This is a genomic window from Nocardioides baekrokdamisoli, assembly GCF_003945325.1.
GTDB classification, from domain to species: Bacteria; Actinomycetota; Actinomycetes; order Propionibacteriales; family Nocardioidaceae; genus Nocardioides; species Nocardioides baekrokdamisoli.
Map to the genome: position 1 here is coordinate 1,941,239 of NZ_AP019307.1, position 454,304 is coordinate 2,395,542.

The 454,304-nt window shown below is 67.4% G+C and carries 450 protein-coding genes, 8 tRNA genes, 1 other RNA gene, 1 pseudogene and 1 riboswitch (2 of these 461 running past the window's edge); of the genes and pseudogenes, 331 read left to right on the forward strand and 129 right to left on the reverse strand.

Annotated elements, in window-relative coordinates; translation table 11 throughout:
• Both KCTC_RS09450 and KCTC_RS09455 read left to right on the forward strand, forming a co-directional pair.
• A protein-coding gene (locus KCTC_RS09450) for an AMP-binding protein (RefSeq protein ID WP_125568911.1) crosses the window boundary here: on the forward strand, window positions 1–475 show its final stretch. 1,133 nt of this gene lie to the left of the window's left edge; only the last 475 of its 1,608 coding nucleotides appear in the window; its start codon lies beyond the left edge, outside the window; the stop codon is at window positions 473–475.
• 47 nt (window positions 476–522) lie between these two features.
• Window positions 523–1,194, forward strand: a complete 672-nt coding sequence (locus KCTC_RS09455) for a TetR/AcrR family transcriptional regulator (protein WP_125568913.1) — start codon at window positions 523–525, stop codon at window positions 1,192–1,194.
• Here the strand turns inward: KCTC_RS09455 and KCTC_RS09460 are convergent.
• Window positions 1,175–1,840 carry a class I SAM-dependent methyltransferase gene (locus tag KCTC_RS09460; RefSeq protein ID WP_125568915.1) on the reverse strand — a complete coding sequence of 222 codons (666 nt, stop codon included), beginning with the start codon at window positions 1,838–1,840 and terminating at the stop codon, window positions 1,175–1,177. The genes KCTC_RS09455 and KCTC_RS09460 overlap by 20 nt on opposite strands.
• 57 nt (window positions 1,841–1,897) lie before the next feature.
• On the opposite strand from KCTC_RS09460, the gene KCTC_RS09465 reads away from it, so the two are divergent.
• On the forward strand, window positions 1,898–2,362 hold the full coding sequence (locus KCTC_RS09465) for an SRPBCC family protein (protein WP_125568917.1): 465 nt from the start codon (window positions 1,898–1,900) through the stop codon (window positions 2,360–2,362).
• A 5-nt stretch (window positions 2,363–2,367) separates the two neighbouring features.
• Here the strand turns inward: KCTC_RS09465 and KCTC_RS09470 are convergent, their stop codons facing one another.
• Window positions 2,368–3,513: an acyl-CoA dehydrogenase family protein gene (locus KCTC_RS09470; protein WP_125568919.1), complete on the reverse strand. Its 1,146-nt coding sequence runs from the start codon at window positions 3,511–3,513 to the stop codon at window positions 2,368–2,370.
• 96 nt (window positions 3,514–3,609) lie between these two features.
• Between KCTC_RS09470 and KCTC_RS09475 the strand changes: the two genes are divergently transcribed.
• From KCTC_RS09475 to KCTC_RS09520, 11 genes are all read left to right on the forward strand, one after another.
• Window positions 3,610–4,230: a MerR family transcriptional regulator gene (locus tag KCTC_RS09475; protein ID WP_125568921.1), complete on the forward strand. Its 621-nt coding sequence runs from the start codon at window positions 3,610–3,612 to the stop codon at window positions 4,228–4,230.
• Window positions 4,231–4,302: 72 nt separating this feature from the next.
• Window positions 4,303–5,514, forward strand: coding sequence for an acetyl-CoA C-acetyltransferase (locus tag KCTC_RS09480; protein WP_125568924.1), 1,212 nt, complete (start codon window positions 4,303–4,305; stop codon window positions 5,512–5,514).
• Between the two features lie 29 nt (window positions 5,515–5,543).
• Window positions 5,544–7,715, forward strand: coding sequence for a 3-hydroxyacyl-CoA dehydrogenase NAD-binding domain-containing protein (locus KCTC_RS09485; protein ID WP_125568926.1), 2,172 nt, complete (start codon window positions 5,544–5,546; stop codon window positions 7,713–7,715).
• Between the two features lie 305 nt (window positions 7,716–8,020).
• A complete protein-coding gene (locus KCTC_RS09490) occupies window positions 8,021–8,617 on the forward strand; it encodes a TetR/AcrR family transcriptional regulator (RefSeq protein WP_231998668.1) in 597 nt (198 codons plus the stop codon).
• The gene (locus tag KCTC_RS09495; protein ID WP_125568928.1) at window positions 8,614–9,453 is read left to right on the forward strand and encodes a TIGR03084 family metal-binding protein; all 840 of its coding nucleotides are present in this window, start codon (window positions 8,614–8,616) and stop codon (window positions 9,451–9,453) included. The genes KCTC_RS09490 and KCTC_RS09495 overlap by 4 nt, the downstream gene beginning before the upstream one ends.
• The gene (locus tag KCTC_RS09500; RefSeq protein ID WP_231998669.1) at window positions 9,450–10,694 is read left to right on the forward strand and encodes an acyclic terpene utilization AtuA family protein; all 1,245 of its coding nucleotides are present in this window, start codon (window positions 9,450–9,452) and stop codon (window positions 10,692–10,694) included. Before KCTC_RS09495 ends, KCTC_RS09500 begins: the two co-directional genes overlap by 4 nt.
• Window positions 10,691–11,044 carry an AtuA-related protein gene (locus KCTC_RS15055; protein WP_231998670.1) on the forward strand — a complete coding sequence of 118 codons (354 nt, stop codon included), beginning with the start codon at window positions 10,691–10,693 and terminating at the stop codon, window positions 11,042–11,044. The genes KCTC_RS09500 and KCTC_RS15055 overlap by 4 nt, the downstream gene beginning before the upstream one ends.
• Entirely contained in the window at window positions 11,041–12,234 is a 1,194-nt protein-coding gene (locus KCTC_RS09505) for an acyl-CoA dehydrogenase family protein (RefSeq protein ID WP_125568930.1), read from the forward strand. The genes KCTC_RS15055 and KCTC_RS09505 overlap by 4 nt, the downstream gene beginning before the upstream one ends.
• Before the next feature lie 11 nt (window positions 12,235–12,245).
• The gene (locus tag KCTC_RS09510; protein WP_125568932.1) at window positions 12,246–13,844 is read left to right on the forward strand and encodes an acyl-CoA carboxylase subunit beta; all 1,599 of its coding nucleotides are present in this window, start codon (window positions 12,246–12,248) and stop codon (window positions 13,842–13,844) included.
• Window positions 13,845–13,853: 9 nt separating this feature from the next.
• Complete coding sequence (locus tag KCTC_RS09515) at window positions 13,854–15,890, forward strand: acetyl/propionyl/methylcrotonyl-CoA carboxylase subunit alpha (RefSeq protein WP_125568934.1); 2,037 nt, start codon at window positions 13,854–13,856, stop codon at window positions 15,888–15,890.
• Window positions 15,887–17,050 (forward strand): acyl-CoA dehydrogenase family protein, encoded by a 1,164-nt coding sequence (locus KCTC_RS09520; RefSeq protein ID WP_125568936.1) that lies wholly within the window; start codon window positions 15,887–15,889, stop codon window positions 17,048–17,050. The genes KCTC_RS09515 and KCTC_RS09520 overlap by 4 nt, the downstream gene beginning before the upstream one ends.
• A gap of 70 nt (window positions 17,051–17,120) precedes the next feature.
• Here the strand turns inward: KCTC_RS09520 and KCTC_RS09525 are convergent, their stop codons facing one another.
• Window positions 17,121–17,588, reverse strand: coding sequence for an RDD family protein (locus KCTC_RS09525; protein ID WP_125568938.1), 468 nt, complete (start codon window positions 17,586–17,588; stop codon window positions 17,121–17,123).
• 139 nt (window positions 17,589–17,727) lie between these two features.
• Between KCTC_RS09525 and KCTC_RS09530 the strand changes: the two genes are divergently transcribed.
• Window positions 17,728–18,852, forward strand: a complete 1,125-nt coding sequence (locus KCTC_RS09530) for a YihY/virulence factor BrkB family protein (RefSeq protein WP_125570106.1) — start codon at window positions 17,728–17,730, stop codon at window positions 18,850–18,852.
• Entirely contained in the window at window positions 18,845–19,588 is a 744-nt protein-coding gene (locus tag KCTC_RS09535) for an enoyl-CoA hydratase-related protein (RefSeq protein ID WP_231998671.1), read from the forward strand. The genes KCTC_RS09530 and KCTC_RS09535 overlap by 8 nt, the downstream gene beginning before the upstream one ends.
• An 84-nt stretch (window positions 19,589–19,672) precedes the next feature.
• Here the strand turns inward: KCTC_RS09535 and yczR are convergent, their stop codons facing one another.
• A complete protein-coding gene (gene yczR, locus KCTC_RS09540; protein ID WP_125568942.1) occupies window positions 19,673–21,115 on the reverse strand; it encodes a MocR-like transcription factor YczR in 1,443 nt (480 codons plus the stop codon).
• A gap of 61 nt (window positions 21,116–21,176) precedes the next feature.
• On the opposite strand from yczR, the gene yczE reads away from it, so the two are divergent.
• Window positions 21,177–21,914, forward strand: coding sequence for a membrane protein YczE (gene yczE / locus KCTC_RS09545; protein WP_179951400.1), 738 nt, complete (start codon window positions 21,177–21,179; stop codon window positions 21,912–21,914).
• 100 nt (window positions 21,915–22,014) lie between these two features.
• Window positions 22,015–24,186, forward strand: a complete 2,172-nt coding sequence (locus KCTC_RS09550; protein WP_125568944.1) for a HelD family protein — start codon at window positions 22,015–22,017, stop codon at window positions 24,184–24,186.
• 101 nt (window positions 24,187–24,287) lie between these two features.
• Here the strand turns inward: KCTC_RS09550 and KCTC_RS09555 are convergent, their stop codons facing one another.
• Together KCTC_RS09555 and KCTC_RS09560 are read right to left on the reverse strand one after the other, a co-directional pair.
• Entirely contained in the window at window positions 24,288–25,370 is a 1,083-nt protein-coding gene (locus KCTC_RS09555; RefSeq protein ID WP_125568946.1) for a glycoside hydrolase family 6 protein, read from the reverse strand.
• 56 nt (window positions 25,371–25,426) lie between these two features.
• Window positions 25,427–27,355 carry a glycoside hydrolase family 6 protein gene (locus KCTC_RS09560; protein ID WP_125568948.1) on the reverse strand — a complete coding sequence of 643 codons (1,929 nt, stop codon included), beginning with the start codon at window positions 27,353–27,355 and terminating at the stop codon, window positions 25,427–25,429.
• Window positions 27,356–27,478: 123 nt separating this feature from the next.
• On the opposite strand from KCTC_RS09560, the gene KCTC_RS09565 reads away from it, so the two are divergent.
• From KCTC_RS09565 to zwf, 4 genes are read left to right on the forward strand one after another with little or no spacing between them, the layout of a single operon-like run.
• Window positions 27,479–29,380, forward strand: a complete 1,902-nt coding sequence (locus KCTC_RS09565; protein ID WP_125568950.1) for an anthranilate synthase family protein — start codon at window positions 27,479–27,481, stop codon at window positions 29,378–29,380.
• Between the two features lie 13 nt (window positions 29,381–29,393).
• Window positions 29,394–29,933: an anthranilate synthase component II gene (locus KCTC_RS09570; protein ID WP_231998672.1), complete on the forward strand. Its 540-nt coding sequence runs from the start codon at window positions 29,394–29,396 to the stop codon at window positions 29,931–29,933.
• Window positions 29,930–31,225 (forward strand): anthranilate synthase component I family protein, encoded by a 1,296-nt coding sequence (locus KCTC_RS09575; RefSeq protein ID WP_125568954.1) that lies wholly within the window; start codon window positions 29,930–29,932, stop codon window positions 31,223–31,225. Before KCTC_RS09570 ends, KCTC_RS09575 begins: the two co-directional genes overlap by 4 nt.
• Before the next feature lie 19 nt (window positions 31,226–31,244).
• Entirely contained in the window at window positions 31,245–32,708 is a 1,464-nt protein-coding gene (zwf, locus tag KCTC_RS09580; protein WP_231998673.1) for a glucose-6-phosphate dehydrogenase, read from the forward strand.
• Here zwf and KCTC_RS09585 read toward each other — a convergent pair.
• Window positions 32,700–34,073 (reverse strand): sensor histidine kinase, encoded by a 1,374-nt coding sequence (locus KCTC_RS09585; protein WP_125568956.1) that lies wholly within the window; start codon window positions 34,071–34,073, stop codon window positions 32,700–32,702. The genes zwf and KCTC_RS09585 overlap by 9 nt on opposite strands.
• Window positions 34,070–34,768, reverse strand: a complete 699-nt coding sequence (locus KCTC_RS09590) for a response regulator transcription factor (RefSeq protein ID WP_125568958.1) — start codon at window positions 34,766–34,768, stop codon at window positions 34,070–34,072. Before KCTC_RS09590 ends, KCTC_RS09585 begins: the two co-directional genes overlap by 4 nt.
• Before the next feature lie 68 nt (window positions 34,769–34,836).
• On the opposite strand from KCTC_RS09590, the gene KCTC_RS09595 reads away from it, so the two are divergent.
• Window positions 34,837–35,715, forward strand: coding sequence for an AAA family ATPase (locus KCTC_RS09595; RefSeq protein ID WP_174233040.1), 879 nt, complete (start codon window positions 34,837–34,839; stop codon window positions 35,713–35,715).
• Window positions 35,712–37,082, forward strand: a complete 1,371-nt coding sequence (locus tag KCTC_RS09600) for a vWA domain-containing protein (RefSeq protein ID WP_125568962.1) — start codon at window positions 35,712–35,714, stop codon at window positions 37,080–37,082. The genes KCTC_RS09595 and KCTC_RS09600 overlap by 4 nt, the downstream gene beginning before the upstream one ends.
• Here the strand turns inward: KCTC_RS09600 and KCTC_RS09605 are convergent.
• The 4 genes from KCTC_RS09605 to KCTC_RS09620 form a co-directional block, all read right to left on the reverse strand.
• The gene (locus KCTC_RS09605; RefSeq protein WP_125568964.1) at window positions 37,063–38,421 is read right to left on the reverse strand and encodes an alpha/beta hydrolase; all 1,359 of its coding nucleotides are present in this window, start codon (window positions 38,419–38,421) and stop codon (window positions 37,063–37,065) included. The two genes, KCTC_RS09600 and KCTC_RS09605, sit on opposite strands and share 20 nt — an antisense overlap.
• Window positions 38,418–38,714, reverse strand: a complete 297-nt coding sequence (locus KCTC_RS09610) for a hypothetical protein (protein ID WP_125568966.1) — start codon at window positions 38,712–38,714, stop codon at window positions 38,418–38,420. The genes KCTC_RS09605 and KCTC_RS09610 overlap by 4 nt, the downstream gene beginning before the upstream one ends.
• A 119-nt stretch (window positions 38,715–38,833) precedes the next feature.
• A complete protein-coding gene (locus tag KCTC_RS09615; RefSeq protein WP_125568968.1) occupies window positions 38,834–39,136 on the reverse strand; it encodes a type II toxin-antitoxin system VapB family antitoxin in 303 nt (100 codons plus the stop codon).
• Window positions 39,133–41,421, reverse strand: a complete 2,289-nt coding sequence (locus KCTC_RS09620; RefSeq protein WP_125568970.1) for an FtsK/SpoIIIE domain-containing protein — start codon at window positions 41,419–41,421, stop codon at window positions 39,133–39,135. Before KCTC_RS09620 ends, KCTC_RS09615 begins: the two co-directional genes overlap by 4 nt.
• 124 nt (window positions 41,422–41,545) lie before the next feature.
• Between KCTC_RS09620 and KCTC_RS09625 the strand changes: the two genes are divergently transcribed.
• The 4 genes from KCTC_RS09625 to KCTC_RS14735 are packed head-to-tail and all read left to right on the forward strand — an operon-like array spanning window position 41,546 to window position 43,024.
• Window positions 41,546–41,857 (forward strand): WXG100 family type VII secretion target, encoded by a 312-nt coding sequence (locus KCTC_RS09625; protein ID WP_125568972.1) that lies wholly within the window; start codon window positions 41,546–41,548, stop codon window positions 41,855–41,857.
• Between the two features lie 17 nt (window positions 41,858–41,874).
• Window positions 41,875–42,150 (forward strand): WXG100 family type VII secretion target, encoded by a 276-nt coding sequence (locus tag KCTC_RS09630; protein ID WP_164512560.1) that lies wholly within the window; start codon window positions 41,875–41,877, stop codon window positions 42,148–42,150.
• The gene (locus tag KCTC_RS09635) at window positions 42,147–42,869 is read left to right on the forward strand and encodes a ubiquitin family protein (RefSeq protein WP_125568976.1); all 723 of its coding nucleotides are present in this window, start codon (window positions 42,147–42,149) and stop codon (window positions 42,867–42,869) included. The genes KCTC_RS09630 and KCTC_RS09635 overlap by 4 nt, the downstream gene beginning before the upstream one ends.
• A complete protein-coding gene (locus KCTC_RS14735; RefSeq protein ID WP_164512561.1) occupies window positions 42,869–43,024 on the forward strand; it encodes a hypothetical protein in 156 nt (51 codons plus the stop codon). Before KCTC_RS09635 ends, KCTC_RS14735 begins: the two co-directional genes overlap by 1 nt.
• Window positions 43,025–43,169: 145 nt before the next feature.
• Here KCTC_RS14735 and KCTC_RS09640 read toward each other — a convergent pair.
• Both KCTC_RS09640 and KCTC_RS09645 read right to left on the reverse strand, forming a co-directional pair.
• Window positions 43,170–43,254 (reverse strand) — tRNA-Ser (locus KCTC_RS09640).
• 45 nt (window positions 43,255–43,299) lie between these two features.
• Window positions 43,300–44,046: a septum formation family protein gene (locus KCTC_RS09645; RefSeq protein ID WP_125568978.1), complete on the reverse strand. Its 747-nt coding sequence runs from the start codon at window positions 44,044–44,046 to the stop codon at window positions 43,300–43,302.
• A gap of 120 nt (window positions 44,047–44,166) precedes the next feature.
• Between KCTC_RS09645 and ffs the strand changes: the two genes are divergently transcribed.
• The 13 genes from ffs (at window position 44,167) to KCTC_RS09710 (ending at window position 56,113) form a co-directional block, all read left to right on the forward strand.
• Window positions 44,167–44,257, forward strand: an RNA gene (ffs, locus tag KCTC_RS09650) — signal recognition particle sRNA small type.
• 64 nt (window positions 44,258–44,321) lie between these two features.
• Window positions 44,322–45,467 (forward strand): cation:proton antiporter, encoded by a 1,146-nt coding sequence (locus KCTC_RS09655; protein WP_125568980.1) that lies wholly within the window; start codon window positions 44,322–44,324, stop codon window positions 45,465–45,467.
• Window positions 45,464–46,513 (forward strand): DUF2252 family protein, encoded by a 1,050-nt coding sequence (locus KCTC_RS09660; protein ID WP_125568982.1) that lies wholly within the window; start codon window positions 45,464–45,466, stop codon window positions 46,511–46,513. The genes KCTC_RS09655 and KCTC_RS09660 overlap by 4 nt, the downstream gene beginning before the upstream one ends.
• Window positions 46,514–46,533: 20 nt before the next feature.
• Window positions 46,534–48,528 (forward strand): DNA polymerase III subunit gamma and tau, encoded by a 1,995-nt coding sequence (locus tag KCTC_RS09665; protein ID WP_125568984.1) that lies wholly within the window; start codon window positions 46,534–46,536, stop codon window positions 48,526–48,528.
• A 36-nt stretch (window positions 48,529–48,564) separates the two neighbouring features.
• Window positions 48,565–48,918 (forward strand): YbaB/EbfC family nucleoid-associated protein, encoded by a 354-nt coding sequence (locus tag KCTC_RS09670; protein ID WP_125568986.1) that lies wholly within the window; start codon window positions 48,565–48,567, stop codon window positions 48,916–48,918.
• A 25-nt stretch (window positions 48,919–48,943) separates the two neighbouring features.
• The gene (recR, locus tag KCTC_RS09675; protein ID WP_125568988.1) at window positions 48,944–49,543 is read left to right on the forward strand and encodes a recombination mediator RecR; all 600 of its coding nucleotides are present in this window, start codon (window positions 48,944–48,946) and stop codon (window positions 49,541–49,543) included.
• Between the two features lie 186 nt (window positions 49,544–49,729).
• Window positions 49,730–49,981: a DUF4242 domain-containing protein gene (locus KCTC_RS09680; RefSeq protein WP_125568990.1), complete on the forward strand. Its 252-nt coding sequence runs from the start codon at window positions 49,730–49,732 to the stop codon at window positions 49,979–49,981.
• A gap of 85 nt (window positions 49,982–50,066) precedes the next feature.
• Window positions 50,067–51,359 (forward strand): aspartate kinase, encoded by a 1,293-nt coding sequence (locus KCTC_RS09685; RefSeq protein WP_125568992.1) that lies wholly within the window; start codon window positions 50,067–50,069, stop codon window positions 51,357–51,359.
• A complete protein-coding gene (locus KCTC_RS09690; protein ID WP_125568994.1) occupies window positions 51,356–52,408 on the forward strand; it encodes an aspartate-semialdehyde dehydrogenase in 1,053 nt (350 codons plus the stop codon). The genes KCTC_RS09685 and KCTC_RS09690 overlap by 4 nt, the downstream gene beginning before the upstream one ends.
• Before the next feature lie 172 nt (window positions 52,409–52,580).
• Window positions 52,581–53,570 (forward strand): extracellular solute-binding protein, encoded by a 990-nt coding sequence (locus KCTC_RS09695; protein ID WP_125568996.1) that lies wholly within the window; start codon window positions 52,581–52,583, stop codon window positions 53,568–53,570.
• Window positions 53,567–54,397 (forward strand): sulfate ABC transporter permease subunit CysT, encoded by an 831-nt coding sequence (gene cysT, locus KCTC_RS09700; protein ID WP_269461418.1) that lies wholly within the window; start codon window positions 53,567–53,569, stop codon window positions 54,395–54,397. Before KCTC_RS09695 ends, cysT begins: the two co-directional genes overlap by 4 nt.
• The gene (locus KCTC_RS09705) at window positions 54,381–55,184 is read left to right on the forward strand and encodes an ABC transporter permease subunit (protein WP_197715171.1); all 804 of its coding nucleotides are present in this window, start codon (window positions 54,381–54,383) and stop codon (window positions 55,182–55,184) included. Before cysT ends, KCTC_RS09705 begins: the two co-directional genes overlap by 17 nt.
• Window positions 55,181–56,113 carry a sulfate/molybdate ABC transporter ATP-binding protein gene (locus tag KCTC_RS09710; RefSeq protein WP_125569000.1) on the forward strand — a complete coding sequence of 311 codons (933 nt, stop codon included), beginning with the start codon at window positions 55,181–55,183 and terminating at the stop codon, window positions 56,111–56,113. Before KCTC_RS09705 ends, KCTC_RS09710 begins: the two co-directional genes overlap by 4 nt.
• 15 nt (window positions 56,114–56,128) lie before the next feature.
• Here the strand turns inward: KCTC_RS09710 and KCTC_RS14740 are convergent, their stop codons facing one another.
• Together KCTC_RS14740 and KCTC_RS09725 are read right to left on the reverse strand one after the other, a co-directional pair.
• A complete protein-coding gene (locus tag KCTC_RS14740) occupies window positions 56,129–57,007 on the reverse strand; it encodes a hypothetical protein (RefSeq protein WP_164512562.1) in 879 nt (292 codons plus the stop codon).
• 69 nt (window positions 57,008–57,076) lie between these two features.
• The gene (locus KCTC_RS09725; protein WP_125569006.1) at window positions 57,077–57,544 is read right to left on the reverse strand and encodes a hypothetical protein; all 468 of its coding nucleotides are present in this window, start codon (window positions 57,542–57,544) and stop codon (window positions 57,077–57,079) included.
• 231 nt (window positions 57,545–57,775) lie between these two features.
• Here KCTC_RS09725 and KCTC_RS09730 point away from each other — a divergent pair, with 231 nt between their 5' ends.
• On the forward strand, window positions 57,776–58,978 hold the full coding sequence (locus KCTC_RS09730) for a glycosyltransferase family 61 protein (RefSeq protein ID WP_125569008.1): 1,203 nt from the start codon (window positions 57,776–57,778) through the stop codon (window positions 58,976–58,978).
• A gap of 87 nt (window positions 58,979–59,065) precedes the next feature.
• Here the strand turns inward: KCTC_RS09730 and KCTC_RS09735 are convergent.
• Both KCTC_RS09735 and KCTC_RS09740 read right to left on the reverse strand, forming a co-directional pair.
• A tRNA-Pro gene (locus KCTC_RS09735) sits at window positions 59,066–59,142 on the reverse strand.
• A 77-nt stretch (window positions 59,143–59,219) separates the two neighbouring features.
• Entirely contained in the window at window positions 59,220–60,113 is an 894-nt protein-coding gene (locus KCTC_RS09740) for a metallophosphoesterase (RefSeq protein ID WP_125569010.1), read from the reverse strand.
• 25 nt (window positions 60,114–60,138) lie between these two features.
• On the opposite strand from KCTC_RS09740, the gene KCTC_RS09745 reads away from it, so the two are divergent.
• Together KCTC_RS09745 and KCTC_RS14745 are read left to right on the forward strand one after the other, a co-directional pair.
• Window positions 60,139–60,588, forward strand: a complete 450-nt coding sequence (locus KCTC_RS09745) for a GatB/YqeY domain-containing protein (protein WP_125569012.1) — start codon at window positions 60,139–60,141, stop codon at window positions 60,586–60,588.
• Window positions 60,589–60,724: 136 nt separating this feature from the next.
• Window positions 60,725–60,871, forward strand: coding sequence for a hypothetical protein (locus KCTC_RS14745; protein ID WP_164512563.1), 147 nt, complete (start codon window positions 60,725–60,727; stop codon window positions 60,869–60,871).
• A gap of 8 nt (window positions 60,872–60,879) precedes the next feature.
• Here KCTC_RS14745 and KCTC_RS09750 read toward each other — a convergent pair whose 3' ends face one another.
• A complete protein-coding gene (locus KCTC_RS09750; protein WP_125569014.1) occupies window positions 60,880–62,220 on the reverse strand; it encodes a helix-turn-helix domain-containing protein in 1,341 nt (446 codons plus the stop codon).
• 38 nt (window positions 62,221–62,258) lie between these two features.
• On the reverse strand, window positions 62,259–64,613 hold the full coding sequence (locus KCTC_RS09755; RefSeq protein WP_164512564.1) for a penicillin-binding protein: 2,355 nt from the start codon (window positions 64,611–64,613) through the stop codon (window positions 62,259–62,261).
• A 147-nt stretch (window positions 64,614–64,760) separates the two neighbouring features.
• Here KCTC_RS09755 and KCTC_RS09760 point away from each other — a divergent pair, with 147 nt between their 5' ends.
• Window positions 64,761–65,036 carry a WhiB family transcriptional regulator gene (locus KCTC_RS09760; protein ID WP_125569016.1) on the forward strand — a complete coding sequence of 92 codons (276 nt, stop codon included), beginning with the start codon at window positions 64,761–64,763 and terminating at the stop codon, window positions 65,034–65,036.
• Here KCTC_RS09760 and KCTC_RS09765 read toward each other — a convergent pair.
• From KCTC_RS09765 to KCTC_RS09790, 6 genes are all read right to left on the reverse strand, one after another.
• Window positions 65,021–66,157: an ArsA family ATPase gene (locus KCTC_RS09765; RefSeq protein ID WP_125569018.1), complete on the reverse strand. Its 1,137-nt coding sequence runs from the start codon at window positions 66,155–66,157 to the stop codon at window positions 65,021–65,023. The genes KCTC_RS09760 and KCTC_RS09765 overlap by 16 nt on opposite strands.
• Window positions 66,154–67,143, reverse strand: a complete 990-nt coding sequence (locus tag KCTC_RS09770; RefSeq protein WP_125569020.1) for an ArsA-related P-loop ATPase — start codon at window positions 67,141–67,143, stop codon at window positions 66,154–66,156. The genes KCTC_RS09765 and KCTC_RS09770 overlap by 4 nt, the downstream gene beginning before the upstream one ends.
• A gap of 31 nt (window positions 67,144–67,174) precedes the next feature.
• Entirely contained in the window at window positions 67,175–67,894 is a 720-nt protein-coding gene (locus KCTC_RS14840; RefSeq protein ID WP_231998674.1) for an MBL fold metallo-hydrolase, read from the reverse strand.
• A gap of 66 nt (window positions 67,895–67,960) precedes the next feature.
• Window positions 67,961–68,419 carry a RidA family protein gene (locus tag KCTC_RS09780; RefSeq protein ID WP_125569024.1) on the reverse strand — a complete coding sequence of 153 codons (459 nt, stop codon included), beginning with the start codon at window positions 68,417–68,419 and terminating at the stop codon, window positions 67,961–67,963.
• Complete coding sequence (locus KCTC_RS09785) at window positions 68,416–68,568, reverse strand: DUF4177 domain-containing protein (protein WP_125569026.1); 153 nt, start codon at window positions 68,566–68,568, stop codon at window positions 68,416–68,418. The genes KCTC_RS09780 and KCTC_RS09785 overlap by 4 nt, the downstream gene beginning before the upstream one ends.
• 56 nt (window positions 68,569–68,624) lie before the next feature.
• Complete coding sequence (locus KCTC_RS09790) at window positions 68,625–69,302, reverse strand: Crp/Fnr family transcriptional regulator (RefSeq protein WP_125569028.1); 678 nt, start codon at window positions 69,300–69,302, stop codon at window positions 68,625–68,627.
• A gap of 551 nt (window positions 69,303–69,853) precedes the next feature.
• On the opposite strand from KCTC_RS09790, the gene KCTC_RS09795 reads away from it, so the two are divergent.
• The 5 genes from KCTC_RS09795 (at window position 69,854) to KCTC_RS09815 (ending at window position 73,592) form a co-directional block, all read left to right on the forward strand.
• Complete coding sequence (locus KCTC_RS09795) at window positions 69,854–70,201, forward strand: hypothetical protein (protein ID WP_125569030.1); 348 nt, start codon at window positions 69,854–69,856, stop codon at window positions 70,199–70,201.
• 154 nt (window positions 70,202–70,355) lie between these two features.
• Complete coding sequence (gene nth, locus KCTC_RS09800; protein ID WP_125570110.1) at window positions 70,356–71,012, forward strand: endonuclease III; 657 nt, start codon at window positions 70,356–70,358, stop codon at window positions 71,010–71,012.
• A complete protein-coding gene (locus KCTC_RS09805; protein ID WP_125569032.1) occupies window positions 71,012–71,740 on the forward strand; it encodes a TlpA disulfide reductase family protein in 729 nt (242 codons plus the stop codon). Before nth ends, KCTC_RS09805 begins: the two co-directional genes overlap by 1 nt.
• A complete protein-coding gene (locus KCTC_RS09810) occupies window positions 71,737–72,405 on the forward strand; it encodes an NUDIX hydrolase (protein WP_125569034.1) in 669 nt (222 codons plus the stop codon). The genes KCTC_RS09805 and KCTC_RS09810 overlap by 4 nt, the downstream gene beginning before the upstream one ends.
• Complete coding sequence (locus KCTC_RS09815) at window positions 72,402–73,592, forward strand: MarP family serine protease (RefSeq protein WP_125569036.1); 1,191 nt, start codon at window positions 72,402–72,404, stop codon at window positions 73,590–73,592. The genes KCTC_RS09810 and KCTC_RS09815 overlap by 4 nt, the downstream gene beginning before the upstream one ends.
• A 10-nt stretch (window positions 73,593–73,602) precedes the next feature.
• Here the strand turns inward: KCTC_RS09815 and KCTC_RS09820 are convergent, their stop codons facing one another.
• Window positions 73,603–74,010, reverse strand: coding sequence for a phage holin family protein (locus KCTC_RS09820; protein WP_125569038.1), 408 nt, complete (start codon window positions 74,008–74,010; stop codon window positions 73,603–73,605).
• A gap of 117 nt (window positions 74,011–74,127) precedes the next feature.
• Here KCTC_RS09820 and KCTC_RS09825 point away from each other — a divergent pair, with 117 nt between their 5' ends.
• On the forward strand, window positions 74,128–75,675 hold the full coding sequence (locus KCTC_RS09825) for a DUF1254 domain-containing protein (RefSeq protein ID WP_125569040.1): 1,548 nt from the start codon (window positions 74,128–74,130) through the stop codon (window positions 75,673–75,675).
• A gap of 11 nt (window positions 75,676–75,686) precedes the next feature.
• On the opposite strand, the gene acs is transcribed toward KCTC_RS09825, so the two are convergent.
• Window positions 75,687–77,660: an acetate--CoA ligase gene (gene acs, locus KCTC_RS09830; RefSeq protein ID WP_125569042.1), complete on the reverse strand. Its 1,974-nt coding sequence runs from the start codon at window positions 77,658–77,660 to the stop codon at window positions 75,687–75,689.
• A gap of 135 nt (window positions 77,661–77,795) precedes the next feature.
• Window positions 77,796–78,656, reverse strand: a complete 861-nt coding sequence (locus KCTC_RS09835) for a class I SAM-dependent methyltransferase (RefSeq protein ID WP_125569044.1) — start codon at window positions 78,654–78,656, stop codon at window positions 77,796–77,798.
• Window positions 78,657–78,691: 35 nt separating this feature from the next.
• On the opposite strand from KCTC_RS09835, the gene KCTC_RS09840 reads away from it, so the two are divergent.
• Entirely contained in the window at window positions 78,692–79,414 is a 723-nt protein-coding gene (locus KCTC_RS09840; RefSeq protein ID WP_125569047.1) for a Fic family protein, read from the forward strand.
• Between the two features lie 285 nt (window positions 79,415–79,699).
• Here the strand turns inward: KCTC_RS09840 and KCTC_RS09845 are convergent, their stop codons facing one another.
• Complete coding sequence (locus KCTC_RS09845; protein ID WP_231998675.1) at window positions 79,700–80,482, reverse strand: HAD family hydrolase; 783 nt, start codon at window positions 80,480–80,482, stop codon at window positions 79,700–79,702.
• Window positions 80,483–80,594: 112 nt separating this feature from the next.
• Between KCTC_RS09845 and ssd the strand changes: the two genes are divergently transcribed.
• The 7 genes from ssd (at window position 80,595) to KCTC_RS09880 (ending at window position 85,125) form a co-directional block, all read left to right on the forward strand.
• A complete protein-coding gene (gene ssd / locus KCTC_RS09850) occupies window positions 80,595–81,623 on the forward strand; it encodes a septum site-determining protein Ssd (RefSeq protein ID WP_125569051.1) in 1,029 nt (342 codons plus the stop codon).
• Window positions 81,620–82,771 (forward strand): TadA family conjugal transfer-associated ATPase, encoded by a 1,152-nt coding sequence (locus KCTC_RS09855; RefSeq protein WP_125569053.1) that lies wholly within the window; start codon window positions 81,620–81,622, stop codon window positions 82,769–82,771. Before ssd ends, KCTC_RS09855 begins: the two co-directional genes overlap by 4 nt.
• Complete coding sequence (locus tag KCTC_RS09860) at window positions 82,768–83,505, forward strand: type II secretion system F family protein (RefSeq protein ID WP_125569055.1); 738 nt, start codon at window positions 82,768–82,770, stop codon at window positions 83,503–83,505. Before KCTC_RS09855 ends, KCTC_RS09860 begins: the two co-directional genes overlap by 4 nt.
• A complete protein-coding gene (locus KCTC_RS09865) occupies window positions 83,502–84,155 on the forward strand; it encodes a type II secretion system F family protein (RefSeq protein ID WP_125569057.1) in 654 nt (217 codons plus the stop codon). The genes KCTC_RS09860 and KCTC_RS09865 overlap by 4 nt, the downstream gene beginning before the upstream one ends.
• Window positions 84,156–84,275: 120 nt before the next feature.
• Window positions 84,276–84,440: a DUF4244 domain-containing protein gene (locus KCTC_RS09870; RefSeq protein WP_164512565.1), complete on the forward strand. Its 165-nt coding sequence runs from the start codon at window positions 84,276–84,278 to the stop codon at window positions 84,438–84,440.
• Window positions 84,437–84,796, forward strand: coding sequence for a TadE family protein (locus KCTC_RS09875; protein WP_125569059.1), 360 nt, complete (start codon window positions 84,437–84,439; stop codon window positions 84,794–84,796). Before KCTC_RS09870 ends, KCTC_RS09875 begins: the two co-directional genes overlap by 4 nt.
• Window positions 84,790–85,125: an Rv3654c family TadE-like protein gene (locus tag KCTC_RS09880; protein ID WP_164512566.1), complete on the forward strand. Its 336-nt coding sequence runs from the start codon at window positions 84,790–84,792 to the stop codon at window positions 85,123–85,125. The genes KCTC_RS09875 and KCTC_RS09880 overlap by 7 nt, the downstream gene beginning before the upstream one ends.
• 7 nt (window positions 85,126–85,132) lie before the next feature.
• On the opposite strand, the gene KCTC_RS09885 is transcribed toward KCTC_RS09880, so the two are convergent.
• Both KCTC_RS09885 and KCTC_RS09890 read right to left on the reverse strand, forming a co-directional pair.
• Window positions 85,133–85,381: a hypothetical protein gene (locus KCTC_RS09885; RefSeq protein WP_125569063.1), complete on the reverse strand. Its 249-nt coding sequence runs from the start codon at window positions 85,379–85,381 to the stop codon at window positions 85,133–85,135.
• Window positions 85,382–85,385: 4 nt separating this feature from the next.
• Window positions 85,386–87,695, reverse strand: coding sequence for a DEAD/DEAH box helicase (locus tag KCTC_RS09890; RefSeq protein WP_125569065.1), 2,310 nt, complete (start codon window positions 87,693–87,695; stop codon window positions 85,386–85,388).
• Between the two features lie 61 nt (window positions 87,696–87,756).
• On the opposite strand from KCTC_RS09890, the gene KCTC_RS09895 reads away from it, so the two are divergent.
• The 3 genes from KCTC_RS09895 to topA all read left to right on the forward strand — a co-directional run bounded on the left by KCTC_RS09895 (window position 87,757) and on the right by topA (window position 93,451).
• The gene (locus KCTC_RS09895) at window positions 87,757–89,205 is read left to right on the forward strand and encodes a DUF7059 domain-containing protein (RefSeq protein ID WP_231998676.1); all 1,449 of its coding nucleotides are present in this window, start codon (window positions 87,757–87,759) and stop codon (window positions 89,203–89,205) included.
• Window positions 89,206–89,323: 118 nt separating this feature from the next.
• The gene (locus KCTC_RS09900; RefSeq protein ID WP_164512567.1) at window positions 89,324–90,505 is read left to right on the forward strand and encodes an NAD(P)-binding domain-containing protein; all 1,182 of its coding nucleotides are present in this window, start codon (window positions 89,324–89,326) and stop codon (window positions 90,503–90,505) included.
• Window positions 90,506–90,757: 252 nt separating this feature from the next.
• Entirely contained in the window at window positions 90,758–93,451 is a 2,694-nt protein-coding gene (gene topA / locus KCTC_RS09905; RefSeq protein WP_125569069.1) for a type I DNA topoisomerase, read from the forward strand.
• A 90-nt stretch (window positions 93,452–93,541) separates the two neighbouring features.
• On the opposite strand, the gene KCTC_RS09910 is transcribed toward topA, so the two are convergent.
• Complete coding sequence (locus KCTC_RS09910) at window positions 93,542–95,398, reverse strand: CocE/NonD family hydrolase (protein WP_125569071.1); 1,857 nt, start codon at window positions 95,396–95,398, stop codon at window positions 93,542–93,544.
• Window positions 95,399–95,524: 126 nt separating this feature from the next.
• On the opposite strand from KCTC_RS09910, the gene tmk reads away from it, so the two are divergent.
• The 6 genes from tmk to KCTC_RS09940 all read left to right on the forward strand — a co-directional run bounded on the left by tmk (window position 95,525) and on the right by KCTC_RS09940 (window position 100,425).
• A complete protein-coding gene (gene tmk / locus KCTC_RS09915; RefSeq protein WP_231998677.1) occupies window positions 95,525–96,157 on the forward strand; it encodes a dTMP kinase in 633 nt (210 codons plus the stop codon).
• Window positions 96,154–97,290 (forward strand): DNA polymerase III subunit delta', encoded by a 1,137-nt coding sequence (locus KCTC_RS09920; RefSeq protein ID WP_125569075.1) that lies wholly within the window; start codon window positions 96,154–96,156, stop codon window positions 97,288–97,290. Before tmk ends, KCTC_RS09920 begins: the two co-directional genes overlap by 4 nt.
• A complete protein-coding gene (locus tag KCTC_RS09925) occupies window positions 97,287–98,840 on the forward strand; it encodes an alpha/beta hydrolase (protein WP_125569077.1) in 1,554 nt (517 codons plus the stop codon). The genes KCTC_RS09920 and KCTC_RS09925 overlap by 4 nt, the downstream gene beginning before the upstream one ends.
• Window positions 98,841–98,905: 65 nt before the next feature.
• Window positions 98,906–98,981, forward strand: a tRNA-Thr gene (locus KCTC_RS09930).
• Between the two features lie 278 nt (window positions 98,982–99,259).
• Window positions 99,260–99,832 carry a helix-turn-helix domain-containing protein gene (locus KCTC_RS09935; protein ID WP_331852201.1) on the forward strand — a complete coding sequence of 191 codons (573 nt, stop codon included), beginning with the start codon at window positions 99,260–99,262 and terminating at the stop codon, window positions 99,830–99,832.
• Window positions 99,829–100,425 carry a hypothetical protein gene (locus KCTC_RS09940; protein WP_125569081.1) on the forward strand — a complete coding sequence of 199 codons (597 nt, stop codon included), beginning with the start codon at window positions 99,829–99,831 and terminating at the stop codon, window positions 100,423–100,425. The genes KCTC_RS09935 and KCTC_RS09940 overlap by 4 nt, the downstream gene beginning before the upstream one ends.
• A 75-nt stretch (window positions 100,426–100,500) precedes the next feature.
• Here the strand turns inward: KCTC_RS09940 and KCTC_RS09945 are convergent, their stop codons facing one another.
• Complete coding sequence (locus KCTC_RS09945) at window positions 100,501–100,929, reverse strand: hypothetical protein (RefSeq protein ID WP_125569083.1); 429 nt, start codon at window positions 100,927–100,929, stop codon at window positions 100,501–100,503.
• A gap of 315 nt (window positions 100,930–101,244) precedes the next feature.
• Between KCTC_RS09945 and KCTC_RS09950 the strand changes: the two genes are divergently transcribed.
• Window positions 101,245–102,423, forward strand: coding sequence for an IS110 family RNA-guided transposase (locus KCTC_RS09950; RefSeq protein ID WP_125569085.1), 1,179 nt, complete (start codon window positions 101,245–101,247; stop codon window positions 102,421–102,423).
• A gap of 17 nt (window positions 102,424–102,440) precedes the next feature.
• Here KCTC_RS09950 and KCTC_RS14845 read toward each other — a convergent pair whose 3' ends face one another.
• The 8 genes from KCTC_RS14845 to KCTC_RS09995 form a co-directional block, all read right to left on the reverse strand.
• Window positions 102,441–103,136: a hypothetical protein gene (locus KCTC_RS14845; protein ID WP_179951401.1), complete on the reverse strand. Its 696-nt coding sequence runs from the start codon at window positions 103,134–103,136 to the stop codon at window positions 102,441–102,443.
• Between the two features lie 71 nt (window positions 103,137–103,207).
• Entirely contained in the window at window positions 103,208–103,606 is a 399-nt protein-coding gene (locus tag KCTC_RS09960) for a hypothetical protein (protein ID WP_125569087.1), read from the reverse strand.
• 494 nt (window positions 103,607–104,100) lie between these two features.
• Window positions 104,101–104,376, reverse strand: coding sequence for a DNA gyrase subunit A (locus KCTC_RS09970; RefSeq protein ID WP_125569092.1), 276 nt, complete (start codon window positions 104,374–104,376; stop codon window positions 104,101–104,103).
• 1,438 nt (window positions 104,377–105,814) lie between these two features.
• Window positions 105,815–106,186: a hypothetical protein gene (locus KCTC_RS09975; protein ID WP_125569094.1), complete on the reverse strand. Its 372-nt coding sequence runs from the start codon at window positions 106,184–106,186 to the stop codon at window positions 105,815–105,817.
• Window positions 106,187–106,804: 618 nt separating this feature from the next.
• Window positions 106,805–107,416, reverse strand: a complete 612-nt coding sequence (locus tag KCTC_RS09980) for a hypothetical protein (protein ID WP_164512569.1) — start codon at window positions 107,414–107,416, stop codon at window positions 106,805–106,807.
• Window positions 107,417–107,551: 135 nt separating this feature from the next.
• Window positions 107,552–108,070 (reverse strand): DUF4265 domain-containing protein, encoded by a 519-nt coding sequence (locus KCTC_RS09985; RefSeq protein ID WP_125569098.1) that lies wholly within the window; start codon window positions 108,068–108,070, stop codon window positions 107,552–107,554.
• Between the two features lie 72 nt (window positions 108,071–108,142).
• The gene (locus tag KCTC_RS09990; protein ID WP_164512570.1) at window positions 108,143–108,463 is read right to left on the reverse strand and encodes a YrhB domain-containing protein; all 321 of its coding nucleotides are present in this window, start codon (window positions 108,461–108,463) and stop codon (window positions 108,143–108,145) included.
• Window positions 108,464–108,530: 67 nt separating this feature from the next.
• Window positions 108,531–108,893, reverse strand: a complete 363-nt coding sequence (locus tag KCTC_RS09995) for a hypothetical protein (RefSeq protein ID WP_125569102.1) — start codon at window positions 108,891–108,893, stop codon at window positions 108,531–108,533.
• A gap of 113 nt (window positions 108,894–109,006) precedes the next feature.
• Here KCTC_RS09995 and KCTC_RS10000 point away from each other — a divergent pair, with 113 nt between their 5' ends.
• Window positions 109,007–109,606: a hypothetical protein gene (locus KCTC_RS10000; RefSeq protein ID WP_125569104.1), complete on the forward strand. Its 600-nt coding sequence runs from the start codon at window positions 109,007–109,009 to the stop codon at window positions 109,604–109,606.
• A 571-nt stretch (window positions 109,607–110,177) separates the two neighbouring features.
• Here the strand turns inward: KCTC_RS10000 and KCTC_RS10005 are convergent.
• Window positions 110,178–111,233 (reverse strand): hypothetical protein, encoded by a 1,056-nt coding sequence (locus KCTC_RS10005; protein ID WP_125569106.1) that lies wholly within the window; start codon window positions 111,231–111,233, stop codon window positions 110,178–110,180.
• 61 nt (window positions 111,234–111,294) lie between these two features.
• Window positions 111,295–111,573, reverse strand: a complete 279-nt coding sequence (locus tag KCTC_RS10010) for a hypothetical protein (RefSeq protein WP_125569108.1) — start codon at window positions 111,571–111,573, stop codon at window positions 111,295–111,297.
• A 336-nt stretch (window positions 111,574–111,909) separates the two neighbouring features.
• Between KCTC_RS10010 and KCTC_RS10015 the strand changes: the two genes are divergently transcribed.
• Together KCTC_RS10015 and KCTC_RS10020 are read left to right on the forward strand one after the other, a co-directional pair.
• A complete protein-coding gene (locus tag KCTC_RS10015; protein ID WP_125569109.1) occupies window positions 111,910–112,266 on the forward strand; it encodes a hypothetical protein in 357 nt (118 codons plus the stop codon).
• A 591-nt stretch (window positions 112,267–112,857) separates the two neighbouring features.
• Window positions 112,858–113,103 (forward strand): hypothetical protein, encoded by a 246-nt coding sequence (locus KCTC_RS10020; protein ID WP_125569112.1) that lies wholly within the window; start codon window positions 112,858–112,860, stop codon window positions 113,101–113,103.
• Between the two features lie 33 nt (window positions 113,104–113,136).
• Here the strand turns inward: KCTC_RS10020 and KCTC_RS10025 are convergent, their stop codons facing one another.
• The gene (locus KCTC_RS10025; RefSeq protein ID WP_125569113.1) at window positions 113,137–113,445 is read right to left on the reverse strand and encodes a hypothetical protein; all 309 of its coding nucleotides are present in this window, start codon (window positions 113,443–113,445) and stop codon (window positions 113,137–113,139) included.
• Window positions 113,446–113,533: 88 nt separating this feature from the next.
• On the opposite strand from KCTC_RS10025, the gene KCTC_RS10030 reads away from it, so the two are divergent.
• Window positions 113,534–113,851, forward strand: coding sequence for a hypothetical protein (locus tag KCTC_RS10030; RefSeq protein ID WP_125569115.1), 318 nt, complete (start codon window positions 113,534–113,536; stop codon window positions 113,849–113,851).
• 24 nt (window positions 113,852–113,875) lie between these two features.
• Here KCTC_RS10030 and KCTC_RS10035 read toward each other — a convergent pair whose 3' ends face one another.
• Both KCTC_RS10035 and KCTC_RS10040 read right to left on the reverse strand, forming a co-directional pair.
• On the reverse strand, window positions 113,876–114,256 hold the full coding sequence (locus KCTC_RS10035) for a DUF4265 domain-containing protein (protein WP_269461419.1): 381 nt from the start codon (window positions 114,254–114,256) through the stop codon (window positions 113,876–113,878).
• Between the two features lie 230 nt (window positions 114,257–114,486).
• Complete coding sequence (locus tag KCTC_RS10040; protein WP_125569119.1) at window positions 114,487–114,732, reverse strand: hypothetical protein; 246 nt, start codon at window positions 114,730–114,732, stop codon at window positions 114,487–114,489.
• Between the two features lie 1,384 nt (window positions 114,733–116,116).
• On the opposite strand from KCTC_RS10040, the gene KCTC_RS10045 reads away from it, so the two are divergent.
• Together KCTC_RS10045 and KCTC_RS10050 are read left to right on the forward strand one after the other, a co-directional pair.
• On the forward strand, window positions 116,117–116,590 hold the full coding sequence (locus KCTC_RS10045; RefSeq protein WP_125569121.1) for a hypothetical protein: 474 nt from the start codon (window positions 116,117–116,119) through the stop codon (window positions 116,588–116,590).
• A 342-nt stretch (window positions 116,591–116,932) separates the two neighbouring features.
• Window positions 116,933–117,706, forward strand: a complete 774-nt coding sequence (locus KCTC_RS10050; protein WP_125569123.1) for a hypothetical protein — start codon at window positions 116,933–116,935, stop codon at window positions 117,704–117,706.
• Between the two features lie 100 nt (window positions 117,707–117,806).
• Here KCTC_RS10050 and KCTC_RS10055 read toward each other — a convergent pair whose 3' ends face one another.
• A complete protein-coding gene (locus tag KCTC_RS10055; RefSeq protein ID WP_125569126.1) occupies window positions 117,807–118,229 on the reverse strand; it encodes a hypothetical protein in 423 nt (140 codons plus the stop codon).
• Window positions 118,230–118,318: 89 nt separating this feature from the next.
• Window positions 118,319–118,510, reverse strand: a complete 192-nt coding sequence (locus tag KCTC_RS15215) for a hypothetical protein (protein ID WP_197715172.1) — start codon at window positions 118,508–118,510, stop codon at window positions 118,319–118,321.
• A 115-nt stretch (window positions 118,511–118,625) separates the two neighbouring features.
• On the opposite strand from KCTC_RS15215, the gene KCTC_RS10065 reads away from it, so the two are divergent.
• Window positions 118,626–119,815, forward strand: a protein-coding gene (locus tag KCTC_RS10065; protein WP_125569130.1) for an IS3 family transposase whose coding sequence is annotated in 2 segments (ribosomal slippage) — window positions 118,626–118,904 and window positions 118,907–119,815 — 1,188 coding nt in all. Because the reading frame shifts where the segments join, the coding sequence is not laid out codon by codon here.
• Between the two features lie 1,173 nt (window positions 119,816–120,988).
• On the opposite strand, the gene KCTC_RS10070 is transcribed toward KCTC_RS10065, so the two are convergent.
• Window positions 120,989–121,504 (reverse strand): winged helix-turn-helix transcriptional regulator, encoded by a 516-nt coding sequence (locus KCTC_RS10070; RefSeq protein WP_125569132.1) that lies wholly within the window; start codon window positions 121,502–121,504, stop codon window positions 120,989–120,991.
• Between the two features lie 52 nt (window positions 121,505–121,556).
• Here KCTC_RS10070 and KCTC_RS10075 point away from each other — a divergent pair, with 52 nt between their 5' ends.
• Both KCTC_RS10075 and KCTC_RS10080 read left to right on the forward strand, forming a co-directional pair.
• Window positions 121,557–122,963, forward strand: coding sequence for an MFS transporter (locus KCTC_RS10075; protein WP_125569134.1), 1,407 nt, complete (start codon window positions 121,557–121,559; stop codon window positions 122,961–122,963).
• Between the two features lie 27 nt (window positions 122,964–122,990).
• The gene (locus tag KCTC_RS10080) at window positions 122,991–124,157 is read left to right on the forward strand and encodes a thiolase family protein (protein ID WP_125569136.1); all 1,167 of its coding nucleotides are present in this window, start codon (window positions 122,991–122,993) and stop codon (window positions 124,155–124,157) included.
• A 39-nt stretch (window positions 124,158–124,196) separates the two neighbouring features.
• Here KCTC_RS10080 and KCTC_RS10085 read toward each other — a convergent pair whose 3' ends face one another.
• From KCTC_RS10085 to KCTC_RS10100, 4 genes are read right to left on the reverse strand one after another with little or no spacing between them, the layout of a single operon-like run.
• Window positions 124,197–125,021, reverse strand: a complete 825-nt coding sequence (locus KCTC_RS10085) for an SDR family oxidoreductase (protein WP_125569138.1) — start codon at window positions 125,019–125,021, stop codon at window positions 124,197–124,199.
• 27 nt (window positions 125,022–125,048) lie between these two features.
• The gene (locus KCTC_RS10090; RefSeq protein WP_125569140.1) at window positions 125,049–125,765 is read right to left on the reverse strand and encodes an SDR family oxidoreductase; all 717 of its coding nucleotides are present in this window, start codon (window positions 125,763–125,765) and stop codon (window positions 125,049–125,051) included.
• Window positions 125,762–126,754: an NADP-dependent oxidoreductase gene (locus KCTC_RS10095; protein WP_125569142.1), complete on the reverse strand. Its 993-nt coding sequence runs from the start codon at window positions 126,752–126,754 to the stop codon at window positions 125,762–125,764. Before KCTC_RS10095 ends, KCTC_RS10090 begins: the two co-directional genes overlap by 4 nt.
• Window positions 126,751–127,320: a TetR/AcrR family transcriptional regulator gene (locus KCTC_RS10100; protein WP_197715173.1), complete on the reverse strand. Its 570-nt coding sequence runs from the start codon at window positions 127,318–127,320 to the stop codon at window positions 126,751–126,753. Before KCTC_RS10100 ends, KCTC_RS10095 begins: the two co-directional genes overlap by 4 nt.
• Before the next feature lie 139 nt (window positions 127,321–127,459).
• On the opposite strand from KCTC_RS10100, the gene KCTC_RS10105 reads away from it, so the two are divergent.
• The 3 genes from KCTC_RS10105 to KCTC_RS10115 are packed head-to-tail and all read left to right on the forward strand — an operon-like array spanning window position 127,460 to window position 130,433.
• Entirely contained in the window at window positions 127,460–128,707 is a 1,248-nt protein-coding gene (locus KCTC_RS10105) for an NADH:flavin oxidoreductase/NADH oxidase family protein (RefSeq protein ID WP_125569147.1), read from the forward strand.
• Window positions 128,704–129,603 (forward strand): SDR family NAD(P)-dependent oxidoreductase, encoded by a 900-nt coding sequence (locus KCTC_RS10110; protein WP_125569149.1) that lies wholly within the window; start codon window positions 128,704–128,706, stop codon window positions 129,601–129,603. The genes KCTC_RS10105 and KCTC_RS10110 overlap by 4 nt, the downstream gene beginning before the upstream one ends.
• Window positions 129,600–130,433, forward strand: coding sequence for an alpha/beta fold hydrolase (locus tag KCTC_RS10115; RefSeq protein ID WP_125569151.1), 834 nt, complete (start codon window positions 129,600–129,602; stop codon window positions 130,431–130,433). Before KCTC_RS10110 ends, KCTC_RS10115 begins: the two co-directional genes overlap by 4 nt.
• Window positions 130,434–130,435: 2 nt before the next feature.
• Here KCTC_RS10115 and KCTC_RS10120 read toward each other — a convergent pair whose 3' ends face one another.
• Both KCTC_RS10120 and KCTC_RS10125 read right to left on the reverse strand, forming a co-directional pair.
• Window positions 130,436–131,125, reverse strand: coding sequence for a TetR/AcrR family transcriptional regulator (locus KCTC_RS10120; protein ID WP_125569153.1), 690 nt, complete (start codon window positions 131,123–131,125; stop codon window positions 130,436–130,438).
• A 5-nt stretch (window positions 131,126–131,130) separates the two neighbouring features.
• Window positions 131,131–132,750 (reverse strand): GMC oxidoreductase, encoded by a 1,620-nt coding sequence (locus KCTC_RS10125; RefSeq protein WP_125569155.1) that lies wholly within the window; start codon window positions 132,748–132,750, stop codon window positions 131,131–131,133.
• Window positions 132,751–132,839: 89 nt separating this feature from the next.
• Between KCTC_RS10125 and KCTC_RS10130 the strand changes: the two genes are divergently transcribed.
• The 6 genes from KCTC_RS10130 to KCTC_RS10155 all read left to right on the forward strand — a co-directional run bounded on the left by KCTC_RS10130 (window position 132,840) and on the right by KCTC_RS10155 (window position 139,671).
• Window positions 132,840–133,817 (forward strand): enoyl-CoA hydratase/isomerase family protein, encoded by a 978-nt coding sequence (locus KCTC_RS10130; RefSeq protein WP_125569157.1) that lies wholly within the window; start codon window positions 132,840–132,842, stop codon window positions 133,815–133,817.
• Complete coding sequence (locus tag KCTC_RS10135; protein ID WP_125569159.1) at window positions 133,814–134,713, forward strand: alpha/beta hydrolase; 900 nt, start codon at window positions 133,814–133,816, stop codon at window positions 134,711–134,713. Before KCTC_RS10130 ends, KCTC_RS10135 begins: the two co-directional genes overlap by 4 nt.
• Window positions 134,710–136,176 carry a class I adenylate-forming enzyme family protein gene (locus KCTC_RS10140; RefSeq protein ID WP_197715174.1) on the forward strand — a complete coding sequence of 489 codons (1,467 nt, stop codon included), beginning with the start codon at window positions 134,710–134,712 and terminating at the stop codon, window positions 136,174–136,176. Before KCTC_RS10135 ends, KCTC_RS10140 begins: the two co-directional genes overlap by 4 nt.
• A gap of 31 nt (window positions 136,177–136,207) precedes the next feature.
• A complete protein-coding gene (locus KCTC_RS10145) occupies window positions 136,208–136,951 on the forward strand; it encodes a hypothetical protein (protein WP_125569161.1) in 744 nt (247 codons plus the stop codon).
• A 584-nt stretch (window positions 136,952–137,535) separates the two neighbouring features.
• A complete protein-coding gene (locus KCTC_RS10150; protein WP_125569163.1) occupies window positions 137,536–139,020 on the forward strand; it encodes an SdrD B-like domain-containing protein in 1,485 nt (494 codons plus the stop codon).
• Between the two features lie 18 nt (window positions 139,021–139,038).
• Window positions 139,039–139,671, forward strand: a complete 633-nt coding sequence (locus KCTC_RS10155; protein WP_125569165.1) for a class F sortase — start codon at window positions 139,039–139,041, stop codon at window positions 139,669–139,671.
• Between the two features lie 51 nt (window positions 139,672–139,722).
• On the opposite strand, the gene KCTC_RS10160 is transcribed toward KCTC_RS10155, so the two are convergent.
• Window positions 139,723–140,880, reverse strand: coding sequence for a Fic family protein (locus KCTC_RS10160; RefSeq protein ID WP_125569167.1), 1,158 nt, complete (start codon window positions 140,878–140,880; stop codon window positions 139,723–139,725).
• A gap of 212 nt (window positions 140,881–141,092) precedes the next feature.
• Here KCTC_RS10160 and KCTC_RS10165 point away from each other — a divergent pair, with 212 nt between their 5' ends.
• Window positions 141,093–142,100 (forward strand): lytic transglycosylase domain-containing protein, encoded by a 1,008-nt coding sequence (locus tag KCTC_RS10165; protein ID WP_125569168.1) that lies wholly within the window; start codon window positions 141,093–141,095, stop codon window positions 142,098–142,100.
• Window positions 142,101–142,157: 57 nt separating this feature from the next.
• Here KCTC_RS10165 and KCTC_RS10170 read toward each other — a convergent pair whose 3' ends face one another.
• Both KCTC_RS10170 and mqo read right to left on the reverse strand, forming a co-directional pair.
• Window positions 142,158–142,457 carry a YciI family protein gene (locus KCTC_RS10170; RefSeq protein WP_125569169.1) on the reverse strand — a complete coding sequence of 100 codons (300 nt, stop codon included), beginning with the start codon at window positions 142,455–142,457 and terminating at the stop codon, window positions 142,158–142,160.
• Between the two features lie 109 nt (window positions 142,458–142,566).
• Entirely contained in the window at window positions 142,567–144,042 is a 1,476-nt protein-coding gene (gene mqo / locus KCTC_RS10175; RefSeq protein ID WP_231998678.1) for a malate dehydrogenase (quinone), read from the reverse strand.
• 205 nt (window positions 144,043–144,247) lie between these two features.
• On the opposite strand from mqo, the gene KCTC_RS10180 reads away from it, so the two are divergent.
• The 5 genes from KCTC_RS10180 to KCTC_RS10200 all read left to right on the forward strand — a co-directional run bounded on the left by KCTC_RS10180 (window position 144,248) and on the right by KCTC_RS10200 (window position 148,551).
• Window positions 144,248–144,592 carry a hypothetical protein gene (locus KCTC_RS10180; RefSeq protein WP_231998679.1) on the forward strand — a complete coding sequence of 115 codons (345 nt, stop codon included), beginning with the start codon at window positions 144,248–144,250 and terminating at the stop codon, window positions 144,590–144,592.
• Window positions 144,589–145,029: a hypothetical protein gene (locus KCTC_RS10185; RefSeq protein ID WP_125569170.1), complete on the forward strand. Its 441-nt coding sequence runs from the start codon at window positions 144,589–144,591 to the stop codon at window positions 145,027–145,029. Before KCTC_RS10180 ends, KCTC_RS10185 begins: the two co-directional genes overlap by 4 nt.
• A gap of 6 nt (window positions 145,030–145,035) precedes the next feature.
• A riboswitch (TPP riboswitch) is annotated at window positions 145,036–145,144 on the forward strand.
• Window positions 145,137–146,207 carry a thiamine ABC transporter substrate-binding protein gene (locus KCTC_RS10190; protein ID WP_125569171.1) on the forward strand — a complete coding sequence of 357 codons (1,071 nt, stop codon included), beginning with the start codon at window positions 145,137–145,139 and terminating at the stop codon, window positions 146,205–146,207. (Overlaps the previous riboswitch by 8 nt.)
• Before the next feature lie 101 nt (window positions 146,208–146,308).
• Window positions 146,309–147,949, forward strand: coding sequence for an ABC transporter permease (locus tag KCTC_RS10195; protein ID WP_231998680.1), 1,641 nt, complete (start codon window positions 146,309–146,311; stop codon window positions 147,947–147,949).
• Entirely contained in the window at window positions 147,946–148,551 is a 606-nt protein-coding gene (locus tag KCTC_RS10200; protein ID WP_231998681.1) for an ABC transporter ATP-binding protein, read from the forward strand. Before KCTC_RS10195 ends, KCTC_RS10200 begins: the two co-directional genes overlap by 4 nt.
• 199 nt (window positions 148,552–148,750) lie before the next feature.
• On the opposite strand, the gene KCTC_RS10205 is transcribed toward KCTC_RS10200, so the two are convergent.
• The gene (locus KCTC_RS10205) at window positions 148,751–149,242 is read right to left on the reverse strand and encodes an inorganic diphosphatase (protein ID WP_125569176.1); all 492 of its coding nucleotides are present in this window, start codon (window positions 149,240–149,242) and stop codon (window positions 148,751–148,753) included.
• 158 nt (window positions 149,243–149,400) lie between these two features.
• Here KCTC_RS10205 and KCTC_RS10210 point away from each other — a divergent pair, with 158 nt between their 5' ends.
• The 25 genes from KCTC_RS10210 to KCTC_RS10330 all read left to right on the forward strand — a co-directional run bounded on the left by KCTC_RS10210 (window position 149,401) and on the right by KCTC_RS10330 (window position 176,402).
• A complete protein-coding gene (locus tag KCTC_RS10210) occupies window positions 149,401–150,435 on the forward strand; it encodes a zinc-dependent metalloprotease (RefSeq protein WP_125569177.1) in 1,035 nt (344 codons plus the stop codon).
• Window positions 150,435–151,394: a tRNA lysidine(34) synthetase TilS gene (tilS, locus tag KCTC_RS10215; RefSeq protein WP_125569178.1), complete on the forward strand. Its 960-nt coding sequence runs from the start codon at window positions 150,435–150,437 to the stop codon at window positions 151,392–151,394. The genes KCTC_RS10210 and tilS overlap by 1 nt, the downstream gene beginning before the upstream one ends.
• Before the next feature lie 49 nt (window positions 151,395–151,443).
• The gene (locus tag KCTC_RS10220; RefSeq protein WP_125569179.1) at window positions 151,444–152,916 is read left to right on the forward strand and encodes an FAD-binding oxidoreductase; all 1,473 of its coding nucleotides are present in this window, start codon (window positions 151,444–151,446) and stop codon (window positions 152,914–152,916) included.
• 23 nt (window positions 152,917–152,939) lie between these two features.
• Window positions 152,940–153,527, forward strand: a complete 588-nt coding sequence (locus KCTC_RS10225) for an RNA polymerase sigma factor (protein ID WP_125569180.1) — start codon at window positions 152,940–152,942, stop codon at window positions 153,525–153,527.
• A 1-nt stretch (window position 153,528) separates the two neighbouring features.
• Entirely contained in the window at window positions 153,529–154,620 is a 1,092-nt protein-coding gene (locus KCTC_RS10230) for a hypothetical protein (protein ID WP_125569181.1), read from the forward strand.
• A 63-nt stretch (window positions 154,621–154,683) separates the two neighbouring features.
• A complete protein-coding gene (hpt, locus tag KCTC_RS10235) occupies window positions 154,684–155,235 on the forward strand; it encodes a hypoxanthine phosphoribosyltransferase (protein WP_125569182.1) in 552 nt (183 codons plus the stop codon).
• Between the two features lie 160 nt (window positions 155,236–155,395).
• Complete coding sequence (gene ftsH, locus KCTC_RS10240; protein WP_197715175.1) at window positions 155,396–157,408, forward strand: ATP-dependent zinc metalloprotease FtsH; 2,013 nt, start codon at window positions 155,396–155,398, stop codon at window positions 157,406–157,408.
• Between the two features lie 3 nt (window positions 157,409–157,411).
• Entirely contained in the window at window positions 157,412–158,026 is a 615-nt protein-coding gene (gene folE, locus KCTC_RS10245) for a GTP cyclohydrolase I FolE (RefSeq protein WP_125569184.1), read from the forward strand.
• A 193-nt stretch (window positions 158,027–158,219) separates the two neighbouring features.
• Window positions 158,220–159,050: a dihydropteroate synthase gene (folP, locus tag KCTC_RS10250; protein WP_125569185.1), complete on the forward strand. Its 831-nt coding sequence runs from the start codon at window positions 158,220–158,222 to the stop codon at window positions 159,048–159,050.
• Entirely contained in the window at window positions 159,043–159,405 is a 363-nt protein-coding gene (gene folB / locus KCTC_RS10255) for a dihydroneopterin aldolase (protein ID WP_125569186.1), read from the forward strand. The genes folP and folB overlap by 8 nt, the downstream gene beginning before the upstream one ends.
• 17 nt (window positions 159,406–159,422) lie before the next feature.
• Window positions 159,423–159,989: a 2-amino-4-hydroxy-6-hydroxymethyldihydropteridine diphosphokinase gene (gene folK / locus KCTC_RS10260; RefSeq protein ID WP_125569187.1), complete on the forward strand. Its 567-nt coding sequence runs from the start codon at window positions 159,423–159,425 to the stop codon at window positions 159,987–159,989.
• Window positions 159,986–160,453, forward strand: coding sequence for a DUF3180 domain-containing protein (locus KCTC_RS10265; RefSeq protein WP_231998682.1), 468 nt, complete (start codon window positions 159,986–159,988; stop codon window positions 160,451–160,453). The genes folK and KCTC_RS10265 overlap by 4 nt, the downstream gene beginning before the upstream one ends.
• A gap of 8 nt (window positions 160,454–160,461) precedes the next feature.
• On the forward strand, window positions 160,462–161,019 hold the full coding sequence (locus KCTC_RS10270) for a hypothetical protein (RefSeq protein WP_125569188.1): 558 nt from the start codon (window positions 160,462–160,464) through the stop codon (window positions 161,017–161,019).
• Window positions 161,020–161,045: 26 nt separating this feature from the next.
• Window positions 161,046–162,212: a glycosyltransferase family 2 protein gene (locus tag KCTC_RS10275; RefSeq protein ID WP_231998683.1), complete on the forward strand. Its 1,167-nt coding sequence runs from the start codon at window positions 161,046–161,048 to the stop codon at window positions 162,210–162,212.
• Window positions 162,205–165,297: a glycosyltransferase gene (locus KCTC_RS10280; protein ID WP_125569189.1), complete on the forward strand. Its 3,093-nt coding sequence runs from the start codon at window positions 162,205–162,207 to the stop codon at window positions 165,295–165,297. The genes KCTC_RS10275 and KCTC_RS10280 overlap by 8 nt, the downstream gene beginning before the upstream one ends.
• A gap of 26 nt (window positions 165,298–165,323) precedes the next feature.
• Window positions 165,324–166,469, forward strand: a complete 1,146-nt coding sequence (locus tag KCTC_RS10285) for a glycosyltransferase family 2 protein (RefSeq protein WP_231998684.1) — start codon at window positions 165,324–165,326, stop codon at window positions 166,467–166,469.
• Window positions 166,470–166,660: 191 nt separating this feature from the next.
• Window positions 166,661–167,734 carry a Rossmann-like and DUF2520 domain-containing protein gene (locus KCTC_RS10290; RefSeq protein ID WP_125569191.1) on the forward strand — a complete coding sequence of 358 codons (1,074 nt, stop codon included), beginning with the start codon at window positions 166,661–166,663 and terminating at the stop codon, window positions 167,732–167,734.
• The gene (gene panC / locus KCTC_RS10295; RefSeq protein WP_197715176.1) at window positions 167,731–168,576 is read left to right on the forward strand and encodes a pantoate--beta-alanine ligase; all 846 of its coding nucleotides are present in this window, start codon (window positions 167,731–167,733) and stop codon (window positions 168,574–168,576) included. The genes KCTC_RS10290 and panC overlap by 4 nt, the downstream gene beginning before the upstream one ends.
• Before the next feature lies 1 nt (window position 168,577).
• Window positions 168,578–168,988, forward strand: coding sequence for an aspartate 1-decarboxylase (panD, locus tag KCTC_RS10300; RefSeq protein WP_125569192.1), 411 nt, complete (start codon window positions 168,578–168,580; stop codon window positions 168,986–168,988).
• Window positions 168,989–169,022: 34 nt separating this feature from the next.
• The gene (locus KCTC_RS10305; protein ID WP_125569193.1) at window positions 169,023–170,654 is read left to right on the forward strand and encodes an L-aspartate oxidase; all 1,632 of its coding nucleotides are present in this window, start codon (window positions 169,023–169,025) and stop codon (window positions 170,652–170,654) included.
• The gene (nadC, locus tag KCTC_RS10310; protein ID WP_125569194.1) at window positions 170,651–171,553 is read left to right on the forward strand and encodes a carboxylating nicotinate-nucleotide diphosphorylase; all 903 of its coding nucleotides are present in this window, start codon (window positions 170,651–170,653) and stop codon (window positions 171,551–171,553) included. Before KCTC_RS10305 ends, nadC begins: the two co-directional genes overlap by 4 nt.
• A gap of 1 nt (window position 171,554) precedes the next feature.
• Window positions 171,555–172,331, forward strand: coding sequence for a type III pantothenate kinase (locus tag KCTC_RS10315; RefSeq protein ID WP_125569195.1), 777 nt, complete (start codon window positions 171,555–171,557; stop codon window positions 172,329–172,331).
• Between the two features lie 66 nt (window positions 172,332–172,397).
• Window positions 172,398–172,730 (forward strand): histone-like nucleoid-structuring protein Lsr2, encoded by a 333-nt coding sequence (locus KCTC_RS10320; protein WP_125569196.1) that lies wholly within the window; start codon window positions 172,398–172,400, stop codon window positions 172,728–172,730.
• A 143-nt stretch (window positions 172,731–172,873) separates the two neighbouring features.
• Window positions 172,874–173,713: a helix-turn-helix transcriptional regulator gene (locus KCTC_RS10325; protein ID WP_231998685.1), complete on the forward strand. Its 840-nt coding sequence runs from the start codon at window positions 172,874–172,876 to the stop codon at window positions 173,711–173,713.
• 145 nt (window positions 173,714–173,858) lie between these two features.
• Window positions 173,859–176,402 carry an ATP-dependent Clp protease ATP-binding subunit gene (locus KCTC_RS10330; RefSeq protein WP_125569197.1) on the forward strand — a complete coding sequence of 848 codons (2,544 nt, stop codon included), beginning with the start codon at window positions 173,859–173,861 and terminating at the stop codon, window positions 176,400–176,402.
• A gap of 141 nt (window positions 176,403–176,543) precedes the next feature.
• Here the strand turns inward: KCTC_RS10330 and KCTC_RS10335 are convergent, their stop codons facing one another.
• Complete coding sequence (locus tag KCTC_RS10335; protein ID WP_125569198.1) at window positions 176,544–177,407, reverse strand: HhH-GPD family protein; 864 nt, start codon at window positions 177,405–177,407, stop codon at window positions 176,544–176,546.
• A gap of 32 nt (window positions 177,408–177,439) precedes the next feature.
• Between KCTC_RS10335 and KCTC_RS10340 the strand changes: the two genes are divergently transcribed.
• Complete coding sequence (locus KCTC_RS10340; RefSeq protein ID WP_125569199.1) at window positions 177,440–178,192, forward strand: hypothetical protein; 753 nt, start codon at window positions 177,440–177,442, stop codon at window positions 178,190–178,192.
• Between the two features lie 16 nt (window positions 178,193–178,208).
• On the opposite strand, the gene disA is transcribed toward KCTC_RS10340, so the two are convergent.
• Complete coding sequence (disA, locus tag KCTC_RS10345; RefSeq protein WP_125569200.1) at window positions 178,209–179,291, reverse strand: DNA integrity scanning diadenylate cyclase DisA; 1,083 nt, start codon at window positions 179,289–179,291, stop codon at window positions 178,209–178,211.
• Between the two features lie 46 nt (window positions 179,292–179,337).
• Complete coding sequence (gene radA, locus KCTC_RS10350) at window positions 179,338–180,705, reverse strand: DNA repair protein RadA (RefSeq protein ID WP_125569201.1); 1,368 nt, start codon at window positions 180,703–180,705, stop codon at window positions 179,338–179,340.
• 167 nt (window positions 180,706–180,872) lie between these two features.
• On the opposite strand from radA, the gene KCTC_RS10355 reads away from it, so the two are divergent.
• Complete coding sequence (locus tag KCTC_RS10355; protein ID WP_125569202.1) at window positions 180,873–181,142, forward strand: hypothetical protein; 270 nt, start codon at window positions 180,873–180,875, stop codon at window positions 181,140–181,142.
• A gap of 3 nt (window positions 181,143–181,145) precedes the next feature.
• Here the strand turns inward: KCTC_RS10355 and KCTC_RS10360 are convergent, their stop codons facing one another.
• Window positions 181,146–181,940, reverse strand: coding sequence for a class I SAM-dependent methyltransferase (locus tag KCTC_RS10360; RefSeq protein WP_125569203.1), 795 nt, complete (start codon window positions 181,938–181,940; stop codon window positions 181,146–181,148).
• A gap of 56 nt (window positions 181,941–181,996) precedes the next feature.
• On the reverse strand, window positions 181,997–182,656 hold the full coding sequence (locus KCTC_RS10365) for a VOC family protein (protein ID WP_125569204.1): 660 nt from the start codon (window positions 182,654–182,656) through the stop codon (window positions 181,997–181,999).
• Between the two features lie 122 nt (window positions 182,657–182,778).
• Here KCTC_RS10365 and KCTC_RS10370 point away from each other — a divergent pair, with 122 nt between their 5' ends.
• Both KCTC_RS10370 and KCTC_RS10375 read left to right on the forward strand, forming a co-directional pair.
• The gene (locus KCTC_RS10370) at window positions 182,779–184,056 is read left to right on the forward strand and encodes a hydroxyacid-oxoacid transhydrogenase (RefSeq protein WP_125569205.1); all 1,278 of its coding nucleotides are present in this window, start codon (window positions 182,779–182,781) and stop codon (window positions 184,054–184,056) included.
• Window positions 184,057–184,066: 10 nt separating this feature from the next.
• Window positions 184,067–184,492: an acyl-CoA thioesterase gene (locus KCTC_RS10375; protein WP_231998686.1), complete on the forward strand. Its 426-nt coding sequence runs from the start codon at window positions 184,067–184,069 to the stop codon at window positions 184,490–184,492.
• Here KCTC_RS10375 and KCTC_RS10380 read toward each other — a convergent pair.
• Complete coding sequence (locus KCTC_RS10380; protein ID WP_125569206.1) at window positions 184,489–185,256, reverse strand: hypothetical protein; 768 nt, start codon at window positions 185,254–185,256, stop codon at window positions 184,489–184,491. The genes KCTC_RS10375 and KCTC_RS10380 overlap by 4 nt on opposite strands.
• 62 nt (window positions 185,257–185,318) lie before the next feature.
• On the opposite strand from KCTC_RS10380, the gene KCTC_RS10385 reads away from it, so the two are divergent.
• From KCTC_RS10385 to KCTC_RS10440, 12 genes are all read left to right on the forward strand, one after another.
• A complete protein-coding gene (locus KCTC_RS10385; protein ID WP_125569207.1) occupies window positions 185,319–186,251 on the forward strand; it encodes a Ppx/GppA phosphatase family protein in 933 nt (310 codons plus the stop codon).
• 13 nt (window positions 186,252–186,264) lie between these two features.
• Entirely contained in the window at window positions 186,265–187,041 is a 777-nt protein-coding gene (locus KCTC_RS10390) for a sugar phosphate isomerase/epimerase family protein (RefSeq protein ID WP_125569208.1), read from the forward strand.
• A 24-nt stretch (window positions 187,042–187,065) separates the two neighbouring features.
• On the forward strand, window positions 187,066–187,767 hold the full coding sequence (locus tag KCTC_RS10395; protein WP_231998687.1) for an ABC transporter ATP-binding protein: 702 nt from the start codon (window positions 187,066–187,068) through the stop codon (window positions 187,765–187,767).
• On the forward strand, window positions 187,764–188,522 hold the full coding sequence (locus KCTC_RS10400) for an ABC transporter permease (RefSeq protein ID WP_125569210.1): 759 nt from the start codon (window positions 187,764–187,766) through the stop codon (window positions 188,520–188,522). The genes KCTC_RS10395 and KCTC_RS10400 overlap by 4 nt, the downstream gene beginning before the upstream one ends.
• A 78-nt stretch (window positions 188,523–188,600) precedes the next feature.
• Entirely contained in the window at window positions 188,601–188,822 is a 222-nt protein-coding gene (locus tag KCTC_RS10405) for a hypothetical protein (protein ID WP_125569211.1), read from the forward strand.
• Window positions 188,815–189,582, forward strand: coding sequence for a hypothetical protein (locus KCTC_RS10410; protein WP_125569212.1), 768 nt, complete (start codon window positions 188,815–188,817; stop codon window positions 189,580–189,582). The genes KCTC_RS10405 and KCTC_RS10410 overlap by 8 nt, the downstream gene beginning before the upstream one ends.
• A 221-nt stretch (window positions 189,583–189,803) precedes the next feature.
• Window positions 189,804–190,601, forward strand: a complete 798-nt coding sequence (proC, locus tag KCTC_RS10415) for a pyrroline-5-carboxylate reductase (protein ID WP_231998688.1) — start codon at window positions 189,804–189,806, stop codon at window positions 190,599–190,601.
• Complete coding sequence (locus tag KCTC_RS10420; RefSeq protein WP_125569214.1) at window positions 190,601–191,773, forward strand: acetoin utilization protein AcuC; 1,173 nt, start codon at window positions 190,601–190,603, stop codon at window positions 191,771–191,773. The genes proC and KCTC_RS10420 overlap by 1 nt, the downstream gene beginning before the upstream one ends.
• A 179-nt stretch (window positions 191,774–191,952) precedes the next feature.
• Entirely contained in the window at window positions 191,953–192,159 is a 207-nt protein-coding gene (locus KCTC_RS10425) for a helix-turn-helix domain-containing protein (protein ID WP_125569215.1), read from the forward strand.
• 220 nt (window positions 192,160–192,379) lie between these two features.
• A complete protein-coding gene (locus KCTC_RS10430; protein ID WP_017933175.1) occupies window positions 192,380–192,481 on the forward strand; it encodes a 30S ribosomal protein bS22 in 102 nt (33 codons plus the stop codon).
• A gap of 29 nt (window positions 192,482–192,510) precedes the next feature.
• Window positions 192,511–193,545 (forward strand): NAD-dependent epimerase/dehydratase family protein, encoded by a 1,035-nt coding sequence (locus KCTC_RS10435; protein WP_331852192.1) that lies wholly within the window; start codon window positions 192,511–192,513, stop codon window positions 193,543–193,545.
• Window positions 193,538–194,686 (forward strand): lysophospholipid acyltransferase family protein, encoded by a 1,149-nt coding sequence (locus KCTC_RS10440; protein ID WP_231998689.1) that lies wholly within the window; start codon window positions 193,538–193,540, stop codon window positions 194,684–194,686. The genes KCTC_RS10435 and KCTC_RS10440 overlap by 8 nt, the downstream gene beginning before the upstream one ends.
• A gap of 38 nt (window positions 194,687–194,724) precedes the next feature.
• Here KCTC_RS10440 and KCTC_RS10445 read toward each other — a convergent pair whose 3' ends face one another.
• The 3 genes from KCTC_RS10445 to KCTC_RS10455 form a co-directional block, all read right to left on the reverse strand.
• The gene (locus tag KCTC_RS10445) at window positions 194,725–195,648 is read right to left on the reverse strand and encodes a hypothetical protein (RefSeq protein WP_125569218.1); all 924 of its coding nucleotides are present in this window, start codon (window positions 195,646–195,648) and stop codon (window positions 194,725–194,727) included.
• A 64-nt stretch (window positions 195,649–195,712) separates the two neighbouring features.
• Window positions 195,713–196,282 (reverse strand): sigma-70 family RNA polymerase sigma factor, encoded by a 570-nt coding sequence (locus KCTC_RS10450; RefSeq protein ID WP_231998690.1) that lies wholly within the window; start codon window positions 196,280–196,282, stop codon window positions 195,713–195,715.
• A gap of 146 nt (window positions 196,283–196,428) precedes the next feature.
• Window positions 196,429–197,328, reverse strand: a complete 900-nt coding sequence (locus tag KCTC_RS10455; RefSeq protein ID WP_125569220.1) for an HAD family hydrolase — start codon at window positions 197,326–197,328, stop codon at window positions 196,429–196,431.
• 34 nt (window positions 197,329–197,362) lie between these two features.
• Between KCTC_RS10455 and KCTC_RS10460 the strand changes: the two genes are divergently transcribed.
• The 13 genes from KCTC_RS10460 (at window position 197,363) to KCTC_RS10520 (ending at window position 209,664) form a co-directional block, all read left to right on the forward strand.
• Window positions 197,363–197,602 carry a glutaredoxin family protein gene (locus KCTC_RS10460; protein ID WP_125569221.1) on the forward strand — a complete coding sequence of 80 codons (240 nt, stop codon included), beginning with the start codon at window positions 197,363–197,365 and terminating at the stop codon, window positions 197,600–197,602.
• A gap of 202 nt (window positions 197,603–197,804) precedes the next feature.
• Window positions 197,805–198,422 carry a redox-sensing transcriptional repressor Rex gene (locus KCTC_RS10465; protein ID WP_125570122.1) on the forward strand — a complete coding sequence of 206 codons (618 nt, stop codon included), beginning with the start codon at window positions 197,805–197,807 and terminating at the stop codon, window positions 198,420–198,422.
• Window positions 198,419–199,702, forward strand: a complete 1,284-nt coding sequence (locus KCTC_RS10470) for a glutamyl-tRNA reductase (RefSeq protein ID WP_125569222.1) — start codon at window positions 198,419–198,421, stop codon at window positions 199,700–199,702. The genes KCTC_RS10465 and KCTC_RS10470 overlap by 4 nt, the downstream gene beginning before the upstream one ends.
• Entirely contained in the window at window positions 199,702–200,682 is a 981-nt protein-coding gene (gene hemC, locus KCTC_RS10475) for a hydroxymethylbilane synthase (protein ID WP_125569223.1), read from the forward strand. Before KCTC_RS10470 ends, hemC begins: the two co-directional genes overlap by 1 nt.
• Window positions 200,679–202,274 (forward strand): bifunctional uroporphyrinogen-III C-methyltransferase/uroporphyrinogen-III synthase, encoded by a 1,596-nt coding sequence (locus KCTC_RS10480; RefSeq protein ID WP_125569224.1) that lies wholly within the window; start codon window positions 200,679–200,681, stop codon window positions 202,272–202,274. The genes hemC and KCTC_RS10480 overlap by 4 nt, the downstream gene beginning before the upstream one ends.
• A gap of 13 nt (window positions 202,275–202,287) precedes the next feature.
• Window positions 202,288–203,277 carry a porphobilinogen synthase gene (gene hemB, locus KCTC_RS10485; RefSeq protein ID WP_125569225.1) on the forward strand — a complete coding sequence of 330 codons (990 nt, stop codon included), beginning with the start codon at window positions 202,288–202,290 and terminating at the stop codon, window positions 203,275–203,277.
• Between the two features lie 31 nt (window positions 203,278–203,308).
• The gene (gene hemL / locus KCTC_RS10490) at window positions 203,309–204,631 is read left to right on the forward strand and encodes a glutamate-1-semialdehyde 2,1-aminomutase (RefSeq protein WP_125569226.1); all 1,323 of its coding nucleotides are present in this window, start codon (window positions 203,309–203,311) and stop codon (window positions 204,629–204,631) included.
• On the forward strand, window positions 204,628–205,323 hold the full coding sequence (locus tag KCTC_RS10495; RefSeq protein WP_174233042.1) for a histidine phosphatase family protein: 696 nt from the start codon (window positions 204,628–204,630) through the stop codon (window positions 205,321–205,323). The genes hemL and KCTC_RS10495 overlap by 4 nt, the downstream gene beginning before the upstream one ends.
• Entirely contained in the window at window positions 205,320–205,883 is a 564-nt protein-coding gene (locus KCTC_RS10500; protein WP_125569227.1) for a TlpA disulfide reductase family protein, read from the forward strand. Before KCTC_RS10495 ends, KCTC_RS10500 begins: the two co-directional genes overlap by 4 nt.
• Window positions 205,880–206,644, forward strand: coding sequence for a cytochrome c biogenesis CcdA family protein (locus KCTC_RS10505; RefSeq protein WP_125569228.1), 765 nt, complete (start codon window positions 205,880–205,882; stop codon window positions 206,642–206,644). Before KCTC_RS10500 ends, KCTC_RS10505 begins: the two co-directional genes overlap by 4 nt.
• Complete coding sequence (locus KCTC_RS14750) at window positions 206,641–208,533, forward strand: cytochrome c biogenesis protein ResB (protein ID WP_164512572.1); 1,893 nt, start codon at window positions 206,641–206,643, stop codon at window positions 208,531–208,533. Before KCTC_RS10505 ends, KCTC_RS14750 begins: the two co-directional genes overlap by 4 nt.
• Complete coding sequence (gene ccsB / locus KCTC_RS10515; RefSeq protein ID WP_125569229.1) at window positions 208,526–209,416, forward strand: c-type cytochrome biogenesis protein CcsB; 891 nt, start codon at window positions 208,526–208,528, stop codon at window positions 209,414–209,416. Before KCTC_RS14750 ends, ccsB begins: the two co-directional genes overlap by 8 nt.
• Entirely contained in the window at window positions 209,413–209,664 is a 252-nt protein-coding gene (locus KCTC_RS10520; RefSeq protein ID WP_125569230.1) for a DUF4229 domain-containing protein, read from the forward strand. Before ccsB ends, KCTC_RS10520 begins: the two co-directional genes overlap by 4 nt.
• A 6-nt stretch (window positions 209,665–209,670) precedes the next feature.
• Here the strand turns inward: KCTC_RS10520 and KCTC_RS10525 are convergent, their stop codons facing one another.
• A complete protein-coding gene (locus KCTC_RS10525) occupies window positions 209,671–210,546 on the reverse strand; it encodes a 1,4-dihydroxy-2-naphthoate polyprenyltransferase (protein WP_125569231.1) in 876 nt (291 codons plus the stop codon).
• Between the two features lie 152 nt (window positions 210,547–210,698).
• On the opposite strand from KCTC_RS10525, the gene KCTC_RS10530 reads away from it, so the two are divergent.
• The 3 genes from KCTC_RS10530 to menD are packed head-to-tail and all read left to right on the forward strand — an operon-like array spanning window position 210,699 to window position 214,184.
• A complete protein-coding gene (locus KCTC_RS10530) occupies window positions 210,699–211,676 on the forward strand; it encodes an AMP-binding protein (protein WP_125569232.1) in 978 nt (325 codons plus the stop codon).
• Window positions 211,673–212,551, forward strand: a complete 879-nt coding sequence (locus tag KCTC_RS10535; protein ID WP_125569233.1) for an o-succinylbenzoate synthase — start codon at window positions 211,673–211,675, stop codon at window positions 212,549–212,551. Before KCTC_RS10530 ends, KCTC_RS10535 begins: the two co-directional genes overlap by 4 nt.
• Window positions 212,544–214,184, forward strand: a complete 1,641-nt coding sequence (gene menD, locus KCTC_RS10540) for a 2-succinyl-5-enolpyruvyl-6-hydroxy-3-cyclohexene-1-carboxylic-acid synthase (protein ID WP_125569234.1) — start codon at window positions 212,544–212,546, stop codon at window positions 214,182–214,184. Before KCTC_RS10535 ends, menD begins: the two co-directional genes overlap by 8 nt.
• On the opposite strand, the gene KCTC_RS10545 is transcribed toward menD, so the two are convergent.
• Window positions 214,176–215,363 (reverse strand): MFS transporter, encoded by a 1,188-nt coding sequence (locus KCTC_RS10545; protein WP_125569235.1) that lies wholly within the window; start codon window positions 215,361–215,363, stop codon window positions 214,176–214,178. The genes menD and KCTC_RS10545 overlap by 9 nt on opposite strands.
• Before the next feature lie 52 nt (window positions 215,364–215,415).
• Here KCTC_RS10545 and KCTC_RS10550 point away from each other — a divergent pair, with 52 nt between their 5' ends.
• Complete coding sequence (locus KCTC_RS10550; protein WP_125569236.1) at window positions 215,416–216,057, forward strand: MBL fold metallo-hydrolase; 642 nt, start codon at window positions 215,416–215,418, stop codon at window positions 216,055–216,057.
• On the forward strand, window positions 216,057–216,341 hold the full coding sequence (locus KCTC_RS10555; RefSeq protein WP_125569237.1) for a YciI family protein: 285 nt from the start codon (window positions 216,057–216,059) through the stop codon (window positions 216,339–216,341). Before KCTC_RS10550 ends, KCTC_RS10555 begins: the two co-directional genes overlap by 1 nt.
• A gap of 76 nt (window positions 216,342–216,417) precedes the next feature.
• On the opposite strand, the gene KCTC_RS10560 is transcribed toward KCTC_RS10555, so the two are convergent.
• Complete coding sequence (locus KCTC_RS10560; protein ID WP_231998691.1) at window positions 216,418–217,620, reverse strand: isochorismate synthase; 1,203 nt, start codon at window positions 217,618–217,620, stop codon at window positions 216,418–216,420.
• 44 nt (window positions 217,621–217,664) lie between these two features.
• On the opposite strand from KCTC_RS10560, the gene KCTC_RS10565 reads away from it, so the two are divergent.
• Window positions 217,665–218,177 carry a hypothetical protein gene (locus tag KCTC_RS10565; protein ID WP_125569239.1) on the forward strand — a complete coding sequence of 171 codons (513 nt, stop codon included), beginning with the start codon at window positions 217,665–217,667 and terminating at the stop codon, window positions 218,175–218,177.
• A gap of 3 nt (window positions 218,178–218,180) precedes the next feature.
• A complete protein-coding gene (locus KCTC_RS10570; protein ID WP_125569240.1) occupies window positions 218,181–218,870 on the forward strand; it encodes a demethylmenaquinone methyltransferase in 690 nt (229 codons plus the stop codon).
• On the opposite strand, the gene KCTC_RS10575 is transcribed toward KCTC_RS10570, so the two are convergent.
• Window positions 218,824–219,348 (reverse strand): MOSC domain-containing protein, encoded by a 525-nt coding sequence (locus KCTC_RS10575; RefSeq protein WP_125569241.1) that lies wholly within the window; start codon window positions 219,346–219,348, stop codon window positions 218,824–218,826. The genes KCTC_RS10570 and KCTC_RS10575 overlap by 47 nt on opposite strands.
• Window positions 219,349–219,543: 195 nt before the next feature.
• On the opposite strand from KCTC_RS10575, the gene KCTC_RS10580 reads away from it, so the two are divergent.
• The 16 genes and pseudogenes from KCTC_RS10580 to rarD all read left to right on the forward strand — a co-directional run bounded on the left by KCTC_RS10580 (window position 219,544) and on the right by rarD (window position 235,813).
• Window positions 219,544–219,894, forward strand: a complete 351-nt coding sequence (locus KCTC_RS10580; RefSeq protein WP_125569242.1) for an NADH-quinone oxidoreductase subunit A — start codon at window positions 219,544–219,546, stop codon at window positions 219,892–219,894.
• Window positions 219,894–220,448 carry a NuoB/complex I 20 kDa subunit family protein gene (locus KCTC_RS10585; protein WP_125569243.1) on the forward strand — a complete coding sequence of 185 codons (555 nt, stop codon included), beginning with the start codon at window positions 219,894–219,896 and terminating at the stop codon, window positions 220,446–220,448. Before KCTC_RS10580 ends, KCTC_RS10585 begins: the two co-directional genes overlap by 1 nt.
• An 80-nt stretch (window positions 220,449–220,528) precedes the next feature.
• Window positions 220,529–220,969 (forward strand): annotated as a pseudogene (locus KCTC_RS10590) (NADH-quinone oxidoreductase subunit C); the annotation flags it as partial.
• Window positions 220,970–221,057: 88 nt separating this feature from the next.
• The gene (locus KCTC_RS10595; protein ID WP_125569245.1) at window positions 221,058–222,365 is read left to right on the forward strand and encodes an NADH-quinone oxidoreductase subunit D; all 1,308 of its coding nucleotides are present in this window, start codon (window positions 221,058–221,060) and stop codon (window positions 222,363–222,365) included.
• On the forward strand, window positions 222,362–222,985 hold the full coding sequence (nuoE, locus tag KCTC_RS10600) for an NADH-quinone oxidoreductase subunit NuoE (protein WP_125569246.1): 624 nt from the start codon (window positions 222,362–222,364) through the stop codon (window positions 222,983–222,985). The genes KCTC_RS10595 and nuoE overlap by 4 nt, the downstream gene beginning before the upstream one ends.
• Window positions 222,982–224,262: an NADH-quinone oxidoreductase subunit NuoF gene (gene nuoF, locus KCTC_RS10605; RefSeq protein WP_125569247.1), complete on the forward strand. Its 1,281-nt coding sequence runs from the start codon at window positions 222,982–222,984 to the stop codon at window positions 224,260–224,262. The genes nuoE and nuoF overlap by 4 nt, the downstream gene beginning before the upstream one ends.
• On the forward strand, window positions 224,259–226,055 hold the full coding sequence (gene nuoG / locus KCTC_RS10610; RefSeq protein WP_125569248.1) for an NADH-quinone oxidoreductase subunit NuoG: 1,797 nt from the start codon (window positions 224,259–224,261) through the stop codon (window positions 226,053–226,055). The genes nuoF and nuoG overlap by 4 nt, the downstream gene beginning before the upstream one ends.
• Window positions 226,052–227,305 carry an NADH-quinone oxidoreductase subunit NuoH gene (gene nuoH / locus KCTC_RS10615; protein ID WP_125569249.1) on the forward strand — a complete coding sequence of 418 codons (1,254 nt, stop codon included), beginning with the start codon at window positions 226,052–226,054 and terminating at the stop codon, window positions 227,303–227,305. The genes nuoG and nuoH overlap by 4 nt, the downstream gene beginning before the upstream one ends.
• A complete protein-coding gene (gene nuoI / locus KCTC_RS10620) occupies window positions 227,302–227,814 on the forward strand; it encodes an NADH-quinone oxidoreductase subunit NuoI (protein WP_125569250.1) in 513 nt (170 codons plus the stop codon). The genes nuoH and nuoI overlap by 4 nt, the downstream gene beginning before the upstream one ends.
• Window positions 227,811–228,497, forward strand: a complete 687-nt coding sequence (locus KCTC_RS10625; protein ID WP_125569251.1) for an NADH-quinone oxidoreductase subunit J — start codon at window positions 227,811–227,813, stop codon at window positions 228,495–228,497. The genes nuoI and KCTC_RS10625 overlap by 4 nt, the downstream gene beginning before the upstream one ends.
• Window positions 228,494–228,787 (forward strand): NADH-quinone oxidoreductase subunit NuoK, encoded by a 294-nt coding sequence (nuoK, locus tag KCTC_RS10630; protein ID WP_125569252.1) that lies wholly within the window; start codon window positions 228,494–228,496, stop codon window positions 228,785–228,787. The genes KCTC_RS10625 and nuoK overlap by 4 nt, the downstream gene beginning before the upstream one ends.
• Entirely contained in the window at window positions 228,784–230,628 is a 1,845-nt protein-coding gene (nuoL, locus tag KCTC_RS10635) for an NADH-quinone oxidoreductase subunit L (protein WP_125569253.1), read from the forward strand. The genes nuoK and nuoL overlap by 4 nt, the downstream gene beginning before the upstream one ends.
• An 11-nt stretch (window positions 230,629–230,639) precedes the next feature.
• Window positions 230,640–232,028, forward strand: a complete 1,389-nt coding sequence (locus KCTC_RS10640) for a complex I subunit 4 family protein (RefSeq protein ID WP_125569254.1) — start codon at window positions 230,640–230,642, stop codon at window positions 232,026–232,028.
• Complete coding sequence (gene nuoN / locus KCTC_RS10645) at window positions 232,025–233,524, forward strand: NADH-quinone oxidoreductase subunit NuoN (RefSeq protein WP_125569255.1); 1,500 nt, start codon at window positions 232,025–232,027, stop codon at window positions 233,522–233,524. The genes KCTC_RS10640 and nuoN overlap by 4 nt, the downstream gene beginning before the upstream one ends.
• Window positions 233,521–234,498, forward strand: coding sequence for a polyprenyl synthetase family protein (locus KCTC_RS10650; protein ID WP_125569256.1), 978 nt, complete (start codon window positions 233,521–233,523; stop codon window positions 234,496–234,498). The genes nuoN and KCTC_RS10650 overlap by 4 nt, the downstream gene beginning before the upstream one ends.
• 343 nt (window positions 234,499–234,841) lie before the next feature.
• Window positions 234,842–235,813, forward strand: a complete 972-nt coding sequence (rarD, locus tag KCTC_RS10655) for an EamA family transporter RarD (RefSeq protein ID WP_197715178.1) — start codon at window positions 234,842–234,844, stop codon at window positions 235,811–235,813.
• Here the strand turns inward: rarD and KCTC_RS14800 are convergent.
• The 4 genes from KCTC_RS14800 to KCTC_RS10670 form a co-directional block, all read right to left on the reverse strand.
• Window positions 235,700–236,158, reverse strand: coding sequence for an RrF2 family transcriptional regulator (locus KCTC_RS14800; RefSeq protein WP_174233043.1), 459 nt, complete (start codon window positions 236,156–236,158; stop codon window positions 235,700–235,702). The two genes, rarD and KCTC_RS14800, sit on opposite strands and share 114 nt — an antisense overlap.
• Before the next feature lie 64 nt (window positions 236,159–236,222).
• Complete coding sequence (locus KCTC_RS10660) at window positions 236,223–237,482, reverse strand: RNA polymerase sigma factor (RefSeq protein ID WP_125569257.1); 1,260 nt, start codon at window positions 237,480–237,482, stop codon at window positions 236,223–236,225.
• A gap of 41 nt (window positions 237,483–237,523) precedes the next feature.
• Window positions 237,524–237,901 (reverse strand): YciI family protein, encoded by a 378-nt coding sequence (locus tag KCTC_RS10665; RefSeq protein ID WP_125569258.1) that lies wholly within the window; start codon window positions 237,899–237,901, stop codon window positions 237,524–237,526.
• Between the two features lie 121 nt (window positions 237,902–238,022).
• A complete protein-coding gene (locus tag KCTC_RS10670; RefSeq protein WP_125569259.1) occupies window positions 238,023–238,514 on the reverse strand; it encodes a YajQ family cyclic di-GMP-binding protein in 492 nt (163 codons plus the stop codon).
• Between the two features lie 87 nt (window positions 238,515–238,601).
• On the opposite strand from KCTC_RS10670, the gene KCTC_RS10675 reads away from it, so the two are divergent.
• The 3 genes from KCTC_RS10675 (at window position 238,602) to katG (ending at window position 241,450) form a co-directional block, all read left to right on the forward strand.
• Window positions 238,602–238,682 (forward strand) — tRNA-Tyr (locus tag KCTC_RS10675).
• A gap of 93 nt (window positions 238,683–238,775) precedes the next feature.
• Complete coding sequence (locus tag KCTC_RS10680) at window positions 238,776–239,240, forward strand: Fur family transcriptional regulator (protein WP_125569260.1); 465 nt, start codon at window positions 238,776–238,778, stop codon at window positions 239,238–239,240.
• Between the two features lie 50 nt (window positions 239,241–239,290).
• On the forward strand, window positions 239,291–241,450 hold the full coding sequence (gene katG / locus KCTC_RS10685; protein ID WP_125569261.1) for a catalase/peroxidase HPI: 2,160 nt from the start codon (window positions 239,291–239,293) through the stop codon (window positions 241,448–241,450).
• A 63-nt stretch (window positions 241,451–241,513) separates the two neighbouring features.
• Here the strand turns inward: katG and KCTC_RS10690 are convergent, their stop codons facing one another.
• The 6 genes from KCTC_RS10690 to KCTC_RS10715 all read right to left on the reverse strand — a co-directional run bounded on the left by KCTC_RS10690 (window position 241,514) and on the right by KCTC_RS10715 (window position 248,969).
• Window positions 241,514–242,806: a 2-oxo acid dehydrogenase subunit E2 gene (locus tag KCTC_RS10690; protein ID WP_125569262.1), complete on the reverse strand. Its 1,293-nt coding sequence runs from the start codon at window positions 242,804–242,806 to the stop codon at window positions 241,514–241,516.
• 10 nt (window positions 242,807–242,816) lie between these two features.
• Window positions 242,817–245,459 (reverse strand): pyruvate dehydrogenase (acetyl-transferring), homodimeric type, encoded by a 2,643-nt coding sequence (gene aceE, locus KCTC_RS10695; protein WP_125569263.1) that lies wholly within the window; start codon window positions 245,457–245,459, stop codon window positions 242,817–242,819.
• A 146-nt stretch (window positions 245,460–245,605) separates the two neighbouring features.
• Window positions 245,606–246,502, reverse strand: a complete 897-nt coding sequence (locus tag KCTC_RS10700; RefSeq protein ID WP_125569264.1) for a LysR substrate-binding domain-containing protein — start codon at window positions 246,500–246,502, stop codon at window positions 245,606–245,608.
• A 24-nt stretch (window positions 246,503–246,526) separates the two neighbouring features.
• A complete protein-coding gene (locus KCTC_RS10705) occupies window positions 246,527–247,177 on the reverse strand; it encodes a lipoyl protein ligase domain-containing protein (RefSeq protein WP_125569265.1) in 651 nt (216 codons plus the stop codon).
• Window positions 247,178–247,215: 38 nt separating this feature from the next.
• On the reverse strand, window positions 247,216–247,473 hold the full coding sequence (locus KCTC_RS10710; protein WP_125569266.1) for an acetyl-CoA carboxylase biotin carboxyl carrier protein subunit: 258 nt from the start codon (window positions 247,471–247,473) through the stop codon (window positions 247,216–247,218).
• Entirely contained in the window at window positions 247,470–248,969 is a 1,500-nt protein-coding gene (locus KCTC_RS10715) for an acyl-CoA carboxylase subunit beta (protein ID WP_125569267.1), read from the reverse strand. The genes KCTC_RS10710 and KCTC_RS10715 overlap by 4 nt, the downstream gene beginning before the upstream one ends.
• A 138-nt stretch (window positions 248,970–249,107) precedes the next feature.
• Between KCTC_RS10715 and KCTC_RS10720 the strand changes: the two genes are divergently transcribed.
• Window positions 249,108–249,728, forward strand: a complete 621-nt coding sequence (locus KCTC_RS10720; protein ID WP_125569268.1) for a TetR/AcrR family transcriptional regulator — start codon at window positions 249,108–249,110, stop codon at window positions 249,726–249,728.
• On the opposite strand, the gene acpS is transcribed toward KCTC_RS10720, so the two are convergent.
• Together acpS and KCTC_RS10730 are read right to left on the reverse strand one after the other, a co-directional pair.
• On the reverse strand, window positions 249,617–250,129 hold the full coding sequence (gene acpS, locus KCTC_RS10725; RefSeq protein ID WP_125569269.1) for a holo-ACP synthase AcpS: 513 nt from the start codon (window positions 250,127–250,129) through the stop codon (window positions 249,617–249,619). The genes KCTC_RS10720 and acpS overlap by 112 nt on opposite strands.
• Window positions 250,120–258,924, reverse strand: coding sequence for a type I polyketide synthase (locus tag KCTC_RS10730; RefSeq protein WP_231998692.1), 8,805 nt, complete (start codon window positions 258,922–258,924; stop codon window positions 250,120–250,122). Before KCTC_RS10730 ends, acpS begins: the two co-directional genes overlap by 10 nt.
• Window positions 258,925–259,146: 222 nt before the next feature.
• Here KCTC_RS10730 and KCTC_RS10735 point away from each other — a divergent pair, with 222 nt between their 5' ends.
• Window positions 259,147–259,575 (forward strand): SRPBCC family protein, encoded by a 429-nt coding sequence (locus tag KCTC_RS10735; RefSeq protein ID WP_125569271.1) that lies wholly within the window; start codon window positions 259,147–259,149, stop codon window positions 259,573–259,575.
• Between the two features lie 40 nt (window positions 259,576–259,615).
• A complete protein-coding gene (locus KCTC_RS10740; RefSeq protein WP_125569272.1) occupies window positions 259,616–260,764 on the forward strand; it encodes an FHA domain-containing protein in 1,149 nt (382 codons plus the stop codon).
• A 25-nt stretch (window positions 260,765–260,789) separates the two neighbouring features.
• On the opposite strand, the gene lepB is transcribed toward KCTC_RS10740, so the two are convergent.
• A complete protein-coding gene (gene lepB, locus KCTC_RS10745) occupies window positions 260,790–261,611 on the reverse strand; it encodes a signal peptidase I (protein WP_125569273.1) in 822 nt (273 codons plus the stop codon).
• Window positions 261,612–261,847: 236 nt separating this feature from the next.
• Between lepB and KCTC_RS10750 the strand changes: the two genes are divergently transcribed.
• Window positions 261,848–262,246, forward strand: coding sequence for a cold-shock protein (locus KCTC_RS10750; RefSeq protein ID WP_125569274.1), 399 nt, complete (start codon window positions 261,848–261,850; stop codon window positions 262,244–262,246).
• A 55-nt stretch (window positions 262,247–262,301) separates the two neighbouring features.
• Here KCTC_RS10750 and KCTC_RS10755 read toward each other — a convergent pair whose 3' ends face one another.
• Window positions 262,302–263,669 carry an MFS transporter gene (locus KCTC_RS10755; protein ID WP_231998693.1) on the reverse strand — a complete coding sequence of 456 codons (1,368 nt, stop codon included), beginning with the start codon at window positions 263,667–263,669 and terminating at the stop codon, window positions 262,302–262,304.
• 88 nt (window positions 263,670–263,757) lie between these two features.
• Between KCTC_RS10755 and KCTC_RS10760 the strand changes: the two genes are divergently transcribed.
• Entirely contained in the window at window positions 263,758–264,519 is a 762-nt protein-coding gene (locus KCTC_RS10760) for a DUF3027 domain-containing protein (RefSeq protein WP_231998694.1), read from the forward strand.
• Here the strand turns inward: KCTC_RS10760 and KCTC_RS10765 are convergent.
• A complete protein-coding gene (locus KCTC_RS10765) occupies window positions 264,491–264,727 on the reverse strand; it encodes a DUF2530 domain-containing protein (RefSeq protein WP_125569276.1) in 237 nt (78 codons plus the stop codon). The two genes, KCTC_RS10760 and KCTC_RS10765, sit on opposite strands and share 29 nt — an antisense overlap.
• A 76-nt stretch (window positions 264,728–264,803) precedes the next feature.
• On the opposite strand from KCTC_RS10765, the gene KCTC_RS10770 reads away from it, so the two are divergent.
• From KCTC_RS10770 to tuf, 6 genes are all read left to right on the forward strand, one after another.
• Window positions 264,804–265,232, forward strand: coding sequence for a MarR family winged helix-turn-helix transcriptional regulator (locus KCTC_RS10770; protein ID WP_231998695.1), 429 nt, complete (start codon window positions 264,804–264,806; stop codon window positions 265,230–265,232).
• Window positions 265,229–266,470 (forward strand): MFS transporter, encoded by a 1,242-nt coding sequence (locus KCTC_RS10775; RefSeq protein WP_125569277.1) that lies wholly within the window; start codon window positions 265,229–265,231, stop codon window positions 266,468–266,470. Before KCTC_RS10770 ends, KCTC_RS10775 begins: the two co-directional genes overlap by 4 nt.
• 179 nt (window positions 266,471–266,649) lie before the next feature.
• Window positions 266,650–267,024 carry a 30S ribosomal protein S12 gene (gene rpsL, locus KCTC_RS10780; RefSeq protein ID WP_125569278.1) on the forward strand — a complete coding sequence of 125 codons (375 nt, stop codon included), beginning with the start codon at window positions 266,650–266,652 and terminating at the stop codon, window positions 267,022–267,024.
• On the forward strand, window positions 267,024–267,494 hold the full coding sequence (gene rpsG / locus KCTC_RS10785; protein WP_125569279.1) for a 30S ribosomal protein S7: 471 nt from the start codon (window positions 267,024–267,026) through the stop codon (window positions 267,492–267,494). The genes rpsL and rpsG overlap by 1 nt, the downstream gene beginning before the upstream one ends.
• Window positions 267,495–267,567: 73 nt before the next feature.
• Complete coding sequence (gene fusA, locus KCTC_RS10790) at window positions 267,568–269,682, forward strand: elongation factor G (RefSeq protein WP_125569280.1); 2,115 nt, start codon at window positions 267,568–267,570, stop codon at window positions 269,680–269,682.
• Between the two features lie 68 nt (window positions 269,683–269,750).
• Window positions 269,751–270,944 carry an elongation factor Tu gene (tuf, locus tag KCTC_RS10795; protein ID WP_125569281.1) on the forward strand — a complete coding sequence of 398 codons (1,194 nt, stop codon included), beginning with the start codon at window positions 269,751–269,753 and terminating at the stop codon, window positions 270,942–270,944.
• A 240-nt stretch (window positions 270,945–271,184) separates the two neighbouring features.
• On the opposite strand, the gene KCTC_RS10800 is transcribed toward tuf, so the two are convergent.
• Complete coding sequence (locus KCTC_RS10800) at window positions 271,185–271,961, reverse strand: class I SAM-dependent methyltransferase (RefSeq protein ID WP_125569282.1); 777 nt, start codon at window positions 271,959–271,961, stop codon at window positions 271,185–271,187.
• 66 nt (window positions 271,962–272,027) lie between these two features.
• Here KCTC_RS10800 and trmB point away from each other — a divergent pair, with 66 nt between their 5' ends.
• From trmB to KCTC_RS10970, 34 genes are all read left to right on the forward strand, one after another.
• Window positions 272,028–272,744, forward strand: a complete 717-nt coding sequence (trmB, locus tag KCTC_RS10805) for a tRNA (guanosine(46)-N7)-methyltransferase TrmB (RefSeq protein ID WP_125569283.1) — start codon at window positions 272,028–272,030, stop codon at window positions 272,742–272,744.
• A 359-nt stretch (window positions 272,745–273,103) separates the two neighbouring features.
• Window positions 273,104–273,412: a 30S ribosomal protein S10 gene (gene rpsJ, locus KCTC_RS10810; RefSeq protein ID WP_125569284.1), complete on the forward strand. Its 309-nt coding sequence runs from the start codon at window positions 273,104–273,106 to the stop codon at window positions 273,410–273,412.
• Window positions 273,413–273,420: 8 nt separating this feature from the next.
• Window positions 273,421–274,077 (forward strand): 50S ribosomal protein L3, encoded by a 657-nt coding sequence (gene rplC, locus KCTC_RS10815; RefSeq protein ID WP_125569285.1) that lies wholly within the window; start codon window positions 273,421–273,423, stop codon window positions 274,075–274,077.
• 5 nt (window positions 274,078–274,082) lie between these two features.
• Complete coding sequence (gene rplD, locus KCTC_RS10820; RefSeq protein ID WP_125569286.1) at window positions 274,083–274,997, forward strand: 50S ribosomal protein L4, sunset domain variant; 915 nt, start codon at window positions 274,083–274,085, stop codon at window positions 274,995–274,997.
• Window positions 274,994–275,290: a 50S ribosomal protein L23 gene (gene rplW, locus KCTC_RS10825; RefSeq protein ID WP_125569287.1), complete on the forward strand. Its 297-nt coding sequence runs from the start codon at window positions 274,994–274,996 to the stop codon at window positions 275,288–275,290. The genes rplD and rplW overlap by 4 nt, the downstream gene beginning before the upstream one ends.
• A 15-nt stretch (window positions 275,291–275,305) precedes the next feature.
• Window positions 275,306–276,145, forward strand: a complete 840-nt coding sequence (gene rplB / locus KCTC_RS10830) for a 50S ribosomal protein L2 (protein ID WP_125569288.1) — start codon at window positions 275,306–275,308, stop codon at window positions 276,143–276,145.
• Window positions 276,146–276,150: 5 nt separating this feature from the next.
• The gene (gene rpsS / locus KCTC_RS10835) at window positions 276,151–276,432 is read left to right on the forward strand and encodes a 30S ribosomal protein S19 (protein WP_125569289.1); all 282 of its coding nucleotides are present in this window, start codon (window positions 276,151–276,153) and stop codon (window positions 276,430–276,432) included.
• A complete protein-coding gene (gene rplV / locus KCTC_RS10840; protein WP_125569290.1) occupies window positions 276,429–276,839 on the forward strand; it encodes a 50S ribosomal protein L22 in 411 nt (136 codons plus the stop codon). The genes rpsS and rplV overlap by 4 nt, the downstream gene beginning before the upstream one ends.
• A 2-nt stretch (window positions 276,840–276,841) precedes the next feature.
• Complete coding sequence (gene rpsC, locus KCTC_RS10845) at window positions 276,842–277,657, forward strand: 30S ribosomal protein S3 (RefSeq protein ID WP_125569291.1); 816 nt, start codon at window positions 276,842–276,844, stop codon at window positions 277,655–277,657.
• A gap of 3 nt (window positions 277,658–277,660) precedes the next feature.
• Window positions 277,661–278,080 carry a 50S ribosomal protein L16 gene (gene rplP, locus KCTC_RS10850; protein WP_125569292.1) on the forward strand — a complete coding sequence of 140 codons (420 nt, stop codon included), beginning with the start codon at window positions 277,661–277,663 and terminating at the stop codon, window positions 278,078–278,080.
• Window positions 278,080–278,319, forward strand: coding sequence for a 50S ribosomal protein L29 (gene rpmC, locus KCTC_RS10855; protein WP_125569293.1), 240 nt, complete (start codon window positions 278,080–278,082; stop codon window positions 278,317–278,319). The genes rplP and rpmC overlap by 1 nt, the downstream gene beginning before the upstream one ends.
• Complete coding sequence (gene rpsQ, locus KCTC_RS10860) at window positions 278,316–278,591, forward strand: 30S ribosomal protein S17 (protein WP_125569294.1); 276 nt, start codon at window positions 278,316–278,318, stop codon at window positions 278,589–278,591. The genes rpmC and rpsQ overlap by 4 nt, the downstream gene beginning before the upstream one ends.
• A gap of 67 nt (window positions 278,592–278,658) precedes the next feature.
• Complete coding sequence (rplN, locus tag KCTC_RS10865; protein WP_125569295.1) at window positions 278,659–279,027, forward strand: 50S ribosomal protein L14; 369 nt, start codon at window positions 278,659–278,661, stop codon at window positions 279,025–279,027.
• Entirely contained in the window at window positions 279,027–279,395 is a 369-nt protein-coding gene (gene rplX / locus KCTC_RS10870; RefSeq protein WP_231998696.1) for a 50S ribosomal protein L24, read from the forward strand. The genes rplN and rplX overlap by 1 nt, the downstream gene beginning before the upstream one ends.
• A 1-nt stretch (window position 279,396) precedes the next feature.
• Window positions 279,397–279,963 carry a 50S ribosomal protein L5 gene (gene rplE, locus KCTC_RS10875; protein ID WP_125569296.1) on the forward strand — a complete coding sequence of 189 codons (567 nt, stop codon included), beginning with the start codon at window positions 279,397–279,399 and terminating at the stop codon, window positions 279,961–279,963.
• 1 nt (window position 279,964) lies between these two features.
• Window positions 279,965–280,150 carry a type Z 30S ribosomal protein S14 gene (locus KCTC_RS10880; RefSeq protein ID WP_125569297.1) on the forward strand — a complete coding sequence of 62 codons (186 nt, stop codon included), beginning with the start codon at window positions 279,965–279,967 and terminating at the stop codon, window positions 280,148–280,150.
• Between the two features lie 69 nt (window positions 280,151–280,219).
• Window positions 280,220–280,627: a 30S ribosomal protein S8 gene (gene rpsH / locus KCTC_RS10885; RefSeq protein WP_125569298.1), complete on the forward strand. Its 408-nt coding sequence runs from the start codon at window positions 280,220–280,222 to the stop codon at window positions 280,625–280,627.
• Window positions 280,628–280,633: 6 nt separating this feature from the next.
• Window positions 280,634–281,173 carry a 50S ribosomal protein L6 gene (gene rplF, locus KCTC_RS10890; protein ID WP_125569299.1) on the forward strand — a complete coding sequence of 180 codons (540 nt, stop codon included), beginning with the start codon at window positions 280,634–280,636 and terminating at the stop codon, window positions 281,171–281,173.
• Window positions 281,173–281,556 carry a 50S ribosomal protein L18 gene (rplR, locus tag KCTC_RS10895; protein WP_125569300.1) on the forward strand — a complete coding sequence of 128 codons (384 nt, stop codon included), beginning with the start codon at window positions 281,173–281,175 and terminating at the stop codon, window positions 281,554–281,556. The genes rplF and rplR overlap by 1 nt, the downstream gene beginning before the upstream one ends.
• Window positions 281,557–281,601: 45 nt before the next feature.
• Window positions 281,602–282,243 carry a 30S ribosomal protein S5 gene (gene rpsE, locus KCTC_RS10900; protein ID WP_125569301.1) on the forward strand — a complete coding sequence of 214 codons (642 nt, stop codon included), beginning with the start codon at window positions 281,602–281,604 and terminating at the stop codon, window positions 282,241–282,243.
• A complete protein-coding gene (gene rpmD, locus KCTC_RS10905) occupies window positions 282,243–282,425 on the forward strand; it encodes a 50S ribosomal protein L30 (RefSeq protein ID WP_125569302.1) in 183 nt (60 codons plus the stop codon). Before rpsE ends, rpmD begins: the two co-directional genes overlap by 1 nt.
• On the forward strand, window positions 282,425–282,874 hold the full coding sequence (rplO, locus tag KCTC_RS10910) for a 50S ribosomal protein L15 (RefSeq protein WP_125569303.1): 450 nt from the start codon (window positions 282,425–282,427) through the stop codon (window positions 282,872–282,874). The genes rpmD and rplO overlap by 1 nt, the downstream gene beginning before the upstream one ends.
• A gap of 147 nt (window positions 282,875–283,021) precedes the next feature.
• Window positions 283,022–284,335, forward strand: coding sequence for a preprotein translocase subunit SecY (secY, locus tag KCTC_RS10915; RefSeq protein ID WP_125569304.1), 1,314 nt, complete (start codon window positions 283,022–283,024; stop codon window positions 284,333–284,335).
• Window positions 284,332–284,904 (forward strand): adenylate kinase, encoded by a 573-nt coding sequence (locus tag KCTC_RS10920; RefSeq protein ID WP_125569305.1) that lies wholly within the window; start codon window positions 284,332–284,334, stop codon window positions 284,902–284,904. Before secY ends, KCTC_RS10920 begins: the two co-directional genes overlap by 4 nt.
• Before the next feature lie 9 nt (window positions 284,905–284,913).
• Window positions 284,914–285,729, forward strand: a complete 816-nt coding sequence (gene map, locus KCTC_RS10925; protein ID WP_174233044.1) for a type I methionyl aminopeptidase — start codon at window positions 284,914–284,916, stop codon at window positions 285,727–285,729.
• Between the two features lie 205 nt (window positions 285,730–285,934).
• Window positions 285,935–286,156 (forward strand): translation initiation factor IF-1, encoded by a 222-nt coding sequence (infA, locus tag KCTC_RS10930; protein ID WP_125569306.1) that lies wholly within the window; start codon window positions 285,935–285,937, stop codon window positions 286,154–286,156.
• Window positions 286,157–286,183: 27 nt separating this feature from the next.
• A complete protein-coding gene (gene rpmJ / locus KCTC_RS10935; protein ID WP_008361054.1) occupies window positions 286,184–286,297 on the forward strand; it encodes a 50S ribosomal protein L36 in 114 nt (37 codons plus the stop codon).
• A gap of 157 nt (window positions 286,298–286,454) precedes the next feature.
• The gene (gene rpsM / locus KCTC_RS10940) at window positions 286,455–286,829 is read left to right on the forward strand and encodes a 30S ribosomal protein S13 (RefSeq protein WP_125569307.1); all 375 of its coding nucleotides are present in this window, start codon (window positions 286,455–286,457) and stop codon (window positions 286,827–286,829) included.
• Window positions 286,829–287,236 carry a 30S ribosomal protein S11 gene (rpsK, locus tag KCTC_RS10945; RefSeq protein ID WP_125569308.1) on the forward strand — a complete coding sequence of 136 codons (408 nt, stop codon included), beginning with the start codon at window positions 286,829–286,831 and terminating at the stop codon, window positions 287,234–287,236. Before rpsM ends, rpsK begins: the two co-directional genes overlap by 1 nt.
• Window positions 287,237–287,262: 26 nt before the next feature.
• On the forward strand, window positions 287,263–287,871 hold the full coding sequence (rpsD, locus tag KCTC_RS10950; RefSeq protein WP_125569309.1) for a 30S ribosomal protein S4: 609 nt from the start codon (window positions 287,263–287,265) through the stop codon (window positions 287,869–287,871).
• 110 nt (window positions 287,872–287,981) lie between these two features.
• Window positions 287,982–289,004 (forward strand): DNA-directed RNA polymerase subunit alpha, encoded by a 1,023-nt coding sequence (locus tag KCTC_RS10955; RefSeq protein ID WP_125569310.1) that lies wholly within the window; start codon window positions 287,982–287,984, stop codon window positions 289,002–289,004.
• A gap of 87 nt (window positions 289,005–289,091) precedes the next feature.
• Window positions 289,092–289,622: a 50S ribosomal protein L17 gene (gene rplQ, locus KCTC_RS10960; RefSeq protein WP_125569311.1), complete on the forward strand. Its 531-nt coding sequence runs from the start codon at window positions 289,092–289,094 to the stop codon at window positions 289,620–289,622.
• Between the two features lie 91 nt (window positions 289,623–289,713).
• Entirely contained in the window at window positions 289,714–290,547 is an 834-nt protein-coding gene (truA, locus tag KCTC_RS10965; protein ID WP_125569312.1) for a tRNA pseudouridine(38-40) synthase TruA, read from the forward strand.
• A complete protein-coding gene (locus KCTC_RS10970) occupies window positions 290,540–291,154 on the forward strand; it encodes a class I SAM-dependent methyltransferase (protein WP_125569313.1) in 615 nt (204 codons plus the stop codon). Before truA ends, KCTC_RS10970 begins: the two co-directional genes overlap by 8 nt.
• A gap of 74 nt (window positions 291,155–291,228) precedes the next feature.
• Here KCTC_RS10970 and KCTC_RS10975 read toward each other — a convergent pair whose 3' ends face one another.
• Window positions 291,229–292,557 (reverse strand): cytochrome P450, encoded by a 1,329-nt coding sequence (locus tag KCTC_RS10975; RefSeq protein WP_125569314.1) that lies wholly within the window; start codon window positions 292,555–292,557, stop codon window positions 291,229–291,231.
• Window positions 292,558–292,611: 54 nt separating this feature from the next.
• Complete coding sequence (locus KCTC_RS10980) at window positions 292,612–293,916, reverse strand: S1C family serine protease (protein ID WP_231998697.1); 1,305 nt, start codon at window positions 293,914–293,916, stop codon at window positions 292,612–292,614.
• A gap of 119 nt (window positions 293,917–294,035) precedes the next feature.
• Between KCTC_RS10980 and KCTC_RS10985 the strand changes: the two genes are divergently transcribed.
• Genes KCTC_RS10985 through KCTC_RS10995 form a run of 3 tightly spaced genes read left to right on the forward strand, consistent with a single transcriptional unit; the run spans window position 294,036 to window position 299,470 of the window.
• A complete protein-coding gene (locus KCTC_RS10985; RefSeq protein ID WP_125569315.1) occupies window positions 294,036–297,878 on the forward strand; it encodes a Pls/PosA family non-ribosomal peptide synthetase in 3,843 nt (1,280 codons plus the stop codon).
• Window positions 297,865–299,157: a M1 family metallopeptidase gene (locus tag KCTC_RS10990; RefSeq protein WP_125569316.1), complete on the forward strand. Its 1,293-nt coding sequence runs from the start codon at window positions 297,865–297,867 to the stop codon at window positions 299,155–299,157. The genes KCTC_RS10985 and KCTC_RS10990 overlap by 14 nt, the downstream gene beginning before the upstream one ends.
• Window positions 299,158–299,215: 58 nt before the next feature.
• Window positions 299,216–299,470 carry a hypothetical protein gene (locus tag KCTC_RS10995; protein ID WP_125569317.1) on the forward strand — a complete coding sequence of 85 codons (255 nt, stop codon included), beginning with the start codon at window positions 299,216–299,218 and terminating at the stop codon, window positions 299,468–299,470.
• Here the strand turns inward: KCTC_RS10995 and KCTC_RS11000 are convergent.
• Both KCTC_RS11000 and KCTC_RS11005 read right to left on the reverse strand, forming a co-directional pair.
• Complete coding sequence (locus KCTC_RS11000) at window positions 299,448–299,870, reverse strand: 4'-phosphopantetheinyl transferase family protein (protein WP_125569318.1); 423 nt, start codon at window positions 299,868–299,870, stop codon at window positions 299,448–299,450. The genes KCTC_RS10995 and KCTC_RS11000 overlap by 23 nt on opposite strands.
• A gap of 11 nt (window positions 299,871–299,881) precedes the next feature.
• The gene (locus KCTC_RS11005; protein ID WP_231998698.1) at window positions 299,882–301,183 is read right to left on the reverse strand and encodes a citrate synthase; all 1,302 of its coding nucleotides are present in this window, start codon (window positions 301,181–301,183) and stop codon (window positions 299,882–299,884) included.
• A 127-nt stretch (window positions 301,184–301,310) separates the two neighbouring features.
• Here KCTC_RS11005 and hrpA point away from each other — a divergent pair, with 127 nt between their 5' ends.
• From hrpA to KCTC_RS11020, 3 genes are all read left to right on the forward strand, one after another.
• Entirely contained in the window at window positions 301,311–305,114 is a 3,804-nt protein-coding gene (gene hrpA / locus KCTC_RS11010) for an ATP-dependent RNA helicase HrpA (protein WP_125569319.1), read from the forward strand.
• 30 nt (window positions 305,115–305,144) lie between these two features.
• Window positions 305,145–305,750, forward strand: a complete 606-nt coding sequence (locus KCTC_RS11015; RefSeq protein ID WP_125569320.1) for a hypothetical protein — start codon at window positions 305,145–305,147, stop codon at window positions 305,748–305,750.
• A gap of 261 nt (window positions 305,751–306,011) precedes the next feature.
• Complete coding sequence (locus KCTC_RS11020; RefSeq protein ID WP_231998700.1) at window positions 306,012–306,440, forward strand: type II toxin-antitoxin system PemK/MazF family toxin; 429 nt, start codon at window positions 306,012–306,014, stop codon at window positions 306,438–306,440.
• Here KCTC_RS11020 and KCTC_RS11025 read toward each other — a convergent pair.
• Both KCTC_RS11025 and KCTC_RS11030 read right to left on the reverse strand, forming a co-directional pair.
• Complete coding sequence (locus KCTC_RS11025) at window positions 306,424–307,662, reverse strand: HRDC domain-containing protein (RefSeq protein WP_125569321.1); 1,239 nt, start codon at window positions 307,660–307,662, stop codon at window positions 306,424–306,426. The genes KCTC_RS11020 and KCTC_RS11025 overlap by 17 nt on opposite strands.
• The gene (locus tag KCTC_RS11030) at window positions 307,659–308,252 is read right to left on the reverse strand and encodes a DUF3000 domain-containing protein (protein ID WP_269461422.1); all 594 of its coding nucleotides are present in this window, start codon (window positions 308,250–308,252) and stop codon (window positions 307,659–307,661) included. Before KCTC_RS11030 ends, KCTC_RS11025 begins: the two co-directional genes overlap by 4 nt.
• A gap of 157 nt (window positions 308,253–308,409) precedes the next feature.
• Here KCTC_RS11030 and hemE point away from each other — a divergent pair, with 157 nt between their 5' ends.
• From hemE to KCTC_RS11050, 4 genes are all read left to right on the forward strand, one after another.
• Window positions 308,410–309,444, forward strand: coding sequence for a uroporphyrinogen decarboxylase (gene hemE, locus KCTC_RS11035; protein ID WP_408636091.1), 1,035 nt, complete (start codon window positions 308,410–308,412; stop codon window positions 309,442–309,444).
• The gene (locus KCTC_RS11040) at window positions 309,444–310,724 is read left to right on the forward strand and encodes a protoporphyrinogen/coproporphyrinogen oxidase (RefSeq protein ID WP_125569323.1); all 1,281 of its coding nucleotides are present in this window, start codon (window positions 309,444–309,446) and stop codon (window positions 310,722–310,724) included. Before hemE ends, KCTC_RS11040 begins: the two co-directional genes overlap by 1 nt.
• Window positions 310,725–310,803: 79 nt before the next feature.
• Entirely contained in the window at window positions 310,804–311,544 is a 741-nt protein-coding gene (gene hemQ / locus KCTC_RS11045) for a hydrogen peroxide-dependent heme synthase (protein WP_125569324.1), read from the forward strand.
• Between the two features lie 129 nt (window positions 311,545–311,673).
• Window positions 311,674–313,119 (forward strand): glyceraldehyde-3-phosphate dehydrogenase, encoded by a 1,446-nt coding sequence (locus KCTC_RS11050; protein WP_125569325.1) that lies wholly within the window; start codon window positions 311,674–311,676, stop codon window positions 313,117–313,119.
• Between the two features lie 312 nt (window positions 313,120–313,431).
• Here the strand turns inward: KCTC_RS11050 and msrB are convergent, their stop codons facing one another.
• Window positions 313,432–313,833 carry a peptide-methionine (R)-S-oxide reductase MsrB gene (gene msrB, locus KCTC_RS11055; RefSeq protein WP_125569326.1) on the reverse strand — a complete coding sequence of 134 codons (402 nt, stop codon included), beginning with the start codon at window positions 313,831–313,833 and terminating at the stop codon, window positions 313,432–313,434.
• Between the two features lie 35 nt (window positions 313,834–313,868).
• Here msrB and KCTC_RS11060 point away from each other — a divergent pair, with 35 nt between their 5' ends.
• Genes KCTC_RS11060 through KCTC_RS11070 form a run of 3 tightly spaced genes read left to right on the forward strand, consistent with a single transcriptional unit; the run spans window position 313,869 to window position 315,900 of the window.
• Complete coding sequence (locus tag KCTC_RS11060) at window positions 313,869–314,198, forward strand: TfoX/Sxy family protein (RefSeq protein ID WP_125569327.1); 330 nt, start codon at window positions 313,869–313,871, stop codon at window positions 314,196–314,198.
• A gap of 6 nt (window positions 314,199–314,204) precedes the next feature.
• The gene (locus tag KCTC_RS11065) at window positions 314,205–314,819 is read left to right on the forward strand and encodes a DUF4126 domain-containing protein (protein ID WP_125569328.1); all 615 of its coding nucleotides are present in this window, start codon (window positions 314,205–314,207) and stop codon (window positions 314,817–314,819) included.
• Window positions 314,803–315,900: a DNA polymerase domain-containing protein gene (locus KCTC_RS11070; protein ID WP_125569329.1), complete on the forward strand. Its 1,098-nt coding sequence runs from the start codon at window positions 314,803–314,805 to the stop codon at window positions 315,898–315,900. The genes KCTC_RS11065 and KCTC_RS11070 overlap by 17 nt, the downstream gene beginning before the upstream one ends.
• Here the strand turns inward: KCTC_RS11070 and KCTC_RS11075 are convergent.
• The 3 genes from KCTC_RS11075 to KCTC_RS11085 all read right to left on the reverse strand — a co-directional run bounded on the left by KCTC_RS11075 (window position 315,887) and on the right by KCTC_RS11085 (window position 316,785).
• Complete coding sequence (locus KCTC_RS11075; protein ID WP_125569330.1) at window positions 315,887–316,270, reverse strand: type II toxin-antitoxin system VapC family toxin; 384 nt, start codon at window positions 316,268–316,270, stop codon at window positions 315,887–315,889. The genes KCTC_RS11070 and KCTC_RS11075 overlap by 14 nt on opposite strands.
• On the reverse strand, window positions 316,270–316,527 hold the full coding sequence (locus KCTC_RS11080; protein ID WP_125569331.1) for a type II toxin-antitoxin system Phd/YefM family antitoxin: 258 nt from the start codon (window positions 316,525–316,527) through the stop codon (window positions 316,270–316,272). Before KCTC_RS11080 ends, KCTC_RS11075 begins: the two co-directional genes overlap by 1 nt.
• Window positions 316,528–316,605: 78 nt before the next feature.
• Window positions 316,606–316,785 (reverse strand): hypothetical protein, encoded by a 180-nt coding sequence (locus KCTC_RS11085; protein ID WP_125569332.1) that lies wholly within the window; start codon window positions 316,783–316,785, stop codon window positions 316,606–316,608.
• Window positions 316,786–316,958: 173 nt separating this feature from the next.
• Between KCTC_RS11085 and KCTC_RS11090 the strand changes: the two genes are divergently transcribed.
• Window positions 316,959–317,561, forward strand: coding sequence for a hypothetical protein (locus KCTC_RS11090; protein WP_164512573.1), 603 nt, complete (start codon window positions 316,959–316,961; stop codon window positions 317,559–317,561).
• Here KCTC_RS11090 and KCTC_RS11095 read toward each other — a convergent pair.
• The gene (locus KCTC_RS11095) at window positions 317,551–321,009 is read right to left on the reverse strand and encodes an adenylate/guanylate cyclase domain-containing protein (RefSeq protein ID WP_125569334.1); all 3,459 of its coding nucleotides are present in this window, start codon (window positions 321,007–321,009) and stop codon (window positions 317,551–317,553) included. The genes KCTC_RS11090 and KCTC_RS11095 overlap by 11 nt on opposite strands.
• 102 nt (window positions 321,010–321,111) lie before the next feature.
• On the opposite strand from KCTC_RS11095, the gene KCTC_RS11100 reads away from it, so the two are divergent.
• Window positions 321,112–321,918: a class I SAM-dependent methyltransferase gene (locus tag KCTC_RS11100; RefSeq protein WP_164512574.1), complete on the forward strand. Its 807-nt coding sequence runs from the start codon at window positions 321,112–321,114 to the stop codon at window positions 321,916–321,918.
• Here the strand turns inward: KCTC_RS11100 and KCTC_RS11105 are convergent.
• Entirely contained in the window at window positions 321,915–322,988 is a 1,074-nt protein-coding gene (locus KCTC_RS11105) for an ATP-dependent DNA ligase (protein WP_125569336.1), read from the reverse strand. The two genes, KCTC_RS11100 and KCTC_RS11105, sit on opposite strands and share 4 nt — an antisense overlap.
• 71 nt (window positions 322,989–323,059) lie before the next feature.
• Between KCTC_RS11105 and KCTC_RS11110 the strand changes: the two genes are divergently transcribed.
• Window positions 323,060–323,554, forward strand: a complete 495-nt coding sequence (locus tag KCTC_RS11110) for an asparaginase domain-containing protein (RefSeq protein WP_125569337.1) — start codon at window positions 323,060–323,062, stop codon at window positions 323,552–323,554.
• Window positions 323,555–323,557: 3 nt separating this feature from the next.
• Here KCTC_RS11110 and KCTC_RS11115 read toward each other — a convergent pair whose 3' ends face one another.
• A complete protein-coding gene (locus tag KCTC_RS11115) occupies window positions 323,558–326,521 on the reverse strand; it encodes an MMPL family transporter (protein ID WP_164512575.1) in 2,964 nt (987 codons plus the stop codon).
• 147 nt (window positions 326,522–326,668) lie between these two features.
• Here KCTC_RS11115 and KCTC_RS11120 point away from each other — a divergent pair, with 147 nt between their 5' ends.
• From KCTC_RS11120 to KCTC_RS11135, 4 genes are all read left to right on the forward strand, one after another.
• Entirely contained in the window at window positions 326,669–327,103 is a 435-nt protein-coding gene (locus KCTC_RS11120) for an adenylyltransferase/cytidyltransferase family protein (RefSeq protein WP_125569339.1), read from the forward strand.
• Complete coding sequence (locus KCTC_RS11125) at window positions 327,100–328,641, forward strand: LicD family protein (protein WP_125569340.1); 1,542 nt, start codon at window positions 327,100–327,102, stop codon at window positions 328,639–328,641. The genes KCTC_RS11120 and KCTC_RS11125 overlap by 4 nt, the downstream gene beginning before the upstream one ends.
• A gap of 9 nt (window positions 328,642–328,650) precedes the next feature.
• Entirely contained in the window at window positions 328,651–328,857 is a 207-nt protein-coding gene (locus tag KCTC_RS11130) for a DUF6752 domain-containing protein (protein WP_125569341.1), read from the forward strand.
• 15 nt (window positions 328,858–328,872) lie between these two features.
• Window positions 328,873–328,954, forward strand: a tRNA-Gln gene (locus tag KCTC_RS11135).
• A gap of 70 nt (window positions 328,955–329,024) precedes the next feature.
• On the opposite strand, the gene KCTC_RS11140 is transcribed toward KCTC_RS11135, so the two are convergent.
• On the reverse strand, window positions 329,025–330,869 hold the full coding sequence (locus KCTC_RS11140) for an Ig-like domain-containing protein (protein WP_125569342.1): 1,845 nt from the start codon (window positions 330,867–330,869) through the stop codon (window positions 329,025–329,027).
• Window positions 330,870–331,040: 171 nt separating this feature from the next.
• On the opposite strand from KCTC_RS11140, the gene KCTC_RS11145 reads away from it, so the two are divergent.
• Window positions 331,041–331,952 (forward strand): undecaprenyl-diphosphate phosphatase, encoded by a 912-nt coding sequence (locus tag KCTC_RS11145; protein ID WP_197715179.1) that lies wholly within the window; start codon window positions 331,041–331,043, stop codon window positions 331,950–331,952.
• Window positions 331,953–332,027: 75 nt separating this feature from the next.
• On the opposite strand, the gene KCTC_RS11150 is transcribed toward KCTC_RS11145, so the two are convergent.
• The gene (locus KCTC_RS11150) at window positions 332,028–333,053 is read right to left on the reverse strand and encodes a hypothetical protein (protein WP_125569343.1); all 1,026 of its coding nucleotides are present in this window, start codon (window positions 333,051–333,053) and stop codon (window positions 332,028–332,030) included.
• Between the two features lie 78 nt (window positions 333,054–333,131).
• On the opposite strand from KCTC_RS11150, the gene glmU reads away from it, so the two are divergent.
• The 13 genes from glmU (at window position 333,132) to KCTC_RS11215 (ending at window position 349,748) form a co-directional block, all read left to right on the forward strand.
• The gene (gene glmU, locus KCTC_RS11155; RefSeq protein WP_269461423.1) at window positions 333,132–334,559 is read left to right on the forward strand and encodes a bifunctional UDP-N-acetylglucosamine diphosphorylase/glucosamine-1-phosphate N-acetyltransferase GlmU; all 1,428 of its coding nucleotides are present in this window, start codon (window positions 333,132–333,134) and stop codon (window positions 334,557–334,559) included.
• Window positions 334,560–334,662: 103 nt separating this feature from the next.
• Window positions 334,663–335,658 carry a ribose-phosphate diphosphokinase gene (locus tag KCTC_RS11160; RefSeq protein ID WP_269461424.1) on the forward strand — a complete coding sequence of 332 codons (996 nt, stop codon included), beginning with the start codon at window positions 334,663–334,665 and terminating at the stop codon, window positions 335,656–335,658.
• Between the two features lie 117 nt (window positions 335,659–335,775).
• The gene (locus KCTC_RS11165) at window positions 335,776–337,068 is read left to right on the forward strand and encodes a hypothetical protein (RefSeq protein ID WP_125569344.1); all 1,293 of its coding nucleotides are present in this window, start codon (window positions 335,776–335,778) and stop codon (window positions 337,066–337,068) included.
• Window positions 337,069–337,257: 189 nt separating this feature from the next.
• Window positions 337,258–337,704 carry a 50S ribosomal protein L25 gene (locus KCTC_RS11170; protein WP_125569345.1) on the forward strand — a complete coding sequence of 149 codons (447 nt, stop codon included), beginning with the start codon at window positions 337,258–337,260 and terminating at the stop codon, window positions 337,702–337,704.
• 109 nt (window positions 337,705–337,813) lie between these two features.
• Entirely contained in the window at window positions 337,814–338,395 is a 582-nt protein-coding gene (gene pth, locus KCTC_RS11175; protein WP_125569346.1) for an aminoacyl-tRNA hydrolase, read from the forward strand.
• 181 nt (window positions 338,396–338,576) lie between these two features.
• A complete protein-coding gene (gene pstC, locus KCTC_RS11180) occupies window positions 338,577–339,581 on the forward strand; it encodes a phosphate ABC transporter permease subunit PstC (RefSeq protein ID WP_125569347.1) in 1,005 nt (334 codons plus the stop codon).
• Window positions 339,578–340,819, forward strand: coding sequence for a phosphate ABC transporter permease PstA (pstA, locus tag KCTC_RS11185; protein ID WP_125569348.1), 1,242 nt, complete (start codon window positions 339,578–339,580; stop codon window positions 340,817–340,819). Before pstC ends, pstA begins: the two co-directional genes overlap by 4 nt.
• Window positions 340,812–342,467 (forward strand): substrate-binding domain-containing protein, encoded by a 1,656-nt coding sequence (locus KCTC_RS11190; RefSeq protein ID WP_125569349.1) that lies wholly within the window; start codon window positions 340,812–340,814, stop codon window positions 342,465–342,467. Before pstA ends, KCTC_RS11190 begins: the two co-directional genes overlap by 8 nt.
• Window positions 342,377–345,064: a hypothetical protein gene (locus KCTC_RS11195; protein WP_125569350.1), complete on the forward strand. Its 2,688-nt coding sequence runs from the start codon at window positions 342,377–342,379 to the stop codon at window positions 345,062–345,064. The genes KCTC_RS11190 and KCTC_RS11195 overlap by 91 nt, the downstream gene beginning before the upstream one ends.
• 124 nt (window positions 345,065–345,188) lie before the next feature.
• The gene (locus KCTC_RS11200; protein ID WP_125569351.1) at window positions 345,189–347,147 is read left to right on the forward strand and encodes a hypothetical protein; all 1,959 of its coding nucleotides are present in this window, start codon (window positions 345,189–345,191) and stop codon (window positions 347,145–347,147) included.
• A 2-nt stretch (window positions 347,148–347,149) separates the two neighbouring features.
• The gene (locus tag KCTC_RS11205; protein WP_125569352.1) at window positions 347,150–348,184 is read left to right on the forward strand and encodes a sortase; all 1,035 of its coding nucleotides are present in this window, start codon (window positions 347,150–347,152) and stop codon (window positions 348,182–348,184) included.
• A 15-nt stretch (window positions 348,185–348,199) separates the two neighbouring features.
• Window positions 348,200–349,048 (forward strand): phosphate ABC transporter ATP-binding protein PstB, encoded by an 849-nt coding sequence (gene pstB / locus KCTC_RS11210; protein WP_125569353.1) that lies wholly within the window; start codon window positions 348,200–348,202, stop codon window positions 349,046–349,048.
• The gene (locus tag KCTC_RS11215) at window positions 349,026–349,748 is read left to right on the forward strand and encodes a lytic transglycosylase domain-containing protein (protein WP_125569354.1); all 723 of its coding nucleotides are present in this window, start codon (window positions 349,026–349,028) and stop codon (window positions 349,746–349,748) included. The genes pstB and KCTC_RS11215 overlap by 23 nt, the downstream gene beginning before the upstream one ends.
• A 64-nt stretch (window positions 349,749–349,812) precedes the next feature.
• Here the strand turns inward: KCTC_RS11215 and KCTC_RS11220 are convergent, their stop codons facing one another.
• On the reverse strand, window positions 349,813–351,036 hold the full coding sequence (locus KCTC_RS11220; RefSeq protein ID WP_125569355.1) for an oxygenase MpaB family protein: 1,224 nt from the start codon (window positions 351,034–351,036) through the stop codon (window positions 349,813–349,815).
• Window positions 351,037–351,098: 62 nt separating this feature from the next.
• Between KCTC_RS11220 and KCTC_RS11225 the strand changes: the two genes are divergently transcribed.
• From KCTC_RS11225 to KCTC_RS11280, 13 genes are all read left to right on the forward strand, one after another.
• Window positions 351,099–351,683: a TetR/AcrR family transcriptional regulator gene (locus KCTC_RS11225; RefSeq protein WP_197715180.1), complete on the forward strand. Its 585-nt coding sequence runs from the start codon at window positions 351,099–351,101 to the stop codon at window positions 351,681–351,683.
• A gap of 144 nt (window positions 351,684–351,827) precedes the next feature.
• On the forward strand, window positions 351,828–353,006 hold the full coding sequence (locus KCTC_RS11230; RefSeq protein ID WP_164512576.1) for a hypothetical protein: 1,179 nt from the start codon (window positions 351,828–351,830) through the stop codon (window positions 353,004–353,006).
• A gap of 102 nt (window positions 353,007–353,108) precedes the next feature.
• A complete protein-coding gene (mfd, locus tag KCTC_RS11235; RefSeq protein WP_125569357.1) occupies window positions 353,109–356,600 on the forward strand; it encodes a transcription-repair coupling factor in 3,492 nt (1,163 codons plus the stop codon).
• A 148-nt stretch (window positions 356,601–356,748) separates the two neighbouring features.
• Window positions 356,749–357,345: a DUF4916 domain-containing protein gene (locus KCTC_RS11240; RefSeq protein ID WP_125569358.1), complete on the forward strand. Its 597-nt coding sequence runs from the start codon at window positions 356,749–356,751 to the stop codon at window positions 357,343–357,345.
• The gene (locus tag KCTC_RS11245) at window positions 357,342–357,953 is read left to right on the forward strand and encodes a MazG family protein (RefSeq protein ID WP_125569359.1); all 612 of its coding nucleotides are present in this window, start codon (window positions 357,342–357,344) and stop codon (window positions 357,951–357,953) included. The genes KCTC_RS11240 and KCTC_RS11245 overlap by 4 nt, the downstream gene beginning before the upstream one ends.
• Window positions 357,950–358,501, forward strand: a complete 552-nt coding sequence (locus KCTC_RS11250; RefSeq protein WP_125569360.1) for a hypothetical protein — start codon at window positions 357,950–357,952, stop codon at window positions 358,499–358,501. The genes KCTC_RS11245 and KCTC_RS11250 overlap by 4 nt, the downstream gene beginning before the upstream one ends.
• Window positions 358,502–358,718: 217 nt before the next feature.
• Window positions 358,719–359,999: a phosphopyruvate hydratase gene (gene eno, locus KCTC_RS11255; RefSeq protein WP_125569361.1), complete on the forward strand. Its 1,281-nt coding sequence runs from the start codon at window positions 358,719–358,721 to the stop codon at window positions 359,997–359,999.
• Window positions 360,000–360,274: 275 nt separating this feature from the next.
• Window positions 360,275–360,676, forward strand: coding sequence for an FtsB family cell division protein (locus KCTC_RS11260; protein ID WP_164512577.1), 402 nt, complete (start codon window positions 360,275–360,277; stop codon window positions 360,674–360,676).
• Window positions 360,677–360,716: 40 nt separating this feature from the next.
• Window positions 360,717–361,235 carry a DUF501 domain-containing protein gene (locus tag KCTC_RS11265; protein ID WP_125569363.1) on the forward strand — a complete coding sequence of 173 codons (519 nt, stop codon included), beginning with the start codon at window positions 360,717–360,719 and terminating at the stop codon, window positions 361,233–361,235.
• On the forward strand, window positions 361,232–362,143 hold the full coding sequence (locus tag KCTC_RS11270; RefSeq protein WP_125569364.1) for a Ppx/GppA phosphatase family protein: 912 nt from the start codon (window positions 361,232–361,234) through the stop codon (window positions 362,141–362,143). The genes KCTC_RS11265 and KCTC_RS11270 overlap by 4 nt, the downstream gene beginning before the upstream one ends.
• Window positions 362,144–362,169: 26 nt before the next feature.
• A complete protein-coding gene (locus KCTC_RS14755) occupies window positions 362,170–362,319 on the forward strand; it encodes a hypothetical protein (RefSeq protein ID WP_164512578.1) in 150 nt (49 codons plus the stop codon).
• 12 nt (window positions 362,320–362,331) lie between these two features.
• Window positions 362,332–362,405 (forward strand) — tRNA-Leu (locus KCTC_RS11275).
• A gap of 118 nt (window positions 362,406–362,523) precedes the next feature.
• The gene (locus KCTC_RS11280; RefSeq protein WP_125569365.1) at window positions 362,524–363,402 is read left to right on the forward strand and encodes a Bax inhibitor-1/YccA family protein; all 879 of its coding nucleotides are present in this window, start codon (window positions 362,524–362,526) and stop codon (window positions 363,400–363,402) included.
• 79 nt (window positions 363,403–363,481) lie between these two features.
• Here the strand turns inward: KCTC_RS11280 and KCTC_RS11285 are convergent, their stop codons facing one another.
• Window positions 363,482–364,417, reverse strand: a complete 936-nt coding sequence (locus KCTC_RS11285; protein WP_231998701.1) for an SGNH/GDSL hydrolase family protein — start codon at window positions 364,415–364,417, stop codon at window positions 363,482–363,484.
• Window positions 364,418–364,478: 61 nt separating this feature from the next.
• Here KCTC_RS11285 and KCTC_RS11290 point away from each other — a divergent pair, with 61 nt between their 5' ends.
• Window positions 364,479–365,864, forward strand: a complete 1,386-nt coding sequence (locus KCTC_RS11290) for a cystathionine beta-synthase (RefSeq protein WP_125569367.1) — start codon at window positions 364,479–364,481, stop codon at window positions 365,862–365,864.
• On the opposite strand, the gene KCTC_RS11295 is transcribed toward KCTC_RS11290, so the two are convergent.
• From KCTC_RS11295 to KCTC_RS14915, 5 genes are read right to left on the reverse strand one after another with little or no spacing between them, the layout of a single operon-like run.
• Window positions 365,858–366,238: a YchJ family protein gene (locus tag KCTC_RS11295; RefSeq protein WP_125569368.1), complete on the reverse strand. Its 381-nt coding sequence runs from the start codon at window positions 366,236–366,238 to the stop codon at window positions 365,858–365,860. The two genes, KCTC_RS11290 and KCTC_RS11295, sit on opposite strands and share 7 nt — an antisense overlap.
• A complete protein-coding gene (locus KCTC_RS15060; protein ID WP_231998702.1) occupies window positions 366,235–366,462 on the reverse strand; it encodes a DUF167 domain-containing protein in 228 nt (75 codons plus the stop codon). Before KCTC_RS15060 ends, KCTC_RS11295 begins: the two co-directional genes overlap by 4 nt.
• Before the next feature lie 22 nt (window positions 366,463–366,484).
• Window positions 366,485–366,670, reverse strand: a complete 186-nt coding sequence (locus KCTC_RS15065) for a hypothetical protein (RefSeq protein WP_231998703.1) — start codon at window positions 366,668–366,670, stop codon at window positions 366,485–366,487.
• Window positions 366,667–367,413, reverse strand: a complete 747-nt coding sequence (locus tag KCTC_RS11305; protein ID WP_125569370.1) for a COG4280 domain-containing protein — start codon at window positions 367,411–367,413, stop codon at window positions 366,667–366,669. Before KCTC_RS11305 ends, KCTC_RS15065 begins: the two co-directional genes overlap by 4 nt.
• Before the next feature lie 52 nt (window positions 367,414–367,465).
• Window positions 367,466–368,074 (reverse strand): TetR/AcrR family transcriptional regulator, encoded by a 609-nt coding sequence (locus KCTC_RS14915; protein WP_197715181.1) that lies wholly within the window; start codon window positions 368,072–368,074, stop codon window positions 367,466–367,468.
• Between the two features lie 48 nt (window positions 368,075–368,122).
• Between KCTC_RS14915 and KCTC_RS11315 the strand changes: the two genes are divergently transcribed.
• Window positions 368,123–369,310, forward strand: coding sequence for a cytochrome P450 (locus tag KCTC_RS11315; RefSeq protein ID WP_125569371.1), 1,188 nt, complete (start codon window positions 368,123–368,125; stop codon window positions 369,308–369,310).
• 11 nt (window positions 369,311–369,321) lie between these two features.
• On the opposite strand, the gene KCTC_RS11320 is transcribed toward KCTC_RS11315, so the two are convergent.
• Both KCTC_RS11320 and msrA read right to left on the reverse strand, forming a co-directional pair.
• Window positions 369,322–370,239: a glycoside hydrolase family 16 protein gene (locus KCTC_RS11320; protein ID WP_125569372.1), complete on the reverse strand. Its 918-nt coding sequence runs from the start codon at window positions 370,237–370,239 to the stop codon at window positions 369,322–369,324.
• Between the two features lie 65 nt (window positions 370,240–370,304).
• Complete coding sequence (msrA, locus tag KCTC_RS11325; RefSeq protein ID WP_125569373.1) at window positions 370,305–370,964, reverse strand: peptide-methionine (S)-S-oxide reductase MsrA; 660 nt, start codon at window positions 370,962–370,964, stop codon at window positions 370,305–370,307.
• An 82-nt stretch (window positions 370,965–371,046) separates the two neighbouring features.
• On the opposite strand from msrA, the gene KCTC_RS11330 reads away from it, so the two are divergent.
• On the forward strand, window positions 371,047–372,201 hold the full coding sequence (locus KCTC_RS11330; protein ID WP_125569374.1) for a cystathionine gamma-synthase: 1,155 nt from the start codon (window positions 371,047–371,049) through the stop codon (window positions 372,199–372,201).
• Window positions 372,202–372,353: 152 nt separating this feature from the next.
• On the opposite strand, the gene KCTC_RS11335 is transcribed toward KCTC_RS11330, so the two are convergent.
• Entirely contained in the window at window positions 372,354–373,604 is a 1,251-nt protein-coding gene (locus tag KCTC_RS11335; RefSeq protein ID WP_269461425.1) for a RimK family alpha-L-glutamate ligase, read from the reverse strand.
• Between the two features lie 24 nt (window positions 373,605–373,628).
• Here KCTC_RS11335 and KCTC_RS11340 point away from each other — a divergent pair, with 24 nt between their 5' ends.
• From KCTC_RS11340 to KCTC_RS11360, 5 genes are all read left to right on the forward strand, one after another.
• Window positions 373,629–374,084 carry an ATP-dependent zinc protease family protein gene (locus tag KCTC_RS11340; protein WP_269461453.1) on the forward strand — a complete coding sequence of 152 codons (456 nt, stop codon included), beginning with the start codon at window positions 373,629–373,631 and terminating at the stop codon, window positions 374,082–374,084.
• A complete protein-coding gene (locus KCTC_RS11345) occupies window positions 374,074–375,039 on the forward strand; it encodes a succinylglutamate desuccinylase/aspartoacylase family protein (RefSeq protein ID WP_125569377.1) in 966 nt (321 codons plus the stop codon). Before KCTC_RS11340 ends, KCTC_RS11345 begins: the two co-directional genes overlap by 11 nt.
• Window positions 375,040–375,049: 10 nt before the next feature.
• Window positions 375,050–376,348, forward strand: a complete 1,299-nt coding sequence (locus tag KCTC_RS11350; RefSeq protein ID WP_125569378.1) for an AI-2E family transporter — start codon at window positions 375,050–375,052, stop codon at window positions 376,346–376,348.
• Window positions 376,335–377,543 (forward strand): threonine ammonia-lyase, encoded by a 1,209-nt coding sequence (ilvA, locus tag KCTC_RS11355; RefSeq protein ID WP_197715182.1) that lies wholly within the window; start codon window positions 376,335–376,337, stop codon window positions 377,541–377,543. Before KCTC_RS11350 ends, ilvA begins: the two co-directional genes overlap by 14 nt.
• A gap of 140 nt (window positions 377,544–377,683) precedes the next feature.
• Window positions 377,684–378,193, forward strand: coding sequence for a GreA/GreB family elongation factor (locus tag KCTC_RS11360; RefSeq protein ID WP_125569380.1), 510 nt, complete (start codon window positions 377,684–377,686; stop codon window positions 378,191–378,193).
• 1 nt (window position 378,194) lies between these two features.
• On the opposite strand, the gene KCTC_RS14760 is transcribed toward KCTC_RS11360, so the two are convergent.
• Window positions 378,195–378,590, reverse strand: a complete 396-nt coding sequence (locus KCTC_RS14760; protein WP_164512579.1) for a DUF4307 domain-containing protein — start codon at window positions 378,588–378,590, stop codon at window positions 378,195–378,197.
• Between the two features lie 186 nt (window positions 378,591–378,776).
• Here KCTC_RS14760 and mca point away from each other — a divergent pair, with 186 nt between their 5' ends.
• The 13 genes from mca to KCTC_RS11430 all read left to right on the forward strand — a co-directional run bounded on the left by mca (window position 378,777) and on the right by KCTC_RS11430 (window position 391,444).
• On the forward strand, window positions 378,777–379,658 hold the full coding sequence (gene mca, locus KCTC_RS11370) for a mycothiol conjugate amidase Mca (RefSeq protein ID WP_125569382.1): 882 nt from the start codon (window positions 378,777–378,779) through the stop codon (window positions 379,656–379,658).
• A gap of 4 nt (window positions 379,659–379,662) precedes the next feature.
• On the forward strand, window positions 379,663–379,911 hold the full coding sequence (locus KCTC_RS11375; RefSeq protein ID WP_125569383.1) for a hypothetical protein: 249 nt from the start codon (window positions 379,663–379,665) through the stop codon (window positions 379,909–379,911).
• 61 nt (window positions 379,912–379,972) lie between these two features.
• Window positions 379,973–380,533 carry a hypothetical protein gene (locus KCTC_RS11380; protein ID WP_125569384.1) on the forward strand — a complete coding sequence of 187 codons (561 nt, stop codon included), beginning with the start codon at window positions 379,973–379,975 and terminating at the stop codon, window positions 380,531–380,533.
• A complete protein-coding gene (locus KCTC_RS11385; RefSeq protein ID WP_125569385.1) occupies window positions 380,499–381,092 on the forward strand; it encodes a sigma-70 family RNA polymerase sigma factor in 594 nt (197 codons plus the stop codon). Before KCTC_RS11380 ends, KCTC_RS11385 begins: the two co-directional genes overlap by 35 nt.
• Window positions 381,093–381,822: 730 nt before the next feature.
• Entirely contained in the window at window positions 381,823–383,043 is a 1,221-nt protein-coding gene (locus KCTC_RS11390; protein WP_125569386.1) for a chymotrypsin family serine protease, read from the forward strand.
• 844 nt (window positions 383,044–383,887) lie between these two features.
• Window positions 383,888–385,066 (forward strand): tyrosine-type recombinase/integrase, encoded by a 1,179-nt coding sequence (locus KCTC_RS11395; RefSeq protein WP_125569387.1) that lies wholly within the window; start codon window positions 383,888–383,890, stop codon window positions 385,064–385,066.
• Window positions 385,067–385,166: 100 nt separating this feature from the next.
• Window positions 385,167–387,275, forward strand: coding sequence for a tyrosine-type recombinase/integrase (locus KCTC_RS11400; protein ID WP_125569388.1), 2,109 nt, complete (start codon window positions 385,167–385,169; stop codon window positions 387,273–387,275).
• Entirely contained in the window at window positions 387,275–387,679 is a 405-nt protein-coding gene (locus KCTC_RS11405) for a DUF6262 family protein (protein ID WP_125569389.1), read from the forward strand. The genes KCTC_RS11400 and KCTC_RS11405 overlap by 1 nt, the downstream gene beginning before the upstream one ends.
• A gap of 461 nt (window positions 387,680–388,140) precedes the next feature.
• Entirely contained in the window at window positions 388,141–388,431 is a 291-nt protein-coding gene (locus KCTC_RS14920) for a hypothetical protein (RefSeq protein WP_197715183.1), read from the forward strand.
• Window positions 388,432–388,538: 107 nt separating this feature from the next.
• A complete protein-coding gene (locus KCTC_RS11415; protein WP_408636092.1) occupies window positions 388,539–388,844 on the forward strand; it encodes an HNH endonuclease family protein in 306 nt (101 codons plus the stop codon).
• A 34-nt stretch (window positions 388,845–388,878) separates the two neighbouring features.
• Window positions 388,879–389,907 (forward strand): DUF475 domain-containing protein, encoded by a 1,029-nt coding sequence (locus tag KCTC_RS11420; RefSeq protein ID WP_125569391.1) that lies wholly within the window; start codon window positions 388,879–388,881, stop codon window positions 389,905–389,907.
• A 9-nt stretch (window positions 389,908–389,916) separates the two neighbouring features.
• A complete protein-coding gene (locus tag KCTC_RS11425) occupies window positions 389,917–390,459 on the forward strand; it encodes a maltokinase N-terminal cap-like domain-containing protein (RefSeq protein ID WP_125569392.1) in 543 nt (180 codons plus the stop codon).
• Between the two features lie 4 nt (window positions 390,460–390,463).
• On the forward strand, window positions 390,464–391,444 hold the full coding sequence (locus tag KCTC_RS11430) for an FUSC family protein (protein WP_125569393.1): 981 nt from the start codon (window positions 390,464–390,466) through the stop codon (window positions 391,442–391,444).
• Window positions 391,445–391,468: 24 nt separating this feature from the next.
• Here KCTC_RS11430 and KCTC_RS11435 read toward each other — a convergent pair whose 3' ends face one another.
• Window positions 391,469–393,046 carry a GMC family oxidoreductase gene (locus KCTC_RS11435; RefSeq protein ID WP_164512580.1) on the reverse strand — a complete coding sequence of 526 codons (1,578 nt, stop codon included), beginning with the start codon at window positions 393,044–393,046 and terminating at the stop codon, window positions 391,469–391,471.
• Between the two features lie 183 nt (window positions 393,047–393,229).
• Between KCTC_RS11435 and KCTC_RS11440 the strand changes: the two genes are divergently transcribed.
• Window positions 393,230–394,021: an SDR family NAD(P)-dependent oxidoreductase gene (locus KCTC_RS11440; protein WP_125569395.1), complete on the forward strand. Its 792-nt coding sequence runs from the start codon at window positions 393,230–393,232 to the stop codon at window positions 394,019–394,021.
• On the opposite strand, the gene KCTC_RS11445 is transcribed toward KCTC_RS11440, so the two are convergent.
• Window positions 394,018–395,304: a helix-turn-helix domain-containing protein gene (locus tag KCTC_RS11445; protein ID WP_231998706.1), complete on the reverse strand. Its 1,287-nt coding sequence runs from the start codon at window positions 395,302–395,304 to the stop codon at window positions 394,018–394,020. The two genes, KCTC_RS11440 and KCTC_RS11445, sit on opposite strands and share 4 nt — an antisense overlap.
• A 306-nt stretch (window positions 395,305–395,610) precedes the next feature.
• Here KCTC_RS11445 and KCTC_RS11450 point away from each other — a divergent pair, with 306 nt between their 5' ends.
• Genes KCTC_RS11450 through KCTC_RS11465 form a run of 4 tightly spaced genes read left to right on the forward strand, consistent with a single transcriptional unit; the run spans window position 395,611 to window position 402,406 of the window.
• The gene (locus KCTC_RS11450; RefSeq protein ID WP_125569396.1) at window positions 395,611–397,080 is read left to right on the forward strand and encodes a class I adenylate-forming enzyme family protein; all 1,470 of its coding nucleotides are present in this window, start codon (window positions 395,611–395,613) and stop codon (window positions 397,078–397,080) included.
• Window position 397,081: 1 nt separating this feature from the next.
• Window positions 397,082–398,938 (forward strand): DUF3556 domain-containing protein, encoded by a 1,857-nt coding sequence (locus KCTC_RS11455; protein WP_125569397.1) that lies wholly within the window; start codon window positions 397,082–397,084, stop codon window positions 398,936–398,938.
• A 7-nt stretch (window positions 398,939–398,945) separates the two neighbouring features.
• Window positions 398,946–400,370, forward strand: a complete 1,425-nt coding sequence (locus tag KCTC_RS11460) for a phytoene desaturase family protein (protein ID WP_125569398.1) — start codon at window positions 398,946–398,948, stop codon at window positions 400,368–400,370.
• Between the two features lie 23 nt (window positions 400,371–400,393).
• The gene (locus KCTC_RS11465) at window positions 400,394–402,406 is read left to right on the forward strand and encodes a thioredoxin domain-containing protein (RefSeq protein ID WP_125569399.1); all 2,013 of its coding nucleotides are present in this window, start codon (window positions 400,394–400,396) and stop codon (window positions 402,404–402,406) included.
• On the opposite strand, the gene trhA is transcribed toward KCTC_RS11465, so the two are convergent.
• The gene (gene trhA, locus KCTC_RS11470; RefSeq protein ID WP_197715184.1) at window positions 402,403–403,140 is read right to left on the reverse strand and encodes a PAQR family membrane homeostasis protein TrhA; all 738 of its coding nucleotides are present in this window, start codon (window positions 403,138–403,140) and stop codon (window positions 402,403–402,405) included. The two genes, KCTC_RS11465 and trhA, sit on opposite strands and share 4 nt — an antisense overlap.
• A 54-nt stretch (window positions 403,141–403,194) precedes the next feature.
• Between trhA and KCTC_RS11475 the strand changes: the two genes are divergently transcribed.
• The 3 genes from KCTC_RS11475 (at window position 403,195) to KCTC_RS11485 (ending at window position 406,481) form a co-directional block, all read left to right on the forward strand.
• Entirely contained in the window at window positions 403,195–403,971 is a 777-nt protein-coding gene (locus tag KCTC_RS11475; protein WP_125569400.1) for an isoprenyl transferase, read from the forward strand.
• 380 nt (window positions 403,972–404,351) lie between these two features.
• Complete coding sequence (locus KCTC_RS11480) at window positions 404,352–405,680, forward strand: PhoH family protein (RefSeq protein ID WP_231998707.1); 1,329 nt, start codon at window positions 404,352–404,354, stop codon at window positions 405,678–405,680.
• 141 nt (window positions 405,681–405,821) lie between these two features.
• Window positions 405,822–406,481, forward strand: a complete 660-nt coding sequence (locus KCTC_RS11485) for an aggregation-promoting factor C-terminal-like domain-containing protein (protein ID WP_197715185.1) — start codon at window positions 405,822–405,824, stop codon at window positions 406,479–406,481.
• A 25-nt stretch (window positions 406,482–406,506) separates the two neighbouring features.
• On the opposite strand, the gene KCTC_RS11490 is transcribed toward KCTC_RS11485, so the two are convergent.
• The 5 genes from KCTC_RS11490 to KCTC_RS11510 all read right to left on the reverse strand — a co-directional run bounded on the left by KCTC_RS11490 (window position 406,507) and on the right by KCTC_RS11510 (window position 412,760).
• Window positions 406,507–408,297: a M1 family metallopeptidase gene (locus tag KCTC_RS11490; RefSeq protein WP_125569402.1), complete on the reverse strand. Its 1,791-nt coding sequence runs from the start codon at window positions 408,295–408,297 to the stop codon at window positions 406,507–406,509.
• Between the two features lie 32 nt (window positions 408,298–408,329).
• On the reverse strand, window positions 408,330–409,715 hold the full coding sequence (locus tag KCTC_RS11495) for a class II fumarate hydratase (RefSeq protein ID WP_125569403.1): 1,386 nt from the start codon (window positions 409,713–409,715) through the stop codon (window positions 408,330–408,332).
• Window positions 409,716–409,737: 22 nt separating this feature from the next.
• Window positions 409,738–410,322 carry a rhomboid family intramembrane serine protease gene (locus tag KCTC_RS11500; protein WP_179951402.1) on the reverse strand — a complete coding sequence of 195 codons (585 nt, stop codon included), beginning with the start codon at window positions 410,320–410,322 and terminating at the stop codon, window positions 409,738–409,740.
• An 80-nt stretch (window positions 410,323–410,402) separates the two neighbouring features.
• Window positions 410,403–412,088 carry a fumarate hydratase gene (locus tag KCTC_RS11505; protein ID WP_125569404.1) on the reverse strand — a complete coding sequence of 562 codons (1,686 nt, stop codon included), beginning with the start codon at window positions 412,086–412,088 and terminating at the stop codon, window positions 410,403–410,405.
• A gap of 9 nt (window positions 412,089–412,097) precedes the next feature.
• Window positions 412,098–412,760 carry a YdeI/OmpD-associated family protein gene (locus tag KCTC_RS11510; protein ID WP_174233047.1) on the reverse strand — a complete coding sequence of 221 codons (663 nt, stop codon included), beginning with the start codon at window positions 412,758–412,760 and terminating at the stop codon, window positions 412,098–412,100.
• Between the two features lie 68 nt (window positions 412,761–412,828).
• Here KCTC_RS11510 and KCTC_RS11515 point away from each other — a divergent pair, with 68 nt between their 5' ends.
• The 9 genes from KCTC_RS11515 (at window position 412,829) to KCTC_RS11555 (ending at window position 421,502) form a co-directional block, all read left to right on the forward strand.
• A complete protein-coding gene (locus KCTC_RS11515; protein ID WP_125569405.1) occupies window positions 412,829–413,890 on the forward strand; it encodes an alkaline phosphatase family protein in 1,062 nt (353 codons plus the stop codon).
• A gap of 4 nt (window positions 413,891–413,894) precedes the next feature.
• Window positions 413,895–415,250 (forward strand): NAD(P)H-hydrate dehydratase, encoded by a 1,356-nt coding sequence (locus KCTC_RS11520; RefSeq protein ID WP_125569406.1) that lies wholly within the window; start codon window positions 413,895–413,897, stop codon window positions 415,248–415,250.
• Complete coding sequence (gene alr, locus KCTC_RS11525; protein WP_125569407.1) at window positions 415,247–416,380, forward strand: alanine racemase; 1,134 nt, start codon at window positions 415,247–415,249, stop codon at window positions 416,378–416,380. Before KCTC_RS11520 ends, alr begins: the two co-directional genes overlap by 4 nt.
• The gene (locus tag KCTC_RS11530; RefSeq protein ID WP_125569408.1) at window positions 416,377–417,420 is read left to right on the forward strand and encodes an alpha/beta fold hydrolase; all 1,044 of its coding nucleotides are present in this window, start codon (window positions 416,377–416,379) and stop codon (window positions 417,418–417,420) included. The genes alr and KCTC_RS11530 overlap by 4 nt, the downstream gene beginning before the upstream one ends.
• A 1-nt stretch (window position 417,421) precedes the next feature.
• Complete coding sequence (tsaE, locus tag KCTC_RS11535; RefSeq protein WP_331852194.1) at window positions 417,422–418,327, forward strand: tRNA (adenosine(37)-N6)-threonylcarbamoyltransferase complex ATPase subunit type 1 TsaE; 906 nt, start codon at window positions 417,422–417,424, stop codon at window positions 418,325–418,327.
• Between the two features lie 76 nt (window positions 418,328–418,403).
• On the forward strand, window positions 418,404–419,033 hold the full coding sequence (gene tsaB / locus KCTC_RS11540) for a tRNA (adenosine(37)-N6)-threonylcarbamoyltransferase complex dimerization subunit type 1 TsaB (protein WP_125569409.1): 630 nt from the start codon (window positions 418,404–418,406) through the stop codon (window positions 419,031–419,033).
• Window positions 419,030–419,461: a GNAT family N-acetyltransferase gene (locus KCTC_RS11545; protein ID WP_125569410.1), complete on the forward strand. Its 432-nt coding sequence runs from the start codon at window positions 419,030–419,032 to the stop codon at window positions 419,459–419,461. Before tsaB ends, KCTC_RS11545 begins: the two co-directional genes overlap by 4 nt.
• Window positions 419,458–420,501: a tRNA (adenosine(37)-N6)-threonylcarbamoyltransferase complex transferase subunit TsaD gene (gene tsaD / locus KCTC_RS11550; RefSeq protein ID WP_125569411.1), complete on the forward strand. Its 1,044-nt coding sequence runs from the start codon at window positions 419,458–419,460 to the stop codon at window positions 420,499–420,501. The genes KCTC_RS11545 and tsaD overlap by 4 nt, the downstream gene beginning before the upstream one ends.
• Before the next feature lie 143 nt (window positions 420,502–420,644).
• Window positions 420,645–421,502, forward strand: a complete 858-nt coding sequence (locus tag KCTC_RS11555) for a glycoside hydrolase family 16 protein (RefSeq protein WP_164512581.1) — start codon at window positions 420,645–420,647, stop codon at window positions 421,500–421,502.
• A 38-nt stretch (window positions 421,503–421,540) separates the two neighbouring features.
• Here KCTC_RS11555 and KCTC_RS11560 read toward each other — a convergent pair whose 3' ends face one another.
• Window positions 421,541–422,722, reverse strand: a complete 1,182-nt coding sequence (locus tag KCTC_RS11560) for a class I SAM-dependent methyltransferase (protein ID WP_125569413.1) — start codon at window positions 422,720–422,722, stop codon at window positions 421,541–421,543.
• A gap of 199 nt (window positions 422,723–422,921) precedes the next feature.
• On the opposite strand from KCTC_RS11560, the gene groES reads away from it, so the two are divergent.
• From groES to guaB, 4 genes are all read left to right on the forward strand, one after another.
• Window positions 422,922–423,215: a co-chaperone GroES gene (gene groES / locus KCTC_RS11565; RefSeq protein WP_125569414.1), complete on the forward strand. Its 294-nt coding sequence runs from the start codon at window positions 422,922–422,924 to the stop codon at window positions 423,213–423,215.
• Complete coding sequence (groL, locus tag KCTC_RS11570) at window positions 423,215–424,840, forward strand: chaperonin GroEL (protein ID WP_125569415.1); 1,626 nt, start codon at window positions 423,215–423,217, stop codon at window positions 424,838–424,840. The genes groES and groL overlap by 1 nt, the downstream gene beginning before the upstream one ends.
• A gap of 83 nt (window positions 424,841–424,923) precedes the next feature.
• Window positions 424,924–425,799, forward strand: coding sequence for a GNAT family N-acetyltransferase (locus tag KCTC_RS11575; RefSeq protein WP_125569416.1), 876 nt, complete (start codon window positions 424,924–424,926; stop codon window positions 425,797–425,799).
• Window positions 425,800–425,835: 36 nt separating this feature from the next.
• Window positions 425,836–427,335 (forward strand): IMP dehydrogenase, encoded by a 1,500-nt coding sequence (gene guaB, locus KCTC_RS11580; RefSeq protein WP_125570143.1) that lies wholly within the window; start codon window positions 425,836–425,838, stop codon window positions 427,333–427,335.
• A gap of 111 nt (window positions 427,336–427,446) precedes the next feature.
• Here the strand turns inward: guaB and KCTC_RS11585 are convergent, their stop codons facing one another.
• The gene (locus tag KCTC_RS11585) at window positions 427,447–427,848 is read right to left on the reverse strand and encodes a pyrophosphohydrolase domain-containing protein (RefSeq protein WP_125569417.1); all 402 of its coding nucleotides are present in this window, start codon (window positions 427,846–427,848) and stop codon (window positions 427,447–427,449) included.
• Between the two features lie 92 nt (window positions 427,849–427,940).
• On the opposite strand from KCTC_RS11585, the gene KCTC_RS11590 reads away from it, so the two are divergent.
• A tRNA-Gly gene (locus tag KCTC_RS11590) sits at window positions 427,941–428,014 on the forward strand.
• A gap of 51 nt (window positions 428,015–428,065) precedes the next feature.
• On the opposite strand, the gene KCTC_RS11595 is transcribed toward KCTC_RS11590, so the two are convergent.
• Window positions 428,066–428,719, reverse strand: coding sequence for a TetR family transcriptional regulator (locus KCTC_RS11595; protein WP_164512582.1), 654 nt, complete (start codon window positions 428,717–428,719; stop codon window positions 428,066–428,068).
• A gap of 122 nt (window positions 428,720–428,841) precedes the next feature.
• Here KCTC_RS11595 and KCTC_RS11600 point away from each other — a divergent pair, with 122 nt between their 5' ends.
• The 4 genes from KCTC_RS11600 to KCTC_RS11615 are packed head-to-tail and all read left to right on the forward strand — an operon-like array spanning window position 428,842 to window position 432,212.
• Window positions 428,842–429,741 carry an esterase/lipase family protein gene (locus tag KCTC_RS11600; RefSeq protein ID WP_197715186.1) on the forward strand — a complete coding sequence of 300 codons (900 nt, stop codon included), beginning with the start codon at window positions 428,842–428,844 and terminating at the stop codon, window positions 429,739–429,741.
• Between the two features lie 4 nt (window positions 429,742–429,745).
• A complete protein-coding gene (locus KCTC_RS11605; protein WP_164512583.1) occupies window positions 429,746–430,513 on the forward strand; it encodes an SDR family NAD(P)-dependent oxidoreductase in 768 nt (255 codons plus the stop codon).
• On the forward strand, window positions 430,510–430,995 hold the full coding sequence (locus tag KCTC_RS11610) for a VOC family protein (RefSeq protein ID WP_197715187.1): 486 nt from the start codon (window positions 430,510–430,512) through the stop codon (window positions 430,993–430,995). The genes KCTC_RS11605 and KCTC_RS11610 overlap by 4 nt, the downstream gene beginning before the upstream one ends.
• Window positions 430,992–432,212 carry a hypothetical protein gene (locus KCTC_RS11615; RefSeq protein ID WP_125569420.1) on the forward strand — a complete coding sequence of 407 codons (1,221 nt, stop codon included), beginning with the start codon at window positions 430,992–430,994 and terminating at the stop codon, window positions 432,210–432,212. The genes KCTC_RS11610 and KCTC_RS11615 overlap by 4 nt, the downstream gene beginning before the upstream one ends.
• 30 nt (window positions 432,213–432,242) lie before the next feature.
• Here the strand turns inward: KCTC_RS11615 and KCTC_RS11620 are convergent, their stop codons facing one another.
• Window positions 432,243–433,046, reverse strand: coding sequence for an ABC transporter permease (locus KCTC_RS11620; protein ID WP_231998709.1), 804 nt, complete (start codon window positions 433,044–433,046; stop codon window positions 432,243–432,245).
• Window positions 433,043–433,948, reverse strand: a complete 906-nt coding sequence (locus KCTC_RS11625; RefSeq protein WP_125569421.1) for an ABC transporter ATP-binding protein — start codon at window positions 433,946–433,948, stop codon at window positions 433,043–433,045. Before KCTC_RS11625 ends, KCTC_RS11620 begins: the two co-directional genes overlap by 4 nt.
• Before the next feature lie 168 nt (window positions 433,949–434,116).
• Between KCTC_RS11625 and KCTC_RS11630 the strand changes: the two genes are divergently transcribed.
• The 10 genes from KCTC_RS11630 to clpX all read left to right on the forward strand — a co-directional run bounded on the left by KCTC_RS11630 (window position 434,117) and on the right by clpX (window position 443,753).
• The gene (locus KCTC_RS11630; protein WP_231998710.1) at window positions 434,117–435,292 is read left to right on the forward strand and encodes a sensor histidine kinase; all 1,176 of its coding nucleotides are present in this window, start codon (window positions 434,117–434,119) and stop codon (window positions 435,290–435,292) included.
• Window positions 435,293–435,299: 7 nt separating this feature from the next.
• Entirely contained in the window at window positions 435,300–435,953 is a 654-nt protein-coding gene (locus tag KCTC_RS11635; protein ID WP_125569422.1) for a response regulator, read from the forward strand.
• A 79-nt stretch (window positions 435,954–436,032) separates the two neighbouring features.
• Window positions 436,033–436,109: transfer RNA gene (locus KCTC_RS11640), tRNA-Pro, on the forward strand.
• Window positions 436,110–436,251: 142 nt separating this feature from the next.
• A complete protein-coding gene (gene tig, locus KCTC_RS11645; protein ID WP_125569423.1) occupies window positions 436,252–437,613 on the forward strand; it encodes a trigger factor in 1,362 nt (453 codons plus the stop codon).
• Between the two features lie 117 nt (window positions 437,614–437,730).
• Window positions 437,731–438,861: an esterase/lipase family protein gene (locus KCTC_RS11650; RefSeq protein ID WP_125569424.1), complete on the forward strand. Its 1,131-nt coding sequence runs from the start codon at window positions 437,731–437,733 to the stop codon at window positions 438,859–438,861.
• Between the two features lie 72 nt (window positions 438,862–438,933).
• Entirely contained in the window at window positions 438,934–440,073 is a 1,140-nt protein-coding gene (locus KCTC_RS11655; RefSeq protein WP_125569425.1) for a hypothetical protein, read from the forward strand.
• Window positions 440,074–440,113: 40 nt separating this feature from the next.
• Window positions 440,114–441,088: a magnesium/cobalt transporter CorA gene (gene corA, locus KCTC_RS11660; protein ID WP_125569426.1), complete on the forward strand. Its 975-nt coding sequence runs from the start codon at window positions 440,114–440,116 to the stop codon at window positions 441,086–441,088.
• A gap of 101 nt (window positions 441,089–441,189) precedes the next feature.
• Window positions 441,190–441,762, forward strand: coding sequence for a ClpP family protease (locus tag KCTC_RS11665; protein WP_231998711.1), 573 nt, complete (start codon window positions 441,190–441,192; stop codon window positions 441,760–441,762).
• A 10-nt stretch (window positions 441,763–441,772) separates the two neighbouring features.
• Entirely contained in the window at window positions 441,773–442,378 is a 606-nt protein-coding gene (locus tag KCTC_RS11670) for an ATP-dependent Clp protease proteolytic subunit (RefSeq protein ID WP_125569427.1), read from the forward strand.
• A gap of 94 nt (window positions 442,379–442,472) precedes the next feature.
• A complete protein-coding gene (clpX, locus tag KCTC_RS11675; RefSeq protein WP_125569428.1) occupies window positions 442,473–443,753 on the forward strand; it encodes an ATP-dependent Clp protease ATP-binding subunit ClpX in 1,281 nt (426 codons plus the stop codon).
• A gap of 254 nt (window positions 443,754–444,007) precedes the next feature.
• Here the strand turns inward: clpX and valS are convergent, their stop codons facing one another.
• Window positions 444,008–446,602: a valine--tRNA ligase gene (valS, locus tag KCTC_RS11680; protein WP_125569429.1), complete on the reverse strand. Its 2,595-nt coding sequence runs from the start codon at window positions 446,600–446,602 to the stop codon at window positions 444,008–444,010.
• Between the two features lie 103 nt (window positions 446,603–446,705).
• On the opposite strand from valS, the gene KCTC_RS11685 reads away from it, so the two are divergent.
• The 9 genes from KCTC_RS11685 to KCTC_RS11725 form a co-directional block, all read left to right on the forward strand.
• Window positions 446,706–446,933: a FitA-like ribbon-helix-helix domain-containing protein gene (locus KCTC_RS11685; protein ID WP_125569430.1), complete on the forward strand. Its 228-nt coding sequence runs from the start codon at window positions 446,706–446,708 to the stop codon at window positions 446,931–446,933.
• Window positions 446,930–447,364 carry a type II toxin-antitoxin system VapC family toxin gene (locus KCTC_RS11690; RefSeq protein ID WP_125569431.1) on the forward strand — a complete coding sequence of 145 codons (435 nt, stop codon included), beginning with the start codon at window positions 446,930–446,932 and terminating at the stop codon, window positions 447,362–447,364. Before KCTC_RS11685 ends, KCTC_RS11690 begins: the two co-directional genes overlap by 4 nt.
• Before the next feature lie 77 nt (window positions 447,365–447,441).
• Window positions 447,442–448,794 carry a bifunctional folylpolyglutamate synthase/dihydrofolate synthase gene (locus KCTC_RS11695; RefSeq protein ID WP_125569432.1) on the forward strand — a complete coding sequence of 451 codons (1,353 nt, stop codon included), beginning with the start codon at window positions 447,442–447,444 and terminating at the stop codon, window positions 448,792–448,794.
• Window positions 448,791–449,171, forward strand: a complete 381-nt coding sequence (locus tag KCTC_RS11700) for a DUF4233 domain-containing protein (RefSeq protein WP_231998712.1) — start codon at window positions 448,791–448,793, stop codon at window positions 449,169–449,171. The genes KCTC_RS11695 and KCTC_RS11700 overlap by 4 nt, the downstream gene beginning before the upstream one ends.
• Window positions 449,172–449,180: 9 nt before the next feature.
• The gene (ndk, locus tag KCTC_RS11705) at window positions 449,181–449,606 is read left to right on the forward strand and encodes a nucleoside-diphosphate kinase (protein WP_125569433.1); all 426 of its coding nucleotides are present in this window, start codon (window positions 449,181–449,183) and stop codon (window positions 449,604–449,606) included.
• A 191-nt stretch (window positions 449,607–449,797) separates the two neighbouring features.
• Window positions 449,798–450,844, forward strand: coding sequence for a rod shape-determining protein (locus KCTC_RS11710; protein ID WP_269461426.1), 1,047 nt, complete (start codon window positions 449,798–449,800; stop codon window positions 450,842–450,844).
• Window positions 450,845–450,852: 8 nt separating this feature from the next.
• Entirely contained in the window at window positions 450,853–451,776 is a 924-nt protein-coding gene (gene mreC, locus KCTC_RS11715; RefSeq protein ID WP_164512584.1) for a rod shape-determining protein MreC, read from the forward strand.
• Window positions 451,773–452,264, forward strand: coding sequence for a rod shape-determining protein MreD (gene mreD, locus KCTC_RS11720; protein WP_125569435.1), 492 nt, complete (start codon window positions 451,773–451,775; stop codon window positions 452,262–452,264). Before mreC ends, mreD begins: the two co-directional genes overlap by 4 nt.
• Before the next feature lie 3 nt (window positions 452,265–452,267).
• Window positions 452,268–454,304, forward strand: partial view of a peptidoglycan D,D-transpeptidase FtsI family protein gene (locus KCTC_RS11725; RefSeq protein WP_125569436.1) — the 5' portion only. It continues 69 nt past the right edge of the window; only the first 2,037 of its 2,106 coding nucleotides appear in the window; its start codon is at window positions 452,268–452,270; its stop codon lies beyond the right edge, outside the window.

The window sequence follows — 454,304 nt, forward strand, 5'->3', positions numbered from 1 at the left end:
TGACAAGGACCGGCCGGTCACGCCGGGCGACAAGGGCCGGGTCTTCGTCGGCACCGTGACCCCGTTCGAGGGCTACACCGGCGGCGGCCACAAGCAGATCGTCGACGGCATGCTCGCCACCGGCGACGTCGGCCACTTCGAGGGCCCGCTGCTCTACATCGACGGGCGTGACGACGACATGATCGTGTCCGGCGGCGAGAACGTCTTCCCGGCCGAGGTCGAGGAACTGCTGATCTCGCACCCGGCCGTCCGTGAGGTCGCGGTCGTCGGCGTCGAGGACAGCAACTTCGGTCAGCGTCTGCGTGCCTTCATCGCGCTGAACGAGGGCGCCTCGCTCAGCGAGGACGAGGTGCGCGACCTGGTCAAGGAGAACCTGGCCCGTTACAAGGTCCCGCGCGACGTCTTCTTCCTCGACAACCTGCCGCGGAACCCCACCGGCAAGGTGCTCAAGCGCGAACTCGTGACCTGGGAGTAGCACGAACTTCACCGGAGCGGGCGACTGCGACCTCTAGGGTTGGCGGCATGGACGGTCGCTCGGTGCGTTGGGAGGCCCACAACGCTGCCCAACGTACGCGCGTCGTCGAATCGGCCATTGCCCTGATCGAGCTGACCGGAGACCTTCCGCCGTTGCTGGAAGTCGGTACGCACGCGGGCGTCAGTCGGTCAGTGCTCTATCGACAGTTCGCCGACCGCAACGATCTCGAGCACGCCGTGCGTATCCGCGGCATGGAGATGTTCTGGGAGGCCTTCGAACCGGTCCTGACGCTGCAGGGAACCGTCCGTGAGTCGCTGAAGCGGGGCGCAGCGGTGTACGTGACGTGGGCGATGGAGCACCGTCATCTGCACCAGCGGGCCGACCAGAACCCGACCGAGGGTTCGGAACTGGCGCGCAGCATCGACCTGGTCACCGACCAGATCGCGGCGCTGCTCGTGATGTCCTTCAGGTCAGCTGGCGCGGATGTCTCGGATGCCGATGTCGAGGCCACCGACCCGCTGACGCACGGCCTGGTCAACGGCATCTATGCGACCGTGCGCCGCTGGCTCGCCCGAGGTGGACGAGTGCCGGACGCGGAGCACCTCATCGATCTGGTGGTCGAGGCCATCGAGGCACTGATCGGCTCGCGCGCCACCGCCTTCGGGATCCCGGTGAACTTCGATGCGCCGGTCTCCTCGATCATCCCTTCCGTGCAGTGAGGTAGGCCAGGGCGCCCGACGGTTGCAGGTCGATGTCGGTGATGCCGAGCTCCGCCAGCCAGCCGACGACTTCGGTGGTCGAGGCACTGCGGCCGACGAGCCCGCCGCGACGGCCGACGAAGAACATCGGGTAGGTCCGCAGCGGTGCATCGGTACGCATCCAGCTGAGGATCAGCGTGCCGCCCGGCTTGAGGACGCGGACGATCTCGCGGAGCGCGAGGTGCGGATCAGGGAAGCAGTGCAGCCCGGTCAGACTCATCGCCACGTCGAAGGTGGCGTCGATGAACGGCAGGTTCTCGACATCGGCCTCGCGCAGTTCGACCTGGTCGGCGATGCCGCGCTCCTGCGCCGCCCGGCCGGTGTGCTCGAGCATCGCGGTCGAGATGTCGGCGGCGATGTAGTGCAGGCCCTGACCGGGGCGTACACCTCTGAGTGCAACGCCTCCGCCGCAGGGCACGTCCAGCACGAGGCTGCCCTTCGGCAGGGCACCGAGAGCGGCCGTGGCGCTGTAGAGCAGACGCAAGTCGGTGGCCAGCAGGGCGTACGCGCCGGGGACACCGACCCACGAGTGGTCGATCGCGTAGGGATAGAAGAAGGACCACGGGTGGCCCACCTTCCAGACGTCACTCACGGTTCGGCGTGCCATGACGACAGCCTCCCAGATCGGCCTCTCAGTTCAAGCGGCCCGGGCTAGGGTGCGGTCATGCGCAGTGTTCCCACCCTCGAAGCCAGCATCGAGATCGCGGCCCCGGTCGCGAAGGTCTGGGCGATGGTCTCCGACGTACGCCGGATGCCGGAATGGAGCCCCCAGGTGCAGTCCACCCGACTGCGTACGGGCTTCGACGAGGTCGGGCTGGGCGCCCAGTTCACCAATCGGAACGTCAATGGCGAGGCCGTGTGGACCACGCATGCGGAGATCGTCCGCTTCGAGGTCGAGCGTGAGATGGCGTTCCGGGTCGAGGAGAACTGGCTGATCTGGTCGTTCGTGCTCGAGCAGACTGCCGCCGGCACTCGACTCACCCAGCGTCGCGAACAGCCCGAGGGCATCTCGGAGTTGTCGCACGAGCTGACGGTCGGCTTCTTCGGCGGGCACGACGCCTTCACCGAGGTGATGCGCGCCAGCACCGCGGACACGCTGACGGCACTGAAGGCGGCCGCGGAGGCCTGAGCTGGTCAGCCGAGGTTGAGGCTCCGGCCGATGATCTCCTTCATGATCTCGGACGTGCCGCCGTAGATCCGCTGGATCCGGTTGTCGACGTACGCCCGGGCGATCGGGTATTCGAGCATGTAGCCGTACCCACCGTGCAGCTGGACGCACGCGTCGACGACGCGGCCCTGCAGCTCGGTCGTCCACAACTTCGCCTTGGCGGCATCGGCCACCGTCAGCTTGCCCTCGAGCAGCGCCTCGACGCATCGGTCGACGTACGTCTGGGTGATCTCGACCTCGGTGACGAGCTCGGCGAGGCGGTGGCGGATGGTCTGCAGCGAGCCGATCGGGCTGTTGAAGGCCTTGCGGTCCCGGACGTACTGCATGGTGTCCTCGAGCGCCTGCTGGGCGCCGGCGATGGAGGCGACCGCGATCGAGAGGCGCTCCTGGGGCAGGTTGTTGGTGAGACCGAAGAAGCCTTCGCCCTCGTTGCCGATCAGGTTGGCGGCGGGGACGCGGCAGTTCTCGAAGATGAGTTCGGCGGTGTCCTGGGCATGCATGCCGACCTTCTCCAGGTTGCGGCCGCGGGTGAAGCCCGGCGTCCCGTCCTCGATCACCAGCAGTGACAGTCCCTTGTGCGGGTGCTCGCCCGTACGGACGACGGTGATCACGATGTCGGCGTTGATGCCGTTCGTGATGAAGGTCTTGGCGCCGTTGACGATGAAGTCGTCGCCGTCCCGGACCGCCTTCGTACGGATCCCGGAGAGGTCGGAACCGGCGCCCGGTTCGGTCATCGCGATCGCGACCACGGACTCACCCGTCGCCACCTTGGGCAGCCAGCGTGCCTTCTGCTCCTCAGTGGTGAGGTCGAGCAGGTACGGCATGCAGATGTCGGCCTGAAGGGTCGGCCCGAGGAGGGCGGGGCCGACACCGTACGCCGCCGCCTCCTCGCTGATGATGGCGTTGTAGCGGAAGTCGTCGATGCCGACGCCGCCGTACTCCTCGGGGACCGCGGCGAAGACGCCGAGCTCGCCGAGGCCGGCGAACAGCGACTTCGGCACGATGCCGGCGCTCTCCCAGTCGGCGTAGTGAGGCACCACCTCGCGCTCGATGAACGCCTTGACGCTGCGGCGGTAGTCCTCGTGCTCGGCCTCGTACAGGGTGCGGTCCATGACCGAGAGATTACGCGACCAAGGATCGTCCGCACCAAAGCCCGGATGACAGTGGGACTGGCACAGTTGCGGGCGCATCTGGCTAGAGTGTGGGTCATGAGTGCGGAGCCGGTCGAGCGGGACGTGTCGTTGCAGACCGTCGACGAGTTGGCGGCGGCGACCGGCTTCACGGTGCGTACGACCCGGTACTACGCCAGCCTCGGGCTCATCCCCCCACCGATCCGCAAGGGCCGTGTCGGCTACTACGGTCCCGACCACCGGGCGCGCCTCGAGTTGATCCGGGCGCTCCAGGATCACGGCTTCACCCTGCAGGGAGTCGAACGGTTCCTCGACGGTCTGCCCAAGGACGTCACTGCCGAGGATCTGGCGATCCAGCGTGCGCTGATCACGTCCTGGACCTCGGACTCAGCAGACGAGATTTTCGTCCGGATTGCGCGGGAACTGCGGCGGATGGGGCTGCCCAAAGATGCCCTGGCCCAGGCGCAGGAGATCTCCACCCGCTACATGGAAGGCCTGGTCCACGAGCTCAGCCGGGTGTTCCGCGATCAGGTGATCGAGCCGTTCCGGCAGACGCACCATTCGGCCGCTGAGGTGGAGCGGTTCGAGCAAACCCTGCCGCGGTTGCGTGACCTCACCGTGGAGGCGATCGTCGCGGCCTTCCAGGAGGCGGCCAACCGCACCATCAGTCGGAGTCTGGAGATCGGCATCAAGCCGTAGGTCACCGCTTCGTGTGACTCCGTTCACACCCCAGTCTCTTGATCGTGACAGTAGAAGTGTCACAATGGCGGCATGGCTGAAGCATTCATTTACGACCACGTGCGTACGCCCCGTGGTCGCGGTAAGAAGACCGGCGCCCTCCACGAGGTGAAGCCGATCGACCTCGTCGTCACCCTGATGAACGCGATCGAGGACCGCAACACGACCCTCGACACCGCCGGCATCGACGACGTGATCCTGGGCTGTGTCACCCCGATCGGCGACCAGGGCTCCGACATCGCCCGAGTGGCCGCGCTCAAGGCCGGTCTCGCCGAGACCGTCGCCGGCGTTCAGCTGGACCGGTTCTGCGCGTCGGGCCTCGAGGCCGTCAACCAGGCAGCTGCACGCGTCCGCTCCGGCTGGGAGGACCTGATCCTCGCCGGCGGCGTCGAGGCGATGAGCCGCATCCCGCTCGGCTCCAACGGCGGAGCCTGGGCGAGCGACCCGAAGACGAGCCTCGACACCGACTTCGTCCCGCAGGGCATCGGTGCCGACCTGATCGCCACGATCGAGGGCTTCACCCGTACCGACGTCGACGCGCTCGCCGCGCAGTCGCACGCCCGTGCCGCGAAGGCGTGGGCCAACGGCTACTACGACGACTGCGTCATCCCGGTCAAGGACCCCAACGGTCTGACCATTCTCGACAAGGACGAGCTCGTACGTCCCGACACGACGGTCGAGTCGCTCTCCGGCCTCAAGCCGTCCTTCGTCCAGCAGGGCCAGGACGCCGGCTTCGACGACGTCGCGCTCGCGAAGTACACCGAGGTCGAGGCGATCAACCACGTCCACCACGCCGGCAACAGTTCGGGCATCGTGGACGGCGCCTCGCTCATGCTCATCGGCAGCGAGGAGGCCGGCAAGAAGCACGGCCTGACTCCCAAGGCGAAGATCGTCGCCGGCGCGGTCATCGGCTCGGAGCCGACGATCATGCTCACCGGCCCGGCACCGGCTGCCCGCAAGGCGCTGGCCAAGGCCGGACTGACTGCCGACGACATCGACCTGTGGGAGATCAACGAGGCGTTCGCCTCGGTTGCCCTCCGGTTCATGAAGGACATGGGCATCAGCCAGGACGTCGTGAACGTCAACGGTGGCGCGATGGCGCTCGGTCACCCTCTGGGTGCGACCGGCGCGATCATCCTCGGCACTCTCGTTGACGAGCTCATCCGCCAGGGCAAGAAGCGCGGTCTGGCCACGCTCTGCGTCGGCGCGGGCATGGGTATCGCCACGATCGTCGAGATCGTCTGAGCCGGACAGAAAGACAGAGAGATACAGACATGACTGAGACTGCAGTCCGTTACGACATCGATGCCGACGGCATCGTCACCCTGACCCTGGACGACCCGAACCAGTCGGCCAACACCATGAATGCGCTCTACCAGAGCTCGATGAAGGCCGCCGTCGAGCGCCTCTACGCCGAGCAGGAGAGCGTCACCGGTGTCGTCGTCGCATCCGCGAAGAAGACCTTCTTCGCCGGCGGTGACCTGAACCTGTTGATGCAGGCGCGTCGCGAGAACGCCGCGGAGGTGTTCGAGGAGGTCGAGAACCTCAAGGACGTCCTGCGCAAGCTCGAGACCTTCCCGAAGCCGGTCGTGGCGGCCATCAACGGCGCTGCCCTGGGCGGTGGCCTGGAGATCGCGCTCGCGACCAACCACCGCATCGCTGTCGACGGCTCGTACCCGATCGGTCTGCCCGAGGTGAAGCTCGGCCTGCTGCCGGGCGGCGGCGGGGTCACCCGTATCGGCCGGATGTTCGGCCTGATGGCATCGATGACCGAGATCGTCGCCACTGGCGCCGAGTTCAAGCCCGCCGCTGCCCAGGCCAAGGGCCTGGTCAACGACCTCGTCGCCACCCAGGACGAGTTGATCCCGGCCGCGAAGGCGTGGATCAAGGCCAACCCCGACGCGATCGCGCAGCCGTGGGACCTGCCCGGCTACAAGATCCCGGGCGGTGCGCCGTCGAGCCCGGCTCTCGCCGCGTTCCTCCCGGCCTTCCCGCCGATGCTGCGCAAGCAGCTCAAGCAGGCCGACATGCGCGCGCCGAAGGCGATCCTGGCCGCGACGGTCGAGGGCCTTCAGGTGGACTTCGACACCGCGTCGCGGATCGAGTCGCGCTACTTCACGACGCTGGTCACCAGCCAGCAGTCGAAGAACATGATCCAGGCGTTCTTCTTCGACCTGGGCTCGATCAACTCCGGCGCCCTGCGTCCGAAGGGTGTGGAGAAGTACACGCCTCAGAAGGCGGTCGTACTCGGCGCCGGGATGATGGGCGCGGGCATCGCGTACGTGCTGGCGCGTGCCGGTGTCGAGGTCGTCCTCAAGGACGTCGCGATCGAGGCTGCGGAGAAGGGCAAGGCGTACACCGCTGCTCTGAACGAGAAGGCCGTCTCCCGGGGCAAGCTGTCCCAGGAGAAGTCCGACGAGATCCTGGCCCGGATCACCCCGACCGTCGATCCGGCGGCTGCGGCTGGGTGCGACCTGGTCGTGGAGGCGGTCTTCGAGAACGTCGAGCTGAAGCAGAAGGTCTTCAACGAGGTCATCCCGTTCCTGGCCGAGGGTGCGCTGCTGTGCTCCAACACCTCGACGCTGCCGATCACCGAACTGGCCAAGGGCATCGACGGCACTGACGCTGCTGCCCGGTTCATCGGTCTGCACTTCTTCTCACCGGTCGACAAGATGCCGCTCGTCGAAATCATCAACGGTGCTGAGACCTCGGACGAGTCGCTGGCCAAGGCGTACGACATCACCCTGCTGATCAAGAAGACCCCGATGATCGCCCACGACTCACGCGGTTTCTACACCTCGCGTGTGATCGGGACGATGATGGACGAGGGAGTCTCGATGCTCCTCGAGGGTGTCCACCCGATGACGCTCGACCGCGCGACCACGCAGGCTGGCTACCCGACTGGCGTGCTGCAGTTGGCCGACGAGCTCAACCTTGAGCTCATGAAGAAGATCGCCGTCGAGACTCGTGCTGCCGAAGGTGGCGAGCCGAACAGCATCGAGATCGTCGCGACGAAGATGATCGACCTCGGACGGGCGGGCCGCCTCCGCGGCGCCGGCTTCTTCAACTACGCGGAGGGCAAGCGCGCCAACCTGTGGGAGGGCCTGACCGAGCAGTTCCCGGTCGCCGACACGCAGATTCCGCTGGCTGACATCAAGGAACGGATGCTGTTCCGTCAGGCGGTCGAGACTGCGAAGACGTTCGAGGAGGGGGTCGTCACCTCGGCCGCCCACGCGAACATCGGCTCGGTCTTCGGCATCGGCTTCCCGTCGATGACCGGTGGCGCGGCGCAGTTCATCACGGGTTACGACGCCGCTGACGGCACGTACGGCATCGAGGCGTTCATCAAGCGCGCCGACGAGCTGGCCGACACGTACGGCGAGCAGCTGCGCCCGACGCAGTACCTGCGTGACATGGCGGCGAAGGGCGAGTCCTTCCCCGCCTGATTCGCTGTCGAAAGGTGAGGATTTCCGTGCCGAGAGGTGACGGAATCCCGCCAGATGATTGTGGCCCCCGAGGTTCGGCTCGGGGGCCACAATCATGTCTTGCCGAGACCCGACATCTGGCACGCCGAGACCCGACATCTGGCGGCGTACGGCTCGCCGGCACGGACGGGCTCGTCGCTCGCCCGGGCAGCCAGAATTCGGGTTTCGACTGACAAACGCCGGGTTTCGGCGTGACCGATGCCGGGTCTCGGCAGTAACTAAAAGTCAGGCTTGACTGTTTGTATGTCATGGGACAGGCTGTACCCGTGACCCAGGCCGTCGTACGCGTTCCGCAGGAGGAGCGGACTCGTGTGATGCGCCAGCGGCTGCTCGACGCGACCGCGGACCTGCTGGCCACTGAGGGTTTCGCCGCGACGACCACCATGTCGGTCGCCGAGCGAGCAGGAGTGTCACGCGGTGCGCTGCTGCACCACTTTCCGTCGAAGAATGACCTCGTCGTCGCTGCCGTTGCCCACGTGATGAGCAGCCGTGACGACGACCTTCGTGCCAAGGCGGACCGGATCACCGGCGCGCGTACGCGTCCCGTGCTGGAGATGCTGGCTGATCACTTCACCTCGCCGGTGTTCATGGCCGCACTCGAACTTTGGGTCGCGGCCCGGACGGACGAGGCGTTGCGGGCTGAGGTGTTCCGGCTCGAGCGGGAGGTCGGTCGGCAGACCCATGCCTTGACCGTCGAATTGCTCCACGCGGACGAGTCCCGCTCAGGAGTACGTGAACTCATTCAGGCCACTCTCGATCTGGTCCGCGGACTCGGTCTGGCCAGCGCACTGAGCGACGACGCTGCGCGTCGCAACCACATCCTCGACCAGTGGGCACTGACCCTCGAGAAGGAGTTGGCATGAATGCGAGCGAGCAGCGACGCGGAGCGTCGCCCATCGTTGATGAGGTCCTCGCTGACCTCGCGGCTGAGGGGGCGGCCGTCGAGTCGCTCGTCTCGGGCCTGACCGAAGAGGGCTGGCGCACCATGACCCCGGCGGATGGCTGGGACATCGCCACCACGATCGCCCACCTCCTGTGGACCGACGAGAATTCGGTGCACGCCATCACCGGCACCTTCGGCGACAAGGACGCCTGGGACGCGGTCGTGATGAAGGCGATCGCCGACCCGACGGGCTTCGTCGATGCCGAGGCGTACGCGCTCGCGAAGGAACTCACGGGCACTGAGTTGCTGGCCCGGTGGCAGGCCTCGCGCGCGGACCTGGACGCCAAGCTGCGGACGGTCCCCGACGGCCAGAAGATCATGTGGTTCGGCCCCCCCATGTCCGCGGCCAGCATGGCGACGGCCCGCCTGATGGAGACCTGGGCGCACGGGCTCGACATCGCCGATGCTGTCGGCGTCACGGTCGCGCCGACCGATCGGCTCCGCCACATCGCCAGCATCGGCGTACGTACCCGCAATTTCGCGTTCGCCAACAACGGTCTCGAGGCGCCCGCCGACGAGTTCCGGGTTGACCTGGTCGGGCCGCACGAGGACGTGTGGTCGTGGGGTCCGGAGGACGCGAAGCAGACGGTCACCGGCAGTGCGTACGACTTTGCACGCCTGGTCACCCAGCGCGTGAACCGCGCCGACACCGATCTGGTGGCGAGCGGCGCGGACGCCGAGCAGTGGCTCGGCATCGCCCAGTGCTTCGCCGGCCCTGCCGGCGGTGGCAGGCCCGTACAAGGAGGCAACGCATGATCCGCGTCGGCAACTGTTCCGGCTTCTACGGCGATCGCCTCAGCGCGATGCGCGAAATGCTCGAGGACGGCGAACTCGACTACCTGACCGGCGACTGGCTCGCCGAGCTCACCATGCTGATCCTCGGCAAGGACACCTTCCGGGATCCGAGCCTGGGTCATGCGCGTACGTTCCTCACGCAGATCAACGACTGCCTCGAGCTCGCGATGAGCAAGGGCGTGAAGATCGTCTCCAACGCCGGCGGGCTCAACCCCAAGGGACTTGCCGAGCAGATCGAGGCGCTGGGCACCAGCGCCAGGGTTGCCTACATCGACGGTGACGACCTGCGCGGCACGGAACACTTCCCTGGAGCGCTTACAGCCAACGCCTACCTCGGGGCCTTCGGCATCGCCGAAGCGCTCAGGGCCGGCGCCGATGTCGTCGTCACCGGCCGCGTCACTGATGCCGCCGTGGTGATGGGCCCGGCGATCGCCGCCTTCGACTGGAAGAAGGATGACTACGACCAGCTCGCGGGCGCGGTCATCGCCGGCCATGTCATCGAGTGCGGTACGCAGGTGACCGGCGGCAACTTCAGTGGGTTCCTCGACATCGACTTCTCCAAGCCGCTCGGCTTCCCGATCGCCGAGATGGCCGCGGACGGCTCCTGCATCATCACCAAGCACGCCGGCACCGGCGGCAACGTCACCGTCGACACCGTCACGGCGCAGTTGATGTACGAGATCCAGGGCTCGGCGTACCTCAACCCCGACGTCACCACGGACCTCACCACGATCCGGCTGGAGCAGGTCGGCGAGGACCGTGTCGAGATCACCGGCACGAAGGGCTCCGCCGCCCCAGACAAGACGAAGGTCGCGGTCAACAACGTCGGCGGCTATCGCAACACGGTCGAGTTCGTCCTCACCGGCCTCGACATCGAGGCCAAGGGCGCGCTGATCAAGCGCCAGGTCGAGGACGTGCTGCCCGACGGGCTGCGCCATACCTGGACGAGCTTCCGCGTACCCGCCCCGGACTCACCCACCGAGGAGGGCGCGGCCACGCTGCTGCGCCTGATCGCCTGGTCGACTGATGAGTCAGCGGTGGGCAAAGCCTTCACGGGTCCGGTCTTCGAGCAGGTCCTGGCCAGCTACCCGGGCTTCCACGTCACGGCGCCTCCGGGCAAGCCGTCCGTCTACGGCGTCTACACCCCCGGCTACATCCCTGCCGGGACCGTCACGGAAGAGGTGCATCTCCTGTGGGCATGATTCGAAGCGAACTCGGCCAGCTCGCGTACGCGCGCTCCGGCGACAAGGGCGGCAACGCGAACGTCGGCCTCTGGATCCCCCAGGGCAAGCCCGACGCGGCGGTCGACTGGCTGCTGGCCACCGTGACCGAGGAGTGGGTGAAGACCCTGATCCCGGAGGCCGCCGACATGCCCGTCGACATCGTGCCGCTGCCGAACCTTCGCGGGGTCAACGTCGTCATCCACGGCTGGCTCGGCGCCGGTGTCGCCGAGGGCGTCCGCTTCGACCCCCAGGCCAAGGGCCTCGGCGAGTGGCTGCGAGCCCGCATCATCGACATTCCCGAAGACCTTCTTGGAAAGGACGCCCTGTGACCGACTACGCCAAGGCTTTCGACTACGGCCTCACCGAGGAGCAGCTTGCGCTGAAGCACTCGGCCATTGAGTTCACCAAGCGGGAGGTGTCGCCGCACATCGAGCAGTGGGAACGCGACGGCGAGATCCCGCGTGAGTTCCAGAAGAAGCTCGCCGCGGCAGGTCTGATCGCGGTCGGTCTCCCCGAGGAGGCCGGTGGCGACGGCGGCACCCTGACGGACCTGTGTGTGATGCAGGAGGGCTTCATGTCGGCCGGGTGGTCCGGCGGGCTGATGGCCTCGGCCTTCACCCACGGCATCGCCCTGCCGCACCTGATCCAGCACGGCTCGCCCGAGCTGATCGACCGCTACGTACGCCCCACGCTGGCCGGCGACATGATCGGCTCGCTCGGCGTGACCGAACCCGGCACCGGATCCGACGTCGCGGGTCTCACCACCCGCGCCGTGCGCGACGGCGACGAGTGGGTGATCAACGGCGCGAAGATGTTCATCACCTCCAGCGTCCGTGGTGACTTCGTCACCACTGCGGTGCGTACGGCCGACACCGGCGCGCACGGCATCTCGATGATCGTCGTCCCCGCCTACGGCCCGGATGGTCAGCGGACGCCCGGCTTCTCGGTCTCCCGCAAGCTCGACAAGATGGGCTGGCTGGCCTCTGACACCGGCGAGCTCACGTACGACAACGTGCGAGTGCCGTACTCGAACCTCATCGGCGAGGAGAACCACGGCTTCTACTACATCGCCGAGAACTTCGTCGTCGAGCGGATCTGGCTCGCCACGATGGGCTACGGCCACGCGATGCGCTGCCTGCAGCTCGCGGCGCAGTACTGCCAGGACCGGGTCGCGTTCGGCAAGCCGCTGGCCGCCAACCAGGTCGTACGCCAGAAGCTGACCGAAATGCACCGGCAGGTCGCGGTGGCGCGGTCGTACACGCTTGAAGTTGCGCGCCGGCACGACGCCGGTGAGGTTGTCGTCGCGGAGGCCTGTCTGGCCAAGGAGACGGCCGTTGACACCGCGGTGGCGGTCGCCGACATGGCGGTTCAGTTGCACGGCGGGATGGGGTACATGCGGGAGACCGAGGTCGAGCGGCACTTCCGCGACGCGCGTCTGCTCCCGATCGGTGGCGGCTCGACCGAGGTGCTGGCTGATCTGGCCGCACGCCACCTCGGTTACGCGGCGGCACAGGGATGACGGAGGCAGTGATGACAGCAGAACTGACGGTCGAGGAGCAGCGTCGCGAGGCGATCACGGCCAAGATCGCCCACATAGATGACCTGCACCAGCAGAGCATTCATGCCGGCGGCGACAAATACATGGTCCGCCACCACGAGCGCGGCAAGTTCTGGGCGCGCGAGCGCATCGAACTGCTGATCGACGAGGGTTCGGCGTTCCTCGAACTGATGCCGCTGGCCGGTTTCGGACAGAACCAGTCGCTCGGCGGCGGTGTCGTCACCGGCATCGGTGTCGTCGAGGGCGTCGAGTGCATGATCATCGCCAGCGACCCGACCGTGAAGGGCGGCACGCTCACCGCGATCGGCCTGAAGAAAGGCTTTCGCGCGAGTCAGATCGCCAAGGAGAACCAGCTCCCGGTGATCAACCTGGTCGAGTCCGGCGGCGCCGACCTGCCGCACCAGAAGGACATCTTCATCCCGGGCGGCATGGCGTTCCGCAACATCACCAACGCGAGCGCGAACCGGCAGCCGACCATCGCGGTCGTCTTCGGGAACTGCACTGCCGGCGGCGCGTACATCCCCGGCATGAGCGACTACGTCGTCATGGTCAAGGAGGGCGCCAAGGTGTTCCTCGCCGGCCCGCCGCTGGTCAAGATGGCGACCGGTGAGGTCTCCGACGATGAGACGCTCGGTGGTGCCGAGATGCACTCGCGCGTCTCCGGTTCCAGTGACTACCTGGCCGAGGACGAGAACGATGCGATCCGGATCGCGCGTCGAATCGTCTCCCGCCTCAACTGGCGGAAGAAGGGCTTCGTCCCGCCGGCGACGTTCGCTGACCCGGACCTCGACGTCGAGGGCCTGCTCGACGTCATCCCGACCGACCTCAAGGAGCCGTTCGACCCGCGCGAGGTGATCCTGCGGATCGTCGACGGCACCAGTCCCGACAACGAGCAGCCGTACGACGAGTTCAAGCCCCTGTACGGCTCCTCGCTCTCCACCGGATGGGCGCGTCTGCACGGTCACCAGATCGGCATCATCGCCAACGCGCGCGGTGTGCTCTTCTCCCAGGAGGCCCAGAAGGCGGCGCAGTTCATCCAGCTGTGCAACCAGAAGGACACCCCGATCCTGTTCCTGGTCAACACCACCGGCTACATGGTCGGAGCGGAGTACGAGCAGGGCGGCATCATCAAGCACGGCGCGATGATGGTGAACGCGGTGGCCAACTCGAAGGTCCCGCACCTGACCATCAACATCGGTGGCTCGTTCGGCGCCGGCAACTACGGCATGTCGGGCCGTGCGTACGACCCGCGCTTCCTGTTCGCGTGGCCGAACTCGAAGTCGTCCGTGATGGGCTCGGAGCAGCTCGCTGGCGTCATGGAGATCGTGTCCCGCGAGGCTGCCGAGAAGAAGGGCGTGCCCTTCAACGAGGAGGAGTTCGCCGGGATCAAGGCGTTCGTGACCGCCTCCATCGACGAGCAGGCGGTCCCGGAATTCATGTCCGGGATGGTCTACGACGACGGCGTCATCGATCCGCGCGACACCCGTACCGTCCTGGCGATCTGCCTGTCGGTCATTGCCAACCTCCCGATCAAGGGCGTCGAAGGCGGCTTCGGCGTCTTCCGAATGTGAAGGACGATCATGACCACCCTTGTACGTAGTCAAGACTCTGCGCGCCAGATCGGCACCCTCCTGGTGGCGAACCGTGGCGAGATTGCCCGGCGCGTCTTCCGTACGTGTCGCGAACTCGGCATCCAGACCGTGGCGATCCACTCCGACGCCGACGCCAACATGCCGTTCGTACGCGATGCGGACGTGGCCATCCACCTCCCCGGCAACACTCCTGCCGAGACCTACCTGCGGGCCGACCTCGTCATCGAGGCCGCCAAGCGGGCAGGCGCCGACGCGATCCACCCGGGCTACGGCTTCCTGTCGGAGAACGCCGCCTTCGCCCAGGCTGTACGCGATGCGGGCATCGCCTGGATCGGACCGGACCCGTCCTCGATCGAGAGGATGGGCTCGAAGATCGAGTCCAAGAAGCTGATGGAAGCCGCCGGCGTGCCCGTCCTCGGCAACTTCGTCGCCTCTGGCGACGAAGCAAGCGGGCACGGCGGCGTCGACACGGCGACCGTCGAGGACCTGCCCCTACTCGTGAAGGCCAGCGCCGGTGGTGGCGGTCGCGGCATGCGGATCGTGCGCGACCTCGACAAGCTCGCCGACGAGATCGCGATCGCCCAGTCCGAGGCCGCGTCGGCCTTCGGCGACGGCACGGTCTTCGTCGAGCCGTACATCCAGTCCGGTCGCCACATCGAGGTCCAGGTCATGGGCACCGTGGACGGCGCCATCGTCTTCGGTGAGCGCGACTGCTCGGTCCAGCGTCGTCACCAGAAGGTCATCGAGGAGGCGCCGGCGCCGGCTCTGCCGCAGGCGACCCGTGAGGCGCTGCACGAAGCTGCCCGCAAGGCCGCCGAGGCCATCGACTACCGCGGCGCCGGGACCGTCGAGTTCCTGTACGACGTCCAGAAGGACCGCTTCTACTTCCTGGAGATGAACACCCGCCTCCAGGTGGAGCACCCAGTCACCGAGGCCATTTTCGGTGTCGACCTGGTGGCGATGCAGATCGCCGTGGCCGAGGGCCGCTCGCTTGCCAACGTCCAAGTCGGTGAGCCCCGCGGCCACGCGATCGAGGTACGCCTCTACGCCGAGGACCCGTCGCACAACTACCAACCCCAGTCGGGCCGGATCACCCGGTTCGAGGTGCCCGGCATCGTCAGCGAGTTCGAGACGCTGCGCCACGGCGTACGCCTCGACTCCGGGGTCGACAGCGGCGACGAGATCGGTACGTTCTACGACGCGATGATCGCCAAGGTCATTGTCTGGGCCGACAACCGCGACGAGGCGCTGCGCCGACTTGCCGCCGCGTTGGCGAATGCCGAGATCCACGGTCTCAAGACCAACCGCGACCTGCTCGTCAACCTGCTCCGCGACCCGGTCGTCACCGGTGCCACGATGGAGACGACCTGGCTCGACGGCGCGGATCTCGCTCAGCTCGGCGCCAGCCCCGTCGATGCCGACGCGCTTGCACTGTCCGGCTTGGCCGCATCGGTGGCACTCGCCGAGTACGCCCGCGCCCACTCGACGTACCAGTCGAGGATCCCGGCCGGCTTCCGCAACGTGCCCTCGCAGCCGCAGACCACCGGGTTCCTGGTGGGGGATGAGGACTTCGACGTCCGCTGGTACGGCGGGCGCGCGTACACCTCGCCGGACCTCACGACCACCAAGGTGATCTCGGCCGCTGCGGATGCGGTCGTCCTGGAGACCGACGGCGTACGCCGGGCGTTCGTGGTCCATCTCGACGGCGCCCATGTCGACGTCGAATCGGCGCTCGGACACGTGGCGCTCAAGCGTCGGCCGCGGTTCATCGACCCCGCCACCCAGGTGGCGGTCGGATCGTTGCTCGCTCCGATGCCTGGCAGCGTCATCTCGATCCGCGCCGCGGTCGGCGACCGGGTCGAGGAAGGTCAGCCCCTCGTGGTCATGGAAGCCATGAAGATGCAGCACACCATCGCCGCGCCGTACGCCGGCACGGTCACCGAACTGGACGTCCGCGAGGGCAGCCAGGTGGACGCCGGCGCGGTGCTGGCCGTCGTCACGCCCGATGAGGAGTCAGCCGAATGACCAGCTTTAGTGAGACCGACGAGCGCCTCGCGCTGCGGGAGTCCGTCAAGGGCATCGCCGGCAAGTACGGCCACGCGTACATCGAGAAGCAGGCCAAGGAAGGTGGCAAGACCACTGACCTGTGGCTCGACATGGGACGCAACGGCTTCCTCGGGGTGAACATCCCCGAGGAGTACGGCGGCGGTGGCGGCGGGATGGCCGACCTAGCCGCAGTCCTCGAGGAGACGTCGGCCGCTGGCGCCCCGCTGCTGATGATGGTGGTCTCGCCTGCCATCTGCGGCTCGATCATCAACCGCTGCGGCACCGAGGAGCAGAAGAAGCGCTGGCTGCCGGCCATCGCCGACGGCTCGCTGCTGATGGCCTTCGGCATCACCGAGGCCGACGCCGGCTCGAACGCCCACAACATCACCACCACCGCGACGCGTGACGGCGACGGCTGGGTTCTCAACGGGCAGAAGACCTTCATCTCGGGTGTGGACGAGGCCCAGTCGATCCTCATCGTGTCGCGTACCGCCGATGCCAGGACCGGCAAACTCAAGCCGGCGCTTTTCGTCGTCCCGACGGATTCGGAGGGCTTCAGCAAGCAGGTCATCCCGATGGGCTGGTCCGCTCCGGAGAAGCAGTTCACGCTGTTCCTGGACAGCGTACGCGTCCCCCACGACGCGCTCGTCGGTGACGAGGACGGCGGCATCTGGCAGCTCTTCGCGGGACTCAACCCCGAGCGCATCATGGGCGCCGCGCTGTCGTGCGGCATGGCACGGTACGCACTGGACAAGGCCGTGACGTACGCCAAGATCCGCTCGGTCTGGAAGGACCAGCCGATCGGTGCTCACCAGGGCATCCAGCACCCGCTGGCGAAGGTCAAGATCGAACTCGAGCAGGCACGTCTGTTGTGGCAGAAAGCCGCGGCGCTCTACGACGCCGGCGACGACTTCGGAGCCGGCGAGTACGCCAACATGGCCAAGTACGCCGGCGGCGAGATCGCCTGCAATGCGGCCGATGTCGCGGTGCACACCCATGGCGGGAACGGCCTCACGGTCGAGTACGGCCTGGCGAACATGCTGGTCGCAGCTCGACTCGGCCGGATCGCTCCGGTCAGTCGGGAGATGATCCTCAACTTCATCGCCATGCACTCGTTGGGCTTGCCGAAGTCGTACTGATCAGCTCGTGTGCGCACCAGCGCGCGCCATGGCACCGGCTGGTGCGCACAAGGCGCTGCAACGGGGTCGGTCAGACCTTCTGGGCCTCGATCACGACCGTGCCGACGATCATGTCCGCGAAGGTCTGGTGCTTCTTGTCCCACAGCGGCCAGAAGTAGCCGATGTAGCACGGGAGCGCGTCGAGGATGTGAAGGAGCGCGCGACCCAGGGCAAGCCAGGCTCCGATCGGCTGACCGTTGTCCTCGCGGATCAGTTTGATGCCGACGATCCCCTTGCCGAGGGAGTAGCCGGTGCGGCCCTGTCTGATCATCAGGTTCCAGATGCCGAAGGCGAGACCAGCGACGACACCGATGATGATCAGGACGATCGCAAGGCCGAGCATGCCACCGGACAGGTCGAACTTCATGGTCGGCTCGGTGTAGGCGTAGCCGTCCGAATACCGAGTCACCGTCTGATCGGTGTGCAGGTGGCTGAAGATCATGATGTAGCCCACCCACAGCGGCGCGACGGCGAGCGAGCTGAACAGCCCGTCCAGCAAGTGCGCCGAGGCGCAGGCCCCAGTGCGCGTACGTCGTGGACAGCGGCGGTGGGGGTGGCGGAACGGCGAAGTCGGTCATGCGGGTCATTGTGTCCGACCACGCGGCGGCGTGGGACCCAGATACGCTGCACCGGTGGGGATGTCCGAGCGATGGGATCGCTATCAGCGCACCCATCCGTGGATCGGATTCCCGCTGAGCGTGGTCTACAAGTTCTTCGATGACTCGGGGAACTACTTGGCCGCGATCGTCACCTACTACGCCTTCATCGCGATCTTCCCGTTGTTGCTGTTGGGGGCGTCGATCCTGGGCTTCTTCCTGCGTGGCAACGAGGACCTCCAGAACCAGTTGCTGAACTCCGCCCTGAGCCAGTTCCCGATCATCGGCAACGATCTCAAGGCTCAGAGGTTGCATGGCTCCACGGTCGGTGTGATCGTCGGCGCGGTGGCCGCCACGTACGGTGCGCTCGGCCTCGGGCAGGCGATCCAGAACACCGTGAACATCGCGTGGTCGGTGCCGAAGAACAGCCGCTTCAACCCGATCGTCACCCGCCTGCGGAGCCTGGTGATGCTGGCCACTGCTGGGCTTGCGCTGCTGATCGGATCGATCCTCGCCACGCTCGCGACGGACACGAAGGTCTGGGGAACTTCCCTGTCCGCGCCGATCAGTTGGGCCTTGTCGTTCGTCTCGCTGCTGCTGACCGGGTGCGTGCTGACGCTGCTCTTCCGGATGGCGACCACGCGTGAACATCCGCTGCGCAACGCGGCCCCCGGTGCCTTCTTCTTCGCACTGTCCTGGTTGGGCCTGCAGTGGATCGGCGCGTTCTACGTCGAACACGTCATCCGGGGCGCGTCCGGAATGAACAAGGACTTCGGCTTCGTCCTCGGGTTGATGGTCTTCATCTATCTGGCGGCGATCTTCAGCGTGATCGGCGTCGAGATCAACGTGGTCCTCGCACGGCGACTCTGGCCGCGGGCCCTGCTGACACCGTTCACCGACAAGGTGGACCTCACCGACGCCGACCGCCGGGCGTACGCCTCCTATGTGCTGATGCAGCGACACAAGGGGTTCCAGACCATCGCGGTCTCGTTCGACGGCCGCGACGGCACCACGTACGACGTCGTCATGGACCCCACCTGGATGCAGAAGGTGGGGCGCACCGTACGCCGCCGCACCGGAGCAGGATTCAAACGCAGCCGCATTCCCGACGACCATTTCGGGCCGCACGAATCGTTCGGCCCCAGTGAAGGAGACCCCCGTGAGTGAACTCGTCCACCTGAGCGTTGCCGACGGCATCGGCACGATCACTCTCGACTCCCAACACAACCGCAACGCGTTGTCGCGCCAGCTCGTGACCGAGCTGTTCGACGCGCTCGCGGCCGCCGAGGCCGATGAACATGTCACCGTGATCGTCCTCGCCGCCGAGGGCAAGGTCTTCTGCTCCGGCGCGGATCTGTCCGAAGCCGGGTCCGGTGACATGACCGAGGGCCTGCGCGCCATCAACCTCCTCCAGCGCACGATCGCGACGTCGGCCAAGCCGGTGGTGGCCCGGATCCAGGGCCCGGTACGCGCCGGCGGCCTCGGCATCGTGGCCGCGACCGACATCGCCATTGCCTCGTCGGCGGTGACTTTCGCGTTGACTGAGGTCCGGCTGGGGCTGGCTGCGTACTCGATCTCGTTGTCGATCCTCCCGAAGATGGCACCTCGTGCCGCGTCCTACACCTTCCTCTCGGGTGCGACGTTCACCGCGGCTGAGGCAGCCGAATGGGGCCTCATCACGACAGCGGCCGATGATCTGGACGCCGAGGTCGGCCGCGTGGTCGGCGAACTCTCGCAGGGTGCGCCGTCCGGACTGCGCGAGACGAAGAAGCTGCTCAACGCCGACCTGGTCGCGCGGATCGATGCGCTGGGTGAGGAGATGGCGACGTCGTCGGCCGCACTGTTCGCCTCGGATGAGGCTCGGGCCGCGATGACGGCCTTCTTCAGCCGGCCCAAGGGCTGACGAGCGAGGCTGAATGCCGCGCTCGCGCGGGCAATCGTGCCGAGCGAGGAGGTCCCGCCGCGGAAGGCGGCAGTCGTAGTCGACTCAGGCGACCAACGTCCGTCTAGGTGTCGTGAGACCCTTCGGGAGATCCAGCGTCTCGCGCCACGCGGCGGCGATCCGGGTCACGGCCTCGGTCATCGTCTCCGGCGGCAGTGCGTACGGCACTCGCAGGTAACGGTCCATGCCGCCCTCGGGCGCGAAGGCTGGTCCGGGCGTCAGCAGTACGCCGTGTCGGGTCGCCTCGCGGGCCAAGGCCGACGCCCCTGACTCCGGCAGCTCGCACCACAGGCTCAGGCCGCCGCGTGGCCGGGCCACCCGCCAGTCGGGCAGGTGGGTGGCGAGCGCGGAGAGCGCAGCGTCGCGGGAGGCGCGCAAGGTCGTACGCCGGTGGGCCAGGGTCTCCTCGCGGCTCTGCAACAGCTCGATGGCCACCAGTTGCTCGAACACGGGCGTCCCGAGATCGAGGCTCAGACGCGCGCCGATGAGGGCGTCCATCCGGTCTCGGGGAGCGCGGATCCACCCGACCCTGAGGCCACCCCAGTAGCCCTTGCTCATGCTGCCGAGCGTGATCGTGTCGGCGGCGTACGCGGCGAATGGCCGCGGCAACGGGCCACCGTCGAGATCGACGTCGAGCATTGATTCGTCGACCACGGCGGTGGTGCGGCCGCGTACGAGCTCGCGGGCGACGATGTCGCGGGCCTCGTCACCGATCAGTGCTCCGGTCGGGTTGTGGAAGTCCGGCACGAGGTAGGCGAGTCGAGGGCTGACCTGCCGGATCGTCGCGGCCATCGTCGTGGGATCCCAGCCGCGGTCGGAGGTGTCCACGCCGACGACGCGTGCGCCCGCCTCGGTGAGAGCCGCGATCGCGTTCGGATAGGTCGGGCTCTCGACCACGACCCGGTCGCCTGCGGACAGCAGGGCCCGAGCGGCGACCGCGAGTCCGGCCAGTGCGCCCGGGACGACCAGGATCTGATCGGCGGACGTCGGCACGCCACGATCGGTGAAGGTCGCCGCCACCAGTTCGCGCAGACTCGGCAGCCCACTGGGGTAGTAGCCCGTCCCGCCGAGGTACGGAGCGAGCTCGGCCGTGGCGCGCTCGTACGCCCGCATCAGCCCGGGGCCGGGTGAGGGCGCGGCGCAGGTGAGGTCGATGACGTCGCCCGCGACGACTCCGCCGTCGGTGGGCCGCAACAAGTGGTCGCCGCGGTGGGTGTCGGACTGCGGGAGGACCGCGACGGACCCGGAGCCCTGACGTGATTCCAGGAAGCCGAGCTCGCGCAGCAGTGCGTACGCGCGGGCGACGGTCGTGCGGCTGACGCCGAGGGCTTCGGTCAGCTCGCGCTCGCTCGGGAGGCGGATGCCCGTGGGGATGCGGCCGGCGATGATCAGGTCGCGCAGTCCATGGGCGACGCCCTCGTACGCCGGCGATCGGTCGAAGTCGCCGATCAAGGCGGCCACCCGAGTGGCATTGAGCACACGCTTCATGAGGCCAGTATGCCTCAAGTGGCTATTTCAAGAAAGGCCACTTCGAGATTTCATGGACCGTATGAAGTCCACATCAGCACCCGTCCTGGGTCGCCTCAGCCCCCGTGAGCAGCTGACCGCGGGCCGCCTGCCGCGGCGGCTGGTCCAGCTCGTCGTCGGGCTGGTCGTCTATGGGTTCACGATGGCGTTGATGGTCCGCGCGAAGCTCGGCAACGACCCCTGGGACGTGTTCCACCAGGGCCTCTCGGTCCGCATCGGGCTGAGCTTCGGAACCGTGGTCATCCTGGTCGGAGTCCTCGTCCTGCTGCTGTGGATCCCCCTGCGGGAGATGCCGGGGCTCGGAACGGTGCTCAACACGATCCTGATCGGCGCCGCTGCGGATGTGGCACTCCACCTGATCAGTACGCCGCACGCGATGTCCGGGCGAATCACCTTCGCGGCTGCGGGCATCGTCGGCAACGGAGTCGCCACCGCGATGTACATCGGTGCCCAACTCGGTCCCGGTCCGCGCGACGGCCTGATGACCAGCCTGCACCGTCGTACCGGATGGCCGATCGGCGTGGTGCGTACAGGCCTGGAGATCACGGTCGTGGTCGTCGGGCTGCTGCTCGGGGGTGTGTTCGGCGTGGCCACGCTGGCGTACGCGCTCCTCATCGGTCCGCTTGTCCAGCTGATGTTGCCGCGATTCATCGTCGACCTCGCTCCCGCCGCATTGCGCCAACCAAGGGTCCGACGCGACCCCGACCCGTACGGCAGTTGGCTGTGGTCGGGTCGGCAGTTCAGCGAGGGTTGGCACTGAGTCCCAGCGGGATGTGACGCACGGCTCCCGCTCGCGAGGCGACGCAGAACCGTGTCGGTTGCTAGTCTGGATCGCTCGATTTTCAAGCGTAGGGACTGCCTTGACCACAGCTTCACAGGACGACGTCGCACAGCGCGAGATCGCGCAGGAGCAGGCGTTCGTCGACCGCGTCTACGTGCAGTTGGAAGCCTCGGCTGAGGCCGCTGCGGACCTGGCCAAGGAAGGCATCGCCCGCGGCAAGTTGGGCCACGAGGGTGGCCTGGTCGAACGTGACGCCATGGTCTTCCAGGCGGCCAAGCGCATCGCCCAGCTCGATGCTGCTCACGAGGGTCTGGTGTTCGGCCGGCTCGATCTCCGCGCGGAGCTCGATCCCGCTCCGCGCTACATCGGCCGCATCGGGCTCCGCGACGACAGCCGCGACTCGCTGCTGATCGACTGGCGTGCGCCAGCGGCAGCGGTCTTCTACCAGGCGACCGCCGCCGAGCCGCAGAGTGTCGTACGCCGCCGCGTCCTGCGTTCCGCGGGCAAGCAGGTCGTCGCGGTGGAGGACGAGTTGCTCGACGACACTGTCGGGACCAACCTCCCGATCGTGGGCGAGGGTGCACTGCTGGCTCAGCTGAGCCGCGCTCGCGACCGCACCATGCACTCGATCGTCGCGACCATCCAGGCTGAACAGGACAAGGCGATCCGGGCGCCGGCCAAGGGTGTCACCTCGATCTCGGGCGGACCTGGTGTGGGCAAGACCGTGGTCGCGCTGCACCGGGCTGCGTACCTGCTCTACACCGACCGCCGGAAGTACGAGGCCGGAGGCGTCCTGGTCGTCGGGCCGTCCGGGGTCTTCATGCGCTACATCGAGCGGGTGCTGCCCTCGCTCGGCGAGACTGCGGTCGCGCTTCGCAGCCTCGGTGAGGTTGTCGACGGCGTACGCACCGTCCGTCAGGACGACCCGTACGTGGCCGAGGTCAAGGGCTCCGGCCGGATGGCAGAGGTGATGCGGCGTACCGCGCGCCAGGGCGTCCCCGGTGCGCCGGAGAGCTTCCGTCTCTTCTACCGCGATGACGTGCTGCAACTCGACCGGGGCCGGCTCAACGATCTGCGCCGCACGATCATGTCCAAGGGCCGTCGCAACCAGCAGATCCGCAGCGTCCCGCAGACCCTTCTGGACACCCTGTGGCGTCAGGTCAAGAGCGAGCGTGGACGGGAGCGCGGCAAGGAGGCGTTCGAGGACACGCTGCTCGACGATCCGCGCTTCCTCGACTTCGTGGCCGCGTGGTGGCCGCCACTGGATGCGCGTCAGGTGCTCGGGTGGCTGGCAGATGAGGCCTTCCTGGTGCGAGTGAGCGATCGCATCCTCAGCCACGACGAGCGAGCGCTGCTGGTGAAGTCCTGGGCCGGGGCGACCGACCTGTCCGTCCAGGACATCCCGCTGTTGGACGAGTTGCGGTACGCCCTGGGGGACCTCCCCGAGGTGGTCGACGAACGCGACGAGGAACTCGGCATCAACGTGTCCGAGCTGCTCACCGCCGCCGACCGCGAGTACGCGACCGGCCCCGGCTGGAAGGCGCCGACCTTCCGGATCGACGACGACGGGTACGCCCACGTCCTGATCGACGAGGCGCAGGACTTGTCACCGATGCAGTGGCGGATGGTCGGGCGGCGCGGGCGTACGGCGACCTGGACGATCGTCGGAGACCCGGCGCAGTCCTCGTGGCCGATTGCCGCCGAGGCGGCCGAGGCTCGGGCCACGGCGCTCGAGGGCAAGCCGGTCCACTCGTTCCACCTGTCCACGAACTACCGCAACAGCTCAGAGATCTACGCCTTCGCTGCCGCGTACGCCGAACGGGTCGGGCTCAATGCCGACCTGCCGACGGCGGTCCGGCGTACAGGTGTCGAACCGACCGTGACCGGCCCGGTCCACGACCTCGAAGCCGCCACCCGGGCGGCGGTCGCCGAGGTCGCTGGCCAGGTCAGTGGCACGGTCGGCATCGTTGTCCCGGCCGCACGGCGGAGCGAGGTCAACGGGTGGCTCTCCTCGTGGGACGACCTCGCGCCGGACGCGCCCTCAGCGGCCGCGGCAGCCGCAAACCGCTCGCTCGCGCCGTCCGGGTCCGACCGGATCGTCGTCCTGACCGGTCTCGACACCAAGGGTCTGGAGTTCGACGCCATCGTCGTCGTACGCCCTCAGGAGATCGAGGACGAGGCGCCGACCGGTCGATCGACGCTCTACGTCGTCCTGACCCGCGCGACCCAGTTCCTCACGACCGTCAGCTGAGGGCCTGGGGGAGGTACGCGCGCGGCCGCAAGGAGCGCGAGCGAAGGCGGCCTTGAGGGCCGTCGAGCGAGCGGCGACGCCGCGGACGGGCCGTACGTCCCTCAGGCGTACGGACTCGAGGCGGCGAGCTGCTTGGCGCGCGCTGGCAGGAACGGCCACGCCTGGTCCTGGTTCCACGGGCGACCGATCCACAGGTCGGCGTCCTGGAGTCGCAACGCGTAGTACGCCTGCGTCGACGTCAGACCGATCCGCGGATCGGTCACCTGCCACGTCGGCGGTACGCCCAGCGTCACGCACGGCGCACGCGAGGACTTCGAGGCACACACCGCTCGGCTCGGGTCCTGACTGAAACCGAAGCCGCGCCCGTTGTCGGAGGTGTCGACCACGAAGTGCCGGCCGGGGTAGCCGAGCGATCCGAGCGCCTTCACGATCGCCGTGCCCTGCATGACGTCGGACCCGACCGTCGAGTAGTGGGTGTCGCCCAGCGCGAAGCCCCGCGCGTACTGGATGCCGGACGCCTTGAGCAGGTTGGCTGCCTGGGTCGGGGTGAGCCAGTCGGCGTCACCTGCAGAGAGGTACACCGTGGCCCTCGGGTTGTGGCTCTTGAACCAGTACGCAGCCCAGTTCGTCATCTGCTGGCGGGTCGCGGCGTTGGTCGTACGCGGGTTGGTGGTGATCGCGAGGTCGGGCTCAAGGACGATGGCCACCCGGGTCTGACCCAACGTCTGGGCGACCGCGGTGATCCAGGTGTGGTAGTTCGCGACCTCGGCGCTGGTCATCGGGGTGTGGATGTAGCCCTCGCCACCCTGGACGGAGAAGATCCCGAAGATCGCCAGTTGGGTCAACGCCTGCGGGTTGCCGTTCTGGCTCGCGGCGATGTACTTGCGCAGCATGTCCATCTGGGTCGAGATCTGCGAGGAGATCGGCGTACGCGACTTGTCGCTGGGACCCGGCAGCCAGGTCACCCGCGGCCGGTTCTGGATCGCCGCCGGGGCGTACACGGTGCCGTTCTGGCTCACCCACGCCGGTCCGTCCCATTTGTACTGGTACGGGCCGTTCGGGGGGTTCCACGGGCCGCCAGCCAGAGGATTGGCTGGAGCCGGAGGTGTCGACGCGGAGCTCGGGGCCGAGGGCAGCCCCATCAGAAGACTCACCACGGCAGCAGCGATCGTGATTCTGCGCATGGACTCAACTATGGCGGGAGTCGTGCTCGAGGTGGAGGACCGAATGGCTCGAGATCTCACGCGTACGGACTAGATGCCGCCAACTGCTGCCCGAGCGCCGGGGAGTACGCGCCGGATTGCCACGGGAGCCACGGTCGGCTGAACCAGAGATAGCCGTCGAGCTGACGGATCGCGTAGAACTTCTGCGAAGCGGTGAGCGGCAGGGCAGTGTCGGTCACCTGCCACGTCGGCGGAACGCCGAGGGACGCGCACGGTGCCGGCCCGGTCGTCGTACGGCAGGGAGCCGCGTTGTTGAACGAGCCGCCGCCGAACTTCGCCGCGTACTGGGCCCAGGTGAACCCCTGCCCGTTGTCGGCGGTGTCGATCACGTAGTGCGCGTTCTTCGCCGGTACGCCCGCGTCCGTGAGTGCCTTCACCATGGCGGTGCCGTACGTGATGTCGTCGGTCGCCGTCGCGTAGTGCGTCGCGCCGAGGGCGAAGCCGCGGGCGTACTGGATGCCCGCCAGCTTGAGCCACGGGACCATGGTCTTGACGCTCTGCCAGTCGCTGTCGCCGGAGTCGAGATAGATCGCGGCGTTGGCGTTGCGAGCCAGCAGTTGTGTCGCCCAGCCGACGAGTTTGGCGCGTACGACGGGGTCGGCAGTGTTGAGGCTGCCGGTCATCGCCTTCGGCAGCTCGGCCAGATCGGGCTCCATGATGATCGCGACCCGAGAGGTGCCGATCGCGCCGGCGACCGCGGTCATCCACTTCTTGTAGTCGGCCTGCTGGGTGGCTGTGAGCGGCTTGTTGCGGGTGTCCTCGCTGAGGCCGTCGATGGTCCAGATCGTGTGCAGCGTCAGCGTCACCAGCGACTTCGGATTGCCGTTCTGGACGGCCGCGATGTAGCCCTTGACCAGCGACGCCGCCAGCGACGGTGAGTTCCAACCGCCGAACCAGGTCGCCCGCGGTCGGGTCGCGATCTTGGCCTGGAGGGTGTGTGCCGTCCCCGTCGAGTGCACGTAGTCCCAGACGAGGTCGTGGTCCCAGCCACCGGCGCTCATGTCGGCCGGCCACAGCTCGCCCGCGAGCGGGTTGGAGGGCTGCAGCCGCAGCGCTGGAACCGTCACGATCGTCGTCGTGTAGCCCGGCTGGTTGGACGGCGTGGCCGTCACCGTCAGTCCGACCATGGAGCCCAACTGATTGGGCACGAGGTACGACGCGGTCGTGGCGATCGCTTGCCCGTCGAGGGTCCACTGGTAGGTGAGGGTGGTCCCGCTCGGCCATCCCGCGGTGCGGGCGTACCAGGTCTGTCCCGCGGTTGCGTTGCCGCCGATGTACGCGACGCCGGGCAGCGGTGCCGGGCTGATCGATCCGGTGCTGGCTCGTTGTTCGGCGGAGTCGATGTAGCCGGGGCCGGTGTTGTTGCTCACCCACATCGACACGGTCAGCTGCTGGCCGACCAGAGCCGGATCGGCGATCCGGAAATGCACGCCGGTCGCGTTGGCGATCGGCGTCCCCCCGGCCGACCACTGGAACCGGTAGATGGAGGTGCTGCCCCAGGCGTACGGGACTGCGGTCAGGGTCTGCAGGTACTGCTGCGTGCCGGAGATCGACAGCGTGCCGTGGGTGGGCAACACGGTCTCCGTGGCGATCGTCGGGGCTGAGGACGCCCCGGGACCCGCGATGCCATTGCTGGCGATCACCGTGAACGTGTACTTGGTGCCCGGCGTCAGGCCGGTGAAGGTCCACGACGTTGCCGCGCCGGGCTGTGCGCTCGGACCTGCCGTCGAGGGTCCGTCCGGCGGGGTCATGGTCGACGTGATCGTGTAGGTCAACGACCCGCCACCAGTGCTTGCCGGTGCCGACCACCACACCGTGATCTCGTCGGCGGCCGTCGCATGGGCGACGACGTTCTGCGGAGCCGTGGGTGCCGTCGCGGCACTCGCGCCCGCACCGATCCCCAGCAGGAGGCCGATCGTCACGGCGACGACCATGATTCTGCGCATCGGATCAGCATGCCGTCACACGCGTCCCGTGTCAGTCATACGAACGGTTCGACCTCGGTGGTCCCCGATCCACACGTCGATATCCACGCGAATCCGGGCGGGGCCAGCAACTACGCTCGGCGCATGACTTCGACCACCTCCGCCAGGGACGCCATCGCTGCGATCCAGGGGCACGAGGCCTGGGCGATCATCCGCCGCTCGACCCGCGCCGGTGACATGCCGACCGTCGGCGTACTCGGTGGCGCCCGCCACGAACTCGCCTCCCTGATGGACATTCCGCTGGAAACGGGCGTACCCGCTCCGGGCCGTGTCGCCGACCGGTTGGTCGCCGTACCGTTCCGCCAGGTCGCCGAGCGCGGCTTCGAAGCGCACGACGACGGCACGCCGCTGGTGGTCGTCGACATCGAGACCGAACTCGAGTTCTCCGTCGAGGACGTGATCGCGGCAATCGACGAGGTGCCGATCACCTTCACCGACCGCGGCGGTTTCGACACCTCCGACGCGGGGTACGAGAAGGTCGTCGAGGCGATCATCCGCGAGGAGATCGGTCAGGGTGAGGGCGCCAACCTGGTGGTCGGCCGCCACTACCGAGCCCAGGTCGAGAACTTCGGAGCGCAGGTGGCGCTGTCCGTGTTCCGTCGCCTCCTCGAGCGCGAGCGTGGGACGTACTGGACCTATGTCTTCTTCACCGGTGACCGGTTCCTGATCGGTGCCTCCCCGGAGCGTCACGTGTCGGTGCACGGTGGGGACGTACGGATGAACCCGATCTCGGGGACCTTCCGAGTGCCGCCGACCGACGTCAAGCCGGCGCTGATCAACTTCCTTCGCGACGAGAAGGAGATCTACGAGCTCTTCATGGTCGTCGACGAAGAGCTCAAGATGATGTGCGACATCTGCACTGAGGGCGGCACCGTGCTCGGGCCGTTCCTCAAGCCGATGTCACGTCTCGTGCACACCGAATACCTGCTCGCGGGGCGTACGACCAAGGACCCGCGCGAGGTCCTGCGCGACACCATGTTCGCAGCGACCGTGACCGGTTCACCGGTCGAGAACGCCTGCCGGCTGATCAAGCAGTACGAACCGGAGGGCCGCGGCTACTACGGTGCCGCGCTCGCGATCTTCGGGCGCGACGAGACCGGTGCGCCGATCGTCGACAGCCCGATCGTGATCCGTACCGCCGACGTCTCCCTCGACGGTGCCCTCAAGGTGACCGCTGGCGCCACGCTCGTACGCGACTCCGAACCGGCCTATGAGGTGGCGGAGACACACGCGAAGGCCGGTGGCATCCTGTCGGCCTTCGGCCTCGTCGAAGCCGCGCCCGCCTCGGCCTCGTCCCTGGCTGAACTCGTCGTCGACGAGGACGTCATCATCGAACTCGGCCAGCGCAACCGCCGGCTGTCGTCCTTCTGGCTGACCGACCAGTCGGGTGCCGCCGAGGATCCCGCGCTGGTGGGCAAGCATGTGGTGATCCTCGACGGCGAAGACCTGTTCATCAACATGCTGCGGCACATCTTCGGCGTGATGGGGATGACCTCGTCGGTCGTGCGTGCGCGTGAGGACTACGACGAGTCGTCCTTCGCCGGCGCCGATCTCGTCGTCGTCGGCCCGGGCCCGGGTGACCCTCGGGATGCCTCCGACCAGAAGATCGCGAACATGCGTGCCGCGGTCGACAAGCTCCTCGGAGGGTCGACCCCGTTCCTCGCTGTGTGTCTGGGACACCAGACGCTCTGTGACCGCCTCGGCATCCCGCTGGCGTACAAGGACATCGTCTTCCAGGGCACCCAGTCGCCGGTGTCGATCTCCGGGAGAACCGAGCGGGTCGGCTTCTACAACACCTTTGTGGGCAAGCACGGTGTCGGTGGCCAGCTGCCGGCCGGGGTCACGGTCGAGGCGGATCCCGAGACCGGCGACATCCACCTCGTACGCGGAGACGGCTTCGTCGGCATCCAGTTCCATGCCGAATCGATCCTCACCGAGCGGGGCTTCGGCCTGCTGCACGACCTGGTCGGTGGCCTCCTCGGCTGATGTACGAGTCGTCGTGGTCGATCACCGCGACTCGTACACCTGGAACCTCGTGCACCTGATCGCCTCGGTCACGGGGTCCCTGCCCGACGTGGTGGAGCACGACGAGGTGTCTGCGCAGGAGTTGGCGGCGTACACCCACCTCGTCCTGTCGCCTGGCCCCGGCCATCCCGACGAGTACGACTGGTCGGTGCTCGATCTGGGTCGTCCGGTCCTCGGGGTGTGTCTGGGGATGCAGGGGATCGTCACGCACTTCGGCGGCGCGGTCGCTCGTGTGCGGCCGGCGCATGGAGAGGTGGCGTCGGTGACGCACTCACAGGTGTGTGAGTTCGACGGCATCCCGTCTCCCTTCGAGGCCGTGCGCTACCACTCACTCGCGGCGGTAAGGATCCCCGAGATCATCGAGGTCACCGCGACGTCAGGGGACGGCGTGGTGCAGGGCGTACGCCATCGGGAGCGGCCGATCAGCGGAGTCCAGTTCCACCCGGAGTCCATCCTCTCCACGCACGGCGCGCGCCTGATCGAGAACTTCCTCAACGCCCAGGCGCCGAGATGACTCGGCATTTCGCCCAGGTCGCCGCGCTCAAGTCGCGATGCTTCTGGCTCGACGGCGGTGGCGCCCAGGAATGGGCGGGCACGACCTCGCTGATCGGCTGGCTCGAAGACTCCGACCCCTCGCTCACCTATTCGGCGGCTCGCCGTGAGGTGACCCTCCACCGCGATGGGCGCGCGGAGGTGATCGGCACCGACATCTTCGATGCTCTGGCGGCGTTCATGGGGGAGGGCGGCCAATGGTTCGGATATTTCGGGTACGCCTGCCGCACCGATCTTCCGGCTCGGCCCTCCGCCGACGTCCCGGACGCAGTCTGGATGCGGCCTTCGTACGTGCGACGGTCGGAGGCCGGCGAGTTGCTCGTCCCCGGATCTTCCGAACGTTCGGACGGTGCGGCGGCGGCCTTCCGAACGTTCGGAAGATCGGGAGAGGTGCCAACTGAGTACGCGCAGGCCTTCCGACAGGTGCAGGACCAGTTGCTCGCCGGCAATTCGTACGAGACCAACCTGACGTACCGGATGACTCGGCACTCGACCGATGACCCCGCCGAGATCTACCTCCGGCTGCGTGGACTCAATCCGGCTCCGTACGGCGGCTACTTCCAGCACGACGTGCCGGGCGCCTCGGCCTGGCTGCTGTCGAGCAGCCCGGAGCGGTACGCGCTGATCACGGCACCCGACCGGACGGGCGACCGCTGGATCGAGACCCGGCCGATCAAGGGGACCGCGCCGCGCGGAGCGACCCCCGAGGAGGACGCGGACCTCGCTCATTGGCTGCAGACGGACCCCAAGACGCGTGCGGAGAACCTGATGGTCCTGGATCTGCTGCGCAACGACGTCGGCATGGTCGCGGAGCCCGGAACCGTCAGCGTCCCGGACCTGATGAAGGTGGAGTCGTACGCCTCGGTGCATCAATTGGTGTCGACCGTACGAGGTCGCCTCCGCGACGGAGTCGACACGATGGCCGCGCTGCGGGCGCTGTTCCCGGCCGGGTCGATGACCGGCGCGCCGAAGGTGCGCACGATGGAGATCATCGATGCGGTCGAGACCACCGCGCGAGGGGCGTACTCGGGCGCCTTCGGCTGGATCTCGTCCGACGGTCGCGCTGATCTCGGGGTCATCATCCGTACGCTGACCAGCGCCGATGCGCGAACGTGGTCGCTCGGTGTCGGCGGCGGGATCACGGTGCGCAGCACCGTGGATGAGGAGTACGCCGAGGCCGAACTCAAGGCGGTCCGTCTCCTGGCCGCCCTGGGAGAGAGTTGGCCCGAAGTTCGGGCACCCGGCGCTTTGTGACATGGGATAGAAACGTCTTGTGGGTACAACGGACGATGTGGTGCAACCTCAGGTAGTGGTGCTGTTCGGTGCGACGGGCGATCTCGCTCGGCGCAAGTTGCTTCCGGGCCTGTACCGGCTGATGTTGAAGGGTCTCGTGCCGCAGTTGCGCGTGGTCGGCACGTCGTTGGACCAGCTCGACGCCGACGGGTTCCGGGCCCTGGCGAAGAAGTCCTGTGCCGAATTCGCCAAGGGCGGCATCTCCGAGGAAGCGTGGGCGAGATTCGAGTCGTCGTTGACGTACGTGCCCACGGGGGCTGGCCCCGAGCAGTTGGCCGAGGTGGTTCACGCGGCACGGGCTGAGCTGGCCGGTCGGGGCGAGGTCGGCCTCCTGCACTACCTGTCAGTGCCGCCCAAGGCGGCGCTCAATGTGATCAGGCAACTCGAGGACGGTGGCCTGGTCGAGTCCTCCCGGGTGATCATGGAGAAGCCGTTCGGCACGGATCTGCGCAGCGCCAAGACGCTCAATGCCGCGATCCACGAGGTGTTCGACGAGAGCCAGATCTTCCGCATCGATCACTTCCTCGGCAAGGAGGCCGCGCAGAACATCCTGGCGTTCCGCTTCGCCAACGGTCTGTTCGAGCCGATCTGGAACCGCACGTTCATCGATCACGTGCAGATCGATGTGCCCGAGACCTTGGGTCTCGACGGCCGCACGGACTTCTACGACGCGACCGGCGCGTACAAGGACATGGTGGTCACCCACCTGATGCAGGTGCTGGCGTTCCTGGCGATGGAGCCGCCGACGTCGCTGAAGTCCGGGGAGATCAGCGTCGAGAAGGACAAGGTCTTCCGTTCGATGAAGCCGCTCCTGCCAAGCGATGTCGTCCGCGGCCAGTACGACGCGTATCGCGGATACGAGGACGTCCCTGCGTACTCCGACACCGAGACGTTCATCGCCCTGAAGGTGGAGATCGACAACTGGCGGTGGGCCGGCGTGCCGTTCTTCCTGCGTACGGGCAAGCAGTTGGCCGAGGGGCGTCGGATCATCTCGATCGCGTTCAAGGAGCCGCCGCGGTCGATGTTCTCCGACTCCTCCAACGCGGGCGCCGCCGGCCCTGACCACCTCACCTTCGACCTGGCGGACCAGTCGAAGATGTCGTTGTCGTTCTACGGCAAGCGGCCCGGTCCGGGGATGCGGTTGGAGAAGCTGTCGATGCAGTTCTCCACCAGCGAGACCACGTCCGCGCCCGATGTGATGGAAGCGTATGAGCGGCTCATCCTGGATGCGATGAACGGTGATCGTTCTCTCTTCGCCAACGCCGAAGGCATTGAGTCGCTGTGGGAAGCCTCGCAGCCGCTGCTCGACAACCCGCCGCCGGTGCGCCTGTACTCGCCGGGCTCCTGGGGTCCGAATGCGATCCATCAACTGATCGCCCCGCGGACGTGGCGATTGCCGTTCGAACGCTCCTGGCGCGACACCCCTGACCCGAGGTCAGGCTGATGGCGGCGCCCCGCTGCCCGGGAGCCGGAGCACCAGGCGAGCGCCGCCGGCCGGTGATCGCTCGGCAGTGACCGAGCCGCCCTGGCGCTCGGCCACCTGGCGGACGATGGCGAGGCCGAGTCCTGAGCCCACCATGCTGCGGGCCTCGGAGGAGCGGTAGAACCGTTCGAAGATCTGGCCCAGCTCTGCCTCGGGGATGCCGGGGCCTTCGTCGTCGACGGTGAGCGTGCCGTGTGTGAGCCGGACTGACACGGTGCCGGTCGGCGGGCTCCACTTCGCGGCGTTGTCGAGCAGGTTGGTGATCGCCCGTTGGAGGCCCGACAAGTCGCCCATGACCCACCACGGCTCGGATTCGACGGCCCACGTCAGTCTCGGCGCTCGACGGCGTACGCGATCCAGCGCACCGTCGAGGAGGTCGGCAATGTCCACGGTGTCGATCACCGGCGTACGGGGCTCGTCCCGCGCGAGTTCGACGAGGTCGCCGATCAGGGCGGTCATCTCCTCGGCCTGTGCCCGGAGGTCGGCGAGCAGGTCGTCGCGTTGTGCGTCCGGCAACGAGCCGCCTGCCTGAGCGAGGAGATCGACATTCGTACGCAGCGACGTCAGGGGCGTACGCAGTTCGTGGGAGGCGTCGGCGACCAGCTGTCGCTGGCGGTCTCGAGAGGCTGAGAGTGCGGCCAGCAATTGGTTGAACGACACCGAGAGCCGGGCGACTTCGTCCTCGCCCAGGACCGGGATGGGTGAGAGGTCCTCGGTCCGCGCGATGACCTCGAGGTCGGCCGACAGCCGTTTGATCGGCCGCAGACCGCTCGCCGAGGCGAGCCCGGCTGCCAGACCGACGAGCAGGATGCCGACCGCGGCGAACCCGATGGTCACGACGAGGACCCGGTCGAGGATCGCGTCCTCGTCGTCGAGGGATTCGGCGAGGAGGAGGACGGTCTGGGTGCCGACGACCTTCACGGCCGCGACGCGATAACTCGTCCCGTTCAGGTCGGCGGTACGCAGTGACGTCGTCTGCTCGTCGCGCAGGACGGCGAGCTCGGCCTTGCTGGGCTCGGGGAAGCCGCCGCCGATGGTGTCGGGCACCAGCACCCTGCCATCGGGTTGCAGGAATGCTGCCCGGAGGCCGGCGGCACCCAACGCCCAGGTCGGGACCAATGTGCCGCCGCGCAGGTCGTTGAGGACGTCCTTGTCGATGGCGGCGGTGTGCGCGCGCGTGAGCAGCGACTTGTCGAGCGAGTGGCTGATCTGGCGGCTGACGACGAAGTAGAGCCCGATCGACAGCGCGATGATCGCAACGCCGACCGCACACGTGGTCAGGGCGGTGACTCTGGTGGCGAGTGACCGCCGGAACGGCAGCCTCATGACTCCTTGAGCACGTACCCGATGCCGCGGACCGTCTGGATGAGGCGCGGCAGCCCGTTGACCTCCGTCTTGCGCCGGAGGTAGCCGACGTAGACCTCCAGGGAGTTGGCACTGGTCGCGAACTCATAGCCCCAGACCTCGTCGAGGATGAACTGGCGATCCAGGACACGACGCGGACGACGCAGGAACATCTCGAGCAGCGTGAACTCGGTGCGCGTCAACGGGATCCGCTCACCGCCGCGCAGCACCTCGCGGCCACCGACGTTCATCGCGAGATCGGCGAACGTCAGCCACTCCTCGCCGTCGGTGCTGTTGGGCGTCGCGCGACGCAGGAGAGCGCGTACGCGGGCGAGCAACTCCTGCAGGTCGAACGGCTTCGGCAGGTAGTCATCGGCCCCTGCGTCGAGGCCCTCGACACGGTCTCCGACGGAGTCGCGAGCCGTGAGGACGAGGATCGGGACGTCGTTGCCCGCCGAGCGCAGCGCACGGGTCATCTCGAGCCCGTCCAGGCGCGGCATCATGACGTCCGCGATCAACAGGTCAGGCGCGATCGAACTCAGGTTCGCGAGTGCTTCGGCCCCGTCGGAAGCCAGCGCCACGTCGAAGCCGTTGAACTCGAGCGATCGCCGCAGCGAGTCGCGTACGGCCTGGTCATCGTCGATCACCAGGATGCGCGGATTCGGAGCCGAAGTCATGGGGACACTGTGCCATCCGTGCCCGAGCCCTGCCTGAGACTGCGCTGAGTACGCGTACGCTCCCGCATGTGACGTGGTTCGAATCGCCCTCTGCTGCGCTGACCGCACTCGGCTCGTCCGGGTACCTCGCCGACCAGGCGACAGCGACCACTGCCTTCCTTGCGGGGGCTGTCGGGAAGCCGCTCCTGCTCGAGGGTCCGGCCGGTGTCGGCAAGACCGAGTTCGCCAAGGCGGTTGCTCGCGCGACGGGCGCGGAACTCATCCGTCTGCAGTGCTACGAGGGTCTGGACGAGGCTCGGGCACTGTACGAGTGGAACTACAAGAAGCAGTTGCTCCGGATCCAGGCCAGTGATGCGTCCTGGGACGACGCCCGCGACGACATCTTCAGCGACGAGTTCCTGCTCTCGCGCCCGTTGCTGACGGCGATCCGCCGACCTACGCCGACGGTGCTGTTGATCGACGAGGTCGACAAGACCGATGTCGAGGTGGAAGGCCTGTTGCTGGAGGTGCTCTCGGACTTCCAGGTGACCATCCCCGAACTCGGCACGATCGAGGCCGTCCATCGGCCGTACGTGGTGCTGACCTCGAACGCCGCCCGCGAGTTGTCGGAGGCGCTGAAGCGACGCTGCCTTTACCTGTACCTCGACTACCCGAGCGCCGAGCGTGAGCGGGAGATCATCACCAGCCAGGTGCCGGAACTCTCCGACAAGGTGGCTCGTCAGTTGGTCACCGTGGTGGCTCGACTGCGCGAACTCGAGCTCAAGAAGTCGCCGTCGATCGCGGAGTCCGTCGACTGGGCGCGGACGCTGATCGCCCTTCAGATCCGGTCGCTCGACGACGAGGCGATCGACACGACCCTCGGCGTCGTCCTCAAGCACGCCTCGGACCAGGACCGCGCTGCTCGCGAGTTGCGACTGCCGAGTCACGACAGCCGCAAACGTCGATGAGCCTGCTCGACCGGCACGTCGCATTCCTGGAGGCGCTGCGCGCCGCCGGCCTGCCGGTCTCGCTCTCCGAGGACCTCGACGCGGTCTCGGCCCTCTCGGCGGTGGCTTGGTCATCCCGCGACACCGTGCGTGACGTATACGCCGCGACGCTGGTGAAGCGCCAGTCGAACCGGGCCACCTTCGAGTCGCTCTTCGACCTCTACTTCCCGCGTCTCGTCGGGGACGGGACGCGGGCGCAGGACCCGAGCCTTGCCGATGAGGATGCGGCGGCAACCACCGCGGCGGTCGTTGGCGAACTGCGCGAAGCCCTGATGGAAGCTGCCGAGGCCGGGGACACCGACCGGATGCGCGAGCTCGCTGCACAGGCGATGGCGCAGTTGGGTGCGATGCCGGGTCGGGGTCCGGGTCTGTCCTCCTGGTCGTCGTACACGGCCCTGCGGCGGATCGATGCCGATGAGTTGATCGGCCAACTCGTCGAGGGCCTGATGGCCGCCGGTTGGACGCGCGAGGAGGCGGAGCGTACGGCTTCGCGTCGTCTCGGACAGTTCACCGGTCTGGTCGAGGCTGATGCCCGGCGCCGGATCGCGGAGGAGAAGGGCCCCGATCACGTCGCCCGGATCACGGTCCGGCCGTCGATCGACAGGCTCGACTTCCTCTCGATGCGGCGCACCGACATCGAGGAACTTCGTGCCGAGGTCTACCCGCTCGCCCGTCGGCTCGCGACGCGTCTTGCGCGCGAGCAGCACGCCAGGCGACGGGGGCCGCTCGACTTCCGGCGCACCGTCCGGGCCTCGTTGGCGTACGGCGGGGTGCCGCTGGAGACCCACCACAAGCCCAAGCGCCCCCATCGCAACGAACTCGTCGTGCTCTGTGACGTCTCCGGCTCGGTGGCGAACTTCGCGTCCTTCACGCTGCTGCTCGTGTTTGCGCTCCAGGAGGCGTTCACGCGGGTCCGCGCCTTCACGTTCGTCGACCGACTCCACGAGGTCACCGGAGAATTCAAGGCCGGCGGCGATGTGGTCGACACGATGGAGCGCCTGGTCGCCTCGTCCGAGCACGCGGCCCGCGTGGGCCGTACCAACTACGGTCGGGCCTTCGCTCAGTTCCGCAATGAGCACTTCGACGCGCTGACCCCGAAGACGGCGCTGCTCATCCTGGGCGATGCCCGCTCCAATTACTCCGACCTGGCTCTGAACGACCTCCGGGCGATGGTGGGCGCAACCCGCCACGCCTTCTGGCTCAACCCCGAGGTCCGGCGCCAGTGGGACACCGGTGACTCCGAGGCGACCGCGTACGGCAACATCGTCGACATGGTCGAGTGCAGGAATCTGACCCAGCTGCAGGAGTTCATCCACGATCTGGCGTAGCCGCTCGGGTCACCCTGAAGACGGAGTCGGACACGTCGCCACCCTGGGCGAAGAAGGGTGCGATTGCCTCGACGGCTGTGCGTACGGCCGCGTCGCGGCTGGCGTCCACCGCTGCGGCGCCCCGCTCGTACGTGCTCACCTGGTGGTTGCCGACGATCGTGTCCTCGCCACTGGCGAAGGTCACGGTCGTTTGTTGAGGGCTGACGCGGTTTCGCTGACCCTCGAGCTGCGGCACGATGTCTCCGCTGGATTCCAACGACAAGACGTGGCTCGTCGTCGGAAAGCCACGTTCGACCGCGGTCGGCGAACCCGCCGTGATCACGTTCGTCACGTTGAACGAGGTGCCTTCGCTGAGAGCTTTCGCAGCGACCATCCCGCCGAGGCTGTGTCCGGCGATCAGCACCGGATCGTGGGGAGAGATCCCAGCCTCGCGCATCGCCTTCTCAACACCCTCGAGGTACGCCGAGTGCTGGCCGCTGGCGACCCGGAGATCCTCCTGGACGTCGCGGATGTCGCTGTCGGATGAGAGCGGGTTCAGATCGTCGGTGCCCGGCAGATAGACCACGTGCCGCGTCTGCCCGTGCCCGTCTCGCCACGACTGGATCTCGATGAGGCCCGGGTCCGGAGCGTCGCTCAGTTCCCGGAGATGACGCACGACATCCGCGACGCAATGCGGTTGCCTGCGACTCTCGGCGATCGCAGTGGCATGGCGTTCGACCCGGGCGTCGCCCTCGTCGAGATAGATCCCCGCCGCGACGCCCGCAGCACCGCCACCGGGTCCTGTTCCCCAGCCGCCGAGAATGCCGTCGAGGGTCGCGGTGGTGTCCCGCACGAGCTCGGGGCGCTGTGCGAGCGTCCGCTCAAGACCTCGTCGGGCACGGGCTCGTTCCTCCGGGGTGGAGGACATCCACCAGACCGCGCCTCCTGCGGCAACTGGCAGTGAACCGAGGACCACCAGACCGGGAACGGTGCGGAGGCCGGCACCGATGACCCGGCCCAGCTCGGTTTCGAGAAGGCGCCGTACCTCGTCATCGCCTCCGCCGAACCATTGCCCGACCGTCTCCACCAAGCCGGCCAGGACTCCCCACTCGAGCGCCGCCGTCCCGAGATGGCTGACGGCGGAAAGGACCGCACGTTCGGCGTCCACGTACGTGCTCGGGGAGAGTGGAGCGGACGCGATCAATGCTGGTTCGACCATTCCGATCGCGTCCGATCCAGCCCACCGGGTCAGCTGCCAGGCCGCGTCGCCGAGCTCGCCGGCCAAGCGTTTGAGGTCATCGGTCTGCAAGGCCAGCACTCCACCGCGTACTCCTGTGATCTCGGCCGGTGTCTCGCTCACAGGAGTCCTCCGACCAAGGACGCGAGGCCGTCGACGGCACCCACCGCTTCGTCGGCCATGTGCCCGACGGGGTTCATGAGCGCCGCCTGATGGTGCCGTTCCAGCACGGCTGCGGCATCGTCATGGAGACGGGCGCAGCGCCTGAGTTCGGCGATCGCGGTGCCGGCCCGTCGGCGCATGGCGTCGGCGGCGGTCCCTTGCCAGGCGATCGTGCCGACTCGATGGGCGAGTCGGTCCGCAGAGTCCTCGAGTGCTCGAGCGCGGTCTCTGAGGTCGGTGATGGTGGCGTACACAAGGCTCCGTTCGTTGGTGAACGGGAGCGATCAAACGCCGTACCGCCGACGGCAACCGGCCGCCCGCAGCGGGCCTGTGGACAATGGGCCGTGCAGAGGGCGCTGTGGAGACAGAGTGGCTAGCGCGGCTCCGCCAGCACGTGCACGCGAGCGTGTACGACGTGCCGCTGCTGCAGGGCAGCGCGCAGCGCCCGGTGCAGCCCGTCCTCGAGATACAGCTCGCCGCGCCATGACACGACGTGCGCGAAGAGATCCCCGTAGAACGTGGAGTCATCGTCCAGGAGCGAATTCAGCTGGAGCCATTCCTTGGTCGTGACGAGTTGATCCAGACGCACCTGCGTCGGCGGGATCGTCGCCCACTGACCAGCCGAGAGGCCATGCTCGGGGTAGGGCTTCCCGTCGCCGACTCTCTTGAAGATCACACGCCCGAATCTAGCGCGAGCTGGATGGCGAAGCCGGGAGCGATCAATCCGTGCCCGGGTTTGCGGGGCACACCCGCTGCGAGGTGTCGGTTGACCTCGCTCTCGAGCGGGTCGCCGAGACGGAGCTCGATCCGGCTTCCGAAAAGATCGCGTACGGCCGGGCGCAGATCGGACCAGCGGTGGGTCGCGACCGCGAGGTGGATGTCCGCGGCAAGCCCCCGCTCGGCAATCTGGTGCAGCGAATCCATCCAGCGGTAGTTGTCGCGGATCGCGCTCCACGAGTCGATCAGCAGCACGATCGGCGGCGACGCGCCCGTCTCGCACCTCCTGCGCAGATGGCGTAACAGTCGATCCACACGCTCGGGCGTCTGCGCGGTGGCGATGCGCTCAGCCGGCAGTGCTCCAGCCAGGCCGCCCGTGAGGTCAAGAGCCAGCAGACGTACGTCAGGTGTGCTCCGGCGAAGGGCGGCCGCGAGCGTTCGCAGTGCTGTCGACTTGCCGGTCCGGGGTCCACCGACGACGGCGACGTGACCTCCGGCTCCGGTCAGGTCGAGGTTGAGTGCGTCGATCCGCTGGTCGCGGGGTCGGTCGACGATGCCGATGGTGGCATGCATCCGGCCGCCGACCGGGAGGTCCGCGAGTACGGGCGGGGCATTCAGCGGTGGCAACCACAGGTGGGGCGCGGGCGCTCCCGCGGCACTGCGTACGCGGGCCTCCAGGACGGTGAGGTCCTCGGTCGCTGATGTGCAGAGCGAGACGACCTCAACCCTCGGTGCCGATGGGACCTTCGTCGCCGGATCCGGTGCCTGGAAGGGTTGCAGCGCGCCACTGGCGGCCAGCAGCCCCGAACCGGGACGCCGCGGCAGCTCCGCAGCGAGAGGGGATCCGATCGCCAATCGGGACTCGGTCGCGCTGAACGTACGCAGCGCGATCCGATAGGACAGGTGCGCCTCGAGCCCGTGGAGGCGGCCTTCCTCCAGGCGCTGCGTACTCAGCAGGAGATGGATGCCGAGCGAGCGGCCGAGCCGACCGACGCGACTGAACAACTCGCTCATCGCCGGATCCGTGGCCAGCAGTTCGGTGAACTCGTCGATCACGATCAGGAGGCGAGGCAGCGGGTGCTCGCGGACCGAGGAAGCACCGGCAGCGGCCAGGCTGCTCTGACGGCGGACGAGCTCGCCCTCCAACGCTTCGCGGAGCCGGCGGGTCGCCCATGACTCGGCCAGATTGGTCACGTACGCCGCGACGTGAGGGAGGCCCTCGAACATTGCGAAGGCGGCACCTCCCTTGAAGTCGATCAGCGCCAGATGGAGTTCCTCAGCCGGATGCGTGGCGATGAGTTCGCTGAGGACCTGCCGAAGGAGTTCTGACTTGCCGGATCCGGTGGCACCGACCAGCAGTCCGTGCGGGCCGACGCCGCCGTCCGCCGCCTCGCGAAGGTCCAGGTGGACGGGACCCTCCTCGCCCATCCCGAGCGTGACGGTCCAGGCCGCGCTCGCGCTGGCTGTCCGGAGCGGTGCGGCAGCGAGTTGTCGGGCTCGAACAGCCGCCTCAGCAGGACCGCAGCGGAGCGGCTCGTACGCGGCCGTTGTCGCCGGTACGACCTCAACGACGGTCGTCGGCGGCTGCACGTTGGGGGCTGGGTGCCCGTCGACCACCAGGAGTCGGTGCGTGCCGGCGGCGTCGTGATGAGGAAGGAGCGCGATCCATTGCCAGGCCGCGTGGTCGTCGGTGTGAATCCGGATCCCGAGTACGTCGGGCGGAAGGCTCTCGGCGGCCTCGAGGATGATCGCCCGTGCGTGTGCCCGGTCGGCCCGGATGCTGCGGGTCGTCGCCAGATCCAGGAGGTGACGTGCGTCCGGGAGTGTGGCGTACGTCTGCAGGAAGCGGTCACGAGCCGCCACGCACACGGCGTCGGCGCGCGGGTCGTCGTCGTACGTCGTGAACTCCGGCTCGTGGACGGCAGTGCCCACGACGATGTTCAATCCGTGGTTCGTCGAATCGACCGCGACGAGGTCATTGCGGACGCGATCCAACTCGCGTCGGTAGTTCTCGCGGCTGGCCCGCAACTGCCGGCGCCGCGTCGTGCTGGCTGCCCCCGTCTGCAGGGCCATCGCCCCCAGCGTGGCGATCATCAGGACGAGCCCGATCAGCATCTGCCGGCGTCCCCCGCTGATCACCAGCGCCACGGTGCCGAGGCTGCCGACGACAGGGATCGCCGCCGTTGCCCACATCGGTGGAGCGTCGGGGCGCAACGGTGGTGAGGGGACTTCGAATGGCGGCATCGGCTGACGGTACGGGCCCGAGCCGACCGATCACGAGAGGGGAGAAGACGCCTGTGGATAACCCGGACCGGCTGAATCACCGTGGGTACTTCCATTCCTGACAACGTCTTCGAAAGGAACGGACATGGCAGACACGATTGGCTTGACCACAGGGGCGCTCGACCGGGCGGCCGCTCTCGTCGGTGCGGCACGGGCGGACCTTCTCGGTCTCGGCGGGCGGCTGACGGCGCGCCTTGCGGAGAGCCAGACGGGGTGGCGTGGAGATGGTGCACGCTCGTTCTCGTCGTTCCAGATCACGTGGAGTGAGCGACACCGGGAGATCGTGGGAGCCCTTGACGGATTCGAAGCCGCGCTGCGTTCGTCGGAGGCCATCACTCAGCGCACGGATGTCGAGCAGGCACAGACCTACGCCGGCGCCGCGGCTGGGTTGGCGTGATTGCGATGGATCTCGTCGTGTCCCAGGCAGCACTGGCTCAGACCGCTGACGATCTTGGCGCCACCGTCACGGCCATGGCAGCTCGGCTTGCCCAACTCGATCAGGAGCTGTCACCGCTGAGGACTGAGTGGATCGGCAGTGCGCAGGAGGCGTACGTGGTGGCTCGGGCGCGTTGGAATGCAGAGATCGAGCGACTCTCGGGCGTACTCGCTTCTGCCAGGTTGTCGGTGATGCAGTCCGCGGCGGCGTACGCGGAGGCCGATCGCCGCGGTGCGGCCATGTTCGGTCGATGAGGCTGCTGGTCGGCGTCGCGGTCGAGGACCGCGTCATTGAGATGGCCCTTCCAGCCGACGTGCCTTTGGCGCATCTCCTGGCCGACGTTCGTGCCGCTGTCGCCGAGGAGCTCAGGCAGAAGGAGACGGTCCGATTGATGCCGCGGCTGGTGGACGGGACGTGGCTCGATCTCGAGCGTTCGCTGAGCCAGCAAGCGGGTGCGGTCGGAGGCCTGATCTGCCTCGAGCGGCGTGAGACCCGCGGTCTGGTGCGCCATCACGACCCCGTCACTGAGATCGCCGACCGTGGGCCTCCGGTGGAACTACTGCCCGACACTGCCGCGACGGTTGCGGTCGGCGCGCTCGGCGGCGTTCTGCTGGCCGTATACGGGGGCAGCACGGCAGCAGTCGCCGTCCTTGCCGGCGCACCAGCCTTCTGGGCCCTGCTGCCAATGCTGGGAGGCATCGCAAACGTCGCGTCAGCCGCCTTGGTTCGCCGGCTGCTGTCGATGGTCTCGGTGGCTGTCGGAGCCGCCGCGGTGGCCGTGTCGGGGATCGTTGCGTGGACCGGACGTGCCGGGTCTGGCCTGGCTGCCTGCCTCGGCGTGGTGGTGCTGGTTCATGTCAGCCGCAGGAGCCTCAGGAACGCACTCCTACGGGTCACCCTCACCGCTCTGGAATGGTTGTCGCTCGCAGCGGTCCTGCCGCTGGCTGCCTTGTCGGCGGGTTGGAGCGGATGATGACCGATCTCGAGCGACTGGCTGTGGCCTGGGAGTCCTGGTCCAGGAAGCGTGCAGCAGTGGTGCACGGACTGCGCCTCGGGCCGCTGATCGCGGGAGCCGTTGTCACGAGCGCGATGGTCGGTGGGGCGGTGGTGAAACCGATGTTCGGGTGAGCATCCGGCTCACGTCACTGACGCCGGCTGGGTGATTTCAGCCCATGGCGGCCGCGTACGTCCGGTACGTGAATCGGCGCTCTAGCTGCAATGAGGAACGGCCTCCAATCCACGTTTCCGCAGGTCAGAGGCCGTTTTCCATCGGCGGATCTGGGGGGATTCGAACCCCCGAGGGCGTTAACCCAACACGGATTCCAGCCGTGCGCCATAGGCCACTAGGCGACAGATCCGTGAGCGAGGCTACAAGTGCCGCCCGTCGCCGACCAAAACGCAGGTCAGGTGGTGGTCGGCCGATAGCAGGTCAGGTAGTGGTCGCCGGCGCTCCAGCGAACGCTGCTCACCCCAGTGAGGTACCACCGAGAGGTCCGCACGATGGGTGGGCAGTGCGCCTGTGCCACAGCCAGCCAGGTCGAGCGGGAGGGGTACGCGGAGCCTGGGACCCAGACAACTCCGGCTGCGCGGTAGGAGTGCGGCGCCGCACAGGCAACGGGCAAGCCGCCCTGACTGGTCAGGTGGATGCAGCGCGACTGGCCCGGCGACAACGGGGATGCCAGCGGGTGCTGGTTCGGAATCGGGTAGAGGTGGCCTGCGCCGGGGAGGCTGACATCGCAGCGGAACCAGCGCGCGCCGGCGCCGTACTCGGCCGACGTCGGCACGAAGAAGGAACCGTCGTACCCGGCGACTGCGACGGTCTTCCAGGGGCCGATGGCCTGCTGGGTCGGGACCAGGCACTGCTTCACCATGTACTGGATGATCTTGGGGTCGTTGAGCATCGACGAGTACGCCTCGTCCGTCCACAGCCGTCCGACGAAGACGGTACGAGCGACGTGCGGCCCACTGCACGACACCGGGGCAGAGGAGTCGCTCACTCCGAGGAACGTGTTCCAGTCGTAGGTGTGGCAGGAACCGACGGCCGGTGCCGGCGGCGCTGAGGCTTCGGCGGCGAGCGGCGTGAGCAGCGGCGCCATCAGCGCAAGAACGGCGACGATCACGAATCGCAGGGTGCGGGTCCTACCAGGCATCGGGTTTCTCCATTTTCGGAACGGCGGCACCAGGATCGTACGACCGGGTCAGGTGGCCCCGCAGGTGATCAGGACCGATCCGGCTTTGGAGCCGGAAGTAGTGCCACCTAGACTCGGGGCAACCCCCCACGTGGCGCCATCTCGCCGAACCTCCCCAGGGCCGGAAGGCAGCAAGGATAAGCGAGCTCTGTCGGGTACGTGGGGGGCCTTTGCGTCCCCCACGATTCTCAGCGGCCCTTCAGCCAAACCTGCCGGTGGGACGACAGAATGCGGGGATGACGTTCGCGCAGCTCTCGGTGATCTGCCTCGTCGCGATCCTCGGCCCGTTGCTTGCCTTCCCTCGCGCTTGGCACCTCCCAGTCGTCCTTGGCGAGTTGCTCGCCGGGATCGCGCTGGGGCGTACCGGAGTCCACTATCTGCATTCGGACAACGCCACCTTCGCGTTCCTGGCCGACATCGGGTTCGCGCTCGTGATGTTCGTGGCCGGCACGCACGTGCCGGTACGCGATCCCGCGATCCGACCGGCCCTGAAGTCGGGCATCGTCCGGGCGGTCGTGGTCGCCGTGATCGCAGGCATTCTCGGGACAGCCATCGCGTACGCCACTGGTGTGCACCACGCGCCCCTGTTTGCGGTGCTGATCGCCTCGTCGAGTGCGGCCCTGATCCTGCCGATCGTCGATTCGTTGGGTCTCAAGGGCGGCGGGGTCGTCGGGCTGCTGCCGCAGATCGCCATCGCGGACACGCTGTGCATCGTCGCCCTCCCGCTGGCGATCGATCCGAAGCACGCGCTGCGGGCTGCGGGCGGTGCGGCGGCCGTCATCGGTGCGGCGGCCGTCGTCTTCCTCGCCCTGCGCGCGGCCGAGAAGGCTGGCGCGCGCAAGAAGGTGCATGACGTCTCCGAAGAACGCAGGTTTGCGGCCGAACTCCGGATCCAATTGGTGATTCTCTTCGCGCTCGCAGCCCTGGCGAAGAGCACCCACGTCTCGATCATGTTGGCCGGATTCGCGTTCGGTCTCGGTGTCGCCGCCATCGGAGAACCCCGGAGGCTGTCGCGGCAATTGTTCGCCCTGACCGAGGGATTCCTCGGCCCACTGTTCTTCGTGTGGCTCGGCGCGGAACTCAACCTGCGTGAGCTCGGCGCCCACCCGAAGATGATCGGGCTCGGGGTCGCGCTCGGAGCCGCGGCCGCGCTCGCCCATGTCGTGCCGCGTCTTCTGGGCCAGGCCATCCCGTACGGGTTGTTGGCTGCAGCTCAGTTGGGCGTACCGGTCGCGGCTGCCACCGTCGGCAGCCAGCTCAACGTGTTGCAGCCCGGCGAGGCCTCTGCCCTGATGCTGGGTGCCCTCATCTCGATCGCTGTTGCCGTCGCCGGCGGCAGCATGGCCAGCAAACTCAGTTCGTCGACGGAGGCAACCGCATGAGTTCCGCTCCGAAGATCACCCACGACTACGAATCGTGGCTGCGTCGGCAGATCCCTGTGATCGACGCCGATCTGGAGACCAAGCACGCCCAGATGAAGGCGGACGGGTTCACCTTCTTCCGTGCGACCTACTACCTGTGGCTGGCGCGTGTTGCCGAGCAGGTGCCGGAGGTGCTGAGGGCGACGACAGCGCCGATCGTCGGCGATCTGCATGCCGAGAACTTCGGCACCTGGCGCGACGATTCAGGCGATCTTCGCTGGGGTGTGAACGATCTCGACGAACTCGCCCGCGGTGCCTGGCTCCTCGATCCGCTGCGCCTTGCCGCATCTGCCGCGATGTCGCCCCATCTGGATCTCAGGACCAAGGACATCGCCGACCTCGTGCTCGAGGGATATTCGACCGCCGTCGCCGGACCCTCGCCCCGTCTGTCCGGAGCCAGGCATCTCGCGGCACTGGTGCCGACGTTCAAGGACAGCGATGCCTTCTTCAAGAAGCTGACCGCCGGTGCCGCGACCGCGGACGTTGACGAGGCCGTACGCCAGGCCGCAGCCGCGACGGTTCCGGGCGACTGGTCGCCGAGCTGGCACGTACGCCAGGCGGGCGCCGGAAGCCTCGGCCATCGACGGGTGGTCGGTGTGGGTCGGACGGCAGAGGGATGGGCAGCCCGCGAGGCGAAGCAGCTGGATCCGGGGACGGCTGCCTGGGCCCGGTCGTACTCAGATCACCTCCCGATACCGGCTCCGGACCTGTATCCCGCAGTCGTCAGGACTCTGGACGCTCCGCGTGCATCGGCCCGGGTGGCCGGGTGGCAGCTCCGGGCGCTGGCGCCGGACGAGGTACGGATCGAGCTGAGTGGCCTCGCGGACGCCGATGTGACGCTCGTGCTCAAGTCGATGGGGGCTGCCATGGCCTCAGTGCACGGGGTGGATCGGCAGGCGTTCGAGGCGGCCCAGAGGGAGGCGAGAGCGCTGGATCCGGACGTTTTCCGCGGCTACGTGAAGACCATGAAGCAGACAATCGAGCAGGACTTCGAGAACAGTCGGTAGCGACGACTAAGGTCGTCTCGATGGACGCCCCCCTCGCTCTTTACCGCCGCTACCGGCCCGAGACGTTCGCCGAGGTCATCGGCCAGGAACACGTCACCGGGCCTCTTCGTGCTGCTCTCGCGGCCAACAGGGTGAACCACGCCTATCTGTTCAGCGGTCCCCGCGGCTGTGGCAAGACGACCAGCGCCCGGATCCTTGCGCGCGCCCTCAACTGCGAGCAGGCTCCGATCTCGGATCCGTGTGGCGAGTGCGACTCCTGCCGCGACCTGGCGCGTGGTGGCCCGGGCAGCATCGACGTGATCGAGATCGATGCGGCGTCCCACGGTGGTGTCGACGATGCGCGTGACCTGCGGGAGAAGGCGTACTTCGCTCCGGTACGCAGCCGCTACAAGGTCTACATCATCGATGAGGCCCACATGGTCACCACGCAGGGCTTCAACGCGCTGCTCAAGCTCGTCGAGGAGCCGCCGGAGCACCTCCGCTTCATCTTCGCCACGACCGAGCCCGACAAGGTCATCCCGACCATCCGGTCGCGTACGCACCACTATCCGTTCCGGCTGATCCCGCCGAAGTTGCTGGGCAGCTACCTCCAGGAGATCTGCGAGTCCGAGGGCGTCCAGGTCGCGCCGACTGCCCTTCCGCTGGTCGTACGCGCCGGCGCCGGGTCGGCTCGCGACACCCTCTCGGTGATGGACCAGCTGCTGGGCGGCGCCGGTCCCGAGGGCGTCACCTATGACCTCGCTGCCGGACTTCTCGGATACACCCCGGACTCGCTGCTCGACGAGGTCATCGACGCGTTCGCCGCACACGATGGCGGTGCCGTCTTTGCGGCCGTCGACAAGGTGATCGAGACCGGCCAGGACCCCCGCCGATTCACCGAGGACCTGCTGCGCCGACTGCGCGACCTCCTGATCATCGCCGCCGTCCCGGATGCTTCGGCGACGGGCCTCATCGACGTGGCTGAGGATCAGGCCGAGAGGCTCACATCCCAGGCGCGCAGGTACGGCGCACACGAGTTGTCCCGGGCTGCCGATCTGGTGGCGCTCGGGCTGACCGAGATGCGGGGTGCCACCGCCCCTCGGCTGCTGCTCGAGTTGGTCTGCGCCCGGGTGCTGCTGCCCGGGGCCGATCACGGGACCGAGGGGCTCGCTGCCCGCCTCGATCGCCTGGAGCGGCGCGTGGCTGCAGGAGTGCCTGCCCCGTCGGCGCCCACGGCGCCTGCCGACAGCGAGGCGACCGCCGACCGTGTCCGCAAGCGGGACATCATCGAGGAGGCCGCCGTGTCCGCGGTCTCAGCCGTTGCGTCGGCGTCCGATCAGGTCGATGCCGTACGCGCGGCCGCCCGGGAGGCCGGCGTCGACGCGGTCCGGAGCGCGCGGTCCGCTGTCACGAAGATCGCCAGCCGAGTCGTGCCGGACGTACGCCCTGAGCCGACCCCGGAGCCGACTCCAGCCTCGTCGGCCGCCGCAGAGCCCTCGAAGCCAGGGTTCGGAGTCGCCGACGTACGCCGGTTGTGGCCGGACGTGATCGAGCAGGTCAAGGGTCTGCGCCGGATGGCCTGGATCCACCTGTCGCAGAACAGCCAGGTCGTCTCCGTGGCCGACGGGCTGATCACGCTCGGCTTCCCGAACGCGGGCGCGCGTGACTCGTTCCTCGCAGGCAAGCACGACGAGGTCGTACGCGACGCCGCGAGCAAGGTGTTGATCGGCAACTGGCGCATCGAGGCAATCGTGGACGGCTCAACGGTCGTGACTCCGGCACCCGGGCGCGAGCCGGAGGCTCCGGTTGAGCCGCCTGCGCCCGAGGTGTCGGTCGAGGTCGCACCGAGCCAGGCCGATCGGCTCAAGGAGGCCATGCGGGCGCCGGCGGAGGAGCCGGAGCCACCCGTCGATCTCGACAGTGCGGCAAGCCCGGATGACCCAGAATTCGACGGTCCGACCATGAGTGGCACGGAGCTCCTCGAGCAGGAGCTCGGGGCGCAGCTCGTCGAAGAATTCCCCCACCAGCAACGATGACGGTGGAGATCCCGAGAGTAGTGAGAGGTTGGACCCATGACTGAGAACCCCTTCGGCGGCCTCGACATGAACGCGCTGATGCAGCAGGCACAGCAGATGCAGCAGCAGTTGGCCGAGGCGCAGCAGCGCCTCAATGCGGCGACCGTCGAGGGCACGTCGCTCGGTGGGGCCGTCACCGTGACCGTCAACGGCGTCGGCGAGTTGACGGACGTCAAGCTCGGCGACCAGTTCGTCGGCGCGACCGCCGAGGACCTCGAGGACCTGGCCGCAGGCATCGTGGTGGCGTACCGCGACGCCAAGGCGAAGGCCGACGACCTGGCGAGCCAGTCGCTCGGCCCGCTCGCCGGCGGTTTTGACGCCCCGGGTTCGCCGTTCCAGCTCGGCCTCTGACGACTCGATCCGGGAGGGGTGCGCCGTGGCGTACGAAGGCGTCGTCCAGGATCTGATCGACGAGCTCGGCCGGTTGCCCGGTGTCGGGCCGAAGAGTGCCCAGCGGATCGCGTTCCACCTGCTGCAGGCGGAGTCGGTTGACGTGCAGCGGCTGGCGGACGTACTCGTCGAGGTCAAGCGACGGGTGAAGTTCTGCGCGATCTGCTTCAACGTGTCCGAGGAGGACACCTGTCGGATCTGCCGCGACCCGCGACGCGACGTGAGCGTGATCGCGGTCGTCGAGGAATACAAGGACGTCGCGGCGATCGAGCGGACCAAGGAGTTCCGCGGGCGCTATCACGTCCTCGGAGGAGCCATCAGCCCGATCGACGGCATCGGCCCCGAGCAGCTGCGGATCACCGAACTGATCCGTCGCCTCGCCGACGGCGCGGTCCAGGAGGTCATCCTCGCCACCGACCCGAACCTCGAAGGCGAGGCGACCGCAACCTACCTGACCCGTCAGCTCAGCCCGTACGGCCTCAGGATCACCCGGCTGGCGAGTGGTCTGCCGGTCGGTGGCGACCTCGAGTACGCCGATGAGGTCACCCTAGGAAGAGCCTTCGCCGGCCGCAGATCGGCCACCTGACGGCGCGTCTGCTGCGTTGCTCTTCGGTCGCGGGCCCTCGAGGCCCGCTTCCCTCCGGCGCCTTGCAGCCGCGCGCGTCAGGCGGCCGCCTGTCTCATCACCATCCACCCTGAAAAGGGGAGCCGCGCCAGCGCGTCCTGCAGGTATGTGATGAAGAGCGGGGGAACTGTCTCAAGGAGATCTCAGATGCCGCTCTTCATGGATGTCCACACCCTCGGCGACAAGGTCACGATGGATGACGTCGCCGGCGCCCATCAGGCCGACCTGGCCACGCAGGAGGCGTACGGCGTCAACTACCTCAGATACTGGGTGGACGAGGCCAACAGCAAGATCTTCTGCCTGGTGGATGCGCCCGATGCCGACGCGGCCAACACGGTGCATCGGCAGGCGCACGGGCTCGTGGCCGACGAGATCTGGCAGGTCCAGGAAGGCCGCTGATCTCGTACGCGCACAACTCGGTCGGCCGATCCGGCCCTGATCGATAGAATCGCTCACGAACAACACCGGCTGTAAGGACCAATTCGTGGGCATCATCGTCCAGAAGTTCGGCGGCTCGTCGGTCGCCGACGCCGCTGGCGTCAAGCGCGTCGCCCAGCGGATCGTCAACACGAAGAAGCAGGGACACAACGTCGTCGTCGTCGTCTCCGCAATGGGTGACACCACCGACGAGTTGATCGATCTCGCCAATGAGGTGAGCCCGCTGCCTCCTGCACGCGAGCTCGACATGCTGTTGACCGCCGGTGAGCGGATCTCGATGGCGGTCCTCTCGATGGCCATCAACGACCTCGGTCACGACGCCCGCAGCTTCACCGGCAGCCAGGCCGGTGTGATCACCGACGCCGAGCACGGCCGCGCGAAGATCATCGACGTCAGCCCGGGCCGGATCGAGGCTGCGATCAGCGAGGGCGCGATCGCGATCGTCGCCGGTTTCCAGGGCGTCAGCCAGACCACCAAGGACATCACCACGCTCGGTCGCGGTGGCTCGGACACCACCGCCGTGGCCCTGGCGGTCGCGCTGAAGGCCGACGTCTGCGAGATCTACTCCGACGTCGACGGCATCTTCACCGCTGACCCGCGGATCGAACCCCGCGCTCGCAAGATCCCGCGGATCTCGTACGAGGAGACCCTCGAGATGGCGGCGCAGGGCGCCAAGATCCTGCACCTGCGCTGCGTGGAGTACGCCCGCCGCTACAACATGCCCATTCACGTCCGCTCGTCCTTCTCGGAGAAGGAAGGCACCTGGGTCGTCAACGCTGAAGACGTCGCCCAGGAGAGCACCGACAAGGAGAACACCGTGGAAGAAGCGATCATCACCGGCGTCGCGCACGACCGCAGCCAGGCGAAGATCACCGTCGTCGGGGTCCCGGACAAGGTCGGCGAGGCCGCAGCGATCTTCCGCGCTCTCGCGGACGCCGCGATCAACCTCGACATGATCGTCCAGAACGTGTCGGCTGCGACCACCGGCCTGACCGACATCTCCTTCACGCTGCCGCGTACGCAGGGCCAGGTCGCCATGGGCGCGCTGGCCAAGCTGCAGGGCGAGGTCGGGTACGACAAGGTCCTGTACGACGACGGCGTCGGCAAGGTGTCGATCGTCGGCGCCGGCATGTCCAGTGCGCCGGGCATCTCGGCCCGCTTCTTCGAGTCGTTGTCCGCTGCGGGTGTGAACATCGAGATGATCTCGACTTCGGAGATCCGGGTGTCGGTCGTCGTCGCCGAGCCGCAGGTCGAGGCCGCGGTCAACGCCGCGCATGCCGCCTTCGGTCTGGGATCCGACGAGGTCGAAGCAGTCGTGTACGGAGGGACCGGCCGATGAGTGCTCGTCCGATCAACGTCGGCATCGTCGGCGCCACCGGTCAGGTCGGTGTCGCGGTCCGTCAGATCCTGCTGCAGCGTGACTTCCCGATCGCGAACATCCGTTTCTTCGCCTCGCCGCGCAGCGCCGGCAAGGAGCTGGCGTTCGGCGACCGCACCGTCGTCGTCGAGGATGCGTTCACCGCGGACCCCGCCGGGCTCGACATCGCGATCTTCTCGGCGGGCGGCGACGCGTCCCGCGCCCTCGCTCCGAAGTTCGCCGAGGCAGGCGTCATCGTGATCGACAACTCCAGCGCGTTCCGCAAGGACCCGTCGATCCCGTTGGTCGTGTCCGAGGTCAACCCGCACGCGATGCAGTCGGTCGTCGACGCCCGTCAGGGCATCATCGCCAACCCGAATTGCACCACCATGGCCGCGATGCCGATCCTCAAGGTGCTGCACGAGGCCGTGGGCCTGGAGCGTCTGATCGTGTCGACCTACCAGGCCGTGTCCGGGTCGGGGGTGGCCGGCGTCGAGGAACTCGTCTCGCAGGTGACCGCGGCGGGGGAGAAGGCACGCGAGCTGGCGTACGACGGCAGCGCCGTCACCTTCCCGCAGCCGGAGAAGTACGTCGCGAACATCGCTTACAACGTCATTCCGTACGCCGGCGGTCTGGTCGAGGACGGTCTCAACGAGACCGACGAGGAGCAGAAACTCCGCAACGAGTCCCGCAAGATCCTCGAGATCCCGGACCTGCGGGTCAGTGGTCTGTGCGTACGCGTGCCGGTCGTGACCGGTCACTCGCTGGCCGTCAACGCCGAGTTCAGCCGGAGTCTGACGCCGGAGCAGGCTCGTGACCTCCTGAAGGACGCTCCGGGTGTCGAGCTGATGGACGTTCCGAATCCGCTGCACGCGGCGGGGCAGGACCCGTCGTACGTCGGGCGGATCCGCCAGGACGAGGGTGTGCCGGACAACCGCGGGCTGGCGATGTTCATTTCGAACGACAACCTCCGCAAGGGCGCTGCGCTCAACACTGTGCAGATCGCGGAACTGGTCGCCGCGCAGCTCTGACCAGACGGATCGAAGGCCCCGCTCCGGCGGGGCCTTTGCCGTTCCCGTTGCGCTCCACGTCTCGTCATACGGGCGCGCGTCTCAACATTCGGTCAGCCGTTTTGCTGTCCGAAATCAAAGTCTAGTAATTTACCCGTCATTACGAATCTACCCAGGTACAAGGAGTATTCAGATGAAGGCATCGATCAAGTACGCAGCAGTCGCGTTCGCAGGGGTCGTGTCGCTCACCGCCTGCGGTAGTTCCTCGAGCGCCAACTCCATCAACCTCGTCGGCTACAGCGTCCCGAAGCCGGCGTACGACGCCCTCGCGACGGCGTTCCAGGCCACCCCGGCGGGCAAGGGCGTCTCGTTCAACGCGTCGTACGGTCCGAGCGGCAGCCAGGCGAAGGCTGTGGCCAACGGGAACATCTCTGCTGACTACGTGAACTTCTCGACGAGTTCCGACCTCAAGAAGCTGGTCCCGGGCCAGGTCGCCGAGGGCTGGGACTCCGGTGCCACCAAGGGCATCGTCGCCGACTCCGTCGTCGTCATCGTCGTACGCAAGGGCAACCCGCTCCACATCACCGGCTGGAACGACCTGATCAAGCCGGGCGTGAAGATCGTGACCCCGGACCCGGCCTCGTCCGGCTCGGCGAAGTGGAACATCCTCGCTGCGTACGAGCACGTGATCTCCGACGGTGGCACCAAGGACCAGGCGAAGGCGTACCTGACCGCGTTCTTCAAGAACGTGACGAGCCGGGCCGACAGTGGCTCGGTCGCGACGCAGCAGTTCCTCAACGGCACCGGCGACGTCCTGATCTCCTATGAGGCCGAGGCCATCGCGGCTCGCGCCAAGGGCGCCGACGTCGACTACATCGTGCCCAACGAGAACATCCTGATCCAGACCCCGGCTGCGGTGACCACGACGGCTTCCCAGAGCGCGAAGGACTTCCTCGCGTTCGCCGAGAGCGCCGCCGGGCAGGCCATCTTCGCGGCGCACGGCTTCCGCCCGGCACTCACCGGCGTCAAGGCCGGGACCGTGAACGGTGCGGCGAACCCGGCCGACCCGTACCCGACGCTCACCAAGCTGATCACCATCAAGCAGCTGGGCGGCTGGACCGCGGTGAACGCCGAGTTCTTTGGCGACCATGGTCTGGTGACCGCCATCGAGAGCGCTAAGTGAAGGTTGCGTACGGCCCTCGCCCCGGACTGGGGCGGGGGCCATCGCTTGCGTTGGGGATGGTCACCCTCTGGGTCAGCCTCGTCGTCCTGATCCCGCTGGCAGCGGTGGTCGCCAACGCCTTCGGCCACGGGGGCAGCTCGTTCTGGCATGCGGTCAGCAACCCGGAAGTGGTCGCCGCCCTCAAACTCACTGTCGGCCTCTCCGTCGGTGCTGCTCTGGTGAATGCGGTTGCCGGAGTCGTCATCGCGTGGGTCCTGGTCCGCGAGCGGTTCCCCGGTGCGAAAGTCCTGGAGTTCCTCGTCGACCTGCCGTTCGCTCTCCCGACGATCGTCACCGGCGTCGTGATGCTGGGGCTCTACGGCGTGGACAGTCCGCTCGGGGTCAACCTCCAGGGGGCTCGGGCCGGCCTGTTCGTCAGCCTGCTGTTCGTCACCCTCCCCTTCACCGTGCGCACGGTGCAGCCGGTGTTGCTCAACCTGGATCGTGACGCTGAACTTGCGGCCAACTCGCTCGGCGCGAGCCCGGCCACGACGTTCCGTCGGATCGTGGCCCCCACGCTGCTGCCGGCTGTCTGCACCGGGCTCGGTCTGGCTCTCGCCCGCGCGCTGGGCGAGTACGGCTCACTGGTCCTCATCTCGAGCAATCTTCCGTTCAAGACCGAGGTCGCATCTTCGCTGATCTACGGCAAGCTCCAGAACGCCGACGATCCTGCGGCTACTCAGCAGGCGGCCGCGATCGCCACGGTTCTGCTCGTCGCTGGCGTGCTCCTGTTGATCGCTCTCGCGGTCATTCAGAGAAGGGCGGTGCGACGTGGTCAGGCCGCGTAGTGCCCGGATCGCGCCGAACCTCCTGCGCCTCGTCGCGGTCGGTTACGTCACGCTTCTGGTCGGGCTGCCCGTGGGCGTACTCGTCTGGCGGACATTCCAGCCCGGGCTGAGCGCGTTCTTCAACGCGATCACCGACCCGGCCTCGGTCAATGCGTTCGAACGTACGCTCACGGTCGCCGCCATTTCGACCGCGATCGATGCTGTGTTCGGTGTGGCTGCCGCGATCCTGCTCGTACGCCGCCGGTTCATCGGTCGCAGGCTCCTGGACGCGATCATCGACCTCCCGGTGGCGGTCTCGCCGATCGTCGTCGGGCTGGCGTTGATGCTCGTGTACGGAGTGGGCGGTTGGTTCGGTCTCGGTCGTGGTGATGTCATCGGAAGCACTCTCGGGATGGTGCTGGCGACGGTCTTCGTGAGCTTCCCGCTCGTGCTCAGGGCGGTGGCCCCGACCCTTGAGGAGATCGGCACCGATCAGGAAATGGCTGCCGCCTCGCTCGGCGCGGGCCCGGTCACCGTGTTCCGGCGGATCACCCTTCCAGCGATCCGGGTGGCGCTGGGGTACGGCGTCGTCCTCACGCTCGCCCGATGCCTGGGCGAGTTCGGCGCGGTGCTCGTCGTCAGCAGCAACTTCGCGCGGTCGCAGACCGCGCCCCTGCGGATCTCGACGCTGCTCCAGGTCGACTTCGAACCACACCAGGCGTACGCCATCGCCTTCGTCCTGATGGTGGTCGCGGTGCTCGCGATCGCCCTCGTCTCCTTCTTGCAACGTTCCAGGAGCTCCTCATGACCATCGACGTACGCAATGTGACCAAGCGCTACGGCGACTTCGTCGCCCTCGACGACATCAACCTGACCGTCCAGTCCGGCGCGCTCACGGCGCTCCTGGGCCCCAGCGGCGGCGGCAAGTCGACGTTGCTGCGGATCATCGCCGGCCTCGACACCGCCGACAGCGGAGTCGTCAGCATCGACGGGTCGGACGCCACCAAGCTCCCTCCGCAGAAGCGCAACGTCGGCTTCGTGTTCCAGCACTACGCGGCGTTCAAGCACATGAGCGTGGCGAAGAACGTCGCGTTCGGGCTCGAGATCCGCAAGCGCCCGAAGAAGGAGATCAAGGCCAAGGTCGACGAGCTCCTCGCCCTGGTCCACCTGACGCAGTTCGCCGATCGCCTGCCGTCGCAGCTCTCGGGCGGGCAGCGTCAGCGGATGGCACTGGCCCGCGCGCTGGCCGTCGAACCGTCGGTGCTGCTGCTCGATGAGCCGTTCGGAGCACTCGACGCGAAGGTCCGCAAGGAACTGCGCGACTGGCTTCGCCGCCTCCATGACGAGGTGCACGTGACCACCGTCTTCGTCACCCACGACCAGGAGGAGGCGCTCGAGGTGGCCGACGAGATCGTCGTGATCAACGACGGTCGGATCGAACAGGTCGGGTCACCGGACCAGCTCTACGACGAGCCGGCGAACGACTTCGTGATGAGCTTCCTGGGCCCGGTGACGACCCTGGAGGGCCGACTGGTCCGACCCCACGACATCGACCTGTCCGACCGCTCCGTCGGCGGCGCGGTCGCGGGACGGATCCAGCGATCGACCCGGGTCGGTTTCGAGACCCGATTCGAGGTGCGTACCCACGCCGAGGACGTGGCGGTCAGCGTGACCGGAGCACACGGACGTACGCTCCGCGTCGGCGACGAGGTGTGGCTGGTGCCGCCAGCCGTCTGACAAGACGGGGAGCTGTCAGTCGCTGGTCGCCTCGCGGGCGATCCGATGGGCGGCCACGTACGCCACGGCTGTGGCGACCACGACGATGATCCCGCCTGTCAGCGTCTGCCACCGGTCGGACGGGAAGAACATCAGCACCACGGCGACGAGGCCGACGCCGAGGAACGAGATCGCTGCGCCGTGCTTGACCCGGCTGAGGACCAGCAGGATGAACCCGGCAACGATCGCGGCCACGAATGCGCCGAGCAGTTCGAGCGCGTTGATCGAATCGGTCTGACCGCCCCACCGGTTGAACGCTGCGACAAGCCCGACCAGAACACCACCGGAGCAGGCGCCCGCGATGCTCGTCGGGATGAAGGCCGGGATCCGGCGCGTACGCGCCGCCTTCTCGGGTTTGGGAGCTTTCGGTGCCTTGGGCTCCTTGGCTGGCTTGGGTTCCTTGGCCGCCTTGGGGGCCTTCGACTCCTTCGCAGGCTTGGCAACCTTCTCGCGCGAGGCCCTGACAGATTCGCGGATGTCCTGCGGCTCCTCACTCACGCGAGCGAGTACGGCGCTCTCGCTGGCACGCTGTCCGTGATCCTCCTCGACCTCCTCCGCCGCTACTGGCGAGGGCTCGATGGCGACGGGAGCCGGCTGGACGGATTCGGGCTGCTCCTCGGGCGCCGCGGCGGCGGGCTCGGCGTCCGGTACGGGAGCGGGAACCGGCGGTGGTGTGGGCACGATGGGCGGCGCTGCGACCGGAGGCGGGGTGGGCTGAGGCGCAGGCGGTGCCGGCGCGGCGTACGGCTCCACCCACTGCGGGTTGGCCTCCCGCTCTTCCCTCTCACGCCGCTTGCGGGCGAAAACGCCGTCGAGGGACGGCGGCTGCAGCTTGTCCGAGTCCGATTGCTCCACGGTTGGCAGTCTGCCACTTGACCGTACGACGCGAGTCGGGAGTCCGTCTCATGCCCGCTGGTCCGCAGGTCAGAGGCGGGCGCCGCTCATGGTGTGCGGGAAGCCTGCACTCCACCGGGCGTACTCCTCGACAGCCCACTCGGACACGTGGCCGGCGCTGCCGAGGGGGAGCAGTCTGATGAGGTCATCCCACCAGGTGTCGACCACGTCGAAGCGCGCGTCGGTGACGCGACGCATGGCGACGGACATCGGGATCCGCACCCGGATCCGTTCGGTCGACCCATCAGCGAAGCGCAGCTCGTACCCGGTCGTCCGCAACGTCGCGCTGATCTGGGTGACGGTGTCGATGGTCGCGCAGTCCCAGGCTCGGCTGCCCGACTGGAGCCAGATCGTCCCGCCGGTGACGTACAGGGCCAGGAACTCTCGCCCCCCGTCAGTCGCGTACCCGTGGCACGGCTGACCCGGCTCGAGGGCGATCGGGTGCCAGCGACCCTCGTGCGCGCGCCAGCCCCGACCGAGGCGGCTGTGGTCAGCCACGGTCGTTCCTGGTTCGGGCGCGCACGTACGCGGCCACTTGCTCCCCACTCCCACGCCGCCCAGCCTTTCACGAGCGTCCAAGAATGCTGACACCGACGTGGCTGCCTTCGGTGCGGCTATGGCGTCCGTCACGTTCTCGCAGGTCAGTCGTTGTAGCCGTGTGACGCACTGATACGGGACAGGTGCACCGCCTGAGGAGGCATCGTTGAACGACCATCGTGAGGGTCAGCGTTGAGCCGCGTACCCGCGCGACTGCAGCCCTTGTGGCCGATGTTGCGCTTTGTGTACCGGCGCCTGAGCCTCCTCATCGGCGCGCTCGGCCGCATCGCGGGGCCGCTGGTGGGGGAGCGCCGTCTTCCACGTCGCGCGTACGCGTCGGCAGCCGAGGCGGCCGCCGCTGAACCCTCTGCGACCACGTTCCATCCCGGACCGGCTGTCGCGGTGGTGGAGCGGTCCGCGGTCCACGGGATCCGGCGCGACCACTGGGCCTTCGACGTGGCGCGCCACCGTCAGTTCCCCGCGCTGAACACGCTGGAGATCGCTGGTGGGATCGTCGTCGGCGACCTCGGCGCGGTGATCACGCCGGGCGGCGGCATCGAGATGGCTGCCAGCGAGTACTGGGACATGCGCAGCTGGCACGAGCACCCGATCAACTTCGCCGGACGCCTTCCCGAGATCACCGACGTCGAAGGGTCGGTGGCCGTGCTCGCTGCCCGGGGAGGCGGGGCGAACTACTACCACTTCCTCCTCGACGTTCTGCCGCGCATCGGGGTGCTCGAGCAGTCCTTCGGCGACAAGGCTGACCGATGGTTCCTGCCTCAGTCGACGCGCTACCACCGCGAACTGGTCCGGCTCGGCGGATGGGATTCCAACGAGCTGATCAACTCCTCGATCGCCGGAGCGGTACGCGCCGAGCGTCTCCTGGTGCCGAGCCTGCCCAACGACAACGAGATCACCCCGCCCTGGGTGGTCGAGTGGCTGCGGGACCGCTTCCTGACCGGCGACACCGATGCTCGCGCGTCTCGCATCTACGTCACCCGCGGCACCGCGAAGAACACCCGTCGCTATGACCAGGAAGCCGAGATCTGGCCTGAGCTGGAGCGCCGCGGTTTCGTACGCGTCGACCCCGGCACCCTCTCGGTGCGGGAACAGATCGACACCTTCGCTGCCGCCGACGTGGTCATCGGCGTCCACGGTGCTGCGCTGACCAATCTGGTCTGGTCGCCGGCGGGCGTACGCGTCCTGCACCTGATGGGCCCCACGTTCGTGAAGCACTGCTTCCAGTCACTGGTGGACAACGTGTCGGGGTCGCAGTACCGCTACCTCATCGGCGACGGACCTGCGGTGCCACCGGGCGGCTCCATGACTGGGTTGATGTCCGACATCTCCATCGATCCGGCGGTGTTGCTGGCGGAGCTCGACCAGCTTCTCTAGCTGGGAATCCTCGACGTCGCCACCCGCGGACGACCACCAAAAAATCACCCCCTCCGACCCGCGTTTCCGCTGGTCAGAGGGGGTGTTTGGTCGGGCTGACAGGATTTGAACCTGCGGCCTCTTCGTCCCGAACGAAGCGCGCTACCAAACTGCGCCACAGCCCGCCGTGGGTCGGTGCCCACAAGCAGAGGAGCATAGCCGAGGCCTGAGTTGGAGCCGTAATCGAGGGCCCCTTTTCGGCTTAGGCGGCGGTCAGGGTGAGCATCACGGCTTCGGGTCGGCACGCGATCCGGAACCGGGTGTACGGCGAGGTGCCGAGCCCCGCGCAGACGTTGAGCCAGGAGTCGTTCCACCGGTGTAGCCCCCGGGCGTACTCGGTCGGCAGATCGCAGTTGGTGGTGAGCGCACGGCCGCCCGGGAGGCACACCTGCCCACCGTGAGTGTGCCCGGCGATGAGGAGTTCGTTCCCGGATGCGGAGAAGGCATCCAGGACGCGGACGTACGGCGCGTGGGCCACACCGATCCGGAGATCAGCAGTGGCGTCCGCGGGGCCGTCCACCGCAGCCAGTTGGTCGAATTCCAGATGCGGGTCGTCGACGCCGGTGAAGGCGATGCGGGTGCCGTTGACCAGCAGGTGCCCGGCGGCGTTGTTGAGGTCGAGCCAGCCGGCCGAGCGGAAGGCCGCGGTCATCTCGCGCCACGGGAGTTGGGGCCCGTCCACGTACCGCGTCCCGTCGTCAGCCATGAGGTAACGGAACGGGTTGCGCATGCTCGGCTCGAAGTAGTCGTTGGACCCGTTGACGAAGACCCCGGGGACGTCCAGCAGCCCACCGAACGCTTCGAGGAGCGGGCTGACGGAGTCGCGGTGGGCCAGATTGTCGCCGGTGTCGATCACCAGGTCGGGGCCCAGATCGGCAAGGGCGCTGACCCACTCCAACTTCGCGCGCTGGGTCGGCACCAGGTGCAGGTCCGAGAGATGCAGCACCCGGATGTCGTGTGCTCCCGCCGGAAGGATCGGCAGGACCTCGTGCCTGAGTCCGTACTGACGGGCTTCCCAGAAGCCGTACGCGCCGAGCGCTGCTCCGGCCGCGACGCCGCCACCGACGGTGGCGCCAAGAATCCGGGAGAGGCTCACGCGGTCACGATGCCACAATGGGCGGGTGACCCTCAAAGAACGCCTTCGTACCGACCTGACCGCTGCCATCAAGGGCCGGGACGAGGTCCGGTCGGCGACCCTCCGGATGGTGCTGGCCGCCCTCACGAACGCCGAGGTCGCCGGCAAGGTTGCGAAGGTGCTCACCGATGACGAGGTCATCTCCGTGCTCTCCACGGAGGTCAAGAAGCGTCGCGAGGCAGCGACAGCCTTCGCCGACGGTGGCCGTCCGGAGTCCTCCGAACGCGAGTTGGCTGAGGCTGCCGTGATCATTGACTACCTGCCGGCCCAACTCTCGGCCGAGGAGATCAGCGGCATCGTCGCGCGCGCCATCGCGGAGTCCGGAGCCACCGACGCCACGGCCATGGGTCGCGTGATGGGTCTGGTCACGCCGCAGGTCAAGGGCCGTGCGGACGGTGGAGCGGTGGCCGCTGAGGTACGCCGCCAATTGGCCTGATCTTCTCCACAGGCAGCGGCCCTGATCGGGTTCTCCCCAACCGGGCAGGCTGACGCGGCGAGGCCCCGTCGATCTGGGGTTCCCTGCGATTGCCGGACGGTCACAGTGACCGTCGGCAGACGCACAGGGGGATCTCATGTCCAGGTTTCGTATGACGGTGGCGGGGTTGATCGTGGTGGCCACGACCGGACTTCTCGGCGTGTCCAGCACAGGTGTCGCGGCGGCTTCGCCGTCTCTGCTCGGTCCGCATCTCTCTCTGCTCGGGCCGCATCTCTGCTGCTGACCCTGGCTCTAGGCAGGGGCCGTGCTGCGTTCCATCTGGCTGAACGGCACGGCTCCTGCCGAGATCGCGGCCCGCTTGTACGCGTCGATGGCCGCTGTGCCGTCGCCGGTCGACTCGAACGTGCTGGCGATCTCGTACCAGAAGTTCGTCAGGGTGCGGTCGACTCCGAGTGCGGACGCCGTGAGCACGGCCGCACCGAACGCTTCGGCTGCTCCCGGACGGCCCGCTTCGTGGAGCGCCTGGCCACGCGTCAGGGACGCCTCGGCGCGTACGTGGGGGTTCACCGTCTCGCGGCGCGCATCCAGGCGGTCCAGGATCTCGAGGGCCTCGTCGAAGCGGCCCGCGAGGCGATGGACCTGCGCGATCGCGAGATGGTTGCGTTCCTTGTCGGCCACCGTTGCGGCGCTGCTGTCCATCAAGGCGTTGGAGGCGTGCAGGTTCGACAGCGCCTCGTCGAGCATCGGCGTGGGTGCCCGCATCTGGAACATGCCCAGGTTGGCCAGCAGACGGGCCCGGCTCAGGACGTCGGCGTCCACGTCGAGGTGCTGCAGCGCCCGATCTGCGAGGTCGAGCGCTTCGGTCACGTTGCCGGCCATCGACTCCGTCGTGCTGGCCGACCAGTAGGCCGAAACGAGCGCGGCATGGTCTGCCAGGCTCTCGGCGATCGGGAGGGTGTCACGCGAGACCCGCAGGGCGCTCTCGTAGTCGCCGGCGACATGGAAGGCCGACGCCAGCGTCAGGGCGAGCTGGACCGATTCGCGGGTCGGCGGCAGACCGACGTCACGATGTCTCGCCAGCGCGGCCTCGGCGCTTCGGATCGCCGCCTCGATGTGCCCGGCCTCGCGGAAGACCCGGCACAGCGCGACTTCGGCGCGCAGCCACAGGGTCGGGTAGCCCGTAGCCGTCTCGGAGAGCCGGCGGAGTTGGTCGGACGGGTCCTGGCCGAGGGCCTCGGCCGCGAGTGCATCGAGCAGGACAGCGGCGTGAGCCAACTGCTCGTCGTCGACGACGCCGAGGGCTGAGATCCGGTCGCGCGCGGCTTGCGGAGAGCCGGTGCTGAGTTCGAGTTCTGCGTAGTCGAGTTCGAGTTGGACGCGGGCTCGCAGAGGCGTGGACTCACCGGACAACAATTCGCGGGTGGTGATCCCGAGGTTGCGGGCGAGGCCGTCCAGGACGTCGATGTCCGGTCGGCGCTGACCGGACTCGATCCTGGAGACGTAGGCCACCGAGGCGACCTCGGCGGCCATGGCGGACTGTGTCATCCGACGTTCGATGCGTGCGGTCTTGATCCGCCGTCCCAACTCAGCCGGGTCGATCTCCCGCAGCGCAACTGCGGTGGCGTCACTCATGAGGGTGATTCTGCCTCAAATTGCCCGACTGGTGGGCCTCAATGCCGGTGCTTCCGCGTGGGGGAGCCCGTCGGTGTGGGCGGGGTCGTCGTCGGCGGCGGGGACGGTGGCGCCTGGCCGGCGGACACCGTCAGTGTGATCACGGTGCCGGACGGAGCGCCGGACGCCGGCGACTGCGCCACCACGGTGCCGGCCGGATAGTCGGACAGCACGCTCGGACCGCGTACGACGGGGTAGCCCGCCCCCGAGAGGATCGACTGCGCCGAGTCGTAGGTGAGCCCGGTGACGTCCGGCTCGATCATCCCCGGGATCGCGGTCGTGGTCGGCTGCACCACCGGACTGCCGGAAACCAGGTTCGCCGGCGGCTTCACGAAATCAGTCGAGGGGAGCCACTGCTGGATCACCTTCATCGCGTCGCCCCACATCGGGCCGGCGGTGGTCGAGCCGTGGGCCGTGGCAACGTACGTGCCTCCCAGCCGTTGTCCGTTGAGCGTGAGCCAGTCGCCGTTGCCGGCAGCTCCAGCGATCATCGACACCGTGGCCAGGTGCGGCGTGTATCCGTCGTACCAGACCGACATGTTGGCCTCGTTCGTACCGGTCTTCGCCGCCGAGGGGATCTTGAGCTGAAGGTTGTTCGCATACCCGAAGCCGCCCGGCTGCTGGAGGCCGCGGAGGACATCGTTGACCGCATCGGCGACACCTTGCGGCATCACCTGCTCACACTTCGGGTCGTACTTCTTCACCACCGCTCCAGTGGAGTCGTCGATCTCGGTCACCGGGAGCGCGCTGCAGTGCAGACCGCGCGCGGCGACGGTGGCGTACGCCTCCGCCATGGAGAGCGGGTCGGTGCTGTCGACGCCGAGGGTGAAGGTCGGCACCCGCTGCGTCGGCGGATCGGTCAGGGTCACGCCCATCTTCTGAGCGAGCTTGTACGGCGCGCAGAGGCCGGTCTTCTGCTCCAGCTGGGCGAAGTAGGTGTTCACCGACTCGCGGGTGCCGACGTAGGCGTTCATTCGCCCGCTGATCGTGGAGTTGTTCCAGGTGTGGGAGCCGCTGAACAGTCCGTCGCCGGGGCAGTCGTTGAACGCCGAGTTCGGGAACGTCATCGACGGCAGCGCGTTGAAGGTCGTGCTCAACGCGAAGCCCTGCATCAGGGCGCTGGACAGCACGAAGAGCTTGAAGGTCGATCCGGCCTGGAATCCGGCCGAGTCGCCGTACTTGGTCGGCACGGCGTAGTTGAGGAACGTCTGTCCCTTCGACGCCTTCGCCCCCATCGGCCGCGACTGGGCGATGGCGCGTACGTAGCCGGTGCCCGGCTCGAGCATGGCGAGCGCACCGATGGCATTGTCGGTGGCATACACGTGCCTGTGGACCGAGGCGTCGGCCGCCGCCTGGAACCGCAGGTCGACTGTGGTGTGAATGGTGAGGCCGCCGGACTGCAGGAGCTTGAGCCGTGCGGCCGGGGTGGCGCCGAGGGCCGGATCGTTCTGCAGGTAGCGCACCACGTACGCGCAGAAGAACTCGGCCGGGGAGCCGACGCACCCGTTGCCGACGGGGTGGATGTCGAGGCCGAGCGATTGCTTCTCGAGGTGGGTTGCCAGATCGCTGGTGATCACGTGCAGTACGCCCAGCTGGTGGAGCACGATGTCCCGACGTTCCTTCGCCGCGGTCGGATACACGGCCGGGTTGAAGCCGGTCGGGTTCTTCACCAGGCCGGCCAGCAATGCGGCCTGGGGCCAGTTGAGTTTGCTCGAGCTGATCCCGAAGTAGTGCCGCGCCGCGGCCTCGACACCGAACGCCCCGTCGCCGAAGTACGCGGTGTTCAGGTAGCGCTCCAGGATCCACTGCTTGGAGTGCGTACGCTCCAGCGCGATCGCGTAGCGGAGCTCCTTGAGCTTGCGGGTGTACGTGTCCGCGATCGCGTCAGCACGCTGCTGGGGCGTACGCGCCTCGTTGAGCAGCGTCAGCTTCACCAGCTGCTGGGTGATGGATGAGCCACCTTGGACGGCACCGTTCGACGCCGTGTTCCGGATGAACGCGCGCAGCGTGCCCTGGATGTCGAGGGCGCCGTGCTGGAAGAACCGAGCGTCCTCGATCCCCACGATCGCCGTCGACATCTTCGGCGAGATCTTGGTGATCGGCATGTAGATGCGGTTCTGGGCGTACAGGTTGGCGATCAGTTGGCCGTGCGCGTCGACGATCTTCGTCGTCAGTGGCAGGGTGCCGGTCTCGAAGTTGGCAGGCAGGTGATCCATCGCCTCCGCCACCGTCGAGGACATCGAGCCGACGAGCGCGGCGAACGGCAGGGCAGCGCCGACCATGAGGACGCCGAGTGCGGCAGCGATGATCGCCATGGCCCCGACGCGGGGAGTCTTGGCGCCGGGTTGCGACATGCGCACAGCGTACGCGGTGGGGACTCTAAGTCTTTCGGACTAACAAGACCTAGTCATTAATGACCTGTCCAGACCACCTAAAGGATCGTATGTTCAGTCAGGCACGGTCCAGTTTGACCGGCATTGCCAAGTTGTCGGGGGGCAAACATGTGGGACAACGAATGGTCTTCAAAGGCCGCCTGTCGGGGCACTGAACCCGATCAACTCTTCGTTTCCGGTGCTGACCAGCACAAGGCCAAGGCCATTTGTGCGGCGTGCCCGGTGCGAGTGCAGTGTCTGGCCGAGGCCTTGGACAACCGCATCGAATGGGGCGTCTGGGGCGGGATGACCGAGCGCGAGCGCCGCGCCCTGTTGCGCAGCCGTCCGGTCGCATCGTGGTCGACGGTGCTGCAGCAGGCTGCAGCGGCTCAGGTCTCGGCCTGAGCCATCAGGTCGCCGACCTGGCGGAGTCCGTCGAGGTCATGGACGTCGCCGGCGAGCGCCGGGACGACCACCGTCGGCACCGTCGGGTGACCGGCGGCGAATCGCTGACGTAGCGCCACCTGTCGCGCGGCCACCTTCTCGCGGCTCGCATGCAGGTCGAGCAAGCCTGTGGTGATGCCACCGCCACCTCGCAGCCGCTCCGCCGCCGCTGCGGCCGCAGCAGCAGTGAGCCCGGCAGTGTGGACCGGAGTCGCGCGATTCACCACCAACCCCCGCAGAGGCATCCGGTCGGCGGCGAGCCGATCGACGAAGTACGCCGCCTCACGCAGGGCGTCGGGCTCGGGGGCAGCCACGACGACGAAGGCCGTCTGGCGAGCCTGGAGAAGTGCGTACGTCTGCTGCGCGCGAGCGCGGAAGCCACCGAACACGGTGTCGAGGGCCGTCACGAACAACTGCAGGTCCTTGAGGATCTGCGCGCCCAGGATCTTCGTCAACGCGTTGGTCACCATGCCGACCCCGGCGCTCATCAGGCGTACCGGTCCGCGTGCCGGCACCAGCATCAGCCGGACGAACTTCCCGTCGAGGAAGCTCGACAGCCTCTCTGGAGCGTCGAGGAAGTCGAGTGCGCTCCGGCTCGGCGGGGTGTCGACCACGATCAGGTCGTACGTGCCGTGCTCCTGCGCCTCGGCGTACAACTGCCCGAGCTTCTCCATCGCCATGTATTCCTGCGTCCCGGCGAAGGAGCTCGACAGGGCGATGTAGAAGGGGTTGGTGAGGATCTGTCGCGCCTTCTCAGGCGTTGCCTGCGCCTCGACGACCTCGTCGAAGGTGCGCTTCATGTCGAGCATCATCGCGTCGAGGGAGCCTGCGATCCCGTCGAGGGGAACCCGTCGCGGGGTGTTGTCGAGTTGCTCGATCCCCATCGACTGCGCCAGCCGTCGTGCGGGGTCGATGGTGAGCACCACGACCTTCCTGCCCTGTTCGGCGGCGCGCAGGGCGAGTGCCGCAGAGGTGGTCGTCTTGCCGACGCCGCCGGAGCCGCAGCACACGATGATGTGGGTGTCGCGGTCGGCGAGCAGCGCGTCGATGTCGAGGTGCTCGGTGCGTACGTGCGAGCTCATGCCAGCCCCTGCTTCACCAGTTCGGCGGCGATGTCGTAGAGCCCGTCCACATCGATCCCGCCCGGGATGAAGTCGAGTTCGTACGTCGGGCGGCCGATCGCATGGACGATCTTCGCCTGCTCCGTCTCCAGGGCGCTGCGCTCGGCGTACGCCTGGCCGTCCTGCAGCAAGGTGTCCAGCAGGGTGTCGGTGGCGTCCAGGCCCGCCCGCTCGAGGTCCGCGCTGATCGCGGTGCGGTCGAGCGTGCCGGCGAGGGCTGCGGGAAGGTAGTCGGAGGGCAACACCCCGGTGCGGACCTGATTCACGATGATCGATCCCACCGGCAGATGCGAGGCGATGAGGTCGGCGACCCCGTCGGCGGTCTCCTGGACCGGCATCTCCTCGAGCAGGGTGACCAGGTGGACGGCGGTCTGCGACGAGCGGAAGAGGCGGGTCATGGTGTCGGCCTGGGTCTTCACCGGCCCGACCTTGGCCAGGCCCGCGACCGACTCACTGACGTTGAGGAACTGGGTGATCCGCCCAGTGGGCGGTGCGTCCATCACGATGGCGTCGTAGGTCCGCGCGCCCTTGTTGCGGGTGTTGCGCTCGACGGCCTCATAGATCTTGCCGGTCAGCAGCACGTCGCGTACGCCGGGAGCGATGGTGGTGGCGAACTCGATCACGCCGAACCTGTCCAGCGCCCGGCCGGCGACACCGAGCTTGTAGTACATCTTCAAGTACTCCAGCAGCGCCGATTCGGCGTCGATGTGGAGGGCGTACACGGTGCCCGCCGGCGCATCGCCGACTCGTAGACCGCTGGCCACCCGTGTCTCCGCGTACGGCAGTGGGTCGGTGCCGAACATCTTCGCAATGCCCTGGCGTCCCTCGACCTCGCAGAGCAGGACGTTCTTCCCGTCGCGGGCCAGTGCCAGCGCCAACGCTGCAGCGACAGTCGACTTGCCGGTCCCGCCCTTGCCGCTGACAACGTGCAGGCGTACGGCGGTCACGCTCGAACGATAGTGGGTCGGGGCGTCGGCGTCAGCCGCGCCCGAGATACGCGAGCTGGGCGCGTACCGACAGTTCGGCCGCTCCCCACAGGATCGGATCGACGTCGGCGTACACGATCTCGACGATGGTCCGTGGCAGGTCGTCCGGCAGCACGTCGAACGACACGAGCCCCAGCGCGGTCTGGACCTGCTCCAGCCGCGACTTCCGGTGGGCGACGTAGTAGTCGAGAGTGGCGAGCGCATCCTCGATCACGGGGCCGTGGCCGGGCCAGATCCACTGCAGATCGCGCTCGTCGGCGAGGTTGCGAAGGCGGTCGAGGGAATCCAGGTACGCACCCAGATTGCCGTCGGGGTGCGCGACAACGCTGGTGCCGCGACCGAGCACGGTGTCGCCGGTGAGGATGGCGCGATCCTCGGGGACGTAGAACGTCAGCGAATCAGCCGTGTGACCCGGGGTCCCGATCACGTGGACCGCCAGGTCGCCGGCGGTGATGACGTCGCCGTCGTGCAAGCCCTCGCCCCCGAGGACGTACGCGGGGTCCAGCGCGCTGACCGGCGCGCCGACCCGCTCGCCGAACGCCTTCGCGGCCTCGCTGTGGTCGACGTGGTGGTGGGTCAGCAGGACGTGCTGCACGTCGCCGGCCACCGCCTGGACGGCGTCGAGATGTGCGTCCATCAGCGGGCCGGGGTCGATGACGATCGAGCTGTCACCGTCTCGCAGGACCCAGGTGTTCGTGCCGTCGAGCGTCATGAAGTTCGCGTTCGGAGCGAGTACGCACTCCGCCCGCGGCCCGAAACGCCCGCCGGTCCACATGGGTCAGTCGACCTGAACGATCAGTTCGACCTCGACAGCGGCATCCAGCGGCAGTACCGCCACCCCAACCGCCGAACGGGCGTGGATGCCGGCGTCGCCGAACACCTTGCCCAGCAGCTCGGAGGCGCCGTTGACGACGCCGGGCTGTCCGGTGAAGTCCGGGGTCGAAGCCACGAAGCCGACGACCTTGATGATCCGCTGGATCTGGTCGAGACCACCGGCGATCGAGGCGGCGGCCGCCAGCGCGTTGAGGGCGCACTGCTGTGCGGCGTCGTAGGCGGCTTCAGGGGTGACCTCCGCGCCGACCTTGCCGGTCGCCAGCAGGACGCCGTCACGCATCGGCAGCTGGCCGGCGGTGTAGACGAGGTTCCCGGTCCGGGTCGCCGGGACGTACGCCGCCACCGGCGGGACGACCGGGGGAAGGGTCAGGCCCAGCTCCGCCAGAGCCGCGGTGGGGGTCATGCGATCGGCCGCTTGAAGAAGGCCACATAGTTGCCCGACCCGTTGTCGGACAGGGTGACGAGTTCCCAGCCGTCCTGACCGAAGTTGTTGAGGATCTGTGTCGCCGCGTGGTTGAGGACGGGCGCGACCTGGTATTCCCACTGAGTCATGGGAAAACACTAGACCCGCCGAAACCGGAGTCTCGGCGGGTCTGCGTACGGGTCGATCAGCGAGCGCGGCGCGCGAGCCTTTCGATGTCCAGGATGACGACGCTGCGGGGCTCGAGGCGTACCCACCCTCGCGACGCGAAGTCGGCGAGCGCCTTGTTGACGGTCTCCCGGGAGGCGCCGACGAGTTGGGCGAGCTCCTCCTGGGTGAGGTCGTGGTGCACGTGGACGCCGTCGTCGGCGGTACGTCCGAAGCGGTCAGCCAGGTCGAGGAGCGCCTTGGCCACGCGGCCGGGCACGTCGGCAAACACGAGGTCGGAGACGACGTCGTTGGCTTTGCGCAGGCGGCCAGCGAGCTGAGCCAGGAGCCCGCTGGCGACGACCGGACGAGCCTCGAGCCACTTCAGGAGTTCGTCGTGCGAGAGCGACGCGAACGTGCAGTCGGTGATCGCGGTGACCGTGGCCGAGCGCGGGCCCGGGTCGAACAGCGACAGCTCACCGAACATCTGGCCGGGGCCGAGGATCGCGAGCAGGTTCTCGCGGCCGTCCACCGAGGTGCGGCCGAGCTTGACCTTGCCGTCGAGGACGATGAAGAGCTCGTCGCCGGAGTCCCCTTCGTGGAACAGCACGTCTCCGCGCCGGATCTTGACCTCGCTCAGCGACTCCGCCAACGCCGACGCGGCGTCGTCGTCGAGCGCGCCGAACAGTGCGGCCTGACGCAGTACGTCGTTGTCCACTTCTGCGACCTCCCCAGTCTGACTCGTCCACCGGACGAGCAATGTGTCGAATCTTAGTGGTGTCGTAGGTCACAACCGCTAGCGGGGAGATTCCAATTCCTGAACCGTGGACCTTTTTCCACGTGGAGAACGACGATCCGGGCGTTCGGGCGCGGGATGCCGGGTTGCTGGTCATGGGTCGGTACCGTGGCAGCTGTGTACCGCCGAGAGCGCCCGTGCCCTTCTGGAGCCTGAGGGTGCTGGTGTGGAGTGCGACGACGACGGGCAACACTCCCGGCCAGTTCGTGTTGGGTCAGATCGCCCAAGTGGCTCCAGAGCCGGTCGGCCTCCCGAGCCAATCGTCAAGGAAGTGGAACACGATGATCCCCCGTCTCTGGGTCGTTCTGGCTAGCAGCGTTATGTGCGCGGCCCTCCTTGCAGGATGCGGCGGCTCGCCCGGAGGCGGTTCGTCTGCGCAGACGGCGTGCTCGGAGGTACCGGCGTCTGCGGTAGCCAACATCTTGTCTACTGCTAGGACGCATTTCCTTACGGGTCGCGTTGAGAATGACCACATGACCTTTCGGTCGGCGGCTCAATATCCGATGCCGTCGAGCATCCAGTCGTTTGGTATGACCAGGTTTTATGTCTTCGTAATGACGTACTGGTTCAGCAACCCGAAGTCTGCCCAACTCGGCGGCACGACAGGATGGGCCATATTCGGGTCAAGCGACGATGGCGCGACAGTCTATCCGTTGGATGACGTGACGGCCGCGGGATTCGCGCTCCCCACACCCATCGGACCTTCTTGGCGCGAATGGCAACGTCGCAATGTTCCCGAGTCCGCCACCCTTGCCAGTCCGGCGCTGGAAAAGGCCCTCGAATGCGCTCCAATTGACCCCTCATCGTGGGGAAACGACTGATCGAGGGGAGTGTCGGGATTGAAGCATCCCGGGTTTCGTGGGGGACTCTGTCTTGGCCCAGGTCCCGTACTCGCATGAGATCCGTGTGGGAGCGTCCGGCTAGCCTTGCAGGGTGCTCGAGACTCCGCTGGCCCTGACTCGACGTGCCCGCCGGATGAATCGTGTGCTCGCCGAGACCTACCCGGACGCACATTGCGAGCTCGACTTCGACAATGCGTTCGAACTTCTCGTGGTCACGGTGCTGTCGGCCCAGACCACGGACAAGCGGGTCAACACGGTCCGGCCGACCCTCTTCGCCGCGTACCCGGATGCGCGCTCCATGGCGGCCGCGGAGCGCGAGACGCTCGAGTCGATCGTGGGCCCGCTGGGCTTCTTCCGCGCCAAGACCGAGTCCCTGCTCAAACTCAGCGCAGCGCTGGTCGCAGATCACAACGGTGAGGTGCCCGGGCGCCTGGAGGATCTGGTGAAGCTCCCGGGGGTGGGGCGCAAGACCGCGAACGTGGTCCTCGGCAACGCCTTCGACGTCCCCGGGATCACCGTCGACACCCATTTCGGTCGGCTCGTGCGTCGCTTCGGGTGGACCGAGGAGACGGACCCGGTCAAGGTCGAGTTCGCGATCGCGGAGGTCTTCCCGAAGAACGACTGGACGATGCTCTCCCACCATGTGATCTGGCACGGCCGGCGCTGCTGCCACGCCAAGAAGCCGGCGTGTGGGGCTTGCCCGCTCGCGTCGATCTGTCCGTCGTACGGCGAGGGGCCGACCGATCACGAGACGGCGGCGAAGCTGCTGCGTACGGAGGGCCCCAACTAGTGAGGCACGGTCTGGTCCTGGCCATCGCGGTCTGCGCCCTGTCGGCGTGCGGCTCGTCCCCCTCCGCGGGCCCGTCGAATACCGATGATGTGTCGGCCTCGAGCATCAATGTCGCGACGCCAGCCATGGTCGCCAAGAAGGCTGGGAGCGGCATCCAGTCCTGCCCAGCGGCACAGACCAAGAGCGGCGGGCTGCCGCACCTCACGCTGAAGTGCCTCGGCGGTGGCAGGAGTGTGGACCTCTCGACGCTCAAGGGGCCGCTCATCATCAACATCTTCCAGTCGGCCTGCGGACCATGCCTTGAGGAGGCGCCCGCGGTCGCGGCCTTCTACAAGCACCACGGAGCGCAGTACCCGATGCTCGGCATCGACGGATCCGACACCGTTCCGGGGGCGGCGCTGAACGAGGCGATCGCGGCGGGAGTCACCTACCCGCTCGTCGCCGACCCGGGCGATGACCTCGGTGGCACGTCCCTCAACTACCTCGGTTACCCGACCTGGTACTTCCTGGCCGCCGACGGAACCCTCACCAAGGAGACCGGCCCGAAGAAGACCGAGGCTGAGATCCTTGCGATGGTCACCCGCCAGTTCGGTCCGCGACCTTCCTCGGGCAACCACACCTCCGACGACCTGACCATCGCAGCCGTGGGCATTGCGGTGGCGGCCGGCGGCGCCGCGTACGCGGTCAGGCGACGATCTGTCGCCAGACGACGGGGTGAGGCGGCATGAGAGCCGAACGCCCCCAGTGGCTCAAGCCGGTCGTCGACTCCTTCGAGGGTGTCGCCGTCACGGATCTCACGGCCTGGGCGCCGCCGCCGGACTCCAACCCGCGCCAGTCCGCGGTGCTGATGCTGTTCGCGGAGGATGAGGGCGGCCCGTACGTGCTCCTCACGGAGCGGTCGCACACGATGCGCTCGCATCCAGGTCAGGTCTCCTTCCCCGGCGGGAAGCTGGACAAGAACGAGACCCCAGTCGAGGCTGCATTGCGCGAGGCGTACGAGGAGATCGGGCTTGAGCCCTCGGGCGTCGACGTCCTCGGGGCACTGCCGACGTTGTGGGTGCCGCCGTCCAATTTCTCGGTCACCCCCGTCATCGGTTGGTTGGCTGAACCGACTTCCGTATTGGTGAAGAGCGCCGACGAGGTGCACGCGATCCACAAGGCGACGATCAAGGACCTGTGCGATCCGGAGTGGCGCATCCGGGTCCACAGCCCGCGTGCACCGGGCTTCGTCATGCCCGGGTTCCTGATCGGCGAGGACCACGACGTCATCCTCTGGGGTTTCACCGGAGGCGTGATCTATCGCTACTTCGCCTACATGGGCTGGTTGAACGACGTCGACGAGGCGCCGTTCGTCGAATTGCCGGACTACATGCTGAACGGAGAAGGCCGATGAACACCCTCGACTGGATCCTCGCCCTGATCGTGGTGATGTACGCCCTCGCCGGCTACTGGCAAGGCCTGATTGCGGGCGCCTTCGGTGTCGTCGGACTCCTGCTCGGGGGCTGGCTGGGCATCGTGGTCGCGCCGACGGTGATGGGCCACGGCGGCTCGGTCGGCACCTCGCTCGGCGCCTTGTTCATCGTGATCGCGTCCGCGTCGATCGGGATGGCGCTGTTCCAGTTCGTCGGCGTCCAACTGCGCGATCGGCTTCTCTGGCAGCCCGTACGCCTCCTCGATCACATCGGCGGGTCCGCGCTCAGCGCCGCGGCCGCCCTGGTGGTGGCATGGGCCCTCGGCGTCGGAATCCAGGGATCGCTCCAACTCGGTTCGTTCTCCCGAGAGGTACGCACCTCCGCGCTCCTCGGTGAGGTCAACAACCTGATGCCCGGCGGTGCCACCGGCCTGTTGCGCAGGTTCAACGATCTGATGGCGTCGTCCAACTTCCCGCAGTACCTGGATCCGTACGCTCCGGAGCGGATCGTCTCCACGGGGCCGGTCGATCCAGCGATCCTGGCGGACCCGGAGATCCGGCGAGCCGGGGCCAGTGTCTACAAGCTGCGCGGCGCCAACTCGTGCGGCCGTGGCGTCGAGGGCACCGGCTTCCTGATCGCGCCCGGTGCGTTGATGACGAACGCCCACGTGGTCGCGGGTGTGGGTCAGCCGACGGTCCTGATCAACGGGACGTCGGTGGACGCTCAGGTCGTCTACTACAACCCCGACGTCGACATCGCCATCCTGCACTTCTACGGCACCGCCGGGGCTCCGCTGCACTTCACCACGAGTGCGGTGCCCGATCAGAAGGTCGCCATCCTTGGCTACCCCGAGGACGGGCCCTTCAATGTCCAGGCGGCGCGAATCCGTGCCGAACAGCGGCTCCGGTCGCAGAACATCTACGGCCAGGGCACGGTCCTGCGTGACACGTTCTCATTGCGCGGGCTGATCCGTCCGGGGAACTCGGGCGGCCCCGTCGTGGACACCAACGGGCACGTCGTCGGGGTTGTCTTCGCTGCGTCCGTGACCGACGCCTCCACCGGGTACGCACTCACGGCGAGCCAGGTCGACGGGTATCTCAAGTACGCCGGCTCGCAGCCCGACGGTCAGCCGTGGCCCACCGTGTCGACTGGCGACTGCGCGTCGTAGGCGACCGCCGTCAGCCTCGCTTCAGGGCGCCCGGGATCTGCTGGGCCTGTGCAATCGCCTTCTGGGGCCCGCGTACCTTCATCAGCTTCTTCACGCCGATGAAACCGAGCAGTCCCGCGATGACCACGTAGCCACCGAAGACGATCAGGAACGACCACATCAACGAGAGCCCGTGGCCCTCCCAGTTGATGAAGAACGCGATCGTGATCGACAGGATGATCAGCGACAGCAGCAGGATGAATCCCGCCACGATCAGGAGCGCCGCACCGAGGCCACCCTTGATCGCGCTGACCTTGAGCTCGCTCTTGGCGAGTTCGATCTCCTTGGAGACGAGCGTCGAGATGTCCCGGCTCGCGCTGGCGACGAGCTGGCCGATCGTCGGCTCAGCGGCGGTGGGCGTGGTGGTCTCAGTGGCCATGGTCGGTACCCTATCCGGCCGCGCGGCACCTGACATCCCGTCCCGCGACGGGCAGCGTCGTCTTCGTCGGCATCCTAAATACAACTAAGTTACGCGACTTACGGTATACATTTCTTCATGAAGCGTTTCAGCCGTACGCAGTGGTCCGTCAGTGTGGCGATGGCGGCGTTCATCGGACTCGGGCTCGCCCAGGCGCCGGCCACGGCCGCGCCCCTCCCCGTCCTGCCGCCGACCCCTGCCGGTGCGCCGCTGGCCCAGGCTCTGCGCACCCTGACCACCTTCATCACCGACCACTGCGCCGGCGTGACATCGTCTGACCCGGGCTTGTACAGCGTGTGTGTGCAGGCGGCCGAGCAGATCGGCATCGATGCGTACACCTATGGCATCGCGCCCATGGAATTCCTGCACCAGCGGCAGCAGCAGACCAGCGTGACTGTCCCCAACGACCTCTCGGACGCTCCGCTGAACCAGTTCGGCTCAGCGCGCAATCTGGCGACCGCCGACCCGAACCATCAGGTTTTCGTCCAGCCGAACACCGACACGCTCTACACGATGGCCCACCTCTCCCTGAGCGCCCAGCCACTCGTCCTGCGCGTGCCGGCGGTGGCCAGGAACCGCTACTACGTGCTCCAGTTCCTCGACCCGTGCACGAATGTCTTCGCCTACGTCGGAACGCGGGTGACGGGCACCGGCGCCGGTACGTACCTGATCGCCGGCCCGCGCTGGCGTGGCGCGGTGCCACGCGGCGCCACGCTGATCCGGGCTCCGTACGACCGGATCTGGATCGCCGGTCGGACCCTGGTCAACGGTGCGGCGGACCTGCCGACCGTGCACCGGATCCAGGACGGATTCCGGTTGATCCCACTCTCCGGCTGGTTGCGTCAGGGGACCGCGTGGCGGCCCGCCGCGCCGCGGACCGTGATCACCCGGCACGCCTCGGTGCCGCGCCCTGTCGGACTCCGATTCTTCGACATTCTCGGCGATGTGCTCCGACAGAGCCCGCCGCCGGCTGCTGACGGTGCGGTGCTCGCCGAACTGCGCAAGGTCGGCATCGGCGCCGGGTTGCACCCGTCGACCGAGAAGCTGTCGCCAGCGATCAAGGCCGGCCTCGCCGCCGCAGGGAACGAGGGTCGGGCTCGCCTCTCCGACGGTCGGACGACCTACGGCGTGCCCTCGGTGCTGGCGCACCACGGCTGGTTCGTCCCGCCCGCCGACACGGGTGCCTTCGGCACTGACTACACGTGGCGTGCTCTGGTGGCGGTCTTCGGTCTCGCGGCGAACCGCCCGGCTGAGGCGGTCTATGTCGTCGGCACGACCGACCAGTTCTCAAAGAAGCTCGACGGCAGCCGGTCGTATCGGATTCACTTCGCCGCCGGCGCGCTCCCGCCAGCGCGGTACTTCTGGTCGCTGACCATGTACGACGCCAACTACTACCTGGTCCCCAACCGCCTGCATCGTTACGCGCTCGGCAACCGCAGTCCCCTGCACTACAACGCCGACGGGTCGCTGGACCTCTTCCTCGGCGCGACCGCGCCCGCGGGTCATGAGGCGAACTGGCTGCCGTCGCCGGCCTCAGGCGCCCTTGAGGTCACCCTGCGGTTGTACGGGCCGAGCGCAGCGGTGCTGAACGACACCTACACCTACCCGACGATCACCAGCACGTGAGGCGAGGCCGGTCAGTCCTCGGTTGAGGTGGCCTGCCCGGCTGCGATCTTCGACACGATGTCGGCGTCCATCAGCGTGGTGGTGTCGCCGACCTGCCGACCCTCCGCCACATCGCGCAGCAGTCGGCGCATGATCTTGCCGGACCGGGTCTTCGGCAGTTCCGGGACGATCATCAGGTCGCGCGGCTTCGCGATCGGGCCGATCACGGTGCGGACGTGGTTGGCCAGCTCCTTCTCAATGCCCTCCACGGATTCCGGGGACTCGCGAAGGATCACGTACGCAACGACCGCCTGGCCGGTGTCCGGGTCGGAGGCTCCGACGACTGCCGCCTCGGCCACCCGCGGGTGCGACACGAGAGCCGATTCGATCTCCGTGGTGGAGAGTCGGTGGCCGGACACGTTCATGACGTCGTCGACGCGGCCGAGGACCCAGATGTCGCCGTCCTCGTCCTTCTTGGCGCCATCGCCGGCGAAGTAGTACCCCTGCGCGGCGTACTTGGACCAGTAGGTGTCGACGTAGCGGTCGTCGTCGCGCCACAACGTACGCAGCATCGACGGCCAGGGAGATGTGACCACGAGGTAGCCGCCCTCGCCGTTGCCGACCGGCGTGCCGTCCTCATCCACCACGTCGACGTCGACGCCAGGGACCGCCAGCATCGCCGAGCCCGGCTTGCCGGAGGTGACACCGGGTAGTGGCGTCATCAGCGTCGCACCGGTCTCGGTCTGCCACCACGTGTCGATGATCGGCGTACGCCCGCCGCCGATCGTGTCGCGGTACCAGACGTACGCCTCGGGGTTGATCGGCTCACCCACCGAACCCAGGATCCGCAGCGAGGACAGGTCGTACGAGTCCGGGACCGCTGACCCCTGCTTCATGAACGAGCGGATCGCGGTCGGCGCGGTGTAGAACTTCGTGACCTTGTGGTCCTCGATGATCTTCCACCAGCGGCCGCGCTCCGGGGAGTCGGGCGTGCCTTCGTAGAGGACCTGTGTCGCACCGTTGGCCAGCGGCCCGTACACGATGTAACTGTGCCCGGTGACCCAGCCGATGTCGGCGGTGCACCAGTAGACGTCGTCGGCCTTGAGGTCGAACTGGGCCCAGTGGGTGTACGCGGCCTGCGCCAGGTAACCGCCGGTGGTGTGCAGGATGCCCTTCGGCTTGCCGGTCGTGCCTGAGGTGTACATCACGTAGAGCGGCTGCTCGGCGTCCATCGGCTGCGGCACGTGGATCTCGGAGGCGTGGTCCACCACGTCGTGCCACCAGATGTCGACGTCCCCGTTCCAGGCAACGTCCTGACCGGTCCGGCGGACCACCAGCACGTTCTCCACGAGACCGCGGTTGGCATTGTCGAGCTTGATGAGCGCCTCGTCGACGGCCGGCTTGAGGGCCGAGGCGGAGCCGCGCCGGTAGCCGCCGTCCGAGGTGATCACCAGTTTTGCCTGGCAGTCGTCGATCCGGGTTGCGAGCGCGTCCGAGGAGAACCCACCGAACACGACGGTGTGAACCGCGCCGAGTCGGGCGCAGGCAAGCATCGCCACGACGGCCTCGGGGATCATCGGCATGTAGATCGCCACCCGGTCGCCACGTTCGACGCCAAGCTCCTCGATCGCGTTGGCAGCCCGGGAGACCTCGTCCTTGAGCTGCGCGTACGTGATGTCGCGTCGGTCCTCCAGGGGCTCGCCGACCCAGTGGATGGCGACCCGGTCGCCGTTGCCGGCTTCGACGTGGCGGTCGACGCAGTTGTACGCCGCGTTGAGCTCGCCGCCGACGAACCACTTGAAGAACGGAGCGTTGTCGTCGTCGAGTACGCGGTCCCACCGCTTGGTCCAGGTCAGCCGGTCGGCAGCCTCGGCCCAGAAGGCCTCGCGATCGCTCGCGGCGCGGGCGTACGCCTCCGCCTTGACGTTCGCCTCGGCAGCCAGAGCGGCCGGCGGAGCGAAGCGGCGCTCTTCGTGGAGCAGGTTGGAGATGGTCTCGTGTGCCATGCCTCACACGCTAGCGGCAGCGACTGAGGGTGATGACGCGCACGCCATCCGCACAGACGCGCGCGGTGCCAAGGAGCCCGCGCGCAAGGCGGCCTGCGGGCCGTCGAGCACGGTGCGACGCCGGAAACGCGCCGTCTAGTTGAAGTCGATCAGGATGATGCCCGAGTCGTCGCCGGTCGCGATCGGCGGCAACTTGCTCGCGGTCGAGGTGTCGGTGATGGCGGCAGGGGAATGCATGATCGGGGACGAGCTACTGATGTAGTTCTTCGCGAGCGCGATCGTGCGGTAGCAGTTCGTCATGTAGGGCAGTTGCATCCCGTCCATGCCCCGGTCGTACTCGTCGTAGAGCCGCTTCGCCGCGACCAGCCGGGCGTTGCGCTCGTCGTCGGGGAGCGTGGACACCACCGAGCGTGAGTTGGCGAGGTCCAGGATCGACTCCTGGTTGATCGTCTGCCAGTGCTTGAACGTGGTGTCGTCGATGGCGCTGAAGAGGCCGGAGTCATCGACCACCTTGACGGCGACCGCCGCCCCCTCCGTGCTGGGCGGGTCGCCGAGGGCAGCCTGCAGGCGCTTGACCCAAGGAATCCGGGTGTCGAAATGGTTCCAGATCAGGGCCAGTCGACCGCCCGGCCGCAGCACCCGGACGATCTCCGGCAGGGCCTTGTCCAGGTCGAACCAGTGGAACGCCTGGGCCACGATGACCACGTCGACACTGCTGTCCGGAGCAGGGATCTGCTCGGCGGTGCCGACCGTGGCGCGTACGTCGGGCAGCCGCTCCGACAGGATGTCGAGCATCTGGTCGTCAGGGTCCGTGGCGAAGACGTCGTGGCCGAGCGAGACCATCGTCTCGGTGAGTTTGCCGGTGCCAGCTCCCAGTTCGAGGACGCTGACCGGGGTGGTGCCGAGCAGCCACTCGACGGCTTCGGTGGGGTAGCCGGGACGGCCACGGTCGTAGGCCGCGGCGACGGAGCCGAAGGACAGGCTGGGATCGGTCATTTGTCTCAGGCTAGCCGTCCGTAGGCTGCATCCTCGTGAGCACGGACCGGATGGCTGAGTTGGTGTCGCTGGAGGGCGTCGCGTCTGCGTACGCGGCCACCCGCGACGGGATCGACGCGATGCTGCGCGATCGCGGCCTGCGGAAGACCTCTCCGGAGCTGACTGCGGAGTCCCTGTTGCGGGGCGCGCACGCCTCCGCGGTGCTCGAGGGTTCGGTCTCGACGCTGGAGGAGGTACGCGAGAGCGGCGGCGACGCGATCGCGCAGGCGGCCGTACGCGTGTCCGCCGAACTGCTCTCTCTGGTCCCGGTGCTGCGTACGCAGCCCCTGCGCGCGCTCGCCCGCGTACACGCTCTGGCCGGCCTCGGCTCGGTGGCCGATGACGAACTCGGACGCCCGCGCAACGCTGAGGCCGCCACCACCCTGCGCGAGGTGGGCAACGCGCTGACGGCACCGACGTCGGCACCTGCGCTGGTGGTGGCGGCGATGGTGCACGCGGGGCTCGCGACGGCGTCACCGTTCGCGTCGCACAACGGCATCGTGGCCCGCGCCGTGGAGAGGTTGGTGCTGGTCGCCCGCGGGGTCGACGAGAAGTCGCTCACCGTCCCAGAGGCCGGGCACGCGTTCCTGCGTCGCGAGTACGAATCGAACCTGCGTGGCTTCGCCTCGGGAAGCCCGGGCGGCCTGCACTCCTGGCTGCTCTACGGCGCCGAGGCGTACGCGGCGGGGGCGGAGGCATCCCCCCTTCGCCGGTCCTGACGACTGCTGGACCAAGCACGCAGATGCTGTCCACCATGCGCCTCAAACTGGCCTAAATCAAGGCTTGTTTACTCACCGATCGCGGCGTTTGATGGAGATGAAGAACTTCACATGGGCCGTGGAACCCACGCTGCGATCTACCCGTCTTGCTGGGGTGCTGACCGGTCGGGGACACAACCCGAGGCAGCAGTTGGAACGTGCCACGCTTGGTATCCCAACGGTCCATGTGTACGGCGGTGGCGCCCAGGTCCCAGACCCGAGCGCCACCGCTCTTGTGCGCGCTGATCAGGCGCGATCGCGGTTGCGGCGACCGGTCCACCACAAGGCGACCGTTGCGGCGCCGGCTCCGATCGCGAGCCCGGCCAGGGCGCGGTTGCTCGGCAGGTGGTCCCGCAACCGGACCGGTCGGGTGAAGACGAGGGTGGGCCAGTCGCGTTCGAGTGCGATCCGCCGCAGATCCTTGTCCGGGTTGACCGCGTACGGATGCCCGACGGCGGCGAGCATGGGCTCGTCGGTGCCCGAGTCGCTGTAGGCGTACGACGCACCCAGGTCGTACCCGCGGGAGGCGGCGAGTTCGCGCATCGCATCGGCTTTCGTCGAGCCGTACGCCCAGAACTCGATCTCGCCGGTGTACTTGCCGTCCTTCTCCTCGAGTCGGCTGGCGATCACGTGGTCGACGCCGAGGAGTTCGCCGATCGGGCCGACGACCTCGGATCCGCTGGCGCTGACGATGACGACCTCGCGGCCGGCTTCCTGGTGCTCACGGATGAGGGCGAGGGCCTCGGCGTAGACCAGTGGGTCGACGGTGTGGTGGAGGGTGTCGGCGACGATCGTGCGTACGGTCTCGACGTCCCAGCCCGTGACGAGGAGCGACATGAACTGGCGCATCTTCTGCATCTGTTCGTGGTCCGCGCCCGCCATGACATAGACGAACTGGCTGTACGCGGTCCGGATCAGCGTGGTCCGGCTGAGCAGCCCCCCAGCCTGGAACTGCTTGGTGAAGGCAAGCGCGCTCGACTTCGCGATGACCGTCTTGTCGAGGTCGAAGAACGCGGCGGCGCGGGTCACCTGGCCATCGTAGGGGCCACTGTGTGTCCACAAGCGCGTTCGGAGCGGCCGTTGTCCCCAGGGTGTGCGTCGGATCTCAGGGCCCGTCGGCCCGGCCGGACAAGGTGGCGCCATGACCTCGGCCCTGGTGCTCACCCGCAATGCGACGCTGCGCGATGAGGTGGTCCGGTTGGCCTCCGCCGCGGGCGTCGACGTACTCGCTCCCACGGACCCGGCCGGGGCGGGGGCCGAGTGGCGACGGGCCCACATGGTCGTGGTGGGAGCCGACGTGGCGGCCGATGTGGCGGACAGACGATGGGTACGCCGAGGTGGCGTGCTGGTCGCGAGCTGGGGCCCGCCGGCCGATGCCGTGTTCCGTCCGTCGCTGGATCTCGGGGCGGAGGCGGTGCTCGACCTGCCTTCGAGTGCGCCCCGGTTGGCGGAGAGGTTGGCCGATGCGGGGGAGGGGCGGGTGTCCCGCGCCCTGGTCGTCGGCGTCATCGGCGGATCAGGAGGTGCCGGCGCGACGACCTTCGCGCTCGCGCTGGCCCAGTCCGCCGCGCGCGAGCGTCGGGTGCTGCTGGTCGACACGGACACGCTCGGACCAGGCCTGGATGCCCTGCTCGGCACGGCCGAGGTCTCGGGTGTCCGCTGGTCGGAGATGCACGGATCCACGGGCCGTCTGGGTGGGCGGACCGTACGCGAGGCACTTCCGCACGTCGGTTCGTTGCCGTTCCTGACGTGGAGCGGGATCGGAAGGATGCCGTCTCCCGAACTGCTCCGGGAGGTGATCGCCTCGGCGCGAAAAGCCAACGAGCTCGTGGTGCTGGATCTGTCTCGAGCACTGGATCCGCTGGTCGCTGAGGCGCTCGCAACGTGCGACCTCGTCCTCGTCGTCGTCCGGCCGACCGCCGACGGTGTGAGTTCAGCCCGGCGTCTGATCACGCAGCTCCCGGATCGGGCCCGGGTCCGAGCGGTCCTGCGCGGTCGGCAGAGTCCAGTCGTCGAGGATCTGGGCGTCCCGGTCGTGGTCCGGATGCGCGACCATCGCGGGATCGACGAGGCAGTCGCCCTGGGTCTCGGACCGCTCCGACATCGCCGCGGCCCGCTCGGTCGTGGTGTCGAGACCGTCCTGGAATGGCTGCAGGGCGGCGCCGCATGACGCTCGATCTTCCTGTCGAGCTCGTCGACGGCGTACGCGACTGGCTCGCCCGCGAACCCGGCGACGTGAGTGTCGCTCGGGTGGCGTCGGCGTTCCGGGCACTGGGCCGTCCGGTCGGTGACGCGACCGTGCTCGCGGTCCACGACCACGTCCGTCGTGAGGTGATCGGCGCCGGTCCTCTCGAGTCCCTGCTGCACCTGCCCGGCGTGACCGACGTGTTGGTGAACGGACCCGCTGAGGTCTACGTGGACCGCGGCGAGGGTTTGGAACTGACCGAGGTCCGCTTCGCCGATGACCAATCGGTTCGGCGCCTCGCGCAGCGGCTGGCGGCCTCGGCCCATCGTCGACTCGATGACAGCGTTCCGTACGTCGACGTTCGTCTCGTTGACGGGACCAGGTGCCATGCCGTGCTCTCGCCGGTGGGTCGGCCGGGGACGCTGATCTCCCTTCGCGTTCCCAGCGCACGGGCGTTCTCAGTCGCGGACCTCGTCGACGCCGGGACCGTCACTCCTGCGGGCGCGAAGCTGCTCGAGGCGTTGGTGTCAGCCCGCGCTGCGGGGGTGATCAGCGGTGGCACCGGCTCGGGGAAGACGACCCTTCTGGCTGCGCTGCTCGGCATGGTGCCTTCCGATGAGCGGATCGTGATCGTCGAGGATTCCAGCGAGTTGCGGCCCGACCATCCGCATGTGGTGGCGCTGGAAGCCCGATTGCCCAACGTCGAAGGTGCCGGAGCCGTGGACGTACGCACCTTGGTGCGTCAGGCGCTCCGCATGCGTCCGGACCGGCTCGTCGTGGGCGAGGCCCGTGGGCCCGAAGTCGTCGATCTGCTGACCGCCCTCAACACCGGCCACGAAGGTGGTCTGTGCACGGTGCACGCCAACGCTGCCCGCGATGTACCGGCTCGGTTGGAGGCTTTGGCGATGGGGGCCGGCCTTGACCGTGCGGCGACACATTCGCAGTGCGCCTCGGGCATCGATGTGATCCTTCATGTCGCTCGAGTCGGTGGCCGGCGGCGGCTGGAGGAGATCGCCGTCCTTGAGCCCCGTCCCGACGGCCTGGTGAGGGCCCGCAGCGCCATTCGGTTCGGTCCCGCCATCATTCGCGGTCCTGGCTATGACCGCCTCATGGAAATCGCGTACCCGCGGTGACGGTCCTTCCCGCGGCGCTTGCAGCCGGGAGTGCGGTTGCCCTGTTGCTTCCGGGCGGGCCAGGTCCGGTCTCGCGGGGGTGGCTCATCGCCTTGCTTCCGATGGCGCTGTTCGTGCCCGGCCCACTCGTCGGCGCGGCCTGCGTCCTCGGCGCGAGCGCGATCGGAGCGTACGCACTCCTCGAGCGTCGTCGCCGGCGAGCGGCGGCCGATGCGCAGGCGGCTCAGGTCCGCGACCACTGCGACCAACTCGCTGCCGACCTTGCCGCCGGCGCTCCGACACGCCTTGCCCTCACCAGGCTCGCGGACCGCTGGCCGGAAGTGCGACGCGTGGTGGAGGCGGACAGATTCGGGCTGGATGTCGCGGCCGCGTGGCACTCCCTCGCGGCTGAGACCAGGCTCGACAGCCTCCGCTGGGTGGCGCTGGCCTGGAGCTACGCCCAACAGACCGGAGTCGGTCTGGCAGTCGCCATGCGTCACGTCGCAGACGGGCTGGCGGCGCAGGCGCGGGTCGATCGGACGGTTGCCGCGGAACTGGCATCCGCTCGCGCGACTGCCTGGCTGGTCGCGCTGCTGCCGATCGGTGTGTTGGCCATGGGATCCGGGTTGGGCGGGAATCCCTGGCGCTTCCTGCTGCTGACAACACCGGGGGTGTGCCTGCTGGGCGCCGGACTGGCCCTGATCTGGGCGGGCCTGTGGTGGCTCGAGTCGATCATCGAGGGGGTGCGCCGGTGATCGTCGCTGTGGCGCTTCTCCTCGGCTGCGCGGCAGCCTTGGTGCCGCCGCCGGTTGTGCTGTCGCGGCATCCGGCCCGGCCGTGGTCGATCCCCTTCCGGCCGATGGGGGCCGCGGTCGGGCTGTTCGCCCTGATCGGTGGCCCGTGGGGACTGGTCACAGGCATGGTCGCGGCGGTGGTGATCGCCCGGCGCAGCCGGAAGGAGATCGGCGTCCAGGATCCGTCGTGGGGCGGAGCTGCGCCGGTTGTGGTGGCGCTGATCGCTGCGGCCACCCGCGCGGGTGTCGCGGCGCCCCGCGCGGTGGGTACGGCCGCAGGCGTACTCGATCCGATGCACGCGGCTGATCTCGTTCGGGTGGTCGAGCGGTGGCGGTACGGGCTGTCGTCGGTCGACATCGAGGTGGACCGGCCGACCCGGTTGGTCGCCCGCGCGATCGAGCAGGCGCAGGACAGCGGGGCCGCCCCAGCTCTTGCTCTTGAGCACGCTGCCACGGACCTAGTGGCAGAAGACGCGGCCCGAGCGCAGGAGCGCGCTCGTCGGGTCGGTGTCCGAGCGGCTGTGCCCCTCGGAGTCTGTCTGTTGCCCGCGTTCCTGTGTCTGGGCGTGGCGCCTCTGGTGGCGAGTCTGATGGCGGATCTGTCGCGATGATCCGCCACTTCTCCTCCACAGGCGTCCCGGACCCGCGGAGGGTCCCCAACCTGTCGGCTCCCCGTGGCCCCGGCGCCGATGACAGCCGAGGCTGGCAACTCCACGAACGAGAGGAACGACATGGCCATCAAGGACGAACGCGGGATCACCACGGCGGAGTACGCGGTCGGCACAGCCGCCGGGGCCGGTCTGGCGATGCTGCTGTTCAAACTGCTGACCGGGAGTTTCGGCGAGGAGATGCTGCGCACGTTGTTCGACCACGTGATTCAGATGTTGGGGATGTGAGGACGCGCGACCGCGGGGCCGCGACAGCTGAACTGGTGACCGCGCTGCCACTGCTGGTCGTGATCACCTGGGCGATGGTCTGGTTGATCAGCCTGGGCTCGACTCAGGTTCAGCTGGTGGACGCAGCCCGAGAGACGGCCCGGGCGTTGGCCCGCGGCGAGCCCGAGCCGGTCGCCATTGCTCGTGGTCGGCAGTCGGGACCTCGGGGCACCACGATCACGGTGAGTCGAGAGGGAACGACACTGCGGGTCGCCGCGACGGTCGATGTGCCAGCACCCCTGACGACCTTCGGTGTCTTGGTCGCCCACCAACATGCCGAAGCCACGACCGAGCAGGAGCCATGCGCAGCATGTTGACCGATCGGGGCTCGGCAACCATGTTCGTCGCGGTCGCGCTGACCGTGGTCCTGTTCGCTGGTCTCGCGGTGGCGACGGTCAACGGGCTTGTCGTCGTTCACCGGCGCGCGCAGAGTGCTGCAGACCTTGCCGCGCTCGCCGGTGCCGGTGCGCTCATGACGGCGTCTGATCCGTGCGCCGCGGCTGGTCGGATCGCTGCGGCCAACGGAGCGACGGTCGAGGACTGCCAGCCGACGCCCGATGCCGTCACCGTCGTCGTCTCGGTCCCCGGGCCTGAGATGGTCGGGGGCCTGGTCCGCCTCCGAGCCCATGCTCGTGCCGGTAGGTGAACCGATGTCAGTCCTTTTGAGCCCGCTTCGCCTGCTTCTCGGACTTCCGCTGCGCCATGGCGTTCTTCACACCGCGCACGGCCGCCCAGCGGACCAGGCGTACGCCGGCGATGATCGCGACGGCCGCAGCCGCCCCAATGACCAACGCGGTGTGGGTTCCGATGTGCCAGCCGACGAAGCGGCCACTGTCGGAGAACAACCCGATGAGCAGCGCAGCCGCGCCGCCCACGGCGAGTACGAATCCCAGGGCGATCATGACGTCAGATTAGTGCCTCGGGCCCGTCGAGGAGGATGCGCAGCAGTTCGACGGCGCCGTTCTTGTCGAGCGGGTTGTTCTGGTTGCCGCACTTCGGCGACTGCACGCACGAGGGGCAGCCCGACTCACATGTGCAAGCCATGATCGCTTCGCGCGTGGCAGTCAGCCACTCGCGGGCCGCCTCGAACCCGCGTGCGGCGAGTCCGGCGCCTCCGGGGTGGCCGTCGTAGACGACGACGGTGAGTTCGCCGGTGTCGGGGTGTCGCACCGTGCTGACTCCGCCGATGTCCCAGCGGTCGCAGGTTGCGACCAGCGGCAGCAGCCCGATCGAGCAGTGCTCCGCCGCGTGCGCCGAGCCGCCCAGGTCGTACGGCGCCATGGTCGACAGATGCTCAGCCGGGATCACCCACCACGTGCCGGCCGTGCGGAGCGTACGCACCGGCATCTCGAGAGGCTCCTCGGCGAAGACCTCGCCGCTCGGTTGCTTGCGCTTCAGGTACGAGACGACCTGGCTGGACACCTTGAGCTCGCCGTAGGACACGGTCGCGGCACCCCATTGCCGGGATTGCAGCGTGCTCAGCAACCTGAAGTCCGTGACGGATCGAGCCATCGTCGAATAGCCGGGATCCTCGACCCCGACCACAGCCACGTGTTCCTCCAGATCCAGCCGTCGGACGACGTAGGTCTGGCCTCGATGGACGTAGACCGCGCCCTCGTGTGCCTGGCTGTCGGCCGTGGAGCCATCCATCGTTCCGACGACGCGGCCAGTCCCCTCCTCGACCAGTTGCACCGCCTGGCCGGCGGACCGCAGATCGATCTCGTCGACTGCTCGCCGGTCGCTGGTCCAGAACCAGCCTCGGGAGCCACGCCGCCGGAGTCGGCCGTCGTCAACGAGTCGATCGAGCAGATCCGGCAGCGCCTCGCCGAAGAAGTCGACGTCGTCGAGTGTGAGCGGCTGCTCCTGGGCGGCGGCACACAGATGCGGAGCCAGGACGTAGGGGTTCGTCGGGTCGAGGACCGTCGCCTCCACCGCCGCATCGAGCAGCACGTCCGGATGGGTGACGAAATAGGTGTCCAGCGGATCGTCGCGGGCGACCATGATGGCCAGTGCCGGATCCGTCCCGCGGCCGGCGCGACCCCACTGTTGCCACAGTGCGGCCCGGCGGCCCGGATATCCGGCGACCACCACGGCGTCGAGTCCCGAGATGTCGATGCCGAGTTCCAGAGCGTTCGTCGCAGCCAGGCCGAGCAGGCTCCCGTCGCGCAGCGCGTGCTCGATGTCGCGCCGCTCTTCGGGGAGGTACCCGCCGCGATAGGCGGCGACCCGCTGCGGCAGTTCGGGGTCGACATCGGCAAGGAGGGATGCGGCGCTCCTCGCAACTGACTCGACCCCCGCTCGCGAGCGTACGAAGGCCAGCGTCCGGACATCGGAGGCGACCAGATCTGCGAGCAGGTCGGCGGTCTCGGAACCGGCGGACCGGCGTTGCGGGGCGCCGTTCTCGCCCGTGAAGGAGGTCAACGGCGGTTGCCACAGGGCTGTGGTCAGCGGCCCGCGCGGCGAGCCGTCGTCGGTGACGGCTGTGACCGGCTCCCCGATCAGCGCAGCAGCGGTCGTTTCGGGCTCGGCAACCGTGGCAGAGGCGAGGACGAAGGTGGGCGAGGAGCCGTGGAGTTCGCACACGCGACGAAGCCGTCGGAGCACCTGCGCGACATGCGAGCCGAACACCCCGCGGTAGTGATGGCACTCATCGATGACGACGTATTCCAGCGACCCCAGGAACGACGACCACCGTTGATGTCGCGGCAGCAGCGAGCGATGGATCATGTCCGGGTTGGAGAGGACGTACTCGCCGTGGTCGCGTGCCCAGATGCGCTCCGCGTCGGTGCAGTCGCCGTCGTACGCACAGATCCGGACGTCCAGGTCCAGGGACTGGAGTCGGGCCCGCTGGTCATGGGCCAGGGCCTTCGTGGGAGCGAGATAAAGGACCGAGGCTCCCCGCTGTTGGCGCGGCCCGCGAGCGGCCCGGATCGCCGACAACGCTGGAAGGTGGAATCCGAGCGACTTCCCGGAGGCCGTCCCGGTCGAGAGCACCACGTGACTGCGCGACCACGCCAGTTCGGCGGCCTCGACCTGGTGCGAGTACGGCATCTGGATGCCGCTCGCCTCGAACGCCGATCGGACATCCGGCGCCACCCACGTCGGCCACGGCGCGAAGACGGCGTCCCGAGCCGGGCGCTGGACCAGGTGCGTCAACCGATCCGGCCGCGCGTCCGCGAGCCGCTGGATCAGCGCGGCGAGGTCCGGAGGGGGCACCGGAGCATTCTGACGCGGTCCGCCGACAGTCTCGAGCCACGCGTCCGGACAGGCCGGTAGCGTGAGTGCCCTGATGAGCCTTCCCGTACGCCTCCGCGACGCCCTGGTCGCTGCAGACTTCACCTACGACGCCGTCGCCGAGCGCCTCGGCCCGGTCGCGCATGCCGCATTGAGCCGCAACGAGACCCTGCCGGGTCGACGACGTACGCGCGAGCACGACGAGCTGGACACCTTGATCCGACTCTTCCTGCTGCAGACGCCGGTCAAGCTGTCCGACGCCGAGAAAGCCCTGCCCGGCCTGATCGACAAACTGGCGGTCGAAGGCGTCCTCAGCGCTTCGGTCGGTCAGGTCGCGGCGCGGATGGATGTCCGCCCGTACGCCACGGACGACTCCCAACTCTGGGTCCTGTCCGACCTCACCCCGGGGCTGGACGGCAGCCCCAACAAGGTCGGCGCCAACCACGTCCTCGGGATCAGCCCGGCCTCGACCAGCCTGGCCCAGCAGACCATTCGCGAGCCGTTCGGTCGCGCGCTCGACCTCGGCACTGGCTGCGGAGTCCAGGCGCTGCACCTGGCCAGGCACTGCGACGAAGTGGTCGCGACGGACGTCAACAGCCGCGCGCTGTGGATGACCCGCTTCAATGCTGCGCTCAACGACGTGACGGTCGACGTCCGCGACGGTTCGTTCTTCGAGCCGGTCGCCGGCGAACGGTTCGATCTGATCACCACGAACCCACCATTCGTGATCTCCCCCGCGACAGGTGAGCGGCTGGTGTATCGCGATTCCGGGCTCCCGGGGGACCGGGTGGTCGAGGACATCGTGCGTGCAGCACCCGACCACCTCAACGACGGCGGCTGGTGCCACATCCTCGCCAACTGGATCATCGCCAAGGACGTCCCGTGGGACGAGCGGCTCGGCCGGTGGTTCACCGACGAGACCGATGCCTTCGTCGTCCAGCGGGAGATCCTCGACCCGGCGGCGTACGTCGAGCTCTGGCTCAAGGACGCGGGCCTGCACGGCGCGCCGGACTACGTGCAGCGGTACGACACCTGGCTCGACTGGATGGACCGCCAGGGCATCGAGGGCGTCGGCTTCGGGTGGATCAACCTCCACAAGACCGGTCGCGGACGGCGCGAGCTGCTCGAGTGGCCGTACGAGGTTGAGCAGCCGATCGGTCCGGCGATCGCCGCCTGGGGCGACGCAGCCATGGACATCACGCTCGCGGACCGTCTCGTCGCCGCTGAGGACCTGCAGCAGGAGACGCTCGGTGCCCCGGGCGCTGAGGACCCGGCGTACGTGATCATCCGACAGCAGCGGGGCCTGCGCAGGGCGCGCCAGGCAGACACCGTCGAAGCGGCTCTCGTCGGCGCGTCCGACGGCGATCTCACGCTGGGCCAGATCCTGGACGCGATTGCGCAACTCACGGATCGCGATGCCGAGGAGACGCGAGCGACCTATCTCCCGGTGGCCCAGGAGTTGGTCGCCCACGGCTTCCTCAGTCGGCTCTGACAGCGCATCAGGGCACCAAAGCCCTGCGAGCGTGCGCCCCGGTACGTAAACTGCGGGCGCCCATCAGAGCGAGCGGACATCGCTCGATGGGATGTCACACGCCATCGGGGGAGGCTCAGTGTCCACAGATGTTGCCGTCGTGGGGGCGGGGCCGTACGGCCTCTCCGTCGCTGCCCACCTGAAACACCGCGGGCTGTCGGTACGTACGTTCGGACGACCGATGGACACGTGGTCGCACCGCATGCCCGCCGGCATGTTGCTGAAGTCCGACGGCTTCGCCTCCAGCCTGTGCGCTCCGGTCCCGGGATGGACGCTCGGCGAGTACGCAGCCCGGAGCGGCATCGCGTACGGCGACCGTGACCCGCGGGTCGTGCTGGAGCTGTTCACCGAGTACGGACTGGCCTTCCAGGAGCACTTCGTCCCCGACCTGGACCAACGGCAGGTCACCGGGATCGTGCGCGCCGACGGCGGGTTCGCGCTGACGCTCGACGACGGCACCGACCTGGCGGCTCGTCGGCTCGTGGTCGCCGCCGGCATCACCCACTTCGCCCACGTGCCGGAGCCGCTCCGCGGAGGCGGCGATGTGGTGAGCCACAGCAGCGACCATCGGACGTTCGAGCGGTTCGCGGGCCAGTCGGTCGCCGTTGTCGGAGGCGGCTCCTCGGCAGTCGAGGTCGCCGCCAGCCTGCTCGACGCCGGCGCGGACGTTCATCTGCTCGCCCGTCGCGCGATCGAGTTCTGGCCGGGCCCGACGCCGGCGCACGTGCCGCTGTGGCATCGCCTGCTCTGGCCCGAGAGCGGAATCGGGCACAGTCTGATGTCCAAACTCTGTCAGGACCATCCCGACCTGTTCAGGCTCCTGCCGACCCGGATCCGGCTCGCGATTCTTCACCGTCACCTGGGCCCGGTGTCGGGCTGGTGGGTGCGTGACAAGGTCATGGAGAACGCGCGCGTACGCACCGGCCTCACCGACATCGGGGTCCGAAGTGCCGACGGCAGGGCCGTGGTCACGCTGCGCGGCGAACGCGGGTCGACCGATGAGGTCCGGGTGGACCACGTCATCGCGGCCACGGGCTTCCGCCCCGACGTGGATCGACTCGAGTTCCTTGCCCCGGACCTCCGCGCGGACATCCGGCGCGCCGGACGGAACCCGATCCTGTCCAGGAACTTCGAATCGTCGGTCCCCGGCCTCCATTTCGTCGGCGTCGTGGCCGGAGGGACCTTCGGTCCACTGCTGCGCTTCATGGTCGGCTCTGAGTTCGCAGCACCCAGGGTCGCGTCCCACATCGCACCTCTCTGAGCGTGTGACTGGCGCCTCAAGGGTGGTCGTGTGTCACGAGGACTGGACACGACCCCTTAGAGTTCGCGCCTGTAGGGATCGTCCGCTGCGCGCCGCGTCAGCACGCCCTCGGCATCGTTGTCGTCAGTCGCCGGGCCATCCGGCCCGACTCATTCCTCCGCCTTGCCGAAGACGCACTGCCACCGCCCCGCTGGACGCCCCTGCAGGCGCGAACTCTTACAGTGTTGGCGGTTCAGTAGTGGAAGGACGCCCGTGACCCACAAGCTCGTCATCGTCGAGTCTCCGACGAAGGCCAAGAAGATCGGCGAGTACCTCGGCAAGGGGTACGTCGTCGAGTCGTCCCTGGGACACGTACGCGATCTGCCCGAGAGTTCAGCCGACATCCCGGCGTCCATCAAGGGCCAGCCGTGGGCCCGGATGGCGGTCGACATCGACAACGGTTTCCAGCCGTACTACGTCGTGTCCCGCGACCGGAAGTCCCACCTCGCCGAACTCAAGCGCCTGCTCAAGGATGCCGACGAGCTCTACCTCGCCACCGATGAGGACCGCGAGGGAGAGGCCATCGCGTGGCACCTTCTCGAGGAGTTGAAGCCCAAGAAGGGCATCCCGGTGAAGCGGATGGTCTTCCACGAGATCACCAGGAACGCGATCCTCGAGGCGGCCTCCAACCCGCGCGAGCTCGACATGGACCTCGTCGAGGCCCAGGAGGCGCGGCGCATCCTCGACCGTCTCTTCGGGTACGAGCTCAGCCCGGTGCTGTGGAAGAAGATCGGCCAGCAGGCCAAGTCCGCCGGCCGCGTCCAGTCGGTCGCAACCCGACTCGTGGTCGAGCGTGAACGTGAGCGGATCGCGTTCCGCAGCGCCTCGTACTGGGACCTCGAGGGCTCCTTCGACGCCGGTGCGGCGTACCAGCCCAGGATGTTCCCGGCGAAGCTCTACAGCCTGGATGGCGTACGCGTTGCCCGCGGCGGCGACTTCAACGACGACGGCACGCTCGCCGCGAAGAACGTCGCCCATGTGGACCGCGCCCGCGCCGAGAGCCTGGTCGCATCACTGGCCGATGCCGCCTTCGACGTCCTGAGTGTCGAGTCGAAGCCGTACAAGCGGACGCCTCCTCAGCCGTTCCGCACGACCACGCTGCAGCAGGAGGCCGGCCGCAAGCTCGGCATGAGCTCCGCGGTCGCGATGCGCGTGGCGCAGTCGTTGTACGAGAACGGTCTCATCACCTACATGCGTACCGACTCCACCGATCTCTCCGCGACCGCGATCGCTGCGGCGCAGGCGCAGGTGACCGAGTTGTACGGCGCTGAGTACGTCGCCACCAACGTCCGGAAGGGCGCCAAGGCTGCCGGTGCCCAGGAGGCGCACGAGGCGATCCGCCCGTCCGGCGAACGCTTCCTCACACCGAAGCAGACCGGTCTGAGCGGCGACCAGTTCCGGCTCTACGAGCTCATCTGGATGCGTACGGTCGCCTCCCAGATGAAGGACGCTGTCGGTCAGACCAGCACGATCAAACTCACCGCGACCGCCCTCACCGGCGAGGACGTGGTGTTCTCCGCGTCCGGCACCGTGATCACCTTCCACGGCTTCCTCAAGGCGTACGTCGAGGGCAAGGACGACGCGGACGAGCAGTCGGATGACGCCGAGTCTCGGTTGCCTGCGGTGGTCGAGGGTGACCGGGTCAGCGCCGCCAGCATCTCGGCCGAGGGTCACGAGACCAAGCCGCCGGCGCGCTACACCGAGGCCTCCCTGATCAAGGCGCTCGAGGACCGCGGCATCGGTCGCCCGTCGACGTACGCCTCGATCATGAGCACGATCCAGAACCGCGGCTATGTCACGAAGAAGGGCTCGGCGCTCGTGCCGGCCTGGGTGGCGTTCGTGGTCATCCGATTGCTGGAGGAGAACTTCGCCCGGTACGTCGACTACGACTTCACCGCGCTCCTGGAGACCGCGCTGGACGAGATCGCCGGTGGTCGCTCGACCCGCGTGAAGGAACTCGACGAGTTCTACTTCGGGTCTGACCGGCACACCGGGCTCAAGACCCTGGTCGACGGCTCCGGAGAGATCGACGCGAAGGATCTCAACACCATCCCGATCGGCGAGGGCATCGACCTGCGCTCGGGCCGTTACGGCCCCTACATCGAGACCGTCGGGGACGACGGCACCCCGGGAGGGAAGCGCGCATCGGTCCCGGACGAACTGGCACCGGACGAGCTCACCGTGGCCCGGGCGAGGGAGTTGCTGGCCAACCCGGCCGGCGAGGAGATCGCCCTGGGTACGCACCCGGAGTCAGGGCTGCCGATCGTCGCGAAGAGTGGTCGCTTCGGACCGTACGTGACCGAGGTCGTCGGTGAGGACGCGCCGAAGGGTACGAAGGGCCGCACCGGCTCGCTGTTCAAGACCATGTCGCTCGACACGATCTCGCTGGACCAGGCGTTGCAGCTGCTCTCGCTCCCGCGCGTGGTGGGCACCGCCGAGGACGGCGAGGAGATCACCGCCCAGAACGGCCGCTACGGCCCGTACCTCAAAAAGGGCGTCGACTCCCGCACGATCGCGTCGGAGGACCTGCTCCTCACGATGACGTTGCCTGAAGCGCTGGCGATCTACGCGCAGCCGAAATATGGCGGGCGTCGTGCGGCGACGCCACCACTCAAGGAGTTCGGGGCGGACCCGGTCTCCGGCAAGCCGGTCGTGGTCAAGGATGGTCGCTTCGGCCCGTACGTCACCGACGGTGAGACGAACGCGACCCTGCGCAAGGACGACCCGATGGAGACGCTCACCGCAGAGCGGGCGTACGAGCTGATCGCGGAGAAGCGCGCGAAGGGTCCGGGCAAGAAGACGACCCGCCGGAAGGCCCCGGCGAAGAAGAGCGCTGCCAAGAAGACGGCCGCCAAGAAGACCGCGGCGAAGAAGACGACTGCCAAGAAGACAGCGAAGAAGGCCTGACGCCAGGCTTCGCGCCCTGCAAGGCGGAGGAGGGAGGCGGGCCGGGAGCCCGTCGACCGACGACAACGCCGCAGGACGCGAAGACCGGCGTCAGGGGGTCGTCGGCAGGTCCAGGGTCTGACCCGCACCGCCCGTGATCGTCACCGTCGTCGGAATGGTCCCGCCGCGGTAGTTCGTCGAGCCACCGGCGACGATGAGCCGCAGGGTGTGACCGGCAGCGAACTGGTGCACGATCCCCGGCATCGTCACCGTGAACGGCGCGTTCACGTTGGGGACCCGGATCGGTGCGATCGAGCCATAGATGTCCGAGGCGGTTCCGTTCGGAGCCACGTCCTGCAGGCGTACGAACACCACCAGTTGTCCGATCGGACCGGTGCCCTGGGTGAGGGCGGCGAGCGGGTCAGACACCGAGAGGTGTACGACCGGGCTGCCGACGACCGTCAGCGGGCTGCTGAGGGCCGCGGTGTTCCACTGCGCCGAGGTGCCGTTGAGGTCGATCTCGGGGATTGGCAGCGGTAGCGCGGCCGACAGGACGTCGAGTGGGTTCGTGGACGTCGGCAGGCCGGCGACCGTCGTCAGGAACGTCTGGCTGCCGCTGAGCAGCGGAGCCGTGCTGGTCAGCGCGTTGGTCCCGAGGTAGTACCGGTTGGTACCGCCGACCGGGAACTGGTTCGAGGTGGCGTACGCCGGGGCCGCGTTGCCGCTGTAGCTGACCCAGTCGCGGAAGTACGCGAAGTTGGGGCCGAGGTTGGTGTCCGCGCCCTTGAGGTAGTGATCGAACCACGCCACGACGCGGTCGGTCTCGTACGTCTGACCCGGGGTCAGGTCGGCGAGGTTCATCTCGCCGGGAGCCGGGGTCCCGTGGGAGTGGCCCCACGAATGCCAGATCATCTTCACCGGCACGTGGTTGGCCTTGAGAGCCTGGTAGGTGGCGGTCGCCTCATTGAGGTTGAACAGGGTGTCGTTCTGGCCCTGCATCAGCAGCGTCGGGATCTTGATGTTCTGCACGTAACTGGCCACCGACGCGTGGTGCAGGTTGGCTGCCGAGGTGGAGTCCAGGGCGCCGGTCACCACGGCATTCGCGAGCGCCGGGCAGACCCAGGCGGCGAAGTTCGGGCAGGGGAGCAGACGGCTTGGCTGTGCCTGCGCGCCGGCGATGCCGTCCACGATCGCACCCTCGGCCGAGAAGCCCGCGGCCCAGAACAGTTTGGCCGCCCCCGGCGTACTCGTCTGGACGCCCGAGCCGGTCGAGGCGGTGTTGTTCGGGTCCAGCGAGTAGTTGAGGTCGTTCCACGTGATCATCGGGACGATCGTGTCGACGCGCGCGTCCTGCTCCGCAACTGCGAACTGGATCTCGCCGCCGTACGAACCGCCGATCATTCCGACCACCGGGTCGTACTGCTGGGCCACGCCGTTGTGGTCGTGCGCCTTGTGCGTGACTGCGGTCAGCGCGGGAGCTGGCTGCGTGTGCGCCGAGTCCAGGTACGCGATGCCTGGCGCGCCACCGAGGTAGGAGACGAGCTGGCTGCCGGCCTTGCCGTCCCAGTCCGGGTCGTCGAGCGTGATCTGGCAGGTCGAGCCGCTGCCGGGGGTGAACGTGGGCGGCGTGAGCCCGTCCGCGGACCCGAAGCCGAGGCCGGAGTACGCGAGGAACGCGTAGCCGTCGCCAGCGAAGGCCTTGCCCTCGGCGGCGAGGTCGTCCTTCGAGCCGCCGAAGCCGTTCGTGGCGAGGATTGCCGGGACGGGATTGGCCGATGACGCGCCTGTCGGCAGATAGAGGTCGCCGACGATGTCGCACTTGACGTCGTTGTTGGGTCCAACCGTGACTGCGAAGTGCAGGGTCTGTTGGGTGTACGCCGCGGTGTCGGCGTGTGAAGGAGCAGCGCCGGCGAGCCCGCCGATGGCGGCGAACGAGGCCGCGGTGATGCACGTCACAAGTCTCTTCATGAGGCGACGATAAGCGATTCGCCCCCCTAAAAGTTACTGGTCAGTCACATCCGTACAAAGACCCCGACTGACCGCACGCCGATGGACCCTCGGGAAGCGTCGGTGGCGCCCGTTAGGTTGTCTGTCGTGGAGTTCCCCGGCGCGTACGCAGAGACGGGCGTCTTCGTCTGCTTCGAGGGCGGCGAGGGCGCGGGCAAGTCGACCCAGTCCGGGCTGTTGAGCGACTGGCTGCGCGCTCGCGGCCGCGAAGTCGTGCTGACTCGTGAGCCGGGCGCGACCGCGATCGGCAAGGAACTGCGGCGGCTCGTCCTCAGCCCTGAGACGGGCGTACTCGACGACAAGACCGAGGCGTTGTTGTACGCGGCCGATCGCGCCGAACACGTCGCCACCGTCGTCCGTCCCGCCCTGCGTCGTGGCGCAGTCGTCATCACCGATCGATATGTCGACTCTTCCTTGGCCTATCAGGGTGCCGGTCGATCGCTGGATGTCGCCGATGTCGACCGAATCTCGCGCTGGGCAACTGGTGACCTGCGCCCGCACCTGACCGTGGTCCTCGACCTCGCGCCGAGTGAGGGCTTCGGCCGGTTCGAGGAGCGCGATCGGATCGAGGGGGAGTCAGTCGAGTTCCACACCCGGGTCCGGGAGGCCTTCGTACGGATGGCGCGTGCCGATCCGGCGCACTACCTCGTGCTTGACGCTCGCGCGCCGATCGACGACATCCACGCTGCGATCGTGGCTCGCGTGCAGGATTTGTTGTGACCGTCTGGGACGCCCTCGTCGGGCAGGCTCACGTCATCGACACGTTGCGTACTGCTGTCGCCAACGGCCCGAGCCAGTCCTGGCTCTTCACCGGCCCTCCGGGCTCCGGGCGCTCCAACGCCGCCGTTGCCTTCGCCGCTGCACTCCAGTGCGAGCAGGACGGCTGCGGTGAATGCCACGAGTGCCGGACCGTCCTGGGTGGGAGTCACGCGGACGTCCAGTTGCTCTCGACCCAAGGACTGTCCATCGGTGTCGACCAGGTGCGCGCACTGGTACGCACCGCCTCGCTCTCCCCTGCCTGTGGCCGGTTCCAGATCATGATCGTCGAGGACTCCGACCGCGTCACCGAGCAGGCGCAGAACGCGCTGCTCAAGGCGGTGGAGGAGCCTGGCGCGCGGACGATCTGGTTGCTCTGTGCGCCGACGGTCGAGGACGTGCTCCCGACGATCCGGAGCCGGTGCCGACTGGTCACGTTGTCCACGCCGACCGCCGAGGACGTAGCGGACTTCCTGACCCGTACCGACGGAGTCAACCCGGCTGACGCCCTGCAGGCCGCGCGCGCGAGCCAGGGGCACATCGGTCGGGCCCGCGCGTTGGCCCGGGACGAGGGCGTACGCGCGCGGCGCCGGTCGGTGGTGAGCATTCCCGTCGGTCTGGAGTCGCTTGCGGCGTGCCTGCAGGCCGCCGAGGAACTGGCGGCCACCACCAAGGCCGAGGCCGACGAGGCCACGACTGCGCTGGACGCACGGGAGAAGGCGAGTCTGGATGCCGCCTTCGGCGTGGAGCCGCGCGGCCGCAAGCCACGTGAGTACGGCCCGGCTCTGTCGAACCTCGAGAAGGAGCAGAAGCGCCGCGCCACCCGCCGTCATCGCGACGTCATCGACCGCGCCTTGGTGGACCTGATGAGTGTGTATCGCGATGCGATCGCGCACGGCGTCGGGGCCCGCGAGCTGATCAACGAGGACATGAGGGCCGACGTCGAGCGGTTGGCGACCACATCCTCGCCCGAGGCGCATCTGCGCCGGATCGGCGTCATCCAACAGGCACGTGAGCAGTTGCTGGAGTTCAACGTCACGCCGCAGTTGGCACTGGAGTCCATGATGGTGGGGTTGGTGACGGAAGGGGCCCGATGAAGAAGCGTTGGCTGATCGCCGCCGTTGTGCTTCTCGTCGTGGCGGCCGCTGCCGGGGCGGTGGCTCGTCTGATCATCAGCACTCCCGGGACCGCGTCCTCGCCCACGGTGACCTTGACGCCTTCGTCCACGCCGGTCGGCGACTCGACGGCGGCCCCGTCGGCGGAGTTGGCGTCGTTCTATCGCCAGTCGTTGGACTGGGCACCGTGTCGCAGCGGCGACTTCTGTGCCCACCTGACCGTGCCCATGGATTACAAACGTCCCGACGGTGCCACGATCGCGATCTCGCTCCTGAAGGTGCCGGCGACGGACACGGCCCACCGGATCGGTTCGCTGGTGGTCAATCCGGGAGGTCCCGGGGAGCCCGGGACGGACTTCGCCGCCGAGAGCGCGGTGTACTTCGGCTCCGCAATCAGCGCCCGCTATGACGTCGTCGGGTTCGACCCGCGCGGGACCGGCACCTCGGATCCGATCCGGTGCCTCCCCGACGCGCAGTTGACCGCGATGCTCGACGCGGACCCCGACCCCGACACGCCTGCAGCGGGCGCTGCGTACCAGCGAATGTCCGAGGCGTTCGGCCGCGGTTGCGTGAGCGAGTCCGGGCCGCTGGCCTCGCACGTGTCGACCGTCGAGGCGGCCAAGGACATGGATGTCCTGCGCGCTGCGCTCGGCGAGCAGCACCTGACCTACTTCGGCGCCTCGTACGGCACCAAGCTCGGCACCACCTACGCGGACCTGTTCCCCAGGCGCGTGGGTCGGTTCGTCCTCGACGGTGCGGTTGATCCGAAGTTGACCAACTACGCGACGGTGCTGGCGCAGGCCGGGGGTTTCGAGACGGCGATGCGGGCGTACGTCGGCCACTGCGTGGATCAGGGCGACTGCTTCCTTGGTGCCACGGTGGAGGCGGGTCTCGCGCGGATCAAAGCCTTCGTCAACGGAGTCCAGGCCCATCCGCTGCGTGCCGGATCACGGATGCTGACTGGAGGCGACGCCTTCGTTGCCGTCCTGCTGCCGATGTACAGCCGCGCGTCCTGGCCGTACGCCGACCAGGCCCTGAAGGCCGCCTTTGCGGGTGATGGCACCGATCTGCTGCTGTTCGCTGATGAGTACGCCGGTCGCGACGGCGCCCACTACGTCGACAACTCGATGCAGGCGCTCTCGGCCATCAACTGTCTGGACGATCCGAGTGCGGTGCCGGCCGACAAGATCCCGTCGCTGTATCCGGCATTCGAGAAGGTGTCGCCGACCTTCGCCGAGGCATTCGCCTGGATGGTGAACTCCTGCATAGGACAGGTCGCCAAGTCGGACTCCCCGGCTCCGCCGATCGGTGCTCCAGGTGCGCCTCCGATCGTCGTGATCGGGACCACGCGCGACCCTGCCACCCCCTATCAGTGGGCGGTCAACCTCGCCCACGACCTGTCCTCAGGGGTTCTGATCACGCGCGACGGCGATGGCCACACCGGCTTCCACTCCGGCAATTCGTGCGTGGATGGCGCGGTCGAGGCGTACTTGCTCCGCGGCGTCGTCCCGGCGAACGGTTTGCACTGCTGACGCGGTTTGGCCAGATCGGCGAGGGCTTGCGTAAGATCCTCGCGTTGCGTGGCAGTGCCGCGTACGCCGCCTTAGCTCAGTTGGTAGAGCAGCTCACTCGTAATGAGCAGGTCGTCAGTTCGAATCTGACAGGTGGCTCCATCAAAGGGTCTCTGACCTGCAGAAACGTGGTTGGACGGTTCCATCGCCGGCGTGCCCGCGGAGGCTCTGTCACCTTTTGAGCGTGGATCTTGTCACCTGATGCACCTGATGCACCTGCTCACCGGTTGTGATCAAAGTCGATGAAGTTGTCGCCATCTCCCCGCGATCAAGGCTAACCAGAGATCGGCTGCCGCAACTTCTTGGCGTGATCGAATTGGATAACGAGGCGTACGATGCTTGGTATGGGCAGCAACTACCGAGCCCCAGTCAGGTCGGCCATGCGAGAGGCCTCAGCGCTATCCGGCATGAGCCAGGCGCAGTTCGCGCGCGCCTTGGGTACGTCCGCCTCGCGGTACTCCACCTACGCCACGGGTGCGACGGTCCCGAACGCGGAGTTCTACGTCCGCGCCAAGGCGATTGCGGCCGGTATCGCACAAGCGCACACGCAGCGATTGACGTTCCCGCTCGCTGCAGCCGACATCCTCCGCGTCAGCTTGAAGGCTGGGGAGTTGGAGTGGGCGTGGCGGATCGTCCTGCAATGCCGCGATCACACGCAGCTCGCTATTGCGGCCGATGCGTCACATCGCCTTGGTCCTGTGATCGACGCATGGGATGCCATTCCGGCTGCAACCGGCGATCCCGGGTGGGATGCGCTCCTGGCCGCGCTGGTCCGGCATGCGTTCGACGAATCGGACTTGGAGCCGCCCACCTGGACCCAAGAACGCGTCTTGACCCAGGCATGGATCCCAGACCATCCGTTCTTGGACGAGCCGCGGGTCATTGCCCAGACCCCGGCCTGGTTGGCTGCGCAGAACATCTTTGTTCCAGCACGGGATCTGGTGACGGCGTGAGCAGCCCGGCGGGCCGGCACGAATTCGCTGTCGAGGAGATCGGTGAGCTGCTGGCCGAGCTCGATCGTCGCTTGCGTACGGATGGGGTCGCGGCCCGCGTGTTCATCGTCGGGGGTGCCGCGGTGGCGATGACTGGTCTCGTGGACGGTCGCCGGACGCTTGACGTAGACGGACTGTCGCTGCAACTGCAGGTGTACGAGATCGCACGCCAGATCGCTGCCGATCGTGGACTGCCGCCCGACTGGCTGAACGGGGACGCCCGGATGTGGGTGCCCTCTGTTCCGGAGGTGTACGCCCCTGCCCCAGATAGGCCGGGGTTGGAGGTCGCGTATGCCGATGATCGCTTCCTCTTCGTCACCAAAGTCATCGCCCAGCGCGCGAAGGATCACGGCGACCTCATCGCGGCAGCCGCCCGCGCGGGCCTGGCTACGGCCACCGCAGCCGAGATCGAACAGATCATTTGGGACTACTGGCGCGATGATCTGGGTCGTCTTGAGTTCGTCATCACCGCATCGGCCACGTCTGTCGAGGACGAGGTCCGCTATCTCGCGCGCGACGCCGCCCGGGCGCTTGGCAGAAGTGACAAGGGGTGAAGCAAGCAGCCCGCGCGATCCGGATCGGCGGCGCACTCTCGGCGGCAGAACAGAGCGTGCCACGTCGGATGCCCGCTACGGAAGGACGAGAGCAAACACCGCCCTGACGGTTTCGATATCGCCAGTCGCTGCCCAGGCTTCGTAGACAGCTTCGGCTGCGTCGTGTTCCAGATCGGCCGAGATGGCGAACCCGACAGCAGCCGCCGCCCGCGCTCGGGAGAATGCCGCCAAGTAACTTGGCGAGTCACCTTCGCGGTCATGAACGTCGAAGGCCCGCCCGTCCAGTCCGATGACAACCCGCTCGACGGCTGCAGCCAGATCGGCGCTGACGGTCTCGCCAGTGACAAGACAGCCGAGCGCACGCGCTGTCGGGGTCTCGCTCAAAGTTGAACTGACCGCGGCATGAGCAACAACGGCCCACACAACGCGGCGCAAACGGATCGGATCGCAAGCCATCAAGACGCTCGATAGTTCTGGGGCAATGGTGTCTAGCCGCGAGGTCACGGTTACATCCTGCCCCGGTCGCGAATATGGGGACCGCGTATCGGCTGTGCCAACTCCGATTCGGCGCGTCCTGATCTCGGCAGGTTCGCGGCTACTAAGAGACTTCCGGTCAGGACCGGTGTCTGGCCAGACTCGGTCTAGGTGCCCGGCGGGACGCTCTCTTCGCGGCTGCCCACCGGTTGGTGTGGCTCTCATTTGGTCTGCTGCCCGCCGGGCCCCGTTGACGAGGCGTGGCTCAAGAAGGGACTGCCCAGCTCGTAGTAGCAATGCCCACCTCGCCGTTTCATCCCATCCGGAATCGAAGCGAGGAAGCAGATGTCATCAGTGATCATCGGGGTTGATCCCCACAAGCTCTCGGCCACGATCGAGGTCGTCGACCACCACGGTCGCCGTCTCGGCGGTGGCCGGTATCCGACCGACAACGACGGCTACAAGCGGGTGCGGAAATACGTCGCGCAGTGGCCGGACCGGGTCTGGGCGGTCGAAGGCGCGAACGGTGCCGGCCGACCGTTGGCGCAACGTCTGCTGGCTGATGGTGAGTCGGTGGTGGATGTGCCGGCCAAGCTCGCCGCCCGGGTCCGGTTGTTCGACACCGGCCACAACCGCAAGACCGACGCCACCGATGCTCACTCAATCGCTGCGGTCGCGGTCCACACCAAGAACCTGCGAGTCCTGTCGGCTGATGGGGCACTCGAGGCGATCCGGATGCTGTGCGATCGGCGTGATGAGTTGTCCCATCAGCGGGTGCAGACCGTGAACCGGATCCAACGCCTGCTGAGTGAACTGCTGCCTGGCCAGCGCAAACGTGACCTCTCAGCCGATCAGGCCAAGGCGTTGTTGGCGACGGTGAAGCCGCGGGATCTGGCAGGGAAAACCCGCCGACGGATCACAGCTGAGGAGATCGCCGACCTGGTCGCGATCGACCGGAAGCTGAAGAAGATCAACACCGAGTTGAAGACCTCAGTTCTGGAGCGTGGATCAGGGCTGATGGACATCCACGGCATCGGCCCAGCCGTGGCTTCCCGGATCTTGGCCGATGTGGGTGACGTTGCACGGTTCGCTGACCGGAATAGGTTCGCCTCCTGGACCGGCACCGCACCCTTGGATGCCTCCTCTGGTGAGCAGATCCGACACCGGCTATCCCGGGCAGGGAACCGTCGGATGAACCACGTCATCCACATCGCCGCGATCGTGCAGATCCGCAACGACACCGAAGGCCGGGCCTACTACCGGCGCAAGCTCGCGGCCGGGAAGACCCCGATGGAAGCCCTGAGGTGTTTGAAGCGACGGATCTCAGACGTCATCTACCGCCAACTCGTCGCCGACGCGGATGAGGCGGGCCCGGGAGGGCACTGCGGGGCGACTCTCATATCCAGCGCGGTCGACCTGCCCCCGCACATCGACACTTCGGATCAGCCACTTCCCGGACCCGTACCAGTCACGCTACGCCCGGACGCGTCCGCCGACCAGAGGCATCATCCAGCCGCCTCTTGACACAGAAGGGAGCCAAATCAGGGCGATTCTCGAAAGGTCGCTCTGTCACGCTCTGCATCTTGGCGGGACTGGGCAACGAGTTCGCGGTAGGCGGCGTCCGTCATTTGATGAACCTCTGTCCAACTGACTTCGGCGTGACCATTGGCGATCGTTCCGCGGGCCGTCGCCGCAAGGACGCGGTGCCCATCGGCAGCGGCCAGCCGCGTCACCATATAACTCCAGACGCTCGTCGCATCGAGGTAGAGACCATCCCCACCGTCGCGATGCTCAATCATCCCTGCGGGTGCTGCTGGCATCGTCGGCTCTGGATCGGCTGAAGAGAGTGCCGTGACGGTCGCCTCCGTTCGGGCGGGTTGGTTCCGCCACCAACTGTCCGACACCTCCTGAGCTTCGAGAGCGTCAGAGCGCCTTACCACGTGATCGACGAACTCCGGAGGCAGCCGGACTGAGTGCTCATCCACGTAATGCGATAGCCCCTCGGGCCATACATATGTCCCATCGGTGTATTCCGCGGCGCCGTTGTTCCGGCCGCAGATCCGGCATGGGGAGAACCCCATGTACGCGCGCAGGACGGTTCCTGCGGAGAGGTACCCGCCAACAATGTGCCGCTCACGCGAATCCCAGGCAAGGTCGATCCACGCACCTGGATGGGGATACGCCGAGTTCGGATCCCCGTTGACACGCCAATAACCAATAAGCCGCAGGTCCGTCACGGAACCACACTGCCACCTGGCGGTTGGGCATCGAGGCCAAATGCGACCGACCGCGGCAGAACAGGGCGGTTCTACGTAGTGAGTTCTCCTTCCCACAGGCGCAGTTTCAGCCGGTCCGACCCGAAAGACAGGTCGACTCCTATGCGGTCGGCCCTTTCATCCACAATGCTCGACATCGCGGTGAACATCTGCCCGACAAACGAAGCAAATGGCTGCTCGTTCGTGGCGTCCCGAGCGATGTGTTGCCCGGTTCCCACGTCGCCCGAGAAGGGACGCCACGACGTGTCGCCGGACGCGGTTTGTTGGAGGATCAGGGTCCAGTCAGCGCTCCCCTCGATCAAGAGACCAGCACCTGATTCAAAGATCAGATGCGCGGGGCCAACGCCCAGGTTGGCAACTCCATCCGCAGGGATGAACGCCCAGCGCTCAATGGACGTCAGCTTCTGCCCATACAGCCCAGCGGTTCTCACGAGCAACAGGCTAGAACTCGCTGACACACTCCGCGCGGCAGATCAGTGCGTTGAGACCGGATCTCTCACTGGCCGTATGAATACCGGAGGTCAGCGAAGAGGAGTTGGTTGAGACGGCGGCGCAGGTGACCTGTTCTGCTCTGGTCAGGCAGCTCATCTGGCGTGAGCAGCGTGAATCGCAGCGACGTTCCGCTGTCGAGTGGGGCGAGCACGAAATGTACTTGGTCGTTGGGCCTGCTCGGCCACAGCGATGACCAGATGACTAGGTATGGCTCGTGGGCAGCCAACACCCTTGGTTCAACTTCGTCGGGAAGCAACGCCAGCCAAGCACGCGCACCTGGCTGGTGTGGGTCAACGAGGGAAGTCCAGACCACCGAAGGCGGCGCAGGTAGTGCGCGCGCACGTGAGCCGATCTCCTCCACACGGGGGAGCGTACGGCTCGCACCGGCTGGCCCACATCCAAATATCGGCGGCAGATGAGGGCGTTCGCTCCGCTACGCCGACGCGTCCAGTTCAGCTTGGAGCTCCGTGATCGTTCTTGCAAGACGCTCTCGCTCGGTGACGGTCCAGCGGAAGAGTTGGATGTCGAGAACGGCCCGCGCCTCCCAGTCTGACGCCCCGAGCAGTTCTTCGAGCTTGCGGCAGGCTTCGTCGCGGTCCGTCGCCACCTCAATTGCCGCGAGAATTTCTGCGCGGCGGTCGAACGCGATCTTCAGAATGCGCTGAATCTGCATGTATTGCGTCAACTGCGCGAGTCGCTCGTCACCCATGGCGGAATCATCTCGGACGACTCAAACTTGAAGGCAGCGAATGCGAGTGCTTTGCCGTTCGAAGTCACGTCGGTCGGCCAAGATTAAGCCATGAGGATCGCGACGACACGTCGGCTGGCAGTTGGAAGCATTGCAGTGCTCGTTCTGGTCGGATTCGCCATATTTGCCTACTGGTGGACGCACCCGACACGGTTCAGCGGCGTAGGCGGCGCAGAGGGATATACCCGCCCCCTTCGTATCGGACATGGCAGCCTCAGCGAAGGTGTCCTCGTGTTTGACGGAATGGGCGGAGGAGCAGCTCTCCGGATCCGAGGCGCATCAGCCCATTTCGCACCAAACTCAGCTCAAGCCCAGGTCACGTTCCACATCTGCACCGGGCAGCCGATAGGTCTGGTGCTCGACGCTGCCAGTTACTCGCACCAAGCTCGAAGGCCTGCCGGCGACGGTGAGCCTTCGTGCCGGGAGCCGCCAATCGCTGATCATGACTATCTCGCCCACTTCAGCAGGCCAGGTCATGGTCGACGCAATCAGCGTGAGCTATCGCCAAGACAGTTCCGAACTGTGGCAGCGGGGAAGCCAGTCCATCCCGCTGTCCCTGACTTTCCCCGCAAGCCAGTAGCGGCAGCACAGTGCGATTCGGAACCTGTCGAGGGTCGGCGGCGTCATAGTGAACGAAGGACGACTCGGGGAGCATCGATGAAGAGGTTTGAAGTCTCGGTCGCGGCCGCTTTGCTGCCTGCGCTCTCCCTTGTGGCGTGCAGCAGATCAGTCACGGCGGAACCCGGCCGACCCTCGACCGAAGCGACAAGCTGCGCCAGTGGGTCTGTCTGCGTACATCCGGTGGTTCAGATCCGTGGAGAGGGCCCAGCCCCGGTTCGTGTCACCGTTCGCGTGCTTGGGTACGGCGGTGCATATGACCCAGCAACCCGTCGAACCGCCATGGAGGGGACGCCGCTTGGGCACCAGCAGGTGAAGATCACCATTGGCCAGTCAGGAGTTTCAACGCTGACAGACGCCAACGGTGTGGCGACCTTCGGATTTAGTGAGCCCGTGACTGCGTCAAATGTGCACAGCTGCGGCCAGGCGTTGTTGCGGGCGAGCAGCAAGTCCGGGCAGACATTCATCGTCAACTGCTACTTCCCGTAACTTGCACCGTCGCATGAACTCGCCGACCCTTCGCGGCAGAAGAGTGCGTGTCGACTACCGCAAAGAGTCCGGCCCTGCCGGCTTCGTTCTCAGTCGATGGGTCGCGCCGTTGGCAGTTTCGATCATGATGAGCCGTGCGTCGAAGTCTGCCCAGTAGCAGTCGCCAGCATCTACGAAGACCGGCTCCTCAAGCTCCAACCATGCGACGGCAGAGACCAAGGTGAGCCGATCAACGAAGACCGTTTCAGAGCGCCCTGACATGTCTCGACTCTAACGACCAGCTCGCGGCAGATCAGGGCAGCGGCGCAGCTGCTCGGGAGGTTGCAGAGATGACATCGGTAGCCCGTTGGGTGGAAGTGCGTGCGCTCCAGACCAAACCGACAGCCGCTCCGAACCCAAGTACAACAAGACCGATCGGACCGCCGAGGATGAATACGCAGGTCAGCATCGCCAGCGTCAACGCCGGGTACAGAACCTGCTGCCACCAGACGATGCGAACCGTGCCGACGATCGAGGAGCCACCCGCACCGTTCGCAACTACTGTGCCGACAAGCTCGGGTCGATAGCCGCGCTGGAACGCGCTCACTCGCAGAGGCGCCTGCAGGTGGAAGGCCATTCCCGAAACTGATCCCTGCAGCGGCTTCACCGGTTCGGTGTCGGGCATGTACCCCTCGAAGGGGCCGGCGAGCGGGCGGCCGACGCTTTGGTGCAACCGTTCCGAGAGTTCGTTCGGGCCGAAAGGAGACTCGATTCGGACCTCGCGACCTCGCCCCCAAATTTCAGCGAAACGGACCCGATCATCGACCACGACCGAAGTCTGGCACCGGCGCTCTGGAACCGCACCCACATCGGAACATTCGCGCCATCGGCGGCAGAAGAGTGCGAATCACAGGATGATGTTCGGGTGGACCCGGAGTCGCATGCTGCCAGTCAGTTCACAACCATCGTTGTCGAGTTGGTTCCCCATCGGTCACAAGCAACGGTCGCGACGCTCGGTGTTCTGGCATTCCTCATCAAGGCGACCAGTTGGACGGTGTTCGTGCCCAAGCAGCGGTTTGTGGTTCGAGTACTCCGGCGTGCGGATGGGAAGGAGCTTGTCCGTTACGACTACGTCCACATGAGCGATGCACGATTTCACGCCTCATCCCTCATGGGGCGAATGTCGTCATGGGATGTCAGCGATCTGTGCGCCCAGCTCGGGCCTTTGCGGTCGACGTTATGGCGGACTGACCGGCCGCGAACCGATCGCGGCAATTGAGTGCGTCTCGCATGCACCCTCGACCTACCAGCCCGACTCCGAGACGGTGATCGTTAGGTGACTCCATGGGTCTGGATACGTGATCCCGGCGTCATTTGGCCCGATGCCGTTGTCGCATGTGACGTCGGCAGAGTGCGTATGGGAGTCCGTGGCCTGAGCAAGCGTTGTTGCCTTAGAAACTCTGACGCTGTCGTAGAAGACCGAGATCGCACGGTCTGGCCACGTGACACCGGTGTACAGATACGGCGCTTCGCCGTCAGGACCCGGTCGGAAAATCAGGATGGTCCATCTACCCGCACGCAGGGCGGCGATCTCGTCGTCGCAAATGGTTCGGCGTGGCGGTCTAACGACCCAGTCGGCGTATGCGCTTGCACTGTTCTCCAGCGACCCCGGCGTGTAGTAGTCGAGACTCGGCTTGCCTGCGTAGCTGGGCACCGGAACCTGGTGGACGAATCCTTGCAACTCTGACGCAGACGGAGCGGAAAGGCTGTCTGCTTCATAAACAAGGCCGACGAGGAGAAACGGCGCAAAGACCAGGAGAAGCACCGCGCACACCGGAATGAGCACGGCGACGAGAACCACAACGGTAATCGCGGTACGCCGACGCTTAGGTCGGGTACGCAGTGAAGGCGCCACCGGCACTCCTAACGGTTGTCGCCATGTTAGCTGCGGCGCGTCATGCCAGAGACGTGAAAGCCGTGCGCCTGCTGGGCCATCGCGGTGCTCGGTAGCGTTCGCGGAGGGCCCTGATCTCGGCAGATTCGCGGCAAATCAGCGCGTTTGCTGTCGTCCAGTCTCGTAGACGAAGCGACCGGCTTTCTCACCGGCAGACAGCGCATCCGCAACGGCCTGCGCGGCGGACCGTTCACATCCCAGTCCGAGTAGGCGATCGCTGTACGGCTCGATGGAGCAACCCATCTCTCCGAACTCCCGAACGAGTTCGCGCATCACCGAAGCGTCGCCGTCTTCGAGCCAGACTCTGAAGGTGTATCTGCCGTTGTCTGTGACAACATCGGTAGCAACCAAGGCCCCCTCGTCGGAGGATATGACAGCCACCTCGTCGCCGTAGTTCAAGTCGTATGCGAAGAGCGGAATTGCTCTGACCTCCGCACGGTCTATGTCTGACGGCCGATATGCGAGGAGGCCCTCCCAGACTTGCTCGTCCCCATCCGCGGTTGGCAGCACAAACCAGACGGTCTCATTCGCTTCCAGCGCAGAAGTAAGCGGGATGAGGGTTCCATTTACGAGGCGGGACGTCTTGGAAGGGTGTTCCCTGAACTGATCGGCCACGACGTGAACCCTATGCGCATGGTGGCAGGCCCTTGGATTAGCGGCGCATTCGCGGCAGAACCGGGCGCCTTGCTACTGAGTCGTCTCGTCCAGCCACATTGAGAACTCTGCGTATTCGCCGGACCCGTACTTGTGGAGGCTGCCGGTCTCCTTTTCGACCACAAGCGGGCACGTGCCGACCAACTGATCTGAGAACGCGCGCGTCCGCACCCACCTTCGGCTCGCGAAGTGGAGGATCCAAGCCCGGGAGTGTGTCTCGATGTCAGTGACCACAACCTCATCGTCGGCGTCCGGAGAGGTCGCATGGGGATCCTTGAGCCTGTTCGGTGTCAACGCCCTGTTCCACCGCGCGAGTTCGGCTTCCGCGATTCGCCTGGCGTCGTCGACATCCACTGTCGGAGCATAGAACGGCCAGCGAGTCGCGCTCGCTCGTCGGCAGATTCGCGGCAGATCCGGACGCCTACTGTCCCCAGAACTGCACCGCGTCGTCTCCGACGCCGTAGTGGCGACCTGCGGCTAACTGCATTTGGTAGTCGACGAATCGGCCACCATCTACCGGTGACGGAGCCAACTTCGTTCTACGGGATTGACGGAGGTCACGCGGTCGGCCCTCGTGCACGTAGACGGCTGCCAGAGCACAGGCCTTGGCGATCATCATGCTGCGGCCGGTCGCGGTCGTCGGGCCGTCATAGAGCAACCAGTCCGCGACCGAGCAGACCCGAACGAACTCGTCGTCACTGCAGTCAAGCATCCACGCCGCAGCCTCTGGCTCCCCGAACTCGAGAAGGTCGTGCGCGATGTCCTCCGCCTTCGTTCCAATCACAACACGACCGTAAGGCCCCATGGCTGCCACGGCCGCCAACTCGGAGGCCCGATTCGCGGCAGATCAGGATATTTGCTGTGCCAACCTGACCGTCGCTAGTGGATGATCGAAACGTGACAAACGATCCTTCTGACGATCGCGAGGCGTTCGAACAAGCGGCGCGCTCACTGATCGGCCGCCGGGTCGACGCCGTCGACTATTGGGATGTCCACAACCACCGACCGGAACCCGCCGCATGGGACTACGGCGAATGGCACCACGCGATGATGGGGCTCCAGCTGTCGACCGATCGTGGCCCCGTCACAATCACCTGGACGAACCGGTTCTATCCGCACGGCGTCGAGGTCTTCCTGGAACCCATCAGCCGGTACCTACTGATGAGGGAGGACGGCCCGGAGCGCGTGGGCCCGGACAGCCCGTCGCGGTGGGCGCTGCTGTTTGAGCGTCCGATCAACGACGTCAGTGTTCACTGGGAGCGCTTGAGCCTCAGTGCGGCGACGCGCTCGGACGGAACGGTTGTCAGCCCGGATCGGGCCATTGACGTTCCCACAGCGATTCGTGTGCGTTTCGGTGGGCATCCCGTTTGGTTCGTCGCTGCAATCCCTCAGTGGCCGGCTATGACGGATGTCTTTATCCCAGGCGACGAGATCATGGTCGTGTTCGAGCCCGCCAAGCTCGCCGCGATGGGTTTCCCGGTCAGTTTTGCGTCCTAGCAGCGGCAAATCCGGACGCTGACGTCCCGATCCGAGGTGCGTTCTCGGTGCAACGCAGGCCCTACGGAACCGCGCACGTGACCTGAACCAACGCCGAGGTGTGCACCGAAATGGAGATGTTCGAGTACGAGCGGCAGCCCCAGTTGCCGGTAGGTCCGGGGTATCCGGCGAACGTGTACACACCTCGTGGGATGCGCAGCGTTGCGTTCCCCGATGCGTCAGTCCTAGCAGCAGCGATGCTTTGGTTGCCGTCAATGGACAACGCTTCGACAGAACCGGCAAGTGGACTCGGCGGTGGCGGATTCGAACCTCCGCCGACCCGGAGCAACTGCAACCTCACTGATACGAGAGTCGCTGGTACCGCTGACGGCTGGCTCGATTGACTGCTCTGACAGGCACTCACCGTGAGGGCTGAAAGTACCGACAAGACTGCGGCGCCTATTCGACGACTCGTGCCGTTCACGCGGTCTCCTTGGTGACGGATGGCGACTCAGCTTAACGACGCCAGGCACGGCTGATCGGTTCCTCCGACGACCAGACGCTCAGCAAACATGATCCGCTTCGCGGCAAATCAGCGCGATTGGGCACGCGCCCAGTATGCGCGGGCGTCGTCTCGCACTGGGTAGTTCTGCGCGACGGCTGTATATCCATGCGAACTAGGGAATCGTTGCGGCGTACCGGATGGGACTTCCTCGATCCGCACGCGGCGGGCTCGCTTGAGGTCTCTCGGTGCTGCTTCATGGATATAGATGGCGGCGAGCGACAACGCGGTTGCGAGGAACATGCTGGATCCGTCTTTTGCCGTGGGGCCGTTGTAGATCAACCATGATGCGACGGCGCAGACGCGTGCCAAGTCGTCGTTGCTGCATACGAGAATCCATGCCGCAGCAGCCGGTTCCCCATACGCCCGAAGGTCGGCGGCTATCACCTCGGCTGAGGCCAGGATCGGGCGGTACATCTCGAGTTCTGTGACCGGACGCTCGGCTTGCGCGCGCTCCGGAAGCTCGATCCCAGTTCCTTCGGCGAGGGTTTCAAAAGCGTTGACAGTCGTCTCGCGCGTCCAGCCCAGACGACTGGTCATGATGTAGTCGCGGACTCGCAGGAGACGCTGGTATCTCTCGTCAGCGCCGCCAAGCGCTTCGCCGAAAAGCACATAGCGGACGACGTGCATAGTGCTTCCGCCGACGGCGCGGCTAGTCAGATCCAAGGCCAAGGTGTCGTCGGCGGCGACATCTTCAAGCCAAGGCTGTCCGTACCGGATGAACGCGGCGAGGATGGCAGCCGCTACTTCGGGCGCATTGTGCGCGTTCAGCCGGGAGGCGGGGAGCGCGTCCTTGGGGCACAGCTGGTGGAGCTGGCGCAGGATCGTGCGAGCCTTGTAGTCGGAGCGAATGCTGACGAAGTTGGCGGCCTGCTGTTCCACGTCGTCATGACGGAGATCAATGTTGAGACTCACGTCGACAATGGCCGGATTGCCAGTATTCGAGTGGGTGACGCAAACGACGCCGGTCCATCCCCGCCCAAGGTCTTTCGTGAACCAGCCCGCGGCCCGAGGTTTCCACCCGATCGACTCGAAGGGTTCACGGAACGCCTTTCGAGCGATCTGCACTCCGGTCGGCTCAGCCATGGCAACAGTATTTAGCCTGTAGAACCGGAGGCGACGCGAATGCGGCAGATCCGTTTGTTGATCAGACCGCTAGAGCCAGGTTCGCGATCTTCAGGAGGCGTTCGTAGTACGGCTGTGCATCCGCGGGAAGTGCCCCGAGCGACCGGGCCAGTTGGTCACGGGCCTCCGCGAGCCGTGTTCGGTCGAGGCCCGACAGCCCTCCGGCTCTGGTCGCCCAGCCGTAGATGTCTGCATCGATCATGACGGCATCGACCTCGCCGTACGCCTCGCCCTTCACGATCGACTGTGGGAACGGATCGGCGAGATGGCGCTTCATCTGCTGCTTGAGTTCGCTGATCACGGGTCCAGATTAGTTATCGCGAGACACGTTCATAGCGGCAGAAGAGTGCGTGTCGACTACCGCAAAGAGTCCGGCCCTGCCGGCTTCGTTCTCAGTCGATGGGTCGCGCCGTTGGCAGTTTCGATCATGATGAGCCGTGCGTCGAAGTCTGCCCAGTAGCAGTCGCCAGCATCTACGAAGACCGGCTCCTCAAGCTCCAACCATGCGACGGCAGAGACCAAGGTGAGCCGATCAACGAAGACCGTTTCAGAGCGCCCTGCCATGTCTCGACTCTAACGACCAGCTCGCGGCAAAACAGGATGTTTTGCGGTACCGCCGCCTGCGAGGATCTACGGCGTGGTCACCGAGGATGAGCGAGCGCATTTCGAGGGGCGCGATGCGGAGCTCGGCAGCCTGCTTCTTGCTTGGGGTTTGCGCAACAACGTGCCAGTTGACGGTCCACTCGACGTCCCGGGAATGGATCCGCGTTGGATTGCGCGGATTCGATCCGATGCCTTCGAAGCCGACCTGATGATTTTCTACGGACCGGTCATCGACGTGTCTGCTTCTCGACCTTCCGCACCCGAACCGGGCTACTTCGTCGGAGGTGAAGTCGGCCTCTCGGATGAACGCTTCATTGAGATGCTCAACGATCTTGCAGCAGCCGTCGCTGGTGGTCCGGACCCAGGATGGCTCCGCGTCGTTCAACGCTAGTAGCGGCAGATAAGGATGGTTACCTTCCGACGGAACGGGTCGCTGAGTCGCAGGTACCAATCCTGGAGATCAAGACTCGCAATGCGGCGCCGGTCCGCCATGACAGGCACCCCAAGTTACGTCCGTCCACCGAATCAACCTCGATCTGTTGGGGGTTGCTGTTTTGGTTGAGCGTGAGGCCCGCAGATTCGCCGGGGTGTAGTTCTGCTCGTGTCGGGGCCCGCAGTACTACGGATACATGGCTGTCGTTCACAACGGTGGTTTTGAACCATTGGTCGCCGTCAGTCTGGGCGGAGCACGCCGACAATGTGGCGACGATCAGCGCCGCAGCCACGGTCAGCCGAGGGATCACACAACTAGTCTCGCGCCTCGCGCAAGCAGTCGGATCAGCCGAAAGGACGATTCTGAGTTCGGCAGATTCGCGGCAGATCCGTGCGTTTCGGCGCTGGCCCGCCGGTCATCAACGATGATCTCTGCATGACTCCGGAGAGCCTTGTCCGCGGGATTCACGACCATTGCTTTGAAACCGCAATCGCCGATACCGAGGCGACCCTTCTAGCGCCGGCTGGTCGGGCGCCGAGAGCCCGGCTCGTGGCACTCAGCGGCTGGTTCGTCGAGCTCGGCGAGGACGACCGAGTGCGAGTGATGGAGGTAGCTCGCATGGCGGCTCACGGCGCGACGTTCGGAGTGCTTGCTGCTCTGGACGGTTCAAGGAAGATCGCGGACGGCGAACTCCGACTGACCGACGAGTCCGGTCACGTGCTTGCCGCCACTGAATCCTCTACGGAGTTGCACGACCTATTTCAGGCTGAGGTCGGTGACTGGCTGACGGCGTGACCTCGTCGCGGCAAATCAGGATGTTCGCTGGCGTTACTGCGCCAGCTCAACCAACTCCGCAATGATCCAGAACGCCGAGGGCTTGGACCTTGGATCGAAGCCTGGGTGCTGTTCATCGAGCCTGTCCACGAAGCCTGCAGCCAGCACGCGTCGTACTTCAGCTTGATCACCGGGGCTGAGGTCTTGGAGGTTCAGAGCACCGAGGTGTTCCTTCTCGATCTCCTCGCACTGTGCCCGTAGCGTTGTCGACGTCGTCTGGCTTGCAATTGTTCGCATCACGGCGTCGAACAGCCAAGTGCTGGCCGTCCATGCGCGATCGTCGATCTTGATCCAACCTCCCACGCGTTCAGACTGCCGTACCTCGACCCGCAGGGAACACCCGTCGCGGCAGAAGAGTGCGTTTCAATCCGTCGTGGTCAAAGATATCGACATGCCCGACGACGCCCCGGAGCTGCCGGAAGGCATCGACCCCAGCCTTTGGATCCGCACCGCCGGCTGTGGGTGGGCCGACTACCTCTTCGGCAACCCTCACACCTTCCCCGGCCGGATGCATGCGTACTGTCCGCATCAACGGCGTAACTTTGCCGTTTCGATGTCTGAGGTCCTCGATGCGTCGACCGAGGCTAGATATTGGATCGTCGGTTATCTCCACGGGAACGAACCGGAGCGGCCGGAGGGTGGTGACGAGGACCGTCGTTGGCTCTCGGACCGCGAGGCATTCCACGCCGGTGGCGACTGGCCGCGCTGACGCACCCATCCGCACGGCGACAGATCAGCGCGTTTGCTGACGCCCGGTCTCGTACACAAAGCTGCCACTCTTCTCCCCAGCAGACAGTGCATCGGCAACTGCCTGCACGGAGGCGCGCTCACAGGCCAGCCCAAGTAGGTGATCGCGGTAGAGCTCGATGGCACAGCCCATCTCGCCAAAGTCGCTGATCACCGCATGCATCACCTCAGCGTCGCCGTCTTCGCGCCAGACTCTGAACGTGTAGCGACCCTTGTCCGCGACGACACTTGTAGCGACCAAGGCACCTTCGTCGGACGACATGACGGCCACTTCGTCGCCGTAGTTCAAGTCGTACGCAAAGAGCGGAATCGCTCTGACCTCCGCCGGTCGCTGCCGGGCGATCGATGTGCGCGAAGGCCCTCCCAAACCTGGTCGTCTCCAACTGGAGTTGGGAGGGCAAACCAGACGGTCTCGCTCGCTGCGCCTGCCGAATCAAGCGGAATGAGAGTTCCATCCACGAAGCGGCACGTCCTCGAAGGGTGTTCCCGGTACTGATCGGCCACGACATGAACCCTAAGCCGCTGACCGTCGGCGTCCTTGTACGCACCGGCAGATTCGCGGATGCCGACACACAACCGGCGGCCTGAGCGCGCCGGTCAGAGACGCGTCCAACGTCCCAGTTCTCCGGGATCATCACCTCGCGTGAACGCGTCGACAACGGCCTGGGCGCGGTCGGCGGTGCAGATAAACGCCCCGCTGAAAGTCACATCGAGGTCGAGGATGTGGAACTTGCGAAATTCCTGCTCGTCTACCACCCGATCACCGTCGAGGAGGAAGCACGAATCCGGGTCCGGGAAGAGATGCACCACCGCCAGGCCGTCGGTAGTCGAGATCGACATCATCGGGTGGGCCTCTCCGGATCGAGACGCCTCGCGATACGTGGTTTCATTCACGTCGGCAGCATCACATCGATGACCGCTCCGCGCCATCGGCGGCAGAACAGTGCGCTTTTTCCGAGAGGGAACGAAGATGCTGAAATGCGGCGTCTTCCAAATGTGAGAGCGATAGTCACGATCCGGTTCGGCGTGTCCGGACTCGTGATGTTGGCCGCGGCAACAGCCTGCGGGACTAGTACCCCCACGAGTTCGAGGCTGCCGGCATCAACGGTCACGGTGACGGTTCACCTCCGTGGGTTTGGCGGGGCGTACGACCCGGTGAAGCATCGGACGGAGATGAATGGCGAGCCCATGACGCACCAGGAGGTGCAGATTGGCGTCGGGGCAGCGGAGCACCTAGCAGTCACAAACCACGCCGGTGATGCGACGTTTGTGCTCCCGTCGGCCGTTGCAGCGGCAGATGTCCACAGTTGTGGGATTGCTCGCTTGGTGTCGGCTTCGAAGCACGCCCAGACATTCGACGCCAATTGCTACTTCCCCTGAGCGCGGCAGATCAGTGCGGGTTGCTCACGTAGTAAGCGCCGTTGTCACGCGCTTGGAGTAGGCCTGATTGACGGCCAGTTCCACTGAGGGTCCGGTCGGCCACTGCAGGAGAACGATCTCCATGAGTCCCGGCTTCAGATATGGGAGGTCCTGCCGATCGCTCGCTCGCTGAACGGTGACTGATACCCCGTCCAACTTGACGGTTGGGAGCGGCTGGCGTCGCCAATAGGTCGACATCTCGAGCGTCGTTCCATTGATCTGCGCTCGGACTTGGCGCCATGTCGGTTTGCCCGAGCGATTCTGTGACCGGAGGCAGGCCCCAAATCGCATCGTCGATGCGTCGTGGTCAGCGGCAGTCGGGGCTGCTCCGTCGTCAGCCCGGATCCGCCGGAACACGGGGACGAACATCGTGATGCCTACAAACAATGCCAAGGGCGCGCTCCACACGGCCAGAAACGCTGTGGCGAATAGAACGGACCAGAACTCCCACCGTCCGACGACGAGCCTCAACAGGCCGGGCACAGTCGCGCCGGGGTCAAGGCGCGCACCCCTGTGGCTGTGATGTGACACGACAGCGACGGTAGTGAAGACGCGGTCGGACGCGCATCCTCCATTTGGCCATTGCGATCCTTGCAAATCTCGACAGATTCGCGGCAGAAGAGTGCGCTTGATCGCTTGCGGGGCGATACTCGGCCGTGTGCGACTTGTCCCGGCGATCGTGTTGCTCGGACTCATGTCACTAGCAGCGTGTAGCAGCTCCAACGCAGCCACGTACGGAACGGACGCGACTGGCCGTGCCGCGTTTGGATGCTCACTCGCGCGTTGGGCCGGCAGTCAAGACGCCCAGATGAAGCACTACACGAACATTGCCGTCCGGGACCTGTTCGTCGCAGCACTCGAGGACGACCACACTTATCGGCTCGCCGCCCAACTCTGGAACGCCGACGACGGCTTGCAGATCAGCGAAGGCGGTCGCGACGGGTTGCTATCGATCTGCGGCGGCGCCGGATTCGGCGGAACTGCGGACATCGCGGATCTGCACACGTATGCGTGTGCAATGAATGCGGCCCTCGCTCAATCGCGCCCGACTATCGATTCGTTCGGACCTGTGGACACCGCGAAGGCCCCTGGCGATCCGAAGCGGGATGACGCGTCGTTCCTCGACGCCGCCTTCCTCCTACTCGCCTTGAAGGAGAGTCCGGGATGGCTATCAGCCGCCACCCCAGGGATGGCCCTAGACGCAGGCAAACAGGACGGATACGCAGCGTCCCTGGCCAACTACGCCGGCCTCTGCGCCAATCCGCCGAAGGTCACTGAGTAGCGGCAGATCAGGATGTCTCGGCGGGGTTGCGTCACCGCCAGAATGTCCACGCGTTGGGGTTGATCGAGATCCCGGACTTGAGCTTTTCCCGCCACGAAGGCTCCGGCGGCTCGGGATCAGGTCCCTGTTCCTCGAAGTACTGCGGCATGAGGCGAGCGTAGAGGAATCCGGATGCTGCGGTCCCGCGCAAAGGTCAGTGCTGCTGGACGCCACTCGTACCGAAGGTCCGGACACGCTGGGGCCGGCGACCTTGTACCTTTGGGCAACCTGTTGTCGCTCCCCTCGGAGGGAATTGTGGCCCGACTGTCTTCTGTTGCCGGTCGATCGGCGTTCGCTATTGCGGTGGCATTCCTTGCCTTCGCTGCGCCACCGGCGTCGGCTGCCATGCCTTCCGGCAGTGTCGTGCTGGCGAATGCATGTCAGCACATGAGCAACGTGGCGATTACGGATGGCGACTTCACGGTCTCGGCTGTTGGCGACCAGTTCACGATTTCGGACAACATCCAGATCGGGCCAACCAACGGCTTGGCGGGAGTCAGTTGGGAGCGGTGGGACACGACCGGCCGCTACAACAACTGGCGGGACCGGTCCTACTTGACCGTCTCCTGCAACGGGGACGTGGATTTCTGGCATGCCAGGTATGTCCTGTTGTGGCACTCCAACACCGCTGGGCAAGGCGGCGTCCATCTGATTCTGACCAACACTGGCGAACTTCGCCTCTACAACTCGGACTGGTCCCACATCGTGTGGCGCTCGTGGTCCGGGCAGCGCTACCTCGCGGCTGGAACCACGTTGCCCAGCGGTGGCAGGCTCGCGAGTGGTGGAGCCGAGCACCGCAACTACACGATTCGAACCCTTGAAATGCTGGCGAACGGCGATCTGGTCTACCGCGTGGGCGGCAATATTCGCTGGCAGTCGGGCACTCATGTGCCTGGTGCGCGCGCCGTTCTTACTTCCCACGCGCAGCTCAAGGTGCTGTCTCCATCCGGTCAGGTGCTGTGGTCGAGTCGTCCCCAAGGCAGTGCGGACTCGGCTCTCGATGTGGAGTTCATGCAAATCACCGACTTGGGCAGCGGGATGGGCCGCACGGTGTGGCAAGCGCCCGGCGTGTCCTGACTCCACCAACGCATCTGGTTGGCCGGGCCGATCTGGCACATCACGTCGGATCGGAGCCAGACAGGTGTTGTACCGAGCGCGGCAGATCCGTATTTTTCGGTTACTCCGCGGGTCTGAAGATCAAGAAATCGAAGCATCCATAAAGGACGAGCGTCGCCACTAGGCCGCTTAAGACCGAGACCCGCCATATCGCGATCCGCCGAACGCGCCCAACCACGTTCGTTGTCTTGCGGCAGTTAGTGACCGCCAACGCCAACCCCGTGATGCAGATGGCCAGAGCGCCGGCCAGGACGACGAAGTCAAGGAACTTGGCGATAAGCAAGCCAACAAATGCACCGGGGCCGTCGGCCTGTCCGTCCGACTGCGGCACGGGTCCCGACATGTACACCTCAAGACCTATCGCGAACCATAGCCAGAAGCCAGTAGCAAGCGCGCCGAGGAGGCCCCACCACGCGAACGCTCGTAACGCCCGGCGAGCCATCACCTGCTCGCCGCCCGACGCCACATCAGCCAAGTCCGTCACGACACAAGTATCGGCTAGAACGCTGCATCCTCAATTGGGCGGAAGCAACAGGGCCGTTTCGCTCAATCGCTCGGCGGCAGAAGAGTGCGCTAGACCGCGGGTCGTCGGGAGACGTCGTACGGGTCCCAGTCCAGCTCCCAGAACGCCTGAAGTCCTCGCTCGGCGATGAACTCTCGCTCTATGGCATAGGTCGGATACATGCCGGCGATGTTGATCGGAAGGTCGTCGCCGACATCCACCCGAGCGTCGTCAGGGTCAGCTGCCAGCGGCGCGAAGACCACGAAGCCATCGAGCCTTGAGTTTGCGGCAATCGGCTCTCCGAAATTGATGGGTCTGCCCCCAGTTGAGTTGACACCTGATCTCTGAGGTTTCGGCCTCGGACGGAAGGATGTCCCTGTGGCGAAGGCATACCCGAAAGAGTTCCGCGACGATGTCGTGGCCGTGGCCCGTAAGGGCATGGCGCCCCTGTCTCAGATCGCGAAGGACTTCGGTATTTCCGAAGGGTCGCTGACGAATTGGATGAAGCGGGCCGACATTGAAGACGGCACACGTGCCGGCCTGACAGAAGCCGAACGCAAAGAGCTGCGTGAGTTGAACAAGCGGATCCGGCTCCTGGAACAGGAGAACGAGGTCCTGCGTCGCGCAGCGGCCTACCTGTCGCAGGCCAATCTGCCGGGAAAATAGTCTTCCCGCTCGTCCGTGAAATGGCCGCGGCCGGTGCCCGAATCAGGGTGCCGGTCGCGGTGGCGTTGCGGGTCCTTGGCCTGTCCCGGCAGGGCTACTACGACTGGCTGGCCGAACCCGTATCCCAGCGGGACTGGGACGACGCCCATCTCATCGACAAGCTCTACGACCTTCACGCCGATGACCGGACCCTGGGCTACCGGTTCCTGACCGACGAGCTCGAACTCGAACACGACCTGAAGGTCGGCGAGAACCGGGTGCACCGACTCTGCCGGATCGCGGGGATCCACGCCTCGCACCACAAGAAACGATCCAAGGTCGGATCGACCGGGCCGGCACCGCACGACGACCTTTTGGCCGTGGTCGACAGGCACGGTGTGGTCCGGCACGAGTTCGTCGCCGATGCCCCGAACAAGGTCTGGCTTTGGGACATCTCGGAACACCCGACGAGGGAAGGAAAGCTCTACATTTGCGCGATCAAGGACGTCTTCAGTAACAAGATCGTCGGCTACTCCATCGACTCACGGATGAAGTCGAGCCTGGCCGCGTCTGCGATGCGCAACGCGATCGCGCTGCGATCACCGGTCGCGACGGTGTGCCATTCGGACAGAGGCGGTCAATTTCGCGCGAAACGGGTTCAGCGACTGCTCGCGAACAACGGGCTCGTCGGATCGATGGGCCGCTCCTACGGTGCCGGCGACAACGCCTCCATGGAGAGCTTCTTCTCCCTGCTCCAGAAGAACGTCCTCAACACCAGGCGGTGGGAAACCCGGGAGGAACTGCGCCTGGCGATCGTGACCTGGATCGAAACCAAGTACAACCGTCGGCGTCGTCAACGCGGCCTCGGGAAGCTCACCCCGGTCGAGTTTGAGATGATCTACCAGGCCGCAGAAGCGGCCTGATCAACGCAAACCCTGCGTGTCAACCAAAGCGGGGGCAGACCCAAACAAGCAGCGGCCGACCGCTATGGCAATCGGCCCTAGTTACGTTCGCCCTGTGCGTCGTGCTGGTGTGGATGGGCATCAGCTACGCCGACCACGGGCGCGTGGAGTTCGGGATCTTTCTGATTGTCCTTGGGTCGATCATGCCGGCGTTCACTCTGCTTGTGGGCGTCCTAGTAGCGGTCGCGAAGTACCGGCGCCGACGTCGCGCAAATAGTCAAGAGCGCTAACCTCTGCGGCGCAGACGCCGAAGCATCTCGCTGACGTACCCGGGCTCATCCCGGTACTGCGGGTCAACGGCCCAACGAGGACGGTTGAACAGTGCGACAGAAGCGATCAAGAGCAGGCTCGCCAAGAACACTGCGACCGGGACCAGATCAACGACGCGCCACATGCCTCCGGCGCCATTCGCAGCCCATCCCACGAGGATGATGACCGAACCACTGATGCCCGCCGCCGTGCACGCTCGCCCAATTCGAACCCAGACGCGGCCGCTCCCAGTCGGACCTACGACCGACCCGAGCAAGCTCTCGCCCCGACGTCGGATAGGGGTGACAAGCGTCAGAATTGAGGCGCCCAAGACGAACCATGCGGCGAGTACCTGCGGCGTTGACGGGACGAAGCTGTGGGTCGCACTCAACACCGTTACTCCGTGGATCATGTTAGGCATTATCCCGGACGCAACGCCGTGAAAAGCGGCCTGCTGTCGACGCACTGACATCGGCAAAACAGTACGCATCCGCACTATTCCGATCGGGCGAGACGTGCCGCTCTCCGGATGAACCGCTGTCACCTTCTTGTCACCCGAAGCTCCGCACCGGGCGCGGACCGAGGCATTGAAAGCGGTGCATGCGATGCACCTGCGAGCGGGGTGTGCGCTCGCTTGCTCCCTCGTAATGAGCAGGTCGTCAGTTCGAATCTGACAGGTGGCTCGGAAAGCTTAGGAGGCCCGAGAGCGAAGCTCTCGAGGCCTCCGGCTGCTTTCCGAGCCATTCTGTGCGGAGCACAGGGAAGCACAGGTGGCTCCAGCGAACCCGGTCTGACCTGCGGAAACACGCAGAACAGGCCGGGTTTCTTCGTTGTTCTGGGTTGCCGACCGCGTTGGTCCCGCCGCTAGTCCGACGGTGTTCGGCGCTACCTTCGCCCGGCGCGGAGGGCTGCCGCCGACGCCTTGATGCGGATCTCGTCGATGGTGACTGGCTCACCTGTCTCGCACACCAAGGTTGCCGTCACCTCGCTGCCGCATGGCTCGTGCGTGAGTTGGAGCGGTGCCGATCCGCCAGGGGACAGATGCGCCCCGCCCCACTGGTAGAGCCCGACCATGGCCGGCGCGAAATCTCGACCCATCTGGGTCAGTTGGTATTCGTACCGCGTCCGTTGGCCAGGTTCCTTGTAGGGAACGCGCTCGAACAGGCCAGCCTGGGTGAGCTCGCGCAGTCGGGCCGCCGCCACCGCTTCGGTGATCTCGATGCGGGCGACGAAGTCGTCGAAGCGGGTGGTTCCGTAGAACGCCTCGCGCAGGATCAGCAGCGCCGATCGAGTGCCGACGATGTCGAGTGCCTTGACGATCGGGCAGTCCTCGCCCGTACGCCACCTGGATCGATCCGCAAGCCGCTCCTCGAACGTCGCGACACCTGTGGGATTGGTCATGTTGCCGATTCTAACTTGAATTGACCATAGTCAGGGACGTATCTTGCTAACTATGCATAACAAGAGTCAGCGTCCCGGTGTGGCGCTCGCGGTGTTGTCGCTGGCTGCCTTCATGGCGAGCCTCGATGTGTTCATCGTGAACGTCGCCTTCGACGCCATCGGCACGGACTTCCGCGGAGCCGACCTCACTGAGCTCTCCTGGATCCTGAACGTCTACGCGATCCTGTACGCGGCGCTGCTGGTGCCGGCCGGACGACTGTCCGACCGCTACGGACGCAAGGCCGGCTTCCTCCTCGGGCTGCTGCTCTTCACTGCGGCCAGCGCTGCCTGTGCGGTGAGCGGTGACATCTGGTGGCTGGTCGCCTTCCGGGCGCTGCAGGCGGTCGGCGCTGCGATTCTGACTCCAGCGAGTCTGGGTCTGGTGGTCGCGACCGCTCCGGCCGAGCGGCGTACGCAATGGGTCCGGACCTGGGCCGCGACCGGTGCCCTCGCCGCCGCACTCGGTCCCGCAGTCGGCGGCATCCTGGTCGAGGCGTCCTGGCGCTGGGTCTTCCTGGTGAACATTCCGATCGGGCTGTTCGCCGTCGCCGCCACGATCGCGTGGGTCCCCGACTCGCGCGACATCTCCATCACCCGGAACCCGGATCTGCGGGGTGCAGCCCTCTTGGCGCTCGCCATCGGTGGGCTCACTCTGGGCATCGTCGAAGGGCCGTCGTGGGGTTGGGCATCAGGGCGTACCGACATCGTCTGGGCGGTCACCGTGCTGGCGCTGATCGGGTTCTTCGCATCGTCGGCCCGGCACCCCGCGCCGGTGATCGATCCCGCGATGGTCCGGGTCAAAGCCTTCGCCTGGTCGAACGTCACCGCCGTCCTGTTCTCGATCCCGTTCGCCGCCGCGCTGCTCACGCTCATCTTGTGGATGCAGCAGGTCTGGCACTACTCGGCCATCCAGACCGGCTTCGCGGTCTCGCCCGGACCGCTGATGGTCCCGCTGTTCGCAGTCGTGGCGCACCGTCTCGCAGCCCGGATCCCGGTGGGCCTGATCGTCGCCGTGGGGTGCGCGCTCTTCGGCATCGGCAGCGTCGTGATCCTCACCCGGGTCGGCGCCACGCCCGACTATGTGGGCGACGTCCTGCCCGGCTGGCTGATCGGTGGCGCCGGTGTCGGCCTGGCCCTCCCCAACATCCTCTCCTCAGCCACGGCAGACCTCCCGCAGGCGCAGGCCGCGACCGGAAGCGCGGTCGTCAATATGAGCCGTCAGATCGGCACTGCACTCGGCGTCAGCCTCGTGGTCGCCGTACTCGGCATACCGGCTTCCTACGAAGCAGCGCACACCGTCTTCGTTCGTGCCTGGTGGCTGCTGGCAGGAGTCGCCTGGCTCGGCGCCCTTGCGGCTCCACGCATGACACCTGCGCCCAGGCTCGTCCCCACCGTCGCCCCCGCCGACGCCCGCGTCTGATCAACAAGCACAAACAAGGAGCAAGTCATGAAGAACGCCGTCATCGTCGACGCTGTCCGCACACCGCTCGCGAAGGGCAAGCCCGGCGGCGCGTACTCCGACATCCATCCGGTTGACCTGCATGCCGTCGCGCTGAAGGCGCTGGTGGAGCGGACCGGTATTGACCCCGCCGTCATCGACGACGTCATCAGTGGTGCCGTCGGGCAGGTCGGGGAGCAGTCGGGCAACACCGCCCGCTGGGGTCTGCTCGCTGCTGGCTACCCCGAGTCCGTCCCGGGCGTCACGGTGGATCGTCAGTGCGGATCCAGCCAGCAGGCGCTTCACTTCGCGGCGCAGGGAGTGATGGCCGGTGCGTACGACGTGGCTGTCGCGTCCGGCATCGAGTCCATGAGCAGGATCCCGATCGGCTCGCAGTTCCTTGGCAAGGACTTTGCGGGTCCGACGGTTCAGGGTCGGTACGCACCGGGGCTCATTCCTCAGGGGGTCAGCGCCGAGCTGATCGCCCAGAAGTGGGGCTTCTCGCGTGAGCAGCTGGACGAGTTCGCTGCCGAGTCGCACCAGCGCGCGGCCCGGGCGTGGAAGGACGGGCGCTTCGACAACGAGACTGCCTTCGTCAACGACCTGCGTACCGACGAAACCATCCGGCCCGACACGAGCGCCGAGGGCCTCGGCGCCCTTCGCCTGGCGTTCAAGGACGACCACTGGTCCGAGCGGTTCCCCGAGATCGACTGGAAGGTCACCGCAGCCAACAGCTCACCGGTCAACGACGGCTCGGCGGCGGTGCTGGTGACATCGGAGGACGCCGCGGCGTCGCTCGGCCTGCGACCGCGGGCACGCGTACGCGCCTTCGCGGTGGCGGGCGATGACCCGATCTACATGCTGACGGGCATCATTCCGGCCACCCGGAAGGTGCTGGCGAAGGCGGGGCTGTCGATCACCGACATCGACGCCTTCGAAGTCAATGAGGCTTTCGCGAGCGTGGTCCTCGCCTGGCAAGCCGAGACCGGTGCGGATCTTGCGAAGGTCAACATCAACGGTGGCGCGATCGCCATCGGCCACCCGTTGGGTGCTTCGGGAGCTCGACTGGCGACGACGCTGGTCAACGTCCTCGAGCAGACCGGCGGACGGTATGGACTGCAGGTCATGTGCGAAGCCGGCGGGATCGCGAACGCGACCATCATCGAACGGTCATGACTCGGCTGAGGGGTGGACGGTCGCTGTGCCGCCCACCCCTCACGAGGCCGTCGTTGCGGCGGCGAGGACGGCGTCGTTGATGGCGGCCGGTGTAACGGCGGTGAGTGCGAGTTGTACGCGGCTGAGGGTGTCGGTCCGGTAGCGGCGCCGCGGGTGTCGCGACGTGAGCGCGCGATTGACAGCGGCCACGACCTTCTTGGGGTCCCCGGCGAGTTTCTGCATGCGCCCCAGGAGCTTGCGGGTGCCGACGAGGTGGGCTGCGTACAGCTCACGGTGCTCGGGGCTCAGTTGGCTGGTCATTCGGTCGTAGTCGACGAGTGCGTCGCCCCACATGTCGGTGCGGATCGGGCCGGGCTCGATCAACGAAACGGAGATCCCCCATGGTCGGAGTTCCATGCGCAAGGCGTCCGCCAGTGACTCCACCGCGTACTTCGAGGCGCTGTACGCACCGGTGCCGGGCAGGGTGATCAACCCGCTGACCGATGACATGAACACCACTCGGCCTCGGGCCCGACGGATGAGCGGAAGTACGGCCTGGGTGACCGCGATCTGGGACGTCACGTTGACGTCCAACTGTCGCGACAGGTCCTCCACCGATGTCGCCTCGACCGGACCCTGGACGATGATCCCGGCGTTGTTGACCACCGCGTCGAGCATCGGCGGGAGGTACTCCGGCAGGCGCGCGACGGCATCCCGATTGGTGATGTCGAGGGGGACCGGATGCACGCCTGGCAGCGTGCCGAGCTCGCGCAGGTCGGCGTCCGACCGGGCCGTGGCGTACACGTCCCAGCCGTGGCTGCTCAGATGTCGAGTGATCGCTAGCCCGATTCCCCGGCTGGCACCGGTCACCAATACAGACGGCACGTCATCTCCTCATTTCCGGACGGTGGATCATCGTGCGGAGGGCTTGAGCTGCGGGTAGAGCCCCTCGATCGGACCGGCGAGGCCAGCCTTGACCTGGCCGGATAGTTCATCGGCCAGCACTTCGTACGCACCGCTCTCGATGCCGTCGTAGGCCTGTCGAACCACATCAGCCGGGTCGTTCTTGTCGACGTCCAATCCGGCGGTCATCGGGGTGTCGGTGTAGCCCAGATGCAGTGAGGTCACGAGCGTTCCCGCAGGTGCGAGCGCGATGCGTTGGGTGTTGGTCGCCGACCACAGCGCAGCCTTGGTGGCGCTGTACCCGTCACCGACTCCGATCCAGGAGAGAACCGACAGTACGTTCAGCAGGGCGCCGCCGCCGTTGCGCGCCAGAGTGGGTGCGAACGCACCTGCAACGGCGAGTGGGCCGAAGAAGTTCACGTCGAACAGTTCGCGCAGTGGCGCCGAGTCCCCGATCACGGTGGCGCCGTTCGCGGCCCCGGCGTTGTTGATAACGACGGTGACGTCGTGTGCGACGGCGGCGGCTTCGGCGACCGATGCAGGATCGGTCACATCCAGTGCGAGACGGATGATGCGAGGGTCCTCCCAGGTCTGGGGGTTGCGGGCCGTTGCATAGACCTTCGTTGCGCCGCGTTCGAGGGCTTGGCGCACGAACTCGGTGCCGAGGCCTCCGTTGGCGCCGGTCACGAGGACGACTGCATCCTTCAGCTTGACCCCGGAGCTCATCGTGTCACCACGATCTTGCCGCTCGCCTTGCCCTGCTCGACGTACGCCATCGCCTCGATCGTGTCGTCGAATGCGAACGTACGATCCACGACGGGTCGTAGCGTGCCGCTGTCATAGAGGCCGGCGAGAACCTTCAGTTGTGCGCCGCTGGCTCGCATGAAGAAGAAGGAATAGCGGACCCCGAGCTTCTTCGCGCGCGCACGCACCTTGCGGCTGAGGACTGCCATCACGGGCCGCAGGGCCGGCTGGCCGAGTTGGCGTGCGAAGGCCGGGTCCGGTGGGCCCACGACGCTGATGGCCAGGCCGCCGGGCTTGAGAACGGTGAGCGATTTCTCCAGGCTCGCGGCTCCGAGGGAGTCCAGCACGACGTCGAAGCCCGACAGCACCTGGGCGAAGTCGGTGGTGGTGAAGTCGATGACCTCGTCGGCGCCGAGCGTCCGTACCTTGTCGAGATCGTTCGTGTGAGCGGTGGTCGCGACGAAGGCCCCGAGGTACTTGGCCACCTGGATCACCGTCGAGCCGAGTCCGCCGGCGCCTGCGTGGACCAGAACCTTCTGGCCGGGCTTGATCTCGGCGACGTCCACCAGTGCCTGCCACGCGGCCAGCGCGACGAGCGGAACCGCCGCGGCCTCCACGAAGGACAGCGACGAGGGCTTGAACGCCACGTCGGCAGCGTCGATCGCGATGGACTCGGCGAAGGTGCCGATCCGCAGGTCTCGTGGCCGTGCATAGATCTCGTCCCCGACCTTGAAATCACGCACGTCGCTGCCGACCCGCGTGATCACTCCGGCGACATCGTGGCCCAGGACGAAAGGCCGCTTGTACTTGAGGAGCTGCTTGAACTCGCCGTTGCGCACCATCTTGTCCAGAGGGTTGATGCTGGCGGCCTTGATGTCCACCAGGACATCGTTCGGTCCGACGACGGGAGCGAGGACGTCTGTCAACGCGAGTCCGTCCGTGCCGTACTTGGTGACGACGAACGCCTTCATTTCGAGTCCTGTTCAGTGGTGGTGGGAGTGCGGGGCGTGATTCCGGCCAGAGTCATGGCATTGGCGTACGCGGCGGCCAGGATGCGGTCAGACAGGTCGGGGTCAGTCACCGCGCGGGCGAGCTGCAACGAGCCGATGAGGAGTGTGTAGAGACCGATCGCCGCCACTGCTGCGTCGTCGCGGTCGCCGGAGTCGAGATGGCGGGTGATCGCTCCGATCATGTTGAGCGCGCCCTGCGTGTACGCCTCGCGGGCCACTTCGCTCGAGCGGGCGATCTCATCGAGCAACGCAGCAGAAGGACATCCATCCGCCAGGTCGTCGCGGTGCTCGCGGGAGAGGTACTGCAGCAGGAACGCGTCGACCGACTCGATGCCGGCGGGAAGCTCCGCGACTCGAGCGACCTGCTGGGCCAACTGTTCCTCGACGACCGAGGCGATGAGTTCGTCTTTGGAGTCGAAGTGACCGTAGAACGCGCCGTTGGTCAGACCGACGTCGGCGACAAGTGTGGCGATCCCGGATCCGTCGAAGCCGTCGCGCTTGAACCGGCGGCCAGCGCTTTCGACCATGCGGCGACGAGTCGCTTCCTTGTGATCTGGGCTGTATCTCGCCATGTTCCTCGGTCTCCTTCACTGCGGGCTTGATCAAACGATAGCAGTATGGTCATAATATTACGAACGTACGACAATAACGATTTGGAGTATTCGCATGGCTTCGCTCACCGACCCGCTCGACCTACCGTGCGGCCTCAGGCTGCCCAACCGCCTGGCGAAGGCGGCGCTCAGTGAGGCGCTCGCGGACGCGGACAACTCGCCCGACGACCGTTTGGTCACCCTCTACCGACGGTGGGCCCAGGGTGGGTACGGCCTGCTGGTCACCGGCAACATCATGGTTGACCGCCGTCATCTCGGTGAGCCGGGCAACGTCGTCATCGAGGATGACCGTGCGCTGCCGCAATTGCTTTCCTGGACGAAGGCTGCGCACGACGGCGGCGCAGCGATCATCGCCCAGTTGAACCACCCGGGCCGGCAGTCCAACCTGCTCGAGATCGGCCACACGCCGGTGGCGCCGAGCCCGGTCGCGTTGTCCCTTCCGGGGGCAGCGACACCGCGCGAGCTCACCGGCGCCGAGATCGAAGACATCATCGAGCGTTTCGCGGCGGCAGCACAGGTGTGTGAGGCAGCCGGATTCGACGGCGTCCAGATCCATGCCGCTCACGGCTATCTCGTGACGCAGTTCCTCTCGCCGCTCACCAACCTGCGCGAGGACGAGTGGGGCGGCGACGCCGCGCGACGTATGCGGTTTCTCATCGAGGTGATCCGTCGGGTCCGCGGGCGCGTGACTCCTTCGTTCGCGGTCGCGGTGAAGTTGAACTCGGCCGACTTCCAGCGAGGCGGATTCACCGAGGACGACTCCCGCGCCGTCGTCGCAGCTCTCGCTGCAGAGGGCGTCGACCTGATCGAGGTGAGCGGCGGCAACTACGAGACGCCGGCGATGTCCGGCTCTGAGGCATCCTCGACCCGCTCCCGCGAGGCCTACTTCCTTGAGTACGCCCGCTCCGTCCGGGCCGAAGCCGGCCAGGTCCCGTTGGCAGTCACCGGAGGCTTCCGGACCCGCGAGGGCATGACCGATGCCCTGGCGTCGGGTGACTGCGACATCGTCGGCATTGCCCGGCCGACCGTCACTACGACGGATGCGGCCATTGCGATCCTGGAAGGTCGCGTCGACACGCTCGTGACCCACGAGATCCAGGCGGGGATGCGGCGGGCCCTCGGGCGAGTCGCCGACCTCAAGACACTCGACGGAGTGCTGAATCTGAGCTGGAACACCGACCAGATGCACAGGCTCGCCCGGGGGCAGGAACCCGATCTGGGTCGTGGTCCGTTGCGTACTGCCGTGTCCATGGTGCGGCGCAACGGACGCGTCTCCCTCAAGCCGCGGCGAGGCATCGCATGAACCGCCAACGGTACGACCTGGCCGACAAGGTCGTCCTGATCACCGGCGGCAACGGTGGCATCGGCGGAGCCACGGCACGCGAGCTGTTGCGGCGCGGGGCCCGGGTCGTCATCGCCGACATCGATGCGACAACTCCGGAGCGCGCAGCCACGTTGTCGCCCGAGCGTGCGCTCGGCGTTGTTGCGGACGTCAGGAACCGGGCCTCGTTGGACGCGGCCGTGACGCAAGGTGTCGAACGCTTCGGTCGAATCGACGTCGTCATCGCCAACGCCGGGCTCCTCGCCAAGGCCGCCACGCTGCGCAACACCCCGACGGCTGACATCGAGGCCACCCTGGCGGTCAACGTGACCGGGGTCGCGAACACGGTCGCTGCCAGCCTGGAGCAGGTCATCGCGCATCAGGGCCAGGTCGTACTGATCAGCTCGGTGTTCGCGTTCATCAACGGCATGGGAACGATCCCGTACGCCATGAGCAAGGCGGCCGTCGAGCAGCTCGGCCGAGGCCTGCGCATGGAACTTGCCGACGACCGGGTCTCGGTCCTCACCGCGTACTTCTCGCTGGTCCAGACCGACATGATCGCCCGCGGCGTCGACGAGGACCCCGTCGTGATGGAACTCCTGGGGACACTGCCGAAGGCGATGCTCAAGCGCATCAAGCCAGCAGATGCTGCCAACGCCATCGTCGACGGGCTGGAAGCACGCTCGACCCGCGTCGTACGCCCCGGTCTCTGGCGGCCGGTGTCCGCGCTGCGCGGGGTCGTCGGTCCTGCTCTGGACGACCGCTTCGTCGCCGACCGTCGAATTCTCGACGTGCTCGTCCGCCTCGATGCGCGCGGCTCGACGAAACCCGTACCCATCAACCCCACCCCGAAAGCACGGAAGAAGGAACTCGCATGACCACCTGGCGCACCACCCCCACCAAGACGATCGACGTCGGCGGCGTCTCCTACGCGTACCGAGAACTCGGAGAGACGGGAGGGGTCCCCGTGGTGTTCCTGCACCACTTCACCGCCGTGCTCGACGACTGGGACCCACGGGTTGCGGACGGCATCGCCTCCCGCCACCACGTGATCGCCTTCGACAACCGTGGCATCGGTGCCACCGGCTCGAAAGTGCCGAGCGACCTCGAGCAGATGGGCGCAGACGCGATCGCATTCATCCGCGCTCTCGGCTACGACCAGGTCGATCTCTTCGGCTTCTCGTTGGGCGGCGCGGTGGCGCAGATGGTGGCCCTGCAAGCGCCCGATCTCGTACGCCGGATGGTTCTCGCAGGGACCGGGCCGCGTGGCGGAGGCGGGATCTGGAAGATGCCGTTCATCGTCGGCGGCGCGTACACCAAGGCCTTCCTGGCCCGTAAGGACCCGCGACACTTCCTGTTCTTCCCGCGCAACGCCCAGGGGAAGAAGGCGGCCAACGAGTACTTCGCGCGCCTTGCCGAGCGCACGGAAAACTTGGATCGTCCGATCACCGCGCAGGCTCGAAATGCTCAGTTGCGTGCGATCACCAGTGGCGGAATGCACGCGCCCGACGACCTCTCCCGGATCAAGATCCCGGTCTTCGTCGCGAACGGGGACAACGACCTCATGGTCTCCAGCGACCACTCCGCCGACATGGCGGCCCGCCTGCCGAACGCCAGGCTCCGGATCTACCCGAACTCCGGCCACGGCGGCGTGTTCCAGTACCACCACGAGTTCGTACCGGAGGTTCTGGACTTCCTGAACGAGTGAGGTCAGGCGGCGGGGAGCGGGACTCGCCCGAGGGCATGTTCGTGAGAGCGGAGTGCGGCTTCCCGCTCGGCGCCGAGACCGGTGCAGAAGGTCACTCCCATCGGCAGAAGGACCTGCCGGACGGGATCTTCGAACTCGGTGAAATGGTTGGCGAGTTCGAGCGTGACGTAGCCGTGCACGAAGCTCCATAGTGCACCCGCCACAGCGATGGGATCGGTGATCGACATCGGCCCGCGGCCCGCCAACCGCGTGCACGCACCGGTCACGTGTGCGTACGCAGCGTTGAAGGCCGGTGAGTGGCCGGCCAGGCGGACACCTTTGTCCGTCGGCCGGTAGGTGGCGCGCGTCGACAGCCCGAACATGGCGTCGTAGAGGTGCGGGTTGGCCCGTGCGTACGCCAACGTCGTGAGGGCCATCGCGAAGAGATCGGCGATCGGGTCGTCGGTCACGTCGAGCTTCGCGAAGGCGTCACCGATCTGATCGAAGCCGTGATCCACGACGGCGTTGAGAAGTTCGGGGACTCCGCCGAAGTAGTTGTAGACGACCATCGTCGACATGCCGGCCGCGGCGGCGACGGTACGGGCCTTGATGGCCGATGGTCCCTCGGTGGCCATCAAGGTCACGGCGGCATCGATGAGCCGCTCCGGAATGCCCCCGGCGACGGAACCGTCCCGAACCCGCTCCTCTGTCATGGTGGCTATCGTCCCAAACCGTTGGCCGCGACATGCGCCATGGCGTGTTCAGCCATCGCCGCGATCGTCAGCGCGGGGTTCACGCCTGGATTCGCCGGCAACGCGGCTCCGTCGCACACGAGCATGTCCCGATAGCCGAAGACCCTCAGTTTGTCGTCGATGACACCCTCGATCGGGGATGCTCCGACGGCCGCGCCGCCGAGGACGTGAGCCGTCATCGGCATGTTGCCGAATGCCTCGAAGACGCTGCTCTGCGGGATGCCGCCGGTCTGCTCGGCCAGCCACGTCGCCGCCGTGTGGCCGACCTCGAGATGGGTGGGAGCCGGACGGTCGGCGTCCACTGCCGTGGCCAGCTTGTAACCACGCCCGATCAGACGCTTCTTGGCTCTGAAGCGGATCGCGTTGTCGCGTGGCTGCATGACCAGCATCATCACTGTGCGCCGACTCCACCCGGACCGAAGCGTTGCGGCCCACTGTCGCGGGTGGGCGACCACGCTGCGTATCCACTTCAGCAGCCGCGCAGGTGCAGGGCCCGCGCCGACGAGGGTGGTGAACATGAACCTCATGAAGTCGCCGTTCGGCCCGTACGTGAGGAACTCGATCTGGGTGTCGCCGTCGACCAGCACCCGACTGCTGGCCGTCACGTCCCTCCAGGTCTCGCAGTCCTGGGGCAGCAGCACCGACACGACGGCTTCGCTGTTGGTGCGTACGAGTGTTCCCAGACGGTCGCTGATGTGAGGAAGTGTGCCCCGGTGTTTGCAGTCGGCGAGAAGTTCGTTCGTCGCGACGGCGCCGCCTGCGAAGACCACCCCTGCGGCCGTCATGGTGCGACGTCGGCGACGCAGTCCTGGTCCCTGGCTCCGAGTCGCGATCCGGTAGCCGTCTGCGCCGTCCGCGGCACCGATCGCAGTGACATCGACCACCTCGGTCTCGGCGAGGATGGCGACCCCCAGTTTCTCCGCGAACCAGAGGTAGTTCTTGGTCAGGCGGTTGGCGGCGCCGATCCGGCACCCGGTCATGCATTGACCGCAGCGCGTGCACCCGGTGCGATCAGGTCCCTCGCCTCCGAAGTACGGGTCCGGAACGGTCTTCCCGGGTTCCCCGAAGAACACCGCGACCGGCGCAGGCATGAAGGTCTCCGGGCCGTCGAAGTGGTCGGCGAGTTGCCGCGACAGGCTCATGCTCACTGATTCCCACGGCGTGCGGTCGGCACCGAGCATCCGCTCGGCCGTTTGGTAGTGGCTGCTGAGCACGCCCTCCCAGTCCGCGAGGTCTCGCCACTGGGGATCGTCGTAGAACGGTGCTTGTGGTCGGAACAGCACGCCGCCGTAGACGAGGCTTCCCCCTCCGACGCCGGTTTGGGTCGAGCTGAAGACGTGCCGGAAGAGCACGCTGCGCATGATCCCGCGCAGCCCTAGCGCAGGAGCCCAGAAGAACCTGCGCCGATCCGAGGTCGACCTCGGGAGGTCCTCGTCGGCGTACGCCTTGCCACGCTCCATCACTGCGACCCTGTAGCCCTTCTCCGCCAGCCGCAACGCGGCGACGCTCCCGCCGAAACCTGACCCGACGACTACCCAGTCGTAGTCCGTCGCGGGGGTCTTCCGGATCGATGAGCGCTTCTTCATGCGGTTCCTCCTGAGAGCCTTGCACGATCACAATAACTTCGTTATCTTGGAACGGCAAGCAGCGCGACGCACGGCACAAGGGATTTCTCATGGCAGAAGAAGTACGCGGGAACATCGAGGTCGAAGACCGAGGAGCGGTGCTCCTGGCGCGCATCGACGGCGGCCCACTCGGCCTCTTCGGGAACGACATCGCCGAGCAGTTGGACGAGTTGGTCGATCGTGCGGATCGCGACCCGCGCATCCAGGCCGTGGTCTTCACGGGCACCCATCCCGGCCGGTTCGTCTCTCACGCCGAGGTCCGCTGGCTGCAGGAGGGCGGCGCCAAGGTTCCGTCAGTCGGGGTCAAAGGTGCCGGCGCGCTGGCACACGTGGCGCGCGGCGTGAATCGTGCCGGAGGGCTCAAGGGTGCCCTGGGGACGACGCCGTTGTGGCCGGCGGTGCAACTGGAGCGAGTTCACCAGACGTTCTTGAAGATGAACCGCAGCGGCGTGATCTTCATTGCGGCTATGAACGGATCAGCGCTCGGGCTCGGAGCGGAGTTCTGCTGGGCCAACGACCTCAGAGTCATGTCGCGGGGGGACTTCTTCATCGGACAGCCGGAGGTCCTCCTGGGCATCATGCCCGGCGGAGGCGGTACGCAACGACTGCCTCGTCTGGTTGGCAACCACCAGGCCCTGATTGCCATCCTTTCCGGGAAGCCCTTCACCCCTGAACAGGCGCTGGAAATCGGCGCCGTGGACGACGTGGTCGACCCGGATCAGGTGGTATTTCGCGCACTTGAACTCGCCGAGTACCTCGGTTCGAGGCCGAAGACGTCCAGGGCAGCTGTGAAGCGGGCCGTCTACTTCGGAGGCTCGGATGGGCTCGAGGACGGACTGCATGTGGAGCGTGCCGAGTTCCTGGCCACCGCGTTGTCCGACATCGGCCAGGAACTGATGCTCGACTACATGGCGAACACCGACGCCAGCGGTGAACTGCCGCTCTACCAGACCGGCGCGTACGAAGAAGTCCTCAGGACCGGCACCACACGTGGTGCCGGAGCGGCAACGAAGGCAGGCGTGCAATGACGGTCCACACGGTCACACGACACGACATCTCGTTCGACTCCAGTGGAGACACTTGTGCGGCCTGGCTCTTTCTGCCCGAAGGAGTCGAACGGCCGCCGGTGGTGATCCTGGGCCACGGGCTCGGTGCCACCCGCGAGATGCGGTTGGACGCCTTTGCGGAACGATTCGCGCAGGCCGGAATCGCCGCCATTGCGTTCACCTATCGCCACTTCGGTGACTCCACAGGCCAGCCGCGCCAGCTCCTCTCGATCAAGCGCCAGTTGGCCGACTGGGACGCAGCCATCGCCCACGTGAAGACCCGCGGTGACGTGGATGGCTCGCGGCTCGCGGTCTGGGGGAGCTCCTTCGGCGGGGGTCACGCCATCGTCGTAGCCTCGCGCCACCCGGAACTTCGCGCCGCTGTCTCGCAGTGCCCCTTCACCGATGGGCTTGCCTCCGCGCGCGCCCTCGGCCCGGTGGGCACGATGCGGCTGCTGCCCACAGTCGCGGCCGACGTCGCCGCCCAGGCGTTCGGCAGGGCCCCAGTCATGCTGACGCTCGCAGGCGCCCCGGGGCAGAAGGCCCTCATGACCGCCCCGGACGCACTCCCCGGATACCTCGCGCTGGTACCGGAGGGCACCACCTTCATCAACGAGGTTGCAGCCCGTGTCGCACCCACGATCACGTCGCACCGGCCCGGCAAGGCGGCCAAGCGCGTCAGGATGCCGATCCTCTTCTGCATTTGCGATCACGATTCCGTGACGCCGCCCGAGGAGACCCTGGCGTACGCGAAGACCGCCCCGAAAGGCGAGATCAAGCGGTACGACGCCGGGCACTTCGACATCTACCTCGGTTCAGCATTCGAAGCTGTCGTCGCGGACCAGACCGACTTCCTGGCCCGCCACCTGGAGGCATGACCGTGACCTTCTCGACGCTGATCGATCACCGGGCCGCGGGCGACCCAGCGGGCGCGGCCGTGGCCGACTCCGCACAGAGCCTGACCAACGCCGAACTCCTCGTGCGGGTCCGTGCTGCTGCCGCCCAACTGACCGAACTCGGGGTCCTGCCCGGCGACGTGGTGGCGCTCAAACTCGCGAATCGAGTCGAGTTCGTGGTGCTTCTCTTCGCTGCCTGGAGGATCGGCGCCACCGTGACGCCGGTCAACCCTGCCCTGACCGAGCCTGAGGTCCTCCGCCAGCTCGAGGACTCCGGTGCGAGGTTGCTCGTCGTCGAGGACGGCAGAGAAGGTGTCGGCGAGGTTCCGGTCATCTCGGTCTCCGACATCCAACGCGAAACCCCGACTTCCGACGCCCCGCCTGTCGTCGACCCGACTGCGCTCGCCCTGTTGATCTACACCTCCGGCACCACCGGCGTACCCAAGGGCGTCATGCTCGACCACGCCAACCTCGACGCGATGACGGCGATGGGTCGTGAGGCGCTCCAGTTCAGTGGGTCCGACCGGTGCCTGTTGATCCTCCCGCTCTTCCATGTGAACGGGATCGTGGTCAGCGTCCTCTCGCCCCTCCTGGTCGGAGGGAGCGTTGTCATCGCCGACAGGTTCAACCCGCAGTCCTTCTTCGATGCGATCGAGGAGCACCGTCCCACGTTCTTCTCCGCGGTGCCGACGATCTACAGCATGCTCGCGGCACTCCCGGACGAGGTGAAGCCCGACACCTCGTCCGTCCGGTTCGCTGTCTGTGGTGCCGCGCCCGCGTCGGCCGATCTGCTGAGCCGCTTCGAGCAGCGTTACGGCTTTCCTCTCGTGGAGGCGTACGGCCTGTCGGAGGGCACCTGCGGCTCCGCCACCAACCCGGTCGACGGGCTCAGGAAGCCCGGCACGGTCGGCCTGCCGTTCCCCGGACAGGAGATCAGGATCCTCGGCGTCGACGGCGACTCCCTTCCGCATGGTGCCGCCGGCGAGGTGGTCGTACGCGGCGCGAACGTCATGCGCGGCTACCTCGGACGCCCCGACGAGACGGCCGCCGTCATCAAGGACGGCTGGCTGCACACAGGCGATGTGGGTCGGTTGGATGAGGACGGCTACCTGACGATCGTCGGACGCTCGAAGGAGATGATCATCCGCGGTGGGGAGAACATCTATCCGAAGGAGATCGAGGACGTTCTCGCCCTCGACCCGACGGTCCTGGAAGTCGCTGTCGTCGGTGTGCCTGACGAGAAGTGGGGCGAGGTGGTCGTCGCGTACGTCCAGCCCCGCCCCGGGTCGACGGTCGACCTGGAATCCATCGCCGCCCTGTGTGAGCAGCGGCTCAGCGGCTACAAGCGGCCGTCGGCGGTCCATGTGCTCGAGACTCTCCCCAAGAGCGCCGTCGGGAAGCTCGACAAGTTGGCCCTGCGCACCGCTGCCCTCGTCGCGAACTGACCACTGTCCAGCCCACACCATCGGAGACTCCATGAGCACAGCTGACTTCGTCACGATCGACGCCTTCGACAAGCCGCCCAGCGGGCGGCTGCGGTGGCGCAAGAGTCTCCGCACGGTGGTGGAGTCCGGCATCCCGGGCCTGCGCGGAGCGAGCGTCAACTACACCAACAACGCCACGCACTCCTTGGTCCCCGCACTGGTCCCGGGCGGCAGCGCGTTGGTCGCCGCCTGGAATTCGCCCGAGGCGGCCGAGGCTGCGTTTCGGGGCCCGTTGCGGTCGGCGATCGACGGTGAACGTCGATTCAGTCTCGACGGCGAGGTCGTCCGCGTCCGCATCGACTCCGAGTCCGAACGCGATCATTGGCACGGCTGGACGCCTCGATCCGAAGGCGCGGAGCCGCTCGCCAAGGACGAGCCGATGGTCGCCATCGTGCACGGGATCCTGAGGCGCGGCGAACTGTTCACCTTCGTCCGCAACAACCTCCATGCCGCCAGCCGTGCGGCGCACCATCCCGGTCATCGCGGAAGCATCGACATCTCGTCGGATCTGCCGTTCGAACACACCTCCATCAGTCTGTGGAAGACGTACGCGCTCGCTCAAGACTTCGCCTACAAGCCCGGTGGCCACGCCTCAGGGATGAAGCACGCCCTGACGGCCAAGACGCACCGCGTCGGTGTCTTCATACAAGTCCGCCCTCTTGCCGCATCCGGCACTCTCGGGATCGAATCGTCGCCGTTCCCGGGCCTGCCTGCAGCGAATCGTGGTGGGATCTAGCCCGCGTCCCATTTCACACTGGCCCGCTGCCGCTGAGTCGTCGGGAGGCGCAGGTTCTCGGAGCGATGGAACGGCGTGGCGCGCGGCGGTGCGACCGTAGGCGTACGGCGAGGTTCCGTGTCTGCTGTCATTCTTGTCACCCCTCGGCTGCTGGAATTGCGCACTGAAAGTGATGCATGTCGTGTGCTGACAGGCGTGCAGTGCGCACCGATGCTCCCTCGTAATGAGCAGGTCGTCAGTTCGAATCGGACAGCCATTCTGTGCGGAGCACAGGTTTGCTCCGATCATGTGCGGATTTCGCAGGACGTACGCGATCGGTTCGCCGATGACGGCATGAGACAGAAGTCCAAGAATTCGTCGCGCGTGGGAAGTCGGTCTACGTCGAGGTCGGCCCCTCAGGCGTGGTCGAGCCGTTGGACGCGTAAGTCGCGGTGGGCCGGACGTAGCGAAGAGCGGGCCTTCTGCCATGTGACTGTCGGAACAAAAAACTCCGACGCCGGCGTCATCAATCGATCCTGTGCAACGTCTATGCCTGTTGCCTCTGATGGCTGGGCGACGCAGTCGTCATCGGAGAGGCACACATCATGAGCAGGCGCCGACAGAATTCGTCCGCACGTCGCAGGTCCCAGCGGATCCTCATCCCCGTGATGGCCCTTGTGGGCCCGCTTCTGGCGTCTGGGGCTGCGCAGGCGGCGACCTCGGGGTCCATTTCCGGTGCGGCATACATGGACCTCAACGGCACCATGAGCCGGGACGCGGCCGAGTCGGCGGTGCCGGGCCTGACTGTCAGGCTGTTGGATTCGAAGGGCGCCGCCGTTGCGTCGACGACCACCGGGGCGAACGGTTCGTACACGTTCTCGGGATTGACCGCCGGCTCGTACGTCGTGAACGTGGTGTGCACGGCGGCACTGTCCGACGCATATCCAGGATGCGGTTTCGCCTCGAGCGTCACGGCTGGCAACCAGATCACGACGAGTGGCAGTGACGGCGGGCAGAACGTCGGCTCGGCCAAGCCGATCTCCGTGGCTTCGGGTCAGACCGTGACCGGGATCGACGCGGCAGTTCAGCCCACCCGGGTGGTGTTCCAAGGCAGGTTGTGGAACGACTGGAACGGCAACCGGACCATCGACGCCGGCGAGCCCGGGCTTGCGAACGTTCCGGTGTATCTCGCCTGTGGCTACTACGACAACGTGTCATGCGCTTCCACTCGCACTGATGCGAGCGGCCACTACCGCTTCGACGTCTCGGCCACGGGCCTCCCGTTCTGGACGATCGTCGAGACCACGTATCCCGGCCCCCTCACGAACGAGCTGTTCGGGGGCGGAAATCTGATGGGCGGTCTCACTGATCCGAGTGGCGCCGTGCGCGGCAACTGGGCCGACATCAACGGTCTCAGCCCGGTCACCGCGAACTCCGGTTGCTACGTCACAGAGGCGGACCTCGTCGCCGATTGCAACGGCGGGGGCACGTTCGTTCCTGCGGGCGCGATCGAGACGGTCGACGGCGCCTACGCCTCGTCGATCGCGGGTACGGCCTGGTACGACCTCAACGCCGACAAGACCCGCCAGAGCGGGGAGCAGCGTGCGGCGGGTGTCACCGTCAAGCTGCATGACGCATCGGGCGCCGTGGTCGCCACGACCACCACCTCGGCCGATGGCACTTACACCTTCGCCGTGCAGCCGCCGGGTACGTACCGAGTGCAGGTCGTTGCTCCGCACGGATGGTCCTTCCCCGACAAGGGCGGCAACAACGATGTTGTCATCAAGGATCCATCGGCCACTCCGCAGACCGGGTCGGCCACCGTGACCGTGGTCGCTGGTCGGACGACGACGGGGATCGATGCGGGTCTGATCCGACCGGCTGCGGTGGTGACACCGACCAAGCACCCCGCTTCCCCGGTGACGCCCAGTTCAGCGAGCGGGAAGACCATCCGGATCGACGCCGGCGTCCCCGCCGCAGCGTCCTCGGACGCGACGAACGCCGATGTGTTGATGGCGTTGTACATGCTGGGTGGTGCGCTGGTTGTGGTCGGTGCGTACGGCCTGCGCAGACGTGCCTCGGCCAACTAGGCCCGTTCGAACCATCAGATGCGCCCCGTCAAACGCCGAGTCCGGGCAACGATCGCGGTGTCGATCGGTGTCGCCTTGCTTGTCCTTGCCGTCAGCCTCAGCTATGACGCGTACGGCGGCCACGGAACGCCGCCGAGACCTGCGCCGATGACAAGCGCCTCCGCCGGACAGTCATTGGCCGCATCTCTGGGTGGTCCGGAGCCTCGGTTGGCGGACGCCACTGTGGAGATCCCGAGCCTCCGGATCGGCGCACCGCTTGAGCCCATCGGGGACGTGAACGGGAACGTATCGGTGCCCGGCGACGCCAAGGTCGTCGGAATCTACGACGGCGGCTCGAGCCTCGACATCGACACCGGGACCACGGTCCTGGTTGGCCACGTCACCAACGGTTGGATCCGCGGCGCGTTCTTCACCCTTGCCACCGTCACCCCCGGCATGACCGTCTACACCCGGTCTGCTCAGGGGCTGCAAGAGCGCTGGACCGTGATCTCGGTGAATGCCTACCCGCGCGACGCCCTCCCGCAGTCGTTCTTCACCGTCAGTGGGCCTCGACGCCTCGCACTCGTCACCTGTGGAGGCTCGATCTCCTACCACGCGGGTGCCCGCAGCTACGCCGACAACATCGTCGTCCTGGCCACACCGGTCAGATGACTGGCAGGAGGGGCGATGGTCAGTCGGGCAGGCGACGGCTGACGATGCGGACTAAGGCAGTGCTCGCCTGATCTCGCCAGTGAGGGTCGGATACGGATCGGAGACGGGTTCTCGCCCCGCCCGCAGTTCAGTCTGGATCTGTCGGAGGGTGTCGCCTGCGACGTAGTGGCGCCCACGCCTTTCGCCGCGGGCTTCAAGAAGGCCAAGATTTGCCGCGTTGACCAGATCGCGGGTGCCCGTTCGCTCGTCGAGGTCCGTGAGTTTCAGGTAGGACGGGCGGGTGACACGTAGGCCGAGCATGGCGTCGAAGAGCGCGGCGCCGAGCCGTTCGTTCAGTCGGTGCTCGGAGAGGAGGTCGTCGATCCGTCGCCATTGGATGTCGGCTTCGTCGAAGCGTCGCCGCATGGTTTGCGCCTGCATATGGTGCGCCCGGAGATTGAACTTGACCCACAATGTGGCGTCGTTCTCGGGATTCCAGCTGCCCTGGCCGGTCGCGGCAAGGACGTCGTAGTAGTCCTGCGTATTACTGCCGAGCCACTCCTCGATGCTCGAAAAGGTCGGCTCCACCACATGGTCCTGTGCGAGCACCATCGTCTGTAGGGCGCGAGCCATACGCCCGTTGCCGTCGCGGAAGGGGTGGATCATCACGAGGTTCAGATGTGCCATGGCGCCGCGTACGAGTGGATCATCGGCGGTCGGGGTGGACAGTGATGCAGACAGGGCCTGCATCAGATCGGGTACGAGGTCGCCGTCGGGGCCGGCGTACACATTGACCTCGCGTTTGTCGTCGCGGACGAAGATCTCCTTGGTGCGGTAGCGTCCCGGAGCCTTCGACAATTCATGGTCGAGCAACATGAAGTGCATCGATCGCAGGACGACGTCGTCGATCACGAAGCCCGGCTCGGTTGCCACGTTCAGTACGTAGGTGAGCACGCGTCGGTAGGCGAGAATCTCGAGCCAGGTGGCCTCATCGGCGCTGAGGGGTGGTTCGTCATCGACTGCAGCGACAGCGTCCTCCTCGCTGATCGTGTAGCCCTCGATCGTGTTGGATCCCTGGATTGCCCGGGCCGTCGACGTACGCCGCAACACTCCGTTCCAGCGCTTGGGCGCGCGCAGGTAGTCCGCGAGCGAAGCGCGAACGGCGTGGATCTCGCCGATGACCTGTTGGTCCTCGAGATCTGGGTCCGGGGTGCTGTACAGGTTTGTCATGTCCTTATGTCCTTTATTAACTGACAAGAGTACGAGTATCGATGTCCCTTTGTCACTTAATAAGAGACACGATTGATGAAATATGCCTCCCCGTCACATCCGCCTTTTGAGTTCCTTCCCACCTCATGGCACCGTGACGTGGGACACAATGTCCTCGTTGGACACCGTGGGCCTGCCGTACAGCCGGTCCGGTCCCGGGTGGAGGGGAAGTCTTGAAGTTCTTGTCGCGACGCAGGGTCGCCGTGCTGTGCATTGCAGTCGCGCTCGTCGCCGCCTGCAGCACGACGTACGCCCTGGGCGTCGGCATGTTCGAGCGGGCGACCGTCATTGTGCCGCCGCAGCCGATGGCCGCTGCGACGGTCCTGCCGGCTCCGATCAAGGTGACCCAGCCGCCGGCGACCGTCTCCAAGCCGGTCAACGTGGACCGGATCCTGACGGAAGCCAGCAGCCTGACTCCGTCGGGCATTCCGAAGGCCGCACTCGACGCCTACAAGAACGCGACCCGATGGGCCAACGGCCAGGGCTGCCAGATGCCGTGGCAGATCCTCGCCGGGATCGGCCTGATCGAGTCCAACCACGGGCGCGCCCAGCACAACACGCTCACGGTGCAGGGCATCTCGATGCCGGGCATCTTCGGTCCGGCGTTGAACGGTCAGAACGGTTTTGCGCTGATCCGCGACGACAACGGTGACTTCGCGCGCGCTGAGGGCCCGATGCAGTTCATCCCCTCGACATGGGCAGTCGTGGCGCGCTCGGCGACCGGCAAGACGCCGAATCCCCAGAACATCAACGACGCTGCCCTGTCCGCAGCGGCATATCTGTGCCACGGCGGGCGCAACCTGTCGACCTCCGGCGGCGTTCTCTCGGCGATCTTCAGCTACAACCACAGCAACAACTACGTGAACGCGGTTCTGGCCGTGATGCGCGCGTACGGCGACTCGAACGTCCCGGCCCCGCTGCCTCCGGATCCGTCGGCTTCCGCCTCGGCGAGCCCGTCGGCATCGGCCAGCGGGGCAGCCACGGCGGCGGCGAAGCCGACCAAGAGCACGGCGCCTACCGGCACCAAGGGAACCGCAGGTGGGACCACCAAGCCGACCGGTGGCACGTCGGGTACGCCCCAGCCGACCGGTACCCCGACACCGACCCATTCGCCGACGCCCTCGCCAACACCCACGCCGAAGCCGACGTGCAATGTCGTGCTGGGGATCCGGCTCTGCTGAGCCGGACATGACACAGCGGCCCGGGACGCGCGAGCATCCCGAGCCGCTGCTCGCTGCTCAAGCGCCGGGAATCGCCAGGAACTCGTAGGTGTCGATGGTGCCGCCCTGGGCAACGTGCGGGTGGCCCTCGAGCAGCGTCGCGAGTGCGGCGGAGTCGGCAGCCTCGAGGATCGAGTAGCCGCCGATCGTCGAGTCTGCAGTGGCAACCGCGGCCACGGGTGAGCCGAAGTCGACGATGGCCGGACCGGCCTTGCCGCCCCAACTCATCCACGCTTCGTTGGTGGCTTCCATCTGCTCGGGCGTGAGCTCCGGCATCGGCTCGCCGGTGGTCTTGTAGACCAGAAGATATTTCGCCATAGGTGGCTCCTCAGATGTGATCGACGCCCAGTACGTCGATGCTGAAAAACCTAGGGGCACCCACCGACAAAATCAGTGGGTGCCCCAGAAGTTCATCGAGATCTCAGGATCAACCCAGAGGCTGCGGCTCCGCGATCTTGAGGGCCTTCGCCGTACGCGCGAGCGCCTCCAGCGTCGACGTCTCGTCGGTCCAGTCCGTACGCCCGTAGCCCGGCGCCAGTTCAGCGATCTTGCTGCCCCAGGCCTCCCAACGCTGCGGGAAGCAGCGCTTGATCAGGTCGAGCATGATCGGCGCGGCCGTCGATGCGCCCGGCGATGCGCCGAGAAGGCCGCCGATGGAACCGTCGGAGTGCGTGATGACCTCGGTGCCGAACTGCAGGTCACCGTTCGGACGGATCACCTGCACCCGCTGCCCTGCCGTGATCTTCTCCCAGTCCGATTCCTTGGCGTCGGGGAAGAGGTCGAGCAGGTCGGTGAACTTGCGGCCTGAAGAGGAGAGCACCTGAGTGATCAGGTACCAGGTGAGCGGAACGTTGTGCGTACCCGTCTTCGCCATCGGGAACAGGTTGTGACCCTTGATCGAACCGAACAGGTCGAGGAAGGAACCCTGCTTGAGGAACTTCGGAGTCCACCCGGCGTACGGCCCGAACATCAGGTACGACTTGCCGTCGACGACGCGGGTGTCCAGGTGCGGCACCGACATCGGCGGGGCGCCAACTGCGGCTTTGCCGTACACCTTGGCCTGGTGCTGGGCGACGATCTCCGGTTTGTCGGTGCGCAGGAACTCACCCGACACCGGGAAGCCACCGAAGCCCTTGATCTCGGGGATGCCGGCCTTCTGCAGCAGCGGAAGCGCGTACCCGCCGGCGCCGACGAACACGAAGTCGGCGGTGTAGTGGAACGGCTTGCCGTCCTGCTTGCCCATGACGTGCCACAGGCCGTCGTTGGTCCGGTGCAGATCCTTGACCGCTGCCCGGTAGTCGACGGTCGCACCCTTGGCGATCATCGTGTCGGCCAGGATGTTGGTGAGCGCACCGAAGTCCACATCCGTACCGGCATCGGTGAAGGTGGCGGCGATCGGCTCGCCGGGCTTGCGGCCCTCGAGCAACAGGGGGGCCCATCTGCGGATGACCTCCGGGTCATCGCTGAACTTCATCCCGGAGAAGAGCGGGTGCTTGCTCAGCGCCTCCCAGCGGGCCTTGAGGTACGCGACGTTGTCGGCACCCCAGACGAACGAGAGATGCGGGGTCGTACGCACGAAGGCCGCCGGGTCCGGAATGCGACCGTTCTCGACGAGGTACGCCCACACCTGACGGGTGACCTGGAACTGCTCGTTGACCACGATCGCCTTGGAGATGTCGACGCTGCCGTCGGCGTTCTGAGGCGTGTAGTTGAGCTCGCACAGCGCCGAGTGACCGGTGCCGGCGTTGTTCCAGGGGCCCGAGGATTCCTCGGCCAGGGCGTCGAGGCGCTCGAGCATCTTGATGCTCCAGGTCGGCTCGAGCTCCTGAAGGATGACGCCGAGCGTCGCGCTCATGATGCCGCCGCCGACAAGTACGACGTCGAGATGCTGATCGATGTCCACGGGGTCATTTAACTCGTCCCGCGTCCGGGTGGGCGACTCGGCGCCCGATTTCGGGCAGTCAGCGCCAGTCGGAAAAAGAATTCTCGGTTTCGCGTCACGCCTTCAGGCCTGCGCCGTCCCACTCATATAAGCGGGGTCGTCCACCGGTGGGGGGTGGATGACCCCGCTTGTCTTGTTCCGGCGGCGGGTCAGGGAGGATGGCGCCGTGGCACTCCTTGAACTCGTCGCCTGGATCGTCGGCGCGTACGGCGTCTTCGTGGCGGGCGCGGGGGCGTTGGCGGTGTGGCGCAAACTCGAGCGGCCCCGCGCGGTGGACCAGTTCGCCTGGATGCTGACCTTCCTCGCGTTCGTCCTCGCGCTGCTGTCCCTCGGTCGCCTCGGACCGCATCCGTCCTCGACCCACATCGGGTACCTCGGCGCCTCCGTCGTGGTGATGCCGTTCGCGATCGTCACTGTGCGCCAGGACCGCTCGCCGTGGAGCTCGGGAGTGATCGCCGTCTGTGCGCTCGCAACTGCCGTCGTGGCCTGGCGCGTCATCGTGACCGCATGAGTAACGTCACACCGGTCAAGTCCGGTCCGCATCTGGTCCTGGTGGCGCTCTACGGCCTCTTCATCCTCGCCGCTGGGGCGCGTTCAGCGGTCCAGATCAGCACCAAGTTCCACACCGCGCCGCTGGCGTACGTCCTCTCTGCCGTTGCTGCCTGCACCTATGTCGTAGGGCTGATCGCGATCCGCCGCGCTGCGGCCGGAAAGCCCGGGATGGCTCGGGTGACCCTCTGGCTCGAGCTCGGTGGGGTGGTCGTCATCGGCACGCTGAGTTGGATCCACCGGTCGTGGTTCCCGGACGCGACCGTCTGGTCCGACTACGGCGGACCGTTCAAGATGCCTGACGGCAGTTGGAACGCCGGGTACGCCTTCGTCCCGGCCGTGCTGCCCCTGCTCGGCATCTGGTGGCTGCGTCATCAGTCCCGACGGGCTGGGGCATAGACTCCTCGGGTCCGACAGGGGAGCCCCGTACCAAGGGGGCTGAGAGTGCCGAAGAGGCAGACCCTAAGAACCTGCTCCGGTTAGTACCGGCGAAGGGAGTTCGCGTCATGCGGCTTTTCACTCACACCCGTCCCATCCTCACGACGGCCGTCCTCGGCCTGGCCACCACAGCGCTCGCCGCTTGCGGATCGTCGTCACCCACCACGGTTCCGCCAGCGAAGATCAAGAGCGTCGTCCTGGTCACCCACGACTCGTGGGTCATGCCCAAGGCCGTCCTGGCCGACTTCACCAAGAAGACCGGGTACGTCGTGACGGTCCGGGCAAGCGGTGACGCCGGTCTGCTGACCAACAAGCTGATCCTCAGTGCCGGCAACCCGGACGGCGACGTGTCGTTCGGCGTCGACAACACCCTCGGCAGCCGCGCCCTGAGCAACAACGTGTTCGCGGCGTACACGCCGTCGTCGATCCCGGCGGGAGTCGCTGCGTACAACCTCGCCGGCGACAACGGCTCGCACCTCACCCCGGTCGACCACAGCGCCGTCTGTGTCGATGTGGACCTCGACTGGTTCAAGGCACACAAGCTCGCCGTGCCGACCGGCCTCGACGACCTCATCAAGCCCGCGTACAAGAACCTGCTGGTGACCGAGAGCGCGGCCGCGAGTTCGCCCGGTACGGCGTTCCTGCTGGCGACGATCGCCGCCAAGGGCACCGGCTGGCAGGACTACTGGAAGGCGCTGTTGGCCAACGGCACGCAGGTCGCAGCTGACTGGACCGCGGCGTACGAGGGTGGCTTCACCCAGGGCGGCGGCAAGGGCACGCGTCCGATCGTCGTCTCCTACAACTCCGACCCGGCCGCTGCGGTCTCCAACGGCCAGACCTCGATCGGGGTCGTGAAGAGCACCTGCTTCGGACAGGTCGAGTACGCAGGGGTCCTCGCGGGCGCCAAGAACGCCCCCGGCGCGCAGGCGTTCATCGACTTCCTGCTCACCCCTGAGGTGCAGAAGGAACTCCCGGGTTCGATGTATGTCTTCCCGGTCGTGGACGGTGTCGCGCTGCCTTCGGACTGGACGAAGTTCGCGTACCAACCGACCCAGACGCTGACCGTGCCTGCGGCCGATATCGCCGCGAACCGCGATCAGTGGCTCCAGACCTGGAACGACATCGTCTCGACCCACTGATGGTGCGTCGGCGGCGTCACTCTTCGGTCGCGGGCCCTCAAGGCCCGCTTCCCTCCGGTTCCGTGCCGCCGCACGCATCAGTGGGCCGAGATCGACACCCGTTGGCGCTGATTGTCGCGCTCGCGGCGGTCCCGGTGGTCGTCGTCGCGGTCTTCTTCCTGCTCCCGGTGAGCGGGATGGTTGACCGCGGCCTGCGCCCGGGTGGGCACTGGGATCTTGACGCCGCCTTCGCCGTGCTCGGTCGACCGTCGGTCCGCAGCGCCATCTGGCTGACGGTGTGGACGTCGGCGACCGGGACCGCGATCAGCGTCCTGCTCGGGCTTCCCGCCGCGTACGGGCTCCACCGCCTGTCGTGGCCGGGGCGCCGACTCGTCCGTGCTCTGCTGATGATCCCGTTCGTACTCCCCACCGTCGTGGTCGGGATCGCCTTCCAGGAGCTGCTCGGCGAGGGCGGCCTGCTCGCCGGCCTGGGGTGGATGCACACCGGCTGGGCGATCATTCTCGGACTGGTCTTCTTCAACGTCGCCGTGGTGATCCGCGCGGTCGGTGCCAGCTGGGAGTCGATGGACGGCCGCCCGGCAGAGGCCGCGGCCTCGCTCGGGGCATCGCCGTGGCGGGTGTTCCGCACGGTCACGTGGCCGATGTTGCGCCCGTCGGTGATCGGCGCAGCGACGGTCGTGTTCCTGTTCTGCGCGACGGCGTTCGGTGTCGTCCTGATCCTCGGAGGGGTGAGGTACGCGAGCGTGGAGACGGAGATCTATCTGCTCACCGCCCAGTTCCTCGATCTCCGTGGAGCCGCCGCCCTGAGCCTGGTGCAGCTCGTCGTGGTCGTCCTCCTGCTCGTCGTCGCGGGAGTGTCCCGGCGGGTGGCAGACCCGACGGTGGTACGGGTGCCGGCACGTCCGATGCCTTTGCGGTGGATCGCTCGGCGCAGCCCGGGCGCGGTGGCCTTGTCGGTGCTGTCGTTCGCCGTCGTGACAGCGCTCATCGCTCTGCCGATGGGCACGATGCTGGTGCAGTCGCTCCGCGTCGACGGGCAGTGGTCACTGGCGAACTACCGAGCCTTCAGTCAGCCGAATCCGATCCTCGGGGTCTCCGGCTGGGATGCGCTGCTCACCTCGCTCCGGTACGCGGGGATCGCCTGCATGATGGCGCTCTCCCTGGGGCTGACCATCGCGGTGGCGGTGACGCGGCCAGCTCACTCCCGACTCGAACGCGGCCTCAGGTCCGGCATCGACGCCCTGGTGATGCTGCCGCTCGGGGTCTCGGCGGTGACGTTGGGCTTCGGTTTCCTGATCACCCTCGACAAGCCCCCGGTCGACTTCCGCGATGCCTCGTGGTTGGTGCCGCTGGCCCAGGCGCTGGTCGCGTTGCCGCTGGTCGTACGCACCATCGTGCCCGGGTTGCTGGGCATCGACGACCGTCAACGACAGGCCGCGGCGACACTCGGCGCTGGCCCGTGGCGTCGGTTCTGGACCGTGGATGCGGCTGTCACCTGGCGGCCGTTGGTGGCCGGCGCGGGTTTCGCGTTCGCCGCGTCGATGGGGGAGTTCGGCGCGACGTCGTTTCTGGCGCGGCCGTCGTCACCGACGCTGCCGGTCGTGATCTTCCATCTGCTGGGCCACCCGGGGACCTTGAACCTCGGGACCGCGCTTGCCGGCTCGGTGGTGTTGGCCCTGATCGCCGCGGCCGTGATGGCTCTAGTGGATCTCGTACGTGTGCCGTGGTTGGGGGCGTTGTGACTCTTCAGGTGTCGGACCTGCGGGTGATGTATGAGAAGTCGGTCGTCCTCGACTCCCTCGACATCGCCGTCGAGCAGGGCGAGATCGTCGCCGTACTCGGCCCGTCCGGAATCGGGAAGTCCACCTTGTTGCGAGCCATCGCCGGGCTCGAGCCGTACACCGGCGTCATCTCGTGGGACGGATCCGACCTCGGGTCCGTGCCGGCTCACAAGCGCGGGTTCGCGCTGATGTTCCAGGACGGGCAGCTCTTCAGCCACCTGACGGTCGAGCGCAACGTCGGGTACGCGATCCCGCGCGGACGTACGCGCCGCGACCAGGTGGCGCAGTTGTTGTCGTTGGTCGGCCTTGCCGGCTTCGAACGCCGCCTCCCGCGGACACTCTCGGGCGGAGAGAAGCAGCGGGTGGCGCTGGCTCGCGCGCTTGCGGCGCGGCCACGGTTGTTGCTTCTCGACGAGCCGCTGTCCTCGCTGGATCGCGAACTGCGCGACCGGCTTGCCGCCGATCTGGCACGAATCCTGCGCGAGACCGGTACCGCGGCGATCCTCGTCACCCACGACGAATCAGAAGCCAGCACCATCGCCGACCGCCTCATCCGCCTCTGACGTTCGGACGGCGTCTCTTCCGCGTTGCACCTCAGTCGCGGGATCGGTCGGCCCGCTTCCTTCGAGCGCCCTGAGGCCGCGCGCGTCCAAACGCCAGAGGAACCCTCTGAGAAACGCCGAAACCCGGCGTATGTCAGTCGAAACCCGACACATGCCGGGTCTCGCGTGACATACGCCGGGTTTCGGCGGACTCACTGACTCAGTGAGCGGTGTTCTTGAACCGCTCGATCGAGGCCTCGATCTCCTTGACCGCGGCGTCGCGGCCGACCCAGTCGGAGCCCTTGACGTGCTTGCCCGGCTCCAGGTCCTTGTAACGCTCGAAGAAGTGCTTGACCTCGGCGAGGATGTCCGCCGGGACGTCCGCCAGATCCTGGATGTGGTCGAAGCGCGGGTCGGTCGGGACGCAGAGGACCTTCTCGTCCTGGCCCTTCTCGTCCTCCATGACGTACATGGCGACCGGACGGGACTCGACCAAGATGCCGGGGTGGATCGGGTACTGGGTGATCACCAGCGCGTCGAGCGGGTCGCCGTCACCGCCGAGGGTGTCCTCGATGTAGCCGTAGTCGGTCGGGTAGACCATCGACGTGAAGAGGACACGGTCCAGGCGCAGACGGCCGCTCTCGTGGTCGACCTCGTACTTGTTGCGCGATCCCTTGGGGACCTCGATCAGGACGTCGAATTCGAGCGACACACGTGCCTCCAGGCGTACGGCCGGCGCTGAAGGACCGGCATAAATAACGGAACTGCGCGTACGGGCTCGCCCCGACGCACCGGGCAACGATACCGAGTTTCCCGCGGTGCCCCGTGGTCGACGGAGGAACTCTTCGCACAGGTGGGTAGGTTCGACCCGTGGCCACCGACGAATCCACTTCCGCGATCGACTGGGAGTTCGCCGCGTCCGTCGGCGGACGGCTTGCCGGTACCGGGCCGATCCTGCCTCCCGATGAGGCGGCCGAGACGGTCGCCGAGCTCCGCGAGGACGCCGCCATTGCCACCGGGCACGTACGGAATTTCACCCACCTCGTCGCCCCGTACGACGTTGCTCCGGTGCTCGTCGTGGATCGGCAGCGCTGGGTCAGGGCGAACGCCCAGTCGTTCCAGAGCCTGATGCAGCCAGTCGTGGACAAGGCCCTCGGGTCCCGCCCGTCGCCCGCGCTCGTCAAGGCCGCCGGTGCGAAGGTCACCGGTGCCGAACTGGGCGGCATCCTCGGCTTCCTGTCGAGCAAGGTGCTCGGCCAGTTCGACCCGTTCCACGGCGAGGCCGGGCGGCTGCTGCTGGTGGCGCCGAATGTCGTCCACATCGAACGTGAACTCGAGGTCGACCCGCGCGACTTCCGGCTCTGGGTCTGCCTCCACGAGGAGACCCATCGCGTCCAGTTCACCGCGAATCCCTGGCTCGCGGCCCACCTCAAAGCCGAGATCGCGAACCTCACCGGCACCCTCGACATGGCCACGATCCTCGACGAGGGCTTCGGGAGGATCGTCGAAGCCTTCAAGCCCGGCGGCCCGACGCTGATGGAGGTCCTCAGCACGCCGGAGCAGCGCGAGGTCATCGATCGCATCACCGGAGTGATGAGCCTGCTCGAGGGCCATGCGGACGTGGTGATGGACGGCGTCGGCCCGGCAGTCATACCGAGCGTCGATCACATCCGCACGGCTTTCACGGGTCGCCGCAAGGGCGTGGGCGTGCTCGACAGACTCATCCGCCGCCTCATGGGCATGGACGCGAAGATGGCTCAGTACCGAGACGGTGCCGCCTTCGTGCGTACCGTCGTCGACAAGGTCGGGATGGACGACTTCAACGCGATCTGGACCGGGCCGGACACCTTGCCGAGCAAGGCCGAGATCTTCGACCCGGAAACCTGGGTCAAGCGGGTGCTCTGATGGCCCTCGATCCGGCGGTCGCCGCGGTCCGGCTCGGCGTACGCGCCGCGCTCGCCGATCTGGAGGCCGGTGCGACGGTGCTGGTCGCCTGTTCAGGGGGCGCGGATTCACTCGCTCTCGCGGCGGCGACCGTGTTCGAAGCCCGGGCGCGAGAACTCAGGGTTGTTGGTGTGACCGTCGATCACGGCCTCCAGGAAGGCTCGCACCAGCAGGCCGAACGTGTGGTCGCCCAACTCGAACTCCTCGGCGCGGACGAGACCGCCACGGCCCGGGTGCACGTCGAAGCGGCCGACCTCGGCCCGGAGGCCGCCGCGCGCGAGGCGCGGTATGCCGTCCTCGGCCAGATGGCGGAGAGCTTCAGCGCCGCCGCAGTCCTGCTCGGGCACACCCGGGACGACCAGGCCGAGACCGTCCTCCTCGGGTTGGCGCGGGGGAGCGGCGGACGGTCGATCGCCGGCATGCGGCGTGCGTACGACCTGTATCGCCGGCCCCTGCTGGACGTCACCCGCGCCCAGACCCGCGCCGCCTGCGAGGCCGAGGGTCTGCAACCGTGGGACGACCCGCACAACAGCGATCCGGGCTACGCCCGGGTCCGCGTACGCGAGCGCGTCCTGCCGGTCCTGGAAACCGAACTCGGCCCGGGAGTGGGCGCCGCGCTTGCCCGCACCGCCGACTTGCTGCGCGAGGACATGGAGTTCCTCGACGCGCTGACCGATGAGGCCTGGACCGGGTCACTCGAGGTCGCCGTGCTGGCCGCCTCACCGAGGCCGATCCGCACGCGGCTGATCCGGAGGGCGGCGTTGGAGGCCGGCGTCCCCAGCGATCGCCTGACCGCGACCCACATCGCCGAGATCGAGGCCCTGGTGACGCAGTGGCGAGGCCAGGTGGGCGTGGATGTGCCCGGCTCGATCCGGGTCGTACGCCGCGAAGGAGCAATCGAGTTCGTCTCGTGCGCATGAGCGCGCGCTCTGACACCCGCTGGTGCGCACGAGGTGGCAGCATCGGTCCATGGACCTGAGTCGACGCGACGTCCTCCTCGGTGGGATCGGCGCTGCAGCGCTCGCAGCCTGCGGCGGAACGCCGTCCGCGCCTCTGTCGGCCACCACCTCGACAAGCGCCGCCGGACCGGTCACCACTCCCGGAGGTCCCACGAGTTGGGCGGACCTCGCCCGCACCCTCAAGGGCCGACTGCTCCTGCCCGGCTCCGCCGACTACGACACCGATCACCTCACTCCGAACTCGCGCTACGACTCCGCGCGACCGACCGCGCTGCTCGAGGCTGCGAGCGAGAGTGACGTCGCCGCCGGGATCGCGTACGCCCGGAGTCGACGCATCCCGGTCGCCCTCCGATCGGGAGGCCACTCCTACCCCGGCTGGTCGGCGGGTGACGCGCATCTGGTGATCGACTCGCGGAAGCTCTCGACGATCACGTGGTCGGGGACCGACGTGACGGTCGGTGCGGGCGTGAAGCTCGGGCATCTCTATCCGGCCCTCGCCGCGAGCGGTCGTGCCCTCCCGGGTGGCTCATGCCCCACCGTCGGGGTCACCGGATTGACGCTGGGCGGCGGTGTCGGCGTGATGACCCGGGCGTACGGACTGCTCTGCGACCACCTCACCTCGGCCCGGGTCGTGCTCCCGACTGGCCAGACGGTGACGACGTCGGCAACCGAGCACCCGGATCTGTTCTGGGCGCTCCGTGGCGGGGGTGGTGGCCACACCGGGGTGGTGACGTCACTGACCTATGCCACGGCCCCGGCACCGACTGTCTCCTCGACCTATCTCACCTGGCCGGTGAGCCGGGCAGGTGACATCGTGGGAGCGTGGTTCGGTGCGTTGGGATCGGCGGACTCGCGGCTCTGGTCCACGCTGAAGATCCTCGGCGGCTCCGCCCACCACGGAAACGCGAAGCTCGGTGCCACCGTCACCTGGGTCGGCCCGACATCAGGCTTCAACGCGGCACTTGCGCCCCTGCTCGCCACCAACCCCACCGGCCGGTACGACGCCGTGCACTCGTTCGGCGACGCGATGACCTACTTCGGTGGAGATCCGGCGAGTCGGGAAGCCTTCGCAGCCGCCTCCCACATCGCGTACTCGCCGCCGAAGCCCGGCGCGATCGCGCAGACCGCCCAGTTGATCGCGTCGACTCCGGGCCAGATCCACGAGAGCGGCATCTCGATCGATGCCCTCGGCGGGCAGGTCGCTGCCGTTGATCGGGGTGCGACCGCGTTCGTCCACCGCAAGGCGTTGGCGACTGTCCAGTACACCGCCACGTACGACCAAGGGACCGCTGTCGTCCCGGCCACCTTCGTCGGGCAGTTGCGCGCTGCGATGACCGACAGCTGGGGCGCGTCGGCCTACGTGAACTACTCCGATGCCACCCTCACCGACCCCGGCACCGCGTACTTCGGCGACAACTGGCCCCGCCTGCAGCAGGTACGCAGGGCGTACGACCCCGACGGGTTCTTCACCCAACCCCAGTGACGACGTAACGCGATGGGTGGGGCATGCATAAGCAGGGTGTGAACGCACCGTCTGAGAGCTCAGCGCCGGATTCGGAACTCCTGCTCCGATCCCGCACCGATGCCGACGCCTTCAGCCTCATCTATCAGCGCCATTCAGTCGCCGTGCACATGTTCCTGGCGCGCCGACTTGGTCGCGATGCGGCCAACGATCTCCTCTCCGAGGTCTTCCTGCGTGCGCTCGAGGCTCGCCACCGGACGCGTCCGCACGAGAGCGGTTCGGCGCTGCCGTGGCTCTACGGGATCGCTCGCAACATGGTGCGCACGCACGTACGCGCCTCGAAGGTGCGGCCGATCGACGATCCGTCTCCGCCGTTCGACTGGGGAGCGGTGGATTCGCGGCTCGATGCGGATGCGATGTCCGCCGAGTTGCGGATCGCCATCGGCGCTCTCACGGACCTCGAACGCGAAGTGTTGCTCCTGGTCTCGTGGGAACAGCTCCCCATCGGCGAGGTCGCCGCGGTGCTCGGCATCTCCGCGAACGCCGCCCGCCAACGTCTTCATCGTGCTCGAGCGCGTGCGGCCGCCGCGCTCGCGGCGGTGACACACCCGTTCCAGAACCAGGAGAACTGACATGAATCTCACCGAACTTCTCGACCGCGCAGGCGCGGTCGACGGCCCCTCGTCCGCGGTGGTCGCCGCGGTTGACGCTCAACTCGCCATCGCCGCAAGGAGCAATCTGGCTCGACGCGCCGCGCTCGTACGTCGGCGGCGGATCGCGCGGGTCGGCTCTGCCGTCGTCGGGGTGACTGCAGCAGCAGCGGTCGTCGGAGTCGTGGTACTCCAGCCAGGGGCGCAAGCCCCGGGCCCGCAGTCACGGCCGTCGGTCTCCACGCCACCTGTCGCGCCGCACTTCACCACGGTCGCTCAGGTCGTCGATGCAGCGGCGGCGGCGACCTCCGACGTCGATCCAACGGCGGCGCCGTACTGGAAGGTCGTGACCCGCGACCACAGCATTGGCTGTCTCGTCGGAATGCCTGGCCCGGCGCAATGCTCCTTCACCACCAGCGTGCACACCATCTGGATGGGTAACGGCCGCACCGGAGTGGTCCAAGGCGGCAGTGAAGGAGCGGGCGGGGCTCCCGGGTACACGGTCGGGATCCCTGAGGATGCGACCAGGATCGGCGGCCGCATGATGACGTGGCGCGAGATCAATGCGCGGAGTTGGACGATCGCCGAACTCGCTCCCCTCGTCGGCGATCTGATCGCCCCGGGCCAGCCGGGCCGAGCTCCCGCGAACTGGTACGTCTTCAAGAACACCGGCGACCTCCTCATGAACGCGCCGGTCTCACCGGCCATCCGCGTCCAGCTTTGGCACTACCTCGCGACCGTCCCCGGGGTGCGGCTCGACGGCAGAGCCACCGATTCCCAGGGGAGGAACGGTTGGAAACTTTCGATCTCGATGCGTGACTTCGGCATTCAGTCGTACATCGTCGACCCTGGGAGCGGACTCATCCTGGAGTCGCTCCTCCAACTGCCGCAGGACAAGCAACCGAGCACCATCACCCTGATCTCGGCCGGTCCCGCGGCCACGGTGCCGACGTTCACGCCGGCGGACGGCCCACACGCCGGACCCGAATGGCGGGCTTGGGTGAAGGCGCACCCCTCGGCGACGTTAACCCCGGCGCCGGGCCAGTCCGGCGGCCCGATCACGGCGACTCCGTAGCGGCGGTCCCACGGGTTCCCCGCTCGGCTTCGTGGTCGGGCGGGGAGCCCGTACCCTTGACGCGTGCGAGCCGAAGACGTCAAGGATGACCTGGTCAATGTGCTCTTCACCGAGGAGCAGATCCACGGCAAGCTCGCCGAGATGGCCAAGCAGATCGAGGCTGACTACGAGGGCAAGGACCTGCTGATCGTGGGTGTGCTCAAGGGTGCCGCGATGGTCATGGCCGACATGGCCCGGTCCTTCACCCGTCACGTCGACATGGACTGGATGGCAGTCGCCTCCTACGGCTCCGGGACCAAGTCGAGCGGCGTCGTCCGGATCATCAAGGACCTCGACATCGACATCCACGGACGCCACGTGCTGATCATCGACGAGATCATCGACACCGGCCTCACCCTGAGTTGGCTGACTTCGAGCCTGCGGGCGCGCGGTGCCGAGTCGGTCGAGATCGCGACCCTGCTCCGCAAGCCCGATGCGCTGCAGATGCCGGTCGACCCGAAGTACGTCGGCTGGGACATCCCGAACGACTTCGTGGTCGGATACGGCCTCGACTACCGGGAGAAGTACCGCAATCTCCGCGACATCGGCACGCTCGCTCCGCACATCTACAGCTGATCAGAGCGCGGTCTGGGACCGTCCTGAGAGAATGGGTGGGCACGATCGCGCGCACCCGCGCGTTGTACGGTCGTACTCCACCGTCCGGTGGGCGGCGCGGTTGCGTCATCTGTCTGTCCTGCATCGACATGTGCAGCGTTGAATTTGTGAAGAGTTGCCTGTGAAGCGAATCGCCAAGGGTCCTTGGTTGTGGGTCGGGATCGTCGTCGTAGCGGTCTTCCTCGCCCTGCAGTACTTGGTGCCGCACTCGGGTGGGGACCAGATCTCCACCACGGAGCTGACGAAGTACCTGAAGGCGAACGAGGTCCAGAAGATCACGTTCACCGACGGCGACCAGTTGATCACCGCGACGCTCGTCGACGGTGCCCGGTCGGGCAACAAGAACGTGCAGACCAACTGGGTCGACGGCGACCAGGAGCGGCTGATCGAGCTCGCCAACAACGCGGCGAACACCAACCTCAAGGACGGCGTGAACTCGAAGGTCGCCAAGCCGTCGATGTGGGGCTCGATCCTGCAGTTCATGCTGCCGATCGTGATCATCATGGGTCTCTTCTGGTTCCTGATGAACTCCGCCCAGGGCGGTGGCCGCGGCGTCATGCAGTTCGCCAAGTCCAAGGCCAAACTCATCACCAAGGACATGCCGAAGACAACGTTCGCCGACGTCGCCGGCGTGGACGAGGCGATCGAGGAGCTCCAGGAGATCAAGGAGTTCCTCGAGGAGCCGGCCAAGTTCCAGGCGGTGGGCGCGAAGATCCCCAAGGGCGTGCTGCTGTACGGCCAGCCGGGCACCGGCAAGACCCTGCTCGCCCGCGCCGTTGCCGGTGAGGCCGGCGTGCCGTTCTACTCGATGTCGGGGTCGGACTTCGTCGAGATGTTTGTCGGTGTCGGCGCGAGTCGCGTACGCGACCTCTTCGAGCAGGCCAAGGAGAACGCCCCAGCCATCGTCTTCATCGACGAGATCGACGCCGTCGGTCGTCACCGTGGCGCTGGCATGGGTGGCGGTCACGACGAGCGCGAGCAGACCCTCAACCAGCTGCTGGTCGAGATGGATGGCTTCGACGTACGCGGCGGCGTGATCCTGATCGCGGCGACGAACCGTCCCGACGTCCTCGACCCGGCCTTGCTGCGTCCAGGCCGTTTCGACCGTCAGATCCAGGTGGATGCTCCTGACCTGGCCGGCCGTGTGCAGATCCTCAAGGTGCACTCGCGTGGCAAGCCGCTCGCCGGTGACGTCGACCTCGAGGGTGTCGCCCGGCGTACGCCTGGCTTCACCGGCGCCGATCTGGCCAACGTCCTCAACGAAGCCGCGCTGCTCACCGCTCGTGGCGAGCAGAAGTTGATCACGAACGTCTCGCTCGACGAGGCGATCGACCGTGTCGTCGCCGGTCCGCAGAAGCGGTCGCGCCTGATGAGTGACCAGGAGAAGCTAATCACTGCCTACCACGAGGGCGGCCACGCCCTGGTGGCTGCCGCTCTGCCGCACAACGACCCCGTGCAGAAGATCACGATCCTCCCGCGCGGTCGCGCCCTCGGCTACACGATGGTCATGCCGGACGAGGACAAGTACTCCCAGACCCGCAGCGAGATGCTCGACAAGTTGGCGTACATGCTCGGCGGCCGTGCCGCGGAGGAGCTGATCTTCCACGATCCGACGACCGGCGCCGGCAACGACATCGAGAAGGCGACCGCTCTGGCGCGCGCGATGGTCACGCAGTACGGCATGACCGAGCGACTCGGGGCGATCAAGCTCGGCCAGACCAACGGTGAGCCGTTCCTCGGACGCGACCTGGGCCACCAGCGCGACTACTCCGAAGAGGTTGCCGGGATCGTCGACGAGGAGGTCAAGAAGTTCCTCGCCACCGCCCACCAGGAGGCGTACGACATCCTCGGTGAGAACCGCGACGTGCTCGACGCACTCGTGCTGGCGCTGCTGGACAAGGAGACCTTGCAGAAGGAGGAGATCGCCACGATCTTCGAGCCGCTGCGTCGTCGTCCGCAGCGGCCGGCGTGGACCGGTTCGCCATCACGTGTGCCGTCCTCGCTCCCGGCGGTGGAGATCCCGGCCGAGATCCGTGATCGCGCGATTGCCCTCAAGGCCGCAGCCGACGCAGCGGCCGGGAGGGCGCCGATCGCCTCCAGCGACGCGCATTTCGACGCCGGCCACAAGGCCTGAGCGATGGCCGACCCGATCAGTCTCAGCGAGCCCGCTGAGCGTCCGGCGTTCGATCAGGCGCGTGCTGAGGCGGCCGTACGCGAACTGTTGATCGCGATCGGGGAGGATCCCGATCGTGAGGGACTTCTGGAGACGCCGGCGCGGGTCGCCAGGGCGTACGAGGAACTCACCTCGGGCCTGCGGCAGAAGCCGGACGACGTCCTCACGACAGTCTTCGACATCGGTCATGACGAACTCGTGCTGGTCCGCGACATCGAACTCTGGTCGATGTGCGAGCACCATTTGGTGCCCTTCACGGGCGTCGCGCACGTCGGTTACATCCCGGCCGAGTCCGGCAAGATCACGGGCCTCTCCAAGCTCGCCCGCCTGGTCGACGTGTACGCCAAGCGGCCCCAGGTCCAGGAGCGGTTGACCACGCAGGTCGCCGACGCGCTGATGGAGATCCTCGAGGCCCGCGGCGTGATCGTGGTGATCGAGGCGGAGCACCTCTGCATGACCATGCGGGGCGTACGCAAGGCCGGCGCCCGGACGATCACCTCGGCCGTACGCGGCTCGATGCGGTCGAACGCCTCCACCCGAGCAGAGGCGATGAGCCTCATCCGCGGCGGGACGCGGTAGTCGCTGTCCAGGGTGGCGCCGCCGGCTCGCTGTGATAGGGCACTCCCAAAAATCTGACAGACATGTCTGTCTCCTCCGATGCGGCTCCGGCAAAGGGACTCTTAGATCTGACAGACATGTCTGTCAGATTTTTGGGAGTGCCCTATCACAGCGAGCAGACGGCCTCATCCAGCGGACCGGATAAGTTCCTCGCATGAGCTCGCTCCTCGACGGCATCGGTCGGCCGCGCGTGCTGGGCGTCCTCAACGTCACGCCTGATTCGTTCAGCGATGGCGGCCGGTTCGACCGGTTCGATGCTGCGATCGCCCATGCCGAGCAGATGTGGGCCGAGGGGGCCGATCTGATCGATGTCGGCGGGGAGTCGACCCGTCCGGGTGCGGTCCGCCCGACGACCGCGGACGAGCTCGACCGGGTCGTGCCGGTCGTCCGCGCGCTCACCGACCGCGGGATCGCGGTCTCGATCGACACCATGCGCAGCGAGGTTGCCGCGGCCGCCGTCGATGCGGGGGCGGTGCTCGTCAACGACGTCAGCGGTGGACTCGCCGACCAGCAGATGCATGCGACGGTCGCTCGCAGCGGCGCCGCGTACGTGGCCATGCACTGGCGTGCCCAGAGCACGGTGATGCAGCAGCACACGAGCTATCCCGGTGGAGTCGTGGCTGACGTGATCCGCGAGTTGGGTACGCAGGTCGATGCGGCGCGTGCAGCCGGTATCGCCACCGTGGTCGCCGATCCCGGCCTCGGGTTCTCCAAGATCGCTGCCCAGAACTGGGAGCTCCTGGCGCATCTCGACGAGTTCGAGGCTCTCGGACCGGTGCTGATCGGCGCCAGCCGCAAGTCCTTCCTCGGCGCCCTCCTCGACGGCCGTCCCACCGACGAACGCGAGGCCGCACATCTGGTCATCGTCACCCGGTGTGCGATCGAGGGAGTCTGGGGCCTGCGCGTCCACGACGTACGCGCCACCCGCGACGCGATCGCCGCCGTCGGGGCTTGGAACGATGCGGCAGGATCGCAGCATGGATGAGTTGGCCATCATCGGCATCGACTGCTTCGGACACCACGGTGTCTTCGAGGCAGAGCGCCGCGACGGCCAGCCGTTCGTGATCGACCTGAAGTTGAGTGTGGACACCCGTCTCGCGGCCAGAACAGATGACTTGCGTGACACCGTGGACTACGGAAGTCTCACTCAGGAGGTCAAAGCCGCGGTCGAACGGGATCCCGTCGACCTGGTGGAGACACTGGCCCAGCGCATCTCGGATCTGTGCTTGAGCAAGGACGGCGTCACCACGGTGACGGTGACCGTGCACAAGCCTCAAGCGCCTGTGGGCGTTCAAGTAGCCGACGTTGCGCTGACCGTCACTCGACACAGGTACAGCTGAGCAGAGGGAGCAAAGCCATGACCGAGACGCCCAACCCGTACATCGTCGATGCCGACACCCTGACCGGGGAGATGCGCCCGATCCGTAAGGCCGTGCTGGCTCTGGGGTCGAATCTGGGCGAGCGACTCTCGACACTCCAGGGCGCCGTCCAGGCCATCGCCGACACTCCGGATCTCTGGGTTCAGGCCGTCTCGCCCGTGTACGAGACCGACGGGATCGGGACACCTGAGGGTTCGGACACGTTCCTCAACGCCGTCGTCGTCCTCGACACCGCGCTCAACGCCGAGATGCTCCTCGACCGTGCCCACGCGATCGAGGACACCTACGGTCGTGAGCGCAGTGGTACGCCGAACGAGCCGCGCACCCTCGACATCGACCTCATCGTGCTCGGCGAAACCGCGAGCCAAGGCGATCCGATCCTGCCGCACCCCCGTGCGTCCGAGCGTGCCTTCGTGCTGAAGCCGTGGCACGACGTGGAGCCGGAGGCAGTGCTCCCGGGCCACGGTCCGATCGCCGGCCTCCTGGCCGCGGTGTCGGGACAGGTCGTACGCCGTCGTGACGACCTGACCCTCCGCGAGGAGTGAAGCGACAACCCCTCGCGCCGCTGTCGCAGCGCGCGATCACCCTGGCCGGGGTCGTGGGCGTTGCGTGCGGCTGGCTGGCCCACCGTGTCTGGGACGGTACGAACTCCACTTCCGCTCCGTTGGTGTCCTGGCTCCAGCCGGTGTCGCTGGCGGTCATCGCCGCGATCCTGCTCCTGCTGGCGGTGATCACGCGCAAACAGGTCAGGGAACGACATCTGCTGGAGCCGCAGAAGGCGGTCAACCGTCTCGTCCTCGGGCGGGCCGGCGCGCTGGTCGGTTCACTGGTGACCGGCGGTTATCTGGGGTACGCGATCTCGTGGCTCGGTTACTCGGGGGACCCGTTGGCGTCGCGACGGATCTGGCTCAGCCTCGCCGCAGCTGCAGCTGGTTTGCTGATCGTCGTGGGCGGACTCCTGCTCGAGCGGGCGTGTCGCATCGATCCACCAGAGGCGGATCGCGCTTAACTGAGCGCATGGCCGTCACAACTGTCACAAACGTCACAGACGTAACAGCGTCCACGACCGCCTCCCGCGGCCACCGTGGTGGTAGCAAGCGCCTTGCCGCCGCCGCCCTCCTGACCCTCCTCGCCGTCGTCGTCGTGGCGGCAGCGATCCCGACCGGTTCGTGGCTGATGGCGGCGCTGGCCGGGAGCGCCTGCGCGCTGCTCGGGGTCGTTGCCACGCGCCTGACCCGTACCGAGGTGCTCATCGCCCGCCGCGACGCGGCTCGTGACCGCGCCGACCAGGCGAAGGCGTACCGCGATCTCGCCAATCTGCGTAGCGCCGAGACCGGCGCCACCATCAAGCGGCTCAGCACCGAGATCAGGGACCGTGAGGCCGACATCGCGGCCCTGCAGGACGCTCTTGTCGAGTCGCACCAGTCGCTGGCTGCCTCCGCTCGTGTCCGCGAGGGTGCTGAGTCCGAGGCAGCGGTGCTCGCCGAGCGCGTACTCGAACTCGAGATCACCGTCGAGAGCCTGCGCGCCGAGTTGGACGCCGTGACCGCCCTTGGTCTTCGACGCACCGCCTGATCTCAACCCCCGCTAAGGTTGCGAGCGTGAAAATCGCGCTCACGATGATGGTCCGGGATGAGGCCGACATCATTGTTCCGATGCTCGAGTTCCATCTCGCGCAGGGCGTTGACGTCCTTCTGGTCACTGACAACGGTTCCGTCGACGGCACCGCGGAGATCCTGCAGGGCTATGCGGACAAGGGCTTGATCGTGCTCGCCCACGACCCGGTGCAGCGCAAGCAGCAGAGTTCCCTGGTCACGGCGATGGCTCGCCGGGCGCGTACGGAATTCGCCGCCGACTGGGTGATCAATGCCGATGCGGACGAGTTCCTCTTCCCGATCGATCGCACGAAGACCATCAAGCAATGCTTCGAGGCGATGTCGCGTACGGCGGTGTCGTTCTATGCCCCGGTGACCAACTACGTCGGCGTCCCCGCTCAGCGGGGCTCCGGGATCGACCGGCTGGTCTACCGGGACCATCGCACCGAGGACGAGCTCAAGTCTGTCGGGATCAACTCGCAACCCACCCCGAACTGCCTGCACCGTGGTGACCCCAGCGTGAGTGTCGTCCAGGGCAACCACTTCACCGACCTCGCCGTCGCAGGGGAGGTGCCCGAGGGCTTCGAGATGGAGGTCCTGCATCTCCCGTGGCGGTCCTGGGAGCAGTTCGAGCGCAAGGTCACCAATGCCGGCGCCGCGTACGACGCCAACCCGGACCTCACCCCGAGCCCGAACCACCACGGGATGATGGATTACCGCCGGTGGCAGGCCGGCCGTTTGCGTCACTCGTTCGTGACCCGCCTCCCGTTGCGCGACGCGCTGGAGAATGACCACGAGACCTACACCAAGGACACGTCGCTGATGACGTACCTCCACGCCCTGGTGCCGCATGCGGTCTTCCCCGACCTGCTCGCAGCCGCCCTGGACAGTTCGAAGGATGAAGCCTTGACCGACGAAGACCACGCTCACAGCGCAGACCTGGCCCACCAGTTCATGGATCTCGAGGGCGAGATCCGCGAGTTGCGTCAGCAGGTGAAGGACGCCGAGGCGCTGGCCGAGTCGTACCGCCTCGAGCGCGACTACGCCCGCCAGCAGGCCGACAAGGCGATCATGAACGTGCCGACGCGCGACCTGGTCGGCTACACGTCGCGCACGCTGGCGCGCAAGGTGGTACGCCGGGCTCTGGGTGAGGTCCGCCGGCGCCGTGGCTGACCTCGACAAGGAGGTCGCCTGGCGGGCGGCCTTCAAGGGCAAGCGCATCCTGAAGAAGACGATCGCGCCGTACCGCGACGTGACCACGCTGACGGACTCCCGCCTGTTCGACCACGACTGGTACAACCACGTCGCGGGCACGTCCTTCACCCGCCGCGGGGCTGCCGCGGACTATCTGCGGCACGGACTCGCGCGCGGCCTCACACCGAACCCGCTGTTCGACGGTCGCTACTTCGAGGAGCGATCCCCCGAGCTCACGATGGCGGGTGTCGACCCCTTCCTCCGCTACATCCGTGGGCGCTTCTGGGGCAGTCCGACCCATCCGCTCTTCCCGATCAGCTACATCGAGCGCAACCCGCTCGCGCTCGATCACTCCGCCGGCCCGATCGGCCACTACCTGGAGTTCGGTGCGCCGCTCGGCGCCAAGGTGAACTGGTGGCTCCCACGGATTCCGTACGAGCAGCCCCGAGGGCTCGTCGACTGGCTGTGGAGCAGGGTGGACGACTACCGCGCCGCTCGGGCGCGTCCCCTCGGTTGGTGGGGACCCGAGTTGCCCACCGGGTACGCGGCGACCGGTCAGATAGCCGGCACCGTCTCGGTGGTCATCGCAGCGCAGTACGACCCGTCCGCGGTCGCGTCGATGATCGCGCAGGCGTCCGCCCAGACCGGCGTCGACGTCGAGGTCATCGTGGTTCCGGCGTCGGACATCGTCCTGCCAGATCTTGCATCGGCGGTGCGAGTCCTCGAGCGGGCTGACGGCCCATGGGCGGCGCGCAACGCCGGTGCGGCTGCCGCCACCGGCGACTGGGTCGTCTTCCCGGACGAGTCGGACACGTGGGAGGGCGGCCGCCTGGCCCTTCTGGCTGCGGCCGTTCCCGCCGGCCGGTGGGGACATGACGTCGCCGAGAACACCTCGGGCGCCGGCCGGTTCCTGCGCAGGGCGTACGCGCCGGAGGCGATCATCCATGGCGCTCCGATCGAACTCGGTGCGTTCATCGTCGACCGACAGGTGTTCGCCCAGGTCGGTGGCTTCAACCCGGCACGCCACGGTGCCGCCGCCGAGCAATTGCTGGCTGATCTGGCGCGCACCGGTGAGGGGGCCTTCGTGCCGGCGCTCGGGATGCGGTTCGACGGCGCGGCCCGCAAGCAGCGTCTGGTCGTACGCCCCGGTCTCAAGCCGTGGTTGGACCACAACGACGTCCTCGGTCATCACGACGAGGTGCTCAATGACGTCCTGATCGACTGGGCTGCCGCAGGCGAGCGGACGACCGACGACGACGTCGTCACGATCATCATCCCCACGTACGCGGACCTCTCCATGACGACCGACGCAGTGTGGTCCTGCATCCGGGCCTCTGAGGCCGCGGGCGACCGGATCGAGATCCTGGTCGTCGACAACGGCTGCACCCCGGAGGTCGCCGTACCGCTGCTCGCCCTCATGGAGCAGCGCGATCAGGTCCGGGTGATCAGCCTGCCTGAGAACTACGGTTTCGCGCTCGGCAACAACGTCGCCCTGGCCGAGGCCGCCGGCTCCACCGTGGTCTTCCTCAACAACGACACCCTGGTCTTCGAGGGCTGGCTCGATCCGATCCGCGAGGCGCTGAAGGACCCGCAGGTCCTCGCCGCGCAGAGTCTGCTCATCTATGACACGGGTGCGATCCAGTCGGCGGGTGTCGCGTTCTCCGCGACGGACTCGCCTCCGCATGCCGTGCTGCAGGGCTACCCGACCGAGGACGCCGCCGGACTCGCCGGCGTCGACCTCAGCGCCCTCACGGGTGCAGCCCTCGCCGGCCGCTACGCCGATCTGGTGCAGGTACGCGGCTTCGACGCGGTCTTCCGCAACGGCATGGAGGACGTCGACCTGTGCCTGCGCCTGGCTGAGCTGCGTCCCGGTGGCTGCCGCCTTCTGCCGGATTCCCGGGTGATCCACCTGGAGTCGCGTACGCCGGGTCGCTTCACGCATTCGCTGGTCAACCGCAAGGTCTTCCTGGAGCGCTGGGTCGGCCGCCTTCCGGTCGATGATCAACGCGTCTGGGCCGCGGCTGGCTACACCGTGACGGGTCGTGCGATCCGGCAGCGGGCGTCGGAGGACAACCGGGTCAACGTCCTCGAGCCGGTTGTGGAGCGTACGGTCCGCGCATCTGTCACCGAGCCTGCTCCGCGGCTGCGCTGGGCGATCAAGAACCCGGCCCCGTACGGCCCCGAGGGCGTCCACTGGGGCGACACGTACTACGCCCAGCACCTCGCGGAGTCGCTCGAGCGCCTCGGCCAGGACGTGATCATCGACTACCGGCCCGAGTTCATGCGGGAGTCGGCGCGGCACGATGACGTCGTCCTGTTGCTGCGCGGGCTCGCTCCGTACTTCCCGGTCCCCGGCCAGGTCTCGATGATGTGGGTGATCTCCCACCCGGAGATGGTGTCCGAGTCCGACGGTCTCGGTTGGGACCGGATCTACGTCGCCTCGAGTGCGTACGCCCCGAAGCTGGCGGCCCAGTGGGGACGCCCGGTGATCCCGCTCCTGCAGGCCACCGATCCCAGCCGTTTCAACCCGGATGTCGCTGAGCCGGACACGGGCTACCCGTTGCTGTTCCTCGGCAGCTCGCGCAACCAGGCCCGGCCGATGGTCATGGATTCGGTCGACCGCAATCTCGGTGTCAGTGTGATCGGCAAGGACTGGGACCAGTTCGTACCGCCGGGAGTCGTCCGGTCGGACTTCATGGCGAACGACGCGGTCGGCGCCGCGTACCGGTCGGCCGGCATCCTGCTCAACGATCACTGGGACGACATGCGCGAGGAGGGCTTCATCTCCAACCGCCTCTTCGATGCCGTCGCCGCAGGTGCTCGGGTGATCACCGATGACGTGGTCGGACTTCGCGAGATCTTCGGTCCGTCCGTCCAGGTCGCCACCAACGCCGACGAACTCGAAGCACTGGTACGCGCTGAGAACCGAGACGAGATCTTCGGGACGGACGCTGAGCGTCGTGCGGCGGCTGAGGTCATCGCCCGCGAGCACTCCTTCGACGCTCGGGCTGCGGTCCTGCTCGAGGATGCGGTCGCGAGCTGGCGGCAACGGCAGGGTCAATGACACCGTCTCGACAGGCTCGACGATCGGTGCCTGAGCTCGTCGAGGGCCAGCCCGTGTTGAGCGTGATCGTCCCCGTCTTCAACGTCGTGGACTATCTGGTCGAATGCCTCGACTCGATCGTGGCGCAGCCGTTCGAGGGCGTCCATGTGATCATCGTCGACGACGGGTCCACGGACGGATCGGCCGAACTGGCCCGGGAGTACGCGGAGGGCCGCGCGAACTTCGAGTTCTTCGAGCAGCCGAACTCAGGCGTCTCGATCGCGCGCAACACCGCGCTCGAGCGCGTACGCACGCCCTATCTGACGTTCGTCGACCCGGACGACGTCTTGCCGCCGGACGCCTGGTCGACGATGTTCTCGACGCTGCGAGCGTCCGGCTCGGACTTCGTCGTCGGCGCTGTGGAGCGGCTCGAGGGGGACCGGCGTTATCAGACGCCGTCGATGATCCGGACTCAGCGACTGACCGGCCGCCGACAGACGATCGAGTCGGTGCCGTTGATGCTCACCGACGTCTTCGTCTGGAACAAGATCTTCGTCACCGACTTCTGGCGGGAGGCCGGGATCATCTTCCCGCCCCGCACGCGCTACCAGGATCAGGTCGCCCTCACCGATGCCTACCTCAAGGCGTCCGCCTTCGACGTCATCGACGAGATCGTGTACGAGTGGCGCCACCGGCCGTCCGAGAACTCGGCCACCCAGACCCGCAAGACCCTGGCCAACTTGCAGGAGCGGATCAACACCAAGCGGATGACCCTCGAGCTCGTCGAGGCGTACGGCAACGCCGATGTCACCCGGGTGTTGGAGACCGAGATCCTGCCGGTCGACATGTGGGAGTACTGCGAGGCGGCGCACGACTGCTCCGACGAGTTCTGGGACCTGCTGGTGTCTGCGTTCCGGGAGTTCTGGGGTGGCGATCGGATCGCCTTCACCGAGGCGATGATCCCGCCGCACGAGCGACTGATGGGGTGGCTCGCCAGCCAGGACCGTCGCGCCGACCTGATTGCACTCTTCGAATGGCTCCCGACGCTCACCGAGGCGCCGATCAGGGACGACCTGCTGATCCATCCGTGGTTCGACGAGCCCGGGATGCCCCTTTTCCCCGAGGTCCGCTACCCCGAACCGCGACGCTCCGTCGCTGACCGCGTCCGCGCACGTCTCCGCCGACGGGGCTGACGCCGAAACCCGACATCCGTCGGGCCGAAACCCGGCATCCGTCAGGTCGAAACCCGACATCCGTCAGGCCGAGTGTGACCAACCCCACGGCCGCCGCCGATTCCCGCTCGTCACGCCGCCCGCGTACGATCGTCAGTAGTCAATGAGTAGTCCGGTACCCCTGGTGGACTGGAACGAAAAGGATGAGTCAGATGACCCGTATCGGGGTGATCGGAGCAGGCCGCGTCGGCGCGGTCCTCGCTGCCGGTTTTGCGCAGGCTGGGCACGAGATCGTTGCCATCGCCGGTGAGTCCTCCGCATCGCGTACGCGCGCGGCTGCCTTGCTCCCGGGTGTGCCGATCAAGAAGCCGACCGCCGTTGCCAAGTCCGCGGACGTCCTGTTCCTCACCGTCCCCGACGACATGCTCGCCAACCTCGTGACCGTACTGGCCGACAGCGGCGCCATCCGCCCGGGTCAGATCGTCATCCATACCTCGGGTCGCCACGGCCTCGCCGTCCTTGAGCCCGCCCGAAAGGCCGGTGCCACGACCATCGCGTTCCACCCGGCTCTCACCTTCACCGGCACCGAACTCGACCTCGCCCGTCTCCCGGAGTGCGTCATCGGACTGACCGCGGAGGAGGGCGTACGCGAGTTCGCCGAGGGCTTGGTCGCCGATCTCGGCGCTCGACCGATGTGGGTCGAGGAGAGCGCGCGGACGCTGTATCACGCAGCTCTCGCCCACGGCTCGAACCACCTGGTCACGCTGGTGACCGAGGCGATGGAGATCCTCAGCGCCGCCGGCGCCACCGACCCGGCCGGCACCCTGCGACCGCTGCTGACGGCCGCCCTCGAGAACGCACTCGAGAAGGGTGACGCCGCCCTCACCGGACCGATGGTGCGCGGCGACGCCGGTACGATCAGCGCCCACCTGACCGAGTTGGAGGAGCACGCCCCCCAGACGGTCTCCTCGTACGTGGCCCTGGCGAAGGCCACGATGAGCCGGGTCGTCACCGACGGCCGCCTCCTGCCGATCCGTGCCGCGAAGATCGCCCGGATCCTCAGCGACCACACGCAGGCCCAGCCGACCGAGTCCGACCTCATCGAGGCCGCGCCTGGATCCGGCGGCGCCACGCCGGCCGTGGCTCGCTTGAGCCGCGCCCTGCCTTCGTTGTCGGGCCTCGACGGGCCGCCGGCCCGCCTTCGGCCCTCCGCCTCGTCAGGACACACCTCAAGCGAACCGCGGGACGGCGGGCGCCGCCGGATCCAGGCGGAGGTCCGCCAGTGACGCTGCCGACGTTGCTCTCGAGCACCGCCGACGTACGCACCTTCCGTGCCGCGTCGCGCGACCAGCGCATCGCCTTCGTCCCGACGATGGGCGCACTGCACAACGGCCATGCCAGCCTGATGAAACTCGCCCGCGAGCGCGTCGGCGCAGACGGCATCGTGATCGTCTCGATCTTCGTGAACCCGTTGCAGTTCGGCGCCGGGGAGGATCTGGACCGGTACCCGCGCACGCTCGAGGCCGACCTCAAGGTGTGCGAGCGCGAAGGCGTCGACGCCGTGTTCGCCCCGGCTGTCGATGATGTCTACCCGGGGGGTGAGCCGCAGGTACGCATCACTCCGGGGCCGCTCGCCGACATCCTTGAGGGTGCCGTACGCGAGGGCCACTTCGGCGGTGTCCTGACCGTCGTCGCGAAACTGTTCGGACTTGTCCAGCCCGATGTCGCCATCTTCGGCGAGAAGGACTACCAGCAGTTGGCCCTGATCCGCCGGATGGCTCAGGACCTCAACATGCCGATCGACATCGTCGGTGCTCCCACCGAGCGCGAGCCGGACGGGTTGGCGCTCTCGAGCCGCAACGTCTACCTGAGCCCCACGGACCGCCAGGTGGCTGCCAGCCTGAGCAGGGCGCTTCGCGCCGGTCAGGCCGCGGCGGCCGGTGGCGCCGAGGCCGCCGGGAAGGCCGCCAGCGCTGTCCTGGCGGAGGTCGGGATCGCCCCGGACTACCTCGTCGTGACCGCGAAGGACCTGTCCCAACCCGTACCTGGCGAAGGCCGGATGCTCATAGCTGCTCGAGTGGGAACAACCCGCTTGATCGACAACGTTTCACTCACCATCGGAGGTTGACGTGCTGCGAACCATGATGAAGTCCAAGATCCACCGCGCGACGGTGACTCAGGCCGACCTGCATTACGTCGGCTCCGTCACGGTCGACGAGGACCTGCTCGACGCCGCCGATCTGCTGGCCGGCGAGCTGGTCCACATCGTCGACGTCACCAACGGCGCGCGACTGGAGACGTACACGATCGCGGGCCCGCGCGGCTCCGGCGTGATCGGCATCAACGGTGCCGCCGCCCACCTCGTCCACCCCGGCGACATCGTCATCCTGATCGCGTACGCACAGGTGACGACCCAGGAGGCGAAGGAACTCGAGCCGCACGTCGTCTTCGTCGACAGCGACAACAAGATCGTCCACCTCGGCATCGACCCGACCGAGGCGTACGCGGATCTTCTGACCGGCGCAGCCGACTACCGCTGACGTCGCGCCAGCTCCTTCGTCAGATACTCCTCACATGGTGCGCATCCTCCCCGGCCGACTCGTCGCGCGCGAGCCCGGCTGGACCGAGTGGGCCGATGTCGTCATCGTCGGCTCCGGCATCGCCGGTCTGACCGCTGCGCTCCGACTGCGTGGTCAGGTCGAGCGGATCGCCGTCGTCACCAAGGACGTGCTCGCTGCGGGTTCCACGCAGTGGGCCCAAGGCGGCATCGCGGCCGCTCTCGGCGACGGTGACACCCCTGATCAGCACGAGGCCGACACGTTGGTTGCGGGGGCGGGAGCCTGCGATCCGGCTGCGGTGCATGTCCTGGTCAATGAGGGGCCGGCCGCGGTCCAGGAGCTGATCGAGTGGGGGGCCCTGTTCGACCACGACCCCGAGGGCAACCTGTCGCTCACCCGCGAAGGCGGCCATCACCGCGACCGGATCGCCCATGCCCACGGCGATGCCACGGGCGCGGAGATCCAGCGCGCGCTCATCGAGGCGATCCGCCGTGCATCTGACATCGCCGTTTACGAGCACGCCATGGTGGTCGACCTCGTGCCGTCCGCTGACGGTGGCATCGCCGGCCTGACGATCCACGCCAACGGCGTCGGCCTTCCTGATGGCGTGGGCCTGGTGCGTACGCGTGCGGTGATCCTTGCCTCCGGCGGACTCGGCCAGGTCTTCTCCCAGACCACCAATCCTGCGGTGTCGACCGCTGATGGGATGGCGATCGCACTCCGTGCCGGTGCGACCCTGCGCGATCTGGAATTCGTCCAGTTCCACCCGACCGTGATGTACCTCGGCCCGGACTCACGCGGTCAACAGCCACTCATCTCCGAGGCCGTACGCGGCGAGGGCGCGTTCCTGGTGGACTGGGACGGCAAGCGGATCATGGACGGCGTCCACGAACTGGGTGATCTGGCCCCGCGCGACATCGTGGCGAAGGCGATCCAGTCCGCGATGCTCGCCAGCGGGCACCCGAACATGTGGCTGGACGCGCGCCACCTCGGTGCGGAGTTCTGGGAGCGCCGGTTCCCCGGCATCCTCGCGTCCTGCCGCTCCCATGGCGTCGACCCGGTGCGCGACCTGATCCCGGTGGCGCCCGCGTGCCACTACGCCTCCGGCGGAGTGCGTACGGACCTCTTCGGCCGCACCGACGTCCCGGGGCTGTACGCCACCGGCGAGGTTGCCTGCAGCGGCGTCCACGGAGCCAACCGGCTGGCGTCCAACTCACTGCTCGAAGGCCTCGTCTTCTCGCGGCGCATCGCCGAGGTCCTCCCGGGCGAACTCCGCGACCTGCCCGAGGAGACGATCGACCGGCGTCCGGCGGGCATCGCCGCCGCCGACGTACGCCCGCGCCTGCAGGAGTTGATGAGTGCCCAGGCAGGTGTGTTGCGGACTGCCGCCGGACTGTCGGTGGCTGTCGACGAACTCAACGAGATGGCAGCCGAATCCCACGACGTGGCCACGCCGACCGCCTGGGAGAACACGAACCTGCTGTCCCTCTCCGCGGCCCTGGCGACCGCTGCCCTCCAGCGCCGGGAGACCCGCGGCTCGCACTGGCGTGAGGACTTCCCGGAGCGCGACGATGAGCACTGGTCGGGTCACTTCGACTCCGTGCTGCGCGATGGCGAACTGACCGTGACGTACGAGGAGACCCGATGACGCCGTACGACGAACTCCCGGCCTCGCTGATCGCGGAGATCATGGAGGCCGGTCTGGACCCTCATGATCTGTACGCCGACATTGCGGACGCGCTGCGCGAAGATCTGCCGCACGACGGCGACGTCGATGTCACCTCGGTGGCGACGATCTCGGCGGATGCGCGCGGGCGCGGAGTGTTTGCGGCTCGCGAGCCCGGTGTGGTGGCGGGCCTGGCGGTGGCGGAGCTGGTGTTCCACTACGTCATGGGTGACACCGTCACGGTGACCCACCGGCTGCCCGAGGGTGCCGTCGTGAATCCGGACGACGTCGTGATGGAGGTGGCCGGCCCGACCCGCGGTCTGCTGACGGCCGAGCGGACCGCCCTGAACTATGCGAGCCATCTCTCCGGCGTCGCCACGGCCACCGCGAAGTGGGTCGAAGCCCTCGCCGGGACCAACGCCAAGGTGTTGGACACCCGCAAGACCCTGCCGAACTACCGCGCCCTGGAGAAGTACGCCGTCCGTGCGGGCGGTGGTCACAACCACCGGATGTCCCTGGCCGACATGGCGCTGGTCAAGGACAACCATGTGGTGGCCGCCGGGGGAGTCGTGCCGGCGTACAACGCGGTGAAGGCGATGTGGCCAGACCTGCCGATCGAGGTCGAGGTCGGCACCCTGCAGGAGTTGCGTGAGCTCCTCGAGGTCGGCTGCGAGCGGATCATGCTCGACAACATGACGGACGCGCAGATGACCGAGGCGGTCGCGATCACCGCCGGCCGGGCGACCCTGGAGGCCAGCGGTGGTCTGACACTCGAACGCGCTCGGGGCGTCGCCGCGACCGGTGTCGACTGGATTTCTGTCGGCGCGCTCACGCATTCGGTGAAGGTTTTCGACATCGGCCTTGATTTGCAGGACGGCTGACATGGGAGTTCTCGCAGTAGACGTCGGGAATTCGCACACCGTCCTCGGGATTGTCGATGACGGCGAGGTGCATGGTTACTGGCAGGTGCGGACCGACCAGCGGCGTACGAGTGATGAATGGGCGGTGCTTCTGCGCGGTCTCATCGGCGACGAACTCGCCGGGGTCGAGGGCGTGGTGGTGTGCGCAACCGTGCCTGCGGTGCTCGCCGAGTGGCGGACCATGTTGCACCGGCACTTCGCTTCGATTCCCTCGGTGATCCTGGAGCCCGGCGTACGCACGGGTCTGCCGATCCAGGTGGACAATCCGCGTGAGGTCGGCACCGACCGGATCGCAAACGCGTTGGCGGCGTCGGTTCGCTACGGCGGCCCCGCGATCGTGGTCGATTTCGGCGGGACCGCGACGACGTTCGACGTGGTGGCCGCCAGCGGGGCGTACGTGGGCGGGATCATCGCCCCGGGCATCGAGGTTGCCGCCGAAGCGCTGTCGCGTGCGGGCGCCCAACTGCGTCGGGTCGAGATCGCCAAGCCGCGCGGCGTACTCGGCAAGAACACGGTCGAGGCGGTGCAGGCTGGCCTGGTGTACGGCGTCGCGGCCCAGGTCGACGGGCTGGTCGCGCGCCTCATCACAGAACTCGGCGCCGAACCGGATGTCGTCACGGTGATCTCCACCGGATATCTCGCCGATGTCGCCCGCGAATTGTGCACGTCATTCACCGCACATGTTCCGCATCTCGGCCTTCAGGGCCTCGAACTGATTTTCAGACGCAATTCCGGATAATCATTTCGTGTGACAAACTGGACGGGTCGATGAAATTGTCGGCCTTTGTCTCGGTAAGGAATGCAAATGGCTCAGCGCGTCAGTATTGAACTCGTGGACGATCTGGATGGATCGGCCGCCGACGAGACGGTGTCCTTCGCTCTCGACGGCACCTCGTACGAACTCGACCTCTCCGCGGCCAACGCCGCTGCCCTGCGTGAGGCGCTCGCCGGCTACGTCGGTCACGCCCGCCGGGTCAGCTCCTCCTCCACCCGTCGCACCAGCAGTTCCCGTCGCCCGACTGGCTCCTCGGACGCTCGCGCGATCCGCGAATGGGCCCGCGCCAACGGCCACAAGGTCCCGGAGCGCGGCCGCGTCTCCTCGGAGGTCAAGGCGGCGTACGAGGCTGCTCAGCGCTGATCGTTGAACTCAGTCAGCACCGCCCCGCAGGGATTGTCCCGCGGGGCGGTGCTGATTTCTGGGCAGGATCCCTCGCTCGGGGGAGGCGAAATCGCTCGCCAGTGGGTGGTCGTACGCGTCCCGTGCAGGTGAGGATGAGTCCCATGAGGGCGATCAGGGAGTACTTCACGTCTGTGCCAGTTCCGTACGTGGTGTTGGCGGCACTGGCGGGAGCAGTGCTGTACCTGGCGGAGCGCGCGACGCCATGGGCGCCGTTCTGGAGTGCCAACAACACCGAGGCCGCGGCGTTCGCTCACGGGTTGCTCGCGCTGTGGGCGGTCGGACTTGCCGCTGCGCCACTGCTCGCAGTGCGTTGGCCGGTTGTCGGCGCGCTGCTGGCGTCGGCTCCCCTGGTTCTGGGCGTGATGGCGGAGCACCAGTGGCCCTTCGTGATCTATGTGGCGCTCATGGTCATCGCAGTCGTCGCGAGTTGGAGTCGCCCGCGAACCGCGGTCCTGATCGCCCTTGCCGCGCTCGCCCCGGTGCTCAGCGTGGCGGTCGGCAGGAGCGAGATGATCGTGCCGTACGGCGCACGGATCGACGCGTGGGGTTCTGGCCCGGTGGATGTGAGTCTTGTGGTCGGCTATGTGGTGGCGACCTCGGTGATCGCCGTCATCGCCGTCATCTTCCGGCGGCGCGTCGGGCGTGCGCTCAGGAAACGTGAGGCGGTGCAGGCGGCCGCTGACACCGACGGCAGGGCCGATGCGTCACAGTCGACTGCCTTGGTCGAAGCAGTCGCGAGCCTCAGCCGTCGGGAGCACGAGGTGTTCCTTGAACTCGCCGCGGGGCGATCGAATGCGGAGATCGCAGAATCTCTCCAGATCGGGGTTGAGACCGTGAAATCACACGTCGCGGAGATCCTCCGCAAGCTGGGGCTTCGCGATCGCGTCCATGCCGTCGTCTACGCGTACGAGAATGGACTCGTCGCAGTACGTCATCCGTGAGCGACCTCATCCCGGCGACCTGTTCGCTCTGAGCGCACGCCCCGAAACCTGTCGGCGGGAACGTCTAGGCTGTGCCAAGGGTTGAAGTACCTGACGGATTCCTCCGCACGGAGCGGTCCGGACCCGCAGTTTGAGGAGCGTGCCCATGTTCGAGCGGTTTACCGACCGAGCTCGTCGAGTCGTTGTGCTGGCCCAGGAAGAGGCCCGCATGCTCTCGCACAACTACATCGGGACGGAGCACATCCTTCTCGGCCTCATCCACGAGGGCGAGGGAGTCGCAGCCAAGGCACTGGAGTCGCTCGACATCTCGCTTGAGGCCGTACGCGCCCAGGTCGAGGAGATCATCGGCCAGGGCCAGCAGGCGCCTGCCGGGCACATCCCGTTCACTCCGCGCGCCAAGAAGGTGCTCGAGCTGTCCCTGCGCGAGGCGCTGCAGCTCGGCCACTCCTACATCGGGACCGAGCACATCCTGCTCGGCCTGATCCGCGAGGGTGAGGGAGTCGCGGCCCAGGTCCTGCAGAAGCTCGGCGCCGACCTCAACCGCGTACGTCAGCAGGTCATCCAGTTGCTCTCGGGTTTTCAGGGCAAGGAGGGCGCGAACGGTCAGGGCCAGCAGCCGTCGACCAGCGGTGCTCCGGAGCAGAACGCGTCGACGAGCCTCGTGCTCGACCAGTTCGGCCGCAACCTGACCCAGGACGCTCGCGAGGGCAAGCTGGACCCGATCATCGGTCGCGAGCAGCAGATCGAGCGTGTGATGCAGGTGCTGTCGCGGCGTACGAAGAACAACCCTGTCCTGATCGGTGAGCCCGGCGTCGGCAAGACGTCCGTGGTCGAGGGTCTGGCGCAGGACATCGTCAAGGGCAACGTGCCCGAGACGCTCAAGGACAAGCAGATCTACACGCTCGACCTCGGTGCGTTGGTGGCAGGAAGCCGCTACCGCGGTGACTTCGAGGAGCGCCTCAAGAAGGTGCTCAAGGAGATCAAGTCACGCGGCGACGTCGTGCTCTTCATCGACGAGATCCACACGCTCGTCGGCGCCGGCGCGGCCGAGGGTGCGATCGACGCCGCCTCGATCCTGAAGCCGATGCTGGCTCGTGGAGAGCTGCAGACGATCGGTGCGACGACCCTCGATGAGTACCGCAAGTACCTCGAGAAGGACGCGGCGCTCGAGCGTCGCTTCCAGCCGATCCAGGTGCCGGAGCCGTCGGTCGCCGACACGATCCTGATGCTGAAGGGCATCCGCGACCGGTACGAGGCGCACCACCGCGTGACCATCACCGATGAGGCGCTGGTCTCCGCAGCGACGCTCGCCGACCGCTACATCAGCGACCGGTTCCTTCCGGACAAGGCGATCGACCTGATCGACGAGGCGGGTTCGCGGCTGCGGATCCGGCGGATGACTGCGCCAGCCGACCTGCGCGAGTTCGACGGCAAGATCGAGGACGTACGCCAGCGCAAGGAAGCGGCTATCGATGGCCAGGACTTCGAAGCTGCCGCTCGTCTGCGTGACGAGGAGAAGCAGCTCATCAACGCCAAGGATGAGCGTGAGAAGGCCTGGCGCGAGGGTGACCTCGACGTGGTCGCCGAAGTCGACGAGGAACTCATCGCCGAGGTGCTGGCGGTCGCGACCGGCATTCCGATCGTGAAGCTCTCTGAGGAGGAGTCCACCCGTCTGCTCAAGATGGAGGACGAACTCCACAAGCGCGTCATCGGTCAGGACGAGGCCGTCAAGGCTCTGTCGCGGGCGATCCGGCGTACGCGTGCAGGTCTGAAGGACCCGAGGCGCCCGGGCGGCTCGTTCATCTTCGCCGGCCCGTCGGGTGTCGGTAAGACGTGGCTGTCCAAGACGCTCGCCGAGTTCCTGTTCGGTGACGAGGACGCGCTGATCCAGCTCGACATGTCCGAGTACGGCGAGAAGCACACCGCGTCGCGGCTGTTCGGCTCGCCTCCGGGTTACGTCGGCTACGAAGAGGGCGGTCAGCTCACCGAGAAGGTGCGCCGCAAGCCGTTCTCGGTCGTCCTGTTCGACGAGGTCGAGAAGGCCCACCCGGACATCTTCAACAGCCTGCTGCAGATCCTCGAGGAAGGTCGCCTCACCGACTCGCAGGGTCGCGTCGTGGACTTCAAGAACACCGTGATCATCATGACCACGAACCTCGGTACCCGCGACATCGCCAAGTCGGTCCACCTGGGCTTCAACCAGAGCGGCGACGCGGCAGGGTCGTACGAGCGGATGAAGGGCAAGGTGACCGAGGAGCTGAAGCAGCATTTCCGGCCGGAGTTCCTCAACCGTGTCGACGAGATCATCGTGTTCCCGCCGCTGACGCAGGAGCAGATCGTGGCGATGGTCGACAACATGGTTGCGTCGGTCGACAAGCGACTCAAGGATCGCGACATGGGTCTGGAGCTCACGCCTGCAGCGAAGGCGCTGCTCGCCGAGCGTGGCTTCGATCCGGTCCTGGGTGCTCGCCCGCTGCGACGTACGGTTCAGCGCGAGATCGAGGACAGCCTTGCCGAGAAGATGCTCTTCGGCGAGGTCGGCCCGGGCCAGATTGTGTTGGTGGATGTCGAGGGTGAAGGCGCGACCGCGACGTTCACGTTCGTCGGCCAGAAGCACGAAGCCGTCCCGGACGTTCCGCCCCTCGAGGTCGCCGGTGGCGGCGAGGAGTCGCCCGCAGACGCGAGTTGATCGTCTGAGTCATTGAAGGGGTCGGATCCTGCGGGATCCGGCCCCTTCGGCATTCGGCGGACGGACCTCCGCACCAACTGTGGAACCGTGCCCGATCGGGCGGCCTGAGAACTGGCGCTTGTCCGCAGTTGGCGCTGAGGCTCAGCCGGGGAGGGCGTACGTATCCGGTCCGACCTGCTCGACGAGCGCGTCGGACATCAGTCCGGCCAGTGCCCGTTCCCGCTGTTCGGCATCCGCCCATGCTCCGTCGAGCACGGTGCGGTGCACCGGGCCGTCAGCGTCGCGCAGGACTGCCATCAACCGCCCGCGACACTGCCGATCGGTTCCTGCCCAGGCCTGACCACGTCGTGGGGGTCCGTCGTACGCGGGCGACCCGGCCAGCCGCCAGGCACATTGATCCGCGACCGGGCACGCCCCGCATCGGGGGTTCGCGGCCGTGCAGACAAGTGCACCCAGTTCCATCGACGCCACCGCCCAGAGCGGGGCGTCCTCGGTCGGCAACACCGCCTCGGCAAGCCGGCGCTCGGCCGCCGTCACGCTGGCCCCGGCGAACTCGTGACCCGCGACGGTACGCGCGAGCACCCTCCGGACATTCGTGTCGAGGACGACATGGCGCGCACCGTACGCGAAGGAGGCGACGGCGGCCGCCGTGTAGTCGCCGACGCCCGGGAGGCTCAGGAGTTCCTCGTACGTGTCCGGAACACGTCCGTCGAAGCGTTCCTCGATTGCGGTCGCGGCTGCGTGCAGCCGTAGGGCGCGACGGGGGTAGCCGAGTCGTCCCCACATCCGGATGGCTTCGCCAGTGGGTTCCGCGGCCAGCGCTGCAGGGGTCGGCCAGCGCTCCATCCAGGCCGCCCACACCGGTAGCACGCGTGCCACCGGAGTCTGCTGCAGCATCACCTCGCTGACGAGTACGCCCCACGCCGAGGCATCTGCGGAACGCCACGGGAGGTCCCGCTGGTGGCGGTCGTACCACCGTAGGATCGGCGCATGCAGCGTGGACACGAGGCCGATTCTCCTCGATCGGTAGTGGTCCGATGACCCGCCGTCCCACGCCCGCCGTCTACCGCCGCCGGCGGCTCGTCGTTGCTCTGGGTGCCGTCGCCGTCGTGGTCCTGCTCGTCTGGCTCGCCATCGCTGCCGTGAGTGCGTTGACCGGCAGTCATTCGAACGCGGCCGCCCAGGCCTCTGCCAGTGTGAGCGCTTCCGCGGAGGCCGATGACACCCCGACGATCTCGGTGTCGTCGGTCCCTGCCGGCGGTCGCTGCGATGCCGGCGACATCGTACTCAGACCGGTCGCCGCCATGGCGCATGTCAACGGGCCGGTGGCCCTGACGGTTCAGGCCTTCACCAGGCAGAACCCGGAGTGCACCTGGCGGGTGACCCACGGCAGCGTCCAGGCCACCATCAGCCTGGCCAGGACGCCATCGTTCTGGAGTACGGCCAATTGCCCGACTGCGGTCAAGGAGCAGACCGTGACCCTTCGTCAGGGGACTCCCATCACCCTCACCCTGGCCACCTGGGACGGGCAGGCATCGAGCCAAGCGGGCGGCTGCGGCCAACAGAACCCGTGGGCGAGGCCCGGCGTCTATCACGTGCAGGCCGCTGCCCTCGGAGGCAACCCGTCCTCGGCGACCCGGTTGACGATGGTCGCTCCTGGTGTTCCGTTGGTGCAGCCCGTGACGTCACCGACCGCGTCGCCGACGCCGACCGGCACGGGCAAGGCCAAGCCGAAGGGCACCGCGAAGCCGACCGGCTCGCCAACGCCGACGGCAGTCCAGACCTTCTAGCGGCCTGGCGTCATCCTCAGACGTAGCGCTCGAGGATCGTCGACTCGGCGAGTCGGCTGAGTCCCTCGCGTACCGAGCGGGCCCGCAGCTCGCCGACGCCGTCCACCAGCTGCAGGTCGTCGATTGACGCGCTCAGCAGCTTCTGGAGGGTTCCGAAGTGGTCGACGAGTCGGTCCACGACAGCACCCGGCAGACGCGGCACCTTCGCCAGCAGTCGGAACCCGCGCGGCGCGACTGCGCCGTCGAGCAACTCGGTGGTCGCCAGCCCCATGATCTGGGCGATGTTGGTCGGGTCGACCAGCTCGGGACCCGAGAGTGCGTCCAGTTCATCGAGTACCTCGGTGGCGCCGCGCTTCTTGCGGGTACGCGGGAGGTAGTCCCGGATGATCAGCTCTCGTTCGGCGTCGACGCCGGTGATGAGTTCCTCGAGCTGCAGCGAGACCAGGCGTCCGTCAGTGCCGAGCTCGAGCACGTAGTCCTCGACCTCGCGTGCGATGCGGGTGACCATCTCGAGCCGTTGGAGGACGACGGCGACGTCGCGGACCGTCACCAGGTCCTCGACCTCGAGTGCCGACAGGGTCGCCGCGACCTCGTCGAGACGCAGCTTGTAGCGCTCGAGGGTTGCGATCGCCTGGTTGGCGCGGGACAGGATCCGGCCGGAATCCTCGAGTACGTGACGCGTCTCGCCGACATAGGCAGCAATGATCTGCATCGACTGCGACACCGAGATGACCGGGAAGCCGGTCTGCTTGGCGACGCGGTCCGCGGTGCGGTGGCGGGTGCCGGTCTCGTCCGAAGGGATCGTGTGATCCGGCATCAGGTGGACGGCGGCGCGGACGATCTGGTTCTTGTTGGAGTCGACGATGATGGCGCCGTCCATCTTCGCGAGCTCGCGCAGACCAGTGGAGGTGAACGGCACGTCCAGTTCGAAGCCGCCGGTGGAGATGTCGTCCACCGTGGCGTCGCGACCCAGCACGACAAGCGCGCCAGTACGTCCGCGAAGGATGCGCTCGAAGGCGTCTCGCAGGGGGGTGCCCGGAGCGATCAACGCCAGCGTCTCGCGCAGGCGTACCTGCTCCTCGGCCCGGTCCGTAACCACGCCCGAAGTGTACGGGCACGATCAGGGCCGCGTCCCCAGAGTTTCCCTACTGTCGGAAGCGCAGTGCGTCGAGGACATCCGGCAGCGAGAACGCCTCAAGGATCTCCAGCCCGGGGCGCTTCTTCAGTGAGCTGTTGGTGTCGGCCGGAACGATGGCGTGCGTGAAGCCCAGTCGGGCTGCCTCATCCAGCCGCGCGTTGATGTCGCGTACGCGCCGCAACTGGCCGGCCAGGCCGAGCTCGCCGATCGCCACGACGCCTGTGGGGACCGCAACTTCGCTGAACGAGCTGGCGAGGGCGATGGCCACCGCCAGGTCGGCGGCCGGATCGAGGAGCCTCATCCCGCCGACGGTGGCTGCGAACACGTCGCGCGAACTGAGCCGCAGACGCCGATCGCGTTGCAGCACGGCCAGGATCAGCGCCAGGCGGGAGCTGTCGAGTCCGGAGGTGGCACGCCGCGGCTTCTCGGTCTCCTGAGCGGAGACGAGAGCCTGGACCTCGGCCACGAGTGGTCGACGCCCCTCCATCGTGACGGCCACGCACGTCCCTGATACAGGGATGGTCCGTGCCTCCAGGAACAAGCCGGTCGGGTCGGTGACGGGCACGATGCCGTCGGAGGACAGATCGAAGCACCCGACCTCATCCACCGGGCCGAACCTGTTCTTCATCGAGCGCACCATCCGCAGACGTGACTCGCGCGAACCCTCGAAGTTCAGCACGACGTCCACGATGTGCTCGAGCACGCGCGGGCCGGCGATCGAGCCGTCCTTGGTGACGTGACCGACGAGGATCGTGGTGATGTTGTGAGTCTTCGCGGTGCGTACGAGCGCGGCAGCGACCTCCTTCACCTGGCTGACTCCGCCGGGCACGCCGTCGGAGTCGCTGGTGCCGATCGTCTGCACGGAGTCGATCACCAGCAACGCGGGCTGCGTGTCCTCGATGTGGGTCAGCACCGCGCCGAGGTCAGTCTCGGCCGCCAGATAGAGCTCCGCCTCGACGGCACCGGTACGGTCCGCCCGCAGACGGACCTGCGAGGCCGACTCCTCGCCGCTCACATACAGCGTCCTGCGTCCTGATCGTGCGGTCTGGGCAGCCACCTCGAGCAGCAGGGTGGACTTGCCGACGCCGGGCTCGCCGGCCAGGAGAATGACTGCTCCGGGGACGAGGCCCCCGCCCAGGACCCGGTCGAGCTCGGACACCCCGCTCGATACGGACGTTGCGGCCTCCACAGCCACGTCACCGATCGGAACCGCCTTGGTCGTCACCGCTCCGGGCGCCACCCGCAGCGCCGGCGCACCGACCTCGGCGACCGATCCCCAGACCTGGCACTCGCCGCATCGGCCGACCCATTTGGCTGCTTCCCAGCCGCATTCGCCGCAGCGGAACATCGCTCTTGGACGCTTTGCGGTGGCCATGCGGATCACCGTACGACCCGCCCCTGACAGTTTCGCCGACCGGGCCCCGAAGCCTCAGAGCCTGTGCACTGGCCCGAACGCCGAAACCGACGCAGAATGGAAGTGCGGCGGGGGACGCTGCGCATCAGCGAGCACCGGCGCCGCCAGACTCTGAGGAGGGTGCTGTGGTGACGAGAACTCACGCGGTCGCCGGGCCAGGCCACCCGGCAGAACACCATCGGATCGCCTACTCCGTCGAGGCGATCGTCGGAATCGGTCTGGTCGTCGCAGGCGTCGCGGCGGCCGTCGCCGTCGTCGGATTCTTCACCGGCAGTTGGTTGCTCGGCTCCTTCGGGTTCCCGGCCCTGATGATCCTGGTCGTGCTCTACGCGATCTGGACGGTTGGTCGTGGCGCCAGGCACGAGGACTCGGACAAGGAACTGCACGACATCGAGTAGCGCTCAGAACCGCTTCCACCACAGATTGACGGCGTAGTCGACCGCCAGCCCGGGGTGGTCGACCAGAGCGGCTTCTGCGACGGTCGGGGGGAGTTCCAGGCGTACGACCGCCTCCAGATCCTCACGCGACTCGAAGCGCCATCCCATGTCGACCTGCTCACGTGCCCAGCCGCGCTCCGCCCAGAACGACTCGACCGCGGCCGCGTCGACCGTGGGGAAGCCCTCGGCGAACCATCGCCCGAAGGTCGACCGGGTCGGATCGTTGTCGATGATCAGGGCGGTGCCGCCGGGGGCGATCACCCGGTCGAGTTCAGTCAGCCCGGGTTCGCTGCCGGGGCCGAAGAAGTACGCCCACCGTGCGTGCACGACGTCGACCGACGCGTCGGCGAGCGGGAGTTGCTCGGCCAGTCCTTCGATGACGTCGACGGACGCGAGTCGGCGCGTACGCCGTCGGGCGAGGGCGACCAGATCAGGATTGGGCTCGACACCGACGACCGACCGAGCGGTCGAGGCGAACAGGGGCAGATGGAACCCGGTGCCGCAGCCGAGGTCGAGGACGTCCCGATCAGCCCAGGAGGCGATCGACGACATCGCCGCCCAGAGGGCTCCGTCCGGATCGGCCGCGCGGTTCTCGATCTCGTACGTCCCGGGGTGATCCCAGATGTTGGGAGAGCGCCGCGGCTGAAAGGCTTCGATCCGCCTCCCAGCGGCTACCGAACGCGACTCGACCGGTGCGCTGTCTGCGTCGCCGTCGCTCGGCAGGCCACCAGCCTGCCTTCGCGCCGGACTCCTTGACATCACACCACTCGAGTCTCGCTCGGCACGCCGCTGGGAGGCGGATCGAAGCCGAGAGGTCAGATGCGCACCAGGCCGTCGGGCGTACGGAACTGCGCAGCCACGAGTCCCGGGGTGCCGTGCTCGGCAGTCCACTGGATCTTGACGTCCTCAGCGGGCTGGCCGGTGTAGTAGTCGATGCGCTCGTCGAGCTCGTCGCCCATGAAGTCGCGTACGCGCTGCGGGTCACCGGAGATCTCGAGGGCTTCCAGGGTGATGTCGGAGCCGGCGTTGCCCGGGTGCATCTCGAACGGGGAAACCCAGTGCAGGAAGTACGGCAACTGCGGGTCGGCGATCAGGTCGTTGATGCCGATCTGCTTCCACTCAAGCAGCGAACCATCAGGCAGTTTGCGGCTGGCGTCCACCGCCTTGCGCCCCAGGCGCTCCTCCTGCTTCTGCATGTTGCCGGTCGCCAGGACCCACGCCATCCAGCCGCCGCCGAGTGCCGTGCGGGCCTTCACTGCCTGGCCGAAGGGCGCCTTGTCCGAGGCCGGGTGCTCCAGCGCCGCCACGACTTCGAGATAGAGACCGCCGCGCAGAGGCAGGATCTTGTTCTCGGTCCCGAAGCGCGGGTGAATGCCGCCATCCTGGAACGGCATCCCGAGGAGATCCCCGAGCCGCTTGGCCGTCTTGTCCAGACCGTCAGGTCCGGCCGCGTACGAGATGTGGTCCAGTCGCATAACTGATTCTGAACATGTCCCGTTTCCGGGCGTGCACGGGGGTCACAGTGTCTCGACATCGAGACACTTTTGGATGCCACGTCGTCCCGCTGAACGGCTCCCCGTGAGTAACATCCGAGACCATGTGCGAGACCGCGTTCACCGTCGATGCCTCCCGAGTTACGTTCGGTGCGGGTGCGCTGGCCGAGGTCGGTCCGCGGATGGCGGCACACGTACGCGCCGGCGCGCGGGTCGCGCTGATGACCGATCCCGTCGTGGCGGCCCACGCCTGGCCCGGTGAGGTGGCCGCCTCGTTGCGCGACGCCGGTTTTGACGTCGTCACCTATGACGCCGTCGGCGTCGAGCCGACCGACGAGTCCGTGCTTGACGCAGTGGCCTGGGCTCGCGAGACGCGACCGGACGCGTACGTGTCGGTCGGCGGCGGTTCGGTGATCGACACCGCGAAGATCGCCGATCTGCTCGCCAGCCAACCGGGCGAACTCGCGGACTACGTGAACGTACCGCTCGGCGGCGGCAGAGCCGTCGCCGCACCCATCCGGCCCCACATTGCCTGCCCCACCACCAGCGGCACCGGCTCCGAGGTCACCGGGATCGCGATCTTCGATCTGTTGAGCAAGCACGCCAAGACCGGCATGTCCTCGCCCCGACTTCGTCCGACCGAGGCGGTCATCGATCCGCGGGTCACTGCGACCCTGCCTCCGGCGGTCGTCGCCGCGAGCGGTCTGGATGTGCTCTGCCACGCGGTCGAGTCCCTGACGGCCCGTCCGTACACGTCGCGGCCGGCGCCGTCGCCGGTGACCGCGCGGCTGGCAAGCCAGGGTGCGAACCCGTGGAGTGATGTCGGTGCCGAACAGGCCCTGCGGGTCATCGGCGCCAACCTCCGGGACGCCGTGGCCGGGGACGAGTACGCGCGACACCAGATGATGTGGGCCGCGACTCTCGCCGGGATCGCATTCGGCAACGCGGGCGTGCACGTCCCGCACGCGATGGCGTACGCCGTCGCCGGTCGGGTGCGGGACTACTGCCCCGAGGGCTACCCGCAGGGCGCGCCGCTGGTGCCGCACGGGTTCGCGGTGGCCGTCAATGCTCCCGCGGTCTTCAGAGCCACGGCTCACACATCGCCTGTCCGTCATCTGGCTGCAGCGGAGGCGCTTGGCGCTGCCGACATGGCGACTGTGGGGCCGGACGAAGTCGGCGAGGCGCTGGCCGCGGCCGTCACCGATCTGATGCGCGACATCGGGGCGCCGAATGGGCTGGTCGGTGTCGGCTACACCGAGGCGGACATCCCGGCTCTGGTCGAGGGCTCCGCCCCGCAGCGGCGCCTGCTCGACAACGCCCCGCTGTCGGTCGGCGAACCCGAGTTGGCCGAGTATTTCCGGGCCGCACTGAGTTGTTGGTAGGAGTGAATTCGTGACCCGACCGAGCATCGAGGACTACCCGTACGTCATTGACATCACCACACGGTGGATGGACAACGACGTCTACGGGCATGTCAACAACGTCACCTACTACTCCTACTTCGACACCGCCGCGAACACCTTCCTGATCGAGCGAGGCGGCCTCGACATCCACGGCGCCGACGTGATCGGGCTGATCGTGGAGTCCGCCTGCAGCTATCACGCTCCGGTGGCGTTCCCCGACCAGCTCCGTGCGGGCGTACGCGTCGACAAACTCGGCAACCGCGCGGTCACCTACGGGATCGGGATCTTCGCCGAGGGCTCCGACGAAGCCGTCGCCAACGGCCACTTCGTCCATGTGTTCGTGGAGCGGGAGTCCCGCACCTCGACTGCGATCCCGGCCCGGATCCGGGCCGCGCTGGAGACGATCGTCCGCTAGTCGGCAGCGAGTGAGGCCGGGTGGATCGCCAGTCGGCTGCCGGAGCGTACGTGCTCGTCGCAGTGCTGGACGAGTTCCTCGTACGCACCGGCACCGATCATCGCGATCAGCTCCGCGCGATGTGTCAGGTAGACCGGCGACGGCGCGATGTGCGCCTCGGTGTTGGCGGTGCAGTACCAGTCGAAGTCGTGACCTCCGGCGCCCCACCCAGCCCGCTCGTACTCGGTGATCGTCACCTCGAGGTACGAGGTCTCGTCCGCCCGCTCGACGGTCCGGAACGCGCGGCGCAGCGGCAGCTGCCAGCACACATCCGGCTTGGTCTCGACGTGACTCACCCCGAGTGATCCCGCGAGGACGTGGAGCGCGCAACCCGCGCCGCCCGCGAACCCGGGCCGGTTCGCGAACACGCAGCCCTGTTCGCCGTCGACCTCGTGCGTCCGGGTCTTCCGTTCGCCCTCGTCGTCGAGCTCGATCCAGTCGCCCTTCTTGACCTTCCGGCCCGGGTGGAACTGCCAGTTCTCCGGGGTGAGTTGCGCGACGAAACCGGCGGTCCGGGCCTCGTCCTCCTTGCCGGCGAAGTGCGCACCGAGGGTGCAGCAGCCCACGCTCGGCGAGGTCGCATAGATGCCGCGGCAGCCCGACCCGAAGATGCAGGTGTACGAGGACGTCAGCCACGTCAGATCCGCGCGTATGACCTCGCCCTCGTCATCGGGATTCGGGAACTCGAGCCACGCGCGGGGGAAGGGCAACAACACCTCGGGCATCCCCGAAGCGTACGGCTGCATCGCGTTTCATGGCGGAAGGCGCGTGCCGGTACCGTGGAGCCATGCGTCTGAGCGTCCTGGACATCGGTTCGAACACGGGGCATCTGCTCGTGGTCGACGCTCATGACGGTGCCGCGCCGCTGCCGGCGTACTCCTACAAGGAGCCGCTGCGGCTTGCCGAACACCTGGGCGACGACGGTGCCGTGACCCGCGAGGGGATCGACAAGCTGATCAGCTTCGTTCGCGCAGCCGTCGTCGTCGCCGACGACAAGGGCTGCGCGGACATGCTCGCGTTCGCGACCAGCGCCGTACGCGATGCGGTCAACAGCGACGACGTGCTCGCCGAGGTCAAGGCGGAGACCGGTGTCGACCTCGAGATCCTGCCCGGCGAGGACGAGGCGCGGCTGACCTTCCTGGCCGTACGTCGTTGGTTCGGCTGGTCGGCCGGACGCCTCGCCGTCTTCGACATCGGCGGAGGGTCGCTGGAGATCGCCGGCGGTTCGGACGAGGCGCCCGATGTCGCGTGGTCGTTGCCGGTCGGCGCGGCCCGGCTGGCGCGGCAGTATTTCGCCGACGGCGCCACCCAGGAGGCCGTACGCAGCATGCGCCGCGAGTTGCGGGCGACGCTGGCCACCGACGCCGGGAAGTTGCTGCGCTACGGCGCACCTGACCGGGCCGTGGCCACCTCGAAGACGTTCCGGAGCATCGCCCGCATCTGTGGGGCGGCACCGTCGGACGAGGGCATCTGGGTACGGCGTTCGATCCCGCTGGCGGAGCTGCGTACCTGGATCCCGAAGCTCGTCGAGATGTCCAACAGCGAGATCGCTGAATTGCCCGGCGTGAGCCCCGATCGGGCGCACCAGATCCTCCCCGGTGCGATCGTCGCGGAGGCGATCCTCGACATCTTCGCCCTCGACGAACTCGAGATCTGCCCGTGGGCCCTTCGCGAGGGCGTGATCCTCGCCCGGCTGGACTTCCTGGGCGCGGACGACTGATGGGGAGGGGCTGATGGCCCGCGTCGGCCTCTCGACCAGCAGCGTCTATCCGGAGGGCACCGCCCACGCCTTCGCGTACGCGAAGAAGATCGGGTACGACGCCGTCGAGGTGATGGTCGGGATCGACTCGCTCTCCCAGAACATCCCGGCGGTCAAGCAGCTCGCTGACCACCACGGCATCCCGGTGACGGCCGTACACGCCCCGTGCCTGCTCTTCACCCAGCGCGTCTGGGGCACCGAGCCGTGGGGCAAACTGCAGCGCTCGGCCGAGATGGCCCATGAGGTCGGTGCCGACGTCGTGGTGGTGCACCCGCCGTTCCGTTGGCAGAAGGAGTACGCGACCGGCTTCATGGACGGGATCGCCGCCATCGAGGAGTCGACCGGGATCGCCTTCGCTGTGGAGAACATGTATCCGTGGCGCGCGGCCAAACGGGAGATGGAGATGTATCTCCCCGACTGGGATCCGACCCACGGTGACTACGCCAACATCACCATCGACCTCTCGCACGCCTCGATCGCCGGCGACGATGTCATCGAGATGGCCGATCGCGCCGGCTCGCGCTTGAGGCACATCCACCTGACCGACGGCACAGGTTCGGGCAAGGACGAGCACCTGATCCCGGGCCGCGGGACCATGCGCGCCGACGCCTTCCTCCGCCACATCGCCGCGGCAGGTTTCGCCGGCGAGATCGTCCTCGAGATCAACACCCGCAAGGCGACCCCCGGCGAGAGTCGGGAAGCCGAACTCCGGGAGGCGCTGGAGTTCGCGCGTACGCACTTCCGGGCCTGAATCGGCGCGCGTACGCTCAGGCTCGTGAGTGCTGTCGAGGTCCGCGCACTGACCGTCGTACGCGGCTCGACGACCGTGTTGGACGGACTCGATCTGGACATCCCTGCGGGGTCGGTGACCGGCCTGCTCGGCCCTTCCGGTTGCGGGAAGTCCACGCTGCTCCGCGCGATCGTCGGCGTCCAGAACGTGCGCTCCGGATCGGTGAGCGTCCTGGGCCGACCTGCCGGTTCTGCCAGCCTGCGACACCAGATCGGGTACGTCACCCAGTCCGCCAGCGTGTACGACGATCTGACGCTCGTGGAGAACCTGTCCTTCTTCGCCCGCGTCCTCGGGCTCGGCGCCGGTGAGGTCGACCGGGTCATCGAGGCCGTCGACCTGGTCGCGTATCGCGATCGGGTGGTCGGTCGGATGAGCGGCGGTCAGCGTTCGCGCGCTTCGCTCGCGGTCGCGCTCCTGGGGGAGCCGCCGATGCTGGTGCTCGACGAGCCGACGGTGGGGTTGGATCCGGTCCTGCGTCGTGATCTGTGGGATCTCTTTCATCGGCTCGCGGACGCGGGATCCACGCTCGTGATCTCAAGTCACGTGATGGACGAGGCGGATCGGTGCGACGAACTCCTGCTCATGCGCGACGGCGCGATCCTCGCCGACGGCACCCCGGCGTCGATCCTGGCCACGTCCGGGGCCGACTCCATCGAGGGTGCCTTCCTGGCGTTGGTGGAGCGATGAGCGGCGTGTCGGGACCGGTGCGCCGGACATTGGCGGTGGCGCTTCGCGTGCTGCAGCAGGTACGTCGCGACCCACGGACGATCGCGTTGCTGGTGGTCGTGCCGTGCGTGCTGATGACGCTGCTGTGGTGGATGTTCAAGGACGTGCCGACCTTCGGTCAGCAAGGCACCTTCGAGCGTCTGGGCCCCGACCTGCTGGCGATCTTCCCGTTCATCGTGATGTTCCTGGTGACGTCGGTGACGACCCTGCGCGAACGATCGAGCGGGACCCTCGAGCGCCTGCTCGCGATGCCGCTGGGACGCCTCGACTTCCTGCTCGGGTATGGCATCGCCTTCGGCGTTCTCGCCGCGCTCCAGTCGGCCGCCGCCGTGGGCGTGAGCGTGGGCCTCCTCGGCCTGACGATCCACGGCCACGTCTGGCTCCTGATGATCGTCGCGGTCGCGGACGCCGTCCTCGGGTGTGCGTTGGGCCTCTTCGTCTCGGCCTTCGCGCGTACCGAGTTCCAGGCCGTCCAGTTCATGCCGGCGGTGGTGATCCCGCAGATCCTGCTCTGCGGGCTGTTCGTCGCCCGTGACTCGCTCCCGGGCGTACTCCATGGACTCAGCAACGTGCTGCCGCTGTCGTACGCCGTGGCGGCGATGCAGAAGCTGACCGCCGGCTCCGACGCCGTCGGGGGCGATCTGGCGATCATCGCCGCGTACGCCCTGGGGTGCCTGGCCCTCGGCGCGATCACCCTGCGGCGGCGTACTCCCTGATCACCCGGCGGGGCGCGCGGAACGCGACTCGGGGTTACACATAAAGTCGGGGCATTCCCGAGCGAGAGGAGGCCGCTGGTGAGTTCATTGCTGACCCTGGCCGAGCGACTGAAGGTCCCGGCCGCGGATCTGGCCATGCTCAAGACGTACGACGAGGCGCAGATCGCCCAGATCGACGGCGTCATCGGTGACGCCTTCGAGGCTGAGGACCAGGCATTCGGCAGGGCCGTGGAGGAGTCGCTCACCTTCCTGCCGCGGCTCATTCGCCCGATCGCAAAGAAGTTGATGCTCGGTGGGTGACGTCCTTCGCCAGCTCGAGCTCAACAAGCTGGCCCGCATCCTTGCCGTCGAACCGTCCTCGCTGGACGTCTTGTTGGCCAGCGACCCCGACGACATCCGTGAGCTCCGCACGATCGTGACCGAGCGACTGTTCTCCCTCCACGGCGGTCGCGTCGCCGCGCTGGCTCAGTTGAGCAAGAAGGTCCCGGCGGCCATCTCGGCGAAGATGGCTGAAGCGGCGTTCGGCCCGGTCCTGAGTGCCCGGATCGCCGGCGCCCTCGACCCGGCGGATGCCGCGAAGATGTCGGCGCTGCTCAGTCCTGAGTTCCTCGCCCAGGTCTCGCGCGACGTCGACCCTGCTCGCGTTGCCTCGATCATCAAACTGCTCCCGGATGACCTCATCATCAAGGTCGGCCGGATCCTGCTGCGCGAGCACGACACGATCGCCCTGGCCCGCTTCGTCGCGAGCGTCTCGCCGGCTGTCGTCACCGCGGTCCTGGAGGGTGCTGACGGCAACGAACTGTTGGAGCTCGCGCTCTACGTCGATGACCGGGCCGCGCTGGACTCGATCATCGCCGAGTTCTCCGACGAACGTCTCTCCGCCGTTCTCGCAGCGACCAAGGGCTTCCACGGTGCGACCGACAAGGAGATGGCGGATGCCGCTGTGGCGCTCGTTGCGGCGCTGACGCCCGCGACGCGGGCACGATGGTCGACATTCGCCGACCAAGCTCCGCCGGCGGTTGCCAAGGCCGTCACTGCGGCCGTCGCCGCCTCGAGATAGCGCGCCACACCAGCGACCCGCGGCTCAGTCAGCCCGGGCGTACCCAAGGGTGGACCGATGTTGCCTCTGATGCGGCTACCGGCGTCAGCGGCGCCTCAGGTGAAACAACGGTCCACCCTTGGGTACGCGGTCGGCACGGCTGTTGCCGCGGTGGTCGCCGCCTCGAGATAGCGCGCCCACGAGGTACTAGGCTCGGTCGACACCGAAGCGAAGGAGAAACCGTGGTCACCGCGATCATCGGAGCGGGCGTGATGGGTGAAGCCATCCTCGCCGGATTGATCCGTGCTGGGCGCGACGCCAGCACGATCCTCGTGGGTGAGCGCCGCCCGGACCGAGGCGCTGAGCTCGCTCAGAAGTACGGCGTGAAGGTCGTGCCGAACGTCGAGGCGGCTGTGGCGGACACGGTCCTGCTGGCGGTCAAACCGCAGGATCTCGCAGCCACGCTGATCGACATCGCGCCGAACCTGCGCGCCGGTCAGGTGCTCGTCTCGGTGGCTGCCGGCAAGTCGACTGCCTGGATCGAGTCGCAGGTCCCGGCCGGTGTCGCGGTCGTCCGGGCGATGCCCAACACTCCTGCCCTGGTCGGTGAGGGCATGGCTGGGCTGTCGCGCGGGTCGTCGGTGACCGACGCGCAGTACGCCGAGGCGGAGTCGCTTCTCTCCGGCAGCGGCCAGGCCATCGAGATCCCCGAGTACCAGCAGGATGCGCTCACCGCCGTCTCCGGCAGCGGTCCCGCGTACGTCTTCTATGTCGTCGAGGCGATGGTCGAGGCGGGCGTGCAGCTCGGCCTGGCTCGTGACGTCGCCACTGCGCTGGTCCAGCAGACGCTGTACGGCGCGGCAACGATGCTGCGCGAGACCCGAACCCACCCGAGCGTCCTGCGCGAGCAGGTCACCTCGCCCGGTGGGACCACCGCCGCTGCGCTGCGCAAGCTGGATGAGCACGGCGTACGCGCTGCGTTCAGCTCCGCGATGGAGGCCTGTCGCGACCGATCGCGCGAGCTCGCCCAAGGCAGCTGATGCCGGAGCGCGACGGCGCGACGAGGTGTGGTCCCGGTGCAGTCGTCTGGGACCCGACGCTGTGCGCGTACGACTTCGGGCCGAGCCATCCGATGGCACCGGTTCGCTGTGATCTGACCATGCGTCTGGCCGAGGATCTCGGCGTACTGCCGCGTGTCGTGTCCGCGCCCGTGGCGACGCGTACGCAACTCGAAACGGTGCACGGCGCCGCCTACATCGACGCCGTCGAGCGCGGCCATCCGGCACCCCGGTGGGGACTCGGAACCGACGACGACCCCGTCTTCGAGGGGATGCACGCTGCTTCAGCCAGGATCGCCGGGGCTTCGATCGAGGCCGCACGGCTGGTGGCCGCCGGAGAGGCCCTGCACGCGGCCAACGTGACCGGCGGCCTGCATCATGCGATGCCCGATCACGCGAGCGGCTTCTGCATCTACAACGACGTGGCGCTGGCCATCCGGTCGCTGTTGGACGAGGGCTTCGAGCGGATCGCGTACGTCGACGTGGACGTCCACCACGGTGACGGCGTCGAACGGGTCTTCTGGGACGACCCGCGGGTGCTCACGATCAGCCTCCATGAGACCGGCCAGATGCTGTTCCCCGGGACTGGCTTCGCCGGTGACGTCGGCGGCCCAGGCGCTGAAGGCCGCGCGGTCAACGTCGCCCTTCCGCCGGGCACCGGCGACTCCGGGTGGCTGAGGGCCTTCCATGCCGTCGTTCCGCCGCTTCTGGAGGCCTTCCAGCCGCAGATCCTGGTCAGTCAGCACGGGTGCGACTCGCACTCCGCCGATCCCTTGGCGCACCTGGAGCTCTCGGTGGACGGCCAACGCGCCTCGTACGTCGCGATCCATGAGCTGGCTCACCGGCACTGTGAGGGCAGGTGGGTCGCACTCGGTGGCGGCGGCTACGCGATCGTCGGGGTCGTGCCCCGCGCCTGGACGCATCTCCTGGCGCTGGTGAGCGGTTCCGACCTCGCCCCGAGTACACCGACCCCTGCCGGTTGGCGCGCGTACGTCGCGGAGAAGTGCGGTGCGACCGCCCCGGTTTCGATGACGGACGGCTACGAACCGACGTACCGCGACTGGAATGACGGCTGGGATCCGGACGTGTGGCTGGACCGTCAGATCAACGCCACGAGGGAGTCGGTCTTCCCGCTCCACGGGCTCCACCCCTGAGCGCCGGACGCACGCGACACGCCGCGAATCAAGACGACACGCCGCTGATCACAAAATTCTCATAGGAAACCTCTTCCCCACGAGTCACATGGGGCACTACTGTCCGTGTTCGCAAGGACGTTTGTTCGCCGGTGGGGAAGCCGGTGCCGTTCCTTGTCAGAAAGACCGGTGGAAGTCAGATGGCTGCCAACAACGTCCCGAACGAGCGCGCCGACGCGTTCCTCACCGTCGCCGAGGTCGCATCGATGATGCGCGTCTCCAAGATGACCGTCTACCGCCTCGTCCACAACGGCGAACTCGCCGCCGTACAGGTGGGCCGCTCGTTCCGCATTCGCGAGTCCGACGCCCACAAGTATTTGAGCGCCTCCTACTACCACGCGGGGTAATTGCCGCGATCCGCACGCTTTGGCTGCGTTGCTGTTCGGTCGCGGTGCCTTGAGCACCGCTTCCCTCACGCGCCTTGCCAAACCGCACGCCTCGCGACAATTACGGTGATCGGGTTCCACTGCAGGTCCCCGATCGGGTTTCATTCCAGAACCACGATTCTCTGCGGGTAGGCCCGGGCGGATAGTCTGGGCCCTCTCCCTGTCTTAGAAGAGGTACCTCGTGGGTTCTGTTATCAAGAAGCGTCGCAAGCGGATGGCGAAGAAGAAGCACCGCAAGCTACTCAAGAAGACGCGTGTCGCCCGTCGCAAGCTCGGCAAGTGACCCTCAGTCAAGACTGAGTTGCACTGACTGTGGCCGGCCGCGTCGTCCTCGTCACCGGGGTCTCCCGAGACCTCGGCCGCAGGGCCGCGCGCAGGGCCGCTGAACATCCCGCCGTGGAGCGGGTCATCGGTGTCGACGTGGTGCCGCCGCGAGGCGACATCGGCGGGGTCAGCTTCGTGAGAGCTGACATCCGCAACCCCGTGATCGCCAAGGTGATCGCTATGGAAGGCGTCGACACCGTCCTCCACATGAGTGTCCTGGCGACGCCGGGCTCCCTCGGGAGTCGTACGGCGATGAAGGAGCTCAACGTCATCGGCACGATGCAGCTCCTGGCTGCAGCGCAGAAGTCGGAGACAGTTGAACAGGTCGTGGTGAAGTCGACCACGCAGATCTACGGTGCGAGCAACCGCGATCCTGCGATGTTCACCGAGGCGATGGAGCCGCGCCGGGCCGCGCGGTCCGGGTACGGCAAGGACGTCGCCGAGATCGAGGGCTACGTACGCGGCTTCGCCCGCCGTCGGCCTGATGTGGTCGTGACGACGCTGCGCTGTGCGAACGTCATCGGTCCGAACGTGCGCAGCCCGATCACCGACCATCTGCGCCAGCCGGTGATCCCGACCGTTCTCGGTTACGACCCGCGTATGCAGTTCCTCCATGAGCGCGACCTGTATGCCGCGCTCGGACGTGTCCTGGAGTCACGGATCCCGGGGACCTTCAACATTGCTGGAGACGGCATCCTGACGCTGTCGCAGATCGCCCGGCGGATGCAGCGCTCCACCCTGCCGCTGCCCTCGATCGCCTTCGGCTCCGCCGGCGGATTCCTGCGGCCGTCCCTGGCGGAGGTGCCGCCGGAACTGCGGGACTACTTCATCTTCGGTCGAGGCATCGACACCACCCGGATGAAGACCGTGCTCGGGTTCCAGCCGCGCTACAGCACGGCCGACGCCGTCGACGACCTCGCGCTCGCGATCGGTCCCGGGAAACGACGACTTCCCGGCCTGCTCGATGCGCTCGAGGGAAGCCTCGACGCCGTCAGTGGAGCGTTGGAGGCGGCCCGTGGCTGACATCATTCCGATCGGCACCGGCGGCCGACCCGGCAGAGGATCCGGGCGTACGTCCTCCGCCGCGGCCCGTGGCCTCGCGGCGACCCAGGCATCGCGCACCTCGAAGCCCACACCCAAGGTCATCGACGCCGAACCGATCATCGCTCCGGCGCCGGCCAAGCCGATCATCCAGGCCGCCGAGCCGGGTGTCACTGCCGCACAGCTCGCCGCGGAGCCGGCACGGACCAAGGACCGCAGCCCGCTCGGCGGCATCCCGTTGGCCGACTGGCAGCACGCGATCCGTACCGGTGCCGCCGAAGTGTTCGGCGAAGGCTGGGAGCCGCAACTCGCGAGCTTCCTCGCCTTCCTGCGGCGTCGGCTGAGCGGGGCGTACGAAGTCGACGAGTTCGGGTTCGACCGCGACATCGCCGAGCGGCTCGTGCTGGCGATCCTGCGTCCGCTGAAGGAGAAGTGGTTCCGCGTCGAGGTCCGGGGTGTGGACAACATCCCCGCCGAGGGCGGCGCGCTGATCGTCTCCAACCACTCCGGCACCTTGCCGATGGATGGCCTGATGACCATGGTCTCGATCCACGATCACGCAGGTCGCGACCTGCGCCCGCTGGGTGCCGACCTCGTCTTCCGGTCGCCGTTCGTCGGCGCCATCGCCCGCAAGGCCGGCGCCACTCTCGCCTGCAGCGAGGACGCCGAGCGGATGCTCAGCAAGGGCGAACTCGTGGGTGTCTGGCCCGAGGGATTCAAGGGCATCGGCAAGCCGTACGCCGAGCGATACAAGCTGCAGCGATTCGGTCGCGGTGGCTTCGTCTCGGCGGCGATCCGGACCGGCGTACCGATCATCCCGCTGTCCGTCGTCGGTGCCGAGGAGATCTACCCGCTCGTCGGCAACGTCCCCGCGTTGGCCAAGCTCCTCGGCCTGCCGTACCTGCCGATCACGCCGTTCTTCCCGCTGCTCGGGCCGCTCGGACTCGTACCGCTTCCCTCCAAGTGGCTGATGGAGTTCGGCGAACCGATCCGCACCGATGAGTTCGATGCCGGCGCGGCCGACGACCCGATGCTCGTCTTCAACGTGACCGACCAGGTGCGCGAGTCGATCCAGCAGACGCTGTATTCACTGCTGATGCAGAGGCAGTCGGTCTTCAGGTAATCAGCCCACGCCGCTTGGACGAGGCGGCCGCAGAGGCGTCAGAACGGCAGGGTCGGAAGGACGGTCGGCAGCGGAACCGAGGGCGTCGGCAGCGGCGGAACCGTCGGGAGCCCGGTCGTCGAGGGCGTGGGTGTCGGGGTCGCCGGCACCGAAGCTGGCGGAGTGATCACCGGAACAGGTGGCGTCGAACTCCCCTGCGGGGTCGGGGAACCCGACCCGCTGCTGGGCTGCACCGTCGTGGGTACGTGAACCAGAGGCGCGACCGAGCTCGGCACCTGCAGCGGCGGGAGGCCGCACGTGGGACAGGCCGACTCTGCCGTCGTCGCGATGTCCACCAGCGTCTGAAGGGTCTCGGCATACAGAGGGGCCAGGCTCGTAGGGATCTGGGTGTGCAGCGCCGCCAACTCTGAGATCGCGGAGACCGCGAAGTCGTGCAACTCACGGATGGCCTGCGGGTTGCGTCCCGATCCGTACGCGGCGACCAGCATGTCGCGCAACTGGAGCGCCTGCGCGCGCAGCGAGGTCAGGCTCGCGGCGGACGGCTTGCCCGTCCGAATCTTCTCTGTGACGTCGGCCAACTGCGCGTGGACCGTCGACAGCTCCGAGGCGGCCGTGGACGGCGAGGCGCTGAGAGGCGTGTGCGGACTGGTCTGCAGCCCGGTGACGGCGAAGGCGACGCCGCCGGTGGCGAGCGCCACGGCAGCGGCAGGTGCGGCGATCGTCCAGCGCCGCTTCTTGCGGCGAGAGGGGTGGATCGGGGGCCCGGGTGCCAGCGCGCCCTCCCGAGCGGCCTGCAGCAGCGACGCCCGCAGGTCGGCGCTGAACCCTGTATCAGGACGTACGTCACGCGACGAGAGAGCCGCCGTCAGCGCCAGTTCGCTCGCGTACGCGTCGTCGGAGGAACCGCCGCGCAGGGCGCGGTCGAACTCCTCTGCTTCGCGGGCGATACGGGTGAACTTCACTTCTCGGACCTCTGTTCGGGGGCTCGTCCAGCCAACGAGGCCGGCACCGTCCGGGTTACGTCACTCATCGCTGATCCGCCGGCATTGCCTTGGCCAGATTGCGTACGGCGCGCAACTGCAACTGCTTGACCGCGCCCTCGCTGCGGCCCAGGACCTCCGCCGTCTCGGCGATCGACAGGGACTGGAGGAACCGCATGATGACGCAGTCGCGCTGGTCCTGCGGCAGGTCTGCCAGTGCGATGAACAGCGCCTCGGTCGTCAATGATCGGAGAACGTCGGTCTCGGGGCCGTCGACATCGCCTTCGTGGAAGCCCATGTCGTCGGTGGTGAGTTCGAGGCGCGTACGCGCCGCCTTGAAGTGATCCGCGGCCAGGTTGCGTGCGATCGTCGTCAGCCACGCTCCGAAGTCGCGCCCCTGCCACGTGAAGCTCGACAGCGAGCGCAATGCCCGGAAGAAGGTCTCCGAGGTGAGGTCCTCGGCCAGCGGTCGCGAGCGAGTTCGATAGAAGAGGAACCGGTAGATCGAGGGCTGGTAGTGGTCGTACAACTGCCCGAAAGCCTCGGCATCGCCACCCCTGGCGAGTTCGACCAGGGCCGTGATCCGGGGCTGGTGCTCGGTGTGAGGGGGAGCCACTTCGAGGGCCTGGTCACGCTGTCCTTGCGCGCCTGAGCCGAGCGCGGCGTGGCCGTGCTCATTGTCGGCAGCGTGCGGCGTCGACAGGAGGTCCCTCCAAGCCCGAAGTGGTGTGGTTACTCTACGCGGCTGCGCACGTCACGAGCTCAGTCGCGCCGTCCGCGGAAGGCGGCGCCAGTCGCCACCGCTCCAGCTGCGGCACCACCGACGGCGGCCGCAATGAAGCCGGCCTTCGCGACCTTCCGACCGCTGCGGTAGTCACGGATCCGCCAGCCCATCGCGCGTGCGTGGGCCCTCAGCTTCGCATCCGGGTTGACGGCGCACGGGTCGCCGACGAGTGACAACATCGGCAGGTCGTTGGAGGAGTCGGAGTACGCCGAGCACAGGGACAGGTCGAGGCCTTCACGTGCAGCGATCGCCTTGATGGCCTCCGCCTTGGCCGGCCCGTGCAGCAGGTCACCGACGAGCGCGCCGGTGTAGACGCCGTCGATGTGCTCCGCGACAGTGCCCAGGGCTCCGGTGAGGCCAAGACGTCGAGCGATGATCTGGGCGATCTCGATCGGTGCCGCGGTCACCAACCAGACCTGGTCGCCCTTGTCTAGGTGCAGCTGGGCGAGGGCGCGCGTACCCGGCCAGATCCTGGTCGCCATGATCTCGTCGAAGATCTCCTCGCCGACATCGATGACCTCGCTGACCTTGTGGCCCTTGATGAACGCCAGGGCCTCGGTACGCGCCTCAGCGATGTGGGCCGGGTCCTCGCCGACCACCCGGAAGTACATCTGCTTGTAGAGCGCGCTGACGATGTCCTTGGTGGTGAAGAACTTGCGCTGATAGAGCCCGCGGGCGAAGTGGAAGATCGTCGCGCCCTGCATGACGGTGTTGTCGACGTCGAAGAACGCCGCCTGTCCCGATCCGGGCTCGTCGGCCAGGGCGACCTCGACCTCGGCTGCGGCGGCGGCCGCCTCGCCTGCGAGCACGCTGCGTCGCTTCAGATCGAGGCGTCGGGCCTCGTCACGCTTGCGCTGGCGTTCCCGCTCGGTGCTCACACGCCCAACAGTAGTGCGAGAGACTAGGAGCCCTATGGAACCCCGCGTCACTCTGTACTCGCGTCCCGGCTGCCACCTCTGTGAGCAGGCCCGCGCCGTGATCGAGCGCGTCTGCGCCGACACCGGCGAGGCGTACGTGGAGGTCTTCATCGATGACGACCCGGCACTGGTCGAACGGTTCACCAACGAGGTGCCGGTGACGTACGTGGACGGCCAGCAGCACGACTTCTGGCGGGTCTCGGAGGAGCGCCTCCGCGAAGCGCTCGCGCGCTGAGCCCGTTACCCCGATTTCCTGAGCGTTCCGGACCACGTCTCATCCGTGGACGACGAATTTTTCCCAATCGCACAAAGTCCTTACAGTGAGTTGACGGCCCTGTGAGTGGGGCCGCGAGAGATGTGAGAGCGACGTGTCGGGACTTGAAGCATCCGGCTCCCCGCTGAGGGAGATCCCGGAAGCCACGGTTGCTCGGTTGCCGATGTATCTCCGGGCGCTCAACGCCCTTGCCGACGGCGAGCGTCTCGTCTGCTCGAGCGATGAGCTCGCCGCCGCTGCCGGCGTGAACGCGGCCAAGCTTCGCAAGGACCTCTCCTACCTCGGCTCGTACGGCACCCGCGGCGTCGGATACGACGTCGAACTGCTCCGGTTCCACATCGCGCGCGAGATCGGCATCACCCAGGACTGGTCGGTCGTCATCGTCGGTGCCGGTCACCTCGGGCAGGCGCTCGCAGGCTTCTCCGGATTCACCAGTCGCGGGTTTGAGATCGTCGCTCTTCTCGACGCCGACCCGACGCTGGCCGGTCAGCAGATCGCCGGCGTACCGATCCATGACTTCGCCGACATGCCGGCGATCGTGGCGGAGCGGCGGGTGACCATCGGCGTCATCGCGGTCCCGGCCGCGGCTGCCCAGCAGGTCACCGACGACCTGGTCGCCGCGGGCGTCACCAGCATCCTCAACTTCGCCCCGGCCGTGCTTTCGGTGCCCACCGGCGTCGACGTACGCAAGGTGGACCTTTCCAGCGAGCTGCAGATCCTGGCGTACCACGAGTCCCGCAAGGGTGCGGCGGCCGACAACGGTGCGGAGGCGACGGCATGAGCGTCCTCGTCGTCGGGATGAGCCACAACAGCGCACCGGTGGCGTTGCTGGAGACCGTCGCGCTGAGCGCCGACGACGTACGCAAACTCGCCGCCGACGTGGTGCACACCGATCACGTCACCGAGGCCACCGTCATCGCCACCTGCAACCGCGTCGAGATCTACGCCGAGGTCGACCGGTTCCACGGCTCGGTCGAGGACGTGTCGCGTCTGCTCGTCGAGCGCGCGAACAGTTCCATCGACTCGATGCTCCCGCACATCTACGTGCACTACGACGACGCCGCCGTCTCGCACCTCTTCCGGGTGGCCGCGGGTCTGGACTCGATGGCTGTCGGTGAGGCGCAGATCCTCGGACAGACTCGCCACGCGCTGCAGGTCGGTCAGGAGCAGGGCACGGTCGGGCCGGCGCTCAACACCTTGTTCCAACAGGCCTTGCGGGTTGGCAAGCGCAGTCACGCCGAGACCGACATCGACCGCGCCGCTCCCTCGCTGGTGAGCGCGTCGCTGGTCCGCGCCGAGAAGGTCGTGGGCCCCGTCGAGGGCCAGAAGGTCGTGGTCGTCGGGGCGGGCGGCATGGCGGGGTTGGCCGCTGCGACCGTCAGTCGTCTCAACCCGTCCGACCTCGTCATCGTGAACCGGACTCGAGCTCGCGCGGACTCCCTGGCGAAGCTGCATGGTGGTCGCGCCGCGAACATCGTCGAGCTCGCGACCGAGATTGCCGACGCTGCCGTCGTGATCGCGTGTGCGGGCGCAAGGGGCGTACTCATCACCGCAGAGATGGTGGGAAGCCGTACGACCGCGTTCATCGACCTGGCGCTCCCGCACGACATCGACCCCGGGGTCGCCGACGTCGAAGGTGCGACCCTGATCGGGCTGGCGACGCTGGCCGAGGAACTGCACGCGAGCGAAGCCGCGACCGAGGTCGAAGCCGTGCGCGGCATCGTCGCCCAGGAGGTCACTGCCTTCCTCGGTGCCCGCCAGCAGGCGGCAGTCACCCCGACCGTCGTGGCGCTCCGGTCGATGGCGACGAGCCTCGTCGAGGCCGAGATGGACCGACTCGATTCGCGGCTACCCGATCTGGCTGCGGACGTACGCGGTGAGGTCCTGCAGACCGTGCGCCGCGTCGTCGACAAGCTGCTCCACGAGCCGACCGTGCGCGTCAAGGAACTGGCCAACCAGGCCGGCGGCGTCTCCTACGAGCGCGCGCTCGCCGAACTTTTCGCCCTCGACCCGGCCGCGGTCAGCGCCGTGTCCCGCCCCGACCTCGGGGAGGCTCAGTGATGAACTTGCGTCTCGGCACCCGCGCCTCGCTGCTGGCCACCACGCAGGCCCGCACGATCGCTGACGAGTTGCGCGCGCTCGGCCACGACGTCGAGATGGTCGAGATCGTGTCCGAGGGCGACCTCACTCAGGCGGCCGGCACCTCGTTGGTGGGTTCAGCCACGGGTGTCTTCGTCAACGCCTTGCGGGACGCGTTGAACGACGGCCGGATCGATCTTGCGGTGCATTCGTTGAAGGACCTGCCCACCGCTCCGGCACCCGGCCTGGTGATCGCAGCGATCCCAGGCCGTGAGGACCCCGCTGACGCGGTCGTGGCCCGCGACGGCCTCGCGCTGGCAGACCTGCCGCTCGGTGCGCGCGTCGGCACCGGCTCGCCCCGCCGCATCTCCCAGATCGTCCGCCAGCGTCCCGACCTCGTCGTGGCCGGCGTCCGCGGCAACATCGACACCCGGATCAGCAAGGTGCACAGCGGCGAGTACGACGCGGTGATCCTGGCGCGGGCCGGACTGTCCCGGATCGGTCGCCTCGACCAGATCACCGAGGTCCTCGACCCACTCACGATCCTGCCCGCACCCGGGCAGGGAGCACTGGCGGTGGAGTGTCGGGCGGACTCACCGGCAGCTGCCGCGATCGCCGCCCTCGACGACGCGCATACTCGCGCAGCCGTCACCGCCGAGCGGACGCTGCTCGCCGAACTCGAGGGCGGATGCAGCGCCCCGATCGGTGCGTACGCCCGGATCGACGGCGACCGGCTCCTCCTCGACGCGATCGCGCTCAGCCCTCAGGGGACGTACGCCATCCGCCAGTCCGCCGAGGGTGACGCCGCCGATGGCGCCGCACTCGGTGCCCGTCTGGCCCAGAACATGCTTGCCGCCGGCGCGAATTCGTTGTCGGACGAGCAGTCCCCGCAGCCGACTGCTGCGCAGTTGAACACCATGGGCGGCGCCGCCGCTCCCACACAGGAAAGTGCACAGGCATGAGCGAACGTCGCGGATGGGTATCTTTCGTTGGCAGTGGGCCGGGGGACCCAGATTTGTTGACCGTACGCGCCACCGAACTCATTCGGGCCGCCGATGTGGTGGTCATCGAGACCCCCGATCAGGCTGACCTGATCCGGTCCCTGCGAACGGACGACGTCGAGGTGATCGACGGTGGCTTCGGTGACGACGGCCAGCCGCTGCCGAATGCGGCGCGGGCGAAGGCCGTCGTCAAGGCCGCCAAGCGCGGTCTTCGCGTCGTACGCCTGATCGTCGGTGACCCGTTCCTGTACGCCAGCGGCCCGGAGGAGGCTCAGGCCTGCGCCAAGGCGGAGATCGGCTTCGAGATCGTCCCCGGTGTGTCCTCGGTGCACGCCGTCCCGGCGTACGCGGGCATCCCGCTCACGACCAAGGATCACCGTGAGATCACAGTGATCACGTGCGGCGAGAAGGTCGAGTGGAGTCGGTACGCCGACGACCGCACGCTGGTGCTGCTGTCCGGTGTCTCGGTCATCGGTGACATCGCCGCTGACCTCATTGCTGCGGGCCGGCCGGCCACGACTCCTGTGTCCATGACGCGCGTCGGCACCACTTCGGAGCAGTCGACCGTCACGTCGACGCTCGAGCACATCGCCGCCGAGGCCCGCGCTGCCCGGATGACCGCACCTGCGGTCATCGTGATCGGCCAGGTCGTGTCGCTGCGGGACACGCTGTCGTGGTTCGAGACCAAGCCGCTCTTCGGCTGGCGCGTCCTGGTCCCGCGGACCAAGGAGCAGGCGCCGGCGCTCTCGGCCAAGCTGCGCGGACTCGGCGCGGTGCCGGAGGAGGTCCCGACCATCTCGGTCGAGCCGCCCCGGAACCCGCTGCAGATGGACAAGGCCGTACGCGGCCTCGTCGAGGGTCGCTACGAGTGGGTGGCCTTCACCTCGGCCAACGCTGTGCGCGCGGTCCGCGAGAAGTTCGACGAGTACGGCCTGGACGCCCGCGCGTTCTCAGGACTGAAGATCGCCGCCGTGGGAGACAAGACGGCTTCGACGCTGCTCGACTGGGGCCTGCGCGCCGATCTCGTACCGGACTCGGAGAACCAGTCGGCGGTCGGCCTCCTCGACGTCTTCCCGGAGTTCGATGAGCAACTCGATCCGATCAACCGGATCCTGCTGCCGCGTGCGGACATCGCCACCGACACCCTGATCGCAGGGCTCGTCGAGCTCGGCTGGGAGTGCGACGACGTCACGGCGTACCGCACTGTGCGTGCGGCGCCGCCGCCCGCGCCGACCCGGGACGCGATCAAGACCGGCAAGTTCGACGCCGTGCTGTTCACGTCCTCGAGTACGGTGCGCAACCTCGTCGGCATCGCCGGCAAGCCGCACCCCTCGACCGTGATCGCGGTGATCGGTCCCGCGACTGCCCAGACGTGCGAGGAGCACGGGCTTCGCGTCGACGTGATGTCCCCGGAGCCCTCGGTGGAGGCGCTCACGGAGGCGTTGGCCGACTTCGGTGCCTCGCGGCGCCTCGCGATGATCGAGCAGGGTCTGCCGGTCACCAAGCCGTCGGAGCGCAAGCCGACGTCGCGTCGTCGCGCAGCGAGCAGCTGAGGAGCACAGTCTGATGGCCACCCCACGGTTCCACCTGCCGGTCGTACGTCCGCGGCGACTGCGCGCCACGCCGGCGATGCGCCGGCTGGTGGCTGAGACCTCGGTGCGACCGCAGCAGCTGGTGCTGCCGGTGTTCGTCCGTGAAGGGGCGCTCGAGCCCACCGCGATCTCGTCGATGCCGGGGGTCGTCCAGCACACCCGCGAGTCGCTCAAGAGCGCGGTGGTGGAAGCGGCCGAGTTGGGTCTCGGTGGCGTGATGCTGTTCGGCGTCCCGGCGGCGAAGGACGCTGAGGGGTCAGGTGCGCTCGACCCGGACGGCATCCTCAATCGGGCGATCGCGGACGTACGCGGCGAGATCGGCGACGACCTGGTCGTGATGGCCGACCTGTGCCTGGACGAGTTCACCTCGCACGGCCACTGCGGTGTCCTGGATGCGCGCGGTCGGGTCGACAACGACGCCACGCTCTCGATCTACGCCGACATGGCCCGTTGCCTCGCCGAAGCCGGCGCGCACACCGTCGCGCCCAGCGGCATGATGGACGGCCAGGTCGCCGTGGTCAGGTCCGCCCTCGACATCGCGGGTCACTCCGACGTGTCGATCCTGGCGTACTCGGCGAAGTACGCGTCCGCGTTCTTCGGGCCGTTCCGCGAAGCGGTGAACTCCTCGCTCGAGGGTGACCGGAAGACGTACCAGCAGGACCCGGCCAACGCCCGCGAAGGTGTGCGCGAGGCCCTGATCGATGTCGAGGAGGGCGCCGACATGGTGATGGTGAAGCCGGCGCTCGCGTACCTCGATGTCCTGCGCGACATCCGCGAGGCCGTCGACGTCCCGATCGCGGCCTACCAGGTGTCGGGGGAGTACGCGATGATCGCGGCCGCCGCCCAGAACGGCTGGATCGACCGCGAGGCGGCGCTGCTCGAGTCGCTGACCTCGATCAGGCGTGCCGGCGCGGACGTGATCCTCACCTACGCGGCCGCGGAGATCGCTCCGCTGCTCGGCTGAGCGGCTTGGACCAACCAGAGAGACTCACGACGTGACGTACGACCCCGCGGGCTCTGTCCCGGCTTCCGAGGCGCTGTTCGCCCGCGCGAACGCGGTCATTCCCGGTGGCGTCAACTCACCGGTCCGCGCGTTCGCGGCAGTCGGTGGGACGCCGCGTTTCATCGCGTCGGCGCAGGGTGCCTACCTGACCGATGCTGACGGCAACCGTTACGTGGACCTGATCTGCTCGTGGGGCCCCATGCTGCTCGGACACGCCCACCCCGAGGTGCAGGCTGCCGTCGCGGCCGCAATCACACGCGGCACGTCGTACGGTGCCCCGACGCAGCCCGAGGTCGAGCTCGCCGAGGAGATCGTCGGGCGTACGCCGGTGGAGAAGGTGCGCTTTGTGTCCAGCGGCACCGAGGCCACCATGTCGGCCATCCGTCTGGCCCGTGGCTTCACCGGCCGAGACCTGATCATCAAGTTCGCTGGCAACTACCACGGCCATGTCGACTCACTCCTCGCTGCGGCCGGATCCGGCCTCGCGACGCTCGGCGTCAGCAGTACGCCGGGTGTCCCGGCGAGCAGCGCCGGCCAGACGATCGTGCTGCCGTACAACGACCGAGCCGCGGTGACGGCGGCATTCGCGGCCCACGGCGACCAGATCGCGGCCCTGATCACCGAAGCCTCGCCCGGCAACATGGGCGTGGTCCCGCCGGCGCCTGGCTTCAACGCCTTCCTCGCCGAGACCTGCACCCGGCACGGCGCGCTGTTCATCAGCGATGAGGTGATGACCGGATTCCGCGCCGCCCGTGAGGGTCAGTGGGAGTTGGACGGCAAAGTCGAGGGTTGGAAGCCCGACCTGGTCACCTTCGGCAAGGTGATGGGTGGCGGCCTGCCGGCCGCGGCCTTCGGTGGTCGCGCCGACGTGATGGCGATGCTGTCACCGGCCGGCCCGGTCTATCAGGCCGGCACTCTCAGTGGGAACCCGATCGCCACCACCGCCGGCCTCACCACGCTGCGTCTGGCGACCGACGAGGTCTACGCGCGCATCAACAGGGCCGCCGACCTGATCACCAATGGCATCGGTGACGCGCTCGGCAAGGTCGGCGTCGCGCACGCCATCCAGCGCACGGGGACGATGTTCTCGGTCTTCTTCTGCGACGGCCCGGTCACCAACTTCGACGAGGCCAAGCGCACCAACGACCAGGCGTACGCCGCCTTCTTCCACTCGATGATGAGCCAGGGTGTCTACCTGCCGCCGAGCGCGTACGAGGCCTGGTTCCTGTCCTCGGCCCACGACGAGACAGCCGTCGCACAGGTTCTGGAGGCGCTGCCGAGTGCTGCCGAGGCGGCTGGGAGAGTGATCGCATGACCGAACGTGCAGACCTGACGCCGGACACTGTCGTCCACCTGCTCCGCCACGGAGAGGTGCACAACCCCGAGGGCATCCTGTACGGCCGACGCCCGGGCTTCCACCTCTCCGAACTCGGCCTCGCGATGGCCGAGCAGGTCGGCGAGTGGTTGCAGGACCGCGACATCACCCATCTCGTGTCCAGCCCTCTGGAGCGTGCGCAGGAGACCGCGGCTCCGTTGGCGCGCCTCAAGGGCCTGACCCCGACGATCGACGACCGGGTCATCGAGTCGGAGAACTGGTTCGAGGGCAAGCGCTTCGGTGTCGGTGACAACGCGCTCAAGCACCCGTCGAGCTGGGCCAAGCTCTACAACCCCTTCAAGCCGAGTTGGGGCGAGCCGTACAAGGTCATCGGTGACCGGATGTTCGCCGCGATCCACGACGCCCGTGACGCCGCCCGCGGCCACGAGGCCCTGATCGTCAGCCACCAGCTCCCGGTGTGGGTGGCGCGGCTCAAGGCGGAGGGTCGCAGTTACTTGCACGACCCGCGCAGCCGCCAGTGCACGCTCTGCTCGCTCACCACGTTGCACTTCGCCGGTGACCGGCTGGTCCAGATCTCGTACGCCGAGCCCGTCGGCGAGATGATCCCCGCGAAGGACAAGAAGGCCGCCTTCTCGACCGGTGGCGCCTCCGAGGAGAACCGCGCCCGGTGAAACTGCGTCCGCTTTCGGGGCTCCTGGTCCTGCTCAGCCTGCTGCTGGTCACCATGACCGGATGCGGGTCCTCCAGCAACGGCGTCGTAAGTGGCGGCGGCCAGATCGTCGAGTTCACCACCGCAGCCCAACGGGGCACACCGATCAACCTGTCCGGCACCTCCCTGGACGGCAAGCCGATCTCGGTCGCCAACTACCGAGGCAAGGTCCTCGTCATCAACTTCTGGTGGTCTGGCTGTTGGCCATGCATCGCCGAGGCTCCCAAGCTCAAGGCGGCGTACGCCTCCGGGAAGGCGGCATTCATCGGGATCAACATCCTTGACAATTCCGCTGCCCAGGGACTCGCGTTCGAGCGCAGTCTCGGCATCCCGTACCCGTCGATCTACGCACCTGACGGCCAGGCCGTGCTCGCCTTCAACGGGTCCGTCTCGCCGCAGGTCATCCCCGCCACGATCGTGCTCGACCCGCAGGGCCGTGTGGCTGCTGTCGTACGCGGCCTGATCACGGGCAACGACACCTTGAAGGACCTGATCCAGGACGCGTCGAAGGCCGCCACGTGAGCGCCTGGTTCACCTCGACCGTGAGCAACGGGTCGATGCTGCTGGCGATGCCGATCGCGCTGTTTGCGGGCCTGGTGTCGTTCCTGTCCCCGTGCATCATCCCGATGCTCCCCGGCTACCTGTCCTACGTCACCGGACTCTCGGGTCAAGAGATCGCCACCGGGTCGGTCCGCCGGAGCCGGATGCTCGTCGGCTCGGTGCTGTTCGTGATCGGGTTCACCGCCGTGTTCGTGCTCATGTGGACGGCGTTCAGCGGACTGGGGCTCTGGCTGCTCGACGGCCACCGCCGCGAGATCATGAGCCGTGTCCTGGGTGGCATCGTCTTCATCCTGGGCCTGAGTTTCATGGGCCTCCTGCCGGTGCTGCAGCGTGACTGGCGGGTGCACAAGATCCCGTCGGTCGGCCTGGCCGCGGCACCGGTGATCGGCTTCCTGTTCGGGCTCGGCTGGTCGCCCTGCATCGGCCCGACGTTGGGTGCGATCCAGACCGTGGCCTCGCTCCAGGGCAGCCAGACCAAGGGCACGATCCTGGTCCTGCTGTACTCGCTCGGCATCGGGATCCCGTTCATCCTCTCCGCCGTGCTGTGGCGCCGCGCCGTCGTCGGCCTCGCCTGGATCAAGCGGCATCAGCGATGGGTCTCCGCGATCGGTGGGCTGATGATGATGGCGGTCGGTGTCGCCTTGCTCACCGGCGCCTGGGACACCGCGGTCCAGTGGCTGCAGATCCACCTCGTCGACAAGTGGCAGGGGGTCGCGGTGTGACCGAGGACCTCGCCCCGGCCGCGCTCGGCCCCGTCGCTTTCGCGCGCTGGATCTGGCGGCAGCTGACCTCCATGCGGACAGCCTTGATCCTGCTGCTCCTGCTCGCGATCGCGTCCATCCCCGGCTCCCTGATCCCGCAGGACGGCCTGGACCCGAACAAGAGCGCACTGTGGCGGTCGTCTCACCCGCACCTGACGCCGATCTATCGCCGCCTGGACCTGTTCAACGTCTACTCGGCGCCATGGTTCGCGGCGATCTACGTGCTGTTGATGGTCAGTCTGGTCGGCTGCATCATCCCGCGCCTCTTCGTGTACGCCCGAGCGATGCGCGCGCAGCCGCCGCGCACGCCGAAGCATCTAGGCCGGTTCGCGGACTCGATCGCGTACGTCACCGATGACGCACCTGCGGTGGTCCTCGACGAAACGGTTGCCCACCTGCGCGGTTACCGCCTCCGTCGCGACGACGCGACGAGCATCAGCGCGGAGCGCGGCTATCTGCGCGAGGCCGGGAACCTGATCTTCCACCTGTCGATCATCATCGTGCTGGTCGGCTTCGCGACGGGTCAGTTGTTCGGCTACAAAGGTGCGGTTCAGGTCGTCGTCGGATCGACCGTCCCCGCCGCGGCAACGCCCATCGCACCAGTCGTTGCTCCGGCGAAGCGGATCGTCCATGACCGGACGTACGTGGTGCGCCGTGGGGACTCGCTCTCCGTCATCGCCCAGCGCGAGCTCGGCGATGCCCGCGGGTGGCCGAAGATCTTTGCGCTCTCTCGCGGGCTGGCACAGCCGGGTGGCGGGCGCCTCAGCGATGCGAACCTGATTCAGACGGGCTGGCGTCTGCGATTGCCGGGCACGGCGACCCCGGTGTCCAAGCCGTCTCCGGCAACGTCGAGCCCATCGACCCCGGCGCAGGCACAGGCGAACTACGGCTTCTCCAACGAACTCACCCAGTACGACGACTTCAGCCGCGGCTCGCTGTGGAAGGCGTCGATGTTGGACCCGTTCACACTGCACATCAACAACTTCACGATGGACTGGTCACGCGGGGCGCTGGGTGGCGACTTCGATTCGACCGGCACCTACGACATCCCGGGCCAGACCTCCCAGCCCTTCGACCTCAAGGTCAACCATCCGCTCTCGATCGGATCGACCAACGTCTTCCTCATCGGGCACGGGTACGCGCCGATCATCACCCTGCGCGACACCAAGGGCCAGGTCGTGGCGTCGGGTCCGACGATCTTCCTGCCGGTCGATGCTGCGAACTTCCAGTCGGTCGGCGCGATCCTGGCGCGCTTCGCCAAGCCGAATCCGATCGGGCTGGAATGCACGTTCCTCCCGTTCGCCTCGGCTGATGAGATCAGCAGCATTTCGGGTGATCTCACAGCCGGTGGACACTACCCGCGCGGAGCGGGGGCGTTGCTCTCGTGCTTTGCCTACAAGGGCAACCTCGGGGAGTCCACCGCCTTCACCATCGACTCCTCCGGCGCGACCAAGGTGACCGGACCCGGCGGCCGCGCGTTCAACATGATGCTCAAACTCCCGGGCCGCTCGTCGGTGAAGCTCGCGAACGGCACGGTGCTCACCAACACGGTCACCCTGCCGGGCGGCCTCGGCTCCCTGAGCTTCGACGGCATCGCCGAATGGAACCGCCTCCAGATCAGCCAGCAGCCGGGTCGACTCGTCGCTCTCGGAGGCGTGATCCTGGCGTTGTTCGGCCTGATGGGGTCGCTCTTCATCCGTCCGCGACGGGTGTGGGTTCGTGCGACGACGACCGCAGGCGGCACACTCGTGGAGATCGCAGCGCTCGATCGCACCGGCGGTGGCGACATCGCCGCGTACGTGAATGCGCTGAAGGACAAGCTGACGACGAAGGAACTCACACGTGTCTGATCACAGTTGGGCCCAACTCAGCAACGAGCTGCTGATCGTCGCGCTCGTCGTGTACGCGAACGCGCTTCTGCTCACGGCGGCGGCGTCCTTCCTGCGTATCGACGACGAGGAGCGGCGGACCGTCATCGGCACCGTGGGCTACCGCGTCACCATCCTGGCGGTCGTTGCCCACTTCGGAGCCGACCTGTCCCGCGGTTTCGCCGCCCACCGGGTGCCGTGGGGCAACATGTACGAGTTCACGATGACCGGCTCGCTGATCGTCGCGGCGACGTACGTGATCTTGCGCCCGCGGCTGAAGCTCGCCTGGATGGGGCCGTTCGTGGCGCTCTTCGTCCTGGCTGCGTTGGTCGTCGACAAGACCGTGCTCTACACACCGGTGCTGACCGTGAGCGACTCGTTGCATTCGTACTGGCTGGTCGTCCACGTGGTCGCGCTCGCACTGGCAACAGGAGCGTTCACGCTCGGTGGCATCGCCTCGGTGATGTACCTCCTGAAGGTCCGCCAGCCGGAGTCAACCGGCTGGCTCAGCCGTGTCCCGACCCTGCCGACGCTCGACCGCACTGCGTACCGGATCCAGGCCTTCGGGTTCGTGCTCTGGACCTTCGGTGCACTGATCGCGGGGCCGATCTGGGCCCACGAGGCGTGGGGTTCCTACTGGAACTGGGACCCGAAGGAAGTCTGGGCGTTCATCACCTGGGTGGTCTACGCCGGTTACCTGCATGCGCGCGCGACGGCTGGCTGGCGCGGTCGCAACGCGGCGATCCTCGCGATCGTCGGCCTGGCCACCCTGTGGTTCAACTTCATCGGCATCAACTACTTCTTCGGCGGCGACTCGCAGCACTCGTACTACAAGCCGGCAGCTCTGGAGGCTCGCACACCATGAAATCGTTCTGGACCTACACCGGTCTCCGGATCCTGCTCTTCGTCGCGACGTTCGCCGTCGTCGCGGGAGTCTGGGCCGGTGTCAACCACGGTGACGTGAACTGGTTCTGGGCCCTGATCGTCTCATTCCTCGCCAGCTTCCTGATGGCCTACCCGTTGCTGATGCGTCAGCGCGAGGAGTTCGCGGCTCGACTGCAGGTCCGGGGCGACCGGATGGTCGAGAACATGCGCTCGGGCGAGGACGACTGACTGCGCTCAGCGCAGCAGCAGGGGCAGGCCGACTCCGGCTGCCCAGACGAGTTCGGCCATCGAGGTCTGACCCAACGCAGGGATGAGAGCGGGCCCACGAGCCTCGCCGCTGACCGTGCGGGCACCCTGCGCCGCCGGGGCGGCGTAGGCCAACGACGCCAGCGTCCACCAGTTCTTGGTGATCACCGCGATGGCGATCGAACCCGCGATCGGCAGCGTGACCAGCAACGCATAGAAGCGGCGGGTGCCGGCTTCTCCGAGTCGGACGGCCAGCGTGACCTTGCCGGCGACGGTGTCGCCGGGGATGTCGCGCAGGTTGTTGACCACGAGCAGTGAGCAGGCGAGCGATCCGATCGCCAGAGATCCGATGAGCCCGGTCCAGGAGAAGTGCCCGGTCTGCACGAATTCGGTGCCGTTGACGGCAACCAGGCCGAAGAACACGAACACCGCGACCTCGCCGAGGCCGGCGTACCCGTACGGCTTCGAACCACCCGTGTAGTACCAGGCGGCGACGATGCAGACGGCGCCGATCGCGAGCAGCCACCAGGCCGACGTGGCCGCGAGCGCCAGGCCTGCGGCGGCACCCACTCCGAAGGCGGCGAACGCCGCGGCCTTGACGGCCTGCGGTGTGGCGAGGCCGGCTCCGGTCAGACGGAGCGGGCCGACGCGGTCGGCGTCCGTACCGCGTACGCCGTCGGAGTAGTCGTTCGCATAGTTCACGCCGACCTGGAGCGCGAGCGCGACCAGTAGCGCGAGCGCTGCCTTCCACCACACGGCACCATCGGCGTACGCGGCCGCGCCGGTGCCGACGAGGACGGGAGCGACAGCTGCTGGGAGGGTACGGGGACGGGCTGCCTGGAGCCACTGGGACGCTGATGCCATAGCGCCCCTATTCAAGCAGTGATCGGCGCCGGCTCGGTGAGTCCTCACCCAGGATCCGGGTCACGAGACTCAACGCCGTTGTCGGGCGCCGCAGCCTCAGCCGGTCACACGGCATGGCACCCGTCTGACCACTCACGGATATGTTTCGTCACATGGTTAATGCGTCTGAGCGGGACGGCGTGGTGGAGCGCATCCAAGCCGTACGCGCCTGGTGGGAGTCGGACGACCCCGCGCCGTGGATCGCGGAGACCTCGGGCTCCACCGGTCGACCCAAGCAGGTGCAGCTCTCCCGGGACGCGGTGCGCGCAGCGGTCGCCGCGTCGGCGCAGCGGATCGGGGCGACCGGTCGCTGGGCGCTCGCGGTGCCGCCGGAGTTCGTCGGGGGATTCAACGTCATCGTGCGTTCGCTCGCGGCCGGGCATGTGCCCGTCGTCGTCGAGGACCTCGACTTCTCCCGGGTCGATGCGGACTTCCTCTCGCTGGTCCCGACTCAGCTTCATCGAGTGCTGGACGCTCCGGACGACCTGCGCCGGTTCCACACGATCCTGGTCGGAGGCGGACCCTCGGACGCGGCGGTGCGTACTCGTGCGAAGGAAGCCGGCCTCAACGTGGTGGCGACCTATGGCATGGCGGAGACGTGTGGGGGAGTCGTGTACGACGGTCGCCCGCTCGAGGGGGTGAGGATCGGGATCGGTGACGACGCCCGGATCCGGATCTCGGGGCCGACGTTGTTCGACGGGTACGCGGGAATCCCCGGATCAGGCCCCGACGAGGGCTGGTTCACCACCGCCGATGCCGGTTCGTTCACCGACGGTGTGCTCGCGGTCTTCGGCCGGGTCGACGACATGGTGATCACCGGCGGAGTGAAGGTGGCCACCCCGGCAGTCGCCGCCCGGTTGAGGCAGCACCAGTGGGTCCGCACTGCCGAGGTGCTGGGCGTACCCGATCCCGAATGGGGCCAACGTGTGGTCGCCTTCGTCGTCGGCGAGGTCGACCTCGATGACGCGCGTGACTGGGTTGGGGAGACCCTGCCGCGGTCCTGGGCGCCGCGGCAGATCGTGCCGCTGACCCGGATGCCGCTTCTGGACAACGGCAAGGTCGATCGCCAGGCACTGTTGGAGCTCGCGTGACCGATCTCCCGTTCAGGACCCAGGTCTGGGCCATTCCGCTGCGCGACCGCTTCCGCGGGATCACCGTCCGCGAAGGGATGCTCATCGAAGGAACGGCTGGCTGGGCCGAGTGGTCACCCTTCGTCGAGTACGACGACGCCGAGGTGGCGAACTGGCTCCGTTGTGCGCTCGAGGCCGCGGCCGGGGACTGGGCTCCGCCGGTCCGGACCGAGGTTCCGGTCAACGTCACGGTGCCTGCCGCCAGTCCGGAGCGGGCCGCCGAGATCGTACGCACCTCGGGCCTGACCACGGCCAAGGTGAAGGTCGGCGAGGTGCTGGCCGAGGACGTCGAACGGGTCGCCGCCGTCCGGGATGCGCTCGGTCCTGCCGGACGGATCCGGGTCGACGTCAACGGGCTGTGGACGGTTGATGAGGCCCCGGCTGCCATCCGCCTATTGGACGCCGCCGCCGGCGGCCTGGAGTACGTCGAACAGCCGTGCGCGACCGTGCAGGACCTGGCAGCCGTCCGTCGCCGCGTGGACGTGCCGATCGCAGCGGACGAGTCGATCCGCCGCGCCGAGGACCCGTACCTCGTCCGTGAACTCGAAGCCGCAGACATCGCCATCCTCAAGGTGCAGCCTCTCGGCGGCGTACGCGCCTGCCTGCGGATCGCTGAGGACATCGGCCTGCCGGTGGTGGTGTCATCGGCGCTCGAGTCGAGTGTCGGGTTGGCGGCCGGGTTCGCACTTGCGCGAGCATTGCCCGAGCTCCCGTACGCCTGCGGTCTCGCCTCCGACGCACTGTTCGCGCCGACGGCCGAGTCGCACCCCGCGGCGTCGGCGGTGCGTACGCAGTGGTGGGAGGACCGGTTGAGGAGGGTGTACGCGCATGTCTGAGGCACGCTCAGGTGACGCAGTCTCGTCCGACGCGACCGTGATAGCCCGCGCGGTCGTCTCCGAACTCATCGCCTGCGGCGTACGCGAGGTCGTGATCGCCCCGGGATCCCGCAACGCTCCGCTGTCGTTCGCGGTGTACGACGCGGCACAGGCCGGGTTGCTCCGCCTGCACACCAGGATCGACGAGCGATCAGCCGGCTTCCTGGCTCTGGGTCTCACGAAGGCCGGGTCGCTCGCAGCCGTGATGTGCACCTCGGGGACTGCGGTGGCGAACCTCCATCCCGCCGTCCTGGAAGCTGCGCACGCCGGTGTTGGCCTCGTGGTGGTGACAGCCGACCGACCGGCCGCCCTGCGCGGGACGGGTGCGAACCAGACCACCGATCAGGTGGGCATCTTCGGCTCGGCGGTGTCGACGGTTGACCTGTCGACCGATGACGTCCCGCTGCTCGGCTCGTGGGTCACCCACTGGAACGTCCAGTTCACCGAGCCGCTCACGCCGGGGGATCGTTGGACTCCGGCGCCCGTGTCGTCCGCCGAGACCCCCCTGTCGTCCGATCTTCCGAACGTTCGGAAGGCGATGGCGGCGTCTTCCGAACGTTCGGAAGATCGACCTGGGACCCGCCTCGCTCAGGGCCCACGCACCGTCGTGGTCGCCGGCGATGACGCCGGGCCCCGTGCCCGCCAGATCGCCCGGGCCGGCGGCTGGCCGTTGTTGGCCGAGCCGTCTTCGGGGGCAAGGTGCGGTGACAACGCGATCCGTACCTACCGACTCCTCCTCGACGGCGAACTCGGGAGCCAGATCGAGCGGGTGATCGTCGCCGGCCATCCGACGCTGTCGCGGCCTGTCGCACAGTTGCTCGCGCGCGCTGAGGTGTACGAGCTGCCTGCCCGGGGCATCTGGCCGACGCGCCCGTTCGAGGTCTCCGGCGTGATCTCCGAAGACGTCCTGGTCGAGGAGGCCGGCGACGCGGCGTGGCTCGAGGCCTGGCAGGCGGCGGACCGCGACCTCGGCCGTCGGGTCGATGCGCACCTGGTCGAGGAGGGCTTCACTCCGCACGATGTCGCAGCGGCCGTCGGCAACGCCCTCAAACCCGGCGAGCAGCTGATCGTCGGTGCGTCGAACCCGATCCGTGACCTCGACCTGATGATGCGGCCGTACACCGTCGGCGAACGCCGCAAGGTCCTCGCCAACCGTGGTCTTGCCGGCATCGACGGGGTCGTCTCGACCGCGATCGGTGTGGCCCTGACCCGCGACACGCAGGCGTACGCACTGATGGGCGACGTCACCTTCCTGCACGACTCGAACGGCCTCATCCTCGGCCCCGACGAGCCTCGGCCCGATCTGGCGATCGTGGTCGTCAACGACGACGGTGGTTCGATCTTCGCGACGCTCGAGCAGGGCGCCGAGGCGTACGCGGACCGCTTCGAGCGACTCTTCGCGACGCCCCATGGCGTCAACATCGAAGCGCTCTGCGCGGCCACGCGTACGCCCCACCTCAAGGTCACCTCGCGCCTCGAGCTCGAGCAGGCACTGGCCCACCCCAACGGCGGCATCGAGGTCATCGAGGCCCGGGTCGGCCGGCGGGACCGGCGTGCTCTCGAGGCGACGTTGCGGGGCCTCGTCTCAGGCTGAGACGAGCTCCGGCTCGGCGTCCTCGGGGACTGCGGCGCGGGCGGTGGCGATGACACCGACGACGGCGATCACTGTGCCGACGCCGCCGGCCAGCAGGACTCCTGCCGTCCAGCCGCCGCGGTCGAGTGCCACCCCGATCAGCGGTGAGCCGACGGCACTGCCGAGCATCATCGCCGAGCCGTGCCACCCCATCGCCTCGCCTCGATTGGCCGAGGGCACCAGTTGCGACAGGGCATGGGTCATTGCGGTCATGGCCGGCGCGCAGAACGCACCGCTCACGGTCAGCAGCACGATGTAGCTCCACTGCTGGTCCGCGACCGCGATGAGTGCCGTCGACAGGCCCAGGAGCAACAGCAGCGTCGCCGCCGACGGGCGGCGCCGCAGGCCTCCGTACACGAGACCTCCGACCGCGGACCCGGCTCCCCACAACCCGAGCACCCAGCCGATGGCCTCCGGCCGACCCCAGCCGCGCATGGCTGCCACGACGGACATGTCCTCGCCGGTCAGGATGATGATCGCCGCGATCGACATCGCGAACACCGCCAGGATCGGCCAGGTCAGTCGCAGTCGATTCGTGCGCTCGGCTGGCGCGGATCCTTCCGAACGCAGCGGCGGGTTGACCCACCAGATCAGCATCGAGCCGGTCAGTTGTGTCATCGCGCAGATGAACAGCGCCAGTGGCGTCGGCAGTGTGGTGGCGGCGAGTACGCCGAGGACCGGGCCGACCATGAACGTGATCTCGGTGGCGATCGAGTCGATCGAGAGCGTCGTCGCCCGCTGGTCCTCGCGGACCGCGCTGATCAGGACCGTACGGATGATCGAGAACGCCGGCACCGTGAACAGCCCGGCCAGACCGTTGAGCACCAACAGGGGCCAGTACCCGACCCACGGCGCGATCGACCAGGTCGCCGCGAGGACGATGATGGAGGGCGCGATCGCGCGCCGTACACCGAGTTGGTCCAGTCGTCGGCCGCGCCAGGGCCCACTGATGCCGAGGGCGAGTCCGCCCACTGCGGCGACCAGACCCGCATCGGCGTAGCTGCCGTGCAGATGCGTCACCACGTGCAGCGTGATCGCCATTTCGCTGGCCCAGAGCGGGACACGGACCACCAGCCCCAGGATCAGGATCCGACGAACGATGGGGATGCGCAGCACGTCAGCGTACGTTGCGAAACCCATGCGTCGATTCTCCTGATACGGCGTTCAAAGCGCGACTGATTTACTGGCGCCCATGAGTGCAGAACGCGTGACGAAGTTCGGCCATTCCTGCGTACGCATCGAGTCGGGCGCGGCGCGGATCGTGATCGATCCCGGCATGTTCACGGATGCGGGTGCCGTCGACGGAGCGACCGCGATCCTGATCACCCACGAACATCCCGATCACTACTTGCCGGCCCATCTGCTGGCGTGCGATGCGCCCGTCGTCACCATTCAGGCGGTGGCCGACAAGATCCGTGCGGAGGCACCCGAGGCGTACGAGCGCGTACGCGTGATCGCGCCGGGGGAGACTGTCGATCTTGGCGTCCCGGTGACGGCCGTCGGTGAATTGCATGCGGTGATCCACCCGGAGATGCCGCGGTTCAACAACTCTGGCTTCCTGATCGAGGCGACGAAGACGTACTTCCACCCCGGCGACGCGCTGACCGCCCCGGACGGTCCCGTCGACGTGCTGTTCGCGCCGGTGTCAGCGCCCTGGGCTCGATCGTCTGAACTCATCGACTTCATGCGCGCGGTGAAGGCCCCGCAGAACCTCGCGATCCACGATCGGATCTACAGTGACCTCGGCGCCATGATCTTTGATGGCCACGTGAACGCATTCCTGCCCAAGGAAGGGCTGGCGTACACGCGACTCGGTGATGGAGAGGACTTCTGATGGGTCTGTTCGTGGTGCGGTACGACTACCGCGACGGTTCCGAGGCGACGCAGGACGTCCACCGGGCTGCTCACCGCGATTGGTTGGCGGCCCAGCCGGGCCTGCGCGCGGCTGGCAAGACCGACGACAACGGCGGGGTCCTCATCTTCGAGGACGCGGATGCTGAGTCGCTGGCGGTGCTGCTGAAGGACGACCCGTTCCTCGCCGTCGACGTCATCGGGTCCACGAAGATCTCCGGATGGGCGATGCCGCTCGGCACCTGGAAGGCCCCGCTCGGCCTCTGACGGCCCGTCGCCGGCGTTCTCCGCGCTCGCGGGCCCTCAGGCCCGCTTCGCTTGTGCGGCCTTGGTGCCGCGCACGTCACCCGCCGAGGGCGTCGCGTACCGGGACGAACTTGGCCTCAGACTCGATCCACTCGGCGTCGGCGTCGGAGGAGCCGACGATGCCGCAGCCCGCGAAGAGCCGAATCTGATTGCCGGTGATCTGGGCCGATCGCAACGCGATGCCCCACTCTCCGTCGCCGCTGGCGTCGATCCAGCCGACGGGGCCGGCGTACCGGTCCCGGTCCATGCCTTCCAGTTCGGTGATCAGCGCCAGCGCGGCTTCCGTGGGAGTGCCGCCGACCGCGGCGCTGGGGTGCAGTGAGGCAGCCAGTTCCAACGCGGTCGAGGAGTCGTGCGCGACACCGGTGACGTCCGTGGCCAGGTGCATCACGTTCGGGAGGTGCAGCACGTACGGCGCCTCGGGGACGTTCATCGAGGAGCAGTGCGCCTCCAGCGCCGAGGCCACCGACTCCACGGCGTACTCATGCTCCTCGAGGTCCTTGCTGGATCGCGCCAGGGCAGCCGCCAACGCCAGGTCCTGACCGTCGTCGCCGGTGCGCCGGATCGTGCCAGCGAGTACGCGGGAGGTGACCAGGCCACGTTCGCGGCGTACGAGAAGTTCGGGGGTGGCGCCGAACAGGCCGTCGACGTGGAAGGTCCAGGTGTTCGGGTATTCCGCCGCAAGCCGCCGCAGCGGCCCGCGTACGTCGATCGGTTCCGCGGTGGTGACGATGAGGTCGCGCGCGAGGACGACCTTGTCGAGGTCGCCGTGTTGGATCCGCGACACCGCGTTGCGGACCGTCTCGAGCCACGTCTCGCGATCGAGCGCACCGTCGGACCAGGCCAGGTCCGGCGTGGGTGCCACCGGTTCGGGCATCGGCTGGAGTGCGTCGTTGACGGTGGTGATCCACGTGGTCGCCCCGCGCCGGCCGATCACCATCTCGGGGACGATCAACGTCGAGTGTCCCGGCTCGTCGGCGAACGCGAAGGCACCGAAGGCGACCAATCCGGTGCCCGGCTCGTCGACCTCGTCGGTGACCTCCGAGCGAGCGGCCAGTTCGGCGAACCACTTGCCCGCGTCGGAGAAACGGGTAGGACCAGCGGTCCGGATCTCGGCGGCCCGGCCGAAGGCGACCAGGCCCTCACCGCGGCGTACCCATGCCAGCGGGTAGTCCTCCGGCAGATGGTCGAGCAGGTCGTCGGACGCGGAAAGGCGCGTCGTACGCACGATCAAGCTCACCCTTGGGAGCCTAACGGCTGCACCATCGGGTAGCGTCAGCGACCGTGACGAAGAAGTCGTACGTAGCCGAGAACGGCCTCACGCTTGGTTTGATCGGGCTCGCGGTGCTGGTGATCTTCGCGGTCGCCCTGCCGCGCTGGACACATCACCAGGACTTCAAGGCGATCAAGCTGCCCGCGACGATCGATGGCGGCTACACGCTGGTGGACGCCTCGGTGTCCCCGCAGCTGAAGCAGGTGCTGTCGCAACTGTCCGACTCCGCCTCGAAGGCCGAGGGCGTCGGTGCGACGTCCGCGCTCTACAAGTCGGCCGCGGACACCTTCGCGGTGACCGCCGTACGCAAGGGCTCCTCGACTGCGCCGATGATGGTTCCGCTGAGCGCCATCGGCACCTACAGCAAGGTCGGCGACGACACCTGCTTCCAGGCGTCCAGTCAGTCCAGCCCGTACACGGCCTGCTTCCGGTCCTCGGCCGAACTCACCGTCGAGGTCACCTCGAGCGCTGCGCCGGCCGATCTGGCCAAGCACCTCGACGAGATCTGGAAGAAGACCAGCTGACGTATGGCGCGCGCCCAGCTCGACAAGCAGCCGAGCGACGTACGTCGGATGTTCGACGCCGTCGCGCGTCGCTACGACCTCACCAACGACGTCCTCTCCTTCGGCCAGGACCGCCGCTGGCGCCGACAGGTGCTCCGGGTAGTCCAGCCTCTGCTGGGTGAGCGGATCCTCGACCTCGCCGCCGGCACCGGCACCTCGTCGGTGCCGTTCCGCGAGGCCGGTGCGTACGTCGTCCCGACCGACTTCTCGCTCGGGATGCTCTCGGTCGGCAAGGCGGCCCGACCCGAACTGCCGTTCACGGCCGGTGACGGGACCAAGCTCCCGTACGCCGACGACACCTTCGATGCTGTCACGATCTCGTTCGGGCTGCGCAACATCGTCGACCCGGTCGCCGGGCTCCGCGAGATGCTGCGGGTGACCCGTCCCGGGGGCCGGATCGTGGTGTGCGAGTTCAGCCACCCGACCAACGGTGCGTTCCGCAAGGTCTACCTCGAATACCTGATGAAGGCGCTGCCGTCGGTCGCCAACGCGGTCTCGTCCGCGCCGGACGCGTACGTCTATCTCGCCGAGTCGATCCGGGCGTGGCCCGACCAGCACGGTCTCGCGCGGATGCTGGCCGAGGCTGGGTGGAAGCACCCGCGCTTCGTCAACCTGAGTGGCGGCATCGTCGCCCTGCACCACGCGACCGCCTGACCCCGGCCGAAACCCGGCATCTGTCAGTCCGAGACCCGACATCCGTCAGGGTCGAGACCCGAACTTCGTCACCGACTCTGATCTCGCCTGAGCTGAGGATCCGGAAGATCGTCCCGGCCCGCCTGCTCAGCGCCCGCGCGGCTCCAGGCCCGATCGTGTCGTCGAGCAGACGGCACGGCGCCGCGATGCGTACGACCTCCAACTCGACGTCGCCGATCCGCAGCCGATCGCCGGGGACCCGGGGGATCGGGCCGACGTCGACGGTGATGTTGCGGCGGGTGAGTTCAGGTGCGAACGTCCGCCCCAGCTCGACCGCGCCCTCGTCCAGCGCATCCTGAGCCTGGATCGTCACGTGGCGATGCTTTGTCCCGTGATATCTGTCGCCGACCAACCCGACCCCGGCCTCGGCGAGCACTGACGACCTCGCGACCATCGGCAGCCGCACGCCTGGCGCGGTGTGGATCGCGATCACCTTCACGTCACCACGGTACGTGGCTTGTGATCGCATTCACGAGTGCGTTGGTGAGCGAGGTGTGATGCCGGGGCAATCGGCCCGTGACCTCCCGACCCCCGCCCTTGCTTGACTCCATTCGGCCCGGTGGCAGGATGTGACCTGAGCCACATTGTGATCTGTTTCACAAAGTCGGACGATGAGCGAGAGGAGGCGACGCGGATGTACGCACCAGTGATTGCTCTGGCTGCGCTCGCGCTCGCATTCGCGGTCGGCTCGGTCGCGATGAGTCAGCTCACCGGGCCGAAACGCCGCAACCGGGCGAAGCTCGATTCGTACGAGTGCGGCATTGATCCGACGCCTGAGGCGCTCGCCGGTCGCTTCCCGGTGAAGTACTACCTGATCGCGATGCTCTTCATCGTCTTCGACATCGAGACCGTCTTCCTCTACCCGTGGGCGGTCCGCTTCGACGCCCTCGGCTGGTTCGGTCTCGGAGAGATGACGGTCTTCATGCTGACCGTCTTTGTCGCGTACGCGTATGTCTGGCGTCGCGGCGGATTGGAGTGGGACTGATGGGACTCGAAGAGCAGCTTCCGGCAGGCGTACTCCTCACCACCGTCGAGGGTGTCGCCGGCTACATGCGCAAGGCCTCGCTGTGGCCCGCGACGTTCGGTCTGGCCTGCTGCGCGATCGAGATGATGACGAGCGGCGGCCCCAAGTACGACCTCGCCCGCTATGGCATGGAGGTGTTCCGTGCCTCCCCGCGCCAGGCCGACCTGATGATCGTCGCCGGGCGCGTGAGCCAGAAGATGGCGCCGGTCCTGCGCCAGATCTACGACCAGATGGCCAACCCGAAGTGGGTCCTGGCGATGGGCGTCTGCGCCAGCAGCGGCGGCATGTTCAACAACTATGCGATCGTCCAGGGCGTCGATCACATCGTCCCCGTCGACATGTACTTGCCCGGATGTCCGCCGCGCCCCGAGATGCTGATCGACGCGATCCTCAAGCTCCACGACGACATCCAGCACGGCAAGCTCGGCGTCAACCGCCGCGAGCAGATCGCCGAGCACGAGACCAGGGCGCTGCGTCAGTTGCCACTCATCGATGACACCGGGTTGCTGCGATGACCGGCCTCGAGACGCCGCTGAGCGGCTACTCGACCGGCGAGGTGGAGCAGTTGCAGCCTCTGGGTGAGATCAGTGAGTTCCGCGGCGAGATCACCGTGCGCGTACGCCGCGAGCAGCTGCTGGCGGTGCTCAAGATCTGTCGCGACGACCTGCGGTTCGAACTGTGCACGGGTGTCAGCGCGGTCCACTATCCGCAGGACCACGGTGTCGAACTGCACGCCGTCTATCACCTCCTCTCGATGACCTGGAACCGTCGCATCCGGATCGAGGCAGCCGCACCGGACAGCGATCCGCACCTCCCCAGTGGGGTTGCGCTCTACCCCACCCTCGACTGGCACGAGCGCGAGGCGTACGACATGTTCGGCCTGATCTTCGACGGACACCCGGCGCTCACCAGGATCCTCATGCCCGACGACTGGCAGGGCCACCCGCAGCGCAAGGACTACCCGCTCGGCGGAGTGCCGGTGGAGTACCACGGCGCGACCATCGCACCGCCGGACGAGCGGAGGTCGTTCCGATGAGAGCGATGTCGATTCGATCGCTGGCCGCACGCGTACGCGCGCAGGTCGAGGCTCAGCGCAAGACCCTCGACCTCCGGGCGGTGTCGCGATGACGGCGAAGCCCACCCGTGCGTACACGGTCACCGGTCAGGACTGGACCGATCTGGCCGACGACATCCGTGAGCACCATGACGAGCGGATCGTGGTCAACATGGGTCCGCAGCACCCGTCGACCCACGGCGTGCTGCGGCTCATCCTCGAACTCGAGGGCGAGTCGGTCATCAAGGCGCAGGCGGGCATCGGCTACCTGCACACCGGCATCGAGAAGAACCTCGAGTACCGCACCTGGACCCAGGGCACCACCTTCGTCACCCGGATGGACTATCTGAGCCCGTTCTTCAACGAGCAGGCGTACGTGATGGGCGTCGAGCGTCTCCTCGACATCGAGGATCAGATCCCGGAGAAGGCGCAGGTCATGCGGGTGCTCCTGATGGAGCTCAACCGGATCTCGAGCCACCTGGTCTGCATCGCCACCGGTGGCATGGAGATCGGTGCGCTGACCGTGATGACGATCGGGTTCCGCGAGCGCGAACTCGTCCTCGACCTGTTCGAGTTGATCACCGGCCTGCGGATGAACCACGCGTTCATCCGCCCCGGGGGCGTCGCGCAGGACCTCCCCGACGGAGCCCTCAAGGAGATCAAGGACTTCGTCAAACTCTTCCGTACGCGGCTCCCCGAGTACGCGGCGCTCTGCAACGCGAACCCGATCTTCAAGGGCCGGCTCGAGGGCATCGGCCACCTCGACCTCGAGGGCTGTCTGGCGCTGGGCCTCACCGGCCCGATCCTGCGGTCGACCGGGTACGCCTGGGACCTGCGCAAGACCCAGCCCTACAGCGGGTACGAGGACTACGACTTCGACGTCATCACCTGGGACACCGCCGACTCGTACGGACGGTTCCGGGTGCGTCTGGCCGAGATGGAGGAGTCGCTGCGGATCGTGGAGCAGTGCGTACGCCGGCTCGAACGGCTGGACGGCGCACCGGTGATGGTGGCGGACAAGAAGATCGCCTGGCCCTCGCAGCTCTCGGTCGGCACCGACGGCCTGGGCAACTCGCTCGACCACATCCGACACATCATGGGTGAGTCGATGGAGGCGCTGATCCACCACTTCAAACTCGTCACCGAGGGCTTCCAGGTGCCGGCCGGGCAGGTCTACTCCGCCGTCGAGTCACCTCGTGGGGAGCTCGGCGCACACGTCGTCTCCGACGGCGGCAACAAGCCGTACCGCGTCCACTTCCGTGACCCGAGCTTCACCAATCTGCAGGCCACCTCGGTGATGTCCGAGGGCGGGATGGTCGCCGATGTGATCGTCGCGATTGCCTCCATCGATCCCGTCATGGGAGGAGTCGACCGATGATCACCGACAAGACCCGCGATGAGCTGCGTGAGATCGCGGCCCGCTACCCCGAGGGCCGCTCCGGCCTGCTGCCGATGCTGCACCTGCTGCAGTCGGTGCAGGGTCACATCACCCAGGCCGGCCTGGAGGAGTGCGCTGCGGTGCTCGACCTGACCACGGCCGAGGTGGCCGCAGTGGCGACCTTCTACTCGATGTACAAGACCAAGCCGGTCGGCGACCACCTCGTCGGCGTCTGCACCAACACCCTGTGCGCGGTCATGGGTGGCGACCTCATCTACGAACGGCTGCAGCACCATCTGGGTGGGAACGAATCGGCCGATGGCGCGATCACGCTCGAGCACGTCGAGTGCAACGCGGGCTGCGACTACGCGCCGGTCGTGATGGTCAACTGGGAGTTCTTCGACAACCAGACTCCGGACAGTGCCGTCGAACTCGTCGACAACCTCCGCGCAGGCCACACCGTGACTTCCCCGCGCGGCGCTGAAATCACCTGCTGGCGCGACGTGGAGCGCGTACTCGCCGGGTTCGAGGACGGCCGCGCCGACGAAGGCCCCTCGGCTGGCACAGCCTCGCTCGTCGGTCTGCGCAAGGCCGCCGCACTCGAGGAGGAGGCCGGATGAGCCAGTTGCTGCCCGTCCTCACCGAGAACTGGGATGTCGAGCGTTCCTGGACGCTGGAGGGCTACGGCCCGTACGCCGCGCTGGACCGCGCGCTCACCCTCGAGCAGGACGCGGTCATCGAGGAGGTCAAGGCCTCGGGCCTGCGTGGCCGTGGCGGCGCCGGCTTCTCCACCGGCACGAAGTGGGGCTTCCTCCCGCCGTTGGGGGACTTGCCGCGCTATCTCGTCGTCAACGCCGACGAGTCCGAGCCGGGCACCTGCAAGGACATCCCGCTGCTGATGGCCTCCCCGCACACGCTGATCGAGGGCATCGCGATCTCCTCGTACGCGATCCGCTCGCACTCCGCGTTCATCTATCTGCGCGGCGAGGTCGTGCACGTCTACCGCCGCCTGCTGGCCGCCGTGCGCGAGGCGTACGCGGCCGGCCACCTCGGCAAGGACATCCACGGGTCCGGGTACGACCTCGACGTCATCGTCCACGCCGGCGCCGGTGCGTACATCTGCGGCGAGGAGACAGCGCTGCTCGACTCGTTGGAGGGTCGCCGCGGTCAACCCCGACTGCGTCCGCCGTTCCCTGCCGTCGCCGGCCTGTACGCCTGCCCGACGGTCGTCAACAACGTCGAGTCGATCGCCGCTGTGCCGGCGATCATCGGCCACGGACCCGGCTGGTTCGACAGCCTCGGCACCGAGACCTCGAAGGGTGTCGGGATCTTCTCGCTCTCCGGCCACGTGAAGGAGCCGGGTCAGTACGAGGCTCCCCTGGGCATCACCCTGCGCGAGCTGATCGACTTCGCCGGAGGCATGCGCGAGGGCCACACGCTCAAGTTCTGGACGCCGGGTGGTTCTTCGACGCCGTTGTTCACTGCTGCTGAGCTCGATGTCCCGCTCGACTTCGAATCGGTCGCCAAGGCGGGCTCCATGCTCGGCACCCGCGCCCTGCAGATCTTCGACGACAGCGTCTGTGTTGTCCGGGCGGTGCTCCGCTGGACCGAGTTCTACGAGCACGAGTCGTGCGGCAAGTGCACCCCGTGCCGCGAGGGCACGTACTGGCTCAAGCAGGTGCTCGCACGGCTGGAGAAAGGCGACGGCACGGCCGAGGACCTCGACCTGCTGCTCGACCAGTGCGACAACATCGCGGGGAAGTCGTTCTGTGCGCTCGGTGATGGCGCGACCGCGCCGATCATCTCCTCGGTCACCCTGTTCCGCGACGAGTACATCGCGCATTTCGAGCATGGTGGCTGCCCGTTCGACCGCGAAGCGAGCGTGGCCTGGTCATGAGCAACGTTTCTGAAGAGCGCAGTGTGACGCTCACCATCGACGGCCGCGAGGTCACCGTGCCCGAAGGCACCCTGATCATCCGGGCGGCCGAGCAACTCGGCATCGACATCCCGCGCTTCTGCGACCACGAACTACTCAAGCCCGCAGGTGCCTGCCGTCAGTGTCTTGTCGACATCCCGGATGCGGGCAACGGGCGCGGCTTCCCCAAGCCGCAGGCGTCCTGCACCATTCCTGTCGCGGCCGGCATGGTCGTCGAGACCGCGTCGCCGAGTGCCGCCAAGGCGCAGGCCGGGGTGATGGAGTTCCTGCTGATCAACCACCCGCTCGACTGCCCGGTGTGCGACAAGGGCGGCGAATGCCCCCTGCAGAACCAGGCGATGAGTCACGGCGCCGGGGAGACCCGCTTCGACGGGGTGAAGCGGACGTACGAGAAGCCGATCCCGGTCTCGGACACGATCCTGCTCGACCGTGAGCGGTGCGTCCTCTGCCAGCGGTGTACGCGCTTCGCCGAGGAGATCGCCGACGACCCGCGCCTGGTCCTGATCGAGCGCGGTGCCCGTCAGCAGGTCGGCACGGTCGACGGGGAGCCGTTCGACTCCCCGTACTCGGGCAACATCATCGATCTGTGCCCGGTCGGGGCCCTGACCAGCACGGACTATCGATTCCGCGCCCGACCGTTCGACCTGGTCTCCAGTGACTCGATCGCCGAACACGACGCCTGCGGTGCCGCCATCCGTGTCGACCACCGCCGCGGCAAGGTGATGCGGCGGGTTCCTCGCGAGGACGCCGAGGTGAACCAGCAGTGGATCACCGACCGCGACCGCTTCGAGTTCCGCTACCTCACCCGGGATCGGGTGAAGATGCCGCTCATCCGTGAGAACGGCGCACTGCGGGTGGCCTCGTGGCCCGAGGCTCTCGGGCTCGCGGCTGGCGGCCTCGCCGCTGGGCCGACCGCTGTCCTCACCGGCGGCCGCGTGACCCTCGAGGACGCGCGAGCGTACGCCACCTTCGCTCGCGAGACGCTCGGCACCGAGGACATCGACTTCCGCGACACCGCGACGCCTGAGGAGACCGCGTTCCTGCACCAGCACGTACGCGGTGCCGAACTGGTGACGTACTCCGACCTGATGGCCGCCGATGTCATCGAACTCGTCGGTCTGGACCCGAGGGCCGAGGCGGGGACGATCGACCTCTGGCTGATTCAGGCTCAGAGGGCCGGCGCCTCGATCTTCCGAACGTTCGGACGACCGCCCGCCGACCATCCGAACGTTCGGAAGATCGGCGGCGACCGCCCTCTCACCAGCCGGTCGGTGATCTTGGTGGGGCGTGATGCGGCGGCGACACCCGGACTCCTCGACGAGGCCGTCGCGGCTGCCGCCAACGCGAGCGCACAACTCGCCTGGGTCCCGCGCCGTGCAGGTGATCGGGGCGCGGTCGAGGCCGGCTGCTTCCCCTTGCCCGGGGGCCGGGACGTCGACGAGATCGTCCGTGCCGCGACGATCGGCCAACTCCGGGGTCTGGTCCTCGGCCGCGTCGACGCGACTTCCGAACTGATCGATGCGGCCACCCGTACGTTCACGGTCTCGCTGGAGACGAACCGCACGGACCTCGCCAAGGTCGCGGACGTCGTGCTGCCGATCGCAGCTCCCGCGGAGAAGGCCGGCACCTTCGTCACCTGGGAAGGCCGCGAGCGTCCGTTCGACAGGGTCTTCGACGCAGGTGCGTACACCGACGTGCGGGTGCTCGCCGAGCTGGCCAAACGGATCGAAACCGCCAAGGCGGTGAGCGCATGATCCCCAGCGCATCAACCATCCACGACCCCGCCTGGGTGATCACGATCAAGATGTTCCTCGTCTTCGGCATCCTGGTGCTGCTGACGCTGTTCAACATCTGGTGGGAGCGTCGCGTCGTGGCGCGGATGCAGCACAGGATCGGCCCCAACATGCACGGTCCGTTCGGCCTCCTGCAGAGCCTCGCCGACGGCGTGAAGCTGGCGCTGAAGGAGGACCTCACACCCAGCAGGGCGGATGTCGTCGTCTTCACGATCGCGCCGGTCCTGGCTGTCGTCCCCGCGTTCCTGGCGTTCTCGGTGATCCCGATGGGCCCGGTCGTACGCATCCCGTGGACCCAGACGTACACGGCGCTTCAACTCGCCGATCTGCCGGTCGGGGTCCTCTTCGTGATGGCACTCGGCAGCCTCGGGATCTACGGCATCGTTCTGGGCGGCTGGGCCTCGGGGAGTACGTATTCACTGCTCGGCGCCCTGCGCTCGAGCGCCCAGATGATCTCGTACGAGGTCTCGATGGGGCTGGCTCTGGTCGCCGTGTTCGTCTACTCCGGCAGCCTCTCGACGAGCGACATCGTCCTCGCGCAGGCGCACTGGTGGAACGGTGTCGTGCTCCTGCCGAGTTTCGTCATCTATGTGCTGTCGATGATCGGTGAGACGAACCGGGCGCCGTTCGACCTCCCCGAGGCGGAGGGCGAGCTCGTCGGCGGTTTCCACACCGAGTACTCGAGCCTGCGCTTCGCACTCTTCTTCCTCGCGGAGTACATCAACATGGCCACGGTGTCAGCGCTGGCGACGACGTTGTTCCTCGGCGGCTGGCACGGGCCGATCGAGTCGGGCGCCTGGCCGGTGTTGTGGTTCTTCGTGAAGGTGTTCGCCTTCATCTGGTTCTTCATCTGGCTGCGCGGGACGCTGCCGCGGCTGCGCTACGACCAGTTCATGGCGCTCGGCTGGAAGATCCTGCTCCCCGCCTCCCTGGTCTGGATCGGGGCGGTGTCGATCGCCCGGATGGCGGCGCTCAAGAACGGGATCGATGAGCGGCCATGGCTTGCGCTCGCGGGAGGTGTCGTCACCCTCGCGATCGTCTGGGTCATGCTGTCCAAGCGCGAGAAGGCGGCGATTGCCTCGCCTGCGCAGCACGCGTTCCCGACACCGGAGCTGCCGGCGGGCGGTGTCGTACGCGGTGCCGCAAAGCCGCTGACCTTCCCGACGATCGGTCGACCAGCGGCCCTTGAGACCAAGGAGGTCGACGCATGAGCGCCAAGGACGCGATTGCGGGGTTCGGCGTCACCTTCCGGACCCAGTTCAAGAAGCCGGTCACCGAGCAATACCCGAAGCAGAAGGAACCGACGGCTCCGCGCTTCCATGGCCGCCACCAGTTGAACCGTCATCCCGACGGCCTGGAGAAGTGCGTCGGCTGCGAACTCTGCGCCTGGGCCTGCCCCGCGGACGCGATCTACGTCGAGGGCGCCGACAACACCGAGGCGGAGCGTTACAGCCCCGGCGAGCGCTACGGCAGCGTCTATCAGATCAACTACCTGCGCTGCATCCTGTGTGGGTTGTGCGTCGAGGCCTGCCCGACCCGCGCGCTGACGATGACCAACGAGTACGAGTTGGCCGACGACAACCGTCGCGACCTGATCTGGGAGAAGAGCGACCTGCTCGCGCCGCTGCTGGAGGGCATGGTCGAGCCGCCGCACGCCATGTTGTTGGGGGAGTCCGAGCAGGACTACTACGCCCCGCCGACGAATGGGGAGGACGCATGACCGCGTTCTGGTTCCTGGCCCCGGTCATCGTGGTCGCGGCGCTCGGGGTGCTGTTCGCCAAGCGTGCGGTCCACGCCGCCCTGTTGCTGGCGATCGTGATGATCGGCCTGGCGATGCTCTACGCGGCGCTGGATGCGCCGTTCCTCTTCGCCGTCCAGATCGTTGTCTACACCGGCGCGATCCTGATGCTGTTCCTCTTCGTGATCATGCTCGTCGGTGTCGACGTCGCCGACGACGTCCGCGAGCAGATCGGCGGACACCGCGTCCTCACGGTCGTCTGCGGGGGAGCGCTCGCGGTGACGCTGGTCAGCGTGGTCGGCCAGGCCAGCCTCGGCACGGTGCGCGGCTTCGCGCCAGGCACCGCCGGCATCGCGCAGCTCGCCGACCTGCTGTTCAAGCCGTACGTCATCGCCTTCGAAGCCACCTCGGCACTGCTGATCACGGCGACCATCGGTGCGATGGTCCTGGCCCACAAGGAAAGGCTGGTCCCCAAGCCGGGACAGCCGGACCTCGCGCGCCGTCGCCTCGCCGCGTACGCCGTCACCGGGACGGGGCTGGGCCAGGCCCCCACGCCGGGCACGTACGCCACCGGCAACTCGGTCGACCTCCCCGCACTCCTCCCGGACGGCTCCAGGACCATTCCGGAACTACCCGGCCACACGACGAAGGGAGACGGGTCGTGACCCCGTACGTCGTCCTCTCGGCGCTGCTGTTCAGCATCGGCGTCGTCGGCGTGCTCACCCGACGCAACGCGATCGTGGTGTTCATGTGCATCGAGCTGATGCTCAACGCCGGCAACCTCGCGTTGGTCGCGTTCAGCAAGCAGCACGGCAGCCTTGACGGCCAGGTCGGTGCGTTCTTCGTGATGGTGGTGGCTGCGGCCGAGGTCGTGGTCGGTCTCGCGATCATCATGCAGATCTTCCGCACCCGGAAGTCCGCCGACATCGACGACGTCAGCGCACTCAAGTGGTGACGGCCGTTGTCGCAGTTCCGCTCGTGAGTGCGGTTCTCCTCCTGCTCGTCCCGCAACTGAAGCCCTTCGGTCACCTGATCGGCACCGCTGCGGCCGGGATCTCGTTCGCAATCGCCCTCATCCTGCTGGGGGAGGGGCAGCGTACGGAACACCTCGGCACGTGGTTCCACGCCGGTTCGGTGACTGTCGGAGCGGACCTGACGTACGACCATCTCAGCGCACTGTTCCTGCTGCTCATCACCGGAGTCGGTGGGCTGATCCACGTCTACTCGATCGGCTACATGGCCCACGACGAGCGGCGTACGCGCTTCTTCGCGTACCTCAATCTCTTCATCGCGGCGATGCTCACCTTGGTGCTGGCTGGCAACTACGTGGTGCTGTTCCTCGGCTGGGAAGGCGTCGGCCTGGCGTCGTATCTGTTGATCGGGTTCTGGCAGCACAAGCCGTCCGCGGCCGCCGCAGCGCTCAAGGCGTTCGTGATGAACCGGGTCGGCGACATCGGTCTGGCGCTGGCGATCGCGTTGATGTTCGCGAAGTTCGGGACGACCGACATCGGCCAGGTGGCGACTCACTTCGGTGGCTGGTTCAGCTACTCGCCGCTCGGGGATCAGCCCGACTGGTATCACCTCCCGATGAACTCGGGACTGGCCACCGCCCTCGGTCTCCTGCTCCTCCTCGCCGCCTGCGGCAAATCCGCCCAGGTCCCGCTGCAGGGCTGGCTCCTGGACGCGATGGAGGGTCCGACCCCGGTCTCGGCACTGATCCACGCGGCCACGATGGTGACCGCGGGCGTCTACCTGATCGTGCGCAGCCACTTCATCTTCGACTTCAGCAGCACCGCGCGTACCGCCGTCATCGTGGTCGCCCTCGTCACCATCCTCTGGGGCGCCGCGCTCGGCTGCGTGAAGGACGACATCAAGAAGGTGCTGGCCGGCTCCACGATGAGCCAGATCGGCTACATGATGCTGGCCGCCGGGATCGGCCCGGCCGGGTATCCGTTCGCGATCTTCCACCTGCTCACCCACGGCGCGTTCAAGGCGAACATGTTCCTCGGTGCCGGTTCGGTCATGCACGGCATGGGCGACGACGTGAACATGAAGCACTACGGCGCGATCCGCAAGGCGATGCCGGTCACCTTCGCCACCTTCGCCTTCGGCTACCTGGCGATCATCGGCGTCCCGCCGTTCTCGGGCTTCTTCTCCAAGGACAAGGTCCTCGAAGCCGCGTTCCACGAGCACTTCTGGATCGGTGCGGTCGCGACGGTCGGTGCCGCGGTGACGGCGTTCTACATGACCCGCCTGATGCTCCTGACCTTCTTCACCACTGAGCGCTGGGAGAAGGACATCCACCCGCACGAGTCCCCGAGGGTGATGACCGTCCCGCTGATTGCGCTCGCCGCCCTCTCGGCCGCCGGCGGTCTGCTCGTCATCAACGACTGGATCGTGCACTTCCTCGAGCCGGTCGTCGGACACACGCCCGTCCCCGGTCCGGACACCGGCCAGTGGCTGATCTCGGGGGCTGCCCTGATCGCTGTCGTGAGCGGTGCCGGTCTGGCCTGGCGGTTGTTCGGTCGCCGCGAGATCGACCGTGGAGTGACGAGGTACGTACCCGTCCCGCACATCGAGGACATCATCGTCCCCGGCTTCAGCCAGGTGGCCACCATGACCCGCACCGTCGACACGTACGGCGTGGATGTCCTGGTCTCTGGTGGCCCGGTCGCGGTCGCTGCGCTCGCCGGTGAACTCAGGAAGGGCCAGAACGGCTACGTCAGGTCGTACGCCCTCACGATGCTGGTCGGGGTCCTGATCGTGACCCTCGCGGCTCTGGCGGTGCACTGGTGAACGGGCAGTCAATGAACGCAGCCATCTGGATCCTCCCGCTGGTGCCGCTGCTCGGCAGCGGAGTCACCTTCCTCACCCGCAACCGCAGCGCTGCTCTTGGGTCGGCGCTGTTGACCCTCGCGGCAGGCATCGTCGCCGTCACTGGCGACAAGCACGTCGATGTGATGTGGATCCGCGACTTCGGCGTGCATTTCGCGCTCGGCCTGGACGGCATGGGTCGACTGATGGTCCTGCTGACCGTGTCGCTGGTGCCGATCGTTCTGGTCGCCGCCCGCAAGCACCCGCCGATGTGGATGGCCTGGGCGCTGATCCTGCAGGCGACCGCACTCGGCGTCTTCCTGGCCGAGGACCTCTTCACCTTCTACATCTTCTTCGAGGCCACGCTCATCCCGGCCTACTTCCTGATCGGACTCGTCGGTGGTCCAGACCGCGGCCGCTCGGCGATGAAGTTCCTGATGTATCAGGTCGGTGGCGGCCTGGTCCTCCTCGGTGGGCTGGTCGGCTACTACGCCGCCGGCGCGCACAGCTATCTGCTGAGCGATCTCCACCAGGTCCACCTGAGCACGACCGCCGAGCGCTGGCTGTTCGTCAGCTTCTTCATCGCGTTCGCGGCGAAGGCGCCGCTGGTCCCGCTGCATACCTGGCTCGCCGACACCACTGAACAAGCCACTCCGGCGACCTCGATCCTGTTGGTCTGCATCCTCGACAAGATCGGCACGTTCGCGATGATCCGGTATTGCCTCGGGCTGTTCCCGGACGCATCGCGCTGGGCCACTCCCGTCGTGCTCGCGATCGCGCTGATCTCGGTCGTGTACGGCGCCGTGCTCGCCCTCGCCCAGACGAACGTGCTGCGGCTGATCGGTCTGACCTCGTTGTCGCACTTCGGTCTGATCACGGTCGGCGTGTTCGTCGGGACGGCGACCGGCCTGCAGGGGTCGATTTCGTACATGGTCAACCACGGCATCGTCACCGGGGCGCTGCTCGCCGCCGCCGCCATGGTGATCGCACGCACCGGCACCCCGGAGTTGAGGGCGTACGCGGGGCTCGAGGGTCGCGCACCGCGGCTGGCGGCAGCGTTCCTGATCACCGCGCTCGCCACCGCTGGCCTGCCCGGTCTGTCCCAGTTCGTGTCGGAGGTGCTCGTCCTGATCGCCGGCTTCGCGTACTCACCCTGGGTCGGCGCGATCGCGGTCACCTCGATCGTGCTCGCAGCCGCGTACGCCCTGTGGACCTATCAGCGGATCTTCACCGGGCCCGCCACGACCCGTGAGGGCGTCGTGGACCTCACCGCTTCCGAGGGACTGGTGCTCGTGCCGCTGCTGTCGGCGATGGTCGTGTTCGGTTTCTGGCCGCAGCCGATCCTGGATGCCGCGCACGCGGCGGTGGGGGTGCTCCGATGACGATCGACGCTGGGCACATCAACTACGGAGTGCTGTGGCCGACGCTGACGGTCTTCGGTGCTGCCTGCGTGGCCGTCCTGGGTGAGGCGTTCCTCCCGCGTACGGCCCGCACCCGGTTGCAGCCGCTGCTCGCTCTCGCCGCGCTCGTCACGGCCTTTGTCGGAGTAGCCGCCAGCCACCCGAGCCACACCACCGAGCTCACGCTCGACGGCCCCGGGCTGGTCTGGCAGGGGCTCGCGCTGCTCGCCTCGATCCTCGGCGTACTCCTCTTCACCGAGAACCGCCTCGACATCAGCCCGTTCGTCGGGCAGGCCGCTGTCCTGCCCGGAACGCGCGAGGAGGCCGCCGCCACCCACCGCCTCATCCACACCGAGGCGTACGCGCTGCTGCTCTTCGCCGCCGGCGGGATGATGCTGCTCCCGGTCGCGAACGACGTGCTGCTGCTGTTCGTGGCGATCGAGGTGCTCAGCCTGCCGCTCTATGTGCTGACCGGTCTGGCCCGCAAGCGTCGCCTGCTGTCGCAGGAGGCCTCGCTCAAGTACTTCCTGCTCGGTGCCTTCGCCTCGGGCTTCCTCGTGTACGGCATCGCACTGGCGTACGGGGCGAGCGGCTCGATGCAGCTCGCGGACCTCGGCAAGGCTCATGGGGCGCTGGCGTGGACGGCGCTGGCTCTGCTCGCCGTCGGGCTGTTGTTCAAGGTCGGCGCGGTGCCGTTCCACACCTGGACCCCGGACGTCTATCAGGGAGCGCCGACGCCGGTCGCGGCCTGGATGAGCGCCGCCACCAAGGTCGCTGCAGCCGGTGCGTTGACTCGCCTGCTGTGGATCGGTTTTGGTGCCGACCCGTCAGCGTGGCGGCCGGTGATCGCGATCATTGCGGCTCTGTCGATGGCCCTCGGGTCGGCTTTCGCTGTTGCGCAGACCGATGTTAAGCGACTCCTCGCGTACTCAGCGATCGCACACACCGGATTCCTCCTCGTCGGCATCCTCGGCACCACCAGCGGCACGATGACTGCTTCGCGTGCGGTGATGCTCTACCTGGTGGCGTACGTGCCGTCCTCGATCGGCGCCTTCGCGCTGGTGTCGCTGGTGCGGAAGTCGAGCGGGGAATCCACCGACCTGGACTCGTGGGCGGGCATCGGCCGTCGGCACCCCTGGTTCGGCTTCGCGTTCGCGATCCTGCTGATCTCCATGGCCGGCATCCCGCCGACGGTCGGCTTCCTCGGCAAGTGGGGCGTCTTCGCGACCGCGCTCGCCGCGCACCAGTACGCGATCGTGATGATCGGTCTGGCCTGCAGCGTCGTCTCGGTCTTCTTCTATGCCCGGGTCCTGCTCACCATGTTCTTTGCGCTGCAGCCGGGCCGCGGCCTGGTGCACCGGCCGGCCTGGCCGACGGTCGCGGTGATCGCGGTGTGCGTCGCGGCAACGCTGGCTTTCGGGTTGATCCCCGCCCCGATGCTGTCGGTACTGCGTCATGCGGGAGACTTGTTGGTGTGAGTTCGAGCACCTTGGCGATCGCTGTCGCGGACGAGGCTCTTGAGGCGCGCCTCCGGGCCCGGTTGGCCTCGGTCGAGATCGCGTTGGCGCAGGACGTACGCTCGCGGGCGCCGTTCGTCGCCGAGGCCGCATCGCACCTGATGGCCGCTGGCGGGAAACGCTTCCGCCCGCTGCTCGTGCTCCTCGCCGCCGAATGCGGCCCGCGCACCGAGTCAGCCGATGTCGAGGTCGCCGCGCGGGCGGTGGAGCTCGTCCATCTCGCCTCGCTCTATCACGACGACGTCATGGACGAGGCGCTCGTACGCCGCTCGGCCGACTCGGCCAACGCCCGCTACGACAACCGCGTCGCGATCCTCACCGGCGACTGGCTGTTCGCCCGGTCCTCCGAACTCACCGCGCAGCTCGGTCCCGAAGCAGTCAGGATCCAGGCCGAGACCTTCGGTCGACTGGTCGAGGGACAGATCCTTGAAGGCGTGACACCGACCGGTGACGCGGTCGAACACCACCTCGAGGTCGTCGCGGGCAAAACCGGCGCGCTGCTGGCCACGTCCGCGCGCTACGGCGCGATGTTCTCGGGGGCGTCCGCGGAGATCGTCGCCGCCCTGACCGAGTACGGCGAACTCATCGGCACCGCGTTCCAACTGTCCGACGACATCCTCGACATCGCTTCCGACGAGTCCGGCAAGACGCCCGGAACGGACCTGCGCGAAGGCGTACCGACGCTACCGACGCTGCTTGCCCGGGCGAACGGCGAGACGGCCGTACTCGATGCCCTCGCCGGGGATCTGACCCAGGACGCCCCGCTCGCGGCGGCCGTCGCCGTCCTGCGCGAGTCCAAGTCGCTGCAGGCTGCGCGCGAATACGTCATCGGCGAGGCCGAGCGCGCGAAGGCCGTCCTCTCGGTGGTGCCTGACGGCTCGGTCCGCACGGCGCTGGTGGCCTTCGCCGACGCCGTCGCCACCCGCACGCGCTGACGGACGGCGCGTTCGCCGCGTTGTCGGACCACTCGACGGCCCAGGAGGCCGCCTTCGGGTCCTCCGCCTTGCGACCGCGCGCGTCCGGCACCGCGTGAACCGCTGATCCGCCGAGACCCGGCATCTGTCACGCCGAGACCCGGCATCCGTCACGCCGAGACCCGGCATCTGGCGGGGTGCCGCTCGCCGGCGAAACATTTCAGGGCATGTCGCGGACCGACGCACATATGTCCTCGACCCGTCGCATGTCCTGAATAGTTGCGGGGGCTCGCCGCGGCCAGGTCCCTGCCGCGGTCTTGAATCGGTTCGCGCGTTCGGTGCCGCCGCAGATACGTTGGCGGACATGGACACGCGCCGGGGCATTGCGTACGGCGTCGCGGCCTATGTGATGTGGGGTCTGGTGCCCCTGTTCTGGCCGCTGCTTCAACCCGCCGGCGCGATCGAGTTGTTGTCGCACCGGTTCGTCTGGTCGCTGCTGCTCATGGTGTTCCTGATCGTCGCCCTGCGGCGCGTACGCCCGACGCTGGCTCTCGTGCGAAACCGCCGAACTGCCCTGCTGCTCGCGGTCGCCGCGGTCACGATCACCTCGAACTGGGGCTTCTACATCTGGGGCGTCAACACCGGCCGTGTCGTGGAGACGAGTCTGGGCTACTTCATCAATCCGCTCGTCTCGATCGCGATGGGGGTCCTGATCTTTCGCGAGCGCCTCCGCCGGATGCAGTGGCTTGCGCTCGGCGTCGCCATGGCAGCGATCGTCGTCCTCACGGTCGACTACGGGCACGCGCCGTGGCTGGCACTCGTCCTGGCGTTCTCGTTCGGGACGTACGGACTGGTCAAGAAGGCCGCCGGCGCGGGTGCCTTCGACTCACTCACGGTGGAGACCGCGTACGTCGCCCCGCTCGCGTTGGTCTACCTGATCGTCCTCGGCAGCCGCGGACACTTCGCAGGGAACCCCGGCCACATGCTGCTCTTCGCCGCCACCGGCATCGTGACGGCGTTGCCGCTGATCTGCTTCGGCGCAGCTGCGACTCGCGTCCCGATGGTCACGCTGGGACTGCTGCAGTACCTCGCGCCGATCCTCCAGTTCGCGATCGGCGTGTTGATCCGTCACGAGCCGATGTCGACCGGGCGCTGGATCGGCTTCTCGATCGTGTGGGTCGCACTCGCGATCTTCGCGTACGACGCGGTGCGCGTGGCTCGCTCAGTGCGAGGTCCAGGCGTCCTCGTCAGCGGTCCGGGCGGTGACCTCGGTGGGCAGTTCGCCGGTGGCGAGCGCGGCGATGGAGACCTTCTCGAAGACGTCGCGCAGGGCTGACCGGGCGGCGATCCAGACGTGCTGGAGTACGCGGGCCTCGCCGGCGTACTCGACCAGTTCCGGCCGGAGGCCGTACACGCTGACGAGCGGGCCGTCGACTGCGCGGATCACGTCGGCGATCGAGATGTCCTCGGGCTTGCGTGCGAGCCGCCAGCCGCCGGACTGGCCGCGCTGGGAGATCACGATGCCGCTCTTGCGCAGGTCGGCGAGGATCGCCTGGAGGAAGCCGTGCGGGATGTCCTGCGTACGCCCGAGTTCCTCGGCGCTCACAGCCTTGCCGTCCTCGCGAACGCTGATCGCAATCAACGCCCGGAGGGCATAGTCAGACTTGGCCGAAACACGCACGAGTCCATCATTTCAGATGTGTCGATCAATCTGATCGACATTCGGGCCGGGCAGCGAGCTGACCTCAGCTGGACGCTCCGTGATCGCTGTCCACGGCACGTCGGAGCAGCAACGCCCGTTCGCTCTCGTTGTCGGTCAGCTCGGCTGCCTCACGGAAGGCTGAGGCCGCCTCCGGGTGTCGGCCAGCCCGGTCCAGCAGGTCGCCGCGCACGCTGGGCGGCAGGTGCGATCCCGGAAGAGACACGCCTTCCAGGATCGCCAGGCCTTCCTCCGGCCCGAAGGCTCGCCCGTACGCAACCGCTCGGTTGACCTCCACGACGGGTCCCGGGGCGGCTTGCGCGAGGACGTCGTACAGATCGGCGATGGCGCGCCAGTCGGTCTCCGAGGGATCGGCGGCGCGGGCGTGATGGGCGGCGATGGCCGCCTGAAGGTAGTAGCGGCCGACCGGCTTGCCGGTCGCAGCGAGCCGCGACGCGCGATCCAGCGCCGCCAGGCCGCGCCGAATGAGCAACTCGTCCCAGAGGCTTCTGTCTTGGTCGTCCAGGAGGACCGCATTCCCGGTCGCGTCCACCCGTGCCGGGCTTCGTGAGGCCTGCAGCTCCAGCAGAGCCTGCAGCCCGTGGACATCCGGCTCGTCGGGGATGAGACCTGCCAGCATTCGCGCCAGCCGGATGGCCTCGTGCGTGAGTTCGGGACGCATCCAATCCCCGCCGGCGGTGGCGGTGTAGCCCTCGTTGAAGATCAGGTAGACGACGGTCATCACGTCGTCCAAGCGGGCTGCGCGCTCGTCCCCGACCGGCAACTCGAAGTTGGCGCGCGCGTCAGCGAGTGTCTTCTTCGCTCGTGAGATTCGCTGACCCATCGCGGACTCGGCCACGAGGAAGCTCCGGGCGATCTCCCCGGTGGTGAGGCCCCCGACGAGCCGCAGCGTCAATGCGGCCCGCGAGTCCGGGGTGAGCGATGGGTGGCAGGACAGGAAGATCAGCCGAAGGACGTCGTCCTCGATGAAGTCGACCTGCGAGGTGAGGTCGGGCATCCCGTCCTCCTCTGTGAGGCCATGACCGAGCAGTTCGGTCTTGTGGCGCAGGTTCTCGGCGCGCCGAAAGGTGTCGATGGCACGGCGCTTCGCGGTGGTCATCAACCAGCCGCCGGGATTGTCGGGGACCCCAGCGGTGGGCCACGACTCGAGCGCGCTCAGCAGCGCATCTTGGGCGAGGTCCTCCGCGAGGTCCAGGTCCCGGGTGATCCGCGTCAGCGCGCCGACCAGCCGGGCGGACTCGGCACGCCAGACCGCGGTGATGGTGTCGACCACGGTCTCGCCCATGCGGTCAGCGTAGAGAGCCGACCGCATGGGCGCATCAACCGTCAGGCGTCGGAGGACTCCGGCTGCTCGTCGGAGATCTGGCGCAGAGTCGCGACCATCCGGCACTCGGGCCAGTACGTGGCGTGCAGGTCCGCGAACTCCTGCTGGCCCGCGATGGCCTCCTCGAGGGTGTCGTACTGCAGCAGTGCCCAACCGCCGACCACTTCCTTGGCCTCGGCGTACGGGCCGTCCACCCGGGTGACCTCGCCCTTCTTCACCACGAAGTTGACCGCGTCCTCGGTGCCGAACAGGCCGCCACCGTCCAGGAAGTGTCCAGCTCCGGCCTGCTCGCCGATGTACTTGTCCATCGCCTCGAACAGAGCCTGCGGCGGCAGTCCGCCGCCCTCTTCCATCTTCACGAATCCCATGAACCGCGGCATTGCTTGCTCCTCACGATGGTGGCCGCCGCTGTTCGGCGGCCCGGTTGCTCATACGTCGAACGGCATCCTGCGATTTCGACACGAGCTGTTGAAGATGTCGTACGGGCTTGGTCGGTGCGGGTCAGCGGTAGTTGACGAACTGGACCGCGAAGTCCCAGTCGGCACCGCGTACGAGCGTCTGCACGGCCTGCAGGTCGTCGCGTGACTTGGAGGAGACCCGGAGTTCATCGCCCTGGATCTGTGCCTTGATCGACTTCGGCCCCTCGTCCCGGATCAACTTGGAGACCTTCTTGGCGTCCTCCTGGGAGATGCCCTCCTTGAGCGAGATGGCGATCTTGGAGACCTGCCCGGACTGGCGCGGCTCGCCGGCGTCGAGGATCTTGAGCGAGAGCTGGCGCTTGATGAGCTTGTCCTGGAAGACGCTGAGTACGGCACTGGCGCGGTCGTCCGCCGAGGCGCTGATCTCGATGGCGGAATCGCCCTTCCACTCGATCGTGGCGCCGGTGCCCTTGAAGTCGAAGCGCTGCGAGATCTCGCGGGCGGTCTGGCCGAGAGCGTTGTCGACTTCCTGGCGGTCGTACTTGCTGACGATGTCGAATGAGCTGTCGGCCATGGGTCCTCCTGAGGCAGTGACGTTTTCGGGCGTGCGCCCGACCTGCGCTATTCTTCCGAACCGTTGCCTACCTTGTGTAGGCGGCATGGCAGATTGCCCGAGCGGCCAATGGGAGCGGACTGTAAATCCGTCGGGAAACCTCCGAAGGTTCGAATCCTTCATCTGCCACGGACTGGCCCCGAACGAGAGTTCGGGGCCTTTTTCGTTCCTGTTTCCGTCAAGTTCTCTTGACTCATTCCAAACTGGCTGTAGGTTGGAGGCATGACCTCCACCGAATCGCACTCCAGCGAGCGGATTCGTGCCGCGGGTCTTCGCGCCACGCTGCAGCGGGCCTCGGTCCTCGACGTACTGGCGTTGCAGCCGGGCCATCACACCGTCGAGACCGTGCACGGCTGGGCGGAGGACCTGCTCGGCTCGATGAGCATGCAGGCGACGTACGACGTCCTGGGCGCGCTCGCCGAGGTCGGTCTGGTGCGGCGGATCGAGACCCCCGGCCAACCGGCGAGGTACGAGGCTCGGGCCGGCGACAACCATCACCACTTCGTGTGTCGTACGTGTGGATCCACGATCGACATCGACTGCGCGACCGGCGCCGCGCCCTGCCTGGTGCCCTTCGAACTTCCCACTGGTTTCGTCGTCGACGAGGCCGAGGTGACCTATTGGGGCCAGTGCCGCGACTGTGCGGCGGCCCCGGGTGAGGGGAGTGACGCGACCTCGCCCGACTGATCCACCCGCACGACCGACTCTGTTCCCATTTCAAACCCGAAGGACTTGTCATGACCGAGACCAGCAACGCCGCCGGCTGCCCCGTCGCCCACGGAGGGCGTACGCACCCCACGAGCGGTTCCGCCAACACGGAGTGGTGGCCCAACAAGCTCAACCTGAGGATCCTCGCCAAGCACCCCGAGGCGACCAACCCGCTCGGCGCCGACTTCGACTACGTCAAGGCCTTCGAGGCGCTCGACCTGGCCGCGGTGAAGGCTGACATCGCCGTTGTCCTCACCGACTCCAAGGACTGGTGGCCGGCCGACTTCGGTCACTACGGCCCGCTGATGATCCGTCTGGCGTGGCACGCGGCGGGTACGTACCGCTCCGGCGACGGCCGCGGTGGCGCAGGTACGGGTCAGCAGCGCTTTGCGCCGCTCAACTCGTGGCCCGACAACGTCAACCTCGACAAGGCCCGTCGTCTGCTGTGGCCGGTCAAGAAGAAGTACGGCCAGTCCCTGTCCTGGGCCGACCTCTTCGTGCTGGTCGGCAACGTCGCGCTCGAGGACATGGGTCTCAAGACATTCGGCTTCAGCGGTGGCCGCGCCGACGTGTGGGAGTCCGACGACGACGTGTACTGGGGCCCGGAGAAGGTCTGGCTCGACGACGAGCGCTACACCGGAGACCGCGACCTCGAGGCTCCCCTGGCAGCGGTCCAGATGGGTCTGATCTACGTCAACCCGACCGGCCCGAACGGTGACCCGGACCCGCTCAAGGCGGCCGTGGACATCCGCGAGACGTTCCGCCGGATGGGCATGGACGACGAGGAGACCGTCGCGCTGATCGCCGGTGGCCACACCTTCGGCAAGGCTCACGGTGCCGCGGACGAGGAGCACAAGGGTGCCGATCCGGAGGCGGCGTCGATCGAGGAGCAGGGCTTCGGCTGGACCTCCTCGTACGGCACCGGCCACGGCGCCGACACCATCTCCTCGGGCCTCGAGGTCACCTGGACCCAGGCTCCGGCGCAGTGGACGAACTACTTCTTCGAGAACCTCTTCGGGTACGAGTGGGAGCTCACCGAGTCGCCCGCCGGCGCCCCGCAGTGGGTCGCGAAGGACGCCGAGGATGTCATCCCCGGTGCGCACGGTGAGGGCTCCAAGAAGCCGACCATGCTGACCACCGACCTCTCCCTGCGGATCGACCCGGCGTACGAGGCGATCTCGCGTCGCTTCCTCGCGGACCAGGATGCCTTCGCGGACGCGTTCGCCCGTGCCTGGTTCAAGCTCACGCACCGTGACCTCGGCCCGAAGTCGCGTTACGTCGGACCGGAGGTCCCGGCGGAGGACCTGATCTGGCAGGACCCGCTCCCGGCACAGACGGCAGCGACCGACGCGGCCTCGATCGCCACGGCCAAGGAGCTCATCGCAGCTTCCGGCCTCAGCGTCGCCGACCTCGTCTCCACCGCGTGGAAGGCCGCGGCCACGTACCGCGACTCCGACAAGCGCGGTGGCGCGAACGGTGGTCGTCTCCGCCTCGAGCCGCAGGTGTCGTGGAAGGTCAACCAGCCGGAGCAGCTCAAGCCGGTCATCGCGAAGCTCGAGGCCGTTGCGGCCGGGTCCGGCCTGTCGTTCGCCGACGTGGTCGTCCTCGCTGGTGGTGTCGGTGTGGAGCAGGCGGCGGCAGCTGCCGGTGCCAGCGTCGAGGTGCCGTTCACGGCGGGTCGTGTGGATGCCACCCAGGAGCAGACCTCGGTCGAGAACTTCGCCTGGTTGGAGCCGGTGGCCGACGGCTTCCGCAACTACGACAGCGGCTTCCTGAACCTGCCGAGCGAGTTCCTGCTGATCGACCGGGCCAACCTGCTCGGCGTCAGCGCACCGGAGCTCACCGCGCTCGTCGGCGGTCTCCGCGTCCTGGGTGCCAACTGGGACGGTTCGGAGTACGGCGTGTTCACCGACCGACCGGGCCAGCTGACGAACGACTTCTTCGTCAACCTGCTCGAGCTGGGCACCACCTGGACCGCGCTCGACTCCGGCGCCCACGCCTTCCGTGGCACGGCCGAGGGTGGCAAGCAGTGGACGGCCACCCGCGCCGACCTCGTCTTCGGCTCGAACTCCGAGCTCCGCGCGCTGGCCGAGGTGTACGCCTCCGACGACGCGAAGCAGAAGTTCGTCACCGACTTCGTCGCCGCCTGGGTGAAGGTCATGAACGCGGATCGCTTCGATCTCGCGTGAGTTGATGCACGAAGGGCCCCTGACCTTGATCGGTCAGGGGCCCTTCGTCGTTGCGTCAGGAGATCACAGCACGAGGCGGCGTACGTCCTCGACGATCCGACCGAAGTGGGCGACGAACCGGGCGGCCAGCGCACCGTCGATGACCCGGTGGTCGTACGAGAGCGACAGCGGCAGCATCAGCCGCGGCACGAAGGCCTCGCCGTCCCAGACCGGCGCCATCTTCGACCGGACGACCCCGAGGATCGCGACCTCGGGCGCGTTCACGATCGGGGTGAACGAGGTGCCGCCGATGCCGCCGAGGCTGCTGATGGTGAAGCTGGCGCCCTGCATCTCGGCACCGCTCAGTTTGCCCTCGCGAGCACGTGACGACAGGTCGGCCAGTTCGTGGCTCAGCTCGGTGATGCCCTTGCGATCCACGTCGCGGATCACCGGCACCACCAGGCCGCCCTCGGTGTCGACTGCGACCCCGATGTGGACGTAGTCCTTGAGAATCAGGTTGTCGCCGGAGAGCGAACTGTTCACCTCGGGGAACTTCCTCAACGAGGCGGCAGCGGCCTTCAGCAAGAAGCTCAGCAGCGTGACCCGATAGCCCTCGGCCTTCGCTGCCTCGTCGAGTTCGCGACGGTACGCGTCGAGGTCGGTGATGTCGGCCTCGTCGTTGTGGGTCACGTGCGGGATGTTGAGCCAGGAGCGGTGCAGGTACGGTCCCGAGATCTTCTTGATTCGCGACAGCGGCACTTCGTGGATCGGGCCGAACTGCGAGAAGTCGACCGCCGGGATCGGCGGGATGCCCGAACCGCCGCCGGAGGCGCCGCGGGAGGTGTCGTACGCGGTGAGCACGTCCTGTTTCGTGACGCGGCCCCGTCCGCCCGAACCACTGACGCCGTCGAGGTTGATCTCCAGGTCGCGAGCCAGGCGGCGTACGAGCGGAGTGGCCCGCAGCCCGTCTGTGTCGCCGGCGTCGACAGCCGTCTCGGACGTGGCCCTCGTCGCGGTGGCTCCGCCGCGCGCGCCTTGCTCGCTTCGCTCGCTCGTGGGCGCGTCCTCGCCAAGGCTCCTGCGGGCCTCGTCCGAGACGACCGCCGACGCCGGCGCCCCTTCAGAGGCTGCTGGCGACTCAGTCGCCTCTTCGGGCTCGCCGATCGCGATCAGGTCGCCCTTGTTGAGCTTGTCGCCGAGCTTGACGGTCAGGCTGGTGATGGTGCCGGCGAAGGGTGCCGGGATGTCCATGGTGGCCTTGTCGGTCTCCAGGGTGACGAGCGGGTCCTCGGCCGCGACGACCTGTCCGGGCTCGACGAAGATCTCGATGACAGCGACGTCGGTGAAGTTGCCGAGGTCGGGAACCTTGATGTCCAACGAAGTGTCCTTACGCGTGGGCCGGGGTCGGCCGGTCGGGGTTGATGCCGTACTTCTCGATCGCCGCGGCGACCACGTCGCGGGTGACGACCCGCTTGTCGGCGAGGTTGCTGAGCGCGGTGACCGCGATGAAGTAGCGGTCCACCTCGAAGTGGCTGCGCAGCTTCACGCGGTAGTCCGAGCGGCCGAATCCGTCGGTGCCCAGCGCTGTGAACGAGCCCGGCACGAAGCCGGAGATCTGGTCGGCGTACGACTTCATGTAGTCGGTCGCCGCGATCACCGGTGCCTTGCTCTTGCCCAGGCTCTGCTCGACGTACGACTTCCGCGGCTTTTCCAGCGGGTGCAAGGTGTTCCAGCGCTCGACCTCGAGTCCCTCGCGGCGCAACTCGGTGAAGCTGGGCACGCTCCACACGTCGGCGGAGATCCCGAAGTCGTCGCGCAACAGGTCGGCAGCGGCGATCACCTCGCGCAGGATCGTGCCCGAGCCGAGCAACTGCACCTGAGCCGTCTCCGCCGCCGGGCGCAGAAGGTACAGCCCCTTGAGGATGCCCTCCTCGACACCCTCGGGCATCGCCGGATGTTCGTAGTTCTCGTTCATCAGGGTCAGGTAGTAGAAGACATCCTCCTGATCGGCGTACATCCGTCGCAGGCCGTCGGCCACGATGACCGCGAGCTCGTAGGAGTACGTCGGGTCGTAGGAGACGCAGTTCGGGATGAGTGCGGCCTGCAGGTGACTGTGGCCGTCCTCGTGCTGGAGGCCCTCGCCGTTGAGGGTCGTACGCCCCGCGGTGCCGCCGAGGAGGAACCCGCGTGCGCGCATGTCGCCGGCGGCCCAGGCGAGGTCGCCGATCCGCTGGAACCCGAACATCGAGTAGTAGATGTAGAACGGAATCATCGGGGTGTCGCTGGAGGAGTACGACGTCGCGGCAGCGATCCAGGAAGACATCGCGCCGGGCTCGTTGATGCCCTCCTCGAGGATCTGCCCGCCGGCCGCCTCCTTGTAGAAGGCGAGCTGCTCGGCGTCCATCGGCTCGTACAACTGGCCCTGCGGTGCGTAGATGCCGACTTGGCGGAACAGTCCCTCCATGCCGAACGTACGCGCCTCGTCCGGGACGATCGGGACGATCCGCTTGCCGATCTCCTTGTCGCGCAGCAGTTTCGTGAGGATCTGGACGAACGCCATCGTCGTCGAGATCTCACGCCCGTTGGACCCGGCCACCTGAGCCGCGAACGCCTCGATCCCCGGCACAGCCAGAGCCATCGACGTACGTCGGCGCTGGGGGAGGTAGCCGCCGAGATCGGTGCGGTGCGCGTGCAGGTACGCGTGCTCGGGGGAGCCTTCGGGGAACGTGAGGTACGGATAGCTGAGCAGGTCCTCGTCGCTCACCGGCACCGCGAAGCGGTCACGGAACGACCGCAGCGAGTCGTCGTCGACCTTCTTGGCCTGGTGCGCCGTGTTCTGCGCCTCGCCCGCCTTGCCGAGGCCGTACCCCTTGATCGTCTTGGCGAGGATCACGGTCGGCTCGCCGACATGCGCATGGGCCGCCGCGTACGCCGCGTACACCTTCTGTGGGTCGTGGCCACCACGGGTGAGGCGCCAGATCTGGTCGTCGGTCCAGTCGGCCACCATCGCGGCGAGCACGGGGTCGGCGTTGAAGAAGTGCTCGCGCACGTACGCACCGTCGCGGCTCTTGTAGGTCTGGTACTGCCCGTCGACGGCCTGCATCATCCGGCGCTTCAGCGCCCCGGTGGTGTCCTTGGCGAGCAGCTCGTCCCAGCCCGAACCCCAGATCACCTTGATGACGTTCCAGCCGGAGCCGGCGAAGTCGCCCTCGAGTTCCTGGATGATCTTGCCGTTGCCGCGGACCGGACCGTCGAGGCGCTGCAGGTTGCAGTTGATGACGAAGACGAGGTTGTCGAGGTTCTCGCGGCCGGCCAGCGAGATCGCGCCGAGCGACTCCGGCTCGTCCATCTCGCCGTCGCCGAGGAAGGCCCAGACCTTGCGGTTGGAGGTGTCGGCCAGTCCGCGCGCGTGCAGGTATTTGAGGAAGCGTGCCTGGTAGATCGCCATCAGCGGACCGAGGCCCATGGAGACCGTCGGGAACTGCCAGAAGTCCGGCATCAGCCAGGGGTGGGGGTAGGACGACAGCCCGTGACCGCCGGTCTCCTGGCGGAAGTTGTCGAGCTGGTCCTCAGTCAGGCGGCCTTCGACAAAGGCGCGCGAGTAGATGCCCGGTGAGCAGTGCCCCTGGATGTAGACGAGGTCGCCGCCGTGGCCCTCGGCCGGCGCGTGCCAGAGGTGCTGGAAGCCGGTCTCGTAGAGGGTCGCGGCCGACTGGTAGCTGGCCAGGTGGCCGCCCAACTCGCTCGACTCCTTGTTGGCGCGCAGCACCATCATCATCGCGTTCCAACGCACGACCGCCCGGATGCGGCGCTCCATCTCGATGTCGCCGGGGTACGCCGGCTCCTCTTCGGGCCAGATCGTGTTCACGTACGGCGTGGTCGCGGTGAACGGCACTCGCGCGCCGAGCCTGCGAGCCTCTTCGACCAGCTGTTCGAGCAGGAAGGCCGTACGCGGTTCGCCGTCGAATTCGAGCACGCTGGCGAGTGCTTCGCGCCATTCGGCTGTCTCGACGGGATCGATGTCGGTCATGAACGAGCCCCTTGAGGGTGGAGGGTGACGTGCGTCACCATCCTTGCCTCATCGGGGTCGCGCGTCCAATGCCGAATTGGCGATCGACACATGCGTTCCATGCATGAGTATTCGGAAATACATGTCGCATGCGATGAGTGTCGCCGTCACGAACGCGCAGCCAGCGCCTCCCGGGCGTGCGCCGCGACATGCGTACGGAAATGCTCGGACGCGGGCGGCAGTCGCCGGTCCTTCATCCAGGCCAGACCGATCTCGCGTACAGCCTTGACGTCACTGATCTGCAGATGCGGAGCGGTCGGCGCACCCCCGCTGTGCGGGGCCGGCAGCAGCGCAACACCGAGGCCGGCGGCGACAAGGCCGCGGATCGTGTCGACCTCCTCGCCCTCGAACCCGAAGGTCGGTTCGAACCCGGCCTGGGCGCAGAGCGTCGTGGTGACGTCGCGCAGGCTGAAGCCCGGTTTCAGGGCGATGAAGGTCTCCCCGGCGGCCTCCTTGAGGCGTACGCTCTTCCGCTCGGCGAGCCGATGATTGGGCGGGACCACCAGGCGCAGCGGCTCCTCGAGCAGCCGGATGCTCTCGATCTGGGGGTGCGTCGGGCGGTCGCCGGTGATGGCCATGTCGACGACGCCGCTCAGAAGGTCGTCCACGAGGCCGGCGTCACCGTGCTGGCGCAGGTCGAACCTGACGTCGGGGCGCTCGCGCCGGAACTGCTGGACGAGTTCGGGAACGAGCCAGGTGCCGAGGGTGTGCAGGAAGGCGACAGGGACGAATCCGCCGTCGGGCGCCGCCATGTCCTGCACGGCGCGCACGCCTCGGTCATAGGCCTCGACGATGCTCCGTGCGTACGGGACGAGCTCATGACCGGCGGGGGTGAGGACGACGCCCCGGCCGACGCGCTGGAAGAGCTCGGATCCGGCTTCGCGTTCCAGGCGCGCGAGGGCGCGAGACATCGCGGGCTGGGTCCGATTGGCCAGCTCGGCGGCTTCGGTCACCGTACGGCCGTCAGCCACGGCGAGGAATGAGCGAATCGTGTCGATCTCCACGAACACATGCTCTCAGTGCATGAGTCAATCGACCAGCAGTCGACGGGTGATCGCGTCACGAAGTTCGCCGAGCCGGTCGCCGACTCCGCCCGCGACCTCAGCGAGGTCAGCGGAGATCGCGGCTCGTTCGACCTCGGTCAGGACCAGATGATCGACGACGTCGTGCGGGTCCCAGCGGTCGTACACGATGCACTGGAATCGTGCCCCGTCGCGCGTACGCCGCTGCGCGATCCCGACCGTCTTTCGGCCGGCGATGAGCACCTCGCCCGGGCCGTTCGCGCCGAAGCACACCAGTCGTCCCCACGGGGTCTTCTCCAGGCCCTCGTCGTACACCTCGCCCTCGATGCCGATCGAACGGAGGGCCTCCGCCCACGCGCGGCCCAGCCAGTGGGAGGAGGTGCGTACGTCGTCGCTCCAGCGTGGATCGGTCGGTGGCACGATCACGTCCAACCACAAGCTGCGGGCCGGGTCGACGAAGACCGCTCCGCCACCGCTTCGGCGTCGGGCGACATCCATCCCGGGCGCGGCCTCGGCCAGGGCGACGTCTTGCGCGCTGCCCATCACCAACACCGGTCCAGGTGCTTCGAAGAACCACGCCTCTGCCTCGCTCAGCCCCGACGGGATCGGTCGCTCGAGGAACGTCGCGACAGGTTCGGTGAACCGGTGGATCTGCATGAGGTTGATTGTTGCTTGCTGAGCCGCAGAGGAGCGGGTCAGCCGGCAGCACGCGGCTGCGGCACACCCGCCCCAGGCACGATCACCACCACCGCGTCGCCCTCCTGGACGATCTGCCCCGGCTCGACCGGGATCGAGGCGACCACCCCGGCGACCGTCGCGAAGATCGGGATCTCCATCTTCATCGACTCCACGACCGCCAACATCGAGCCAGCCTCGACGTGATCGCCCACCGCGACTTCGATCTTCCAGACCGAGGCCACGATCGGTGCTACGTGAGGGACGGTGTCGCTCATGCGGTCAGCATCCGCAACGACGCCACCAAGCGGTCGCGGGTCTCCTCGGGCAGGATCACGTCGTCGACGATCCCGGCCTCGGCCGCGATCCACGGGCGGGCGACGTTCTCGCGGTAGTCGGCGGCCAACGAGTCGCGCAGCGCGGCCGGGTCCTCGGCGGCGGCGAGTTCGCGCCGGTTGAGCAGCGCCACCGCGCCACCGGGACCCATCACCGCGATCTCCGAACCCGGCCACGCCCAGCACGCATCGGCGCCGAGCGACGGCGAACCCATCGCGATGTACGCACCGCCGTACGCCTTGCGGACGATGACGGTCAGCAGCGGCCCGGTCGCCTCGGCGTACGCACGCAGCAACGTTGCGCCGTACGTGATCACGCCGCGGCCCTCCTCGACCGTTCCGGGCAGGAAGCCCGGGACGTCGACGAAGGTGAGGACGGGGATACCGAATCGGCCGCAGTAGTCCACGAACCGCGACGCCTTGACCGAGGTCTGGGTGTCGAGGATGCCGCCGCGGGCGTTCGGCTGGTTGGCCAGGATGCCGACCGGCTTGCCGTCGAGGCGGGCGAACATCGTCAGCACGCTGGGGGAGCGCGTGGGCATGATCTCGAACATCGAGCCCTCGTCCACGACACCGGCGATCACCTGCGTCATGTCGAAGCCGACGCTGGCCTTCGACGGCACCACGTACGGGAGCTCCGCAGCCGCAGCCGCGTCCGGGCCGACCGGCAACGACTCCGGCAGCGGGCCGCCGGCGTACGTCGGGGTGAAGGAGAGGATCTTGCGCGTTGCCTGGATCGCCTCGGCCTCGGAGTCGACCGCGAGGTGCGCGACGCCGGAGGTCTGGGTGTGCATGTCGGCGCCGCCGATCGCCTCGGCGGTGGCGTCCTCGCCGGTCGCGGCCTTCACGATGTCGGGGCCGGTGAGGAACATCTGCCCCTGCTCGCGGACCATGATCGTCCAGTCGGTGAGGGCAGGTGAGTACGCGGCGGCACCGGCACACGGGCCGAGGATGACGCTGATCTGGGGCACCCGACGGGTCGCCTTCACGTTGAGCCGGAAGATGCCGCCACAGCCGTGCAGCGCGTGGATGCCGTCGTGGATCCGCGCGCCGCTGGAGTCGTTGAGGTAGATGATCGGGTAGCCGTGGTCGATCGCGAACCGCTGCGCGTCCTGGACCGCGTCTGCGAAGACGGCCCCGATCGCGCCGGCGGCGACTGCCGCGTCGTGGCTGATGATGACCACTGGCCGACGGTTCACGGTTGCCCATCCGGTGAGGACGCCGGCGCCGACGCCCGGCTCACGTGACCGCGCCGGGGCGAACGCCACGAAGGTGCCCTGGTCAGCGAGCTGCTCGGCGCGCTCCTTCGCGGTGAAGGTCCGGTTGCCCCGCGGCGCAACGCGTACGGCCTTGGCGGCGCGACGAGTGAGCAGGGCAGCGCGCTGCGGGTCCTCGTTGAAGTCGTCCAGATCCGCGGGTGCGGTGAGTTGCTGGGTCATCGGTGGTCCCTCCGGAGGTGCATGTCATCCATGGAAACACAAACATGAGGGTTTCCTCAAACTAAATGCGAGGAAAACCTCATATTTATCTGCGCTCGAACGCGGAGTTCGATGGCTACTCCTCGGTAGCATCAGCGCATGACCGAGGAATTGCTGGAGCCGCGGCGTCGACCGACGCAGGATCGGAGCCAGAAGAAGTTCGACGAACTGCTGCGCGTCGCGCGACGTTTGTTGATCGATGTGGGCTTCGAGTCGTTCACCTGTGAAGAGGTCGCCCATCGCGCGGGACTGCCGATCGGCACCCTCTACCAGTTCTTCGCCAACAAGTACGTGATCGTGTGCGAGCTCGACCGGCAGGATGCCGTCGACGTCCGCGAGCAGGTCCGAGAGCTGACAGCCCAACTCCCGACGCTCGACTGGCCGGCCTTGGTCAACCAGGTGGTCGATCGGATGGCGGCGATGTGGGTGGCCGATCCGTCGCGTCGTGCGGTCTGGCACGCCGTACAGTCCACGCCTGCGACCCGGGCCACGGCGACGGTGATCGAGCGCGACCTCGCGGCCAGCGTCGCCCGTACGCTCGCACCCCTGACGCCCGGCACCCCCAGGGAGCGCCGCACGATCATCGCCGAGGTGCTGGTCCATGTCGTCTACTCGATGCTCAACTTCTCGGTTCGCGACGGGCAGGAGCACGCCGAGGCCGTCACGGAACTCAAGCGACTGCTCGGTGCGTACCTGCATGCCGCCGAGAGCACCACGTAGGCCGCAGCGATCGGACCGTCGTGGCTCAGGGAGACCTGGATCTCGTAGTCGCTGAGCTCGAGCCGCAGTGCTCCGTGGGTCGCGAGCCGTGGTCGTCCCCAGCCGTCGCTGACGACCTCGACGAGTCCGAGGGAGTCGTCGGCCAGGATCGGCGGGCGGCCGTAGAACAGCGTCGACCAGGCCTTGATGAGCGCCTCCTTGGCGGCCCAGCGGGCGGCCCAGTGCTCAGCTCCACCGCCGCGGGCGGCGATCTCGGCCCTCTCGCCGGTCCGGAAGAACGTGCTGAAGCGCGACCCCGGCAACGCCAGTTGCTCGGCGAACGACGCGACGTCGACGACGTCGAGTCCGACGCCGACGACGTGGCCGTCGATCGCCTCGGGTGAGAAGGCTGTCAGCGGCATGCGTACGCGCCGTCCTGAGCCAGTCGCGCCGTCGGGTTGATCAGGACCTCGGCCTCGCGCTCGCGGTACCCGGCTGCGTCGCCGAGACGGCGACCCTTCGGGCGTACGTACGCCGGCTCGTCGAGCATCGCCCGGGTGATCCGGAGACGGCCGTCGACCTGGCGGGCGCGGGCTCGAGCGCGGTAGTCTTCACGTTCGTCGGCCGGGAGACTCTGGATGAACGCCTCCGGGTGGACCACCGCGACCAGGCCGGAGACGTGTCCGAAGCCGAGGCTGGTCACCAGGCCGGCACGAAGCGGGCCGGTGTGCAACGGCTGGCGCAGCCACACGAGTCGGCGGTACTCCTCCAGAGCCGGGTCGAGACAGTCCAGGCTGCGGTTCGGCGGGACGACGCCCTGCGTCAGGACCTGGCAGAGGCCGATCAGCTGGAACGCCGCGGCACCACCCTTGGCGTGACCGGTCAGCGACTTCTGCGAGACCACCAGAAGGGGGTTGTCCGCGTGCCGGCCCAACGCGTCGGCGAGACGTTCGTGCAGCTCGGACTCGTTCGGATCGTTGGCGGCCGTTGACGTGTCGTGCTTGGAGATCACGGCGACGTCGTCGGCGGTCAGACCGAGGCCGTTCAGGGCCTTCGCGAGCATCGAATCCTGCCCGCCGAGGCCGGCGCTCAGCGCGCCCAGGCCAGGGGCCGGGATCGAGGTGTGGATGCCGTCCGCGTACGAACCGGCGTACGCCACGACGCCCAGGACCGGCAGGCCCATCCGGGCGGCCACGTCACCGCGGGCCAGGAGCAGGGTGCCGCCGCCCTGGGACTCGACGAACCCGCCGCGGCGGCGGTCGTTGGCTCGGCTGATGTATCGGTCCGATATACCTTGCGCTCGCATCGCCTCGGTGTCGGCCGTCGCGGACATGGCCGCGAAGCCCACCACGCCCTCGGTGCTCAGGTCGTCGAAGCCTCCTGCGACGACGACATCGGCCTTACCGACACGGATCTTGTCGACACCCTCCTCGACGCTGACCGCGGTCGTGGCGCATGCCGCCACCGGGTGCACCATCGCGCCGTATCCGCCGACGTAGGACTGCATCACGTGCGCGGCGATGACGTTCGGCAGAGCCTCCTGCAACAGGTCGTTCGCCGTCGACTCGCCGAGCAGCGTGTCGACGTACAGCGACTGCATCGACGTCATGCCGCCCATACCCGTGCCCTGCGTGTTCGCCACACGAGCCGGGTGGACCCAGCGCATCAACTCACTCGGCGTGAAGCCGCTGGAGAGGAACGCATCCACGGTGCAGACCAGGTTCCACAGGGCGACCCGGTCGATCGCCTCGACCATCTCGCCGGGGATGCCCCAGACGCGCGGATCGAAGCCTGTCGGCAACTGACCACCGACGGTCCGGCTGACACTCACCCGTCGCGGGACCCGGATCTCCGTCCCGGCCCGACGCGTCACTGTCCACTCGCCGTCGGCGTTGGTGGCGATGGCGGTGTGCTCGGGGTTGGCCTCACGCATCGCCTGCGCCTCGGCCTCACTGCTCACCGTGAACGTGAGGTCCTCGGGCAGGAACACCGACGCCAGCAGGGGAGCGGAGCCCGGGGTGATGGCACCGTCCTCGACATAGTCGCGTACTCCGCACCGCTCAAGCACGGCGTCGTTGTAGCGATCGAAGATCTCCGCCTCGTCGACTGCCTCGTCGGAGGCGACGTCGAACCAGCTGCCGGCCACCGCGTCCCAGCGCACCAGGCCGGTCGTCCAGGCGAGTTCGAGTACGCCCGCGGCACTTAGTTCGCCGCTGACCTCGACCTCGAAGCGAGTCCGCGACGAGCCATACGGACCGAGCTCGCCCGCGCCGACGATGACCACCAGGTCCTCGGGTCGCACCTCGAGGGTCGGCCACTCGGGGATGTGCGGTTCGTGCAGGTCGGCAGGCGATCCGGGGAGCGCGTCGATCCGAGACACGGTCTCGGCGGCGACTTCGTCATCGGCGCTTGCGGAGTCGGCGACCGACTTGGCCAGTTCGCGCAGATTGATCGCGTCGAGGCCTCCGGTCAGGTCGACGGTGAGCGGCTCAACCGCTGCCTTCTCCCGAGCTGCAACCGAGCAGAGGGCCAGCAGCTCGGCGGCCATCTCAGCGTTCGACCAGGTGCGTACGCCGGCTGCCTCGACGGCCTCGACGAGCGGGTCGTTGCTCTTCATCAGGCCGGTGCCGCGGACCCAGCCGATGATGGCGTGGGCCAGCGTCACGTTCTCGGCCCAGTCGCGCTCGGCCTTCCATCGGGTCACGAGTGCATCCAGGGCGGCCTTTGCCTCGCCGTACGCGCCGTCGCCACCGAATCGGCCGCGGTTCGGGGAGCCGGGGAGGACCACGTGCAGCGAGCGGCCCCAGTCGGCGGTCACGAGTCGCTCGACGGACCACAGCAGGATGCGGGCCTCGACCTCAGCGCGTGGGCCGACGTCCGCGGCGTCGCCGCGTACCGATCCGGCTGCGAACGGGAGCAGCAACGTCGGGCGCAGAGCCGGCTTGGTCACCTTCGTGGTCGGACCCACGGCGGTGGTCTGCTCGCCGGTGACCCAGGCGACGAACGCGTCGATGTCGGCGAACGATGCCATGTTGGCCGGCACGACCCAGAGCTTCGCCCCGACCTGTGCGTGCTCGCGGTAGAGCTGCTTGAAGAACGCCAGCCGGGCGTCGTCGAGTCGCGACGTGGTCGCGATGACGGTGGCGCCACCGGCCAGGAGCTCACCGGCGACCGCCGCCGCGATCGATCCGACCGAAGCCCCGGTGATGATCGCAGTGTCCTCGGCCCAGGTACCGACCTGAGTCGTCTCCGCAGCGCTGGCGACGTCGTCGAGTTCGAGCCAGCGGGCGATCGCGGCCGCGTTGTCGCCAGCCGCGTCGATGTTGGCCGAGTCCTGCTCGCCGTACGCGATGCGCACGATGTCCTCGCGCACGCTGGCCCAGCGGTCGTCCAGCAGGACGGCGCGCTTGGCATCGAATGCCGGCGCGGTCGCGGTGATCCACCCGGTGCCGAGCTCGCGTTCGACGTGGGCGATCAGGGCAGCGTCGTCGTTGGCGTCCTCCGCCGTTGCGACCGCAGCCGGTTCGAACTTCGCGAGCAGGTGCTTGGCCGTCGACACCAGTGCATCGGTGATGCCACCGGTGATCCCGGCGAGCGCTCCGGCGTCGACGGAGGCACTCTCAGCCACCGGCGCCGCGACACTCACGCCGTGGCGTGCTGCGACCGCGGTGACCGCCGCGTCGATGATCGCTGTGGCCTCACCCGCGTTGCCTGGCGCAGCACCGGCGGCCAGGTCGCCACCGCGTACGCTCGCGCCCTCGCGGGTCCGCAGCGCCACCTCGACGAGGACGTGGTGCGCCCAGCCTGCGCCCAACTGCCAGTGGCCGGTGACGCGGTCGGCGATGGCCGACTGGCGTACGCCTGCAGGACCGAGAACCTTCTTGAGGTGGTCGGCCAGAGTCACGGAGAGCACCGGGCCGAACGGCTTGTAGCCGCGCGCAAGAGCGTTGACCTGGCCGGACAGCGTGCCGAGATCGGCTTCGGCGGCACCGTCGATCGCGCCGAGGGAGAGCTCGGTTCCGAGGTCGACGAGCAACTGGTTGCGGCGCGAGGAGGCACCATCGGTGAGAGCCTCGATCGAGTCGTTGCCGGCGAGTTGGTCGGCACGGATCTTGGTCCACCAGGTGAGCAGCAGACGTGTGGCGTCCGCGGCGGTGAAGGGGAGGTCGGCGATGTTGGCGGAGGCAGCGGCCGGTGCGGCGGCGACGGGGGCGGCTGCCGCAGGGGCCGAGTCGGCCGGGGCCGCAGCCTCCGGCTCGTCGTCGTCGATCACGACGTCCTCATCGGTGGAGAAGCACCGTGCGGCGTCGCGCTCGAGGTTGTACACGTCAACGGCGCGGTCCAGCCGTACCCGCACGCTCGGGACCTTCAAGGTCTGCGAGGCGAGGTTGGCCAGGGTCGGCGACTTCCCGACGCCGACCTCGATCAGCTGGGTCACGCCCAGGCCGCCGTACGTGGTCGAACCGAAGAAGAGGTCCTGGGTCTCGATCCACCGCACCGGGCTGGCGAACTGCCACGCGAGCAACTCGACCAGCAGGAGCCGGGTCAGCGCGCCCGGCCGTGCGGCCCATGCGGCGAAGTCCGCCAGGGCAGCCTCGATCGGCTCCGCAGGCGCGACCTCGAGGATCGATCGAAGGAACTCCTCGTCGAGCGAGAACGGACGGGCGACCAGGTTCGGCACGTACCGACCCAGCAGCAGGGCCGGGTCGATCTCGGCCGGCAGGAGCGCCTCGAGGGAGGAACGGAAGTCCGGGACACCGGCGCGCAGCACGGAGGAATGGAACGGCACGTCGATGCCCGGTACGAGAACGAAGGCGCCACGGCCACCGGCGGCGGCGCGACGGCGCTCGACCTCGGTCTCCAGGGCCTTGCAGCCGGCGACGGTGCCGGCGATCGCGTACTGCGAACCGCGCAGGTTGTAGTTCACGATCTGGAGGAACTCGCCGGACTCCGCGGAGACCGTCTCGACGAAGGCGAGCACGTCGTCATCGGCGAGGTCGATCTGGGACGGACGGATGGCGGCGAGGCGGTAGTCGCTGCGGCCCTCGGCGTCGCGGGGCACGAGTCGGTGCATCACCGATCCGCGCTGGTAGACGACCTCGACGACGGCCTCGAGCGAGATCACACCGGCGACGGCGGCGAGCGCGTTGTACTCACCGACCGAGTGGCCGGCGACGTACGCGTCCTCGACGACCAGACCGGACTCGACCAGTTCGGCCATCTGCGCCGAGGCCAGGACGGCCATGGCGACCTGGGTGAACTGCGTGAGGAACAGGACGCCGTCCGGGTGCTTGTGGCGCCCGTCGGCGGCGTCCAGCTCGGTCGGGTTCGTACGCACGACCTCGAGGATCGAGAAGCCGAGGCGACTGCGGGTGTGCGCGTCCGCGCGGTCCCAGATCTCGCGCGCGGCCTTGCTGCGGCCGTACGCCTCCATGCCCATGCCCGGGTGCTGGATCCCCTGGCCGGGGAAGACGTACGCCGTGGTCGGAGCGCCGACCAGTGCCTGGCCGGAGAAGACGGTGGTGCCGTCGACGGAGGCGACCACGGTGAGCAGTTCGCGCCCGGCGCGTACGCCGATCCGCGCAGCCTGGATGGTGACTTCCTGACCCGGCATCACCGGGGCGAGGAACTGACCGCTCCACGCCTCGATCGGGCGGTCGGTCTGTTCAGTGATCACGCGCTGGGCGACGGCGGAGATCCACATCCCGTGCACGATCGGGCCCTCGAGCCCGGCCAATTGCGCGACGGCGACGCTGGTGTGCAGCGGGTTGTGATCGCCGGTGACAGCGGCGAAGGCGTGCAGGTCGGTGGGTGCCGTGACGGTGGCACTGACGCGTACGACTCGCGGGGTGTCGCGGACGTCGGGAGCGATTGCGGTCGGGGGCGTCAAGCGCGCCGCACCGCTGCGGCCGCGGATGGCGAATCGCTCGTGGAGCGTGGCGACCGGAGCGCCGCCCCGGGTCAGTGAGACATCGACGGTGACGACTCGGCCGACCTCGGTGTCGGTGACCGAGACGATCTCGGCTTCAGCATCCAATACGCCCGGCTCGGTGGGGATCGAACCGGTGATGACGTGGTCGAGGTGGACCAGGTCGAGTACGCCCTCCACCACGTCGGGGCGCGTCGCCAGGGTGTGGAACACGGTCGGCCAGGTCAGTCCGACGAGCGCGTCCAGGACCGCGTCGGTCCCGTGGGCGCCGGTGTCGGTGACCAGCGCGTGCTCGGTGGCCAACCCCGGGTGGAACTGGGCGTGACCGCCGCTGCGCTGACCGGCCATGGCATTGAGCAGGCCGATCATCGACTCGGCCGCGTCCTCGACGACCGGCGCTGCGCCAGTCGGCGTCCCATCCGTCGTACGCAGGATCAGGGTGATCGCGGAGTCGCCGGTCGGGATCTGCAACTCGACGCTCGTCGGGCTGGTGGCGCTCAGGGTCGCTCCCGTTGCACGCTGCTCGGCTCGAGCGGCATCCACGACGTGCCAGTCCCCACCCAGTCGGTGGACCGGATTGGTGACGGTGCGCTCGCCCCAGACGACGTCTGGCGCGGCGAGTACGAGCGAGAGCGCGTCCTCGGCGTGCTCGTCGCGGCGGCGGCCCACCACGCGGGCCGGCCAGTCGCCGTCGGCCAGGACGGAGTCGACCACGGCGTCCTCGAAACGCTGCAGCAGGTCGGCGACCGGCTCGTCGACCCGGGTGATGCCCGCGATCGCCACCGGACCGGGGATGACACAGACGGCATCGGCGTCGTACCGCTCGTCGTGGGCCTGCCACAAGGAGTCCGAACGCCACCAGCGACGTACCTCCGCGTCCAGGACCGGGACGAACGGGACGGGCTTGCCTGCCGTGCGGCAGACCTTCACGAAGAAGGAGACGTCCACGGGGTGGAGTTGGACGCTCTCCGCGGACGGGTAGTGCTCGATCAGGGCTGCAATCGCCGCGGCGCCGTCCTCGATCTCGGCCGATTCGGCCCACAGGGTCGGGATCTGGCCGTGGTCCTCGGGGGCGAGCCGCGCCTCGGCGCGCTGCAGGAGCGTGTGGAAGCGATCCCGCAGGGTGCTGTCGAGCCAGGTCGGTGTTCCGGCGAGGTCCACGAACCGCGTGAGCCATTCGGCGTACGTCATCTGTGCGGCGTCGCCGAAGTACGGCTTCGCGGTCTGGTTCAGCGCCTCGATGATTTCCCCGGCGCGCGCCTTCACGGCGTCGGCGTCGCCGGCGACCTCGTCCAGGAGGCGGCCGACGCGGGAGGCGGTGTTGTCGATCTCGTGGATGTCGGCGCCGAGCTGGCTGTGGCCCGATGCCATGCCGTTGCGGGCGGTGCCAGCCTTGACCCAGCCGTCAGTTCCGGGGGTGTCGACGAGGAGCTGCTTGACCTGGGGGGACGTGGTCGCCTCCAGGCAGGCCATCGCAGCCGTACCGATGAGGACACCGTCGAGGGGCATCGCCGGGTGGCCGAGCGCGATCGACCAGTCGCCGGTGATGTATCGGGCCGCTATATCCGGCGTTCCGATCCCGCCACCGACACACACCACCACGTTCTCGCGAGCACGGAGGTCGGCGTAGGTCTTGATCAGGAGCTCGTCGAGGTCCTCCCACGAGTGGTGCCCCCCGGCCTTACCGCCCTCGATCTGCACGATCAGTGGCGTCGGGGCGACCTCGTCGGCGATCGCGAGTACGTCGCGTACCTGAGCCAGCGTGCCCGGCTTGAAGGCGACGTACGGAACCCCGACCGCACGGAGGTCACCGACCAATCGCACCGCATCCTCCAGTTCGGGGACACCAGCCGTGACGATGACACCGTCGACAGCGGCGCCGGCCGCGCGAGCGCGGGGGAGCAGTCGCTTGCCCTCGACCTGCAGACGCCAGAGGTACGGGTCGAGCAGGAGCGAGTTGAACGCCCACGTCCGACCCGGCTCGAGCAGGCCACCGAGGCGATCGACGTTCGCGGCGAAGATCTCCTCGCTGACCTGACCGCCGCCGGCAAGCTCAGCCCAGAAGCCGGCGTTCGCGGCTGCTGCGACGATCGCCGGGTCGACGGTCGTCGGGGTCATGCCTGCGAGCAGGATCGGTGAGCGACCGGTGAGTCGCGTGAAGGCCGTCTCGGCACGGGTGCTGCCGTCAGGCAGCGTCACCACCGTCGGGGCGTACGCGGTCCAACTCCTGGCGGGGGCAGGCGCGCCACCGGGCACCGTGAGCTCGCGCAGGCCGCGGTTCAGGGCGGTCGGGACCACGGTGAGGCCGTGTGCGCGAGCGTCGGTTGAGGTCAGTCGGCTGGCGACATCGGTCGGGCCGAGATCGAGGACCCAGGTCGCGGCAGACGACGTCAGGGTGGCCACGTCGGCGGCCCAGTCGGTCGGTTGCACAATCGCGCTGTCGGTCAGGCGTCGCGCGGCGTCCGGGTCGAGTCCGCACGCAGCAGCCCAGGTGGCGGCGAGATCCGACGCCGCGGCGAGCTCGGAGTGGTGGTACGCGGCGCCGATGTGGAGGTCGTCGATCACGGCACCGGGGATGAGGTCCTCGAGATGCCGCAGTTCCGCCGCCGGGCCGGTCACCACATGGCTCGTCGGACCGTTGTGCAGGCCGATCTCCAGACGTGACGGTTGCGGCGCAGCGGCGAGTGCCGCCTTGAGCTCGCTGTGCGAGGGCCCGGACACGCTACGCATCCCCGCGCCCAGCAACCCGTGCTCGCGAGCAGTCCGCTCGACGGCCGCGCCGATCAGGATCGCGTACGCGAGGGCCTCGGCCTCATCCATGCCGCTCAGAAGTTCGACGGCGAGCCGTCCTTGGGAGTGCCCGATCGCCACGGTCGCGGCGGCTGGGTCCAGTCCGAGGCGACGCAGCCCGCGTACGAGTGCGATGTGTCCCAGCAGTACGCCCGGGATCGAGAGCGACGGTGCCACGACCTCGTCGGCCGAGGGCGCCGCCGAGGCGTCGTCGGACTCGATCGACTCGCTGTCGGCGAGTGCATTCAGCCACGGGATGGGGTCGAAGCGTTGTCCCGAACGCAGCAGTTCGCCGCCCACCGGGCTGGTCCGCTCCTGGGCGGCGGCGACCAGCGGTCCGACCTCGACGGCGTGCGTACGCACCAGCTCCGCCAACCCGGTCAGCCACGGCGCGCCCTGGCCGCCGAAGATCACCGAGAACGGAGTCCCGGACGCCAGCTGGTCCAGGAGCGTGCGTGAGGTCGAGGAAGTACGCGGAAGCGGGGGAGCGATCGACATGCCGTCCATGAGAACATAAACATGAGGGAAACCTCAAATAAAACGCGAGGAAAGCCTCATATTGAGAGGGAATTCACTCCCGCGACGCCTCCGGGCCGGTGATCGCGACAATTCAGGACATGTTGCGCGCCGGACGCACATACGCCCTTCGGTCCCGTCATGTCCTGAATTGTTGAGCGGTCACCTCGGTCGGAGACGCAGGGCACGCCTTAGGGTGAGGCCATGACCGCTCCCGTACGCGTCCGCGTCGTCCACCGCTTCTCCAGCGACCCCGCCACCGTCTTCGCCGCGCTCGGTGAGCACGAGAACCTCGGCAAGATCTTCGCTCCGTTCAAGATCACCCGCCTGAACGACGGCTCGACCTCGCGCAACGGCGCCGGCTCGGCGCGTACGCTCCGCCTCGGCCCGGTCGCCTTCGTCGAGACGGTCACCAACGCCGTTCCGGACGAGCTCATCGAGTACGCGATCACCAGCGGTGTCACCCCGTTGCGAGGCCACTGGGGCAAGCAGGTTCTGGCTCCCACCTCCGACGGCGGCACCGAACTGATCTACACGATCGGCTTCAACGCGATCGCCCCCGGTCTGGCCGCAGCGATCGGCGTGGGCCTGTCGAACGGCATCAAGCGCGGGCTCCCCAAGCTCGTTCCCTGACGGTCCTCGATGACCATGGGAGCGTTCCTCCCATGATGGAATGGCCCTCGTGACCATCTCGTACGCACCTGGTTCCTGGATCCTCATCGCCGGACGTGACGTCAACGTCCTGCTGCCGGAGTCCGAGAAGCAGCGTGCTGCGTCGGTGTGGGCCACCATCGACTCCGGTGCCGGATTCTCGGAGGCTCTGGACGCGATCGTGAGCGCGGGCCTGGCCGGCTTGAGTGCCTTCGCGCTGGTGGCTGAGGAGGGCGATCTCACGCGCGCGGTCGTACGCGGCGACCTGCGCGTCGAGTTGCGGACCGCTCACGACAGCACGGTGGTGGCCGGCACCGGCACGTGGGCCGAGGAGTCGCTCAGCGGCGTGCAGGGTGTGTCCGTCTGGGCCGAGTCGGCCGGCGAGGCTCGACTGACGTTGGCTGAGGGGCTCGTCCGCGCTGCTGGGTATGAGAGCGGAACTGCCATCGCGGCTGCTGCGGATTCGTCCCCGCTCGCTGCGCCCGTGCCTGCGGCTCCTGTGCTGTCGCTGGTCCCGTCCGTGTCGCCGTTCGGCCTCGGGTCCCCTGCGGGCCTGGCTGAGGACGAGTTCGACGAGGACGTCAATGACCTGAGCGATTCCGCGGAGGAACCGCTGGATGCGCCCGAGATCCTGGGCGACGCGGACTACTTCGATGACAGCGCCACCGACGACTTCGGTGCGCTCGGCATCCTGCCCGAACCCGAGCCCGAACCCGAGCCCGAGCCCGAACCAGCTCCGGACTTCGGGATGATTCCCCCGCCGCCGGCTTTCCCGCCGCCGGGCCCCGCCCACGATGTGGTTCCGGTGCACGCGCCGGAGCCCGTGGTCTCGCAGGAATCCGTCCGCCTCGCGTTCTCCCACGGCGACAACGTGGAGGTCACGGGTCCGGTGGTCGTGGGTCGTGCCCCGCACCCCGACCGTTTCAGCCATCTGGTCGACCCGCTGGTCGTACGGGTGCCGAGTCCGCACCAGGAGATCTCGGGCACACACGTCGCGATCGCGCCGAACGATGACGGCGGCGTGCAGGTTACTGACCTCGGCTCCACGAACGGGACCCTGATCATTCGCGGCGGGGGTGCGCCGGAGGAGCTTCGTCCGGGCGTGGGCGTGAGCATTGCCCGCGGAGACGTGATCGACCTGGGCGACAGCCTCACCATCCGCGTCGTCTGAGGCGTACGCCCGGCGTCAGCGTCCGTCAATTGATGCTGGCGAAGGCGCTGGGTCGACTCAGGAATTTGAACCGATTGGCCGGCCACAGCACTGCGACCACCTTGCCGACGATGTCGTCGATCGGCACGAACGCGGTGATCCCCGAGCAACTGGTGACGAGAGGGTGACTGTTCGCCGCTGCGGCGTCGTTCGTCGGCCTGCAGAGGTGGGCTGCCGAGTCGCGTGAGTCCGCTCGGTTGTCCCCCATCACGAAGACGGTGCCTGCTGGGACCTTGACCTTCCACCCGACCACACACGGCTGGACTCCCAGGCCCGAAGCGTCGATGCCGTCGCAGCTGTACGGCGGCATCACCGCGTTGAGGCCATCTCGTGGCGCGAGGAACCCGCTGCCGTCCAGCAGATGGCCGTTGATGATCAGGTCACCGGTCTTCTTGTCGCAACACACGATGACGTCGCCACCGATGCCGATCACCCGCTTGACCAGGTGGCCACCGCCGGGGAACAGCCCGATCGTGGCCATCAGGCCGGTGAGACCGTGGGTCGGGGTGGAGGACTCCTCCCCGCTGAGCCAGCCGCCCGGGTCCTTGAAGACCACGATGTCGCCGCGCGAGGGTCCGCCGAACCAGTACGACGGCTTCTCCACGAGGATCCGGTCCGACTTCACGCCCGACCCGCCCTGGAGCGTGGGGTACATCGAGCCTGACGGGACGTAGAACGCCTGCACGAAGAACGATTTGATGAACAGGGCGAGGCAGACCGCCACGACAACGAGCACGACGGCTTCGGCACCGGCACGTGCGGGTCCCGGGAGCCGGCGGAATCGCGTACGCGTCGACGACAGGTTCACGAGGCCCGAGACTATCCGCCGATGACAACCGGGGCGGCACCGCCGGGCCGCCGCGAATAATCCGGTACCGGGACCTCGCTCGCTTCGCCGAGCGCCCGATGGGCGCTGGCTCACTCGCTCGGCGCCCGTGCACGCATAAATGCGGCACGGGACCTCGCTCGCTTCGCCTAGACTCCTAGGTCGATCAACGTGCCGCCGCTGTGGCGGCACACCGCGTTTACAGAAGAGGTCTCCCCGTGCCGACTGGCAAGGTGAAGTGGTTCGACGTCGAGAAGGGTTTCGGCTTCCTGTCGCAGGACGGCGGTCAGGACGTGTACGTACACGCCGACGCGCTGCCGGCGGGCACTGCGGCGACCCTGAAGGCGGGGACCCGCGTCGAATTCGGGATCGCCCAGGGCCGTCGGGGCGACCAGGCGCTGCAGGTACGCCTGCTCGAGGCGCCCACGTCGGTGACCCGCAACCAGGCTGCCGCGCGTCGTCGCAAGCCGGAGGAGATGGTCCTGATCACGGAGAACGTGATCAAGCTGCTCGACGGCATCCGTGAGGGGTACGAGCACGATCGTTCGCCGTCGCGCGACATTGCGAAGAAGGTCGCTCCGGCGCTGCGTGCGCTCGCGGACGAGTTCGAGCTCTGATCTCTTCAACGTCGAAGCTTTCGTCCACCACGTGGCCGGAATCTTCGACGTTGATTCATGTCGGCAGGACCGGTGCCGGCGTCGCCGTGCGTCGGCTGAGCACGTACGCGCCCCAGCCGCTCAGCACGACGCCTGCTGTCCAGAACCCGATGTGCGCGTTGTGCGTGAGCGGGAGGGCGATGCCGACGAATCCGCCGACCACCCACGCGAGTTGCAGGGCAGTCTCGGCACGCGCGAACGCGGACGTCTGGATGTGGGCCGGGATGTGTTGCTGGATGGTCGAGTCGAGTGCGAACTTGGCGAGTGACTGACCCAGTCCTGCGACGAGCGCGAAGGCGATCACCGTCCAGGTGTTGAACGCGATGGCCGCGATGATCGCGACCACGGCGTCGGCGACGACCACCACGGACACCGTCAGACGCGGCGGCACGTTGCGCAGCAGTGACGCTGCCGTGACGCCGATCAGGTTGCCAAGACCCGCGGCGCCGGCCAGGAGTCCGAGCGACATCAGGATGCTCAGGCCTGGCAGCGGGTACTTCTGCAGGTAGAACGACATGAACATCAACATGAACCCGCTGGTCCACTTCGGTGCGCAGTTCGCGCGCAGTGCGTACGTGACCGGCGGCGGGATGCGCAGTCGACCGCCCTCGAGGCCGCGCAGGTGGGAACCTTCTTCGCCGGCGCTGTGATCGACCTGCGCAGGCAGCCTGATCGCGGCAATGGTCGCGAGGACGAAGAGCAGGAAGCCCCATCGCAGCACCCATTCGGCCCCGATCAGCGACATCAGCCCGGCCATCGGGGCTGACACGGCGACGCCGACCATGCCGGCCATCGAGACGCGGCCGTTGGTCTTGACCAGCGTGAATCCTGCAGGGATGAGTCGCGGGACCGCCGCCGCTTTCGTGACGCCGTACGCCTTGGACATCACCAGGATCCCCAGCGCCGCGGGGAACATCCACACCGTTTGGTGCGGCAGGGCGGTGGAGAGCACCCAGCAGAGGAACGCGCGCGCAGCCATCGATCCGCCGATGGCCCAGCGGCGCCCGTGGGCGAACCGGTCGAGGAAGGGCCCGAGCAGCGGGGCGACGACGGCAAACGGCAGCATCGTGAGCAGGAGATAGAGCGCCACGCTGCCGCGTCCGCCGTGGCCGCCCGTCGCGGGCGTGGCGAACAGCGAGCCGGCGAGCGAGATCGCCACGGCAGCGTCGGCCGCTGCGTTGACGGCGTGGACCTCGAGCAGGCGGTTCAGTCCCGAGACGTCGGCGCCCTGCGCGTCAGCTGCGCGGCGGGCCGTACGCGCCGCCCAGACCCCGGTCCGCCCGAGGCCACGAGCCACCGCAGCTCCGCGCCGCCGGCGACGAGCCTCCTGCTCGAGCGGAGGTGGCGGGTCGCCGTACGGGGGAGGAGGGGCCTGCCAGGACATGAGGTACATCCTGCCGCGCGCCGACACGTCTGGGTCGCACGCGCCGTGCCGAACTGACATTTCCTCTCCGATGGTCGATCATGGCGCGGTGACCTCCACGACTTCGCCGACCGACGCCGCTGCGATTGACGCTGCACGCGCGGCGCTGGTGGAGGAGGCCGGCATCCCGGACATCGGGGAGCACCTCGACGCCGTCGCCGAGGACACTGGTGCGGTCACTCATCGCTTCGCGAGTCTGCGCGCCGGTTACGTCGGCTGGGCCTGGTCGGTCACGATCAACCAGCTTCCCGACGCTGCGATCACCATCGATGAGATCGTGCTCATGCCCGGCGAGGGTGCCATCACGGCCCCGGCCTGGGTTCCGTACCGCGACCGGATCAAGCCGGGCGACCTCTCGCCGGGTGACCTCCTCCCGGTGGCCGACGACGATCCGCGCCTCGTTCCGACGTACTCCTTCGGCGACGACCCGCTGGATCAGGACGCCCGCGGTCAGATCCGTGCGGTCGGCAAGGACCTCGGTCTGGGGCGCGTACGCACCTTGGGCCAGGAAGGTTTCGACGACGTCGCCGAGCGCTGGTACGACGGTCAGGGCGGTCCGGACAGTGCGCTGGCCCAGGCGGCGCCCGACCAGTGCCACAGCTGCGGGTTCCTGGTGCGTCTCAACGGACCGTTGGGCCTCACCTTCGGGGTGTGCGCGAACGGCGACGCCAACGACGACGGCCGCGCGGTCTCACTGAACCACGGCTGTGGTGCCCACTCCGAGGTACGACTGGCGAAGCGTCACGAGGCGCAGCCGTTGCCGCCACCGGTGTGGGACACCCTCACTCCGGACGACCTGGATCGTCTGTAGTCCGGTCCTGGCGACGTCGGCAGATGTCGATGCCGACCAGACCGAGACCTGTGCCCACGAGGCACGTCCACACCCACCAGAGGTGGCCGTCGGTCTGAAGTCGTCCCCAGAAGGGCAGCAGGCCGAGGCAGGCAACGGCGAAGGCAGCCGTGCCGATCTGGACCGCGCGTACGCCGAAGGGATCGATCGGGCGGGGTTCGACGGCCATGTCAGTGACGATATCGAACCTTGCGGCGACTCTCCCCGCGTGGAATAGTTAGCAATGCTAAGGAGTTGAGGTCATCGTGACTCTTGCCAATGCTGAACTTGCCGCCGGGCTGCGGGTCGCCGTCATGCGCTTGCGCCGTCGCCTCGCCAACGAGCACGACCCCGAGCACGACCTGTCCATCGGCTCGATGGCCGTCCTCGGGGGGCTGTACCGCCACGGCGAGCTCACCCTGGGGGAGCTCGCCGAGCGGGAGCGCGTACGCCCGCCGAGCATGACCCGGACCATCAAGTGCCTGGCTGAGGGTGGGTACGTGACCCGTTCCTCCGGTGAGTACGACCGTCGTCAGGTCGTGATCGCACTAACAGACCTGGGTCGGTCGGCAGTGATTGCCGACCGTCGCAGGCGCGATGCCTGGTTGAGCGAGCGACTGGGCGAACTGACGGTGCAGGAACGCGACGTCCTGCGGGCAGCTGCCCCGATCCTGGAAAAGCTGGCGGAGGCATGAGCCCGACCTTCCGAGCCCTCCACAACCCCAACTACCGGCTGTACCTGGCCGGCAGCGTCGTCTCCAACACCGGCACCTGGATGATGCGGGTGGCACAGGACTGGCTGGTTCTCCAGCCCCTCCACGGTGGCAGCGCGGCCGTCGGCATCACCACCGGCCTTCAGTTCCTCCCGATCCTTCTGCTCACGCCGTACGCCGGAGTCGTCGCTGATCGGGTGCCCAAGCGTCGGCTCCTGCAGATCACGCAGGCCACGATGGGTGCGGCCTCCCTCATCAGCGGCGCGGTGGCGGTCAGCGGCCACAGTGCACTGTGGATCGTCTATCTCTGCGCCCTCGGCCTCGGTGTGGGTGCGGCCTTCGACGCGCCGGCGCGACAGAGCTTCGTCTCGGAGATGGTCGAGGTCGAGGATCTCACCAACGCCGTCGGCCTCAACTCGGCGAGTTTCAACGTCGCGCGACTGATGGGCCCGGCGGCCGCCGGGCTTCTGATCGCCGCCCTGGGTTCCGGGCAGCGCGCCACGGGCGTGGTCTTCCTGGTCAACGCCGCCTCGTACGCCGCCGTCATCCTGCAGCTGCGCCGGATGGACCCGACGCTGCTGCACCCCGCAGACCGCCGGGCGCGCGGGCCGCACGACCTCCTCGAGGCTGTGGCCTATGTCCGCTCCCAACCCAGAATGTTGTTCGTCCTGATCGTGATCTTCTTCGTCGGCACGTTCGGGATGAACTTCCAGCTCACCTCCGCCCTGATGGCGACTCAGGTGTACGGCAAGGGAGCCGGTGAGTTCGGGCTGCTCGGCTCGGCCCTGGCGGTGGGTTCGCTGACCGGCGCGCTGATGGCCGCCCGGCGTACCTCGATCCGACTGCGTCTGCTTGTTCTGGGTGCGCTCGGGTTCGGTGCCGCCGAGGTGGTGGCCGCCTTCCTGCCGTCCTACGGACTTTTCGCGCTCTGCTGCCCACTCATCGGGTTCTCCGCGCTGACTGTCGCGAACACTGCGAACTCGACGTTGCAGTTGAGTGCCGACCCGGCCTACCGGGGCCGCGTGATGGCCCTCTACATGACGGTTTTCCAGGGAGGTACGCCGCTGGGCGCCCCGCTGATCGGCTGGATCGGGCAGGCGTACGGCGCTCGCTGGACGCTGATCGTCGGTGGTGCACTCGTCCTCGTGGGCGCCGGCATCGCAAGCACGGCGTACGCCGCGGCGGCGCAGCGCTCGCGTACCCCTGTTGCAGCGTTTTGACCCTCCCCAGACGCGCAGGTAGCCTTTCAGATCGTGTCTGGGGATTCCTGGACATGCTTTCGCGCCCTCACGGGCCTGGGCACCACCACCGCGGTTGAAACGCTGCGGCGGCAGTTCCCACTTGACCGCTTCGGCAGAGCGCCGCTGCGAGATAGATGACAAAGAAAGGGAACCACTCGGTGCCCACTATTAACCAGCTGGTCCGCAAGGGCCGCGAGGACAAGGCGTCCAAGACCAAGACGCCGGCCCTCAAGGGATCCCCGCAGCGTCGCGGCGTCTGCACGCGCGTCTACACGACCACCCCGAAGAAGCCGAACTCCGCCCTCCGCAAGGTTGCCCGTGTGCGCCTTTCGTCCGGCGTCGAGGTCACGGCCTACATCCCGGGTGTGGGTCACAACCTTCAGGAGCACTCGATCGTGCTCGTCCGTGGCGGCCGTGTGAAGGACCTTCCCGGTGTCCGCTACAAGATCATCCGCGGCACGCTTGACACCCAGGGTGTGAAGAACCGCAAGCAGGCTCGCAGCCGCTACGGCGCCAAGAAGGAGAAGGCCTAATGCCTCGCAAGGGTCCCGCTCCGAAGCGGCCGATCGACGTCGACCCGGTCTACGGATCGCAGGTTGTCACCCAGCTCGTCTCGAAGGTTCTGAAGGACGGCAAGAAGCAGGTTGCCCAGCGCATCGTCTACACCGCGCTTGAAGGCACCCGCGACAAGACCGGCGCCGACCCGGTGATCACGCTCAAGCGTGCGCTGGAGAACGTCAAGCCGGCCATCGAGGTCAAGTCCCGCCGTGTCGGTGGCGCGACCTACCAGGTTCCGGTTGAGGTCAAGGGCACCCGTGGCAACACGCTCGCCCTGCGTTGGCTCGTCGGCTACGCCGCCGACCGTCGCGAGAAGACCATGGCCGAGCGCCTCATGAACGAGATCCTCGACGCCAGCAACGGCCTGGGTGCCGCTGTGAAGAAGCGTGAGGACACTCACAAGATGGCCGAGTCCAACAAGGCCTTCGCGCACTACCGCTGGTGATTTTCCGGGTGGGGCGGCTACCGCTGCCCCACCCGACACCCCATCTACCTGCTACCTAAGGAATCCAGAGACTGTGGCCGTCGACATCACGACCGACCTCTCCGCCGTACGCAACATCGGCATCATGGCGCACATCGACGCCGGTAAGACCACCACGACTGAGCGCATCCTCTTCTACACCGGTATCTCGTACAAGATCGGTGAAGTTCACGAGGGCGCGGCCACGATGGACTGGATGGAGCAGGAGCAGGAGCGCGGCATCACGATCACGTCGGCCGCGACGACCTGCTGGTGGAAGAAGCACCAGATCAACATCATCGACACCCCGGGTCACGTGGACTTCACCGTCGAGGTGGAGCGTTCGCTCCGCGTCCTCGACGGTGCCGTCGCCGTGTTCGACGGTGTCGCCGGCGTGGAGCCGCAGTCGATGACTGTGTGGCGCCAGGCCAACAAGTACAAGGTCCCGCGGATGTGCTTCGTCAACAAGCTTGACCGCACCGGTGGCGACTTCTACCGCGTGCTGGACACGATCGTTGCGAAGCTCAACTCCACCCCGCTGGTGCTTCAGCTCCCGATCGGTGCCGAGGCCGACTTCATCGGCATCGTCGACCTGGTCGAGATGAACGCCAAGGTGTGGCGTGGCGAGACCCAGCAGGGCGAGGACTACGTGGTCGAGGAGATCCCGGCCGACCTCGCCGACAAGGCCGTCGAGTGGCGCGAGAAGCTCGTCGAGACTCTCGCCGAAGCCGACGACGCGATCATGGAGGTCTACCTCGAGGAAGGTGACGTCTTCGACGTGCCGACCCTCAAGGCTGCCATTCGCCGCGCGACGATCGCCGACAAGCTGAACCCGATCCTCTGTGGCACCGCCTTCAAGAACAAGGGCGTTCAGCCCCTGCTCGACGCGGTCATCGACTACCTGCCGTCGCCGCTGGACGTCGACTCGATCGTCGGCCACAAGCCGAACAACGACGAGATCGAGATCGAGCGTCAGCCTTCCGACGACGAGCCGCTGAGTGCTCTGGCGTTCAAGATCGCGACCGACCCGCACCTCGGCAAGCTCATCTACGTCCGGGTTTACTCGGGCAAGCTCGCCGCCGGTGCGACCGTTCTCAACGCGACCAACGGTCGCAAGGAGCGAATCGGCAAGGTCTACCAGATGCACGCCAACAAGCGTGAAGAGATCGCCTCGGTCGGCGCCGGCCAGATCGTGGCCGTCATGGGTCTCAAGGACACCAAGACGGGCCACACGCTCTCCGACCCGACCAACCCGGTCGTGCTTGAGTCGATGACGTTCCCGGCTCCGGTGATCGAGGTCGCCATCGAGCCGAAGACGAAGTCGGACCAGGAGAAGCTCGGCACCGCCATCCAGCGGCTCTCCGAGGAGGACCCGACCTTCGTCGTCAAGACCGACGAAGAGACCGGCCAGACCATCATCGCCGGCATGGGCGAGCTTCACCTCGAGATCCTCGTCGACCGTATGCGTCGCGAGTTCAAGGTTGAGGCCACCGTCGGCAAGCCGCAGGTCGCGTACCGCGAAACCATCCGCGGCACCGTCACGGGTCACAGCTACACCCACAAGAAGCAGACCGGTGGTACGGGTCAGTTCGCCAAGGTGTTGGTCAACCTCGAGCCGAACATCAACCCGGAGACCGGCCAGGGTGCGGGCTACGAGTTCGTGAACACCGTTACCGGTGGTCGCGTTCCGCGTGAATACATCCCGTCGGTCGACGCGGGTGCGCAGGACGCCATGCAGTTCGGCATCCTCGCGGGTTACCCGATGGTGGACGTCAAGTTCACCCTCACCGACGGCGGCTACCACGACGTGGACTCCTCGGAGCTCGCGTTCAAGATCGCCGGCAACCAGGCCTTCAAGGAGGCCGCCCGGATGGCCAAGCCGGTCCTGCTCGAGCCGGTGTTCGCCGTTGAGGTCACGACGCCGGAGGACTACCTCGGCACCGTGATCGGCGACATCAACTCGCGCCGTGGCCAGATCCGCGCGCAGGAGGAGCGTCACGGCGACCTCGTCGTGTCCGCCCTCGTGCCGCTCTCAGAGATGTTCGGGTACGTTGGAGACCTCCGGTCCAAGACCAGTGGTCAAGCTTCGTACTCGATGGAGTTCGACTCGTACGCCGAGGTTCCCACGAACGTCGCAGACGAGATCATCAAGAAGGCCCGCGGCGAGTAATCGTCTAGGTTCTTCGGCAGCACCCAGCAAGTACGAGTCAGTAGAAACATTCATCAGGAGGAGCCCCAGTGGCTAAGGCAAAGTTCGAGCGGACCAAGCCGCACGTCAACATCGGCACGATCGGTCACATCGACCACGGCAAGACGACGCTGACCGCGGCGATCACCAAGGTCCTGCACGACGCGTACCCGGACCTCAACGAGGCCTCGGCATTCGACCAGATCGACAAGGCTCCTGAGGAGCGCCAGCGCGGTATCACGATCTCGATCGCGCACGTCGAGTACCAGACCGAGGGGCGTCACTACGCCCACGTCGACTGCCCTGGTCACGCTGACTACATCAAGAACATGATCACCGGTGCGGCCCAGATGGACGGTGCGATCCTTGTCGTCGCCGCCACTGACGGTCCGATGCCGCAGACGCGTGAGCACGTGCTGCTCGCCCGCCAGGTCGGCGTGCCGTCCCTGGTCGTGGCGCTCAACAAGTGCGACATGGTCGACGACGAGGAGCTCATCGAGCTCGTCGAGATGGAGGTGCGCGAGCTCCTCTCCGAGTACGAGTTCCCGGGCGACGACATCCCGGTCGTTCGCGTTGCCGCCTTCCCGGCGCTGCAGGGCGATGCCAAGTGGGGCGAGTCGGTCCTCGAGCTGATGAAGGCCGTCGACGACTACATCCCGACCCCGGCCCGTGAGACCGAGAAGCCGTTCCTCATGCCTGTCGAGGACGTCTTCACGATCACCGGTCGTGGCACCGTCATCACCGGTCGTATCGAGCGCGGCATCGTCAAGGTCGGTGAAGAGGTCGAGATCGTCGGCATCCGCGAGACCTCGCAGAAGTCGACCGTCACCGGTGTCGAGATGTTCCGCAAGCTCCTCGACGAGGGCCAGGCTGGCGAGAACGTCGGTCTCCTCCTTCGTGGTACGAAGCGCGAGGACGTCGAGCGCGGCATGGTTGTCATCAAGCCGGGCACCACGACTCCTCACACGGAGTTCGAGGCGAACGTCTACATCCTGTCCAAGGACGAGGGTGGCCGTCACACGCCGTTCTTCAACAACTACCGTCCGCAGTTCTACTTCCGTACGACTGACGTGACCGGTGTTGTGACCCTGCCTGAGGGCACCGAGATGGTCATGCCGGGTGACAACACGGAGATGTCCGTGCAGCTCATCCAGCCGATCGCCATGGACGAGGGTCTTCGCTTCGCGATCCGTGAGGGTGGCCGCACCGTGGGTGCTGGTCGCGTCACCAAGATCAACAAGTGATCTAGCTTCACCTCATCGAAGGCCTCCCACCGCAAGGTGGGGGGCCTTCGTGCTTTCGGGCCGGTTTCGCATCGGCCCCTCGTCGCCAAGTGGGACCGCCGCGCGCGCCTTGCTCGCTTCGCTCGCTCGGGGGCGCGTCGGCCCCAAGGCTCCTGCGGAGCCGCGCGAAGCCGGCCCGAAAACACGAAGGCCCGGTTCCTCCTTGTGGGTGGGAGCCGGGCCTTCGTCACGTGGGCCTGATCAGCGCTTGCGCACCTCGAGGAAGATCGACGGGCCGAAGTTCTTCTTGGCCAGGCGCTTCTGGAGCGGCTTCTCGATCGCAACCATGAGGCCGGTCGGCAGGATCTTCTTCAAGGTCTCACTGCGCAGGTTCGACACCGAGAGCTTGTTGATGATCTTGAAGCCTTGGTCCTGGAGTGCCTCGGTCACCGTGTCGACGTTGTGGTTCACGAAGGCGATCGCGTCCGGCTCGTCGGCAGTCACCGTGCGGATCGACACGGGTTCCTTGGGGAGTTCCTTGCCGGCCTTCTTGAACGCGCGACGGTTCTTGTAGTGGCCGTAGTTGGCGACCTCGATGATCGCGGTCCCGCCCTGGCGCAGGACGCGGTAGATCTCGGCGAACTCCTTGGAGGGCTCCGGGATGTGGTGCATGACCCGGACCATCGTGATCAGGTCGAGGGAGCCGTTGGGGAACGCGAGGTCATCTGCCTGCGTCTGGAGCATCTGGATGTCGGTGCCCGCGAGGACTGACTTCGCGGCCTCGAGCTGGGACGCGGCTGGTTCGGCCAGCGTCACCTTGTCCGCGTACTGCCTCAGCAGCAGGCAAAGCCGCCCGAATCCGCCGCCGATGTCGGCGGCGTGGTTGAAGCTCTTGCCCTTCAGGAGCGTACGCAGGGCGTGCTCCTCGGCGGCGTGCTCGTAGTCGCGGTTGTCCCAGTACTTCGTGTAGTCGTAGCCACGCTCGTACTGGTTGGCGACCTTCTTGCCGCTGCCGTTGGTGGGGGTCGTCTCGCTCACCCGAGCAGCCTACCGGCGTAGGGGCGTGGCTTGGGCGCTGGCGACACCGTCGGCGAGGATGGGCGCATGACACAGCGCGTCGCCCCCGCCCGCCCTGGTGGCAGCCTCACTGAGGACGGACGCCAGATGCGCGAGATCGTCTCGTACGCGCGGCGCGGCGCGCGGTTCAGCGACAGGCAACAGCGGATCTGGGATGAGTACGCCCCGCAGTGGGTGATCGACCCCGCAGCGGTCGAGGCCGACGATTTCGACTGGTCGAGCGTCTTCGGACGCGATGCCCCGTTGATCCTGGAGATCGGCTCGGGCGTGGGGGAGACCCTGGGGGCGGTGGAGCGACCCGATGCCAACATCCTCGGTGTCGAGGTCTGGGTGCCGGGCGTCGCCGATACGCTCGGGCGTCTCGCAGCTGCAGGACGCACGAACGTGCGCATGCTCAGCATCGACGCCGTCTGGTTGCTCAGGGAGCGAATCGCGCCCGGTGCGTTGCAGGAACTCTGGCTGATGTTCCCTGATCCGTGGCACAAGGCCCGTCACCACAAGCGCCGCATCGTGCAGCCGGGGTTCGCCGAACTCGTCACGGATCGCCTGGTCGACGGCGGGATCTGGCGCCTGGCCACGGATTGGTTGCCCTACGCCGAGCACATGCAGGACGTCATCGATCCTGCTCCGGGGCTGCGCGGAGGAGTGGTCGACAGGTGGCCCGAGCGACCACTGACCAAGTTCGAGCGCCGCGGGATCGCCAAGGAGAGGCAGATCACAGACCTCGCCTACCTCAAGGGGTAGCCGACGAATTTGGTGCCACGCGGGGATCGTGACAAGATTCTCTGGTTGCTCCGGCGGATCGCCGGGGTGCGCACAACTTTGACTTTTGAATCGCGTCTCCATCAGGGCCGTTGTCTGAACGGACACAGTGCCCGGAGCCCATTTGCTTGTCATGTGTGCGTTCCCTGGAGATCCGATTCGCTCTCGATTCGTTTCGGGGGACCGCCAATGCCGATCAGTTCCATGGTCACGTGAAGCCAAAACAGGCGACACGCCCGACCTCGGGGGTCGGCGGTGGGGAGTGACGGGACTGACTCAAACCCGAGGACGTTCCCGAAGACGCACGCGGTAACGCAGAGTAAGTAAAGGACGAGGCACAGATGGCGGGACAGAAGATCCGCATCAGGCTCAAGGCCTATGACCACGAGGTGATTGACTCCTCGGCGCGCAAGATCGTGGACACGGTCACCCGTACGGGTGCGAAGGTTGCCGGCCCCGTGCCGCTGCCGACCGAGAAGAACATCTACGTCGTCATCCGGTCGCCGCACAAGTACAAGGACTCGCGCGAGCACTTCGAGATGCGTACGCACAAGCGCCTCATCGACATTCTCGACCCCACGCCGAAGACGGTCGACTCGCTGATGCGTCTCGACCTGCCGGCCGGTGTTGACATCGAGATCAAGCTCTGAGGTCTGACATGAACAACGATCGCAATGTGAAGGGGCTGCTGGGCACCAAGCTCGGCATGACCCAGCTGTGGGACGAGAACAACAAGATCGTCCCGGTCACCGTCGTGGACGTGTCGACCAACATCGTGACCTTCGTCCGCGACCTTGAGAAGGACGGCTACACGGCCATCCAGATCGGTTACGGCGAGATCGAGGGCCGCAAGGTCATCAAGCCGGTTGCCGGCCAGTTCGAGAAGGCGGGCACCACGCCGCGCCGTCACCTGGTCGAGCTCCGCACCGCTGACGCGGCGAGCTACGAGGTCGGCCAGGAGCTTCCGGTCGACACCTTCGGCGCGGGCGACGTCATCGACGTCACCGGCACCTCGAAGGGTAAGGGCTTCGCCGGTGGCATGAAGCGTCACGGTTTCCACGGTGTCAGCGCCTCCCACGGTGCCCACCGCAACCACCGCAAGCCGGGTTCGATCGGTGCCTGCGCCACGCCGGGCCGTGTCTTCAAGGGCACGCGCATGGCTGGCCGTATGGGTACCGACACCGTCACCACCCAGAACCTGACCGTCCACGCCGTTGACGCGGACAAGGGTGTCGTGCTGCTCAAGGGTGCCATTCCCGGCCCCAAGGGTGGTCTCGTGATCCTCCGCTCGGCTGCCAAGAAGTCGGAGGCCTGATCACCATGGCGAACAACACTGTGCTCAGCACCGTCAAGGTGTCCCTGCCCGGAGAGATCTTCGAGGCTCCGGTCAACATTCCGTTGATCCACCAGGTCGTCGTGGCCCAGCAGGCTGCGGCTCGCCAGGGTACGCACAAGACCAAGAACCGCGGCGAAGTCTCCGGTTCGGGTGTCAAGCCGTTCAAGCAGAAGGGCACCGGTCGCGCCCGTCAGGGTTCGGTCCGTGCTCCGGAGCACCGCGGCGGTGGCGTTGTCCACGGTCCGGTTCCGCGGGACTACAGCCAGCGCACCCCCAAGAAGATGAAGGCCGCCGCCCTGCGCGGTGCCCTCTCCGACCGCGCCACCAACGGCCGCGTGCACGTCGTGGAGTTCGCTCTCGACAAGCCGTCGACCAGGACCGCGCTCAAGGGTCTGGCTTCGCTCACCGACCGCACCAAGTTCCTGGTCGTCCTGGACCGCTCCGAGTCGGTTGTGTGGCTGTCGCTGCGCAACGCGCCTGAGGTGCACGTCCTCGCTGTCGACCAGCTGAACACCTACGACGTCCTGCGCTCTGACGACCTGGTCTTCTCGAAGACCGCGTACGAGACGCTGGTCGGCGGTGCCCCGGTGGTCGCCAAGTCCACGAAGGCCGCTCCGAAGGCCGCCAAGGCTGCCGAGAAGGTCGTCGACAAGGCCGTCGCCCTGGCGCCGGTTGCCGACGCCGAGGTTCCGGGTGCGGCTCTGCCGCTCGAGGATGGTTCGGCTCCCGAGGGTTACCTCATCAAGGGCAACAAGGACTCGATGAAGTTCCACGCCCCGGGCGGTCGCTGGTACGACGCGACTGTCGCCGAGGTGTGGTTCAAGACCGCTGAGGACGCCATTGCTGCCGGCTTCGTCGAGGCTGGCAAGAAGGCTGCGAAGAAGGAGGACGGCGAATGAGCACGCTCCACTACGACCCGCGCGACATCCTGATCGCCCCGGTTGTGTCCGAGAAGAGCTACAGCCTTCTCGACGCCAACAAGTACACGTTCCTGGTCCGCCCGGACGCCAACAAGACCCAGATCAAGATCGCGGTCGAGCAGGTGTTCAACGTCAAGGTGACCTCGGTGAACACGATCAATCGCGTGGGTAAGACCAAGCGCACCCGGACTGGTCTGGGCAAGCGCAAGGACACCAAGCGTGCGATCGTGAGCCTCGCCGAGGGCCACCGGATCGACATCTTCGGGGCCTGAGGGAGATAGAGAACCATGGCTATTCGTAAGTACAAGCCGACGACCCCGGGCCGTCGAGGCTCCTCGGTCGCCGACTTCGTCGAGATCACCCGCACCACGCCGGAGAAGTCGCTCACGCGTCCGCTCCCCAAGACCGGTGGCCGCAACAACCAGGGCCGCATCACCACCCGTCACAAGGGTGGCGGTCACAAGCGTGCCTACCGCATCATCGACTTCCGTCGTTACGACAAGGACGGCGTGCCGGCAAAGGTTGCTCACATCGAGTACGACCCGAACCGCACCGCCCGCATCGCCTTGTTGCACTACGCGGACGGCGAGAAGCGCTACATCATCGCGCCGAAGGGTCTCGAGCAGGGCACCGTCATCGAGTCGGGCCCGAACTCGGACATCAAGGTCGGCAACAACCTGCCGCTGCGCAACATCCCGGTCGGTAGCACGATCCACGCGATCGAGCTCCGTCCCGGCGGTGGCGCCAAGATCGCCCGCTCCGCTGGCATCTCGGCTCAGCTGGTCGCCCGTGAGGGTAGCCGCGCCACGCTGCGTATGCCGTCGGGCGAGATGCGCTACGTCGACGTACGCTGCCGCGCCACGATCGGCGAGGTCGGCAACGCCGAGCAGTCGAACATCAACTGGGGCAAGGCCGGCCGCATGCGGTGGAAGGGCGTACGCCCGACCGTCCGTGGTGTCGTGATGAACCCGGTCGACCACCCGCACGGTGGTGGTGAGGGTAAGACCTCTGGTGGTCGTCACCCGGTCAGCCCGTGGGGTAAGCCCGAGGGCCGCACCCGCTCGAAGAAGAAGGCGTCGAACGCCCTCATCATCCGTCGTCGCAAGACTGGCAAGGGTAGGAAGTAACCGATATGCCTCGCAGCCTGAAGAAGGGCCCCTTCGTCGACGGCCACCTCCTCAAGAAGGTGGACGCCGAGAACGAGAAGGGCACCCACAGCGTCATCAAGACCTGGTCGCGCCGCTCCATGATCCTGCCGTCCTTCATCGGACACACGATCGCGGTGCACGACGGTCGCAAGCACGTCCCGGTGTTCGTGTCCGACTCCATGGTCGGCCACAAGCTGGGTGAGTTCGCCCCGACGCGTACCTACAAGGGTCACGTCAAGGAAGACCGGAAGGGGAAGCGTCGATGACTGCCACTGAGCGCACTCGCGTCAGCGACCGCCGCAAGTCTCTCCTCGGCGAAGAGGTCGGCGCGTTCGCGTCGGCTCGCTACCAGCGCATCACACCGATGAAGGCCCGCCGCGTCGTGGACCTCATCCGCGGCCTCCAGGTCGACGAGGCTCTGACGATCCTGCAGTTCGCTCCGCAGGCTGCGTCGGAGACCGTCTACAAGGTTCTGGAGTCGGCTGTTGCCAACGCCGAGACCACCGAGGGCCTGTCCCGCGGTGACCTCCACGTGACCGTCGCCCAGGTGGACGAGGGCCCGACGATGAAGCGTTGGCGTCCGCGTGCGCAGGGTCGTGCGACCCGCATCAACAAGCGCACCAGCCACATCACCTTGGCTGTTCAGCCGGTCGCGAAGAAGGGCGGCAAGTAACCATGGGTCAGAAGATCAACCCGAATGGGTTCCGCCTCGGCATCTCCAAGGACCACACCTCGCGTTGGTACGGCGGCAAGCTGTACAAGGACTACGTTCGCGAGGACGTACAGATCCGCAAGCTCATGTCGAAGGGCATGGAGCGCGCCGGAATCGCTCGCGTCGAGATCGAGCGCACCCGCGATCGCGTCCGTGTGGACATCCACACCGCGCGTCCGGGCATCGTGATCGGCCGCCGCGGCGCCGAGGCCGACCGGATCCGTACGGACCTGGAGAAGCTCACCGGCAAGCAGGTTCAGCTCAACATCCTCGAGGTCAAGAACCCGGAGGTCGACGCTCAGCTCGTCGCCCAGGGCATTGCCGAGCAGTTGTCGGGCCGTGTCCAGTTCCGTCGCGCGATGCGCAAGGCCATGCAGACCACGATGCGCTCGGGCGCCAAGGGCATCCGTGTCCAGTGCTCCGGTCGTCTCAACGGTGCCGAGATGTCGCGTACCGAGTTCTACCGTGAGGGTCGCGTTCCGCTCCACACCCTCCGTGCGGACATCGACTACGGCTTCTACGAGGCCCGTACGACCTTCGGTCGCATCGGCGTGAAGGTCTGGATCTACAAGGGCGAGGTCGCCGGCACCCGTGCCGAGCGTCAGGCTCAGCAGGCTGCCCGCGCCGGTGTTCCCGGTCGCAGCGGCCGTCCGACCCGTGGCGGCGAGCGCCCGAGCCGCGGCCGTCGTGAGGACGCTGCTCCGGTCGAGGCCGTGGCCGAGGCTCCGGTCGAGTCGACCGAGGCTGTTGTCGTCGAGACTGCAGGACAGGAGGGCTGATCCATGTTGATGCCCCGTCGTGTCAAGCACCGCAAGCAGCACCACCCCCAGCGCGATGGCGCTGCCAAGGGCGGCACCAAGCTGGCTTTCGGTGACTACGGGATCCAGGCTCTTGAGCCCGCGTACGTGACGAACCGTCAGATCGAGTCCGCTCGTATCGCCATGACGCGTCACATCAAGCGTGGCGGCAAGGTGTGGATCAACATCTACCCGGACCGCCCGCTCACGAAGAAGCCGGCCGAAACCCGCATGGGTTCCGGTAAGGGTTCGCCGGAGTGGTGGGTCGCCAACGTCAAGCCGGGCCGTGTCATGTTCGAGCTCTCCGGTGTTCCGGAGGACGTCGCTCGTGAGGCGATGCGCCGCGCCATCCACAAGCTGCCGCTGAAGGCACGCTTCATCACGCGAGAGGCTGGTGAGTTCTGATGACGAACCTGGCGCACGAGCTCGAGGAGCTCAACGACGTCGACCTCGCTTCGAAGCTGAAGGAGGCCAAGGAGGAGCTCTTCAACCTGCGCTTCCAGGCCGCCACCGGTCAGCTGGAGAGCCACGGCCGCCTTCGTACCATCAAGAAGGACATCGCCCGTATCTACACCGTGCTGCGTGAGCGTGAGCTCGGCATTCGTACGGCTCCGGGCACGAGCAACGAGGACGGTGCCGCATGAGCGAGAGCACGGAGACCATCGAGCGGAACTCGCGCAAGACCCGTGAGGGCCTGGTCGTGAGCGACAAGATGGACAAGACGGTCGTCGTGACTGTCGAGGACCGCGTCAAGCACGCGCTCTACGGCAAGGTCATGCGCCGCAGCTCCAAGCTGTCGGCCCACGACGAGAACAACGACGCCCACGTGGGCGACCGCGTTCTGGTCATGGAGACCAAGCCGCTGTCCAAGACCAAGCGCTGGCGCGTCGTCGAGATCCTCGAGCGCGCCAAGTAACAACCGTTCCGCAAGGCTCCGCCGCAAACAGGTGGCGGAGAACCGGCAGACAACCAGGAGATAACCAATGATTCAGCAGGAGTCGCGACTCAAGGTCGCCGACAACACGGGCGCGAAGGAAATCCTTTGCATCCGCGTTCTCGGTGGTTCCGCTCGTCGCTACGCCGGCATTGGCGACGTCATCGTCGCCACGGTCAAGGACGCGATCCCCGGCGGCAACGTCAAGAAGGGTGACGTCGTCAAGGCTGTCGTCGTGCGTACCGTCAAGGAGCGTCGTCGTCCGGACGGTTCGTACATCAAGTTCGATGAGAACGCTGCGGTGATTCTCAAGAGCGATGGCGAGCCGCGTGGCACGCGCATCTTCGGCCCGGTCGGCCGTGAGCTGCGCGAGAAGAAGTACATGAAGATCATCTCGCTCGCACCGGAGGTGCTGTGATGGCTAAGGACACGCAGAACCACCTGCACGTGAAGACCGGTGACGAGGTCATCGTGATCGCGGGCAAGGACAAGGGTGCCAAGGGCAAGATCATCGGCATCAACCGTGAGACCGAGCGTGTGGTCGTTGAGGGCGTCAACGTCATCAAGAAGCACACCAAGACGGTTCAGGACGGCAGCGGGACCACCGGCGGCATCATCTCCACCGAGGCCCCGATCCACGTCTCGAACGTCATGCTCCTCGAGGGCGGCAAGCCGGTCCGTACCGGCTCCAAGCGCGAGACGGTCACCAAGCGTCGCCCGGACGGTTCGACCTACGAGTCGGAGCGCTCCGTGCGTATCTCCCGCAAGTCCGGGAAGGAGATCTGAGATGACTGAGACCATTGAGAAGGTCACCCCGCGTCTCAAGACCAAGTACCGCGAGACCATCGCGCCGGCGCTCAAGGAGCAGTTCGAGCTCGGCAACGTCATGCTGGTCCCCGGTCTGACGAAGATCGTCGTCAACATGGGTGTCGGCGACGCCGCCAAGGACTCGAAGCTCATCGAGGGCGCGATCAAGGATCTGACCGCGATCACCGGCCAGAAGCCGCTGGTGAACAAGGCCCGCAAGTCGATCGCCCAGTTCAAGCTGCGCGAGGGCATGCCCATCGGCGCCCACGCGACGCTGCGTGGCGACCGCATGTGGGAGTTCCTGGACCGCCTCCTGTCGCTCGCGCTTCCCCGTATCCGCGACTTCCGCGGTCTGAACCCGGGCCAGTTCGACGGTCGTGGCAACTACACGTTCGGTCTGACCGAGCAGGTCATGTTCCACGAGATCGACCAGGACAAGATCGACCGCCTCCGCGGTATGGACATCACGATCGTGACCACGGCCACGAACGACGAGCAGGGTCGCGCGCTTCTCAAGGCGCTCGGCTTCCCCTTCAAGGAGAAGTGACATGGCGAAGACCGCCCTCAAGGTGAAGCAGGCTCGTACGCCGAAGTTCGCCGTGCGTGGCTACACCCGCTGCCAGCGCTGCGGCCGTCCGCGTGCCGTCTACCAGAAGTTCGGCCTGTGCCGTATCTGCTTCCGTGAGATGGCCCACCGCGGCGAGCTTCCCGGCATCACCAAGTCGAGCTGGTAACAGGACCTAACCGCGAAGAAGGTCGTGCCTCCTGATGGCGCGAAACCGTTTCGAGAAAGAACACACATCATGACGATGACTGACCCGATCGCAGACATGCTCACGCGTCTGCGCAACGCGAACCAGGCGCACCACGACGCCGTTTCGATGCCGTACTCGAAGATCAAGCAGGGGGTCGCGGAGATCCTCCTCCAGGAGGGTTACATCGCGAAGTTCGACGTGACCGAGCCGGCCGAGGGCGAGGTCTCCAAGACCCTCACCCTCACCCTCAAGTACGGCCGCAACCGTGAGCGCTCGCTCGCTGGTGTACGCCGCATCTCCAAGCCGGGCCTCCGCGTGTACGCCAAGCACACCGGTCTCCCGAAGGTGCTCGGTGGTCTCGGTATCGCGATCATCTCCACGAGCTCCGGCCTCCTGACCGACCGTCAGGCCAACGCGAAGGGCGTAGGTGGGGAAGTCCTCGCCTACGTGTGGTGATCTGAGATGTCGCGTATTGGCAAGATGCCCGTGCCGGTTCCCGGCAACGTGGACGTGCAGATCGACGGTCAGCTGGTGACGGTCAAGGGCCCGAAGGGCACCTTGACGCACACCGTGGCCGAGCCGATCACCGTCGAGAAGGGTGAGGGCGTCCTGGACGTCGTTCGTCCGAACGACGAGCGGATCGCCAAGTCCCTGCACGGCCTGAGCCGCACCCTGATCAACAACATGGTCATCGGTGTCACCGAAGGTTACGAGAAGAAGCTCGAGATCGTCGGCGTTGGTTACCGCGTTCTCCCGAAGGGTCCGACCCAGCTGGAGTTCCAGCTCGGCTACTCGCACCCGATCATCTTCGACGCTCCCTCTGGGATCACGTTCACGACCGAAGGCCCCACCAAGCTCGGCGTCGTCGGGATTGACAAGCAGCAGGTCGGCGAGGTTGCGGCCAACATCCGCAAGCTGCGCAAGCCCGAGCCCTACAAGGGCAAGGGTGTTCGTTACGCCGGCGAGAACGTCCGCCGCAAGGTCGGAAAGGCAGGCAAGTGATGGGTATCGAGATCTCGAACCACAAGCACACCTCGCCGCGAGTCCGGGCGCGCCTCAAGCGCCAGGTCCGTGGTCGCAAGAAGATTGCCGGCACCGCCGAGCGTCCCCGCCTGGTGGTCACCCGGTCCGCTCGCCACATCGTGGCGCAGATCGTCGACGACAACCTGGGCACGACGCTCGCGTCGGCCTCGTCGCTGGAGGCGGACCTGCGTGCCGCTTCTGCCGACAAGACCGCCAAGGCCAAGCAGGTCGGCGAACTCGTCGCCTCGCGTGCCAAGGCTGCGGGTATCGAGTCGGTCGTCTTCGACCGTGCAGGCAACAAGTACACCGGCCGCGTCGCGGCGCTCGCTGAGGGCGCCCGCGAGGGTGGCTTGGCGTTCTGATCACTCCGCCTATCCAGAAGCTTTGAGAGAATTAGAGGAACTCCGATGAGCGGAACAGCTCCCCAGCGCGGCGGCGAACGCGGCCAGCGCGACGGCCAGCGCCGCGACGGCCGTGGTCGTGACAACCGTCGCGACAACGCCGCCGAGAAGAACCAGTACATCGAGCGCGTCGTCGCGATCAACCGCGTGGCCAAGGTCGTGAAGGGTGGTCGTCGCTTCAGCTTCACCGCCCTCGTGATCGTCGGCGACGGCAACGGTCTGGTCGGCGTCGGCTACGGCAAGGCCAAGGAAGTCCCGGCTGCGATCGCCAAGGGTGTCGAGGAAGCGAAGAAGCACTTCTTCCAGGTCCCGCGCATCCAGGGCACCATCCCGCACCCGGTCCAGGGCGAGAAGGCTGCAGGCGTCGTCCTGCTCCGTCCGGCAGCCCCCGGTACCGGTGTGATCGCCGGTGGTCCGGTCCGCGCCGTGCTCGAGTGCGCCGGTATCCACGACGTCCTGAGCAAGTCGCTCGGTTCGTCGAACCAGATCAACATCGTCCACGCGACGGTTGCTGCACTGCAGCAGCTCGAGACGCCGCAGCAGGTTGCTGCTCGTCGTGGCAAGGCTGTCGAGGACGTGGCTCCGGCCGCGCTCCTGAAGGCCGCTGCCGAGCCGTCGCCGTCACCGGTCACGGAGGTTGCAGTCTGATGGCGCAGCTGAAGGTCACCCAGAAGCGAGGCCACGTCGGCCTCAAGCAGAACCAGCGCGAGACCCTGCGTACGCTCGGTCTCAAGCGCATCAACGACGTGGTCGTCAAGGAGGACCGCCCGGAGATCCGCGGCATGGTCCAGACGGTGCGCCACCTCGTGACTGTCGAGGAGGTCGACTAATGACTGATGGACCGCTGAAGCTCCACAACCTGTCCCCGGCTCCGGGGTCGAAGAAGGCCAAGACTCGCGTGGGTCGTGGTGAGGGCTCGAAGGGCAAGACGGCCGGCCGTGGTACCAAGGGTACGAAGGCTCGCTACAACGTTCCGGTCGCCTTCGAAGGTGGCCAGATGCCGATCCACATGCGTCTGCCGAAGCTCAAGGGCTTCAAGAACCCGTTCAAGGTCGAGTTCCAGGTCGTGAACCTGGACAAGCTTGCGGAGACGTTCCCCAAGGGCGGTGCGATCTCCAAGGAGGACCTCGTCGCCAAGGGTCTGGTTCGCAAGAACCAGCCGGTCAAGGTTCTTGGCGCGGGCGACATCACCGTCAAGGTCGAGGTCTCCGTGGACGCCTTCTCGGCGTCCGCCAAGGAGAAGATCGAGGCCGCTGGCGGGTCGATCACCGCTCTCTGACGGATTGTGGACCGACGGCGTACGCCCACCTGTTGTGGGGAGTACGCCGTCGGTCTCCGTCGTTACGCGGCCCCTGTTAGGCTGCGTCGGATTCTGCGGGGGCTCGACTGAGCCGCCCGTATGTCGCCCTGAAATGAGGAACTAGCAGTGCTCAGCGCCTTCGCCAATGCCTTCCGGACTCCGGACCTGCGGCGCAAATTGCTGTTCGTTCTCGGGATCATCGTGATCTTCCGGCTCGGCTCCCAGTTGCCGGCTCCGGGCGTCAACTACGCGAACGTCAACACGTGCATCGGTGTCGTCAAGGGCCAGGGCCTCTACAGCCTGGTCAACCTGTTCTCGGGTGGAGCGCTGCTGAAGCTCTCGATCTTCGCGCTCGGGATCATGCCGTACATCACCGCCTCGATCATTCTGCAGTTGCTCGTCGTGGTCATCCCGCGCCTCGAGGCACTCAAGAACGAGGGTCAGGCCGGCAACGCCAAGATCCAGCAGTACACCCGGTACCTCACGCTCGGCCTCGCCGTACTTCAGGCGACCGGCATCGTTGCGCTTGCCCGCTCCGGCACCCTTCTCCAGGGCTGCAAGGACGCTCAGGGCAACGCCCTTCCGCTCCTCCACCGTCAGGACAGCACGGTGACCTTCCTGGTCATGGTTGCGACCATGACGGCCGGCACCGCCGTGATCATGTGGCTGGGCGAGCTCATCACCGATCGAGGCATCGGCAACGGTATGTCGATCCTGATCTTCACCCAGGTCGTCGCGACCTTCCCCGGTGCGATGTGGGGCATCAAGCAGGCTCGCGGTTGGACCATGTTCTCGATCGTGGTCCTGGTCGGGCTCGTCATCGTGGCAGCCGTCATCTTCATTGAGCAGGCGCAGCGCAGAATCCCGGTTCAGTACGCCCGCCGGATGGTCGGTCGCCGCATGCTCGGCGGCTCGTCCACCTACATCCCGATCAAGGTGAACCAGGCCGGCGTCATCCCCGTCATCTTCGCCAGCTCGCTGCTCTACCTGCCGGCGATGGCTGCGCAGTTCAACAGCAACGGCGGCGGCTGGGTCGACTGGATCAACCGCTATCTCGTACGCGGTGACCACCCGCTCTACATGCTGGCGTTCTCGCTGCTGCTGATCTTCTTCACCTACTTCTACGTCTCCATCACGTTCGACCCGGTCGAAGTGGCGGACAACATGAAGAAGTACGGCGGCTTCATCCCGGGCATTCGCGCCGGTCGCCCGACGGAGGAGTACCTGCGGTACGTACTCAATCGACTGACGTTCCCGGGTTCGCTCTACCTCTGCGTCATTGCGCTCATCCCGATGGTCGCGGTGGCGATGGTCAACGCGAGCCAGAACTTCCCCCTCGGTGGCACCTCGATCCTGATCATCGTCGGCGTCGCGCTCGACACGGTGAAGCAGATCGAGAGTCAGCTGCAGCAGCACAACTACGAAGGGTTCCTGAGATGAGGCTTCTGATCATGGGTCCGCCAGGAGCGGGCAAGGGCACGCAGGCCGTGGACCTGGCCGCTCGCGTAGGCGGTGCGCACATCTCGACCGGTGACATCTTCCGTGCCAATGTCTCCCAGGGCACTCCGCTCGGCGTCGAGGCGAAGAAGTACATGGACGCCGGCCAGTACGTGCCGGACGAGGTCACCAACGCGATGGTGCGTGACCGTCTGGCGCAGGACGACGCCAAGGCGTTCGTGCTCGACGGCTATCCGCGTACGGCTGACCAGGTCAGCGAGCTCGACAACATTCTGGAGGGTCTCGGAGCCAAGCTGGACGGCGTCCTCGAGCTGATGGTCGCGGACCGCGAGGAGCTCGTTCAGCGCATGATCAAGCGCGCCGAGACCAGCGGCCGGGCAGATGACACCGAAGAGGTGATCCGTCACCGTCAGGACGTGTACGACCAGGAGACTGCAGCGTTGGTCCCGATCTACCGCGAGCGCGGGTTGCTGCACGAGATCGACGGCATCGGCAGCATCGACGAGGTCGCCCAGCGCATCGCCTCGGTGGTCGACAGCCTCCAGGGATAGGCGCTCCTCGTGTTCGGATCCCGCGGGATCGAGCTCAAGACGCCCGAGCAACTGCGGGCCATGCAGCGAAGCGGTGCGATCGTGGCCGAGGCGCTTGCGGAGGCGCGGGCTGCCGTACGACCTGGTGTCACGCCGCGCGAGATCGATGCGTTGTGCGAACGGATCATTCGTGACCGCGGGGGAGTTCCGAACTTCCTCGGCTACCACGGCTTCCCGGCGACCATCTGCGCGTCGGTGAACGACGTCGTCGTGCACGGTATCCCGGGCGACACCCCGCTGGTGGAGGGTGACGTGATCTCCATCGACTGCGGCGCCATTCTGGACGGCTGGCACTCGGACTCGGCGATCACGGTGCCGGTTGGCGAGGTTCGCGCGGAGGTGGCCGAACTCCTCCGGGTCACCGAGGAATCGATGTGGCGAGGCATCGCCGCTGTACGTCAGGGCGGCAAGGTCGGCGACATCGGCCATGCCATCGAGACCTACGTCCGCGGCGAGGGTGCGTACGGAATCGTGGAGGAGTACGTCGGCCACGGCATCGGTACGGCGCTTCACCAGCCGCCGAATGTCCCGAACTTCGGGCGCGCCGGACACGGGCCCAAGATCACTCGTGGGATGGCGCTGGCGATCGAGCCCATGCTCACGTTGGGGACGATCGAGAACCGCACCCTGGCTGACGACTGGACGGTCGTGACGAGCGACGGCTCCTGGGCGGCCCATTTCGAACACAGCGTCGGTGTTTTCGCCGACGGCCTGGTCGTGCTCACCGCACCCGATGGCGGCAGGGCCGAACTCGCGCGGCTCGGTGCCGCGTACGCCGGAGATTGAGTTTCCCGGCAGGTTCGGCGATTAGGTCGCGCCAGAAAGGCACGCCTAAACTGGCGTGTCGGCCCAACGTGGGTCTGTCTCCGTGTGCCTTGTGGCTTACCTAAGGCGTGCGGAACGGCTTGACGAGGTCCACCGGTCGCAAGGCCGGAGGTTCGCGGTCCGATGCATCAGACGATAGTCATTCGAACCACACGGATTGAGGGACATGCCGAAGAAAGACGGCGTACTCGAACTCGAGGGCACGGTCGTAGAGGCCCTGCCCAACGCGATGTTCCGCGTTGAGTTGAGCAATGGCCACAAGGTCCTTGCTCACATCAGCGGCAAGATGCGCCAGCACTACATCCGAATCCTCCCCGAGGACCGGGTTGTGGTGGAGCTTTCTCCGTACGACCTCACCCGCGGTCGGATCGTCTACCGCTACAAGTAAGTAAGCCACGAGAAAGAAGGGCCGACCATGAAGGTCAACCCGAGCGTCAAGAAGATCTGTGACAAGTGCAAGGTGATCCGTCGCCACGGACGCGTCATGGTGATCTGCGAGAACCCGCGTCACAAGCAGCGTCAGGGCTGATCCAGCCCTCCCCTGCGGCAAGACAACTGAATACACATTTACGACGTACTACCTGCGGATCTGCTGCAGGGAATCACCTCCGGAGCAGAGGCCGGAGCTGGGGCGCCACCCCAGATGTTCGTCGACCGAGACCTCCGCAGAACCGTAAGGAACACACATGGCACGCCTTGTCGGCGTAGACCTGCCGCGCGAAAAGCGCGTCGAGATCGCGCTCACCTACATCTACGGCATCGGCCGTACGACCTCGAAGCAGCTCCTTGCTGCCACCGGCGTCTCCCCGGACACCCGCGTCCACGCCCTCGCTGAAGAGGAACTGGTCGCGCTTGCCAAGGAGATCGAGTCCCGCAACCTCACCATCGAGGGTGACCTCCGTCGTGAGGTCCAGGCGGACATCCGTCGCAAGATCGAGATCGGCTCCTACCAGGGCCGCCGTCACCGCATGGGCCTCCCGGTCCGCGGTCAGCGTACGAAGACCAACGCTCGTACCCGCAAGGGCCCGAAGCGCACCGTTGCCGGAAAGAAGAAGAAGTAATGCCTCCGAAGACTCGCGCCGCTGCGGCCAAGACCAAGGTCCGTCGCAAGGAAAAGAAGAACATCGCTCAGGGCGAGGCCCACATCAAGAGCACGTTCAACAACACCATCGTCACGATCACCGACCCGACCGGTGCGGTGATCTCGTGGGCGTCGGCCGGCACCGTCGGCTTCAAGGGCTCCCGCAAGTCCACTCCGTTCGCTGCTCAGATGGCCGCTGAGGCTGCTGGTCGCCGCGCGATGGATCACGGCATGAAGAAGATCGACGTTTTCGTCAAGGGCCCGGGTTCGGGCCGCGAGACCGCGATCCGTTCACTGGGTGCGATCGGCCTCGAGGTCGGCACCATCCAGGACGTGACCCCCACGCCGCACAACGGCTGCCGCCCGCCCAAGCGCCGCCGCGTCTGATCACCGAGACCGAAGGAGACTGAAAGATGGCCCGTTACACCGGACCCATGACCCGCAAGTCCCGCCGTCTCGGCGTGGACCTCGTCGGTGGCGACTCGTCGTTCGAGCGCCGCCCGTACGCGCCTGGCCAGCACGGCCGCGCGCGCATCAAGGAGAGCGAGTACCGCACTCAGCTGCAGGAGAAGCAGAAGGCTCGCTTCACCTACGGCGTGCTCGAGAAGCAGTTCGCCAACTACTACGCCGAGGCCAAGCGTCGCCAGGGCAAGACGGGTGACAACCTGCTTGCACTGCTCGAGGGCCGCCTCGACAACGTGGTCTACCGTGCCGGCTTCGCCCGTACGCGTCGCCACGCGCGCCAGCTCGTCAACCACGGACACTTCCTGGTCAACGGCGTGAAGGTGAACATCCCGTCGTACCAGGTTGCGGCTCACGACGTCATCGACGTCAAGGCCAAGTCGTGGGACACGACTCCGTTCATCGTGGCTCGTGAGACCCACGGCGAGCGCGTCGTTCCGGCGTGGCTCGAGGCGTTCCCGAACCGCATGCGCATCTTCGTGCACCAGCTCCCGGTGCGTGCCCAGATCGACCTGCCGATCCAGGAACAGCTCATCGTCGAGTACTACTCGAAGCTCTGATCTCATCCCCTGTGTCCCGGCTTCGGCCGGGGCGCAGGGATCCGTCTTCCGCAACACCACCTGAAGTTCGGGCCCTCAAATAGCGGTCGGCCCGGGAAGGAAAGAACACAGTGCTCATTGCACAGCGCCCCACCCTGTCGGAAGAGTCCGTCGACCAGTTCCGTTCGCGGTTCATCATTGAGCCGCTGGAGCCTGGCTTCGGCTACACCCTCGGCAACAGCCTTCGTCGTACCCTCCTGTCCTCGATCCCCGGCGCGGCTGTGACCTCGCTCAAGATCGACGGCGTACTTCACGAGTTCTCGACCGTGGAGGGCGTCAAGGAGGACGTCACCGAGCTGATCCTCAACCTCAAGGGTCTGGTCGTCTCCTCGGAGCACGACGAGCCCGTCGCCGTCTACCTGCGCAAGTCGGGTGCCGGCGTCGTCACCGCAGCTGACATCACCGCCCCGGCGGGTGTCGAGGTGCACAACCCGGATCTCGTGATCGCGAACCTGTCCGACAAGGGCAAGCTCGAGATCGAGCTCATCGTCGAGCGTGGCCGCGGCTACGTCTCGGCCGTCCAGAACAAGGGCGCCGACAACGAGATCAGCCGCATCCCGGTCGACTCGATCTACTCGCCGGTCCTCAAGGTCTCGTACAAGGTCGAGGCGACCCGTGTCGAGCAGCGCACCGACTTCGACCGCCTGGTCATCGATGTCGAGACGAAGACCTCGATCGTGCCGCGGGACGCCCTGGCGTCGGCCGGCAAGACCCTGGTCGAGCTGTTCGGTCTCGCTCGCGAGCTGAACGTCGAGGCCGAGGGCATCGACATCGGTCCGTCGCCGGTCGACGAGCAGCTCGCTGCTGACCTGGCCCTGCCGGTCGAGGACCTGCAGCTCACGGTCCGGTCGTACAACTGCCTCAAGCGCGAGGGCATCCACACCGTGGGTGAGCTCATCGGTCGCTCGGAGCAGGACCTGCTCGACATCCGCAACTTCGGTTCGAAGTCGATCGACGAGGTCAAGGCCAAGCTCTACGAGATGGGCCTGTCCCTCAAGGACAGCGCTCCGGGCTTCGACCCGGCCGCTGCCCTGGCTGCGTACGACGAGGACGAAGACCTCGACGAGGACTTCTCCGAGACCGAGCAGTACTGATTTTCAACTAGTCGGTGTGGGCGCCTGATGGGCGCCCACACCACCTACCCCGGTACCTGACACGGCCGGAGAGGAAAGGAAGGCGACATGCCTACTCCCAAGAAGGGTCCCCGCCTCGGCGGTAGCCCGGCGCACCAGCGCCTGATTCTGTCGAACCTTGCCACCCAGCTCTTCGAGCACGGCAAGATCACGACGACCGAGAGCCGCGCACGTACGCTGCGCCCGCTCGCGGAGAAGCTCATCACCAAGGCCAAGGTCGGCGATCTGCACAACCGTCGCGAGGTCCTCAAGACCGTCCGTGACAAGGGCGTCGTGCACGTTCTCTTCACCGAGATCGCGCCGCTGATGGCCGAGCGTCCGGGCGGCTACACCCGCATCACCAAGATCGGTCCGCGCAAGGGCGACAACGCCCCGATGGCGGTCATCGAGCTGGTGACCGAGGCGTACGCCCCGAAGCCGAGCAACAAGAAGGCCGAGAAGGCCGCTGCGCCGGCTCCGGTCGTCGAAGAGGCTCCGGTCGAGGAGACCGTCGTCGACGAGGCCGCTGAGGCGCCCGCCGAGGACGTCGTCGCCGAGGCTCTGGCTGAAGAGACTGAGGCTCCGGCCGAAGAGGCCTGATCTCTCGCGTTCGTCGGCCCGCCACCCGCTGCTGTTGAAGCAGGGTGGCGGGCCTTCGCGCTTTCACCGGCGCCGATGCGAGAATCCTGCCGTGCGCATCCGGATCGATCTCGCCTACGACGGGACCGACTTCAAGGGCTGGGCGCGCCAGCCGGACCTGCGTACGGTCCAGGGCGAACTCGAGGCTGCGCTCGGTTCCGTGGTGCGCGAGCCGGTCGCCGTCACCTGTGCGGGGCGTACGGACACCGGCGTGCACGCCCGCGGACAGGTGGTGCACATCGACCTCACCCCAGAGCTCCTGACGGCTGTTGCCGGGCGGTACGAGGGGCTGCCGACGGACGCCCTCGTACGGCGGCTCAACGGCCTCCTGCCGGGCGACATCCGGGTTGCGCGGGCGTACGTGGTGCCGGATGAGTTCGACGCCCGCTTCTCGGCGCTGTGGCGCCGGTACGCCTACCGCATCGTCGACTCCGTGGAGCTCGTCGACCCCCTGACCCGGAACCACGTGCTCGCCTGGCCGCGGGCCCTGGACATCGAGGCGATGAACGCGGCCTCGGCGCCGCTGGTCGGGCTCAACGACTACGCGTCGTTCTGCAAGAAGCGTGAGGGTGCCACCACGATCCGGCAGGTCACCGAGTTGTCGTGGCGTCGCCAGAGCGACGGGATCATCGTCGGCACGGTGGTGGCCGATGCGTTCTGCCACTCGATGGTGCGGTCGCTGGTCGGTTGCCTGATCGCCGTGGGCGAGGGGCGCAAGCCGGTCGAATGGGCGGAGGAGGTCCTGGCCGGGCGCGTCCGCGAGTCTGCCGTGATCGCCGCCCACGGACTGACGCTGGAAGAGGTCGGCTATCCGGCGGACGAGGACCTCGGCGCGCGCCTGGCGATCACCATGAACCGACGGACCGAGGACGAACTCGATGGTTGAGCAACGCCCCGCCCGCGGGACGGACGAGCAGTACTTCACCGCGGATCCCAGCGTCCCCTTCGAGCGAGAGACATTTGAGACCGTCGTGTGGGGCAACCGGCTGCGGTTGACCTCCGGATCCGGGGTGTACGCCAAGGGGCGCCTCGATCTCGGCACCGGCGTGTTGCTCGAGGAGGAGCCCCCGGCCGCCGGGCGCGTACTCGATCTCGGGTGTGGCTACGGGGTCATCGGGCTAGCCATTGCGAAGGCTTCCCCGGAGACGACCGTCGTGGGCGTCGACGTGAACGAGCGCGCCGTACGTCTTGCGACGGAGAATTCGAAGGCACTCGGCCTCGCCGATCGATGCATCTTCACGACAGGTGCCGTGGACGGGGAGTTCGACGAGATCTGGTCCAACCCGCCGATCCGGATCGGCAAGGAGGCCCTGCATGCGCTGTTGCTCCAGTGGCTTCCACGACTGAAGCCGGGTGGCCGCGCCGTGATGGTCGTCGGCAGGAACCTCGGCTCAGACCCGCTCCAGCGCTGGTTGATCGAGCAGGGCTATCCGACGGAGCGTGTCGGCTCGTCGAAGGGATTCCGCGTACTCGAGACGCGACCCTCAGGTTGAGGGGTCACTTCTCGCACGTTGAAGGGTCAGCCGCGGTGGCGCGTACGACCCCTCAATGGTGCGTCAGTGACCCTTCAACGTGCGAGAAGTGACCCCTCAACCAACGAGGAGTCGAGGCGGACCGGGAGGTTGGCGACCGAATAGACGATGGACAGTTCGGCGAAGCCCAGATCGCTGAGGTCGTCGGTGGCCATCGCCAGGTTCGGGAAACGGTTGGCGAGGGCGACGAGCGCCGTACGCATCTCCATCCGGGCCAGTTCGGCGCCGACACAGCGGTGAAGACCGTGGCCGAAGGCGAAGTTCTGGGTGCCGACGTTGCGCAGGTCGAACTGCTCGGGGTGCGGCACGACCTTCGGGTCACGGTTGGCCCCGGACAGCGAGACCATCACGATCGCGCCCTTCTTGACCTGGTGACCGAAGAGGTCGTGGTCCTCGCGCGCGAATCGCGCGAACGCGATCTGCACCGGGCACAGGTAGCGCAACAGTTCCTCGACGACGGCGTCGATCTGCGCCTTGTCGCCGCTGCGCAGGGCTGCGTACGCCTCGGGGTTCTGAGTCAGGACGTATGCGCCCATCGAGAGCATCGCGGCGGAGGTCTCGTATCCGCCGAGGAACACGCCGTCCGCGAGGCCGCCGAGTTCGACGTCGTCGAACTCCTCGCCGCGGGTCCGGATGATCTCGCCGATCAGGCCCTCACCGGGGTTCGCCCGCTGGTGCTTGACCTCGTTGATCAGGAAGGTACGGGTCTCGTTGGCCGCGCCGAACGCACCGGCCGCGCCGCTCTCGGCCAGGTCGAAGCGCGCGGCACCGAGCTTGTGGAACTCGTCGCGTACGTCCTCGTCCATCCCGAGCAGGTCGCAGATCACCCGGAAGGGGATCTCGAAGCCGAACTTCTGGACCAGATCGACGACCGGGCCGTTGGCCTCCATGTCGTCGAGCGAGTCCGCGACGATCTGGTCGATCTTCTCGTCGAGGCGCTTGAGCCGGCGCATGGTGAACTCCGGGGTCAGCAGCCCGCGGAGCTTGGTGTGGTCGGGGGCATCGGTCATGCCGAGTCCACCGATGCCCTCGGCGTCGGTCCGCTTGCGAGTGCCGAGCAGGTGGCGCATGTCGTTGGAGTACGACTTCGAGTCCGCCAAGACCTGCTTGGACTCCTCGTGGCCGGTGATCAACCAGATGTCCAGCCCGAGGACGCTGCCGAGCTTGTGCACCGGGTCGATGGTTCGCTGCTCGGCCAGTGCCGGCACCGGGTCGACGCCGTCGCGACGCAGCGGGTACGTGAGGTGCTCCGGAATCTTGTTGAGCGTGGTGATGTCCATGGGGTTGGACTTGCCACGCATCGCCAAGCGAAGAGCCGCGGTGCGTACGCGCGCGCCAAGGGCTGCGAACGGGTTGAAAGCCATGCGTTCAGTGTGACGGTTAGTCATCGTCGAAGCGAAAACGCTCAGACGAACCTTTCAGGAACTGGCGGATGCAGCGTCGGAGTCCAGTGTCACTTGGGCCGTCGCGGTCTGGCCGTTGCGGACGTACGTCACCGTCACCTTGTTGCCGGGCCGGTAGGCGCGGATCGTCGCGACGAGGCCGTCCGAGGTGGTGACCGGGTGGTTGTCGACCTTGGTGATGATGTCGCCGTTCTGGAGGCCGGCGTTGGCCGCGGCCGAACCGCCGGTCACCTTCTCGACCTTCGCGCCGTTGGTCCCGAAGAGGACATCGCCCTCGGTGGTGCTGACTGCATCCTTGCCGCCCACGTCACCGACCGAGACGCCGAGCTTGGCGTGAGTGGCCGGCTTGCCGGCTGACAGTTCGTCCACGATCGGCAGGATCGCGTCGATCGGGATCGCAAAGCCGAGGCCGATGCTGCCGCTCTGACCGCTGGCGCCGGAGCTGCCGCTGCCATGGATCGAGGCGTTGATGCCGACCAGCCGTCCGCTGAGGTCAACCAGTGGGCCGCCGGAGTTGCCGGGGTTGATCGCCGCATCGGTCTGGATCGCAGGGTAGACAGTGCGGTTGCTGGCATTGCCCTGGGTGACGTCGGTCGGCCGGTTGAGGGCGCTGACGATGCCGGCGGTCACGCTGCCGTTGAGGCCGTACGGGGAACCGATCGCGAGCACGCTCTGGCCGACCTGGAGCGCGCTCGACTTGCCGATGGCGAGCGGGTGCAGGCCCGACACACCCTGCGCCTGGATGACGGCCGTGTCCGTGAGCGGGTCGGTGCCGAGGACGGTCGCGTTGGCGAACGTACCGTCGTTGAAGTCGACCCGGATCCGGCCGCCGCTCTTGGCAGCGAAGTCGACCACGTGGTTGTTGGTCAGGATCTTGCCGTCCGGCGAGAAGATGATCCCCGATCCGGTCCCGAGCGTCTGACCGCCCTGGGCCTCGATCTTGACGACCGACGGGAGCACGGCGTGGGCGACTGCCTCGAGCGTCGTCTCGCTCGCCGAGCCGTCGGACTGGACCACGGGCGAGGTGGAGCCGTTGCCGACCGTGGACACTGACGAGGAGTCCTGCTTGTGCTCGTGGTTGTAGTAGGCGGCTCCGCCGATGCCGGCTGCGCCGCCGACGACCAGCGAGAGGCCGGTCGCTCCGAGGATGACGCCGAGGCTCTTGCCCGAGTTGCGGCCGCCGGCGGCCGCCGCAGGTGCCGTCAGGACAGTCGTCCCGGGAGGCGGAGGGGTGGTCGGCGCGTACTGCGTCCACAGCGGCGCGGTCACCTCGACGGGCTTGGCGTCCTCGGGGGTTTCGTTGATCGGCTCGTCACTCACGCGTCCAAGGTAATCACGGATGCTGTGCGGCTGCTGTGGGTCCTGACGAACTGGGCTGTGATGCAGCACCCTCGTCGGCGTTCTCGATCTGTACACCTTCACCTGAAAGGCTGGGTGTCGTGACGGACCCACTGCGCCGCGGCGCGTACGCCCCGGCTCCGCGGACGCTCGTCGACATCTTCCGGGCCACCGTCGAGCAGGCCGGTGACGATCCGGCCATCGACATCGGTTCGTCCGTGTTGACGTACGCCGAGTTGGAGGAGGCGGCCGAGGGGGTCGCCGCGGAACTCAATGCGGCGGGCATCGGACGCGGCGCGAAGGTGAGTGTACGGATCACGTCGGGGACCACTGAGCTCTACACCGCGATCCTCGGCATCCTGGTCGCCGGCGCGGCGTACGTCCCCGTCGACGCAGACGACCCCGATGAGCGTGCGCGGGTGGTTTTCGGCGAGTCGGAGGCCGCGGCGGTGATCCGCGATGACCTCGAGATCGAGATCCTGCGCAGAGGGGAGCCCGTCGAGCCGCTGGACCCGAGCCCAGACGACGACGCGTGGGTGATCTTCACCAGCGGTTCCACGGGTACGCCCAAGGGCGTGGCCGTCACCCACCGCAATGCCGCAGCGTTCGTCGACGCCGAGTCACGGATGTTCCTCCAGGACGAGCCGATCGGAGTCGGCGACCGGGTGATGGCGGGCCTGTCGGTCGCGTTCGATGCGAGTTGCGAGGAGATGTGGCTGGCCTGGCGCTACGGCGCGTGCCTGGTGCCCGCCCCGCGGGCGCTCGTACGCAGCGGCGTCGATGTCGGACCCTGGCTCGTCGCCAACCGCGTCACCATCGTGTCGACAGTCCCGACGCTGGTGTCCCTCTGGCCCGAGACCTCACTGGCACGGGTACGCCTGCTGATCACCGGGGGGGAGGCGATCCCGGGCGAGTTGGCGGCCCGGTTGCAGCAGCCCGGACGCGAGGTCTGGAACACGTACGGGCCGACGGAGGCGACGGTCGTCGCCTGCGGCGCCCTGCTGACGGGTGAGGGTTCGGTCCGGATCGGTCTGCCGCTGGACGGCTGGGACCTGGCCGTTGTCGACCCGGCCACCGGCATCCCGGTGGCGCCGGGCGCGACTGGTGAACTGATCATCGGTGGAGTGGGTCTGGCGCGCTACCTCGACCCGGCGAAGGACGCCGAGAAATACGCCCCGATGCCGACGCTCGGTTGGGATCGGGCGTACCGATCCGGCGATCTGGTCGTCAACGATCCCGCCGGACTGTTGTTCGGCGGCCGAGCCGACGACCAGATCAAACTCGGTGGCCGACGGATCGAGCTCGGCGAGATCGACTCCGCGCTGCTGGAGTTGTCGGGCGTCCACGGTGCAGCCGCCGCGATCCGCAAGACCACCGCCGGCAACAAGATCCTTGTCGGCTACCTCAGTGTCGACGACATGTACGACTCCGCGGCGGCCCTGGCGCAGCTACGTACCGACCTCCCTGCCGCGCTCGTCCCGCGGCTCGCGGTCGTGGACACGCTCCCGACCAGGACGTCAGGGAAGGTCGACCGTGATGCGCTGCCGTGGCCGCTGAAAGCCTCGACGGGAGCGGCCGGGCTGAACGACACCGAGACCTGGATTGCTGGCTTGTGGCACGACATCCTCGGCGCCGACGTCGCCGGCCCGAAGGACGATTTCTTCGATCACGGCGGCGGCTCCCTGACGGCTGCCCAGGTGATCGGGCGGCTGCGCGAGCGCTATCCCGAGATCGCCATGGGCGACCTGTACGAGCATCCGAGTCTCGGTGCGCTCGCGGCGTACGCAGAATCGCTCGGCGCCAGCACATCCGCACTGGACCGTGAGGTGCCGGCGGTGCCGGTCAAGACGCAGGTCGGCCAGGTGGTCGCGACGTTCGCGCTGCGTTGCTTCGCGGCACCGCGTTGGTTCGCCTGGATCGCACTGGCACTCGCTCTGGTGAAGATCCCGGATGCGCCGCATCCGACGTGGTGGTCGGTGCTCCCGATCGCGCTGGTCTTCCTGACGCCGCCCGGCCGGATGATCGTGGCGGCGACGGTTGCGCGCTGGACGCTGCGCGGGATCAAACCGGGGGACTATCCGCGTGGGGGCAAGGTGCACCTGCGAGTCTGGTTCGCCACCCGCGCTGCCGAGGAGTTGGGCGCGCTCAACCTGTCCGGAGCCCCCTGGGTGACCTGGTACGCCCGATTGCTCGGTTGCACGATCGGGGACAACGCGGACCTGCACTCGCTCCCGCCGGTCACCGGCTTCCTCAAGGTTGGCGCCGGCGCGTCGATCGAGCCCGAGGTCGACATGACCGGCCACTGGATCGACGGGGATGTCTTCCACCTCGGGCGGATCGAGATCGGTGCTGGCGCACGCGTGGGCGCCCGGTCGATGCTCAACCCGGGTGCCAAGGTCGGCGACGATGCGGAGATCGCGCCCGGATCAGCCGTGTTCGGCAAGGTGCCGGCCGGCGAGTCCTGGTCGGGTTCACCAGCCACACGGGTGCACAAGTCGGCTCGAGGCCCCTGGGAGGAGCGCATCCCGCGCTCGCCGGTCTGGATCGGTGCGTACGCGCTGACCGCAGCGCTCATCGGTCTCCTGCCGGCTCTGTCGATGGGTCTGGCGACCTGGATCGGCCTGGAGCTGATCGGACGCGAGCACGCAGTCCGGTGGCAGCCGTGGTTGGCCTGGAGCCCGCTGCTCGTGGTCATCGGTGCGACGACGCTCGGTCTCGCGATCATCGTGATCGTCCGGACCTGTGGCCTGCTGATCAGGCCCGGCATCCAACCGGTCCGCAGCGCCCGCGGTCTGGCCGTCTGGACCACCATGCGTACGTTGGACGAGGCGCGTACGTGGCTCTTCCCGCTCTACTCCTCGACGTTCACCCCGACCTGGCTGCGCGCCCTCGGCGCGAAGATCGGCAAGGACGTGGAGGCATCGACGGTCCTGATGGTCCCGAGCCTGACGCAGGTCAATGACGAGGCCTTCCTGGCCGACGACACCCTCATCGGTGGGTACGAACTCGGCGGTGGCTGGGTGCGGGTGGAGAAGGTGAAGGTCGGCAAGCGCGCCTTCGTCGGCAACTCCGGCATGGCGGCGCCCGGCCGCAAGGTGCCGAAGGCCTCGCTGGTCGCGGTCCTGTCGGCGGCACCTGCCCGCAAGAAGGCTCACTCCGGAGAGTCCTGGGTCGGATCGCCACCGACGTCGTTGCGGCGCGCGGTCGCTGAGGACACCAGTGGGCGGACGTACAAGCCGACGCCGCAGCTGCGCTTCTACCGCTTCGTTCTGGAAGTCCTCCGGCTCGTCCCCTTCACGCTGGCGTACGCGCTGCCGGCGTCGGTCGTGTACGGAGATGTCCGACTCGGCCTGACGTACGGCTGGGGCATCGCGCTGGTCGCGCTCGGACCGCTGCTGGTGCTCGCCGGGCTCGTCGCGGCGATGACCACCGCTGTGGCCAAATGGGTCCTCTGCGGCCGGATGCGGCCGGGCACCCATCCGCTCTGGAGCTCGTTCGTGTGGCGCAACGAGCTCGCGGACACGTTCGTGGAGACGATCGCGGCACCGTGGTTTGCCCGACCGGTGGCGGGTACGCCGCTGCTCACCTGGTGGTTCCGGTCGATGGGCGCCACGATCGGCAAGGGGGTCTGGGTGGAGACGCACTGGCTCCCCGAGACGGACCTGGTGGTGCTCCAGGACGGTGCGACGGTCAATGCGGGGACGGTCGTGCAGACGCATCTCTTCCACGACCGGATGCTGCAGCTGGACACCGTGACGCTGCGCCGCGGAGCCACCCTGGGACCCAACTCGGTGATCCTGCCCGCAGCCACCGTGGGGCGGCATGCCACTGTTGGCCCGGTGTCCTTGGTGATGCGTGGAGAATCGGTGCCGGACAAGACGGCCTGGATCGGGAATCCGATCGGACCGTGGGAGATGCAGGGGGTGTCGGATGCCGACGGCTGACCCGTACCTGCCGTCGCACGGTGACCGCTCATGGGGGGCCGTCCACTACGACCTCGATCTGGACTACGACCTGCTCGGCGCCCGACTCGACGGCGTCGCGCGGATCCAGATCGTGGCGCACGAGGAACTCGCCAGGGTGAGCCTCGACCTGGCGTACCTCGCGGTCAAGAAGATCACCATCGACGGGAAACCGCCGGCCAAGTGGACCCACAACAAGCACCGGCTCGTGCTCACGCTCAAGACCCGGATCAAGGCCGGCAGGACCGCCGAGATCATGGTCAAGTACTCGGGCAAGCCGCGCCCTCTGGTGATCGAACCGCATGGCGACGCCGGCTGGGAGGAACTCGCCGACGGGATCATCGTGGCCGGTCAGCCGCACGGCGCGCCCACCTGGTTCCCGTGCAACGACTGGTGTGGCGACAAGGCGACGTACCGGATCTCGGTGCGGGCGGACGAGAACTACTCGGTCATCTCCAACGGCGTGCTCACCTCGCGTACGCGCCGCGGCTCCGGAGAGACGTGGGTGTACGACCAGCGGCAACCGATGGCGACCTACCTCGCCACCGTCCAGCTCGGCCGCTACGTACCCCACCCGATCGAGGCCGACGTGCCGATGGCGGTCTTCGCCGAGACCGGTGCGGACGTGGCGTCGGCGTTCGCGGATCAGGGTCGGATGCTGTCGTACTTCTCCGAGGTGTTCGGGCCGTACCCGTTCGACACCTACTCGACCGTCGTCACGCCGGACGAGCTGGAGATCCCGCTGGAGTCCCAGTCCCTGGCGACGTTCGGCTCCAACTACCTCACCTCGGAGTGGAAGCACGTACGCCTCGTGGCGCACGAGTTGGCGCACCAGTGGTTCGGCAACGCGGTCACGATGGAGACGATGCAGCACATCTGGCTGCACGAGGGCTTCGCCTGCTATGCCGAATGGCTGTGGTCCGAAGCTGCGGTGCTCGAGCGGGCCGAATCGCACGCGAAGCATCACCATCTGCGACTGGCTGATCTGCCGCAGGATCTCCTGCTCGCGGACCCGGGCGCTGAGGACATGTTCGACGACCGGGTCTACAAACGCGGTGCGTTGACTCTGCACGCGCTTCGGGTGCGAGTGGGGGACGAGGTGTTCTTCACGATCCTGCGGACCTGGGTGGAGCGGTTCAGCGGACGTTCCGTGGTCTCCGCGGACTTTGAGGACCTGGCAGCTGAGGTGTCCGGGCAGGACCTCTCGGGGCTCTTCGATGTCTGGTTGCGGGAGACAGTGCTGCCGCCGTTCCCTGCCTGAGGAACGCCTCAGAGTGGCTTGATCCGGCCCTCAGTCTGGCCTGCTTGAGTGTGCCCCCATGGGGACCAGCAGCATCAACGGGCGCGTCGCGGGTGACTTCCTGATCGTGGAGGTCGCGCGCCGCTGGCGGCTGGGCCGCACTTGGCAGGTGCAGATCCGCCGACGTGACAACGATCGGCTGCTGCAGCATCTCGCCTGCGGGACGTACACCGAGGCCGAGACGCTCGCCCGACGCGCCGAGAAGGATCTCGCGTCAGACTCTCTCGACGCCTTCTGTCACACCTACCTGATCACGCGGGCCGCGGTGCGATGAGGCGCCAGCCCAGTGCGTTTCCCGCGACGGTGCCGACGTACTGATCCGGTAGGTCGAGGGGCTCTGTCGTGAGCTCAGGCGGCGTCTGCTGCGGCCAGGTGCGTACGCCGGTGCCAGCGGCCTTGCCGAGTGCTTCCAGGCGCGTCCACGCGAGGACGTCCATGCCCTCCGGTGGTTGCGCGTCGGTGCGCTCGATGTCGATCCCGACGGGGTTCGTACCCCACGCGATGACGGCGATGTCGTCGGCGTACGCGATGGAGACCTGGAGGTCCGAGCCGATCAGCAACGGTCGACCATGCTCGATCGATCCGCACTGCGGGCACTGGCGTACGACAGAGGCGGCGCCGGTCTCGTGGACCAACGCCGCCTCTGCATGTGCTCTCAGGTGAGCGCGGTTCATGCTGTGTGTGTTCAGGCCCAGCGTTGGCTTTGCGGGACGTACAGCTGGCCGCGGGCGCCGGTGTAGATCTGCTTGGGGCGGGCGATCTTCTGGTCCTTGTCGGTGGTGAGTTCGAGCCACTGCGCGAGCCAACCGGGGGTGCGCCCGATGGCGAACAGCACGGTGAACATCTCCGGCGGGAACTGCAGGGCCTCGTAGATGAGGCCGGAGTAGAAGTCGACGTTGGGGTAGAGGCGCCGTTTGACGAAGTACTCGTCGTTGAGCGCGATCTTCTCCAGCTCCTGGGCGATCTTGAGCAGCGGGTTGACCCCGGTGACCTCGAAGACGTCATCGCAGGCCTTCTTGATCAGCTTGGCGCGTGGGTCGTAGTTCTTGTAGACGCGGTGGCCGAAGCCCATGAGGCGTTCGTTGCCGGCCTTGACGCCCTCGATGAACGCCGGGATGTTCTCCACCGAGCCGATCCGCTTGAGCATCCGCAGCACTGCTTCGTTGGCGCCACCGTGCAGCGGACCGAAGAGGGCGCCAACGCCGGAGGCGACGGCGGAGTAGGGGTCGACCTGGGTGGAGCCGACGCTGCGGACGGCGTTGGTCGAGGCGTTCTGCTCGTGGTCGGCGTGCAGGATCAGCAGGGTGTCCAGCGCACGGACGATCCGTTCGTCGGGGTGGTAGCGGGTCTCGCTCATCTTGAAGAGCATCGACAGGAAGTTCGCGGTGTAGGACAGGTTGTTGTCCGGGTAGACGTACGGCTTGCCCTGCGCGTGCCGGAACGCCCAGGCGCCCAGGGTCGGCATCTTCGCGATCATCCGGATGATCTGGATGTTCCGGTTGTCGGCGTCGTGGATGTTGACCGACTCGGGGTAGAACGTCGACAGCGCACCGACCGAGGCCATCAGCATGCCCATCGGGTGTGCGTCGTAGCGGAAGCCCTGCATGAACGACTTCACGTTCTCGTGGACGTAGGTGTGGAACGTGATGTGGTGTTCCCAGTTCTTGTACTCCGCCTCTGTGGGCAGCGCGCCGTGGATGAGCAGGTACGCGACCTCAAGGAAGGTTGACTGCTCGGCGAGTTGCTCGATCGGGTAGCCGCGGTACTCCAGGACACCGTTGTCGCCGTCGATGTAAGTCACCGAGCTGCGGCAGCTGGCGGTGTTGGTGAAGCCGGGGTCGTACGTCGCCAGGCCGGAGAGGTCGCCCGGCAGCTTGATCTGGCCCAGGTCGGCGGCGCGGATGGTGCCGTCGGTGATCGGGATGTCGTACTCGGCGCCCGTGCGGTTGTCGCGGACTGTCAGGGAGTTGGTGGGGTCAACACTCACATCGGCCAACCTAGACGATCGGGCGAGGCGGCGTCTCCCGGTCCCCTCGCACCTTGTGCCGGAGGCGCGGTGCGCCCGGGTGGACCGATGTTGCAGGTGAGGTGCTTCGAAGCCGCCTGGGCGCACCATGCGCCACATCGGTCCACCTTTCGGGTTGGGGAGCAGGGCCCATGTCCGAGAGGATGGGCAGGTGGAGGCGGCGTCGGTGAGCATCGAGTTCCCGGCGGACCTGCCGATCTCGCAACGTCGCGACGACATCGCCCGAGCGATCAGTGAGCACCAGGTCGTGATCGTGGCCGGCGAGACCGGGTCGGGGAAGACGACTCAGCTTCCGAAGATCTGTCTGGCCCTGGGGCGTACGAAGATCGGCCACACCCAGCCGCGGCGTATCGCCGCCCGGTCGGTCGCCGAGCGGATCGCGGAGGAGCTCGGCTCCGAGATCGGCGACCTGGTCGGCTACCAGGTCCGGTTCACGGACCGTACGTCGGCGGCATCGAAGATCAAGGTCATGACCGACGGCATCCTGCTCGCCGAACTGAGCCGCGACCGCGACCTCAAGAAGTACGACACGATCATCATCGACGAGGCTCACGAGCGGTCGCTCAACATCGACTTCCTGCTCGGCTATCTCAAGCGACTGCTGCCACGTCGACCCGATCTCAAGGTGATCGTGACCTCCGCGACGATCGACACCCAGCGGTTCAGCGATCATTTTTCTGACGAGCGGGGTGTCGGGGCACCGGTCATCGAGGTCTCGGGGCGTACGTACCCCGTCGAGGTCCGGTATCGGCCGCTCATCGCGCTCCCCGACGACGAGGACGGTGAGCCGGTCGTCCGCGACATGACCGAGGCGATCGTCGAGGCCGTACGCGAGCTCTCCGCGGAGGGCCCGGGTGACGTCCTCGTCTTCCTGCCGGGTGAGCGGGAGATCCGCGACGCTGCCGACGCACTCACGGCTGCGGCGTTGGCGGTCGAGGTGTTGCCGTTGTTCTCGCGACTCTCTGCGGCTGAGCAGCATCGGGTCTTCTCGTCCCACAAGGGACGGAGGGTGGTGCTGTCCACCAACGTTGCCGAGACCTCGCTGACGGTCCCCGGCATCCGCTATGTCGTGGACTCGGGTCTGGCTCGGATCAGTCGCTACTCGGTACGTACGAAGGTCCAGCGACTGCCGATCGAACCCATCTCGCAAGCCTCGGCCAACCAGCGGTCCGGACGATGCGGTCGTGTCGAGGCCGGTGTTGCGATCCGGCTGTACGCCGAGGACGACTTCGGGGCTCGTCCGGCGTTCACTGAGCCGGAGATCCTGCGTACGAACCTGGCCAGCGTGATGCTGCAGATGGCGTGGCTGCGCCTGGGCGACCTCGGGCGATTCCCGTTCGTGGAGGCGCCCGATCGCAAGCAGGTCGCCTCGGCCGAGCAACTGCTGGGGGAGTTGCGAGCCGTCCGTCCCGACGGGCGCGGACTGACCGAGATCGGTCGGCGGTTGGCGCGGCTGCCGATCGATCCGCGGATGGGCCGGATGATCCTCGAGGCCGATCGCCTCGGGTGCGTACGCGAGGTGTTGGTCATCGCCGCTGCGCTGTCGCTGCAGGACCCACGCGAGCGCCCCTCGGAGGACCGACCAGCCGAACGGGCTGCCGCCGAGCAGCTGCACGCCCGGTTCCGTGATCCGACGTCGGACTTCCTCACCTGGCTGAATCTGTGGCGGCACCTGCAGACGCAGCAGAAGGAGTTGAGTTCCAGCGCGTTCCGGCGGATGTGTGTACGCGAGCACCTCAACTACCTGCGGGTGCGTGAGTGGCAGGACTTCGAGTCGCAGATCCGACAGGTCACCAAGGAGATCGGGGTCAAGGTCGGTCGGCCGGCTGACGAGCCCGACTCCGACGGCATCCACCAGGCGCTGCTGAGTGGGCTGCTCTCGCACATCGGTCTGCTCGACGAGAAGTCGGTGCCGTCCGCGAGCGACCGCGCACGAGCAAAGCGCCCCGGCCCGCGGGAGTACCTCGGTGCTCGTGGCACGAAGTTCGCGATCTTCCCCGGCAGTGCGCTGGCGCGGAAGAACCCGACCTTCCTGATGTCCGCCGAACTGGTCGAAACCAGCCGACTGTGGGCCCGGCAGAATGCCGCGATCAAGCCTGAGTGGGCCGAGGGCCTCGCCGGGGACCTGGCCAGGCGCAGCTATTCGGAGCCGCACTGGTCGACCCGCCGCGGCTCGGTGATGGCGTACGAACGGGTCCTCCTCTACGGCGTTCCGCTCGCGGCGGACCGGCTGGTCGCGTTCGGGAAGATCGATCCTGTGCTCTCGCGCGAGCTGTTCATCCGGCACGCGCTCGTGCAGGGAGAGTGGCGTACGCGGCACCCGTTCCTCGCCCGGAACCAGCAGATGCTGGAGGAGGCGCAGGATCTCGAGCATCGATCCCGCCGTCGCGACATCGTCGTGGACGAGCAGACGCTGTTCGACTTCTACGACGCGCGGATCGGCGCGTCCGTGGTGAGCGGTGCCCATTTCGACCAGTGGTGGAAGGGTCAGCCGAAGCAGCTGCTGGACTTCGACCCGGCGATGCTCGTACGCGACGACGTCAGCGACACCGACTTCCCGGCCGTGTGGGACAACGGGCCGCTGACCTTCGACCTGAGTTATCACTTCGAGCCCGGTGCCCCGGCTGACGGGCTGACCATCGACGTGCCGCTGGCCACTCTGTCCCAGGTCGACGACGGGGACTTCTCGTGGCACGTGCCGGGTCTGCGCGAGGAACTGGTCACCTCGCTCATCCGGTCGCTGCCCAAGCCTCTGCGGGTCAACTTCGTACCCGCGCCCGACAAGGCGCGGCAGTTCCTCGCCGAGGTGCCGGCCGGGTCCGAGCCGTTGCTCGATGCGCTGGAGCGCTGGGGACGCGCGCGGACCGGCACGCACGTACGCCGCGAGGACTGGGACCTGTCGAGAATCCCGGACCATCTGCAGCCGACCTACCGAGTCGTCGCCGAGGACGGTTCGGTCGCCGCCACGGGCAAGGATCTCGACGCACTCAAGGCCCCGCTGCAGCCGACCTTCGCCCGCGCCGTCGCCGCCGTCGCGGGGGAGTCGGGCCTGGCGTACGCAGGCCAGCGGAGCTGGGTGTTCGGCGACATTCCGGAGACGGTCGTCGCCAAGCGAGCCGGCCACGAGGTGATCACGTACCCGTGTCTGGTCGACGAGGGCTCGACGGTCGGGTTGACCGTGGTCGGCACGTCGGTTGAAGCCGACGCCCGGCACCGTCGCGGCGTGGCCAGGCTGGTGTCGATCATCGCGCCCGATCCGGCCAAGCGCGTACGCGACGGGCTCGATGCCGCCTCGAAACTGACCCTGGCCGTGAGCCCCTACGCCTCTGTTGCTGACCTGGTCCGCGACTGCTGGATGGCGGTGGTCCAGGAGGCGGTGGACGCATCGCCGCCGGTACGCAAGTCGGCGGAACTCGACGCTGTGGTCGACTCCTTGGGCGACGGTGTCCAGGCCACGCAAGCCGTCGTGACCCAGGTGGTCCGCGCACTGGAGATCTGGCGCGGGGTCGACCGATTGCTCACCGGCCGAGCCGAGTTGGCGCACCTGCCCGCGTTGCAGGACATGCGGGCGCAGGTGGCGCGGCTTATCTTCCCGGGGTTCATCCACGAGGCCCGGTTGTCGCGCTACCCGACCTATCTGAAGGCGGTCGAGGTCCGGCACAGCAAACTCGGAGCACTGGCGGCCGATCGTCAGGCGATGGATGCGATCGCCAGCATCGAGAACGCGTACCTGCACCGGGTCGCTGCCCTCCCGGACGGCTGTCCGCCGGACACCGTCCTGCGCCGGGTGCGCTGGCTGCTCGAGGAGTACCGCGTGCAGTTGTTCGCGCAGAACCTCGGTACGGCTGAGAAGGTCAGCGACGCGCGGATCCGGTCCGCGCTCGACGCGTAGCGCCTGTGCGTCGCGCGTAGGCTCGTCGCGATGTCTGACTTCAAGCGCCCACTCACGCCCGGGGACCGGTTCTTCGACCAGATCGACGACGGGATCGACCCTGAGAAGGTGCAGGAAGCCGCCGAGCGGTCGGCGGCTGCGCTCATCCGTGGCGCTGCGGGTGGGGACGCCGACCTCGCCTCGCGCGTCGTCCATCTCGCTGAGACCGAGGGGATCGAGGCGATCGCCGACGCCTGGGCAGGTTCGCCATCGGACTCACTGGCTGGCTCGCTCTGGAGGCTCTACCTGCTCCGCGGGTGGGTGTACGCGAACCCGTTCCAAGCCGCTCGGGAGTTCGACGCCGGCAAGGCGCGGTCGCAGGTCGCCCGCGTGGTGGCAGGCGTCGCCGAGCCGCCCGGTCCCGACGAGGTCAGGGCGATGATCGACGAAGTCCTCCGCGGGATCGTGGTCGGCGACTATGCCGATGTGTTGCTGCGTGCGGCCGCGTTCACCCACGTGGTGGCGGTGGGGCGGGCAAGCCTGCAGGAGCTGCCGACCGAGGACGCGAAGCGGATGCTGGTGCTCGCCGAGCAACTCGAGCACGCGGCGCGGCATGAGTTGGCCGGGCATCTCGGCGCTGCCGGCACTGAGGACTGACCTGATCCCGCGCCGGTCGCGCCGTGGCACAACGCCGGGTCGCGTACGATTGCGTGCGTCGCCGGGCCGCGGCAGCCCCGGGTCCCAAAATTAGCCGCTATGAGCGGCCTTGCGCCGTGAGGCGCTCCCGGTCCGGCGACACACTCAATGCTTTTGTTTGCACGCGCCTGCTGCGTTGCTGGTCGCTTCGACGGCCTTCAGGCCGCCTTCGCTCCCGCGCCTGCCAACGCACTCGTCAGAAGCGATTGAGATGATGGCTGCGTGTGGCCCTTCAAACGACCGTCGGCTCCCACTGCGCAGATTGGGTACGCACCGGTCCCGGATGGACGGGCCGATCCCGGCGAGGTGTGCTGGGCCTGGGTGCCGTTCGAGGATGACCCGAGCAGGGGCAAGGACCGCCCGGTGCTGATCGTCGGCGTCGAGGGTGACCTCTGGCTCGCCCTCATGCTGACCAGCAAGGACCATGATCGTGAGGCCGTCGAGGAACTCCCCAACGGCGTCGCGGTCGATCATTTCGGCCACCGCTGGCTCGACATCGGCGCCGGCGCCTGGGACCGCGAGGGTCGTCCGAGTGAGGTCCGACTGGATCGATTGCTCCGATTGAGCAAGGTACGCCGCGAAGGGGCCGCGCTCGACGAGGCCATGTTCCGGCGGGTGGCGGCCGCAGCCGGGATCAGTGATCGGCGCTGAGGATCGCGTCGGTCAGCAGCGATGCCGTCATCGCGATCTGCCACGGACGCGCGCCCGACCACTGAAGTCGACCGACGACATCGTCGAGCAGGTCGCCGGGGTCGCGCGTCGTTGGTGGCTCCCAGAGGAGTCGCCGCATGGCGTCAGGCTGGAGCAGGTTCTCCGGCGGCAGATTGTTGGCTTCGGCCATCGCGGTGATCCCGGCCCGGGCAGTGTCCAGCCGGCGGGCGGCGGTCTCGTCCCGGTCGGCCCAGGCGCGTGGCTGCGGGGGACCGGAGGCCCGAGGCGTACGCTCCGGCAACTCCTCCTCGTCCTGGGTCAGCGCGTGGTCGATCGCGGACATCCAGATGTCGATGTACGTCTTCGCCCCGCGACCGTGGAACCCCTTCGTCCCGAGCAGTTGGCCTCGCGACGCGGGCTCAGCGAGTGCGGCCGCGATGATCGCGCTGTCCGGGATCAGCCTGCCGGGAGTGCAGTCCCGGTCCTGGGCGATGTCGTCGCGCGCCTCCCACAGTGCCTTGACGACCGCGAGGCCGCGGCGCGTACGCACTGAATGTGCGCCGGACGTGCGACGCCACGGCTCCACCCGGACGGCGGGCTGGAAGGACAGCAACGACTCGAACTCCTGCTGCGCCCAGGTCCATTTGTCGGCGGCGATGAGTTCGTCGTGCATGGCATCGCGCAGTTCGACCAGTACCTCGACGTCGAGCGCCGCGTACTCCAACCATGCCTCGGGCAGCGGTCGCGTCGACCAGTCGGCGGCGGAGTGCTCCTTCAGCATCCGCCAGCCGAGCACCTCCTCCGTGAGGGTGCCGAGGCCGACGCGGGGGTAGCCGAGCAGCCGGCCGGCGAGTTCGGTGTCGAAGAGCGCGGCGGGATGCAGACCGAGTTCGCCGAGGCAGGGCAGGTCCTGGGTGGCCGCGTGCAGGACCCACTCGGTGCCGTCAAGCGCGTCGATGAGAGGTGCCATCGAGGTCATCGCGATCGGGTCGATCAGCCAGTTGCCAGCGCCTTCGCGGGCGATCTGGATCAGATAGGCACGGTTCGAGTAGCGGTACCCCGAAGCGCGCTCAGCGTCGATCGCCACCGGCCCGGTGCCGGCCTTGATCGCCGCTGCCGCACGCGCCAGCCCGGCGTCGTCGTCCATGACGACCGGGTGCGGATCGCGCAGCTTCAGCAGGGGAGCCTGCTCGACGGCCTCCTCGGCCACCTCTTCGGTCATCCGCGCTGTCCGCGACGGTTGGGGAGGGTCGCCACGCCCTCGGGGACGGGCGGCAGGCCGGCGGCGGTGCACAGAAGTTCCGCCCAGGCCTCGACGTGGGCGGTGATGTTGAAGGTGGCGTCCATCGTGGGGGTCCAGGAGGCGCGTACCTCCAGTTGGGCGGTCCCTTCCTCAGACGCCATCCCGCCGAACGACTCGGTGGCGACACGCGTCACCGTGCCGGAGGCGGCGACGTACGCGGCCCCATGGCTCTCGAGCGCCTCGGTCAGCCAGGACCAGCCGACGGAACCCACCAGCGGGTCGGCCACGAGGTCGAGATCGATCTCGGCGCGGGCGTACGCGACGCAGCGGAAGGTCCCGTTGCCCCAGGCCTCGTTGCCGGCGGGGTCGTGGAGCAGGATCAGGCGGCCGGTGGCGACCTCGTCGTCGTCCACGGTGACGTCGGCCGACAGGGCGGAGGCGTACGGCGCGATGCGTTGGGGCGCCGGCATGTCCTCGCAGAAGACTTCAGCGCGCAGGCGTGCCGCGTGCATGCTGGCGACGGCCGCGGTGAACTCCGCGGGCGCGTCTACTCCGGGATTCGCGACCACCCGCCCCACTTTAGGACTCCTTCAGGCTCTCGTCCGGCAGGCGGCTCCCACGTACCTGACGTTTTGCGGCACAAAACCGTGAAAACGGGCGATTTTCGTCAGGTACGTCGGCGCCCGTCGATGTGCGCGGCCTTGTTTCGAGTGCGACCATGATCGCGTGGTGGCCGATCTGAGTCAGAGTGCGTTCCTGAAGGCTGCGCGCGGTGAGGCCGTCCCGCACACACCGGTGTGGTTCATGCGCCAGGCGGGTCGTTCGCTCCCGGAGTACCTCAAGGTGCGCGAGGGCGTCGCGATGCTCGACTCCTGCATGAACGCTGACCTGATCACCGAGATCACCCTGCAGCCGGTCCGTCGTTACGGCACCGACGCGGCGATCTTCTTCTCCGACATCGTGCTTCCGCTCAAGGCGGTGGGTGTCGATCTCGACATCAAGCCGGGCGTCGGCCCGGTGATCGCGAACCCGGTACGCACTCTCGCCGACGTGGCCGCCATCCCGGACCTGACGCCCGAGCACGTCCCGTTCATCACTCAGGCCGTGAAGAACCTCGTCGCCGAACTCGGCGCGACCCCCCTGATCGGGTTCGCCGGCGCCCCGTTCACCGTGGCGTCCTACCTGATCGAGGGCGGGCCCTCGAAGGAGTACGCGAAGACCAAGGCTCTGATGTTCGGTGCGCCGGACATCTGGGATGCACTGATGCGCAAGATCGCCGGCATCTCGGCCGCCTTCCTCGAAGTGCAGGTCGGGGCCGGCGCGTCGGCGATCCAGCTCTTCGACTCGTGGGCAGGCGCCTCGACGGTCGCCGACTATCGCGAGCGGGTGATGCCGTACTCGTCGATGGTCCTGGAGCGCGCTGGCAGGCTCGGTGTCCCGCGGATCCACTTCGGGGTCAACACCGGTCACTTGCTCGGGCTCATGGGCGAGGCGGGCGCGGACGTCGTCGGAGTCGACTGGCGTACGCCGCTGGCCGACGGCATCGCCGCTGCCGGTGACCGCGGTGTCCAGGGCAACCTCGACCCCACCCTCGTCTTCGCCCCGACCGAACTGATGCTGGCGCGTGCCGCAGAGGTCATCGAGACCGGCCGCTCCGCCACGGGTCACATCTTCAATCTCGGCCACGGGGTCATCCCGACCACCGACCCCGATCAACTCAAGCGGCTGACCGAGTACGTCCAGTCCTACCCGCTGGCCTGATGCGCATCGCGGTCGTCGGTGCCGGGATCGGCGGGCTCGTCGCAGCCCACGATCTCGTCGCGGCCGGTCACTCGGTGGTCGTTCTGGAGGCGTCCGATCGGGCCGGCGGCAAGCTGCGCCGCGAGTCGGTGGCCGGTGCGATGGTCGACGTCGGTGCGGAGGCGATGCTGGCCCGGAGGCCCGAGGGCGTTGCCCTCGCGGAGTCGCTCGGCCTTCCGATCGTGCACCCGACCGACGCGAGCTCACGGATCTGGACCCGGGACGCGCTGCGTCCGATGCCGCCCTCGGTGATGGGTGCACCGACCGATCTGGCGGCACTGGCTGCCTCAGGGGTGCTGTCTTCCGCCGGTCTGGCCCGGGCTCAGGCAGCGGTCGAAGTGTGGCCGGACGAGGACGTCACCGTCGGCGATCTGGTGGCTGCACGATTCGGTGACGAGGTCACCGACCGCCTGGTCGAACCGCTCCTCGGCGGCGTGTACGCCGGGCGGGCCCGGCAGATCTCGGCGCGGGCTGCGACGCCGCAGCTGTTGGTCTCGACAGGCTCCACCTCCACTTCGCCGACTGTCACCGGATCGGGCCCGGTCTTCGCGGGGCTGGTCGGGGGCATGGGGCAGCTGGCGGAGGCTCTGGCCGACCGGCTGGATGTGCGTCTGCAGACGCCTGCGCTGTTGCTCGAACGATCCGGTGCGGGATGGCTGGTCGACGGCGAGGCGTACGACGCGGTCGTCGTGGCGACTCCGGCCGGGCCGGCTGCGGCTCTTCTGCGCCAGATCCTGCCGACCGCAGCAGATGAGCTGGCGGCGATCGAGTCCGCCTCGGTTGCGGTGGTGACCTTTGCGTTCGACTCGTTCGTCATCGACAACTCCTCGGGCTTCCTCGTGCCACCCATCGACGGCCGTGCCATCAAGGCTTCGACGTTCTCCTTCAACAAATGGGACTGGGTCCGCGAAGCCGGCGACGGGCTGTCGCTACTCCGTACGTCGCTGGGCCGCGCGGGGGAGACCTTGAGTGGGTCCGACCTGGATCTGATCGATGCCTCGCTGGCCGACCTCGAGCGGGCCGTCGGCGGAGTCGGCCGGGTCGTCGACGTGCACGTCCAGCGGTGGGACGACGCGTTGCCGCAGTACGCGCTCGGTCATCTCGAGAGGGTGGCGCGGATCCGCGAAGCGGTCGCCGGGATCCCGGGTCTGGCGGTGTGCGGAGCTGCGTACGACGGCGTCGGCATCCCGGCTGTGATCGCCTCAGCGCGGCTCGCGGCCAACTCACTCACATGTGAGTGAGTTCGCGGCACACGGGTCCAGCCTGCGTCCGGGCCGCCCCGATGCCCTGGCCTCGGGAGAGGCCGCGCAGAATGGTCGCATGACTGACGCCACCGTCGACCCGAACGACCCGCAGGCTCATATCCAGTCCAATGCGGCCCGGATCAACGAGCTGAACGAGACCATCCGCTACACGATGTGGTCGGTGTTCAAGCTGGAGCGACCGCTCGGTCACGACGACCGCGAGGCAGAGATCGTCGAGGTCGAGGCCCTGCTGTCGAACCTGGCCGATGAGGACGTGGTGGTGCGCGGCATCTACGACGTCTCCGGCCTGCGTGCCGACGCCGATCTGATGATCTGGTGGCACGCGGCGAACAGTGACCAACTCCAGTCGGCGTACAACCGCTTCCGTCGCACCGGTTTCGGTACGCGCCTCACCCCCGTCTGGTCGCAGATGGCCCTGCACCGCCCGGCCGAGTTCAACCGGTCGCACCTGCCGGCGTTCCTGGCTGACGAGCGCGCACACGCGTACGTCGCCGTCTATCCCTTCGTCCGGTCGTACGAGTGGTACCTGCTGGAGGAGAAGGAGCGCCGCGCCCTGCTGGCCGAGCACGGCGGCATGGCGCGCGACTACCCCGACGTACGCGCGAACACCGTGCCGGCCTTCGCGCTGGGCGACTACGAATGGATGCTCGCCTTCGAGGCGGACGACCTGTCGCGCATCGTCGACCTGATGCGTCACCTTCGCGGCTCCGAGACACGGCGGCACGTACGCGAAGAGGTCCCGTTCTACACAGGTCGGCGGGTCTCGATCGCTGATCTGCTGCACCAGCTTCCGTAGGCGGATGACCTACGCTCCGTGGTGGCATTCTGGTCGCGGGAGCACGTTCGTCGGTTGGTCGACACCGGCAAACGCGAGTTATCTTGATGTCGAGACACGTTCGAAGACCATGGCGATGAGATGAGTGAGATGTCGGGATACGAAGACACCCTGGCCGACTGGAACGCCCGTGAGGCGCTCGCGGAGCAAGCGATCCCGCTGATCGGCCACCTCTACCGCGACAAGGCCGTCACCGTCGTCATCCACGGCCGCGCCCTGTTCAACACGGACGCGATCGGCCTGCTCAAGGCTCACCGCTTCGCTCGTCGCATCGGCGGCACCGATGTGTCGATCCGCGACACCTTCCCGATCCTCGAGGCGCTCGCCGACCTCGACGTCGCGCGCGTCAAGATCGACCTGGCCCGTCTGCACGACGCGTACGCCGCCGACTCGCGCGGGCTCGACGTGCAGGCGTTCGTGGCTGAGCAGCTCGCCGGCGTCACCGGGGGCAACAAGCCGGCCGAGACGGTGCCGCAGGATGTCGTCCTGTACGGCTTCGGCCGCATCGGTCGCCTCGTGGCCCGCCTGCTGGTCGAGAAGGCTGGCGCCGGCAGCGGCCTGCGCCTGCGTGCCATCGTCGTCCGCAAGGGTGGTGAGGGCGATCTGGTGAAGCGCGCCTCGCTGCTGCGCCGCGACTCGGTGCACGGCCAGTTCAAGGGCACCATCCAGGTCGATGAGACCAACAATGTCATCTACGCGAACGGCGTTGCCATCAAGGTGATCTACGCGGGCTCGCCCGAGGAGATCGACTACACCGAGCACGGCATCAAGGACGCGATCCTGGTCGACAACACCGGTATCTGGCGCGACCGTGCCGGCCTGTCGAAGCACCTGCGTCCGGGCATCGCCAAGGTCCTGCTGACGGCTCCGGGCAAGGGCGACATCCCGAACATCGTCCACGGCATCAACCACCTCGAGGTGGACGCCGCCGAGCAGATCCTGTCGGCGGCCTCCTGCACCACCAACGCCATCGTGCCGACGATCAAGGCGATGGACGACGAGTTCGGGCTGACCCGGGCGCACGTCGAGACGGTGCACTCGTACACGAACGACCAGAACCTGCTCGACAACTACCACAAGGCCGACCGTCGAGGCCGCTCAGCGCCGATGAACATGGTGCTCACCGAGACCGGCGCCTCGAAGGCTGTGAAGGCGGTCCTGCCGGAGATCCAGGCGTCGATCTCGGGCAACTCGATCCGCGTCCCCACGCCGGATGTGTCGATGGCCATCCTGAGCCTCGAACTCAACCGCGAGAGCACCCGGGACGAGGTGCTGGAGCACCTGCGCGGCGTCTCGCTCGAGGGTCCGCTGAGCCGTTGCCTCGACTACACGACGGCCAGCGACGCGGTCTCCAGCGACTTCGTGGGCTCGCGTGCCTCGTCTGTCATCGACGCCAACGCGACGCTCGTCGACGGTAAGCACGCCCAGCTTTACGTCTGGTACGACAACGAGTTCGGCTACTCCTGCCAGGTCGTCCGCGTCGTGCAGAGCATCTCGGGCGTCGAGTACCCGACGTACCCGGCCAGCGCTCGCTGACGGACACCAACTGCCGCAAACACCGCGAGCCTGCCGACGTGACTGTCGGCAGGCTCGCGGTGTTTCAGGTCGATTTACGGCCAGGGGCCGGTCGGCCACTTCGCGTGGCGATGAGGCCGCGCGTAGGCATTCTTTCGGGATCCGGCGAAGACGAATCCCGCCAGGATCGCGAGTACCCCGACTGTCAGGGCTACGAACAACATCACAGTTCCACTGTCAGACATCGCATCACCTCCGGAAGTTGATCACTTCCTGAGTACGCCTGCCGGCGGCCGGATGCAAGAGTCGGCGCGGCGTTTTTCGACGCGGCCGTTACTCGGCCTTCGGCTCCAGCGTGAGAGAAACCGAGTTGATGCAGTAGCGGTCGCCGGTGGGGGTGCCGTACCCGTCGGGGAACACGTGACCCAGGTGTGAGCCGCAGTTCGCGCACCGGACCTCGGTCCGCGCCATCCCAAAGGACTTGTCCTCGATGTATTCGATCGTGTCGGTCATCGGTTGGTAGAACGACGGCCATCCGCAGCCCGAGTGGAACTTGGTGTCCGACTCGAACAGCTTCGCCTGACAGGCCTTGCAGCGATAGACGCCGGTCGTCTCGGTGTCGGTGTATTCGCCGGTGAAGGCCCGCTCGGTGCCAGCCTCGCGGAGCACCTTGTACTCCTCCGGGCTCAACTCGGCGCGCCACTCCGCATCCGACTTCTCAACGTTGTAGGCCATGTCTTCAGCGTACGGACTGCCCCTAGGCTCAGACCATGGCGTACGACGAGAACCTGGCTGCGCGGATCCGTGACGAGGTTGGCGGTGTGCCTGGCGTCATGGAGAAGAAGATGTTCGGCGGCCTGGCCTTCCTGGTCAACGGCAACATGTCCGTCTCGGCGAGCGGCAACGGCGGGATGATGCTGCGCTGCTGGCCGGAGCGGACCGACGAGTTCGTCGCGCAGGGAGCCGAACGCGTAGTCATGCGAGGCAAGGAGATGAACGGCTGGATCAGGGTCTCCGATGACCTCCTGGCGGACGACGAGATCCTGGCGACCTGGGTCGCCGTGGGCCTCGATTACGCCCGTTCGCTCCCGCCGAAGTAGCCCGCGATGGATGCGCTTGCGCTGAGTTTCACCTCCGGCTGGGCCAGCGGGCTCAACAGCTATCTCGTGGTCCTCGTCCTCGGGATCGCCGACCGGATCGGTCACGTCCAGATGATCCCGGACGTGCTGGGCAGTTGGCCGGTGCTTGCCGTCGCCGCGTTCATGTACGCGTTCGAATTCGTCGCCGACAAGATCCCGTACCTCGACTCGGTCTGGGACGGTGTCTCGACCTTCATCCGTCCGGCTGTGGGAGCTGCGGTCGGCGCGCTGATCGCCGGCAATGCCCACAACATCCACGAGAGCCTCAATCAGGGGTGGAGTGCGCTCGTGGGCGGCAGCACGGCTCTCGGCGCGCACGCGACCAAGGCTGGCACCAGGCTTGCTGCGAACACGTTGCCCGAGCCGTTCACGAACCTGCTGCTGTCGTTCGGCGAGGACGGTCTGGTGCTCGCGGTGATGGCTCTCGCGCTGGCGCATCCGATCATCGCCGGGTCGATCGCAGGCGTCCTGCTGGTGTGCGGCATCGGCATCCTCTTCGTGGTGATCCGCGCCATCCGACGAGGTCTGGGTGCGATGCAGGAATGGATGAGGGCGAGGGCAGTTCGTGGCCAAGGCATCTGAGGCGTACGTACTCGCGGGTGAGCGTGAGGTGCGGATCTCCAGTCCCGAGCGGGTGATCTACGAGGCGACGGAGTGGACACCCGAGGTCACGAAGCTGATGGTGGCCCAGCACTTCGCGGATGTCGCCGAGCCGATGCTCGGCGCGGTCCGCAACCGGCCGGTGGCGCTGGAGCGTTGGCCGGGCGGATGGCGCGAGGGCATGGTGCTGTCGGTCGGTCCGATGGGGCAGCAGAACGGCGACGGCTTCTACTCCAAGCGACTGCCCAAGGGGTCGCCTGACTGGCTGACGACGGTCCAGGTGACGACGCCAAACGGCCGACCGATCGACGAACTGTGCCTGACCGAACCGGCCTCGATGGTGTGGGCTGCCCAGATGGGCACGCTCACGTTCCATCCCTGGGCCGTACGAGGTGCGGACGTCGATCACCCCGACGAGCTGCGGATCGACCTCGATCCCCAGCCCGGGACGACGTTCGCCGACGTACGCCGGGTCGCGTTGGTCGCCGATGAGCTGTTGCGCGATCTGGGGATGCGCGGCTTCGCCAAGACCTCGGGCAACCGCGGCATCCACGTGTACGTACGGATCCGGCCCGAGTGGAGTTTCGAGGACGTACGCCACGCGGCGATCGGCTTCGGTCGCGAACTCGAGCGGCGCGACTCCGGGGTCACCACGGCGTGGTGGAAGGAAGAGCGAGGGGAGCGCATCTTCGTCGACTACAACCAGAACAACCGCGACCGGACGATCGCCTCGGCGTGGTCGTTGCGGCCGAAGCCCGGGGCGCCGGTGTCGACGCCGTTGAGTTGGGCCGAGGTGGCGGAGCTGAAGGACCCGCAGGAATTCAATCTGTTCACGGTGCGTGAGCGGCTGGCGTCGTCGGAACCTGTCGAGTCCTGGGCCGCAATCGACGACGAGGCGTACTCCCTCGAACCGCTGCTGCACCTCTGGGAGACGCTTCCGGGCGGCGAACTGAACTTCCCTCCGGATTATCCGAAGATGGCCGGGGAGCCCCCTCGTGTACAGCCGTCGAAGAAGGTGGCCGAGCACTGGGACGAGGACGGCAACCGCATCACGACGGAGTGATGACGGCCAATCCCACGGCGTTCGCTGTGGCTGCCATCTTCACGTCGTAGGTGGCGATGGCGTCGACGCCGATCATCGTTGCGACTGTGACGTGCAAGGCGTCGAGCGTTCGCAGATCGGGATCGGGATGGATTCCGGCGCCGAAGTAGGCGGACGGCGGGACATCGACCAAGTTGACGTACGAGAGGGCTTCGCTGGCGTCCGCCTGCGGTATGCCAGATCGTGCGGCCACGCGTCGCATCTCGGCCTCAAGCAGCCTGCTCGATACGAGCACGATGTTGCCGGATACCCATTCGCGGACCGCGGCGGACTCGACTTCCTCCAGCATCACCTTCACGAGCAGCGAACTGTCGACATAAGCCGTGTACATCAGAAGCGGTCCGCGCGGAGCTCATCGAGGATCTCTGCAGACGAGCGGTCGACTTTGTGCCCCACGATCTCCGTCGCTGGGCGGATCGGGTTCGCGGGCACCGCAATCGGCAGGCCGAGTTCCTGGATCGGCACCAGGCGGCCGACCGGTCGCCCGTGGTTGGTGATGATGAACGACTGGCCCGCCTCGACGTCGCGCAACACCTGGGCGCTGTTGTTGCGGAGCTCCCGCTGCGAGAGGGTCGTGGGCGTACTCATGTCACGACCGTAGCACGCGTGCTACGCACCGCCGAGCGTCGAATGCACCCGCGGCCCCCTCCGCCGTGGGCGGGGCGGTCAGGACTGGGCGAATACTAGGGTGAGGGTGATCAGGGCTGCGACGGTTGCGAGAATCGCGGCGACGTCGACGGCCCACGCGGGGAGCGCGTCATTCCAATGGTGCGGCGTCACGACCGCCCATTGATTTCCGTTGAAGAATGAGTTTCCAATGGCGTTCAGGTGGGGCATCTCGCTCATGGCGTCTCCTTTGACGTGGTCTATTTCTGACTCAAGCACTGGGGCATTCTGAATGCCATCGTTCAGCCGGTGGGTTCGATCACAATGACTGTCTCGTCGATCACAATGTGGCCATTTCGATCCCAGAAAAGTGGGGCTGTTCTGAAATGCTCCGCCAGGGCCATACTCGGCTCATGACCGCATCCCACCAGCGGCGTATGGCCGTGTTTGCGAGCGCAGGAAGTGCGCTCCTTCTTCTCCTCGCCGCCTGCGGCACCAAGCCGACCCAGGCAGTGACCAATACGTCGACGCACTGTGATGCCGGCGCGGCGTGTACGACCGGCCCGGTGACTCTGGGCAGCACGACGTTGACTGTCGCCGCGAATGCCTCGCGCACCAGCCAGACCGTGACCGCCGAACTTGTCACCGATCAGAAACTCCACTGCCCCACCGGCGGCGGTGACGCGGGAGCGATGGCGATCTTCTCCAGCGACGCGGCCGACGCTCCCAAGACGGTGACGTACACGGTGACCGGGGCGGATGGGAACGCGGTTTCGGCTGCCCACAAGGCGCACCCGCACTACTTGGGTTGTTTCGGCTCGCCGCAGGCCTTTTCTGGCTATACCGACGGGCGCACCAGTCGTTCAGTGTTTGTCGCGAGTGACGGGCTGTATGAGGCGGCACTCCTGCCGTGCGGCAGTGTCGACACCAAGCCATGCTTCACGTTTGCTGAATCGGGCGGCACCGTGACCTTGACGATTCATGCGGGCCCGGGAGACCCGAAAGTCACGCCCTGAGATTCGAAACGTCGCGGCCGATCCGACCGATCCATGAGGCGGATTCGGTGACCACGTCGGAATCGTTGAACTCAAGAGCGTGTTGGTGGGCGGCCTCGAAAATGGGCAATGCTGCGTCGGCGCCGCGAGCGCCGTATGTCGCCTGTGCCATCAGAGCCAAGGCGAACGGTAGATACACGTTCGACTGGGTGCTCCGAAGTTCATCGATTACTCGGTCAAGCAATGGCAGCGCCTCCTCAAATCGCTGCAGGTTCACGAGCACCTCTGCGCGGTTGGCCAGGTAGACGGCGGCCTTGGATTCTTGCCCTGCCTTCCGCGCGTGAACTTCTGCCTCGGCGTAGCGGAATTCGGCAGTGGCGAGATCGCCGGCGTAATACGCAGCGACCCCGAGGCGGTTGGTGATTTCGCCCAGCACCTTGAGGTTCCATGACGTTGACTCGGCCATATCCACTGGGTCCCAAGTCTCGCCTGCTTGAGCTTTCGCGATGGCCAACTGGCTGAGCGCGCTTGCTGCGAGTTGGGTGTCGCCGCATCGACGAGCTTCGTCCGTCGCCGTCTCGGCCCATGTTCGGAGCTTTTGCACCGATCCTCGGGTCTGGTGAATTCCGGATGCGCATTCGGCCAGTTCGGCGAGAAGCCGGAGGTCATCTCGATTTGTCGGGTCTAGAAGGGCTCGCCCGCGTGTGATCCACCGCAGCGCTTCGGGATAGCGGCCTTCCGAATGACGCTGCCGTGATGTGAGCAGGCAAATGCGGGCGCTGCGGCGATGGTCGTCCCGTGCGGCGCGACGGGCGAGTGCCAGGGCGTGCTCGGTCTGTTCGTTCTGACCCATGGCGAAGCGCAGCTCGGCCAGGTCCTCAGCCACAGCGGCCACCTCGCGTGCAGGCAAACCGGGGATGGATCCAGCTGCTTCGAGGGCTACTTCGAAGCTCGCGGCCGCCTCGCTGAGTGCGTACCTCTCTCGTGCCCTCCGCCCGGCCGTCCGGGCGTACTGCCAGGCCGCGTCGAACCGTTGCCCGCGCAGGCAATGGATCGCGAGGACATCGGCGGCGTCGTCGAGGTTGTCGCCGGCCCGGCGTTCGATGGCGTACGACGCCCGCGCGTGCAGCGTGCGACGTCGGCGGAAGGGCAGCGCCTCGTACGCGGTCCTCTGGATGAGGTGGTGCGCGAAGACCAGCATTCCGTCCGGTTCGGGGCGGATGTATTCGCTCAGTCGCGGCGATCCGGACGGGTCGAACGGCTCGTCGGTGATCTCCGTGAGGAGGTCCGGATCGACCCGGGTGCCGAGGACCGAGGCCGTACGCAGCCAGCCGCGCTCCTCGGGTGAGAGCCGGTCCATGTGGGCCGAGAGAACGTCCTCGATCTCACTCGGGAGTACGTCCGGGTCCCGTCCAGCCGAGACGGTCTCGGCCAGAGCCCGCAGGAACAGCGGGTTGCCTCCGGAGCGTTCGGAGAGCTCCGCGCGTCGGGGAGCCGGGATGCGGATCGTCGATGCAGCGACGACGAGCGCGTCGGCATCGTCGATGGTGAGGGTGTCGAGGGCGACCGCCCTCGAGTTCGGGAACGTCGACTCCACGCGCGCCTCGGGCCGACGCGCGATCACGATCGACCACGGGCGGTCCTGCACGTCGCTGCACAGTTGTCGGATCAGCCCGACCGAGGCGTCGTCCATCGCGTGGGTGTCGTTGAACACCAGGGCCGTGGGGGAGGTGAGGACGGCACCGAGCAGTTCGCTGGTGACCCGGCGGAGTCGTTCGGCGCGGGTGGTCGAGTCGAGCGCGTCGACCTCTGCGGTCGCCGGCACCGCTGCTCCGGCAGCGATGGCCAGCAGGGGCAGCCACGGGGTCAGATGCGGAGCCACGGAGGACACAGCGGCCGTGAGGGCCTCCCCGACGACTCCCGCATCGGCGGTCTTCCCGACGTCGAGGGCAGAACGCAACAGATGACGCACGGACGCGTACGGCCTGGTCGGCGCGTACAGGTCCCCGTCGACGCGGACGACCGGCACGGCTGCCACCGACTCGTACTCCGCGATCAGGCGCGACTTCCCGATGCCGGCAACGCCGACCACGTCGAGGGCGACGCCGTGCCCTTCGGATGCTCCGGCCTCCGCCGCGACGAGGGTCGCGAGTTCGGCGTCACGGCCGATCAGCGGCAACTGGGCGTGAGCCGCAACGTCGACCGTGGCCCGCCGGGTCACGCTCATCGGGTGGACGGGGTCGCTCTTGCCCTTGACCGTGACTGGCGGCCGCGAATGCGCCATGAACGAGCCGTCCGTGTGATCGAGAACGTCGGCGGTGGTGAGCACCTGCCGGTCCTCGGCGGAGTACGCGAGTCGGGCCGCCAGATTGATCACGTCGCCGGCCAGCGAGTACGTCCCGCGGAACGGTGCCCCGAAATCCCCGGCGAAGACCCGCCCGTACGTCACCCCGGCGCGCAACGTCAGCCGTGTCGGAATGTTGACGACCGAGGTGGCCGTGGCCAGGACCCGCGCGGCGTCGTCGCCGGGCTTGTTGGGTACGCCGCTGACCAGCAGGAACTTGCCGCCGTCCTCGGCCAGATCGGTCGTCAGCAACACCACGCCGTGCTCGGCGGCGATCTCCTGGACGTGACTCACCAGGTCGTCGATCGCTGCGTACATCATGCTCGTGCCCTCGGCGTCGAGCAGATCGTCGGTGCCGCCGAAGGCGACGAAAGCCGCGGCGACGGCCCGGTGTTCGAAATCGCCGCGCGAGGCCATCAGATGGTCGCGAAGCACGGGGTCGAAGAGCCCGCCGAGATCGACATCGGCCTGCAGTGCGCTGTGCCGGGGGAGCAGCGGTGCGTCCGGCGGCGTGATGAGGAGGTGGCAGTCCGCCGGCAGCAGCCGGGTGCTGTCCGGTTCGAGGAAGGCGGCGGTGGCGTCGCTCAGGACGACCTCACCCGGGTCGGCGATCGCCTCCATCCGCGCCGTCGCCGTCATCGCCGGCCCGGCGACGACCAGATCCTGGAAGTGCCGCCCGACGAGCATGAAATGGAAGTCGCCGGTGTGGATGCCGACGGACATCCGCACGCGCATCGGACCGCGTGACGTGGACACCTTGCCGACCCGCGCGATCGTGTTCTGCATGACCCAGGCGGCTCGCGTCGCGCGTACCGCGTGGGCCTCGCCGTGGAACAGCAGCAGCACCGCGTCGCCGCCCCACTTCACCAGACCGGCGCCGAAGTCGTACGCCGCCGAGAGCAGTGCCTCGAAGACGTCGTTGAGGATCTCGCCCGTCTCCTCCGCCCCCGCGGTGCCCTGCGCGGCCAGGCGCTCGGTCATGGCGGTGTAGCCCGACAGGTCAGCGAAGACACAGGTGCCGGTGATGATCCGATGGTGGGTGTCCGGAGCATCGCGCAACCATTCGATGAGCAGGCGCGGGACGTACCGGCTCAGCGGGTTCGGGGTCGTCCCTCCGGAGACCATGGCCGCAGCCTAGTGCGATATCCGCCTCCTCGCCCCGCTTCACCGGTCGGATTCGGGCGTACGCTGAAGTCCTCTCGGACCGTCCTGAACGAGGAGTTCGACATGGCCGAGGCAAGCACCAACGACGCGGCATTCGTCGGCAACATCCCCCTGATGTACGACGACCTCCTGGTGCCGATCTTCTTCGAGGAGCCGGCGCGCAGTGTCGCGGCAGTGATCGCGGCCCTGGAGCCGGTCAGCATCCTGGAGACGGCTGCCGGCACCGGCGCCCTCACGCGTGAGTTGCTGTCCGCCACTCCGGCCCACCTCACTGCGACCGACCTGAATGCGCCGATGATCGACGCCGCACTGAGGCGGACCGCCAGCGAACGGGTCACGTGGGACGTCGCTGATGCCCTCGACCTGCGCTATCCGGACGCCAGTTTCGACGTCGTCACCTGTCAGTTCGGGGCGATGTTCTTCCCGGATCGTGTACGCGGCTACGCCGAGGCCCGGCGGGTGCTGAAGCCTGGCGGGTCTTTCGTGTTCACGGTGTGGGACACGATCGAGAACAACGCGATCTCAGATGTCGTGACGCAGGCGCTCCGGCTGGAGGCCGGCGAGGTCGAGTTGGACTTCCTCGTGCGGACCCCGTACGGCCACGCCCAGGACGACACTCTGACATCCGAACTCATCGAGGCCGGGTTCACCGACGTCGCGCTCTCGCGCGTCGACGGCGTCTGCATCACCGACGCGCGTGACGGCGCGATCGCGGTTTGCGAAGGCACGCCGCTGCGGGGCGAGATCGAGAGACACCCCACGATGACCCTGGGGCGCGCCGTGGGACTGGCCGCGACGGCGCTGCGGGACCGCTTCGGAGACGGCGTGTTCCATGCCCCGATGCGTTGGGTGGAGATCGTCGCCCGCTAGCGCCCCAGCACATCCGCAAGGTCGTACGACACCGGCTCGTCGAGTTGGTCGTACCCACACGTCTCCGGGTCGCGGTCCGTCCGCCAGCGCCGGAACTGAGCCGTGTGTCGGAAACGGCGACCCTCCATGTGGTCGTACGCGACCTCGAGCACTCGCTCCGGGCGCAGGGGAGTGAAGGAAAGATCCTTCCCGGCTGACCAGCGCGACTGGGTCCCAGCTGCGCGTGAGGGGTTGGCGACAGCCCATTCCTCCCAGGCCGCCCACGGGTGCTCGGACATCGGCACCACCAGTGCGGACAACTCGTCCCACAGCTCGGCCCGACGCTTCTCGGTGAACGACGCCGCGACCCCGATGTGCGCCAGGTTGTCGCCCTCCCACAAGCCCAACAGCATCGACCCGAGGAGGCGTCGCTCGGGGGTCGAGTTCTTGTGCTCGCGCATACCGACGAGCACCACGTCGGCCGTCCGCTCGTGCTTGAACTTGAGCAGGGTCCGCTGGTTCGGCGTGTACGTCCCGCCCAGCGGCTTCCCGATCACGCCGTCGAGTCCGGCGCCTTCGAACTGGGTGAACCACGCCGCCGCTTCCGCCGGGTCGGTGGTCGTACGCGTGAGGGCGACGGTCGGTGACGACAGCCCGGCCAGCGCCGACTCGAGCGCTGCTCGTCGCTCGGAGAACGGCCGATCAAGGTAAGCCTCGTCGCCGAGTGCGAGCAGGTCGAAGGCCGCGTACTGCGCCGGCGTCTCGGCGCTCAGGCGAGCGATCCTCGAGGCGGCCGGATGGATCCGCTCCTGCAGGACATCGAACTCCAACCGCGAACCGGTGGCCACGAAGATCTCGCCGTCCAGCACGATCCGGTCCGGCAGCACCTCTCGCAGAGCCTCGACGACCTCGGGGAAGTACCGGGTCAGCGGCTTGGTGTTGCGCGAGGTGAGTTCGACGGTGTCGCCGTCCTTGAATACCAGACACCGGAACCCGTCCCATTTCGGCTCGTACGAGTAGCCCTCGGTGGGGAAGGTCTTGGCGGGCTTCGCCAGCATCGGGAGGACGGGCGGCACCACGGGAAGGTTCACGGCACTCACGCTAGCCCGAGGAGCAGCCCTAGGCTGAGCGTGTGACAAGCGCCGGGCACCCCGATCCACACGTGACCGTTCGGATCGTCACGACCGGCGGAACGATCGACAAGTTCTACTCGGCCCGCGGCGAGATGGAGATCGATGAGCCTGCGGTGGTCGAGCTGCTCGCGATCGGCAACAACGCGGTCGATGTCGTCGTCGAATCCGTCGTCGCCAAGGACAGCCTCGACTTCGACGACGCCGACCGGGCGCGCATCCTGGAGGCGGTACGCACCGCGCCCGAGCGTTGCATCCTGATCACTCACGGCACGGACACCCTCACCGAGACGGGGGCGCTCCTTGATGCCGCAGACCTGGGAGGCCGGACCGTGGTCCTGACCGGCGCGATGCAGCCGGCAGCGATGAAGGAATCAGACGCAGCGTTCAACCTCGGCGCCGGATTGATGGCCGCTCAGTTGGCCCCGGCAGGCGTCTGGATCGCCATGAACGGTCGCGTGCTCCCCGCCCGCGACGCGATCAAAGACCGGTCGGTGGGTCGCTTCGTGCTGAACCCCGAGCACTGAGCCTCAGGCGTTGACCAACTCCGGCTCGGGCGCCACCCCATCGTGGGTGGCCACGTCGCGCCGGTTGCTCGGCCACCACAGGTTGCGTCCGGCCAGCGTCGCGAACGCCGGCACCACCAGCGTACGCACGATGAAGGTGTCCAGGAGCAGGCCCATCCCGATGGTGAAGCCGAGTTGCTCCAGCGTCAGGACGTTGCCGGACATCATCGCGAAGACGCTCGAGGCGAAGATCAGGCCGGCCGCGGTGATGACGCTGCCAGTCACCGCCACCGCTCGCGCGATGCCGGGGCGCTCCCCGTTGGGCGCTTCCTCGTGGATGCGTTTGACCAGCAGCATGTTGTAGTCCGCCCCGACAGCCACGAGCAGCGCGAAGGCGATTGACGGCACCGTCCAGTCGAGCGGCTTGCCCAAGAGGTCCTGCCACACCAGGACACCGAGCCCGACGGCGGCGGCGTACGAGAGCATCACGGACGCCAGCAGGAAGACCGAGGCGAGGACGCTCCTGAGCAGGAGGAGCAGCACGATCAGGACGACGAGCAGCGCCGCGATCGCCGTGTGGTTGAAGTCGCTGTTGGCCAGCGTATGGATGTCGCGGTCGGCCGGAGCGAGACCGGTCATCTCGACCTGGGCGTTCGCCATCGGCCCACCGGCGAGGGCCTGGTGCACCGCCGCGATGATCGTCGGGACCCGGTCCATCGCGGCGTTCCCGAACGCGTCGGTCGCGCTGATGGAGATGATCCGGACTGACCTGCCGTCGGGGGAGATGAACGCGTTGGCCGCGGTCGCGAAGCGAGGATCGCTGAAGGCCGCAGGAGGCAGATAGAAGCCGCCCGAGCCGGTGCTGCCAGCGGCGCTGCTCGCGCCGTTCAGGTAGTCCGACGCGTGCGAGAGGCCCGCGCCGAGCGTCGTCACCTGGGTGGCCATCTGGTTGCTTCCGGTGGCCACCTGGCCGGCTCCGTTGGCAAGCTCGCCGAGCTTGGAGGCGAGCAGGGCCTGACCGTTGCGCAGGGCGGTGGCGCCGTTGTTCGCCGTCGCGAGACCTGCCTGCAGCTGGCTGAGGCCGGCCGAGAGCGAGCCGGCACCTGAGGCGAGTTGCCGAGCCGCGGCGGCCGCCCGGCGCATGCCGGGGATCAACTGGTCCCGCTCGGCGACGTAGATCTGCCCGATGCCGGTCCGTGCGCGGGAGCAGTACGGGTCGACGCCGCACAGCAGGCTCTGTTGCAGCGCCTGGTACGCCAGACCCAGGCCGTCGACGCCCACCTGCGCCTGGTCGGCGCCGCTGCTCAGTGCAGCGGCGAGCTGGTTCGCGCCCGCGCGGAGCTGGCTGCTGCCGCCCTGGGCGGAGGTCGCTCCGGCGGCGAGTTGCGGCATGCCGGCGGCGAGCTGGTTCGCACCCGACAGGATCTGTTGCGCACCTGAGGCGGCCCGGTTGGCACCGGAACTGAGTTGGGTGGCGCCCGCCCCGAGCTGGTGGGCAGCCGTCGCTCCCTGGGACACCTGCGTGGAGGCGGCGCCGAGCTGCTTGCCGGCCTGGCCCATCTGGTAGGCCAGCGACGCCTGCGGGATCGTGGTGCCGAGCGGCCGGGTGACCGTACGCACCGAGGCGATTCCGGGGACGGCGGCCACCGCTGAGGCGGCCTTCTCGATGGCAGCCAGGTCGCGGGGGTTGCGAACGTTGTGGTCGGCCGTGATCAGGGTGTAGTCGGCCAGCACTTCGTTGGCCGGGAAGTGTCGGTCCAGCAGCTGATAGCCGAGGCTGCTCGACTCACCGGCGGGGAGCGTACGCCGCTGGTCGTAGGAGACCTTGGCCAACGGGTAGAACGCGGCCAGCAGGATCAGCGGCACCAAGCCGGCGGCCAGGACCCGTACCGGCTTGGCGACGATGTACGCACTGAGCCGGTTCCAGGTGGCCTCGGACCGCTGACGCTTCGGGTCGAGCCAGCCCCGCGGACCCGCGAAGGCCATGAACGCCGGGAGGAACGTCAGGCTCAGGGCGAGGGTGGCCAGGATGGCCACCGACACGGCGGGGCCTGTGGTGTTGAACATCGCGATGTGCGCAAAGGCCATCGACGCCATCGCCAGGGCCACGGTCAGCGACGAGCCGACGATCACCGAGGCCGTGTTGACGGTCGCCTCCCGGGCCGCCTCGAGTGGTTCGACGCCAGCGCGCCGGAGCTCGTGGAAGCGGCTCAGCAGGAAGATCGCGTAGTCGGTGGCGGCGCCGAGGACGACCGCGGTCACGAACGATGCAGTGAACGTGGACACGTGGAAGATGTGCCACTCGCCGGCCAGTGCCACCACGCCGCGACCGAGTGCGAGCGCCGCGCCGATGAAGGTCAGCACCGCTGCCGTCATCGGGATCGATCGATACAGCAGGAACAGGATGATGCCGATCAGCAGCACCGTGATCAGCGTGATCTTGGTGATGTTGTTCTGGATGGTGTCCTGGGTGTCCGCGATCGTGGCCGGGGTGCCGGTCACGTACGCGGTGAGCCCTGGCGGGGCCGTGCCGAGGTGGTCGCGCAGGAGGGTGACCTGGGCGTCGGTCTGAGGGGCTCCGACCGGTCCGGGCAGGCCGATCTGCAGGTAGAGCGCCTGGTGGTCCTTGCTGGTCAGTGCGTCGAACATCCCCGGCTGGGACAGGTCCGGCACGTTGCTGAAATGCGTCGGGTCGGCGGCGAGTTGCGTGGTGAGCGATTGCAACCACGTGCGGTCGGCGGCCGCGAGGCCGGTGGTGCGCTCGACGGCGACGTACGTGAAGCTCTGGCTGTGGCCGCCGGTGAAAGCCTTGTCGAGGTGGCGGAAAGCCTGCATCGAGGTTGCGTACGGCGGGATGAAGGCCGTGCTGTCGTGCTTGATCACCGAGTCCAGCTGCGGCACGAGCACGTTGACCCCGACGATCGCGAGGAGCCACAACACCAGGACCAGGGGTCCCCGACGGACCGCGAAAGCGGCTACTGAACGCATTTCAGCAGCGTAAGTTCGCGGGACACAGCGGACCAGATATCCGGACCGTGACGGCCGTCTCATTGCCCGTGATTGTGGTCACCCAACTCTCAGGTGGTGCGCGTGGTTCGCACAGGAACCTCCGACCGGTGCCACTAGGGTGGCGACATGGCGGGAGCGATCAAGGGCTATGTCCCCGGCGTTTTCGACCTCTTCCACATCGGTCATCTCACGATGCTCCGACAGGCACGGGAGCACTGCGACATCCTGGTCGCCGGGGTCGTCTCCGACGAGATGTGTGAGGCGGCCAAGGGGCTCAAGCCGGCCGTCCCGCTCGCCGAGCGCCTCGAGATCGTCGGCGCCATCGGCATCGTCGACGAGACGTACGTCGAGACCACGCCGGACAAGCGCGAAGCCTGGCGTGAGGTCGGCTTCGACGTGCTCTTCAAGGGCGACGACTGGAAGGGCACCCCGAAGGGTGACCGGCTCGAGGAACTGATGGCTGAGGTCGGTGCGCGGGTCGAGTACTTCCCGTACACGGCGCACACCTCCAGCACGGCGCTGCGCGCCATGATCGCTCGGGCCGAGGCTCGAGGCCGGTGACGGCGTCGGTCACACGCGAGGCGGTGACGGTCCCCGGCAGCATCGAGGAGCCGGTGGTCATCACGCTCAACGGTTCGTACCTCTGGTCCTTCACGCCGGCTCGCGACGCGGAGTTGATCGAGGGGCGATGGCGGGTGCGCTGGCCGGATGCGCTGGAGCCGTTCCTGCACGGTCGCGGGCGGGTACGCCTCGCCGACGTCTCGGGTTCGAAGGTCTGGTTCGACAAGACCGTACGCCTGACCTGGCGCGGCCGCTTCGCTGTCGTCGATGACGACGGCCAGCCGCTCAGCGTCGACAAGGTCGGGCATCTCAGCCGGTCGTTCAGCGCCACCGACAGTGCTGTCAAGACGGAGGTTCTCAAGGTCACCAAGAAGGTCCTCAAGGATCTGACCAAGGTCGCCGGCGTCGAGGCGTACCTCTGTTACGGCGCCCTGCTCGGCGCGATCCGGGACGGCGGCATGCTCGCGTACGACTCCGATACCGACGTCTGCTTTCTGTCGGCGCACACGCACCCGGCAGACATCGTCCGCGAGTCGTTCCGGGTGGAGCGGATGATGCGCGGGCGCGGGTGGGAGACCGCACGGATGTCCGGCGCCGACTTCAAGGTGCTGCACACTGGTGCCGACGGCCGCGTCGTCCAGATCGACGTCTTCGGTGCGTTCTACGTCAGCGACACCTTCTTCCAGCTCGGCAACCGCAACGGTCACCTCGACCGGTCCGTGATCTCGCCGGTCAGGAAGATGCACATCGCCGGGGTCAAGATGCCGGTCCCTCGCCAGCCAGAGGCGATGCTGACCTTCTTGTACGGAGAGAACTGGCGTACGCCCGATCCGAGCTTCAAGTACAACGACAACCCGGTGGGCGTACGCCGCCTCGACGGCTGGCTCCGCGGCTATCGCGATGACATCTCCGACTGGTCGGAGTTCTACGACCACGGTGCCTGGAAGGTCGTCCCGACCGAGCCGAGCTCGTTCTTCCACTGGGTCTGCGAGTCCTTGCCGGCCAACGCGCCGGTGGCGGACCTCGGTGCCGGGACCGGTCGCGACACGTTCGGCTTCCTCGACCGCGGGGACCGCGTGATCGCGCTGGAGGCACGGTGCGGCGCGGCCGCAGTGATCCGCCAGGAGGCTGAGCGGAGGGGAGTGGCTGATCGGCTCGAAGGCGCCGGTTTCCTGCGTCCCGGCGAGTTCCGTACGGTCGCCGCCGTCGGCGCTCGTCTCGCCCGCCAGCCCCGCCATCTGTACGCCCGCGACCTCCTCGGATGCCTGACGCCGGAAGCGCGACTGGACCTCTGGCGACTGGGACGGTTCGCGCTGCGCGGTCGCGGCCACCGTACGTTCGTGGAGTTCCCGGCGGCCGCCGCAGAGGCCCCCGCGATGCCCGGGCCCGGACGTCGCGACCGACTCGATCCTGCCGTGATCCGAGCCGAGATCGAGGGTGTCGGCGGACGGATTGATCGCGAGTACCTCGGCGAGGGCGAAGACTTCTTCGGTGGGGTCGATCCCGCCGTCTGCCGCTTCGAAATCGCTTGGACCTGAGGAGGAGTCATGGACGACAACACCGTCATCGCCCGGCTGGAGGCGCTCGAGGCGCGGGTGGCCGAGCACACCGAGGCCATCCAGGAGAACCGGCGCCTCAACCGTCGCGTCGCCGAACTGACCGACGTCGTGATGGAACTGCTCACGGAACTCGCGAAGACCGAGGACCCTGCGGTGATGGACCGGATTCGTACGTACACGAACTCACTGTCCTAGACTCGACGAGGCCATTCCCCGGTTGCTCTGCCGGCAGGGGCCGCCAGACTTTGAATCTGGATTAGGGACGTTGGTTCGACTCCAACCCGGGGAGCCACAGCATCTGCTGAAAATGCCACGAGGGAGCCAGATCTGATCTGGCTCCCTCGTGGCATTCAGTGCGTCGGTCAGGTCCGCGTTGCCGTGAAGTTCGCGGAGTTCGAGAAGTAGCCGTGGCTGGACGGGATCGTGACGCGGATCGCCGTCGAGCCCTTCGGCAGCACCACCGTGAAGCGGTAGTGGTACGTGCTGTCGATGATCGCCTTGCCGAGTTGGGTCCACGACCCGTCAGCGTTCCTCCGGTAGATGAGCACGTACGCGCCGGCCGGCGGGTTGTGCACCGCTCCGCCGATGACAGCGTTCGCGCTCGCGGGACCGGTGGCCGACGAGGCGGAGATCGCGTACCTCACCTGGCTGGAGTACGTCGGCGACTGCGCGCCTGAGCCCGACACCGCGTTGTAGATCGCGTAGTAGGTGCCGCTGGTGCCCGGCGTGTACCGGAACGAGTACGAGCCGTTGCTGCCGACGCTGACCGTCGCCAGGACCTGCTGTTTACCGCTCAGGCTCGAGTGGACCAGCGTCACCGAGCCGTACGCGCCGGCCTTGGCCAGATGAACCGAACCGCTCAGTGTCACGGGCCACCCGACGGCGGACCAGCCCGGCACGGACAGGCTGACCGTGGTGCCGGCCGGGACCGTCCGGGAGTGGGTCGTCGTGTAGGTCGACGCGTTCCCGTAGACGTCGACGGCCTTCACCGTGACCGTGATCGTGCCGCCACCGAGCGCGTTCTCATCCACGGCGATGCTGAAGTTCCCCGCGTTCGTCGCCTTCAGCGAGGCCGAGGCCTTGGCTCCGGTGCTGTCGGCGGATGTCACGGTGAGCGTGGCGGCCTCCGAGACCGCGCCGGTGACTGTCGACTTGGTCGCGGTGGCCGACGTGTTGGTGGACTTCAGGTTCGTCACCGCGGGAGCCGTGGCGTCGACGGTGAACGAGCTCGATGACGTACCGACGTTGCCGTGAGCGTCGTACGCCGTCGTCGTGGCCGTGTACCCGCCGCTCTTGAGGGCCGGCGACGGAGCGCAACTGACGGAGGTGCCGCTGACCGTGACGGGGCAGGTGACCGTCGTACCGCCACTCGTCTTGAGGGTGATCGTGCTGTTCGACGCCAGCGTCTTGTTGAAGGTCACGGACACCTTGGCGGGCGGGCCGACCGTGGATCCGGCGGCCGGCGAGCTGGCCGTCCTCGTCGGGGCGGCAGAGTCCTTGAGGACGCTCTTCGTCGCGGCCGGGCCGACATTGTGCGCGCCTCCGGCCTCCGCCTCGGTGACACTCGCGGTGTACGTGCCGTCGGCGAGCCCTGAGGCGTCGAAGAACATCGACCAGAGACCGGAACTGTTCACCGTGGCCGTCTGGGTGAGGGTGCCGAGCTTCAGTGTGACCGAGGAATTCGCCTCAGCCTGACCAGTGGCCGTGACACCGCTCTGGTTGGCGTTGTTGATCACGAAGTTGGACCCGAGCGCGGCGAGCGACGGTGCCGGCGGGACGTACAAGTCCTTCACGAAAGTGCCGGTCACCTGCGTGGTCGTCTGGTTCTGGAGCACGGCACACGGCACGGGTCCGACGGGGCCGCCCAGGAAGGTGCAGTAGGTCTCGGCAGCAGTGACCGTGACGGTGCCGTCAGGGACGGACTGCACGTCGGCGGCACTGAAGGTGTACGACCAGGTGCCGTCGGACGCGGCGGTCGTCGTACGCGGTGCGGTCACCGTGCCGCCGCTGCTCAGATTCAGTGCAACGGTGTCGCCGGCGTAGTAGGCCGTCCCGGTGATGGTCTCGGTCGTCGACTTGGCTCCGTAGGCCGGACCGGGCTTCACAGCCAGAGTCGTCGACGCCGCGGAGGCGCTCGGGACCGTCAGTCCGACGAGGGCGAGGCCGGTGGCGCTGACCAGGGCCAGGGTACGAGCGGGGAAGCGCATGCAGGAGTCCTTGTGCAGAGCCGACTAGGTCGCCGCCGACGCTCTGGGACGCGCGCGACGCCCTTAAGGGTACGTCCAGCCACCCGACGGGTGGCATTTGATTGGTTCAACGATCGCTCAGGGCGGCAGGGTACGTTTCTGCTGGCCCACCAACAACGAGGAGTTCGACCCGTGGATCTGAACTGGCTGCAAGCAACCGTCATCGGCGTCCTCCAAGGCGTCACGGAGCTGTTCCCGGTGTCCAGCCTGGGTCACGCGGTCCTCGTTCCCGCCTGGTTGGGTGGAAGTTGGAAGGCCCTCGCGACCGATGAGACCGGCAACGGCACGCCGTACCTGGCCTTCATCGTCGCGCTGCATGTGGCCACGGCGCTCGCGCTGCTCACGTTCTACTGGCGGACCTGGGTGCGCGTGATCGGTGCGTTCTTCTCCTCGATCCGCACCCGGTCGATCACCACCCCCACTCAGCGGCTCGCCTGGCTCATCGTGATCGCCACGATCCCGGCCGGCATCCTCGGCCTCGCGCTCGAGCACAAGCTCCGGTCGTTGTTCGCCAAGCCGGAGGCGGCGGCCATCTTCCTGGTGATCAACGCCGCCATCCTCTTCGCCGGTGAGCGCCTGCGCCGCCGCGTACCCGAGCCCACCGTGTCGTACGCCTCCCGCGCCGAGGAGGAAGAGGCGATCGTCACCACCCGGGTCAGTCTTCGCGACGCCGGTGTGATCGGTGCAGCCCAGTCGCTCGCGCTGCTCGCGGGCATCAGCCGCTCGGGTGTCACCATGGTCGCCAGCCTGCTCCGAGGTCTCGACCACGAAGCTGCGGTCAATTTCTCGTTCCTGTTGGCCACGCCGGTGATCTTCGCGGCGGGCGTCTACAAGGTCCCGGAGCTCTTCAAGCACAACCCGGCGACCGGCCAGATGATGATCCACGGCATCGTCGGCCCCGTGATCCTCGGGTGCGTCGTCGCCTTTGTGGTCGCGCTGGCCTCGATCAAGTTCCTCACCAAGTACTTCGAGAACCGGTCGCTCTACCCGTTCGCCATCTACTGCCTCGTCGCGGGTGTGGCCTCCGTCGTCCGCTTCGCCTGATCTGGGGGCCCTGGCGGCGCGTCTGGTTCGCCGCTCTTCGGTCGCGGGCCCTTGAGGCCCGCCGAGAGGGCGGCCTTAGCCGAGGATCTCGGCGACCGCTGGCGTACTGAAGAACGGCGCCAGGCGTACGCGCGCCAGCCGCTCGAGCTCGCCGGACTCGTGAGCTCCGGAGAGGATCTGCGGCACCACGCCGGCGGCGTACGCCAGGACGGTGTCGCGGGACAGGTCGAGTTCGTCCAGCAGCACGGTCACCGGGTGGGCTCCGTACACGGCGAAGAAGCCGTCGACGAGAGCGTCGACCAGTGCGAGGACCGGTTCGGTCGGGGAGCCGGCGACGATGATGTCGTGCAGGATCGCGGCGAGCTCGCGGACCTCGTGCTCGGAGATGAAATTCTCCGGCGTCGGGATCGACTGGTGGGCGTACATGTCGAAGACCTCGAGGGCTGCTTCGCGAGCGTTCGGGTCGCCGAGGGCGTCCAGGACGATCTTGTTCACCCGACGCATGGCGAAGGCCGCGCCCTTGGAGGCGGCGTCGCCCATGAATCCCTCGGCGGCGCCGGCGGCTGCCCCGACAGCCTTGCCGGCGGTCTTGGACCCGAATGACACCAGCGAGCCCACGCCCGGGATCTTCTCGGCCACGGCCTTGTTGGCGGCGAGTGCGTCGGTGATGACGCGGCTGACGCCGCGGGAGATCATCGCGGCCAACAGGGGCGAGTTCGCCAACTCGTCGAGAGCCTCACCGAGCATCGCGCGACGCTCGAGTCCGAAATCGATCAGTCGCTCGAGGTTTTCCTTGTCCAGGACGTCCGACACCGCGAACGGGTGGCCCGGCCCCGCGTACACGACCCCGGCCGCCATCTCGGCGACCGCCGCCGCGCCGGCGCTCGGCGGCACGACCGTGAACAGGCTGCGGGCGATCGGCTTGATCGCCTCGGCGCTGACCAGGTCGCCGAGAGTCAGGCGCGAACCAGCGGACAGCAGTTCGTCCAGGTCGGCAGCGATCTGGTCGGCGAGTGCCGGACCGGTCAGCTGCTCGACCAGCCAGGCGACCTGGGCGTCGAGGAGTTGTTCGGCTACGGGCGACAGCGTCGACTTCGTCATGAGCCGAAGCGTAGAGCCGTGACCACGATCGGTCTGTGGCCAGCATCACGTGACCCCGCAATTCACTAGGCTGACCACGTGAGCCTGACTGTCATCGTCCTCGCCGCCGGCCACGGCAAGCGCATGCGTTCCAAGCTGCCGAAGCCGCTGCACACCCTTGGCGGCCGGAGCATGCTCGGGCATGTCCTGACCGCGGTCGACGCGCTCGAGCCGACCGAGGTCGTGGTGGTCGTCGGTCACGGCCGCGAGGCCGTCACCCAGCACCTGGCCGAGATCGCTCCCGACGTCGTCATCGCCATCCAGGAGGAGCAGCTCGGCACCGGGCACGCGGCCGCGATCGGCTTGGCTGCTGCTCAGACCGAGGGAGGGGACGTCCTGGTCCTGACGGCTGACACCCCTCTCCTCGAAGCCGAGACGCTGGTGGCGCTCGTCACCGAGCACAAAGCTCTCGGGGGTGCGATGACGGTTCTGACCGCCGGCGTCGATGCTCCGACCGGCTACGGCCGGATCGTGCGCGACAGCAGCGGCAACGTCGCCCGGATCGTCGAGGAGAAGGACGCCAGCGACGCCGAGCGGGCGATCGCCGAGATCAACTCCGGCATCCTCCTGTTCTCGGCAGAGTTCCTCACCGCCGCGCTCCCGCGCCTCAGCCAGACGAACGCTTCGGGGGAGTACTACCTGACCGACACCGTGGACCTGGCGCGTCAGGACGGGCGGACGGTCGGTGCCCACCTGATGATCGACGCCCGCCAGGCCGAGGGTGCCAACGATCGTGCCCAGTTGGCCGCGCTCGGTGCTGAACTCAACGCCCGGATCGTTCGTCGCCACCAGCTCGCCGGGGTCACCGTCACCGACCCGACGAGCACCTGGATCGATGCCGACGTCGAGATCGCCGAGGACGTGACCATCCTGTCCGGCTGCCACCTGCAAGGGGCCACCGTGATCGCCGAGGACGCCCTGATCGGCCCGTTCACGACGCTGCTCGACTGCGAGGTCGGCCAGGGAGCCGAGGTCGTACGCACCCATGCAACCCTCGCGGTGATCGGTGAGTTCGCGACCGTCGGGCCGTTTTCGTACCTGCGTCCAGGGACGACTCTCGGCACCTCGGCCAAGATCGGGGCGTTCGTCGAGGCCAAGAACGCCCAACTTGGCAACGGCGCCAAGGTGCCGCACCTCTCGTACGTCGGTGACGCCGAGATCGGGGACGGCACGAACATCGGCGCCGGCACGATCTTCGCCAACTACGACGGTGTCAACAAGCACCGCACAACCGTCGGTGCGCACGTACGCAGTGGCTCCAACGTGACCTTCGTCGCCCCGGTCACGGTCGGTGACGGGGCCTCCACGGGCGCCGGCACGGTGGTTCGGGAGGACGTTCCTGCCGGTGGATTGGCGCTCTCCGCCGGTCCCCAGCGGGTGATCGAGGGATGGGCCCAGGCCAAGCGCCCGGGTACGCAGCAGGCGGAGGCGGCCGAAGCGGCCGCCTCGACCGACGGCGACGAGTGAACATCTGGCGAACACCGTCTCGCCGTGACTGGTTTGGATGCGACAGAATGCAGGCGGCGGAGGCCGGCCGCCAGCAGCGGAGAACAGGGACCCAGGGGGACTCGTGAGCAAGCACGCTCAGGACATCAGCAAGCAGACCACCGAGAAGCACCTGATGGTCTTCACCGGCCGCGCCCATCCGGCGCTGGCCGAGGAGGTCGCCGCCCTCCTGGGTACGCCGCTGGTCCCGACCGATGCGCGTGACTTCGCCAACGGTGAGACGTACATCCGTTTCGAGGAGTCCGTACGCGGCTCCGACGCCTTCGTCATCCAGAGCCACACGGTCCCGATCAACGACTGGATCATGGAGCACCTGATCATGGTCGACGCGCTCAAGCGGGCCTCCGCCAAGCGGATCACCGTCGTCATGCCGTTCTGGGGTTACAGCCGTCAGGACAAGAAGCACCGCGGTCGTGAGCCGATCTCGGCCCGTCTCATCGCCGACTTGTTCAAGACCGCGGGCGCGGACCGGATCATGTCGATCGATCTGCACGCCGACCAGCTCCAGGGCTACTTCGACGGACCGGTCGACCACCTGATGGCCCTGCCGGTGCTCACCGACTACATCAAGAACAAGTACGGCGACCAGGAACTTGCGGTCGTGTCGCCGGACGCCGGCCGGATCAAGGTCGCCGAGCGCTGGGCTGCCCGGCTGGGCAACGTCCCGCTGGCGTTCATCCACAAGACCCGCAGCATCGACGTCGCCAACGAGGTCGTCGCCAACCGCGTGATCGGTGAGGTCAAGGGCAAGATCTGTGTCCTCACCGACGACATGATCGACACCGGTGGCACCATCGTGAAGGCCGCCGAGGCCCTGATGAACGACGGTGCCGCGGGCGTGATCATCTGCGCGACCCACGCCATCCTGTCCGACCCGGCAGTGGACCGGCTCAAGAACAGCCCGGCCGTCGAGGTGATCGTCACCAACACCCTGCCGATCGGTGACGAGAAGCAGTTCGACAAGCTCACCACGCTGTCGATCGCGCCGATGCTGGCGCGGGCGATCCGCGAGGTTTTCGAGGACGGTTCCGTGACCTCGATGTTCGACGGTCACGCCTGACCGGAGACCAGGTCGGAATTCGGGTGAATTCCGGACAATCCGGTGGGCCTTTGGACAACGTTCAAGATAGCGTTCCTTCGCTGCGGTCAGATCGACCGCTCGAGTGGAGGTTCACAAGTGCGTCGCATCGTCGCTGTCACCCTGTCCGCCGTCGCCCTGGTTGCGACGGCGATGCCGTCGGCCGGCGCTGACACCACGACGATCGCGAGGTCACTCGCTGTCGATCTGGCAACATTCATCGCCGGCGGCGTACCGATCGATTCAGCTGGGTGCTCGGCCGACCTGTTCCCGGCCTCGCCGCCGCCGACGTTCGGGATCGCCAACTCTCCGCTGGACACGCTCGCACCGTCGACGCAGCGGATCTGGACCCAGACCTTCTCGAACAGCTCGATGACCGGCGGCTCGTACGGGCCGACGATCTTCCCGAACAGTTCCGCGGACCTGGCCGTGTTCTCCACGGATGTCTACAACGGGACCTCCGGTCAAGCCGTCATCTACTACTACAACGCGGACGGCAGTGGTTTCATCGGCCGAGCACCGATCGCGGGTACGGCCAACGCGTGGGCGCAGGTATCGGGCGCGAACCTCACCTACACCTGGACGCCATTCGACGTTGACTTCAACCCCTCGGGCGCGACCAGTACCGCCACGATCAGTGCGTTCGCAGTGGCCCACGGCCAAGCGGCAGGCGGCTGGAACGCGGCACTCGAGTTCGGCTGCGACGCCCACAACTTCGCGTTCCAGAACGTGGTGTTCGGTGACACGCCCGGCAACCTGCAGGTCACCGACTACGAAGACCTGACGAACGACGTCGTCTCCAAGCCGTCCGCGTCCTTCGTGGCCAGCGGCGGTGCCGTGACGATCGGCGGCAGCTCCCAGTACGGCGGCCCGTCGACTGCCACGCTGTCATTCCACGACCCGACGATGAGCGCGTACGCGACCGCAAAGTCGAACGTCGCCGCCACCTCTGTCGATGACCTCACCTGCGACATGAAGACCTTCATCTGCCGCAACCCGTTCGCCGGTGTCGGTCTGCACCCGAAGTACAACGTCGTCTACCGCTGGTGCTACGGATCGACGGTCGCCGTCCAGGCGTCGTGCGGGTCGTTCGCCACGATCCACGTCCAGGCAGTCATCGCCGCGACGTACCCATCCTCGGTGTCGAACGGCCGCTCCTTCGCCGTTACCGGCAAGGTCACGCCGCTGCGTCCCGGCACCCAGGTGACCCTGTGGGGCAAGAAGGGCACCACGACCGTCAAGCTCGGTACGGCAACGCTGAGCTCGACGGGTGCGTACAAGGTCAACGCCACGATCCGCAGCACAGGGTCCTGGACCGTGTGGCTCACCACGCCGAACGACAAGTACAACGCCGCCGGCAAGAGCGCGGCGAAGTCGTACTCGGTCCGCTGAATCCGACTCCCTCGGGATTTGGTCGTCAGGCCGATCCCGAGGGAGGATTCATTCGTTGCCTCGGCGAGGGAGCTCCGACTCCGTGATCGACAGGGCGTACGACGTCTGACGCCGTGCCGCTGTGATCACAGGGCGCGGCGTTTCGCTTTGTACGAGGCCTCCGAATCGACATTCCCCAAGGAGGACACCATGGCTGTTGAGAAGCTGACCGCAGAGGCCCGCACCGAGTTCGGCAAGGGCGCCGCCCGCCGCGCCCGCCGCGAGGGCCGCATCCCCGCCGTGATCTACGCGAACGACGTCGAGCCGATCCACATCACCCTGCCGAACCACGGCACCGTGATGGCGCTGCGCCACCACGGCAAGCACGCGATCCTCGAGCTCGAGGTCGACGGCAAGCCGCAGTTCGTCAAGACCCAGCAGGTCCAGGTCGACGACCTCCGTCGCGTGATCGAGCACATCGACTTCATCGCGATCGAGAAGAAGGACGTCGCCGCTGCCGAGGCCGAGCTCGCTGTCGAGGAAGCCGCCGAGGAGGCTGCTCACCAGGCCGCCGCCGAGGCCGCGTCGCACGAGTCGCACATGGATGACGCGTCCCTCGAGGCGCCGGTCGTTGAGGGTGAGACGGCCGAGGCCTGATCGCATTCGATCCCATGACAGTGGGGCGGATCGTCACTTCCCTTCGGGGAACGTGGCCGATCCGCCCTATTTTCGTCTCCACCCCTGGGTGCCTGCGATCATCTGAGGCATGACTGACGGCTCCTGGTTGATCGTCGGCCTCGGCAACCCCGGACCGACGTACGCGGGGCACCGCCACAACATCGGGTATCTCGTGCTCGATGAGCTCGCGCGCCGGATGGGCGGCAGCCTGTCCAAGGACAAGTCGGGTCGGGCGGACTCGCTCGAGGGTCGCCTGCGGATCGGCGGTCCGCGCGTGATCCTCGGCCGGCCCCGGTCGTACATGAACGACACCGGCGGCCCGACGAAGGCGCTGGCCGCCTTCCACAAGATCAGCCCCGACCACCTCATCGTCATTCACGACGAGCTCGACATCGATTTCGACACCCTCCGGCTGAAGCTCGGGGGAGGGGACAACGGCCACAACGGTCTGAAGTCGATCCGCTCCGCGTTGGGGGGTGGCGACTTCTACCGCGTACGCGTCGGCATCGGCCGGCCGCCCGGGCGCCAGGACGTGGCGGACTTCGTCCTCTCGAACTACTCACCGGCCGAGCGCAAGGTCGTGCCGTTCCAGGTCGACACCGCGGCGGACGCCGTCGAGACCCTGGTCGACGAGGGCCTCGAGAAGGCCCAGCAGCGTTTCAACAGCTGAGACTCAACTCACGTGGCCGAAAACCGGAGTGGACGGCCCACGTTTGGGATTCGTTCACCTGATCCTCCCCAATCGGTACCGGGAGACCCCGACACTCAGTCCGTTCTGTGGCCGCTTGAGCGGTCGTTTCAATCGTCGATTGAATGAGTTGACTTAGGTCTGTTTGGGGAGAGGGGGCCGGGTGTCGAGCGCTGCCGTCGAGGAGTACGTACTCGCAGACCAGCCGCGAAAGCTCACGGTTGTCCGCGACCTCCCGGACCGGATCTTCAAGATCGTCGCCACTGGCGGCGGTGTCACTGTGCTCGGGATCATGCTCCTCGTCGGGTTGTTCCTGACGCTGCGCGCCACCGATGCGATCGGCAACGCAGGGTTGTCGTTCCTCACCACCCAGGCCTGGGACACCGACAACCACCACTTCGGAGTCGCGGCCGTCCTCGTCGGCACGATCCTGATCGCCCTGGTCGCGATTTGCGTCGCCGTCCCGCTGTCGACAGCGACCGCCCTCTTCCTCACCGAGTACGCGACGCCCAGGTTGCGCAGCTTCCTGGTCGCGGTGATCGACCTGATGGCGGCGATCCCTTCGGTCGTCTACGGCCTCTGGGGCTTCTTCCTGCTGCAGAGCCGGGTGGCCCCGGTCTCGATGTGGATCTCCCGCCATTTCGGCTGGATCCCGATCTTCAAGGTCGACGGGCAGGATCCCAACAACCCGATCCCGTCCAGCGCCGCGTTCACGTCCTCCACGCTCATCGCTGGCCTCGTCGTCGGCATGATGGTGACCCCTGTCGTGAGCTCGATCATGCGTGAGGTCTTCTCGCAGGTCCCGCTGGGCGAGCGTGAGGGCGCACTCGGGCTCGGCGCCACTCGCTGGGGTGTGATCCGCTCGGTCGTCCTGCCGTTCGGCAAGGGAGGCATGATCGGCGGCACCATGCTCGGCCTCGGCCGCGCTCTCGGCGAGACGATCGCCGTCCTCATGATCGTGTCGCCTGTCTTCACGATCCAGCCGCACATCCTGCAGTCCGGCGCGATCTCGGTCTCGTCGCTGATCGCGCTCAAGTTCGGTGAAGCCAATCACTTCGGCCTCTCCGCCCTGATGGCAGCCGGCCTGGCGCTCTTCCTGATGACCTTGGTCATCAACTTCGCCGCATCGTCCATCGTCGCCCGGTCGCGGTCTGGAGCCAGTTCATGACGATCGTGGCGGAGAAGGCCGGCAAGCCAACGACTCACATCCCGCAGCACGCGGAGCAGCCGGCGACCGAGAGTCGTGTGGTCACCGCAGGCGTACGCATCGGCGACGCACTCTCGCTGAGTGGAGCAGCACTCGCCTCGTTCACCCTGACGGCGTTCCTGTCGAGTCAGATCGCGCCGATCCGCGGCTTCCTGGCGTTCTTCTTGATCGCGTACGTGCTGTTCGTCGGCATCTATGCGCTCATCGTGTCCTTCGACGAGACGCCCTCGGTCGTCCTGGACCGCGTGGTGGCTGTCCTCGTCCAGTCCGGAGCACTCCTCCTCGTGTTCACCCTCGGGACCGTACTGATCTACACGGTCATCCGGGGCGGGCATGCCTTCATGCACTGGAACCTGTTCACGCAGGACATGTCGACGACCGGCCCACTGGATGCGCTGTCGAAGGGCGGTGTCTGGAACGCGATCTACGGCACGTTCATCCAGATCTCGATCGCGCTCGCGATCACGATTCCGCTCGGGATCACCACGGCGCTGTTCCTGTCGGAGTTCCCCAGCCCGTTCACGAAGTTCGTACGCACCATCGTCGAGGCGATGACCGCGCTGCCGTCCGTGGTCGCCGGTCTCTTCATCCTGGCGTCGTTCATCCTCGCGCTCGGTTTCCAGAAATCAGGGCTTGCGGCCGGCCTGGCGATCTCCGTGATGATGCTGCCGATCATGATCCGTGCCTCGGACGTGGTCTTCCGGTTGGTGCCGAACACTCTCAAGGAGGCCAGTCTCGGCCTCGGGGCGAGCCACTTCCGTACCGTCTGGACTGTCGTTCTGCCGACCTCGCGATCCGGCCTGATGACCGCGATCATCCTGGCGACGGCACGTGGTGTCGGCGAGACGTCGCCGGTCCTGCTGACCGCTGGCTTCACCTCGACGATCAACTACGACCCGACCAGCGGACCGATGCCATCGCTGCCGCTGAACATCTTCGAGTTCACCAGGAACAGCCCGACGCAGGTCATGATCCAGCGTGGCTTCGGCACCGCCCTCGTCCTGATGTCGCTGGTCCTGATCCTCTTCATCGCGGCGCGCTGGTTCGGCGCGCAGACCGTGGCCAAGAAGGCCGAGCGCAAGCGCAAGCGCGCCCTGCTGGTCCGTCGTGTCCGCAACCTCCTGTCCACGGTTGGCCAGCGCTCCAGCGCGCCGACCGAGCCCGTATCCGAGACCGTTCCTGGGAGCTCCCATGTCTGATCTGATCCGTCGCCGCGTTGCGGCCGTTGTGATGGCGGTGCTGAGCACGCTGGCCGTCGTCGGTGTGGTCGCACCGTCGTTCGCCGACTCCTACACCCCGATCACTGGTGAGGGTTCGTCGTGGGCCTCGAACGCCATCCAGGACTGGGCCGCGGCGGTGCACAGCTCGGGCATCCAGGTGAACTGGGCACCGAACGCCTCCGTCACCGCCCTGACGAACTACGCCAACGGGAACTCGGACAACTTCGTCGCCTCCGACGTCCCGTACGGACTGCCCGGTGGTCAGACTCCCGGCGTCCCGGGCCGTGGATTCGGGTACGTCCCGGACGTCGCCGGTGGTACGGCGCTGATGTACAACCTGTCGGTCGGCGGACAGCGGTTCACCAACCTCAAGCTGTCGGGCCCGGTGATCGCGGGCATCTTCCAGGGCACGATCAAGCTCTGGAATGACCCGCAGATCAAGGCGTCCAACCCGGGCGTCGCCTTACCTCCGCTGCAGATCACCCCGGTGATCCGTGCCGACCAGTCCGGCTCGACGTACCAGTTCTCGCTCTACCTCGCCAAGAGCTTCCCCGGTCAGTGGCACTGCGGCGCCTTCACCGACCCGTCCAGGTGCAGCAGCTGGGCGAGCCTCAAGGGCCAGAGCGGTGACTCCGGCGTCGCCGGGTACGTGTCCCAGTCGGGCAATGTGGGATCGATCGGCTACGTGCAGTATTCGTACGCGCTCCAGAGTGGCTACCCGGTCGCGAAGGTGCTCAACAACTCCGGCTACTACGTCTTGCCGACCGCCTCCAACGTGGCTGTCGCCTTGCTCGGCGCCAAGGTGAACATGAACGCCTCGGACCCCAGCAACTACCTGACCCAGGATCTGTCGGGCGTCTACACCTCGGGCGACCAGCGCGCGTACCCGATCTCCTCGTACTCCTACTTTGTGCTGCCGACCGCGACCACCAACGGTGTCTCCACGACCACGGGCCACACGATCGCCGCGTTCGCGAACTACGCCCTGTGCAGCGGGCAGAAGGACATGCCGACCCTCGGCTATTCGCCGCTGCCGATCAACCTCGCCAAGGCAGGGCTCGACCAGGTGAAGAAGGTCCCCGGTGCGTCCACTGCGAGCATCAACATCAACAGTTGCAACAACCCGACGTTCTCCGCGAACGGGACGAACACCCTGGCCCTGAACGCGCTCTACCCCGACCTGTGCGACAAGCAGGGTGCGGCGGCCAGTTGCTCCTATGGCAAGTCATCCCACGGGACGTCCTCCAGCTCGGCCGGTCAGGGCGACAACAACGCGGTCGGCAACCACACCAGCGGAAGCGGTTCGAGCGGCGGGAGCTCTCCGGTCGTCGGCGGCGGTGGCAGCGGTACGACCGGCGTACCCGGCAACACCACGCCGGGTGGCACGGGAAAGGGTGGCGCGGGTGGCGGCAGCAACAGCCTCAGCCTGACCAACCCCAACGGGCAGTACACCTGTGATCCCGACACCGGTCAGTGCACCAAGTTGTCGGCGACGCCGACGCTCGTCTCCGACCACGCGGGCTCGACGTTCGCACAGTGGGCGATCTGGGCGGCGCTGATCGGCGTGGTCGCACTGGTGGCGGCGCCGCCGATCACGGTCCTCCTCAAGCGGCGGGCGGCCCGCTGATGCGTACTCCGTGGTTCGTCCGAGGGCGACGCAAGTACGTCGCCGCGACGCTGCTGGTGGCCGATCTGTCAGTTGGTTGCTGGTCGGCTGCGATGGCCATCGGGGCGTCCTCCTCGGGTGTGACGACCACGACCGGCAGCACCGGTCAGGTCGCCGGCGTCGCGAGTACGTCCTCGAGCCAGGTCGTCGTCCACTGGAAGGACGGCCGGACCCTCGACCCGTCGGACAAGAACCAGTCGCAGTTCTCGAACCTGCAGCTCACGGTCTCCCAGACCAAGGACCTGACCGACCAGGGCCTGTTGGTGTCGTGGGTCGGCGGCAAGCCGACTGCGGGCAGTGGTGCCCCGTCGGACTATCTGCAGATCATGCAGTGCTGGGCCAGCCCGGGGTCGGCTCCGACGCCGCAGCAGTGCCAGTGGGGTACGCCGAACGCAGCGAACGCCGTGCAGACCGGCCTCGCCGCCTCGAGCCGCGACCTCCTCATCGGCCAGCAGGCCGACCCGAAGCAGCTGCCGAGCGGCACCTGCACGGCGGAGTTCACGCACCACCAGTTCGGTCAGCCGGATGGCTGCACCGTTCCGTTCTGGTCCGCGACCGACCCGCACAAGTCGACGTTGGGCTGGACGAACGACCAGTACAACGCGCCGCCGTTCACCCCCGCCCAGTCCAACGAGGTCACGTACGCGCGCACCGCAGACGACGGCACCGGGCAGTACATCTTCAACCTGCAGAGCGCGCTCACCGCTCCGTACCTCGGGTGTGGCAACCAGGCGCTCCACGCCGCCGGTGACACCTGCTACCTCGTGGTCGTTCCGCGTGGCGAGTACAACCTCAACGGTGAGCTGGCGGCGAATGAACCGAACGACGGTAGTTACGGCAGCAACTTCGACTACGTCGCCGGGTCGCCGCTGTCGGCGTCGGCCTGGCAGGACCGCATCCAGATCCCGCTGAGCTTCACCCCGATCGGCGCCGACTGCAAGCTCGGCTCCTCGACGTACGCGACCGCCGGCACGGAGTTCGTCGGCAGCGTGTTCGCGTCCTGGCAGTCGGCGCTCTGCCGGCAGGGCACGACCTTCGGGTACTCCCGGATCACCGACCCGCAGGCGCGCCAGGCGTTGGTGCCCGGAGGCGGACCGGTGATGACCTACCAGTCCGCACCGCTCGACTCGGGCGCCGCCGGGAGCTCCACACTGGTGTACGCCCCGGTGGCGAACTCCGCGATCGTGTTCACGTACCTGATCGATAAGAACTACGTCAGCGACCCCAAGCACCTCAACCCCGACTACGGCAAGAACGGCACCCAGGTCACCGACCTGAAGCTGACGCCACTCATCGTGGCCAAGCTGCTCACCCAGTCGTACCGTTCGGACACCCCCGGTGACGGCCACGGCGCGGGTGCCACCGTCCCGTCGACCAACCCGGACAGCCTGCTGCAGGATCCTGACTTCCTGGCGCTCAACCCGGACTTCAAATTCTTCAACGCCACCCAGATCCCGGATGGCCTGATCGCGCCGTTCGGCAACTCGGATGCGGCCAAGCAGGTCTGGGCCTGGCTGCGCTCCGACAGCGCCGCGAAGCGCTTCCTGGCCGGGCAGAAGGTCGACGGAGCCTCGATCAACACCGCGTACGCGGGCTTGAATCTGGCAACCGACGCGTCGATCAACTCGTTCCCGAAGAACGACCAGACGTCCTACCTCGGACCGGACTGGCCCAAGCCCGGCTACGGGACCCTGGACATGCGCCCGTACGCGGCGAGCTTCGCCGACGCGGCGCTCAAGGTGGTCAACGCGAACTCCGGCAAGAAGACGATCTTCGACCCGACCCTGTCGCCGCCGCAGGCGGTCGGCTCGGGGGCGCAGACGCCGGGTGTGCGGTTCGAGATCGCGATCACGACCTCCGAGGCGGCCGCGCTCTACGGCCTGCCCAGCGCTGCCGTCGTCCCCGATGCGAACGCATCCAACCCGGGTGTGCTGCCGACCTCGTCGTCGATCGCCGCGCAGATCGCCGGCGCTTCGGTCCCGACGTCCGTCACGGGCGTCTTCGGGGTCGACCCGGGCGCCCCGGTGAACGGCGGCTATCCGCTGGCCCTGCGTACGTACGCGGCGGTCAACGTGTGTGCCACGGCCCTCCCTGCACTCAAGGCAGACGCGCAGTTCCTGGCGTACGCCGCGGGAGCCGGTCAGACCCCCGGTACGCAGCTCGGACAGCTCCCCCCGGGGTACTCGTCGCTCACCTCGGCCGACAAGACGCTGACCAACGCTGCGGCGGCGACGCTGCGGGCCGAGGTCGCCTCACCCAAGTGCAGCCAGCACACGACGCCGAAGCCGACCGCGACGGCGACCCCGTCGTCCAGCGGCACTGCTGCCGGAAGTGGAGGCTCGGTGCCGAACGGAACCACGCCGCCGGCATCCAGCGGGGGAGCAGTTCCTTCGAGCACGAAGACGACCGTTGCCGGTGACGCGCTCCCGGGCGGGATCACACCGATGGCCAGCATCTCTGCGGCGGGTCAGTACGGCCTACTGGCGGCGCTGTGTTTCTTTGCTCCGTGCGCCGTTGTTGGCCCCACGTTGTTGCGCGCGTCACGTAGCGGGTCCTGATGCCCGCCCTGCGTTCACGCCCTATTCACCCGATGCTCCCCAAGCGGCTCCATCGCACACCTAGCGTCCTTCCGCTGGCGCCGTCTATCAGCGGCTCGGTCTCATCTTTCTGGAAGGAAATTCGATGAAGGTATCCACCTTCAGCAAGGCCACCATCGGTCTTGCTGCGGCTGCCACGATGGGCTTCGGCCTCGTGGTCCCCGCCGCCAACGCCGCGGCTGCGGCACTGACCGCAACGCAGGAGGACCCAGCGGTCTCGGCGATCGGCCCCAACACCCTCGTGGGCGTCGGCTCCGACACGATCCAGGACGTCGAGTACGGCGTCAGCCAGGACCTCGGGTCGACGCCTGATGGCAAGCTGAACCTCGCGTCGTGGACCGCCACGGGCACGACCGCGATCACGTACCGCAGCGGTGGCGCTCCGGCTGCCCACCCGAATGGCTCGGGCGCGGGTTACACCGCCCTCAAGGAATCCCTCGGCATCAGTACGACCGGCAGCGACGGTGTCGCCCGCGGTGACATCGACTACTCCCGTGCTTCTGGCTTCCAGGGCACCGAGGCGACCAACAGCGGCAACGCCAACGTTGCCGGCGCCGGTGTCGTCACCGAGATCCCGTTCGCGATCGACTCGATCAGCTTCGCCGCTCCGGCGGGCAGCCCGTTCAAGCTCACCAACGGTGGCCTCGGTCTGACGCTGGCCAACCTGGCCGACATCTACCTCGGCAACGTCAACGAGGTGAACACCACGACCGGTGCCCTCCAGGCTGAGACGGTTGCGGGCACGCCCGACGCCGGTTTCATCCCGATCCAGGCGTACCTCCCCAAGCCGGGCTCGGGCAGCCGTCAGTTCTTCCTGAAGGACCTGAACGCGGTCAACAACGCCGTGCAGCTCGGGTCCAACAAGGGCGACAGCTTCCAGACCACCAACGGCACGCCGACCGCGACCGGTGCGTACATCGGTAACACCGACCTGGCCGGCAACCCGGTCCAGGAGCACGACGGCACCGCGATCCTCGAGCCGAACTCGGCCTCGGTCGCGACCATCGCGCCGTTCTCGGGTGCGAAGTTCATCGGCTACCACAACGGCCTGATCGCTGACCCGTCCACCAAGGTCGCCGGTACGGACTACGTCCTGGTTCCGTTCGACTCGGCCGTCGGTGGCACCGCCCACTCGGTCCTGCCGTACACCGACAACGGTGGCGTCTACTCGCCGAACGCGACCTACAAGGCGGATGGCTCCGAGACCGTCGGTGCCAACACGGCCAAGCTGACCCGTGAGGTCTTCAACATCGTCGCGACCCGCGCGATCAAGAACCCGAACGCCAGCGTCAAGAACCGCGCGCTCTACGACACCTTCGTCGGTGGCGGCTCGAAGTTCTGCCTCGACTCGGCGACGATCCAGGCGTACGGCTTCATCAAGGACTCGAACTGCGGCAACATCAGCCGTTCGGCTGACGTCGCCTCGACCCCGACGGTCGGCACGCCGGTCATCACGGGCGCCGTGGCGGGTCGTACGGCATCGTTCGTCTTCCCGGTGACCTCCAACAGCAACGGTGGTGGCACCCTCGCGGTGACCATCAACGGCAACGTCTACAACACCACCGTCGCCGCTGGTTCGACCACGGCCGCTCCGATCGCGGTCCCGACCCCGGCCGCCGGCACCTTCCAGTACGGCACCGGCGCGAGCGACGGCTTCACGGCCAACCTCGATGGTGTCGGCGCTGCGCCGGTCAACCCGAACCCGGCCACGCCGCTGACGTACTCGGTCGCCAAGTCGACCGCGACCGTCTCCGCTTCCGCGCTGAAGATCGTCCACACCTCGACGGGTGGCTACACCATCGTTCGCGTGACGGCTCCGGGCCTGGTCCCGACCGGCAACGTGGGTGTACAGCTCCGGACGTCCACCGGTGTCGTGAAGTACGCCTTCCCGTGGAAGGCGCTGGGCTCCGGCGGCGCGCTGAAGTACGCCTTCGGCAAGGCGCTGGCCAAGGGCACCTACGTGGTGTGGGTGACCTACGGCGGCAACGGCAACATCAACGGTGCGGGCTGGACCAAGACCGCAGCCGTGATCACGGTCATCTGATCTTGACCGAGACTGCACCGCACGACGTGGACACCGCCCCGGCTTCGGCCGGGGCGGTGTTCCGCCGTTCCTTCAACTCCTTGCGACACCTCGCGGCGCCTGGCCCGGGCGGCCGCCGTGTCGTGCCCGCCCGCATCGGCACCACCGCCGCCCCGGCGGATCTCCGCCGAGCGGTCCCGCGCCCATCCGACACCATGCTCCTGCGCGTGTCCGGCTGGGCCATGATCATCGTCGCCGCACTCTTCGCTGGTCTGGCGCTCCATCTGGGAGTCATCTCCCAGCTTGCCGAGCACCGCAGCCAGAGCGTGCTCTACAACGACTTCCGTGCCCAGCTCGCTCTCGGCACGGCCCCGATCGGCCAGGTCGACAGCAACGGCGCCATGCTCAAGCCCGGCGCACCGGTCGCACTCCTCCGCATCCCCGCCCTCGGCATCACCGACACCGTGGTCGAGGGGACGACGGGATCCACCCTTCTCGCCGGCCCGGGTCACCGTCGCGACACCCCGCTTCCGGGTCAGCAGGGCGTCAGCGTCGTGTACGGCCGCCAGGCCGCGTACGGCGGTCCGTTCGCTGACATCGCCTCCCTCAGGCCGGGCGACACCATCCTCACCACGACCGGTCAGGGTCTCGCGACGTACCGCGTCACCGACGTCCGGTACGCCGGCGACCGCTCGCCGGCACTGGCCTCGGCGACGGCCGCCCGCCTCACCCTCGTCGGGGCGACCGGCATCCCGTTCGTCTCGGGCGCGGTCGTACGCGTCGACGCCGATCTGGTGGGCAAGGCGTACCCGACCCCGCAGCCGGTGCTCGGAGCCGCGGCACTGAGCCCGGCCGAGCAGCCGCTGGCGTCCGACGCCGGCGGCTGGCTCCCGCTGTTCCTCTGGGGCGAGCTTGCCGTCGTGGTCGCTGTGGGCATCGTGCTCGCGCTGCGACGCTGGGGTCGCTGGCACACCTGGGTCGTGGGCGTACCCGTGATCCTGATCATCGGCGTGGAGATGGCCAAGCAGGTCGTCATCGTCCTGCCGAATCTCTACTGAGCTGCAAGGAGAACCATGAACGACGAGACGCTGGTGATCGCCGAGAGCGCCGCCGACCTGGAGAGGCAGGCCACTGCCGCCCCGGCCGCTCTGGCGACACTCGAGGCCCGCGATGTCTCCTGCTGGTTCGGCGACCGCAAGGTCCTCGACCGGGTGTCGCTGACGATGCCGGCCGGCAAGATCACCGCCCTGATCGGCCCATCGGGGTGCGGCAAGTCGACCTTCCTGCGGACCCTCAACCGGATGCACGAACTCGTCCCGATCGCCTCGCTCGCCGGGGAGGTGCTGCTGGACGGCCAGGACATCTACGACGCATCCGTACGCATCACCCAGGCTCGCCGGGACATCGGCATGGTCTTCCAGAAGCCGAACCCGTTCCCGGCGATGTCGATCGAGGACAACGTGCTCGCGGGGCTCAAGCTCACCGGCAAGAAGGCCACCAAGGACGAGAAGGAAGAGCTCGTCGAGCACTGCCTCAAGCTCGGAGGCCTCTGGAACGAGGTCAAGGACCGTCTGGACGCGCCCGGCGGCGGCCTCTCCGGTGGTCAGCAGCAGCGCCTGTGCATCGCGCGCTCCATGGCGATCAAGCCGCGCGTACTCCTCATGGACGAGCCCTGCTCGGCGCTCGACCCGACCTCCACCCGTGTCATCGAGGAGACGATGAAGACGCTGGCCGAGGAGGTCACCATCGTCATCGTGACCCACAACATGCAGCAGGCCGCGCGTGTGTCCGACCAGACCGCGTTCTTCCTGGCCTCGCACAACACCCCCGGTGTGATCGTCGAGTACGGCGACACCCAGGCGATGTTCGAGAACCCGCAGGATCCGCGGACCGCTGACTATGTCCACGGCCGCTTCGGCTGAGCCCGGGTCGCTGCGCCGCCTCTGGTTGTTGTCGGCTGCGCTGTTCGTCCCAAGTCTCGGCGCCGGTCTCGCGTTCGCGCTCTCGGTCGGCTCCGGGTCGCACGCCAGTGTGTACGCGGCCTCGCTGCCGGACGGGTCGTCCGTCGTCCCCACGGCTGAGGCGCCGCGGCTCGTGCTGGCGGCGAACTCCGAACCGACCGTCGACCAGATCAGCTCAGCCTGGGTGAACCGCACCGCGAACCGGACCGGGATCCCCGCGACGGCCGTGCGGGCGTACGCCGCCGCCCAACTGGCGTCCCCGGCCGCGTGTCATCTCGGCTGGACCACGCTGGCCGGCATCGGCTGGATCGAGTCGGGTCACGGCACCCACGGAGGCAGTGTGCTGCAGGCGAACGGGGAGACGACCGGTGCCATCACTGGACCGGCGCTCACCGGCGGCCTCGGCCGGGCGATGGGACCGATGCAGTTCATCTCCGACACCTGGAACCGCTGGGCCGCTGACGGCGACGGCGACGGAACCGTCGACATCAACAACATCAACGACGCGGCGTACACGGCCGCGCGGTACCTGTGTGCCGGCGGGCGCGACCTCTCGAAGGCGTCGGCCTGGGCTGCGGCGATCTACTCCTACAACCACGCGCAGTGGTACGTGGACGAGGTGTACAAAGCCGCCAACACGTATGCCTCCCGCGCGGGCTGACCGCCGAGACCCGGCATCCGTCAGCCCGAGACCCGACGTCTGCCGCGCCGAGACCCGACATCCGTCAGTAGGGCAGGTCTCCGACCGCCTGGTCTGCGCCGCGGAAGGTGCTGGACAGGGTGCGGCTCCGTACGCGCTGCCCCCAGGCCTCGAGCTGACGACGACCGTACGGAGTCCGCGCGACGACCTGATAGCGCACCAGGTTCATCGGCACGATGTACGCCAACGCCCACGGCGGGCGCCGCGGCAGCCCGAGGTCACGCATGCTCGTCGGGTTCAGCAGCACCGTCATCATGCTGAGCATCCGCTCGCGCTCGTACCGTGCCCGTAGTGGCATCAACACCGTCGGCCAGCCGGGATAGATCCGGTCGGCCTGCAGGTCGACGGCGGACTGGGCGAGCGCCGGGCCTGCCTCGGTGAGTGGCCCCTGGGCGCGGAGCACGTGGTACGCCATCCGGTACCGGTCGCGCTCCGACGTCGACCAGAAGTCGGGATCGATGCCGAGCAGATAGCCGACGTACCTCCACAGATGCATGTACGCCTCCGCCTCGCGGCGGGTGATGCGTACGCCCAGCGCGCGACACCCGAGCAGCACGGTCGCATCGAACAGCGCAAGCGTCGAGGCGAGATCGGTCTGGTTGATCGGCAGGCCCCAACGCGCGTTGTCCCATCGCTTCTCGTAGCCGGCGTTGACCATCGCATGCATCAGCCGGACGTGGGCGGTCAGCCGCCAAGCCTCCCCGCCGGGCAGGATCGAGCCGGGATCACCGATGGTGGCGGTCCACTTCTGGGTCTCGGCCAGCCGGCGTACGGAGCCCTCCCCGGTCAGCGCGCCGGTGGCCACCAGCAGGTCGGTCGGACCACCGAACCGGTAGCCGCCGATCAACGAGAGCTGCAACAGGATGTCGGCGATGTTCTGCCCCAGACGCCGGCTCAGGAGGGCGCCCTCGACGAGCTGGTCGCGGTCGACCCAGCCGGGCACGGCCGTGAGCTCGCCGAAGTACGCCTTCAGCGTCGGAGCCGCGTCCGGCATCTCGTCGATGCCGCGCTCCAGTGCCTGCTGGAACTGCGCCCGGCTCACCGCACTCGGCTCGCCCTCTCGCATTCGCATCGCCTCGACCAGCGAGGCGCCGAGCTCGTCGCGTTCCAGGAATCCTCGACCGATCCGGTCCATCAGATCCTCGTCGAGACTGCGTACGCCTGCGATGACCCGCAGCGCACGACCAAGCCGGGCTCCGCGTGCCTCGCCCTCACGGAACCGGGTCGGATAGATCGGCATTGTGACCATGCCTTCATGGTGATACGAGCGATTACTCGCATACAAGTCGCATTTCGTCGCATACTGCGACCATGCGAAAAGTTCCGACACAGCAGCGATCCCGCGACATGGTCGAGCGGATCGTCACAGCCGGTCGTGAGGTGCTCGTGAGCGACGGGTACGACGCGTTCTCCACCAACCGGGTCGCGGACGTCGCGGACATCAGCCCCGGGTCGCTCTACCAGTATTTCCCGAACAAGACCGCGATCATCGACGTCGTCATCGACCGCTACATGGCGAGCATGAGCGAACAGGTGGTGGCGGCTCTCGGGGACCGCATCGCCGGCCCGCCGGAGGACCTCGTACGCGGCGTCCTCGATGCGCTGGTGTGCGCGCTGGAGTCCGACGCAGCACTGCTGCACGTGGCTTACGAGGTCCTGCCGCTCGCGCGCAACAACCCTGCCCGCGCGGCCGTGGAGCAGCGGGTGCAGCAACTCGCCACCGCCTATCTGGCTGTCCGCGGTCTGGTCCCGGCACCGGCCACCGCAGCCTGGGTGATGGTGCTGGCGATCGAGAACCTCGCCGTGCGGTGGGTGATCGATCGACCGCCGATCTCGCGCGAGGCCTTCCTGGACGAACTGGTCGCGCTCGTCACGGGCTACCTTCCGCTCGGCTGACGGGCCTGGTCGGGTCTCGGGGGCTCGGGGCCCCTGAGGATCATGCGTCGTGAGGCCCGGGCTAAGGTTCACCGGCCCGGGCGCGGATTCCGCTTGGCCTGAGCGCCGCTCCGATGAGCCGGCGGGACCGAGATGGAGGGAACCATGACCCGACGATTCCGTTACGCCGTCGCCGGATGCCTCGCCGCAGCCACGATGCTTGGCGCGTACGCCGTCGGCACCGACGGATCTGCGTCCGCCGCGACCGGTGCGAGCGGACTCTATGGCTACTCCATTCAGGACCAGAAAGACTTCTCCACCTACGTGAAGCTCGCTTCCACGGGCGGGTCGAGGACGCTCCGGATGGTGGTTCCCTGGGCCTCGGTGCAGCCGACCAAGTCCGCGTACAACTGGAGCTTCTTCGACGCCACCGTCGGCATCGCCGCCGACGACCACCAGCGGATGCTGCTGGTCGTCGGTCAGAGCCCCAGTTGGGCCAGCGGAGTCTCAACGTCGTTGCCGAACTGGGAGTGGTACCCGCCGAAGGACCCCAGCACCTACGGGACCTTCGTCCACGCGGTCCTGCTGCGGTACGGCGCCACGGGCTCGTACTGGACCAGTCACCCGAGCGTGCCGAAGTCGCCGGTGGTCGGCATCGAGGTCTGGAATGAGCCGAACCTCAAGGATTTCTGGGAGAGCGGGCCCAACCCGAGCGCCTACGCCAAGCTCGTGATCGCCGCGTACAACGCCACCCGGACGACTCCGCAGGTGGCCCCGATCGTGGCGGGATCACTCGCGCCCATCGGCGGCTACAACGACGCCAACTGTGACGGGACGGGTGACGGTGGGGTCAGCAGCCGCGGCGTGAACCAGGTCAACTTCGTGGAGCGCATGTACGCCGCGGGCGCGCACGGGTATTTCGACGCCCTCTCGGTGCACCCCTACAACTTCTGGCGCAACGCCACGGCCGCCCAGATGCTCACGTACAACAAGTGCTCTGCTTGGAGCGAGATGTACCAGACACCCGTGAACATTCGCAGGCTGATGGCTGCCCAGGGCGACGGCGCCAAGAAGACGTGGATCACCGAGGCCGGTGCGCCCACGTGCGTGGCGCGAGCCACGTACCAGTGCGTCAGTGAGGCCGAGCAGGCGAAACTCGCGACCGCGGAGGTCGCGGCGTGGAAAAGCTGCGCGTGGGCGGGCAACTACTACTGGTACGACCTGCGAGACGATTCCAGCACGTCGCCGACGTGGTTCTCCGACCAGGAACACCACTTCGGTGTCGCGCACGCGAACAACGCGCACAAGCCGGTCTGGCAGGCCCTGAAGACCGCGTTCGGGTAGGCCGCCGGGCTCGTCGCCGGCGCGCTCCTCGGCCGCCTAGACTGAGCCCATCACCCCCTGTCCGGCTGGTCAGGGGGCACATCGTGTTGCGCAGGAGTCGTGGTGTCGCTCGTCCCGATCGCTGATCTGGTCCTGTCCGAGAAGGTCGTACGCGCCTCGCTCGACGAGGCGAGCGGCGGCCGCGTACTCGCCCTGGATCTGACCGGCCCAGAGGCGCTGCGTCCGTTCGCCACCGTCGGCCTGGTCCGCGAGGGACGCCTGGTGGTCGTCGTGACCGCGACGTCGCGAGAGGCCGAGACGCTCGTGGCCGACCTCGGCGACGTGATGTCCTCCGAGGAGGTCGCCTACTACCCGAGTTGGGAGACGCTTCCGCATGAGCGGCTGTCCCCGCGAGCGGACACGGTCGGTCGTCGGCTCGCGGCGCTGCGGCGGCTGAAGCATCCGGAGGGGGCGCCGATCCGGGTGCTGGTCACGACGGTGCGGTCGGTCTTGCAGCCGCAGGTGAAGGGGCTCGCCGATCTCGAACCGGTGGCTGTGGTTCCCGGGCAGACGGCCGAACTCGACGCCATCGTCCGCGGACTGGTCGACGCCGCGTACACCCGGGTCGACCTCGTCGAGAAGCGTGGTGAGTTCGCGGTCCGCGGCGGGATCGTGGATGTCTTCCCGCCGACTGAGGAGCACCCGATCCGGGTCGAGTTCTTCGGCGACGAGGTCGACGAGATCCGGTCCTTCTCGGTGGCCGACCAGCGGACGGTCGCGACCCTGGACCGGATGTGGGCGCCGCCATGTCGCGAGCTTCTCCTCACCGAGGAGGTACGCGCTCGCGCAAAGGCATTGGGCGAGACCCATCCGACCCTGGTCGAACTGACCGACAAACTCGCCCAGGGCATCGCGGTCGAAGGCATGGAGTCGCTCGCACCCGTCCTCACCGACGACATGGAACTCCTGGTCGATCTCCTGCCCGACGAGTCGACCGTGCTGATCCTCGACCCCGAGCGCGTACGCCGCCGGGCCGCGGATCTGGTGACCACCAGTGAGGAGTTCCTGGCGGCCTCCTGGGCTGTCGCAGCGAGCGGGGGACAGGCGCCGATCGACCTCGGCGCGGCCAGCTATCGCGATCTCGAGGACGTACGCGCCACGGCGATCGCCCGCGGCGTGCCGTGGTGGACGCTCGGTCCGTTCGGCGGGGAGGCCGACGCCGGGGTCACCTGGCAGGCGCCGGCGGGTTACCGGGGTGACTGGGCGAAGGCTTCTGCCGACATTCGCTCGTGGATCGAGGCCGAATGGCGCGTGGTCATCGTGCAACCCGGTCACGGCCCGGCGCAGCGTACGGTCGAGGCGCTCGGTGAGGCCGATATAGCGAGCCGATACATCGAGCCCGGTGAGGAGTGGACGCCGCGCCTCCGGGTCGTCAGCGTCGTCCAGGGAGCCCTGTCGGAGGGCTTCATCGATGAGGACGGCAAGCTCGTCGTGTTGACCGCCGAGGACCTCAGCGGCACCCGGACCGCCAGCCGCGACCTGGGCAAGATGCCCGTACGCCGCAAGCGCCAGATCGATCCCTTGGAACTCAAGACCGGCGACTACGTCGTGCACGAGCAGCACGGCGTCGGCCGGTTCGTGGAGATGAAGCAGCGCGAGGTCAGCGGTGCGACTCGTGAGTACCTCGTCCTTGAGTACGGAGCCAGCAAGCGTGGCGCTCCGCCGGACCGGCTCTACGTGCCGGCCGATGCGCTCGACCAGGTCACCAGGTACGTCGGCGGTGAGGCTCCGAGCCTGGACCGCCTCGGCGGTGGCGACTGGACCGCTCGCAAGGCCAGGGCGCGCAAGGCGGTCAAGGAGATCGCGGCGGAGCTCATCAAGCTCTACGCCGCCCGCCAAGCCACCAAGGGGTACGCATTCGGCCCGGACACCCCGTGGCAGCGCGAGCTCGAGGACGCCTTCGCGTACGTCGAGACCGCGGACCAGCTGTCGACCGTCGACGAGGTCAAGGCCGACATGATGAAGACCACCCCGATGGATCGTCTGATCTGCGGCGACGTGGGTTACGGCAAGACCGAGATCGCGGTACGCGCCGCGTTCAAGGCCGTCCAGGACGGCAAGCAGGTCGCGGTCCTGGTGCCCACGACCCTGTTGGTGACCCAGCACCTGGCCACCTTCAGCGAGCGGATGAGCGGCTTCCCCGTACGGCTGGAGGGTCTCAGCAGGTTCCAGACCGACAAGGAGGCCAAGGCGGTCCAGGCCGGGCTGGCGGACGGCTCGATCGACGTCGTCGTCGGCACCCACCGCCTGTTCAACGCCGACACCAGGTTCAAGGATCTCGGGCTGATCATCGTCGACGAGGAGCAGCGATTCGGCGTCGAGCACAAGGAGCAGATGAAGCGGCTGCGTACGTCCGTCGACGTGCTCTCCATGTCCGCGACCCCGATCCCGCGCACGCTCGAGATGGCGATCACCGGCATCCGCGAGATGTCGACCATCGCCACTCCGCCCGAAGAGCGGCACCCGGTCCTCACCTACGTCGGTGCCTACGAGGACCGCCAGGTCGTCGCTGCCGTACGCCGCGAACTGCTGCGTGACGGCCAGGTGTTCTACATCCACAACCGGGTGCAGTCGATCGAGAAGGCCGCGGCGCGACTGCGCGAACTCGTCCCCGAGGCCCGGGTCGCCACCGCGCACGGCCAGATGAACGAGAAGCAGTTGGAGCAGGTCATGCTCGACTTCTGGGAGCGGAAGTTCGACCTCCTCGTCTGTACGACCCTCGTCGAGTCCGGTCTCGACGTCTCCAACGCCAACACGATGATCATCGAGCGCGCCGACATGCTCGGCCTCTCGCAGTTGCACCAACTCAGGGGTCGTGTCGGTCGCTCCCGCGAGCGCGCGTACGCGTACTTCCTCTATCCGGGGGAGAAGCCACTCACCGAGACCGCTCACGAGCGGCTGGCGACGTTGGCCCAGCACTCGGATCTGGGCGGCGGCATGGCGATCGCGATGAAGGACCTGGAGATCCGTGGCGCCGGCAACCTGCTGGGCGGGGAACAGTCCGGGCACATCGCCGACGTCGGCTTCGATCTTTATGTCCGTCTGGTCGGCGAGGCCGTCCAGGACTTCCGCGGGGACGGGACGCCGGAGCTGGGCGAGGTCCGGATCGAACTGCCGATCGACGCCCATCTGCCACACGGCTACATCGGATCCGAGCGGTTGCGGCTCGAGATGTACAAGCGGCTCGCCGAAGTGCGTACCGACGCCGACGTCGAGGCGATCGAGGCCGAGCTGAAGGATCGTTACGGTGACCCGCCCCTGGTCGTCCTGGCCCTCCTCCAGGTGGCCCGCTTCCGCGCCCGTGCCCGGAAGGCCGGGGTCAGCGAGATCACCATCGCCGGCAAGAACGTACGACTGTTCCCGGTCACGCTTCCGGAGTCCAAGCAGATACGCCTCCAGCGCCTCTATCCGAAGTCGCTGATCAAGGCACCCGTCGAGACGATCCTCGTACCGCGCCCCGTCTCGGACACGTTCCCGGTCAAGCCGCTCGAAGGCCTCGCGCTGCTGCAGTGGCTGCGTCAACTGATTGACGCCGTCGTCGACCCCGCGGACTGACGGTTCCCGAGTCGGGGAGGGACCCCTCGTCGCCAAGTGGAACCGCCGCGCGCGCCTTGCTCGCTTCGCTCGCTCGTGGGCGCGTCGGCCCCAAGGCTCTGAGGGGTCCCTCCCCGACTCGGGAACCGTCAGGTCGTAGGGTCGTCGCATGACGATGGAGGCATTCGGCGAGGAGAACTTCGGCGAGGATCCACTGGACCTGTCGAATGCGGGGATGCCCGACGTCGATCGTCAACCGGGGTGGCTCAGCACCCAGCAGCTGAACCAGGTACGAGCCCAGGTCCCGATCCTCTATGTCGAGGCCCTGCCGGTACGCATGGAGCCGGACGGCCGCGTCAGCGAAGTCGGTCTCCTGCTGCGTGGAAGTCCGACCACCGGCCAGATCACCCGCAGCCTGGTCAGTGGCCGCGTCCATCACGGAGAGTCCCTGAGGGACGCGCTGATGCGCCATCTCGAGAAGGATCTCGGCCCCTCGGCCTTCCCGAGCCTGCCGCTCAGCATCGTTCCGGTGGCGCTGAGCGAGTACTTCCCGTGGCCCGGCGAGCGTTTCGACCTGCGGCAGCATGCGGTCGCGCTCGCGTACGTGGTTCCGGTGACCGGTATCTGCGAGCCTCGGCAGGACGCGCTCGAGCTCACCTGGATGTCACCCGCGAGTGCGGCGAGCGATCACGTCGCCGACGAACTCGAGGGCGGTCGCGGCGCGCTGCTGCGCCAACTGCTGCACCACTTGGGCGTCCTGGGATGACCAACCGGTCGGCTCAGGACGGCGCCGGCGCCGGCCTCGTCGACTTCCTGCACCTCATGCGTCGGATGCGCGCCGAGGACGCGTGGAAGGCAGCGCAGAGCCACCGTTCTCTGGCTCGTTATCTCCTCGAGGAGGCCCACGAGACCGTCGAGGCGATCGAATCCGGCGACCTCGAGCACCTCAAGGAAGAACTGGGTGACCTGCTGCTGCAGGTCTACTTCCAGGTGGTCATCGCCGAGGACGCCGGCGAGTTCACCATGGACGACGTCGTGGATGAGTTGACGGCGAAGATGGTCCGCCGCAACCCGCACATCTTCGAGCCGGGCGAGGGGCCGCGCCCGACGTACGACGAACTCGTCGAGTCCTGGCAGGCGGTCAAGACCGCCGAGAAGCCTCACCGCAGCTCGCCCGCTGACGGCATCCCGGCCTCGCTCCCGGCCCTCCTCTACGCCGACAAGGTGCTCAACCGGACCACCTACATCCCTGGGGACGGCGAGCTCGGTGACCGCTTGTTGGCGCTCGCGGCCGAGGCGCATGAGCAGGGCCTGGATCCCGAGCAGGAGTTGCGCGAGGCGGTACGCCGGCTGGTCGATCAGCCGCCGGCGTGAAGCCGCTCATCGCCGGGTTGGCGGCGTTGACTGCGCTCTCCGGCTGCGGTGCGGTGGCGGACCGGGGCGCGCCGGCACCGACTCCGAGCCCGGCGCATCGCAGCGTCCACCGGGGTGCTCCCCAGGTGACCCTTCGTGACCCGACACTGGCCGCCCGGGTGTGGCAGGTGACCTCGGCCGTGACCAGACCCGGCGGAGTGGTCGTGATCGGCATTGACGACATCGCCCTCACGACCGCCGACCATCGGGCGATCCCCGGCACGCTCGCACTGGCGCGGGAGTCCGTGGCGTGGGGGAGATCGGTGCTCTACCTGACCGTCAATCCTGACGCCGGCGGGATCCGGCAGGACCTCGTACGCGCCGGGTATCCGAAGGGTGAGTTGTGGACGCCGGCGACCGCGCCGTGGTGCGGTCGACACATCTCCGACGGCGCATTCCGCGCCGCCTGCATCTCGTACGAGGCACGCAAGCGCGACGTCATCCTGTGGCTCACCCGCGGGCAGCAACTCCCCACGCCGGCGGACAGGACGTACGCCTTCGCCGGCTGACCTCCGACGAGCCGTGGAGGCACGGCAACGAACGCGACCGAGATCGGTGTCGGATTGGGGGAGACACCGAGCTCGGTCGCTGCGTACAGGGTGGACCATCGGTGGCCACGTTGTCAGTAGATTCGGCACGGTTTCGGAAAATCTGGCGGTGTCCCTGCCCCGCGGCGCACCTACTAGGCTGCTGCAGTCGCCCCCACACACTTGTAGGAGTACCCACGTGGCCGCCATTGAAGCTGTTGGAGCTCGCGAGATCCTCGACTCCCGAGGCAACCCGACCGTCGAGGTCGAGGTCCTGCTCGAGGACGGGACCTTCGCCCGCGCCGCCGTCCCCAGCGGTGCCTCCACCGGCGCCTTCGAAGCCGTCGAGTTGCGCGACGGCGACGCCCGTTACGGCGGCAAGGGTGTCCAGAAGGCCGTCCAGGCGGTCCTCGACGTCCTCGGCCCGGCCATCGAGGGCATGGACGCCGACGACCAGCGCGAGATCGACCAGGTCATGCTCGACGCCGACGGTACGCACAACAAGGCTCAGCTGGGCGCGAACTCCATCCTCGGCGTCTCGCTCGCCGTGGCCCGTGCTGCTGCCGACAGCGCCGGCTTGCCGCTGTACCGCTACGTCGGTGGCCCGAACGCGCACGTACTCCCCGTCCCGATGATGAACATCCTCAACGGTGGCGCCCACGCCGACACCAACGTGGACATCCAGGAGTTCATGATCGCCCCGATCGGTGCGGCCACGTTCTCCGAGGCACTGCGCGTCGGCGCCGAGGTCTACCAGGTCCTCAAGAAGGTGCTGCACAAGAAGGGCCTCGCGACCGCTGTCGGCGACGAGGGTGGTTTCGCGCCGAACCTCGAGTCGAACCGTGCCGCGCTCGACCTGATCGCCGAGGCGATCAAGGAGGCCGGGTACGAGTTGGGCAAGGACGTCGTCCTCGCACTCGACGTCGCCGCGACCGAGTTCTGCAAGGACGGTCTCTACACCTTCGAGGGTCAGCAGAAGACGGCCGCCGAGATGATCGCGTACTACAGCGAACTCGTCGACAACTACCCGATCGTCTCCATCGAGGACCCGCTCGACGAGGAGGACTGGGACGGCTGGAAGCAGATCACGGACCAGCTCGGCAGCAGGACCCAGCTCGTCGGCGACGACCTCTTCGTCACCAACGTCGAGCGTCTGCAGCGAGGCATCGCGGGTGGTCAGGCCAACGCGATGCTCGTCAAGGTCAACCAGATCGGTTCGCTCACCGAGACCCTCGACGCGGTCGAGCTGGCGCACCGGTCGGGCTACCGCAACATGATGAGCCACCGTTCGGGCGAGACCGAGGACACGACCATCGCCGATCTCGCGGTCGCCACCAACTGCGGTCAGATCAAGACCGGTGCCCCGGCCCGCTCCGAGCGCGTCGCGAAGTACAACCAGCTGCTCCGCATCGAGGAAGAGCTAGGCGAGGCCGCCCGCTACGCAGGTCCTTCAGCCTTTCCTCGTTTCCGCTCGGTCTGACGGTCCGTCGTCGGCGTTCTCGTCGCTCGACGGCCCTTAAGGCCGCCTTCGCTCCTCGGCCTTGACGCCGTACGCGTCACCCGAGCGGAGGATTCCCTCACATCGGCCCCGGTGCGTGTCACGCCCGGGGCCGATGAGCGTTCTGGGCGAGAATCGAGCACATGCCCTCCCGTCCGACCCGTCGCCCCGCGCGTCCGGCGTCGCGACGTCCCGTTCGGCGTACGACGGGTCAACAACCCCAGGTGGCTCGCCCACGGCCGAGGATGACCGGCCGGATGGTCGTCGTAGTCCTGATCGCCTTCGGCCTCGCGGTGTCGTACGCGTCGTCCCTCAAGGCGTATCTGCGCCAGCGGGATGCGTTGAACGCCCTCGAGGTCCAGATCGAGCAGCTGCAGTCAGGCAACGCGATCACCCGGGACCAGATCAAGCGGTTCGGTGACCCGAATTACATCAAGATCCTGGCGCACCAACAGCTCGGCTATGTCATGCCGGGCGAGATCGCGTACACGGCGCTGGATGCCAAGGGCAACAAGATCAATCCGCAGGCTCAACTCGACAACCAGAGCAGCGTCGGTGTGCAGCAGGCCCCCACGGCATGGTGGACTACCGTCCAGGCTTCGATCTACGCGGCCGGGCATCCGACGGCACCGACCCCGGCGGCAAACCTGAATCATTAGTGGTCCCGGGTGTGACCACCTCGAACCACTAGGAGTCACTGTGAGCATCGACCCGGCAGACATTGCCGCGATCGAGGCCCAACTGGGGCGCGTTCCCCGTGGGATCGCCGGCATCGGTCACCGTTGCGGGTGTGGTCTCCCCGACGTGGTGACCACTGAGCCTCGGCTCCCCGACGGCACACCGTTCCCCACGACGTACTACCTGACGTGCCCGCGAGCGGCGTCACGCATCGGCACCCTCGAGGGTGGCGGCACGATGAAGGAGATGCAGGACCGGCTCGGCACCGATCCTGAGCTCGCTGGGGCGTACCGCAAGGCTCACGAGGCCTACCTGGCTGCTCGCGCAGAGCTCGGGACCGTCGAGGAGATCGCAGGTATCTCCGCCGGTGGCATGCCCGATCGCGTGAAGTGCCTCCACGTGCTGGCGGGTCAGTCGCTCGCGCAGGGCCCGGGCGTCAATCCGCTGGGTGACGAGGTGCTCGAGGAACTGGGCGCATGGTGGGCCACTGGTCCGTGCGTCGACGTCCCGACAGGCCCGGCCGGCGAGGATCCGGCGTGACTCGCGTCGCTGCGGTCGACTGCGGCACCAACACGATCCGCCTCCTGATCGTCGACTCCGAGGGCATCGAGTACGCCCGCGAGTCGATCGTCGTCCGCCTGGGGCAGGGCGTGGACCGTACCGGCGAACTTGCCCCGGAGGCCTTGGAGCGGACCTTCGCCGCGATCGAGACGTACGCCGAGCTGATCCGCGTCCACCGCGCCGAGAAGATCCGGTTCGTGGCCACCTCGGCGACTCGCGATGCGACCAACGCGGCCGAGTTCGTTGCCGGCGTCGAGGCGCGGCTGGGGGTGGCGCCCGATGTCGTGACCGGCGACGAGGAAGCGGCTCTCGCGTTCGCAGGCGCCACTGCTGCCCTCGGCGCCGACACCGCGCGTCCGGTGCTGGTCTTCGACGTCGGCGGCGGCTCGACCGAACTCATCCGCGGAGCCGTCGCCAGCGACGAGGTCCGCGGCGCGTACTCGATGCAGATCGGATCCGTACGCCTCACGGAGCGGCATTTCCGCGAGGACCCACCGTCGATGGACGAGATCAGTGCGGTCGTACGCGACATCGACGACGCCCTCGACCAGTGCCCGATCGACCCGTCCCGGCCGCTGACCGTGATCGGGGTCGCCGGCACCGTGATCCAGCTGGCGGTCGGCGCACTCGGGCTCGAGGCGTACGACCGCGCCCAGGTCGACCAGGCGCGGGTACCACTCCCGGCGATGCAGAAGACGATCGAGCAACTCCTCGGCATGACGATCGACGAGCGGCTGGCGCTGCCGTGGATGCACCCGGGCCGCGCCGACGTCATCGCGGCGGGTGGGCTGATCGTCTCGCGCATCCTGCGACGGGTGAGCGTCGAGGAACTCGTGGTGTCCGAGTCCGACATCCTCGACGGCATCGCCCAGTCCCTTCTCGGCTGATCAGACCCGATGGAAGGATGGGCTGCGTGAAGAAGCTCCTCGCCCTGGCGCTGGTCGCCGGCGCAGCCGTCGCAGTCGCTCGTCGCCCTGAAGTCAAGGACGCGGTCGTACGCGCCATCGACGACCCTCGCTTCCAGCGAGTTCTGGCGACGGCCAGGACCAGGGCGAGCCGATAAGGACGGTTACCTACCCCGGTGTCCCAATCGGCAGAGGAGGGCGCCTTAAAAGCGCCTAGTTGCGGGTTCGAGTCCCGCCCGGGGTACTCATGAATTTCTCAGGAACGATCGACCGAGCTCGTACGTTCTTCTTCGTGAAGGGTCCTACGATGGATCTGAGGTGACCACCACCGCGGTGAGCACCAGGCCTCCAAGGAGGAGACCATGCGCAGCAACAACCCGATCTTCAATCGCGCCGAGGGCTTCAACAAGGCTCCGAGCGTGAACATGTACGGCAACACCACCTACGCGGGCAACGGCGCGGGTTACACCGGTTTCGGTACGCCGCAGGCCGGAGGCACGACCTTCGCGCCGACCGCGCCGACGCCGGTCATGACGATGGACTCCGTCGTACGCGCCAGCGCGATCACCTTCGGCACGGTCCTGGTCACCGCGATCCTGACCTGGGTGCTGACGCCGGCGCTGACTCGTGTCGTTGACGACACCACCGGCAAGATGGTGGTGGTCGGCGACTACGCACCGCTGTTCGCTGCGCTCACCGTCGGCTCGGGCCTGGCCTTCGTGATGTCGCTGGTGAACTCGTTCAAGCGCACGATCAGCCCCGCGCTCGTGATCGTCTTCGCGGCCGCTGAGGGTGTGGCGATCGGCGCGATCAGCAAGTTCGTCGACGTCCAGTTCGCGCATGGCATCGTGATCCAGGCGGTCCTCGGCACCTTCGCAGCTTTCGCCGGCACGCTGGCTGCCTACAAGTACTTCAACATCAAGGTGGGCAACAAGTTCCGTACCGGTGTCATCGCTGCGATGTTCGGCATGGTCGGACTGGCCATGATCGACCTGGTGATGGGCATCTTCGGCGGAAGCACCCACCTGTTCGGCTTCTCGGGCATCGGCATGATCACGGCCGTCCTCGGCATTGTGATCGGTGTCTTCATGCTGATCCTCGACTACGACCAGGTCGAGAACGGGATCGCCAACGGCCTTCCTGAGAGCGAGTCCTGGCGGGCGGCCTTCGGCCTCACCGTCAGCCTCGTCTGGATCTACACCAACCTGCTGCGGTTGCTGTCGATCCTCAACCAGCGCTGAGCCCAGAACGACGAAGCCCCGCCTCCGAGATGGAGGCGGGGCTTCGTCGTTCTTCGGGTCTGGTGCGCACAAGACGGCGTCAGCGGCGGCCGGCAGTGGCCCAGATGCGTCCCAGGCGGCCCCGCGGGCGCGGCGTGGGACCGAGTTCGGTGCCCGGTCGGTTGGCTGCCATCGCGGCCGCAGCCGCGATCGGGATCGCCGTGCCGCCGAGGTAGGTCTCCAGAGTCGCCCGGCTGTCATCGAGCAGACCGAGTGCGGCCAGCGAGGCGGGGACCAACACGTTGGCCAGGCGTTCGTACCCGGCAGCCGACGGGTGGAAGCGGTCGGGGCCGAACAGGAAGTCCGGGTGCGCCTTGAACTCCGGTCCGAGGATGTCCGCGAGCGAGACCGTACGTCCGCCGGCCTTCACGACGTAGATCGACTGCTCGAACGCGATCCGTCGCGACCAGGCGCGTACGACATGCCTCAGCGGCGGGAGGATCGGGCCGATCGTCCCCAGGTCGGGGCATGTGCCGACCAGGACGGCGCAGCCCGAGTCGAGCAGCGAGGAGACCGCACGGACCAGGTGCCGCCGCGACTGCGACGGACGCACCATGTGCACCACGTCGTTGGCGCCGACCAGGATCACGGCGAGATCGGCGCGCTCGGCGATCGCCTGGCGTACCTGCGCGCCGAGATCGGAGGCCATCGCGCCGACCACGGTGAGGTCGTGGAAGTGGACCGGGCGTCCGGTGCGCTCCATCAGCCCTTCGGCCAACAGCGTCCCGGGTGTCTCCTCGAGCTTGTCCAGGCCGTACCCGGCAGCACTCGAGTCGCCGAGGAGCGCCACCTTCAGCGGAGTGCCGTCGAGATCGCGCCCGAAGACGCCGGTGGAGTTCGGCGGTTCGGGGAGGGGTACGCCGTTGATGACCCGGAGGCTGACCCGGCCCTCGGCGAACATGACGCCGAAGGTCAGCAGACTCAGGCCGACGCCCCAGCGGGCGGCGCGAGCCGTCCGTCGGGTCAGCTTGTTCACGGCGTCCACTGTAGGAGGTCGACGAGACGGCATTCGGAGCCGGCCTCGGTAGTGTCGTCACGTGGAGTACGTCGACTCGATCCTTGACCTGATCGGCAACACCCCGTTGGTGCGGCTCAACCGCGCGCTGGACGGTCTGGAGGACGGTCCGATCGTCCTGGCGAAGGTGGAGTACCTCAATCCCGGCGGGTCTGTGAAGGACCGGATCGCGTCGCGGATGATCGAGGCTGCCGAGGCCAGCGGCGCCCTCAAGCCCGGTGGCGCGATCGTCGAGCCGACCAGCGGGAACACCGGTGTCGGCCTCGCTCTGGAGGCCCAGCGCCGCGGTTACAAGTGCGTGTTCGTCTGCCCCGACAAGGTGTCCGAGGACAAGCGCAACGTGCTCAAGGCGTACGGCGCCGAGGTCGTGGTCTGCCCGACTGCGGTCCCGCCGGAGCACCCCGACTCCTACTACAACGTGTCCGACCGGCTCGCCTCGCAGCCGGGGGCGTGGAAGCCGGACCAGTACTCCAACCCGCACAATCCGCGGTCGCACTACGAGACGACCGGTCCCGAGATCTGGCAGCAGACCGAGGGCAAGGTCACCCATTTCGTGGCAGGCGTCGGCACCGGCGGCACGATCAGTGGCATCGGCCGCTACCTCAAGGAACAGAACCCGGACGTGCAGATCATCGGCGCCGACCCTGAGGGTTCGGTCTACTCCGGTGGCACCGGTCGGCCGTACCTCGTCGAGGGCGTCGGCGAGGACTTCTGGCCGGAGACGTACGACCGCACCGTGGCCGACCGGATCATCGAGGTGGTCGATGCCGACTCGTTCGCGTACACGCGTCGCCTCGCGCGCGAGGAGGGGCTGCTGGTCGGTGGCTCCAGTGGGATGGCCGCGTACGCCGCCCGCCAACTCGCCCACGAACTCAGCCGTTCGGGCCGTACGGATGCCGTCATCGTCGTGCTGCTGCCGGACTCGGGCCGCGGCTACCTGACCAAGGTGTTCAACGACGCGTGGCTGTCGCAGTACGGCTTCGCCACGGGCTCCGAGGCCTCGTCCCAGACCGTCGGGGAGGTGCTGCGTGGCAAGGACGGCCGACTGCCCGACCTGGTCCACACGCACCCCGCAGAGACGGTCGCGGAGGCCGTGCATATCCTGCGCGAGTACGGCGTTTCGCAGATGCCGGTGGTCCGTGCCGAACCGCCGATCGTGGCGGCCGAGGTGGCTGGTTCGGTGTCGGAGAGGACCCTGCTCGAGGCCCTCTTCACGGGCCAGGCCAAACTGACCGACCTCGTCGAGAAGCACATGAGCGCGCCGCTGCCGTCGATCGGCTCCACCGAGCCTGCCACGGCCGCCGCCCAGGTGCTCGAGACGTCAGACGCGCTGCTGGTGCACGAGGACGGCAAGCCGGTCGGTGTCCTCACGCGGGCGGATCTGCTCGCGACGCTCGCGACTCACTGATCCTCGACGTCGCCCACGACGTAGAACCAACGTCCGGCCCGCCGCTCAAAGAGGCTGCGCTCGGTCATCGTGCCGAACGTGCCGTCGGCGGCGCGGTAGTGGGCGCTGAACTCCACCCAGTCGTCGCCATGCCCGTGCACCTCCAGGCCGGTCCACGTCAGACCGCCGCCCTCGATCGATTCCGGCCGCGTACGCGGGTGCCAGGTGGCCAGGACGTAGTTGAGCAATTCAGGGTCGAATGCGCCGAGTGCGTACGCGCTGTAGCGACTGCGCATCAGCTCCTCGGGTGTCTGCGCGAGCGCCGCGCCGCGGTGCAGTCGTCCGCAGCACAAGTCGTACCGAAGCCCGGACCCGCACGGGCAGGTCGCGATCACTCGTCCACCGCGATCAGTTTCGACCGGCTCGTGTGGCCGCGAACGATGTCGATGCGCGACCTGGGGACGCCGAAATGGTCGGCGAGCAATCGGATCACGCCGTCGTTGGCGGCGCCGTCGACAGCCCGCTCGCGCACGTAGATCGTGAGGGAACCGTCCGCTGAGGCCTCCACGAGCGGGCCCTTCTTCGAGCCGGGCTTCACCGTGATCCCGTAGCGCGTCACGCCACGATCGTAGGCGGACCGGCTACTTCCGGATCGCGCGCCACAATGTGTACGGCAGAGCCAGCAGCAGCACGATCGGGACCACGAACCAGGCGGAGGAGCCGTGGTGGGCGAGATACCAGGTGGCGGCCATGCCCAGGACGACGGCGACAGCGACCTGCCAGTCATCGCCCACGAAGAAGTCGTAGAAGAACCTCAGGACCTTCACGCGGTCACCTCCTGACGTGCCCGGATGGTCCGCAGCCCGATGACCAGGACGAGCGCGAAGCCGGCGATCGCCGGGATCAGCCAGAGCAGCGAAGCGTCGTCGCCCGGCCAGCTCGCATGTGCACCCTCTGCGCCCCAGAAGGCTCCGTACGCAGTGAGCATGATCCCGACAGCGAACTTCATGGTGTTCTCCGGCACCCGCGACAACGGCGCGCGTACGGCCACCCCGGCGATCGCCACCAGAATGACTCCGGCGGCTCCGGCCAGGGCCGCGACGCCGAGTCGGTGCTGGTTGGCGCCGAAGGTCACCACGATCAGGACGACCTCGAGCCCTTCGAGGACGACCGCCTTGAAACACAGGACGAATGAGTACCAATCAGCGATCGCGCCGCGCGTGATCGTCTGGGCGGCCCGCGCCTCGGCGAGCTCACGGCGGAAGATCGCGTCCTCGTCGTGCAGAGCCTTGTAGCCGCTCGCACGCAGGATCGCCTTGCGCAGCCACTGGAGTCCGAAGATCAGCAGGATCGTGCCGACGAACAGGCGCAGCGGGTTGAGCGGGATCTGGTTGACCGACGGGCCGAGGATCGCGCAGACCGCGGCGAGAAGCAGCAGGCCGACAGCCGTGCCCTGAAGGCTGGAGCGCCAGTCGCGGGCGGTGCCGGCAGCCAGGATGATCGTGACGGCCTCGACGGCCTCCACGACGCAGGCCAGGAGCACCGCGATGACGAGTGCGTACGTAGTCACCCTCTGAGCCTAGGGTCGCGGCCTGAGACGAACCCATGGACGGTGTGGCCGGTCACGGCCCTGGAGCCGACACCGCCGCCGCCAGCATCGCCACCAGGTCACGGACGTACGCCTCGTGTGACCGGGGCGGACGCGTACCCGACTCGAGGACTCGGGCTCGCTGGGCGAGGCTCGCCGTGACGAACAGGGCGAACTCGGCCGTACGTGCTCGCGCAACACCTCGGCCGAGTGGGGGAGTGAGCGCGTCCTCGAGCGCCCGCAACTGGCGGCCGAGGACGGTGTCCTGAATGGTCCCGGCCAGATGCTCGCGATCCAGACCAGCCCAACCGGCGAGCTGTTCGGTGATGCGCAGGAAGTCGCGCCCCTCGGGCGTCTGCAACAGGTCGGCGGTGGGGCGTACGAGTTCGTCGACGAGATCGAGGACGGACATGTCCGGACGCGGCTCCGCGCGGGCGGCGTCCATGGCGGCGACGTGTCGCTGCGCGATCGCACCAAGGAGGCCCTGACGCGACCCGAAGTGGTAGCCGACGGCTGAGTCATTGGCCTGACCTGCCTCGCGCACGATGTCGCGCAGTTTCGCACCGGCGACCCCGTCGCGGGCAAAGCGTTGCTCGCCCGCCCGGAGCAGGCGTTCGCGCGTGGTGGTTGCGTCTCGAGCCATGGTGATCAATACTAACAACAGTTGTTACTAACAAAGGTTGTTAAAACGATGGCGATCACATTCGAACCCATGGACACCGACTTCCAGCGCGACCCGTACCCCGCGTACACATGGTTGCGCCAGCACGATCCGGTGCACCGGCACGCCGCGACCCGCGAGACCCCTGAGTACTGGGCGCTGTCACGGTTCGAGGACATCTGGGACGCCGTGCGCCGACCGGAGGACTTCTCCTCGGCCGAGGGTCTGACCTTCTTCCCCGACGAGATCGGGCAGCTCGGCCTCGCGCCCACGATCGTGATGCTGGACCCGCCACGCCAGACCCAGCTGCGCGGACTGATCGGCAGAGGCTTCACGCCGCGACGGATCGCCGAGCTCGAGGACGTGATCAGGGCGTTCGTACGCGCTCGCGTCGAGGTCCTCCGCGACAGCGGGACCGATCTGCACCAGGATTTCTCCTCGACGATCCCCACCTTCGTCCTGGCCGAACTGTTCGGCGTACCGCGCGAGGATCGGACCCGCTTCGGGCCCTGGGTGCGGGAGCTGACGAATCTGCAGAACGACCCGCTCGGCCTCGCCGTCCACGACGGAACGGCCGTCATCGTCGAGATGTTCGAGTACTTCACGGCCGCGATTGCGGACCGGCGGCGTACCCCACAGGACGACCTCCTCGGTGCGCTCGTCGAGGCCGAGATCGACGGCGACCGTCTGACCGACTGGGACATCCTCGGATTCTGCTTCGTCATGGTCGCAGGCGGTAGCGACACCACCGCGTCGCTGATCTCCCACGGCGTCGCACTGTTGACCGAGGCGCCTGATCAACGGGCACTCCTGGTGGAGGACCGGTCCCTGATCCCGGACGCCTTGATGGAGTTCCTGCGGTTGGAGAGCTCGGTCCAGGGTCTGTGTCGGACCACGACCCGCGACGTGAGCGTTGCCGGGACGACGATCCCCTCAGGCCAGAAGGTGCTGATGCTCTACGGATCGGCCAACCGCGACGAGGCGGAGTTCGGTGAGACCGTCGACCTCCTGGACGTACGCCGCGCGCCGAAGCGGCATCTGGCCTTCAGTTCGGGACCGCATTTCTGCATCGGCAACCATCTCGCGCGTCTCCAGGCCCGGGTGGCGTTCGAGGAACTGCTGGCCGCGATGCCGGACATCGCAGTCGACGGTCCAGCCGGGGTCAGGCAGCGGTCGGCGTTCGTACGCGGGTGGGAATCGCTGCCGTTGGTTCGCTGACCCCGAATGGGTCAGTTCGTAGCGGACTTCCACATGCGTACGTAGTCGATGTCGGTCGTCGCGGGGATCGTGGTCTTCGGCGTCGGAGCGTTGTTGGTGACACCGAGAGCCTGCGTCAGCACCATGATGTAGCGCTGGTGGAACGCCGGGTCGCCGTCGGTGTTGTGGAGGCAGGTCTTGCCGTTGACGCTGATCGTGATCGACGTCGGCGTCGAGACGAAGACAAAGGTGTTCCACACGCCGCGCGCGGCCGCACACGCCCAGGCCGTGTTGACCCCGGGGACGGGGTTCCCGCCCCTCTTTCCGTGCAGGAACGGCACCGCCAGCTCGGGGTAGAGCGAGTACTGCTCGGAGATGTCGATCTCGCCCTTGGCTTGGTCGGCCTTGGCGACGTACCGGTCATCGGGCCACAGCCACAGCGATTCCTGGAGCCCCGGGGCAGGGGTCGCGGTCACCCGGGAGCGGACCTCGATCCGGCCGTACTGCTGGCTGAAGGTGTGATACGTCGAGATGCTGGGAGACTCGTACGTGCTGTCCGCATAGCCGGTGCAGGGGACCGGGTTCGGCACCCGATCCATCGTCAGATGAAGCTCTCCGCCGGACACCGAGATGTACTTCGGGTCATCGACCGTGCAGGCGTACGCGGCGGTGTTCGGGTTGCCGGTGACGAAACCTGTCTGTACGAACCACTTCGTCCTGTCGAGCGCCTGTCCGTCGAACTCGTCGTGGAACGTGCAGATCCACCGTTGACCGTCGGCGAACTCGTCCGGCAGGCAGGTGGGCGCCGCGTGATGGTCCAGTCTGCCCGAGAACACGGCACCGGTTGTGAGCATGACTCCGATGGCCACCAGCGCCGGTGCGCTCCGCAACATCCGGACGAAAGCGCCGCCCCCCGAACCCGTCTCGGGGTCCCGGGGCGCGTCTGTCATGGCCTCATTGTCCGGCCCGACCGGTCGTTCTGCCGCATCCGCCCGTCGCCGGAGCGTCTGCCCGGTCAGCCCGGGAACGGAACTCCGGTGTTCGCGTGGCAGCGGTAGCCGTTCGGTACCCGATCCAGATACTGCTGGTGGTACGCCTCCGCCGGGTAGAACGTCGGCACCGGACGGATCTCGGTCGTGATCGTGCCGTAGCCGCGTCGAGCCAGTTCGGCGCCGTACGCAGCGGTCAGGTCGCGAGCGACTGCTTCCTGCTCGGGTGAGTTGACGTAGAGCGCCGAGCGGTACTGCGTACCCACGTCGTTGCCCTGCCGGAAGCCCTGGGTCGGGTCGTGCACCTCGAAGAACTTCTTCACCAGGTCGGCGTACGTCACCCGCTCAGGGTCGAAGACGACGCGGACGGCCTCAGTGTGGTTGGTCTGGCCGCTGCAGACCTCTTCATAGGTGGGGTTGGGGGTCGTGCCGCCCTGATAGCCGACCGCCGTCGTGAAGACGCCCGGGACCTGCCAGAACAGTTCCTCGGCGCCCCAGAAGCAGCCGAGGCCGAAGTACGCCAGCTCGAAGCCGGCCGGGGCGGTCCCGTTGTCCGGATCAGCCAGCAGATCGACGCCGAGGACGCGGTGAGACGCCGACAGGGGAAGTGCCTGTGTCCGACCCGCGAGGGTCCTGTCCTCAGGGATGAGTTCCGACTTGTTGATCCAACTCGATCGACCGAACATGGCGCCTCCTGTGTCGTGGACCCGCACTGATCCAACGACTGTCCGAGGACGATTGTTCCGGGTCCGCGAGTAGGGTCGACGCGTGACGGATCCCGACGCATCCCTGGCCTTCGAAACCCGCGCGATCCACGCCGGATACGACCCGGACCCGACGACCGGCGCCGTCATTCCGCCGATCTACGCGACGAGTACGTACAAGCAGGACGGCGTCGGCGGGTTGCGCAACGGGTACGAGTACAGCCGCTCGGCCAACCCGACCCGGACGGCGCTCGAAGGAGCCCTCGCGGCACTCGAAGGCGGCGCGCACGGCCTGGCCTTCGCCAGTGGTCTGGCCGCGGAGGATGCGATCCTGCGCGCGCTACTGCGGCCGGGCGACCACCTCGTCTTCCCCAACGACGCGTACGGCGGCACCTTCCGCCTGGTCGACAAGGTCTTCAAGCCATGGGGGCTGGCGTACACGCCTGTCCCGGTGACCGATCTGGCCGCGATCGAGGCCGCGATCACCCCGGCCACGAAGCTGATCTGGCTGGAGACGCCGACCAATCCGCTTCTCAACGTCGCAGACATCGCGGCTGTCGCGGCGTTGGCGAAGTCGCACGGCGTACTCGTCGTCGTCGACAACACCTTTGCCTCGCCCTATTTGCAACAGCCGCTGTCGCTGGGCGCCGACATCGTGGTCCACTCGACGACCAAATACCTCGGTGGTCACTCCGACGTGGTGGGTGGCGCCGTCGTCACCGACTCCGACGACCTTGCCGAGAAGGTGCGGTTCCACCAGAACGCATCAGGGGGAGTCCCTGGTCCGTTCGACTCGTTCCTGACCCACCGCGGTCTCAAGACCCTGGCTGTACGCATGGACCGGCACTGCGACAACGCCGAAGCGATCGCGGCGCATCTGTCGACGCATCCAGCCGTGTCCCAGGTGATCTATCCGGGTCTGGCGTCGCACTCCTCGCACGAGGTCGCAGCCCGCCAGATGCGTCGCTTCGGCGGCATGATCTCGGTCCGCCTCAGGGGTGGGGAGCCAGCTGCGCTGGATGCCGTGGCCCGGGCGAAGATCTTCACCCTCGCCGAGTCGCTCGGAGGAGTCGAATCCCTCATCGAGCACCCGGCCCGGATGACGCACGCATCAGTCGCCGGCACCGACCTCGAGGTCCCGGCCGACCTCATCCGGCTCTCGGTCGGCATCGAGAACGTGGCCGACCTGATCGCCGACCTGGACCAGGCGCTCGCCTGAGGGACCCCAGCCGGAGACACCCCCGAAAATCTGACAGACATGTCTGTCAGATTGAGTTGTGCCTCGCTGGGGCGACAGAGGATTGACAGACATGTCTGTCAGATTTTCGGGGGTGTCTCCGGCTGGGCCTCGCAGCCCACGCCAACGGCAGGTCAGGACTCGAGGATCGGAGTCTTCGGGAGCTTGCGTACGCGCTTCGCGCGCGTGCGCCTGTCGGGGATCATCGACCGCATCTCCTCGAGCTTGCCCCAGCACAGCAGTCGGTCCTCGGCCTCGAGGACGTGCCGCGCGGCCGGGTTCGGGATGACGAGGGAGCCGCGGTGCAGCGTCAGGACGGTGATGTCGCGTTCGCGCAGGCCGGAGTCGCCCAGGCTCTTGCCGACCAGTGAGGCGTCTCCACGCACCACGAGTTCGGCGATGCCGTACCCGGTGGAGACGGACAGTCGCTCGCGTACGTCGATCTGCGGAAACGCGACCTGATTGGCCATGTGATCGATGATTGCCCCGGCGACGTCGAGCTTCGTGGCGAACTCGATGCCCTGCAGGCCTGGGGAGGAGTTGACCTCCATCACCAACGGGCCGTCAGTGCCTTCGAGCATGTCGACGCCGGCCACCTTGAGGCCCATGATCTGAGCCGCGCGGATCGCGACTCGCTGGTACTCCTCGGTGAGCTCGACCGGCTCGACCAGTCCGCCGCGGTGCACGTTGGAGCGGAACTCATCGCCCTGAGCTGATCGCCGCATCGCCGCGACCACGCGGTCGCCGACGACCAGGGCGCGGATGTCGCGGCCCTTGCTCTCCTTCACGAATGACTGGATCAGCACGTTCTGCTTGGTGGACTGCAACGTCTCGATGATCGCCTCGGCGACCTTTACCGACGGCGCGAGGATGACGCCGATGCCCTGCGTACCCTCCAGCAACTTGATGACGACCGGAGCGCCGCCGACGCGCTGGATCGCAGGCACCACGTCGGCGCGGTCGCGTACGAAGGTCGTCGCGGGCATGCCGATGCCGTGGCGGGACAGGATCTGCGAAGCGCGGAGCTTGTCGCGGGAGTTGGCGATGCCGTTCGCTGTGTTGGGCGTGTAGACGTCCATCTGCTCGAACTGGCGTACGACCGCGGTGCCGAAGTAGGTGATCGAGTTCCCGATGCGCGGAATGATCGCGTCGTAGTGCGACAACTGCTTCCCGCGGAACGTCAGATCGGGCTCGGGCCCCGACAGGTCGATGCCGAAACGCAGGGTGTTGAGCACCTTGACGTCGTGTCCCCGATCGAGCGCCGCGCTGCGGAGTCGTTGGGTGCTGTAGCAGCGCGGAGCGCGCGACAAGATGGCGAGTTTCAAGAGTGCCTCAGGGAAGGAATGGCATGTGCCTGATTGGATGTGCGTGTGTCGGCACTCCATTCAACCACCCCCGGCAGGCTGGTCGTGGGGTGGCGCGAATGGGTCGGACTGCCCCAGATTCCAGTCCCGTGGATGAAGGCCAAGATCGACACCGGTGCCCGTACCTCAGCCCTGCACGCGTTCGGTATCGAGCCTTTCGAGCGTGATGGTGCCCCGTGGGTTCGGTTCAGCGTGCACCCGTGGCAGCGCAGCGCCCTGGACACCACCGGCGTCGAACGACCGGTGCATGACGTCCGGCACGTACGCAGTTCGTCGGGCCACGCACAGGAGCGGTACGTGGTCCTGCTGGACCTCCGCATCCTGGACCAGGTCGTGACCGCCGAGGTCACCCTCACCCATCGTGACGCGATGGGTTTCCGGATGCTGATCGGTCGCGAAGCCCTGCGTGGGCGGTTCGTGGTCGACTCGGCCAGGTCGTACCGCGGCGGTCGCCCCGAGCAGGAGACCCGCGACCGGAACAGGGGGAGACATGGGGCGTGAGTCGTTCGCGATCGGGCAGGTCCGCGTACGCCCCGGCTCCCGGAAGGACGTCGAGCTCCCGATCACTCGCCTCGTCACCGGCGGCGACGTCAGCCTCCCGGTCCAGATCGTCCACGGGAAGTACGACGGCCCGACGATCTGGGTAAGCGCCGCGATCCACGGCGAGGAGGTCATGGGAGTCGAGGTCGTACGCCGCCTGCTCGCCACCCTCAACCCCAAGCATCTGCACGGCACGCTGATGGCCGTGCCTGTCGTCAACGTCCTCGGCTTCATGACCGGCGACCGGTACCTGCCCGACCGGCGTGACCTCAACCGCGCCTTCCCCGGATCGCCTCGGGGCTCACTCGCCAGTCGCATCGCGCACCTCTTCATGGAGGAGGTCGTGTCCAAGTGCGAACTCGGCATCGACCTGCACACTGCCGCCGACCGTCGAGCCAACCTGCCGCAGTTGCGCGGTGACCTGGACGACCCGCGGACGTACGGACTCGCGAAGGTCTTCGGAGCCCCGGTGATGCTGCACGCCAAACTCCGTGATGGCTCGTTGCGGCAGGCCGCGACCGAGGCCGGCTCGATGGTGCTGCTGTACGAATCGGGCGAGGCGATGCGCTTCGACGAGCTCTCGATCGGCACCGGTGTGGCGGGGATCCGCCGGGTGATGGCGCACCTCGGAATGATCGAGGAGGTCGTCGAGCAACCGGCCGCACCGACCCTGGAGTCGCGTGAGAGCAACTGGATCCGGGCTCGTGGGACAGGCATCTTCCAGCTCGAGTGCGAGTTGGGGGACATGGTGGAATCCGGACGTCGTCTGGGGCGTACGTCCGACACCTTCGGGCGTGGTGGGCGACTCGTACGCGCCGATCGGGACGGGATCGTGATCGGTCTGACCCGGGCGCCGATCGTCAACGCCGGCGACGGGCTGGTGCACGTCGCACAGATCACTTCGACGGACGGCTAATGTCGGCTCCATGAGCAGTGATGGTCCCCAGGACCACCAGCCCGAGTCGGTGACGGAGCCTGCGTCCGAGAGCGCGGCGGAGCCGGCTGAGGAGACCCAACGGGGTAGGCGGGAGAACACCGAACGCATCGCGCTCCGTGTGCTCAACCAGCTCAACCAGGTCCGCCGCGAACGCGAGCAGGAGTTCGCCCACGCGGCCGACGGGGTCCTCCCGCGTGAGTCCCGGGACCGCCCGCGGGTGCCGTACGGGATCGACGTGGCTTCGGCGTGGGCCTGGCGGCTGCTCCTGATCGTGGCCGCCGGCTGGGTCCTCGCGAAGGCTCTCGGGCACCTCCAGGTTGTCGTCATTCCGATCGTGGTGGCACTCCTGATCAGTGCGCTGGTGGTGCCGCTGGTGAACCTGGCCGAGCGCATGCGCGTACCTCGTAGTGTCGGGGCGCTCCTCGTCGTGCTCGTGGTCGTGGCGATCATCGCTTCGATGCTGACATTCGCTGGCCGCGAGGTCGCTGCGGGCGCGTCGGATCTGGCGACTCAGGCCGCCGCAGGCCTGGACAAGCTGCGATCGTGGCTCCAGACCGGGCCGCTGCACCTGACGAACAACCAGATCGACGGCTGGCTCAATTCGCTGCAGAACGCCCTCGTCCACTGGAGCAAGGACGGCAATCCGGTCGGCAAGGTCACCGCGGTCGGCAGCATCGCGCTGGACGTCGTCGCGGCGATGTTCATCGTGTTGTTCTCGACGTATTTCTTCCTCGCCGAGGGATCCAGGATCTGGGCCTGGATCGTCCGGCTGGCGCCGCGCTCGGCGCGTACGCGTCTGGACAGCAGCGGCAAGGTCGCCTGGATCAGCCTCACCCAGTTCGTACGCGCCACCGTCATCGTGGCCGCGGTGGACGCGATCGGCATCATGATCGGCGCCGCAGTCCTCGACGTTCCGTTCGTGGCGGCGATCGGTGTCCTGGTCTTCCTCGGCGCCTTCGTGCCGATCCTCGGCGCAACCGTCGCCGGCACGGTTGCGGTCCTCATCGCATTCGTTGACCACGGCATCGTGACCGCGCTGATCATGCTCGGGTGGGTCGTCGCGGTGCAGCAGCTCGAGGCGCACGGGCTCCAGCCGTTCCTGCTCGGCCGCTGGGTCAGGGTCCACCCGCTCGCCGTGATCCTGTCCATCGCGACCGGAGTGATCGTCGCTGGGGTCGCGGGAGCACTGGTCGCGGTTCCGCTGGCGGCCGCGACCAATGCGGTGGCTCTGCACCTCGCCTCGCTTCGCGAGGACACTGACCAGGTGGAACCCGATGCGGCTGTCTGACGTACGCGACGCGGCGGCCCTCCTGGCCGGCATCACCCGGGTCACTCCGGTGGAGACCTCCCGATGGCTCAGCGATCGCGTCGGGTCACCGGTCCTGCTCAAGGCCGAGAACCTGCAACGGACGGGGTCGTTCAAGTCCCGCGGCGCGTACGTCCGCCTGGCCCGCCTGACCGTCGACGAGCGAGCTCGTGGCGTGGTCGCGGCCAGTGCCGGCAACCATGCCCAGGGCGTCGCCCTGGCCTCGCATCTTCTCGGGATCCGGGCCACCGTCTTCATGCCGGCGGGCGTCCCGACGCCGAAGGAGCACGCTACCCGCGGCTACGGCGCTGACGTCGTGCTCCAGGGCGCGGATTTCCAGCAGACGCTGGCAGCTGCCCAGGAGTTCGCAGCCGAGACGGGTGCCGTCTTCATCCACCCGTTCGACCACGAGGACGTCATCCTCGGGCAGGGGACCGTGGGGCTGGAGATCCTCGACCAGGTTCCGGACGTACGCACCGTCCTGGTGCCCACCGGTGGCGGTGGGTTGCTGGCCGGCATCGGGCTCGCGATCAAGGAAACCCGTCCCGAGGTCCGGATCGTCGGTGTGCAGGCGGCCGGTGCGGCCTCGTTCCCCGCCTCCCTCAACGCAGGCCAGCCGCGTACGCTCCCCAACACCCAGACGATGGCGGACGGCATCGCCGTGGCCCGCCCCGGTGATCTGACCCTGCCGTTGGTCGAGGACTACGTCGACGACATCGTCACGGTCAGCGAGGAGTCGATCTCGCACGCGCTGCTCCTCACCCTCGAACGGGCCAAGCTCCTCGTCGAGCCGGCCGGCGCCGTGGGTGTGGCCGCGCTGCTCGACGATCCGAGCGCGTTCGAGGGTCCGGTCGTGGTCGTCCTGAGCGGTGGCAACATCGATCCACGACTGCTGGCCAAGGTGATCCGGCACGGTCTCGCCGCCGGTGGGCGCTATCTCGGTCTGGACATCACCTTGCGTGACGCGCCCGGTGCTCTGGCCCGACTGCTCCAGGTGGTCGGCGAGGCCGGCGGCAACGTCCTCGACGTCGGCCACGTGCGTACCAACCCGCTGCTCCTCATCGACGAGGTCGAGGTGCATCTGCAGTTGGAGACCCGCGGCGAAGCACACGCGGCGTCGGTCGTGGATGCGATCCGGGCGGAGGGCTTCCGGGCGCACCCCGTCGCAGGCGTGTGACGCTGCCCACCCTGCGTGTGTAGACTCGACAGACTGACAGTCCGCAGGGCCGTCCATCGAGAGGAGCCCGCCGGACCGACGGGTTGAAGCGCATGTCTGCTTCCCCGATGAATGCCCCCATCGCATAGGAGTTACTCACTATGACGCAGTCGACCGACACCCAGGCCACCCACTGGCTCAGCGCGGGAGCGCACGAGGCTTTGACGGCTCAGTTGGCTGACATGCGCGGACCGCAGCTCACCAAGATCGTCGCCGAGATCAGCGCCGCGCGCGACGAGGGTGACCTCAAGGAGAACGGTGGCTACCACGCCGCCCGCGAGGCCCAGGGTCGCCTGGTCGGCGAGGCCGACGCGCTCGAGGTGCTCCTCCGCACCTCTTTCACCGACGCGCCCGTCGCAGACGGTGTCGTCGCGCCTGGTGTGGTCGTGACCTACAAGTTCGAGGGCGACGACGATGACGAGGCGGAGACCTTCCTCCTCGGTGCGATCGAGATGAAGCCCTTCGCCCACGGTCTCGACGTCTTCTCCCCGGCGGCTCCGCTGGGTGCGGCCCTGCTGGGCCACACGGCCGGCGACACCGTGTCCTACACCGGCCCGACCGGTCGGGAGATCAAGGTCCAGATCGTCTCCGCCAAGCCCTTCGAGGACTGACTCAGCGCGGATTTGATTGGCCCGGCGCTGAGCACCCGGCCCAACTGACGTACACGGCGTGCCGGCTCGTCCGCATCGTGTAACTGTGGGTGCCGCCGCTCGGCGGGACGATCGTGACCGGTCCACCCACGCTGCTGAAGTCCTTCGCCTGGGCGGTGACCTCGCAGCGTACGTCGGCCGGGTTCACGTTCTTCCCGAGCGTGACCGTGTACGTGAAGGTGACGGACTTTTCGCCGTTCACGGTCCAGCCGCCGATCGATGAGGTCACCTTGGCGTCGGCGACCCAGCCGATGGTGACCACGAACCAGACTCCGACAGCCGCGAGCGCGGCTGCGGCGACGATCAGGAGCATTCGCGTACTCACGGATGAGCGCTGGCCGTAGCGATCTGCCGGCATCTGAGTCACCGAAGTGTCGTGACTTGGAGGATCCTGCACGTTTCGCCCGCCCGGGCGCCCGTCTGACCGCGTTGTCGTCGGTCGCGATGCCACCGGCATCGCTCCGCTCCTCCGCCTTGTCAGCCACGCACCCGAACGACCGAAGCCGTCCAGGAACCTCCAAGTCACGACACTAGGATCGCATCCATGTCTGACCGACCGCTCGCCGGCCTGCGGCTCATGCACGTTCACGCCCATCCGGACGATGAGTCCAGCAAGGGAGCGGCCTCCACGGCGAAGTACGTGGCCGAGGGCGTCGACGTCCATGTCGCGACCTGTACCGGTGGGGAGCGGGGGAGCATCCTGAACCCTGCGATGGACCGCCCGGGTGTCCTGGAGGACATCGCCGCGATCCGCAGCGCCGAGATGGATCGCGCACGCGAGATCCTCGGCATCACCCAGGACTGGCTCGGCTTCGTCGACTCGGGCATGCCGGATGACCCGGCGGACCTCCCGGTCGGCTCGTTCGCAGTGGTGCCGCTGGAGCAGCCGGTCGAAGCACTCGTACGCCTGATCCGGACGTTCAGGCCCCACGTCATGACGACGTATGACGAACGCGGCGGTTACCCGCACCCGGACCACATCCGGTGCCACGAGGTTTCCATGGCTGCGTACGCGGCAGCCTCGGATCCGACGCAGTTCCCTGACGCCGGCGAGCCCTGGCAGGTGCTCAAGATCTACTACCAGTTCACCTTCAGTCGGGCGCGGATGGCCGCACTGCACCAGGCGATGCTCGACCGAGGGTTGGAATCCCCGTACGCGGAGTGGCTGAGTCATCCGTCCGACCCGGCGTGGGATGCCCGGGTGACCACGCGGGTGCCGTGCGCCGACTACTTCGACGTACGCGATGCCGCGCTCCTGGCGCACGAGACTCAGATCGATCCGCACGGGTTCTGGTTCGCGGTGCCGCGGGAGGTCCAGCAGGAGGTCTGGCCGACCGAGGACTTCCAACTCGTGGATTCGAAGGTGTCGACGTCCATCCCTGAGGACGACCTCTTCGCGGGTATTCCGTATCCGGTGGCAGACTGAGGGCATGCTGTATCTGCTGGCCGCCACGATGGACCCGGCGCCTGCCGACAATGACGTTGTCGCGGGCCCGTGGGGGTTCCTGATCTTCTTCCTGCTGCTGGTGGCGGTGGCGTTCCTCGGCTGGAGCTTCCGCAATCAACTGCGCAAGACCGATGCGGCGGCCGCCGCGGGTCTGTACGACCCGTCGGAGCCGAAGAAGCGTGTGGAGATCCCGGTCGACACCGGCGCTCCGGCTGATTCCACTTCTGAATAGCTCCAGCTGACGCAGCCGTACCGAACCCAAAACGTCGGTGCTCGCTGTCACGCTGCGCCTTGTGAAGCATTCGTACCTGGTGGGCTTCGGGGCTCTGGCACTGCTCGCGTCGTGCATGACGCCGCCGACCTCGAGCGACCCACTGCCGGACGCTCCGTCCTCATCACACGCCTCGCACGCCCCTGCACGCCCGTCCTCGACACCTGTTCGCGGGGGATCAGCGCTCACTGCCCTGGCGCACCTCCCGGTCAAGGGCCGCGCGCCGAAGACCGGATACTCCCGGGCGCAGTTCGGCGAGGCGTGGACCGACGACAACGACGAGATGTGGGGTCGCAACGGGTGCGATACCCGCAACGACGTCCTGCGCCGGGATCTGGCCGATGTCGTCCTGCGCTCGGATGGTTGCAAGGTCGCGACGGGCACCCTGCGCGATCCCTACACGGCCAAAATCATTTCGTTCGTACGCGGGCCGGGGACGAGTTCGCTGGTCCAGATCGACCACAGCGTATCAGTAGTGCTGACGCGTGCTGTGCTAACTTTCGCAGGTCAGGACGTCAGCGGCATGTTGCCGACAGGAAGACGCCTCGATGCCGCGCGGCCTGTTTGGGGATCGGGCCGATAATTTCTCCGAACCACTGCAACAGATGGCAGACCGCATGCGTCCAAGAGTCGTGACGGTGCTGCCACCAGAATCTGAAGAGCAAACGAGTCTCTCCGAATACGCGCGGGAGCGCGGGGATTGGCTCGCCAGGTGCGCGTTCATGCTTACAGGCGATCGCGACTCCGCGCTCGACTTGGTCCAGGAGACGCTGCTCCTCGCATGGAAGGCCCGTGCGCGAGTTGATCAAGCCGATGACCGCGATGCGTACATCCTGCGGATCATGATGAATCGTCATCGCTCCAACCATCGACGGCGCCAACCGGCTCTGGTCTCCTTCGAGTACGCCAGAGACGGCGTGCTGTTCGAACCGGATAGGACGGAGAGGGTTGATGACGCAGCCGCGGTGAGTGCGGCGCTGAAACTTCTGCCCGCACGGCAGCGAATTGTTGTGGTGCTGCGATACTGGATGGATCTCGACGACCTCCGCATTTCGGAAGTCCTCGATTGTCGGCGAGCGACAGTCCGGAGTCTCGCAGCGCGGGGCATGCAGCGTATCAAGCAATATTTGGAGTCGACATGATCGGCAGCCGCGATCCTCACGAGGCGCGCATAAGGGCCGCGCTCGCCCAGATAGCAGAAGGTGCCCCGAGCGCCGCTGATGTACTTGGGCGGCTTGAATTGTCGCCGGTTACGAATCCGCAGCATCGCCGTCCGAGCAGAACGCTGGTTGGTCTCGTAGCAGCCGCGGCCGTGGCCACCGTGATCGCCGTGACTGTGAGTTCGCAAACGCATTCGGGGCAACGTCCCGACAACCGCGTGCCACAAGTCACAGCCACGAATGAGATGGCGAGATTGATTCTCGGGCGCTACGTCGTCGATGTGCCAGTAGCTTGGCATGTTGCCGTGTCTGCGTGCGGGGCCAACAGTTCCGCGGGCGGTGTGATTGTCCGAAGCGCTGACCACTGCGACTCTGAGCCGTTTGTTCCGCGGGTCCGGCCGTCCGGGACCGAGTTTAAGCGCCTCGGCGGGCGCGCGGTCGACCTGTCTGAGCCGATCATCATTGAGAACCAGACGGTCTACGAGGTCTCCGTTCCGGACGCCCGTTTCGTAGTTGTGGTCCACGCTACCGATGCCTCGGTTGCGCGAGCGATCGCTTCCAGCTTGAGACTGCGTGACCAGTCATAGCCGGTGGCGTCCACGGCACAGAACTCTTGGGATGCGCTGCAACACCTTCGAAGGTTTCGGCGTCCATGTAGCCGAGACCTCTCGGCCATCGGGCGGGGGCTCAGCTTCTGAAGGGTCCTTTAACCATGACAATTCTCCGTGCACCCGCGCCGCGTAGCGCTCACATAGCGGCCAAGAAGTTGGGATTTGGGGCGGTGGTAGCTTCCGCCCTCGTTGTCAGCATTGTTCCCGGCGCTTTTGGTGCAGCGGCAACCGACAAGGGTGCCACTGACGCTGGAATCGTCGACGTCAACCTTGCAACCCAGTCCCTGCTGGCCGACGACATCCATACTTTGACGACGCTTGCCGAAGCTCAGCCCTCACGGTACGGCGGGGTCTACTCCAACGGCCCAACTGCCGTCACTATCTGCGACACCGGAAGCGGTCCAAACGCTTCGATCGATGCCGAGGTTGCAAAGCTCCGAACCGATGGCGCCACGGTGGCAGTGACGTCCTGCTCCTTCACCATTGCGCAACTGAACTCGGTCTTGGCCGCCGTATCGACTTCGCAATTGTTTGCGGACAATGGTGTCTCGCTCAACCGTTGGGGCCTCAACTACGGCAACGACTCGGTCGACGTCGGGGTAAGTTCCATTCCTCCGGGGTTCGCCGACAAGGTCGCGAACACCTTCGGGCCGGCCATCTCCCTCTTTGTGCAGGGTGTCGCCGGCGCGACTGGCCGCCTCGACGACAATCAACCGTACTGGGGCGGCGACAGGATCACCAACGGCTCCGGCTGCACGTCGGGCTTCTCGGCCCACACGTCCTCTGGGGGTTGGTACTCGATCACGGCCGGCCACTGCTGGACACTCAACACGCCGGTCTACGTCAACGGAAACACGAGTAAAGGCTACGGGACGGTTAGTCACCGCTCCTTTGGCAACAATTCGGTCGACGCCGAATTGATCAACGGTAAGACGTATGCAAGTGACATTTGGAATGGCGGCGTCACGACAACGTCTGACTTGGCAGTCCAAGGCTCTGGGTATTCGTGCCAGGGCTGCCAGATTAACTTCGACGGCTCCTTCAGCGGCCAGACGCTCGGCACCGTCCAGCAGGCCAACACCTTCTGCGCAACGATCAAGAGTCCTGAGTTCGGCAACTACACTGCGTGCGGCTTGCGAGAGGTCAAGAGCAGCGGTGGAACCCTATGCCAGGGCGGCGACTCTGGCGGGCCAGTATTCGCTTACAACGGGCCGGGTGGCGCGACGGCGGTAGGAATCATTACCGGCCAATACTCGAACTCTGACTGCCTCTACACCCAGGTCCCGGACATTCTGTCTCGGTGGTCTCTGAGCATTCCGTGAGCGTCCATGGACTGCGCTCGTCGATGGCGGCCCGATTCCGTCTGTCGATCCTGGGTCCGCTGGTCGTGCTTGCCTTGGTGGGATGCGGAACTGCCAGCGGATATCCATCCGCGCCTCCGAGCACCTCTCAAGGCGACCACGCCGCACGCAGGTGCTTCGATCCTGGATATACTCGGACCCGGGCGATGTACATCGGACTCACGCTGAACGAGGCCCGATCCCTGGCGAAGCGTCGTAGCGAGATACTGGTTCCAGTTGCCGAAAACGGTAGTTGCCTGCTTCGGGCGGGGTCCTACTACCCGAACGCAGTTCAGATCGAGATGAGGAATGACCGGATATATCTGGCTTTCTCGGACAGTTGATAGGCAGAACCCTCCTCGCCGGAATGCACTGGCACTGGGAACCGCTTCACCTCAGGTGGATTTCTCGGGCACTGTCTAGAGGTATCTGGCGTACACCGGGCTCGATGTAGCCCGCTGACCGAATGGGGCCGTCTTTCCTAGGAGGGCGGCCCCATTTGCGTCCCAATTGTCAGCCGCGCGTCTGGGCGTGACCGTGTAACACGAGGCCGGCTTGCCTGTTGCGGCCATCCGATATGTGCCTCACTCGCCAGTAGTAATCCTCTGATCCGTCGGTTCAAACACGAGGCCTACCCGGCAGCGAGTCGGCATCGTGCCGTCCCGTCCCTCGCACGACTTGCTCCACATCGACACCGCCCAGCAGCGTTTCTGCGCGCAATATCGCTGCATCTTGCAACAAACATCGCTCGCCGCGCGTCCATGCTCTCGACTGCGGTGACAGTGGCCGATGTTCGGCTGATGACAGGGATGTGAGGTCAGCTCTCGTGGCGAAGGTGCAGCGCGTGCGTATTGGCGATGATGAAGCCACATGGACGGTCGTCGATTCGGGTGGCAGTGTCATCGTCCCGGCAGAGGAGTTTCTCGAGTACCTTCGCAACTCCGATTACTCGCCCAATACTGTCCGGTCATACGCCCGCGCTCTCGCGCTCTGGTGGACCTTCCTCGACGACCGCTCCCGTGCCTGGGACTCGGTGCCGTTGAAGGAGTTCGGCACATTTCTCAACAAGGTCCGAACCGGAGCACTCGATCAATCATCGACCATGCTCCGCCCCGTACCGATCGTGGCCGAGTCCACAGTTGCCGCCAGGTTCAGAGCAGTCGCATCCCTCTACCGATTCCACGCATCTAACGGCGTCGGAACCAGTTCGCTGCTGTACGAGACAGTGCGGAGCAGACCGGGCGCTTATCTGCCGCTTCTTGAACACATCGCCCGCAGGAACGGCCGAGTTCGATCTGTCGTGCGCGTCCGCGAGGAACGGCGTGAAGTCCCCGTGCTGACGCCGACGCAAATTGATGGACTGCTCGCTCACGAAGCGCGTTGGGACGGACACGCTGGGCAGTGGCTCGGCGACCTTCGCTACCGCTTCCTATGGGCGCTACTCGCTGAGAGCGGTTGCCGGATTGGAGAGGCACTCAGTTTGCGCCACGGCGATTGGCAGTCGGGTCGAGGTGATACCGCCTCGATCCGATTTGTCGCCGCCAAGCACCCTCACGGCATCCGGCTCAAGAGCGGTGCCCGGCGGGTCTTCGTTTCAGCTCAGCTCGATCGGCTCTATGCCGACTACGTGTGGGCATTGTGCGAGCAAGGTGCGGATGCGGTTCTCGACGACTGGGACAACGCTTACATTTTCTGCAACGTGAAGCGCCATCCGTTGTTCGGGCCCCTTCGTCCGGAGAGCGTGTATGCCCATCTCAGGGCGTCAATTCGGGCCGGTGCGCCTGTCCCGGCGTCGACAACGCCCCATTGGTTCCGGCACACCCATGCCACCGCACTCCTGCTGGCGGGGACCCCCGTGCATGTCGTCAGTCGACGTCTTGGACACGCCGACGTCCAGACCACGCTGAACGTCTACGGCCACGTCACGACCGACGCAGAACTCGCGGCTCTGGCGAGTTGGAGTTCCTTCGTCAGCCCCTGGGAGACCCGAAGTGAAACCGTCTGAGCCACTGGAGTCCGGGACTGCAATCCGTCCACGACGTAGAGATCGCCGCGATCCTCGACTCGGTGCACCGGACCTGTTCGACCCTGCTATCACTGAGCAGTTGTGGGACTCCCTGCCCGAGGAGTGTCGGCGCCTGAAGTTCAACAACGCGAACCTGCCGGAGATGTATCTCGGGAACTTCATGCTCAAGCGGACGGGTGAGGGCGGTCGTTGGATTACAACAGCGGTCCTGCTCGAAGGGCTGCCTGACGCGATGGGAAAGGAACTTGCATGGTGGATCCATCGCGAGGTTCAAATCGGACGACTCATCAGCGTCGATTCGGTTGGCTGCATGTCCCGCGTGTTGCGGGCCGCTACCCAGGACGGAACGGAGCGCGGCCGTACATCCCCGTCGGTGCTGTCGCTCGCCCCAGACGAGTGGCTGCGCGAGGCTCAAGCTGCCCGCCTGAAGGGGCGCGACCTAGGTCGTGGCAACGACGCCAACGCCGTCTACTACCTGCGCCGCGCTCAGGAGTTGCTTAGCCACGCGTACCACGTCGGTGAGTGGTGGCAGCTTGATCTGTGGAATCCGCTGCTTGATCCCCGTATCCCGGTTCGGGAGCATGAGCCTGGCGCTGGCTCGCGGGTCAATTTCTCCCATCTCACCTCCGCGTGGCTGCGTGAGGGCACGAAGTGGTGGCTCGGTGCCGGTCTTGAGTCCGGGCGCTACTCGTGGGGAACCCTCAAGACCAGGGTCGATGGCATGAAGTGGCTCCAACGCCACATCAATAGCTGGGGTGACCGTGGGCCACTTCTCGTCGACGATCCGGCGGAGTGGCGACCATACTTCCGGACATTCGCCGAAGGAATGCGAACCCACGCCGCCCTGACCGGCCCCAACAAAGGAAAACCCTTAGGCAAAGTCACAAGGCGCCAGACAATTGTGACCATCGAGCAGTTCTACCGCTGGATGTACGACAACCGGTTTGAGGCCGCAGAGGTTCTCGGCGACCCGCGATGGCGGGACCTCCGGCCCGAACACACGGTGCCGTTCCGTCTCGAGGACAAGCCGCGCCTCACGAACGCGCCCAAGGAAGGAATGGTGCTGGAGGATGCCGTTCTCTCCAAGATCGCGGAGGGGTCCGAGCTACTCGCTCGCCCCGTCGAAGAGGGCGGCATGGGGGACCTGCAGGCCTTCCATGCGCTCGCGCTCCTATTGAGGACTGGCCGACGGATCAATGAGATCCTGATGCTCGATTTCGACCCACTCCGTCCGCTGCTCAGGGCAGACGCGCCACCAGTGCCCGGACCGGCCGCAGAAGATGCAGCAACCGCGACCTCCGGCGAACTGGTCGCGCGATTGAGGTACCAGCAGACAAAGGTCCGCACCGGCGATCCGACCATTCCTGTTGACGACGAGATCGTTCGGATCATTCGAGCGCAACAGGCGCATGCACGGGCGATCATGAAGGGTTTCGGATACGACGGTGATCCGAAGTACCTGTTCCCTGGCACCAAGCTCAATCGCTCAGGGGGCCGCTTTTATGCGGCTCAAACGCTCCACGTGCGCTTGGGCGAACTCTCGCGGCGACTCGATATTCGCGACTCCGTTGGCGCACCGGTTTCCATCAGCCAGACCCACAAATTTCGACACACCAAGGCGACCAACTTGCTCAATGCAGGCGTGCCGATTCACGTCGTGATGCGCTACTTCGGACACGTCACGCCCACGATGACGATGCACTACGCCCAAACGCTGAGCACCACCGCTGAACAGGAATTCCTCCGGTACAAGAAACTCACCGTCGATGGCCGCGAGCTCGGGCTCGATCCGGCTGACCTGTACGACGTGCTCCACCTCGATCAGCGCGCGGACCGCATCCTTCCGAATGGTTGGTGCATGCTGCCGCCAAAGAAGTCCTGCGATCGCGGGAATGCCTGCCTGTCCTGCAGCATGTGGACCACGGATGCGTCCCATCGGCCCGAGTTGGAGAAACAGCTCGCCGCCACCGTCCAACTCGTCGCGGCCAGGCAAGAAGGCTTCCTCGGCAAATTTGGGGTGCCGATGCCGGACGACAACATATGGCTCGCGACCCGACGACGCGAGGAGGCATCACTACGGCAGGTTCTGACCACGCTGGACGAAATTCAGCGGCGCGGCGACTCCAGCGGCGCAGTTCGGGGTGCAGGGGCAGACCTTCAGTCCGACCCGCACGTAGTTGGTCACTGATGTTGCCCGAACATCTGCGCGCGGCAGCCGCTAAGCGGAGCGCCGACGCCGAGCGGCGGGCGCTCGCTGCTCTTCAGGCGATGGTCTCCTCCCAACGGAGAGTCTCTATCGCGGCAGTGGCCCGCGAGGCGGGCGTCTCGACCGACTTCATCTACGGGCACGCCGTGCTCCGCGGCCGGATCCAGGAACTGCGCGACTCCACGACGGTAGTCGGGCGACCTGCGCAAACGGACGCCCAAGTACCTGCAACAGGAGCAGTTCGTGCTCTGACCGCTCAGTTGCGGGAACTGCGATCACGGCATCGTCGGGAGATCGACGAGTTGGAGACCGCGCTCGCGGCAGCGCACGGCCAACTTCTTGAGCTGCGGCGTGAGCTGGAATCGCGGGGGCGGCTCGGCCCATAACTGTCGGAGGAGCCGCCTAGGTTGGAACGATCATGGACCCTCGCCTGCTTCTCGTTGCTGCGGTGACAATCTCGACCACCAGCTGCAGTGTGCTCACAGTGGCCCCGAAGTCGATGCCGCGAGCGTCCGTCGGTTCGCGTGGCGGAGATAGTGATTCAAGTTCGCGGCTGACGGCACCATCGGCGGGACCGTCCGATCCGCGTGCCAGAGGATTGATTGTTGTTCCAGGCCTTGGCTGGTCGGAGGCGGGAGGTCTCAGCGGGATCGTGCCAGCCGCGGGGACTTGCCACTTCCGGCACGCCAGCGATGGTGAGCCACTGCCGGACCCCCGATGCACGCCAGGAGCGATCACCGACGCAGTCACTCAGGCCAACCTGCGAGAGACAATCTGTCGCCGCGGCGGCTACACCGCCAGCGTTCGGCCGCCCCTAGATCTCACAGAGAAGGTAAAGCGCGCCTTGATGGCCGCCTACGGGGTCGGTGATCGGCCGATGAGTTCGTATGAAATGGATCACGAAACGCCTATCGAGGTCGGCGGGTCGCCCGGATCATTGCTCAATCTGTGGCCGGAGCCAAACGACGACCGACGTCTTTTCGGCCGCAACCAATATGTCAACAACGACAAGGACCATGTCGAGAGCACGTATGGTCGCGGACCGGTCTGCGCAGGAACCGTCACCCTTGAGGCCGTTCAGAAGGCCTTTGCGCTCGACTGGACGACCGTGCCGGCTCTCCCCGGAAGACGGATGTGATCGCGTACGAGTACCTGATAACTCGCCGCTCACGGATGATCGAGTACCCCAAATGGGCCCGTCGTCGCTGTGATCGGCGCCACTCATGCAATGCCAGATAACACGTGGTGCCTCTCTCGAACGCATGGCAGACCGGTGCCCAGCAGTGGACCGCGAGGCAGCGACATGACTTCGCGAACGATCCGCTCGAGCTGATCGCCGTCGAGGGGCGGGTCAACGAAGCCAAGGGGGACGGCGATGCCGGGACCTGGCTGCCGCCCGACAAGTCGTTCCGTTGTGCGTACGCGGCCCGGATGGTGGCGATCAAACTGACGTGGCATCTCTGGGTCACGCCAGCCGAGCGGGACGCACTCACGCGGCTGCTCCAGCCATGTGGCGCGTTGGAGTTGCCGCGCGAGCCCGGCAACGTTTAGGTAGACCTCACCATCTCCCGGATACGGTTCTCACGTGATTCTCAGAATCTTCGGTACCTCGTTCGCTCTGACCATCGCGGCTCTTGTGGCAGCGGGGTTCCTCGGCGGCGCGAGTGCGGTCGTCATCGTCGCCATTCTGATCGTCCTGGAGGTGTCACTCTCGTTCGACAACGCGGTCGTCAATGCGTCCGTCCTCGACCGGATGGACGCCCGGTGGCAGAAGCTGTTCCTGACCGTCGGCCTGTTGATCGCGGTGGTCGGCATGCGACTGGTCGCTCCGCTCGTCCTGGTCGGGGTGACAGCCCACATCAGTCCGTTCAAGGCCGTGGACCTCGCGGTCAAGGGCGGGTCGATCACTGAGCCCGGGACGTACGCGTACCTGCTCCACCATGCGCACCCTGCGATCGCCGCCTTCGGCGGGATGTTCCTGTTGCTGCTGTTCCTCGACTTCGTGTTCACCGACCGCGCGCACACCTGGCTGAGCTTCATCGAACGCCCGCTCGCACGCATGGGGAGGGTCAAGTACGTGTCGGTCGCCATCGCTCTGGGCGTCCTGCTGGCCAGTGCGCTCGCTCTTGCCGAAGAGCCCGAAACGGTGCTCATCTCCGGTCTCGCCGGGACCATCACCTATCTGCTGATGGGCGGGTTGGGCGACTTCTTCGGCGACCCCGGCACCGCAGGCGGCTCGAAGGTCAGCGGCAAAGCGGCCTTCATGCTGTTCTGTTACCTCAACGTCCTGGACGCCTCGTTCTCCCTCGACGGCGTCGTCGGCGCGTTCGCGATCAGCCAGGACATCTTCATCATCGCGCTCGGCCTGGGTGTCGGCGCGATGTACATCCGCTCCCTGACCGTCTTCATGGTCCGACAGGGCACGCTGAGCGAATACATCTATCTCGAGCACGGTGCGCACTGGGCGATCGGCGCGTTGGCGGCGATCCTGATGATTTCGATCAAGTACGCGGTGCCCGAGGTGGTCACCGGGCTGATCGGCGTCGTGTTCATCGGGTTTGCGTACTGGTCCTCGATCTCGCACCGAAGGCAGTCCGCCGCGCTGGAGTCCTAGGCTCATCGCATGGCGATCGTGCACTCAACCACCATCAAGCCGTCTAAGCCGGAGATCCTCGAGACGTTGTTCGGGGGACCCGTCGAGATCCTCGGGGCGTACCGCTTCGACGACCCGGACGGCGAGGTCGGCGTCGAGGGTCTGATCGTGACCGCGCCGGGTGGTCCGCGGCATGTGGTGATGACCTATCGCGGCGCTCCGTTGGACGGTGCCGATGAGCACCTGCTGTCGACGATGGAGCATGGCGTACTCGGCCAGCGGTGGATCTATGACGGCCTGGGCGATCCGGTGGCGCTGGCGTGCTTCGACCGCGCGTTGCGCGGCGAGCAGCGGCAGGCGAGGCTCGAGGTCTTCGACGGCGACGACCTGGTCGAGACCCGGGACTCCACCGTTCGCATCGCTCTCGTGGAGGGTGAGGGGTCCGGGCGGCATGGCCTCCTGATCGCAGGCGACCTGGCCGACCCGATCCCGTCCGACGGCTCGCATCTGCACGCGACCTGGGACGGGGGCGAGGCGGTCATCGTCGCGCTCGTCCCGGCACTGCCAGAATGACGCAGTGCCGTCAGTCCTCGTAGATCGCGCGCATGCTGCGCGGGTAAGCGTCGGGCTCATCATTCCGGGCATCGCCCTGTTGTGGTGGAACCGTCCGGCGCTGTTGATCTTCGCCGTATTCGGCTCATTCGCAGGCATGTATGGCCGGGCCGAAACCAGGTCGGTGCGGCTGCTGCACCAGTCGCAGGGGGCCCTGTTGCTTCTCGGCGGCGCCGCCGCCGGGATCGCGCTGTCCCGCGCGAATGCCTCGCCGCTGACGGTGGTCCTGGCGGCCACGGTCTTCGCGGTGGGCGGTTCGCTTCTGGCTGACTTCTTCGCGCTCCGTCCTGAGGGCCCCTTCTACGGCACCTTTGCCCTCGGTGCGATCGCCGGTGTCCACTCCGTCTCCGCCTCGGCGTGGGAGTGCTGGGGGATCACGGCGGCGTCGGCGTTGCTGGCCCTGCTCATCGGGTTCGTTTCCGCAGACGCGACCACCTGGGACCAGCGCCGCGTGGCCGCCGCCGTACGCGACCAGCGGGTCCGCGAACGGCCCGCAGCGTTTCTGCATGCGGCCCGTTACGCGGTTGCCGTGGCAGCGGCGGGAAGCGTTGCGTACGTCCTCGACCTGGGTCACGTGAACTGGGCGATCGCCGGCGCCGCCGTCACGCTCGCTGCCGCGGACTCGCGAGGACGCCTCAGGCGAGGGGTCCACCGCGTGATCGGTACGCTCGCCGGCCTCGCGGTCACGGCACTCGTGCTGACACCCGGCTGGGAGCCGAGGACTCTGGCAGTGATCGTGATCTGCCTGATCTTCCCGACCGAGCTCTTCATGTCGGTGAACTACGCCGTCGCGCTGAGCTTCTTCACCCCGATGATCATGCTGATGACCGAGCTGGCGCAGCCGATCGGCGTACGCGACATGATCACGTCTCGTGCCCTGGGCACGATGGTCGGCGTCCTCGTCGGTGTTGCGGTCAGCGCCCTCGTCCGCGACCGCGAGGCGTGAGTCGGGTCGTGGCGGAAGTGGCCGTCACGACCCGTTCCTGATCAGGTCGGCCGCCTTCTCGCCGATAAGCATGGTGGGGGCGTGGGTGTTGCCGTGCGTGATCCGCGGCATCGCCGAGGCGTCCACCACCCGCAGTCCGCTGACGCCGTGGACGCGCAGCGAGGCGTCCAGGACGCCGCTGTCCTCGGTGCCCATCCTGGCCGTGCAACTCGGGTGATACGTGTGCTCGACCCCGCGCCGGATGGCCTCCTCCACTTCGGTGCGGGTCGAGGCCTGCGGTCCGGGGTGGATCTCTCGGTTCGTGATGCTGCGCATCAGCGGGGTGGACGCGATCTCGCGTACCCGCTGGATCCCCTCCACCATGGACGTCATGTCGTCGGGGTTCTCGAAGTAGTTGTTGCAGATGCTGGGCGCCTTCTCGGGGTCGCTCGACGCGAGGCGTACCGAACCCTCGGACCTGGCGCCGACCATCGAGAGGCCCATGGCCCAGGCCATCCCGTCGTGCTCCGCGGCACCGTGCTCCCAGAAGTAGACCGGCGCGCCGATGATCTGCATGTACGGCGCGATGTCGGCCACGCTCGTGTGGAAGAACGCGCCCGCCTCACCGATGTTCGAGGTGAGCATGCCGCGGTGCTGCAGGAAGTACTTGACCAACTGGCTCGGCTTCTCGGCGTTGGCCAGGTTGTCCGGCTCGCTGGTGTCGAAGTTCATCAGATACATCGGGTGGTCCATCAGATGCGATCCGACGTGCGGGTTGTCGACGATGGTGTCGATGCCGTGCTCGCTCAGGTGGGCCGACGGTCCGATGCCGGAGAGCATCAGCAACTGCGGGGTGTTGTACGCACCGGCGCTGAGGATGACCTCTCGGTGCGCACGGAACGTCTGGGTCTGCTCACCGACACGGGCGACGACGCTGGTGGCCCGGCCCCCTTCGATCACGACCCGGTGCGCGAACGCACCGGTCGCGATCGTCAGATTCGACTGCTTGCGATGAGGCGCGAGATACCCGTCGTACGTGGTCCAGCGCTGACCCCTGCGGGTGAACCGCTGATACATCGAGGCGCCTTCCTGCTGCGCCCCGTTGAAGTCGTCGGTACGGCCCAGCCCGACCGAAGCCATGGCCTCGATCATCCGCAACGAGCCGGCTCGAGGGTCGGGGGCGTCCTCGATGAACTGCGGACCTTGGTCGCCGTGGAACTGGTTCGCACCCCGACTGTTGGTCTCCATCCGGCGGAACAACGGAAGCACCTCGTCGTACGACCAGCCGGTTGCGCCTGCCTTGGCCCAGCCGTCGTAGTCCGCACGGTTTCCGCGGATGTAGATCATCGCGTTCATGCCGCTGGAGCCGCCGAGCATCTTCCCGCGCGGCTGGTAGATCCGGCGCCCACCCAGATGCGGCTCCGGGTCTGAGAGATAGTCCCAGTCGAGCGGAGTGTGGAACTGCTTGGCGAACGCGGCGGGGATCTGGACAGTCATGTTCGGCCGGCTCTTCCCGCCGGCCTCGAGCACGAGGACGGTGACACCTGGGTCCTCGCTCAGCCGTCCGGCGAGCACAGCTCCTGCCGAGCCGCTGCCCACCACGATGTAGTCGAACTCCGCCATGACTGCTCCTCCTTGGTACGCACATGCGTCGTGCCGATCAGTCTGTCGGGGGACTGACGTGCCGCGCCATGCCGTTCGCGCCATCGTTCGACTCCGGATTTGTGAAGGTCTCCAAAGAATCCGGCGGGGTCCTGTTCGCGGCGCCCGAAGTGCGCGCGACCAGATGCCTCTACCTTGGGTCCCATGACTTCAACTGCTGTGGTGACCGGTGCCGGACGCGGCATCGGCTTCGCTCTCGCCAGTCAGCTCTCCGACAACGGCTACCGCGTCGTCCTCACCGACGTCGACGGCGAATCCGCGGAGCGCGCCGCCGCTGAGATCGGGAATGGCGCCGTCGGTCTGGAGCAGGACGTACGCGACATGGCGTCGCACCGGTCGGTGGCCGCCGAGGCCGCCAGGCTCGGTCCGTTGACCAGATGGGTCAACAACGCCGGGATCCTGTTCTCGGGAGATGCCTGGACCCACGGCGACGACCAGGTGGCCGCGATTCTCGACGTCAACGTCCGTGGGGTGATGGCGGGATGTTCGGCCGCCGTGAACGCGATGGAGGGCGGAGGAGCCATCCTCAACATCGCGTCCATCTCGGCGCTCGGGCCGGTCCCCGGCCTCGCTCTGTACGCCGCGACCAAGGCAGCCGTGCTGTCGTACACGACCTCGCTCGAGGGCGACCTGCGCCATGCCGGCCGGCCGATCCGGGTACGGGCGCTGTGCCCTGACGTGGTCGGAACTGCGATGGTCTCCAGCCAGCAGAAGGAACCGGGAGCTGCGTTGCTCTTCTCCGGACCGAAGCCGTTGCAGGAGGACGATGTGGCCCGTGCGGGGATCGACCTGCTCGAGCAGAAGCACCAGATCTTCCGGGTGGTTCCGCGCTGGCGTGGCGCGCTCGTACGCACCATCGATCTGGCGCCGTCTCTCGGTCTCGGGTCGCTCGCGCTGATGCGGAAGGTCGGCGACCATCGCCAGGCGCACGCCTAAGGAGTCAGCACGGCTCTTCCGAGCCAGTGGCAGGCAAGCAGGGCGAGTTCGAGGTTGAACCGGTCGTCCGTGAGGTCGCGTCCACGCACCTCGGTCGCACGGTCGATGCGGTACTTCACAGTGTTGCGGTGCACGTGAAGAAGCTCGCCAGCGGTGCGGAAGCTACCGCCCTCACTGAGGAAGACGAGCAGTGTCTCTCGGAGGCGTTCGATCGCTTCGTCGTCCGCCGCCAGTGGTCCGAGCACGTCGACCACGAGGTTTCGCGCGGATTCGATGTCGCGGGTGAGGAGCGCGGCGGCGCGTACGCCCGGCGCTGCGTAGGTCGTCACGGCGGCCGCCCGATCATCGGCGATCGTGGCCACCGTGTGTGCCTTGAGCGCTTCAAGATGGGTCGAGCGGAAACCGGGTATCGCCGCACCCACGGTGCCCAGGGCGACACGGATCGAGCCCGCGGTGGCTGCGATGGCTCGCTCGATCTCCTCGGCGCTGGTCGCGACCGCTGCACGGCCCATCGGTATCCAGGCCCAGGCCTGTGAACGATCCTGAGGGAGGAACAGTGGTTGGCCGGTGCTCCCGACGGCGTCCCCGACCAGTCCGGCAACAGTCTCCAGGCGCCTGAGACCGTCGGTGGATCCGCTTCGATCCGTATCCCACAGGACGACCCCGAGGTGGCGCTGCCGAAGGCGGTAGCCGATCGTGCTCTCAGCGGCGGCCACGTCGATGTCCTGCCCGTCGATGAGCGCCGCCAGCATGGTGGCGCGGACGGTGTTGCGGTTGGCCATCCACCGCTCCAACTCGGACTCGTACTCCGCAACCACCTTCTCGGACACCTGATCGACGTAACGGAACGCCAGGTCGTGCATGAGTCGTGCAGCTTCGTAGGCCACCTCCAGATCGGGCTCCTGGTGAGCAATCTCGGCAAAGGAGAGGTCAAGGATCCGTCGCTGGCCGAGCCGGTACGCGCGCACCAGCGCGTTCGATGACGTCCCGCGTTGGGCGAGTCGATGTGCGTACGCGATTGCGGCTGCCGGGGGAGTGATGTTGTCGATCGCGATCGAGTGCTGCACCAGATGGAGGAACGTCTCGATGTTGCTCTCGACGCTCGCGCGGAGAAGGTCGAGGATCAGTGGGTCGCCGCGCAGTTCCGGGATCGAATCGGGCAACTCGGCAAGGAGCGCGGAACCCAGGCTGATGAGTTGGGTACCGAGTGACCGGGCCACCTCGCGGATCCGGGAGGCCGCGTGAGCCTCCGTCTCGCTCCGGAGGGTTTGACGTGGATCCACCGGCTTCACCTCTGCGTTTTGTGCATGTCGCCCATCAGGGGCCGTTGGTTTTGATCATGCCAGCCAGCCTCACGCTTGGCGAAGGTCAGAAGCCTGAAAAGTCGATGACGAGATTTGTGCGGAACGCACAGTGTGCTGGGTCACATTCATTCGTACCGTGAGGTCTGACAGCACGACCGAACCGAAGGAATCCGATGTCGCACACTCTCCAGGGCAGGACCGCAATCGTGACCGGCGCCGCCAACGGCATTGGCCTGGCCATCCTCGATGGAGGCTTCGATGCGAGTCTGTTCTGAGGAGGCGACGATGTCTCTGGCGTACCTCCCCTGGAACCGCCCGACGGAGTGGGACGACAGGCCCTGTCTTCGCGATGACCGCGAAGAGCTGACGTACGGCCGGTTCGCCGATCGCGTGGCGGCGGCGGCCGAGCAGTTCGCCGAGCTGGGGGTCACCCGCGGCAGCGTCGTTGCCATCATGCTCCCCAACCGGATCGAACTGTTGACCGCGATCGTCGCCGCCTGGAGGCTCGGCGCGACCGCCACACCGATCAACCCGACGTTCACCGCCACCGAAGCCGGCTATCAGATCGTCGACGCCGGCGCCGCGCTCGTCATCGTGTCCGACGCATCGATCGAGACCGCGGGGCGTCCGCGGTTGGCAGTGGCGGATCTGCGTACCGAGGCTCGTGGCGATGTGCCTGCCCCGGTGACCGCGGCAGCCGATCTGGCGCTGCTCATCTACACGAGCGGGTCCACCGGCAAGCCGAAGGGTGTGATGCTCTCGCACGGCAACATCTCGGCGATGGCCCTGATGATGGACCAGGCGCTGACACTCGGACCGGACGATCACTGCCTGTTGGTCCTGCCGCTGTTCCACGTCAACGCGATCTGCGTCAGCTTCCTCGCGACGCTGCTGAATGGCGGCCAGCTGTCGATCCTCAGTCGGTTCCACCCGGTCGAGTTCATGCGGGCCATCGAGACGTTGCGGCCGACGTACTTCTCGGCCGTGCCGACGATCTACACCTTCCTGCTGGCGCTGCCCGCCGATGTCGCCGTTGACACGTCGTCGGTGCGGTTCGGGATCTGCGGCGCGGCGCCAGCCTCGGCGGAGTTGTTGACCGGCTTCGAGGCGCGGTACGGCTTCCCGCTCCTCGAGGGATACGGCCTCACCGAGTGCACCTGTGCCGCCACCGCGAACCCGCTCGACGGCGAGCGCAAGGTCGGCACCGTCGGGCCAGCCCTCCCCGGCCAGACGGTCGCGATCATGGGTCCGGATGGCGAGCTGATGCCGACCGGCGAGCGCGGCGAAGTGGTCCTGCGTGGCGACAACGTCATGCAGGGCTATCTCAACCGTCCGGACGCCACCGCCGACGCCCTCGGCGACGGCTGGCTGCACACCGGTGACGTCGGGATCCTCGACGAGGACGGCTATCTCCAGCTCGTCGATCGGATCAAGGACATGATCATCCGGGGTGGCGAAAACCTCTATCCCAAGGAGATCGAGACGGTCCTGCTGCACGATCCGGCGGTGATCGAAGCCGCGGTCGTCGGGCAGCCGCACCCGGTCTATGGCGAGGTGGCGGTGGCGTACGTCGCGCTGCATCCCGAGCGCTCGACCAGCGTCGAGGCCCTCCGCGACGCGTGCGCGACGCACCTCACGAAGGTCAAGGTGCCCACGACGATCACGGTCCTCGACGCCCTGCCCAAGAACCCGGTCGGGAAGATCGACAAGCCCACCCTGCGTACGTACGCGGACGCAGCGATCGAAGGAGTCTGAGATGGGATTTCTCAAAGCAGAGCCGGAGCCGATGCCTCCGGCGGAGCTGTTGGCGCTCCCGTTCCTGGAGCGGATCCGGGTCATGTCGACGACGTGGGTGACCGCAGGGTTCAACACCCCGCGGATGCTGCACGTCGTCTACGTCCTCAAGATGCTCGGGCTGTACTTCGCCGTCGGCCTGGCCATCACGTCGTGGACGACGACCGGTGTGAGTTTCGCTCACCCGGCGAGCTGGTTCGACCACGTCGTGGTCTACCAGAAGTTGGCGGTCTGGCTGATGCTGCTGGAGGTCATCGGACTCGGCGGCGCGTTCGGCCCGTTGTGCGGTCACTTCGCCCCGATGCTCGGCAACATCCGTTACTGGGTACGCCCCGGCACGATCCGGATGGCGCCCTGGGCCAGGCACGTACCGCTCACCGGCGGCGACCAGCGGACCGTCTTCGATGTCGTGCTCTATCTGGGCGTGCTCGCCAGCCTCGTGCTCCCGCTGGCGGTGAGCGCGCAGGCGGTGCCGCACGTCCCGGCCGGCACCACCACACAGGAACTGATCCCGGCCTGGGCCTTCATCCCGATCCTGGTGACGATGCCCCTGATGGGACTGCGCGACAAGGTGGTCTTCCTGGCCGCTCGATCGGAGCAGTACCTGCCGATCATGCTCTGGTCGGCGATCCTCGGCGCAGTCGCGCTGGCCAAGGGCGCCACGGCGGGTGACTTCGTCGAGCTGGTGGTCGTCTTCAAGATCATCATCGTGGTCGTCTGGGTCGGCGCGGGAGTCTCCAAGTTGGGTGAGCACTTCATCAACGTCGTGCCGCCGATGATCTCCAACAGCCCGGGCCATCTGAACGTCATCAAGAGGCTGCATTACCGCAACGCCCCGGACGACATTCGTCCCAGTGGGCTGTCCTGGTTCATGGCGCATGTCGGCGGCACCACCGTCGAGATCCTGATCCCGCTGGTCCTGCTGGTGACCAGCGACAACGACATCGCGAGGATCGGGGCGATCGCGATGCTGGTCTTCCACATCTTCATCACGTCGACCTTCCCGCTCGCCGTGCCGCTGGAGTGGAACGTCTACTTCGGCTACATCGCGATCGTGTTGTGGGGCGGGTTCGGCTCCGGGTTCGATGCCGCCACGTACAACATCTGGAATGTCCACCAGCCGTGGCTGCTCGTCCCGGTGTTCGCGTTGGCGCTGTTCGGACCGGTCCTGGGCAACCTCCGGCCGGATCTGGTCTCCTTCCTGCCGTCGATGCGCCAGTACGCCGGTAACTGGGCCTCGGCCGTCTGGGCGATGCGGCCGGGCGTCGAGGAGCGGCTCAACGAACTCCCGCTGGTCGAGAATCAGATCGACCAACTGCAGCGGATGGCGCCGATGCCGTACACCCGTGACGAGGCCGACCTGACCGTCCAGAAGGCGCTCGCGTGGCGTTCGATGCACAGCCAGGGACGGGGCCTCTTCTCGGTGCTGATCGAGCACCTCGACGACATCGAGGGGCGGACGCTGCGAGAGGGCGAGTTCATGTGCAACACGATCGTCGGATGGAACTTCGGCGATGGCCACCTGCATGACGAACGACTGATCGCGGCGATCCAGAGGCGGCTCAACCTGCAGCCGGGAGATCTGGTCGTCGCGTTCTGCGAGTCCCAGGCGACGCCATGGGCGAACCCGCCGCAGCGGTACCGGGTGATCGATGCTGCTCTGGGCGTGGTCGAGCGCGGCACCTGGGACGTGAAGGACTGCGTACGTGAGCAGCCGTGGCTGCCGAACGGGCCGATCCCGTTGGATGTGACCTGGATGGCCGACGGGTTCGCGCGGCAGCAGACCCTGACCGCCCTACATCCTGCGACGAACGGATAATCGACTCATGAGCACAGCGGTCGTCGTCGGCAGTGGCCCCAATGGGCTCGCTGCCGCCATCCGACTGGCTCAGGCCGGAGTCGAGGTGACCGTCGTCGAGGCGTACGCCCGCGCAGGCGGCGGGACGCGAACCAGTGAACTCACGCTGCCCGGGGTGCTGCACGACGAATGCGCCGCGTTCCACCCGACAGGGGTGGCGTCCCCGTTCTTCGCCTCCCTGGGGCTCGAACGTCACGGCCTTCGCTGGCTGTGGCCCGAGATTGATCTGGCGCATCCGCTCGACGACGGCCGCGCCGGGCTCGCAGGTCGCAACGCTGATCTGACGACGCGGTCCCTCGGTGCAGATGCAGCCAGGTGGAATCGGCTCTTCGGCGCTGCCGTACGCAACTTCGGCGACCTCGTCGATGAGGTGTTCAAGCCGGTCGCGCACCTGCCGAAGCACCCGGTGACTCTCGGGAAGTTCGGCATCCGGGCGCTGCCACCGGCTACCGCGACGGTGCGTCGCTTCGACGACGAACCGGCGAAGGCGCTGTTCACCGGGGTCGCCGCGCACAGTTTCGATCGTCTCGACCGGCCCCTGGGGAGTTCGGTCGGGATGCTGCTCACCGCTGCGGCGCATGCGGTCGGCTGGCCTGTCGCCGAAGGCGGAAGTGAGGCGATCGCCCGGGCGCTGCTGACCGAACTCACCGCTCTGGGCGGCCGCGTGATCACCGGCGTACGGGTGACGTCCCTGGCCATGCTCACCGATCTCGTCGGGACCACACCGGACGTGGTCATGCTCGACACCGCTCCGGCCGGGGTTCTCGAGATCGTCGGCAGTCGGTTGCCCGGCCACGTCCGCCGTGCCCTCACCCGGTACTCATACGGGCCGGCGGCGTTCAAGGTCGACTTCGCGATCGCGGGCGACATCGCGTGGACGAACGAGGACTGCCGCCGCGCCGGTACGCTGCATCTGGGCGGATCCGCGGCCCAGATCGCTGCGAACGAGGCTGCGACCGTACGCGGGGTCATGGCGGAGCAGCCGTTCGTCCTGTTGGGTCAGCAGTACCTCTGCGACCCGACCCGCTCCAGTGCGGGGGCGAATCCGATCTATGCGTACGCGCATGTGCCGCACGGGTACACCGGTGACGCCACCGAGGCCGTGATCAGGCAGATCGAGCGGTTCGCGCCCGGATTCCGTGACCAGATCCTGGCGGTCTCGACGCGTACGCCCGCCCAGCTCGAGGCGTACAACGCGAACTATGTCGGCGGGGACATCGGTGCTGGCGCCAACACGATGCGTCAGATCGTGCTCCGCCCACGACTGGCCGCGAATCCGTACGCGCTCGGCGTGCCCGGTGTGTATCTCTGCTCATCCGCGACCCCGCCGGGTGCTGGAGTCCACGGGATGGGTGGGTTCCATGCGGCGGAGGCGGCGTTGAAGCGGCTGTAGTCGGCTCATGCTTCTGCGGGAGGATGGCGGACGTGAACCGCCTTGCGTCCGCGACCTCCCCCTACCTCCTCCAGCACGCTCAGAACCCAGTCGACTGGTGGGAGTGGAGTCCCGAGGCGTTCGCCGAGGCCAGGCGTCGCGATGTCCCCATCCTCCTGAGTGTCGGGTACGCCGCCTGCCACTGGTGCCACGTCATGGCTCACGAGTCGTTCGAGGACGAGTCCACCGCGGCGTACCTCAACGCTCACTACGTCCCGATCAAGGTCGATCGTGAGGAGCGCCCCGACGTCGATGCGGTCTACATGGCTGCGACGCAGGCGATGACGGGTTCGGGTGGTTGGCCGATGACAGTCGTCCTCGATCATGACGCCCGACCGTTCTGGGCCGGGACGTACCTGCCCCCGCAGCCTCGGCACGGGCAGCCGGCCTTCACCCAGGTCCTGCAGGCATTGGCGGATGCATGGCGCGATCGTCGTGGCGAGATCGATCAGGCGGCGGCGGGGATCACGGAGCACCTGGTTGCGATGAATACGGCCTCGCAGCCGCAGGACTCGGCCGTTGCGTGGTCAGTCGAGGACGCGATCGCTGCCCTCGCCGAACAGTTCGACCCTCTCGCCGGCGGATTCGGGGGAGCGCCGAAGTTCCCGCCGTCGATGGTGTTGGAGTTCCTGAGAACCGTCGCCGGCGACGCGGTGTCGGGTACGGACGCTTCTGAGCGGCAGAAGCAAGCTCTTCACATGCTCCACCGGACCCTCGCGGCCATGGCTGGCGGCGGGATGTACGACCAACTCGGCGGCGGCTTCGCGCGGTACTCCGTGGACCGCGGCTGGGTGGTGCCGCACTTCGAAAAGATGCTCTACGACAACGCCCAACTCCTCGGCCTGTACGCCCGGGTTGGCGGCGAGTTGGGGGAGCGGGTCGCTCGCGAGACCGCCGAGTTCATGCTGCGCGAGCTGAGGACGCCCGAAGGCGGTTTCGCCTCAGCGCTCGATGCGGACTCTGATGACGGAACTGGCCGCCACGTCGAGGGCGCGTTCTATGCGTGGACTCCGACGGAGCTCGACGAAGCACTGGGCGTCGAGCGTGGGCGCTGGGCAGCGGAGGTCTTTGAGGTCACCGAGGCTGGCACCTTCGAACACGGGATGTCGACGCTGCAGCTTCGGCACGGTATCCCGAAGGGAGAGCAGCGTCGCTTCGAGGAGGTACGCGCTCGCCTGATGGACGTACGCGACCAGCGGCCACGGCCAGCCTGCGACGACAAGGTGGTGGCCGCCTGGAACGGGCTCGCGATCAGCGGTCTGGTGGATGCGGCGGTCTTGTTGGACGAGCCGCGCTACCTCGCTGCGGCCATCGCTGCAGCGGAGCTGTTGGTGACTGTCCACCTGCGCGACGGGCGGCTCCTTCGCGTCAGTCGCGGCGGTGTCGCAGGCTCACACAACGGCGTCCTCGAGGACTACGGCTGTGTGGCTGGCGCGCTCCTCGCCCTGGCTGGAGCCACAGCGGACGCCGAATGGATGCGCCGCGGACTCGATCTGCTTGACGTCGCGCTCGCACAGTTCTGCGCCGCCGACGGCGGTTTCCACGACACGGCAGCCGATGCCGAGCAGTTGGTCGTACGCCCACGGGACGCCAGCGACAACGCCTCCCCGTCGGGGACCTCCGCGATGATCCACGCCCTACGGCAGGCGTACGCCCTCACCGGCGCAGGCCGCTATCTCGAGGCAGCCGATCAGGCTGTTGCGAGCGTGGGCGGTCTGATGTCGCGAGCTCCACGGTTCGCCGGCTGGTCCCTGGCTGCGGCTGCCACCGAGATCGTCGAGGTTGCGGTCGTCGGGCCGGCGGGGGCAGAGCGGACCGCGCTGGCCCAGAAGGCCTGGCGGATGCCGGGAGCCGTCGTCGTGATCGCCGACGCGGCGACTGAGGGGATCCCGCTACTGGACGGTCGGACCCAGGTCGATGGGGAGCCCGCCGCGTACGTCTGCCGGAACTTCGTCTGCGAACGCCCGGTGACTGACCCGGCGGAGCTACGCGCCTAGGAGCTGTGCGGCAGGGAGTACGTCGCCATCGACACGGCGATGTACTGGCACACGAACGCGACCGCCGTGAACGCGTGGAAGACCTCGTGGAACCCGAACCACTCGGGGATGGGGTTCGGCTTCTTGAGGGCGTACACGACACCGCCGATGGTGTAGAGCAGGCCGCCGACCGCGACGAGGACGAGGCTGCTGATCATCACCCACGACGGGAAGGTGTCGGTGGCGTGGCTCATCTGCGGCAGGAACCCCACCACCACCCAACCCATCAGCACATACAGCGGCGTGGAGAGCCACCGTGGTGCGTGCGGCATGAACATCTTGAAGATCGTGCCCGCGAGTGCGCAGCCCCAGACCACTCCGAAGAGGGTCCATCGGGCCCCGCCGTGCAGGAACAGGAACGCGAACGGCGTGTACGAGCCAGCGATGAAGATGTAGATGTTCGCGTGGTCGAAGCGCCGGAAGAAGAGCATCGTCGGCGGGTTCCACGCATACCGGTGATAGATCCCGGAGATCCCGAACAGCAGCAGCGCACTGCCTGCGTAGATCGACGAACCGGTCACCGTGATCGGGGTCGGCGACTTCGCGATCAGGACTGCGAACGCTGCGCTCAGCAGCGGAATCATTCCGGAGTGGATCCATCCGCGAAGCCGTGGCCGGACTTCCGCCATCTTGTCGGCGACCTTCGCAGCGGTTCGATCCGCGGCGATCTGTGCGCGGCTGCGTACGTCTTCCATACCGTTCAATCTACGGGCCAGCTGGTTCGCGGGTCACCCCGGTAGAGTCGTCGCGTGGCTGACTGGAAGGAGCGCGTACGCCGGGTGTTCTATCCCGCGTACGAGGCGCGGATGCTCCAGGCGATGCCCGCAGAGTCTCTCCCGCGCCACGTCGGCGTCATGCTCGACGGGAACCGTCGCTGGGCCAAGGCCGTCGGCCGGGACACCGCCCACGGTCACCGCGCCGGAGCAGCCAACATCGAGCCGTTGCTCACCTGGTGCGATGAGGTCGGTATCCAGGTCGTCACGCTCTGGTTGCTCTCCACCGACAACCTCCACCGCCCTGAGGCCGAACTCGTCCCGCTGCTCGGCATCATCGAGGAAGCCGTCGCCTCGCTCGTCGACCAGCGGCGTTGGCGGATCCATCCGGTCGGCGCGCTGAACCTTCTCCCCGTGGCCACCGCTGAGCGGCTCCGAGCCGCGGAGGAATCGACCCGTGACATCGACGGCATGCTCGTCAACGTCGCCGTCGGGTACGGCGGGCGCCACGAGATCGCCGACGCCGTACGGTCGCTACTCACCGAGCACGCCGCGAAGGGTACGTCCCTGGAGGAGCTCGCCGAGATCATCGATGTCGAGCACATCGCGGACCACCTCTACACCGCCGGTCAGCCCGACCCGGACCTCGTCATCCGTACCTCCGGCGAGCAGCGTCTCGGCGGCTTCCTGCTGTGGCAGTCGGCCAAGAGTGAGTTCTACTTCTGCGAGGCCTACTGGCCCGACTTCCGTCGCGTCGACTTCCTGCGAGCTCTGCGCGCGTACGCCCAGAGAGACCGCCGCGGCGGGCGCTGAGCGATGGGGGTTTGGCTGGGAACCACCCCGAAGGAGCCTTGGGGCCGACGCGCCCACGAGCGAGCGAAGCGAGCAAGGCGCGCGCGGCGGTTCCACCTGGCGACGAGGGGTGGTTCCCAGCCAAACCCCGGTCCCCAAGAACCAGCCACCGTCCCCTCGCGTGTAACACGACGTTCACCCCCGCGTACGGGCGTGTCGGCCGCGGAATTCGGGAGCACAGTCGTAGCGTCGAGGTATCGGGGAGTGGGGAAGCTCACCGATACCAGGAGGCTGGATCGCGATGAACGAGTGCACCGCTCGCGTGATCCAGCCTTTCCGGTCCACTGCTGTGATCTAGGACCGGGCGTGGTGCGCGCATGGTTCGTCTAGGGGTGAATCGCGTGGCCGCCACGAAGTCCGACACGGCGCAGGCAAACGTCCGAACCTACGTTCTCGACACCAGCGTCTTGCTGGCAGACCCGGGTGCCCTCAAACGATTCGAGGAGCACGAGGTCGTGCTCCCAGTCGTCGTCATCACGGAGCTGGAGGCCAAGCGCCATCACCCGGAGCTGGGCTACTTCGCCCGATCAGCCCTCCGGCAGCTCGACGAGTTGCGCGTCACCCACGGCCGACTCGACGAAGCAGTGCCGGTTGGTCAGACCGGCGGATCGATCCGCGTGGAGCTCAACCACACCGACTCCTCGACGTTGCCGTCGGGCTTCCGCCTCGGCGACAACGACACCCGGATCCTCTCCGTGGCCTTCAACCTCAAGGCTGAGGGGTACGACGTCACGGTCGTGTCGAAGGACCTGCCGATGCGGATCAAGGCGTCCGCGGTCGGCCTCAACGCCGAGGAGTACCGCGGCGAGCGCATCTCCGACTCCGACCCCGGCTACTCCGGCATGGCGGAGCTCGAGGTGCCGGCGGCGGTGCTCGACGAGTTGTACGAGGACGGCGTCATCGATCTCGACGAGGGCCGCGACTACCCCTGCCACACCGGGCTCGTCCTCATTTCCGACCGCGGCACGGCGCTGGGTCGGGTGGGTGCCGACAAGCAGGTCCACCTCGTACGCGGCGACCGCGAGGCGTTCGGTCTGCACGGCCGCTCGGCGGAGCAGCGGATCGCGCTCGAGATGTTGCTCGATCCTGAGGTCGGCATCGTCTCCCTCGGCGGTCGCGCCGGCACCGGCAAGTCGGCATTGGCTCTGTGCGCCGGACTTGAGGCCGTGATGGAGCGGCGCGAGCACAAGAAGGTCGTCATCTTCCGTCCGCTGTTCGCGGTGGGCGGCCAGGAGCTCGGCTACCTGCCGGGGTCGGAGTCGGAGAAGATGGGGCCGTGGGCCCAGGCAGTGTTCGACACCCTGGGTTCGATCACCTCGCAGAGTGTGATCGACGAGATCATCGCCCGCGGCATGATCGAGGTCCTGCCGTTGACCCACATCCGTGGCCGCTCGCTGCATGACTCCTTCGTCATCGTCGATGAGGCGCAGTCCCTCGAGCGCAACGTGCTCCTGACGGTCCTCTCCCGCATCGGCGCGAACTCGAAGGTCGTCCTGACGCACGATGTCGCCCAGCGCGACAACCTCCGCGTCGGACGCCACGACGGCATCGCCGCCGTGGTCGACAGGCTCAAGGGTCACCCGCTCTTCTCTCACGTCACGCTGACCCGTTCGGAGCGCTCTCCGATCGCGGCTCTGGTGACGGAAATGCTGGAGAACGTTGTTCTCTGACAGGTGACACCGACACGGGATCTGTGACGGACGGGATAACTCTCGTCACATTCGTCACAGATTCCGTGTTGCGTTTGCCACATTCGCGGGTCTGGGGGAGGGTGGACCCCGTTGTCCATCGGTCAAAGGGGGAGGAACGACGTGTCGTCGCACGCCAAGTACGTCCCCAAGCATCGTGCTGCGAAGCACCGCGCCGAAGGCCCTGCTCTTCTTCCGCAACTCCTCCCGCGCGTACCCAAGCGGGTGCTCGTGGGCGGCCTGGCGGCGGTCGCCGTGGCCGGAGGAGGTGCGGCAGTCGCCGCATCCGTGACGACGTCGCCCTCGGTGCCGACCACGTCGGCCAAGGTCGCCGCCGCAGCTCAGGTCACCCCGTTGGAGCACGCAGCCCGCGCGGCCGCAGTCTCGCGTTCGTTGGCTCGTCCCCAGGTCGTCGGCACTCCGACCCGCACGCCGACGCCAACTCCCACCCCCACGCCGACGCCCACCCAGGTGTCGATGCCGTATGTGTCACCCGGATCAGCCCAGGCGATCGCGCAAGGGATGTTCGCGGCGCACGGCTGGGACGCCAACCAGTTCAGCTGCCTGGTCAGTCTCTGGAACCGTGAGTCCCACTGGAACCCGTACGCCGCCAACCCCTCGGGTGCCTACGGCATCCCGCAGGCCCTGCCGGGCTCGAAGATGGGCCCCGGCTGGCATGACAACGCGACCGTCCAGATCTCCTGGGGCATCGGTTACATCGAGCGCCGGTACGGGACTCCGTGCGGTGCCTGGGGGCACTCGCAGGCGACTGGCTGGTACTGATCCACCCAAGCGCGGCCGGCCGCGCTCACCCCTGGGCGATCCCCAGCAGACCGTCGATCTCCCGCTGCGCCGACGAGTGGTAGCCCGCCCGGGCGGTGCTGTAGATCTCCCGCGCGTACGCGAGCCCCTCGGGCTTCTGGGCGAGCGCGGCGTACAGCGGCGTGATGTATTTGCGACGCCCGTAGCGGTGCACCAGCGTGCTCACCGCCTCGCGCCAGGCCGGCACCTCGACGCCGTGGCCGGAGCGTACGACCAGCACCAGCCAGTTCGACCGGATCTCGGAGTTGCCGGTGGCGGTCAGGCCGAACAGCACATCCAGACGCTCGAGCCGGGCGAGATCGAGGTCGGTGGGCAGTGATCGCAGGAACCTCGCCCACTGCGGCGTGAGCCAGGCCGCCGGGTCGGCCCCTGTGACCGCGTCGTCCACGCTGTCGCCGGCTGCGAGCCGGGCCAGCACGACGTCGACCGCAGCGAAGCCCGCGGCGAGTACGTCCGGCACGTTGCCCGGCAGGCCGGGACGGTTGATCCACTCGTCGAGGCTGACGTCGTCGGCAGTCAGGCCGTGCGGCTCGAGCAGGTGCTCGGTGAGGTACGCGACGAAGCTCTCCGTGTCGATCGACCGGAACGCGTGCGCGTCGAAATACCCGCGCAAGAAGACGTCGAACGCGGAGCGACCGACGGCGGTCTCGATCGTCAGCAGCAGCAGCGCGCCCTTGTCGTAGGGGATCTGGCTCCACCCGTCGTCCGGGTCGCGACCGGCGAGGTCCCGACGGTGCAGGATCTGAGCCGCCGGCGCGAGTTCCGTGGCCATCTCCTGGACGCTGTCGATGTTCAGCGCCCAGGCCATGTCGGACGCGTCCCGGCCGTACAACGCCTCCACCAACCGGTTCTCGAAGTAGGTGGTGAAGCCCTCATTCAGCCACATGTCGCCCCACGTGGCATTGGTCACCAGGTTGCCCGACCACGAGTGCGCCAACTCGTGCGCCAAGGTCTCGATCTGACTGCGGTCCCCGGTGACCGTCGAGGCGTGCATGAAGGTCAGTCGCGGGTTCTCCATCCCGCCGAACGCGAACATCGGCGGCACGACCAGCAGGTCGTAGATGTCCCATCGGTACGGCCCGTACAGCGCCTCGGCTGCCTGGATCTGTTCCTCGCCGTTCGCGAACTCCCACGCCGCGGCATCGACCAGGCTCGGCTCGGCGTACACGCCGGTGCGCGGGCCGGTGGAGCGGAACTCGAAGGGGCCCACCGCAAGGGCGATCAGGTACGCAGGCACGGGCTGCGTCATGGCGAACTCGTACGCACCGTCCTTGAGGGTCGGGCGAGTCGCGCTCATCAGCGCGACGTTGCCGTCGGGGACGCGGACCGACGCTGAGTAGGTGAAGCGGACCTGGGGGCTGTCCTGGAGCGGGATCCAACTCCGGGTCAGGATCGGCTGCCCCTGGGTGAACATGATGGGCCGACCGGACTCGGTGTGCTCGCCGTCCAGCCACAGCAGGGACGCCGCTGAGGGCGCACTGGAGTAGTGCACCTCGAGGACGTCGTGGCCCGTGAGGGCGACGGTGAGGGGCTGGCCGAGGTGCTGGTCGACCGGACCGAGCTCGAACTGTGCGTCCGGTCCGTCGACCCAGTGGGCGCTGCGGATGGTGAGGGCGTTCGTGTCCAGCACGAGCTCCTTGGCGTCCGGCGCGGTCTCGATGGTCAGGCGCGCGGTTCCACTGATCGCGCGCGACTCGAAATCGACGGTGAGGTCGAGATCCAGGTGCGTGACGCGAGCGTCGTCGGGGCGTGCGTAGGTATGGACGTCGATCACCATCAGACGAACCTAGCGCGATCCGCGCGGAACACTCAGGCGGGATCCGCCGGTTCGGGTGAGGTCATGCTGCGGACGTCCAGGGCTTGGTCGAGTTGTTCGAGCGTGATCGCACCGGAGTCGACGAATCCCATCGCGATCACGGTTTCGCGGATGGTTGCGCCGTTCTTCAGCGCCTGCTTCGCGATCTTCGCGGCGGCCTCGTACCCGAGGACCCGGTTCAGCGGCGTCACGATCGAGGGGGAGGACTCCGCGTACGCGCGCATACGAGCCTCGTTGGGGGTGATGCCGTCGACACAACGCTGGGCCAGCAGGGTCGTGGACGTACTCAGCAACCGGATCGATTCCAGGACGTTGCGGGCCATCACCGGCATCGCGACGTTGAGTTCGAAGGCGCCGGACGCACCGGCGGCGGCCACGGTCGCGTCGTTGCCGATCACCTGGAAGGCGACCATCAGCGTCGCCTCGGGGAGGACCGGATTGACTTTGCCGGGCATGATCGAGGAACCGGGCTGCAGGTCCGGCAGGTGGATCTCGGCCAGGCCGGTCGTCGGGCCCGAGGACATCCAGCGCAGGTCGTTGCAGATCTTGATCAGACCGACCGCGATCGTCCTGAGGACACCGCTGAGCTCGACCAGCGAGTCGCGCGTCCCCTGCGCCTCGAAGTGGTTGCGCGCCTCCGTGAACGGCTCGCCGCTGCGCCGGGCGAGCTCCGCGATGACGGCCGCCGAAAAGCCCGGAGGCGTGTTGATCCCGGTCCCGACCGCCGTCCCGCCCAGGGGCAGTTCGCGTACGCGGGGGAGAACAGACCCGAGTCGCTCGGCGGCGTACGCGATCGTCGCGGCGTAGCCGCCGAACTCCTGGCCCAAGGTGACCGGGGTGGCGTCCATGAGGTGCGTACGCCCCGACTTCACCAGGTCGCTGAACTCGACGGCCTTGGACTCGAGGGAGGTCTGCAGTGTGGCCAGCGCAGGCAGCAGATCGGTGACGACAGCAGAGGCCGCAGCGACGTGGATCGCGGTCGGGAACACGTCGTTGGATGACTGGGAGGCGTTGACCTGGTCGTTCGGGTGCGCCTGGGCCAGGTGCCCGATGACCTCGTTGGCGTTCATGTTCGACGAGGTGCCCGAACCGGTCTGGAACACGTCGATCGGGAACTGGTCGTCGTGCTTCCCGTCGGCCACCGCGAGGGCCGCCGCCTCGATCGCGTGAGCGACCTCCGGCGCGAGCACAGCCAGCTGCCCGTGCACCGTCGCCGCGGCGGCCTTCACCAGGCCGAGGGCATGGATCAAGGCCGGCTCGATCGGAGTTCCCGAGATCGGGAAGTTCTCGATCGCGCGCTGCGTCTGGGCGCCCCACAGAGCCTCGGCGGGCACCAGGACCTCGCCCATGCTGTCGTGTTCGGTACGGAAGTCGGTCACGACTCGAACGTACTCCGCAGGATCAGTCCGTCGAGCGGTCGCTCAGCACCCACGCAGCGAGAACGCCGCCCAGCGCCCCGCCGAGGTGTGCTTGCCAGGAGATCCCCGACGAGGTCGGGAGTACGCCCCAGACGAGGCTGCCGAAGGCGATCGCGATGACCACGCCGGCAACGATCTGTCCGATCTTGCGGGTGTAGATCCCGCGGGCGATCAGGTAGGTGAGCAGCGCGAAGATCACGCCGCTCGCTCCGACCGTCACCGTGTGGGCCGGGCTGAACAGCCAGGCCGAGAGCCCGGCGGTGATAGCGCCGATGAAGCTCACGCCGAGGAACCGACGCCAGCCTTCGAGAAGCACGATGAAGCCCAGGATGACGAGTGGGACGGTGTTGCCGAGGAGGTGTTCCCAACTCGCATGCACGAGTGGCGAGGTGAACACCGCCCACAGGTCGGAGAACCGATGACTGTGCAGCCCGAGGTCTCCGTCGAGCGAGTGCGAGCCGCTCGCGTCAAGGAGCTCCACGCCGTACAACCCAGCGGTGACGGTGCCGATGCCGACCGCGGCCGTCTTGATCGGTCGCGTCTTCGGGCTCGGCTGGGTGGTGCTCATGCCTCGATCGTACGAGGCCCCGGATGCGCTTGATGTGTCCTCGCGACGTACCTGGCACGTCGCGAGAACACATCAAGGTGTTAGCGCTCCTTCGAGCGCACCCGGATCCCGCTGATCGGCACCGTGACGGTGCCCGACGGGTCCTGGAAGAAGTCGTTGCCCTTGTCGTCGACCACGATGAAGGCCGGGAAGTCCTCGACCTCGATCTTCCAGACCGCTTCCATGCCGAGCTCGGGGTACTCGAGCACCTCGACCGACTTGATGCAGTCCTGCGCCAGCCGCGCGGCCGGCCCACCGATCGAGCCGAGGTAGAAGCCGCCGAACTCGTCGCAGGCCTCGGTGACCTGTTTCGACCTGTTGCCCTTGGCGAGCATGACCATCGAGCCACCCTCGGCCTGGAAGGCCTTCACGTACGAATCCATGCGTCCCGCTGTCGTCGGACCGAACGAGCCGGACGCCATCCCGGTCGGGGTCTTCGCGGGTCCGGCGTAGTAGACCGGGTGGTCCTTCATGTACTGCGGCATGCCCTCGCCGGCGTCCAGGCGCTCCTGGATCTTGGCGTGGGCGATGTCGCGAGCGACGACGAGCGGCCCGGTGAGCGAGAGGCGGGTCTTGACGGGGTGCTTCGACAGCTCGGCGAGGATGTCCGCCATCGGCTGGTTGAGGTCGATGTTGACGACCTCGCCGCCCTGGATCAGGTGCTGCTCCTCGGTGTCCGGCAGGTAATGCGCCGGGTCGGTCTCGAGCTGCTCGAGGAAGACGCCCTCGGCCGTGATCTTGCCGAGCGCCTGGCGGTCGGCCGAACACGAGACCGCGATCGCGACGGGGCACGAGGCGCCGTGGCGCGGCAGGCGTACGACGCGTACGTCGTGGCAGAAGTACTTCCCGCCGAACTGTGCACCGATCCCGAAGGACTGGGTCAGCTTGAAGACCTCTTCCTCCAGTTCCAGGTCGCGGAAGCCGTGTGCGGACATCGACCCCTCGGTCGGCAGGTGGTCCAGGTAGTGCGCCGAGGCGTACTTGGCCGTCTTGAGGGCGAACTCGGCCGACGTGCCGCCGATGACCACCGCGAGGTGGTACGGCGGGCAGGCGGCGGTGCCGAGCGACTTGAGCTTCTCGTCGAGGAACTCCAGCATCCGCTTCGGGTTGAGGATCGCCTTGGTCTCCTGGAAGAGGAACGACTTGTTGGCTGAGCCGCCGCCCTTGGCCATGAAGAGGAACTTGTACTCCGGCTTGCCGTGATCCTCGGTCGCATAGATCTCGATCTGCGCCGGCAGGTTGGTGCCGGTGTTCTTCTCCTCGTACGTCGTCAGCGGTGCGAGTTGGGAGTAGCGGAGGTTGAGCGAGGTGTACGCGTCGTACACGCCACGGGAGACCGTCTCGGCGTCGTCGGAGCCGGTGAGTACGCCCTCGGACTTCTTGCCCATCACGATCGCGGTGCCGGTGTCCTGACACATCGGGAGGATGCCGCCGGCGGAGATGTTGACGTTCTTGAGCAGGTCGAGGGCGACGAAGCGGTCGTTCCCCGACGCCTCCGGGTCGTCGATGATCTTGCGCAACTGAGCCAGATGCGCGGGGCGCAGGTACTGGTTGATGTCCTTGATCGCCTCGGCCGTCAACTGCCGGATCGCCTCCGGATCGACCTTCAGGAACGTACGACCGTCAGCCTCGATCGTCGACACGCCCTCGGTCGTGATCAGCCGGTACGGCGTGGTGTCCTCGCCGATCGGGAGCAGGTCGGAGTACAGGAAGGGTGCCTCAGCCACGGGCCGAGCCTAATCGGTGGTCGCGGCCTCTGCCGCCGCGGCAGCGCGTTCGGACCAACGAGGAGGTACGCCGTACCGCTGGCTCGGGATGAGCCGCCCCGCCGTGTGATCCTCGATCAGCTGGGCCATTCGCTTGTCGCGGGTTGCCTGTTGCTTGGCTCCCGCCACCCAGACGGTGCAGATCTTGCGATACGACGCCGTCGCCTCTGCCCAGAACGCGGTCGCGGGGGCCGAGGCTGTCATCAGCGCCGCGTGCTCCGGGGTGAAGTCCGTCGCGGGTTGCTCATGGGCATACGGCGTCGAGGGGCGGCGGTTCTCGTACGCGGCCAGACCGGACGGCTGCATCCGGCCCTCGGCGCGGAGCCGTTCGACGGCGTCGATGTTGATCCGGCTCCAGTTGGAGGTGGGTTTGCGCGGGGTCCAGCGCTGGCGTACGGCGTCCTCGTCGATCCGTTCGACCTTCGAATCGATCCAGCCCCAGCAGAGCGCCACCGTGACGGCGTCCTCCCAGAGCAGCCCTCGGTCGGCGACATGCTTCTTGCGCAACTCCATCCAGAGTTCGGTCTCGGTGTCGTGGAAGCGGTCGAGCCACGCCCAGAACTCGTCGGTGCTGCGGAAGTGGATGGCCGGCTGGTCGTCGCTGCCTCCGGGATGTCCAGGTGCGTACGCCACTCCTGAAGCCTGCCAGAGCGAGCGGTGATCTGTGCCGGGCCGACTGTGATGTCGGGCAGACTGGCGACATGCGCATCCGGATCCTGCTGCTCGCGCTCGTCCTTCTGGCCGGCTGCGGCGTCCCGAGCGCCGGGCCGGCGCCGACCCATCCCACGGTCGAGTTGACCGCGGCCTCGCCGTACGGGCACGTGTTCGTGATCGTGCTGGAGAACGAGGACGCCGCGCAGACGTTCAGTACGAGTTCGCCGGCGGTCTACCTCAATCGGTGGATCAAGCCGCGGTCGGTGTTCGTACCCAACTACTACGGCATCGGCCACCACAGCCTCGACAACTACATCGCGATGATCAGCGGCCAGGCACCGAACACGAAGACCCAGGCCGACTGCCCGACGTTCGCTGCGTACACGTCCTCGACGATCGGCGCGAACGGTCAGGTGCAGGGCACAGGCTGCGTCTACCCGTCGAACGTGCCGACAGTGGCGAAGCAACTGGCCGGAGCAGGCAGGACCTGGCGGGCGTACCTGGACGGCATGCAGACCGCCTGTCAGCACCCGGCGATCGGCGCCCGGGACCCCAATCAGGGCGAGACGGCTGCCACCGCGTACGCGACGAAGCACAACCCGTTCGTCTATTTCCGGTCGATCTCTGCGGCTACCTGCGCGAGCAACGACGTACCGCTCACTCATCTCGCCGCGGACCTCGGCAGTGTCGCGAGCACCCGCAACCTCAGTTACATCGTCCCGGACCTCTGCAACGACGGTCATGACACGACCTGCCCGTACGGCCGCGGGCCCGGCGGACTCACCGGTGCCGACGCCTGGTTGCACACGTGGGTTCCGAAGATCCTGAACTCGCCTGCGTACAAGCAGGACGGCCTGCTGATCATCACCTTCGATGAGGCAGGGACCGACTCCAGGGCCTGCTGTCATGAGGTCGCCGGCCCCGGCGCCTCGATGCCGGGGCTCAACGGGCCGGGCGGCGGCCGGGTTGGCGCGGTGATGATGTCGCCGCGGCTGAGCGCGCGCACGATCGCGGGCGGTTACAACCACTACTCGTTGCTGGCCACGATCGAGCACATCTTCGGTGTGCCGCGGCTCGGCTTCGCGGCCCCCGCCGCGCCATTGGCGTGATCACATGAAGATCGCGAGGCGCGTCGAGGCGATCCGGGCAGCCGAGGTCGGCGCGATTGCGGCGGCACCCGGGGACGCGCTGATGCGTCGGGCAGCCGCTGGGGTCGCGCGCGCGTGCATCGAGCAGTTGGGCGGGGCGTACGGACGCCGCGTCCACCTCGTCGTCGGCGTTGGCGACAACGGCGGGGATGCGCTGTACGCCGGGGTCGCGTTGGCCCGACGAGGTGCCCTCGTCACTGCCACCCTCGTGGCCGGGCGTGCTCATCCGGGGGCGTTGGCCGCGTACGTCGCTGCCGGCGGACGACTCGGTCTGACCGGTCGTCCGGACCTGGTCGTGGACGGTGTCGTCGGGATCGGCGGCCGACCCGGCTTGCGCCCCGAGGCCGCGGCGGCCTTCGAGCAGGTGGCCGGGGTGCCGATCGTGGCGGTCGACGTGCCGTCCGGGGTCGACGTGGACAGCGGCGAAACCCCTGAGATCCATGTCGACGCGGACGTCACCGTGACCTTCGGATCACTGCGGCACGCCCATCTCGTCGACCCTGCTGCCGCTGCCTGCGGCGCTGTCGCGGTGGTCGAGCTGGGTGTCGACTTCCCAGCCGGCGACGTCGAGGCTCTCGAAGCCGAGGACGTGCGGCTGCTCCTTCCCGCCCCCGAGAGTGACGACCACAAATACACCCGCGGTGTCGTCGGCGTACGCGCCGGAAGCGTTCGCTATCCCGGCGCAGCTGTCCTCGCCGTCGCTGGGGCGAGCGTCGGTTTCGCAGGGATGGTCCGCTACGTCGGAGCGGCCGGGGAACAGGTCGTGGCGGCTCATCCCGAGGTCGTCGGGGCCGGCAAGGTCCAGGCTTGGGTCGTCGGCTCAGGGACGGATGCGGACGCGGAATCGCATCTGCACGCGGCCGGCGGGACCCCGATCGTCATCGACGCCGACGCACTCGTTCACCTTCCCGGCGCAGCCCCGGCCGATGCCGTACTCACACCGCACGCCGGCGAGTTGGCGACGATGCTGGGCGTGAGCCGGGACGAGATCGAGGCGCGGCCGCTGCACCACGTCCGTCAGGCTGCGGAGGCGTACGACGCCGTCGTGTTGCTCAAGGGGCGGCGGACCCTGATCGCGCGTCCGGACGGTCGGGTGCGCGTGAACACCACGGGTACGCCCTGGCTGGCGACGGCGGGCTCCGGCGACGTGCTCGCGGGCCTGATCGGGTCGCTTCTGGCGACGGGAATGTCGGGATTCGACGCTGCCAGCGTGGGTGCCTGGTTGCACGGCCGGGCCGCCCAAGCATGCGGCGACGGCCCGCTCGTCGCCGGGATGCTCCCCGACGCGATCCGGGCCGTGGTGGAAGACTTGTTCGCATGACCCGCGCCGAGATCGTCGTCGACCTCGCCGCGATCCGGGACAACGTACGCACCATCGCGGCCTTCACCGGGACGCCGGTCATGCACGTCGTCAAGGCCAACGGGTACGGCCACGGGCTGCTCGAGAGCGCCCGCGCAGGCCGTGCCGGCGGTGCCACGTGGCTCGGCGTCGCCGGTGTCGAGGAAGCACTCGCGCTGCGTGCGGGCGGCGACAGCGGACCGATCCTGGCGTGGTTGATCACGGCGTCCGACGATGTCGCCGCAGCGATCGGGGCAGGCGTTGATGTCGCTGCCTACACGGTCGCGGACCTCGATCGGATCGCGGAGACTGGACTGACAGCCCGCGTCCAGCTCAAGCTCGACACCGGCCTCACTCGCGGAGGTGCCTCGCGTCCCGACTGGACGGCGCTGTTCGAGCGGGCGAGGGCAGGTGAGCTCGACGGCTCCTGGAAGATCACCGGGATCTGGTCGCACTTCGTGGCCAGCGAGGAGCCTGACGAGACGATCAACGACGAGCAGGAGAAGGTCTTCCGCGAGGGCGTCGACGAGGCCCGGGCGGCAGGTCTGGCTCCTGAGGTGATCCACCTGGCCAACTCCGCCGGGGCCCTGCTGCGTCCCAGTAGCCGGTTCGATCTGGTCCGGATCGGGATCGCCTCGTACGGTCTGGAGCCTGCGCGCGGTGTCAGCCCGATCCCGCTTCGACCGGCCATGCGCGTGGTCGCCGAGGTCGCGCTGGTCAAGGACGTCCCTGCAGGGCAGGGCGTCTCGTACAACCACCGATGGGTGGCGCCCGCCGACACGCGGGTCGCGCTGGTCCCGGTCGGGTACGCCGACGGCATCCCGCGCGCTGCGAGCAATCGCGCAGACGTCGCCATCTACGGGGGCTACCGGGCGCCGATTCGAGGCACGATCTGCATGGATCAGTTCGTCGTGGACGTATTCGGCGAGCCAACGATTCTTGTCGGTGACGAAGTCGTTCTGTGGGGCGATCCGGAGCAAGGGGTGCCCTCGGCCCAGGACTGGGCCGAAGCGGCTGGCACGATCTCGTATGAAGTTGTGACGCGCATCGGCGGACGGTTGTCGAGGCGCTATGAGGATCTGGGGGGAGACAGTCGTGAGGAACTCGCATGAGTAGGACACGCACCACGGCGTGGAGCGTGGCGGGTGTCGCCGCGGCTGCGGCAGCAGGCGCCGGCGTACGCGCGGGGATCCGGGGCCGCCGTCGCCGGCAGTCGGTCGACGTCCCGCTCGATGGCACCGCTCTGGGCACCCTCCACTCCCGTGCGCGGACGGTCGTTGCCAGCGACGGTGTCCCGCTGCATGTCGAGGTGGACGAGGCGGACAGCGAGATCACCCTGGTCTTCATCCACGGCTACTGCCTCAACCTGGACTGCTGGCACTTCCAGCGCGCGGCGTACCGCGGACTTGTCCGGAGCGTGTTCTACGACCAGCGCAGCCACGGACGCAGCGGCCGATCGAGCGCGACCGGTACCACGATTGATCAGCTCGGCCGTGACCTGCTCGACGTGCTCCATGCGGTCGTTCCCGAGGGCCCGATCGTCCTGGTCGGACACTCGATGGGTGGCATGACGATCATCGCCCTGGCCGAGCAGCACCCGGAGTTGTTCGGCGATCGCATCGTCGGCGTCGGGCTGGTCTCGACCACCGCCGGCGGCCTGGACCCGGCGAAGTTGCTGCTGCCGATGGTGCCGATGCGACTGAGCCGACCGCTGTCGAACTCGGCGGTCAAGACCTTGGCTGTCGGGCACAAGGCGGTCGATGGTGCCCGTCGTCTCGGTCGCAACCTCGCCGTCGCGATGACCGACCTGTTCGCCTTCGGCGATGAGGTGCCGGCGGAGTTCGTCGCCTTCGTCGACGAGATGCTGTCAGCCACGTCGTTCTCGGTGATCGCGGACTTCTTCCCGACGTTCCGGACGCTCGACAAGTTCGACGCGCTCGGCCCCCTCGCGAAGGTGCCGACCACGATCATCTGTGGCACCGGTGATCGGCTCACGTCGGTCGGCCACAGCCGCAAGCTTGAGTCGCGCATCCCCCGCTCCGTACTCATCGAGTGCCCGGGAGCCGGTCACATGGTGATCATGGAGCGGCATGGCCAGGTCAATGCCGCCCTCGATCAGTTGATCGCGTCGGCTTCACGTTCCCGCGCCTGACGTGCTCACCGTCCGCACCGCGGGCGTCGAGGACGCCGCCCAGATCCATCAGGTCGTGATCGCCGCCTTTGCGGCACGGCCCCGCCTTGATCCACCGGCGGACGCGCTCTCCGAGACGCCGGAGTCACTCGCGATGGCCCTCGCCGCTCACGGTGGAGTCCTGGCCCTGGTCGACGGCCATCCCGCAGGCGCGTTGATCCTCGACCCCGTGGGACGCACGCTGTTCCTGCGCCGCGTGGCCGTCTCTCCGTCGGCGCAGGGCCACGGGGTTGCCGCCGCCATGCTCTTCCACGTTCTTCGTACCGCGACCGCCGACATCGATGACGTCGCCGTCCTCGCCCGTGAGGAACTGCCCTCCACGGTGGCCTTCTGGGAGCACGAAGGCTTCGTCGAGGTCGGACGCCGGTCGCCGTTGATCGAGTTGCGGCGTTCGGCACGCGCGGAGTCCGCCGTCGCTGAGGACGCGGACGAGATGCGGGGGATTGGCAAGCGCATCGGTCGTCAGCTCAGGGCCGGCGACCTGCTGATCCTCACCGGCGAACTCGGTGCAGGGAAGACCACGATCACCCAGGGCATCGCCGAGGGCCTCGGCGTACGCGGTCCCGTCACGTCGCCCACGTTCGTACTCGCACGTGTGCACCCGTCCCTGGTCGGCGGCCCGCCGCTGGTGCACGTGGATGCCTATCGGTTGGGTTCGCTTGATGAGCTCGACGACCTCGATCTCGACACCGACCTCGACCTGGCCGTGACGATCGTCGAATGGGGCCACGGCGTCGCCGAGGGCCTGTCCGAGTCGCGTCTGGACGTACGCATCACCCGCGCCGTGGCCGATGAGGTGGGGGAGACGCGTCGCGTGGACGTGACCGGCACCGGCCCGCGCTGGCGCGAACGACCGCCGCAGATCTGAGGCCCAGGGAAGGTCTCGGGGTTGGGCACCCAACCCCGAGACCCTCCCTGGACCCCAGACACGCGAGACTGGTGCCGTGAAGCTTCTCGCCCTCGACACCGCCACACCCTTCGTGGTCGTGGCGGCGTACGACGGTGACCGAGGTTTCGAGCGGGTGTGCGAGACGCCGATGAAGCACGGCGAACAGGTCGCACCGCTCATCCAGCAGGTGCTGGCGGACGCCGGCTGGTCACCTGCGGATCTGACCGGGATCGTGGTCGGTGTCGGTCCCGGCCCGTTCACGGGACTCCGGGTCGGCCTGGTCACCGCGCGGACGATGGGTTTCGCCCTCGACATCCCGGTGCACGGCCTGTGCACCTTGGATGCCTTCGCGATCGACGCGGGCATCGACGAGCCGTTCACCGTGGTGACCGACGCACGCCGCCGCGAGGTCTATCTGGCCACCTACGAAGCGGCAGAGCCGCGACGGAGCGTTCGCAGGACCTCCGGTCCTGAGGTCGTACGCCCCGCCGAAGCTGTCACGGTCGGGACGGTGGTGGGCCCAGGCACCGAGCTCTACCCCGACACGTTCGGCGACGCACGAGGACCGATGCGGCCTTCGGCGATCACGATGGCTCGTGCCGTCGCTGAGAACCTGGTCGAGGTACTGCCGCCGGAGCCGCTCTACCTGCGTCGCCCCGACGCCGTCGAAATGGCGAGCCGATGACGCGGCTGGCGCTTCCCGATGACCTGCCGCTGGTGGCCGCTCTCGAGGTCGAGTCGCTTCCTGCGGACGCCTGGTCGTCTGACTACCTCGGCCGCGCGATCGCAGGCGAACTGCCGACGATCGAGGTCTGGGTCAGCGAGGACCTGACTGCATATGCCGTGGTGTCGGTGCTCTACGACGTCACCGAACTCCAGCGGCTCGGTGTCCGACAGGACGCTCGACGATCCGGTGCGGCGACGCGTCTCGTACGCGACCTGGCTGCTGATCTGGCAGCGCGCGACGTCGAACGCATGGTGCTCGAGGTACGGGTCGACAACATCGGGGCACGGGCCTTCTACGACCGCCTCGGCTTCCGCGAACTCTCGCAGCGGGCCGGCTACTACGCCGACGGCACCGACGCGTACGTCCTGGAATGGGTGATCCGATGAGCGAGCCCTTGGTCCTCGGTATCGAGACCTCGTGCGACGAGACGGGGGTCGGCATCGTCCGCGGCAACACGTTGCTCGCCGACGCCGTCGCCAGCAGCGTCACCGAGCACGAGCGCTTCGGTGGCGTGGTGCCTGAGGTGGCCAGTCGTGCTCACCTCGAGGCGATGGTTCCGACCATCCAGCGGGCCTGCGAGACGGCCGGCGTCACGCTCAAGGACGTCGACGCGATCGCCGTGACCGCCGGCCCCGGGCTGGCCGGCGCCCTGCTGGTCGGTGTGGCCAGCGCGAAGGCTCTGGCGCTGTCGCTCGACAAACCTCTCTACGGGGTCAACCATCTCGCCGCGCACGTCGCGGTGGACCAGTTGCAGCACGGCCCCTTGCCCGAGCCGTGTCTGGCCCTGTTGGTGAGCGGCGGGCACTCGAGCCTGCTCAGGGTCACCGACATCACCACCGGGGTGGACCCGCTGGGTGCGACCATCGACGACGCCGCCGGCGAGGCCTTCGACAAGGTCGCCAGATTGCTGGGGCTGGGATTCCCGGGCGGGCCGGCGATCGACCGGACGGCCGCCTCGGGCAATAGCGTCGCGATCGACTTCCCGCGGGGTCTGACCTCGAGGAAGGACATCGAACGGCATCGCTTCGACTTCTCCTTCAGCGGCCTCAAGACGGCGGTCGCGCGCTGGATCGAAGCCCGCGAGCGAGCCGGCGAATCGGTGCCGGTCGCGGATGTCGCAGCGTCGTTCCAGGAGGCCGTGGCTGACGTGCTCGTACGCAAGGCCCTCGATGCTGCGACCAGCGAGGGCATCGACTCGATCGTCCTGGGCGGCGGAGTCGCAGCGAACAGTCGACTGCGCGCGATGCTCGAGGAGCGGGCCACTGCGGTGGGCGTCCGGGTACGCGTCCCGCGCCCCGGTCTGTGCACCGACAACGGTGCGATGGTGGCTGCGCTGGGCTCCGAGATGGTGTCCCGAGGCCGCGCACCCAGTGCGCTGGACATCCCGGCCGACTCGAGTCAACCGGTCACCCACGTTCTCTGGTGAGACGGTCGTCGTCGACGGGTAGTTCTTAGGGGCCATGCGGTCGTGACGCGGGCGCGGACGCTGCCGAACGCGGTTCAAACCTAAGTTCGGATGCGGGGAACAGTCCCTTTCTCGGGGGTCTGGCAAGGGGAAAGAAAATGAAAATGGTCGTCAGGGCCGTGGCCGCAATGTCGGTCACCGCCGCAGTGTGTGTGGTTTCGCCGGCTGCGCAGGCGATCGGATCCGTGAACGGCGGATCCTCAGCGTGTGGCTACAACATCATCAACTCGCGTTTGTACAAGTGCACGTTCGACGACGAGTTCAACTCGACGAAGCTCGACACCAGCAAGTGGGTTGTCAGCACCGGGTTCGTGACCGGCGACGCATCTGCGTACGCCTGCACCGTCAATGACCCGCGGTACATCAACGTGAGCGGCGGGTCGTTGCACCTGACCGCTGCGCAGGTGAGCACGCCGGTCCCGTGCAACGGCTACCCGGCCTCCAACTACGAGGCTCCGACGGTGTCGACCTGGCACTTGTTCAGCCAGCAGTACGGCCACTACGAGATCAAGATGCGTACGACGGCCACCACCGCTCCGGGACTCCAGGAGTCGGTGTGGATGTGGCCGGACGACCGCTACAGCGCCGTGAACTGGCCAGTCAGCGGTGAGATCGATGTCGCGGAGACGTACTCGAACTACCCGGGTCTCGCGATCCCGTACCTGCACTACTCGGCCACCGACAACGGTGGTGCTGTCCCGGGCACGAACACGGCCTGGAACTGCAACGCGCAGCGCGGTGTCTGGAACACCTACACCGTGGACTGGACCGCGACGTCCATCACAGTCGGCATCAATGGCACGACCTGCCTGGTGAACACCTCCGCCGACCCGGCCTTCCAGAAGCGCTACATCATGGCGATCTCGCAGGCGCTCGGTTCCGGCACCGATGCACTTACCTCGGGGACGCCGCTTCCGGCCACCACGGACGTCGACTACGTCCGGGTCTGGGCGCCGATGTAACAACCGGCGGGAGTAGGTCAGCTGGGAGACGGAATTCGTCAGAACGGTTCGACCAACCAACAACTTCCACCATCGCGGACCCGAGTGAGGACAATCGTGCCCTCCTCGGGTCCGCTCAGTTGCAGGCGCTTGCGCAGCGTCTCGGGCACGATGTCGACGCCGCGCTTCTTGATGGTCAGTCGGCCGATGCCGCGTTCACGCAACGCAGCCTTCAGCTGCTTCTCGCGATAGGGCAGTTCCTCGATCACGCGGTACCCGCGGGCGAAGGGCGTACGGAAGGACGAGTCCGAGGTGACGTACGCGATCTGCGCATCGATCAGTCCGCCGCCGACACCGGCCGCGACCGCGGTCACCAGGCCTGCGCGGATCACAGCACCGTCGGGTTCGTAGAGATACTCGCCCACGTCGCGTACCAGGGACTCGTTGGTCGAGCCCGTCGGGACCGGATCGTCCTCATCGGTCAGGGTGGCGAGTCCGCCGTCGCCGAGCACGGTCGCCCGTCGGCGTACGGTCGCCAATCCGCCCGACCACAGCGCAGCCTCCTTCACCTCGCCGCGGTCGGAGACCCACTCGGCCTCCACGCCGTCCGGGATCAGGTCGTGCGGGATCCCCGGCGCGACCTTGACACAGGACGTCCGTCGCAGCAGGGACTCGACGAAGGGCCAGGGCGGTTCCCAGCCGTCGGCGTTGAACACGCGGCCGCGAGCGCCTCGTCGTGCGGGATCGGCAAAGGCGACCGAGAACGGAGAGGTGTCGACGGTGGTGGCGTCGGCGACCATCACGGCGCCCGCCAACCCGAGCGCGTCGAGGTTGGCTTGTGCGACCGCGACCCGGACGGGATCGAGGTCGACGCCGGCCACGGTGATGCCCTGTTCGGCGGATGCGATCAGGTCGCCTCCGATGCTGCACCCCAAGTCGATCAGGGACTGGGTCACGAAGGCGTTCAGTCGTCCCGCGCGGTGCCGAGCGACCGCAAGACGAGTCGCCTGTTCAAGACCGTCGGGGGTGAAGTACATCCGGCCCGCCAGGTCGCCGAACTTCGCGACCGCCTTCTCTCGGAGCACGACCTGGGTCAGCGTCACTGCCACCTGTTCGGCGGAAGCCTCGCGGCGGAGCAGGTCGTGGGCCCGCAGATCCCCCTGAGTACGCACCTCGGCGGCCCGGACCAGCAACCGCTGCCCGGGCTCGGTGAGCAACCAGCCGAAGGTGTCGAGGTCCATCCGCCCATCCTCGCAGCCCGCCGAAACTCGGCATCCGTCACGCCGAAACCCGGCATCCGTCACGCCGAAACCCGACATCCGTCAGTTCGAGGACGTACGCCGCTGGCACTCGGTTTGGGTGAGTGCTAACGTCGCTGTTGGCACTCTCGACCGGAGTGTGCCAACACCAGACATCTGATTCATATGAGGAGTCGGCATCGTGTCGATCAACATCAAGCCGCTTGAGGACCGCATCCTGATCAAGCAGGTCGAGGCCGAGCAGACCACCGCCAGCGGCCTGGTCATCCCGGACACCGCCAAGGAGAAGCCGCAGGAGGGCGAAGTCCTCGCTGTCGGTCCGGGCCGCGTCGATGACAACGGCAACCGCGTTCCGCTCGACGTCACCGTCGGCGACAAGATCATCTACAGCAAGTACGGCGGCACCGAGGTCAAGTACGCCGGCGTCGAGTACCTGCTGCTGAGCGCGCGCGACGTGCTCGCGGTCATCGCCTGATGCCGAAGCTGATCTCGTTCGACGAGGAGGCCCGTCGCTCGCTCGAGCGTGGGGTCGACGCTCTCGCGAACGCCGTCAAGGTGACCCTCGGCCCGAAGGGCCGATACGTCGTACTCGACAAGAAGTGGGGCGCCCCGACCATCACGAACGACGGTGTGACCGTCGCTCGTGAGATCGAGCTCGACGACCCGTTCGAGAACCTCGGTGCGCAACTGACCAAGGAAGTCGCCACCAAGACCAACGACGTCGCTGGCGACGGTACGACCACGGCCACCGTGCTGGCTCAGGCTCTCGTCCACGAAGGTCTGCGCGCGGTCGCGGCGGGCGCGAACCCGCTCGGCCTCAAGCGCGGCATGGACGCTGCGGCAGCCAAGGTCGGCGAGGCCCTCAAGGACGCCGCTCGCGCAGTGAACGACGAGAAGGACATGGCCAACGTGGCCACCATCTCCTCGCGTGACCCGAAGATCGGCGAGATCCTGGCCGAGGCGTTCAGCAAGGTCGGCAAGGACGGTGTCATCACCGTCGAGGAGTCGAACACCACCGGCACCGAGCTCGAGTTCACCGAGGGCATGCAGTGGGACAAGGGGTTCACCTCTGCCTACTTCGTGACCGACCAGGAGCGTCAGGAAGCGGTCCTCGATGACCCGTACATCCTGATCAACCAGGGCAAGATCAGCTCGATCCAGGAGCTGCTCCCGGTGCTCGAGAAGGTCATGCAGACCGGCAAGGCGCTGATGATCATCGCCGAGGACGTCGAGGGTGAGGCTCTGTCGACGCTTGTCGTCAACAAGATCCGTGGCACCTTCAACGCGCTCGTCGTGAAGCCCTCGGCCTTCGGTGACCGTCGCAAGGCGATCCTGCAGGACATCGCGATCCTCACCGGCGGCCAGGTCGTCTCCGAGGAGGTCGGCCTCAAGCTCAGCGAGATCGGTCTCGACGTGCTCGGCCGTGCCCGCCGCGTGGTGGCGTCGAAGGACAACACCACGATCGTCGACGGCGCGGGTGCCGAGGCGGACGTCAAGGCTCGTGTCGGTCAGATCCAGCAGGAGATCGCCAACAGCGACTCCGACTGGGACACCGAGAAGCTCCAGGAGCGCCTCGCGAAGCTGTCCGGCGGCGTCTGTGTCATCAAGGTCGGCGCACACACCGAGGTCGAGCTCAAGGAGAAGAAGCACCGGATCGAGGACGCCGTCTCCGCGACGCGCGCCGCGATCGAGGAGGGCATCGTCCCCGGCGGTGGTTCGGCTCTGGTGCACGCGGTCTCGGTTCTCTCCGACGACCTCGGTCTCACCGGTGACGAGGCTCTCGGCGTACGCATCGTGGCGAAGGCTGCGGTCGAGCCGCTGCGCTGGATCGCCGAGAACGGTGGCGAGAACGGCTACGTCGTGGTGTCCAAGGTCCAGGAGGCCGGAGTCGGGAACGGCTACAACGCCGCCACCGGCGAGTACGGCGACCTGGTCGCGCAGGGCGTACTCGACCCGGTCAAGGTCACGCGCTCGGCGCTGATCAACGCAGTCTCGATCGCCGGCATGCTGCTCACGACCGAGACGCTGATCGTCGAGAAGCCCGTGGACGAGGAGCCGGATTCGGCGCACGGTGGCCACGGACATGGTCACGGCCACTGACCTCTGAGGCTGGCGGACGACAAATCCGTAACTGCTAACAACGACGAAATCCTGCCGCAACGAATGCGCGGCAGGATTTCGTCATGTTGTGGCGCGTACGAACGACCCTGCCGGATCGGCCGGGCTCCCTGGCGGCGTTCGCCCTGCGCTGCGGCGGGTCCGGCGTCAACATCCTCGGGCTGCAGATCTTCCCGGGCGGCGACGACGTGGTTGACGAGTTCATCCTCGAGACGCCGTCCGGCTGGTCTCCGGTCGAGGTACGCGTCCTCGCGGAAGCTGCGGGCGGAACGGACGTCGTCGTCCAGACGGCCACGAAGGCGACACTGGCTGATCAGCCGACCCGCTACGCCGAAGCTGCGCGGGCGATCATCGCCCGCCCCATGGGATACCCCGAGATCATCGCGGAGCTCTTCGACGCTGATGCGGAGTCGGCAGGCGGGGACGGTGACGTACTCGAGACGGTCGTTGCGGGTGTCGTGGTCCAGGTCCACCGTGAAGCAGCCTTCACGGCCACCGAGCGCGCGCGAGGGGGAGCCCTGGCCTCCCTGGTCAACGACGTCCTCGGTATGCGTCCCGACGCTCCGGTGAGCTACGCGGCGGCCGATCCGGAGTACGTCGTGGAGGACTCGGTCGTCTGCGCATGGATCGGAGGATCGGTCGTCGGCTCGGTGATCGTCGAGCCGCGCCTGGCCGATCCCGACGGCGACGTACGTCCGTTGCGGCTGAGTGTGGAGGACGCCTGGCAGCGTCGTGGCATCGGTCGTCACCTGCTCGTCGAGGGCGCTCGGCTGGCCAGACGGCTCGGCGCGGACGAGATCTTGCTCACAACCCATGCGGGCAATCAGGCGGTTCTTCCCATGGTCCTCGCGGCTGGCGTGCGGGGAAGGATCCGGATGGCAGGGGATCGGCTCACGGTCCGAGTGCCGGTGAAGGAGTTCGGGTCTCCGCCGGGCCCGTAAGATTGGTCCATGGTGAACACGCCGAATTCCAACAGCATGAACGTCCCGGACAAGTTCGCCACCCTCGGCCTGACCTATGACGACGTTCTGCTGCTGCCCGGATACTCCGATCTAGCTCCCCATGACATCGACACCACGTCGAAGCTGACCCGCGAGATCTCACTGCGTACGCCGCTGGTCTCTGCGGCGATGGACACCGTCACCGAGTCGCGGATGGCGATCGCGATGGCCCGTCAGGGTGGCATCGGCGTACTGCACCGCAACCTGTCGATCGAGGACCAGGCGTACCAGGTCGACCTGGTCAAGCGGACCCAGACCGGCATCATCTCCAACCCGATCACCATCACCGCCGACGCGACCCTCGAGGAACTCGACAAGCGCTGCGGTGAGTACCGCGTGTCCGGCCTCCCGGTCGTCGACACCGAGAACAAGCTCATCGGCATCATCACCAACCGCGACCTCCGTTTCACCCCGGTCGCGGAGTGGGCGACCACCAAGGTCGACGAGGTGATGACCCATGCGCCGCTGATCACGGGCTCGGCCGGCATCAGTCGCGACGCCGCCACCGAGTTGCTGCGCCAGCACAAGCTCGAGCGCCTTCCGCTGATCGACGCCGACGGCGCCCTCGCCGGCCTGATCACCGTCAAGGACTTCGTGAAGTCCGAGCAGTTCCCGGACGCCTCCAAGGACGCTCAGGGTCGCCTGCTCGTCGGTGCCGCGATCGGATACTTCGGTGACGCCTGGGAGCGTGCGACGACCCTGATCGACGCCGGCGTCGACGTACTCGTCGCCGACACCGCGCACGGCAACGTCCGGATGCTCCTCGACATGGTCAGCCGCCTCAAGAACGACCCGGCCACCAAGCACGTCCAGGTCATCGGCGGCAACGTCGCGACCCGAGCCGGAGCCCAGTCGTTCGTCGACGCCGGAGCGGATGCGGTCAAGGTCGGCGTCGGACCGGGTTCGATCTGCACCACCCGCATCGTCACCGGCGTCGGTGTCCCGCAGGTCTCCGCGGTGTACGAGGCCTCGCTCGCCTGTCGTCCTGCTGGCGTACCGGTCATTGCGGATGGTGGTCTGCGGTACTCCGGCGAGATCGGCAAGGCCATTGTGGCCGGAGCCAGCTCCGTCATGCTCGGCTCGCTGCTCGCAGGCACCGAGGAAACTCCTGGCGACACCATCCTGCGCAACGGCAAGCAATACAAGGCCTACCGCGGCATGGGCTCGATGGGGGCGATGTCCTCGCGTGGTCGCAAGTCGTACTCCAAGGACCGCTACTTCCAGGCTGAGGTCACCGACGACGACATGATCGTGCCGGAGGGCATCGAGGGCGTCGTGGCGTACAAGGGCTCGCTCGCAGCAGTCGCGCACCAACTCATCGGCGGCCTGCAGCAGACCATGTTCTACACCGGCTGCCGGACGATCCCCGAGCTCCAGGAGAACGGCAAGTTCATCCGGATCACCTCGGCCTCCCTCAAGGAGTCGCACCCGCACAACGTTGAAATGACCGTCTCCGCCCCCAACTACTCGGCCTGACGGCGCGTTCGCTGCGTCATTCCGTGCTCGCGGGCCCATTGGCCCGCTTGCACGCGGACTCCTTGCGACCGCGCGCGTCAGCCGAGTAGTTGCCTCAGCGCTGCAATTCCGTCACGACTTCACTGCGCCGGTGATGATCCCGCGTACGTCCGCGGGCTGCCAGCCTTCCGGCTTGAGTTGCTTGCCGTCCTCACGCTTGGGGCCGGTCAGTTTCAGCATGTTCGCGTCGTGGATGGCGCCGAAGATCTGCTCGGTGGGGACTCCCATGGCCGACAGTGCTCCGTAGGTGACGTAGAGGAGGTCGACCAACTCCGATGCCAGGTCGGTGAGGTCCTCGGCGGTCGGCTCGGAGTGCGTACGCAGGGCCGCGATCGCTGCTTTGACCTCGGCGTACTCCTCGTCGATCAGCGCCTCGCGCAGAGCCAACGCCTCGTCCGAGGGGATCGTCGGGGTGTCGGGGTGGATCGCGCCGATCCCGTCGTGGAACGCCCGAACCTTCTCGCTGTTGCGCATGGCCCAAACCCTAACCGCGGGTGCGGTTGCCGGTTGGGGGAGTCCGCCCCGGATGTGGCACGATGCTCGGGTTGCCCGAGGACGGGCGGCGCGGGGATGTAGCTCAATGGTAGAGCCTCAGTCTTCCAAACTGATTACGCGGGTTCGATTCCCGTCATCCCCTCCAGTGTGACTCCCTGACCGCGTTTCCGCAGGTCAGAGGCAAACAGCGACCCGGTCAGTGAGCGTCGCGTACGACTGCGAGGACCTTGGGCGACGGGCTCGCCCGGAGGATTGCCACCAGCACGTCCACGATGTTCGCGGTGGCCGCCTCGGCCTCGGTCGCGTCGAGGTCGCCAGCCTCGAGTTCGCGTTCGCGATTGGCCAGCAGGGCGAACATCGCCGTGGCCATCGAGGTGAGCCGCATCCGGCGCAGTGCCGCGGTCTGGGTGCCCGCGAGGGCGCGATCCAGCCGCGCCATGATGATCCGCATCGCGGGCGACTCGAGGGTCCAGTGCGCGGTGTCGCCGAGCACTGCGGGGTGGTTGCGTACCTGTTCCAGGAAGCGTGCGTAGTGCGTGGAGCCGCCCTCGTAGGGGATCTCCGCGATCGGGCGCACGATCAGCTCGACCAACGTACGCACCTCGTCGCCACCGGCCTGCGTCTCGGCCTCGGCGAGGAGTTCGAGCCGGCGTGCCTCCGGGGCCGCGTTGCCCTCCTCGACGATGGCCGTGATCAGTCGGTCCCTGGTGCCGAAGTGATACTGCACCGCGGAGTTGTTGCGCTGATGCGCCGCAGCCGCGATGTCGCGAAGCGGGACGTCGATGCCGCGCTCGGCGATCAGTCTCTCCGCTGCGGCGCGGATGAGGGCAGCGCCGTCGCGTCGGGTCATGGCGCGAATTCTACAGAGCATGTCTCTCTGATTGAAGAATCAATCCTTGTGGAATTAAGAACAAACGCTTAGTTTGAGCGAGATGCCACCGCGCGTCGTCCCGAGCCCTGAAAGGGATCCCCATGCAGATGTTGAAGAGAGTGGCCGGAATTGCCGGCGCCGGTGTTGTCGTCCTCGGTGTTGTCGCCGGTCCTGCGCACGCGACGCCGACCTACCCTGTCGCGTCCTCGGAGGCGCAGATGGAATACAACGAGGCGACGTTCTACGCCACCGGACAGGACCCGGCGCAGTCGGCGCCCGGCGTCAACGTCGCGTGTACGCCGTCCGCCGCGCATCCGTACCCGGTCGTCCTCGTCCACGGGCTGAACGGCAACCAGTACAACGGCTGGGCGAACATCGGACCCTCGTTGGCCAACCTCGGCTACTGCGTCTATTCGCTGAACTACGTGAGCACCGATCGCATCGCGGCCTCCTCCCAGCAGATCGCGTCCTTCATCAATCAGGTGATGAGCACCACCAGGGCCGCCAAGGTCGACCTCGTCGGCCACTCGGAGGGCGGCTTCCAGGTCGAGTACGTCCCGAAGATGATCCCGGGGATGGCGGCGAAGGTGCACGCCGTGGTCGCGCTCGCGCCCCCGAGCCATGGGACCACCCTGTGGGGTCTGTCGGCTCTGATCCAGGCCGTGGGCCTCAACTCGACGGTGGCTTCCGGATGCGGCGCGTGCGCCGACCTGTTGGCGGGATCGAGCGCTGTGCAGGCCCTCGACAACGGACCCATCGCGCAGCCGGGCATCGCGTACACCACCATCATCAGCAAGTACGACGAGGCGATCACGCCGTACACGTCGGCCGCGATCAACGAGCCGGGTGTCACGAACATCGTCGTCCAGGACCTCTGCCCCGCGGACCCGGTGGGCCACACCGGTCTTGCGTACGACTCCGGGCCGCTCAGCATGATCGAGAACGCCCTCGATCCGGCCCATGCGATTGCCGTGGCCTGTGGCATCGGGCCGGTCGGCTGATCTGATGACTGGGTTCGACGGCCAGGTCGCCGTCGTCACGGGCGCTGCATCGGGGATCGGTGCAGCGCTCGTTCGGGCCCTGATGGCGAAGGGCGCTGAGGTGGTGGCCCTCGATCGCGATGCTGAGGGACTGCGCGAGCTCGGGCCGGCCGTCGACCAGGTTGCCGTCGACGTGGGTGACGCCAGTTCCTTCGAAGCGGCGATCGATGCCGTCATCGAACGCCACGGCCGCATCGACCTGTTCATCAACAACGCCGGCATCGTCGTGGGAGGCGACTTCGAACTCACTGACCTCAGTTCCTGGGAGCGCGTGGTCGACGTCAACATGTGGGGCGTCATTCACGGCACCCGAGCGGCTTACCTGCACATGCGTACGCAGCGCTCCGGCCACATCGTCAACGTGGCCAGCACCGCCGGCGTCATGCCGGTCGCTCGATCGGTCGCGTACGCGACGACGAAGCACGCCGTGGTCGGACTGACTGCCTCACTGCGTGCCGAGGCGCGGGGGACCGGTGTCGACGTCAGCGTCGTGATCCCCGGTGTGGTGGACACGGCCATCTTCGGTCGCGCGATCAACGTCGGCGGGTACGACTACGCGAGGGCCATGGAACGCGTTCCGTTCACTCGAGTGAGTCCGGACCGGGCGGCGGCGTACATCCTCGACGGTGTGAGCCGGCGACGTGCCGTGATCACCTTCCCGGCGTACAACCGGATGCTGGTCGGGCTCCACCGGATGGCGCCGGCGCTGACCAGTCAGTTGGTGAACCGATGAGCGCGATGAAGCTGGCGCACGCTCCGATGACCCAACTCGCGTGGGTTGTCGAGGACATCGAGATGGCCGAGAAGGAACTCGCCACGGGACTTGCCGGCGTCCGGTGGACGAGGTTGGAATCGGTCCATTTCGGTCCGGAGGGCAGTACGTACCGCGGCGCTCCCGCCGACTTCGTCGCCCACATCTCGCTCGGCTACGTCGGGGAGTTGCAGCTCGAACTCATCCAGCCGGTGCGCGGCGAGAGCATCTACTCGGAATTCCTGTTCGAGCACGGGCCCGGGTTGCACCACGCGTGCTGGGAGGTCGACGACATCGCGACCGCCCTGGGTGACCTGACGCCCGTGCAGGCAGGCTCGATGGCGGGCGGCGACCTCGAGTTCGCCTACGTGGATCTCGGTCTACCGGGGATACCGCTGGCCGAGTTCGTACGCGTCGGACCCGGCATGCGCGCCTTCTTCAACTCTCTCAAGGAGACGTCATGATTCGACCACTGATTCCCCTCGCCGCGTTTGTCTCCAGCCTGACCGCGATCGCAGCGACGAGCCTTCCGGCCGCGCCGGCGCACGCCGACGCCTTCACGCCCCCTCGCGTCGGCTGGTGGGGCGGCCAGGCTGTCTCGCTGTGCGGTGCCGCCGACCCCACCTCGTGTCCACGTGACACGAGCGCATACACGCCGGCGGTCTGGGACGCGATGGTCGCCGGGCACGGATTCCTCGACTACGACGTCGAGTACCACTCCGACTTCGGTCCCGCGATGGCCGGCGTCAACCAGCGGACCGACGCGATCCCGGTCGTACGCGAGGCCAACGCGAGGAACGTCCCGATCAACGCCTGGATCACCGTGCCGCTCGCGTACGGCACCTTCGCGAACGAGAACAACGCCGTCGAGATCCAGCACGCCGTCCAGGACTTCGCCGCATGGGCACAGGACAACAGTCTCCACTTCGGCCAGGCGATCCTCGACCTGGAGTTCCCCGCCGGCTACCAGCCGATCTATCAGGCCGCGATGGCCGCCGGGAATCCAGCGGGGCTCCAGTCGCTCCTCCAGGGGAACTTCGACCCGTCCCACCAGTGCGCTGCTGCGGCCACGTACGCGGCGACCATCATGTGGGCGCATCAACACGGACTGACGCTCTCGGGGACCCCGATCCTCTTCGCCCTCGACGATCTGGAGCACAACGGCAGCGTCGCCCTGCAGGACGGACTCGACATGGCGCCGATGCCACCCTCGGGGTACGACACCCTCTACCTGCAGGCGTATCGCGCCTTCACGGTGGATCTGGGATCCGGCCTGGTTGCCGCGTACTACCGCGAGATGCAGTCGCACTTCGGTGCGAAGGGGCAAGTGAGCCTCGGCAACACCGGGATGAACCCGTACACGACCACCGGTCCGCTCGTCGCTGACATCAGGATGCTCGCGGCCATGGGTGCGAGCGAGATCCCGATCTTCGACTTCGACAGCACCATCAAGAACTGGGGTGCTGCCGGGATCGCTCAGATCCTCGATGCCGCGAACCACCCGATGTCACCCGTGGAGCTCGCCACTGCCGAACAGATGTCCCCGACCGGCACTGCTGCCCGCGCGATGTTCGCCACGCTGGATGACGTGGCCACTGCTGCGACCCCGTTGGCGACACTCGCGACCGGACACCCGCAACGTCCGAACGCGTACCCAGGTGGGTGCACGTCCGGACGTTGAAGGTTCCGGGGAGGGTTGTTCCCGGCGGGCCTACTTCACCTCGGCACGGAGTACGCGGCGCAGCCCGAAGGCGAACGGAATCGCCAACCAGATCGTTGCGGAGACCAGGAGGTGTGCCCAGTCGGAACCGCTGAGTGACAGGTCAGCCAACGGCCGCTGCGCTGACTCGAAGTCGAACCATGCCGACGCGTCCTTGAAGCCGCCGAACGCGTTCCCGAGCATCGCGAAGATGGTGGGAACGATGAACCGGTACACGAAGAACAGCACGATCGCGGCGGGCGAGTTCAGTAGTAGCGCGGCGAAGGCGAAGCCCCCGAGCATTGTCAGGATCTGCGTGATCACGAACCCGACGAGATGGTTGAACCCGAAGCTCCACGAATGCGAGTCGGCCACCAGGGTGTTGATCGCATTCGCGCCGGCTCCTACGACCACCGCGAATGCGGCGACCGCGAACGTCAAGACGATGCCCGTGGCGAGCTTCGCAGCCAGGACCCGGGCTCGGTTCGGCTCGAGTGCGAACGTGGTGAGCGTGGTGCGTTGGCTCCATTCGCTGGTCACCAGGAGGATCCCCATCACCGGAAGCAGCACGGACGTGCCGAATGCGGCTGCCGCGGCGAAGTCGCCGTAGTTCAGGGTGGTCTTGCCGAGCGCCGACACGATGAGCAGCACCGCGTAGATGACGCTGGTCAGCAGCCCCATGCTGACCAGCAGCCAGAACCCCGAGCGGGTGTCGTACGACTTGCGCAGCTCGACCTTGACCAGGCGCGAGAACGGGATCGGCGGGGTCCGGCGTACGTCGAAGTCCAGTGGGGTCATGGTTGCGGTGGCGCTCATGCCAGCGCTCCTTCCGTGAGGGCGTCACGCTGGGTGCCGGCCGTGAGTTCGAGGAACAGGTCTTCGAGGCCGCCGTCGGCGGGGCGAAGTTCGAGCAGAGTGATCTGCGCAGATGCGGCGAGCGTGCCGATCTGCAGGGCCTCGGCGTCGACCCGGAAGCCGTCCCCGACGGCGTTCATCGCGAGGCCGGCGCTGTCGAGTGCGGCCGCGAGCACGGTGTTGTCGACCGCTCGGACGAAGGTGCCGGTGTCCTGCATCAGTGACTGCGGCGATCCCTGCGCAACGATCTCGCCACGGCCGATCATGACGATGTCATCGGCAATCAACTCGACCTCATTGAGGAGGTGGCTCGACAGCAGCACCGTGCCGCCGCGCTCGGCGTGGTTGCGGAGCAAGCCACGCATCCAGCGGATGCCGGCCGGGTCCAGGCCGTTCGCCGGCTCATCGAGGATGAGGACCGCCGGGTCCCCGAGGAGCGCATTGGCGATGCCGAGGCGCTGGCGCATTCCGAGCGAGTAGTTGCGTACGCGGCGGTCGCCCTCCTCGTTGTCCAGCGCGACCAGAGCGAGCATCTCGTCGATGCGCGATGCTGGCAGGCCCATCATCTGTGCGCTGACGGTCAGCACCTCGCGGCCCGTGCGGCCGGCATGCTGGGCACTCGCGTCGAGGAGCACGCCCACGTGACGACCCGGGTTCGGAAGGTCGGCGAACCTGTGTCCGCCGATCGTGACCGACCCGGAGGTCGGCGTGGCCAGACCGACCATGATCCGCATGGTGGTCGTCTTGCCGGCGCCGTTCGGGCCGAGGAATCCGGTGACCTTTCCCGGCTGGCATTCGAATGAGACGTCATTGAGCGCCCGGAAGGCCCCGTACGTCTGAGTGAGGTGTTCGACTTTGATCATGTGGACGAGTCTGCTCGCGAAGGTCGGCGGACACATTGGTCGCGGGTCGACACCCGACCCCGACCAAAGTAGGGGGTCCCGACGAACTCCGGGAGGGTACGGCGGGGCGGCGAGCGGCTCTACAGTGACCGGGTGCCAACGCCCGGGAGATACATGCCGACGCTACGAATGCGCTCGCATCTCTGGCGGTTCGTGCTCTGTCTGCTGATGTCTCTCGGAGCGTGGCAGTCCTCCTGGTCAGGCCAGTGGCATCACCACCGCGCCCTGTTCTGGATCGATCTCGCGGCCGGGATCGGTGCCTTCGTCCTGTGCGGATTCCGGCGTCGCCATCCGCTCGCGATCGCGCTGGCGCTCGCCGCCCTGTTGTCGGTCTCCGCTCTCGCGACAGGCCCGGCCATCCTGGCTGCGGTGTCGTTCGCCGCGCGGCGGAACTTCGGCCAGATCGTCCTCCTCGGTGCCCTGATGGTCATCGCAAGCCAGGCGTACGCGGACACGCAGACGATCGATGGCCATCACGGCCTCTTTGTGTCGACCAGTTCAGGGAACCAGAAGGAGTCCCCCAACCAGCCGGTGGTGTTGGAGATCCTCGGCAACGTCATCTTCTGTGCCGGCGCGCTCGGCTGGGGGATGTACCTGGGGTCCCGGCGAGAGCTGTTGTGGACGCTGAGGGCTCGGGTGGCGAGCGCCGAGGCCGAGCATGAGTTGCGCGAGTCCAACGCCCGGGTCACCGAGCGGTCGCGCATCGCGCGCGAGATGCACGACGTACTGGCTCATCGGATCTCGCAGGTCTCGATGCATGCAGGCGCGATGGCCTTTCGGGACGACCTCACCGCTGAACAGTTGAGGTCCGGCATCGCGCTGATCCAGTCCCAGGCCAATCACGCGCTGGATGAGCTGCGGTCCGTGTTGGGGGTGCTGCGCGATCCCGAGACGGGCGCACCCGCCGATGCACCGCAACCGACGTACCGGGACATCGCCGCCTTGGTCGACGACGCTGTGAGCAGCGGGATGTCGATCGAGTGCGTGGATGAGGTCACGCGGTCGTCTGACGTGCCCGATTCCGTCGGTCGGACGGTCTACCGGATCGTTCAGGAAGGCCTGACCAACGCTCGCAAACACGCCCCGCGGGCAGTCGTACGCGTGGTGCTCACCGGCTCGCGGGCCGACGGCGTCTCGGTCGAGATTCGGAATGCCCTCGGCTTTGCGACTGTGTCCGCGGCGCCCGGGTCGGGCCTCGGACTCGTCGGGCTCGCCGAGCGGGCCGCCCTGAGCGGCGGCCGGTTGACGCATCGCCGCGAGGCGGACGCATTCGTACTGACGGCGTGGATACCGTGGGAGACGTGATCAGGTCGTGACGATTCGCGTGCTCCTCGTCGATGACGACCCCTTGGTCCGGTCGGCGCTTGCGTTGATGTTCGGTGGACAGCGCGACCTCGAGGTTGTCGGCGAAGCAGCCAATGGTCGGGCGGGCGTCGATCAGGCACGTGCACTGCGCCCGGATGTGGTGCTCATGGACATCCGGATGCCGGTGCTCAACGGGCTGGAGGCCACGCGCATCCTGCATGCCGACGCGGTACCGCCCCGGATCATCGTGCTGACGACCTTCGACGCCGACGCATACGTGGTCGAGGCGGTTGCTGCTGGGGCTGATGGCTTCCTGCTCAAGGACACCCCGCCGGCCGAGATCGTTGCTGCCATCCTCAAGGTCGCCGATGGCGACGCGATGCTGTCACCGTCCGCGGTAGCCAGCCTGATCCGCGAGGTACGCGCGAGGGTGGACAGTCCGCGCGCCGGCGAGGCCGAGCAGCGGCTCGCGGCGCTGACGGAGCGAGAGCTGGAGGTGGCGTTGGCGGTGGCCCGCGGGCTGTCGAACTCGGAGATCGCGCGTGAGCTCTACCTGTCCATCCCCACGGTCAAGGCGCATGTGTCCCGGCTGTTCGAGAAACTGTCGACGACCAATCGCGTCCAGATCGCCATCTGTGTCCACGATGCCGGCCTGCTGTAGCCGGGCCGTTTAGCAGGCTCCGGGGCCGCTCACTACACTCGCCCGAGTTGGGCTGCACACGGCGACGTGAGTGGTCTCGCGGGCTGTAGCGCAGCTTGGTAGCGCGCCTGCTTTGGGAGCAGGATGTCGCAGGTTCAAATCCTGTCAGCCCGACCATCGGACGTGCGGTGTGATCCGAGGCCGTCCACGGCCACGGCTCGGATTCGGTCGCGCGTACGCACCGAAGTAGGCTTGCGCGGTCCGAGCCCAGCGCCCACTCGGGGCGCGGAGGACGTACGAGCCGCACCGAGGAGAACCTGTGAAGAGCGTCGTCGAGACCCTGAGCCCGACCCGCGTGAAGCTGACCGTCGAGGTTCCCTTCGACGAGATCAAGCCGAGCCTGGACAAGGCCTACAAGACGATCGCGCAGCAGGTGAACGTCCCCGGCTTCCGCCGCGGCAAGGTTCCGCCGCAGGTCATCGACCGCCAGGTCGGCCGTGAGGCCGTCCTCGACCAGGCCATCAACGAGGTCCTGCCGGAGGCGTACACCAACGCCCTCGCCGAGAACGACCTGCAGCCGCTGGCGCAGCCGGACATCGACGTGACCAAGTTCGAGGACAACGACGTACTCGAGTTCACCGCCGAGGTGGACGTGAAGCCGCAGTTCGACCTGCCCGCGTACGAGGGTCTCAAGGCCGAGGTCGCCGACGCCGTCGTCAGCGACGAGGACGTCGACACCCAGCTCGACGCCATGCGCGAGCGCTTCGGCACCCTGAAGGACGTCGAGCGCGCCGCCGCTGAGGGCGATTTCGTGGTGCTCGACCTGCTGGCCACCAAGGACGGCGAGGCGATCGAGAACGCTGAGGCCACCGGGCTGAGCTACAAGGTCGGCACCGACGGTCTGGTCCCCGGCATCGACGCCGCGGTCACCGGCCTGAGCGCCGGCGACTCGAAGGACTTCACCAGCCAGCTGGTCGGTGGCGACCTGATCGGCGAGGACGTCGACATCAAGGTCACCGTCACCCAGGTCCAGGAGCAGGAGCTCCCGGCGCTGGACGACGAGTTCGCGCAGATGGCCTCGGAGTTCGACACGCTTGACGAGTTCAAGGGTGACGTCAAGGAGCGCCTCGGCCGCGGCAAGCGCCTCGAGCAGGCCGCCGAGGCCCGCGACGCGGTCCTGCAGGTCCTCCTCGACCAGCTCGACATCCCGCTCCCGGAGGGCATCGTCACCGACGAGCTCAACGGCCGCCGCCAGATGCTCGAGCAGCAGCTCGCGTACGCCGGCCTGACGCTGACGAACTACCTCGAGGACGAGAAGCAGACCGTCGAGGAGTTCGAAGCCGACCTCGAGCGCCGTACGCGCGACTCGATCGCCGCCCAGATGATCCTCGACGAGATCGTCAAGAAGGAGGGCTTCGAGCCCACCCAGGCCGAGCTCTCGCAGGGCATCATCCGTCGGGCTCAGCAGGCCGGTCAGGACCCGCAGGAGTACGCGAACCACCTCTCCGAGCACCCGCATCACGTGCCGGAGATCATCGGCGAGGTGCTGCGCGGCAAGGCCCTGGCCAAGATCGTGGAGTCCGCTGAGGTCAAGGACAAGTCGGGCAACGTACTCGACCTGGCCAACCTGCGTCCCGACGGCACCATCGGTGAGCTGGCCGCCGAGGGCGACGAGGCCTGATCCTCAGAATGCTCGAACAGCGTCCGACCTCACGGTCGGGCGCTGTTCTGTTTTCGGTCCTGTTTTCTCCATCACATTGAGTGCACAAGTGTTCACTGAGCGTGTTAGGGTCCGCGCATGCGTACGACTCCGACCGTGCTCGACGGCCTGGCACTGCTGACGGCGACGGCCGATGACCTCGTCGTGGCCACGGTCCGCGACACGCATCTCGCGCTCGTCGATCGCGTCACGACGCCGTTGCGAGCAGCTGCGGGTCTACAGCAGCGCCAGCCGGGCATCTCGGACTTGGTGTACGCGATCATCGGAGGTTCACTCCGCGGTGCGAGCAGGGGTCTCGGTGCCGTGGCGTCCACCGGCATCGGGCCGCGACTCGAAGGACACGCGAGCGGCCGATTCGTCAATGCGGCCGTCAACGGACTCATCGGCGACGAGTTGGCCGCTGACCGCCCGGCTCTGGGCATCCAGATGGCCGTACGCCTCGACGGCCGCGACCTCACCTGGACCGACCTCCGTACCGCCTTCCCGGCGGCAACAGGCAGGGTCGCGGTCTTCCTGCACGGACTGTGCGAGGACGAGTCCGCATGGTCAGCCCATCGTGACCGCCTCGGCACCACGTACGCCGAGGAACTGACCGCGTCCGGCTGGACCGTGTTGATGCTACGTGCGAACAGCGGCCTCCCGGTGGCGACCAACGCCGGGACTTTCGACCATCTGATGGATCGGGTGCACGCCCACTGGCCGGTCGATATCGAGCGGATCGCGCTGGTGGGCCATTCTCAGGGCGGGCTGGTCATGCGTACCGCCACCGCGATGTCTGCCGCACCCTGGGTCGGCGACGTCACCGATCTGATCACCCTTGGTACGCCGCACCAGGGCTCGCACGTGGCCCGGGCCGCGACGGCCGGTAGTGCTGCACTCCGTCGCCTGCCCGAGACGGCTGCCCTCGGTCGCATCCTCGAGCGACGCTCGATCGGCATCAGGGATCTGGACAAGGGACTTCCGTACGACGTGGCCGTCCCCGATCACGTGCGAGTGCGCCTCGTATCGGCGTCGCTCGGCGAGCGCCCGTCGGGTTGGGTGGCGACGGCGGTGGGGGATCTGCTCGTCCAGCCGCAGTCGGCGTTGGGGGCTCGGCGGGGGCGGCGGAGGGTGGAGGCCGCGAACACGCTTCACCTCGCGCGGTCCCACCATTTCACCTTGCTCAATGACCCGCGGATCCTCGCTGCGCTCAAGGACTGGCTGCGTTAGGTGGTGTTCGACACAGTCCAAACCAGGCCCCAGGACGTTGAATCGGGGCCCGGGGCAGTGGAAACTATCCGGGTGCCGTCCACCACCCTCGTCCCGTCCGACGGCCGGTCCGAGGCGGCGAGGGTTGAGCGCACCACCCCGCGACGTCGGCTGATCAACATCGCCCGCCGTCTGGCTGGCATGACGACGAAGCCCGTGCCGAAGCCGGTCGTCAAGGTTGTCACCACGACCGCGCGCTCCACGTTCGCTGCAGCCGCCCCGATCGTGGAGAAGGCCGTCAGCCAGGCCGTGTCCGCCGCGGCACCGGTGGTCGAGAAGGCGGCCGCACAGGCCGTCGACGCGATGCTTCCGGTTGCTGAGCGGCTCGCTGCACCCGTGATGGATCGGATCCCGGATGCGCTGTCCGGACCGCTGACCAAGCAGGTCGCCCGCCTTGCCGGTCCCGCCACCGGCCGAGCGGTGCGCCGCGGCTTCGCGGTACGGATCAACGGTCACGATGTCGCCATCACCTCCGATGATCTCGCCGACGCCTTCCCGAAGGCCAGCGATCGACTCCTGATCTGCATCCCTGCCGCAGGCGAGGACGAGAAGATCTGGAGCAAGGGTGCCGAGCGCATGGGCGGCTCGTACGCCGACCGCGTCGCGGCGGTGAACAACTGGACGCCTGTCATGCTCCGCAACGACAGCGGCGAGGTCATGGATGCGGGCGTCGCCCTTGGCGCGCTCATCCAACAAGTCATCGACCACTGGCCGGTTCCGGTCTCCCGGGTGGTGCTTCTGGCCCACGGCGACGGCGGTCTTGCTGTGCGTACGGGCTCCGCCATCCGGCCGATGGGGGAGCGCCCCTGGACCTCCCTGGTCACCGAGGTCATCGCTCTTGCGACGCCTCATCTGGCGGTCGCCGATCTCGCCACCTTCGTGGGGGCGCGCCTGGAGGCGAACCTTTCGGGCATCGTCCACCTAGACGAGCGGGTCACCGATCTGCCGATGCTCGACCGTGCCGCGTACCTGCTCATCGGCGATGACGTCACCACGCAGGACAACCCGTTCGGCAAGGCGTTGGGCGGTGCGATGAAGGTCGGCCGGCGCGGAAGCAGGCGCCGGGTCGTGGAGATCTTCCCCGGTGCGGAGCGATTCGTGCTCTCCACCGCGCAGGAGCCACTCGTGAACCATCGGTCGGTGCACGACGCGCTGCTGCGCTGGCTGCGCTGATTGCGCGAAACTCTCAGCCACTCTTGGCAGGATCTGGGGCGTGACCTCCGACATCCTGTATCTGCACAGCGGCCCCGAGGCCAAGATGTCGCCCGAGCGGGTGAGGCAACTGCTCGATTCCGGGGAGTTCTTCTGGCTCTCGCTCGACGGCGACGACGACACGGACCTCCTGCGGCAGACCTTCGGCTTCCACCCCCTTGCGGTCGAGGACGCCGTACGCGGTGGCCAGCGCCCCAAGATCGACCAGTACGACGGGTACACCTTCTGGGTGGCTCACGGGGTGAACACGCAGGGCGATCTCGCCGAGGTGCACATCTTCTTCACGGCTCAGTACGTCGTGACCGTCGGTGCGGACTGCGAGGCCTTGTTCGCCGAGGTGCACCGGCGGCTGGAGATGCACCCGCCGAAACTGACGTCGGCGCCATCGGTCACCGCCGTCTACCTGATGCTGGACGCACTGGTGGACAGCTTCTTCCCCAGGCTGGCCGAGCTCGACGAGCGCATCGACGAGCTCGAGGACGCGATTCTCAAGGCGCCGACCCAGGACCAACTCGGTGAACTCTTCGGGCTGAAGCGGCGGCTGGTGACCTATCGCAAGACCATCACTCCGCAGCGCGACCTGATGGCGCGCGTGCTCAGCGGCGTCGACACCCTCGAGGGGATGACCGATGAGGACCTGCGCTATTTCCGGGACCTCTACGACCACCTGATCCGGATCAGTGACATGGTCGACTCCTACCGCGATCTGGTCAGTGGTGCGGTCGACACGCACATCTCGATGGTCTCGAACCGGATGAACGTGATCATGAAGCAACTGACGATCATCGCGACGGTTTTCCTGCCGCTCACCTTCCTCACCGGCTTCTTCGGCCAGAACTTCAGCTTCCTGGTCAATCACGTCATCTCCGCGACGTGGACGTTCTGGGTGTACGGCATCGGGCTGAACTTCGGCGCGATCATCGGGTTGGTCTGGTACGGCCGACGCAGTGGGTGGTTCGGCGGCCCGAGCGCGTAGGGCCATCTGGGACCCGCCCCGGGTCGACGGAAAATCCGCTGTCGGCGAACAGGCGTCCCGACGCCCTGGTTTTGGGGGTTGCTGAGGCTAATCTCGACCGCGTGACTGCATCCGCTGCCTTCCTCGAAGAGGATCTCGACAACCGTCTGCTCAAGGAGCGCATCGTCTTCCTCGCCGGGGAGGTGCGCGATGAGAACACCATGAAGCTGCACAAGCAGCTCCTGCTGCTCTCCGCGGCGGACCCGGAGGCCGACATCTACCTCCACATCCACTCACCGGGCGGTTCCGTGGACGCCGGGATGATGGTCTACGACACGATGAACTACATCCCCAACGACGTCGTCACGATCTCGGTGGGCATGGCCGCGTCGATGGGTCAGTTCCTGCTCTGCGCGGGTGCTCCGGGCAAGCGCTTCGCGCTGCCGCACAGCCGGATCATGATGCACCAGACCTCGTCGGGCATCGGCGGGTCCGCCTCGGACATCAAGATCCAGGCCGAGGAGTCCAAGAAGCTGAAGTCGACGCTGATCGAGTTGATCGCCCAGCGTGCCGGCAAGGACGTCGAGCAGGTACGCGCCGATGCCGAGCGCGACCGCTGGTTCTCGGCCGACGAGGCGAAGGCGTACGGCTTGGTCGACCACGTGGTTGCCAGCTCCCGCGAAGCGATGATCTAAGGACACTGACATGAACTACTACATCCCGCAGTGGGAAGAGCGCACTTCGTACGGCTTCCGCCGGATCGACCCGTACGCGAAGTTGTTCGAGGAGCGGATCATCTACCTCGGCACCCCGATCAGTGACGACGTCGCCAACGCGGTGATCGCCCAGCTGCTGTGCCTGCAGTCGATGAACCCCGATCAGGACATCAGCATCTACATCAACTCCCCGGGCGGCTCGTTCACGGCGCTGACCGCGATCTACGACACGATCCAGTTCATCAAGCCGGACGTCCAGACGGTGTGCATGGGTCAGGCCGCGTCTGCGGCCGCGGTCCTGCTCGCCTCCGGCGCCAAGGGCAAGCGACTGGCTCTGCCGAACAGCCGGATCCTGATCCACCAGCCGTACACCGAGGGCACCTTCGGCCAGACGACCGACATCGAGATCCAGGCCAACGAGATCCTTCGCATGCGTGATCTGCTGGAGAAGATGATCAGCGACCACAGCGGCAAGACGATCGAGGAGGTCTCGCACGACATCGAGCGCGACAAGATCCTCACCGCCGAGCAGGCTGTGGAGTACGGCATCGTCGACGCCGTACTCACTTCGCTCAAGACTCCAGTCCTGGCCTGATCCCGGGCTCCATCTCCCACACCGATCGGACTTTTCGGAGTACGTTCGGAATCGTCGGACTCGCACTCCGGCCACCACGATCTAGGAGGAACGCATGGCTCGCATCTCTGACGGTGCAGACCTGCTCAAATGCTCCTTCTGCGGCAAGAGCCAGAAGCAGGTCAAGAAGCTCATCGCTGGTCCGGGTGTCTACATCTGTGACGAGTGCATCGATCTGTGCAACGAGATCATCGAGGAGGAGCTCGCCGAGGGCTCCGAGGTGGGCTTGGGCGAGCTGCCGAAGCCGAAGGAGATCTTCGAGTTCCTGAACGCGTACGTGATCGGCCAGGAGCAGGCGAAGAAGTCGCTCGCAGTCGCGGTGTACAACCACTACAAGCGCGTCCAGGCCGGGCTTCAGCCGCAGCATGTCTCCGGCAAGCACTCCAAGGACGAGCAGGTCGAGGTCGCGAAGTCGAACATCCTCGTGATCGGCCCGACCGGTTGCGGCAAGACGTACCTGGCACAGACGCTCGCGCGGATGCTCAATGTGCCGTTCGCGATCGCGGACGCCACGGCGCTCACCGAAGCCGGCTATGTCGGTGAGGACGTCGAGAACATCCTGCTCAAGCTGATCCAGGCTGCTGACTACGACGTCAAGAAGGCCGAGACCGGGATCATCTACATCGACGAGATCGACAAGGTCGCCCGCAAGGCGGAGAACCCGTCGATCACGCGCGACGTGTCCGGCGAGGGTGTGCAGCAGGCACTACTGAAGATCATCGAAGGAACGACCGCGTCCGTCCCGCCGCAGGGCGGTCGCAAGCACCCGCACCAGGAGTTCATCCAGATCGACACCACGAACGTGCTGTTCATCGTGGGTGGTGCCTTCGCGGGGCTGGAGAAGATCATCGAGAAGCGGGCGAGCAAGAAGACGCTCGGCTTCGGGATCGAGACGAATGCCTGGGGCGAGCCCGGTGGCGATGATCTGCTGGCGCAGGTCCGGCCCGAGGACCTGGTCAACTTCGGCCTGATCCCGGAGTTCATCGGCCGCCTGCCGCTGATCGCGAGCGTGTCGCCCCTCGACCAGGCTGCGCTCGTGCAGATCCTGGTGGAGCCGCGCAACGCGCTCGTCAAGCAGTACCAGAAGCTCTTCGAACTCGACGGTGTCGAGTTGGAGTTCACCGAGGACGCCGTTCAAGCGATCGCCGATCGAGCGCTCGAGCGCAAGACCGGCGCACGAGGCCTCCGCTCGATCATCGAGGAGGTCCTGCTGCACGCGATGTACGACGTCCCGAGCCGCGGTGACGTCGCCAAGGTGATCGTCAACGCGGACGTGATCCTGAACGACGGTGCGCCGGAGCTCATCCTCATCGACGAGAAGAAGAAGTCAGCCTGAGCGCCGAAAGGTGAGGATTTCACCGCCGAAAGGTGAGGAAATCCCGCCCGAGATGTGAAGAAGTCCCGGCTGAACCGTGAGGTTCGCCGGGACTTCTTCGTACGCTGCTGTGGCTCAGGCCGGAAGGACCGACCGCTCCGCCGCCGGCGCCCGCGGCCGCTCGAGAAGGATGAGGTCCACCTCTCGGGCAGGAAATCCTCACCTCTCGGCTCGGATTGCTTCACCTTTCGGCGGTGAAAACCTCACCTTTCGGCTCAGGCCTCGGCGGGGACGAGCTCCGCGGTGACGGTGATCTCGGCGGCATCCGTCGCCTCGAAGACGAGCGAGCCGACGATCTTGCCGGTACGTCGAAGATCACCCTCGGCAGCCTGCGCGCCGGCCAGCAGGGCAGCCGGTCCGGACACCACCGCTGACGACACCTCCGTGCGCTGTGACACCTTGGCCGTCGACTTGGCGCCGCGTACGCCGGCGAGCGCAGCTGCCACGCCGACGAGGAGGGTCGGGTCCGCACCGATCGATGGGAGTTCCGATTCGGTCGGCCACGTCGCGAGGTGGACCGAGCCGTCCTGCCACCACGACCACACCTCTTCGGTGGCGTACGGCAGGAAGGGCGCCAGCAGGCGTAGGAGTGTGTGCAACGCCTGCGCCAGGGCAGCCTTCGCCGAGGCCTGACCCGCGGCGCCGATCGTGCCGTCACGGTCGTACGCGCGCTCCTTGACGAGTTCGAGGTAATCGTCGCAGAAGGCCCAGAAGAACCTCTCCGCGATCTCGAGCGCGGTCGTGTAGTCGTACGCCTCGAACGCCTCGGTTGCCTTGGCCACGACGACCGCGAGATCACCCAGCAGGGCGAGGTCGATCGGCTCCGTGATCGCCGCCGGGTCGAGCGTACGAGCGCCGACACCGAACTCGTCGTCGAGGACGAATCGAGCTGCGTTGAGGACCTTGAGCGCGAGCCGTCGGCCGACCTTCATCTGGGTCTCGTCGAACGGCGAGTCCAGGCCGGAACGAGTCATCGCTGCGCGCCAACGGACGGCGTCCGCGCCGTACTTCTCGAGGATCTCCGTCGGGACGACGACGTTGCCCTTGGACTTCGACATCTTCTTGCGGTCCGGGTCGAGGATCCAGCCGGAGAGCATCGCGTGCGACCACGGCACCACGCCGTGTTCGAGGTGCGAACGCACGACCCGACTGAAGAGCCAGGTCCGGATGATGTCGTGGCCCTGGGTGCACAGGTCCATCGGGAAGACCCGCGCAAACAGGTCCGGGTCGGTCTCCCAGCCGCCTGCGAGTTGAGGCGTCAGCGACGAGGTGGCCCAGGTGTCCATCACGTCCGGGTCGCCGATGAAACCACCGGGGACGCCGCGCTGGTCGGCTGTGTAGCCAGCCGGCACGTCGGTCGACGGATCGACCGGGAGCTCCGCCTCGGTCGGCACGAGCGGGGTGGCGTAGTTCGGCTCGCCATCGGCGTCCAGGGCGTACCAGATCGGGAACGGGATGCCGAAGTAGCGCTGGCGACTGATCAGCCAGTCGCCGTTGAGGCCGCTGACCCAGTTGTCGTAGCGGTGTTTCATGTGCTCCGGCAGCCAGGTGAGCTTGCCGCCGTCGGCCACCAGATCCGCGCGCAGGTCGGCGTTGCGACCGCCGTTGGTGATATACCACTGACGGGTCGCCACGATCTCGAGCGGTTTGTCGCCCTTCTCGAAGAAGTTCGCCATGCGCTGCGTCGGCTTCGGCTCGCCATCCAGGTCGCCGGTCTCGCGCAGTTTGGCAACCGTCGCCTCGCGGGCCGAGTGCGCGGTCTTGCCCTTGAGGTCCTCGTACGCCGCCACGCCGTCGGTGGACGTCACCCATCCGGGGGTCTCGCCCGAGAAGCGACCGTCGCGGCCGATGACCGTACGCACCGGCAACTGCAACTCACGCCACCACTGGACATCGGTCAGGTCGCCGAAGGTGCAGGACATCGCGATGCCGGCGCCCTTGTCGGGCTCGGCGGCCGGGTGGGCGAGCACCGGGACCTCGACTCCGAAGATCGGCGAGGTGACCGTCGTACCAAAGAGGGGCTGGTAGCGCTCGTCGTCGGGGTGCGCGATCAGTGCGACGACCGAGACGATCAATTCGGGACGGGTCGTCTCGATGAAGATCGGGGTGCCGTCGGCCTGGTGGAAGGCGACCCGGTGATACGCCCCCGGGTACTCGCGAGCCTCGAGCTCGGCCTGGGCGACGGCTGTCTGGAAGGTGACGTCCCACAGCGTCGGCGCCTCCTGCAGGTACGCCTCCCCGCGGGAGAAGTTGCGCAGGAAGGCGCGTTGGCTGGCGGTCTGGGCTGTCCGGCCGATCGTCGTGTACTGGTAGGACCAGTCGTACGAGACGCCCAGAGTGCGCCAGAGCGACTCGAAGACCTTCTCGTCCTCCTCGACCAACTGGGCACACAACTCAATGAAGTTCGGTCGCGAGATCGGGATCTGCTGAGCCTTCGGGTCAACCGTGGCCGGCGGGGTGAAGTCCGGGTCGTACGGCAGCGTCGGGTCGCAGCGGACGCCGAAGTAGTTCTGCACCCGGCGCTCGGTCGGCAGACCGTTGTCGTCCCAGCCGATCGGGTAGAAGACGGCCTTGCCGCGCATCCGCTGGAAGCGGGCGATGACGTCCGGGTGCGTGTAGGAGAACACGTGTCCCACGTGCAGCGAACCGGAGACGGTCGGCGGGGGAGTGTCGATCGAATAGACGTTCTCGCGCGGCTGGGTGCGGTCGAAGGCGTACGTGTCGTCGGCCTGCCACTGTGCCGACCACTTCGCCTCGAGGCCCTCGAGGGCTGGCTTCTCGGGGACGTTCACCGCGCGCGCGTCAGACATGTGCTGAATCCTAAGGACTGTCCCGGCCTGTGAGGAAAAGCCCGCTACGATTGTGCTATCACGTATGCTTGCACAATGATAGCAACAACGCTAGCATCATGTGATGGCTGCCGTGCACATCAGGAACGTTCCCGACGAGACGGTCGCGCTGCTGAAGAAGCGCGCCGCCGATGAAGGACGCTCGCTGGAAGCGGAGTTGAGGATCGTGCTGGATCACGCGGCGTACGAGGCTGGTCGGCGGGGTTCGATCCTGGACGAGATCATCCAAAGCGATGCCCCGGGCGACTGGGAGTTCTCGCGAGAAGACGAATACGCGGATCGCGGACTATGACGTACGCGATCCTGGACAGCAATGTCATCTTGACGCTCCTCGACGGTCGCGCTGGTGCCGAGGCGGCTCGCTCCTGGCTGGACGGAGAACGAGGCCCGCTCGCCACGACGCCTCAAGTTCTGCGCGAAGTGCTGGCGGTGTCGACTCGGCCCCGTGACCGGAATGGGCTCGGGCATTCCCACGAGCGGGCTGTCGGCAATGTCGGGGCGGTCTCCCGTCGGCTGAAGCTGCTTCCTGACACCGCCGCGGTGGCGTCACGACTGCGTGCGCTGGTGGCTGAGGGCCGCGCCGCGGGCAACCAGATCCATGACGCCAACATCGTCGCGAGCGCGCTCGTCCATGACGCTGAACGCATTGTCACTGCCAATGTGAAGCATTTCGCACGCTTCGCCGATCTGATCGAGATCGTCCCCCTCGCGGAGCGCGTGTGACGCGCTCGCTCCCTCGCTCGGCACAAGCCCACGTGAACGCGGCTCGGCCGCGCTCGGTCGCGTAGCCTCGACCCGACATGACTGAGATCCCGATGGGCCGCCCCGCACAGACCGTTGCCGAGGTTGAGGACGCGTTGCTGTCCCGCTGGCCCGAGACCCGCCTTGAGCCGAGCCTGGACCGAATCCGGGCCTTCGTCGACTATCTGGGCGACCCGCAGCACCAGTACGACGTCCTTCACATCACCGGCACCAACGGCAAGACCTCCACCTCGCGGATCATCGACTCGCTCCTGCGCACGATGAACCTGCGTACCGGCCGGTTCACCTCGCCGCACCTCCAGCGGATCAACGAACGCATCTCTGTCGACGGGGAGCCGCTGTCCGACGAGGACTTCGTCTTCGCGTTCAACGACATCGCGCCGTACACCCATCTGGTCGACGCCGATCAGCCGTACCCGCTGAGCTTCTTCGAGACCGTTGTCGGCATGGCGTACGCGGCCTTCGCCGACAAGCCGGTTGATGTGGCCATCGTCGAGGTCGGCATGGGTGGCAGTTGGGACGCGACGAACGTCGCCGACGGCAGGGTCGCGGTGATCACCCCGGTCGGGATGGACCACGCGGACTACCTCGGCTCGACGCTGGCTGCGATCGCGCGCGAAAAGGCGGGGATCATCAAGCCGGGCGCCATTGTCGTCACGGCCAAGCAGGACCCCGACGTCCTGGAAGTCCTCCGCGAGCAGGCGCGCGAGGTCGGTGCCACCATCCTTGAGGAAGGCGTCGACTTCGAAGTCGTCTCCTCCACGGCGGCCGTCGGCGGCCAGATGATCGGCGTACGCCTCGGCACGACCGTGTACGACGAGATCTTCCTGCCGTTGTACGGCGAGCACCAGGCGCAGAATGCGGCGCTGGCGATGGCTGCCGTTCGTGCGCTCGTCGAGACCGATCTTGAGGGGGAGATCGTGGGTGAGGGTCTTGCCAACGCCACCTCCCCCGGCCGCCTCGAGATCGTCCGGAGCTCACCGACGATCATTCTGGACTCGGCGCACAACCCGGCCGGCGCCATCGCGACGGCCGCGGCTCTCGAGGAGTCGTTCAACTTCGACCCGGTGATCGGTGTGCTGAGCGCGATGGCGGACAAGGACGTCGAAGGCATCCTGGTCGCGCTGGAACCCGTTCTTCAGCACGTGGTCGTCACGCAGAATTCGCAGGACCGCGCCATGCGTGCCGAGAGGCTCGGAGCCAAGGCGGTCGAGGTGTTCGGCGAGGACCGGGTAACGGTCGTCCCCGAGCTCGGGAACGCGCTCGACGCAGCGATTGCACTCTCGGAATCTGACGGCAACGACTCGATCAGCTCCGGTGCGGTCCTGGTCATCGGCTCGGTTGTCACCGCAGGCGAGGCACGTACGTTGACGGCGAGGCGGCAGCGATGACCGAGATGGTGGAGAAGTCGCCCCGGCGCCCGATGGCGTCCGCGATCCTGACGCTCGAGGCGATCGTGCTCGGGCTGACCGCTCCGGTCCTGATCCGGATCTCGCACGTGTCCGCCGGCCGCGCCATTCCGATCGCGCTGGGGCTCTGTGTCGCCTGCATTCTGACGGCTGGCCTGCTCAAGCGGCCCTGGGCGTACGCCCTCGGCTGGACGATCCAGATCGCGGCGATCGCGCTCGGGTTCCTGGTGACCACCATGTTCACTCTGGGCATCATCTTCGGCGTGCTGTGGTGGGGTGCGCTGGCGCTGAGCAACAAGATCGACCGTGAGCGCGAGGCCGCGTACGCCGCACACGACCGCGCCACCGTCGACCGATAGGGTCGAGCCATGACTCAGCGCTCCCTCGTCCTCGTCAAGCCTGACGGCGTACGCCGCGGCCTCACCGGCGAGATCCTGCGTCGGATCGAGGGCAAGGGCTACACGTTGGTCGCGCTCGAGCTGCGTCAGGCCGCCGCCGAGCTCCTCGCGCAGCACTACGCCGAGCACGAGGGCAAGCCGTTCTACGGTCCGCTCGTGGAATTCATGCTGTCCGGTCCCGTCGCCGCCCTGGTCATCGAGGGCGAGCGTGTCATCGAGGGCTTCCGCTCGTTGGCCGGCGCCACCGATCCCACGATGGCTGCTCCCGGCACCATCCGCGGCGATCTCGGTCGCGACTGGGGCCTGGCGGTGCAGCAGAACCTGGTGCACGGCTCTGACGCCGTGGAATCGGCGGAGCGCGAAATCGCCATCTGGTTCCCGAATCTGGCCAACTGACGGCGCGTTCGCTTCGTTGCTCTTCGGTCGCGGGCCGCGAGGCCCGCTTCTCTCCGGCGCCTCGCGACCGCGCGCGTCATTGGCCAGATTTAGGTTGCCGGATCCTGTGATCTGACCAAGAATCCCACCAGTCACACCAGTCACGGCGTGGCGGCCATTTCAGGCGTGCGAGCCCGGCATAACCTCAGGCCGTGGGCACCGCTGCGTCTTGGACTTCGGCTCTGGTGGGTCGCGACATCGCGATCGATCTGGGCACAGCCAACACGCTCGTGTACGTCAAGGGCCGGGGCGTTGTCGTCGACGAACCCTCCGTGGTCGCGATCAACCAGAGTTCGGGCGAAGTGCTGGCCGTCGGACACGACGCCAAGCGGATGCTGGGGCGTACGCCCGACAACATCGTCGCGATCCGCCCCCTCAAGGACGGCGTCATCGCTGACTTCGATGCGACCGAACAGATGCTGCGCTGGTTCATCCACCGGATCCACCCGCGCCGGAGTCTGGCCAAGCCCCGGATGGTCATCTGCGTGCCGAGCGGGATCACGCCGGTCGAGAGTCGAGCGGTCCGCGAGGCCGGATACCTGAGCGGCGCACGGCGGGTCCACATCATCGAGGAGCCGATGGCGGCCGCGATCGGCGCCGGTCTGCCCGTGCACCTGCCGACCGGCAACATGATCGTCGACATCGGTGGCGGCACGACCGAGATCGCGGTCATTTCGCTCGGCGGCATCGTCACCAGCCTGAGCATCCGCACGGCCGGCGACGCGCTCGACCACGCGATCGTGCAGTTCCTCAAGAAGGAGCATGCCCTCCTGCTCGGTGAGCGCACGGCCGAGGAGGTCAAGGTCACCCTCGGCAGCGCCTTCCCGAACGAGACCGAGCACCGCGCGGACGTACGCGGACGCGACCTCGTCAGCGGGCTGCCCCGGACCGTCAGTCTGAGCACGGCCGACGTACGCCAGGCGCTCGAGGAGCCGCTCAACGCCATCGTCGACGCCGTACGCACCACACTCGACCAGACGCCGCCCGAGCTGGCCGGCGACATCATGGACCGCGGCATCGTCCTGACCGGCGGCGGCGCGCTGATGAAGGGCCTCGACGAGCGCCTGCGTCACGAGACCGGCATGCCGGTGCATGTCGCGGAGCAGCCCCTCATCTCCGTTGCACTCGGTGCCGGTCGGTGCGTCGAGGACTTCGACGGACTGCAGAAGGTCCTCGTCAGCGACGTCCGGCGGTACTAGGCCCGATGATGCTGCAGCGCACCCACATCCGTCTAAGCCGCCGCTCGCGGCTGGAGATGTCGAGCAACCGGATGCCGCCCAAGGGCATCGTGGCGGCTCTCGTCTTCGCCTCAGCTTCCCTGATGGCGCTGAGCAGCACCGGGGCGATCGATCCACTCAGGAGCGCGACCGCCGACTTCTTCGGCCCGGCCGAGTCGACCGTGAGTGCCATGGCGCGACCGATCACCGCGCTTCCGCGGTACCTCAAGAGCAAGTCCCAGCTCGAGAACCAGGTCGCCTCGCTCTCCGCGCAGAACACCAACCTCCAGGCGCAGGTCAACCGCGGTGGGTACGACCGCAACCGCCTCAACGAGTACGTCGGCCTCAGCAGCATGGCCGCGAACCTCGGCTACAACCTGGTGCCCGCGCACGTCATCGCGTACGGCCCCGCGCAGTCGTTCACGCGCACGGTCACCATCGATGCCGGCACCGACAGCGGGATCAAGCCGGGCGAGACCGTGGTCGCTGCCCAGGGGCTGGTCGGTCGGGTCGTCTCGGTGACCGCAGGCACGGCCACGGTCCTGCTGGCGGCCGACAGCGACTCCTATGTCGGGGCCCGGCTCAGTGATTCGATGAAACTCGGCTTCGTACGCGGCAACGGGTCGCTGTCGGGCGGCGGCACCCTCAACCTCCAACTGCTCGACCAGTCCGCAGTCCCGCGTGCCGGCGACATCGTGATGACGTGGGGCGACGGCCGCAGCGGCCCGTACATCTCCGGTGTACCGATCGGCACCGTCGCCAACGTGTACGCCAGCCTCACGAACAGCCTCCGATCCGCGGTCGTGGTGCCGTACGTGGACTTCAGCGCGCTCGATGAGGTCGGTGTCGCCGTCCCGGTCGGCACCCCGACCGTGGGCGACATCTTCCGGGCCGACGGGAAGGTCGGACGATGAAGTCGACACTCGCGTACATCGTCCTCTGCGCAGCCGCCGTGGTGCTCCAGGTGAGCGTGTTCTCGCCGTGGGCGTGGAACGGCATCGCCGCCGACCTCGTACTCCTGATGGTGGTGGCGATCGGACTCGCTCGCGGAGGCACGTACGCCGTGGTCTGCGGCTTCGGCGCCGGTCTGCTGCTCGACCTCGTCCCGCCGTCCACCGATGAGACCGGCCGCTGGGCGATGGCGATGATCGTGGTCGCGCTCCTGGCCAGTGCGATCCAACCGACCTCGCGGCGCTCGATGGTGGCCACCGCGGCCGTGTGCTCGTTCGTGGGCACCAGCCTGTACGCCCTGATCGGGGTCGTCCTGGGAGACCACCTGCCGTCCTTCGGGTCGATGCTCGGCGCGATCCTTCTCGGTGTCCTGTGGGACAGCGCCGTCGCGGCGCTGCTGATGCCACGGATCGTGCGTCTGTTCACCCGCTTGCAGCCACACCGGGTGTGAGGCGTGAGCTCGGCCGCTGAAACCTCCAGCCGGTTGCGACTGGTGGTCATCGCAACGCTCCTCGGATCGCTGTTCGTCACCCTCGGGGTGCGTCTCTACTACGTGCAGGTCGTACGCGGCGACACCTATCAGACAGTCGCCAAGGACGAGTCGATGCGCAAGATCATCCTGCAGCCGGCGCGGGGCCTGATCGTCGACGACCGTGGTGTGCCGCTGGCGAACAACCGCTCCGTGGTCGACATCAGCCTCGACCGGGCCGTCCTGGCCAAGATGCCCACCGCGGACCGTGCGACCGCACTCAAACGCGCCAGCCAGGCGCTGCACCTCTCCACCAGTGTGATCGAGAAGAAGATCCGCACCTTCCGCGGTGGCACCGTCGAGCCTGTCCCGTTGGTCAGCGATGCTGCTGCGAACGTGTGGATCCCGATCCAGGAGCAGCCGGAGGTCTACAAGGAACTGGTCGTCAACACGAGCGACACCGCGCGCAACTACCCTGCGCCGGGCGGAGTGAACGCCGCCGACATCCTCGGCTACATCTCCTCGATCACGTCGGCGGAGTACGCGAAGGCCCAGGCCTCGAATGATCCGACACTCAATGCGACCTCGGTCGTCGGTCGCGCGGGCGTCGAGCAGACCTACGACAAGTGGTTGCGCGGCGTACCGGGCTATCGCGCGTTCGCCGTCGACCCGAACGGTCAACCGATCGGCGGCGAGGGCGGCGAGGAGATCGTTCAGCCTCAGGCGGGTGACACCTTGGTGACCAGCATCGACAGCAGGGTGCAGGCGCTGGCCGAGCAGCAGCTGAACCAGGCCATCCAGACCGCTCGCAACACGGTCGACACCAAGGTGACGCACCGGAAGTTCGTCGCGGACTGGGGTGCGGTCGTCGTCATGCAGGCCAAGACGGGGCGCATCGTGGCGATGGCCCAGCAGCCGACGTACGACCCGAACATGTGGGTCGGCGGGATCTCGACCCGGAACTACACCCAACTGCAGTCCTCGGGCGCGTTGCTGTCACGTGCGCTGCAGGCGCAGTTCCCGCCCGGCTCGACCTGGAAGCCGTTCATGACGGTGGGAGCGCTGTCGGCCGGCATGGCCGGCTCCGACAAACTCGACTGTTCCAGTGGGCTCATGATCGGCAACCGGAACTTCGGGAACTTCGACGGTGAATCGCTGGGCTACATCGACTTCGGCGAGGCTCTGGCAGCCTCCTGCGACACCTTCTTCTACCGCGTGGGCCTGCACTTCTGGAACCAGTACGGCTCCAACCCCGCCGACCAGAACGCCAAGGACCCGCTCGGCGCGATGGCGCGCCAGTTCGGCTTCGGGACACCGACCGGTGTCGACATCCCGGGCGAATCGACCGGCCTGGTCGGCGACCGCCAGGGCAAGTACGCGTACTGGAAGCAGCTCAAGAACTACTACTGCGGCGTGTACGCGAAGAACCCGACTGCCTGGGACGCGCGCGACTTCTGCATCGAGGGCAACTACTTCCGTCAGGGCGACGCGGCCAACTTCACCATCGGACAGGGTGAGAACGCCGTGACGCCGATGCAGTTGGCGCGGGCGTACGCGGCTCTCTCGAACGGCGGCACTGTCTTCGAGCCGACCGTCGGCAAGGCCATCGTCGGGCCCAACGGCACAGTGATCCAGGCGATCAAGCCCAAGGTCGTACGCCACGTCAACGGGAGCGCGGGCGCGATCGACTACGTCAACAACGCCCTGATCGGCACGTTGAAGGGCCAGCCTGCGCAGCCGTTCAACGGCACGCTGGCCTGGAAGTTCGGCGGATTCCCGGTCGATCAACTCGGCATCCGTGGCAAGACCGGATCGGCCGAGGGTGGAGTCGGCAAGAGCTCGACGGGTTGGGTCGCGACGTACAACAAGGACTACGTGGTCGTGATGGTGATCGACCAGGCCGGAACCGGCTCGGGCTCATCGGGTGATGCGGTCCGCGCGATCTGGTCGGCGCTGTACGGAGTCGGTGGACCGGCGAATGCGCAGACGGTCGACCCGAAGAACGCGATCTTCCCGAACGGC

Bases quoted from the DNA above. Each gene is read 5' to 3' on its own strand.
- KCTC_RS09455 (WP_125568913.1), top strand. From the start codon at position 523: ATGGACGGTCGCTCGGTGCGTTGGGAGGCCCACAACGCTGCCCAACGT.
- KCTC_RS09460 (WP_125568915.1), bottom strand. From the start codon at position 1,840: ATGGCACGCCGAACCGTGAGTGACGTCTGGAAGGTGGGCCACCCGTGG.
- KCTC_RS09465 (WP_125568917.1), top strand. From the start codon at position 1,898: ATGCGCAGTGTTCCCACCCTCGAAGCCAGCATCGAGATCGCGGCCCCG.
- KCTC_RS09470 (WP_125568919.1), bottom strand. From the start codon at position 3,513: ATGGACCGCACCCTGTACGAGGCCGAGCACGAGGACTACCGCCGCAGC.
- KCTC_RS09475 (WP_125568921.1), top strand. From the start codon at position 3,610: ATGAGTGCGGAGCCGGTCGAGCGGGACGTGTCGTTGCAGACCGTCGAC.
- KCTC_RS09480 (WP_125568924.1), top strand. From the start codon at position 4,303: ATGGCTGAAGCATTCATTTACGACCACGTGCGTACGCCCCGTGGTCGC.
- KCTC_RS09485 (WP_125568926.1), top strand. From the start codon at position 5,544: ATGACTGAGACTGCAGTCCGTTACGACATCGATGCCGACGGCATCGTC.
- KCTC_RS09495 (WP_125568928.1), top strand. From the start codon at position 8,614: ATGAATGCGAGCGAGCAGCGACGCGGAGCGTCGCCCATCGTTGATGAG.
- KCTC_RS09500 (WP_231998669.1), top strand. From the start codon at position 9,450: ATGATCCGCGTCGGCAACTGTTCCGGCTTCTACGGCGATCGCCTCAGC.
- KCTC_RS15055 (WP_231998670.1), top strand. From the start codon at position 10,691: ATGATTCGAAGCGAACTCGGCCAGCTCGCGTACGCGCGCTCCGGCGAC.
- KCTC_RS09510 (WP_125568932.1), top strand. From the start codon at position 12,246: ATGACAGCAGAACTGACGGTCGAGGAGCAGCGTCGCGAGGCGATCACG.
- KCTC_RS09515 (WP_125568934.1), top strand. From the start codon at position 13,854: ATGACCACCCTTGTACGTAGTCAAGACTCTGCGCGCCAGATCGGCACC.
- KCTC_RS09520 (WP_125568936.1), top strand. From the start codon at position 15,887: ATGACCAGCTTTAGTGAGACCGACGAGCGCCTCGCGCTGCGGGAGTCC.
- KCTC_RS09530 (WP_125570106.1), top strand. From the start codon at position 17,728: ATGTCCGAGCGATGGGATCGCTATCAGCGCACCCATCCGTGGATCGGA.
- yczR (WP_125568942.1), bottom strand. From the start codon at position 21,115: ATGAAGCGTGTGCTCAATGCCACTCGGGTGGCCGCCTTGATCGGCGAC.
- yczE (WP_179951400.1), top strand. From the start codon at position 21,177: ATGAAGTCCACATCAGCACCCGTCCTGGGTCGCCTCAGCCCCCGTGAG.
- KCTC_RS09555 (WP_125568946.1), bottom strand. From the start codon at position 25,370: ATGCGCAGAATCACGATCGCTGCTGCCGTGGTGAGTCTTCTGATGGGG.
- KCTC_RS09560 (WP_125568948.1), bottom strand. From the start codon at position 27,355: ATGCGCAGAATCATGGTCGTCGCCGTGACGATCGGCCTCCTGCTGGGG.
- KCTC_RS09565 (WP_125568950.1), top strand. From the start codon at position 27,479: ATGACTTCGACCACCTCCGCCAGGGACGCCATCGCTGCGATCCAGGGG.
- KCTC_RS09575 (WP_125568954.1), top strand. From the start codon at position 29,930: ATGACTCGGCATTTCGCCCAGGTCGCCGCGCTCAAGTCGCGATGCTTC.
- KCTC_RS09585 (WP_125568956.1), bottom strand. From the start codon at position 34,073: ATGAGGCTGCCGTTCCGGCGGTCACTCGCCACCAGAGTCACCGCCCTG.
- KCTC_RS09590 (WP_125568958.1), bottom strand. From the start codon at position 34,768: ATGACTTCGGCTCCGAATCCGCGCATCCTGGTGATCGACGATGACCAG.
- KCTC_RS09600 (WP_125568962.1), top strand. From the start codon at position 35,712: ATGAGCCTGCTCGACCGGCACGTCGCATTCCTGGAGGCGCTGCGCGCC.
- KCTC_RS09620 (WP_125568970.1), bottom strand. From the start codon at position 41,421: ATGCCGCCATTCGAAGTCCCCTCACCACCGTTGCGCCCCGACGCTCCA.
- KCTC_RS09625 (WP_125568972.1), top strand. From the start codon at position 41,546: ATGGCAGACACGATTGGCTTGACCACAGGGGCGCTCGACCGGGCGGCC.
- KCTC_RS09635 (WP_125568976.1), top strand. From the start codon at position 42,147: ATGAGGCTGCTGGTCGGCGTCGCGGTCGAGGACCGCGTCATTGAGATG.
- KCTC_RS14735 (WP_164512561.1), top strand. From the start codon at position 42,869: ATGACCGATCTCGAGCGACTGGCTGTGGCCTGGGAGTCCTGGTCCAGG.
- KCTC_RS09645 (WP_125568978.1), bottom strand. From the start codon at position 44,046: ATGCCTGGTAGGACCCGCACCCTGCGATTCGTGATCGTCGCCGTTCTT.
- KCTC_RS09655 (WP_125568980.1), top strand. From the start codon at position 44,322: ATGACGTTCGCGCAGCTCTCGGTGATCTGCCTCGTCGCGATCCTCGGC.
- KCTC_RS09660 (WP_125568982.1), top strand. From the start codon at position 45,464: ATGAGTTCCGCTCCGAAGATCACCCACGACTACGAATCGTGGCTGCGT.
- KCTC_RS09665 (WP_125568984.1), top strand. From the start codon at position 46,534: ATGGACGCCCCCCTCGCTCTTTACCGCCGCTACCGGCCCGAGACGTTC.
- KCTC_RS09670 (WP_125568986.1), top strand. From the start codon at position 48,565: ATGACTGAGAACCCCTTCGGCGGCCTCGACATGAACGCGCTGATGCAG.
- KCTC_RS09680 (WP_125568990.1), top strand. From the start codon at position 49,730: ATGCCGCTCTTCATGGATGTCCACACCCTCGGCGACAAGGTCACGATG.
- KCTC_RS09690 (WP_125568994.1), top strand. From the start codon at position 51,356: ATGAGTGCTCGTCCGATCAACGTCGGCATCGTCGGCGCCACCGGTCAG.
- KCTC_RS09695 (WP_125568996.1), top strand. From the start codon at position 52,581: ATGAAGGCATCGATCAAGTACGCAGCAGTCGCGTTCGCAGGGGTCGTG.
- KCTC_RS09710 (WP_125569000.1), top strand. From the start codon at position 55,181: ATGACCATCGACGTACGCAATGTGACCAAGCGCTACGGCGACTTCGTC.
- KCTC_RS14745 (WP_164512563.1), top strand. From the start codon at position 60,725: ATGTCCAGGTTTCGTATGACGGTGGCGGGGTTGATCGTGGTGGCCACG.
- KCTC_RS09750 (WP_125569014.1), bottom strand. From the start codon at position 62,220: ATGAGTGACGCCACCGCAGTTGCGCTGCGGGAGATCGACCCGGCTGAG.
- KCTC_RS09755 (WP_164512564.1), bottom strand. From the start codon at position 64,613: ATGTCGCAACCCGGCGCCAAGACTCCCCGCGTCGGGGCCATGGCGATC.
- KCTC_RS09760 (WP_125569016.1), top strand. From the start codon at position 64,761: ATGTGGGACAACGAATGGTCTTCAAAGGCCGCCTGTCGGGGCACTGAA.
- KCTC_RS09765 (WP_125569018.1), bottom strand. From the start codon at position 66,157: ATGAGCTCGCACGTACGCACCGAGCACCTCGACATCGACGCGCTGCTC.
- KCTC_RS14840 (WP_231998674.1), bottom strand. From the start codon at position 67,894: ATGACGCTCGACGGCACGAACACCTGGGTCCTGCGAGACGGTGACAGC.
- KCTC_RS09780 (WP_125569024.1), bottom strand. From the start codon at position 68,419: ATGACCCCCACCGCGGCTCTGGCGGAGCTGGGCCTGACCCTTCCCCCG.
- KCTC_RS09785 (WP_125569026.1), bottom strand. From the start codon at position 68,568: ATGACTCAGTGGGAATACCAGGTCGCGCCCGTCCTCAACCACGCGGCG.
- KCTC_RS09795 (WP_125569030.1), top strand. From the start codon at position 69,854: ATGACCTTTCGGTCGGCGGCTCAATATCCGATGCCGTCGAGCATCCAG.
- nth (WP_125570110.1), top strand. From the start codon at position 70,356: ATGAATCGTGTGCTCGCCGAGACCTACCCGGACGCACATTGCGAGCTC.
- KCTC_RS09810 (WP_125569034.1), top strand. From the start codon at position 71,737: ATGAGAGCCGAACGCCCCCAGTGGCTCAAGCCGGTCGTCGACTCCTTC.
- KCTC_RS09815 (WP_125569036.1), top strand. From the start codon at position 72,402: ATGAACACCCTCGACTGGATCCTCGCCCTGATCGTGGTGATGTACGCC.
- KCTC_RS09820 (WP_125569038.1), bottom strand. From the start codon at position 74,010: ATGGCCACTGAGACCACCACGCCCACCGCCGCTGAGCCGACGATCGGC.
- KCTC_RS09825 (WP_125569040.1), top strand. From the start codon at position 74,128: ATGAAGCGTTTCAGCCGTACGCAGTGGTCCGTCAGTGTGGCGATGGCG.
- acs (WP_125569042.1), bottom strand. From the start codon at position 77,660: ATGGCACACGAGACCATCTCCAACCTGCTCCACGAAGAGCGCCGCTTC.
- KCTC_RS09835 (WP_125569044.1), bottom strand. From the start codon at position 78,656: ATGACCGATCCCAGCCTGTCCTTCGGCTCCGTCGCCGCGGCCTACGAC.
- ssd (WP_125569051.1), top strand. From the start codon at position 80,595: ATGACCTCGGCCCTGGTGCTCACCCGCAATGCGACGCTGCGCGATGAG.
- KCTC_RS09855 (WP_125569053.1), top strand. From the start codon at position 81,620: ATGACGCTCGATCTTCCTGTCGAGCTCGTCGACGGCGTACGCGACTGG.
- KCTC_RS09870 (WP_164512565.1), top strand. From the start codon at position 84,276: ATGGCCATCAAGGACGAACGCGGGATCACCACGGCGGAGTACGCGGTC.
- KCTC_RS09880 (WP_164512566.1), top strand. From the start codon at position 84,790: ATGTTGACCGATCGGGGCTCGGCAACCATGTTCGTCGCGGTCGCGCTG.
- KCTC_RS09885 (WP_125569063.1), bottom strand. From the start codon at position 85,381: ATGATCGCCCTGGGATTCGTACTCGCCGTGGGCGGCGCGGCTGCGCTG.
- KCTC_RS09910 (WP_125569071.1), bottom strand. From the start codon at position 95,398: ATGAAGAGACTTGTGACGTGCATCACCGCGGCCTCGTTCGCCGCCATC.
- KCTC_RS09925 (WP_125569077.1), top strand. From the start codon at position 97,287: ATGAAGAAGCGTTGGCTGATCGCCGCCGTTGTGCTTCTCGTCGTGGCG.
- KCTC_RS09935 (WP_331852201.1), top strand. From the start codon at position 99,260: ATGCGAGAGGCCTCAGCGCTATCCGGCATGAGCCAGGCGCAGTTCGCG.
- KCTC_RS09950 (WP_125569085.1), top strand. From the start codon at position 101,245: ATGTCATCAGTGATCATCGGGGTTGATCCCCACAAGCTCTCGGCCACG.
- KCTC_RS09970 (WP_125569092.1), bottom strand. From the start codon at position 104,376: ATGGGTGACGAGCGACTCGCGCAGTTGACGCAATACATGCAGATTCAG.
- KCTC_RS09975 (WP_125569094.1), bottom strand. From the start codon at position 106,186: ATGCCCGACACCGAACCGGTGAAGCCGCTGCAGGGATCAGTTTCGGGA.
- KCTC_RS10005 (WP_125569106.1), bottom strand. From the start codon at position 111,233: ATGGCTGAGCCGACCGGAGTGCAGATCGCTCGAAAGGCGTTCCGTGAA.
- KCTC_RS10030 (WP_125569115.1), top strand. From the start codon at position 113,534: ATGCCCGACGACGCCCCGGAGCTGCCGGAAGGCATCGACCCCAGCCTT.
- KCTC_RS10040 (WP_125569119.1), bottom strand. From the start codon at position 114,732: ATGATGTCGATCTCGACTACCGACGGCCTGGCGGTGGTGCATCTCTTC.
- KCTC_RS10045 (WP_125569121.1), top strand. From the start codon at position 116,117: ATGAAGCACTACACGAACATTGCCGTCCGGGACCTGTTCGTCGCAGCA.
- KCTC_RS10070 (WP_125569132.1), bottom strand. From the start codon at position 121,504: ATGACCAATCCCACAGGTGTCGCGACGTTCGAGGAGCGGCTTGCGGAT.
- KCTC_RS10075 (WP_125569134.1), top strand. From the start codon at position 121,557: ATGCATAACAAGAGTCAGCGTCCCGGTGTGGCGCTCGCGGTGTTGTCG.
- KCTC_RS10080 (WP_125569136.1), top strand. From the start codon at position 122,991: ATGAAGAACGCCGTCATCGTCGACGCTGTCCGCACACCGCTCGCGAAG.
- KCTC_RS10090 (WP_125569140.1), bottom strand. From the start codon at position 125,765: ATGAGCTCCGGGGTCAAGCTGAAGGATGCAGTCGTCCTCGTGACCGGC.
- KCTC_RS10095 (WP_125569142.1), bottom strand. From the start codon at position 126,754: ATGAAGGCGTTCGTCGTCACCAAGTACGGCACGGACGGACTCGCGTTG.
- KCTC_RS10100 (WP_197715173.1), bottom strand. From the start codon at position 127,320: ATGGTCGAAAGCGCTGGCCGCCGGTTCAAGCGCGACGGCTTCGACGGA.
- KCTC_RS10105 (WP_125569147.1), top strand. From the start codon at position 127,460: ATGGCTTCGCTCACCGACCCGCTCGACCTACCGTGCGGCCTCAGGCTG.
- KCTC_RS10110 (WP_125569149.1), top strand. From the start codon at position 128,704: ATGAACCGCCAACGGTACGACCTGGCCGACAAGGTCGTCCTGATCACC.
- KCTC_RS10115 (WP_125569151.1), top strand. From the start codon at position 129,600: ATGACCACCTGGCGCACCACCCCCACCAAGACGATCGACGTCGGCGGC.
- KCTC_RS10120 (WP_125569153.1), bottom strand. From the start codon at position 131,125: ATGACAGAGGAGCGGGTTCGGGACGGTTCCGTCGCCGGGGGCATTCCG.
- KCTC_RS10125 (WP_125569155.1), bottom strand. From the start codon at position 132,750: ATGAAGAAGCGCTCATCGATCCGGAAGACCCCCGCGACGGACTACGAC.
- KCTC_RS10130 (WP_125569157.1), top strand. From the start codon at position 132,840: ATGGCAGAAGAAGTACGCGGGAACATCGAGGTCGAAGACCGAGGAGCG.
- KCTC_RS10135 (WP_125569159.1), top strand. From the start codon at position 133,814: ATGACGGTCCACACGGTCACACGACACGACATCTCGTTCGACTCCAGT.
- KCTC_RS10140 (WP_197715174.1), top strand. From the start codon at position 134,710: ATGACCGTGACCTTCTCGACGCTGATCGATCACCGGGCCGCGGGCGAC.
- KCTC_RS10145 (WP_125569161.1), top strand. From the start codon at position 136,208: ATGAGCACAGCTGACTTCGTCACGATCGACGCCTTCGACAAGCCGCCC.
- KCTC_RS10150 (WP_125569163.1), top strand. From the start codon at position 137,536: ATGAGCAGGCGCCGACAGAATTCGTCCGCACGTCGCAGGTCCCAGCGG.
- KCTC_RS10155 (WP_125569165.1), top strand. From the start codon at position 139,039: ATGCGCCCCGTCAAACGCCGAGTCCGGGCAACGATCGCGGTGTCGATC.
- KCTC_RS10160 (WP_125569167.1), bottom strand. From the start codon at position 140,880: ATGACAAACCTGTACAGCACCCCGGACCCAGATCTCGAGGACCAACAG.
- KCTC_RS10170 (WP_125569169.1), bottom strand. From the start codon at position 142,457: ATGGCGAAATATCTTCTGGTCTACAAGACCACCGGCGAGCCGATGCCG.
- KCTC_RS10185 (WP_125569170.1), top strand. From the start codon at position 144,589: ATGAGTAACGTCACACCGGTCAAGTCCGGTCCGCATCTGGTCCTGGTG.
- KCTC_RS10190 (WP_125569171.1), top strand. From the start codon at position 145,137: ATGCGGCTTTTCACTCACACCCGTCCCATCCTCACGACGGCCGTCCTC.
- tilS (WP_125569178.1), top strand. From the start codon at position 150,435: ATGGCCCTCGATCCGGCGGTCGCCGCGGTCCGGCTCGGCGTACGCGCC.
- KCTC_RS10220 (WP_125569179.1), top strand. From the start codon at position 151,444: ATGGACCTGAGTCGACGCGACGTCCTCCTCGGTGGGATCGGCGCTGCA.
- KCTC_RS10225 (WP_125569180.1), top strand. From the start codon at position 152,940: ATGCATAAGCAGGGTGTGAACGCACCGTCTGAGAGCTCAGCGCCGGAT.
- KCTC_RS10230 (WP_125569181.1), top strand. From the start codon at position 153,529: ATGAATCTCACCGAACTTCTCGACCGCGCAGGCGCGGTCGACGGCCCC.
- folE (WP_125569184.1), top strand. From the start codon at position 157,412: ATGGCCGACCCGATCAGTCTCAGCGAGCCCGCTGAGCGTCCGGCGTTC.
- folP (WP_125569185.1), top strand. From the start codon at position 158,220: ATGAGCTCGCTCCTCGACGGCATCGGTCGGCCGCGCGTGCTGGGCGTC.
- folB (WP_125569186.1), top strand. From the start codon at position 159,043: ATGGATGAGTTGGCCATCATCGGCATCGACTGCTTCGGACACCACGGT.
- folK (WP_125569187.1), top strand. From the start codon at position 159,423: ATGACCGAGACGCCCAACCCGTACATCGTCGATGCCGACACCCTGACC.
- KCTC_RS10270 (WP_125569188.1), top strand. From the start codon at position 160,462: ATGGCCGTCACAACTGTCACAAACGTCACAGACGTAACAGCGTCCACG.
- KCTC_RS10290 (WP_125569191.1), top strand. From the start codon at position 166,661: ATGACCCGTATCGGGGTGATCGGAGCAGGCCGCGTCGGCGCGGTCCTC.
- KCTC_RS10305 (WP_125569193.1), top strand. From the start codon at position 169,023: ATGGTGCGCATCCTCCCCGGCCGACTCGTCGCGCGCGAGCCCGGCTGG.
- nadC (WP_125569194.1), top strand. From the start codon at position 170,651: ATGACGCCGTACGACGAACTCCCGGCCTCGCTGATCGCGGAGATCATG.
- KCTC_RS10315 (WP_125569195.1), top strand. From the start codon at position 171,555: ATGGGAGTTCTCGCAGTAGACGTCGGGAATTCGCACACCGTCCTCGGG.
- KCTC_RS10320 (WP_125569196.1), top strand. From the start codon at position 172,398: ATGGCTCAGCGCGTCAGTATTGAACTCGTGGACGATCTGGATGGATCG.
- KCTC_RS10325 (WP_231998685.1), top strand. From the start codon at position 172,874: ATGAGGGCGATCAGGGAGTACTTCACGTCTGTGCCAGTTCCGTACGTG.
- KCTC_RS10330 (WP_125569197.1), top strand. From the start codon at position 173,859: ATGTTCGAGCGGTTTACCGACCGAGCTCGTCGAGTCGTTGTGCTGGCC.
- KCTC_RS10340 (WP_125569199.1), top strand. From the start codon at position 177,440: ATGACCCGCCGTCCCACGCCCGCCGTCTACCGCCGCCGGCGGCTCGTC.
- radA (WP_125569201.1), bottom strand. From the start codon at position 180,705: ATGGCCACCGCAAAGCGTCCAAGAGCGATGTTCCGCTGCGGCGAATGC.
- KCTC_RS10360 (WP_125569203.1), bottom strand. From the start codon at position 181,940: ATGTCAAGGAGTCCGGCGCGAAGGCAGGCTGGTGGCCTGCCGAGCGAC.
- KCTC_RS10365 (WP_125569204.1), bottom strand. From the start codon at position 182,656: ATGCGACTGGACCACATCTCGTACGCGGCCGGACCTGACGGTCTGGAC.
- KCTC_RS10370 (WP_125569205.1), top strand. From the start codon at position 182,779: ATGTGCGAGACCGCGTTCACCGTCGATGCCTCCCGAGTTACGTTCGGT.
- KCTC_RS10380 (WP_125569206.1), bottom strand. From the start codon at position 185,256: ATGCCCGAGGTGTTGTTGCCCTTCCCCCGCGCGTGGCTCGAGTTCCCG.
- KCTC_RS10385 (WP_125569207.1), top strand. From the start codon at position 185,319: ATGCGTCTGAGCGTCCTGGACATCGGTTCGAACACGGGGCATCTGCTC.
- KCTC_RS10390 (WP_125569208.1), top strand. From the start codon at position 186,265: ATGGCCCGCGTCGGCCTCTCGACCAGCAGCGTCTATCCGGAGGGCACC.
- KCTC_RS10400 (WP_125569210.1), top strand. From the start codon at position 187,764: ATGAGCGGCGTGTCGGGACCGGTGCGCCGGACATTGGCGGTGGCGCTT.
- KCTC_RS10420 (WP_125569214.1), top strand. From the start codon at position 190,601: ATGCCGGAGCGCGACGGCGCGACGAGGTGTGGTCCCGGTGCAGTCGTC.
- KCTC_RS10425 (WP_125569215.1), top strand. From the start codon at position 191,953: ATGGCTGCCAACAACGTCCCGAACGAGCGCGCCGACGCGTTCCTCACC.
- KCTC_RS10460 (WP_125569221.1), top strand. From the start codon at position 197,363: ATGGAACCCCGCGTCACTCTGTACTCGCGTCCCGGCTGCCACCTCTGT.
- KCTC_RS10465 (WP_125570122.1), top strand. From the start codon at position 197,805: ATGTATCTCCGGGCGCTCAACGCCCTTGCCGACGGCGAGCGTCTCGTC.
- KCTC_RS10470 (WP_125569222.1), top strand. From the start codon at position 198,419: ATGAGCGTCCTCGTCGTCGGGATGAGCCACAACAGCGCACCGGTGGCG.
- hemC (WP_125569223.1), top strand. From the start codon at position 199,702: ATGAACTTGCGTCTCGGCACCCGCGCCTCGCTGCTGGCCACCACGCAG.
- KCTC_RS10480 (WP_125569224.1), top strand. From the start codon at position 200,679: ATGAGCGAACGTCGCGGATGGGTATCTTTCGTTGGCAGTGGGCCGGGG.
- hemB (WP_125569225.1), top strand. From the start codon at position 202,288: ATGGCCACCCCACGGTTCCACCTGCCGGTCGTACGTCCGCGGCGACTG.
- KCTC_RS10495 (WP_174233042.1), top strand. From the start codon at position 204,628: ATGACCGAACGTGCAGACCTGACGCCGGACACTGTCGTCCACCTGCTC.
- KCTC_RS10520 (WP_125569230.1), top strand. From the start codon at position 209,413: ATGAAATCGTTCTGGACCTACACCGGTCTCCGGATCCTGCTCTTCGTC.
- KCTC_RS10525 (WP_125569231.1), bottom strand. From the start codon at position 210,546: ATGGCATCAGCGTCCCAGTGGCTCCAGGCAGCCCGTCCCCGTACCCTC.
- KCTC_RS10530 (WP_125569232.1), top strand. From the start codon at position 210,699: ATGGTTAATGCGTCTGAGCGGGACGGCGTGGTGGAGCGCATCCAAGCC.
- menD (WP_125569234.1), top strand. From the start codon at position 212,544: ATGTCTGAGGCACGCTCAGGTGACGCAGTCTCGTCCGACGCGACCGTG.
- KCTC_RS10545 (WP_125569235.1), bottom strand. From the start codon at position 215,363: ATGGGTTTCGCAACGTACGCTGACGTGCTGCGCATCCCCATCGTTCGT.
- KCTC_RS10550 (WP_125569236.1), top strand. From the start codon at position 215,416: ATGAGTGCAGAACGCGTGACGAAGTTCGGCCATTCCTGCGTACGCATC.
- KCTC_RS10555 (WP_125569237.1), top strand. From the start codon at position 216,057: ATGGGTCTGTTCGTGGTGCGGTACGACTACCGCGACGGTTCCGAGGCG.
- KCTC_RS10570 (WP_125569240.1), top strand. From the start codon at position 218,181: ATGGCGCGCGCCCAGCTCGACAAGCAGCCGAGCGACGTACGTCGGATG.
- KCTC_RS10580 (WP_125569242.1), top strand. From the start codon at position 219,544: ATGTACGCACCAGTGATTGCTCTGGCTGCGCTCGCGCTCGCATTCGCG.
- KCTC_RS10585 (WP_125569243.1), top strand. From the start codon at position 219,894: ATGGGACTCGAAGAGCAGCTTCCGGCAGGCGTACTCCTCACCACCGTC.
- KCTC_RS10595 (WP_125569245.1), top strand. From the start codon at position 221,058: ATGACGGCGAAGCCCACCCGTGCGTACACGGTCACCGGTCAGGACTGG.
- nuoE (WP_125569246.1), top strand. From the start codon at position 222,362: ATGATCACCGACAAGACCCGCGATGAGCTGCGTGAGATCGCGGCCCGC.
- nuoF (WP_125569247.1), top strand. From the start codon at position 222,982: ATGAGCCAGTTGCTGCCCGTCCTCACCGAGAACTGGGATGTCGAGCGT.
- nuoG (WP_125569248.1), top strand. From the start codon at position 224,259: ATGAGCAACGTTTCTGAAGAGCGCAGTGTGACGCTCACCATCGACGGC.
- nuoH (WP_125569249.1), top strand. From the start codon at position 226,052: ATGATCCCCAGCGCATCAACCATCCACGACCCCGCCTGGGTGATCACG.
- nuoI (WP_125569250.1), top strand. From the start codon at position 227,302: ATGAGCGCCAAGGACGCGATTGCGGGGTTCGGCGTCACCTTCCGGACC.
- KCTC_RS10625 (WP_125569251.1), top strand. From the start codon at position 227,811: ATGACCGCGTTCTGGTTCCTGGCCCCGGTCATCGTGGTCGCGGCGCTC.
- KCTC_RS10640 (WP_125569254.1), top strand. From the start codon at position 230,640: ATGAACGCAGCCATCTGGATCCTCCCGCTGGTGCCGCTGCTCGGCAGC.
- nuoN (WP_125569255.1), top strand. From the start codon at position 232,025: ATGACGATCGACGCTGGGCACATCAACTACGGAGTGCTGTGGCCGACG.
- rarD (WP_197715178.1), top strand. From the start codon at position 234,842: ATGGACACGCGCCGGGGCATTGCGTACGGCGTCGCGGCCTATGTGATG.
- KCTC_RS10660 (WP_125569257.1), bottom strand. From the start codon at position 237,482: ATGGGCGAGACCGTGGTCGACACCATCACCGCGGTCTGGCGTGCCGAG.
- KCTC_RS10665 (WP_125569258.1), bottom strand. From the start codon at position 237,901: ATGCCGCGGTTCATGGGATTCGTGAAGATGGAAGAGGGCGGCGGACTG.
- KCTC_RS10670 (WP_125569259.1), bottom strand. From the start codon at position 238,514: ATGGCCGACAGCTCATTCGACATCGTCAGCAAGTACGACCGCCAGGAA.
- KCTC_RS10680 (WP_125569260.1), top strand. From the start codon at position 238,776: ATGACCTCCACCGAATCGCACTCCAGCGAGCGGATTCGTGCCGCGGGT.
- katG (WP_125569261.1), top strand. From the start codon at position 239,291: ATGACCGAGACCAGCAACGCCGCCGGCTGCCCCGTCGCCCACGGAGGG.
- aceE (WP_125569263.1), bottom strand. From the start codon at position 245,459: ATGACCGACATCGATCCCGTCGAGACAGCCGAATGGCGCGAAGCACTC.
- KCTC_RS10705 (WP_125569265.1), bottom strand. From the start codon at position 247,177: ATGCAGATCCACCGGTTCACCGAACCTGTCGCGACGTTCCTCGAGCGA.
- KCTC_RS10710 (WP_125569266.1), bottom strand. From the start codon at position 247,473: ATGAGCGACACCGTCCCTCACGTAGCACCGATCGTGGCCTCGGTCTGG.
- KCTC_RS10715 (WP_125569267.1), bottom strand. From the start codon at position 248,969: ATGACCCAGCAACTCACCGCACCCGCGGATCTGGACGACTTCAACGAG.
- KCTC_RS10720 (WP_125569268.1), top strand. From the start codon at position 249,108: ATGACCGAGGAATTGCTGGAGCCGCGGCGTCGACCGACGCAGGATCGG.
- acpS (WP_125569269.1), bottom strand. From the start codon at position 250,129: ATGCCGCTGACAGCCTTCTCACCCGAGGCGATCGACGGCCACGTCGTC.
- KCTC_RS10730 (WP_231998692.1), bottom strand. From the start codon at position 258,924: ATGTCGATCGCTCCCCCGCTTCCGCGTACTTCCTCGACCTCACGCACG.
- KCTC_RS10735 (WP_125569271.1), top strand. From the start codon at position 259,147: ATGACCGCTCCCGTACGCGTCCGCGTCGTCCACCGCTTCTCCAGCGAC.
- KCTC_RS10740 (WP_125569272.1), top strand. From the start codon at position 259,616: ATGGCCCTCGTGACCATCTCGTACGCACCTGGTTCCTGGATCCTCATC.
- KCTC_RS10755 (WP_231998693.1), bottom strand. From the start codon at position 263,669: ATGTCCTGGCAGGCCCCTCCTCCCCCGTACGGCGACCCGCCACCTCCG.
- KCTC_RS10765 (WP_125569276.1), bottom strand. From the start codon at position 264,727: ATGGCCGTCGAACCCCGCCCGATCGATCCCTTCGGCGTACGCGCGGTC.
- KCTC_RS10775 (WP_125569277.1), top strand. From the start codon at position 265,229: ATGAGCCCGACCTTCCGAGCCCTCCACAACCCCAACTACCGGCTGTAC.
- rpsG (WP_125569279.1), top strand. From the start codon at position 267,024: ATGCCTCGCAAGGGTCCCGCTCCGAAGCGGCCGATCGACGTCGACCCG.
- trmB (WP_125569283.1), top strand. From the start codon at position 272,028: ATGACACAGCGCGTCGCCCCCGCCCGCCCTGGTGGCAGCCTCACTGAG.
- rpsJ (WP_125569284.1), top strand. From the start codon at position 273,104: ATGGCGGGACAGAAGATCCGCATCAGGCTCAAGGCCTATGACCACGAG.
- rplC (WP_125569285.1), top strand. From the start codon at position 273,421: ATGAACAACGATCGCAATGTGAAGGGGCTGCTGGGCACCAAGCTCGGC.
- rplD (WP_125569286.1), top strand. From the start codon at position 274,083: ATGGCGAACAACACTGTGCTCAGCACCGTCAAGGTGTCCCTGCCCGGA.
- rplW (WP_125569287.1), top strand. From the start codon at position 274,994: ATGAGCACGCTCCACTACGACCCGCGCGACATCCTGATCGCCCCGGTT.
- rplB (WP_125569288.1), top strand. From the start codon at position 275,306: ATGGCTATTCGTAAGTACAAGCCGACGACCCCGGGCCGTCGAGGCTCC.
- rpsS (WP_125569289.1), top strand. From the start codon at position 276,151: ATGCCTCGCAGCCTGAAGAAGGGCCCCTTCGTCGACGGCCACCTCCTC.
- rplV (WP_125569290.1), top strand. From the start codon at position 276,429: ATGACTGCCACTGAGCGCACTCGCGTCAGCGACCGCCGCAAGTCTCTC.
- rpsC (WP_125569291.1), top strand. From the start codon at position 276,842: ATGGGTCAGAAGATCAACCCGAATGGGTTCCGCCTCGGCATCTCCAAG.
- rplP (WP_125569292.1), top strand. From the start codon at position 277,661: ATGTTGATGCCCCGTCGTGTCAAGCACCGCAAGCAGCACCACCCCCAG.
- rpmC (WP_125569293.1), top strand. From the start codon at position 278,080: ATGACGAACCTGGCGCACGAGCTCGAGGAGCTCAACGACGTCGACCTC.
- rpsQ (WP_125569294.1), top strand. From the start codon at position 278,316: ATGAGCGAGAGCACGGAGACCATCGAGCGGAACTCGCGCAAGACCCGT.
- rplN (WP_125569295.1), top strand. From the start codon at position 278,659: ATGATTCAGCAGGAGTCGCGACTCAAGGTCGCCGACAACACGGGCGCG.
- rplX (WP_231998696.1), top strand. From the start codon at position 279,027: ATGGCTAAGGACACGCAGAACCACCTGCACGTGAAGACCGGTGACGAG.
- rplE (WP_125569296.1), top strand. From the start codon at position 279,397: ATGACTGAGACCATTGAGAAGGTCACCCCGCGTCTCAAGACCAAGTAC.
- KCTC_RS10880 (WP_125569297.1), top strand. From the start codon at position 279,965: ATGGCGAAGACCGCCCTCAAGGTGAAGCAGGCTCGTACGCCGAAGTTC.
- rpsH (WP_125569298.1), top strand. From the start codon at position 280,220: ATGACGATGACTGACCCGATCGCAGACATGCTCACGCGTCTGCGCAAC.
- rplF (WP_125569299.1), top strand. From the start codon at position 280,634: ATGTCGCGTATTGGCAAGATGCCCGTGCCGGTTCCCGGCAACGTGGAC.
- rplR (WP_125569300.1), top strand. From the start codon at position 281,173: ATGGGTATCGAGATCTCGAACCACAAGCACACCTCGCCGCGAGTCCGG.
- rpsE (WP_125569301.1), top strand. From the start codon at position 281,602: ATGAGCGGAACAGCTCCCCAGCGCGGCGGCGAACGCGGCCAGCGCGAC.
- rpmD (WP_125569302.1), top strand. From the start codon at position 282,243: ATGGCGCAGCTGAAGGTCACCCAGAAGCGAGGCCACGTCGGCCTCAAG.
- rplO (WP_125569303.1), top strand. From the start codon at position 282,425: ATGACTGATGGACCGCTGAAGCTCCACAACCTGTCCCCGGCTCCGGGG.
- KCTC_RS10920 (WP_125569305.1), top strand. From the start codon at position 284,332: ATGAGGCTTCTGATCATGGGTCCGCCAGGAGCGGGCAAGGGCACGCAG.
- infA (WP_125569306.1), top strand. From the start codon at position 285,935: ATGCCGAAGAAAGACGGCGTACTCGAACTCGAGGGCACGGTCGTAGAG.
- rpmJ (WP_008361054.1), top strand. From the start codon at position 286,184: ATGAAGGTCAACCCGAGCGTCAAGAAGATCTGTGACAAGTGCAAGGTG.
- rpsM (WP_125569307.1), top strand. From the start codon at position 286,455: ATGGCACGCCTTGTCGGCGTAGACCTGCCGCGCGAAAAGCGCGTCGAG.
- rpsK (WP_125569308.1), top strand. From the start codon at position 286,829: ATGCCTCCGAAGACTCGCGCCGCTGCGGCCAAGACCAAGGTCCGTCGC.
- rpsD (WP_125569309.1), top strand. From the start codon at position 287,263: ATGGCCCGTTACACCGGACCCATGACCCGCAAGTCCCGCCGTCTCGGC.
- rplQ (WP_125569311.1), top strand. From the start codon at position 289,092: ATGCCTACTCCCAAGAAGGGTCCCCGCCTCGGCGGTAGCCCGGCGCAC.
- KCTC_RS10970 (WP_125569313.1), top strand. From the start codon at position 290,540: ATGGTTGAGCAACGCCCCGCCCGCGGGACGGACGAGCAGTACTTCACC.
- KCTC_RS10975 (WP_125569314.1), bottom strand. From the start codon at position 292,557: ATGGCTTTCAACCCGTTCGCAGCCCTTGGCGCGCGCGTACGCACCGCG.
- KCTC_RS10990 (WP_125569316.1), top strand. From the start codon at position 297,865: ATGCCGACGGCTGACCCGTACCTGCCGTCGCACGGTGACCGCTCATGG.
- KCTC_RS10995 (WP_125569317.1), top strand. From the start codon at position 299,216: ATGGGGACCAGCAGCATCAACGGGCGCGTCGCGGGTGACTTCCTGATC.
- KCTC_RS11000 (WP_125569318.1), bottom strand. From the start codon at position 299,870: ATGAACCGCGCTCACCTGAGAGCACATGCAGAGGCGGCGTTGGTCCAC.
- hrpA (WP_125569319.1), top strand. From the start codon at position 301,311: ATGCGCCACATCGGTCCACCTTTCGGGTTGGGGAGCAGGGCCCATGTC.
- KCTC_RS11015 (WP_125569320.1), top strand. From the start codon at position 305,145: ATGTCTGACTTCAAGCGCCCACTCACGCCCGGGGACCGGTTCTTCGAC.
- KCTC_RS11025 (WP_125569321.1), bottom strand. From the start codon at position 307,662: ATGACCGAAGAGGTGGCCGAGGAGGCCGTCGAGCAGGCTCCCCTGCTG.
- KCTC_RS11040 (WP_125569323.1), top strand. From the start codon at position 309,444: ATGCGCATCGCGGTCGTCGGTGCCGGGATCGGCGGGCTCGTCGCAGCC.
- hemQ (WP_125569324.1), top strand. From the start codon at position 310,804: ATGACTGACGCCACCGTCGACCCGAACGACCCGCAGGCTCATATCCAG.
- KCTC_RS11050 (WP_125569325.1), top strand. From the start codon at position 311,674: ATGTCGGGATACGAAGACACCCTGGCCGACTGGAACGCCCGTGAGGCG.
- msrB (WP_125569326.1), bottom strand. From the start codon at position 313,833: ATGGCCTACAACGTTGAGAAGTCGGATGCGGAGTGGCGCGCCGAGTTG.
- KCTC_RS11060 (WP_125569327.1), top strand. From the start codon at position 313,869: ATGGCGTACGACGAGAACCTGGCTGCGCGGATCCGTGACGAGGTTGGC.
- KCTC_RS11065 (WP_125569328.1), top strand. From the start codon at position 314,205: ATGGATGCGCTTGCGCTGAGTTTCACCTCCGGCTGGGCCAGCGGGCTC.
- KCTC_RS11075 (WP_125569330.1), bottom strand. From the start codon at position 316,270: ATGTACACGGCTTATGTCGACAGTTCGCTGCTCGTGAAGGTGATGCTG.
- KCTC_RS11080 (WP_125569331.1), bottom strand. From the start codon at position 316,527: ATGAGTACGCCCACGACCCTCTCGCAGCGGGAGCTCCGCAACAACAGC.
- KCTC_RS11085 (WP_125569332.1), bottom strand. From the start codon at position 316,785: ATGAGCGAGATGCCCCACCTGAACGCCATTGGAAACTCATTCTTCAAC.
- KCTC_RS11090 (WP_164512573.1), top strand. From the start codon at position 316,959: ATGACCGCATCCCACCAGCGGCGTATGGCCGTGTTTGCGAGCGCAGGA.
- KCTC_RS11095 (WP_125569334.1), bottom strand. From the start codon at position 321,009: ATGGTCTCCGGAGGGACGACCCCGAACCCGCTGAGCCGGTACGTCCCG.
- KCTC_RS11100 (WP_164512574.1), top strand. From the start codon at position 321,112: ATGGCCGAGGCAAGCACCAACGACGCGGCATTCGTCGGCAACATCCCC.
- KCTC_RS11115 (WP_164512575.1), bottom strand. From the start codon at position 326,521: ATGCGTTCAGTAGCCGCTTTCGCGGTCCGTCGGGGACCCCTGGTCCTG.
- KCTC_RS11120 (WP_125569339.1), top strand. From the start codon at position 326,669: ATGGCGGGAGCGATCAAGGGCTATGTCCCCGGCGTTTTCGACCTCTTC.
- KCTC_RS11130 (WP_125569341.1), top strand. From the start codon at position 328,651: ATGGACGACAACACCGTCATCGCCCGGCTGGAGGCGCTCGAGGCGCGG.
- KCTC_RS11140 (WP_125569342.1), bottom strand. From the start codon at position 330,869: ATGCGCTTCCCCGCTCGTACCCTGGCCCTGGTCAGCGCCACCGGCCTC.
- KCTC_RS11150 (WP_125569343.1), bottom strand. From the start codon at position 333,053: ATGACGAAGTCGACGCTGTCGCCCGTAGCCGAACAACTCCTCGACGCC.
- KCTC_RS11170 (WP_125569345.1), top strand. From the start codon at position 337,258: ATGGCTGTTGAGAAGCTGACCGCAGAGGCCCGCACCGAGTTCGGCAAG.
- pth (WP_125569346.1), top strand. From the start codon at position 337,814: ATGACTGACGGCTCCTGGTTGATCGTCGGCCTCGGCAACCCCGGACCG.
- pstA (WP_125569348.1), top strand. From the start codon at position 339,578: ATGACGATCGTGGCGGAGAAGGCCGGCAAGCCAACGACTCACATCCCG.
- KCTC_RS11190 (WP_125569349.1), top strand. From the start codon at position 340,812: ATGTCTGATCTGATCCGTCGCCGCGTTGCGGCCGTTGTGATGGCGGTG.
- KCTC_RS11200 (WP_125569351.1), top strand. From the start codon at position 345,189: ATGAAGGTATCCACCTTCAGCAAGGCCACCATCGGTCTTGCTGCGGCT.
- pstB (WP_125569353.1), top strand. From the start codon at position 348,200: ATGAACGACGAGACGCTGGTGATCGCCGAGAGCGCCGCCGACCTGGAG.
- KCTC_RS11215 (WP_125569354.1), top strand. From the start codon at position 349,026: ATGTCCACGGCCGCTTCGGCTGAGCCCGGGTCGCTGCGCCGCCTCTGG.
- KCTC_RS11220 (WP_125569355.1), bottom strand. From the start codon at position 351,036: ATGGTCACAATGCCGATCTATCCGACCCGGTTCCGTGAGGGCGAGGCA.
- KCTC_RS11225 (WP_197715180.1), top strand. From the start codon at position 351,099: ATGCGAAAAGTTCCGACACAGCAGCGATCCCGCGACATGGTCGAGCGG.
- KCTC_RS11230 (WP_164512576.1), top strand. From the start codon at position 351,828: ATGACCCGACGATTCCGTTACGCCGTCGCCGGATGCCTCGCCGCAGCC.
- KCTC_RS11240 (WP_125569358.1), top strand. From the start codon at position 356,749: ATGACGATGGAGGCATTCGGCGAGGAGAACTTCGGCGAGGATCCACTG.
- KCTC_RS11245 (WP_125569359.1), top strand. From the start codon at position 357,342: ATGACCAACCGGTCGGCTCAGGACGGCGCCGGCGCCGGCCTCGTCGAC.
- KCTC_RS11260 (WP_164512577.1), top strand. From the start codon at position 360,275: ATGGTCGTCGTAGTCCTGATCGCCTTCGGCCTCGCGGTGTCGTACGCG.
- KCTC_RS11280 (WP_125569365.1), top strand. From the start codon at position 362,524: ATGCGCAGCAACAACCCGATCTTCAATCGCGCCGAGGGCTTCAACAAG.
- KCTC_RS14915 (WP_197715181.1), bottom strand. From the start codon at position 368,074: ATGGCTCGAGACGCAACCACCACGCGCGAACGCCTGCTCCGGGCGGGC.
- KCTC_RS11315 (WP_125569371.1), top strand. From the start codon at position 368,123: ATGGCGATCACATTCGAACCCATGGACACCGACTTCCAGCGCGACCCG.
- KCTC_RS11320 (WP_125569372.1), bottom strand. From the start codon at position 370,239: ATGACAGACGCGCCCCGGGACCCCGAGACGGGTTCGGGGGGCGGCGCT.
- msrA (WP_125569373.1), bottom strand. From the start codon at position 370,964: ATGTTCGGTCGATCGAGTTGGATCAACAAGTCGGAACTCATCCCTGAG.
- KCTC_RS11335 (WP_269461425.1), bottom strand. From the start codon at position 373,604: ATGGAGTGCCGACACACGCACATCCAATCAGGCACATGCCATTCCTTC.
- KCTC_RS11345 (WP_125569377.1), top strand. From the start codon at position 374,074: ATGGGGCGTGAGTCGTTCGCGATCGGGCAGGTCCGCGTACGCCCCGGC.
- KCTC_RS11350 (WP_125569378.1), top strand. From the start codon at position 375,050: ATGAGCAGTGATGGTCCCCAGGACCACCAGCCCGAGTCGGTGACGGAG.
- ilvA (WP_197715182.1), top strand. From the start codon at position 376,335: ATGCGGCTGTCTGACGTACGCGACGCGGCGGCCCTCCTGGCCGGCATC.
- KCTC_RS11360 (WP_125569380.1), top strand. From the start codon at position 377,684: ATGACGCAGTCGACCGACACCCAGGCCACCCACTGGCTCAGCGCGGGA.
- KCTC_RS14760 (WP_164512579.1), bottom strand. From the start codon at position 378,590: ATGCCGGCAGATCGCTACGGCCAGCGCTCATCCGTGAGTACGCGAATG.
- mca (WP_125569382.1), top strand. From the start codon at position 378,777: ATGTCTGACCGACCGCTCGCCGGCCTGCGGCTCATGCACGTTCACGCC.
- KCTC_RS11375 (WP_125569383.1), top strand. From the start codon at position 379,663: ATGCTGTATCTGCTGGCCGCCACGATGGACCCGGCGCCTGCCGACAAT.
- KCTC_RS11385 (WP_125569385.1), top strand. From the start codon at position 380,499: ATGCCGCGCGGCCTGTTTGGGGATCGGGCCGATAATTTCTCCGAACCA.
- KCTC_RS11390 (WP_125569386.1), top strand. From the start codon at position 381,823: ATGACAATTCTCCGTGCACCCGCGCCGCGTAGCGCTCACATAGCGGCC.
- KCTC_RS11405 (WP_125569389.1), top strand. From the start codon at position 387,275: ATGTTGCCCGAACATCTGCGCGCGGCAGCCGCTAAGCGGAGCGCCGAC.
- KCTC_RS14920 (WP_197715183.1), top strand. From the start codon at position 388,141: ATGGCCGCCTACGGGGTCGGTGATCGGCCGATGAGTTCGTATGAAATG.
- KCTC_RS11425 (WP_125569392.1), top strand. From the start codon at position 389,917: ATGGCGATCGTGCACTCAACCACCATCAAGCCGTCTAAGCCGGAGATC.
- KCTC_RS11435 (WP_164512580.1), bottom strand. From the start codon at position 393,046: ATGGCGGAGTTCGACTACATCGTGGTGGGCAGCGGCTCGGCAGGAGCT.
- KCTC_RS11440 (WP_125569395.1), top strand. From the start codon at position 393,230: ATGACTTCAACTGCTGTGGTGACCGGTGCCGGACGCGGCATCGGCTTC.
- KCTC_RS11450 (WP_125569396.1), top strand. From the start codon at position 395,611: ATGTCTCTGGCGTACCTCCCCTGGAACCGCCCGACGGAGTGGGACGAC.
- KCTC_RS11455 (WP_125569397.1), top strand. From the start codon at position 397,082: ATGGGATTTCTCAAAGCAGAGCCGGAGCCGATGCCTCCGGCGGAGCTG.
- KCTC_RS11460 (WP_125569398.1), top strand. From the start codon at position 398,946: ATGAGCACAGCGGTCGTCGTCGGCAGTGGCCCCAATGGGCTCGCTGCC.
- KCTC_RS11465 (WP_125569399.1), top strand. From the start codon at position 400,394: ATGGCGGACGTGAACCGCCTTGCGTCCGCGACCTCCCCCTACCTCCTC.
- trhA (WP_197715184.1), bottom strand. From the start codon at position 403,140: ATGGAAGACGTACGCAGCCGCGCACAGATCGCCGCGGATCGAACCGCT.
- KCTC_RS11490 (WP_125569402.1), bottom strand. From the start codon at position 408,297: ATGGTGATCGACGTCCATACCTACGCACGCCCCGACGACGCTCGCGTC.
- KCTC_RS11500 (WP_179951402.1), bottom strand. From the start codon at position 410,322: ATGAGCACCACCCAGCCGAGCCCGAAGACGCGACCGATCAAGACGGCC.
- KCTC_RS11515 (WP_125569405.1), top strand. From the start codon at position 412,829: ATGCGCATCCGGATCCTGCTGCTCGCGCTCGTCCTTCTGGCCGGCTGC.
- KCTC_RS11520 (WP_125569406.1), top strand. From the start codon at position 413,895: ATGAAGATCGCGAGGCGCGTCGAGGCGATCCGGGCAGCCGAGGTCGGC.
- alr (WP_125569407.1), top strand. From the start codon at position 415,247: ATGACCCGCGCCGAGATCGTCGTCGACCTCGCCGCGATCCGGGACAAC.
- KCTC_RS11530 (WP_125569408.1), top strand. From the start codon at position 416,377: ATGAGTAGGACACGCACCACGGCGTGGAGCGTGGCGGGTGTCGCCGCG.
- KCTC_RS11545 (WP_125569410.1), top strand. From the start codon at position 419,030: ATGACGCGGCTGGCGCTTCCCGATGACCTGCCGCTGGTGGCCGCTCTC.
- tsaD (WP_125569411.1), top strand. From the start codon at position 419,458: ATGAGCGAGCCCTTGGTCCTCGGTATCGAGACCTCGTGCGACGAGACG.
- KCTC_RS11555 (WP_164512581.1), top strand. From the start codon at position 420,645: ATGGTCGTCAGGGCCGTGGCCGCAATGTCGGTCACCGCCGCAGTGTGT.
- KCTC_RS11560 (WP_125569413.1), bottom strand. From the start codon at position 422,722: ATGGACCTCGACACCTTCGGCTGGTTGCTCACCGAGCCCGGGCAGCGG.
- groL (WP_125569415.1), top strand. From the start codon at position 423,215: ATGCCGAAGCTGATCTCGTTCGACGAGGAGGCCCGTCGCTCGCTCGAG.
- KCTC_RS11575 (WP_125569416.1), top strand. From the start codon at position 424,924: ATGTTGTGGCGCGTACGAACGACCCTGCCGGATCGGCCGGGCTCCCTG.
- guaB (WP_125570143.1), top strand. From the start codon at position 425,836: ATGAACGTCCCGGACAAGTTCGCCACCCTCGGCCTGACCTATGACGAC.
- KCTC_RS11585 (WP_125569417.1), bottom strand. From the start codon at position 427,848: ATGCGCAACAGCGAGAAGGTTCGGGCGTTCCACGACGGGATCGGCGCG.
- KCTC_RS11595 (WP_164512582.1), bottom strand. From the start codon at position 428,719: ATGACCCGACGCGACGGCGCTGCCCTCATCCGCGCCGCAGCGGAGAGA.
- KCTC_RS11600 (WP_197715186.1), top strand. From the start codon at position 428,842: ATGCAGATGTTGAAGAGAGTGGCCGGAATTGCCGGCGCCGGTGTTGTC.
- KCTC_RS11605 (WP_164512583.1), top strand. From the start codon at position 429,746: ATGACTGGGTTCGACGGCCAGGTCGCCGTCGTCACGGGCGCTGCATCG.
- KCTC_RS11610 (WP_197715187.1), top strand. From the start codon at position 430,510: ATGAGCGCGATGAAGCTGGCGCACGCTCCGATGACCCAACTCGCGTGG.
- KCTC_RS11615 (WP_125569420.1), top strand. From the start codon at position 430,992: ATGATTCGACCACTGATTCCCCTCGCCGCGTTTGTCTCCAGCCTGACC.
- KCTC_RS11620 (WP_231998709.1), bottom strand. From the start codon at position 433,046: ATGAGCGCCACCGCAACCATGACCCCACTGGACTTCGACGTACGCCGG.
- KCTC_RS11625 (WP_125569421.1), bottom strand. From the start codon at position 433,948: ATGATCAAAGTCGAACACCTCACTCAGACGTACGGGGCCTTCCGGGCG.
- KCTC_RS11630 (WP_231998710.1), top strand. From the start codon at position 434,117: ATGCGCTCGCATCTCTGGCGGTTCGTGCTCTGTCTGCTGATGTCTCTC.
- KCTC_RS11650 (WP_125569424.1), top strand. From the start codon at position 437,731: ATGCGTACGACTCCGACCGTGCTCGACGGCCTGGCACTGCTGACGGCG.
- KCTC_RS11670 (WP_125569427.1), top strand. From the start codon at position 441,773: ATGAACTACTACATCCCGCAGTGGGAAGAGCGCACTTCGTACGGCTTC.
- clpX (WP_125569428.1), top strand. From the start codon at position 442,473: ATGGCTCGCATCTCTGACGGTGCAGACCTGCTCAAATGCTCCTTCTGC.
- valS (WP_125569429.1), bottom strand. From the start codon at position 446,602: ATGTCTGACGCGCGCGCGGTGAACGTCCCCGAGAAGCCAGCCCTCGAG.
- KCTC_RS11685 (WP_125569430.1), top strand. From the start codon at position 446,706: ATGGCTGCCGTGCACATCAGGAACGTTCCCGACGAGACGGTCGCGCTG.
- KCTC_RS11690 (WP_125569431.1), top strand. From the start codon at position 446,930: ATGACGTACGCGATCCTGGACAGCAATGTCATCTTGACGCTCCTCGAC.
- KCTC_RS11695 (WP_125569432.1), top strand. From the start codon at position 447,442: ATGACTGAGATCCCGATGGGCCGCCCCGCACAGACCGTTGCCGAGGTT.
- KCTC_RS11700 (WP_231998712.1), top strand. From the start codon at position 448,791: ATGACCGAGATGGTGGAGAAGTCGCCCCGGCGCCCGATGGCGTCCGCG.
- ndk (WP_125569433.1), top strand. From the start codon at position 449,181: ATGACTCAGCGCTCCCTCGTCCTCGTCAAGCCTGACGGCGTACGCCGC.
- mreC (WP_164512584.1), top strand. From the start codon at position 450,853: ATGCTGCAGCGCACCCACATCCGTCTAAGCCGCCGCTCGCGGCTGGAG.
- mreD (WP_125569435.1), top strand. From the start codon at position 451,773: ATGAAGTCGACACTCGCGTACATCGTCCTCTGCGCAGCCGCCGTGGTG.